We start from the raw sequence: 461,373 nt of genomic DNA, 5'->3' as shown, positions 1-461,373 counted from the left end.
GGCGCGTTCGACGTCGAAGGTCTCGTAGTAAGGAACCACGTGTATCGGCAATTCGTGACGAAACCGCATCAATAATTCGATGTCGCGGTCCGCGCTCATCCGGCTGCCCTCGAAAGCATGAACCGTGGTCACCCCGCGCGTCGCGCCCAGTTGCGTCACGTGCTGAAGCATCTGCCTCGCCTCGTCGTCCGAAATGAAACCGAACACGCGCTGGCGGGCCGGCACATTCGCTGCATCGTTCAGGAACGCCCCGGTCGGACTGCCATCCGCGGCAAGTTCGACCCCAGGCGTACTCAGCGGAATCTCCAGCATCTGGAATGCCTTGCTATTGACCAGGCTGGCGTGGAACGAATCCTCCGCCAGCCATACCGGGCGGCCGCCCGACACCTGGTCGAGCTCTTGCCGGGTCGGATAGCGCTTTTCCTTGAGCCGACCGGCGGCCACACCGTAGCCGCGTATCCACGCGCCCTCGGGCGTAGACTGCGCCCGGCTCCGGACCATGTCGAGCAGATCGCTCAAACAGGCTGCCTCGGTCAGATCAAGCGCCTGGGCCACCACGCCGCCGAACATCAGATGGGAGTGCGAGTCGATGAATCCGGGCAACAGCGTGCTTCCTCGAGCATCGACCACGGTCGCGGCCCGCCCGGCCAGCGGCGACAGCTCCTGCGTGGTTCCCAATGCAAGGATTCGCCCCGCAGCGAAGGCGATTGCCTGGGCGTGCGGGCAGTCACGATCGAGCGTCAGGATATTGGCGTTGATGATGACCGTATCCACGTCGGCCAAGGTAGTTGGGTTCATTCGGGCCCTCTCACGAATTGCGACGGGCAGGCGCCGCCGCCTGCGCCAGGCCCGCCGGCCCGGCAACCTCGACAGCGGACAACCGGCCGACATAGCCGAGTTGCCTGGATATTTGCAGCGCCGCCTCTTGCGCTCTTTGTCCCAGTTCGTGCAACCGCCCATCGGAAAGCCGGCTGCTCGGCGCGGAAATCCCCAGGCTTGCCACGACCCGTCCGGTGGCGTCGAAGATCGGTGCGGCCCCGCCCCCTGTATCCGGCCGCCATGCCCCCAGGAACGCGGCGTAACCTCGTTCGCGTATGGTCCGCAGCTCTTCCATCAATCGCGCGCGATCGACGATGGAGGCCGGCGCGGTGCCCTCGAGTTCGTCCGGCAGCATCGCCAGCAGCTCCTGCTCGTCCATGTTGGCCAGCACCGCCAGGCCGCTGACCGTGCAATTGGCCGGCGTGCGGGCGCCGACCGGAAGATGGACGCGGATGGTCTGGTCCGGCTCGAGCGTGTGCAGGGTGATCATGGAGAATCCGTCGCGCACCGACAGATAAGTGCTTTCCAGCGTCTCCTTGGTCAGCGCCTCCATCAGCGGAGCCGCTGTCGTCAGCAGCGTGCGCTGGGGCACGCCCACCCCGAGTTCGATGATCCTGGGCCCCAGGCGCCATCCCCCGCCCGGCCCCTTCTCAGCGTATCCGCGGCTTTCGAACGTGGACAGGATGCGGAACACCCCTGATTTCGAGACACCCACATTGCGCGCGACAGCCGACAGCGCGATGTCGGATTCGCTCTTGCCGACGGCCTCGAGCACGTCCAGTGCATTCAGCAAATACTCTAAGTGTTTCACTGTGGAGAACGATGTTTTGATGTAGAGAACAAATTCTCCGACTGGAAAAGCCCCAACGTCAAGGCAGGGTTTCTACGCCCCTCCCAAAAGCCGCACGCAAGCCTGGCGATCGCGGCAACGCGCGATCGGCGCCAAGCCGATTCGAAAAACAAAGGGAGAATGGGTGATGCCGCCCGCGGCGGCGGCCATCGAGCGCATCCGCGGTCCACCGCGCAGGCTATCCGCGCAGGATTTGCCCGAAGACATGGCACCGGCGGTGGAAGCCCCCCGGCCAGTGCCTCGAACCGATGATCAGGGCCGGACGTGCCGGCGCAGCCCCTGGCCCAGCGCGCCGACCAGCCCCAGCGCCGCCAGCGTCCAGGCGCCCAGCGCCACCCACATGAAAGCCCGCGCCAGCGGCTCCAGCCAGGCCTGCTCCAGCGCCAACGCCAGATGGTGCGTCGCCATCGCGTACATGCCCAGCGGAAACACCATTGCCCAGTACAGGCCCTCATAGCGCAAGGGATGGCGCTGCAGGCCATGGCGCCACACGCCCAGCACCAGCAGCAGCGGAATCCACCAGCTGCCGCCGGCCCAGAACAGCAGAGTCACACCCTGCACGAACGGCTGCACTGTCTGCAGCAAAGGCCAGGCATGCGACTGCTGCAACAGCAGCGTACCGGCCAGCGTCGAAATCGCCATCGCGCCCATATTGATCCAGTACGGCGGCGACAGATCGGTCGGCGACAGCGGCAGGAACATGATGCGGTAGAAAATCAGCGACATCAGCAAGGCATACAGCACGCCGCCCCACAGCCACAGACCCAGCAGCGCCAGCGCCAAGCGCCCCTGCCACGCCTCGTCCAGGCCCGGCGCGAGCAACGCCCCCAGCCCCACCAGCGCCTGCGTCGCCACCACCGCCAGCAGCCAGCCGCCGCTCATGCCCTGCTCCAGGCGCGGCTTGTCGCGCTTGACCATCACCGCCGCGAAAATGCCGTAGCTCAACACCACCCACAGCACCACCGCCACCGCTTCCAGCCACATCGCCGCCCCTCGCGCATCGGCCAGCAACAGGCACTGCCCGCCCAGCACGCCGCTGGCCGCCACCGCCGTGAAGAAACCCGGCGCGCGCCCGTGATCGCAGGCATCGTTGCGCATGCGCCGCGGATGGCGCAGCAGCCGCGCCAGATTCAGCCCCCACACCACCGCATACAGCAGCACGTTCAGCGCGAACAGCCAGCGCCCCACCGACGCCAAGCCCAGCGAAGCACAGGCCAGCGACACTATGCCGGTAGCCATGACGATGCCGAAACTGGCCGGCGACAGCCCGGCCAGCAGGCCCGGATTTGCAGGGGCCGAGGAAGGAGCGAGCTCAGGACCGCGCGGGGGCATGTTTTGACGGAGGGTGGGGTTCAGGGATCAAGCTATCGGGCAAAATACCATATAACCCCGGCTGGCCAGGCCCGCGCCGCGAGCCTCACTTCACCTTGCGCACCTCGGCCTCGGCCGGCGCCAGCGCCGTGCCGTCCTGCGCGGCCAGCGCCGCCGCGCCCCATGAGCAAGGGCGCGTGGTCGGCGCGGCGCACCGGACAGCGACGCAAGACCGCGCGAGCCGCGCGTAGCCCGGGGCTACCTGCGCGTCGCCAACCTGAACAACACCCAGCTGGCCAAGGCCGCGGCAACGTTATAGACCATCGCGACGGCCAGCGCCCGCCCATAGACCATGGCGCCATCGGCAGCCGGCCAGCGCCCCGCCGCCTCCAGCGCCGCGAACACCACCGCGCCCACCACCGCCACGCCAACCGAAGTACCCACGACCTGCAAGGTGCTCAGCATCCCCGACGCCATGCCGGCCTGCTCCTCTCGCACCGCGCCCAGAATCGCATTGAACGCTAGCGGGATCGCCAGCCCCTGGCCCGCCCCGTTGAGCACCAGCGACGCCACCAGGAGCGGCAGATGGTGCGGCTGCGTCGCGGCGGTGACAGCCGAGAGCGCCACGCCCGCGGCAAACACCAGCACCCCGAACAGCAGCGCGCCACGGCCATAGCGCGCCGCCAGCCGCGGCCCGACCAGCGACGCGCCGAAAAACGCCAACGCCGACGGCGTGAACACCGCGCCCGCCGCCAGCGGCGCCATGCCAAGCCCGAACTGCAGCAACAACGTCAGCGCAAAGAAAAACGAACTGATCGCCGAGAAAAAGAAAAACACGGCGCCGATCCCCGCCACGAACGGCCGGTTGGCAAACAGCCCCATATCCAGCATGGGCACGCCGCCGCGGCGCACCAGCCCTTGCTCATAGTGAACGAAATACCCCAGCACCAACAACGCCAGCACCGGCCCGGCCAGCGACCACCACGGCCAGCCGTGCTCGCGCCCCTCCATCACCGGCACCAGAATCAAGGCCAGCCCGACGGCGCCGAGCAGCGCGCCCCGCATATCCACCTTCGTCGCAATCGGCGCGCGCCACTCGGGCAAGGCTCGCCGCCCCGCCAGCAACGCCGCGATACCCACAGGCACATTGATCAGGAACACCAGCCGCCACCCCAGGCCGAACGCATTCATCGTGATCAGCACGCCGCCCAGCAATTGCGACACCGTCGCCGCCACCCCCTGGACCGCGCCCATCACCCCGAACGCGCGCCTGCGCGCCTCGCCCTCGAACAGCACCCTGATCGACGCCAGCACCTGCGGCATCAACACCCCCGCGCCCACGCCTTGCAACGCGCGCGCGGCTATAAGCTGCCAGGGCGTCACCGCCACCCCGCACAACGCCGACGCCAGCGTGAACAGCCCCATCCCGGCCAGAAACAGCCGCCGCCGGCCGAACAGATCTCCCAGGCGCGCGCCGTTGATCAGGCACAGACCATAAGCCAACGCATAGGCCACCACCACCAGCTGCAAATCCGTATCCGTCGCCGACAGACCCTGCTGGATACTGGGCAACGCCACATTGACGATGAACAGATCGAGAATCGTCACGAAATTGCCCGTCAACAGCACGGCCAGCGCGCGCCAGGGATGGCGCCTTTCAACATTGGGGGGAGGCATCGCGTCCGTCATCCTTATAAATATATATACGATCGTATTTATAGTATGATGAAAACCCCCGTCCGCGCAAATACGCCGAACCCTGCCATGACTCAACCTGCCCCCTCCCCCACCGTCGACGGCCGCCGGCTGCGCGGCGAACGCGCGCGCGCACGCGTCCTGGACGAAGCCGTCAAACTCCTCTCCATCGAGGGACTGGACGGCATCACCTTCGGCCAGGTCGCCGAGCGGGCCGAAGTAGGGAAAAGCAATCTGCAAGTACTGTTCGGCGACAAGGAACGCCTGCAACTGGCGGCGCTCGACCACGCCATCGCCCTGTACCAGGCCCAGGTCATCGAACCGGCCATGCGCAAGCGCACGCCGCTGGCGCGGCTGCGCGCGCTGATGAACGGCTGGTTCGACTTCGTGGAGACCCGTCAGCTGCCGGGCGGCTGCGTCATTACCGCGGCAAGCAGCGAATACCGCGCCCGCCCCGGACCGCTACGGGACGCCATCCGGCAATACCGCGATGGCGCCCGCGCGCGCCTGCGCGAACTGATTCGCCAAGCCAAGGCCCAGGGCCAGCTCGCCGCCGACACCAACGAAGCCAGACTGGCCATGGACCTGCTCGCCTACCAGGCATTCGCCAACGTCGCCGCGTCGATGGACGACGCCGCGGAGTTCAAGCGCGCAAAGGCCGCCGTGGCGCAAATGCTTGCGGGCGGTGCGGGCTGAGGGTCGACCGGCTTGTCGGTGGCAGGCCGTCGCCAGGATTCCGGCTTTGCGACGACTTGGTCCTTCGGTATGACGCGTATCCGCACCGCTCTCGATTACGGCATCATTGCGCCGAGCGACTTTGCGGCCTGTGCAAGCCCACCCAGGACGGAGTCCGCAACACGCGGCGAGAAGTCCTGCGGCAAATCGGCTTGCACGGCGGCAATGATCGCGGGCGTACGGGCCAACAGGTCTTCAATGATCGGCTCCGCCGTCGGGCCATAACCAACTTTTTGTGCGGTGCTGTTGAAGTGCCTACGCTGGATGCCGTGCATCTCGTAATGCCGGTTCTTGCCAATCAATGCCATCGCCAATTTGATTTCGAACGGCGACCACTGATTCGCGCCATCGCCCAGTACCGGATAGGCCGACATCACGTCGTACAGTCTAGTCAACTGGAAACGGCCGCGTGGCAACAACTGGATGCTGAAATTCTTGGCGTGGCCATCGGGTGCCCGCAGCAACCAAAACAGGATCTGCGCCGCCATCAACGTTCTCATATCGACCGCTGCGTTCACTGACTGCCGCAGCGTGGCGAATAAGGCCTTGAGTCCTGGGCCGCCCTCGTTTTCATACTTGCGTAGCGACGAGCACCCCTCGACCTGGCAGAAATCTTCCTGCGGCAGGCGCATCAGCCATTGCCCGTTGGGCGCAACACGCCGATCGAATCGCTCGACCACCAGCACTCGCTGCTGTCCGAAGGTTGCGATGCTGGCCTCAGCCACATCCAACCCATACGCCTTCAGCAGCTTCAGACACAGCCATTCGTTATCAACAGAAGTGCTGAAGTCAGCCCGCCGTCCACCCACCAGGCCCAATGGAAGTTTGAAAATATGGCTCGTCGATGTCGCGCCACGCGGCGCAAGCCACTGTCCGCCCCACCACAGGAAGGCTGTCTTCTCTTGCGCGCCGGCCAGAGAAATTCTGAAATCCGCGTCCGGGTCCCGGCCCGCAGCGAAGGCGCGCGGCGTAACGGTTTCGATCAAATGCCGCTCGATGTCCTCCTCGGACAGAGGCACGCCCTCGATGCGATCAAAGCCCTCAGGTATCTCTTCGTCTTCCAGGATCTGTACGGCGCCAACGCAATCGCGTCCGATGGCTTTCAACAGATCGAAGGGATCGACCGAGCCCGTCCTGAATCGCTCGGCCGCGCGACGACGGATAGCGTCGCTGTCCGGTAGCAGATTGTCGAAGTAGTTGGCGACTCTCTCCCCCTTGAGGGGCAGATTCTGCAAGTTGAATGGCAGCGACAGCGAAAGTGGCCGGCCGACGTCGGCACGGACCCAATCCACGTCGTACTGCAGTTCCATCTCTCCGCGAGCGGGAACCGTCCAACGCCCGACGCGAACGCCGTTGGTCCAGATGGACAGGCTGCGGCTGTGCGATCGGCGCCCCATGTCACCAATCCGCGTCGGAAGACCCTGCGGGACTTCCGCGAGTCGCAATCGTCAACTCCAACCCTAGCGCCGCGCACCAGGCCAGGAGCTGCTCCACGCTCAGTTGATGGGCATTCAACTCCAGGTGCGAGACCCGCGACTGGCTCAGGCCGATACGACTGGCCAGGGCCGATTGAGTCAGTCCCTGTGCTTTGCGTGCAGCCTGCAAGACCGCGCCAAGCTGGCCGGTAGTGAGCAGAGGTTGTGATGGCGGCGGCATTGGAAATACCTGATATTCAGATAAAAGCATAATAGCTGGAAATCAAATATTTGTAAAATATCTGAAATTCAGCTATCAATCCACCGACTTACGCCCGGCACATAAGCTGCAGCCATGAACGTAGCAAGCGAGGAACGCTGCCCTGGCTCCTCAAGCAGGACGCCAACCCGCCCTCCATGAATCCAGCAAGCAGCGCGCCGCGATAGGCCGATACACGTCGACGCGCTGGATCAGCGTTACCGCATCCAGCCTGGGCCTTGGCAATCTGCGACGCCAAGAAAAAATGCCATCGATGACGCGGTCGCAATCATCGATGGCATTAAATGTGGAATCAATGAATCGGATGCCCGACTCACTCCACTCAGTTATCAACGGCGAGAAAAATCTGTTTTAAATCAGAGTATTGAAACAAACAGATCCGCCAATGCCACGCAAAATACCATGGCGGACCAATCAGCCCCACATCAGTGACGCAAACGCGCTGCGGTGTCGATCTGCCTTCTTCAGACGACATTGAGTCAAAAGAACTTGCTCCACGCCGCAGGACAACAGCGATCCGGCTTCATCATCGCCCAGCACTCTTTCGTTTATTGCGTTTTTCGTTTATTTCGAATATGCTAGCTGAGATTGCTTCACAGCCCAGGAACTAGCCATGACCACCACCACCCCAACCAAGATGACGCTGCCCGCCGAACGAGAGGTCCAGGCAGCCGTGCAGGGGCAACGCGCCTTGGCGGCCTACTTGGCAACGCGCTTCGAAACACAACACATCCAGATCTTCGATGACCGGAACCAAGCCCATCAGGTGGAGTTGCCTACCTCCGCGCTGCGTTTGTTGGTCGATATCCTGGCCGAGTTGGCTGGCGGCAATGCCGTAAAAGTCGTACCCGTCCATGCGGAGCTGACGACCCAGGAAGCTGCGGACATGCTCAACGTCTCCCGCCCTCATCTGGTCAAGCTACTGGAGGATGGCGTGCTGCCGTTCCATCGAACGGGGAAGCATCGCCGGGTGAGGTTCGCGGACCTGATGCAGTACAAGGATACACGCGACCGCGCTAGCGAGGAGGCCATGGCCGAACTCGCTCGCCAGGCCCAGGAATCAGGCATGGGGTACGAATGAGGTACTCCCCCTTCACTGTCATCTTCGATGCCTGTGTTCTCTATCCTGCGCCGCTGCGCGACTTTCTGATGTGGCTAGGGTTGTCGGGACGGGTCCGTGCTCGCTGGAGTCGCGACATTCATAAGGAGTGGAAACGCAATTTGCTACTCAACAGGCCTGATCTGACACGTGCACAGGTGGATCGGACTTCAGACCTGATGGATCGCGCAATCCCCGATGGTTTGGTAGATGGGTATGAAGATCTCATTGCAGGGTTGACTCTGCCCGACCCCGACGATCGCCATGTTCTCGCTACGGCCATCCGCTGCGGTGCCAGCGTGATCGTGACCTTCAATCAACGGGATTTCCCAGCAGACGTGCTCGCTTCCTACGGAGTTGAATCTCAACATCCCGACGAGTTTGTGGAGAATCTCTTTGACCTTGATGCAGCAGCGGTGGTAGCCGCCGCGCAGCGACAGCGGGCGCAACTCAAGAATCCGCCTGTTGACGTCGACCATTATCTGGAGATCCTATTCCGGCAAGGACTAGTTCAAACGGTCAAAAACTTAACGACCTATCGCTCCATTCTCTAATCGAGCACCATTCTGAACAGCAGTATCACTGAAGCAACGCGAGGCTTTGATGCTTTCCTGTGAACGCAAAATTTCAACTGGTTTTTACGCCCCAACACTGGTCCGATTCGACTAAATTTTATCCAAACGATGCTGTGCTTAGTAGCCAGCAGAGAAATTGGAGGAACGCCAGACCTTAGTAGTCTAAGATAAACAATGGAGACTAGAATTTGCGATTCTTAGCTGACGGACCATCAATCCCCGATGACCTCCTCCTGGCCAGAGATCAGGGCCGTGTAATTTTCTTCTGTGGTGCGGGAGTATCAAGAGCGCACGCGAAACTCCCTGATTTCTTTGGCTTAGCTCGTAAGGTAGTTTCCAAGCTTGGCGTTGATCAAAACAGTCCAGCCCATAAGCTTATACAAGAGGCTCAGGAAATTGACCGACGCGTTGGCGTTCCCGGTGTTATATCGGCCGACCGTGTCTTCGGACTTCTGGAGAGAGACTTTGCCTCGCGTGACATTGAGGAGGCGGTAGCATCTGCATTGAAGCCGTCAACGGGATGTGATCTCACTGCACATAGGATTTTGCTCGACTTAGCGACCACGCCAGAGGGCTCTGTTCAATTGGTCACGACGAACTTCGACAGATTGTTTGAAGACTGCGGTAGAAAACTTCCAACATGGCAACCGCCGAGGTTACCAGACCCTTTACACCAAAATGAGATCAATGGAGTAGTTTATCTTCATGGTCGATCCACTCCCACTTATACCGGCGCTGAGGGTGACGGATTTGTTCTCTCAAGCTCCGAATTTGGTCGTGCATATCTATCGGACGGATGGGCAACAACATTCATTCGTGAAATACTTAACAAGTATGTCGTTGTATTCGTTGGGTATACGGCTGACGATCCACCCGTTCAATATCTTCTTGAAGCATTGCGGAAAGCTTCAGGAAGGCTTGAGAACGCTTATGCTTTTCAGTCCGGTGACTACGGTGGCGCTGCTGCACGATGGCAGCACAAAGGTGTTGAAGCTATTCCCTATAGCTCTGATAACGAACACGCTGCTTTATGGCAATCCCTTGAAGCTTGGGCAGAGCGTGCGCGTGATCCTGATGCTTGGTATGCAAAGGTTATTGACGCATCCAAGAAAGGGCCAGCAGCAGTTCAGCCGCATGAGCGAGGTCAGGTGGCACATGTCGTTTCCACCTATGAAGGTGTGAAGAAGTTCTGCGTCGGCGAAATTTTTCCACCTGCTGAATGGCTTTGTGTGTTCGACAAGTATCGCCGATTTGCAAAGCCGGGCAGTTCAGGCTCATTGGGCCATAAAGGACCCTATGTTGATCCGTTTGATCTATATGGCCTCGATTCAGACACCACGCCCAGCAAACCTGATCCTGAAGATCATTATGCTAAGCGCGAGGCTCCAACCGATGCGTGGGACGCCTTCGAACTTAATCGCCTTGATCGATCACCGATCCGCGATGAAAATCTTGCCGCGCTTCGCGGACATTGGGCTAACCATTCCCCACGTCTTGTCCCGCGGATAGGTCAGTTGGGAGTATGGCTAGCAAAGGTCTGCGACCAACCTGCCGCTGTGTGGTGGGCAGCTCATCAGCAGTCACTTAATCGGAGCATTCAAGAACTCATTTCATGGGAGCTAGAGCGAAGCAATCGCCCCATCCACAAGGACATTCGCAACGCTTGGCGGTCGCTTTTTGAGGCTTGGAACTACGTCGAAGACTTCCACAGAGATTGGTACGCGTTGCAAACCGTCATTAAGGCCGACGGATGGAGTAGCGCTGTCACTCGGCGGCTTGGGGAGGTGCTTCGACCTCATCTTTCTGCGGAGCCGGATTTCTGGGGTGGCCCAAAACCGCCTGCACTGGTGCCAGATAGAGAGGACGGCGCCCGCTTGTTTCGGATGGACGTCAAATATCCTGAAACGCATGAAGCAATAACGGTAACGGACGAGTGGTGTGCAATTGTCGTTAGAGTCCTGCGACAGAATCTTGAGCTGACCCTTACACTTGAACACGAAATAGGAGGTTACGGCCTTAGCAATATAAGCCCGATAGTTCAGGACAGTATCGAAGGCGCCGACCATCATCGAACTCACGGACTTTCGGCCGCAGTTATCCGATTTGCCGAACTTTTTTCGCAACTGAGCAAAACCAATAGAGCTGCCGCTAAGCGCGAGTTTTTGTCTTGGCCTACGGACGATGACACCATCTTCGCACGATTGCGAATATGGGCATCAGGAAATCGAAGCGTCGTCTCAGATGATGACTTCGGACAATTTATAGCGTCTTTGAGCGATGACGCATTCTGGAATAGCTATCATCAGCGAGATCTTTTGTTAGTCCTCGCGAATCGATGGAAGAAACTCAGCGGTAAGTCTCGCAAACTAATCGAAGAAAAACTGGTGATAGGCCCAAAGCGATGGCAGCGCGAGAAGATTGCAGCCTTCGATAGCAGACGAGCTTGGTCGATTCTAAATCGCATTCAGTGGCTTCAAAACTCCGGATGCAAGCTTTCTGCCAGCACCCGCAGACAAGCGAAGCTGCTCCGTGCTGCTGTGCCCGACTGGAAAGAGGATTATGGCGGGAAGGCTGCTGAATCGTTGGAAGGTCGGACTGGATGGGTCAGGACTAACACCAGTCATGAGGAACTAGCGGAAACGCCCCTTTCACTAGTGCTGCTGCGAGCCAAGGAACGTAGCGGTCGATCAGACGATTTTCTCGTCGAGAACGATCCTTTTTCCGGCCTCGCCGCTCAACGCCCTGCGCGCGCTTTTTCTGCGTTGACCTATGCAGCTAAACGAGGGAATTTCCCAAATTGGGCATGGCAACGGTTCCTTAATTCAGAGGCACGGAAGAATGACAAGGCAAGATTAGCCTGGTTGATTGCCGAACGACTAGCTCGTTATCCAAATGCGCAGCTTGCAACGATCCTCCGCCCTGCGACCGATTGGCTGCAAGATGCCAGTGCGAAACTAAGCAAAGACTGCCTTCCTGTTTTCGACCGCATTTTCAGGAAGCTGGCTGGCGTCCTCCGTGAATCTCCGAACGAAGGACGTTCGGGTATTGTGCGTGGTTCCAAGAAACCAGACTGGACGATGGAAGCGATTAATTCGCCTACGGGTAAGATCACGCAGGCGCTTTTTAATGATCCCCGCAAGGATAATCTCAATCAAAATCAAGGCTTTCCTCCCGAATGGCTCGTTCACGCTGAGGCCCTGTTGACGCTTCCAAACGACTTGCGCAGACATGCGATTGTGATCTTGTTTCACAACCTCAACTGGTTTTTTGCTGTCGATCCGAAATGGACGGAACAATATTTGTTGCCTGCGCTTCAAGGTAACGACACGGACGACCGCGACGCAGCATGGTCGGGCTTCTTATGGGGGGCGAGAACTCCAAATCGAGAGCTCTATATGCGGTTGAAAAACGACATGCTGGAGTTCGCCGCTAATCCACTCCCATCGCGCCGCTCATATGGTGAAATCATCGCAGGTATGATCCTTGCCGGGTGGGGAACTGTCGACAACGTCACCGGCAAGCGCTGTATCTCCAATGATGAGATGCATAGCTTACTTTTGACGGTCGATGACGAGTTTCGATCACGGGTACTATGGCAGGCTCAACGATGGTCTGACGAGAAGAACGAAAACTCACACGAGCGATGGGAAGGACAGCTTTCCGAACTGCTTCAGATTTGGCCGCGCCAACTGTCAGCCAGATCGCCCAACACGTCAGCTCGCCTTTGCGAATTGGCTTTCTCCAGCGGCGATCAATTTCCTACCATAGCGGCACTGGTTTTGCCGCTCCTGAGCAGAATCGAGCATGACCATTTGATGCTGCCAGAGCTTCGTCGATCCGGAGACAACATAGTAGACCGGTACCCAGAACAGGCGCTGGAGCTGCTTCATGCCGTTCTGCCAGACAACGCGTTGGCATGGCCCTATGGGGTGGAAGGGATATTGAAACAAATTGGGGAAGCGAGCGGCGCGCTAAATAGCGACGATAGACTGATTTCTCTGAAGCGACGATGGGATGCAAGGTGATGCACAACATGCCCACATGGTTCACGAACCACACTGCCTTTCTGTTCTTTGCGTCTTTACCGTTATTAAAAGGCATTGTCGTCGGAGGGATGAATGTCGTCACCCGTGCGGCGAGGCGGGCTGCGATCTTGATGTCATGAAAACTCAAGAACACCCCATGCCTCGTCAGAAATGGCTGATACGCTTTCCCGATACCATGCCAGCGTCATTTAGCTAGTCATGATATCGGCGATTTTTTCGTGGCATGCCTTTCGCATGCCATGAAAAATACCATTGATGATGTCGGAGATATCGTTATTGAGATTAAATTTTTATCATTAAATCAATAACTTATAAACAATCCTTACTCCCACTCAATCGTCGCAGGCGGCTTGCTCGATACGTCGTACACCACCCGGTTGATGCCGCGCACTTCGTTGATGATGCGCGAGGAGACGCGCGCCAGCAGCGGGTGCGGCAGGGGCGCCCAGTCGGCGGTCATGAAGTCGAAGGTCTGCACGGCGCGCAGCGCGACGACGTATTCGTAGGTGCGGCCGTCGCCCATGACGCCGACCGATTTGACCGGCAGGAACACGGCGAAGGCTTGCGAGGTGAGTTCGTACCAGGTCAGGCCGCTGGCCGGGTCCTTGGCGTTGCGCAGTTCCTCGATGAAGATGGCGTCGGCGCGGCGCAGCAGTTCGGCGTACTCGTGCTTGACTTCGCCCAGGATGCGCACGCCCAGGCCGGGGCCGGGGAACGGGTGGCGGTAGACCATCTGCGGCGGCAGGCCCAGGGCCACGCCCAGTTCGCGCACTTCGTCCTTGAACAGTTCGCGCAGCGGCTCGAGCAGTTGCAGGTTGAGCGTATCGGGCAGGCCGCCGACGTTGTGGTGCGATTTGATCGAGGTGGCCTTGCCGGTCTTGGCGCCGGCCGATTCGATGACGTCGGGGTAGATGGTGCCTTGCGCCAGCCATTTGGCGCCCTGCAGTTTGCCGGCTTCGTCCTGGAAGACTTCGACGAATTCGCGGCCGATGATCTTGCGCTTGGCTTCGGGGTCGGCGACGCCGGTCAGCTTGCCCATGAACTGGCTGGTGGCGTCGACATGGACGATCTTGACGCCCATGTTCTCGGCGAAGGTCTGCATGACCTGTTTGCCTTCGTCCAGGCGCAGCAGGCCGTGGTCGACGAAGACGCAGGTGAGCTGGTCGCCGATGGCGCGGTGAATGAGCGCGGCGGCCACCGAGGAGTCCACGCCGCCGGACAGGCCGAGGATGACTTCGTCGCTGCCGACCTGTTCGCGGATGCGGGCGACCGCTTCCGAGATGTAGTCGGGCATGTTCCAGTCGCCCTCGCAGCCGCAGATGTCCTTGACGAAGCGCGCCAGCATGGCCTTGCCCTGGACGGTGTGGGTGACTTCGGGGTGGAACTGCACGGCGTAGAAGCCACGGTCCTCGTCGGCCATGCCGGCGATGGGGCAGGAGGCGGTGGAGGCCATCAGCTTGAAGCCGGGCGGCAGTTCGGTGACTTTGTCGCCATGGCTCATCCACACCTTGAGCATGCCGTGGCCTTCGTCGGTGGTGAAGTCGGCCAGGCCGTCGAGCAGTTTGGTGTGGCCATGGGCGCGCACTTCGGCGTAGCCGAATTCGCGGTGGTCGCTGAAGCTGACGGTGCCGCCCAGTTGCTGGGCCATGGATTGCATGCCGTAGCAGATGCCCAGCACGGGCACGCCGACTTCGAACACGGCCGCCGGCACGCGCATCGAGCCCTCTTCGTAGGCCGATGCGTGGCTGCCCGAGAGGATGATGCCTTTGAGGCCCTGCGCGACCTGGTCGCGCACGAAGGCGTCGTCGACGTCGCCGGCGTGGATTTCGGAGTAGACGCCGGCTTCGCGGACGCGGCGGGCGATCAGCTGGGTGACTTGCGAACCGTAGTCAAGAATGAGGATGCGCTGGTGCATGGAGATTCTGCCGGTTGGAAATAAAAGCGCACCGGCCAGAACCTGGCGGGCTCTGCCGGTGCGCGATGCATTGCGTGATGATGACTGGCCCCGGGGTCAGTCGGCGCGGTAGTTCGGCGCCTCCTTGGTGATCTGCACGTCGTGGACATGCGATTCGCGTACGCCTGCGGAGGTGATTTCGACGAACTGCGTCTTGGTGCGCATGTCGTCGATGCTGGCGCAGCCGCAGTAGCCCATCGAGGCGCGGATGCCGCCCACCAGCTGGTAGATGATGGCCAGCACGCTGCCCTTGTAGGGCACGCGGCCTTCGATGCCTTCGGGCACCAGCTTGTCGGCGTTGTTGGCGGGATCCTGGAAGTAGCGGTCGGCCGAGCCGTCGGCCATCGCGCCCAGGCTGCCCATGCCGCGGTACGACTTGTACGAGCGGCCCTGGAACAGCACGACTTCGCCGGGGGCTTCCTCGGTGCCGGCGAACATGCCGCCCATCATGCAGGCGAACGCGCCGGCGGCCAGCGCCTTGGCGACGTCGCCCGAGTAGCGGATGCCGCCGTCGGCGATGAGGGGCACGCCGGTGCCTTCGAGGGCCTTGGCCACGTCGGAGATGGCGCTGATCTGGGGCACGCCCACACCGGCCACGATGCGCGTGGTGCAGATGGAGCCCGGGCCGATGCCGACCTTGACGCCGTCGGCGCCGGCTTCGACCAGCGCGCGCGCGGCGGCGGCGGTGGCGATGTTGCCGCCGATGACTTCGACCTTGGGGTAGTTCTGCTTGACCCAGCGCACGCGCTCGAGCACACCGGCCGAGTGGCCGTGCGCGGTGTCGACGATGATGACGTCGACGCCGGCGGCCACGAGTTTCTCGACCCGTTCCTCGGTGCCGGCGCCCACGCCCACGGCCGCGCCCACGCGCAGCTGGCCCTGGCTATCCTTGCAGGCGTAGGGGTGTTCGGTGTTCTTGACGATGTCCTTGACGGTGGCCAGGCCGCGCAGCTCGAAGGCGTCGTTGACGATGAGCACGCGCTCGAGGCGGTGCTTGTGCATCAGCGCCTGGGCTTCGTCGAGGGTGGCGCCTTCCTTCATGGTGACCAGACGGTCCTGCGGCGTCATGATGTTGCGCAGGGGCTGGTCGAGGCGGTCTTCGAAACGCAGGTCGCGGTTGGTGACGATGCCGACCAGCTTGCGCCCCTCGACCACCGGCAGGCCCGAGATGCCATGCTGGCGCTGCAGCGCGATGGCGTCGCGCACCTTCATGTCGGGGGTGACGGTAACCGGGTCGATGACGATGCCGAATTCGTGGCGCTTGACGCGCGCGACTTCCTTGGCCTGGTCATCGGCCGACAGATTCTTGTGGATGATCCCTATCCCGCCTTCCTGCGCCATGGCGATGGCCAGGCGCGCTTCGGTCACGGTGTCCATGGCGGCGGACACGAGCGGAATGTTCAGGGTGATGTTGCGGGTAAGGCGGGTGGTCAGCGAGGTGTCGCGCGGCAACACTTCGGAGTAAGCAGGCACCAGCAACACGTCGTCGAAGGTGAGTGCTTTTTGAACGAGACGCATGGGAGACTCCGGGCGCAAAGCAAGATTATACGCCGGCTGTAAGAAGTTACTAGTAGGAACCCTAGGTTCCGGGGGGAATTTTGCCGGGTGTACGCCCGCGGCAACAGTGCCCGCCCTCTGCGCTGGTGTCGCGGCCTATTTTTACCCGGATCATATTGACATTCGATATTTACCCGGGCAATATTTGTATCATTACATTTTTACCCGGATCAAATATCCATCATGACGACTCCCATGCCTGTCTATACCGCCTTCGCCGGCCATGCCCTGCTGGCGGCCGGCCCGCTGGCCGAGGTGGCGCTGGCGGCGCGGCGCGCCGCCGATGGCGATGCCGGCGCCGCAGTGTTCATTTACGAGGATGCCACCGGACGCGCCATCGATGTGGACACCCGGGGCACCGACGCGGAAATCGTCGCGCGCCTGCCGCTGCCGCTGCCGACGCCCGTCGAGCCCGAGGCCGAGGCCGAGCCGGAGGGTAGCCCTGCCCGGCCGCGCGGCCGGGGCCGGCCCAGGCTGGGCGTGGTGGCGCGCGAAGTGACGCTGCTGCCGCGTCACTGGGATTGGCTGGCCGGACAGCCCGGCGGCGCCTCGGTGGCGTTGCGCAAGCTGGTCGAGCAGGCGCGCCGCGAGCATGCCGGCGCCGACGCGCTGCGCCGCGGACGCGACGCCGCCTACACCTTCATGAGCGCGGCGGCGGGCAACCTGCCCGGCTTCGAGGAAGCCGTCCGCGCACTGTATGCCGGCGACGCCGAGCGGCTGGCTGCGCACATGGCCGGCTGGCCGGCCGATGTGCGCGCCTACGCCCTGCGCCTGGCCGGCGCGGCGGACCTGCCGGCCTAGAACGCCAGGCGGTAGGTGGCGGCCAGCCAGTACGACGGCATGCTGCTGTGCGTGGTCGTGTTGAGCATCAGCGAGGCCGTGCCCGGGCCCACCGGCGCCTGCACGCCCGCGCCGAAGCGCAGCCAGTTGCGCTGGGTGGAGGCGCCGTCCAGCTCGAACGGCATCAGGCCGATCACCTGGCCGCTGGCGCCGGAGTTATGGCTTTCGAAGCGATGGGAGGCTTCCACCGTGCCCAGCAGCTGCACGTTGCCGCCCACCTGCACGGTCGCGTCCACGCCCAGCCGCGCCACGTTGGCGTGGTCGGTGCGCGCATCCCAGCGCGCCGGGAAGCCGCCGCCATGCTCGGTATAGCTGCCCACGCGGGTACGGATGTAGCTGTAGTCCAGGTACGGGGTCAACGCGGCGCGCTCCCAGGCCAGCGCGTCGCGCCAGTCCAGCCGCAGGCGCGCGGCCGTGGTGCGCAGCGAGGCCTTGCCGCTGCTGCGGTCGTCCACGCCGGCGTTCGGGTAGCCGCGCCGCACGTTGAGGTCGCCATCGGCATACAGCGCGCTGGCGGTCAGCCACAGCGGCGTGCTGGGCAGGTTCCACAGCAGTTCGGGCATGACGTAGGTCTGCCTGGCCGTGCTCTTGCCGTCGTACTCCAGATACTGGCGCATGTTGCCGCCGCCCACGGCCAGGTTCAGCTGCACCTGTTCGTTGAAGCGATACGACAGGCCCGCCTCGCCCACCGCGGCGATGCCGTCCTGGCCGCCGTGCTCGGTACGGCCCCAATCGCCGGTGGTCCACATGCCGACCTTGCCGGCGGGCACCAGGCTGCGCAAGGGCGAGCCGTGCGCGCCGTGCAGCAGCATGTCGGTGGAGCTGGTCAGGCTGGCCGGCAGCGCGGCGGTCCCGCCCAGGCTGGAAGCGAACTCGCGCAGCGTGATCAGGCCGCCTCCGCCGGGCTGGCTGCCCGGTTGGCCGCCAGGCTGGGGAGCGGGCTCGCCGCCGCCGGGCGAAACGGGATCGGGCACCTTGTCGGCGGGTGTGCGTGCCACGAAGGTGTCACCGTTTTGCATCATGCCCATGACGATGGTGCCGTCGGCGTTGACGGCGAGCGCACGCCAGGTCTGGCCATCGGCAATCGCATAGCCGTGGCCGCGCAGCCATTGCTCGACGGTGAGCATGCCGCCTGCCTGGGTCCAGCGGAATGCGCTCTGCTCGGTGAGCAAGCCGATGCCGGTGCGATCGACGTAGCCCACCACGACGCTGCCGTCCGCGTTGACGGCGCTGGCGAACGACTGCCCTGCCTCGCCGCCGGCGATGGTGCCCAGGTTGGCCGAGCCGCCCGCCTGCGTCCAGCGGAAGGCGCGCGCCCCGCCAAAGCTGCTGCCGTACGCGGTTCCCACCACCACCGAGCCATCGCTATTGGTGGCCGCTGCGCGCGACGACGTACCGCCGGCGACATGCGGCAGCAAGTCAATGCCGTCGGTGGCGGTCCAGCGGTAGGCGTTCGGGGTGATCAGCGCGCCATCAGTGTATACATCGCCCACCACGACCTTGCCGTCGGCGCTTATGCCGCTGGCCAGCGCAAACGAATAGGACTCGAATCCGCTCAACGTCTGGACGCCTGTCGCCTGCGTCCAACGGAACGGACGGCGCTCTCCCGCACCATCCCATGTCAGCCACCCGACCACCACGCTGCCGTCGGCGCTCACGCCCGAGGCGTACGATTGCGTGGCGCCGTCCGTGCCTACGCCCAGGGGCTGGAACCAACTGCCATTGTCCCAGCGCACGGCCTGCGACAGCCCCCCGCTGACCACCACCCCCACCCCGACGCTGCCATCCTGGCTGAGCGCGTGAAAGCTGCTCCTGTCGCCCGCGATGACGTAATACGGAAAGGGATTGGACAGCGGCCACATCGCCGCGTGCGGACCGAGTCCGGGCACGGACCCGGTGCCGGCCAGGACTGTCGCGTCGCTGCTCATGGCCATGGGAATGAAAGTCGTGCCCATGGGTACCGCCAGTTGGTGCATCCCCATGCCGACGGTGGCCGGCGGCAAGGCCGGCGCGGCGCTTGCCAGTCCGTGGCATGCGGCCAGCGCCAGGCTGGCCATGACGGGCCGCAGACGCGGCACGCCGCACCGCACGTATTCAACTACCTGCTTCTTCATGAAACCCCTCTGTCCGGCTCCCTGGCCGGAACTGTTGTCTGCCGGCCCTCAGGCCTGGAACGCAGTGTGGAAAAGGCCGCCGACCGGAATGGCCGGCGCACCGCAAGACCCGGCGCGGCCGTGCGCGGATTTCGCATGGCACAGCGCGCCGTACGGTGCCGCGTTGCCGCGGCATCGGAAATGGAAAACAGGATGGATGTCGCCGGCGCGGCGCGCCCCCGGCAATGGGGCGCCTGACGCCGGCATGCGCTACTCCGGTGGGGCCTGCACCGACTGCGCCAGCGTGACCAGCTCTACCTGGCGGTGGCAATCGGTCTTGCGCAGCAGGTTCTTGAGATGGCCGCGCACGGTCTGCTCGCTCAGGTCGGCGCGGAGCGCGTAGCCCTTGACGGTCAGGCCCTGGGCCAGCGCATGCGCCAGGCGCGCCTCGGCAAGCGTGACGCCCAGCGCCTGCCGCAGCAGGTCGGGCGGCGCCACGTCGGTTTGCGCGCCGGCGCCGATCGACAGCATGGCCAGCGGCATGCCGCGCCAGGCCAGCAAGGGATGGCCGGCCTTCAACGGCAGCACCGAAACCGCCACCGGACCTTGAGGGGTGTGCACCATGAAGGCCCCGGCGCACGACGGCTCGCCGCGCGCGCAGGCGCCGGCCAGCGCCTGCTGGAAACGCGCCTGCACCGGCGCGTCGGCAAAGCGCCAGGTATCGTGGCGCACGCGGCACAGCGCGCCGGCCGCGGCCAGCGCGCGCGCAGCCGGATTGGCGTACTGCACGGCTGCCTGCGCATCGAGCACCACGATGCCCTGGCGCAACGCATCCAGCGCGGCCAGTCCGAACCCGGCCCGGTCCTGCAGGCCGGCCACGCGTGCGCGCAGCGCGCTGGCGCGCGCCAGGTGCGGCAGCGCGCGCTGGCACAGGGCGATCTCGGAGGCGCGGAACATGCCGTCTTCGCGGGCGCGCATGATGCCGATCACTTCCTTGCGCGAGCCGTCCTCGCGCAGCGTCAGGCCCACGGTGTGGCGCAGCCCCACCGACGGCAGCCAGTCGCTGTAGATGGCGCTGGAAGACATGGCCGAAGTATCGAAGCGTTCGTGGTCGATCACCATGCTGCCGGCCGGCATGGCCAGCACCGCGTGCATGCGCTCGTCGGTGCGGGCATAGTGCTGCTCGTACTCGCGCGCCTTGTCCTGCGGGGCCTCGAACGTGGCCAATCCGTCGGAGACCGCGCCGTTGGCGCAGTCGACGGTCATCTGGTGGAAAAAGGCCGCGCCCATGCGCGCGCGCAGCAACTCTACGCCCGCGTACCAATCCCCGCTATCGACGATACCGTCGTACAGGAGCTGGGTAATGGCATCCGCGTCGGCATGCAGCGTGGCGTCCATGGGGCGATCCGGGAGGGGCGATAGAAATACGGCGCGATATGCCGTAAAGATACACCATTGTTGCAACGAAAGTAACGCATCGTTGCATTGATGTAACACCAAAAATATCATTCACTATTGCCCGCGCTTGGGACGCACAGCAACACATTACCGCTATATCAGCCGCTTGGAAGGTTAGCTCGGCGATAAAGTAAATATATGTTACTTTGATGATGTTACACCCTCTGGCGGCCTAGGTCGCTGTGTACAGCCGGACCGCGGGCCCTGTCACTTATACCGCCCTCGGCCGGCCAAGCATCCATGGAGGCTGCAATGGGTTGGTTGACCGACAATTTTGGCGCACCCGCAACGGCGACAAGCGAAGTGGAGGCGGCACCCGCCTATCACATCTATCGTGCACATGCAGTTCAGGCCCGTCAGGTAGACGAACTCATCGGCCTGGTAAAAGGCGTGCTGGCCGATGGCGCAATATGCCAGGAAGAAGTTGCCTTTCTGCTGCGATGGATGCAGACCAATCAGGATGCATCGAACAAGTGGCCCGCAAAGGCCCTTTATCCACGCATTGCTGCGGCGCTGGCCGACGGGCATATGGATGCGATGGAAGAAGCCGAGATCATGGCGCTACTGCTGGCAACCGTGGGGAGCGAAGACGCTGCGGGGCAGCCCGCCATCAACAAGAGCACAGCTCTGCCGTTGTGCAGTCCCGTACCGGATATTCATTTCGACGCACATACTTTCTGCTTCACTGGAAAATTTACGAGCGGCACGCGGGACTGGTGCTCGCAACAAGTAGTGGAGCGCGGCGGCTCCAGCTTGAGCAATGTCACCAAGAAGCTGGACTATCTAGTCATTGGCGAACTGGGCAATCCCGACTGGCTCCACTCAACTTTCGGGTTGAAAATCAAGAAGGCAGTGGATTACCGGAGTTCAGGCGTCGCGCTGCGCATCATCAGCGAACAGGCTTGGTACGAGCATCTGCTGTCATGAAGCCCACGGACGCGCTGCACATACCGGCCACAGAGCCACGTCGCGAAGGATTGACAACCGGCCAACGCTGGCACGGGCCCGACTCAGGATTGATCGCCTGTTGGGAGCGCGGACGAGACAAGGCCCTGGAAGATCCCAGTCTGGCACAACGTGCGCGAAGCGGCGAACTACCTGTCCTTCCCTGGCGTGGTGGCGGCGACAAAGCATTGAAAACCGCTGCGCGCTACGGCACCTATCAATACTTGGCAATGTGGCTAGGACTGCGGGGGGAGGATTTACACATCGATCCGACGCACGAGACCACCCGTACGTGCACACGCCACGGCACGACTGTCACGTTCACCTCGGATATCAACAAATTCTGTCCAGTCAGTGCCGACAAGGACGAAATGCCAATATCGGTCGCCGAGACTCGCAGCAGTTGATCATTACAAGTAGCGTCGGAGCGTGGTACGACCTCCTATGCCCGGATATACCTCCAGCCCTCTTCCTGCAGCAGCGCGAGCGCCAGCACCGCCGCCTGGGGCAGCGCGCGCAGGGGCGCGCGCGCCGGCCGCTCCAGGCGGGCCAGCGTATTGGGGCACAGCCAGGTATGCGCATCGGCCGGATGAGGCGGCGCATCCAGCGCGGCCGCGACCGCCGCGGCGTTGGCGACGATGCGCACTTGCGCGCCGGGCGCCTCCTTGAGCAGGTTGGCGGCATTGTTGCGGGCGCGTTCGAGCGCGCCCGCGGTGGGGGCATGCAGCAGCACGCGCACGCACGGGGCGGCCGTCATCACAAGGCCCCGAAAAGCTGCGGCAACAGCGCCGGCGGCGCGCCGGTGCGCTTGCGCACGCGGCCGCCCTGCTCGCGCCAGACGATGGCCGGCGTGGCGCGCAGGCCCCATTGCGCCATCAGCGTTTCGTTGGCGTTGAGCCGTGCCGCAATCTCGGCCGGGATGTCGGCCAGCGGCTGGATGCCGCGTTCGTCCAGGGGTTTGCGTTCGCCCGCGGCCAGGGCGCGCGTGTTGCTGGCGACGTGGCCGGCCTCGTGGTCGTGCAGGGCCTTGGCCGGATCGGGCGCGGCCAGGATGGCGGCCGCCTTGCCTTCGCTGCTGGCGGTCAGGATGCCGACCGGGATATGCCGCAGTTGCACCTTGCCGGCCTCGACCCAGGGCCGCGCATCGGCCCACAGCTTGTTGCAGTACGGGCAGTTGGGGTCGGTGAATACGTACACGATACGCGCCGCGCCGGCCTTGCCATCGGCCACCCAGGCGCTTTGCTCCAGCGCGCTCCACAGCTTGTCCGACAGCGCGGGCTCGATGGCCTGCTCGAGCGCGGCCTGGGTCACGTCGCGACCTTCGGCGTCGAACATGGTGCCGACGATGACATGCTTGCCATCGGGCGTGGCGTACAGCGCGACCGGACGGTCGCCGGCGTGCGCGGCCCAGGCGGTCAGCCCGCCGGGCGCGGGAAAGGTGCCGAGGATTTCAATGCCGTGCTGGGCCAGCGCCGCGACGGGCGCCGGCGGCTGCTGGGCCTGCGCGGCGCCGGCGGCCAGCACGGCGCCGGCGAGCACGGCGCAGGCGCGCCGCAAACCGGCGGCCGCGCGCGGCAGGATGGGATCGGACATGACGGACGGACTCCTTGAAACGGGAAAGATCAGGGTGCGGGGCGCAACGCGCCCAGGCGCTGGACCAGGCTGGCCTGCGACAGTTCGCCCAGCCGCGTGTCGACCAGGCGCCCTTGCGCATCGAAGAACAGGGTGGCGGGCAAGGCGCGGTGGCCGAAATACGCGCCGGCCTGCGCGCCGGGGTCGAGCAGTACGTTGCGCAGCGGCATGCCGAGTTCCCGCAGGTAGGCGTTGACCTGTTGCGCGCTCTCGCCCTGGTTGACGAAAACGAAGTGCACGTCGGGCCGGGCCGCCTGCATGCGTTGCAGCATGGGCATCTCGCGCCGGCACGGCGGGCACCAGCTGGCCCAGAGGTTCAGCACCACGGGCTGGCCGGCGAAGGCGGCCAGGCTGCGCGGCGCGCCGTCGGGCGTCGCCAGCTGCAGCGGCGGCATGGCCTTGGTGGCCGCGGGTGCGCCGATGCCCAGCACGGCCGCCCCGACTGTCCATGCCAAGGTGGCGGCCGCCAGGCCGGCCAGCAGCGGCCGGCGCCGTGGCCCGCGGCGCCGGGCGAACCACAGGCCGCAGGCCCAGGCGCCGGCGAAACCGGCCCAGGCCAGCCAGCCGCCGTCGCGGATGTCCAGCACGTCCCATGGCGATTGCAGATAGGCCTCGCGGTGGCGCCAGACGAACGCCAGCCGCGCCGCCAGCAGCCCGGCCAGCAGCACCCGCATCAGCGGCATCTCGCCCGCGCCGGCACTGCCGGCCTGCCAGCGCGCCGCCAGGCTGCCTGCCGCCACGCAGGCCAGCATCAGCAGCAAGGCGGTCGGCAGCATCAGGGGGCCGAGCTGCACCATCGCGCTCATGCCTGCCACCCCGTGCGCCACAGCAGCACCCCGGCCACGACCACGCACACCAGCGCAAACAGCTGCTGCAGGCGCGCGGTGGGCAGGCGCGGCGCGAGCGCGCGGCCCAGCACCATGCCCAGCACCGCGGCGGCGACGAAGGTCCAGGCGGCCGCGTCCAGCGTCAGGCCGTCGGCCACGGCATGGCCGACGGTGACCGCCGAAATAAGCGCGATGACCATCAGCGAGGTGGAAACGATGGCGTGCATCGGGGCGTCGCTGAACTGGCGCAGCGCCGGCACGATGATGAAGCCCCCGCCCACGCCCAGCAGGCCGGTGAACAGCCCCGAAATCGCCCCGATGCCGCCCAGCGTGGCGGCGGCGCGGGGCGTCCAGACGAATTTGCCGGTTTGCGGCGAGATGTGGCAGGGCCGCTCGGCCTGCGCCTGGGCGCCGGCCGGCGCAGCCAGCGACTGGCGCAGCATGCGGCCGGCAACCAGCAGCATGACCATGGCGAACAGGCCGCTCAGCCAGGGGCCGGGCGCCAGCCGGGCCAACTGGGCGCCCCAGGGCGCCGCCAGGCCGCCGACGACGGACATCAGCGCGGCGGCCTTGTAGCGCACCGTGCCGCGGCGCAGGCCTTCGGCGCTGCCGACCGCGGCGGCCAGCCCGACCGCCATCAGGGCGACCGGCGCGGCCTGGGGCATGTCCATGCCCAGGCCCAGCACCAGCGCCGGCACCGCCAGGATGCCGCCGCCCGCCCCTGTCAGCCCCAGGGTCAGGCCTATCAATATGCCCAGGAATCCGCCTGCCATGCCGCCCACCGCGTATTATTACCAAAAGAAATAAGCAAATTATTATAAATAATTTAGAAAGACGGATCAATGCGCCGGGACGCTATACGGACAGCCGTTTGCCTTGTTGCCCGTCGGGATTGTCGGAGCGCGTGCCGCGTCTCGGTCGTAGGCAGGAGGATGGGCGTGGCGATGCGCCCCCTGTCGACGCCGGATCGGCCGGGCCGGCCGCCCCGCGGACGCGCGGCCCGATTGGTTAAACTGCCGTCTTTGCCCGCGCCGCCAGGCGCGGGCCGGTTTACCGATTACGGCAATGTCCAACACGCACGAAGTCCGCCCCGGCCAGTCGATCGAACTGCTCAAGGCCCTGCACATCCTGACCCGCGACGGCAAGATGAACCAGGACAGCCGGCGCAAGCTCAAGCAGGTCTACCACCTCTACCAGTTCATCGAACCGCTGCTGCAAAACGCCAGGGACGCGCGCGGCGCCGTCACCCTGGTGGACCATGGCGCGGGCAAGTCGTACCTGGGCTTCATCCTGTACGACCTGTTCTTCAAGGACCGGCGCGACGCCTCGCACATCTACGGCATCGAGACCCGCGCCGAACTGGTCCAAAGCGCGACCGAACTGGCCGCGCGCCTGGGCTTTGGCGGCATGTCGTTTCTCAACCTCTCGGTGGCCGATTCCATCGCGTCGGAACAGCTGCCGCCGCGGGTCGACATCGTGACCGCCCTGCACGCCTGCAACACCGCCACCGACGACGCCATCCGCTTCGCCCTGGCCAAGCAGGCGCAAAGCATCGTGCTGGTGCCCTGCTGCCAGGCGGAAGTGGCGGCCGTGCTGCGCAAGAACAAGGCGCGCGCCCTGGCCGACCCCATGGCCGAACTGTGGCGCCATCCGCTGCATACGCGCGAATTCGGCAGCCAGCTCACCAATGTGCTGCGCTGCCTGCAGCTCGAGGCCCATGGCTACCAGCTCAGCGTGACCGAGCTGGTGGGCTGGGAACACTCGATGAAGAACGAACTGATCATCGCCCGCCATCAACCCGGCAGGCCGCGCCGCGAGCCCGCGCGCCGCCTGCGCGAAATGCTGGAACGCATCGGCCTGCAGGAGCTGAGCGAGCGCTTCCAGGTCCCCGCGCAACCCTGATCCGGCGGCCGCGCCGCCGCGCAAGCCCGCGCGCCTGGGAATAACCCTAGCTGGACGCCCCGGCAAACTGCATACAATATTCTGTTTGCCTGGCCAATAGCCGGCCAGCGCACCGCGTATCCCGATCCACCGGGGCGCCGCGCGGCCCGCGCCGGCCGCGCCGCCAACCCGTTTCCTTGTTCCAGGGAGGCCGTTGTATGCGCTTGACCCGACGCCATGTCCTGCAGGCCCTCGCGGCCCTGCCCTTCGCCGTACGCCCGTCCTGGGCCCAGGACGCCTACCCATCCCGCCCGATCCGCCTGCTGGTGGGCTTTGCCCCTGGCGGCCTGACCGACATCGCCGCGCGCGCCCTGGCCGAACGCATGTCCAAGGCCATGAACGCCAGCGTCGTGGTGGAAAACCGCCCCGGCGGCCAGGCCATCATCGCCACCGTGGCGGTGGCCCGCGCCGAGCCCGATGGCTATACGCTGGGCTTTGCCGGCACCAACGGCATGATCCTCAACCCGCTGCTCTACAACAACCTGCCCTACAAGCAGGCCGACTTCAAGCAACTGGGCTCGATGGGCAAGTCGCCCATGCTGCTGATCGTGCACCCGGACCTGGGCGTGCGGAACGTGCAGGAATTCATTGCCCTGGCCAGGCAGAAGCCGGGCGAGATCACCTGCGCCCATGCGGGCCGCGGCATCATCAACCACCTGGCGCTGCTGCACTTCCAGTCCAAGACAGGCACGCAGTTCCAGGACGTGCCATACAAGGGCAGCGGCCCGGCGCTGCTGGACCTGATGGCCGGCACGGTCAAGAGCACGTTCGACTTCCCCACCTCGTCGATCGCCAATCTGCGCGCCGGCAAATACAAGGCGCTGGCCGTCACGGCGGACCAGCGGCTGAGCAGCCTGCCCGATGTCCCCACCATGAAGGAGGCCGGCCTGGACGGCTTCGAGCTCTACACGCGCATGATGATCTCCGGACCGGCGGCCATGCCGGCGCAGGTGGTCGGAAAGCTGGAGGAAGCGGTGCGCGCCGGCACGGCGGATCCCGGCCTGATCCAGCAGTTCGCCGACCAGGGCGTGACCATCGAGTTCACCTCGGCCGCCGACATGGACCGTGTCATCGCCGAAGAGTCGGCCATGTGGGAACAGGTGATCAAGGCCAACAACGTGCCGCGCACCGACCTGAAAAGCTGAGGAGCCCCGAGATGCCGCCACGCATGAGCGTCGCCCCCGAACGCGCCCTGATCGATGTGGATCGCGAGATCCGCATCGACGGCTTCGGCCCTTACGCCTGCATCGACGTCACGGCCGAGATGCGCATGTGCGGGGTGCCGTGGCGCTCTCGCGCCACCTTCCTGGCCGGCGCCGACGGCAGCCTGGACCTGGGCCGCGACAGTCCGGTCAGCGGCGACTATGCCGAGCCCGACGCCATGGGCCTGGTCTGGTCGATGCAGTGCCAGGACCCGCCCCGGGCCGTGTTTCCGCCCGATCGCACCGACGCGCTGACCGTGCACATCACGGCCAGCGACGGCCGGCACGAAGCCCACGCGACGCTGGTGCAGGAGTTCCTCGCCGAAGGCGTACGCCACCAGGCGGTGCGCGCGCGGGCCGGCGGCATGAGCCTGTCGGGCGAGCTGTACACGCCGCCCGGCCCGGGCCCGCATCCGGCGATCATCTACATGAACGGTTCATCGGGCGGCGTCAACGCGCCGCGCGCCGCGCTGTTCGCCGCGCGCGGCTACCAGTGCCTGGCGCTGGGCGTCTTCAACTATGAAGACCGCCCGAAGTACCTCAACGACATGCCGTTGGAGTACCTCGAACAGGCGCTGCGCTGGGTGCGCGACACCCTGAACCCGCGCGACGGCTTCGTGGCCATCTCGGGCATCAGCCGGGGCGGGGAGATGTCGTTGCTGGCGGCCAGCCACTTTCCCGAACTGGTCAGCGCCGTGGTGGCCTACGTGCCGTCGCCGGTCATGCATGGCGTGGTCAGCGCCGGCGCGCCCGGCACGGGCCGCGACGCGCAGGTCTGGACGCTGGGCGGCAAGCCGCTGCCGCATCTGTGGCAGGACAACGCGACGGCCGATTGGGAGGCCGCCTATGCCAGCGACCCGCCCTACCGCCAGACCCACGCCTTCATGAGCGCCTCGCGCGATGCGCGCGCCTTCGAGCGCGCCCGCATTCCCATCGAACGCTACCCGGGGCCGCTCATGCTGATCAGCGCCTCGGACGATGGCTTCTGGCCCAGCACCGCCTATTCGGAAATCGTGGCGCGGCAACGCCAGGCCGCATGGCCCGCGCGGCCCGCCGAGCACTACGTGTGCCGTGGCGCCGGGCATCACGTGCACTACCCCAACCTGCCCGCCACGTTGATCAGCAAGCCACATGCCATGTCGGGCCTGCTGCTCGACGCCGGCGGCACGCCCCCGGCCAACGCCCATGGCAACGCCGGCTCGTACCGGGCCATGCTGGACTTCCTGGAACGCGCGCGGGCGTCTTGACGGCGGCGCGCCCGTCCCCGCATCGGCCAGGGTGCCTGTCCCGGCGGGGACAGGCACCCCGCGAACGCTTGACTGCCAGGACGGCGCCGGTCCCCGCGTGGGGACCGGCACCGCTTACTCCATCAGCTTGCGCCAGCCTTCCTCGCCCAGCTCGCGCATGGTCTCGATGTTCTTCTCGTAGATCTCGGCGGCATCGGGGAAGGCTTCGACCGCCTTGTCGATGCTGGCTTCGCGCAGCAGATGCAGGATGGGATAAGGCGAACGGTTGGTGTAGTTCTCGATATCGTCCGGCCCGGTCTCGGCGAACTGGAAGCGCGGGTGGAAGGTGGCGACCTGCAGCTCGCCCACCAGCCGCATGCGCTTGAGCAGGCGGTCCGAGAGATCCTCGAAATCGTTGAAATCGTAGAAGTCGTCCAGCGCGTCGGGCAGGATCAACAGCGTCGTGTCGATCTCCTGCGGGTCGGCCTGGCTCAGGCGCATCAGCTCGTCTTCCAGGTCGCTCAGCGCCCCTTCGGCATCGGTGGCGTCGCTGACCGCATAGCGCACCTGGCCCTTGGCCTGCACCGCCTTGGCGAAAGGACAGAGGTTCAGGCCGATCACGGCCTTGTCCACCCATAGCCTGACTTCGGCCGCCACGGCCGCGCCGGTCTGTACATCGACAATCACGCGTTCATCCTTGATAACTTGCGGGCACGAGCCCTATTCGGTGGGCAGCGCCGCCATGGTCTGCGCCACGGCCGCGGTGAGTTTCTTGCCGTACGGCACGTGCAGGAATTCGTTGGGACCGTGCGCGTTGGACTTGGGGCCCAGCACGCCGCACACCATGAACTGCGCCTTGGGAAACCCCTTCTGCAGCATGCTCATCAGCGGGATCGTCCCGCCCTGGCCGATATAGCCGCACGGCGCGCCATAGTACTGCTGCGAAGCGGCGTCGAGCGCCTGGCTCAGCCACGACGCCGACGCCGGCGCGTTCCACCCCGTGGCCGCGCCTTCGTTGGCGTGAAAAATGACCTTGGCGTTGTACGGCGCGTCGTTCTCCAGCAAGCCCTTGATCTCCTGCGCCGCGGCCACCGCGTCCACCAGCGGCGGCAGGCGCAGCGACAGCTTGAACGCCGTGCGCGGGCGCAGCACGTTGCCGGCGCTGGTCAGCGGCGGCAGGCCTTCGGCGCCGGTCACCGACAGCGTGGGCCGCCAGGTGCGGTTGAGCAGCGCCTCTTCGGGCTCGGTGGTCATGGGCAGCACGAAGCCGCCCTCGGCGCCGCAGCTCCAGGGGAAGCGGCGCCACACTTCGTCGCCCAGGATGCGCGCGGTGGCATGCACCTGCTCGATGCGCTCGGCGGGAATCTCGCAATGCAGGCTTTGCGGCAGCAGGCGGCCGCTGGCGCTGTCTTCCAGGCGGTCCAGCAGATGGCGCAGGATGCGGAAGCTGGACGGCACCACGCCGCTCGAATCGCCCGAATGCACGCCTTCGTCCAGCACCTGGACCTCCAGCGTGCCGGCCACCATGCCGCGCAGCGACGTGGTCATCCACAATTGGTCGTAGTTGCCCGCGCCCGAGTCCAGACAGACCACCAGGGCCACGTTGCCCAGGCGCTCGCGCAGGACATCGACATAGGGCAGCAGGTCGTAGCTGCCGGACTCCTCGCAGGTCTCGACGATGCCCACGCAGCGCGGCCGGGGAATCCCCTGCTTGTCCAGCGCCATGATGGCGGTCAGCGATGCGTAGATGGCGTAGCCGTCGTCGGCGCCGCCGCGTCCATACAGCTTGCCGTTCTCGTACTTCGGCGTCCACGGGCCCAGGTCGGCGCGCCAGCCCGAGAATTCGGGCTGCTTGTCCAGGTGGCCGTACAGCAGCACGGTATCGCCGTTGTCGGCGCGCGTGGCCGGCGCGTCGAAGAAGATCACCGGCGTGCGGCCAGGCAGGCGCACCACCTCCAGCGTCAGGCCGGACACCCTCTGGCTCTCGACCCATTGCGCCGCATCGCGCACCACCCGCTCGATGAAGGCGTTCTTTTCCCAGTCCGCATCGAACGCCGGGCTCTTGGCCGGTATCGCGATGTAGTCGGTGAGCGCCGGGATGATCTCGTTGTCCCATTTGTCGTCCACGAAGGCTTGCAGCGCATCGGGGTCGAGAGCGGGCGGCACGGCGTCGTCGGGTATGCGGGCGTTCATGGCGGAACCATCCAGTACGGGAACGAAGCCGCCATTTTATGCCTGCCGGCGCCTTGCCGCACGGCCACGCGTCCCCGATTACCGCCCTCGCGCTAGCGATGCAGCGAAAAGGGCGACCCTCCCGGCGCCGAGGTATCGGGCCGCGGCGGCGCGTACCTGCCGCGGTCGAACTTGGGCACCGAGCCCAGCGTGAACGCCATATCGCCGCCGGCCCAATGCTCATCGCGCAAGACCTCCCGCCCCGCCGCCGGATCGCGCTGCAAATGGCCCGACACCCCACCGGCCGCCGTGAATCCGTCCGGCGCCACCGCGATGACGGAGCGCTGCGTCGCAGCATAATGGTCGCGCGCCAGCCGTCCGCCGCTGACCACCAGCGTGGGCCGGGTGCTGGTCGAAAGAATGGCCGGCGCCGACACACCCGCCGAACCGCCGTCGCGGTCGCGCCAGTCGGCCAGCTGGCCGGCGCGCACCCGGCCGCCCACGTGCACACTGCCCTGCTGATCGGCCGACGCCAGGTCGGCGCCGGTCAGGTGCGCATCGCCCGCCACCCGCACCGACAAGGGGCCGCCCGCGGCAATACCCGTACGCTGCGCCACCACGGCGCCACGGTCGTGACCGTGGCTGAATGACGCCGCGACCTGCACGACCGGCTGCGGCTTGAATCCGTTGCCGCTCGACGCATGCGCACCCGCCGCCAGCATCCAGCTTGCCGATGTGCGGCTTTCGTCATGCACGTCCTGCACGCTGGCCATGGACAGCGTGCCGCCGACCTCCACCTGCGCGCTTTGCGCGGCGTCCACGCGCGCGCCCTGCATGACCAGGTCGCGCGCCGCCTGCAGACGCACATTGGCGGCCCGGATGCCCGTCTGGTCATGCGTGCGCCGTTCGGAAGCCTCGTGCTCATGGCGTCCGCTCAGCCCCACCGTCCCGCGGACATAGGCGTCGGCCTTGACGAGATTGGCGCCCATGGTCATGCGAGCGTCGAGCGACAGGCTGTGCGCGTCGCGCGTGCGCTGCTCGCGCGATTCGGCCGACCGCATGCGCAACGCGCCGGCCGACCGCAAGTCGACCTCGCGACCGCCGTCAAAGCGTACGCCGGCCAGGGTCATGTCGCCCGCGCCGCTTTCGATGCGAACGTTGCCGCCCACGTGCGTCACGTTCTCCGAAGTGGCGCTGCGACGCTCGTTCCACCAATCCCCCTGCAGGCTCATGCTCAACGTGCTGTTGGCGGTATCCGCCATGACGCTCTGGAACACCGTGCTCAGCGCCTGGCCGAACATCAAGCCGCCATCGATTCCCCGGCCGTCCCCGGTCTGCGCCAGGCTCTGGCCCAGGCGGCTGGCGGTCACCTGCGGATTGACGCTGGCGTCGACGCCCAGCTCCAGCCCGACGCGCCCGCCGCTGCGCACGGTGCTCTCGGTATCCACGTACTTCGTGGTGCGCACCTCGCCGCCGCGTAGCCGCAAGCCGGACCCGCCTTCGGCGCCGCCGCCGTAGCGGTCGCGATTGACGTCGGCGCCGCCGAAATCCAGCACGCCGCCGGCGACGACCGAGCCATCGCCCAGGCGCAGGTCGGCGTTGCGGTATTTCTTGCGCGACGAGGTGCTCTGCTCCCACGTGCTTTCCCAGCCGATCCGGCCGCTCGCGCTGGCCGCCGCGCCGCGGCCGGCGTAGCTGCTGGCGCCGGTTTCGCTGCCCAGCGTGCCTGTCGCCTGGTAGCCGCCGGCCCCCACCGTGCCGCTGACAAACAGTTGGCGCACGTCCTTCTCGTGCTCGGCGTGTTCGAAATCCGCGGCGGCCTTGAACCTCGCGTCGCGCGCCACGGACAGGTCCGTATGTGCGGCCTCGACCGAACCGCCCTCGATCTCCAGGTTCTGCATCTTTCCTTCCAGCGTGCCGGCTTCGATGCGCGTACCGTAATGGTTCGCGCGCGCCGACTGGTTGGTTTGCGTCGTCGACGACAGGATGGCGAACAGGCTGCCCAGCGGCGTCGAGCTCTTGTTCTCGTAGCTGGACGCCGCCTCGTACACGCCGCCCAGCTTGACGTCATCGACATCCAGCTTCACCTTGCCGCCCTTGAGCGTCGCGCCGGCTGTCTCCAGGCGCTTGGCCTCGATATGCAGCTGGCCGCCTTGGGCATCCAGGGCGCCGTCGCCGCGCGCCGCCAGCCTGCCCTTGCCGTCGTAACGCATCGAGGTCGCGACCTTGACCGTGTCGGCCTTGAGCCTGACATCCTTGCCGCGCAGCTTGCCGCCCTCGATGTCGATATCCCGGCCTGAGACGTCGACCTCCTCATCGGCCTCGATGCCGCTGCCCATCCCCTTGCTGTCGGCCACCAGGACCTTACCCTTGCCGGCATCCACCTTGACGCGCTTGCCCTGGATCAGCCCGTTGACCGAACTGACGTCATGGCCGTTCGTGTCGACGTTCACGTCGCCGCCGGAGGCAATCAGCGCCCCGCCGCCGGCGTACTGATCCGTGATGCCCTGGCGCGTCGCCTCGGTCAGGTACAGCCGGGGAGCGAGGACCTTCTGGCCGTCGATCACGGTATCCACGTACCAGACGAAATCGCGGTCCGCCTGCTTGAGCTGCTGCGCGGTCGGCGCGACACCCACCTTCAGGCCCAGCGCCTTGCCGACCGTCCCGGCCGACGCCATCAGCCTGGCCACCAACGCGTCACCGCGCACGGGCAGGCGGCTTTCGTAGCCGCCCAGGGCGCGCCGCACCTGCTCGCGCACCAGCGTGGTATCGAAATAGTTGTCGCCCGCCACGCGCGTGGCGCGATCGGGCTGGTAGCCGATCTGCTCGAAGAAATAACGCGAGCCGTAGAATTTGCTCTGGTCGATAAACTTGATGCGGGTTTCGAACAGCGGCCGCGGCAACGCGACGGCTGGCGGCGCGACCCGGACCGCCCCGCCAGCCGGCGCCGCCACCGCGTTCGGCGCGGCAAGCCGGGCGTCCGCCACCTGCGCATTGCGCCTGCCGGATACCTCCAGCCCTTGCGCCGCGTCCAGGCTGGCCAGGGAAGCGAGCGCGTCGGCGCTGCCCAGCCCTCGCGCATCCACCATGCCGTCGGTCCCCGGCGCTTGCCTGGCCTGGCGCGCCAGCGCCGGCCCGGCGGCGCCGTCGGCAAGGGACACCTGGGCCGCCCCGATCCGCGTGAAAATATGCGGATTCACGAGCACGGCAGCCAGCGCATCGTCGATATCCAGCCGCTTTTCCAGCCCCACGTCGCGCAAGGCGTCGAACGAGCCGCCCACCGAAGTCGCCGAGTGTGCGCCGATTTTCAGGTTTTCCGGCCGGCCGCGATTCTGCGCGGCGTTCTCGCCGTTGTGGACCGCCCCGTTGGACAGGGTCAACCCGGCGCCGGCGGCCAGCACGGTCTGCTCCTTGGGATAGAACGCGATGTCCGCGCCGCGCTTGCCCGCCTTGAAATCCTTCCAGCGCTGCATCAATTCGGCGTGGCCCAGCGCGCGCCAATCGGCTCCCAGCGCGGCCGACAGCGCCTTGGCCAGCATGACCCGGCCAGGCTGGATCGCCTCCAGCCGCACCGCGTCGATCTGCGACTTGTAGCGCTGGGCGACCTTATCCGCCTCCGCGTCGATGGTCGCCTGCTTGGCCTCCTTTGCATAGACCGTGCGCAGATCCGCGGCAAACGCCTGGATGATGTCATCGACCGCCTGGGTCTCGGTATCCATCCCGCCCAGGGCCGCGCCGTAACGCTGACCCAACTGGTCGTGGACCCGCCGGGTGGCTTCGCCGTAAGCCTCCACCGCCTGGGCGGCCGCCTTGGCCTTCTCGTACTCGCCTTGCAGCTTCTTGTACTCGCCATAGATCTTCAGGCCTTCCGGCGACTCCAGCTTGTGTCCGCGCAGATCGAGCGTGGGCACCTTGGGCACCGGCGGCGCCGTGGGAGCCGGCTTGGCCTGGTAGCCCAGGTCGAGGTTCTTCAGCGTATTGACCGACCATTCGGTGTAGGTCGGATACACCCCCCAAATGTACTCGTAGCGATTCTGGTCCAGCAGATAATCCAGGAGTTCATACGTGGAGTTGAAGTTCCAGCTCGCCGGAGACAGGCCTGCGCGGTTGTCCACGGCAGTCAGGGTCAAGGGCGACGGCGTTAAATTGTGGAAGATATCCGTCATAGACAGCGGCAGGGGCGTCTTGAAATACTCCATGGCGGACACGGTGCGCATGACCGACCGATTGTCCACGTCGCCGCCGATGTGGCCATGGCCGACCGCCTGGATCACGCCTTCATTGAGAAGACGGCGATGCTCGTCCTTGCGCGTATCGGCATTCAGATAGAGATCCTTGCCGACCTCGATGAGCGATTGTTCCGCCGTCAGATCACTGCCGTACCACGGCGCCGCGATAGCGCCGGAGCCGGAACTCAAGTGGTAATTGACATAGCCGATACCGCTCCACCGGCCATACTTGCCGCCCCCGACGTACTGCACGCCTTTGGGTTGTATGCTGCCGCTCAGCTTGGCCGTGTTCTCGATGCGCGGCGCATCCAGATGCATGTCCTCGCCCGCGCGAATTCGGCCCAGCTTGTTGAGCAAGGCAACGGCCGCCGTCAGCCTGGCGTTGCCGCCCGCCTCGATCAGCGCGGCCCGTTCATTGGTGATGTTCTGCGCCTTGACGGTCAGGTCCCCGGCGGCCCACAGCAGCGCGTTCGCTTCGTTGGCCACGTTGCCGTGCGCCGAACTCAGCGTCAGGTCCTTGCCGACGACGATGGCCTGCTTGTTGTCGATATTTTCCTGCACCTCGGCGATCAGGCTGCCGGAATTGCCGGTCTCGATTTCGGTCGTCAGCGACTTGGCCTTGACGCGTAACGTCCCCTCCGCCACCGGCAGGATATGATCCTGGTCCACCACCAGATCGCGCTGCGTGCCTTGCGCAAGCGTCAGCGTCGCGTCATGCTCGGCGTAGAGGGATCCCGTGTTGGTGAAATCCTCCACATCCAGCACGAGATCGTTGCGCGCATCCACGCGCCCGGTGTTCTCCAGCTTGGCGCTGTTGATGATATGGATGTCGTGTCCCGCCACGATCTGCCCCGTATTGCGCAGGTGCGGCGCCTTCAGCGTGGCGTCGTGGCCGGCGGCCATGGTGCCGCTGTTGTCGATACGCTGGGCCTGCACCGTGAAATCGTGGCCGGCCTTCAGGCTGCCCCGGTTGTCCGCCTGCCCGCTCGCCGTGACCGTCAGATCATGCTTGGCATCGAGAATCCCGGCATTGCCGAACTGTTCCGTCTTGATGACGATGTCCTTGTTGGACTCCATCTTGCCGTTGTTGTCGAATCCTCCGCGCGAGGTAACAGTGAGATCCTTGCCGGCCGTGAATGTGCCGGGATTGGAAACACTGGCGGCGACGATCGTGGTGGCCTCCTTGACCTGCATCTTGCCCGCGTTGCGCACGGCCCCGGAAGTCGTTAGCGCGGCGCTCTTGGCCATGACCTCGGCCCCGGCCTCGTTGTCGAACGACGCCGCCGTCACGCGCACGCCCTCGCGCACTATCAGATTGCCGGTATTGGACACCGCGCCGCCAGCGCTGACCTGCAGCCCCATCAGGCGAATGTTGTTGGAGAAACGGGCATCGTGCCGCGAGGTCAGGTTCGCGGCGCCGCCACGCTGGGTGACCTGCGCCGCCAGCGCGATGGCGTCGGCCGAGACGGTGTAATCGCCCTGTATCGAAACCTTGCCGTGCTCGGCATAGCGCCCGGCCACCGTGACCTGCGCGCCGCCCTTCTTGATATCCAGGCTTCCCGCGTTGTCCCAGCTCGCCACGTCGACGCTCAGCTTGTTCGCGCTGGTCGTCGCCTTTGCGCCGGCGGTGACGGCCGGAGACCCGCCGCCCTTGCCGGCGATCTGCATCTCGCCTTCGGTAGCCATGACACCGTCGTGCACGATGGCCTCGGCAGCCTTGACCACCAGGGCGCCGGCCGTGCCGGACGGAGCCTGGCTCTGGAAGGTGCCCCTGTTCTCGATGCGCTGCGCCTCGATGCGCTGGGTGCCGTCCGAGCCGACCAGGAACTCGTTCGTCAAGGCGCCGCCCACCTCGAGCACGCCCTGCTTGCCGGCCGAGATGTAGCCCTTGTTGACCAGGTTGCCAGTCGTGCGCACGGTGACGCTGGCGCCATTCCCCTTGTTGCGGCCGTTGCCGATACCGCCGGCATGGCTGACCAGCTCGCCGGCCTCGACCACGATCGGACCGCCATCGGCCACGAGCGCGGCGTCGGACACAACCGATTCGTCCTTACGCTCTTCGCCCGTGACCGCGTCGGTGATCTGCGGACGTCCGTCCACGACGTCGATCTGGCGCCCGGGCATGGTTTCCTCGTTGTCGTTGACGGCCCGCAACGTACCATTGAGAAACAGCTTCTTCGCGACCTTCACCGACACCGCCGGCTTGCCCTTGTCCCCCTTGGCAGCCAGCGCGCTCTGGCTGATCTTGCTCTCGATGGTGGAATGCTCGAGCACGGCCGAATCGGCCGATATGGTGACCGTCCCGTTCTCGGTCAAGACGTCGTTGCGCAGCAGCAAGGTGCCGCCCTTCGCATCCATGACGATGTCGCCCTGGGCCAGCACGCCCTGATGCGGATCGCCGCGCCCGACCGTGACATTGCCCTGGGCGCGGACCACCACGCTGCCGGGCGTGAAGAAATCCTGCCGCAGCGCGCGGCGCGCCCGCCGTGGCGAAGCGGCCTCGCCAGCGCCCGCCTTCAGCGCGCCGATGCCGACCGAACCGGTGCTGTCGATGCGTGCCCGGCTGGCGCTGGCCCGGTCCACGGTGACGCCCTGGCCCGAGAGCTCCAGCGCCCCTGCGACTTCCGCCGCCGCCAGGCTGAGGGCCCCGCCGGCGGCGGCCTGAAGGCCGCCTTCGGTCTTGACCGACCCGAGCTCCAGCGCCTGCTGCGCGCGCGCCTGCAGATCGCCGGTCGTGTCGACGGTACCCAGCGTCATGGAGCGCCCCGCTTGCAGATCGGCGCCTGCATCGCTCACCAGCTTCGCAACGCGCACGTCTCCCGCGCCATTGACGTCCACGGCCCCTACAGCAGCCAACGTGCCCAGATCCAGGTGCTCGCCACCCTGCACATGCAGCGTGCCGCCAGCCTTGGCCGATTGCAGCGCCACGCCGGCGCCGCCGTCCAGGGCCAGCGCGCCGCGCGCCTGCACGGCGCCCAGATCGAGCTGGCGGCCGCTCGACACATGCAGACCGCCCCCGCTGGTGGCGGCCGTTACGCGCACCGCGTCCTTGCCGCTGACCCGAACGTCGCGATTGGCGCGCAGCGAGTTCGCCGCCACCGTGGATCCGCCGCGCACGTCGATCGAACCGGCGGCCTCCACCGCGCCCAGCGTGGCGCCGCCTTCCGCCCCCAGCGAAATGTCGGCAAGACTGCGGGCATGATCGACCCTGACCGCATCGCGCCCGGACACGCTGATCGCGCCGTCGGAACCGAGGGAGTCCGCTGCGACCGCGCCCCAGCCTTCGATCCCGATACCGCTCTTGGCGGAAACCTTGCCTACCTCCAGCGCGCCGTGCGCCGAAATGGCGACCCTGGACGCGCTGTTGACGCTCTGAACCGATACGCGTTCGCCGCCCGTCACGGAGATGCTATCCAGCGACTTCAACTCGGCCACGGTCGCCGCGCGCGCGGCCGATACCGTCAGCGCGCCCTTGGCCGCGAGACTGCCCAACGCGGCCTGCCCGTCGCTGGAAACCCGCAGTTGCCCGCCCGCCTGCGCGCCATCCAGTCGCACCGCATCGCGGCCGTTCACGGTCATGGCGCCGGCCGATTTCAGGAATCCGGCCTGCAATGCGCCGCCGGCCTGCAGCGCAAGGTCGGCGGCAGCCGCGGCGTCTCGCACCGTCATGGCGCCCGCGCTGGTGGCGCGGACCTGCCCATCCGACTGGACATCGCCCAGGTTGACGGAGCCGCCGCCGCTGACTGTGACGGCGCCACGGCTGCGCATATCCTTGGCCGACACGCTGTCGCCTGCCTGGACGCCGATCGCACCGAGGGCCGTCATGCTATCGATCGACAAGGCGCCGCGCGCGGCGACATTCACATCGCCATCGCTGTGCGCACGGCCGATGCTGACGCGTTGCTCGCCGGTGATATCCGCGCCGCGCGCTGCGCTCAGATCGCCCAGATCCACCTGGCCGCGCCCGGACACGTGCAGTTCCGCGTCGCTGTTCGCGTTGGCCACGCTGACCGCCTGTCCGCCCTGTATGCGGATGGCACCCTGCGACTGCAGATTGCGGGCCGCCAATGTTCCTGCGGCAGCCACCGTCATGCCGCGTACGCTCGAAGCGTCATCCAGCGCGACCTCCCGTTGCCCACGCACCTCAAGCTGGGCACTGGAGACCAATTGCTTCGCCTGCAGGTTCCCGCCAGCGCTTACCGACAGCGCACCGTCGCTGGCAACCGAACCCAGCGTGACGGCCTGCTTGCCGTCCACGCCGAGCCGCCGCGTCGCCGACAGCTGGTCCGCCTGCAGCGCCGCGCCCGCGCGCACCGACAGCGTCTGGCCGCTGCTTGCCGCGCCAAGCCGGACAGCCTGGCGGCCCGACACCTGCAACGTCCCCCCGGCATTCAACAGCGTGGCCTGCACCTTGCCGCCGCCTTGCACCGCGAGGTTTCCAACGCTGCTGGCCGACGCGATCTTCACCGCTCCGCCGCCCGCGACGCGCACCGCGCCACCGGAGGCCAGCTTGCCGGCCGACACGGCTCCCGCGCCCTTGAGGCTGAGCGGGCCGCGCTGGACCGTGGCGTCGCCCAGCGCGATTTCGCCCTGCGACGACACGGTGATGGCCGATGGCGAGGACAGGCTGCCGAGCTGGCGCACGCCCAGGCCTGAATCGCTGGACACCAGCGTGATGTGCTTGCCGTACATGGCGCCCGCCGCCGTGCCGTCGATCGCGTAGGCGCCAGCGGCGGCGCCGCGCGCGCCTGCGGCGATCGGCGTGGCGCGGCGGGTTGCGTGGTCGTACCGGTTGGCGCCGGCGACCACCGCGATATCGGCCAGGGGCTTGCCCTGCTCGCTCGACACGGCGCCCTGCAGCCTGACCAGGCGCGCCACCACGTCGAAATAGCCCAGGCCGGTAGCATTGACGCCGCCTCGTTCGATCGTGACGGTGCCCTGCCGGACATCAAGGCCGATGTGGCCGCCGTTGACGCTGGGACGACCCGTCGTGAGCGTCAGGTTGCTGGCGTTGAGCGTGCTCAGGCCGTCGACGCTGAGGCCGTTCGGATTGGCGACGATCAGGTCCGCGCGCCGGCCGAACACCTCCAGCGCGCCGTGCAGACGGCTGGGACGCGTTCCCGTGATCTCGGTCAGGATGGCCGTCGCTGCCTGGCGCAGGCCAGGGTTGCGATTGAGGTGGCCGGCCAGTTGCGACCGGCCCTCGGTCAGACTGTTGTTGAACACCAGGCCCGGCGGCTCGACATCGAGTTCGCGCAGGCGGTTGTGCGACAGGCCATGGGCGTTCGGGGCGGCGATATCGATGACCGGCACGCCGGATGGCGAGCGTTGCGGCGCCGCCATCGCGCCGCACGCCAGGGCGACTCCCGCCGCGGCCAGCGCGCGCCGCAGTCGCCGGCCCGCCCCGCCACGTCCACGCCGCGCCGCGCGGCGCCGGGGCGCCACCGGCACATACATGGCGCGACATTGGCTATAAACCAATCGAAAGCAAAACGCGTTCATGTTGTCTCCTGATGTCGTTATGTAGGTCTGATCGGCGTCGCTGCTCAATCAGCATAAATACGCCATCCCCTATTCAACCCACCCGAAGAAAACTCACGCACACAAAACAGCAAATACCCACCCACCTACAACCCAATCACCCCAATCAATACTTCCAAAATGCATTCAAACCCGACAGCACCGGACAATAAAAAACGGCCTTTCTCGCGAAAGGCCGTTCGAATGGAGCGAAGCGAAGGGTTTATTTCAGCCAGGCGCGCGCGTTGCGGAAGATACGCATCCAGGGGCTGAACGCGCCGCCGGCATCGCGCTCGCCCCACTGCGCCGGCGCCCACGACATCATGACGTTGCGGGTCACGCGTTCGGGGTGCGGCATCATGACCGTGAAGCGGCCGTCGGCCGTCGTCACCGCGGTCAGGCCGCCGGGGCTGCCATTGGGGTTGAACGGATAGGTTTCGGTGGCCGCGCCGTGGTTGTCGATATAGCGGGCCGCCATCAACGCGCGCCCCGCGTCGCCCTGCTGGGTGAAGTCGGCGTAGCCCTCGCCGTGCGCCACGGCCACCGGGATACGCGCGCCCTCCATGCCTGCGAAGAAGATCGACGGCGAAGCCGTGACTTCCACCAGCGACAGACGCGCCTCGTACTTCTCGGACTGGTTGCGGGTAAAGCGCGGCCAGTGCTCGGCGCCGGGGATCATGGGCGCCAGCGCCGCCATCATCTGGCAGCCGTTGCACACGCCCAGCGCAAAGGTATCGGGGCGGGCGAAGTAGGCCGCGAACTGATCCGACAGCTTGTCGTTGTAGCGGATGGTGCGGGCCCAGCCTTCGCCGGCGCCCAGCACGTCGCCGTAGCTGAAGCCGCCCACGGCCACCAGCCCCTGCATGCCGGCCAGGTCGATGCGGCCCGACAGGAGGTCGGTCATGTGCACGTCGATGGCCTCGAAGCCGGCGGTGTCGAAGGCCCAGCCCATCTCGACCTGGCTGTTGCAACCCTGCTCGCGCAGAATCGCCACGCGCGGCCGCTTGCCGGTGGCGATGAACGGAGCCGCCACGTCTTCCTGCGGATCGAACGCCACGCGCGGCGCCAGGCCCGGGTCCTTGGCGTCGTTCCAGATGTCCAGCTCGGCCTGCGCGCAGGCCGGGTTGTCGCGCCGCGCCATGATGCGGTAGCTGACCTCGCTCCAGGCGCGGCCCAGGTCGGCGCGCGGCTGGCTCCAGACCTTGCGGCCATCGCGGTAGAACTCGACCTCGTCGGCCCCGTTCAGGCCGCCGATGACATGCGAATGCGCGGACAGGCCGGCGCCGCGCAGCACTTGCATCACCGCGTCGCGCTGCGAGGCCGGCACCTGGATGACCGCGCCCGCCTCTTCCGAGAACAACGCCTTGAGGGTGAGCTCTTCGCGCTGCACCGCCACCTGTTCGGGACGGATCTTGTAATCGCCCCAGTCGGCCGACTGCGGATCGAAGGTGAGCATGTCCAGGTTGACCGACACGCCGGTGCGCCCGGCGAACGCCATTTCGGCCAGCGTGGCGAACAGGCCGCCGTCCGAACGGTCGTGGTAGGCCAGGATGGTGCCGGCCTCGGCCAGCGTGCGGATCGTCACGAAGAAGGCGCGCAGGTCCTGCGGCGCGTCGATATCGGGCACCGTCTCGCCGACCTGGTTGTAGGCCTGCGCCAGGATGGAGCCGGCCATGCGGTGCCGGCCGCGACCCAGGTCGATCAGGATCAGCACCGTATCGCCGGCATCGGTGCGCAGCTGCGGGGTCAGGCTGGCGCGCACGTCGCCCACCGGCGCGAACGCCGTCACGATGAGCGAGACCGGCGCCACCACCTGGCGCTGCTCGCCCGCCTCGTCCCAGGACGTCTTCATCGACAGCGAATCCTTGCCCACCGGAATCGACAGTCCCACCGACTGGCACAGTTCGCTGACCGCCGACACGGTGTCGTACAGCGCGGCATCCTGGCCGGGCACGCCGCAGGCGGCCATCCAGTTGGCCGACAGCTTGATGTCTTCGAGGCGCGCCACGTCGGCGGCCGCCAGGTTGGTCAGCGCCTCGGCCACCGCCATGCGGCCGGAAGCGGGCGCGTCCAGCATCGCCAGCGGCGTGCGCTCGCCCATGGACATGGCTTCGCCGCGCGTGCCTTCGAAATCGGCCAGCGTCACGGCGCAATCGGCCACCGGCACCTGCCACGGGCCGACCATCTGGTCGCGGCTGGACAGCCCGCCCACGGTGCGGTCGCCAATGGTGATCAGGAACGACTTGTTCGCCACCGTCGGGTGGCGCAGCACGCGATAGGCCGCCTCGGTGAGATCCAGGCCGGCCAGGTCGAGCGGCTCGCTCACGCCGGGCAGGCGCTGCACGTCGCGCGTCATGCGCGGCGGCTTGCCCAGGATCACGTCGATGGGCACGTCCACCGGACGCACTTCGTTCTCGCCCTGCGCGCGGATCGTGTCCAGCCCGGGCAGGCCCTCGCCGTCGACCACGCGCAGCTGGCGCTCTTCGGTCGCCACGCCGACCACCGCGTACGGGCAGCGCTCGCGCCGCGCGATGGCGTCGAAGCGCTCCAGGTCCTGCGGCAGGATCGACAGCACGTAGCGCTCTTGCGACTCGTTGCTCCAGATCTCGGCCGGCGACATGCCCGACTCTTCCAGCGGCACGCGCCTGAGGTCGAAGATCGCGCCGCGGCCGGCGTCATTGACCAGTTCGGGAAACGCGTTGGACAGGCCGCCCGCGCCCACGTCGTGGATCGCGACGATGGGGTTGTGCTCGCCCTGCTGCCAGCAGCGGTCGATGACCTCCTGCGCGCGGCGCTCCAGCTCGGGGTTGCCGCGCTGCACCGAATCGAAGTCCAGTTCGGCCGAATTGCTGCCCATGCTGATGCTGGAGGCGGCGCCGCCGCCCATGCCGATGCGCAGCCCCGGGCCGCCCAGCTGGATCAGCAGCGCGCCCGGCGGAATCACTTCCTTGTGCGTGAGGCCGGCGTCGATGCTGCCCAGGCCGCCGGCAATCATGATGGGCTTGTGGTAACCCCAGCGCGTGCCGCCCGCGGTCTGTTCGAAGGCGCGGAAATAGCCCAGCAGGTTGGGCCGGCCGAACTCGTTGTTGAAGGCGGCGCCGCCGATCGGGCCATCGATCATGATGGACAGCGGCGAGGCGATGCGCTCGGGCAGGCCGTGGTGGTCGTTCTCCCACGGTTGCAGCGCATCGTCGAAGCGCAGGTGCGAAACGGTGAAGCCGGTCAGGCCGGCCTTGGGCTTGGAGCCGCGGCCCGTGGCGCCCTCGTCGCGGATCTCGCCGCCGGCGCCGGTGGCCGCGCCCGGAAACGGCGCGATCGCGGTCGGGTGGTTGTGCGTCTCGACCTTCATCAGGGTGTGCACGGTGGTGTCGCGGCGCACGTAGCGCGCGGCCTGCGCGCCCTCGCCCGCGACGCCCGGCACGCCGGCCTGGAAACGCTGCGCCGGGCCGCCTTCCATGATGGCGGCGTTGTCCGAGTAGGCCACCACGGTGCCGGCCGGCTGGGCCTTGTGGGTGGCGCGGATCATGCCGAACAGGGTGTTGGACTGCGCCTGCCCGTCGATGACCCACTGCGCGTTGAAGATCTTGTGGCGGCAGTGCTCGCTGTTGGCCTGCGCGAACATCATCAGCTCGACGTCGGTCGGATCGCGCCCCAGGTCGCCGAACGACTGCGCCAGGTAATCGATTTCGTCTTCGGACAGCGCCAGCCCCAGCGCCACGTTGGCCTGCTCCAGCGCGGCGCGGCCCTCGGCCTGCACCGCCACGGTGCGCATCGGCTTGCCGGCCAGCGTCTCGAACAGCGCCTGGCCGTCGAAGGTGCCGTCGACCACGGTCTCGGTCATGCGGTCGTGCAGGCAGGCCGCCGCGCGGGCCAGCATGCCGGCGTCGAACGACTTGGCGCCCAGCAGGCCGCGCTCGGGCGTCAGCGCGTAGCGCACGCCGCGCTCGATGCGGCGCACGGCGTCCAGGCCGCAGTTGTGCGCGATATCGGTCGCCTTGCTGGCCCACGGCGACATCGTCCCCAGGCGCGGAATCACCAGCAGCTCCAGGCTCTTGGCCGGCGCCTCGGCGGCCGGCGTGCCGTAGTCCAGCAGTTGCGCCAGACGCGCCTGCTGCTCGGCCGGCAAGGCGCTGTCGGTATGGATGAAATGCTCGTAGCGCGCGGAGATATCGGCAACCGGCAGGCCGGCCTTCTTCAGTTGCGCCAGCAGGCGCTCGCGACGGAAAGCGGAAAGGACGGAGGAACCGGGCAGATGCTGGACAAGGGACACGATGCGGGCGCCGTTAGGAAAAAGGAGGAATCAAAACATGATTTTACCTTTTTGCCGGGGTTTACCCGTGGTAACCCCATAACCCGCCGCAAAACCGCGCCGTGCCGTCCTGTCGCGCCGGAGTTACAAAATAATTCCATCCACGGCCACCCGATTTTGTGCATTGCAATATAGACGGCTCGCCGAGGTTGAAACCCGGATGAAAGTCTTCGAAAACAGGCTGGCCCGGTTTGCATGCTGCTATGCAGCATGTTGCAAACGCCCCGCACCGCGGGAAAACACGAACTAACGCCATGGCGAGCCGACGGTAGGATGCAGCCTCTCATATTGCCTGCGCTTTGCTCCACGCTGTTGCCAATGCACCGCCCCGACGCATCTGACGAGCCCGTCGAACCCATCATCCCCCCGGAAGCCGATCCCGCCGTCAAGGTCCCGCTGGCGCTGGAAGACTGGCTCGCCGTCATCCTGCTGGCCGCGCTGGCCATCATCACCTTCCTGAACGTGCTGGTGCGCTACCTGACCGACCAGTCCTTCGCCTGGACCGAGGAGATCTCCGTCTTCCTGCTGATCGTGCTGACCATGGTCGGCGCGTCCATGGCGTTCGTGCGCAACCACCATATCCGCATCGAGATCCTGGCCGACAACGGCTCGCCGCGGCGCCAGTACCTGATGGCGCTGACCGCCCACAGCCTGGTCGTGTTCTTCTTCGCGCTGCTCACCGTGCTGTCGGCCCGGCTGGTGTACGACGAGTTCCGCTACGAGGAAACCTCGCCCGCCATCGGCGTGCCGACCTGGTGGTACTCGGTGTGGATGCCGCTGCTGGCGGCGGTCATCACGCTGCGCGTGGCCGGCGCCGCGCGCCGGCTGATCGCCCGGCACAAGGCCGAGACATGATCGCGGCGCTGCTGTTCGCCGTATTCATTACCCTGATGCTGATCGGCGTGCCGGTCGGCGTGGCGCTGGGCCTGGGCGGCACGGTCGCCATCGTGCTGTCCAACCTCGATGTGTCCTGGTTCGGCCTGCTGGCCGTGCCGCAGAATTTCTACGCCGGCCTGGCCAAGTACCCGCTGCTGGCGATTCCCATGTTCGTGCTGGTGGGCTCGATCTTCGACCGCTCGGGCGTGGCCAGGCGGCTGGTCGACTTCGCCGTGGCGCTGGTGGGCCGCGGCCCGGGCATGCTGCCGCTGGTATCGATCGCCGTGGCGATGTTCCTGGGCGGGATTTCCGGCTCGGGTCCGGCATGCGCGGCGGCCGTGGGCGCGGTGATGATCGCCGCCATGTCGCGCGCCGGCTATCCGGCGCCCTACTCGGCCGCCGTGGTCGCCGCCGGCGCCGCCACCGATATCCTGATCCCGCCTTCGGTGGCCTTCATCATCTATTCGGTGCTGGTGCCGGGCGCCTCGGTGCCGGCGCTGTTCGCCGCGGGCATGGTGCCGGGCATCCTGGCCGGCTTCGCGCTCATCATTCCTGCGGTCTGGCTGGCGCGCCGCCATGGCATGGGCGCACGCGAAGCGCACCTGCCGCGTCCGCCGCTGTGGGCCAGCCTGCGCGAGGCGTCCTGGGGCCTGGCCGCGCCGGTGCTGATCCTGGGCGGCATGCGGATGGGCTGGTTCACCCCCACCGAAGCCGCGGTCGTGGCCGTGTTCTACGGGCTGTTCGTGGGCATGTGCATCCATCGCACCATCAAGGTACGCGACCTGTTCGTGATCCTGCGCGAGGCCGCCGAACTGTCGGCCGTCATCATGCTGGTGGTGACGCTGGCCGGCATCTTCGCCTGGGCCCTGTCCACGCTCAGCGTGATCGACCCCATCACGCACGCCATCGTCAATTCCGGGCTGGGCGAATGGGGCGTGCTGGCGCTGCTCATCGTGCTGCTGATGACCGTGGGCATGTTCCTCGACGGCATCTCCATCTTCCTGATTTTCGTCCCGCTGCTCATGCCGATCGCCAATGCCTATGGCTGGGATCCGGTCTGGTTCGGCGTCATCCTGACGCTGAAGGTGGCGCTGGGCCAGTTCACGCCGCCCCTGGCGGTCAACCTGATGGTTTCCTGCCGCATCGCGCGCGTGCCGATGGAGTCCACCGTGGGCTGGGTGGTCTGGCTGCTGGGCGGCATGTTCCTGGTGCTGGTGGCCGTGCTGATTTTTCCGCAACTGGCGCTGTGGCTGCCGCACCGGCTGGGATATTGATGAATACGGGGGAAAGGGCAGAAGCCGAAGGCTCGCCCGCCATTTTCGAGCAACCGAGCACGACACGAGGAGACAACCGATGAAATTCCGCAACATCGTGGGCGCCGCCCTTTGCGCCGCTTTCGCGCTGGGCGTGGCGCCGGCCCAGGCCCAGAACTACAAGTCCGAATACAAGCTGTCCATCGTGGTGGGCACCACCTTCCCGTGGGGCCAGGGCGCCGTGATCTGGTCCGACCTGGTGCGCGAACGCACCGAGGGCCGCATCAACATCAAGGTCTATCCGGGCACCTCGCTGGTGCAGGGCGACCAGACCCGTGAATTCACCGCCATCCGCCAGGGCGTGATCGACATGGCCGTGGGTTCGACCATCAACTGGTCGCCGCAGGTCAAGCAGCTCAACCTGTTCTCGCTGCCCTTCCTGATGCCCGACTATGCCGCCATCGACGCGCTGGTGCAGGGCGAGGTCGGCAAGGAAGTCTTCAAGCTGATCGACAAGGCCGGCGTGGTGCCGCTGGCCTGGGGCGAGAACGGCTATCGCCAGCTCAGCAACTCCAAGCATGAGATCAAGACGCCGGCCGACATGAAGGGCCTGAAGCTGCGCGTCGTGGGCTCGCCGCTGTACATCGACACCTTCACGGCGCTGGGCGCCAACCCCACGCAGATGAGCTGGGCCGACGCCCAGCCGGCGCTGGCCAGCGGCGCGGTGGACGGCCAGGAGAACCCGCTGTCTATCTACACCGGCTCCAAGCTGTACACGGTGGGCCAGAAGTACCTCACCCTGTGGAACTACGTCGCCGACCCGCTGATCTTCGTGGTCAACCGCGAGGTATGGAACTCCTGGTCCGAGAAGGACCGCGACATCGTCCGCCAGGCCGCGCTGGACGCCGGCAAGCAGCAGATCGTCATCGCCCGCAAGGGGGTCACGCCCGAAGACCCGTCGCTGCTGAAGGAAATCGCCGGCCACGGCGTCACCGTCAGCAGCCTGGACGCCGGCCAGCACGCCGAATTCGTGGCGGCCACCAAGCCGGTCTATGAAAAATGGAAGAAGCAGATCGGCGCGGAGCTGGTCGACCTGGCCGAGAAATCGATCGCGGCCCGCAAGAAATAAGCAGCAGCCCAAGGGGAACGGCGGCGCAAGCCGCCACGCAAGGCAGGGGCGCACAACCCTCCAACCCAACGGACGCCGGCCAAAAGCTGGCGTCCGTTTCTTTTCCGCCGGGACAGGCACCCCGCCATACGCCACGAACGCTAGCCTGCCAAGACGGCATCCGTCTCCATGGGAACTCACCCTCCGCCCGCTACGCGTCCGGGTAGCGCACCTCCAGGATCTCCAGTTCTTCGACACCGCCCGGCGTGCGCAGGGTCACGGTATCGCCTTCGTGCGCCTTGGTCAGCGCGCGCGCCACGGGCGAGATCCAGCTGATCTTGCCGGCCAGCGGCTCGGCCTCGTCCACGCCCACGATGGTCACGGTGCGCTCTTCCCCGGCGCGGTCCATGTAGAGCACGGTGGCGCCGAAGAAGACCTGATCGCGGTTGGGCTGCGCGGCAGGATCCACCACTTCGGCGATATCCAGGCGCTTGGTCAGGAAGCGCATGCGCCGGTCGATTTCGCGCAGGCGCTTCTTGCCGTACAGGTAATCGCCATTCTCGGAGCGGTCGCCGTTGGACGCGGCCCACGACACCACCTGCACGACCGAAGGACGCTCGACGTTCATCAGGTGCGACAGCTCATCGCGCAAGCGCGCGTAGCCTTGCGGCGTCATGTAGTTGCGCGTGCCGGCCGGCAGCGCCTGCGCCTCGGGCAGGTCGTCCTCGTCGTCGCGGTCGGATTCTTTGACAAATGCTTTGTTCATGCCTTGCCTGCTGCATAGGGATTCAAGGGCAGCCGGGGCGCCAACGGCCCGGCGCGAAAGGCGCGGTTCAGAACCAGTCGTGCCAGACCGGCTTGAGATCGGGCGGCAGCGGCGGCAAGCGCCCCAGGTCCACCCTGCTTTCGGTGGGACTGTGGAAGTCCGAGCCGCGCGAGGCCAGGAAACCGTGGCGGCGCGCCACCTCGGCATACCGGCGCGCCTCTTCGGAAGTATGGCTGCCGGTCACGACCTCGATACCCGTGCCGCCCAGTTGCAGGAACTCGTCGTACAACGCGTCGAACTGCATGGGGCTGTACTTGTAGCGTCCCGGATGCGCGATGACGGCGCAACCGCCCGCGCCGCGGATCCAGCCCACGGCCTCGGCCAGGCTGGCCCATTGCATCGGCACATGGCCCGGGCAATCGTCGCCCAGGTATTTGTTGAACACCGTCTGCACATCGGGGCAATAGCCGGCCTCGACCAGGAAGCGCGCGAAGTGCGTGCGGCTGATCAGTTCGGGGTTGCCGGCGAACGGCAGCGCGCCCTCGTAGGCGCCCGGCATGCCCAGCCCCGCCAGCCGCTCGCCGATCTGCACCGCGCGCGCGGCGCGACCGGCGCGCGTATCGCGCAAGCCTTGCACCAGCGCCTCGTTGGCCGGATCCACCCGCAAGCCCACGATGTGCACCGTCAGGCCCGCCCAGGTCACCGAAATCTCGACGCCGGCGACGAAACGCATGCCCAATCCGGCGGCGGCCTGCGCGGCCTCGGCCACGCCGCCGATCTCGTCGTGATCGGTCAGCGCCCAGACGTCCACGCCATTGGCGTGCGCGCGCCGCGCCACCGCGGCCGGCGGCATGCTGCCGTCGGACACGGTGGAGTGGCAATGCAGATCGACGTTGGGCGCGGCAATGTTCATACGACCTATTGTAGAGGTCCTGCAAGGCCTCGGGTAGCGCGGCTTCGCCGCGCTCCGTCCCCCGGGCCGCTAGTCCTGCAGGAACCGGGCAATCGGTTCGATCTGCTCGGGCGTCATGAGCGTGGGCGCATGCCCCACGCCGGGCACCTCGTGCAGGCGCGCGCGCGGATTGCGCCCCAGCATTTCGGCCGCCGTCGCCGCCGACAGCAGGTCCGAGTCCTGGCCGCGCACGATCAGCACCGGGCAATCCAGGCTGTCGTACGCTTGCCAGAGAATGCGCTCGCCCGCCTCGAAGGCCTGCGCCACTTGCGCGCCCAGCGGCACGGCCAGCGCGGGGTCGAAGTGCCTGACCCAGCCGCCGCCCTGCCGCACATAGATATGGCGCGCCAGCTCGTCCCATTGCGCATCGGTATGCGGCCCGAACGTGGTGCTGATCTGCCGCATGGCCGCTACGGCCGCTTCGAAGGTCGGATAGCTGTCCTGCGCCGCCACATTGCCGGCAATGCGCTGCAAGGCCTCGACGTTCAGGCGCGGCCCCACGTCGTTGAGCACCAGCCTGTGCGGGCGCAGGTCGTCGGCCTGCGCCGGCAGGCCGTCCGGGCGCGGGCGCATGGCGCGCGCCAGGCGCATCATGGTGGCCGCGCCGGCCAGGCCCAGGCCGATCAGGCCGCCCATCGAGGTGCCCACCCAGGCCAGCGTCGCGGGCCGCACGCGCGCGATCAGCGTCGCCATGTCGGATACATACTGCGGCACCGCGTACAGCGCGGGGTTGGACAACCAGTCGGACTTGCCGCGTCCGGCCACGTCGGGGCACACCACCCGCCACTGGCCGGCCAGCCGCCGCGCCAGATGGTCGAAGTCGCGGCCGGTGCGGGTCAGACCATGCACGCAGACCAGCACGCGATCATTGAGCGGGTCGCCCCATTCCCAATAGGCCATGCGATGAAAGCCAGTGGGGCTGGCGCACGTAACGAAATCCAGACGAGGTTCCTGCATGATGTCTCCGCGCCGCGGCCCGGACGGCCGGCGATGCCCCATTATCGCAGCGGCGCATCGGGACCGGCGCGGCTGTCGCGCCAATAGCGCCGCGCGACCTGGCGCTGCCCGCTGGCGAACAATCCGCGCGGCGTCGAATCGGCCCGCACCGCGCCGTCCAGGTCGGTCCGCCACACGGCGGCGCCGGCCCGCCGCCAGCGATTGATCGCGGACGCGGCCGGATGCCCGAAACGGTTCAGGTAGCCGGCCTGCGCGATGGCGTGCGCGGGCCGCGTGGCGGCGGCCAGCAAGGACCCCGACGACATGGCCGAACCGTGATGCGGCGCCATCACCAGGTCCACCGGCGGCAACGCCGCCGCGAACGCGGCCTCCTGGACCAACCCCACGTCGCCGGTCAACAGGGCGCGGTGGCCGACGCCTTCGACCAGCAGCACGCAACTGCGCGCATTGCTGCTGCGCCAGGGCAAGGACGCGGCAAGCGGCGGCGGATACACGAAGCGCAAGCGGACGCCGTCGACGCGCCATTGCACGCCCGCCTCGCACCCGCGCGTCGCCGGCGGCATGCGCGGTGCGGCGCGCCAGCCGTCCGGCCGCACCCGCGCCTGGCGCGCCAGCCACGCCGCCAGATCGAAGGACGCGTAGGCCTGCCCCACCGGCAAGGCCGCCAGCACGCTGCGCAACCCGCCGGTATGGTCCAGGTCGGCATGCGACACCACCAGGGTATCGATATGGCGGTAGCCGCGCGCCCGCAGGAACGGGGCAATCACGCGCTCGCCGGCGTCCGAGGCGTCGCCGTGCCGCGGCCCGGTATCGAACAGCAGCACATGGCGCGCGGTTTCCAGCACCACGGCGCCGCCCTGGCCCACGTCCAGCGCGGTCAGGGTCCAGTAGCCGGGCGGCGGCCGCTCGGGGCGCCACGCCAGCAGCGGCAGCATGCACAGCCAGCCGCAATGGCGCGCCGGCCAGCCCGGCGCCTGCAGGGCCCATGCCGCCCCGGCCAGCGCCAAGGCCAGCCAGGGCCAGGGCGCCGCCGCCACGTCCAGGCCGGACCACTCGGCACGCCCTATCCAGCCCACCGGCGCCATCAGCAGCGCGAACAACCCGTGGCCCGCGGCGCCGGCCAGCCAGGCCGGCCCCTGCCCGCCCGGCAGCGCCGACAGCGCCCCGCACAGCAAGGCCAGCGGCGTGACCGCCAGGCTCACCACCGGAATCGCCAGAGCATTGGCCAGCGGCGACCCCAGCGACACCTGGCGCACCAGGAAGGCCAGCAAAGGCGTCAAGGCCAGCGTCACCGCCATCTGCGTGCGCCCGAAGCCCAGCAGCGCGGCGCGCAGGCGGGCCCGCATGCCGCGCGGCCGCGCGCCCGCCCCTGTCCCGACCAGCACCGCCACGGCGCCGAACGACAGCCAGAAGCCCGGCGCCAGCGGCGCCCATGGATCGAGCACGGCCACCGCGACGGCAGCCAGCGTCAGCAGGCGCGAGGGCGTTGCCGGCCAGCGCAGCGCGACCGCCGCCGCCACCGCGGCCAGCATGAAAAAAGCGCGCCGCGTCGGCACGCTCCAACCCGCCAGCAGGCAATACGCCAGCGCGGGGCCGAGCGCGGCGAGCACGGCCACCCGCTGCGCCGGCGCGCGCTCGGCCAGCGGGACGCCGCGCCAACGCGCGCGCCGCCACAGCCAGCCCGCCAGCCAGCCTCCCAGCGCCGCGACCGCGGTGACATGCATGCCGCTGATCGATACCAGATGCATGATGCCGCTGCGCTGGAACACCTGCCAGTCCTCCCGCGCCACGCCGGCCTGGTCGCCGATGGCCAGCGCCACCAGCACCGGCGCGTAGCGCAACCCCGCCAGCGCCTGGCGCATGCCGGCGCGCACGCGATGGCGCGCACGCTCGATCGCGATGCCGGCGTCGGCCCAGGGATCATCGTCGAGCAGCAGCGGGCGGCCGCGCACGCTGGCCAGCCCGCGCACACCGCGCGCCAGCAGGCGCGCCTCGCTGTCCGGGGCATGCGGATTCTGGTTGGCGTGCGGGCGGCGCACGCGCAGCGCCATGCGCCAGCGCTGCCCGGGCACGACCTCGGGCAGCGCCTGTCCAGGCAGGGCCCGCCATGTCACCAGCAGGCGCGCGGGCAGGCCTGCCGGCCGATCGTCCGGCAGCCGCGCCACGAAGCGCCGCGACCCGGCGTCGCCCTGCGCCAGCTGCGCCACCCGCGCCTCCACCCGCGCCACACGATTGTGGCGTGCCGGGTCGACGGCATCTGCCAGCCGCCACTGCGCCTGTCCGGCGGCCGACGCCACGCCCAGGCTGGCGGCCAGCGCGGGCAAGGCCAGCTTGCCGCAGACCCGCCATGGCCGGCCGGCCCGCCGCGCGGCCCGCCATGCCGCCAGCGCGCCCAGCGCCGCCAGGCAGGCGAACCCCACGACGCCGTCCAGCGTCGCCAGCCCCTGTACCATGGCCGTGCCGGCCACGAAGGCTACCCCCATCACCCGCCCCATCGCCGCATCCATCGCCGTCAAAGCGACACGATAGGCGCGCGCCGGGCCGCCGCGGATGCGTGGTGAACGCGGCGATCCATCGGTAATCGCCACAGGCCCCTGGACCGGCCAGGCGGATATGACGCCGTCGCGCTACCCGCCTGCTCGCCGGACAGCGGGAGGCGCCCGTCATCGCCCCCCCGTCTCGCGACGCTTACCGACGAAAACGGACTTCCCCCAGAGCCAACATGAATTTGCCAGTACCTACGTCAAAGATCTTCACCACGAGGTCGGCCTGCTGCCCCACATCCGCCGGGGTGAAGGTTCCCGCGGGCCAGCTCACCCTGATGTCGTACTCCGACGAATTACGGCGCGACGTCACCTGGACACGCATGGCCGCGGCCGCCCGCTTGGTAAATTCACTGTCGTGCGCGTCCGGCGGCATGATCTTGGCCACGGGCGCGCCGCCCGAGTAAAAGTACTGAGGCACGGAGAGGAGAACCGCCGAGGTGTCCGAAGTCGAGACGCCGTTGAACCCCGGCGTGTACGGCAGGATCGCGTTGTAATCCTGCCCTCCCTTCGTGAACTTGTCCTCATAGGTGCGCGTCGCGACGACGGTCCGGACACCATCGACTTCCGTGCTCAGCGACACGACACCCCGCGGGACGTCCATGGGCGAGGAGACACTGAAAGTGCCATCCCCCTTCGCCCGCGTCCGCGCCTCGTCGCCGCCCGGGAAACTCACCACAACGGTCGCATCGGGCGAGGTCTTGCCGGAGACGGTAACGATACCGTTCCTCGAATTGGTCTCCATGTTCGTGATCGCGTTGGCCGGCACGAATTCGTCACGATAGTCTTGCCGCACCTCCGGGCTGGCATTTCCGGCGGGGTTCCTGGCGGACACCTGAATGATGCCCGAGAAAATGTCGTTGTCGGACGTCACCGAATAGCTGCCGTCCTTGCCCGCCTTGACGGTCTTGCGTCCACCATCCGGGAACTGGACCGTCACATCGTTGTCCGGATCCGCCGTGCCCGCCACCGTCACCACGCCCGACGAGCGGTCGGTCGTCACGCGTGCGATCGTCGGCGCGGCCGACGGGGTCTTGTCCACGGTGTCCACATAGGCGCGGGTGCCCTCGGGGCTCCGGTTGCCCGCCTTGTCGGTGGCCTGCACATGGATGTCGCCCGCCACCATGTCGCCATCCGAGTCCGCCGCATAGGCGCCGGCGCCGTCGGCGACGACCGTCTTGCGCGTGCCGTCCGGGAAGTTCACCGCCACATTGGCGCCGGGTTCGGCCATGCCCGTCACCGTGATGCGACCGCTGGCGGCATCGGTGGTCACATTGGTGATGGTCGGCACCTCCGGCGCGGTCTTGTCCACGGCATCCGCATAGGCGCGGGTGGCCTCGGGGCTGTGGTTGCCGCCCTTGTCGATGGCCTGCACGCGGACGTCGCCCGACACCATGTCGCGATCCGAAGTCGCCGTATAGGCGCCATCGCCGCCAGCGACGACCGTCTTGCGCGTGCCGTCCGGGAAATCGACCGTCACATTGGCGCCAGACTCGGCCACGCCCGTCACCGTGATGCGACCGTTGCTGGCATCGGTCGTCACATCGGTGATCGTGGGTACGGCCGGCGGAGTGGTGTCCACGGTGTCCGCATAGGCGCGGGTGGCTTCGGGGCTCCGGTTGCCCGCCTTGTCGGTGGCCTGCACACGGATGTCGCCCGACACCATGTCGCGATCCGAAGTCGCGGCATAGGCGCCATCGCCGCCAGCGACGACCGTCTTGCGCGTGCCGTCCGGGAAGTTCACCGTCACATTGGCGCCAGGCTCGGCCATGCCCGTCACCGTGATGCGGCCGCTCTTGGCATCGGTGGCCACATGGGTGACAGTCGGTACCTCCGGCGCGGTCCTGTCCACGGCATCCGCATAGGCGCGGGTGGCCTCGGGGCTCTGGTTGCCCGCCTTGTCGGTCGCCTGCACGCGAATGTCGCCCGACACCATGTCGCGATCCGAAGTCGCCGTATAGGCGCCATCGCCGCCAGCGACGACGGTCTTGCGCGTGCCGTCCGGGAAGTTCACCGTCACATTGGCGCCGGGCTCGGCCACGCCCGCGGCCGTAACGCGACCGCTCGTGGCATCGGTCGCCACATTGTCAATGGTGGGAGCGGCCGGCGGGGTGATGTCCGTGGTGTCACCATAGTGGCGCGTGGCCTCGGGGCTCTGGTTGCCCGCCTTGTCGGTGGCCTGCGCATGGATGTCGCCCGACACCATGTCGCGATCCGAAGTCGCCGTATAGGCGCCGGCGCCATCGGCGACGACGCTCTTGCGCGTGCCGTCCGGGAAGTCCACCGCCACATTGACGCCAGGCTCGGCCATGCCCGTCACCGTGATGCGGCCGCTCTTGGCGTCGGTGGTCACATTGGCGATGGTCGGCACCTCCGGCGCGGTCTTGTCCACGGCATCCGCATAGGCGCGAGTGGTCTCGGGGCTCTGGTTGCCCGCCTTGTCGGCAGCCTGCACGCGGATGTCGCCCGACACCATGTCGCGATCCGAAGTCGCCGTATAGGCGCCATCGCCGCCAGCGACGACGGTCTTGCGCGTGCCGTCCGGGAAATTCACCGCCACATTGGCGCCGGGCTCGGCCACGCCCGCCACCGTGACGCGACCACTGGCCGCATCGGTCGCCACATTGGCAATGGTGGGAGCGGCCGGCGGGGTAATGTCCACGGCGTCGTCATAGTGGCGCGTCGCCTCCGGGCTCTTGCCGCCCGCCTTGTCGATGGCCTGCACGCGGATGTCGCCCGCCACCATGTCGCCATCCGAAGTCGCGGTATAGGCGCCGTCGTCGCCCGCGACGACCGTCTTGCGCGTGCCGTCCGGGAAGCTGACCACGACCTCGGCGCCGGGCTCGGTCATACCCGTCACCGTGATATGGCCGCTCTTGGCATCGGTGGCCACATCAGCAATGGTGGGAACGACCGGCGCAGTCTTGTCCACGGTGTCCACATAGGCGCGGATAGTCTCGGGGCTCTTGCCGCCCGCCTTGTCCACGGCCTGCACGCGGATGTCGCCCGACACCATGTCGCCATCCGAAGTCGCCGCATAGGCGCCGTCGGCACCGGCATCGACGGTCTTGGCGGTGCCGTCCGGAAAGTGGACGTCCACCTGCGCACCCGGCTCCGCCTGGCCCGTCACGGTCACGCGGCCGGTATCGGCTTGCGCCGTCACGGCATCGATCGTCGGCGCGAGCGTCGCGGGCGGCAGATAATCCGCGACGGCACGCGCTTCCTTGCGCGTCTGCGGATGAGTCGCCTGAACCAGCACTTTCCCCTGCGCCACTTTGCGCGTCGAACGCACCGTGAACAGGCCCTTCGCATCCGCCTTGGCGAGCACCGATTCGCCATTGGGAAACGACACCTTGACGTCGACCTTCGGTTCGGTCTTGCCCCGTACCTCCAGCGCGCGATCCGCCGGCAGCGGCACCAGCGCCATCACCGCGACCTGCAGATCGCCCAGCACCACCTCGTCGACGTACCGATAAGTCACTTCGCGGCTGCTGTCGCCCTCGGCGTTACGGGCGCGCAGCGCCAGGACGCCGGACGGTTGATCGCCGGCGGAGGTATAGGCAAAACGACCGCTGGCATCCGCCGTGGCGGTGCCCGTCGTGCCGTCGGGCATGCGCACCGTCACCGTCGCGAACGGCTGGGTCGCGCCGATCACCGTCACCCGGCCATCGGCCTGCAGGGTCGAGACCTCGCTCACGACCAGCGGCAGAATGATCTCCTTGCGCCGCGTGTTCAGGACGATGCGGTTCTCGCGCTCGACCAGGGCGTGCCGCCGGGCGTCGGGCGAGAAGGCCGGCGTGCCCGAAGCGTCGCGCCGCAATTGCTTGGACAGCGGTTCCGAGAGATTGATGTTCAGGCCCAGCTGCATGCGGGTTTCGCGTCCGCCGCCGATCACCTTGGTCTGCTCCAGTCCCACGCTGACCAGCGACACGGGGCGATACTCCACGCCGACCTTGAAGCCCTTGGCGCCGGCCTGGGTGCGGCCGTTGTCGAAGTAGTCCACTTCGGCGCCATTCCAGCGGAAATGCGTCGCGCTCAGACTCAGCCCGGGCGCGAACGCCGGACGGTAGCCGACCCCCACATCCATGCCCGAGGCGGGCTTTTCCTCGCGACGATTATTGCGCTTGGCGCCCTTCCAGTCGGACAGCGGCGCATACACATTGCCGTACAGGCTGAACTCCGGCGCGATCACCTCCAGCCCCACGGAGCCGCGCAGATGCTGCTTGCCAAACTCGTAATCCAGGAAGCCGTTGGCGCCGACCATCAGCGCATCGTTGACCTCGCGCCGATACACCGCGCCCGCATTGGCCGTGGGACGATCGTTCTGGTTGTGCGCCCCCAGCTGCAGCAGGCCCGTGTTGCGTCCGGCGCGGTAGACCTCATCTATCGTGTTCAGTTGCAGCGACGTGCGGCCCGACTCGAAATCGTGGCTCAACCCGCCTTGCAGATTGCGCAGAAAGGGCAGACCCGATTCCCGAGCCAGGTTCACGCCATCGCGCAAGACATCATTGACCTGGGCCTGCGCTTCACGCTTGAGATAGTCGCCGTCGACCCGGGCGCCGGGTTGGCGCTCGGCCTGGCGCCGGGCCAGCGACTCGGCCTGGGCGGCCAGCTTGCGGGTCCATGCCGCATCCTGCCCCGCCTCCTCCTGCGCCACCCGGGCCGGGCGCAGCGTCGGCGCTCCCTGGGCCAGCGCCGACAAGGGCAGCAAGGCCTGGGCCAGGATGCTGCCGCCCACCATCGCGGCCACGCCCCGGCGCGCACGCTGGCGGTTCTGGCGACGCGGGCTGCTCGACTTGCGGCCAGCACGCGCCCATTCGCCGGCGACCACCCAGGCCCCGCGGACCAATGACCAGACAACACGGTAAATGTTCTTGTTCATGGAAGCTCCCTGAATGTTCGGCGCACTGCCCGCTAATCGCAGGCAAAGCGACGCCCTGCCTGCCTGGAAGCGGCTATATATCGATTTGGATAAAGGAGTGGTCGAAAAAGGCGAAGTCGCTGACTTGACGAGGATTTCGCCTACATCTCTCCGAACACAGGAGGGAACTTTATCGATTACCGCGAACTAAATAAGTCGCCAAATACCCATGTATCTGTAGGAAATTTCTCAATCACAACGACCTCACCTACAACCAGGGCAAAGGCAGGCGCGACTGTGGCTGGATCACATCAATCGGGCACGTCGAACAGGCCGGGATAGCGCGCCGCGGGCGCGCCGTGGACCGGCAGCGGCGCCCTGGGCAACACCTCGGCCTGGATGTCGCCGGACAACACGACATCCGCCCATTGCGGGTGCCGGCTCGCAATGCCGGCAACACATTCCTCGAACAAGCAAAAGGCCCCCACGCTGCGCCCGCTGTGCGGGCTTGCTGCCCCCCAAGGGGGCTTTTTTGCCTTGGGGCGGCCCGGCGGCAAAAAAAGGCCCCCACGCTGCGCCCGCTGTGCGGGCTTGCTGCCCCCCAAGGGGGCTTTTTTGCCTTGGGGCGGCCCGGCGGCAAAAAAAGGCCCCCACGCTGCGCCCGCTGTGCGGGCTTGCTGCCCCCCCAAGGGGGCTTTTTTGCCTTGGGGCGGCCCGGCGGCAAAAAAAGGCCCCCACGCTGCGCCCGCTGTGCGGGCTTGCTGCCCCCCAAGGGGGCTTTTTTGCCTTGGGGCGGCCCGGCGGCAAAAAAAGGCCCCCACGCTGCGCCCGCTGTGCGGGCTTGCTGCCCCCCAAGGGGGCTTTTTTGCCTTGGGGCGGCCCGGCGGCAAAAAAAGGCCCCCACGCTGCGCCCGCTGTGCGGGCTTGCTGCCCCCCAAGGGGGCTTTTTTGCCTTGGGGCGGCCCGGCGGCAAAAAAAGGCCCCCACGCTGCGCCCGCTGTGCGGGCTTGCTGCCCCCCAAGGGGGCTTTTTTGCCTTGGGGCGGCCCGGCGGCAAAAAAAAACCGCCAGTCGATGCACGACAGGCGGCCAACAACGGGCGGACGGGCTCGACCGCCCCCCGACGCGGTGCGCGGACGCGGCCCGGCGGCCTCGCGCCCGCGCGCTGCGTTCAGAACCGGACTTTCAGATACAGCGAGCCGGTATTCTCCTTGTTGCCATTGCCGAACTGCCCTCCGTAGGCCAGGCCGAGCGCCGCGTTGCGGCCCACGTCCACTTCGGCCGCGAGATCGAGCACGGCCGCATCCCTGGCCACCGGCGAACCCGCCACGGTGAACGCCGTGCCGCCGCCCTGGATGAACGCCAGCTTGCGGGTCGCGTCCACGTCGCCGTTGGCATGGCGCCAGCCCAGCCCGGCGCTCAGGCGCGCCTCGGTGGCGCCCAGCTGCAGCGCCGTGTTGCCACGCAGCCCCAGCGTGAACGTGGTGATCTGGTCGGTCTGGCCGCTGCCATGCAGCGCGGCCGGCCCGCCATCCTCGTCGAAGCTGTCGCTGTGGTTGTTGAACCAGGCCAGGCCGGCATACGGCTCGACCGAGCTGCTGGCGCCAACGGGCACCTGGTAGCCGAGTTCGGCGAACAGTTGCGTGGTATTGGCCTTGTAGTCGGCCTTCAGGGTCTGCGCGCCGCCCACATCCACGCTGCGTCGGCTGTCGATGTCGTGGTGCGTGTAGCCGACGCCGGCCAGGAAGTTCAGCTTGCCCTTGCCTGCCGCCCAGCTGTTGCCGCCGTAGAGCGCCGCCGTATAGCTGGTCACGTCCGAGCGCGAGTCCACCGCATCGGCCTTGATGCGGCCATCGGTAAAGCCCAGCGCCCCGCCCACGCGCCAGCCCGCGCCCACCGCGGCGTCGCCGCCGATGAACAGGCCGGCGGTATTGCTCTTGGCCTTGGCCGCATTGTCCTTGGCGTCGAAACTGCTCCAGTTGCCCACCACATCGGCCCACAGCGGATACGCGGCCGTGCCCGGCATGGCCGACGCGGCAGCCGGGCCCGCCGCCTGCGCCGTGGGCGCGCCGGCCAGCAGGCCGGCGCCCAGGTTGGCGCTCATGCGCCTGGCCACGGTGCGGTTGAGCAGCTGCGTGTTGCTGTAAAGCGCCGACACCGCGCTGCCGTGCACTTCGCCGGACAACTGGTCCAGCGCGTCGGCCCGCTGGCCCGTGTCGCTCATCAGCATCACGGCGTCGGCCGAGGCGTTGCGCCCGGCCACCGACAGCGCGCCGTCGAGCACCGCGCTCTGGTTGCGGGTCAGGCCGGCGCGCGCCGCCGCCAACTTGTCGGCGTCCGGCGACAGGCTGACCTGCGTGGCCTGGGCGCCATACTTGACCGGGTCCAGCTTGACCAGGGTGCTGGCCAGGCTCTCGTCCAGGCTCGCCGCGGCGAATTCGCCCACGATCTTGCCGGCCTCGGTCTTGATGATGGTGTAGTCGTGATTCAGCACATAGCCGCCGGTGCCGTTCTCCTGGCCCACCACCAGCGACACGCCCGCCAGGTCGACATTCCCGCTGCGCACCACCAGCAGGTCGGACTGGCCCTTGGCGTTGACTTCCGCCAGGTAGGTGGAGCCGCTGAGGGCCCCCACGCTGCCGACCGTCACGGTACCGATGGAGTTGCCAGGCGCCAGGCTGGCGCCGGTCATCCGCAGCGCGCCGCCGATATCGAGGTTGCCGCCCAGGATCGCGCCGGATACGGCATCCGCGCCGCCGGTCACCACGATGGGGGTCGTCGGCGAGCCGCCGCCCAGGCTCGAGCCGCCGGCCAGGCTGAGTCCGCCCGCGATGACGGTCGGCGCGGAAGTGCTGAAGCGAAACGACGCGCCGTCGAGCCCTTGCACGCTGCCGCCGACCTGCGCCGGCCCGCTGAACGTGAACGCCGCGCCGCCCGCGCCCTGCACGTTTGCGCCGATGATGGCGGGTGCGTTGAAGCTGAGCGCGGTGCCCTGCCCCCCCGTCACGCTCTCGCCGATCGTCAACGGCCCATTGAAGGCGACCGAACCGCCCGGCAGCACCGCCAGGCTCTGCCCTATCGTGGTCGCGCCGCCGAAGGTCGTCTGGCTGCCGGCCCCCAGCGAGGAGCTGCCGCCTATGTTCGACACCCCCGTGAAGGTCACCGGCGCGCTGCCGCCTTCCAGCACCATGTCGCCGACGGTGCTGAAGCCGCTGTGCTGGCCCGACTGGCTGCCGTTCACGATGGCAGTCGTGTCATCGATCACCAGGCCGGCCCACTGGGCGCCGCTCTGGACATCGACGATGGTAAGCGCCGAGGATTCCCGCGAGCCGTCGGCCGCGAGGTTCTCGATGTTGCCGGCCGCATACGAGCCGCTTTTCAGCGTCAGCGTCACCTGCCCCAGCTCGCCGCCGGCCAACCGGCGCACCAGCAGCAGCCGGCCGTCGTTGCGCGTCAGGTTGGAACCGGCGCCGACCACGATGGATTGCTGACGCGTGGCGCTGAGCGTGGACAGCAGCGATGGCCCGCTGGCGACGACCTCGACGCCATTGAGCGCCACGCTGCTGCCGTTGCTCACGCGCAGGCCGGCGGCGCCGCTGCCGGTGGTGCGGATGGAGCCGCCCGACATGTTCAACGAACTGCCGCCCTGCAGGTATACGCCGTGCGCGTTCTTGCCGCTGGTCTGGATGGCGGTGTTGCTGACCTGCAGCACGCCGCCGGGGCTCAGCACCTGCGATTCCGTTCCCAGCCCATAGGCGTCGACGCCGCTGGTCGTGATGCGCGAATCGCGCAGCGCGATCGTACCGTCATCCGCGCCCATCGCGCCCACCGCATGCTCGCCGGTGGTATTGATGGTCAGGCCGACGGCGCGGATGCTGCCCCCGAACTCGGCGCGCAGGCCATCGGAATACGCGTCCGTGGTGCGGATGTCCGTCCCGTTGAGTTCGATCATGGTGCCGGAATCCAGGGACTGCACGCCATAGCTGCCGCCGCCCACGGTCGCGATGCTGCCGCCGCGCACATTCACCAGTGCGCCGTATTCCGCGCGCACGCCCGGGGCCTCCCAGCCATTGCCGGCATCGGTGCGCACGCTCACCTGGTTCAGGTCGACGCGGGCGCCATCCGCGGCGTTGACGGCGCCCATCAGGCCGCCGCTGGCCGTCACGCTGCCTCCCTGCAGCGTGAAGACGGCATTGCTGCCCTCGCCGTACACCACCCATTCCCGATTGGCGCTCAGGTTCGTGCCCGAATAATGGGCGCCCGCCACCGGCTGGCCCGGCGGGCAGGCCCCGATACACTCCAGGCGGTTCTCCGCCGCGCCCGCCGCGCCGTACACGCCCAGCAGGGCCGCCGCCAGCGACGTGATGCGCAGGCCCATGCCTCGCGCGCTTGCTTGTGCCATCAGACCTCTCCTCGTTTGCCGGGATTCTTGTGGAATGGAATAGGACCCCGTGCGAATTGATACAAATCAATTCAAATATGCCGAAATTTGTTAATAAATTTCGACTAACAGACAAACTGTAACGGCCGAAGGCGTACCGCGCGCCACCCATTTGGGGGGTGCCGGTTCGGTGAAAATCGGGCAGCACATGGCGCAGGCACGCGCGTGCGTCCGCCCCGCAGCGAACGCCAGGCACAGGGCGGGCAGGAGGAAACAGGGGCCCGGCGCCGGACGGCCGGGCGTCAGGGCGTCGCCGCCCTGTCCTGCAACAAGGCGCCCAGGCGCGGCAACACCCGTAGCGCGGTGGTGGTCGTGGCCGTCGCCACATCGGCGACAGCCTGGCCGCGCAGCGCGGCCAGTTCGGCGGCGATGCGCGGCAACTGGCCCGGCGTGTTGCGCCGCTCGGGTTCGTACAGCCAGGCCGGCGGAATATCCGGGGCATCGGTTTCCAGCACCAGGTGGTCCAGCCCGATATCGGCCGCATGGCGCCGGATCTGCAGCGCGCGGGGATAGGTCATGGCCCCGCCCAGGCCCAGCGCGAAGCCTTGCTCGACGAAGGCGCCGGCCTGTTGCGCGCTGCCGTTGAAAGCGTGCGCGATGCCGCCGGGCACGCCCGGCCTGCGCCGCAGATGCTTGAGCAGGATGTCTTGCGAGCGCCGCACATGCAGCAGCACCGGCAGGCCGTATTCGGCCGCCAGGTCGAGCTGGGCGGCGTAAAAGCGCTCCTGGCGCTCGCGCGGGGCGCCGCTGGCGATTTCCGCCACGAAGAAGTCCAGGCCGATCTCGCCGATGGCCACGAAACGCGGGTCCGGCAAGGCGGATTCGATGGCCCGGCGCAGGCTGTCGAGATCTTCGTCGCGGGCGCGCGCCACGTACAAGGGATGGATACCCAGCGCATAGGCGCCGCTATCCACGGCATGGGCAAGCTGGCGTACGGTTGCGAAGTTGGCGCGCTCGACGGCCGGAATCACGATGGCCTGCACGCCGGCCTCGCGCGCCGCGCGGGCCACCGCCATGCGGTCGGCGTCGAATTCGGCGGCATCGAGATGGCAGTGCGTATCGATCAGCATGGCCGGGCTCCAGGGCCGCGCGACAGGCCGGCGTCAATCCGGCTGCAGGCGCCCGTTTTCCATGTGCAGCTGGCGATCGGCGCGTGCGGCCAGCTCCGGATCGTGGGTGACGATCACGAAAGCCGTGCCGGATTCGCGGTTCACGCGCGTGAGCAGCTCGAACATATTGTGCGCCGTATGGCGATCCAGGTTGCCGGTGGGCTCGTCGGCCAGCACGCAGGCCGGCCGCGTCACCAGGGCGCGCGCCAGCGCCACGCGCTGCCGCTCGCCCCCGGACAGCTGGCCCGGAAAGTGCTCCTCGCGCGCGGCCAGCCCCACCAGTTCCAGCACTTCGCGTGCCTGGGCGCGCGCACGGTCGCGATTCTCGCGCCGCACGATCAGCGGCATGGCCACATTGTCCAGGGCCGAGAATTCCGGCAGCAGGTGGTGGAACTGGTACACGAAGCCGAGGCTGCGGTTGCGCAGCGCGCTCTTGCGCTTCTCGGACAGCCCCGCGGCGGGCACGCCGTCGACGCTGACCGTGCCGCTGGAGGGCACGTCCAACAGGCCCAGGATGTGCAGCAAGGTGCTCTTGCCCGAGCCCGAGGCGCCGACGATGGCGACCATCTCGCCGCGCGCCACGCTCAGCGACACGTCGCTGAGCACTTCGATGCGCGCCGGGCCTTCGTCGTAGACCTTGCCCAGGTGCTCGGCCTGCAGGGCCGGGCCGGTGTCGTTCGGCTCAGTCATGGCGCAGCACCTGTGCGGGTTGCAGGCGCGAGGCGCGCCAGCTCGGATACAGCGTGGCCAGCAGCGACAGCACCAGCGAGGTCAGCCCGATGGTGATGATGTCGTCCGCCTGCGGATCGGAAGGCAGCGCGCTGATGAAGTACACCTCGCGCGGCAGGAACTGCACGCCCAGCAGGCGTTCGATGAACGGCACGATGACGTCGACGTTGTAGGCGATGGCGATACCGCCGGCCACCCCCAGCAAGGTGCCGACCACGCCGATCAGCGCCCCTTGCACCAGGAAGATGCGCGCCACCTCGCCTGGCCCGGCGCCCAGCGTGCGCAGGATGGCGATATCGGACTGCTTGTCCTTGACCGCCATGACCAGCGACGACAGCAGGTTGAACGCCGCCACCGCCACGATCAGCGCCAGGATCAGGAACATCATGCGCTTTTCGGTCTGCACGGCCGCGAACCAGGTGCGGTTGTTGCGCGACCAGTCGGCCGCCATGACGTAGGGCGGCAGCACCTTGGTGAGCTCGGCGGCCACTTCGGGCGCGCGCTGCATGTCGGCCACGCGCAGCCGCACGCCGGCGGTGCCGCTTTCGCGGAACACCTTGGCGGCATCCTCGTCGTCGATGAAGACGAGGGTCGAGTCGTATTCGTAATGGCCGGAGGAAAAGATGCCCACCACCGTGAACTGCCGCATGCGCGGCGCGAAGCCGGCCGGGCTGATCGAGCCCTGCGGCGCCAGCATCAGGACCGTGTCGCCCGTCTTGACGCCCAGCCCGTCGGCCAGGTCGCTGCCCAGCACGGCGCCGAACCCGCCGGCGACCAGGTCGCTCAGCTTGCCGCTGACCATTTGCCGGGGGATATCCGACACATTGCCTTCGGTGGCCGGATCGATGCCGCGCACCTGCACGCCGCGCAGCGCCTGGCCGCGCACCAGCATGCCCTGCGCCGCCACGAAAGGCGCCTCGCCCTTGACCTCGGGGTTGGCGCGCGCGGCCTGCGCGAACTGGCGCCACTGCTGCAGCACCCGTTCGGGCGCCGCGCCCGGTATATAGAGTTCGATATGCGGCAACACCGACAGCATGCGGTCGCGCACTTCCTTCTGGAAACCGTTCATGACCGACAGCACCACGATCAGCGCCGCCACGCCCAGGGCGATGCCGGCCATCGACGTGGCCGCGATGAAGGAGATGAAGCGATCGCGGCGCCCGCGTCGCTGGCGGATCCGGGCCATGCCCGCGTAGCGGGCGCCGATCCAGAGTTCATAGGGTATTTTCAGCACCTGCGCATTATGGCATTAACCGGCACGCGCACTACAATCGCCGCCATGCTCATCGTGATCCCCGGCGCCCTGCCCGCAGCCGCCGTCGCGCCGGAACTGGCGCGCCTGCTGCCGCAGCACGCCCCCACCCTGCACGGCTGGCTGCAGGCCGCATCGGCCCGCGTCCAGGCCTTCGACGCCGCGCGCCAGGGCTGCACCCCCTTCGAGGGCTGGCAGCTCGAACAGGCCGGCTACCAACCCCAGCCCGGCCTGCCGTTGGGCGCCGGCCTCGGCCCGCTGCGCGCCGCCGGCGGCACGCCCGGCCAGCCGGTCTGGCTGGCCGACCTGGCGCACCTGATGCTGGGGGCCGACCAGGCCGCCCTGCTCGACCCCGCCCTGCTCGACCTGCGCGCCGACGAAAGCGCGCAGTTGTTCGAGGCGGCCGCGCCGCTGTTTGCCGACAGCGGCTTCGGCGCCACGCCCATCGATGCGGCGCGCTGGCGCCTGACGCTGCCCGCCGGCATGGCGCCGCAAACGGCCAGTCCCGCGGCGGTGGCCGGCCAGCGGCTGCGCGCCTGGTGGACCCAGGACGTCGCCATGCGCCCGTGGCGCCGCCTGCTCAACGAAATCCAGATGGTCTGGTACGAGCATCCTGTCAATGAAGCGCGCGCCGCGCGCGGCGCCGCGCCGATCAACGCGCTGTGGCTGTATGGCGGCGCCACGCCGTGGCCGGCCGGCGCGCCGGCGCCGGCGCGAGTCTGCGACGAACTGGCCGCCGCCCAGCGCGCCGGCGACTGGGCCGCCTGGCTCGACGCGCTGGCCGTGCTGGACGCGGCGCAATTGGCGCCGCTGGCCGGCCCGCACGGCCGGCCGGTCCAGCCCTTGCAACTGCTGCTGCTGGGCGATGACCGCCGCGCCGCCCTCACCCTCAAACCACGCGCGGGGCTGGCCCGATGGCTGCCCGCGCCCAAGCACAACTGGAACGCCTGGTGGTCTCGCCCCGTCTGATTATCCGTACTGCCGATCTGCAAGCCTGCCAGCACCTCGAAGCGGCCGGCATCCACCCGCTGCTGTCGCGCCTGTGGGCGGCGCGCGGCGTCATCCACCCCGAGCAGACCCGTATGGCGTGGCCCGCGCTGCTGCCGCCCGACCGCCTGACCCACTCGGCCCACGCGGCCGCCGTGCTCGCCGACGCCATCGAGCAGGGCAAGCGCCTGCTCATCGTGGCCGACTACGACTGCGATGGCGCCACGGCCTGCGCGGTCGGCCTGCGCGCCCTGTCGGCCATGGGCGCCGACGTGGATTTCCTGGTTCCCAACCGCTTCGAGACCGGCTATGGCCTCTCGCCGGCGGTCGTCGAGCTGGCCTGCCGCCATCGGCGCGGCAAGCCCGACATCATCATCACGGTCGACAACGGCATCGCCAGCGTCGACGGCGTGGCCGCCGCCAACGCCGCCGGCATCGGCGTGGTCATCACCGACCACCACTTGCCCGGCGACACGCTGCCCGAGGCCCTGGCCATCGTCAATCCCAACCAGCCCGGCTGCGGTTTCGGCTCCAAGCACCTGGCCGGCGTCGGCGTCATCTTCTACATGATGCTGGCGCTGCGCGCCGAGCTGCGCCGCCGCGGCGTCTACGCGCCGGATGGCGGCCCGCGCCTGGATGCGCTGTCCGACCTGGTGGCCCTGGGCACGGTGGCCGACGTGGTCAAGCTGGACGCCAACAACCGGCTGCTGGTCACGCAGGGGCTGCAGCGCATGCGGGCCGGCCGCATGCAGCCCGGCGTGCGCGCCCTGTTCGCCGTGGCCGGGCGCGAGCCGCGCACCGCCAGCGGCTTCGACCTGGGCTTTGCCCTCGGTCCGCGCATCAACGCCGCCGGCCGGCTGGCCGACATGAGCCTGGGCATCGCCTGCCTGACCACCGACGACGAGGCGCAGGCGCTCGAAATGGCGCGCGAGCTCGACAACATCAACCGCGAACGCCGCACCATCGAAGCCGAGATGCGCGACCAGGCGCTGGCCGCCATGGAGGCGCCCGACGCCGCCGCCGGCGCCACGGTATGCGTATTCGACCCCGGCTGGCACCAGGGCGTGGTCGGCCTGGTGGCCTCGCGCCTGAAGGAGAAGTTCTGGCGCCCCACGCTGGCCTTCGCCCCGGCCGGCGAGGACGAGCTGCGCGGCTCGGGCCGCTCGATCCCCGACGTGCATTTGCGCGACGCGCTCGACCTGGTGTCCAAGCGCCACCCGGGCCTGATACGCAAGTTCGGCGGCCACGCCATGGCCGCCGGCCTGACCCTGGGCAGCGGCGATTTCGCCGCCTTCGCCCCGGCCTTCGACGCCGCGGTGCGCGAGCTCACCGGGCGCGACCGCTTCGAGCCGCTGCTCGAAACCGACGGCTCGCTCGAAAGCGGCTACGCCAATGCCGAAGTGGCCGGCCTGCTGCAGCAGCAGGTCTGGGGCGCGGGGTTCGCCGCCCCGCTGTTCCTGGACGAATTCACCGTGCGCAGCCAGCGCCTGGTGGGCGGCAAGCACCTGAAGCTGGCGCTCGAGCGCGGCCACCAGCGCTTCGACGCCATCTGGTTCGGCCACGACCAGTCCCTGCCCGAGCGCATCCAGGCCGCCTACCGGCTGGAGCAGAACATCTGGAATGGCATGGTGTCGGTACAGCTGGTCATCGAGCACGCCGCCTGAGGGCCGCCGCCCTTCTGTTACAAACCGCCCCGGCCGGCCGGGGCGGCGCCCGCCATCCACGCTAAAATAGGCGGTTTCGCCAAATAGCCATCAGGATCAATCATGGAAGCCGAACGTCAGAACCAGCTCGTCGCCCGACTCGAAGACTACGCGGAGCGCGAACAGGCTCTACGGAGGTATCTTTGACTACGATGCCAAATCGGAACGCCTGCAAGTCGTAAACGCCGAGCTCGAAGACCCGGCCATCTGGAACGACCCCAAGCACGCCCAGGACCTGGGCCGTGAAAAGAAATCCCTCGAAGACGTCGTCGAGACCCTGACCGAATTGGGCAGCGGCCTGGCCGACTCGTGCGAGCTCGTCGAACTGGCGCTGGCCGATAGCGACGACGCCACGCTGGAAGCCATCGAGCACGATGCCGACCGCTTCCAGGAAAAGCTGGAAACGCTCGAATTCCGCCGCATGTTCGCCAACCCGGCCGATCCGCTGAACTGCTTCGTCGACATCCAGGCGGGCGCCGGCGGCACCGAAGCGCAGGACTGGGCCTCGATGCTGCTGCGCCAGTACCTCAAGTACGCCGAGCGCAAGGGCTTCAAGGCCGAAATCCTCGAAGAATCCGAGGGCGACGTCGCCGGCCTGAAGTCGGCCACCATCAAGATCGAAGGCGAGTACGCATTCGGCTACCTGCGCACCGAAACCGGCGTGCACCGCCTGGTGCGCAAGAGCCCGTTCGACTCCTCGGGCGGCCGCCACACCTCGTTTGCCAGCGTATTCGTCTACCCCGAGGTCGACGAGTCCTTCGAGGTCGAGGTCAACCCGGCCGACCTGCGCATCGACACCTACCGCGCCAGCGGCGCGGGCGGCCAGCACATCAACAAGACCGACTCCGCCGTGCGCATCACGCACGCGCCATCGGGTATCGTGGTGCAGTGCCAGAACGACCGCTCGCAGCATCGCAACCGGGCCGAGGCGATGCAGATGCTCAAATCCAAGCTGTACGAGCTGGAAATGCGCAACCGCATGACCGAGCAGCAGAAGCTGGAAGATTCCAAGACCGACGTGGGCTGGGGCCACCAGATCCGCTCGTACGTGCTGGACCAGAGCCGCATCAAGGACCTGCGCACCAACGTGGAAATTTCCAATACCCAGAAAGTGCTCGACGGCGACCTGGACCCGTTCATCCAGGCCAGCCTCAAGCAAGGCGTGTAAGCCGCGCCCCTGCCCTGGAGGTTCCCCGCATGACCGATACCGTAGCCATCCTGACCGGCGCATCCCGAGGCCTGGGCGCCGCCCTGGCGCGCGGCCTGCTCGCGCCGGGCACGCGCCTGATCACGCTTGCCCGGCGCGCCGATCCCGACCTGGAGGCCGCCGCCCGGACGCGCGGCGCGAGCCTGGAACAGGTGCAGGTCGACCTGTCCGATCCGGCCGCGGCCGGGGCCGCCGCCAAGCGCCTGTGCGCCGCGCTGCCGCGCGATGCGCGCCGCTACCTGCTCATCAACAATGCGGGCACCGTCAGCCCGGTGGCGCAGGCCGCCGGCCTGACCGACGGCGCGGCCATCGCCGGCGCGCTCAATCTCAACGTCACGGCCGTCGTCCTGCTGACCGCCCGCTTCGTGGCGGCCTTGCAGGGCCTGCCGGCCGACCGCCGGGTGCTCAACATTTCCTCGGGCGCCGGCCGCAACCCGAACGCGGGCTGGGGCGTCTATTGCGCCGCCAAGGCCGCGCTCGACATGTACAGCCGCGTGCTCAAGCAGGAGCAAGGCCAGGACGGCGTGCGCGTGGTCGCGCTGGCGCCCGGCATCGTCGACACCGACATGCAGGGCGCCATCCGCGCCAGCGACCCGGCCGATTTCCCCGCCCTGGAACGCTTCAGGGAATTCCACGCCACCGGCAAGCTGTCCGCGCCCGCCGACGTGGCTGCCCGCATTCTCGCCTACCTGGATCGCGACGATTTCGGAACCACCGAAATCGACGACATCCGCAACTACCAGTAATCCACCATGACCGACCAATCGCCCGCCCCGACCGCCCAGGATGAAAACCGCTTGATCGCCGAACGGCGCGCCAAGCTGGCCAGACTGCGTGAAACCGGCGTTGCGTTTCCCAACGATTTCGTGCCCGATGCGCACGCCGCCGACCTGCACGCCAGGTACGACGGCCTGGACCAGGAGGCGCTGACGGCCGCGGCGGTCACGGTCAAGGTGGCCGGCCGCATGATGCTCAAGCGCGTCATGGGCAAGGCCAGCTTCGCCACGCTGCAGGACGGCAGCGGCCGCATCCAGATCTACCTCGAGCGCGGCACGCTCGGCGAAGAGGCCTACGCCGCTTTCAAGCAATGGGACATCGGCGACATCATCGCCATCGAGGGGCCGGTCTTCAAGACCAACAAGGGCGAGCTGTCGGTGCACGCCAACTCGGCGCGCCTGCTGTCGAAGTCGCTGCGTCCGCTGCCCGACAAGTTCCATGGCGTGGCCGACCAGGAGCTGCGCTACCGCCAGCGCTACGTCGACCTCATCATGACCGACGCCACCCGCCGCACCTTCGAGGCGCGCAGCAAGGCCGTCGGCGGCATCCGCCAGGCCATGCTCAATGCGGGCTTTCTCGAAGTCGAGACGCCGATGCTGCACCCGATTCCCGGTGGCGCGGCGGCCAAGCCCTTCGTGACCCACCACAATGCGCTGGACATGCAGATGTTCCTGCGCATCGCGCCCGAGCTTTACCTCAAGCGCCTGATCGTCGGCGGCTTCGAGCGCGTGTTCGAAATCAACCGCAACTTCCGCAACGAGGGGGTGAGCCCGCGCCACAACCCCGAGTTCACCATGATGGAGTTCTACGCCGCGTACGCCGACTATCGCTGGCTGATGGACTTCACCGAGGACCTGATCCGCCAGGCCGCGATCGCGGCCACCGGCAGCGCCGTGCTCAGCTACCAGGACCGCGAGCTGGACCTGTCCCAGCCGTTCGACCGCCTGACGATCTGCGAAGCCATCCTGAAGTACGCCGAGGGCTATACCCAGGCGCAGCTCGACGACCCCGCGTTCGTGCGCGCCGAGCTCAGGAAACTGGGAGCCAACGTCGAGGGTCCGCCGCTGGCGCGCGCCGGCCTGGGCGCGCTGCAACTGGCGCTGTTCGAGGAAACCGCCGAAGCCAAGCTGTGGCGCCCCACCTACATCATCGACTACCCGGTCGAGGTCTCGCCCCTGGCGCGCGCCTCCGACACCCGCGACGGCATTACCGAGCGCTTCGAACTGTTCATCACCGGACGCGAAATCGCCAACGGCTTCTCCGAGCTCAACGACCCTGAAGACCAGGCCGAGCGTTTCCGCGCCCAGGTCGAGGCCAAGGACGCCGGCGACGAAGAAGCCATGTACTTCGACGCCGACTACATCCGCGCGCTCGAATACGGCATGCCCCCCACCGGCGGCTGCGGCATCGGCATCGACCGCCTGGTCATGCTGCTGACCGACAGCCCCAGCATCCGCGACGTCATCCTCTTCCCGCACCTGCGCCGGGAAGACTGACCCGCGCCGGCCCGCCATGCTTGCCAAGATCATCCTGCTTGCCGCGTGCGTGGCGGCGCTGGCCTACCTCCTGCTGTCCCGGCGCGCGCGTCCCGCCGCCGCGCCGCGGCCGCTGCGCGCGCTGCCGGCCGGCCGCCGGCGCATGCCCCTGTACCTCGGCGTCGCCGCGGTGCTGGCCCTGGCCGGCGCACTGCTCAGCGCTTTCCTGTTGGTGAGCGCCATGGCAGGCGGCAGCGGCGGCGGCTATCGCGGCCAGGCCGATTTCCTGCAACCGGTCGCCATCGTGCTGCTGGCCATCGGCGTGGTCTGCGCCATCGCGGCGCTGGTGTCGTTCTTCCGCCAGCGCGGCTAGTCCCGCAGCGGCCACGCCCCGGTGCCGGGCGGCAAGCCGGGCAGCGCCGCGCGCAGCATGGCCTCGATGAAATCGCCAGGCGCCAGCCGCCCCTGCGGCCTGTACCATTGCACGGTCAGGTTCAACCCGCCCAACAGGTAGCGCTTGATGACGCGCGCATCGCCGTCGACCAGCCCGGCGCGCAACGCATCGTCCACCGCGTCCTGCCACATGTCCTCGTAGCGATCGCTCAACGCCTTGACCCCGCCGCGAGCGGCCGGCGACAGGCTGCGCCACTCGTACACCAGCGCGTTCATGGCGTCGCCCCCGGCCCCCTTGAGCATGCTCCACATGTGCACCCGGAACAGCGCCGCCAGGCGCGCCCCGGGGTCCTGGTAGTGCGCCAGCGCCAGCGCGCCCTGCTCCAGCACTTCCTCGATGCCCTCCGACATCACCGCCACCAGGATCTCCTCCTTGCTGCGGAAATGGTGGAACAGGCTGCCCGATTGCAGGCCAACCGCGCGCGCCAGCTCGCGCACCGTCGTACGCTCATAGCCGTGCAGCCGGAACAGCTCGCCGGCGGTGGCGATCACGTCGGCGCGTCGCGGCGATCCGGCCGCCTCTTCGGTCCCGCGGGAGCTGGCGTGCATGGGCCCCGGTCCTTCAGGCGCTGGATACGCAACGCCGGACCGCGCCGGTACGCACCGCCACCTGCCTGCCTGTCTCGCTCATGCCGCCTCCTCCTGCCGGTACAGCGCCTCGATCTCGCTGCGGTAAGCCTGCGCGATGCTGGCGCGCCGCACTTTCATGGTCGCGGTCACCTCGCCGTCGTCATGGTCCAGCTCTTTCACCAGCAGGTGGAAGCGCTTGACCCGCGCCACCTGGGCCAGTGCGGCGTTGGCGCGCTCGACTTCGCCGTGCACCAGCTGGCGTACGCGCGGATGCTCGGCCAGCGAGCGAAAATGCGTATAGGCAATGCCGTTGAGTTCAGCCCATTTGGCCACGGTGTCGTACTCGATCTGGATCAGCGCGGCGACATAGCGCCGCTGGTCGCCGATGGCGATGCACTCCTTCACGTACGGGCTGCCCTTGACCGCATTCTCGATCTCGGAGGGCGTCAGGTTCTTGCCGCCCGCGGTGATCATGATGTCCTTGAGCCGATCCACGATGCGGTACTGGCCGTCCTCCAGCGCCACCACGTCGCCGGTGTGCAGCCAGCCGTCGCGCACCGTATCCGCGCTGGCCTGCGGGTTCCTGTAGTAGCCGTGGAACACCATCTCGCCGCGCACCAGCAATTCGCCCTGCTCGCCCACCCGCGCCTGCACGCCCAGGGTGGGCTCGCCCACCGTGCCCACGCGCACGCGGTCGGGATGCTGGCCGAAGATCATGCCGGTGGACTCGGTCAACCCGTACACCTCGATCAGGGGGATGCCCAGCGTGCGGAAGTAGCGCAGCACTTCCGGCGGAATCGGCGCCGCGCCGGTCATGGCCACCTTGACCCGCCGCAGCCCCACGAAGTTGTGCAACGCGCGCAGGATCAGCGCGTAATGCCAGCCATACACCAGCCGTTCGCGCCAGCCGTAGCGGGCGCGCGACAGCTCCAGGAACGGCGCGCAGCCGCGCAGCGCGCGCGCATACAGCCAGCGGCGCAAGCGCCCCGACTCCTGCATCTTGATCGAGATGGCCGCATGCAGTTTTTCCCAGATGCGCGGCACGCCCAGGAACACCGTGGGCGCCACTTCGCGCAAATCCTCCTGCACCGTGCGGATGGACTCGCCGAAATTGACCTGCGAGCCCAGGTAGACGGGCACGAAGGTCGACAGCATCTGTTCGGCCACGTGGCACAGCGGCAGGTACGACAGATGCACGCTGCCCGCGTCCATGTCCAGGCGGTCCGCGATGCCCGGCGCCACCCCGCGCATATTGCGATAGCTGATCATGGCGCCCTTGGGCTTGCCGGTCGAGCCCGACGTATAGATCATCAGCCCGACGTCATCGAGCGTCTGCGCATCCAGCGCCTGCTCCAGGCGCGCCTGCTCGGCCGCGCCGCATTGCGCGCCGCGCGCCTCCAGCTCGGCGAAACTGATCATGCGCGCGCGCTCGGCCTCGGCGTGGTTGCGCATGCCCTTGGTTTCCATCACGACGATGCGCCGCAGCCCGGGCAGGCGCGCCGCGACCTCCAGCACCTTGTCGGTCTGCTCCTGGTCCTCGCACACCACCATGTCGACCTCGGCGTGCTCCAGCACGTAGCCCACCTCGGCGGCCGGGCTGGTGCAATACACGCCGACCGGCACCGCGCCCAGCACGCCCGCGCCCATCTGGGCCAGCAGCCACTCGAGCCGGTTCTCGGCAATGATGGCCACCTTGCCGCCCGGCTCCAGGCCGGCCGCGCGCAACCCCAGCGCCACCTGGCAGGCGCGCCGCCAGTACGTGGCCCAGTCGATCGGCTGCCAGATGCCGTAGTCCTTCTGGCGCAGCGCGATGCGCGCCGGCTGGCGCCGCGCCTGCTCGCGCAGCATCTGCGGCAGGGTCAGGGCGGGCCAATCGCCCCGTGGCGGGCCTTCGGCGCGTGGGTGCATGCTCGCGCGCGTCATGACAGCCAGCGCTTGCGGCGCTTGTAGTGCTTGAGCTGGCGAAAGCCGCGCGCCTCGCCGCCGCCGCCCACGCCCAGATAGAACTCCCGCACATCGGGGTCGCCGGCCAGCCGCTCGGCGCTGCCGTCTATCACCACCTTGCCGGTCTCCATGATGTAACCGTAGTGCGCCACCGCCAGCGCGACCGAGGCGTTCTGCTCCACCAGCAGCATCGAGACGCCCTGCTCGGCATTGATGCGCGCGATGATCGAGAAAATGCTCTCGACCAGCATGGGCGACAGGCCCAGCGACGGCTCGTCCAGCAGCATCAGGCTGGGCTGGGCGATCAGCGCCCGGCCTATCGCCAGCATCTGCTGCTCGCCGCCCGACAGATAGCCCGCCAGCCCGCGGCGCCGCTCGTACAGCCGCGGGAAGTAGCCATACACCAGATCGAAATCGGGGCGCGCGCCGGCGCGCCCGCTCAGCGCGTAGGTGGCCGCCACCAGGTTCTCCTCCACGGTCAGGTCCTCGAACACCCGCCGCCCTTCCATCACGTGCGCCAGCCCCGCGCGCACCAGCGCCTGCGGCGCGCGCCCGGCCGTGTCGCTGCCCTGGAAGCGGATGGCGCCGCTGACCAGCGCGCCATCCTCCAGCTCCAGCAGGCGCGACACCGCCTTCAGCGTGGTGGACTTGCCGGCGCCGTTGCTGCCCAGCAAGGCCACGATGCCGCCGCGCGGCACCTCCAGCGACAGGCCCCGCAGCACCTGCACGGCCTTGTTGTAGACCACTTCGATGTTGTTGATGGCCAGCACCGGCGCGGCGGATGTCGTCACGGCCGCCTCAATCCAGCACGATCCAATCCGAGACCGGCAGCATCTTCTTCTGCTTGGCGTCGGCGCGGTAGATGCGGCCCACCGGAATCGAATTGCCCTTGATCGAGATCGGCACCCCGATCAGCCCGCCGGTGTCGAAGTCCTTGATGGCGTCGAGCGTGGCCTTCATGTTTGCCGCCGTCAGCGGCTTGTCGGCCGCCAGCGTGCGCTTGGCCGTCTCGGCGAACAGCATGGCCGCCAGGAAGCCCTGCATGTAGCCGGTGCTCTGGTAATCCGGGCGCATGGCGCGGATCTTCTTGAGCATCGGCGCGTCGGCGGCGTCATCGTAGTAGTAGCGATAGGGCATCACGCCCATGAAGCCGTCCGCGTCCTCGCCCATCTGCATGACCGTGGAGTTGTCCATGGTCCAGAAGGTGCCCATGTAGCGCGTCTTCAGGCCCATGCGCTTGCCCTGGCCGACGAACTCCGGAATCGGCGCCAGGACATAGCCATGGAAAATGGTGTAGTCCGGCGCGGCGCGGCGCAGCTTGATCACCTCGGTCGACACATCAACGCTGCCCGGCGGCGTCATGATCTCGGTGACCACCTTCAGCCCCAGCTTCTCGGCCACCGCGCGCGAACTGGTGATCGGATCGCGCCCGAACTCGGTATCGGAATACACGAACGCCACCTTGGCGCCCGGCTGCTCCTTGGCGATATAGCGCAGCAGGATGCCGAACATCTCGGTGTAGTCCGGGCCCAGCATGAACTGGTTGGGGTATTTCGCGGGGTCGTTTAGCTCCGTGGCGAACGACGCCCCCGTCATGATCATGGTGCCGGCACGGTTCAGCTCGGCGTTGATGGTCTTGGAGAAGCCGGTCGAATCGCCGTAGTAGAAATTGACCTTGTTCTGGCTGGTGATCTTCTTGAACGCCGCCACCGAGGCATCGACCTTGTACGCCGTGTCCTCGGGCACGTACACCAGCTTGCGGCCTGCCACGCCGCCCTCTTCGTTGACCATCTTCACATAATCGCCGATGCCGGCATGGATGCCCTGTCCGGCGAAGGCGAACACGCCGCTCAAGGGGATCGAGCCGCCGATCACCAGATCCTCGGCCGCCTGGGCCACGGGCGCGGCCAGCACTGCCGCCGCCGCCAACGGCGCCAGCCATTTCGCCAGACCGCCGCGTATCGAAGATTGCCTCATGGTTGGTCTCCTGGTGTAGTCACTCGCCGGCCACGTCTCAGGTGCGAAACGGCCATAGGTGGAAAAAACGCCGCACGCGCCGCCATATCTCGGCCAGCCCCAGCGGTTCGAAAATCAGAAAGCCCACGATCAGCGCCCCGAACACGATGGTGCGCACCGGCGAAAGCAGGCCGAGCGCGTCGCCGCCTACCGGCAGCCATCCCACCACCAGCTTGAGGAACTCGGGCACCATGGTCATGAAGACCGCGCCCAGGATGGCGCCCAGGATCGAGCCCATGCCGCCGACGATGATGGCGGCCAGGAAGAAGATCGACATGATCAGCGGGAAGCTCTCGGGCGTGACCACGCGGAAGAAATACGCCCACAGGCCGCCGGCCACGCCGGCATAGAACGACGACAGGCCGAACGACAGCAGCTTGTAGCGCAGCAGGTCGATGCCCAGCACTTCGGCCGAGATATCGCGATCGCGTATCGCGATGAAGGCGCGGCCGATGCGGGTACGGAACAGGTTGGCCGCGCCCAGCACCATCAGCACGGTGATGGGCACGATCAGCCAATAGATCTTGAAGGAGGTGTCCAGGTCCATGCCCAGCAGCCGCGCCGGCGGCACCTGCAGGCCGGCCGTGCCGCCGGTCAGCGGCAGATTGGCGAACAGGAAATGGGCGATGAACGACGCGGCGATGGTGACGATCGCCAGATACAGCCCCTTGACGCGCAGCGAAGGCACGCCCACCACCAGCCCGCCCAGCATGGCCACCGCGCCGGCAGCCAGCAGGTTCAGCAAGGCCGGCGTGCCCACGTGCACCTCGAGCACCGCCACCGTGTAGGCGCCCAGGCCCATGAAAGCCGCCTGCCCCAGGCTGACCAGCCCGGTATAGCCGGTCAGGATGTTCAGCCCGGTGGCGCTGGCCACATGGATCGCCACCAGACAGGCCAGGTACAGCCAATAGGCATTGGCCAGGAAGGGAAACAGCGCCAGGGCGGCCAGCAGCAGCGCCAGCCACACGCGCTGCGTGGCCGTATCGAACAGCGCCTCGTCGGCCTGGTAGGTCTGCTTGGCGGTCGCGATGCGCATGGATCAGAGCCTCTCGATCTCGCGGGTTCCGAACAACCCATAAGGCCGCGCCATCAGCGTCGCCACCAGCACCACGAACGTCACCAGCAGCTTGTACTCGCCGCCCAGGTAGGCGCCGGCCCAGGCCTCCACCAGGCCGATGAAAAGACCGCCCAGCAGCGCGCCCGCGACGCTGTCCAGGCCGCCCACGATCACCACGACCAGCACCGACAGGCCGAACGCGCCCATGGACGAGGAAATGCCGCCGATCGCGCCGACGATCAGGCCGGCTACCGCGGCCATGGCGCCGGCCGCCGCCCAGGCCAGCGAGAACACGCGCGGCACGTTGATGCCCATGGCGTAGGCGGCGCCCTGGTCGGCCGCCGTGGCACGCAGCGCCACGCCGCCGCGCCAGTAGCGAAACACCAGCAGCACCAGCGCCGCCAGCCCCACCGCCACCCAGAACCCGTAGAACACCTTGGGCGCGACGAAGGCCTCGCCGATCATGACCGGGTCGCGCGGCATGAACTCGGGCAGGCGGCGCTGGTCGGCCGTCCATACCAGTTCGACCACCCCCACCAGGATGGACGCCAGCCCCACCGTGATCATGAACACCGAGATCGGCGACTCGCCCAGCATCGGGCGGATCGCCACCCGCTCGACCAGCGCGCCCAGCAGCGCCGAGGCCAGGATGGCGCCGCCGATCGCGGCCCACACCGGCCATTGCATGTCGGCGGCAAACGCGTAGAACGCGTACGCGCCCATCATCAGGAACTCGCCGATGGCGATGTTGACCACCCGCGTGGCCTTGTAGACGATCACGAAAGCCAGCGCCGCCAGCGCATACAGCGCGCCGCCGCCCAGGCCGGCCAGCGTCACCTCCAGGAAGAACAGGGCGTCCATCAGGCCGCCTGCGCCGCCAGCCGGCGCCGCAGCTCCCCCACCTCGCCCGCGCCCAGGTAAGCCTTGATCACTTCGGGATCGGCCTGCACCTGCGCCGGCGTGCCGTCGGCGATCACCTGGCCGAAGTTCAGCACCACGACATGATCGGACAGATCCATCACCATGCCCATGTCGTGCTCCACCATGAGCACGGTCACGCCCCATTCGGCGCGCGCATCCAGGATGAAGCGCGCCATATCCTCGGTCTCCTCGCGGTTCATGCCCGCCACCGGCTCGTCCAGCATCAGGATGCGCGGCTGCATCGCCAGCGCGCGCGCCAGCTCGACGCGCTTTTGCAGGCCATACGACAGCGCCGCCACGGGTGCATGGCGGATATGGTCGATCTCCAGGAAGTCGATGATGCGCGTCTCGATATCGGCGCGCAGCGCCATTTCCTCGCGCCGCGCCCGGCCCAGGTACAGCAGCGCGTCCAGCACGTTGCTGCGCAGGTGCGCGTGCCGGCCCAGCTTGATGTTGTCCAGCACCGTCATGCCGCGAAACAGCGCGATGTTCTGGAAGCTGCGCGCCAGACCCAGGCGGGCGCGCCGCGGCGCCGGCAGGCGCGTGATGTCCTGGCCCAGGAAGTGGATGCTGCCCGCGTCGGGCGTGTAGAAGCCGGAGATCGTGTTGAACAGCGACGTCTTGCCCGCGCCATTGGGGCCGATCACCGTCGTGATGGAGCCGGGGCTCACCGCGAACCCCACGCCGGTCAGCGCCTTGACCCCGCCGAAAGCCAGCGTCACCCCATCGACCCGCAGCAATGGGTCTTGCTCTGACTGCGCCACCTGCCGTCTCCTCGCGTCTATTGCGACGTGTTCTGGGTCTGACAGCGGATTGGCCCGATCCTTGCCTGCTTGCGCGCCAATCCTGCCGGAATGCGTTCGTGCAGCCTGGTCATACGTGCAGCGAGTACTGCGAGCAGCCTGTTCACACCGGCCCGCGGTGCGTTACGCTAGCCGGGTCGATCCCCCAACCGAGCAAGCGCTTGGTTCGCAACATAGCATCGCGGTTTTTGAATCAAGAATTGGTATTTACCCCATACGGAGACCGAACCATGTCCGCCGCCGACCAGCCGCCGCGCTATGGCACCCTGACCTTGCAGACCGATGGCGCGCTCGCCATCCTTACCCTGGACCGCCCCGCCGCGCTCAATGCCATCGACATCGCCATGGCGCGCGACCTGCAGGCCGCGGCCCGCTGGCTGCAAGACCGCGCGGCGCTGCGCGTGGTGCTGCTGCGCGGCGCCGGCAAGGCCTTTTGCGCCGGCGGCGACATCGCCCTGTTCCAGGGCCCGCCCGAGGAGATCCGCGCCAGCCTGCGGGCGCTGTTCACGCCGCTCAACGATTGCGTGGCGCGCATCGCCGCCATGGACCAGCTGTGGCTGGCCGATGTGCACGGCGTGGCCGCCGGCGCGGGCCTGTCCCTGGCGCTGGCCTGCGACCTGGCGATCGCCGCCGACGACGCGCGGCTGGTCACGGCCTACCTGAAACTGGGCGCCACGCCCGATGCCGGCATGACCCATGCGCTGGCCCATCTGCTGGGCCGCCGCCGCGCGCTGGCGCTGCTGCTGCGCGCCGAACCCATCGACGCCGCGCAGGCGCTGCAGTGGGGACTGGTCGATCGCGTGGCGCCGGCAGCCGAGCGGGCCGACCAGGCGCTGGCCTATGCGCGCGAACTGGCCGCCCATGCGCCGCACGGCGTGGCCGCCGCCAAGCGCCTGCTGCGCCAGGCGCCAGCCACATCGCTGGAACAGCAGCTCGAGGATGAAGCCGCCGCCTTCCTGGCGGCGGCCGGACGCGCCGACTTCGCCGAAGGCGTGCAGGCCTTCCTGGCCAAACGCCCGCCCCGCTTCACCGGCGCCTGAGGCCGTCCGGGCCGCGCGCGACCTAGGCGCGGCCGGCCTGCCGGCGCTGTACCGCCTGGGCCCAGCGGCGCGCCACCGACGGCGAGGTAGCGCAGGTGGCCGAGGCGGTCACCACGCGCACGGCCCGCTCCAGCAACTGGATATCGGCCTCGTGCTGGCGCGCCACGTGCGGGTCCTCGAAGAAGATCACGCGCTGGCACTGATGCTCCAGCACCAGTTCGGCGATCTGCGCGTCGCCGCCCAAGGGCCCGCTCAGGTAGCGGTGTACCCACGGGCGATCCTTGGGCCAGCCGCGCGACCAGGCCAGGTCATTGAGCAGACCGCCGGTCGTGCCGGTGGCCACGCGCCGCGCGAACTGCGACAGCAGGTCGAAATGCTCGGCGGCAAACGCCACCATCTCTTCCTTAAGCGCATCGTGGGAAATCAAGGCCAGGGTCTGGCCGGTGAAATCGAACAGCCGCGCCGCGGTGGCGTCCGGCGCCAGGCCGGCCAGCACCCGCTCGACCTCGATCCACTCGATGGCGCCCGCCAGCGTCGAGATGAACGGCCGGCCGTGCGTGATGCACTGGCGCTTGAATGCCAGCGCCTCGGGAAAGATCGACGACGGGTCCACCGGGTCGATCAGGTAGATGGCGCCATCGAACGGGGCGTCGCCATCGCGGCCCTCGGTCACGCGCGCCACCAGCTTCATCAGGCCGCCCTCGCGCCCATACGGATAGCGCACCAGTCCGCTGTAGCCCTGCAGCATGCCCTCGCGCACGATCGCATCGTGGGTGCGGCCCACCGTATGCAACTGGATGCCCATCTCGCGGATCGTGGCCGAGCAGGCGCGCAGCCAGGTAAACAGGGCCGCGTCGGGCGTTTCGTGGTGCAGGCGATTGGCGGCAAGGCCGAAGCGCAGGGAAGCAGTCGTCATGGGGCGATCGGTCCGGTTGAAAGCAAAATGCCAGGACCGATGATACCCCGGCCGCGCGGCCCCGAAACGACAAGGGCCCCGTCCATGACGGGGCCCTTGTCCGGGCGGCGCGCCGGCCGGCGGCTCAGTCCATTTCCTCGATCCAGGCCATCTGGATGGCCTCGAGGATCTTCTCGCCGCAATGCGCGGGATCATCGGCAAAACCCGGCAGGCCCAGCACCCACTCGCGCAACTGCGTGAAGCGCACGGTCTGCGGATCCGCGTCGGGGTGCGTATCGGCCAGGGCGGCGGCAATCTCGTAGATGTCGGTCCACTTCATCAGTGCTGCTCCTTGGCGTGGTTGATCGTGTATTTCGGGATTTCCACGGTCAGGTCTTCCTCGCCGATCAGCGCCTGGCACGACAGGCGCGACGTCGAGGTCAGGCCCCAGGCCTTGTCCAGCAGGTCCTCTTCGTCGTCGGTCGCGTCCTCGAGCGAATTGAAACCCTGGCGCACGACCACGTGGCAGGTGGTGCAGGCACAGGACAGCTCGCAAGCGTGTTCGATTTCGATATGGTTATCCAGCATCACCCGGCAGATCGACACGCCCTTGGGCGCGTCCTCGATGACGGCACCCTCCGGGCAGACGTCGGGGTGAGGCAATACAGTCAGTTTCGGCATGGTGTCCAGTCAGGCGAGTTCATCGAGTTTACGGCCGGCCAGCGCGGCGCGGATGCTGCGGTCCATGCGCCGCGCGGCGAATTCTTCTGTGGCATCCGACAGCGCCTGCACCGCGGCCCGAACGGCTTCGACGTCGTCGAGCGACTGCGCCTGCGCCGCCGCCTGCAGGCGCTGGTCCACGGTGGCGCGCTCGGCCGGATCCAGCAGGTCGCCATCGGCGGCCAGCGCCGCGCCCACCGACTCCACCAGCTGGCGCGCCTCGACCTGCTGCTCGCGCAGCATGCGCGCGCGCGCGTCGCTGTCGGCCTGGGTGACGCTATCGGCCAGCATGCGGGCAATCTCGTCATCGGACAGGCCGTACGAGGGCTTGACCGCTACCGCCGCCTCGACCCCGGTGCTCTGCTCACGCGCCGTCACGCTCAACAGGCCATCGGCATCGACCTGGAACGTGACGCGGATGCGCGCCGCGCCCGCCACCATGGGCGGAATGCCGCGCAGCTCGAAGCGCGCCAGCGAGCGGCAATCGGACACCAGATCGCGCTCGCCCTGCACCACATGCACGCTCATGGCGGTCTGGCCATCCTTGAAGGTGGTGAATTCCTGCGCGCGCGCCACGGGGATGGTGCTGTTGCGCGGAATGATGCGCTCGACCAGCCCGCCCATGGTTTCCAGGCCCAGCGACAGCGGAATGACATCCAGCAGCAGCCAGTCCTCGCCCGGCGCGCGGTTGCCCGCCAGCAGGTTGGCCTGCAGGGCGGCGCCCAGCGCCACCACCTGGTCGGGGTCCAGGTTGGTCAGCGGCTCGGTGCCGAACAGCGCGCCGACCTGCTGGCGCACCACCGGCATGCGGGTCGCCCCGCCCACCATCACCACGCCGCGCACGTCGCCGACCGCCAGTCCGGCATCGCGCAGGGCGCGCCGCGCGCTGTCCAGCGTGCGTCCGACCAGCGGCTCGGCCAGCTGCTCGAACTGCGCGCGGGTCAGCGTCGCCTGGATGGCGCGACCGTCTCGCAACGTCACCTCGAACGGCGCCTGCGCCTGGTCGGTCAGCGCCTCGCGCGCGGCGCGAGCGGCCACCAGCAACGCGCGCCGGTCGGCCACCGGCAATGCCGCCACGTCCTCGCCGGCGCAGGCATGGGCCACGATGGCGCTGTCGAAATCGTCCCCGCCCAGCGCCGTATCGCCACCCGTGGCAATCACTTCGAACACGCCCTGGGTCAGGCGCAGAATGGAAATATCGAACGTGCCGCCGCCCAGGTCATACACCGCGTAAATGCCTTCGGCGGCCTGGTCCAGCCCATAGGCGATGGCCGCCGCGGTCGGCTCGTTGAGCAGGCGCAGCACATTCAGGCCGGCCAGCCGCGCGGCATCGCGCGTGGCCTGGCGCTGCGCGTCGTCGAAATACGCCGGCACGGTGATCACCGCGCCCACCAGGTCGTCGCCCAGCACGTCTTCGGCGCGCTGGCGCAGCACGGCCAGGATCTGCGCCGAGACTTCGACCGGGCTGAGATCGCCCTGGACCGTGCGCAGGCGTACCATGCCGGGCGCGTCGACGAACTCGTACGGCGCGCCGCTGGCCACGGCGTCGGCCGCGCTGCGGCCCATGAAGCGCTTGACCGAGACGATGGTGTTCAGCGGATCGCGCGCCTGCTCCAGCAGGGCCTCGCGGCCGATTCGCACCGCGCCGCCGTCCAGGTAGCGCACGGCCGACGGCAGCAGGACCTGCCCTTGCGCGTCGGCCAGCACTTCGGGCACGCTGCTGCGCACCGCGGCCACCAGCGAATTGGTCGTGCCCAGGTCTATACCCACGGCCAGCTTGCGCTGGTGCGGGGCGGGCGAATCGCCCGGCTCGGAAATCTGCAATAAAGCCATGTTGTGCTTGAGAATCTCTGGTGCCTGGCGATGCCGGACGCGGCACCGCACAAGCGGGTCATCGGTTGCCGCGCATCGGGCCGGCCGCCGCCGCGTGGACGCGCCACGCGCCGCCGCCCCGAGCCAGGGCTATTGCATGGGTTGCGCCGCGCTCAGCTCCTGCGCCAGTTTTTCCACGAACATCCATTCGCGCACCTTGGTGCCGGCCTGCTGGTAGTCGCCGCGCTCGTCGATCAGCTCCGACAGCGTCTGCTGCATCCGCAGCCGCGCCTGTTCCAGCTCGGCGCGCAGGGCCGCGAAAGCGGCCGGATCGCGGCGCGCATCGTCGAGCATTTCGCGCCATTCCATCTGCTGCATCAGGAAAGCCGGATCCATCGCGGTATTGCTTTCGGTCTGCAGGTCCACGCCCGCCTGCTCGCACAGGTAGCGGGCGCGCAGCATGGGGTCGCGCAACTGCCGGTAGGCCTCGTTGGCGCGCGCCGCCCACTGCATGGCGACCCGGCGCTCGGCGGCGCTTGCCGTGGCATAACGATCGGGATGCACGCGCGCCGCCACGGCGCGCCAGGCCTGTTCGAGCTGGACCGGATCCAACGCAAACCGGGTCGGCAAGCCGAACAGGCTGAAATGGTCGTCTGCCGCCAAGACTACACCGTGAACGACTCGCCGCAGCCGCAGGTCGCCTTCTCGTTGGGGTTGCTGAACCTGAACCCTTCGTTCAGGCCCTCGCGCGCGTAATCCAGCTCGGTGCCGTCCAGGTACGCCAGGCTCTTGGGGTCGATGAAAACCTTGACCCCGAAGCTGTCGAACACCACGTCGTCAGCGGCCTGCTCGTCGACGTACTCCAGCTTGTAGGCCATGCCCGAGCAGCCGGTCGTGCGCACGCCCAGGCGCAGGCCGATGCCCTTGCCGCGCTTTTGCAGGTAGCGGCCGACGTGGTTGGCGGCCGATTGAGTCAGCGTAACCGCCATGTCAGTTCGCCGCGACGGCCTCGGGCGTCTCGGCCCCGTGCTTGGTCTTGTAGTCCTGCACGGCAGCCTTGATCGCGTCCTCGGCGAGGATCGAGCAGTGGATCTTCACGGGCGGCAGGGCCAGTTCTTCGGCGATCTGGGTGTTGCGGATGTTCATCGCCTCGTCCAGCGTCTTGCCCTTGACCCACTCCGTCACCAGCGAGCTGGAGGCGATCGCCGAGCCGCAGCCGTAGGTCTTGAAGCGCGCGTCCTCGATGACGCCGGCCTCGTTGACCTTGATCTGCAGCTTCATCACGTCGCCACAGGCGGGCGCGCCGACCATGCCGGTGCCGACCGAGTCGTCACCCTTGTCGAACGAGCCGACGTTGCGGGGGTTTTCGTAGTGATCCAGAACTTTGCTGCTGTAAGCCATGATGTTTCTCCACTATTTGGTCGGCGCGGGCGCTCAGTGCGCGGCCCACTGCACGGAATTCAGATCAATGCCTTCCTGGGCCATTTCCCACAACGGCGACATATCGCGCAGCTTGCCGACACGACTCTTGATCAGTTCGATCGTGAAGTCGATTTCCTGTTCGGTCGTGAAGCGGCCCAGGGTGAAGCGGATGGAGCTGTGCGCCAGCTCGTCGTTGCGGCCCAGCGCGCGCAGCACATAGGACGGCTCCAGGCTGGCCGACGTGCAGGCCGAACCGCTGGAAACGGCCAGCTCCTTGATCGCCATGATCAGAGACTCGCCCTCGACATAGTTGAAGCTGATGTTCAGGTTGTGCGGCACGCGGTGCTCCATGCTGCCGTTCACATACACTTCCTCGATCTGCGTCAGGCCGGCCAGCAGGCGGTCGCGCAGCATGCGCACGCGCTCGTTCTCGGTGCCCATTTCCTCGCGTGCCAGGCGGAACGCCTCGCCCATGCCGACGATCTGGTGCGTGGCCAGCGTGCCCGACCGGAAGCCCCGTTCGTGGCCGCCGCCGTGCATCTGCGCCTCGATGCGCACGCGCGGCTTGCGCCGCACATACAGCGCGCCGATGCCCTTGGGGCCGTACGTCTTGTGCGCCGAGAACGACATCAGGTCCACCTTCAGCTTCTGCAGGTCGATCTCGACCTTGCCGGTGGCCTGGGCCGCGTCCACGTGGAAGATGATGCCCTTCTCGCGGCAGATCTCGCCCAGCGCGGCGATGTCCTGGATGACGCCGATCTCGTTGTTGACCATCATCACCGACACCAGGATGGTATCCGGGCGCAGCGCAGCCTTGAACGCATCGAGGCTGAGCAGACCATCGTCCTGGACATCCAGGTAGGTCACTTCAAAGCCCTGGCGTTCGAGCTCCCGACAGGTATCCAGCACCGCCTTGTGTTCGGTCTTGACGGTAATGATGTGCTTGCCGCGCTCGGCGTAGAAATTCGCCGCGCCCTTGATGGCCAGGTTGTCCGACTCGGTGGCGCCGGAAGTCCAGACGATCTCGCGCGGATCGGCGTTGACCAGCTTGGCGACTTCCTCGCGGGCCTTCTCGACCGCGTCCTCGGCTTCCCAGCCAAAGGCGTGGCTGCGCGAGGCCGGATTGCCGAAACTCTCGTACAACCAGGGAATCATTTTCTCGACCACGCGCGGGTCGACCGGCGTGGTAGCCGAGTAGTCCAGGTAGATGGGGCGATTGCTCATGTTGTACTGCTCCTAACTTATGCGGTGGCGTTGGCGGCGACGGGCGTCGACCGGTTCACGCGCACGGCCGAACAGCCCTGCGCCTGGTTGGCCGCTTCCTGCAACTGGCGCACGCGCTGCTGATCGACGAGATCCTGCAGCGAGACCGAGTCCAGGTAGTCGACCATCTTGCGATTCAGCGTGGTCCACAGTTCGTGGGTCATGCACTTGCCCGGCTTGCCGTCGTTGCCGCTGGTGCAATCGCGCTTGCCGCCACAGCTGGTGGCGTCCAGGGGTTCGTCGACCGCGAAAATGATGTCGGCTACCGTGACATTGCGCGCCAGGCGCGCCAGCGAATAGCCGCCGCCGGGCCCGCGCACGCTGTCGACCAGCTCGTGGCGGCGCAACTTGCCGAACAGCTGTTCGAGGTAGGAGAGCGAGATATTCTGGCGCTGGCTGATCGCCGCGAGAGTGACCGGGCCGCTATGCTGCCGCATCGCCAAATCGATCATGGCCGTCACGGCGAAACGCCCTTTGGTAGTTAACCGCATGGTGTGTTTCCTGTGAATCCGGAAGAAAACCCGACGCATCGGGCGCTGGACCGGGCATCAATACCCGAGTAATTGGGTCAAGTATAGCAAATTCCCGAGTAAAACGCTAAGTATCTCGGTCGGAAAAAACCGCGCAGTCGCGCGGTTTTTTCATTTTGGGGTACGGACCCATTGCGGATCCCCCCACTTGCCCCAGCGCCGCGGACGGCGACGGATCAGGCCGCCTGGTATTGCGTGGCGCGCTTGCGCACCAGTTCCAGCACGCCCTGACAGGCGTCTTCCAGATAGTCGAGCACCTTGCCGAAACCCTCGGGGCCGCCATAATAGGGGTCGGGCACCGTGGCTTCCTCGAACTCGTTGGCAAACCGCATCAGCAGCATCAGCTTGTGCTGATAGGCCTTGGGGCACTGCTGCTGCAGGGCAGCCAGGTTGTCCCAATCCATGGCCAGGATCAGGTCGAATTCGCGGAAATCGTCCGCCGTCACCTGACGCGCTGCGCAGTGCGTGAGATCGTAGCCGCGCTTGCGGGCGGCGGCCTGGGCCCGGGCGTCAGGCGCCTCGCCAATGTGGAAGGCATGCGTGCCCGCGGAATCGACCCGCACGACATCGCCCATCCCGGCGTCATTCACCAGATGGCGGAAGACACCTTCTGCGCTCGGCGAGCGACAGATATTGCCCATGCAAACGAAAAGTACCTTGGTCATCATGGGTGTAAGTGTGCGGGAAAACCCGGAATATAGCAAGTATTTTTTGCAGTTTCACCATTCCGGAGCAGTGCCACGGAAAAATAATTTTTCCCTTTTAAATCATGCAATTAATTTGATTTTCAAGAAAATACATGAGGTTTTAGAGCGCCTTTTCACGACGAGTGTGTAACGCTTTTGCCGCTATGCCGCAAGAACGCGCCAGCCCGTTTGTAACGAGGGAATTTTCTCCACTAATTTCCGTCTTTCGCACGTTTAACCAGACTAACCTACGCCATCAAGCAGCAACCGACTCTTGAGAGCGTTGAGCGCATCGCGTGCCGCGGCGGCCTGCTCGAATTCCAGGTTGCGGGCGTGATCCATCATCAGCTTTTCCAGGCGCCGGATCTCGCGCGCCATGGCTTTCTCGTCGGTCAGCACCTCGGCGGGCACGGCGGATTCCAGCGCGTCATGGCCGGCCGGCGCCACCACCCCATCGATCAGTTCGCGCACGGCCTTGCTGACCCCGCGCGCGGTGATGCCGTGGTCGGTGTTGTGCTGGATCTGCTTGGCCCTGCGCCGCTCGGTCTCGTCGATGGCACGCCGCATCGAGTCGGTTATGCGGTCGGCGTAGAGAATGGCCCGGCCATTCAGGTTGCGGGCGGCCCGGCCTATCGTCTGTATCAGGCTGCGCTCGGATCGCAGGAAGCCTTCCTTGTCGGCATCCAGGATGGCCACCAGCGACACCTCGGGGATATCCAGGCCCTCGCGCAGCAGGTTGATGCCCACCAGCACGTCGAAGACGCCCAGCCGCAGGTCGCGGATGATTTCCACCCGTTCGACGGTATCGATGTCCGAATGCAGGTAGCGCACCCGCACTCCGTGCTCGGACAGGAAGTCGGTCAGGTCCTCGGCCATGCGCTTGGTCAGCGTCGTGACCAGCACGCGCTCCTGCAGCGCCGCCCGTTTGTGGATCTCGCCCAGCAGGTCGTCGACCTGGGTGTGCGCCGGACGCACCTCGACGATCGGATCGACCAGCCCGGTCGGCCGCACCACCTGCTCGACCACGTTATCGGCGTGCTCCTGCTCGTAGGCGGCCGGCGTGGCCGACACGAACACGCACTGGCGCATGCGCGCCTCGAACTCCTCCAGGCGCAGGGGCCGGTTGTCCAGCGCCGACGGCAGCCGGAAGCCGTACTGCACCAGGGTTTCCTTGCGCGAACGGTCGCCACGGTACATGCCGCCGAGCTGCCCGATGGTGACGTGGCTTTCGTCGATGAACATCAGCGCGTCGGCCGGCAGGTAATCGATCAGGGTGGGCGGCGGCTCGCCCGGCGCCGCGCCGGACAAGTGCCGCGAATAGTTCTCGATGCCCTTGCAAAAGCCCAGCTCCTGCAGCATTTCCAGATCGAAGCGGGTGCGCTGTTCGAGCCGCTGCGCCTCCACCAGCTTGCCGTCGGCGATCAGCTGGGCCAGCCGCTCGCGCAGTTCTTCCTTGATGGTCTCGATCGCGCGCAGCACGGTTTCGCGCGGCGTCACGTAGTGCGAGCCCGGGTATACCGTAAAGCGCGGCAGCTTCTGCCTCACGCGCCCGGTCAGGGGATCGAACAGCTCCAGCGACTCGATTTCGTCGTCGAACAGCGTCAGGCGCAGCGCGAGCTCGGGGCTTTCCGCCGGGAAGATGTCGATGGTCTCGCCGCGCACCCGGAAGACGCCGCGCGTGAAGTCCGCGTCGTTGCGGGTGTACTGCATGGCCACCAGCCGCGCCAGCACCTCGCGCCGGGAAATCCGGTCGCCGGTGCGCAGGATCAGGACCATGGCATGGTAGTCGCCCGGATTGCCGATACCGTAGATGCACGAGACGGTGCCCACGATGACCGTATCGCGGCGCTCCAGCAGGCTCTTGGTGGCCGACAGGCGCATCTGCTCGATGTGCTCGTTGATCGACGAATCCTTCTCGATGAAGAGGTCGCGGGTCGGCACGTAGGCTTCGGGCTGGTAATAGTCGTAGTACGACACGAAATACTCCACCGCGTTGCGGGGGAAGAATTCGCGCATTTCGGCGTACAGCTGGGCGGCCAGGGTCTTGTTGGGCGCAAGCACCAGGGCCGGACGGCCCAGGCGGGCGATCATGTTGGCCATGGTGTAGGTCTTGCCCGAGCCCGTCACGCCCAGCAGCGTCTGGAACATCAGGCCGTCCGAGACGCCCTCGGTCAACGCGTCGATCGCTCCCGGCTGGTCGCCCGCGGGAGGGTACGGCTGATAGAGGTGAAACGGGCTATCGGGGAATTCGACGAATCCAGGAGCGGTCATGATAGACTGTCTCTCAGGGTAAACCCCCCATTATCCACAGCCCTTCCTACCGCGTCCACCCACCCTTCCCTACACCCATGAGCACTCTTTTCGCTTCCGTCGAACTCGCGCCGCGCGACCCCATTCTTGGCCTGAACGAACAGTACAACGCCGATACCCGTCCCGGCAAAGTGAACCTGGGCGTGGGCGTGTACTACGACGACGAAGGCCGCATCCCGCTGCTTCAGGCCGTGCGCAAGGCCGAGGTGGCCCGCATCGAAGCCGCCGCCGCCCGCGGCTATCTGCCGATCGAAGGCATCGCGGGGTACAACAAGGGTGCGCAGGCGCTGCTGCTGGGCGCCGACTCGCCGCTGGCCGCCGAAGGCCGCGTGCTGACCGCGCAGGCCCTGGGCGGCACCGGCGCGCTGAAGATCGGCGCCGACTTCCTGCGCCAGCTGCTGCCGCAGTCCAAGGTCCTCATCAGCGACCCCAGCTGGGAAAACCACCGCGCCCTGTTCGAGCGCGCCGGCTTCCCGGTCGAGACCTACGCTTATTACGATGCCGCCACCCATGGCCTGAACTTCGAAGCCATGCTGGCCGCCCTGCAGGCCGCGCCCGAACAGACCATCGTGGTGCTGCACGCCTGCTGCCACAACCCGACCGGCGTCGATCCCACGCCGCAACAGTGGGAACAGATCGCCGCCGTGGTCAAGGCGCGCAACCTGGTGCCGTTCCTCGACATCGCCTACCAGGGCTTCGGCGAAGGCCTGGAGCAGGACGCCGCCGTGGTGCGCATGTTCGCCGCGCTCGACCTGACCATGTTCATCAGCTCGTCGTTCTCCAAGTCCTTCTCGCTGTATGGCGAGCGGGTCGGGGCCCTGACCGTGGTGGCCGGCAGCAAGGACGAGGCCGCCCGCGTGCTCAGCCAGCTCAAGCGCGTGATCCGCACCAACTACTCCAACCCGCCCACCCACGGCGGCACCGTGGTGTCCACGGTCCTGAACACACCCGAGCTGTTCGCGCTCTGGGAAAATGAACTGGCCGGCATGCGCGACCGCATCCGCCTGATGCGCAAGGAGCTGGTCGAGAAGATCAAGGCCCAGGGCGTGGCGCAGGACTTCAGCTTCGTGCTGGCGCAGCGCGGCATGTTCTCGTACTCGGGCCTGACCGCCGCCCAGGTCGATCGCCTGCGCGAAGAGCACGGCATCTACGCGGTCTCCAGCGGCCGCATCTGCGTGGCCGCGCTCAACAGCCGCAACATCGACGCGGTCGCGGCCGGCATCGCCGCGGTGCTGAAGTAGGCACGGCACGGCCGGCATCGAGAAGCGGAGCCCAAGGCTCCGCTTTTCTTTTGCGGCTTGCTTTTTTCCCGTGGGTCCTCCAGAATGGCGCTGTATATCCATACAGTCCGCAAAAGCGGGTCATCGCCATGGCCACCAAACTCACGGAACGCCAGCAGGAAATCCTCGATCTCATCCGCCAGACCGTGGCGCGCACCGGCTTTCCGCCCACCCGGGCCGAAATCGCCCAGGCGCTTGGCTTCCGGTCGCCCAACGCCGCCGAAGACCATCTCAAGGCGCTGGCGCGCAAGGGCGCGATCGAACTGACCGCTGGCGCCTCCCGCGGCATCCGTCTCAAGGTGCCGGACAGCGCAACGCCCTCGGCCCAGCTTACGCATCCGCTGCTGGCGCAGCTCGTGCTGCCGCTGGTGGGCCGCGTGGCGGCAGGCAGCCCCATCCTGGCCAGCGAGCACGTCGAGCGCGAGGTCGGCGTCGATCCCGGGCTGTTTGCCCAGACGCCCGACTACCTGCTGAAGGTGCGCGGCATGAGCATGCGCGACGCCGGCATCCTCGAAGGCGACTTGCTCGCCGTCAAGCGCGCCGCCGAGGCCCGCAACGGCCAGATCGTGGTGGCCCGCCTGGGCGACGAGGTCACGGTCAAGCGCCTGCAGCGCCAGAACGGCCGCATCGAGCTCCTGCCCGAGAACCCCGACTTTGCTCCCATCGTCGTGGCCAACACCGACGAATTCGCGCTCGAAGGCATCGCGGTCGGCCTGATCCGCACCCAGCCCCTGCACTGAGCCAACGGAGAAAGAAGCCCCCACGCTGCGCCCGCTACGCGGGCTTGCTGCCCCCCGAGGGGGCGGCGGCAAAAAAAACCGCGCGCCGGGTGTTCCGGCGCGCGGTGGCACGACGCGTTTGGCTTACCAGGCGTATCGATAGCCGACGTGAAAGCTCCACGGAATGGTCAAGCGGCTGCCCTTGCTGTACTCGTACGAAGCAAACAGGCTGCTGTGCCTGCCAAGCGCCGCGGCCACGCCCAAGTCGAGTTCGGCGCGCCCGCCCCGCAGTTTGACGTCATGGCCGATATCGTTGGTGCGCACCTTGCCCACGCCATCGAACTCCTGCAACCAGCTCAGCTTGGCGTACGGCTGCACCAGTTTGCCGTTGCCCAGATCCAGCTTGCGCCCCACCTGCAGGCCTGCCCGGCCCAGCAACGACTTGGTGCTTGCCACGTCGACGCGCACGCCATTGCTGGCCGTGTAGTCTGCCCCGCCCGAACGGAACAGCGCCACTTCGACCTGCGGTTCCACGAACCAGTCGCCGGCCCATGTGAAACGCCTGCCGGTCTCCAGCGACAGCCCGATGCCATTGGCGCGATACTTGCCCGTCACGCGCGCGCCGCGCTGGCCGTCGGCCTTGAAATCGTGCTCGTAGCGGTTCACCCGCACAATCCCGTCGAGGTAGAAGCCGCCGTCGCCGATATACGTCGCATAGGCGCCCACATGCAGGCTGTCGCTGTTGCCACGGGCGCTGTGCGCCAGCTTGCGGCGCGCACGGCTGTAGCCGGCCACCGCACCCACATGCCAGCGCCCCTCGGCCGCCGGCAAGGCCGTGTCGGCGCCAATCTCGATCCCGCCCACGGTCTGGGTGAACCTGTCCACCACCTGATTGTCCAGGCGTTGGCGTTGCGCGAACGAGCGTGCCCACACGCCGCCGGCTGCCGGCGTAAGCCGCAATTCACCCATGCGCTTGCTCAGGGCGTTCATCTCTGCCTGCCAGATACCTTGCGGCGCACTGGCCGTGCCCAGCACGGCCAGAACCGGTGCGGTCAAGATGCCGCTGCGGGGCATGTAAATCCCAGCGCCGGGGTTGCCGGCGGGCGGCAACGGCTGCGCGTGCGGCTCGTCCTGCGGCCGGGCTCCAGGCTGGGGGCCAGGCTGCCCCTGCGGACCAGGTTCCGCCTCAGATCCGGGTTCCACCCCAGGCCGGGGTTTCATCTCAGCTCCGGGCTTTGCATCGGGTTGGGGATTGGCATCGGGCGCGGGCAGGCCCTCCGGCCGCTGCTTGGACGCGTCGGGCCCCGCCTGAGGCGCCTCTTCGGGCGGCGAAGGCAACCGGCCGTCCTCGCTATCGACGGGAGCGCCGTCCAGCTCGGGACGCGGAATATCGATGTGGGTCCAGCCATCGTCAATCGCCGTGCCATCGAGATCTATCGTTGTCCAGCCGTTTTCATCATCGACGGGCCTGCCATCTTCCCCAATGGGGTGGCCGTCCAGGCCGGGCGGCGGCAGCACGATGTCGTTCAAGCCATCGTCGACGTCCCCACTCAGGTCTATCGTTGTCCAGCCGCTTTCATCGTCGACGGGCCAGCCATCTAACACGGGTATGCTGACGGCGGGCGCGTCCTGCGGCCCGGACGCAGCCATGGCACTCTGGGCCTGCGCCGGCGCCAGCCAGGCCGCCAGCGACAATGCGCCGCATACGCCGGGCCAAGCCAGGCGCCGCCGTGCCAGAGCCATTGATCGGGATCGGGATTTGCATGAGATAGATGAGTCTGAGGGCATGGGTAGAAGGGGGGTGACATCCATGCAGCACCGCCGGCAAGAAGCGCAGCCGCCGCAGGATTGCTATGCGCCGGGTGCATCACGATCTCGCCGCCACCCGGCCGAACAGTGCGGCGTGGGCGTAGTCTCGCCAACGCCACCTCCCCTGAAAGCCAGTGGTCAGATCTCCCTGATGTTGATTTTTCCTACCCCCCCCCCCCCCCCCCAACAACTACATGATGTAGTACCAATCCCGAAGATCGGTGGGGCAATACAACGTGGCCGCCGGCCACGCCGCGCTGAAGGCTCGCGCGCTTACTGTACCGGGGGAATGTGCGCGTCCTGCACCACCTTCTCCCACTTCCTGATTTCACTCTCGACGAAAGCGGAGAACTGCTGCGGCGTGCTGGATACCGATTCGACGCCCAGGGTAGCCAGTTTTTCGCTGACATCCGGCAAGGCAGCCACGCGGGCGATCTCCTTGGCCCAGGCCGCCGTGATATCCGCGGGAATGCCGGCCGGTCCCATGAACCCGACCCACGACGTCACGAAATAACCAGGATACTTTTCACCGATGGCAGGCACCTCGGGTAGCGACTTCAGCCGTTTCTCGCTTGCCACCGCGATGTACTTCAGCTTGCCCGCCTTGACCTGCGGGTCCATCAGGAAGACGGAGTCGAACGTCAGGTCGACCTCGCCCGCCACGCCGGCCATGACCGAGGGGCCGCTGCCCTTGTAGGGCACATGCACCATGTCGACGCCCGCGAGCGATTTGAACAGCTCGCCGCCCAGGTGGATGATCGTTCCGTTGCCCGACGACGAATAGGTCAGCGAGCCCGGCTTCTTCTTGAGCTGGCCGACGAGCTCGTCCATGCTGTTGACGGCCGTGCGAGGGTTGGCCGTGATCGCCAGCGGAATCATTCCCGCCATGCTGAGGTAGGTGAAATCCTTGAGCGTGTCGTAGGGCAGCGAACGGTACAGCGGCGCGTTGCTGGTAATGCTGGCCGTGCCGAGGACGACGGTATAGCCATCCGGCTCGGCCCTGGCGGCCTGGTTCAGGCCGATCGTCGTGCCGGCGCCCGGGCGATTCAGGACGATCACCGGGACGCCCCAGCTCTGGGAAATCTTCTCGGCGTAAAGACGCGCGATGGGATCGACGGCGCCGCCCGGCGGGTAGGGAACGATCAGGTTGATCGGCTTGCTGGGAAACGACGACGCGAACACCGCCGAGGAAAATGCACACAGGGCCAGCGTCACGATTTTGATCTTGGTCTTCACGGCTTATCCTCCTTGTTATCCTGTTTGTCCGCCACTACGGAAACGTCAGCGCGGCTTCCGTTTTCCGCAGCAGTTCGTCCTTGCCGATCCCTGGCGCCGATTCGCGTACGATGAAGGCATCGCCCGCGCATTCGAATATCCCCAGTTCCGTATAGACGCGCGTGACGGCGCTGACGGCCGTCAGCGGAAACGTGCACGACTTGACCAGCTTCGAGGCGCCTGTCTTGTCCTGGTGGCGCATCATGACCAGGACATTCCTGGCCCCCACCGCCAGGTCCATTGCCCCGCCCACGCCACCGCCGCCCTTTTGCCCCGGCACCTTCCAGTTGGCGATGTCCCCGCCCGAGGACACCTGCAGCCCGCCAAGGACGGAGTAGTCCAGCCGCCCGCCGCGGATCAGCGAAAACGAGTCCGCATGGTGCACGATGGAAGCGCCCGCGATGAGCGTGGCGTGCTTCTTGGCGGCATTGACGATGTCCGGGTCTTCCTGCCCGGGCGCGGGCACCGGACCGAGGCCGATGATGCCGTTCTCCGAGTGGAAGAAAATGGTCTTGCCTTCCGGTATATGGTTGGCAACCAGGATGGGCAAGCCGATTCCCAGGTTGACGATGGCATGTTCGGGCAAATCCACCGCTATCCGGGCGGCGATCTCATCATTCGACCAACCCTTACTCATCTCGCACCTCCACTATCCGGTCGACGAATACGCCGGGCGTATGGACGTCGTCGGGATCGATACTGCCGACGGGAACCATCTGCTTGGCCTCGGCGATGGTCGTGCGCGCCGCCATGGCCATGATGGGATTGAAAGTCCGGCTGGCGCGGCGATACCGGAGGTTGCCGTAGGCATCGGCGACGTGCGCCTTGATGAAGGCGAAATCGCCTGGCAGGGCTTCCTCGAAGACATATCCCTTGCCCTTGAACATCCGGCACTCCTTGCCCTGCGCCAGCTCGGTGCCGTAGCCGGTGGGCGTGAAGAACCCGGCCAGGCCGGCGCCCGCCGCGCGGATGCGTTCGGCCAGCGTGCCCTGCGGCACCAGTTCCAGGTCCACCAGTCCTTCCTGGTACGCGGCGAAATAATGGTGCGAATCCGGCTGCGACGGAAAAGAAGCGATCAGGCGCGAAACCTGGCGGTTCCTGAACAGCCGCGACAACCCCAGTTCGCCCGTCCCGGCATTGTTGGAGACGATGGTGAGGTCCTTGACCGAGGTTCGCGCCAGCGCATGCAACAGTTCGAACGGCAAGCCGATGTCCCCGAAGCCGCTGATCAGGATTGTTGCGCCACTTTCCACGACACTGACCGCCTCGTCGGCGGACTCGCAGGTCTTGTTGAGCATGCCTACCCCGTTTACCTGGTTGAAATGCGTTGATGTGCCGGCGGTCATAGCCCGCGCACGAACTGCACCGCCCCGTCCCCGCTACCCATCAATGCCGCGCCGACCACTTGGTGCCAATAGGCTTCCGAGCCGTGCGCCAGCCGCCAGCCATGCAGCCGGCGCGTGTAGAGCTGCAGGTCGTATTCCTCGGTTACGCCGATGGCGCCGTGCACGGCATGCGCGGTGTTCGCCGCCAGGGCCGCGGCTTCGCTGGCGCGCGCCTTGGCGATGGCCGCCGGCAGCAGGGCCGGTTGCGCCAGGCCGGCGCGAAACGCGGCCGCCGTGGCGATACGCGCGGCGGCGACATGCTCGGCCATGACCGCCAACTGATGCTGAACGGCCTGGAACTTGCCGATGGAGCGGCCGAACTGCGTGCGGTCGTTGCCATACTGCAGGCTCATCTCGAAGCAGCGAGTCATCGCGCCCGTCAGCAGCGCGGCATGCAGCGCCGCCCCCCAGGCCGCCAGACGGCCCGGCGCGCCGCCCGCGTCGTCGAGCCGGCGCACGGCATCCTGGCGCACGCCGGCGTCCCAGCTCAGGTCGGCGGTCGGCTCGCCATGCAGGCCGCAGTCGCGCCGCTGCGCCGCCCGCGCATCCAGCAGGCACAGCGCGCCATCCAGCTCGCCCAGCACCGGCCCCGCCAGCATGCCGTAGGGCACGCGCGGCGCGCGCAGCGCTCCGTCCGGCCCGGTACGCAAAACGGGCGCGAAGCTGGGCAGTCCGCCGGGCACCTCCATGCCGGCCGGCAGCAGCGTGCGCAGCGCAATCGCCTGGCCCACCGGAAGCGGCACCGCATAAGCGCCCAGCGCCGTGAACAAGGGCAAGGCGTCGGCCAGATCGGCCGCGGCGCCGCCAGCCTGCTCGGGCGCCATGAGATCCAGGAAACCTGATTGCACGATGGCATTCCACAGGGCCTGGACATCGCCGCCGGCCTCGATGGCGCGCACCACCGCCGGCTCGCACCGGCCCTTCAGCAAATCTTCAAAAGCGTCGCTATACATTGCGGTTCTGCTCCATCGCCTTCAACGCAGGCCCAGGCCGCGCGCGATCATGCCGCGCAGGATCTCGCGCGTGCCGCCCCGCAGCGAGTAAGTGGGACACAGCTGGTTCACATAGGCGCAGGTGCGCAGCAATTCGGCGTCGATATCGGCGCCCGGATCCGAGCCCAGCGCCGCCTCGATGGCAGCCGGTATTTCCTGTTCGAAGGTGGTGCCCAGTTCCTTGACCAGGGCGGCCTCCACGACCGGGCTCTCGCCGGCGGCAAGCCGGGCGGTCACCGACAGCGACAAATTGCGCAACGCCGCCAGGTGGGTGGCGTAACGGCCGACCGCCGCCGTCTGCGAGACGTCGCCACGGCCGCGCAGCCATTGGATCCACCCGTCCAGCAGCACCATGCTGGAATAAATGCGCTCGGGGCCGCTGCGCTCGAATGCCAGCTCGGCGGTGACCTGTTCCCAGCCACTGCCCTCCTGGCCAATGAGCGCCTCGTCGGACAGCTGCACATCGTCGAAAAACACTTCCGAAAAGTGCGCGTCGCCCGCCAGGTCGGAGATCGGCCGTACCGTGACACCGGGCAACGACAGATCGACAATGAATTGCGACAGGCCCTGATTGCGGTCCTGCGGCGTGCCGGAGGTGCGCACCAGCGCGATCATGTAATGGCAATGCTGGGCGTTGGTGGTCCAGATCTTGCGCCCCGAAAGCGTCCAGCCGCCGTCTGCGCGGCGCGTGGCCCGCGTCCCCACGCTGGCCAGGTCCGAGCCGGAATTCGGTTCGCTCATGCCGATGCAGAAGAAGGCTTCGCCGCGGCAAATGCGCGGCAGATAGAAGCTGCGCTGCGCCTCGCTGCCGAACTTGCGGATCTGGGGACCGCTTTGCCGATCGGCGATCCAGTGGGCCGACACCGGCGCCCCGGCGCACAGCAGCTCCTCGATCAGGACGAAGCGCGAGAACGCGTCCATCTCGGCGCCGCCATACGCGCGCGGCAACGTCACGCCGACCCAGCCGCGCGCCGCCAGCTTGCGGCTGAAGCCGGCGTCAAAGCCCATCCACGAACGCGCGCGCCGGTCGGCCGGCAGCGGCGGCAATTCGGCCTTGAGAAAGGCCTGGACGTCCTGGCGAAACGCCTGCGCCCGCGCCGGCAGTTCGGCGAGTTCGAATCGGTCTATCAGTGCGCTCACGATCACAGCCCGATGGTGTAGCCGCCGTTGACCGACAGGTGCTGTCCGGTCACGTAGGAAGCCGCGTCCGAAAGCAGGAAGCACACGGGGCGCACCACCTCATCGGCCTCGCCCCAACGGCCCAACGGAATCTGGCTGAGATACGTGTCGCGAAATTTCTCGCCGCGTATGGTCTCGGTCATGGGCGTCTCGACGACGCCGAAACCGACGGTATTGGTCCGGATGCCGTACCGGGCCCATTCGCGCGCCGCGCACATGGTCAGGCCCAGCACCCCGGCCTTGGCGGCGCCGTAGTTGATCTGTCCGATGGTGCCGCGCCGGCCGGCGTCGGAAGAAATGTTCACGATCGCCCCCGCGCCATCGCCGCCCGCCTTGGCGCGGCCCAGCAAATGCCTGCCCAGCGCCTGCAGGAAATAGAACGACCCGGACAGATGCACGTCGATGACCTGCTGCCAGTCGCTGATCGACATCTTGTCGATCATGGCGGTACGGGTCACGCCGGCGTTGTTGACCAGCCCGTTGACGCCGCCAAAGGCCGTCACGCCCGCATCCACCGCCTGCTGCGCCAGCGATGGATCGGCCACGTTGCCGGCCACCGTGACGCAGCGTTCGTGGCCCAGCGCCTCGCGCAGGGCAGCCAGCGCGTCGGCGTTCAGGTCGACCGCCACGACGCGACCACCCAGTTCCGCGATGGCGCTGGCAAGCGCCCGTCCGATGCCCTGCCCCGCCCCGGTCACGATGACCTGGCGGTTCTCCAGCGTCAAAAGTTTGTCCTGCATGGCTGTCTCCTTCATGAGTGCTCAGATCGTTTCCTCGGTGCCCAGTATCAGCGTGGCCTGGCTGGAGAGCTCGCCGCCGTTGCCGTGCGCCAGCGCCAGCCGGGCCTGCGCAACCTGGCGTTCGCCGGCCGCGCCGGCCAGCTGCTGGGCCGCCTCCACCATCGTGAACAGGCCATACATGCCGGGATGCACGCACGACAGCCCGCCGCCGTTGGTATTGACGGGCAGCGCCCCGCCGGGCGCGATGCGGCCGTCCTCGACGAAGGCGCCGCCCTCGCCCTTGGCGCAGAAGCCCAGGTCTTCGAGAAACAGGATGGTGTTCAGGGTGAAGGCGTCGTAGAGCTCCAGCACGTCGATGTCGGCCGGCGTCACGCCCGCCTGCGCCATGGCGCGCGGGCCGCTGAGCGAGGCGGCGGTCACCGTCAGGTCCGGCATGTTGGTGATGTCCTTGTGCCAGGCCGCGGCGGCCCCGCCCAGCAGATAGGCCGGCCGCGCCGCCAGGTCCCGGGCGCGATCGGCGCGCACCATCACCACGGCGGCGGCGCCATCGGTGACCAGGCAGCAGTCGCGCACCGAGAACGGGTCGCATACCAGGCGCGACGCCAGGTATTCGTCCATGGTCAGCGGGGCGCGCATGTAGGCCTCGGGATTCTTCTGCGCCCACTGCCGCGCCGCCAGCGCCACGGCGCCCAGCTGCTCTTTCTTCAGTCCATACTGGGCCGCGTAGCGCGACGCCGCCAGCGCGTATGCCCCCACCGGGCGCGCCAGCTTGTATGCCCCCTCGTAGGGAGATGGACGCATCGAGCTGACCAGCTTGCCCGCCCCGCTGCGCTGGTTGCTGCCGTACGCGATGAGCGCCACGTCGCACAGGCCCGCCTCCAGCGCCAGGGCGGCGTGAATCGCGTGGGTCAGGAAGGACGAACCGCCGGTGCGGTTGTTGTCGGTCAGGCGCGGCGAGATGCCGAGGTACTCCGTGAAACTCAGGCCCGACACGAAATCGTCGGGCAGGCCGATGAACAGGCCATCGACATCGGCGGGCGTCAAGCCCACGCTGTCGAGCGCCTGCACGCTGGCGCGCACCGCCAGGTCCAGCGACGACAGACCCGGCGACTCGCCGATGCCATAGGTGGCGCAAGCCACGATCGCGGTCTTGCCGCGCGGAAAGCGCTCCTGGATCATTGTGCCGCCCTCCCCTGGCCGATGCCGGCATCGGACGGGCCGGCCGGTTCGAATACCACCAGCGGCTCGCCGGCGTCGTCGCGGATGATGCGCGCGCGCACCGCCATCCCGACCTGCACGTCCTCGGGCCCGATGCCCTCGACGCGGCTCATCATGCGCGGGCCTTCCTCGAGTTCGACCAGGCAGACGTTGTAAGGCGCGGCCGGCGGGCGCACCCGCATGACCGTGGTGGCATAGACCGTGCCCCGGCCCGAGGCCGCCACCCACTCCAGGTCCTGCGCGCCGGTGCGCGGCGCGGCCACGCGCGGGTAGAACACGTATTCGCCGCTGCTGCGCGAACGCTGGATCATGAAGCGGCCGTCGGCCAGATGCGCGAAATACTCCTGCTGCGGCAGCAGCGCGGATGCGGCTTGGGGATGCTCGGTCATTGTTGCTCCTGGGGCCATTGGTACAGCGGCGCCTGCTTGTCGAGGAAACGACGCGCCGCCTCTTGATGAAAAGCGCTTTCGCGGCACAGCGCCTGCGCCAGCGCTTCCTGCATGTAAACGGTACGGCGGTCGGACTCGAACGCGTGGTTCATCACCGACTTGACGATGCCCAGCGCGCCCGCCGGCGCCTGCTCGAAGCGCCCGGCCAGCTCGAGGGCGGCATCGAGCACCGGCCGGTCGTCGACCAACTGGTGCGCGATACCCATCTCCAGCGCCTCGGGCGCGCCCACCACCCGGGCCGAAAATGCCAGCGCCTTGGCGCGCGCCAGGCCCACCGCCCGTGGCAGCAAATACATGCCGCCCAGGTCCGGCACATACCCCAGACGCGCGAACACGGCGCAGAAGGTCGCGCGTGGCGAGGCCAGGACGAAATCGGCGGCCAGCGCCAACGACAGGCCCGCGCCGAAGGCCACGCCGTCGACGGCGGCAATGACCGGTTTCTCCAGGTCCACCAGGTCGTCGAACCAGCGCTGCATGCTCAGGATGCGGTTGCGGCCTTCGAAGACGTCGGCATTGCCCTGCCCGGCCGCAATCGCGCGGATATCGCCGCCGGCGCAAAAATGCCCGCCGGCGCCGGTCAGCACCACCGCGCGCACCGTCGCATCGTCGCGGATCTCGGGCAGCGCCTTGGCCAGGGCGTTGCGCAAATCCATGTCGAGCGCGTTGCGCGCGGCCGGCCGGTTCAAGGTCAGCACGGCGCAGGCGCCGACGCGGGAAATTTCCAGTACAGACATGATCACTCCCGCCGCGCGCTCAATAACGCAGTTGCATCAGCCACTCGGCCACCATCGCCGGCCGCTCGGCGCCCGCCACGCGCACGTCGACCTCCCACAGGCACCGCGCTTCGTCCGGCCCCAGGTCGTCGACCCGCGCCAACCGGAAGCTGCCGACCAGGGCCGAACCGCTGGGCACCGGCGCGGGAAACCGCACCTTGTCGAAGCCGTAGTTCAGCGCCAGCTTGCGGCCGGGAAACTCGAACAGCTGGTGGTACCACCCCGTGATCAACGAAAGCGTGAGCAAGCCGTGGGCAATGGTGGTGCCGAACGGCGACTCGGCGGCGGCCCGGACCGGGTCCACATGGATCCACTGCCTGTCGTGCACGACGTCGCCGAACGTATCGATGGCGGACTGATCGACGACGATGGGCTGGCCCACGGCCGCCGGCTGTCCGGCAAAGGCCTTGAGGGCCGCGATGGAATCGAAGCTGATTTTTTTCATGGCATCAATCCGCCCGTACGCCGAGCGACTTGGCCAACGGCACCCACTGTTTGCGCTCGGCATCGATGAAGCGGGCGAAATCCTGCTGCGAGCCCGGCATGGGCTGCGCACCGATGCGGCGCAGCTTGTCGATCAGTTCCTGCTTTTGCAGTGCCTGGTTGATCGCCTTGTTCATCGCGCCGATGGACGAATCGGGCGTGCCGGCGCGCGCCATCACGCCGAACCACGCCGCGGCCTCCAGGCCGGGATAACCCAGTTCCTTCGCGGTGGGCACGTCGCGCAGCTGCGGAAAGCGCTGATCGTCCAGGATCGCCAGCGGCACGATGCGGCCCGACTCGGCCTGGGCCATGCACGACGGCAAGGCGTCGAACATGATGTCGATGTTCCCGCCCATCAGGCTGGTGATGGCGGGCGCGCTGCCCTTGAACGGCACGTGCGTCACCTTGAAGCCCATCTGGCTGGCGGCGTACTCGCCCGCCAGGTGGGTGATGTTGCCGCTGCTGGCCGAGCCCATGGTCAGCTTGCCGGCCTCGCGCTTGCCCAGCTCGGCCAGGGCCTTCACGTCGGCGGTGCCCAGGTCCTTGCGCGTCACCAGCAGGAGCGGCGCCTTGCCCATGCCGGCGACGGGAACGAAATCCTTGGCGGGGTCATAGGACATCTTTTCATAGATGGCCTGATTGATGACGATGGGTGCGTTGGAGCCCACGAAGAAGGTCGCGCCGTCCGGCGCCGCCTGCAGGACGGATTCGGCGGCGATCATTCCGCCCGCGCCGCCCTTGTTCTCGATGACGATGGGCGTGCCCAGGATGGCGCCGGCATCGTTGGCCACCAGCCGGGCAATCTGATCGGCGGCGCCGCCCGCCGGGTAAGGCACCACCAGCCGGATCGACGAGGGTTTGGCCTGGGCGTGCGCGCCCGCGGCGCAGACCGCCAACGCGGCCGCCAGGGCCGCGCGGATGAAGGTGTGTCGCAGCATACTGTCTCCTTTTTTCTTTGGTGAAACACGGGAAAACCGCCGGATCGCGGCGATGGCGCGCGGGCTCAGATCGCGCCCCGCGCCCGCAATTCGGCAATGCGCGCCGGCGCCAGGCCAAGCCGCTGGGCCAGCACACTGTCGGTGTGCTCGCCCAGCAACGGGGCGGAGCGGCCGTACTGGATCGGGGTGTCGGACAGGCGTATGGGGCTGGCCACCGCAGGCGCCTGCACGCCGGCGCTGTGCGGCAACGACAAACGCATGCCGCGATGCTGCACGTGCGGGTCTTCGAACATCTGCTGCATGTTGTAGATGGGGCCGCAAGGCACATTGGCGGCTTCCATGAGCGCGACCCACTCCTGCATGGTGCGCGCCAGCATGGCCTGGGCAATTTCGGGAATGAGCGTGTCGCGGTTGCGGTTGCGCTGTCCGGGCGTGGCGTAGCGCTCGTCCGTGGCCAGGTCGTCGCGCTCGATCAGCTTGCACAGGGCGCGGTACTGGCCATCGTTGCCCACCGCCACGATGACATCGCCCTCTTTGCAGCGGAATACCTGGTACGGCACCATGTTCGAGTGGGCATTGCCCATGCGCCGCGGAATCTTGCCCGACAGGAAGTGGTTGATGGCCTGATACGAGCTGATGCTGACCACGCAATCGAGCAAGGACATATCGACATGCTGCCCCGTCCCGCTGACGTGCCGGCGCTCCAGCGCGGCCAGGATGGCGGTCGTGGCATACATGCCCGTCAGCAAGTCGCTGATGGCAATGCCGACCTTCATGGGCTCGTCGCCCGGCGTGCCTTCCGGCTGGCCGGTAATGCTCATCAACCCGCCCATGCCCTGGAAGACGAAGTCATAGCCCGGCAGCGAGGCGTAGGGACCGTCCTGGCCGAAGCCCGTGATCGAGCAATACACCAGCCGGGGGTTGATCGCTTTCAGGCTTTCGTAGTCCAGGCCGTAGCGCGCCAGGGTCCCGACCTTGTAGTTTTCCACCACCACGTCGGCCGTGGCGGCCAGGTCGCGGATCAGGGCCTGGCCGTCCGGGTGCGCCAGGTCCACCGTGATGGATTTCTTGCCGCGGTTGGCGGCCAGGAAATACGACGAATCGGCGGTCTCGTTCCCCTCGCTGTCCTTCAGGAACGGCGGCCCCCAGGCGCGGGTGTCATCGCCCACCCGCGGGCGTTCGACCTTGACCACCTCCGCGCCCATGTCCGCCAGCGTCTGGGTCGCCCAGGGGCCGGCCAGGATGCGGGTCAAGTCCAGGACCTTGATGTGTCCGAGCGCCGTGTCCATGTCTGTGTCGCCTCCATGATTCGTTGGCGCTCATCTTAGGAACGGCATCCCATCCAAGTCTAATATTATTTCAATCAAATTTGATATACGTTGCATATCAAATATCTGGCGGTCTACACTGCTATCCGCTGATTTCTGCTGATCACGGGAACTACTCGCATGCCATCTAGGTATCAACTCAGCCAAAGTGATATTGAGTACGCGTCGCCCACCCCGAAGGGGCTCCCATGACCGATCCGACCATACCGGCCGGCGCGGGCGACGCGCCCGCCGACCCCATGCTGGACTTGCGGCGGGTACGCCAATTCGTGACCCTGGGCGAGACGCTGAATTTCCGGCGCGCCGCCGACCGGCTGCACATGACCCAGCCGCCGCTGACCGTGGCCATCCAGAAACTCGAGGCCGAGCTCGGCACCCGCCTGTTCGAGCGCGGGGGCTCGGGCGGCGTCTCGCTCACCCCAGGCGGGCATGCGGCCCTGGCCGAGGCGCGCCGGCTGCTGTTTCATAACGCCCAGTTGCTGGCGGCGGCGCGCGCCGCCTCCTCGGGCACCGGCGGCGCCCTGAAAGTGGGCTTCGTGGGCTCCACGACCAACGGCGTGCTGCAGCGCATCGTGCGACTGTTCCGCGCCGAGTATCCTGGCGTCGAGCTGGTGCTGAAGGAAGGCACCTCGGTGCGCATCGCCGAGCGCGTCGACAGCGGCGATCTCGACGTCGGGCTGGTGCGCACGCCGCTGTTGACGCCGTCGCGCGCGCGCCTGGCGCCGCTGCTGGCCGAAGATTTCGTCGCGGCCCTGCCGCTGGGCAATCCGCTGGCGCAGAAGGCCGACATCAGGATGGAAGAACTGGCGACCGAATCGTTCGTGTTCTATTCCCGCGAAGACGCCGCCGGCCTGCACGCCACGGCCATGCTGGCCTGCCAACGGGCCGGCTTCCTGCCCCGGGTCACGCAAGAGGCCACGCAGGTGCAGACCGTGCTGTCGCTGGTCGAAAGCGGCCTGGGCGTGGCGCTGGTGCCGGCGGTCATGCAATACAACCCCAGCCCGCGCGTGGCCTACCGGGCCATCGCCGACGTCTCGCCGGCGGCCGAAATCGGCCTGGCCCTGCTGCTGCCCGAGCCATCCAGCGCCGCGGCGCAGCGCTTTCGCGAAGTCGCGCTGCATTGCTTCGGCGACGACTGAACCCGCCCCCGCCGGCCACGCATTGCCAGGCTGGAACCGCCGAACCCGCGGATAGCCGAAAAAAAACCGGGCCCGGATGATCCGGGCCCGGTTTTGCGGGTCGCTGGCCGCCGGCCTGAGCCGGCGTCGGCTCAGTGCTTCATGACCGGATCGGCGGCGCCGGCCTCCGCGGGCTTGGCCACGATGGCTTCCTTGACGGCTTCTTCCTCGGACAGCGGCTCGGGCATGCGCTCCAGCGCAAGCTCCAGCACCTTGTCGATCCAGCGCACCGGAACGATCTCCAGGAAGTTCTTCACGTTATCCGGAATCTCGGCCAGATCCTTGACGTTCTCCTCGGGAATCAGCACCGTCTTGATACCGCCACGATGCGCGGCCAACAGCTTTTCCTTCAGGCCGCCGATGGGCAACACCTCGCCGCGCAGCGTGATCTCGCCCGTCATGGCGACGTCGGCGCGCACCGGAATGCGCGACAGCGCCGACACCATGGCGGTGGTGATGGCGATACCCGCCGACGGGCCGTCCTTGGGCGTGGCGCCCTCGGGCACGTGGACGTGCATGTCGTGCTTCTCGAACACGCTGTCGGCGAACCCCAGCCGGCGCGCCCGCGAACGCACCACGGTGCGTGCGGCCTCGACCGACTCCTTCATGACGTCGCCCAGCGAACCGGTGCGCTGGATATTGCCCTTGCCGGGCATGTCCGCGACTTCGATGGTGAGCAGATCGCCGCCCACTTCGGTCCATGCAAGGCCGGTCACCTGGCCGATCTGGTTTTCCTTTTCGGCCATGCCGAAGGTATAGCGACGCACGCCCAGGAAATCGTTGAGGTTGTCGCCGTTGACCAGCACCGTTTGCGCCTCGGCGGTCTTGTTGCCGGCCGCCTTGGCTTCATCGCTCTTGATCAGCAGTTGCTTGACGACCTTGCGACAGATCTTGCCGACCTCGCGCTCCAGCGCCCGCACGCCCGCCTCGCGGGTGTAGTAGCGCACGATATCGCGCAGCGCGGAATCGTCCACCGTCAGCTCGTTGTCCTTGACGCCGTTGTTCTTCATCAGCTTCGGCAGCAAGTGGTCGCGAGCAATGTGGATCTTCTCTTCCTCGGTGTAGCCGGACAGGCGGATCACTTCCATCCGGTCCAGCAGGGCCGGCGGGATGTTCAAGGTATTGCTGGTGGCCACGAACATCACATCGGACAGGTCGAAGTCGACCTCGATGTAGTGGTCCTGGAACGTGTGGTTCTGCTCCGGATCCAGCACCTCGAGCAGCGCCGACGACGGATCGCCACGGAAGTCCATGCCCAGCTTGTCGATCTCGTCCAGCAGGAACAACGGATTGCGCACGCCGACCTTGGACATGTTCTGCAGGATCTTGCCCGGCATCGAACCGATATAGGTACGGCGGTGGCCACGGATCTCGGCCTCGTCGCGCACGCCGCCCAGCGCCATGCGCACGAACTTGCGGTTGGTCGCCTTGGCGATCGACTGGCCGAGCGAGGTCTTGCCCACGCCCGGGGGGCCCACCAGGCACAGGATCGGCGCCTTGACCTTGTCCACGCGCTGTTGCACGGCAAGGTACTCGAGAATGCGTTCCTTGACCTTTTCCAGCCCGTAGTGGTCGTCGTCGAGCACCCGCTCGGCATTGCCGATCGAGTTGTTGATCTTGCTCTTTCTCTTCCAGGGCAGGTTGATCAGCGTATCGATGTAGTTGCGCACCACCGTCGCTTCCGCCGACATGGGCGACATCAGCTTCAGTTTCTTGAGCTCGCCATCGGCCTTCTTGCGCGCCTCCTTGGGCATATGCGCGGCGATGATCTTCTTCTCGAGCTCTTCGATGTCGGCGCCTTCCTCGCCTTCGCCCAACTCCTTCTGAATGGCCTTGACCTGCTCATTCAGGTAGTAGTCGCGCTGGCTTTTCTCCATCTGCTTCTTGACGCGCCCGCGGATCCGCTTCTCGACCTGCAGGATGTCGATCTCGGTTTCCAGCTGGGTCAGCAGCCCTTCCAGGCGCTCGGCGGTCACGACGACCTCGAGCATCTTCTGTTTCTGCTCCAGCTTGAGCGGCAGATGCGCGGCGATGGTGTCGGCCAGGCGGCCGGCGTCGTCGATACCGGCCAGCGAGGTCAGGATCTCGGGCGGAATCTTCTTGTTCAGCTTCACATACTGCTCGAACTGCGCGACGATGGCGCGGCGCAGCGCCTCGGTCTCCGAACCCTGCAGGGTATCGGGCTCGATCGGCGTCACCTGGCAGGTGAAATGCGAATCGACGTCTTCGATGCTGTCGATGCGGGCGCGCTGGGTGCCCTCGACCAGCACCTTGACGGTGCCGTCGGGCAGCTTGAGCATCTGCAGGATGCTCGCCACGCAGCCGATCTCATAGACGTCCTCGGGAGTCGGGTCATCCTTGCCGGCGGACTTCTGCGCCACCAGCATGATGCTCTTGCCCGCTTCCATCGCCACCTCCAGCGCGCGGATCGAGCGCGGGCGGCCGACAAACAGCGGAATAACCATGTGCGGAAACACGACAACATCGCGCAGCGGCAACAACGGCAGGTCAATCGGGTCGGAAGACAGGGTCTGACTGGCAGACATAGGGGGGTTCCTCGGTATGACTCGGCGTAATGGGGGACGGGGCAAGGGCAGACCCAGGTCTCCACGTCGGTTACGTCTGATATGGGAACAATAGCCGAAAATTCAAGCGCTCGGCATCCAGATAGCGGGAAGATGCAAAAAAACCCGTTACAAACGGGTTTTCTTGCAATGGCGGCCGGGATCGAAGATCAAGCCGCCGCGTCACGGACCTCGCCACGCCCGGCCTTCTCGCCAGAGGCGGCTTCGGATTCGTCGGCGTAGATCAACAGGGGCTTGCCGTCGCCCTCGACGGCATTGGCTTCGAGCACCACGCGGCTGACGTTGCCTTGCGACGGCAGGTCATACATGGTGTCCAGCAGCGCGCCCTCCAGGATGGAGCGCAGGCCGCGCGCCCCCGTCTTGCGCTTGAGCGCCTTGCGGGAGATCGCCTTCAGCGCATCCGGGCGCACGTCGAGTTCCGCGCCTTCCATGGCGAACAGCTTCTGGAACTGCTTGACCAGCGCGTTCTTGGGTTCGGTCAGGATCTGCACCAGCGCGGCCTCGTCCAGCTCGTCCAGCGTGGCGACCACGGGCAGGCGGCCGACCAGTTCGGGGATCAGGCCGAACTTGATCAAGTCCTCGGGCTCGGCCTCGCTGAAGAGCTCACCCACGCCGCGCTCGGACTTGGCGCGCACCGCCGCCGAAAACCCGATGCCCGATTTCTCGGTGCGGTCGCGGATGACCTTTTCCAGGCCGTCGAAGGCGCCGCCGACGATGAACAGGATGTTGGTGGTGTCGACCTGGACGAAGTCCTGGTTGGGATGCTTGCGGCCGCCCTGCGGGGGCACCGAAGCGACCGTGCCTTCGATCAGCTTGAGCAGCGCCTGCTGCACGCCCTCGCCCGATACGTCGCGGGTGATCGACGGGTTGTCGGACTTGCGCGAAATCTTGTCGATCTCATCGATGTAGATGATGGCGCGCTGCGCCTTCTCGACATCGTAGTTGCAGTTCTGCAACAGCTTCTGGATGATGTTCTCGACGTCCTCGCCGACGTAGCCGGCCTCGGTCAGGGTCGTGGCATCGGCCATGACGAACGGCACGTTGAGCATGCGCGCCAGCGTCTGCGCCAGCAGCGTCTTGCCCGACCCGGTCGGGCCGATCAGCATGATGTTGCTCTTGGAGAGCTCGACTTCGTCGCCCTTGATCTCGCCGTGGCGGATACGCTTGTAGTGGTTGTAGACCGCCACCGCCAGCATGCGCTTGGGGCTGGTCTGGCCAATCACGTACTGGTCGAGAAAGGTCTTGATTTCGGCCGGGGTGGGCAGCTCGGAGCGAATGGCAGCGCGCGCGGTAGCCTGCGCTTCCTCGCGGATGATGTCGTTGCAAAGGTCTATGCATTCATCACAGATGAATACCGAAGGACCTGCAATCAGCTTGCGGACTTCGTGCTGGCTCTTGTTGCAAAACGAGCAATGCAGCACTTTTGCGTCTGCCGATCCCTTTTTTTCAGGCATAAGTGTTTCGTATCTCTGGTGAAGACGCGCCAGCCGGATGAGGGCCGGCGCGATCAACGCTTATCGAACATGACGGCAGTGCCAGGGTCCTGCAAGCGCGCCGATCAGGTCTGCGCGCGAGAGGTCAGAACCTTGTCCACCAGACCATACGATACCGCATCTTCGGCGGACATGAAGTTGTCACGCTCGGTGTCTACCGCGATGCGCTCGACCGGCTGGCCGGTATTCTCGGCCAGGATGCGGTTCAGGCGCTCGCGCAGATCCAGGATTTCGCGCGCCTGGATCTGGATATCGCTGGCCTGCCCCTGGGCGCCGCCCGAGGGCTGGTGAATCATGATGCGGGAATTGGGCAGCGTGAACCGCTTGCCCTTCTTCCCCGCCGCCAGCAGGAATGCGCCCATGCTGGCGGCCAGCCCGGTGCACAGCGTCGACACATCGGGCTTGATGAACTGCATGGTGTCGTAGATGGCCATGCCCGCGTACACCGACCCGCCGGGCGAGTTGATGTAGAACGAGATGTCCTTGTCGGGGTTCTCCGATTCCAGGAACAGCAACTGGGCCACGACCAGGTTGGCCGTGTTGTCGTTGACCGGCCCGACCAGGAAGATCAGGCGCTCACGCAACAGCCGCGAGTAAATGTCATAGGCACGCTCGCCCCGGCCCGATTGCTCGATGACCATCGGGATGTAGCCCAGGCCGGTGGGCGTCACCGACGACCCGCCGTGCATTGCCGCATAGAAATCGGTGAAACGCTGCATGGTTATGCCATCCCCATCAACTGATCAAAAGGCACCTTCTCGTCGGCGACCTTGGCGTTCTCGAGCACGTGGGCGACCACGTTATCCTCGAGCACGATCGCCTCGATTTCAGCGCGGCGCTGGCGGTCGGCCAGGTAGTAGCTGACGACCTGGGCCGGCTGTTCGTAATTCTGCGCGAACTCCTCGATGCGCGCGCGCACCTGCTCGGGCTTGGCCTGCAGCTGGGCCTGCTTGACCAGTTCGGAGACCAGCAGCCCCAGGCGCACACGGCGCTCGGACTCGGTCGAGAACACCTCGGCCGGCATCGGCACGGAATCGGCATTGGGCACGCCGCGCTGCTTGAGCTCTTCGCGGGCAGCGGCGATACGGCCTTCCACGTCGCTGTCGACCAGCGCCTTGGGCACGTCGAACTTGCCGGCCTCGACCAGCGCATCCATCACGCTGCCCTTGGTGCGGCCTTGCAGGCGCGCCTTGACTTCGCGTTCGATGTTGGTCCGGATGTCGGCCTTCAGCTTTTCGACATCGCCTTCGGCCTGGCCGAGCGACTTGGCGAATTCGGCATCGACCTCGGGCAGCACGCCTTCGGCGACTTCCTTGACGGTGATGGTGAACTCGGCCGTCTTGCCGGCGACTTCCTTGCCCTGGTAGTCGTCAGGGAACTTGAGCGGGAACACCTTGCTCTCGCCGGCCTTCAGGCCGAGCGCGGCTTCCTCGAATTCGGGCAGCATGCGGCCCTGGCCCAGCACGAACGGGAAGTCCTCGGCCTTGCCGCCTTCGAAGGGCACGCCGTCGATCGTGCCGGCAAAGTCCAGCACGACGCGGTCGCCGTCCTGCGAGGCGCGGCCTTCGCGGGTTTCGAACTTGGCGCGTTGCTTGCGCAGCACGTCGAGCGTCTGGTTGACTTCGGCGTCGGTGACCGGGGTGTCGTAGCGGGTGACGGCCAGCGCCGACAGGTCCGGCACGGTGACTTCCGGGTACACCTCGAACGTGGCGGTGAACGCCAGCGTGTCGTCGGCGACGCCTTCGGTCTTGGGAGTGAGGGTGGGCGAACCGGCGACGCGCAGCTTGGCGCCGTCGACGGCTTGTTCGAAAGCGCGGCCGACCAGACTGTTGATCACGTCGTAGCGGATGCCGGGGCCATGGCTGCGCTCGAGCATCGCCAGCGGCGCCTTGCCGGGACGAAAGCCGGCGACCTTGGCCGTGCGGCCCACGCGCTTCAATTGCGCCTGGACTTCCTTTTCGACTTCGGCGACCGAGACGGCCAGATCAACACGGCGCTCCAGGCCGGAGAGGGTTTCAACCACAGGCTGCATTAAGAGACCTATTTTCCGAGAAAGAGGGAGATGATATAGCGGATAAACAGGTCATTTTACCGGAAACTCGCCGGGGACCGGAGCGCCCCGGGAAGCGCCCGGCGAGCAGCCGCGACGGGCCGCGCACGGCGCATCCGGGGACGGTAGAATTTCGCCCGCCCGAATTCTCCACACAACCATGGCTCGCAAACCTCCCATGCATCCCATCCAAGAACCCCGCCTCGGCCCGCTGCCCGCGCTGATCTTCAGTTCGCGCTGGCTGCAACTGCCGCTCTACCTGGGCCTGATCGTCGCCCAGGGCGTATACGTCCTGCTCTTCCTGAAGGAGTTGTGGCACCTGGTCACCCACACCCTGTCCTTCGGCGAGCAGGAAATCATGCTCATCGTGCTGGGCCTGATCGACGTGGTCATGATCTCCAACCTGCTCGTGATGGTCATCGTCGGCGGCTACGAAACCTTCGTCTCGCGCCTGCGCCTGGAAGGCCACCCCGACCAGCCGGAATGGCTCAGCCACGTCAACGCCAGCGTGCTCAAGGTCAAGCTGGCCATGGCCATCATCGGCATCTCGTCGATCCACCTGCTGCGCACCTTCATCGAGGCGAGCAACCTGGGCTCGCCCAATTCCCGCTTCACCGAAACCGGCGTGATGTGGCAGACCATCATCCACGTGGTCTTCATCCTGTCGGCGATCGGCATCGCGTATGTCGACCGCCTGACCAGCCAGTCCGTCGGGCACGGCGCCCATCCGTCGCACTGAATACGGCGCGCAACAAAAAGCCCCACTGCCGCGAGGCAATGGGGCTTTTTTCATGCGGCCCGCCGGAACTGCGCCGGCCGCGGCGACAACGGGGCCGTCAGGCGATGACTTTTATGTTCTTGGCGCTTGGCCCCTTGGGCCCTTGTCCCACCTCGAAGGATACGCGCTGATTCTCCTGCAGCGATTTGTAGCCCTCGCTGCGGATCTCGGAATAATGTGCAAAAAGATCTTTACTGCCGTCATCGGGCATGATGAATCCATAGCCCTTTTCGGCATTGAACCACTTGACGATACCGGTTGCCATGAAATGTCCTTGAACCTGTTTAGAGCGGTTGCTCGGGGCGCCAGATAATCAAGGATGGCATTGACCCCGCTAAACGGAGCTACGGCGACCAGAACACAAGCCACCGCGTCGCTTGAAGATCTCGCCAGTTCAGTGTAGGAGTGATGCCCCGACAGGTCAATCGGCCTTACGCACCGGATCGCGGCCTTCCCCGCGCGCATGAACGTGCGCTTGCGGCCAGCCCGGCAAGCCCGCCGAAAGCGGAAAATTCCACACCAGAAAGCGACGTTACAACAGCATACAAAATTGGGGGAACTCGGCCAGAAAACGCGGTTTTTCAGCATCACGACTGAATATGCGAAGCCCTCAGCCGGAAAATCCGCCCTGGTCCAGAAACTGCTGTTCCTCGGCGGTCGTGGCGCGGCCCAAGACAGTATTTCGATGCGGGAAACGCCCAAAGCGAGCAATAATATCGCGGTGGATTTCCGCCCAACGCAAGGTTTCGGCGTGCAGCGGCGCCATCAGGCTTACACACTGTTCCTGGGCCGCCAAATCTTCGGCATGTTCGAGCGGCATGTAATAGAACTGCCGCAAATCTTCCGGCCCCTGCCGGTCCAGCCCGGCCGCGATCGCCTGCTCGCAGATCTGCCGCGCCAGCCCGTCGGTGGCAAACATATGGCCGGTTCCGCGATAGGCGTTACGCGGGAATTGATCCAGCAGAATCAGCAATGCCAGCACCCCCTCGGCGCTGGCGGACCAGGCCATCAATCCCCCGCGCGCCGCCGCCATGTGCGCGGCTTCGAAACGCATGGTGAACGTACGGTCGAATTGCTCGTCCTTGGCATACCAGCGGGCGGGTCCCGCCTCGCGCCAGAACGCGAGAACGGTCGCCGCATCGGGCAAGGCTGCCGGGCCGGCCATCGAATCGGACATGTCGTGCTCCTGCGGAATTGGCCGCTTGGGCCAAGCAATGAAAAAGCCCCCTGGCGGGGGCTTTTATGGACGCGCTCAGATTCTTACAGAATCTGGATCTTCGTCGCCTGAGGACCCTTCGGGCCCATCGCCGTCACGAAGCTGACGCGCTGATTCTCTTCCAACGACTTGAAGCCATTGGCCTGGATTTCCGAGAAGTGCGCGAACAAATCCTTGCCGCCCGCTTCCGGGGTGATGAAGCCATAACCTTTTTCCGCGTTGAACCACTTAACGACGCCGGTTTCCATACTGTATTTCCTAGAAATTAATGGGCCGAGACCCGGGACCACGAATCAATCAAGGAGGGGCAGTAGAACAATAACGCGGACGCCGGAGAAGGCACGGCACTGAACAAACATTGCAACGCTTGATTTCGTGTGTGCCGACACTATCGTCAGGTTCCCCTCACAAGTCAACATAATCCTAAAAAACGCGTGCCAATATTGCAACAAAGAGCAACTGCCGTGCCACGATGCTTATTTTTTGCGCAAATATTTGCGTCTCGGTAATGTGCTTATAAGGTGTGCGCATGACCCTCGGCCCGCCTGCGGCGGCTACTCGTCGACCGGCAAGCCCAGCAGGTCCAGCGCGGCGCCATAGCAGTCGCCGTCGGCGCAGAAGAACACCGCGACGTCGCCGGGATTCATATTCTCGATGACCTGATCGATCTCCATTTGCGCCCCGTCGACGCTGTCGACCGCCGCCGCGTGAATGTCGGCCCCCTCCTCCACGCGCTGGCGCGGCACGATGTCCGCGATGGCGTCCAGATCGGCAGGCCCCAGCACCACATAGGTGCCGATGGTCTGGCCATCCACGCGGGTTTCCAGGCAAACGCCATTGGCGAGTTCGGCAAGCAGGTGGCTGGAAATATCCATGATGATTGTCCAAGAAAAAGCCGGCGCGCCCGATGGCGCGCTCAGTGCGTCAGATGGCGCCGCCTTACGCGGCGCGTAACCAGTGTTGCCGCGCCGCCGATCATCAGGCAGAACATGAACGCGGCGATCGCCAGCAGGGGCGCGTAGGGGCCCACGTCCTCGCCTCGCGCGCCCAGCAGCACCGCCACGCCGACCGCGATCGCCAGGCCCAGCATCGCGATGACGCTGTGGGCAAGCCGGCCCAGGCGTCCGAACAGCGCGCCACCGACCAGGGCCAACGCCACCAGCGCGGCCATGAACCAGAAAAAATCCTCGTAGACCATGAGATCGAAAGGCGGACGCCTGGGAAGACCAACGGGCCGCCATTATAGGCGGCCCCGCGGCGCGGCCCGGCGCGCTAGAAGCGGTACGCGTAGCCGATGTTCAGCGACAGGTCCTGGCTGATGTTGGCGCCGTGCCCATAGCGCAGATCCGCGTAGGCGCGATGCGCCCCCACGTCCAGCGCCGCGCCGGCACCCAGCTGCCAGCGGCTGCCGGGCAGTTCGGCATCGTACGACTTGCCGCCGAAATCGACCGAGTCGTCGTGCGAGAACTCGTGCAGGTACGAGGCGCTGACATAAGGACGCAAGGTCGCGCCGCCGGCCAGGGTGAAATCCCGGCCGGCGCGCACGCCGGCCCGCCCCTGCACCGACGTCTGACTGCTGCGCGAGTAGATCACCTGCGCCTGCGGCTCGACGAACCAGCGTTGCGGCAACTTGAAGTGATAGCCGGCCTCGACACTGCCCGTATACGTTGTATGCGATATATCGTCGTCGTAGTCGCCCAGCCCCAGCGGCAGGTCGAACGACACGGACTCGTCGATACGCCCCAGCTTGCTGACCGCATCGACGTAGAACCCGCCGTTGTCCACATAAGTCAGGTACGTGCCCAGGAACCGGCTTTCGATCCGGCCGTGCATGATGTCGTTGTCATCCATGCGGGCGCGCGAGACGCCGGCGTAGGCGCCCAGATAGAGCCGCCCCGTGTCCAGGCGCCAGCCATGGTCGGCGCCCAGCGTCAGGTACTCCACGCGCAGGTCGAACGCCGGTGTGTCCGGCGTATCGACCTTGAAGCGGTTCGCGCTGCCGCGCGCCCAGAAGGCGCCCTCGTCGTGGCCGCGGCGCAGATCGCCCTGGCGTTGCGCCAGGGTTCCCATCTCGGCGTCGAGCAGCAGCATCGATGCGCTCTGCCCCATCGCCACCGCCCGCGCGCTGCGCGCGGCGACCTCGGCCCGTACCGCCTGCTGCACCTGCCGGCGCGCCTGCCGTTCGAATTCGCGCTGCAGCCGCGCACGCTGCGCAGGCGTCAACGCCGCCAGCCCCTGCGTGATCTGCCCGGGTGTCAGCGCCTGCACATATTGCCGCAATTGCGCATCCGTCAGGCCTGACAGATAGGGGCGCAACAGCGCCGGCGCCAGCCACGACGCCTGCTGGCGCAGGGCATCGGACGGCAGGCCGGACAAATACTGCCGCACCTCGGCGGCGCCGAGTCCCGCGGGCAGCGGAGTCTGTGCCTGCGCCGGCGCGAGCGGCGCGACAGCCAGCGCGGCCAGCGCGCAGGCGCCGAGATAGCGGGGCAAACGTGCCAGGATGGAAGTCGGTTTCATTGCAGGTGCCGCCTTGTCAAAACTCGAAATATTTTCGATACAAAATACAAAATCGAATTTTAAAAAGTAAGCCAGCCGCCAAAGGGACGGAAACCAGGGCAATTCCGGCCCAGATCGCGAAATCGCCTGCCCGTGGCCGTGGCTCGCCCGCTCCCCGCAAGTCGTCGTCCTGCCCTAGTCGATCATTACATTCATGCAATGATCTGGTTTATTCCAAGAAATTAGGCCTAAAAATGGAATAATCTTTACCAAAAACCAGGGTTTATCCGGATGTCACGAGCGCGCACAATTCGGCCATTGGGAAACGAAACAACGAACTACGACGGAACAGAAAGCCCGCCGTGTCCGGAGTCCCACATCCAAGTGAACCGGAGGAATTGCCATGAAAACCCTTGCTACCGCCCTGATGCTGTCGCTCGGCCTGCTGAGCGCAGGCGCCCAGGCCGCGCCCAACGCCGAACCCAACAACCTGCCCTACCAGGGCGTCTACGGCCAGACCGACGCCAATGCGCCGACCCGCGCCCAGGTGCAGGCCGAACTGGCGCAAGCCAAGGCCAACGGCCAATACACGTTTGGCGAGCTGGAATATCCCGCCGCGCAGACCGGCAGCACCGCCGCCCCGAGCCGCGACCAGGTCAAGGCAGAACTGGCCCAGGCCAAGGCCAGCGGCCAATACACCTTCGGCGAACTCGACTACCCGCCCCGCAACTGAGCATCGGCCGGCCCACCCCCCGGCCGGCGTTCGCGTGCGCAGTCGAACTGCCGCCATCCCCACAAGGGATGGCGGCAGTTCTTTTTACGGACGGGGGAAGCGGCGATGGATGCGACACCGGGCAAGCGCGCCGCGTGGCCAGAAAGGCAGGGGAAGGTGCCGGCCAACCCGTTGATTCAAAAAGAATTGATAATAGCGATCAACGGGTGTCAATGAGTTGGTGCGAAGGGCGGGACTCGAACCCGCACACCTGTTACGGCGTCAGGACCTAAACCTGGTGCGTCTACCAATTTCGCCACCTTCGCAAAGCCAAGCCCGCTATTGTAGCTTGCTTGTTAAAATCATGCCCCATGAATCCGCGCCTCGATGCCTTGCATCCTTATCCTTTTGAAAAATTGCGGGCCTTGCTTGCGGACGCTGGTAAGCCGACGCACGACCTGCCTCCCATCAACCTGTCGATCGGCGAGCCCAAGCACGCGGCTCCGGCCTGTGTAGGCCAGGCCATTGCCGCCAACCTGGCGGGCCTGTCGGTCTATCCGTCGACCAAGGGCGAGCCGGCCCTGCGCCAGGCGATCTCGCAATGGCTGTCGCGCCGCTACAGCATTCCCGCGCCCGATCCCGAGAGCGAAGTGCTGCCGGTGCTGGGCTCGCGCGAGGCGTTGTTCGCCTTCGCCCAGACCGTCATCGATCCCTCGGCCGGCGCGCTGGTGGTGTGTCCCAATCCGTTCTACCAGATCTACGAGGGCGCGGCCCTGCTGGCCGGCGCCACCCCCTATTACGTCAACGCCGACCCGGCACGCGATTTCGGCTGCGACTGGGCGCGCGTGCCCGACGAGGTCTGGCGCAGGACCCAACTGGTGTTCGTGTGTTCGCCGGGCAATCCCGCCGGCAACGTGATGAGCCTGGAAGAATGGCGCACCCTGTTCGAGCTGTCCGATCGCCATGGTTTCGTGATCGCCGCGGACGAGTGCTACTCGGAAATCTATCTGGACGAGGATAACCCCCCGCTGGGCAGCCTGCAGGCGGCGCGCCGCCTGGGGCGCGATCGCTACACGAACCTGGTGGCGTTCTCCAGCCTGTCCAAGCGTTCGAACGTGCCCGGCATGCGTTCGGGGTTCGTGGCCGGCGACGCCGCGCTGCTGGCGCGCTTCCTGCTGTACCGCACCTACCATGGCAGCGCCATGAGCCCGGTTGTTTCGGCCGCCAGCATCGCTGCGTGGTCCGATGAGACGCATGTGCAGGAAAACCGGCGCCAGTATCGCGCCAAGTTCGAAGCCGTGCTGCCCATCCTGCAGAACGTACTGGATGTGCGCGCGCCACAGGCTTCGTTCTACCTGTGGGCGGGCACGCCCGGCTCGGATACGGCGTTTGCGCGCGAGCTCTATGGCCGTACCGGCGTCACGGTGCTGCCGGGCAGCCTGCTGGCGCGCGAAGCGCACAATGCCAACCCCGGCCAAGGCCGCATACGGATCGCGCTGGTGGCGCCACTGGACCAATGCGTACAGGCCGCCGAGCGCATCGCCCATTTTGCAAGAACCTCCATTTGATCAACCCTGGAATAGCTGAGCCGTCATGACTCTCGACCTGCAGACCACCATCGAACAAGCCTGGGAAAACCGGGCCAACCTGTCGCCCGTCGACGCGAGCGCCGAAGTGCGCGATGCCGTCGAACACACGATCGACGGATTGGATCTGGGCCGCCTGCGCGTGGCCGAAAAAATCGACGATCAATGGATCGTGCACCAATGGATCAAGAAGGCCGTGCTGCTGTCGTTCCGGCTGCACGACAATGCCGTCATGGGCCAGGGCCCGCTGCAGTTCTACGACAAGGTGCCGACCAAGTTCGCCGGCTACGGCGAAGCCGCGTTCAAGGCCGGCGGCTACCGCGTGGTGCCGCCGGCCGCGGCGCGCCGCGGCGCTTTCATCGCCCGCAACGTGGTGCTGATGCCCTCCTACGTCAACATCGGCGCCTATGTCGATGAAGGCACCATGGTCGATACCTGGGCCACCGTGGGCTCGTGCGCGCAGATCGGCAAGAACGTGCACCTGTCCGGCGGCGTGGGCATCGGCGGCGTGCTCGAACCGCTGCAGGCCAACCCCACCATCATCGAGGACAACTGCTTCATCGGCGCGCGCTCGGAAGTCGTCGAGGGCGTGGTGGTCGAGGAGAACTCGGTGCTGGCGATGGGCGTGTTCCTGTCGCAAAGCACCAAGATCTACGATCGCGCCACCGGCAAGGTTTCGTACGGCCGCGTGCCGTCGGGCTCGGTCGTGGTTCCCGGCTCGCTACCGTCCGAGGATGGCTCGCACAGCCTGGCCTGCGCGGTGATCGTCAAGCGCGTCGACGCGCAGACCCGCGCCAAGACCAGCATCAATGACCTGCTGAGGGCCTGATGACCGCATCTGCCGTACTGGATCTGGTCAAGGATCTGATCGCCCGTCCCTCGGTCACGCCCGACGATGTGGATTGCCAGATGCTGCTGGCGCAGCGCCTGGAGCGCATCGGTTTCCAATGCGAAACGATTGCGCGCGGCGGCGTGACCAACCTGTGGGCGCGACGCGGCGCCGGCGCGCCCCTGACGGTGTTCGCCGGCCATACCGACGTGGTGCCGCCCGGTCCGCGCGACAAGTGGGACAGCGACCCCTTCGTGCCGACCGAGCGCGACGGGTTCCTGTACGGCAGGGGTGCCGCCGACATGAAAAGCTCGATCGCCGCCTTCGTGGTGGCGGCCGAGGAGTTCGTGGCGGCGCACCCCGAACACCCGGGTTCGATCGCCCTGCTGATCACCTCCGACGAAGAGGGGCCGGCAGTCGACGGAACGGTGATCGTCTGCGACGAGCTGCGCCAGCGCGGCGAACAGCTCGACTACTGCATCGTCGGCGAACCGACCTCCACCGAGGCGTTGGGCGACGTATGCAAGAACGGACGCCGCGGTTCGCTGTCCGGACGCCTGCTGGTCAAGGGCGTGCAAGGCCATGTCGCGTACCCCCACCTGGCGCGCAACCCGGTCCATCAACTGGCGCCGGCGCTGACCGAACTGGTCGCCATCGAATGGGACCAGGGCAACGAGTACTTCCCGCCTACCACGTTCCAGGTCTCCAACCTGCACGCCGGCACGGGCGCGACCAACGTCGTGCCGGGCGAGGCGGTGGCGCTGTTCAATTTCCGCTTTTCCACCGCCAGCACGCCCGGCCAGCTCAAGGCGCGCGTGCATGAGGTGCTGGACCGCCACGGCCTGGAGTACCAGCTCGACTGGGAGCTGGGCGGCGAACCTTTCTTGACGCCGCGCGGCTCGCTGACCGATGCGCTGGTGTCGGCAATCCAGGCCGAAACCGGATTGCAGGCCGAACTCTCGACCACCGGCGGCACATCCGATGGCCGCTTCATCGCCAGGATCTGCCCGCAGGTCATCGAGTTCGGCCCCTGCAACGCCACGATCCACAAGGTCAACGAGCGCATCGAACTGTCCAGCCTCGCGCCCTTGAAGAACATTTACCGCCGCACGCTGGAAAACCTGCTGCTGGCCGACTGATCCTCCATGCAAAACAATAATCGCCAAGAGCTGCAGACCCTGCGCGACCTGATCCGCTACGCGGTGTCGCGCCTGAACGCGGCCCGTGTCGCGCTGGGCCACGGCTCCGACAACGCCTGGGACGAAGCGGTCTACCTGGTGCTGCACGGCCTGCATCTGCCGCCCGATACCCTCGATCCGTTCCTGGATGCGCGCGTCCTGCCGAGCGAACGCGGCCGCGTGCTCGACCTGATAGACCGGCGCGTCACCGAGCGCCTGCCGGCCGCCTACCTGACCGGCGAGGCCTGGCTGCGCGGCCATCGGTTCCATGTCGACCGCCGTGTGATCGTGCCCCGCTCGCCGATCGCCGAACTGCTCGACGAGGGGCTGGCGCCTTGGGTGCGGGATCCCCTGCAGGTCGAGCGCGCCCTGGACATGTGCACCGGGTCGGGCTGCCTGGCCATCCTGGCCGCGCTGGCTTTTCCCGTTGCGCAAGTCGACGCCGTCGACGTTTCGTCCGATGCGCTGGAAGTCGCCGCGCGCAACGTTGCCGAGTACGGTCTGCAGGACCGCCTGACCTTGCGCCAGGGCAATCTGTTCGAGGCCCTGCCGGCGGCCGCCTATGACGTCATCGTCTGCAACCCGCCCTACGTCAACCAGGCCTCGATGGACGCCCTGCCCCAGGAATACCGCCACGAGCCGGCGCTGGCGCTGGCCGGCGGCGCCGATGGCATGGATCTGGTGCGCCGCATCCTGGCCGCGGCCCCCGGCTACCTGTCCGCCGACGGCGTGCTGGTGCTGGAAATCGGCCACGAGCGCGATCATTTCGAGGCGGCCTTCCCTGATCTGCAGCCGGTATGGCTGGACACCGCGGAATCCTCGGACCAGATTCTGCTGCTTACCCGCGAACAATTGAACACGTGATACGCGCTTCTGGCTTGACCCTGCGCCGCGGCACCAAAGTGCTGCTCGACGGTGCCGATTTCGTTGTGCATCCCGGCGAACGCGTCGGCATCGTCGGCAAGAACGGCGCGGGCAAATCGTCGCTGTTCGCGCTGCTGACCGGCGCGCTGGACCCCGACGCCGGCAACCTGGACCTGCCCGCGGGCTGGCGCATCGCCAGCGTGCAGCAGGAGATTGCCGCCGACGCGCAAGCGGCGCGCGAATTCGTCATCGACGGCGACACCCACCTGCGCGCACTGCAGGCCCAGCGCGCCGCGCTGACCGACGACCAGGGCACGCAGATCGCCGAAACCGAAGCGGCGCTGATCGAGGCGGGCGCCTGGAGCGCGGCCTCGCGCGCCGAGCAGTTGCTCGCGGGCCTGGGATTCAAGCCATCCGAATGGATGCAGCCGGTGCGCAGCTTTTCCGGCGGCTGGCGCATGCGGCTGGCGCTGGCGCGCGCGCTGATGGCGCCGTCGGAGCTGTTGCTGCTGGACGAGCCAACCAACCACCTGGACCTTGACGCCATGCTGTGGCTGGAGAAATGGCTGACCGCCTATCCCGGTACGGTTCTGCTGATTTCGCACGACACGGAATTCCTGGACGCGGTGGCGCGCGCCATCCTGCACTTCGACCAGGCCAAGCTGCAGCGCTATCGCGGCGGCTACCAGGACTTCCTGCTGCAGCGCGCCGAACGCCTGCGCCAGGCCAATATCGCCTACGAACGCCAGACGCGCGAAGCCGCGCGCCTGCAAGGCTTCATCGATCGTTTCAAGGCCAAGGCTTCCAAGGCCAAGCAGGCGCAAAGCCGCGTCAAGGCGCTCGCGCGCATGGAAGCGCTGGCGCCTATCCATGCCGAATCGGGCATCGATATCCGCATCCCCTCGCCCGACCACATGCCCGACCCGCTGCTGGCCATGGAACACATGGATGCCGGCTACGGCGGCGCCGAGCCCATTCTGCGCGACGTCACGCTGATGGTGCGAGCCGGCAGCCGTATCGGCGTGCTGGGCGCCAATGGCGCGGGCAAGAGCACCCTGATCAAGACGCTGGCCGACGAGCTGGCCCCGCATGCCGGCACGCGGCGCGCGTCGCGCGGGCTGGCGATCGGCTATTTCCACCAGCACCAGCTCGACATGCTGGACCTCGACAGCACGCCGCTCGCGCACCTCGCGCGGCTGGCTCCGGAAGTGCGCGAGCAGGAGCTGCGCAACTACCTGGGCGGCTTCGGCTTTTCCGGCGACACCGTGCTGAGCAAGGTCGGCCCCATGTCCGGCGGCGAGAAAGCCCGTCTCGCCCTGTCGCTGATCGTCTGGCAAAAACCCAACCTGCTGCTGCTCGACGAACCCAGCAACCACCTGGACGTGGAGACGCGCGAGGCGCTGGCCACGGCGCTCGCGGAATTCTCCGGCAGCATGCTGCTGGTATCGCACGACCGGCACCTGCTGCGCACCACGGTCGACAGCTTCTGGATCGTGGCCGACGGCGGCGTGCGCGAGTTCGACGGCGATCTCGAAGACTATCGGGACTGGCTGGCCGCCCGCAACGCCGGCGAACGCGCCGCCGCGCGCGAGGCCGCCGCCGGCGAGCCGGGCGTGGCCGTCGATCGCAAGGCCCAGCGCCGGCTCGAAGCCGAGCAGCGGCAACGCCTGGCCACGCTGCGCAAGCCGCTGGCCGCCAAACTGGCGAAGGTCGAGGCCGACATGGAGCGCGCCCGCGCCCGCCTGCAGGAACTGGATGCCGTGATCGCCGACGCCGATCTCTATTCCGACGCGCGACGCACCGAACGCCAGCAAGTGATGACCGAACACGGCGAATCCGGCAAGCGCCTCAATGACCTCGAGGAGCAATGGCTGGAGATCCAGCAGGCACTCGAAGAGATCGAGCAGGACAACGCCGCCTGAGCGCGGCGCCCGCGCACCTTGGCGTAGGAATCCGCGCAGAGTAAAACCAGCGAGACGCATTATCTCCTATACTCCGCCGCGAATTCGACTCTGACCGCGCAGTACCGCGCCGGCGCCATGTCTTCGCACACGGACGTATCCCCCCAGCATCACGGCACCGCCGCTACCGCGGCGCGCCGATGGGCGGCTGGCTGCGCCCGCCGGACCCGAGCCCCGGCGAGATCGAAGCACTGCTGGATTTCCTGAACGCCCCATGAGCCCGGATACACGGCCACCTTGCCCCCCGCGCCCGGTATCGTCCTCGCGTCCGATATGCATGCTCTTGCACGACTGTATTTCACTCAGTCCGGAAGGCACGCATGTCGAAACCCATCCTCAAGAAGCGCCAACGCACAACTCTGGCCGCGCTGCTGCTCTGCACCGCCGCGGCGACCCACGCGGCGACGCAATCCCCCGCCCTCGCCTTCGATCTTCCCGCCCAACCCCTGGACGCGGCCCTGCGGGCATACGCCCGGCAAGCCGGCGTGGCGCTCTCGTTCGATGCTCGCGAGGCCGCGCGTAAACAGGCGCCGGCGCTGCGCGCCACGATGACTGCGCAGGCCGCGCTGCAACACCTGCTGCGCGGCTCCGGCCTGACATGGCGCGCCGCGGGCGCGAACCGCTATGCCGTCGTGCGCGCCGCCGACGCGGCCGCGGCGTGGCCGCTCGAACCGGTGCGCGTGTACGGCGACGCAACGCGCGAGCGCGTCTATACCGAGCAGGAGATCGCCGCCACGCCGGCCTCCAACCGAGACCTCAGCGCGCTGATCGCCACGCATCCCGCCATACGCGAAAGCGGCACCGCCGAGGACGGCGCCAACCGGGGAACGCTGAACGTGGAGGACATCTCCATCCACGGCGCCAGCCCCTACCAGAACCTGTTTCTCATCGACGGCGTCGGCGCCACCAGCCGGGTCGACCCGGCCAACAAGAGCCGCAACTTCACCGACGTTCCCAGCAACCCGCAAGCCTATTTTCTGGACACTGCGCTGCTGGGCGAAGTGCGCGTCTTCGACAACAGCATTCCGGTCGAGTATGGCGCATTCAACGGCGGCGTGGTGGATGCGCGCCTGCGCCGGCCGTCGGGCGAAAACCACGTGAAGCTGGACTATCGCTGGAACGGCTCGAACCTGACACGGCAGAAGATCGCGCCCGGCAACGCCGAAGACTGGCTGCAGGGCACCCCGGATTTCACGCCGTCCTGGCGCAAGCGCTTCCATACCGCGTCCGCCGACATCGCGCTCGGCGAACGCGCCGGCCTGGTGCTGGGCCTGTCACGGCGCATTTCCCGGATCGAACGCTGGCGCCTGGGCGCGGTGGGCCACCTGGACCGTCCCGAGCGCGACGACTCCCTGGACCGCGTCGACAACCTGCTGGGCAAGTTCAGCCTGCGCCTGGATGCCGACACGATCACGGACCTGAGCCTGAAGTACGCCGATCGGCGCGAACATCTGGTGAGCAATTTCTTCCGCGATACGGACTGGCGCAATCGGCACGGCGCGCAGGGCGCGGTCTGGAATATCGAACATACCTTGCGCGGCGGCAAGCTGTCGGCGCAATTGGGATGGGACCGGTTCGACAGCCACCGCAACTCTGCCCATACCGAATTCGTGCAGCACGACTTCGTCGACGGTCGGCCCGGATTCGCCAGCGGCGGATATGGCAAGGACGAAAAGGGCCAGCGCAACCTGACGCTGGCCACGCGGCTCGACCTGGCGCCCATCCAGACCGGCCCGGTCAGCCATGCCTCCTATGTGGGCTTGCAGGTCGAGCACACCGGCGCGCGCTTCAAGCGCTACAACCAGTCATACTCGTACCGGGCCGTGCACCGGGAGGACGGCACCGAAAAACACTTCAGCAAGGTCCGCCACCTGCCGGGCTCGGTTACGCTCGACTACACCAGGCTGGGGCTGTATGCGTCGGATGAACTCACGTGGCGGCGCTGGACCTTGAACGCCGGCCTGCGCTATGACAGGGACAACTTCCTGCACCACCGCACGCTCGCGCCCCGGGCGCGCCTGGACTGGGATGTGCTGGGCAGCGACGACACCGTCCTGAGCGCGGGTTGGTCACGCTACTACGGCGGGCATGTCCTCAAGATCGCCATGCAGGAAGAGTTCAGCCGCCTGAGCGAGCAAGTGCTGGACCACCACGGCGATCCCGTGCCCAATGGACGCAAAATCACGCGCGTGAACTACGACGGCCTGCGCAGCCCCTACGACGACGAATGGGCCTTCTCGCTGGCGCAGCGCGCCTACGGCATACGCGGCGTGCTGACGTTCGTGCACCGCAACGGCCGCGACCAGGTCACGCGCCGCGGCGATTCGCGCGTGGGCTATCGCTATACCAACGAAGGCAACTCGCGCACCGACGGCTGGAATCTCACCCTGGCCAACGAAGAGGCGTGGCGGCTGGGCGAAACGCTGTGGCATGCCCAGGCCAGCTGGGGCTACCAGCGCAACAAGCGCAACCTGAACCTGGCCGAGGGCTATGAATCATCGCCTGTGGAACGGGCCGATTATGTGTACTACAACGGCAAGCGGATCCCGGCAGCGAACTTGCCGCCGAGCAACTTCAACCTGCCGCACAAGGTCTCGCTGGATCTCACCGGCCATTGGCCGCGCCACGGACTGACGTGGAGCAACACCGTGAACTGGCACGGGCGGCGCAAGGAAATCGCGTTCGTGGACACAGGGCCCGCCCCCGAGTACCTCGACATGTACGAATCGCTTTCCGCCCCTTCGTACTGGAGCTGGGACACCCGCCTTATCTGGCAACCCCCGTTCGCGCGCCAGGTCACCCTGGCATTGGACGTGCTCAATGTGCTCAACCGCATCGCGGCGCTGACGACCAACCCGCGCGACAGCCTGATCGATGCGCGGCGCTATCGCACCGGACGCGAGATCTGGCTGCAGGTGGGATACCGCTATTGAGAATGGCCCTGCCGCGTCTTGCGCCAGCCGATGCGGGCGCAAGACGCGAAGCTCAGGCCGTGATGATGTCCAGCTTGGCGATGCCCAGCGCCAGCGTCTTGGCGCCCACGTCGCGAAACTGGATCTGGGCCTGGGCGTCCTGCCCCGAACCGCTGAGGCCTATGATGGTGCCGTCGCCAAAGCGCGCGTGGCGCACGCCCTGCCCCACCCGGAACTGCTGCTCGCCCACGGTGACGCCGCTGGCCATGCCACGCGGCTGCCGAGGTGCGGCAGTGCCGGTAGGCTTGCGGCCAAAGGCGTCGCCGCGACTGCTCCAGGCCGGCGCCGCGCCGCCGAAGCCGCCGCCCTGATGCAGGCCGGCGCGCGGGCTCAGCCACTTCAGATGCTGCTCGGGAATTTCTTCGAGAAAACGCGAACGCATGGCGTAACGCGTCTGGCCGTGCAGCATGCGGCTTTGCGCCAGGCTGAGATACAGCCTTTCCCGGGCCCGGGTGATCGCCACGTACATCAGGCGCCGCTCTTCCTCGAGGCCGGCGGGCTCCATGATGCTGTTCTCGTGCGGGAACAGCCCTTCCTCCAGGCCGGTGATGAACACGGCGTCGAACTCAAGGCCCTTGGCGGCGTGCACGGTCATCAGCTGCACCGCGTCCTGGCCCACCTGCGCCTGATTGTCGCCGGCTTCCAGCGCCGCATGCGACAGGAAAGCCGCCAACGGTGTCAGGCCGCCCAGCGTATCGGGTTGCGGGGCATCGACGACGCCCGGCATCAGGGCGCCGCTCACATCGTGATCGGGCACGACGCCGGCCGGCAAGCCTTCGAAGTTTTCCTCGGCCGCGAACACCGTGGCAGCGGTGATCAGTTCGTTGAGGTTCTCCAGGCGCTCGGCGCCTTCGCGTTCGGTCTGGTAGTGGGCCTTCAGGCCGCTGGCCTCGATGACATGGTCCACCAGTTCGGGCAGCGGCAGCTCGCGCGTGTCGTGCGCCATCTGTCCGATCAGCTGCGCGAATTGCGCCAGATTCGAGCCGCCCTTGCCGCCGACGCGGGCCACCGCGCCGAACAGGCTGGTGTCGTGCGCGCGCGCCGCGTCGCTGAGCTGCTCGAGCGTGCGCGCCCCGATGCCGCGGGTCGGAAAGTTGACCACCCGCATCCAGGAGGTGTCGTCGTTCGGATTGGCGATCAGGCGCAGATAGGCCAGCGCGTGCTTGATTTCCTGGCGCTCGAAGAAGCGCAGGCCACCGTACACCTTGTAGGGGATGCCCACCGAGAACAGCGCATGCTCGAGCACGCGCGATTGCGCGTTGCTGCGGTAGAGCACGGCGATTTCGCTGCGCATGCGGCCGTCGTTGATCAACGCGCGGATCTCGTCGACCAGCCATTGCGCCTCCATGCCGTCGGAGGGCTGCTCGATGACGCGCACCGGCTCGCCCTCGCCCTGTTCGGTCCAGAGGTTCTTGCCCAGGCGTCCGGTGTTGTGCCCGATGAGGGCATTGGCCGAATCCAGGATGTGGCCGTACGAGCGGTAGTTCTGTTCCAGGCGGATGACACGGCCATGTGCGTAATCGCGTTCGAAGTCGGCCATGTTGCCGACGTTGGCGCCGCGAAACGCATAGATGGACTGATCGTCGTCGCCGACCGCGAAAATCGCCGCCCCGGTGCCTGCCAGCAGACGCAGCCACTTGTACTGCAGCGTGTTTGTGTCCTGGAACTCATCGACCAGGATATGGCGGAAGCGCCGCTGGTAATGTTCGCGCACCGGCGCGTTGCGCGACAGCAGCTCGTACGCGCGCAGCAGCAGCTCGGCGAAATCGACCACGCCCTCGCGCTGGCACTGCGCCTCGTACAGCTGGTAGATCTCGATCAGCTTGCGCCGGTGCGGATCGTAGGCCTCGACGTCGCCGGGACGCAGCCCCTCTTCCTTGGCGCCGTTGATGAAACGCTGCACATCGCGTGGCGGGTACTTCTCGTCGTCGATATTGCCCGCCTTGAGCAGGCGCTTGATGGCGGCCAGCTGGTCGGTGGTATCGAGAATCTGGAATGCCTGCGGCAAGCCCGCGTCGCGATGATGCGCGCGCAGCATGCGGTTGCACAGGCCGTGGAAGGTACCGATCCACAGGCCACGCGTGTCGATCGGCAACAGGGTCGACATGCGCGTGAGCATTTCACGCGCCGCCTTGTTGGTAAAGGTGACTGCCAACAGCGCAAATGGACTGGCCTGGCCGGTTTGAATCAGCCAGGCCATCCGGGTCGTCAGTACGCGGGTCTTGCCGCTGCCCGCCCCGGCGAGAACCAGGGCGTGTTGCGGTTCGAGCGTTACTGCAGCGCGTTGTTCAGGATTGAGCTTTTCCAGCATCATGCCGCGTAGCGGCGCAGATGCAGAGCAAATTGCTCGAGCCCGGCGATGCCGCTTTGCTGGGCGCGCTGGCACCAGGCCTGCAGGTCATGCAACAGCTGCTCGCTGCTGGCGCTGGAGCTTTCCCAGAGACGGCCGAGTTCGCGGCGCATCTGCACCAGCGTCGACAGCGACTGGTTCTGGGCGATGGCCTGGTCGACTTCGGCGCGCTGCTCGGGCTGCAGGACTTCCTCGTTGCGGTGCAGCCAGCGGCGCACGCGGCGCAGCGTGGTCCAGCGGCAATTGGCGGCGTCCTGCTGGCGCGAGGACTTCAGCTTGCTCAGCTCTTCACGCGCGGCGCGCTTGACCAGGTCGCCGTAGCGGGCCATGACTTCGTAGCGGTGCGTGATCACGCCTTGCAGCGTGCTCAGGTCGATGCCCTTGCTGCCCGATTCCAGCTTCAGCTTGGGCGCAACCTTCTTGACCTTGGCCAGGCCGAAGAACTTCAGGATGCTGATATAGCCCCAGCCGATGTCCAGCTCGTACCACTTGGCCGAGAACTTGGCCGAGGTGCCGTGCGCGTGGTGGTTGTTGTGCAGCTCTTCGCCGCCGATGATGATGCCCCACGGGAACACGTTGGTGCTGGTGTCCGGGCTGTTGTAGTTGCGGTAGCCCCAGTAATGGCCGATGCCATTGACCACGCCGGCCGCCCAGAACGGGATCCAGGCCATCTGCACCGCCCAGACCGTCAGGCCGACCGCCCCGAACAGGGCCAGGTCGATGGCCAGCATGGTGAGCACGCCGGCCAGGCTGTGCTTGGAATAGATGTTGCGTTCGAGCCAGTCATCGGGCGTGCCGTGGCCGAACTTGGCCATGGTTTCCTTGTTGGCGGACTCCTCGCGATACAGCTCGGCGCCGCGGAACAGCACCTTCCAGATGCCGAACAGCATCGGCGAATGGGGATCGCCTTCCTTCTCGCACTTGGCGTGGTGCTTGCGGTGGATGGCGACCCACTCCTTGGTGACCATACCGGTGGTCATCCAGAGCCAGAAGCGGAAGAAATGCATCACTGCCGGATGCAGGTCCAGGCCGCGGTGCGCCTGGCTGCGGTGCAGGAACACCGTGACCGACACAATGGTGATGTGCGTCACGACCAGGGTGAACAGCACGATCTGCCACCAAGTGGCTTGGGTCAGACCGCCGGAAATGAAAGAAAGGATGGAATCCATAAAGCTTTTTGGAGCCTCACTTGTAAAGTGGCTGAAAGTTTAGCCTACCTGATGCCCTTATGACAGCGTGGTTTCAAAATAGTTTTTGAGGGAAATCAAGCACTAAGCTGCATCTGGTCGGGTTGCGCGCAGCCCCTGCCGCCCACTGGCCCACCCTGTAGATGAGGGTGCAGGGCCGCCAGCACCATAGCAATAATACATTTTGCTACAAAGAACCGGCTACCTGTATGCTGACACCCTGATCCGCACCGGCCATTCTCGATGTTACGCCTATTACCCGCCCTTCTCGCCCTCGCCGTGCCCGCCGCCTGGGCCGCCGGCCCTACCGTGCAGGTAGGCGACAACGTGACGCTGGCATCGTATTACCAGATCCGCGGCGCCGATTGCGCGCCGCTGCGCCCGCCGCTGGTGCGCATCGTGCAACCGCCGCGCCTGGGCACTGCCACCGTCGTGCAGTCCCAGGGCAACAGCGGCCCGGGCGGGCGCTGCGCGCACACGGCGGTGCCCGTGACGCAGATCGTGTACCGGGGCACGCAACCGGGCCAGGACACGGTGATCTGGGAGGTCACCCATCAACCCCGCCAGCCCGCGTCCCGGCGCGACAGCGCCGCCATCATGGTGGTGCCGCGCAACTAGCCGGCCGCGTCTTCCGGCTCGCCGGGCCCGGTTTCGGCCGCCACGACCGCAGGCTCCTGCGTGGCCGCCGCGGATGGCTTGCGGCGCTCGAATACCGCGGCGAAAAAGCCGTCGGTGCCATGCACATCCGGCCGCAGCTGCACGTAGGGGCCGCTCAATGTCAGATTGGCGCAACGATTGGCCAATAATTGCGCAGCGTCCAGGCGTTCGAAATCCGGGTGTTCGGCAAGGAAGCGTTCGGCCTGCTCGGCGTTTTCCTCGGCCAGCAGGCTGCAGGTCGCATAGACCAGCCGCCCGCCGGGCGCCACGCAGCGCGCCGCGCTCTTGAGGATACGGTGCTGCAGCTCGCACATTTCGGCGATGGACTGGGGGTGCTGGCGCCACTTCAGGTCGGGATTGCGCCGCAGGGTGCCGATGCCGCTGCACGGCGCGTCCACCAGCACGCGCTGCGCCTTGCCGGCCAGCCGCTTGACCCGCGTGTCGTTCTCGCTGTCGATCGCCACCGGCACCACGTTGGACAGGCCGCTGCGGGCGAAGCGCGGTTTGGCGCGCGCCAGCCGCGCCGCCGAGACGTCGAATGCGTAAAGACGGCCGGTCGAGCGCATCAGGGCGCCCAGCAGCAGGGTCTTGCCGCCCGCCCCGGCGCAGAAATCGATGATCATCTCGCCGCGCCGCGGCCCCATCAGCAGGGCCAGCAACTGGCTGCCCTCGTCCTGCACCTCGATGCTGCCGTCCTCGAACTGGGGCCAGCGATTGACCGATGGGTGCCCCGCCAGGCGAATGCCCCACGGCGAATAAGGCATGGGCTGGGGGTCGAAGCGTCCGGCCGGGCCGGCGCGCAACACGGCCAGCATGGGGTCGCGCTCGGCCTTGAGCGGGTTGACCCGGATATCCAGGTTGGCGGGCCGGTTCAAGGCGTCCAGCAGGGCCTCGGAATCGTCCAGCTGCGCCAGCCGCTCGTCGAGCCAGTCCGGCACGCTGGCGCGCACCGCGCGCGGCAAGGTCGCCACATCGATGTGCCGGATGCGCTGCAGCCACGCCGCCTCGTCGGCGCCCAGCCCCTCGGCCAGGACCTCGGGGTTCATCGTGGCCGCCAGGCCCAGGATGGCCAGCCGGCGCGTCGCGGGCCCGACCCCGCTCTCGGCGAACTGCCGATAGCGACGCAGGTGGCGCAGCACGTCGTAGACCGCCTGGGCCAGTTCGGCGCGGTCGCGCCCGCCCATGCCAGGGTGCGCGCGCAGCCAGTGCGACAGCACGGCGTCGGCGGGATAGGTCCACTGCAGCACCTCGCCAAGCACGCGCTGGACCTGGTCGATACGAATGACCGCAATCGGGGTGCGAGGCCGGTCGGCGCGCGCCGGCGCGCCGCGATCGGCGCGAACTGGCGTGGAGGCCCGGCCCGTGCGCGGCCGGTTGACAGTATTTTTCGTCATGACAATTCCAAGAAGGGCGCAAGACGCCCTGGTATTACAGAAGGCCGCCGGCTTACGCCGCCGGCCAGAAAAAGAGGCGCTGCGGCTCGCCGGCGACTTCGACGCGCTGGTCGGCGGTCAGGCTGACCCTTCCTTCGGCCAGCCAGCGCGCCGCCGCCGGATAGACCTGGTGTTCGACCTCGAGCACGCGCCCGGCCAGCGCCTCGGGCGTATCGCCCGCCAGCACCGGCACGCAGCCCTGCGCGATGATGGGGCCGTGGTCGAGCACGGGCGTCACGAAATGCACCGTGCAACCATGCGCGCGCACGCCGGTGGCCAGGGCCTGCGCATGCGTATGCAGGCCGGGAAACGCCGGCAGCAGCGAAGGATGGATATTGACCAGCCGGCCCGCGTAGTGATTGACGAAGCCCGGCGTGAGCACCCGCATGAATCCGGCCAGCAGCACGTAATCGGGCGCGTGGCGGTCGATCTCCCGGGCCAGCGCGGCGTCGAACGCCTCGCGGCTGGGGTAGTCCTTGTGGTAGAGGGCCGCCGTGGCGATGCCTTGCTGGCGCGCCCAATCCAGGCCGGCGGCGTCCGGGCGGCTGGCGATCACGGCGGCCACTTCGGCCGGCCAGGACTGCCCGCGGCACGCCTGCACCAGGGCCTGCATGTTGCTGCCGCGCCCGGAAATCAGGATGACGAGGCGGCGCTTGGGATTGGACATTTGCGGCAAGATGAAAACTTTCCAAAAGCGGGTCAACCCAAAATTGTAAACTCTCGGTCGTGAAACCATCGCTGCGCATCTACCGCTACCCGCCCCCGCCCTCGCAACGCACGCCGTGCGCCCTGACGATCGGCAATTTCGACGGCGTCCACCTCGGCCATCAGGCCATCCTGGCGCGCGTGCGCCAGGAGGCCCGCGCGCGCGGCCTCGTGCCCGCCGTCATGACCTTCGAGCCGCACCCGCGCGAATACTTCGCCACCCTGAACCGCCGCCCCGAACTGGCGCCCACCCGCATTTCCGGACTGCGCGACAAGCTGCAGGCGCTGGCAGCCGCCGGCATCGAACAGGTCGCGGTCGAGCGCTTCGACGCCCGGCTGGCCGAAATGTCGGCCAACGCCTTCATCGAAGACCTGCTGGTGGCCGGCCTGCAGACCCGCTGGCTGCTGGTCGGCGAGGATTTCCGCTATGGCCACAAGCGCAGCGGCGACATCGACCTGCTGCGCGAGGCAGGCCTGGCGCACGGTTTCGAAGTCTGTACCCTGGCCGACATCACCGACCGCCAGGGCCACCGCATTTCCAGCTCCGAGGTACGCACCGCCCTGGCGGTGGGCGACCTGGACCGCGCCGCGCAGCTGCTGGGCCAGCCGTTCCATATCAGCGGCCATGTGATCCATGGCCGGAAACTGGGCCGCGAACTGGGTTTCCCGACCATGAACCTGCGGGTGGCGCCGCGCTGCGCCACCCGCTCGGGTATTTACGTGGTGCGCGTGCTCGGCCTGCAGGACCGGCCCTTGCCGGCGGTGGCCAGCCTGGGCGTGCGTCCGACGGTCGAAGACCGCGGCCGGGTGCTGCTCGAAGCCCACCTGCTCGACGAGAGCCTCGACGCATACGGTAAACTCGTGCGAGTCGAGTTCCTGCACAAGCTGCGGGACGAAGAAAAATTCGCCGATCTCCCCTCCCTGACTGCCGCCATCGCCCAAGACGCGCAAAACGCGCGCGCCTATTTTGCCGTTCATGGACTATAAAAAATCCCTCAATCTGCCCGACACTCCCTTCCCGATGCGGGGCGACCTGGCCAAGCGCGAGCCTGGCTGGGTTGCCGAATGGGAGGAAACCCAGGTCTACCAGGCCATCCGCGCCGCCAGCCGCGGCCGTCCGCGCTTCGTGCTGCATGACGGCCCGCCCTATGCCAACGGCGACATCCACATCGGCCACGCCGTCAACAAGATCCTCAAGGACATCATCGTCAAGAGCCGCAACATGGCGGGCTATGACGCGCACTACGTGCCGGGCTGGGACTGCCACGGCATGCCGATCGAGATCCAGATCGAAAAGAAATACGGCAAGCACCTGCCGGTCACCGAGGTCCAGTCCAAGGCGCGCGCCTACGCCCTCGAACAGATCGATCGCCAGCGCAAGGACTTCAAGCGCCTGGGCGTGCTGGGCGACTGGCACAACCCTTACCTGACGATGAACTTCAGCAATGAGGCCGACGAGATCCGCGTGCTCGGCCGCATTCTGGAAAAAGGCTATGTGTTCCGCGGCCTGAAACCGGTCAACTGGTGTTTCGACTGTGGCTCGGCGCTGGCCGAGGCCGAGGTCGAGTACGCCGACCGGGTCGATCCGGCCATCGACGTGGCCTTCCCGTTCACCGACCGCGGCGCGCTGGCGCGCGCCTTCGGCCTGGACGAGGTCGACGCCGGCGCCATCGTCATCTGGACCACCACTCCCTGGACCATTCCGTCGAACCAGGCGCTCAACGTGCACCCCGAGATCGACTACGCGTTGGTGCGCGTCACGCCCACGCCGGTGCACGGTCCGCTGCTGCTGCTGGCGCAGGAACGCGTCGAGCCCAGCCTGAAGGCGTGGGGGCTGGAAGGCGAGATCATCGCCACCGCCAAGGGCGAGGCCCTCGAAGGCCTGCGCTTTCGCCATCCGCTGGCCGCCGCCGCCCAAGGGTACGACCGCACCTCGCCCATCTACCTGGGCGACTACGTCACCCTGGACACCGGCACCGGCGTCGTGCACTCGGCGCCCGCCTACGGTATCGAAGACTTCGTCTCGTGCAAGGCCCACGGCCTGGCGGACAGCGACATCCTCGGCCCGGTCATGGGCGACGGCAAGTTCGTCGACAGCCTGCCGCTGTTCGGCGGCCTGTCGATCTGGGACGCCAATCCCAGGATCGTCGAAGCGCTCAAGCTGGCCGGCTCGCTGATGCTGGTCCAGAAACTGTCGCACAGCTACATGCATTGCTGGCGCCACAAGACGCCGGTCATCTACCGCGCCACCAGCCAATGGTTTGCGGGCATGGACGTCAAGCCGCGCGACGGCGGCCCGAGCCTGCGCGAAAGCGCCCTGGCCGGCATCGACGCCACCGCCTTCTACCCCGCCTGGGGCCGCGCGCGCCTGCATGCGATGATCGCCAACCGCCCCGACTGGACGCTGTCGCGGCAGCGCCAATGGGGCGTGCCGATGGCCTTCTTCGTGCACAAGGAAACCGGCGAGCTGCACCCGCGCACCGTCGAGCTGCTGGAGCAGGTCGCGCAGCGCGTCGAGAAAGGCGGCATCGAGGCCTGGCAATCGCTCGATCCGCGCGAACTGCTGGGCGACGAAGCCGAGCTGTACGAAAAGAACCGCGACACGCTGGACGTGTGGTTCGACTCGGGCTCGACCCATGCCACGGTGCTGGGCGGCAAGGACGGCGTGCTGGGCGGCTCGCACGGCGCCGAACTGGCCTGGCCCGCCGACCTCTACCTCGAAGGCTCGGACCAGCACCGCGGCTGGTTCCACTCGTCGCTGCTGACCGGTTGCATGCTGTACGGCCATCCCCCCTACAAGGGCCTGCTCACGCACGGCTTCGTGGTCGACGGCCAGGGCCGCAAGATGAGCAAGTCGGTCGGCAACGTCATCGCGCCGCAAAAAGTGTCCGATTCGCTCGGCGCCGAGATCCTGCGCCTGTGGGTCGCCTCCACCGACTACTCGGGCGAGCTGTCGATCTCCGACGAGATCCTCAAGCGCGTGGTCGAAAGCTATCGCCGCATCCGCAACACGCTGCGCTTCCTGCTGGCCAACGTGGCCGACTTCGACGCGGTCGGCCAGGCCGTGCCGTATGGCGAGCTGTTCGAGATCGACCGCTACGCGCTGGCGATGACCGCGCAGATGCAGGCCGAAGTCCAGGGCCACTACGAACGCTACGACTTCCATCCGGCCGTCTCCCGCCTGCAGACGTTCTGCTCGGAAGACCTCGGCGCGTTCTACCTGGACATCCTGAAGGACCGCCTGTACACGACGGCTGCCGGCAGCGCCGCGCGCCGTTCGGCGCAGACCGCGCTGCTCGACATCACCCAGACGCTGCTCAAGCTGATGGCGCCCATCCTCTCGTTCACCGCCGAGGAAGCCTGGAAGGTCCTGGCCGGCTCGGCGCTGGCCAAGCAGGCCGACGCCCCGCGCGTCACCATCTTCACCGAGGTCTACCACGCGTTGCCGCCGTTTGCCGACGGCGAGGCCCTGACCGCCAAGTGGACGCGCCTGCGCGCCATCCGCGCGGAGGTGCAGCGCAAGCTGGAAGAGGTGCGTTCGGCCGGCGCCATCGGCTCGTCGCTGCAGGCCGAAGTGGACCTGTACGCCAACGCGGCCGACCACGACATCCTGGCCAGCCTGGGCGATGACCTGCGTTTCGTGCTGATCGTCTCGCGCGCCACCGTGCATGCCGACGCCGACGACTTGCGCATCGAGATCGCTGCGTCGGGGCACAAAAAGTGCGAGCGCTGCTGGCACTGGCGCCCGGACGTCGGCCAGGACGCCGACCATCCCGAGATCTGCGGCCGCTGCGTGAGCAACCTGTTCGGCGCCGGCGAGCCGCGCACGCGGGCCTGACCATGACGCAGGCCCGCGCCGCCGCGCCGCGACTGGCCCCCTGGCTGGCCGCGGCCGCTCTCATCATCGTGCTGGACCAGGCGACCAAGCTGTACTTCGACGGCGCCTTCCAGTACGGCGAACGCCTCAACGTACTGCCGTTCTTCGACTTCACCCTGCTGTACAACCGGGGCGCGGCATTCAGCTTTCTCGCTTCCGAGGAAGGCTGGCAACGCTGGTTCTTCACCGCGCTGGGCGTGGGCGCCTCGATCGTCATCGTCTGGCTGCTGCGCCGCACCGCCGGCCAGCCGCGCTTCAGCCTGGCCCTGACGCTGATCATGGGCGGCGCGCTGGGCAATGTGATCGACCGCGTGGCCTACGGCCATGTGGTGGACTTCCTGCTGTTCTACTGGCGCGACTGGCACTATCCCGCATTCAACCTGGCCGACGTGGCCATCACCTGCGGCGCCGTGCTGCTGGTCGTCGACGAGCTGCTGCGGGCGCGCAAGCGGCCGACCGTGCAGGACTGACCGGGGCGTCCGGCCCCGTCGCCGCGGCAAAGCGCATAAAATCGGTCCATCCGCCCTTTCCTCCACCCCTTTGACAGGCGGCGCCGCCGCGCCCTTTTCCCGCCATGCTCGATCTCGCCCGCAAACGCATTGTCCTCGGCCTGACCGGCGGCATCGCCTGCTACAAAATCGCCGAACTGGTGCGCCGCATGACCGAACAGGGTGCGGTCGTCGATGTCGTCATGACCGAGGCCGCCACGCACTTCATTACGCCGGTCACCATGCAGGCGCTGTCGGGCCGGCCGGTTTTCGTCGACGCCTGGGATGCCCGCGTCGACAACAACATGGCGCACATCGACCTGACGCGCGGCGCCGACGCCGTGCTGATCGCCCCCGCCAGCGCCGACTTCATGGCCAAGCTGGCGCACGGCCTGGCCGACGACCTGCTCTCGACGCTGTGCCTGGCGCGCGCCTGCCCCTTGCTGGTGGCGCCCGCCATGAACCGTGAAATGTGGGCCAACCCGGCTACCCAGCGCAATGTGGCGCAGTTGCGCGCCGACGGCATTACCGTGCTGGGCCCGGCCGCCGGCGAACAGGCCTGTGGCGAAACCGGCACCGGCCGCATGCTGGAAGCCCACGAACTGCTCGCCGACCTGATCGCTTCGTTCCAGCCCAAGGTGCTGGCGGGCCGCCACGTGCTGCTGACGGCCGGCCCCACCTCCGAACCCGTCGATCCGGTGCGCGTGCTGAGCAACCGCTCGTCCGGCAAGACCGGCTACGCCCTGGCGCGCGCCGCCCACGAAGCGGGGGCCAGGGTCACCTTGATCACCGGCGCCACCGCGCTGGCCATTCCGCGCGGCGTCACGGCGCTGCACGTGACCACGGCGCGGCAAATGCACGACGCGGTCATGGCCAACGCCAACGACGCCGACATCTTCGTCGCCGTGGCGGCCGTGGCCGACTGGCGCGTCAAGAACGTCAGCGAGCAGAAGCTGAAGAAGACCACCGAAGGCGGCGGCGCGCCGGCGCTGGAATTCGAACCCAACCCGGACATCCTGGCCGAGGTCGCCAAGCTGGCGAGCGGGCCCTGGTGCGTGGGTTTCGCGGCCGAAACCGAAAAGCTGGCCGAGCATGCGGAAGCCAAGCGCCTGCGCAAGGGCATTCCGCTCTTGGTGGGCAACCTGGCGCACAAGGTCATGGATGCCGACACCACCGAGCTGGTGCTGTTCGACGAGCACGGGGTGCACCCCCTGCCCGCCGCGGCCAAGCTGGATGCGGCGCGGCGCCTGATCGCCGAGATCGCTGCGCGCCTGCCCGCCCCGGCCAGGCCCTGAGTCAGCCTGCCGGCGCGCCCAGGGGCCGGCGCGCCGCGCCGCCCCCGCCCAGCATCCGTGCCAGGATGGCCACGACCACCAGCGTCACCAGCAGGCGGCCGACCAGCACGATCCAGCCGTTGGCGCCCAGCGCCATCAAGAGCACCGTATCCTCGATCAGCGAATGCGACAGCGACAGCCAGGCCAGCGCCAGAAAGCGCGGCCGGGCTTCCAGTTGCTGTTTCTCCGCCTCTTCGATGATGAGCGCGCCGCCGTAGGACAGCCCCAGCAGCACGCCCAGTATGGTGACCGGCGTGACGCGCGGGTCCAGGCCCGAAACGCGCAGCACCGGTGTGAGCGCCACCGTGATGGCGCGGGTAATGCCGGTGCGTTCCATGACGTCCAGCGCCACCAGCAGCGCCAGGATGATGAGGTAGGTGAACGACAGCGACATGGCGGTGCCGCGCACCCAGGCCCATATGCCGCCGGCCTGCTCGCCGGCCAGCGCGGATGATTGCAGCCATTGCAGCGACACCGGCTCATCGAGCCATCCAGTGGCGTGGCAGAACCACGAGACCGCCGCGCCGTAGCCCAGCGCCGCCCCCACGCGCAGCGCCGCCGTGGCCCAGAAACTGGCGCCGGCGCGCCGCACGATGGCCTGCTCCACCGGCAGGGCATGGGCGAACAGCAGCATGGAACACAGGGCGCTGAACTGGCCGCCGGTCAGCTCCAGCACCGGCGCCAGGCTGATCAGCGCCGCGATGGCGCCGTAGATCCCCACGAACGCGCCCGTCATCCATACCATGCCGGCCTCGGCGGGCAGATTCAGCAAACCCATGGCCGGAGCGAACGCCTGGCCCAGGATATCGATCCAGCCCCACGCCTGCGCTGCCTGGACGGCGACCATGACAGGCAGCATGACCTTGACCAAAGTTAAGAACAGGCGGCCGCTGCGCCGCATGAGACCCGACAGATATGGCACGATGAATGAACAGGGCTGAATGAACGGAAATGACAGCTGACAGCATAGCCCGGATGCGACACAATGAGGCAGCGATTTATTGCCTGCAGGCAGCCGAATCAACGATCATATGGACAACAGCAAAATAAAATTGCATAACCATGCAACTTGATGCCATAGACCACCGTATTCTTGGGATTTTGCAGCGCGACGCCGATATCTCCAACGCCGTGCTCGCCGAGCGCGTCGGGCTGTCGGCCTCGGCGTGCCTGCGGCGCGTGGCCCGGTTGAAGGAAAGCGGCGTCATCCGCCGTATCGTCGCCGTGCTGGACCCGGCCTGCGTCGAGCGCCCGCTTTCGGCCATCGTCACCGTGGAATTCGCCCGCCATGGCTCGGAATACCGCCGCAGCTTCATGGAACAGGTCGCGCTCGAGCCCGCCGTCACCCAATGCTATATGGTCACCGGCGAGGTCTCGTGCGTACTGATCGTGCACATGCGCGACATGGACGAATACCTGGCGTTCGCCGACCGTCTGTTCGACCAGGACGACAACGTGCAGGCGTTCTACACCCACATCGTGATGCAGACCGTCAAGGACGAGCCCGTCGTCGCCGTGCCCGCGGCGCCGCGCTAGTTCTCCGCCTGGCGCGCCCACCGGGCCAGGGGCAAGGGCTGGCTGCCGACGATGCGCGCCAGGGTCAGCCGCATCTGCTCCCAGTTGCCGCGATCGCTGGGCCAGCGCCGCGGCGTGACCGCGCGCCAGCGGTCGCCGTCGCGCTCGGCCATCACGAAACGGAACGTGTAGTAGCCGGCGATTCCCATGCGCAGGTCGGTAACGACCAGCGCATCGCCCAGGGCGTCGTAGCGCAGCCAATCGTTGGTGAACCAGCGCAGGCGCTCATGCAGCGGGACGCCGGCCAGCGCCTGGCCGACGTCAGTGTGCAGGGGCAGGCGCGCCATTTCCGGCGGTTGGCGATCGAAGCGGCCGCTGACGGCCTCGTAGTAGGCGCCGTCGCCAGTCTTGGCGATGACCCGCCACAACAGGGTATTGAAGGGCATCGGCGTGGCCAGCACCGCCTCGACCTGTTCGCCGCGCTCGCGCAGCGCCGCCGTCACGCTGGTTTCGGCCTGGAACCTTCCGGTCAGCGCCACCAGCAGATAGGCCGCGCCGAACAGCACGGTGGCCGCCAGCCCCCGGCACGTCGCCGGTGTCATGCCGCGCCATGCGGCCACCAGCACGGCAGCCAGCATGGGCACGGTATAGACCGGATCGATGATGAACACCGCCGACCAGCTTTCGGGCACCAAGGGAAAGGGCCAGAACAATTGCGTGCCGTAGACGGTAAAGGCGTCGAGGACCGGATGCGTGACCAGCACCAGCAACAGCGTTGCGAACAGGCGCCGGCCGCTATAGGGCGCATCGGGCCATCGGCGCCGTATCAGCCAGGCCATGACGGCGGCCAGCGCAGTCAGCACCAGGATGGAATGCGAGAATCCGCGATGGTAGGTCATCAGCGACACGGGGTCGGGATAACGCATCAGCACGTCCAGGTCCGGCAGCGTTCCCAGCAGGCCGCCGTACAACAAGGCCTTGCGCCCCTGGCTGCGCCCCAGCATCGACCCCTGGATGGCCGCTCCCAGCACGACCTGCGTCACTGAATCCATATAATTTCTTCTTTGCTCAATTCCTGAAACATCCACGATCGCGCCGTGCGCGCGCCGCGGCCAGGCGTTAAGATACTAGATTGATTTATCGACGGTTTTGTTTTCCGCATGCAAGCATACATAGACCGGATCGGCGACTTCATCCAGGCCAACCAGGATTGGGCCGGTCCGATCACTTTCCTGCTGACCTTCGGCGAGTCCATGGTCCTGGTGGGGCTGCTCATTCCCGCCACGGCGCTGATGCTGCTGACCGGCGGCCTGATCGGCGCCGGCACGCTGTCGCCCTGGGGCGTGCTGGCCTGGGGCATCGCCGGCGCCATCGCGGGCGACGCTGTGTCGTACGCGCTGGGCCGCTGGCTCGGCCCGGGCGTCATGCGCCGCTGGCCGCTCAATACCCAGCGCAGCGCGGTGGCGCGCGCCCGCCTGTTCTTCTACCGCTATGGCTTCGCCTCGGTACTGATCGGCCGCTTCCTGGGGCCGATCCGCTCCACCATTCCCACGGTGGCGGGCATCATGGGCATGCACCACCTGCGCTTCCAGCTGGCCAACGTGCTGTCGGCCGTCGCCTGGCTGCCGCTGATGCTGGCTCCCGGCTACATTACCGCGCGCGGCCTGGGCGCCATGGACAACGCACCGCATATCGGCCTGGCCGCCGGCATGGGCGCCTCGGTGCTGATCGGCTGCTGGCTGCTGGTCGCCGTCATGCGCAAGCGCCGCCAGCCGGCGCGCGCCAACCGCCGCCCATGACGGCCCCGGCCCGACCCTCCTCACCGACCCGGAGATCCCGCAGCATGGCCATAGACGGCGAACCCAAGAACGGCGATTTCGCGCGCTACATCGAAGAGCTCAGCCGCACCGGCGGCGCGCCCGGACAGGTACTGCCGGCGCAACGCGCGCCGGCGGCGGCGGCCCAATCCGGGGTGGCCGGCAAGCTGTCGGAGCTGACCTGGGGCAAGCGTCCCGAGCGCACGGCCCCTGCCCCCCTGCCCGCCAGCGGCGCCGAACAAGCCGCGCCCCCACCCACCCTGGCGGCCAGCGCATCGGCGCGCCGCATGGCGCTGTTTCTCACCATCGGCGCGCTGATCGCCGGCTGGAACGCCCTGTCCTTCTTCGTGGCCGCGCTCACCAGCGGCCGCCTCGATATCGACACGATGATGCCCGCGCTGTTCCTGGCGATCGCCGCCTGGATGCTGTTCAAGGGCGCTCGCAACCTGCGGGCCGGACGCCGCGGCCAACTGCCCAAGCTGCCTCCCCTGAGCACCCTGCCCAAGGGGCCGAACCACCGCGGCTAGCGTGCGCCAGGCCGCATTTGGTACGCTTGGCGCTTTCCCGTCCCATACCGGCGCCCCGCGGGCGCCGGCTTCACTCCTGTTGCCTGGTTCCGAATGAAATCCGTAGACCTGAAGATCCTCGATGCGCGCATGCGCGAATACCTGCCCGCCTATGCCACCCCGGGCTCGGCGGGGCTGGACCTGCGCGCATGCACCGAAGCAAGCCTGGTGATCGAGCCCGGCCAGACGGTGCTGGTGCCTACCGGGCTGGCGATCCACATCGGCGACCCCCGCTATGCCGCCATGATCCTGCCGCGCTCGGGCCTGGGCCACAAGCACGGCATCGTGCTGGGCAACCTGGTCGGCCTCATCGACTCCGACTACCAGGGCCAGTTGATGGTTTCGACGTGGAACCGCGGCACGCAGCCGTTCACCCTCGACCCCATGGAACGCCTGGCGCAACTGGTGATCGTGCCGGTACAGCAAGTGGCCTTCAACGTCGTGGAAGACTTCGACGCATCCGAGCGCGGCGCGGGCGGCTTCGGCAGCACCGGCCGCGCCTAGGCGGCCTCGATCACCGATTGCAGGAACTGCTGCGTGCGCGGCTCGCGCGGCGCGGCGAACAACTGGGCCGACTCGGCGTCCTCGACGATATTGCCTTCGTCGAAGAACAGGGTACGGTCCGAACTGCGCTCGGCGAATTTCATCTGGTGGGTGACGATGATCATCGTCATGGTGCGCCGGGCCGCCAGGTCGCGCAGAATCTGCAGGATACCGCCCACCAGTTCCGGATCGAGCGCCGACGTCACCTCGTCGAACAGCATGACCTCCGGGCACATGGCCAGCGCCCGCGCAATACCGACGCGCTGCTTCTGGCCGCCCGACAGTTGCGCCGGATAGGCGTCCAGCTTGTCGCCCAGGCCCACCATGTCCAGGTACTCGCGGCCGCGCGCCACCGCCTCGTCGCGCGACAGGCCCAGCACGTACAGCGGCGCTTCGATCACATTGCCCAGCGCGGTCTTGTGCGGAAACAGGTTGAAGTGCTGGAACACCATGCCGATCTTGCCGCGCACCCGGCGCACATGGGCCGAGTTGGGCCCCATTTCGCGCCCTTGCGCGTCATGCCACATGGATTCGCCATCGATCTCGATCGCGCCGCTGGTCGGCCGGTCCAGGGTCATCAGCAGGCGCAGCAAGGTCGATTTGCCGGAGCCGGACGGCCCGATCACCGAGACGGTCTGGCCGGCCGGAATTTCCAGGTCTATGCCCCGCAGCACGTCCAGGTCGCCGTACCGCTTGCACAGTTTCGCCAAACGGATGCTTGCGCTCATCTCTTGCCTCCATACAGTTTCAGACGCGCCTCCAGGCGCCGCACCCCCCAGGCCGCGACCAGGCTCAGCAACAGGAACAGCACGCCCACCAGCGTCAACGGTTCGGTATACCGGAACGTGGTCGACCCGATGATCTTGCTCTGCTGCAGCAGTTCGACCACCGTAATGGCCGACAGCAGCGGCGTGTCCTTGAACATGGCCACCAGGTAGTTGCCCAGCGCCGGCACCACGGGCGGAATGGCCTGCGGCAGCACCACGCCCACCGCGGTGCGCCAGCGCGACAGGTTCAATGCGGTGGCGGCCTCGTGCTGGCCGCGCGGCACCGCTTCGATGCCCGCCCGGTAGACTTCGGCGCAATAGGCCGCATAGTGCAGGCCCAGCGCCAGGATGCCGGTGGTCAGCGGCGACATCTGCCAACCGGTGACCGGCAGCACGTAGAACAGGAAATACATCTGCACCAGCAGCGGCGTGCTGCGCACGAACTCGATCACCAGCGCCGTCAGGGCCGACACCGGCCAGAACGGCGAGCGGCGCAGCAGCGCCAGGGCCAGGCCGAGCGTCACGGCCACCAGCATGCCCAGCAGGGTCGCCTGCACGGTGATGACCAGCGCCGAGCCGAGCATCGGCAGGATTTCGAGCGCGAACCCCCAATCGAAAATCGGACTCATCGGACCTTGAACCTCCGCTCAAGCATCCGGATCCCGCCTGTGATCACCAGCGCCACCGCGAAATACAGCAGCAGCACCAGGGTGAAGATTTCGGTGGTGCGCAAGGTCTCGCTGCGCAGCAACTGCCCCCTGAACGTCAGATCGGTAATCGTGATGAGCGACACCAGCGCCGTGTTCTTGAGCAGTTCGATCAGCAGGTTGCCGGTGGGCGGCAGCATGGCCGGCACCGCTTGCGGCAGGATGATGCGCCATATCGTCCGCGCGCGCGTCAGGTTCAGCGCCACCGCCGCCTCGCGCTGCCCGGCCGGCACGGCCAGGATGGCGCCGCGCACCACTTCGGCGCCATAGGCCCCGGCATTGGCGCCCAGCACCACGATTCCCACCAGCAAGGCCGGCAGCTTCATGCCGAACATCGGCAGCACGAAATAGAACCAGAACAGCTGCACCAGCGCCGACGTACCGCGAAACACCTCCACATAGACCGCCGCCGGCGCCCGCAGCCACGGGCTTGCGGACAGCCGCGCCAGCCCGGCGGCCAGCGCCAGCGGAATCGCCAGCGCCGCCGCCCCGGCGGCAATCCGCAAGGTGACCGCCAGACCGTCCAGCAAGGGCGGCAGCAGGGACCAGGTGTTGTCCATCGCCGTCCCCGCTTACTGGGCGGCGCACAACTTGGCTGCGGTCACATCGCCCGGCAACTCGCCGGCGGTAAAGCCGAATGGCTCGACCAGCTTGCGGTGCTCGTCGCTGCCCACGAATTTCTTCAGTTCGGTGTTGAACGCGTCGGCGAACGCCTGGTCATCCTTGCGGAAGGCGAAGGCGCCATAGCCGCGCACGCTCTTGCCATCGACCGTGGGATCGGTGAAAGGGTCGGCCTTTTCCAGCTTGTCGCCGGCGCTGGTCTTGTGCATCAGATCGTTGACGGTCAGCGCGGTCGCCGCATAGGCGTCGGCGCGTCCGGCCTCGATACCCGAGAGCGCGCTGACCGCGTCCGGAAACACCACCACCTGCCCGGCCGGAATCTCCTGCTTGGTCGCGTATTCCGCCTCGATGGCCCCGACGACCACGCCCAGCTTGGCCTCGCCGTTCTTCGCCACGTCGGCGTAGCTATGCAGATTCTTGGGGTTGCCCTTCTGCACCAGGAAAGCCTGCCCCACGCCATAGGTCGGGTCGGAGAACGCAACCTGCTGGCAGCGTTCGGGCGTCACATACATGCCAGCGGCAATGATGTCGAACCGCTTGGCCTGCAGGCCCGGGATCAGCGACCCGAACTCGGTCAGGACGCCCTCGACCTCGTCGATACCCATGCGCTTGAGCACCACCCGGGCGATCTCGACCGACTCGCCGGTAACGCGCGCCTCTTTGCTGTCCATATAGGCATAAGGCGCCTCGTTGGCGTAGCCGATGCGGATCTTGCCCGCCGCCTTGGCGGCGTCCAGCGTGCTGGCGCTTTGCGCGGCCGGCTGCTGCGCGGCGCCGGGATCGCTCGAGTCCGAATCCGAACACGCGGCCAGCAGGCCCGCTCCCACCATCAGAAGTCCCCATTTCACGAAATTGAAACGACGCATGAGCATGGTTTTTCCTCCTGAATAGTTCGGTATTGAAATAGATATGTCCCGAATAGTACGCTATAAAATCATTTGATCACGAATCATTTGACGACAAAAAAGGCAGGCCCTGGGCCTGCCCGCATTGCCGCGCCCAGGGAAACCGGCGCGTCACATCCTGAAACGCCTACGGCTGGCCAGCGTACGAAAAACGCCCGTTGCGCACCACGCCCATGACGCGCGCGCGCTCGTCGAAACCCTGGTGATTCTCGGCGCTGATATTGAGCACGCCATTGGGCACGGTAAGGTCGCGCGTATTCTCCAGCGCATCGCGCAAGGCGGCACGGAACTCGGGCGTGCCGGGCTTGGCGCCGGTCTTGAGCGCGCGCGCCACCGCCGAATCGAGCAGGATCCAGGCGCCATAGGCGTCGCCGGCAAACTGGGTCAAGGTATTGGCGCCGTATTGGGCCTCATACTTGTCGGCGAATTCCACGGCCACTTTCTTGACCGGGTTGCTGTCGGGCAGCTCGCGCGCGACCACGCCCGGGCCGGTGGGAAAGAGGGTTCCTTCCACGTCGCGCCCGCCGACTTGCAGGAACTCCAGCGTGCCGATGCCATGGGTCTGATACACCTTGCCGGCGTAGCCGCGTTCGAGCAGGGTCTTCTGCGGCAACGCCGAAGGCGTTCCGGCCCCGGCGATCAGCACCGCATCCGGCTTGGCCGCGATCACCTTGAGCACCTGGCCCACCACCGAGGCGTCGGTACGCTGGAAGCGCTCTTGCGCCACGATCTTGAGGTCGTCGCCGGCCGCCTGCGAGAACTCCTTCCACCAGCTGTCGCCATACGAATCGGCAAAGCCGATGAAGGCCACGGTCTTCACGCCCTTCTTTTTCATGTCCTGCACCAGCACGGACGCCATCAGGGAGTCGTTCTGCGGCATCTTGAACGCCCAGGCGCGCTTGGGGTCGGACATGGGCTCGACGATCACCGCCGACGCCGCCAGGGCGATCATCGGCGTCCTGGTCTCGGCCAGCACATCCAGGCCCGCCAGCGCGGCCGCGGTCGTGTTCGGACCGACAATGGCGTCGACCTTGTCCTCGGAGGTCAGCTTGCGCATGTTCTTCACCGCGCGGCTGACGTCGGTGCCGTCGTCCAGCACTACGTAGCGGGCCGGCTCGCCGCCCAGCGTAGCCGGCCACAGGCGGATCGCGTTGTTGGTCTGGATGCCTATCGCCGCCGCCGGCCCGGTCGTGGAGACGTCAACGCCGATGACGACTTCGGCTTGCGCGGCAAACGCGGGGACCAGGGCCGTGGCCAGGACGGCCAGGCGAGCGAGCAGAGTGGACATGGTTCGAAAGCCCGTGGAAAGTAGAAAGAGAAAAATCGCCCTTATTGTGCCTGAACATCGCCCTGCCGCGCCTCGTATACCAGGGCGGCCAGCGTCAGGTCTTCCAGCGCGCTGCCCACCGCCTTGAACACGGTGATCTCGGCCGCATCGCGCCTGCCCGCCGCACGGCCCGCCACCAGGTCGGCCAGGGTGCCGCGGATCTGCGTGCGCGCCAGCGTGCCGGCCGCGAAGGCTTCGAGCAGGTCGCCGGCCTTGGTGGGCGCCTCATCGGTATCCACATAGACGGAGGTACCGGCGAAACACTGCGGATCGGTTTCCTTCATCTCGGGCGTGAAGCTGCCGATCAGGTCCAGGTGCATGCCCGGCCGCAGCCACTCGCCCCGCACCAGCGGCTCGGTGGACAAGGTGGCGCAGCTGACGATGTCGGCCTGCCCGACCGCCGCCTGCAGGTCGGTGACCGCCTGCGCGTCGAAACCCTGCTCGCGCAATTCGCCGGCCAGGCGTTGCGCGCCGGCCGGCCGCACGTTCCACACCAATACGCGCTCGATCGGGCGCACGGCGCGCATCGCCGGCGCCACCAGTCCGGCGATCCGGCCGGAGCCCAGGATCAGCAGCACCCTGGCGTCGGCGCGGGCCAGGTACGAAGCGCCCAGCGCGGCCGCCCCGGCGGTCCGATAGGCGGTCACGACGTCGCCGTCGACCTGCGCCAGCGGCACCCCGGTACGGGCGCTGTACAGCGTGTAGGTCGCATGCAGGCCGGGCAGCCCCTGGTGGGTGTTGGCGGGAAAGATATTGATGACCTTGACGCCGAAATAGCCGGCGTCGTTCCAGGCCGGCATGATCAGCGTCGTGCCTTGCGCGCCGCCGGACTCGATGGCATGGACGTGGCGCGGCGGCACATGGACGCCGCCGCGAAAGGCGTCGCGCAGGGCATCGATGACCGCCGTGAAGCGCAGCGCGCGGCGGGTGTGTTCAGCGTCGATTTGCAGCATGTGGCCTCCGGAAGAGCCTGCATTATCGCCCTGCCCGGCGCCACGCGCGTACCCATGGACACAGTTTGGCCATGCCTGGAGGGATATCATGAAGCGAACCCGCCCCCGGGTTCCCGCATCGGCGACGCGCCGCCACCCGGCCGCCGCCGCGCCTATTCACCGCAAGGAGTCCCCATGAAGAAAACCGCATCCGCCGTCTGGAAGGGCGACCTCAAGTCCGGGCAAGGCACGATCTCCAGCCAGAGCGGCGCGCTGAAGAACCAGCCCTATGGCTTCAATACCCGTTTCGCGGACCAGCCGGGCACCAACCCTGAAGAGCTGCTGGGCGCCGCGCACGCGGGCTGCTTTTCGATGGCGTTGTCCAATATCCTGGGCGAGGCAGGCCTGAAGGCCGACAGCATCGAAACCACGGCCGAAGTCACGCTGGACAAGACCGACGACGGCTTCACCATCACCGCCGTGCACCTGACCGTGAACGCGGTCGTGCCCGGCGCCACGAAGGACAGCTTCGCCGACGCGGCCGCCAAGGCCAAGGCCGGTTGCCCCGTGTCGAAAGTGCTCAATGCCAGGATCAGCATGGACGCCACGCTCAAGGGATGACGACATCGTCCCGCGGCGCCCGCAGGCCGGGCGCCAGCGCGCGTGCCTGGCGCAAGCCGGCGCTACTGGCGCCGATGCGCCGAAATCACCGGATGCTGGCGCCGGCCCTCGTCCATGGCATGCAGGACTTCGCCGATTGCGTCGAGAAACCCGGCGGCGCCGGACTTGACTCGCCGCCACCCGCCGCCCCGCATGGGTACCAGGGTGGCGCGCCGGGCTGAAGAGGTGGCCGGCTCACCGTTGCTGCGTGTCGCGTCGCCCATGATTCTCTCCTTGAGAAAAGCGCGCTGAGAAACCGCATGCGATTCATCTTAGTCCTGCCCGTTGTGCAACGCAACGAAAAAAACGGCGCCGCAAGGCGCCGTTTTGCCGTGCCACCGCGCTGTCAGAGCGCGTCGAGCGTATCGGGGTCGATGGGCAGGGCGCGGTTCAGCGCCGCGGCGACCTTGACCCGCAAGGCATTGGAATGGGCGCGCCGGACCTCGCGCTTGACGTCGAGCAGCTGCTGCGGGTGCATGGAGAATTCGGTCAGCCCCAGCCCGAGCAACAGACGCGTCAGCCGCGCATCGCCCGCCATCTCGCCGCATACGGCCACCGGCTTGCCGGCGCGCTCGCCCGCGTTGATGGTGTTGGCCACCAGGCGCAGCACGGCCGGATGCAAGGGATCGTACAGGCCCGCCACATCGTGGTCGCCGCGATCGATCGCCAGCGTGTACTGGATCAGGTCGTTGGTGCCGATGGACAGGAAATCGAGCGCCTGGACGAACGGTTCGATCGCGATCGCGATGGCCGGGATTTCGACCATGGCCCCCACCTCGACGCGCGCCGCATAGGGCTGGCCGCGCGCATCGAGCTCGCGGCGGGCGGACTCCAGCGCGGCGTAGGTGGCGTGTACCTCGTGCATGTGCGCGATCATCGGAATCAATACCCGTACCGGGCCATGGGCCGAAGCCCGCAGGATGGCGCGCAACTGCGTGGCGAACATCTCGGGCCGCGCCAGGCAATAGCGGATGGCCCGCTGCCCCAGCGCCGGATTGGTGGCGACCGTCGCCTCGTCATCGAGCGTCTTGTCGGCGCCGATGTCCAGCGTGCGGATCGTCACCGGCCGGCCCGCCATCACCTTCACCACCGACGCATAGGCCTCGTACTGTTCTTCCTCGCCGGGCAGGTCGGGCCGGCCCATGAACAGGAATTCGCTGCGGAACAGGCCGATGCCATGAGCCCCGCAGGCCAACGACAGGCTGGCCTCCTCGGGCAGCTCGATGTTGGCATGCAGCACGATATCGATACCATCCAGGGTGACAGCCGGCTCGTCGCGCAGCAACGCCAGCTCGGCGCGCTCGTCGGCGTACACCCGCTGGCGCGCCTGGTACTCGGCCAGGATGCGGGCCGAAGGGTTGAGCACCACCACGCCGTCCGCGCCGTCGACGATCAGCATGTCGCCGTCGCGCACCAGTTCGCGCACATTGCCCAGCGCGACCACCGCCGGCACGCCCATGCTGCGCGCCACGATCGCGGTGTGCGAGGTCGGACCGCCCAGGTCGGTCACGAAGGCGGCGAAGCGCCCGCCGCGCAGCCGCAGCATGTCGGCCGGAGAAATATCGTGCGCCACCACCACCAGCGGATCATCGCCATCGAGCTGGGCGCCATCGGGCAGCATGGCCGAGGTGCCGGCCAGCACGTGCAGCGCCCGTTCGATGACCTGGCGCACGTCGCCGCCGCGCTCGCGCAGGTATTCGTCTTCCATGGCTTCGAACTGCTGGCCCAGGATCTGCCCTTGCGCGGTCAGCGCCCACTCGGCGTTGTAGTGCCGCTCGGCGATCAGCGCCAGGGCCTGCTCGGCCAGCAAGGGATCGCCCAGCAGCAGCCGGTGCACATTGAGCATGGCGCCCAGTTCGCGCGGCGCGTCCTCGGGCAGGGTGTCGGCCATCTGCAGCAGATCGGCCTGCGCCTTGGCCAGCGCCTCGGTCAGCCGCTGGCTTTCGGCCGCGACATCCTCGGGCGCGATACGGTAGTGGGCGACTTCGAGCGCCGCCGCACCCATGACCACGGCACGGCCGATCGCGTAGCCGCGCGCCACGCCTTTGCCGTGCAGGCAGACGACCGGACCGGCGGCGATATCAGGAGCAAGGGATGGGATGGAAGAGCGCGTAGACGATGCAGCCCGCGCCGACGGCGGGCTGCCGGAACCTGAGGTTTTGCTATTCCTGCTCACCGAACTTATTGTCGAACAGAGTTTGAATTTCGGACAGCGCCTGGTCGGCATCGCTGCCCGAGGCTTCCAGCTTGACTGTCACCCCCAACCCGGCGGCGAGCATCATCACGCCCATGATGCTCTTGGCGTTGACGCGCTGCGCGCCACGCGAAATGAAGATCTCGCTGCTGAAACGGCTGGCCAGCTGCGTCAGCTTGGCGGCGGCCCGGGCATGCAGTCCGAGTTTGTTGCTAATGACGATGTCTGAGCTAGGCATAAGTTCTGATCTGGCAATGGCGGCGGCCGCAATCCCGTGCCCGCCGGGTCGGACTGCCGGCCCGGCACGGCGGAACTGCTGCGCCATCAATTCATTCTCGGCGTTTTCTCGCCCGTCAGTCTACACGCAAGCAACCCTGGACGCCGCCCGCGAGCGCCTTTTCACGCGTCTCGGCCAGCGAAAGATTGCGATAAGTCAGGGCCCGCAACAGCATGGGCGTATTCAATCCCGCCAGCACACAGCACTGGATGCCCTGCGCCTGCGCATCGGCCACGGCGCGCTTGGCGATATTGGCCGGCGTGGCGCCGATCAGGTCGGTCAGGACCAGCACGCCCTGCCCCTGGTCCACGCGCAGGATATCCGCCAGTACCCGGGGCGCCGCGTCGTCGGGCAAATCCTCGGGATGGATATCGTGCACGGCCAGCGCTTCGGTCGCGTCGCCCAGCACGTGGGCGACGCTCTCGCGCATGGCACTGCCCAGCGGGGCGTGCACGACGATAACGATGCCAGTCATAGCAGCAAGTTCAGCCGGCGGCGCTTTCCAGCGCCACGGCGAACATCTCCGGTACGTTGAAGCCCGTCTGTTCGGTAATCTCGACAAAACAGGTCGGGCTGGTGACATTGACTTCGGTAATGTAGTCGCCGATCACGTCCAGGCCCACCAGCAGCAGCCCGCGGCCGGCCAGCCGGTCAGCCACCGTGCGCGCCAGGTGCAGGTCGCGCTCGGACAGCGGCTGGGCCACGCCCCGCCCGCCGGCGGCCAGGTTGCCGCGCGTCTCGCCGGCCAGCGGTATGCGCGCCAGCGAATACGGCACCGGCTCGCCGCCGATGAGCAGAATGCGCTTGTCGCCCTTGACGATCTCCGGGATATAGCGCTGCGCCATGATCGTGCGCGTACCGTTGTCGGTCAGGGTTTCGAGGATCGCGTTCAGGTTGGGCTCGCTGCGCTGCAGGCGGAAGATCCCGGTGCCGCCCATGCCGTCCAGCGGCTTGACGATGACGTCGCCCTGCGCGGCATGGAATGCCCTGATGCGCCCCATGTCGCGCGTGACCAGCGTAGGCGTGGTCAGATCGGGAAACTCGGTGATCGCCAGCTTCTCGGGATGATTGCGGATCGCCGCCCCGCTGTTGAACACGCGGGCCCCCTGCTGCTGCGCGTACTCGAGCAGATGCGTCGAATACACGTATTCCATGTCGAACGGGGGATCCTTGCGCATCACCACCGCGTCGAAGCGCGCCAGCGGCGCCTCGTCGGCCGCGCCGGTTTCGCGCCACCAGTCATGCCCATGGAGGTCGGCGCCGTCGCGCAGCGCGATGGGCGCAAAGCGCGTCCTGACCTCGCCCGCATCGATATAGAGATCGCCTTGCAGCGCAACGCTCAGGGTGTGCCCCCGGGCCTGCAGCGCCTGCATCATGGCGACGGAACTGTCCTTGTACGCCTTGAGCAGCGGCAAGGGATCGATAATGAACAATACGTGCATCTCGGCACCCGATACGTACGCCGCGCCACGAGCCCGCGCAGGCAGGATTGACTAGGCAGTTTGAAAGATGGGGCCGCACGGGCCGCACGCAAGCCGGCCCGGACGCCCCTCATGGGCAACCGGGCCGGGGATGGGATCAGCCTGCCGCGTCGGGCTTGCCGACGGCCTTCTTGCGCGGCGCAAGCACCATGACCATCTGACGGCCTTCCAGCTTGGGCATCGCCTCGACCTGGGCAAGTTCGATCAGATCGTCGCGCACCCGCTCAAGCACCCGCATGCCCAGTTCCTGGTGGGCCATTTCCCGGCCGCGGAAGCGCAGCGTGACCTTGGCCTTGTCTCCCTCTTCGAGGAAGCGGCGCAGGTTACGCAGCTTGACCTGGTAGTCGCCCTCGTCGGTCGCCGGGCGGAATTTGACTTCCTTGACCTGGATGACCTTCTGCTTCGACCGGGCCTCGGCCTGGCGTTTCTGTTCCTGGTACTTGAACTTACCGTAATCCATCAAGCGGCAAACCGGGGGATCGGCATTGGGCGCGATCTCGACCAGGTCCACGTCGCTTTGCTCGGAAAGACGGAACGCATCGGCAATCTTGACGATGCCCAGCTGTTCTCCGTCCAGACCTATCAGACGCACCTCGGGGACGCGGATTTCACCGTTGATGCGTATGGCTTTTTCAGTGGCGATGTTGACGACTCCTAGAAAGGTTAAGCAGCGCTCGCGAGTTGGGTGACATTGCGGCGGGTGGAGATATCCTCGGCCAGGCGCGCGATGAAATCATCGAGTGCGATGACGCCCAGATCAAGGCCACCCAATCCCCGCACCGCGACGGTGCCGTTTTGCATCTCCTTGTCACCAACGACGAGGAGATACGGGATTTTCTGCAGGCTGTGTTCACGGATTTTACGAGTGATTTTTTCACCACGCAAATCAGCCTGCACTCTAAAGCCTTGTTTTTTCAGGCTTTGTGTTATTTGTGCCGCATATTCGGCGGAATGCTCGGAGATGCAGCATACCACCGCCTGCAACGGGGCCAGCCAGGGCGGCATGGCACCGGCATGGTTTTCGATCAGCATGCCGATAAAACGCTCCAGCGAACCGAGGATGGCACGGTGCAGCATGACCGGCGGACGACGCTGGTCGTTCTGGTCGACGTACTCGGCGCCCAGCCGTACGGGCATGGAAAAATCCACCTGGATCGTGCCGCACTGCCAGTGGCGTCCGATGGCGTCCTTGAGCGTGTATTCGACCTTGGGGCCGTAGAAAGCGCCCTCGCCCGGCGAGATCTCGAATTCGCAGCCGGTACGGCGCAGGCTTTCCATCAGGGCGGTTTCGGCCTTGTCCCAGATTTCGTCGCTGCCGATGCGCTTCTCGGGACGCGTGGCGACCTTGTACAGCACCTCGGTAAAACCGAAGTCCTTGTAGACCTTCTGCAGCAAGGCGGTGAATGCGGCGCACTCGTCCTGCAACTGGTCTTCGGTACAGAAAATGTGGCCGTCGTCCTGGGTGAAACCGCGCACCCGCATCATGCCATGCAGCGAGCCGGACGGTTCGTTGCGGTGGCATTGCCCGAACTCGCCGTAACGCAGCGGCAATTCGCGATAGGAATGCAGGCCGGCATTGAAGATCTGCACGTGCCCGGGGCAGTTCATGGGTTTCAGACCGTAGACCCGGTTTTCGGACTCGGTCGTGAACATGTTTTCGCGGTAGTTGTCCCAGTGGCCCGTCTTCTTCCAGAGCGTCAGGTCGAGGATCTGCGGCGCCTTGACCTCCTGGTAGCCGTTGTCCTGGTACACCTTGCGCATGTACTGCTCGACCTGCTGCCACAGCGCCCAGCCCTTCGGATGCCAGAAGATCAGCCCGGGGGCCTCGTCCTGGAAATGGAACAGGTCGAGTTCGCGGCCGATCTTGCGATGGTCGCGCCGTTCGGCCTCCTCGAGCATGTGCAGATAGGCATCCTGGTCGTCCTTGCTCGCCCACGCCGTGCCGTAGATCCGCTGCAGCATCTCGTTCTTGCTGTCGCCGCGCCAGTAGGCGCCGGCCACCTTCATCAGCTTGAAGACCTTCAGCTTGCCGGTCGAGGGCACGTGGGGGCCGCGGCACAGGTCGATGAAATCGCCTTCCCGGTACAGGCTGAGGGTTTCGTTGGACGGAATCGAGGCAATGATCTCCGCCTTGTAGACCTCGCCGATGCCCTTGAAATAGGCGACCGCCTCGTCGCGCGACCATTCCTCGCGCGTGACGACCTCGTCCTTGCGCGCCAGTTCGGCCATTTTCTTCTCGATGGCCTGCAGGTCTTCCGGCGTAAAGGGGCGCTTATACGAAAAATCGTAGTAGAACCCGTTGTCGATCACCGGGCCGATGGTGACCTGGGCATCCGGGAAGAGCGACTTCACGGCATAGGCCAGCAGGTGCGCCGTGGAGTGCCGGATCAGGTCCAGGCCGTCGGCATCCTTGGCGGTAACGATGGCGAGCTGCGCATCATTGTCGATGCGGAAGCTGGTATCGACCAGCCGGGGCTCGGCGCCATCGAACGCGACGCGCCCGGCCAGCGCCGCCTTGGCCAGCCCGGCGCCTATGGATTGCGCAACCTCGGCCACCGTCACGGGACCGGGATACTGGCGCTGCGAGCCGTCCGGCAAGGTAATTTGTACCATCGAAGGAATTCCTGGATTTGGAAACGAAAAACGCGGCTGCCTGGCCGCGTTTTGTCTGGTGCCTTGTTGAGTATTTACCGCAATGACGCGATACCAACCCGACGCATGAAATCATTAACGCGACTGAGTGCGGAAGATTCCGGTCGTAGTTCGTGTCGGGCGCAGCAGCATCTGGATCGTGCCTCGGATATGCGTCAAGGGTGGCACGCGGGTCGGCATGCCAAACGTCGCCAATTGTAGCACCTTTCGTCCCCGAACCCGCTGCGCCTGCCCCACACTGGATCTGTCTGATTTTCCAACGACTTATCGGACTCCTCTCAAAACCCTCGTAACCTGCCATGACAGCTGAGCTTGTCGCTCGTGACGCCAGGCATAGAAGGAGTCCCCATGCCTCACCGCCTATCCCACGCCGCGCCAGTCCTCGCCGGGCAGGCCTGCGCGGCCCATCCTCCCGCCACCTATCCCTCCAGCGCCCAGCCCGCCGTGGCATCGGCGCGCCGCTACATGCTGCTATCCCGGCCCAGCCGCCGCCTGCGGGTCGCCATCCTGGACGACCACCCCGCCGTCGCGGTAGGCCTGAGCGCATACCTGGGCGAACACGGCGACTTCGAGGTCGCGCTGACCGAGACCAACGCCGTGGCGCTGGCCCACCAGCTCAAGCGCCATCCTTGCGACGCGGCCGTCATCGATTTCTTCATGCCGGCGCAAAGCTGGGACGGCGTGGACTTCATCCGCCGCCTGCGCCGCCTCTGCCCCGACATGGCCGTGATCACGATTTCGGCCGGCAAGGCGCACGAAACCGAGTACGCGGCCTTCCGCGCCGGCGCCAACGGTTTCCTGCCCAAGGGCGCGCCGCTGAGCCTGCTGGCCGAACTGATCCGCACGACCGTCGTGAGCCGACGGGCGTTCTTCAGCGCCCGCACAGGCCAGTTGCGCGCCACCATCCCCGACCCGCCAGACTCCCGGCTCACCAATGCCGAGCGTGAAATCCTGCGCCAAATCGCGCAGGGCTTTTCCGTAACCCAGATATCCGGCCGCCTATTGCGCAGCAAGAAAACGGTCAGCACCCACAAGCGCCGCGCCATGAAGAAACTGGGCCTGGCCGACGACCTCGCGCTGGCCCTGTACCTGAGCGAGAAATTCGAGCAAAACGTCTATGGCTGAATCCCATGGCCAAGCACCATCAAGCCTCCGGGACCCTCTGCGTTCAATGGCTATGCCCTGGCCCGGCGCAGCAACGCGCCCTGCTGGAACTGGCGCTGCGCTGCCTGCGCGACGACCGTCTCGAAATCCGCCGCGCTTTACGCCAGCGCGACAATGCCACGGTACGCGAGCGCCTGCATCGGGCCAAGGGCGCCATCTGCACCCTCTGGCCCGACCCCGAAACGCTGGCGCGCCTGGAGGCCGTGCACCGGCAGCTGCCCAGGCGCGGCAGCCAGCTGTGGAGCCAGGCCGCGGCGCTGGAAAGCCGTCTGCTGCAACTCGAGCAGGCCATGCTGGCCAGCCTGGATGCGCTGGGCGGCGACCCCATGGCGCAGGAGCAGCAGCCCGCGCCGCCCTAGACGATGCGCGAATAGCTTGCGGCCGGCGCGGCCTCGCGCAGGTAGCGATCGAACGTCATGGCGACCGCCCGCACGAAATACCACCCCAGTTCGGTTACCTGTATCACCTCGGCGTCCAGGGTCACCAGCCCCAGTCCGGCCAGCTCCCGCAGGCGGGCCAGTTCAGGCCCGAACGCCGCGCTGGCGGGCGCGCCGGCCGACCCACCCAGCTCGGCCAGCGCCAGCCGGCCCCGGCACATCACCGCCATGATCAGCCGGCGCCGGAGCTCGTCGTCGGCCGACAGGCGCAGGCCCCGCTCGATGGGCAGCCGCGCCTGCGCTAGCGCACCGTAGTAGGCGTCCAGCGTCTTGACGTTCTGGCTGTACACGTTCCCCACCTTGCCGATGGCGGACACGCCCAGGGCAATCAGGTCGCCGTCGGGCTGCGCGGTGTAACCCTGGAAATTGCGATGCAGCCTGCCCTCGCGCCGGGCGACGGCCAGGGCATCGTCCGGCAGGGCGAAATGGTCCATGCCGATGTAGACATACCCAAGCTCGAGAAAGCCCGCGATGGCGTCGCCCAGCAGGCCGACACGGGTGCTCGCGTCGGGCAGGTCCGCGGCCAGGATGCGGCGCTGCGGCGCGAAACGTTGCGGCAGGTGCGCGTAGGCATACAGGGCGATGCGATCCGGCCGCAGCTCGCCCACCTGCTCAACGGTACGAGCGAACGAGGCCAGCGTCTGATGAGGCAGGCCGTAGATCAGGTCCACGTTGATCGATCCGAACCCCAGCTCGCGGGCGGCCAGCATCAGCTGCCGGACGTCCTCGAACGGCTGCACCCGGTGCACCGCCTGCTGCACCCGGGGATCGAAATCCTGCACGCCGAAACTGAGGCGGTTGAAACCCAGCTCGCGCAGGTGCGCCAGCCGGCCGCGGTCGGCCGTGCGCGGGTCCACTTCGATCGACACTTCCGCGTCCGGCGTCAGGGTGAAGGCGCCGCGCAGCATCGCCATCAAGCGCGTCAACTCGGCGTCGGACAGGAACGTCGGCGTTCCGCCGCCCAGATGCAGGTGCGACACCGGCTCGCCGCTGCCCAGCGCCTCCACCTGGAGAGCAAGCTCCTGGCCCAGGGCATCCAGATAGGGCGCGGCGCGCTCATGATGCCGCGTCACGACCTTGTTGCAGGCGCAGTAGTAACAGACCGAATCGCAGAACGGCACGTGCACGTACAGCGACATCGGTTCGCCGCGGCGCGAGGCCGTCCGCTCGGCCAGAGCCTGGTGGTAGTCGCGCGCGCCGAAGCCGTCGTGATAGCGGTCGGCGGTCGGATACGAGGTATAGCGGGGGCCGCTCTTGTCCAGGCGGCTGAGCAGGCTGTCCGGAAAGACGGGACGGGACCTGGGCGCGTCGGCAAAGCGTTCGGGAATCAGCGTGTCGGACATGATGACCACATTGTGCGGCTGTGGCAGCGAGCCGGCCTTGATCTGGCTCAAGACCGCAAAATGTCCCCGAATCTGCCGGCGCGGCAAAACAACGGTGGCCGGCGACATGCGGCTCTGGTAACGTCAACGGTCTTTCTTTCCGATATCAGAGGTTCTCCCATGCAACGCGACTTCGATTTGGTGGTTGCCATCCTGCGCACCATCGCCGACGCCGACCTTCCTGCCCTGGCCATCGACCAGATCGAAACCGCCGTCGTCGACGAGAACGGCAACGGCGTCGCCGTGGAATGGGTGGCGCATCACCTGGACATCATGGCCGATGCCGGCCTGGTCAAGGCGGTCGACGGCGGCGCATGGCGCCTGACCTGGCAAGGTTACGACGCCCTCGAACAGGACGACGAGGACGAGGACGACGACGCCCTGCCCATGTAAGGATCCGGCGGCGCGGCGCGCCGCCGCCTTTGCCGGCCTCAGCGCTGCGCGCTGGGCGTGCCCACCAGCCGGTACGCCAGCGCGCCGACCAGCGCCCCCGCGATGGGGGCCAGCCAGAACAGCCACAATTGCTCCAGGGCCCAGCCGCCCACGAACAGCGCGGGGCCGGTGGAACGCGCCGGGTTGACCGACGTATTGGTGACCGGAATGCTGATCAGGTGGATCAGCGTCAGCGCCAGCCCGATCGGGATCGGCGCAAACCCGGCCGGCGCCCGCTTGTCGGTTGCGCCCAGGATGACGAACACGAATCCGGCGCTCAGCACGATTTCGCAGATCAGCGCGGCCTGCATCGAATACTTGCCGGGCGAGTGGTCACCATAGCCATTGGCGGCGAACTTGCTGGCCACCAGGTCGAAACCCGCCACGCCCTGTGCGATGCTGGCCAGCGTGGCGGCCGCCACGATGGCGCCCACCACCTGCGCCACGATGTACGGCGGCACGTCGCGCCACCCGAAACGTCCCGACGCCGCCAGCCCTACCGTGACGGCCGGGTTGAAATGCCCGCCGGAAATATGGCCCACGGCGTAGGCCATGGTCAGCACGGTCAGGCCGAACGCGAGCGCCACCCCGGCGTAGCCGATGCCGACCTGCGGCACCCCGGCGGCCAGCACCGCGCTGCCGCAACCGCCCAACACCAGCCAGAACGTACCGAAAAACTCCGCGCCGCAGCGCTTGAAAAGTGGTTGCATGGTTTCCTCTCCCGAAAGTGCAGCAAAGATAGCCCGGGATGGAAATCACGACTTTCAAACAATGCAAATTTGGCCGATGAGCACGGGCAGCGCGGCCAGCCGGCGGCCGGCTACTTGATCGCCTTGTACACGGTGGCCCTGGACACGCCCAGGTGTTCGGCCACGGTTTCCTTGGCGCGCCGCAGGTCGAGATATCCCTCGTCCCTGAGCTGTTGCATCAGCGCCCGCCTGTGCTCGGCGCCAAGCGCCTGGGGCGTGGTGGCCAGGTCGAGCGCGAACTGGTCGATCCGCGCGCGGATGGCGTCGGCGCTGGCGGGATCGAGCGACTCCCTCACGGTGTCGCCCTCCACGCTGGAGAACTTCTCCAGGATGCTGGCCAGCCCCTTGAACAGGGTCACGTCCACGTTCAGGCACAGCGCCGCCACGTAGCGCCCCTCGCTGTCCTTGATGCCGATCGAGGTGCTTTTCGAACGGCGCCCGTCGGCGAACTTGTTCGGGTAGTTGGCGATGATCTGCGGATAGTTGTTGTCGGCGATGCGCGCCAGGCCCAGCTCGGTGGCGGGATCGCCGACCGTCCTGCCGGAGAGGTTGTTGTGGATGGCAAGAATGGCGTGCCTGGGCGTGCGCAGATCATGCACCACGACCTCGGTGAATGGCGCCAGGGTCTCGCCCAGCCCCGCCGCAATCTGCATGACTTGCTCGACCAAGGCCTGGTTTTCCTTGCTGCCCTGCCTCTTTGCCATGAGTGGTCCCTCGACGATAGGCCGGTATTGTAGCGATCGACGATGCCGCCGCCGCAGCGCGCGGGCATGCCCGATCGTCCCGGCAAGGAGCGGCCGCCTGCCCGCCGCGCTTAGGGGTTTACGCTGAAACCCCCTGCTCGTTGTTGAAAATAAGTCTATCACGAGACAAAATGTCTAGAACAGCAAGCACGCCCGTCGACGGACGCGCGCCGGACGACAACCGCCTGGCCGCTTGAACGCCGGGCCGCGCCAATACACGCACACCCTCTTCGCCTCATCCATTGGAAATCTGCCATGACACTCACCCGAACCCTTGCGCTGGCGGCGGCGCTGGCGCTGTCCTGCCCGGCGGCGGCGCAACAGGCCTCCGAGACGTGGCCCGACAAGCCCATTACGATGATCATCCCGTCGGCGGCGGGCGGCTCCGCCGACATCTTCACGCGCATCACGATGACGCATCTGGGCAAGGCGCTCAACGCCAATATCGTCATCGAGAACAAGCCGGGCGCGGCCGGCTCGATCGGCATGGCCAGCATCAAGCGCGCGCGCCCGGACGGCTCGACCTTCGGCTACGGCAACATCAACACGCTGACGGTCAATCCGGCGCTGTTCAACAAGCTGCCCTATGACGCCGACGCCGACTTCACGCCCGTAGGCGCCATGTTTTCGGTTGCGAACGTCCTGGTCGTGCCGGGCAACTCGCCCTACCAGAACCTTGGCGAACTGATCGCGGCCGCCAAGAAGGCGCCCGGCAAACTGAGCTACGCGGCCGCCGGCATAGGCAGCAGCGGCCACATGGGCGGCGAACTCCTCAAGAGCATGGCGGGCATCGACGTCCTGTTCGTCCCGTACAACGGCGACCCGGCATCCCTGCAGGATCTCACCGGCGGCCGCATCGACTACACCGTGACGAACATTTCGGTTGCCATGCCGCTGGTCGAAAGCGGCAAGCTCAAGGCGCTGGCCATCACCTCGCGCGAACGCGACAACGCGCATCCCGATATTCCGACCTTCTCCGAGTCGGGCCTGCCGGGCTTCGAGAATATCTCCTGGGGCGGACTGATCCTGCCCAAGGGCGTGCCGGAGCCCATCGTGCAGAAAATCTCGGCCGCGCTGAAAACCGTGATGCAAAGCGACGCCCTGCGCCGCGACCTGGGCGCGGCCGGCGGCAATGCCGGCACCGTCTTCGGCGACGATTTCCGCCGCTTCATCGACACCGAGCAGCAGAAATGGGCCAAGGTGATCGCCGACGCAGGAATAGAAAAACAGAACTGAGCCACGATTGCGGCGCCGCCATCCGCGCCGGCGCCGGCCCAGGCAAAACCACGCGGCGCCCATGGGGCGCCCGCGGCGCATGAACCCTTTCACAATGCCAGCCATGCAGAAAACCCGTATCGCGGTCCTTCATTTTTCCCACGAAACCGTCACCTTTCTCGAACGGGACACCGAACTCGATGACTTCGTATTCGACGGTTCACCGTGCCGCGACGAGGTGCTGCTGGGTTACGACGCCAAAGGCTATCTCGGCGGTTTCGTGCAATGCGCCCGGGAATACACCGAAGTCGAGCTGGTGGGCATCGAGTCGCCGCTCTTTCCCAAGACGGGCATCGGCTCGGGCTGGGTCACGCACGAAGCCTACGAACACTTCCTCGGCATCATGCTCGACGACCTGGCCCAACGCGGCCCGTTCGATGGCGTGTACATGGCATTGCACGGGGCCATGGCGGTGCGCGGCGTCGAGCGGCCGGAGGCCGACATCGCGCGACGGGTGCGCCAGGTCGTGGGCGAGGCCGCCATCCTGGCCGCGACGTTCGATCCGCACGGCAACGAGGACGAACAGTTCCTGCAGGCCGCCGACCTGGCATTCTGCGTGAAGTACTTCCCGCACTACGACATGCACTTGCAGGGCGAGCGCGCCGCGCGCACCATGGTGCGCGCGATCCGCGGCGAGTACCGGCCCGCGACGATGACCGTCAAGGTTCCCATCCTCACGCCCACCGTACTCCAATGGACGGGCGGAACCTCGCCATGGCTGCAACTGGTGCACCGCGCCCTGACCTGGGAAGCCCGCGAGCCCGACGCCTACGTCAATGTCTTCTTCGGTTTTCCCTGGGCGGACGTGCCCGATGTCGGCATGACCATCCAGACGCTGACCAACGGCAAGCCCGAACTGGCGCAGCGGATTGCGCGCGACATGGCCCAGGCCGCGTGGCGCGCGCGCCACGACCTGCTCAATGCCGCCCGCATCGAACCGATCGAACGCGGCGTGGCCAGCGCCCGCCAGGAAACCGCCAACGGCAACGCGCCGGTCGTACTGGCCGACTACAGCGACCGCTCCGGCGCCGCCACCTGGACCTTGCAGGAGCTCGTGCGCACCGGCGCGCGGCGCACCCTGATCGCCACGGTGGCCGACTACGAGCTGGTCAGCCGGCTCAAGCAACGCGGCGCGCGTGCCGGCGATGCCTTCGACGAGCAGGTAGGCGGGCGCGTCGACGACTCGGCCGGAGAGCCCGTCCGGATACAGGGGCGGATACTGGGCCACGGCCAATCGCAGGACGGCACCAACAGCCGCTCGGACTGGTACACGGTTGCGTTCGGGGACGGCAATGTGCTGGTGGTCAGCGCCTACCTCATGCAAATCACCGAACGTGAAATGCTCGAACAAATGGGGATGACGCTGGCGGACTTCGACATATTCGTCATCAAGTCGCGGGCGCACTTCCGGCGCGGCTTCGACGACAGCGGCTTTGCCCGGACCATCATCCTGGTCGAACCGCCCCACCCGTTCCTGGGCACCATCCACCTGGACGCGCTGCCCTACCGTAACGTCAAGGTCGAAAACTACTTTCCGTATGGAGAGCCCGACTTCAATCCCTAGGCTTCCAAGGCAAAACGTTCATGCGCTGCGCGCATAGCGATCGGGGAAAGTCGCATTTCCTTTCCTCGCGCTTATCAACTTGCCGGGTGCTACCTGCTGCACGCCGCCCATCGACGACGCCCCCAACCCCGCACGCCAGGCCCAGCACGCGGCCCCTCGGTAGCGGGCGACGGAATAACGTAAGTACAATATGCTTGATTCAGGATTAAAACGTAAATACAATCTGATTCATGGATATCACCTACGACCCCGCCAAGAACGACAAGAACATTGCCGATCGCGGCCTGTCGTTCGAGTTGGTGCGTGGCTTCGAGTGGGCCAGCGCGCTGGTGGTTGAGGATACCCGCCAGGTCTACGCCGAGACGCGCTATCAGGCGCTGGGCAAAATCGATGGCCGGCTCCATATGGTGGTATTCACGGTGCGCGGCGAGTCGCTACGCATCATCAGCCTGCGTAAGGCAAATGCTCGTGAGGTAGCTCGTTATGAAAAAGCCTGACCCCGAAAAGATTGACCGCGACAACCCCGAATGGACGGACGCGGAATTTCGGCGGGCCAAGCCGGCCGCCGAAGTACTGCCCGAGTCGGTGCACGCGATGCTCGGCATTCGTCGCCGTGGGCCTCAAAAGACACCCACCAAACAGGTCGTCACCATCCGGCTATCGCCTGACGTGGTAGAAGCCTTCAAGGCCTCCGGCACCGGTTGGCAGACTCGCGTGGATGCAGCCCTGCGGGATTGGCTGAAGACGCACCAGCCTGGCTAGCAGGCCAGCTCGCCCGCAAGAAGCGCAACATGGCGCAACGGGCATACAACCATGCCGAGTATCTGGCCCAGCGCCGAAAACGGATCCTGGTGCTATTTGGCTTGGCAACGCCAAAAGCAAAAAGCCGCGAAGTCAAAGACTGACGCGGCTTTTAAGGTGGTGCTTGGCACCACTTTGCAGGAATTTGGTAGGCGGTATTGGGTTCGAACCAACGACCTCTACGATGTCAACGTAGCGCTCTAACCAACTGAGCTAACCGCCTGCAAAGAAGAAGAATTATATATGGATTTTTTTCAGCGTGCAACTTGGTCGACGCTTTTTATCGCCGCCATCAGTTGCCGGATCTTGTCGGCCGACTTGATGCCGGGCGCGTCCTCCACGCCGCTGCTGACATCGACCGCCCACGGCCGCACGGCGCGCACGGCGTCGGCGACATTGCCCGGGTGCAGCCCGCCGGCCAGCACGATGGCGCGCGAGGCCGGATCGGCCTGCACGCCGGCCAGCAGGCCGTGGTCGAAGCCCTGCCCGCTGCCGCCATAGCCTGCGCTGTAGCTGTCGAACAGCCAGCCGGCCGCGTCGGCATATTGGCGACAGGCCGCGGCCAGGCCGGCGGCGCTGTCCAGGCCGGGGGCCCCGGCGCGAAAGGCCCGCAGGTAGCGGCGGCCGTAGCGGCCGCAATCCTGCGGGGTTTCGTCGCCGTGGAACTGCAGCAGGTCGGGCGCCACGTGGTCCAGCACCGCCTGGACCTCGTCGGGCCGCGGGTTGACGAACAGGGCCACCACATCGACGAAGGCTGGCACCTCGCGGCGCAGTTGCGCCGCGCGGACAGGATCGACATGGCGCTTGCTGGCCGGATAGAACACGAAGCCGATGGCATCGGCGCCAGCCTGGACGGCGCTGGCGATGTCCTGTTCGCGGGTCAGCCCGCAGATCTTGACGCGTGTACGCATGACTACCGTGCTACCTATTTGAACGCTGCCCCAGGATCGGAGCTTTCGTCTCCATAGATATTAGTTCCATAATTGCTTTCGATCTCGATCTTCACGCTGGCCGGGTCGACGGTGGACTGTCCGCCCTTGTAGTGCATGACCATGCCGGGAAACAGCATGACGGCGGCCACCATGAACAGCTGGATCACGATGAACGGCACCGAGCCCCAGTAGATCTGGCCGGTGGTCACCGGCTGGATGACCTTGCCGGTGATCTTGTCCTTGTAGGCGTCCTTGGGCGCGACCGAGCGCAGGTAGAACAGCGCGAAGCCGAACGGCGGGTGCATGAACGAGGTCTGCATGTTCACCGCCAGGATGATCCCGAACCAGATCAGGTCGATGCCCATCTTGTCGGCCACCGGGCCGAGCAGCGGCACGATGATGAACGCCAGCTCGAAGAAGTCCAGGAAGAACGCCAGCACGAAGGTCAGCACGCTGACCACGATCAGGAACCCCCACTCCCCGCCCGGCAGCCCGATCAGCAGGTGCTCGACCCACAGATCGCCGTTGACCCCGCGGAAGGTCAGCCCGAACACCGTCGAGCCCACCAGGATGAACACCACGAAGCACGACAGCTTGGTGGTCGTGTCCATCGCCTGCTTGAGCAGCTCCAGCGTCAGGCGCCGGCGGATCAGCGCCATGATGATCGCCCCCACCGCCCCCATCGCCCCGCCCTCGGTGGGCGTGGCCACGCCGATGAAGATCGTGCCCAGCACCAGGAAAATCAGGAACAGCGGCGGGATCATCACGAAGGTCACCCGCTCGGCCAGCGCCGAGAGCATCTTCAGGCGAAACACCTTGTTGGCGATCGCGATCACGAACGCCGTCAGCCCCCACAGCAGCAGGCTCACCACCACCTGCTCGTCGACCGGCGCCGTGTCGTTCTCCAGCCACTGCCCCAGCACATAGGCCGACAGCGAGGAAATCAGCATCAGCACCAGCAGCGAACGCCCCCCGCGCGAGCCGTTGGGCTCGCGAAACCTGCGCGCCTCCTCGGGCAGCGCCGGCGCCGCCGAGGGCTTGACCAGCGAGACGACCACCACATAGGCGATGTACAGCCCCGCCAGCACGAACCCCGGCACCATCGCCGCACGGTACATGTCCCCGATCGAGCGCCCCAGCTGGTCGGCCAGGATGATCAGCACCAGCGAGGGCGGAATGATCTGCGACAGCGTGCCCGAGGCCGCGATCACCCCGCTGGCCAGCCGCCTGTCATACCCGTAGCGCAGCATGATCGGCAGCGAAATCAACCCCATCGAAATCACCGAGGCCGACACCACCCCGGTGGTCGCCGCCAGCATCGCGCCCACGAACACCACCGCGATCGCCAGCCCCCCGCGCAACGGACCGAACACCTGGCCGATCGTCTCGAGCAGGTCCTCGGCCATGCCCGATCGCTCCAGCACCAGCCCCATCAGGGTAAAAAACGGCACCGCCAGCAGCGTGTCGTTGGAAATAATGCCGAACACCCGCTGCGGCAGGGCCTGGAACAGCGCCGGGCTGAGCAGGTCCAGCTCGATGCCCACCAGACCATACAGAATCCCGTTGGCCGCCAGCGCGAACGCCACCGGAAAACCCAGCAGCAAAAACAGCACCAGCGTCGCGAACATGATCGGCGCCAGATTGGCTATCAGAAACTCCATGATCAGCGGCCTTCGTGGTTATTACGTTGTTCTTGCACGCTCGCCTCGCGCTCCAGCGCTTCGCGGGCAATCTCCTCGGCCAACAGCTCCTCGGCGCTCTTGCTGCCCTCGCGCGCGGTCGGGTCCGGACACTGCCCGCGCAAGAACCCGATGCACTTGATCAGGTGCGACAGCCCCGCCAGCACCAGCAGCGCAAACCCCACCGGAATCAACAGCTTGACCGGCCAGCGGATCAGCCCACCAGAGTTCGACGACTGCTCGCCGCTCAGGTACGAATCCATGAACACCGGCCACGACAGAACCATGATCAGGATGCACGCCGGCAGCAGAAAAAACACCACCCCGAAGATCTCGATCCAGATCTGCTTGTGGCGCGGCAGCCGCGAGGACAGAATGTCCACCCGCACGTGCTCGTTCTTCAGCAGCGTGTAGCCCGCGGTCAGCAGGAACATCGCGCCGAACATGTACCACTGCAGTTCCAGCCAGGCGTTCGAACTGCTATGAAACACCTTGCGCACCACGGCGTTGCCGGCGCTGACCAGCACCACCAGCAAGGTGATCCATGTCACGGCCCGGCCGACCCGCAGGTTCAGCGCGTCTATGCCGCGCGATAAGGCGAGTAATGCTTTCATGATGGGAATACTTTGAAAAAAGGCTTCTTGCCCGGCGCCTGGACATCAGGCATCCGGGATAAGCACGCGGCCGCTTTGGGGTTGCCAGGCCGTTGCCGCCGTGCGTGGAACCACGGGCCGCGTCCGCTCTTGACGGGCGCCGCGCCGGGCCAAACCTGGGAATTTTATATCCTGTGGCGGTCCGGCCGGCCCGCGTCGCGTCGAAACGGGGTTATTTGCCCCGCGCCACCGTCGCCATGAACCCGTCGTAGCTGCCTTCGGCCACGCGGAACCAGGGGATCTCGTTGTCGCGGAAAGCCACCATGCTGTCGTAGACGCGCTTGAACATCGGGTCCTTCTCGGAGAACTCCTTGTAGACCGCCTGGGCCTGCGTATAGCAAGCCTCCATGACGGATTTGGGGAAGGCCTTGAGCTGCGCGCCCTCGGCCACCAGGCGGCGCAAGGCCGCCGGGTTCTCGGCGTCGTACTTGGCGATCATGTCGTTGGTGGCGGCCGCCGCGGCCTGGGCCAACGCCGCCTGGTAATGCTTGGGCAGCTGGTTGTAGACGTCCTGGTTGACGTACAGCGACACCTGCAGCGTGCCTTCCCACCAGCCGGGGAAATAGTAGTTCTTGGCCACCTTGTGGAAGCCCAGTTTCTCGTCGTCGTACGGACCGATCCATTCGGCCGCGTCGATGGTGCCTTTTTCCAGGGCGGGATAGATATCGCCGCCGGCAATCTGCTGCGGCACCACCCCGAGGCGCGAGAGCACCGCCCCGGCGAACGCGCTGGCGCGGAACTTCAGCCCTTTCAGGTCGTCGACAGATTTGATCTCGTTGCGGAACCAGCCGCCCATCTGGGTACCGGTGTAGCCGCACGGGAAATTGACCACGTTGTACTTCTGGAACAGCTCACGCGTCAGCTTCAGGCCGTCGCCGTGGCGCATCCACGCGTTCATCTGGCGGGTATTCAGGCCGAACGGCACCGCGCCGTCGAAGCACAGCGCCGGATCCTTGCCGAAGTAGTAGTACGAGGCGGTATGGCCGCACTCGATGGTGCCGTTCTGGACTGCGTCCAGGACTTGCAGCGCGGGCACGATCTCGCCGGCGGGAAACGCGCGGATGCTGAACTTGCCGTCCGTGGCTTCGCTTACGTATTTGGCCAGGTTCTCGCCGCCCGTGAAGATGGCATCGGCGCTGCGGGGAAAGCTGGAGGCCAGGCGCCAGTGGATGGTGGGGGAATCTTGCGCCAGGGCGGGGGCTGCCAGGGCTGCGCCACCGGCGGCGGCGCCCAATGTGGCCTGCTTGAGGAACGAACGGCGTTGCATTACGGGTGTCTCCTGGGTGTGGAAGAATGCGCTGAGCGCGGACCGTTTGCGTAAAACGGCCGCACGCGGTGAACCTGATAGAGGGTTCCGCTTTTTTTTCGTCCGCAATGATATCGGGATCGGGCGGTCTTGCCGCCCTGCTGATTACCCTAAAGCGCCCGTGAACGGCGAGAGCAGCATTGTCCCACCGTCGAGTTCGTCAAAACCGAACTCCGCCGGGTATTCGATCGCTGAAAGATACAAACCGTCGGGCATGAACGTGGGCGCGCCCAGCCGCCTGTCGCGCGCGCGCAGCAACGCGTCCATCCAGGCCACGGATTCGCGTCCCTGCCCCACCTGCAGCAGCGCGCCGATCAGATTGCGCACCATGTGGTGCAGAAAGGCATTGGCGCGCAGCGTGAACACCAGGAATGCGCCGCGCTCGTCGATGTCGAGGCGGTGGAGCGTGCGCACCGGATGGCGCGCCTGGCATTGCGAGGAGCGGAAACTGGAGAAATCGTGCTCGCCCAGCAGCGTGCGGGCCGCCGCGCGCATGGCCGGCACGTCCAGCGGCTGGAACGCCCAGCCGGCTCGGCCGGCCCATAGCGCCGGCCGCACGCGGCCGCGCCACAGCAGATAGACGTAGGTGCGCGAGCGCGCCGAGAACCGCGCATGAAAGGCCTCGCTCACCGGACGCGCCCATTGCACGACGATGCTGGGCGGCAGAAAGGCGTTGACGCCGCGCACCCAGGACTCGTCGCGACGCTGCAGATCGGTGTCGAGATGAATGACCTGCATGGCGGCGTGCACGCCCGTGTCGGTGCGCCCGGCGCAGACCGTCGCCACCGGCCCGCCGCCGCCTGCGAACGAAGCCAGCGCGGCTTCGACCTGGTCCTGCACGGTCACGCCATGCGGCTGCGTCTGCCAACCCTGCCAGGCCGAGCCGTCGTAGGCCAGCCCCAATGCAATGCGGGACATGAATCAGGTTCGCTTGCCGCCCGGACGGGGTTCGTCGGTGGGCGGCTCGTCCAGGTCGAGACTGATCGAGTCCAGTTTGCGCGTGAGCGCAGCCGTGTCCAGCGCGGGCTCGGGATAGGCCGCCGAAGCCTCGTCGTCGTCGTCGCGGCGGGCGCCGGCGCGGCGCAGGGCCCAGGCGACGATGAAGACGATCAGCGCCAGCACGGCGGTGACTATGGCCAGCAGATTGTCAGCCAGCCAGCCGGGCATGCCGCCCTGCGTGGACTCGCCCTTGGCCGCTTCGCCGCCCTGCCCGGCCGCGCCGCCGGGCAGCGACAGCCCGGAAGCGTTCCCCGACGCCGAGCCGGCGGCGCCAGGCGCGGCGGCAGGCCCGCTGCCCGCGGCGCCCGCGCCAGCGCTGCCGGCCGCGGCGCCATTGGCGCCCGTCGAACCCGCCGATGCCGCGCCTGCCTGCGTAGCGGCGCCCGCGCCGGCAGCGGCACCGCCCGGTTTGCCGTCGGCCCCGGGTTTGCCGTCGGCGCCTGGCCTGCCGTCGGCGCCTGGCTTGCCGTCAGCGCCGGCCTTGCCATCGGCGCCGGGTTGGCCGCCGGCGCCCGCCGATGCGTTGGCGGGCGCGCTGCCCTCGCCGCTTGCCGTCTTGCCGGCGCCGGCCGCCTGGCTGAGCGCATCGACGTTGGATTGCAGTTTTTCGACGCGCTGCTGCGCGTCATCGAGCGCGCGCCCGCTGGAGGCACGCGCGTCGCCCGCGGCATCGGCCTGCGCGTTGGCGCCGCCCTGTGCGCTGGACAGGCGCAGGCGGTCCTGCGCCGTGGCGGCGCCGGCCGCCTCGGCCTGCGCCGCGCTGCCCAGCCGGCCCGCGCCGGCCTCGCCCGTACCGCTGACGGCCGCGCCGCCCGCGGCCAGCGCGCCGGCGCGGCCGCGATAACGCGCGAAGGCCTCGGCATGCTGGGCAAAGATGCGCCGCGCTTCGGCCGGATCGATGGCGCGTACCGTGGCCGCGTCGGGGATGTCGAGCGTTTCGCCGGCCCGCACCAGGTTCATGTTGTTCTGGATGAAGGCCTCGGGATTGGCGCGCCACAGCGCCACCAGCATCTGGTAGACGCTGGCGCCGGCCACGGCATTGCGCTGGGCGATGCCGAACAGCGTATCGCCGCGTCGCACGTCGATGGAGCCGGCGCTGGCCTGGCCGGCCGGTGCGGGCGTGCCCACGCTGGCCGGCGCCACGCGCGCAGCGCTGCCGCGCGGCGGCACCAGGATGGTGACCTGGACCTGCCGCTGGCCGGCGCCCGAGCGCAGGTCCAGCAGCACGTCGACCGCGTTGCCGGCAGGCGGCTGGCTGGAAGAAATACGCACGTTGCGGCGCGACGCGTCGGCACCCGGCTCGATACGCACGGTGGCGCTGGACAGCGGCACCGGCGGAGTCAGGCCGGCCTGGCGCCAGGCCGCTTCGTCGGCCAGCGAAACCTGCAGGGTGGCCAGGTCGTCGGCGCTCAGTTCGAGCAAGGGCACCACGACCTGCAAGGCGGCGCCGGGCGGCGAAACCACCCGCGCGTGCCCGAGCCGGGCCGCCTCGGCCCCCGTGGCCCCGGCCCCCAGCGCCAGGACGAGGGCCCACGAAAGGGCCTGTGAACGGCGGGCGGGCTGCAGAGGGCGCAAGGTCGAACGCATATTTATGAGGATTCCGTGGTCAGAGCGAATGGCCGGCAAATGCAGGGGAAAAGTGTAATGGATCGGCCACGATTCACAAACCCGCGGCCCTTGCCGCCGAAAACGGCGCGCCTGCGACAAGGGCGCCCGCGGGCGCCCTTGTATCCTGCCATGCGCGCCGGCGCCGCGCGTCAGGCTTCGGCCAGCGCGATACGCAGCATGCGGCGCAGCGGCTCGGCCGCGCCCCACAGCAGTTGGTCGCCGACCGTAAAGGCGCCCAGGTACTGCGGCCCCATCGACAGCTTGCGCAGGCGGCCCACCGGAATATCCAGCGTGCCCGTCACGGCCACCGGCGTCAGCGCCTTCACCGTGTCTTCCTTGGTGTTGGGAACGACCTTGGCCCATTGCGTGCCGGCCGCGATCAGGTCCTCGATCTCGTCGAGCGGCACATCGCGCTTGAGCTTGATGGTCAGTGCCTGGCTATGGCAGCGCATGGCGCCGATGCGCACGCACAGGCCATCGATGGGCGTGGCCGGCGTGCCGAACGCCGCGCCGCGGCCCAGGATCTTGTTGGTCTCGGCCTCGGCCTTCCACTCTTCGCGCGACATGCCGTCGCCCAGATCCTTGTCGATCCAGGGGATCAGGTTGCCGCCCAGCGGCACGCCGAAATGCTCCTGCGGCAGCGAGGGGTCCTGCTGGCGCGCCAGCACGCCGCGGTCGATATCGAGAATGGCCGCGGCCGGATCGTCGAGCAAGGGCTTGACCGCCTGGTTGAGCAGGCCGAACTGGGTGAGCAGTTCGCGCATGTGCTGCGCGCCGCCGCCCGAGGCGGCCTGGTAGGTCATGGAGGTCATCCACTCGACCAGGTCGTTGTTGAACAGGCCGGCCAGGCCCATCAGCATGCAGCTGACCGTGCAGTTGCCGCCCACGAAGTTGCGCACGCCGCGCTTGAGCGCCGCGTCGATCACCGGCCGGTTGACCGGATCGAGCACGATGATGGCGTCGTCGGCCATGCGCAGGGTGCTGGCGGCGTCGATCCAGATGCCTTGCCAGCCCGCGCCGCGCAGCTTGGGATAGACCTCGCTGGTGTAGTCGCCGCCCTGGGCGGTGACGATAATCGGCAGTTTCTTAAGAGCGTCGATGTCGTAGGCATTCTGCAACGGGCCCGCGCCTTCGGCCCAGGCGGGCGCGGCGCCGCCAGCGTTGCTGGTGGAAAAGAATACGGGTTCGATGAGTGCGAAGTCGTTCTCGTCACGCATGCGCTGCATGAGAACGGAACCGACCATACCGCGCCAACCGACGAGGCCTACTGCTTGCGTCATTTCTAGAGCTCTTAAAAAGGTATCGGTAGAAAGAAAAGAACCTGCAACCTGGACAATTTATCAGAATGTGCGCACCGATGTTGCGCTGCATCCGAGAATATAGGGACAAATTGTGCGGAAAAGCCGCAAAAATCGCGGCCCTTTCGCACAATGGACGCGCCCGGCACCGGCGCCGGGCGCTACGGCTCAGCCCAGGGCCTTGAGCACGGCGTCGCCCATCTGCGAGGTGGACACCTTGGTCGTGCCGGCCTCGTGGATATCGGCGGTGCGCAGGCCGTCGGCCAGCACCTTGCGCACGGCGGCCTCGACGCGGTCGGCCTGCGGGGCCAGATTCAGCGAATAGCGCAGCAGCATGGCGGCCGACAGGATGGTGGCCAGCGGATTGGCGATGCCCTGGCCGGCGATGTCGGGCGCCGATCCGTGGCTGGGCTCGTACAGGCCCTGGCCGGCGGCGTTCAGCGAGGCCGAAGGCAGCATGCCGATCGAGCCCGTCAGCATGGCGGCCTCATCCGAAAGAATGTCGCCGAACAGGTTGCCGGTCACGATCACGTCGAACTGGCGCGGATTGCGCACCAGCTGCATCGCGGCGTTGTCGACATACATATGCGACAGTTCCACGTCGGGATAATCCCGGCTGACCTCGATCACCAGGTCGCGCCAGAACTGCGAGGTTTCCAGCACGTTGGCCTTGTCGACGCTGCACAGCTTCTTGTTGCGCTTGCGGGCCGACTCGAAGCCGATGCGGGCAATGCGCCGCACTTCCGACTCGGCGTAGCGCATGGTGTCGTAGCCTTCGCGCTCGCCGGCGAAGGCGCCATCGGCGGCCGTGCGCACGCCGCGCGGCGTACCGAAATAGATGTCGCCGGTCAGTTCGCGGATGATCAGGATGTCGAGACCGGACACGATCTCGGGCTTGAGCGAGGAGGCGCTGGCCAGCTCGGGATAGAGAATCGCCGGGCGCAGGTTGGCGAACAGCCCGAGCGCCTTGCGCAGGCCCAGGATCGCCTGCTCGGGGCGGAATTCGCGCGGCAGCGTGTCGTACTTCCAGTCGCCCACGGCGCCGAACAGCACCGCGTGCGAGCCTTGCGCCAATTCCAGCGTGGCCGGCGGCAAGGGATGCTCGAATTGGTCGAAGGCCGCGCCGCCCACCGGGGCCTGGCGCAGTTCGAGCGGCAGGTCCAGCGCCTTGAGCACGCGCTCGGCCTGCTCGACGATTTCAGGGCCGATGCCATCGCCGGGAAGGACTGCGATCTGATGAGTCATGAAAAATTCCTGTAAGCGGGAAAACAAGGCAAGGGCCCGCCGCGCGCGATCAACGCGGACGGCGGGCCGGCAGGCAACGCGTCAGGCGACCGGGCGGCTTTCCAGCCACGGGTGGCGCGCCAGGCGCTCGGCCTCGAAGGCGCGGATCTTGTCGGCCTGGCGCAGGGTCAGGCCGATATCGTCCAGGCCGTTGAGCAGGCAGTACTTGCGGAACGGTTCGATATCGAAGCCCAGCTCGCGGCCATCCGGCGCGATGACGACCTGGCGCTCCAGGTCGATGTTCAGCTTGAAGCCGGGGAATGCCTTGACTTCGTCGAACAGGCGCGCGACTTCCAGCTCGCCCAGCACGATGGGCAGCAGGCCGTTCTTGAAGCTGTTGTTGAAGAAGATGTCGGCGTAGGACGGCGCGATGATGGCGCGAAAACCGTACTGCGTCAGCGCCCAGGGCGCGTGCTCGCGGCTGGAACCGCAGCCGAAATTCTTGCGCGCGAGCAGCACCGAGGCCCCCTGGTAGCGCGGCTGGTTCAGCACGAAATCCGGGTTGAGCGGACGCTTGCTGTTGTCCATGCCCGGTTCGCCATGGTCCAGGTAGCGCAGTTCGTCGAACAGGTTGGGGCCGAAGCCGGCGCGCTTGATCGACTTGAGGAATTGCTTCGGAATGATGAGGTCGGTGTCGACGTTCTCGCGATCGAGGGGTGCCACCAGGCCTTCGTGTTGGGTGAATGCTTGCATGTTGGAATCCTGGATCAACGGAACGAGCGGACGTCGACGAAATGGCCGGCCACCGCGGCGGCGGCGGCCATCGCCGGGCTGACCAGGTGCGTGCGCCCGCCCTGCCCCTGGCGGCCTTCGAAGTTGCGGTTGGAGGTCGAGGCGCAGCGCTCGCCCGGTTCGAGGCGGTCGGCATTCATGGCCAGACACATCGAACAGCCCGGCTCGCGCCACTCGAAGCCGGCTTCGATGAAGATCTTGTCCAGCCCCTCGCGCTCGGCCTGTTGCTTGACCAGCCCGGAACCCGGCACCACCATGGCCTGGCGCACGTTGGCGGCCACGCGCTTGCCGCGCGCCACGACCGCGGCCGCGCGCAGGTCTTCGATGCGCGAGTTGGTGCACGAGCCGATGAACACGCGATCGACGCGGATATCGACCAGCGGTGTATTGGGCTTGAGGCCCATGTACTCGAGCGCGCGTTCCATGCCGCTGCGGCGCACGTCGTCCTTCTCGCGATCGGGATCGGGCACGCGGCCATCGACGGGCAGCACCATTTCGGGCGAAGTGCCCCAGGTGACCTGCGGCTTGATGTCGCGCGCATCGACGTTGATGACGCGGTCGAACCTGGCGCCGGCATCCGAGTGCAGCGTGCGCCAATAGCCGACTGCCTGGTCCCACAGCACGCCGACGGGCGCGAACGGGCGGCCGCGGAAGTAATCGATGGTCTTGTCGTCGACGGCCACCATGCCCGAGCGCGCGCCGGCCTCGATGGCCATGTTGCACACCGTCATGCGGCCCTCGACGGACAGGCCGCGGATCGTGCTGCCGGAGAATTCGATGGCGTGGCCGGTGCCGCCAGCCGTGCCGATGATGCCGATGATGTGCAGCACCACGTCCTTGGCGGTACAGCCGAACGGCAACTCGCCCTCGACGTTGATCTGCATGCTCTTGGCTTTCTTCATGAGCAGCGTCTGCGTGGCCAGCACGTGCTCGACCTCGGAAGTGCCGATGCCGAAGGCCAGCGCGCCCAGCGCGCCGTGCGTGCTGGTATGCGAGTCGCCGCAGACGACGGTCATGCCGGGCAGGGTCGCGCCCTGCTCCGGGCCGATGACGTGCACGATGCCCTGGCGCAGGTCATTCATGCGGAATTCGGTGATGCCGTACTTGGCGCAGTTGTCGTCCAGCGTATCGACCTGCAGGCGCGAGATCGGGTCTTCGATGCCCTGGGCGCGGTTGAGCGTGGGAACGTTATGGTCGGCCACGGCCAGGTTGGCCCCGACGCGCCACGGCTGGCGTCCGGCCAGCGCCAGCCCCTCGAACGCCTGCGGGCTGGTCACTTCGTGCAGCAGGTGGCGGTCGATATAGAGCAGACAGGTTCCGTCGGATTCCTGGTGGACGACGTGGGCGTCCCAGAGTTTGTCGTAAAGCGTTTGGGCCATGGAAGCACTCTTGAGAGGAACATCCGGCATGCGCCGGGCATACGTCGAAGCGACGTTCGACTCGATTATGCCGAGCCTCTCAAGCTAGTACAATCACACCTGTTATCCTAGTATTGAAAGCACTACCCTGCGCCGGCAAGCGGCTGGCGACGACGCCCCGTGCAAAAGGCCACGAGATACTCGTGGCCTTTGGATTTCGTGCTGTCCGCGCGGCGCGCACGCGCCCGGCCGCTCAACCGGCCGGGCAAACGCCGCCTCGCGAGGCGGCCATGCGGTCAGGCGCTCATTTGTCGGCGTTGGGAAAGAACAACTGCTGGCCATTGACCTGGTAGCTGGCGATCGCGTCCTGGCCCGCCTTGGATGTGACCCAGTCGACGAACTGCTGCGCGGCCTTGGCCTTGACGTGCGGGAACTTGGCCGGATTGACCACCATCACGCCATACTGGTTGAACAGGCGCTTGTCGCCCTCGACCAGGATCTTCAGCTCGCCCGGATTCTTGAAACTGAGCCAGGTGCCCCGGTCGGAAAGCACATAGGCGTTCATCGACGAGCCCATGTTCAGCGCCGGCCCCATGCCACAGCCGCATTCCTTGTAGCCGCTGCCCTTGCTGTCCGAGCCGGTCTGCTTCCAGAACCGCAGTTCGGCCGCATGCGTGCCGCTCTTGTCGCCGCGCGAGATGAAGTCGGCGTTGTCCTTGGCCAGTTTGCCCAGCGCGGCGACGATGTCGTTGCCCTTGACGCCGGCCGGGTCCTTGGCCGGACCGACCAGGATGAAATCGTTGTACATGACCGGGTAGCGCTTGACCGCGTATCCGTCGGCCACGAATTTCTCCTCGGCCACCTGGTCGTGCACGAACAGCACATCGGCGTCGCCGCGCCGCGCCATGTCCAGCGCCTGGCCGGTGCCCTGGGCCACGACCTTGATGTCGATGCCGCTGGCCTTCTTGAAGGCCGGCAACAGGTGTCCGAACAGGCCTGATTGCTCGGTCGAGGTGGTGGAGGCCATGACGATGGTCTCGGCCCGCGCCGCCAGCGGCGCGGCCAGCACGGTGGCCAGGCCGGCCAGCGCCAGCCCGCGGCGGATTGCGTTGAGGATTTTCATGGTATGCGTTCTCCCTTGACGAACAATGCCGCCGCTTCGGGCAGCGGCCCGTTGAAAAACTGGTCCACCGGCAAGTCGGCCAGGATCCGGCCGCGCTCGAGGTAGATGACGCGCCGGGCCAGGCGCTTGACCTGGCCCAGGTTGTGGCTGCTGAAGATCATGGCCGGCGCAAGCCCGTCGCGCGGCCGCGCGAACTGCTCCATCAGCAATTCGACGTCGCGCTTGGCATGAGGGTCGAGGCTGGCAGTCGGTTCGTCCAGCAGCAGCGCCTCGGGCTCCAGCGCCCAGGCGCGCGCCAGCGCCAGGCGCTGTTGCTGGCCGCCCGACATGGATTTGGCGTTGCGGCCGGCCAGCTCGGTCAGCTCGACGCGCTCCAGGGCATGCAGCGCCCGCGCGCGCGCTTCGCGCCAGCGCATGCCGCGCAGCCACAGCGCCAGGGCCACGTTGTTCTGCGCCGAAGTGCGCAGCATGTAGGGCTGCTGGAACACCATGGCCTGGCGCGCGCGCGCCGCGCATCGCGCCTGGCCCGCGCGCGGCGTCACCAGCCCGTGCAACAGGCGCAGCAAGGTGCTCTTGCCGCTGCCATTGGCGCCGACCAGCGCCACCTGTTCGCCGGCGCAAATGCGCACTTCGGCCTCACGCAGGGCATGCACCGGGCCGTAGTAGACGTCCGCGCCACGCAGATCGAACAGCACCGTCATGCCATGCCCCGCGCGTGCCGGCCATACAGGCCGGCCAGGCCCGTATCGCGGCGCAGGCGCCAGCGCCGCACCAGCGCGGCAAGGATATTGAGCAGCAGCACCACCAGCAGCAGCAGCATGCCCAGGGCCATGGCAAGCGGCAGATCGCCCTTGCTGGTTTCCAGCGCGATGGCGGTGGTCATCACGCGGGTATAGCCGTCGATGTTGCCGCCGACCACCATCACGGCGCCGACCTCCGACACCGCGCGCCCGAACGCCGTGATGACGATGGTCAGCAAGGTGAAGCGCTCGTCCCACAGCAGCAGCAGGCTCAGCATGCCCGGCCGCGCGCCGAGCGAACGCAGTTGTTCGCCATGGTGGCGCTCGGCGTCCTCGATGGTCTGGCGCACCAGCGCCGTGACGATGGGAACGACCAGGATGGTCTGCGCCACCACCATGGCCTTGAACGAGAACAGCCAGCCGAGAAAGCCCAACGGACCGGAATGGGAAAGCAGCAGGTAGATGGCCAGCCCGACCACCACGGAAGGCAGCGCCAGCGAGGTGTTGAGCAGCGTCAGCACGATGCCGCGGCCGCGAAAGCGCGCAACGCCCAGCCACCCGCCTGCCGCCATGCCGATGAGACAGGCCAGGACACAGGCCGTCGCGCTGACCGCCAGCGAGCGTCCCACGATGGCCATCAGGACCGGATCGCCGGACACGATCAGACGCAGCGCAATCGCAAGGCTCTCTGACAATGTATTCGCTTACTTCATTTTGTTAATTGCCGGAGCGTATCGCAGGGGCGCGGACCCGGCCATATGAAACGAATTGCATAGGGTGAAGCAAGCCTGTCGCCGCGGGAACGGCCTGCCGCCGGCGCCCGCAGCAAGTCCCGCATTTCGGGCATACTTGCCGCGTGCGCCACATCGAGATCTCCTACTCCCTGGGTCCGAGCGACCCCCGCCCCGCCTTGCTGCGCAACGCGTTGATGGACTTGCTGTCGGCCGTGCGCGAGCACGGTTCGATTTCCGCCGCCGCCAAGGCGCTGGACCTGTCGTACCGCCATGTGTGGGGCGAACTGAAAAAATGGGAACAGACCCTGGGCCGCACCCTGATCGTCTGGGACAAGGGCCAGCCGGCGCGGCTCAACGAGTTCGGCGAGAAGCTGCTGTGGGCCGAGCGCCAGGCGCAGGCGCGCCTGGCGCCGCAGATCAATGCCTTGCGCGCCGACCTCGAGCGCGCGTTCGCGGTGGCCTTCGACGACGCCGCCCACGTCGTGCCCCTGTACGCCAGCCACGACAACGCGCTGCAGGCGCTGCGCGAGCACGCGGTGGCCAGCGCCAAGCTGCACCTGGACATCCGCTTCACCGGCAGCGTGGACGCCATCAGCGCCCTGAACGAAGGGCGCTGCGTCATGGCAGGCTTTCACACCCGCGAGGCGCCGGAACCGGGCTCGCTGGCCGAGCGCACCTACAAGCCCATGCTGCAGCCCGGCCTGCACAAGATCATCGGCTTCGCGCAGCGCAGCCAGGGGCTGATCGTGGCGCGCGGCAACCCGCACGGCATCACATCCCTGGCCGACCTGGCCGCCTCCGGCGTGCGCTATGTGAACCGCGCGCTGGGCACCGGGACCCGGGTGCTGTTCGACGAGCTGCTGGAACAGGCCGGGCTGAAACCCGCGGCCATCGCCGGCTACGAACGCACCGAGCCTTCGCACGCGGCGGTCGCCCACGCCATTGTCTCGGGCAGCGCCGATGCCGGCCTGGGTATCGAGCCGGCGGCACACCGCGAGCGGCTGGATTTCATTCCGTTGGTGCGCGAGAACTATTTCCTGGTGTGCCTGAAATCGACGCTGGACCAGCCCTCCACGCAGGCGCTGCTGTCCATCCTGCGCAGTCCGGCCTGGCAGGCCACGCTGGCGGCCATTCCCGGCTATGCGCCGGCCCAGACGGGCCAGGTGCTGTCGATGCGGCGCGTGCTGCCCTGGTGGGATTTCGCGCGCAAGAAGGTCCGGCGCGCGCGCCGGACCTGAGACGGCGGGCGCCGCGCGGCTTGCGGCCCGGACTTACTGGCCGGGTTTCTGCTCGGCAGCCGGCGCGGGAGTGCTGGGCGGCTTGGCCGCCGTATCGGCCGGCGAATGCGCCCCCGATGCTTCGCGCGGCTTGTCTTCCGCGTTGTAGACGAACGGCCCCGGATCCTTGCACTCGGGCGTGGCCATGGGCGCGCGGGTCGTCTTGCCGGCCGCCTTGGCCCGCTCGAAGTAGGTAGCCGCCACCTCGTCCTGCACGCGGCACAGCCGGAAGGCATCCATTTTTCCCGACCAGGCCGCCTTGGCCGCGGTCTCCTTGGCCTTGGCCGCGGCCTCGGGCGTAGGCGGCGGCAGCTTGGCCAGGGCCGGCGCGGCGGCCAGGGCGATGATCAACGCGGCAATCTTTTTCATGGTGCCTCCTGGCTCGGGACGGTCAGGCGCCCGCCGGACGGGTTGGCCGCTTGGCCGATTTGTCGGGCGTGCGCTGGGCGGGAATCTTGCCCGCCTTGATATCGTCGTACCACAGCTCGTGGTGCTCGCGCGCCCACGTTTCATCGACATAGCCGGTCTTCATGGCCTTGAAGGCGCCGCGCATGCCGATGGTGCCCAGGTAGATGTGTCCCATGATCATGCACATCATCAGGACGACCGACGCGGCATGCACCATATGGGCGATCTGCATGTTGCCGCGCACGTACGACAGGCCCGGGAACACCTGGTCCAGGAACAGGCCCGAAGCCACCGCCAGCGCGCCCAGGAACAGCATGCCGACCCAGAACATGATCTTCTCGCCGGCATTGAAGCGATGCGAAGGCACGTGCGCGCCGGTGATGAGGCCGCCGCCCTTGCGCAACCAGATCAGGTCATCGCGGCGCGGCAGGTTGTCCTTGATGAAGGTCAGGATGACCACCAGCAGCGACACCGCGAACACGGGGCCCACGAAGTTGTGCACGGTCTTGAGCAGCCACGTCATCCAGCCGAACGCCGCGCTGCCCATGATGGGCAGCAGGAAGAACTTGCCGAACGCGATGACGATGCCCGTCAGCGCCAGGATGACGAAGGCCGTGGCGTTGACCCAGTGCGCGGCGCGCTCGAAGTACGTGAAGCGCTCGATGCGGCGGCCGGTCTCGGCCTCGCGCAGCTTCATCGGCCCCTTGGCCAGGAAGAACAGCGCGATCGCCACCAGCACGATCAGCAGCAGGCCGCCGCCGTACGGGATGAGCCAGTTGTTGCGCACCTGGCGCCAGGCCTCGCCGGCCGTGGTGTACTGCGAGCCGGGATACTGGACGAAACGCTGGATCAGCACGCCGGCTTCGGGAGCCTCGCTGGCCGGCAGGCTGCTGTAGCCGGGCTGGCCCGAGTTGACCTGCCGCCACATTGGCGCATTGTTGCCCGGCTGCACCTTGGCGCGTTCGGCATTGGTCTGCTCGGCATAGCCCGGCTGCTCGCTGGCGTCGGGCTTGACCTCGAAGATGTTGGCGCTCTGGATGCCGCCCATGGCGGGCGCGCCGGCGGACGGCGCGGCAGTCTGCGCCCCTGCCGTCGCCAGCAGGGCGCTTGCCAGCAGCGCCGCGAACAGTGACCGTATCATGGCGACCTCCGCTCAGTTGACCCGGGTGTACTCGTTCTGGCCCCGCTGGGCGCGAACTTTCAACTCTTGCTGCCAACTGTTCTTGTCGCCCTGCTTCCAGCCCGGAGCGACGAAATTGCTGCCCGTGCCGTCATAGGCAGGCTTGCCCACGACGCCGGAATGCAGTTCCTGCGGTTTTTCGGTGCAGGCGGCCAGGCCGAACACGGCGGCCGCTGCGATCAGGAGAAGGCGCGGATTCGTCTTCATGGCTTGGCCTTGGCGTCGGCGGCCGGCGGCTGCCCGGCCTGCTTGGAGCCATAGGCGGTGCCCCAGCCCCAGACCTCCGCGCCCTTGCCGCGATGGATCACGCGGGTGCGGAAGATGTCGGCCACCACGTCGCCGTCGCCGGCCAGCAGCGCCTTGGTCGAACACATTTCGGCGCAGGCCGGCAGCTTGCCCTCGGCCAGCCGGTTGCGGCCGTACTTTTCGAACTCCTCGGCGCTGCCGTGCTCTTCCGGCCCGCCGGCGCAGAACGTGCACTTGTCCATCTTGCCGCGCACGCCGAAGGCCCCTTCGGAGGGGAACTGCGGCGCGCCGAACGGACAGGCGTACGAACAGTAGCCGCAGCCGATACAGGTGTCCTTGTTGTGCAGCACCACACCCTCGTCGGTGCGGTAGAAGCAGTTGACCGGGCACACCGCCATGCAGGGCGCGTCGCTGCAGTGCATGCAGGCCACCGAAATGGACTTCTCGCCGGGCACGCCGTCGTTGAGCGTCACCACGCGGCGGCGGTTCACGCCCCAGGGGACTTCGTGCTCGTTCTTGCATGCCGTCACGCAGGCATTGCACTCGATACAGCGCTCTGCATCACAGACAAATTTCATTCGAGCCATGGCAATCTCCTCAGGCCTTTTCTATGTTGCAGATCGTGGTCTTGGTTTCCTGCATCATCGTCACGGAGTCGTAGCCGTACGTGGTGCCCGTGTTGACCGCTTCGCCGCGCACGATGGGCGCCGCGCCTTCCGGATAGCTGGCCAGCATGTCCACGCCCTGCCAGTGACCCGAGAAGTGGAACGGCATGAAAGCCGTATCGGGGCCGACCCGCTCGGTCACCAGCGCCTGCACGTTCAGGCGCGCGCCGGTCGGCGTCAGGACCCACACCCGGTCGCCGTTGCGGATGCCGCGATCGGCCGCCGCCTTGGGGTTGAGCTCGACGAAGCTCTCCTGCTGCAGTTCGGCCAGCCAGGGGTTGGAGCGGGTTTCCTCGCCCCCGCCCTCGTATTCGACCAGGCGACCCGAGGTCAGGATGATCGGGAACTTCTCGTACAGCTTCTCGGCAACGTTCTTCTGTTGCAAGGAGGTGTACAGCGTGGGCAGGCGCCAGAACGTCTTGAGGTCGTTGTGCGTGGGGTACTTGGCCACCAGGTCCGGCCGGGTGCCGTAGATCGGCTCGCGGTGCTGCGGAATGGCATCGGGGAAGTTCCACACCACGGCGCGCGCCCGCGCGTTGCCGAACGGATGGCAGCCGTGCACCTTCATGGTCACGCGGATGATGCCGCCCGACGGGTCGGTCTTCCAGTTCTTGCCTTCGGCGGCCTTCTGCTCTTCCGGCGTCAGGTCCTCCCACCAGCCCAGTTTCTTGAGCAGCACGTGATCGAACTCGGGATACCCGGTGGTCAGGTCGGCGCCCTTCGAATGCGAGCCGTCGGCCGCCAGCAGATTGACGCCGTTGCGCTCGACGCCGAAGTTGGCGCGGAAGTTGCCGCCGCCGTCCATCACGTGCAGGCTGGTGTCGTACAGGTTGGCGGTGCCGGGATGCTTGAGGCTGGGATTGCCCCAGCATGGCCACGGCAGGCCGAAGTAGTCGCCGGTCAGGTCGTAGCCAGTCTCGGCGTCCTTGCCGCCCTTGGCGCGCAGCGTCTTGACATCGAACACGTGCATGTTGCGCATGTGAGCCTTCAGGCGCTCGGGGCTCTGGCCCGTGTAGCCGATGGTCCAGACCGAGGCATTGATCTCGCGCAGGATGTCCTCGACCACGGGCTCGTCCATGCCCTTGACCTTCTGCATCCTGTAGTTCTTGCTGAGCTCCTTGCCAAAGCCAAGTTTCTCGGCCAGCTGATGCATGATCATGTGGTCGGTGCGGCTCTCCCACAGCGGATCGATGACCTTCTCGCGCCATTGCAGCGAGCGGTTGGAAGCGGTACAGCTGCCGTTGGTCTCGAACTGCGTCGCGGCCGGCAGCAGGTAGACCGCCCGGTTGGGGTTGAGGTCTTCGGCCTTGCCCGGCATGGCGGCCATCGCCGCGGTCGCCGACGGATACGGGTCGACCACCACCAGCAGGTCCAGCTTGTCCATGGCCCGCTTCATTTCCAGCCCGCGCGTCTGCGAGTTGGGCGCGTGTCCCCAATAGAACACGGCGCGCAGGTTGGTGTCCTGGTCGATCAGGTCGGGGTTCTCGAGCACGCCGTCGATCCAGCGCGACACGGTGATGCCCGGCTTGGTCATCATGGCCGGCGATGCGTACCGGCCCTTGATCCACTCGTAGTCCACGCCCCAGGTGTTGGCGAAGTGCTTCCAGGAACCTTCGGCCAGGCCGTAGTAGCCCGGCAGCGAATCGGGGTTGGGGCCCACGTCGGTGGCGCCCTGCACGTTGTCGTGGCCGCGGAAAATGTTGGCGCCGCCGCCGGACTTGCCGACGTTGCCCAGCGCCAGCTGCACGATGCAGGAAGCGCGCACCATGGCGTTGCCGATGGAGTGCTGGGTCTGGCCCATGCACCACACCAGCGTGCCGGGCCGGTTCTCGTGCATGGTCTTGGCCACCGAATACATCGTGGCCTCGTCCACGCCACAGGCTTCCTCGACCTTGTCCGGCGACCACTTGGCCAGGATGTCGGCCTTGACCTCATCCATGCCGTAGACGCGCGCGTCGATGTACGCCTGGTCTTCCCAGCCGTTCTTGAAAATGTGGTACAGCAGGCCGAACAGGAACGGGATATCGGTGCCGGAGCGGATGCGCACGTACTGGTCGGCCTTGGCCGCCGTACGGGTAAAGCGCGGATCCACCACGATCATCTTGCAGCCGGTTTCCTTGGCGTGCAGCATGTGCAGCATCGAGACCGGGTGGGCCTCGGCGGCGTTCGAGCCGATGTACAGCGCCACCTTGGAGTTCTGCATGTCGTTGTACGAATTGGTCATGGCGCCGTAGCCCCATGTATTCGCAACGCCGGCCACCGTGGTCGAGTGGCAGATACGCGCCTGGTGGTCGCAGTTGTTGCTGCCCCAGAAGCTGACGAACTTGCGCAGCAGGTACGACTGCTCGTTGTTGTGCTTGGACGAGCCGATCCAGTAGACCGAGTCGGGCCCGCTTTCCTTGCGCAGCTGCATCAGCTTGGCGGTGATTTCCTCGTACGCGGTATCCCAGCTGATGCGCTGGTACTTGCCGTTGACCAGCTTCATGGGATAGCGCAGGCGGTGCTCGCCGTGCCCGTGCTCGCGCACGGAGGCGCCCTTGGCGCAGTGCGCGCCCAGGTTGATGGGCGAATCGAACACCGGCTCCTGGCGCACCCAGACGCCGTTCTCGACCACGGCGTCGACGGCACAGCCCACCGAACAGTGCGTACAGACCGTGCGGCGGACTTCGATCTTGGTATTGCCGATGGCCACCTTGCCATCGCCTTCGGCGGCTTCGGCGCGCTTGACCAGCGCCAGCTGGGTGGCGGCCAGGCCGGCGCCCACGCCCAGGCCCGAGCGGCGCAGGAAGGTGCGGCGGTCCATGGTGGGCAGCGCTTGCGCCATGCCGCGGCGCAGGCTCTGGATGAAGTGCGACTCGGAGGCGCCCGCAGCGGCTCCGCTGGTTTTCTTGGTCAGCAACATGCCGGGCTCCGGTATCAAACGAGGGTGGTTTTGTAGTAGCGCTTGACGTGTTCGCTCAGGCGGTAGCCGCCCCCGGCCGCGGGCGGCTTGGCGGCGGCAGCCGACTCGCCGGACGCCTCGGGCCGCGCGCCGGGAAGCACGGTCGCACCGACAGCGGCGGCGCCTACCGTCGCTGCGCCGGCGAAGAACGCACGACGCGACAAGTTGGGTTGACGTTGCGACATGGCTGGCTCCTTCCGGACAACTGGATATGAAATTCTTTGCATAATGTACCCCGGCATATAGCTTCCGACAACCGCACCCGATGGTGCGGTGCCCGCATGCAGCGGCTTGAATACGAACCGATTTCATCTGGGGCGCGCGGCCCCTGGAACATCAGGCCATCATGTCGAAGGCCTGGGCCTCCACGCTGAAGAACGCGCGCGTGAATTCGGCCAGCGCGCCGTAGAAGCGCGCCGCGGGATGGGCCGCGATCGCATCGCACAAATCCGCGACCCACGGCCGCAGGTGGCGCGCGTGGAACTGGCGCTGCTGCGTCAGATTGGCCACGGCCACATCATCGCCGGCGATCAGGTAGCGCATCACCTCGCACAGGTAGGCGATGTGGTCCTCGGTCTCGGACATGGCCGCGTCGCGCCGCAGGCCCAGCGCGGCCAGGTCGTCGCGCAGCCCCACCAGCGGCTTTTCGTTCAGGAAGCCCGTCAGGTAGTGCGAGGCGAACAGATAGATATCGGGCTTGCCGACGCCGCCGAACAAGGCGTCGTATTCGGCCCGCACCGCGTCATCGCCCATCTCGGCCGCGCAGGCGACCAGCGCCTGCCACGAGGCCTCGAGGAACCCGCCCTGGTCGGGCGCCTGCCTGGGCGCGGCGCGCAGCTGCGCAAGCAGGTCGGACGGCGGCGGCGCATAGTACAGCTGCGCCAGCAGCCCGTAGATCTCGGCGCGGGCGACCTCTTCGTCGAAGCCCGGGGCGGCGATGGCGGCGGAAGTGACGGATACGTTCATAGGTCGGTGATCCGGGTTTCGTTTTCGGCGGAATACAGATCGATCACGCGGCAATCGCCGCACATTTTCAGCCGTTCCAGCGCCGCGCCCTGGAACATGGCGTGGCTGCCCAGGCGGCCGAGCATGGCTTCGACGCCCTTCTGGGTGCCGAAAGCCTTGTTGCACCGCACACAATGGAACGGCGCGCTTTCGTTCAGGACCACGGCCTCGCGGCGCCGCGGCGCAAGCAGCAGGCGCGGCACCAGCGTGATGGCATTTTCCGGACAGGTGGTGGCGCACAGGCCGCACTGCACGCAGTTCTTCTCGACCATGCGCAATTGCGGCGACTGCGGGTTGTCCAGCAAGGCGTTGGACGGACAGGCGCTGACGCAGCTCATGCACAAGGTACAGGCGTCGCTGTCGACGGCCACGGTGCCGAATGGCGCTCCCGCGCCCGGCTCGCCGGCCGGCAACGCGATGCTCTCGGGCGCGGGCGCCGGGGCATGCGCCACCAGGTGATCCAGCGCCAGGTCCAGCGTGCTGCGCTTTTCCTGCACGACCGCATGGCGCGCCGCCACGGCCGGCCCCTGGGCGGGCGCCAACTGCCGCAGCGCGGCATCGAGCGCCTGCGGCGTATCGGCCGGCACCAGGCTCAGGTGGGTGCCCGCATAGCCCAGCCCGTTCAGGATGGCCTGCGCCTGCGCGAATTGCGCCTGCAGGCCCTCCAGGTATTGCGGCGCCTCTTCGGCGGTGGTCAGCACGGCGATATGGCGCGCGCCGAACGCCACCGCCGACAGCCACAGATCCAGCCCGACGCTGGCCGTGTGCCATAGCGCCATCGGGATGACGTTGGCCGGTACGCCATCGGCCTGCTTGAGCGCCGCCTGGCGGCCGAGTTGCTCGACCAGGCGTGCGCCCTCCTGTTGGCTGTGCAGCAGCAGCATCGCGTCCTGGCCGCCGGCCTTGGCGTAGGTCGCCAGCAGCGTGCGCAGCTTCGAGCCCTGGTCGGTCGCGCGCGGATAGGCGTAGGTCAACGCGCCGCTGGGGCAGACGGTGGTACAGGCCCCGCACCCGACACACAGGTTGGGATTGACGACGATGCGCTGGTGGCGGCTGTCGCTGCTAATGGCGCGCGCAGAGCAGATATCGATACAGGCGCGGCAGCCGACGGTTTCGTTGCGGCTATGCGCGCACAGTTGCTGGCGGTAGTCGAAGAATTTGGGCTTTTCGAATTCGCCGACCAGCTCGCGCAAACGCAGCAAGGTCGCGGGCGCCTGGCCATCCCAGGTGAAATAGCCCTGCGGCGGCGCGTGCTGGGTGAACAGCGGCGTGCCGCCCAGGTCCAGCACCAGGTCGTATTGGTCGGTGAAGTTTTCCGGCGAACGCGAGAAATCGATCGCGCCCGCCACGCTACAGGCCTGCTCGCAGGCCCGGTGCGAGGTACATCGGGCCGTGTCGACCTGGTAGTCCAGGCCGATGGCGCCGTCCGGACAAGCGCTAATACAGGCGTTGCAGCGTGTGCACAGGTCCAGGTCGATCGGGTTGCCGCGGGTCCAGCGCAACTCGAACGCGCCCAGCCAGCCCTGCAGGCTGTCGATGCGTCCGCTCAGCACGGGGTAGCGGCGCTCCTGGGCGCCGCCCGCGCGGCCCGGCCCCTGGCCGAACAACGTGACATCGAGCACGTCGTCCAGCAAGGCCGCGGCCTGCTCGGCCTGGTCCAGCGGGCCGATGATCAGCAGGCGGCCGCCGCTCTTGTACGTCACGGTGGCGACCGGATCGGGTTCGGGCAGGTGCGCGGCCGCCAGCAAGGCGGCCAGCTTGGGCATGGCCTGGGCGGCGTCGCGGCTCCAGCCGCCGGTCTCGCGGATGTTGACGAAGCGTACCGGCGACACCGCGCCTTGCGTGGCGCCGCCCAGCTCGCCGAACAGGCGTTTTTCCTGGGTACAGGCGACGACCACGTCCTGGCCGTCGCGGATGGCCGCCTGGAATGCGCCGGCTTCGCGGCGGCACAAGGTGGAGTGCAGTGTCAGCGTTTCGCCGAGCGCCTGGCCCAATGCCTCGGGCTGCAGCGGCATCGTGCGATTGCAATCGCAGATCAAAGTAGTCATGGCAAACGGACTTCCTGGCTGTATCAATCGCGCCGCGGCTCGGCGTCGGGAAGCGGGCCGCCTGCCGGCCCGGCCACGTCGTCGCGCGGCAAGGCGGACTGTATCGCATCCGGCTCGCTCGCGGGCACGGCCGGCGCGGCGTCGGGCTCGGCCATGGCGCCAGGCGCCTGCTGCCCTGGGCCGCACGCGCCGTCCGCCGGCTCGCCCTGCCCCGGCGCGGGCTCGTCCTCCTCGAACAGCTTGAACACCTTGGCGCTGGCCATCCTGCGCACGGTCTCCTGGGGCAGGCCCTCCAGTTGCGTGTAGTCGTCGATGTAGACGTCCAGGCCGTCCATGACGTTGTAATGCGGATCGGTGAACAGTTTCTTCAAGGCCGCGTTCTTGACGTCGGGCGACACGCCTCCGGCCACGAACCGGGAAAAATCCGAATCCAGCGTCAGCGCCCGCACATCGTCCAAGGTGGGCAGCGGCAGGTCGGTTTCGGCGTCCGTGGCCGGGCCCGGCGCCTGGACGGGCGCCGCATCGGCGCGTTCGGGCGCCTCCTCGGGCCGGGCCGCAACGGCCGGCGCGCCAGCGAGCGGCGTATCGGCCAGCGACGCCTGCGCAACGCCGGCAGCCGGGTCGGCGGCGGCCTCGGCCTGCTGGCGCGCCTCGCTCTTGCGGCGCGACCAGCGGCCTATGAAGCCGGCCGGGTCCTGGCTCATGGTTCGCCTCCGCCGCGCTTCTTGGTGGTGCTGACCGAGGCCGGGTTGCCGAAGCGGTCCTGCAGGGGCTGGAAGCTGACCGGGCGCCGGCGCCGCTTGGGTTCCGGCACGTAATGGGCCTGCACGAACGCTTGCAGCCATTGGACGATGTACGCCGGGGCGGGGATCTGCTCCACCGTTTCCTGCGCATCGAGCCAGCGTCCGGCGTCGTGGTAGCTGAGCGTGACGATCTCGGGCCGCGCCAGCGGCTCGCTGGCCACGCCGGGTTCCTCCTCCATGCGCCACAACACGAACCAGCACGGCGCCGGCGCCGAAACATTGAGCAGATACCCTTCCGCGTCGTCCTTGAACAGGCGCACGGTAAGCCCCGGATGCAGCCAGCGCTGCTGGTTCTCGTCGTGGTAGAGCATGCGCGGCGCGCGGCCGAAGCCAGGCTCGTCGGGCACCACGTCCTCCAGCACCCAGCGGCTGTCCTGCCAACGGCTCATCTCGCCGACGATGCGCTCCTTGCGCATCACCACCGCGACTTCCATGCTCAGGGGAAGGGTATCGCTCATGGTTCGTCACCCGCCCGCGGGCGCGCGGCTGATGGAAATGGAAGAAAACTTGGACGAGTAGTCCTTGCCCATGGCGGCGACCGCCACCGCCACCTGGCGGGCCACGTCCTTGTACAGGCCGGCGACTTCGCCATCCGGGTCGGCCACCACCGAAGGCCGGCCGCCGTCGGCCTGCTGGCGGATGTCGATGTCCAGCGGCAAGGCGCCCAGGTAGGCCAGGCCGTAATCCTGCGCCATCCGCTGGCCGCCGCCCTGGCCGAAGATATGTTCGGCATGGCCGCACTGGCTACAGACGTGCACGGCCATGTTCTCGACCACGCCGACGATGGGAACGCCGACCTTCTCGAACATTTTCACCCCCTTGCGGGCGTCGAGCAAGGCAATGTCCTGCGGCGTGGTCACGATGACCGCGCCGGTCACCGGCACTTTCTGGCTGAGGGTCAGATGGATGTCGCCGGTGCCCGGCGGCATGTCGATGACGAGATAGTCGAGGTTCTTCCAGTTGGTCTGGCGCAGCAGCTGTTCGAGCGCCTGCACCGCCATCGGGCCGCGCCAGATCATGGCCTCGTCGGCGTCGACCAGAAAGCCGATCGACATCACTTGCACGCCGTAGTTTTCCAGCGGCTCCATGGTCTTGCCGTCTTCGCTCTGCGGGCGTCCCTCGATGCCCATCATCTGCGCCTGGCTGGGGCCATAGATGTCGGCGTCGAGCAGGCCGACGCGCGCGCCCTCGGCGGCCAGCGCCAGGGCCAGGTTGACGGCGGTGGTGCTTTTGCCGACGCCGCCCTTGCCCGAGGCAACCGCGATCACGTTCTTCACGTTGGGCAGCAGGGCAATGCCGCGCGGCACGGCGTGCGTCTCGATGACGCTTTGCATGTTGACCGAAACGTTGTCCACGCCGGCCACGCCGCGGGCCGCGGCAATCAGCGCGCGCCGCAGCGCCGGGATCTGGCTCTTGGCGGGATAGCCGAGCTGGGCATCGAACGTCACGTCCGCGCCGTTGACCTCGAGATTGCGGATCGCCCGCGTGGTGACCAGGTCCTTGCCGGTATTGGGGTCAATGACGGTTTGCAACGCTTGCAGTATGGATTCAGAGGCGACCATTTGGGCCTTCGATAGGGGTTCGACAAAGGGGGGCACGCCACGGTGGCGGCCATAAGCCGATCTTAGCAGAGCCCCCCCAGCGCGCACCGCTGCGGCCGACGGGGGGTCGTCTATACTGCCGCCATCGTGCCTGATGGATGCAAGCCACTCTCATGATAGACAAGAACGACATCACCGGCCTGATCCTCGCGGGCGGGCGCGCAAGCCGCATGGGAGGCGTGGACAAGGGCCTGCAGAATTTCCATGGCATGCCGCTGGCCATGCACACGCTGCTGCGCCTGGGACCCCAGGTTGGCGATATCATGATCAACGCCAACCGCAACCTGGCCGCCTACGAGGCCATGGGCGCGCCCGTCTGGCCGGACGCGCTGCCCGATTTTCCCGGCCCGCTGGCGGGCTTTGCCGCCGGCCTGGAACGCTGCGAGACGCCATACATGGTGACCGCGCCCTGCGACACGCCGAACTTCCCGGCCGACATGGTCAGCCGCCTGGCCGACGCGCTGAGCGCCGAGGACGCGCAGATTGCCATGGCGGCCACGTCCGCCGATGGCGCCCTGCGCACCCAGCCGGTGTTCTGCCTGATGCGCATCGACCTGCTCGACAGCCTGCTGGAGTTCCTGCACAGCGGCCAGCGCAAGACCGAGATCTGGGCCAACCAGCACCGCTGCGCCATCGTGCGCTTCGACGACGCCCAAGCCTTTGCCGGCGCCAACACGCTGGCCGAACTACGACAGCTGCAATCATGAACCACGCCCCCACCCCCAGCCTCGAAGAGATCGCTTCCTGTGTCAATGGCTACGACCCTGACGCGCTGCCCATCTCGCAGGCGCGCGAGTTCATCGATCGCCTGGTCCCGCGCCTGAACGCGGTCGAATGGCTGCCCCTGCGCTCGGCGCTGGGCCGCGTGCTGGCGCACGACATCGTCTCGACCCTGAACGTCCCGGCCCACGACAACTCGGCCATGGACGGCTATGCCTTCGCGGGCGCCGAGCTGGCTGGCGGGGCCGACACGCCCCTGCGGGTGGTCGGCAGCGGGCTGGCCGGCGACAACTACCAGGGCACGGTGGGGCCGGGCCAGTGCGTGCGCATCATGACCGGCGCGGTCATGCCCGACGGCCTGGACACCGTGATCCCGCAGGAGTTCGTGCGCCAGGACGGCGACGGCATCGTGGTGCCGGCCGGCGCCGTGCGCCCCGGCGACAACCGTCGCCTGGCCGGCGAAGACCTGGCGCTGGGCGAGAACGCGCTGACGGCCGGCCGCGTGCTGCGCCCGGCCGACATCGGCCTGCTGGCCTCGCTGGCCCAGGCCGAAGTGCCGGTCGTGCGCCGCCTGCGCGTGGCGTTCTTCTCCACCGGCGACGAACTGCGCTCGATCGGCGAGCCGCTGGACCCGGGCTGCGTCTATGACAGCAATCGCTACACCATCTGGAGCATGCTGCAGCGCCTGGGCGTGGAAGTGCTGGACCTGGGCGTGGTGCGCGACGACCCGCACGCGCTGGAAACCGCGTTCAGCGCGGCCGCGGACAATGCCGACGTGGTCATCACCTCGGGCGGGGTCAGCGTCGGCGAGGCCGACTACACCAAGAAAGTGATGGCCAAGCTGGGCGACGTGCTGTTCTGGAAGATCGCGATGCGCCCGGGCCGCCCCTTGGCCATCGGCCGCATCCACAGCAATGGCCGCGACGCCATCCTGTTCGGCCTGCCCGGCAATCCCGTGGCGGTAATGGTGACCTTCTACGCCCTGGTGCGCGACGCCCTGCTGGCCATGAGCGGCGCCACCGCGCAGCCCATGCCCTGGCTGCGCTGCGTGGCCGCCCAGCCCATCCGCAAGAAACCCGGCCGCACCGAGTACCAGCGCGCCATCGTGACGCCGGCGCCAGGCGGCGGCTGGCAGGCGGCGGTCACCGGATCGCAAGGCTCGGGGATCCTGCGCAGCATGAGCCAGGCCAACGGCCTGCTGGTGCTGCACCACGACCAGGGCAACATCGCCGCCGGCGAGCCGGTCGACGTGCTGCCGTTCGACGGCGTAATCTGACGAACCGACCCGCATGACACGAATCATAGGTTTTGCCGGATGGAGCGGCGCGGGCAAGACGCAATTGCTCTCGCGCCTGATCCCGTGCCTGAAGGCACGCGGCCACAGCGTCTCCACGCTCAAGCACGCCCACCATACCTTCGATATCGACACGCCGGGCAAGGACTCGTTCCGCCACCGCGAAGCCGGCGCGACCGAAGTGCTGATCGCCTCGTCGGCGCGCTGGGCGCTGATGCACGAACTGCGCGACGAACCCGAACCCGAGCTGGGCGAGCTGCTGGCGCGCATGTGCCCGGTCGACTTCATCCTGGTCGAAGGCTTCAAGCGCAACGCGCATATCAAGATAGAGGTGCATCGCCACGCCAACGGCAAGCCGTGGCTGTTCCCCGACGACCCGAGCATCGGCGCCATCGCCTGCGATGCCGCGCCGCCGCACGGCACCCTGCCGCGCGTGGCCCTGGACGACTACGACGCGGTCGCCGACCTCGTCGAACGCCTGGCCTGGCCGCTGGACACCACGATCGCGCGCCTGGCCGCGCCCGTCAGCCCGGCCTGAACGCGCGGCCTATTTGGCGGCCTGGCCGCGCGCCTGCTCGTACAGCGGCAATACCTTCTGCGAGGCCTGCTGCAATTCGCCGATGCGGGTACTGGCCGACGGGTGGGTGGACAGGAACTCCGGCGGCGCATTGCCGTCGGCCGCGCCCATTTTCTGCCACAGGGTGACGGCGGCGCGCGGATCGAAGCCGGCGCGCGCGGCCAGTTCGACGCCCATGCGATCGGCCTCGGTCTCGTGCGTGCGGCTGTTGGGCAAGGTGAACATGACTTCGGTCAGCTTGCCGCCCAGGTCGGACGCGCCGGGCGAACCGGTGGCCATGGACAGCACCGACAGGCCGATGCTGGTCGCCATCTGCTGCGAGACGCGCTCGCGCGCGTGCTCGCGCAGCGCATGCGCGATCTCGTGGCCCAGCACCGCCGCCAGTTCGTCGTCGGTCGGCTTGATCTGGGCGAGCAGGCCCGTGTAGACGGCAATCTTGCCGCCGGGCATGCACCAGGCGTTGACCTCGTCGACCGACAGCACATGCACTTCCCATGGCCAGTTGGCCGCGTCGGCGCGAAACACCCCGGTCTGCGCGATCAGACGCTGGGAAATGGCGCGCACGCGCGACAATTGCGCCGGGTCGCGGTCAAGCAGCCCCTTGGCGCGGGCCTCCTGGACGATCTCGGCATACTGCTGCCCGGCCTCCTGCACCAGCGCCTGCTCGGGCACCAGGCTCGACATGTATTGGGTGCGGTCCACGCCGATCGCGCCGGACTGCGTCGTGCTGACGCCGGCGCAGCCGGCCAGCAGCGCCAGGCCGGCCACGGCGGCGGCGCGCAGGAAAGTCTGGATGACGGATTTCATGGTTGCCTCCCTGGGCAAGGCACATGCGCCGCGCTATCCGCCGCACTGGGCGCGCTGGCGCAACGCATGGTCGATGAGCACCAGCGCCAGCAGCGCCTCGGCGATGGGCGTGGCGCGGATGCCCACGCAAGGATCGTGGCGGCCGAGAGTCTGCACCATCACCGGCTCGCCGGCGCGGTTGACCGAGCGCCGTTCGACCCGGATGCTGGAAGTGGGCTTGATCGCCAGCGACACGGTAATCGGCTGGCCGGTCGAAATGCCGCCCAGCACGCCGCCCGCGTGATTGCTGGCGAAGCCTTCCGGGGTGATCTCGTCGCCGTGCTCGGAACCGCGCTGCGCGATGCTCTCGAAGCCAGCGCCCAGCGACACGCCCTTGACCGCGTTCAGGCCCATCATGGCGTGGGCGATGTCCGCATCGAGGCGATCGTAGATGGGCTCGCCCCACCCCGCCGGCAGCCCTTCGGCCACCACCTCGATGCGCGCGCCGACCGAGTCGCCGTCGCGGCGCAGCTGGTCCATGTAGGCTTCCAGTTCGGGCACCACGGCCGCGTTGGGCGCGTAGAAGGCATTGCCCGGCACGTCGTCCCAGCTGGAGAACGGGATGGCGATGGGGCCCAGTTGGCTCATGTACCCGCGCACCCGCACCCCGAACTGGCCGGCCAGCCATTTCTTGGCGATCGCGCCGGCGGCCACCGTGGGCGCGGTCAGGCGCGCCGACGAGCGCCCGCCGCCGCGCGGGTCGCGCACGCCGTACTTGCGCCAATAGGCGAAGTCGGCGTGGCCGGGCCGGAAGGTGTCGGCGATATTGGAGTAATCCTTGCTGCGCGCGTCGGTGTTGCGGATCAGCAGCCCGATGGGCGTGCCCGTGGTGACCCCTTCGTACACGCCCGACAGGATCTCGACCTGGTCGGCTTCCTGGCGCTGCGTGACGTGGCGCGACGTGCCGGGGCGGCGCCGGTCGAGCTCGGCCTGGATGTCGGCGGCCTCCAGCGGCAGCCCGGGCGGGCAGCCGTCCACCACACAGCCGATGGCCGGGCCATGCGACTCGCCAAAATTCGTGACGCAGAAAAGGGTTCCCAGAGTATTGCCGGACATAAGAAGGCTTCGCGCGAAAACGGGGTTACGGTCAACCCCGATTATGACACTGCCGCGCCCAATTCCCGGATCCGCTCGGCCGAAACCGGCCTGCCCAGCAGAAAACCCTGCATTTCCCGGCACCCCAGCGCCTTGAGGATCTCGCGCTGCGCCGGCGTCTCCACCCCTTCGGCCACCACCGCCAGGCCCAGGGCCCGGCACATGCCCATCAGGGCCGACACCACCTCGCGGCTGACGGCGTCGAACTCGATCTCGGCCACGAAGCCGCGATCCAGCTTGACCCAGTCGATCGGCAGCCGGCGCAGGTGCGTCAGGCTGGAATAGCCCGCGCCGAAGTCATCCAGCGCCACCCGCACCCCCTTGGCGCGCATGCCATTGAGCGTGGCCACATGGCGCTCGTACTGCTGGATGAACAGCGACTCGGTGATCTCCAGGACCAGCCGCTGCGCGCTCAGGCGGCTGGCGGCCAGCGCCAGCGCCACCTGCGCGGGCAGCTCGTCGGCGTACATCTGGCGCACCGACACGTTGACGTGCAGGCGCCAGGCCGCCGGCCAGGTGATCGCGCGCGAACACGCCGTCTCCAGCACCCATGCGCCCAGCGGCACGATCAGCCCGGTGCGCTCGGCCAGTTCGATGACCAGCGCCGGAGAAACGTCGCCATGGACCGGGTGATGCCAGCGCAGCAAGGCCTCGCAGCCGTAGATGGTGCCGGTGACGCTGTCGCAGACGGGCTGGTAGCAGACCTCGAACTGATCCATCGAGGAAGAAACCAGGGCCACGCGCAGGTCGTGCTCGAGACCCTGGTAATGACGCTGGTGTTCGAGCATGGACGGCTCGAACATGTTCCAGGCCGCCCCGGCGCTCTCGTCCAGGTGCAGCATTGCGATATGCAGGGAGCGCTCGAGCTCGTCGAAACAGGCGCCGTGCTGGGCATACAGCGCCCCGCTGAGGCGGAACCCCACGATCAGGGGCTGGCCGCGCAACTCGTACGGCTGCGACAGCGCATCGAGAACCTCGGGCGCCACGTCGCGCGCCGAGCGCGGGTCCAGATCGGGCGCCCACACCATGAACGAGTCCGAAGAATGGCGCGCCACCTGGAAATAATCGGATTGCATCTGCAAGCGCTGCGCAATCATGGCCAGCAGCAGCTTGTTGTCTTCGAGGCCGAGCATGGCGCTCAGCTCGGGATGGTGCACCACTTCGACCAGGAACATCGCCCCGCTATATACACGCTGGCGCTTGCCGAGCACCAGCGCATGCACGCGGCGGCGCAATTCGCCCACGGTCAGCGCATCGGTCAGCGCATCGCGTGCCATCTGGCGGCGCAGCAAATATCCTTTGATACAGAAGAAAACTCCAACCGCCGCCAGCGCCATGCCCGGCAACAGCCATTGCCCCACCAGGTCATCCAAGCCCACTGAGCCCCCTATTCGCGAGTACAGCGCCCGGCTTCAGACACCGCTTCTCCTATTTGTACCTATTGCCACGAAATTATGCATGATTCAGTCCCAATCGAATGGGCTATTTGCGGCAGATTTTGCCCTTGACTCCGGCTAGTCAACCGGATTGGCTTGTTGCATGCCTATTTCGTAATGTTTTGAATATTTCAAATAAAACTGACTACACTATACAAAACCGTGTCTTCCGTCCCCCAACCTGCCTTCGTCATGTCCATTTCCCGGCGGCTTTTCCTCAGCGTCGTCCTGCTGGCGGGCCTGCTGGTCATCGGCACCCAGGCTGCCGGGCTGGCGGCGAACTACCGGGCGTCGGTGGAACGCCAGAAGCGCCATGTCGAAACAGCGGCTGCTTCGCTGGCCTGGGTGCTGTCGCAATCGCATACGACGCCCGCGCAATGGCAGACCCTGGCGACCGACCTGCAGCGGCATGGCGGCTATGCACTGGTGCGCATACAGGAGCACTACACCGGGCGGATGATCGAGGCGGGCCAGCTCAGCGAGGCGCCGGCGCGCGCCGACGGCTCGCTGCAGCAGGGCCGCGCCTCGCAGATCGTGGCCACGCGCACCTTCCGCTCGGCCAACGGAACCTATGTCGGCTCGGTCGCCGTCTACAACCCGGTCATCCCCATCCTGGAAGCCCCCTTCCTCACCGAAAGCGTGGCGCAGCTGGTGCTGATCGTCGCCGGCCTGCTGATCTGGTACAGCTATATGTCGCGCCTGCACGACAGGCTGCAACGCGGTCCGCTGAAACGGCTGGCCGACAACCTTGCCCATATCGGACAGGCCGGCGTCGATCCGAAACTGGCCGAAGGCCTGCCGCGCGAACTGCAGCCGCTGGGCACGGCCCTGGTCCAGTCGCACCAGCGCGTCCATGACCAATTGAGGCAGCAGCGCGCCCGCATCGACGCGCTGGAGAACGAGACGTACCACGACCCCGTCACGCGGCTGCCGAACCGCAAGTTCTTCAACGAAAGCCTGCGGCGCGCGGTGCAACGCGACGGCGGCGTCGATGGCCATCTGCTGATTTTCCGGCAGCGCGACATGGCGGAGATCAACCGCCAGATGAAACGCGAGGCGACCGATCAATGGCTGCGCCTGGCCTGCGCGCAATTGAGCAAAACCATCAAGGAGCAGGCCGGCGCCGGCGCGGTGCTCGTACGCATCAACGGTTCGGACTTCGCCGCCCTGCTGCCCGGCCTGCCCTCGCCGCGCGCGGCCGTGCTGGCCGAAAGGCTGCGGCGCGAACTGCGCGTGCTGCGCCTGCCCCTGCGCACGCACGGGTGGTGCCGCTGGGCCATGGCGCTCACGCCCTATACGGTGGGCGAACAAGTCAGCGACATCCTGGCTCGGCTGGACCATGCGCTGATGCGCGCGGAAATCGCCGAGAGCGACGAAGTCGAGCCCGCGTTCAGCCAGACCGGCAATCGTATCGATGGCGAGTACGGCTGGCAGGACATCCTGACGCGCGCGCTCGAACAACACCGCTTCTTCCTGACGCTGTACCCGCGCCAGGACGCCGAAGGCCAGGTGCTGCATACCGAAGCGCAACTGACGCTGCGCGACCAGGATTCGCCCGAACCCCTGCACGCGCAACTGTTCATGCCCCCGGCTGCGCGCCTGGGACTATCGGCCGATTGCGACATCCAGGCGATCCGCATGAGCATGGACCAGCTGGTCGCGCGCGACGGCGACATGGTCGTGCGGGTGTCGCTGCCTTCGCTCGAGCAGGCGCATTTCCTCAAGCGGCTGGAGGACGTGCTGCGCGATCGTCCGGAGCAGGCCGGGCACCTGATCATAGAAATCGACGCACACGGCCTGGTCGACTATTTCCACAACGTACAGGCGCTGTGCGAGATCGCCGCGCGCACCGGCGTGCGGGTCGGCGTACGCCGGCTGTCCGAACAGTTCGCGGCGCTGGAGCGCTTGCACCAGCTGCCGCTGGCGTACCTGAAGATCGGCGGATCGTTCGTCCAGGGCATCACCCGCAGCCCCGGCAACCAACAGCTGGCCGACACCGTCATCCAGGTGGCCCGCACCCTGGACATACCAGCCTATGCCGAAGACGCCGAAGAGCCGGCGGCGCGCGAGCTGCTGCAGGCGATCGGCTTTCGTCTCATGCAGGAGGCCGACAACGCCGACTTCCTGGCGCCTCGCCACAACTGGATCGCCGACCTGCCCGCCGCCGCCCCGGCCGCCGCCGAGGACAACGGCGACACGGCCGCCCACGCGCCCACGCGCACGCGCGCCACCGACGGGCGGCCCTGGCCGCCGCATGAACTGGGCATGCAGCGCAAGCGCCAGGAACAGTCGGACCGGCGCCTGGCCGAAGTGGCGCGCGCGCTGGAGGCGCAGCGCCAGGTCCATGCGCTGCTGTCGCACGAACTGCGTACACCGGCGGCCACCATCAGCGCGGCGGCCCAGTCGCTCGAAATCATCCTGGCCGGCAGCGGACAGGAAGTCGACAGCCGGCTGGCGCGCATCCGCCGGGCGGTGACGCGCATGATCGAACTCATGAACCAGGTGCTCAGTCCCGAGCGCTTGCGCGACCAGGCCCTCACGCCACGGCCCGAACCGATCGAGCTGGGCGAACTCGCGCGCGACACGGTCGAAGGCATGCGGCTGGATACGGCGCATCCGCTGGTCCTCAATGCCGAGGCCGCGGTGCCGGCCTGGTGCGACCCGCTGCTGACGGCGCTGGTGCTGCGCAACCTGATCCACAATGCGGTCAAGTACTCGCCGGCCGACCAACCGGTGCATATCGATGTAGGCCTGTCGTATGGCGCGCACGGCGCCACGGCCTGGGTGGCGGTCACCGACCGTGGCCCGGGCATCAGCGACGACGAATCGCAACGGATCTTCGAAGAGCATTACCGGCGGGCCGCCCACCGCGAAACGCCCGGCAGCGGACTAGGGCTGCACCTGGCGCGCCAGATCTGCCAGAGCCAGGACGGCACCTTGACCGTGCAAACCCAGCTTGGCCAGGGCGCGCGCTTCGTGATGACCTTGCCGACTCCCGGCCAGGCCTACACCGACGGCGGCAACGCTCAGGCGGCGAACACGTAGCCCTGGCCGCGCACCGACAGCACCGGCAACTTGAAACCGGCCGACTGCGCCTTGGCGCGCAGGCGGCTGACCATCACGTCGACACGGCGCGGCTCGAAGTCATCGGGATTGCCAGGCTGGAAAGCCTCGGCCAGCATCTGCCGCGTGACGGCATCGCCGCCGCTTTGCAGCAAGGAGGTCATGAAGATGCGCTCCTGCGCATTGAGATGCAGCGACACGCCATCGGGCCCCACCAGCACCCAGCCGCCCTCCTGCAGCGACCAGCCACCCACGCCGCGCTGCGTGTCGCCGGCGGACGCGGGCGCCTGGCCCTGTGCGCCACGCGCCAGGCGCATGCGGCGCGCCAGGCTGCGGATCACCGAACTGAGCTCGAGCAGGTCGACCGGCTTGGTCAGGTAGACATCGGCACCGCCTTCGAGCCCGCGCACGCGGTCCTCCAGAGCGCCCCGGCCGGTCAGCATGACAATCCCCGTCGTGCTTTGCGCGCGCAGGCGCGTGGCGACGGAAAAGCCATCCTCGCCCGGCACATTGGCGTCAAGAATCACAATATCGCAGGACTGCGATTGCAAGAATCGATACAGGGACGGCGCGTCGCCGCACGCGCACACCACGTTGAACCCGTACCCGCCAAGGCCCAACGCCAACTCGTCGCGAAAGTCCTCATCGTCTTCAAGCAACCCGATACGCAGGAGTCCATCTGCAACCAGCATAGGCACCTCAACTCGGAAACCATCGGATCGGCCGCATTGGAAAACCATTCCGCGCAGCGCGACGCGTTACTCGCAAATTATTACAAATTTTACTTATATTTGGGAGGATTTTCCCGAGTTTATTTCTTGACGTGAATCAATCAGGACGAACAACTGACTTCCAGCCCAGCTGCCCAGTCTGGTGCCAATCCGGCGTATGCGTCGTACCCTGGCTGCTGTTTGTAGGGATTACGCAACAGTTTGAGCAGAATATCGATCTCGCCGGCATCGCCCCTGGCTGCCGCGCGTATCGCCTGCTCGGCCAAATGGTTGCGCAATACATACAGTGGATTGACCTCGTCCATGGCCGCGGCGCGCGCCTGGGCGGCTCGTCCGTCGCTTGCGTGGCGCGCAGCCAGCCGGTCGTACCAGGCGCCGGCGGCCGCCCGATCGATGAACAGGTCCTCGAACGGCTGGCGCTGCCCGCGCACCGCCTCGCCCAGGCGGCGAAACGCAAGCGTGAAATCGGCGCCTTGCTGGTGCATCAGCTGCAGCAGGTCATCGAGCAGGGTTTCATCCTCGGGCAGGAATTGCGGCAAGCCCAGCTTGCCCGCCATGCGGCCGTGAAACGCCTGCGTGAACACGGCCTCGTAGCCATCGAGCACCGCCCGCAGCGCCTCGGGATCGGGCGCCAGCGTATGCAGGCTGCTGGCCAGCCTGTAGAGATTCCACAGGCCCACCGACGGCTGGCGATTCCAGGCGTAGCGCCCCTCGCTGTCGGAGTGGTTGCAGATGTGGCCGAGCTGGAACGTGTCCATGAACCCGTACGGCCCATAGTCCAGCGTGAGGCCGAGAATGGACATGTTGTCGGTATTCATCACGCCGTGGCAGAAACCGACCGCCTGCCAGTCGGCCATCAGGAGCGCGGTGCGCCGGGTGACCGCCGCCAGCAGGCCGAGAATCTCGCCATGCTCGCCGTCCAGCCGGCCCGCGCCCGCCACGCGGCATTCGGGGTAGAACCTGTCGATGACGTAATCGGCCAGCACGCGCAGCTGTTCCGGCTGGCGGCGCGCCGACCAGTGCTCGAACGAGCCGAACCGCACGAAGCTGGGCGCCATGCGCGTCACCACGGCGGCGGTCTCGACGGTCTCGCGCATGACCGGGTCATCGGACACCACCAGGGCCAGGGAGCGCGTGGTGGGAATGCCCAGGCCATGCATGGCCTCGCTGGCCAGATACTCGCGCACCGACGAGCGCAATACCGCGCGCCCATCGCCCATGCGCGAATACGGCGTCATGCCCGCGCCCTTGAGCTGCAGCTCCCAGCCGCCAGCGGGGCCGCGCACCTCGCCCAGCAAGTGGGCGCGCCCATCGCCCAGCTGGCCCGCCCATACGCCGAACTGGTGGCCGCTGTAGACCGCCGCCAGCGTATCGCCGCCCGGCAGCGGGGCATGGCCGGAAAACACATCGAGGAACGCCTGGGTGGAAAACTCCGCCGGATCCAGCCCGATCAGGGCCGCCGCCTCGGCATTGGCGTGCAGCAGCCGCGGCGCGGCCGGCGGGCGCGGCTGCAGGCGCGTATAGAACTCGGCCGGCAACGCGGCGAAACTGTTGTCGGTAGGCAGATCCTGCAGGCGTAGCCATTTCATGCGCGCGACCTCCGGGCGGCCCGCTTGGCCGGCCTGACATACAGGATGGCGCACAGGAAAAAACCGCCGGACAACACGATTTCAACGCCGCCCAGGGCCGCCGACAGCGGCGCGGGATCCGACATGGCGCGCACCACGCCTTCCATCAGGTACAGCAGCACCAGCATCGCCGCCCACTGGAATGTATAGAGATTGCCGCGCAGCACGCCGCGCAGCGGAAACGCCAGCGGCAAGGCCTTCAGGAACAGCCACGACCCGCCCGGGCGGATCGGGGCCAGCACGGTTTCCCAGGCCACGCACAGCACGATCAGGGCCAGCAGACAGGCCGCCGCGCCACGGCGCAGCGTCGGGTTGAGTTCAGCATTCATGCTGCTATTATCGCCTGATGGAGCCTCACGCCGAATCCGCCGCCGCCGGACAGGCGGCCCCGCCCGAAAAACGGCGCGCCTCATGGTTCACGCGCATGGGCCGGGTCGTGCGCTTCGCGGGCCAGCGCGCCGACGAGCAGAAGCTGTTGCAGGTGGCCTCGAGCCTGACGTTCACCACCGTGCTGGCCATCGTGCCGATGCTGGCCGTCGTGCTGTCGCTGTTCACGGCGTTTCCCGTATTCCAGGAATTCCGGGTTGCGCTGGAAGACTTCCTGGCCAACAGCCTGATGCCTCCGTCGGTTTCCGACAACATCATGGACTACCTCAACCAGTTTGCCCGCCAGGCCACGCGCCTGACGGCCATCGGCGGCGCGTTCCTGATCGTCACCTCGCTCTTGTTGATCATGACCATCGACAAGACCTTCAACGACATCTGGCAGGTGACCCGCCAGCGCCCGCTGCCGCAGCGCGCCCTGGTCTACTGGGCCGTGATCACGCTGGGTCCGGTGGTCGCCGGCGCCAGCCTGTGGGCCACCTCGTTCGTGGCGCGCGAATCGCTGGGCCTGGTGCGCGATGTGCCCGAAGCGGTCAGCGTGGCGATCTCGTTCATCCCGCTGGTGCTGACCGGACTGGGCTTTGCCGCCCTGTTCGTGGTGGTCCCGAACCGCCGCGTGTACTGGAAGGACGCGCTGGTGGGCGGCTTCGGCACCGCCATCGTGCTCGAGCTGATGAAGGCCGGCTTCGCCTATTACCTGACGCGCTTTCCGGCCTACACGGTCATCTACGGCGCGTTCGCGACATTGCCCATCTTCCTGCTGTGGATCTACCTGTCATGGCTGGCGGTGCTGTTCGGCGCAACGGTGGCCGCCAGCGCGCCGCTGATCCGGCTGGGCCGCTGGGAGATCAACCGGCACGCGGGCGCCCCCTTCATCGACGCGCTGGGCGTGCTGCGCGTCCTGCATGCGGCGCAGGGCAGCCGGCCGGCCGGACGCAGCGCCAACGCGCTGGCCAAGCGCCTGCGGCTGCACCACGACGAATTGAACGCCGTGCTCGAAGCGCTCGAGGACATGGGGCTGGTGGCGCGCACCGCCGAACAGCGCTGGGTCTTGACATGCGACCCGCGTACGACCACGCTGGAACCTGTATTCGACCGTTTCCTGCTCGATCGCGGCCAACCGCGGCTGCGCGACGAGCCCGAAATCGCGGCGGTTGCCGCCGGCGTATTGGGGCAAGGTCCGGACCCGACACTGGCAGATCTTGCCGGGGTGGCGCAAAATACGGATATCGGCCCCGCCGCGGCGGTTCTGCAGCTGGAGACGGGCAAAAAGTAGCAAAGTGGGCGCGCCCAGCGCCCCGGGAGGAACATCATGTTGAAAGTCAGCGAGATTCTGCGCGTCAAGGGTGACACGCTATACACCGCGTCGCCCGATACTCACGTGTCCGTGGCGGTACAGACCATGAGCGAGCAGGATATCGGCTCGCTGGTCATCATGGAATCGGGAATGCTGGCCGGCATGCTGACCTTCCGCGAAATCATCCGCCATATCGACCAGCATGGCGGCAACGTGGGCGACACCACCATCCGCGCCATCATGGACGACGCGCCGGTCAGCGTGTCGCCCAACACGAGCGCCGACGAAGTCCAGCGTCTGATGCTGGAAAAGCACGCGCGCTATATCCCCGTGATGGACGGCCCCACGCTGTTGGGCGTGATCTCGTTCTACGACATGGCCCAGGCCATCGTGGCCGCCCAGCAATTCGAAAACAACATGCTGAAGGCCTACATCCGCGACTGGCCGATGGAGTCGGCGCCGTCCAAGCCCTGATACGGCAGCGCTAGACCGCCGGCAGCGGATCGGCGCAAGCGTCGCGCTCGCGCGGCGCGCCCTGCAGGCTGCGCCATGCCTCGTACAACAGCGACGGGTCATTGGCCGCCAGCCGCACCGGGTCCGACAACAGGCGGCGCCAGCGCCGCGCCCCCGCCTGCCCGTTCACCAGGCCCAGCAAGGGCCGCGTCATCACGCGCAGCGGCACGCCGCGCGCAATCTGCGTCGCGGCGTATTGCATCATTGCATCGACCACCTGCGCGTCGCTGGGCAGCCGTATGGCCGGCCACCATTGCAAGGACACCTCGGACAGGACCCGCGGCGTATGCCAGGCCGCTCGACCGAGCATCACGCCGTCAAACTCGCCGGCCACCGCCCGCGCGGCCTGCGCATCGGCCAGCCCGCCATTGAGCACGATCACGCAATCGGGAAAATCGCGCTTGAGCTGGCGCGCCACGTCGTAGCGCAGCGGCGGAATCTCGCGGTTGTCCTTGGGGGACAGGCCCTTGAGCACCGCGTTGCGCGCGTGCACCACGAACACCCGGCAGCCGGTATCGTAGATCTGGCCCACGAAATCGCGCACGAAGCCATATGACTCGTCATAGTCCAGGCCCAGCCGGTGCTTGACCGTGACCGGGATATCGACGGCGTCCTGCATGGCTTTCATGCAATCGGCGACCAGCCCCGGCTCGGCCATCAGGCAGGCGCCGAAGGCGCCGCGCTGGACCCGTTCGGACGGACAGCCGCAGTTCAGATTGATTTCGTCGTAGCCCCACTGGCGGCCCAGCCGCGCGGCCTGCGCCAGCGCATCGGGCTCGCTGCCGCCCAGCTGCAGGGCCACCGGATGCTCGGCGGCATCGAAATCCAGGTGCCGCGCCACATCGCCATGCAACAGCGCGCCGGTCGTGATCATCTCGGTGTACAGACGCGCGCGCGGCGCCAGCAGCCGGTGGAAATAGCGGCAATGGCGGTCGGTCACGTCTATCATCGGGGCGACGCACAGTCGCCAGTCGGGAGAGCTCAAGAATCACTCGCAGGGCAAAAACATGCCGTATTTTACGGCCTGCGGGCCGGGCCGCCGGCCGCGGCCACGCGTCCGGTGGTCTACAATCCCCGCGCAGCGCAGCGATAAGCGTCCCTCCAACCCCTCACCCCGCAGATCAATGGCCGTTTTCACTTCCGTTTCCGACCAGGACGCCCGCACCCTGCTGGCCCGCTTCGACCTCGGAGACCTGGTTTCGCTGCGCGGCATCACCGCCGGCATCGAAAACACCAACTTCTTCCTGAATACGACCCGCGGCGAGTACGTACTGACGCTGTTCGAGGTGCTGACGCAGGAACAGCTGCCGTTCTACATCGAACTGATGTACCACCTGGCCGCGCGCGGCATCCCCGTCCCCCAGCCGCAGACGCTGCGCGACGGCACGCGGCTGACCACCCTGCACGGCAAGCCCTGCGCCATCGTCACCCGCCTGCCGGGCGGCTACGAGCCCGCTCCGGGCCCGGACCACTGCCGCCTGGCGGGCGCCACGCTGGCGCGCGCCCACCTGGCCGGCCAGGACTTCCCGCTGCGCCAGCCCAACCTGCGCGGACTGCCCTGGTGGCAGGCCACGGCGCCCAAGGTGCTGCCGTTCCTCGAGCCCGGGCAGGCGCGCCTGCTCGAGGCCGAGCTGGCGGACCAGCAGGCCCATGCCGCCACCGCGCTGTGGCAATCGCTGCCATCCGGCCCGGCCCATTGCGATCTGTTCCGCGACAACGTGCTGTTTGCCGGCACCTTCGACGACCCGCTCATGGGCGGCTTCATCGATTTCTATTTCGCGGGCTGCGATACGTGGCTGTTCGACGTGGCGGTCAGCGTCAACGATTGGTGCATCGTGCGCGACACCGGCGAATTCGTGCCCGAACTGGTACACGGCTGGCTGCAGGCCTACGCCGAGGTCCGCCCGTTTACGGATGCGGAACGCCAGGCCTGGCCAGTCATGCTGCGCGCCGCCGCGCTGCGCTTCTGGCTGTCACGCCTGTACGATTTCTACCTGCCCCGTCCCGCCCAGACCCTCAAGCCGCACGATCCGCGGCACTTCGAAAGAGTGTTGCAAGCGCGCCACCGCCATCCGGCCCCCGACTTGCCCAAATCGGAGGCAGCCGCATAATGTTGGTTGAGTGTTCTGTCCCCGTCCATTCGTAGCGAAACCTATGCAAGCAGTATCTCTACCTGCGATTTCCGGCTGGCAATGGGTGCGTGACGGCCTGCGCCTGTTCATGAAACAACCGCTGGCCATGTTCACCTGGGCGATGGCGATCAGCCTGTTGCTGCTGTTCGCCACCTACACGCCACTGGTGGGCCCCCTGCTGTTCGTGGCGCTGATGCCCAGCATCACGCTGATGACCTTGTCGGCCTGCAAGCACGTCGAAGCCGGCCGCGTCATGCTGCCCTCGATGTGGTTGCAGCCGCTGAAAAAGCCCGGCGTATTCAAGAAACTGTTCCTCATGGGCATGCTGTACGTCGGGCTATGCCTGGCCGCCGGCCTGCTGGCGTTCCTGCCGTTTTCCAGTTCGCTGGCCGAAGGCGTCCGCATGGCCTCGGCCAACAACCTCGCGCCCATCATGACGGCCATGCGCGCGCCGCTGCTGGTGTTCACCGCGCTTTACGTGATCATCGCCGCCGTGTTCTGGCATGCTCCCGTGCTGGTGGGCTGGCACGGCCTGCGGCTGTTGCAGGCGCTGTTCTTCTCGGGTATTGCCTGCTGGCGCAACAAATGGCCGTTCCTGGTGTACGGCGTGGTCTGGATCCTGGTGTTCCTGTTCATCGACCTGTGCATCGGCCTGCTGATCGGCATGGGCGTGCCCGACACGCTGGCCGGCACCTTGCAGGTTCCCGTCACCATCATCGCGGGCGGCGTGCTGTATTGCAGCTTCTACCCTGCCTATACCTCCGTGTTCGGGGTCAATGACGCCCACGCGGGTCTCGACAACAGCGACAGCGCGCACGCATAGCGCGCCGCGCCAGGGCCTCAGCCCGCGCACCAGCCGCAACACGCGGCCGTCGCGGCCGACGAACGCCACGTCGATGGCATAGGCCATGCCCCAGGTATGGACAGCCCGGCATGGCGCCAGCAGCAGGCCGCTGCGCGGCCCCGGAGGACGGCGCCGGCCCAGCAACCCGACCAGCCGTCCACGCCAGCCGCGTGCGCGCGCCAGCCGCAGGCGCAGGCGCATCACAGGCCACCCTGCAACAACGCGTACCCGATCGGGAATGCCAGCACGATGAACGTGCACGGGAAGATGCACGCGATCAACGGCAACAGCATCTTGACCGGCGCCTCCATGGCCAGGCGTTCGGCCCGCTGATGGCGTTCTGCGCGATAGCGCGTGGCCAGGCCGCGCAACATGGGCCCCAGGCTCATGCCCTGCGCGTCGGCATGCGCCAGCGCCCCTACCCAGGCCCGCACGGGCGGACTGTCGGCCCGCGCCGCCAGCGCCTGCATGGCCTGGCGGCGCGGCATGCCGGCACGCATATCGCACAGGGCCTGGACCAGCAGCTCGCGCAGCGGGCCCGGCGGCCCGTGACTGGCGGCCTGCTGCAAGGCGCCGTGCATGCCGAGGCCCGCTTCGGCGCACAAGGTCATGAGGTCGAGGATGAATGGCAGTTCGCGCGCGATACGCTGTCGCCGCCGCGCCGCGCAGCGGCGCAGCCACAGCGCCGGCCAGGCGCCTGCCGCGCAGGCGGCTGGGGCAAGCGGCAGCCATGCCCGCCAGCCATCGGCCAGGCTGGCGGCTGTCATGGCGACGACGCCCCCTAGCCAGGCCATCCACAGGCTCAAGGCCGCCACCTCGCACGGGCGCACCAGGCCATCGCAGCCCGCCCTGACGATGGCCCGCTCGATGACGGCGCGCATGCGCCATGACAGCAGACGGTCGCACCATGGCAGCAACGGCCCCAGCCAGGGCCTGCAGCAGCGCCAGGCGCGCGGCAGGCGCCACGCCGGCGGGCCGGGGGCGGGCTCGGGCCCGCACGCCGCCGCCCAACCCGCGCCGCACCACCCGCGCAACAGGGCGAGGCACGCCCAGCCTGCCGCCACGCCCGCCACGCTCGCCGCCAACCACAGCCACATGCCCGGCTCCTCAAACGTCGATGGCGACGATGCGGCGGATCAGCCAGATGCCGGTCCCTTCCAGCACGACGATCAGGGCCAGCGCCGCCCACCCGTACAACGTATGCCACAGCGCCGCCATCGCCTCGGGCTGCAGGCGTCCGAGCACGCCCATCAGGACGGGCGGCAAGGCGCCGACGATCCAGGCCTGCATGCGTCCCTGGGCGCACAGGGCGCGCACGCGATCCTGCAACTGCAGCCGGGCCGATACCGTCTGGGCAATGCCTTCCAGGGTCTCGGCCAGATTGCCGCCGGTGTGGGCCGCCACGCGCAAGGCCGCCGCAACCAGCGCCATCGACTCGAACGAGGCGCGGCGCGCCAGGCGCGCGAGCGCCGCGTCGAACGACACGCCCATGCGCTGCTCGCGCAACAGCAGCCCGAACTCCTGGGCCAACGGCGCCTCGCCATGCTCCACCAGCTGGCGCAACGCCGCGGCAATGCCGGCGCCGGCGCGCAAGGCGCACGCCATGGCCACCAATGCCCCCGGCAGCTGCCGCTCGAGCTGGCGCAGGCGGCGTCGCCGCGCGGCGCCCAGCAGCAGGTGCGGCAAGCGCAGCAAGGCCACGGCGGCCACCGCCGCCAGCCAGGCGCTACCCGAAAATACCCAGGCCGCCGCCGCGCCCGCGGCCGCCATCGCCAGCGCCGCCGCCCACAACTGCGCCGGGTCGACGAACAGGAATACTTCGCTCAAGTGCGCCCCGGCCTGTTGCGTGTACACGGCGCGATAGCGCCTTGCCGCGGGTCCCGACCAGGCCAGTACCCGCCAGGCCAGCCATGCCGCCGCCGCCATCGCCATGCCCATGGCCAGCCAGATCATGGCGCCGGCTCCGGCTGCCCCGTGAACGGGCCGCGCGCCCATGCGCCATCCGCCAGGACGGGCGCATCGCCCGCGATGAAGCCGTGCCGCGCATCGTAGCGAAACAGCTCCTGGGTCTGGATGCGGCCGCTTTCCATGCCGGCGATCTCGACGATCGCCGTCACGATGCGCCGCCCGTCGGCCATGCGCGCCTGCTGCACGATGATGTCGATGCTGGCTGCAATATGCTCGCGCACCACCGGCAGCGGCAGATCCAGCCCGGCCATCAGCGTCATGGCCTCCAGCCGCGCCAGGGCATCACGCGGCGTATTGGCATGCAGCGTCGTCAACGAGCCCTCGTGGCCGGTGTTCATGGCCGTCAGCATGTCGAAGGCCTCTGCGCCGCGGCACTCGCCCACCACGATGCGATCAGGCCGCATGCGCAAGGCGTTGCGCACCAGGTCGCGGATGTCGACGCGGCCCCGGCCCTCCGCATTGGCGGGACGGGCCTCCAGCGCCACCAGATGCGCATGGTCCAGCCGCAGCTCGGCGGCGTCTTCGATCGTCACGATGCGTTCGCCTTCGGGGATTGCGTTGGACAGGATGTTCAGCAAGGTGGTCTTGCCCGAGCCCGTGCCACCCGAGACGAGCAGGTTCTTGCGTGCGTGCACGCATTGCAGGAGAAACCGCGCCATAGGCTCGCTGAGCGAACCGGCCGCCAGCAAGTCGGCCATGCCGGGGCGCTGCCGTGGAAACTTGCGTATGGTCAGGCTCACGCCGCGGATGGCAATGGGCGCGATCACCGCATTGACGCGCGACCCGTCCGGCAAGCGGGCATCGACCATGGGGCTGCTGTCGTCGATGCGACGTCCCAGCGGCGCCACGATGCGCTCCACCACCCAGCGCACGGCCTGCTCGCTGCTGAATGCGGCCGCGTGCCGCTGCAAGCGCCCGGCGCGCTCGACATAGATCTCGTCGTGGCGGTTGACCATGATCTCACTGATGCCGCCATCGGCCAGCAAGGGCTCCAACGGCCCCAGCCCGACGGCTTCGTCGAGCACCGCGCGGCAAAGCTGCGCGCGATCGATGCCCTCGGGCAGCTCCCCATCCTGGCCCACCAGCTCGACCAGACGCTGCTCGGCCTGTGCACGTAGCATGCGGTCGCTCATGGCCGACACGTCCCGGCGCCGCAGGTCGAGCGCCTCCAGCAGCGCGGCATGCAAGCGGCGCCGGTGCGGCAGCAGGACGAGCGATTGCTGCAGGGCGGCGTCGAGATCCTCGCCACGCGAGGCGCCGCCCGCGGGCAAGGCGGCAGGCGCCGGCGAGGGCGCGCTACCGGCGCAGCATGCGCTGACGCGGATCAGGCACGGGCCGATCACGATCTCGTCGTCGGGCAGCACCGGCGCATGGGTGGCCACGCGCAGGCCATTGACGCTGGTACCGCCAAGCGTGCCCAGATCCTCCAGCACGACGGCGCCGTCCAGGCACGACAGGCGCGCATGCACTCTGCCCACTCGCCAGTTGGCGATGCGTAACGCGCATTGCGCGCCGCGCCCGATGGTCACCGGCGCGGCCAGCCGCATGCGTCGGCGAGCGCCATCCTCGAAATGCAGCGCCAGTTCGAGAACGTTCATGGGGCGCCCTCCTGTGCGTCGGCCGAAGGCGGCTGGCGCCATTGCGAACCCGCCCCCCCCGGACGGCTCCAGTCGGCGGACTGGTCGGCCGCCGCGCCCGTGCCCAGCCGCGGGGCTTCGGGAAATGCCTGATCCAGCTGCATCTGCCCCAGCAGCGCGCGGCGTTGCAAGAATGAATCCGAGGGAGAGACGATGGTGGGCGTCACGAAAATGGCCAGCTCGGTTTCGCGCAGGGCGGCACGGCGCGCGCCGAACAAGGCGCCGATCAAGGGCAGCTCGCTCAGCCACGGCAGGCCTTTTTCCTCGTGCGATCGTTCACGCGACAAGAAACCGCCCAACACCAGCGTCTGGCCGGAATGCACGTTGAACTCGGTTACCGCGCGGCGCTTGCGCAAGGCCGGCCCCGCGACCAGCGCCAGCGTGGGATCGACCGAACTCGCCTCGACTTCGATGCGGGCGTGCACGGCGCCATCGGCATCGATACGCGGCGTTATCTGCAAGGACACGCCATACGGTTTGAACAGGGTCGTGCCGTTGCCTTCCTTGTCGGTCGCCCGGTAGGGCAGCTCTCCGCCCGCCTGGAACGATGCGGTCGCGCCGCTGCGGGCCAGCAGTTGCGGCTGCGCCAGCAGTACGGCTTCGCCGCGCTGGGCCAGCGCCGACAACCGGGCCGACAGCAAGGCATTGACGCCCAGCAGCCCGCCTGCATGCCGCACTGCCGCAGCGCCCGCGAGCGGCCCGGACGGCGGCGCCAGCGCGGCCGAACCGCCATTCCAGACCGCGCCGGCGTGCACGCCGCCGGCGGCCGGCTCGTCCCAGCGCAAACCCAGTTCACGCAGGCTCTGGCGCGGCAGCTCCACCACCTGTACATCCAGCAGCACCATGCGATCCCAGCCGACCCGGCCGGTGAAGTCCAGCACCTCCGGGTAGCGCTGCGCCAGGGCGGCGATACGCGCGTGGTCGTCCTCGGAAAGCTGGCTGCCTTCGATGACGATATGCGCGCCCACCGCGCTGCTGCGCGCACGCGGTATGCGCGCCAGCAAGGCAGCCACTTCCTCGCGCAGGCGGCGCCGGCCCGCCGGCAGCACCTCCACGGCATAGGCCTGGCGTGCGCCCCGCCCTGACCAGATATGCACCGACGAGGTACCGGGCTGGCGCGCGAACAGCGCCACCTCGGCGCCATCGACCACGGTGGCGCTGAGCACCTGGCCGTTGCCGACCGCCACGCGGGTGACGCCAGCCGCCGCAAGTACCTGCGTCTCGCCCACCTCCATGCGCAGCACGGCCGGCTGGGCTGGCGACGCAGCCCGCCCGCCTGGCGTCCAGAGCATGCTTCCCCCGGCCAGCAACACCGCCATCCATGGCAGCCAGCCTCGCGCGTGCAACGGTAGCCGGGACCTCATGCTCATGGCATGACCGCTTCGGTATCGCCGGGCAACGCCCCGGCTGGCGCATCGAGCCGATCGCCGTAGAGCACTGGCACTGCCGCCCGGGGCGCGGCGTCGCGCGGCATGCCCAGCAGGGCCGGCAGATCGCCTGCCTCGCGGGCCGACGGCGCTGCGAAAGCCCGGGCCGGTGCGCCGGCGCGCCGCAGCACCGCGGTAAGCGTGCCCTCTTGCCGCGCGGCGACCAGGCGCGCCACCTCCCGGGCCGACGCCCGCAGGGTGATGGTGGACGCCCCCCCTTGGGCATCGGCGGGATCCAGCGCCAACACTTTGCTGCCCGCAAGCAACGGCATGGTGAGTTGCCGCTGCCGATGCGTGAACGAGACATACAGGTCGACAAGGTCGCCGGGACGCGCCGCCGCCGACAGGCCCGGCAACTCCTGCAGCGGCAAGGTAATGGCCCCCTGCCCGGCCTCGAGCTGTTCGGTAAGGGCGGGCGTCTGTTCCGGGTAGCTCAGCAAGGCTGCCTGCAAGGCCTCGCCCGCCTTCACAGGGGCGCGCAACACCGCGCCATCGAGCCGGGCCGCCTCGTCGGGCGGCAAGGCGCCAGCCGGCAGCCACGCCTGGGGCATGTCGCGGACCGCGACCAGTTCGTCGTGCAAAGGCGTGCCAGCCTCGAGATCGCGCGCAGCCACCAGGCTGGCAACCATGGGAACGCGCGCTTGCTGCTCGATGTCGTGGACACGCCGTTGTATGTGTTCGCGGGCCGCCCATGCCGCCAACGACCCGGCGACCAGCGCGAAGGCGTAACCGCCGAGCGCGCGCAAGCCTTGGCGCCATCGCGCCGCCCTCATGGCGCACCGCCGATATGCAGCAGCCGCATGCCGCATCCGTTGGCGTGCAATGCCGGCTGCAGCGACAGGCGCTCGCGCCCCTGCGGTCCGGCGCGCAGCCAGGTCTGCGGCGCGCCGCAGCGGCATGCCGGGCCAGCCGCGCCCTGCAGGCGCCAACCGGACGCGCGCAAGCGCGCTTCGCGTCGCACGGCCCACCGGGCCATCTCGGTCGGCCCGGCGGCACGCCAATGCCAGACCTGCTGCGCCACCGAGACTGGCCCGTCACGGGTAGCAACATCCAGGCGCAGGCGCGCATGCGGCGGCAGCAGCACGTCGGCCAACGGCTGTCGGCTCGGCAGGCCGCGCGGCCAGCACAGCCGCGCCGCAACGCCCTCGACCCCGCCGGATTGCGGCGCCAGGCTGATCGTATGGGTGCAGTCGCCTGCCCCGCCCGCCAGCACCGCCAGACCCGGCAGCACGGTGAGATCGCGCAGCTCGGCGTGACGCGTCGCGAAATGCGCGAGCAAGGCGTCGATGCCCTGCGGGGCGTGAAATACGCGTACCTCGGCCGGCACGCCGAACACCTGGATCTGCCCCGCCAACGCGGCCGCAACCACGCCGGGCGGCAGGTGCAGCCAGGCCGAGGCCGAGGCCGAGGCCGACGCGGCCAGATGGGCGGGCGTCAAGGTTGCCTCCGCAACACGGCGCCATCGGCCGATGCCATATCGGCCCAGGTCCGCAGCCAGTCCTGCCCGGCGTCGCGCAGGCCCCAGGCAGCCTCGACCGGACGCACGCGCCGCCGCGTGGCGGCGACGGCAGGAGCCGCCGCTCGGTGCGCAAGCTGCCAGCCGGCGACCGACCGCGCCAGCCTGTCGTTGCCCGCCCTGGCGTCCGAGGCGTGCCCGGGGCCGATGGCAAGCACCGTGACGCCCCTCAGGGCGGCGGTAATCGCGCCTTCGCGCAGCAGTCCGCCCGGCATGGCCGCGGGCTCGGCGGCTTGCGCATGCAGCAGGCGCGTATCGACCTGCAGCCAGTCGCGCGCCAGCAAGGCAGGCATGCCATCGGCAGCCGTGCGCCCGGCAAGGCCGGCTTGCCGCGCCAAGGTAGCGGTGCGCGGGGCAGACGGCGCCGCCGCGGCCGCCATGAACGCCGCGACCCGGCTGTGCTGTCCCAAGCGCAGCGCCTGGTGGCGCAACGTACCCAACCATGCCACGGCAGCCCAGGCCAACAGCAACATGGCCAGCAACGGCAAGGCCTCGGCCAGGGCCTGGCCCCGTTGCCTGCGCGAGAAGGCCGCGCCCCTCATGGCCGGCTTTCCGGCCCGCGGACCGTACGCCGCGCCGCCATGGGCAAAGCGGCGTCGGCCGCCGCGCGGCGCGCCTGCCAATAAGGCAGGAACAACACATCGGGGCGGCCACGCGCCACGCTCGTGCCCGGCGGCAACGAGAAATGGCTTTGCCCGGCGGCCCGCGCCGACAGGACGATGCCCTCCTCGCGCCGCTGCGTACGTATTTCGAAGCCCACGGCCGCCTCGGACGAGGACGCCGGCTCATACACGGCGGGCAACCCGCGCCCGCCCGGCGACAGACGGCGGGACGCGGCATACGACAACGCCAATGGATTGTGCCGGCCACCAAGCAGATTCCAGGACGTATGGCGATGTACCCAGCGCCAGAAGTCCTGTTGCGAGAAATCCTCGGGGGCACGCAGCACGTGCGGGCCGGCGCGCGTCGCGCCGGAGTCGGCCGCGAGGCCCCAGCCCATGGCGTACTCGCGAAAGTAGCAGCCTATCCAGCGATTGGAGCGCACGGCATGGAACGACAGCGTATCGCTTGCGCCCCAGCGGCCATCGCGGTCCAGCCAGGTGACGCCGCGCCGGCGCAGTTCATGGCGGCGCGTGGGGCAGCGCGGCGAAACGATCCAGTTTCCCTCGCGGGTGAAGTCGCGCGGCTGCAGAAAATCGAAGTAACCCGCCGCGCGCTGCGCCCACCCTCGCAGCCCGCGTGCGCTCGTGCCTGGGACGCGCCGCAAGTAACCCGGCCAATCATCGCGCAACACTTCGAGGGTGAGGCCGTCATCGCCTTGCGGATAGTGCGCGCGCAGGACTGCACGCATGGTCGCGTCGCGCGTGGCGCGCGCATCGCGCGCGAGCGTATCGGCAGCCTGCTGCAGAACGCGGTGCGCAAGCTCATCGTGCGCGGCATAGGCTTGCATGAGATCGCCGGCAAGCGCATCGTGCGCCGCGCCGTAGCCGCGTGCCGCGCGAGGCCCGAACAACAGCCCGATCAGGGCGACCGGCGGATTCTGTGCAGTGCGCCGCGCGGCCTGGGTCTGCGCGAATCGTGCCCAGGCAGCCAGGGATGCCAGATGCGCCAGCGCGACCTGGTGGCCGACCTGGGCGCGATGTATGTAGGCCAGCAGGTTCAGCGCGCGCGCCTGGACCACGGCCCCGCTGTAGGCGGCGGCATCCGTCGCCCGCAGCAACTGCGCCCGTGCGCCGGCGCGCTGACCCAGCCCGTACAGGGCCAGCCACGCCATGCCGGCCAGCGCCATGAGCGCCAGGCCCAGCGCCAATGCCTGGCCCGCCTGGCGCGTGACGGCCGCACGAGTCGGCCTCATTTGGCGCCCTGGGCATTGCCGGTAAACGACTTGAGCGAACGCGCCCGCGTCTGCGAGGCTGCACGGCCCGCCGCCGACTGCGCGGCGCGCGCCTGCGCGCTGCCATCCTCGCCTGCCAGTTCGCGCGCCATGGCCGCGGTCTGGGACCGCACCACCTGCCCGAACAACTGATACACGGCGATCGCGGCGACCGCCACCAGGGCAACCACGATGATGTATTCGGTCATGCCCTGACCAAGTTGACGCTGCTTGACCGACATAGGCCCTCCTGCTGTTCGACGAGGCCTCAGTGTGGCCGTGGCGGGGCCTGCCTACAATTCGTACATGCCGAGCCGGATCAATGTGTCATCGGGACTTGACTCGACGCGCGCCGGCGCCGGCCGTCCGTGGACGCCGCGGAAAAGAATGCCCCCACGCTGCGCCCGCTGCGCGGGCTTGCTGCCCCCCAAGGGGGCCTTTTTGCCTTGGGACGGCCCGGCGGCAAAAAAACGCCCCCACGCTGCGCCCGCTGCGCGGGCTTGCTGCCCCCCAAGGGGGCCTTTTTGCCTTGGGACGGCCCGGCGGCAAAAAAACGCCCCCACGCTGCGCCCGCTGCGCGGGCTTGCTGCCCCCCAAGGGGGCCTTTTTGCCTTGGGACGGCCCGGCGGCAAAAAAAACCCCCGGAGCAACCGGGGGCTTGCATCATGCCGGCGCGGGCCGGCTACTTCTCGGCAGCGTGGGTAATGGCACTGCCCGCATCGGACATGTCCTTGCCCATTCCTGCAACGGTGTTGCAGCCCTGCAGGACGAATCCAAACACCACGAAAGCCGTCAGCACTATCTTGCTGCGCATATGAGATCTCCGCCGTTACGCTCTGTTCAGGCGATGCGTACGCGCAGCTCGCCCAGGCCCTCGACGCCACCGACGATGACGTCTCCCTTGACCACCGCGCCCACGCCTTCCGGCGTGCCGGTGAAAATGATGTCGCCCGGTTGCAGCTCGAACAGGCCCGACAGATAGGCGATGCTTTCCGGGATGTTCCAGATCATCTGCGAAATGTCGCTGGATTGCTTGCGCTCGCCATTGACGTCCAGCCAGATGGCGCCTTTGTCCAGCGTGCCGACGGCACTGCGCGGATGGATGGGGCCGAGCGGCGCCGAGAGATCGAAAGCCTTGCCCACTTCCCAGGGACGGCCCTGCTTCTTGGCCTCGCCCTGCAGGTCGCGGCGCGTCATGTCCAGGCCCAGGGCGTAGCCCCATACGCATTCGTCGGCCTGCTCGACGGTCAGGTCGCGCCCGCCCTTGCCCAGCACGACGACCAGCTCCATTTCGTAGTGCAGGTTGGCCGTTTTGGGCGGGTACGGCATTTCGCCCGTGGCGCCATCGGCCACCGACAGGATGGCGTCGGCAGGCTTGCAGAAGAAGAACGGATCTTCGCGGCCGGTGAAGCCCATTTCCTTGGCATGCTCGGCGTAGTTGCGGCCCACGCAATAGACGCGGCGCACCGGGAAGCGGGCGTTGCCGCCTGCCACCGGCACGGCCGCCGGCGGCGAAGGGGGAAATACGTAATCCATGTGATTTGACCTCGTAGCACACAAGGCCGGACAACGCCGGCGAGAATATTCAATGCGCGAGTTTATACGCTTCGGGCCAGGCCGCGCGCGGCGCGCCCGGCGCATGACGCAAAACGGCGCGGATGCGAGCGGCTGCCTGCCGTCGCTTCCGCGCCGCCGGCCGCCCCAGGCGGCCAATCTATCTCAGGCCTGGCCCTTGGCGTAGCGCTCGGCGCTGCGCACGATTTCCTCGTGCGCGGCGTCCACGCCCTTCCAACCCTTGACCTTGACCCACTTGCCCTTTTCCAGATCCTTGTAGTGCTCGAAGAAATGCTGGATGCGGCTGACGTCTTCGGCCGGCAGGTCCTCGTACGACTTGATGTTGCGGTACGGGGGGTACAGCTTCTCGATGGGCACTGCCAGCAGCTTGGCATCGCCGCCGGACTCGTCGTCCATCTCCAGCACGCCAATGGCGCGGCAGCGCACCACGGCGCCAATCTGGATCGGGAACGGCGTGAGAACCAGCACGTCGGCGGGATCGCCATCTTCCGACAGCGTCTGCGGGATGTAGCCGTAGTTGCACGGATAGTGCATGGCCGTCAGCATGAAGCGGTCGACGAAAATCGCGCCGGACTCCTTGTCGACCTCGTACTTCACCGGGTCGGCGTTCATGGGGATTTCGATGATGACGTTGAAATCGTCCGGCAGCTTCTTGCCAGGAGCGACACGATCTAGACTCATGATTGACCTTGTCTTGATGAAAATGAAATCAGGCTTTGTCGCCGGACGCCGGGCCGGCGGATGATACGGCGCCGCCGGGCTTGGCCGGTTGCTCGTCGTCCCCGCCGGCGCGATAGCTCGAGACCGGCGCTTCGATGGCGGCCGCCGGAATGGGCGCGCTGTCGAAGTAGTCTTCGATATCGATGGCGGTGCGCGGCGGCACGCTGACGGGTTCGGGCGCGACGGCGGACGCGGGCTCGTGTTCGCCCGCTGCGCGCGCATCCGGATCGAGCACATAGTCGACAGCGCCCGGCTCGACCTCGGGCGGCGCGTCGGCGATGACGGGCGCGGTGTATTCCGACATATTGGGCACGTACTCGCGCTCGGCGTCCAGCCACGCGGGGTCGGCCTTGGTGTCGGCCGCCGGCAACGCGATGTCCGCCGCCAGCACCGGCAGCGCCACGCGCGCCGCGGTGGCCTGGCGCCAGTGGCGCGCCGCGTCGGCGGGCCGGTCCAGCCTGTCGTACAGGCTGCCCAGCAAGGCATGCGCCTGCGGATCGTTGCGCCGGCTGACGCTGCGTTGCAGATAGCGCTCTGCCTGCCCCCACAGCTGTCCGTTCAGGCACAGCAGGCCCAGCGCCGTCAGCAGGTCGGTATCGGCCGGACGCTGCTGCAGCCAGGTCTCGGCCTTGGCAAGGCGGTGCGGCACCTGGGCGGCATCGCAGCGCGCATAGGCGGCCACCAGCGCGGGGTTGAACTTGACCGCTACCGCGGCCTCGAGAATGCGCGCGGCCTCGCTGGCCTCGCCCGCGTCCTCGAAGGCGGCGGCGCCGGCCAGCGCGATGTTCGGCAACAGCCGCTCATCGCTCTTGAGGTCTTTCCAGATGGGGCGCCATTGGTCCACGGCCATGCCTGCGCGCAGGCGCGCGGCGCCCGCGCTGTCGATCAGCTGCTCGGCCTCGGCCTTGCCGATGGCATTGCGGCGCAACAGGCCGCGCGCCAGCATGAAGACGCGCTCGTGATGCTGCAAGGCCGTCTCGGCGCGCAGCAGCAGGCGCATGGTGTGCAGATGGCGCGCGCCGCCGTCCTGCAGCGGCTCCAGCAGGTCCAGCGCCTGCTGGGCGCGCCCCTGGTCCAGCAGCATGTCGGCCGATACCGTGGCGGTGGCTTCCTGCAGCCCGGCATCCTCGCCTGCCTGTTCGCGAGCGGATTCCAGCATGCGGTCCCGGCGCTCGTACTCGCCCAGGTTATGCGCCGCGCGCGCGCCCGACAGCGCCGCCAGGACGCGGCGGCTGCGCACCTTGGTCTGGTCGAACAGCTTCGACAGGTCTTTCTCGGCCTGCGCGAAACGCCCTTCCAGCAGGCCGATCCAGCCGCGTTCGAGCAGCTCGTGGTCGCGTTCCTGGGCACGGCGGCCGCGCCAGGCGCGCAAGCGATCGGGAATGGCCACCAGCCAGGCCAGCAGGCGCAGGCCGATGTACAGCGTGACGAAGGCGGCCACCAACAGCAATACCGTCAGCGTCAGCGACAACTCGATGCGCCACGGCCAGACCAGCAGCAAGACGTTGCCCGCGTGGGCGCGCAGCACGACGGCCAGCGCCACCGCGACAACGGCCAACAATAGAGTCCAGAACCAGGTACGCATGCGTCAGTCCTGTTGCCCGTCGGCGTTGAAGCCGGCCGCGCGCAGGGCCGCAATGCCGTTGAGGCTGTCGGCCACATCGGGGACGCGCACGGCGATCTCGACCTGTCCCAGTTCGCGGGCCAGCGCCAGCGCGGCGACGGTATCAGGCGCCTTGCCGTCGAAATACTGGGCCAGGGTCGCGGCCACCGCATCCAGTTCGCTCTTCCAGACGGCGGGCTGGCGCATCAGCATCGACAACTGCGCCGTGAGCAGGCGCTGGCGCAGCGTGGAACGCAGCTGGCCGGCCTGCTCGGGCGAAAGCAGCAGCGCCGTGGGCTGATCGACACGCTGCACGCGGATCAGGTCGCCCAGCTCATGGGCCAGCGCACTGCCGGCGCGGCCTGGCCAGGAGGCGATCTCGGCCTGCCAGCGGTGCCACCAGGCGGCGTCGGCCGGCAGGTCGGCGCCCGGATCGACGCTGGCCGGCACGGCCTCGTTCGCCTGGGGCACGGCGGTCACGCCAGGCGCGGCCGCGTCGGGCACCAGCAGCGGCGCCCGGCCCACCAGGGCCACCAGGCGATCGATGCGGGCCGATTGAGCCGCGATGTCGACCACGCCGACCGCGCGCAGGCGGTCCAGGTCGCCGTTGATGCTTTGCTGCAGGCTGGCAAAGCGCGGCCGGTCGGCGCGCGCCAGGCGAGCCTGGGCCGTTTCCAGGGCCACGATGGCATTGCTGACATTGCCGGCCAGGCGCAGTTGCTGGCTGGCGATGGTGATCAGGCGCTCGATGTCGTTGGCCAGCATTTCGTCGCTGGCGCCGTCGTTGAGGTTCTGCAGCGCCTGCTGCAGCGCGCTGTACTGGCTTTGCGCTTCGCGCACCTTGCCTTCGAGCTCGGCCACCTTGCCGGACTGCGCCTGCGCCAGCGCCAGCGCCTCGCGCATGTCGTTGCGCGACTGCGTCAGCTCGGCGCCCAGCGTATTGAGACGGGCGGCCACTTCCTGGCCGGCGCTGACGAATTGCTTGCGCTGCAGCCACGCGGCCCACCCCAGGCCGACGGCCAGCAGGATGACGATGATAAGCGCGGTAACGAGCGTACTGTTTACGCCCTTGCCCTTGCGCGACTGGCTCGCGACGGCCTCGTCGGCGGCGGCCGTGCCCGGCGTACCCGGTACGGTGCCGGGCGGAGTAGCGGAGGTGTTGTCTGTCATGACGCGATTGTATTCGGTGATGGCATGTAACGACGATTCAAGCCGCAACAAAAGTCGCGAAGATCGCCTCATCGGCAGGCATGCAGTTTTTTACCATTGGCGCATCGGCCCCGCCACCGGCCAGCGCCCGCAGCCGCTCGGCCAGCACGGGGTGCGTGACGACGAAACGGCCTTGCAGCCACCAGTCCAGCAATTGCTCCTCGCGCAGGCCCTGAACCAGCGCGTCGATGCCCTCGCCGCTGGTGAGCAGCCAGGTCGGGCGCTCGCCCGCCCGGGCCCAGTCGCGCAGGCGCTGGCGCCCCTCCTGCGCCCAGGGCGCGGGCCGCCGGCGGTAGACGGCGTGGCGGCTGACCTCCACGCCAGCCGCGGCCAGGCGATCGGCCAGCCAGTCGCGCCCTTGGGTGCCGCGCACCAGCAGCGCGCGGCGCGGCAATGCCGGGCGCGCCCGCAACAAGGCCCACAAGGCTTCCGAATCGTGGGTGGGCGCGGTTTCCGCAGGGTGCAAAACTGTTGTATCGGCGCCAAACTGGCCCGAATCCAGCAGGGCGCGGGCACTGGCCGGGCCCACGGTGGCGGCGACCGCGCCTGCCGGCCATGGCAATTGCCCCCGCTCCCCCAGCTGCTCCAGGTACAGGCGCGCCGCGTTGCCGCTGACAAACACCACCAGGTCGTAGTCGCGCGGCAGCGGCACCGCGCCGTTTTCGGGCGGCAACGGCTCGATGCGCAAGGCCGGCAGGCAAAGGGTCTGCCAGCCGGCCTCGTGCAGGCGTTGCGCAAGCGCGCCATTGCGGCCTTGCGGCCGTGTCAGGATGGCAATCTGCGACATAGGCAAGCCCCCGCGAGGGCCCGACCGCCCTGTCAAGGCGCGGGCGAGGTTGGCAGCAATTCGGCCAGTATTGCGTCGGCGCCGTCGGCCAGCAAGTCGCGCGCGGCCGACTCGCCGATGGCCTGGGCCTGGTCGCGCGGACCGCGGCGCTCGGCCCGCACGATGCGGCGGCCGTCGGGCGCGGCGACCAGCGCGCGCAAGGCGAGCTCATCGCCATCGATACGGGCATAGGCCGCCAGCGGCACCTGGCACGATCCGCCCAGCATGCGCGAGACCGCGCGCTCGGCGGTCACGCAGGCCAGGGTGGCGGCGTCGCCCAGCGGCGCCAGCATGGCGCGCACATCGGCGCGGCCCTGCAGGATCTCGATGCCCAGCGCGCCCTGCCCGGCCGCGGGCAGGCTGTCGGCCGGTTCCAGCAGCGCACGGATGCGGGCGGCCAGGCCCAGGCGCTCCAGGCCCGCCGCGGCCAGCACGATGGCGGCGTAATCGCCGTTGTCCAGCTTGCCCAGGCGCGTATCGAGATTGCCCCGCAGCGGCTTGACAACCAGGTGCGGATAGCGGGCGCGGATCTGCGACTCGCGCCGCAGGCTGGACGTGCCGACCGCCGCCCCGGGCGGCAGGTCGGCCAGGCTGCCGTAATCGTTGGAGACGAACGCATCGCGCGGATCGGCGCGCTCGAGCACGCAGCTCAGCTCGAACGGCGCGTGCAGGTCCACCGGCACGTCCTTGAGCGAATGCACCGCGAGATCGGCGCGGCCGTCGAGCAAGGCGGTTTCGAGTTCCTTGACGAACAAGCCCTTGCCGCCCACCTTGGACAGGGTGCGGTCCAGGATCTGGTCGCCGCGCGTGGTCAGCGTCAGCAACTCGACGCTGCACGCCGGGTAGCGCGCGCGCAGCAGATCGCGCACATGCTCGGCTTGCCACAAGGCAAGCCGGCTGGCGCGCGTGGCGATGGTCAGGCGTTCTACAGCGGCCACGTCAGGGCGTCAGAGAAAGCTGGAGACGATGACCGAAGCCACCACCCCCAGGATGGCCAGCACGAACAGGCCTTGCAGCAGGCTCAGGCCCGATTCGTTTTGCTGGGGGTTGGAAGTCTTACGCAGACTCATTGACGGATTCCTTGGAAGCGGTTTTACGGCTTGCCAGCCACCGCCCGAGGAGAACGACGAGCAGCGCACCGGCAATTTCAACGCCGATTTTAACCGCGCTGGGCTGTTCGCCGAATTGACGCACGACAAACACGTCGGTAATCAGCATGCCGCCGGCGATCCAGCCCAGCAGCGCCGCGCCGAAGGTGACGACCATCGGGAAGCGGTCGATCAGCTTGAGCACCAGCGTGCTGCCCCAGATGATGATGGGCACGCTGACCACCAGGCCGAAGACCACCAGGCCGATCTGGTGGTCGGCATGGGCGTTCTGCGCCGCGCCGGCAATGGCGATGACGTTGTCCAGGCTCATCACGAAGTCGGCGATGATGATGGTCTTGACCGCGGCGACGATGGACGTGCCGCCCTTGATGCTGTCATGCCCTTCGTCCTCGGGCACCAGCAGCTTGACGCCGATCCAGACCAGCAACAGGCCGCCCACGACCTTCAGGAACGGGATGTTCAGCAGCGTGAGGGCGAAGGCAATCAGCACCACGCGCAGGATGATGGCGCCGGCCGTCCCCCACAGGATGCCTTGCATGCGCTGCTTGGGCGCGAGATTTCGACACGCCAGCGCGATCACGACCGCGTTGTCGCCACCCAGCAGGATGTCGATGAGGATGATCTGGAAGACTGCCGCCCAACTCAGCGTCTGGAAAAACTCAAGCACTTGGAACCCCCAACAGGCGTTATTTGTAAAAACCGGAGAAATACCGGGAAGACCGCCGTCAGCCTCGCCGTGGCAAAACGCGGCCAAAAGAAAACGGGCTGGTCAGCCCCGCCTGAAGGCGGGGCCCGAACAGCCCGCTATTGTAGTTCAGCTTTGCGTCAGGCCCGTTGCCTGGCCTGGAAAATTTTGCCCAGCGCCAGCACCAGGATTGCACCAATTGCGCCTACCATCAGCGCGAAATCGTGTTGCGTGACACCCAGCATGGTGTCGATCCGCGCCACCGATTCTTCCAGTGCAGGATCGCCCACCAGCAGTTCGCCGGCGATGAAACCCAGCAGCGCCGCCCCCACCCAGACGATGATGGGAAAACGCTCGATCACCTTGAGCAACAGTGCGCTACCGAATATGACCAGCGGGATGCTGATGGCCAGGCCCAGCACCAGCAGCGTGGTGTCGCCCATGGCCGCGGCGGCGACAGCCACCACGTTGTCCAGGCTCATGACCAGGTCGGCGATCATGATGGTCCGGATCGCGACAAGCAGCGAGCCATGGCCCTTTTCCGCGCCATCGTCCTCGCCCTCGGGCAGCAGCAGCGACACGCCGATATAGACCAGCAGCGCGGCCCCGATCAGCTTCAGCCAGGGCAGCAGCAGCAACTTGGCGGCCACCAGCGTCAGCACGATACGCATCACGATTGCCGCGGCCGACCCGACCACGATGGCCTTCTTCTGCTGATCCGGGGGTAGCGAGCGCGCGGCCAGCGCGATCACCACGGCGTTGTCTCCCGATAGCAGTATGTTTACCCAAATAATCTGGAGCAAGGCGATCCAGAACGCCGCAGAACTAAGTTCCATTCCTCTCTTTCCTAGTGATGATCCCCTAGGATTGAACAAACACAAGACACGCGTGGCCGCCTTCGACCAGGCGAGCCCTGGCGGCATTCTTGGTGCGTGGGTGGACAGGCAAATCGAAAAGCCCCTCGCTTTTGATTATAGGTTCGCGCGAATTCCTCTCTTTTCAATTCACTTTCAATATTCTTTCAATCCGCTTTCAGCCGGCCGCGGCATGCGAAAAAAAAACGGCCCGCGATCGCGGGCCGTCCTGGGACAGGCGGGCTGTCCGGCGCGTGATTACAGCACGGACTTGAGCAGCTTGCCCATTTCCGACGGGTTGCGCGTGGTACGGATACCGCACGCTTCCATCACTTCCAGCTTGGCATCGGCCGTGTCGGCGCCGCCCGAGATCAGGGCGCCAGCATGGCCCATGCGCTTGCCGGCCGGCGCGGTGACACCGGCGATGAAGCCGACCACGGGCTTCTTCATGTTGTCCTTGGCCCACTGCGCGGCATTGACTTCGTCCGGACCGCCGATCTCGCCGATCATGATGACGGCGTCGGTGTCGGGATCGTCATTGAACAGCTTGAGCACGTCGACGTGCTTCAGGCCGTTGATGGGATCGCCGCCGATGCCCACGGCGCTGGACTGGCCCAGGCCGAGCTCGGTGACTTGCGCCACGGCTTCGTAGGTCAGCGTGCCGGAGCGGCTGACGATGCCGATGCGGCCCTTGCGGTGGATGTGGCCGGGCATGATCCCGATCTTGATTTCGTCGGGCGTGATCAGGCCGGGGCAGTTCGGGCCCAGCAGCAGCGTCTTGCTGTTCATGGCCTGCATGCGGTTCTTCACTTCCAGCATGTCGCGCACGGGAATGCCTTCGGTAATGCAGATCACCAGGTCCAGTTCGGCCTCGACGGCCTCCCAGATCGCGGCCGCGGCGCCCGCCGGCGGCACGTAGATCACCGACACGGTAGCGCCGGTATCCGCCTTGGCGTCCTTGACGTTGGCGTAGATGGGCACGCCTTCGAAATCCTCACCGGCCTTCTTGGGGTTCACGCCGGCCACGAAGGCGGCCTTGCCGTTGGCGTACTCGCGGCACATGCGGGTATGGAACTGACCCGTCTTGCCCGTGATGCCCTGGGTGATGACTTTGGTGTCCTTGTTGATCAGAATCGACATTTGTGAATCCTTGGCAATTTTATTTGACGGCGGCAACGACTTTGGTGGCCGCTTCGGCCATCGTGTCGGCGCTGATGATCGGCAGGCCCGATTCGGCCAGCATTTTCTTGCCGAGCTCTTCGTTGGTGCCCTTCATGCGCACGACCAGCGGCACATTCAGGTTGACCGCCTTGCACGCCGTGATCACGCCTTCGGCGATCACGTCGCAGCGCATGATGCCGCCGAAGATGTTGACCAGAATCGCCTTCACGCTCTTGTTCTTGAGCATGATCTTGAATGCTTCGGTGACCTTCTCGGCCGTGGCGCCACCGCCGACGTCCAGGAAGTTGGCCGGCTCGCCGCCGAACAGCTTGATGGTATCCATGGTGGCCATGGCCAGGCCGGCGCCGTTGACCAGGCAGCCGATGTTGCCGTCGAGCTGGATATAGGCCAGGTCGAACTTGCTGGCTTCGATTTCGGCCGGGTCTTCCTCGTCCAGATCGCGGTAGGCCACGATCTCGGGGTGGCGGAACAGCGCGTTCGAATCGAAGTTGAACTTGGCGTCCAGCGCGATGATGTCGCCGCTGCCGGTCAGGATCAGGGGGTTGATTTCAGCCAGCGAGGCGTCGGTGTCCCAGTACGCCTTGTACAGCTTCTGGAATTCGGCGGCAGCCTTGCCCACGGAGGCTTCGGGCACGCCGATGCCGCGCGCCAGTTCGGCGGCCTCGGCGTCGGTCAGGCCGGCGGCCGGATCAACGAAGACCTTCAGGATCTTCTCCGGGCTGTGCGCGGCCACTTCCTCGATGTCCATGCCGCCTTCGCTGGAAGCCATGACGCACACGCGCTGCGTGCCACGGTCGGTCACGATGCCAACGTAGTATTCCTTCTTGATGTCCGCGCCCTCTTCGATCAGCAGGCGGCGCACTTTCTGGCCTTGCGGGCCGGTCTGGTGCGTGACCAGCTGCATGCCGAGGATCTCCGACGACAGCTGGCGCACTTCGTCGATCGAACGCCCCAGTTTGACGCCACCGCCCTTGCCACGGCCACCCGCGTGGATCTGCGCCTTGACGACCCAGACCGGCCCACCCAGCTTTTCAGCGGCAGCCACGGCCTCGTCTACGGAAAAAACGGGGATCCCGCGCGGCACGGTCACGCCAAACTGCTTCAGCAGTTCCTTGCCTTGATACTCGTGGATTTTCATGTGATACCTGTCAGGACGTATGAGAGAGAGAGGGTGAATCGGAAGACGTATCGGCCGACGACCCGGCGTTGGCGCCCGTATACCATTTGGGGTAGTGCTCCTGCACGACCGGACCGTCGGTGCGCAAGGCATGGCAACCGCCAAGCTGGAACGGGCGCTTGTCTGGGTTGCTGTTCTGACGGCGCCGGCCGGCCATGGACTGGACGGCGGCTGTCGGCAGCACCTGCGAAAGCTCGGTCATGTGCGTACAGCCCGCGACATGACCGAAGCGCTCCTTGACCTGGCGACGAAACCCCTTGAGCAGGTTCATGCCGACCAGGTCGCGATAGGCTTGTTCGATGTTCGTGCACACGCCGTCGTACGGGGCGGCATCATAGACGGCCTGTGCCGCAATGATGGTATACGCCTCGTCGATCGTAATGCGCAAGTGCATGTGATGGATGAATTCGCCGGCCTTGAAAAGCTGGCCGTCGCGCTTGGGAAAATCGTAACCCTTGTAATCGATCAGCTCGGCTTCGAGATCCCACAGGCCATCCTCGCGCCCATAAGACTGCACGCGTATCGAACGCGTGTGCAGGGGCTGGCGAGGGGTATCCGGCGGTGGCAAGGGCATGGTCGAACCTGCTGGGCGCGATTTTGACGCAAGGCAGCAAATCCTGGGGAGTATAACGCAGCCGATTGCCGGCGACGCGGCCCGGGCCGACCCTCCCCCGGAGCACGCGCCGCACAAATTTCAGGCGCGGCGCCGGGGGCCCGCCCCGGCCGGGACAGCCTCCCCCCGCGCCGCCGCAAGGGGACGGATACGGATTACCCGCCGTCAGGCGGCGCGCAGCGTGCGGGCCGCCTGCACCATGCCGATCAGGGCGGCTTCGGTTTCGGGCCAGGCGCGCGTCTTCAGGCCGCAGTCCGGATTGACCCACAGGCGCTCCTTGGGCAGGCGCGCGGCAGCCTTGCGCATCAGTTCCACCATCCAGTCCACCTCCGGCACGTTGGGGGAATGGATGTCATACACGCCAGGCCCGATGTCATTGGGATAGTGGAAATCCTCGAACGCCTTGAGCAGCTCCATGTTGGAACGCGATGTCTCGATAGTGATCACATCGGCGTCCATGGCCGCGATCGACTCGATGATGTCGTTGAACTCGGAGTAGCACATATGGGTATGGATCTGCGTCGCCTCGCCCACGCCGGCGGTCGACAGACGGAAGCAGTCGACCGCCCAGTCCAGATAGGCGCGCCAGTCGGCCCGGCGCAGCGGCAGCCCTTCGCGGATGGCCGGCTCGTCGATCTGGATCACGCGGATTCCGGCAGCCTCCAGGTCCACCACTTCGTCGCGCAGGGCCAGCGCCAATTGGCGGCAAGTGGCTTCGCGCGGCTGGTCGTCGCGCACGAACGACCACTGCAGGATCGTCACCGGCCCGGTCAGCATGCCCTTGACCGGCTTGTCGGTCAGCGATTGGGCGTAGGCGGACCAGCCCACCGTCATGGGCGCGGGCCGGGCGACGTCGCCGAAAATGATGGGCGGCTTGACGCAGCGCGAGCCGTAGCTCTGCACCCAGCCGTTCTTGGTGAAGGCAAATCCGGCCAGCAACTCGCCGAAGTACTCGACCATGTCGTTGCGCTCGGGTTCGCCATGCACCAGCACGTCCAGGCCCACCTTCTCCTGGAAGCGGATGACTTCCTCGATTTCCTTGCGAATGGCGTTCTCGTACGCCGAATCGGTCAGCGTGCCGGACTTCCAGTCGCGCCGCAGGGCACGGATTTCTGCGGTCTGCGGAAAGGAACCGATCGTGGTGGTGGGAAAGGCCGGCAGCCGCAACTCGCTTTGCTGGCGCGCGATCCGCTGGCCGAACGGCGCGCGTTCGCGCGACACCCCGGCCTGCCCGGCCATGCGTTGCGCCACGGCCGGATTGTGGATGCGAGGCGATTGGCGACGCGCCTGCAGGGCGGCACGCTGGGCGGCCAGCCCTTGCTGCACCGCCGGGTCGGCATCGCCGCCCAGCGCCTTGCCCAGCAGGCACAGCTCGTCCAGCTTCTGGACGGCGAACGACAGCCAGCCGAGCAACTCGGCGTCAAGCTCGGTTTCTCCGGCAAGGTCCACCGGTACGTGCAGCAGCGAGCATGACGGCGCCAGCCACAGGCGTTCCTGCAATTGCTCGCGCACCGGCGCCAGCATCGCGAGCGCCGCATCGAGGTCGGTGCGCCAGATGTTGCGGCCGTTGATCACGCCTGCCGACAGCACCTGGCCGGGGCGCAGCCCGCTTGCCACGTCGCTCAGCTGGTCGGGCGCGCGCACCAGGTCCACGTGCAAGCCGGCCACCGGCAGGGCCAGGGCGGTGGCCAGATTGTCCTTCAGGCCATCGAAATAGGTGGCCAGCAACAGCTTGACCGGGCTGGCCGCCAGCTTGGCGTAGACAGCCTGATAGGCATCCCGCCAGGCCTGCGGCAAGTCCAGCACCAGCGCCGGCTCGTCGATCTGCACCCATTCGACGCCCAGCCCCGCCAGGCGCTCGAGCACTTCGCCATAGACCGGCAGCAAGGCGTCGAGCAACTGCAGCTTGCCGATGTCGCCGGCCCCCTGGGCAAAGGCATCGCCCTTGCCCAGCCACAGCCACGTCAGCGGCCCCGGGATGACCGGCTTGACGCGGTGCCCCAGGGCCTGGGCCTCCTTGACCTGCTCGAACAGGTCTTCGCGGGCGACGCGGAAGGTCTGTCCGGGCGTCAGTTCCGGGACGATGTAGTGGTAGTTGGTATCGAACCACTTGGTCATTTCGCAGGCAGCGGCCGGCTTGCCGCTGGGCGCGCGGCCACGGCCCATGCGAAACAGGGTGTCCAGGTCCACCGGCTTGCCTTCGGGATGGCCAAAGCGGGCCGGCACGGCGCCAAGCAGCGTGGTCCACTCCAGGATGTGGTCATACCATGCAAAATCGCCCACCGGCACGAACGCCACGCCGGCGTCGGCCTGGCGCTGCCAATGGGCCGCGCGCAAGGCACGGCCGGTCTCATGCAGCGCCTCGGCGGTCTGGCGGCCCGCCCAATAGGCTTCGACGGCGCGCTTGAGTTCGCGCTGGGCGCCGATGCGCGGAAAACCCAGATTATGAATAATAGTCATGACAATACCGGCCTTTCGCAAAAGTTATTCAAGTCAGGCCGCTATTGTGCGATCATCAACACATGAATCAAAATCAAACTCTACATTCATAAGTTGAGTATTATTCATATAAAACCAAAGGCGACGATTCATGCCCGCTCGCCGCGACCTCTATTGCCGCCATGCTCGAAATCCGCCATCTCGAAACCCTGGCCGCCATCCGCGATGGCGGCAGCCTGCAGGAAGCCGCCGAGCGCCTGCACCTGACCCAGTCCGCGCTCTCGCATCAGCTGCGCGACCTGGAAACCCGCCTGGGCACGCCGCTGCTCAACCGCCGCACGCGGCCGGCCCGCCTGACCACGGCGGGACTGCGCGTGCTCGCGCTGGCCGACGACGTGCTGCCCCGGCTGCGCGCCACCGAACGCGAGCTGCAACGCCTGGCTGCCGGGCGAACCGGACGGCTGCACCTGGCTATCGAATGCCACTCGTGCTTTCAGTGGTTGATGCCCGCACTGGACGCCTTTCGCGGGCAATGGCCGGATGTGGCGCTGGACCTGTCGGCCGCCTTCTCGTTCGCGCCCCTGCCCGCGCTGGTGCGCGGCGACCTGGACCTCGTCATCACGTCCGATCCGCAAGCGCTGGAAGCCGTCACCTATCTGCCGCTGTTCAAGTACGAGCTGGTATTGGCGGTCGCCGAATCCAATCCGCTGGCCGCCAACCGCCACGTGATGCCGGAACAACTGGCCGACCAGACGCTGATCACTTATCCGGTGGACCGCCAGCGCCTGGATATTTTCACGGGCTTTCTCGATCCGGCCGATATCGAACCCGCCGCGATCCGGCGCGCCGAACTCACGCCCATCATTGCGCAACTGGTTGCCAGCAATCGGGGCGTCGCCGCCCTGCCCAACTGGGCGTTGACCGAGTATCTGGGCCAGGGCTGGCTGCGTGTTTGCCACCTCGGGCCGCAAGGCGTCTGGCCCACGCTCTACGCCGCGGTGCGCACGGAAGACAGCGACAGTTCCTATATCGACGAGTTTTTGACGATTGCCCGTGACGTCTGCTTCAAGACGCTTAGCGGCATCAAGGCGGCCAAGGGCCTGCCGGCCTGATCGAACGGGCCGCAAGCAAGCCCCAGGCAGGCGGGCACGCATCGCGCGCCGCCGCCCGCACGAAGCGGCATCGTTCAGTCGAGTTCGTCGTCGCCACCGCCCAGAATGCGGCGGATAACATCATGGGCGAAGCCACGGCCCGCCAGGAAGCGGGCCTGCCGCGCGTACGCGGCGCGGTCGGCGGGCTTTTCGCCAAAGCGCTTCTGCCAGACGGCCAGCGCGCGTGCGTATTCGGTGGCGCGCAGTTGTTCGCGCAACTCGGCCACCTGGTCGTCGGCCACGCCCTGTTGCTTCAACTCCTGGACGATGCGCGAAGCGCCCTGGCGTGGCGCGCGCCGATGCGCCAGGCTTTGGGCAAAACGCGCATTCGACAACCACCCTTCGCGCTGCAGATCATCGAGCACCGCCTCGATGTCATCGCCCTCTTCGGCGTAAGGCTGCAGCTTGCGCGCCAGTTCAAGGCGCGAGTATTCACGCCGCGACAAATAGCCGACCGCGCGCGCCTTCAGAGTCCGGCCCGGGCGCGACGGTGCCGCCGCGTCGTCCCGGGATTGGGCCAGTGTCTCGAACTCATCGTCGGGATTTGCGGTCCGCCGCCCGGCTCGGGCGGCGGATGGCGGACGGCGGTTGAAAGTCGCCATGCCGGAGTGGGTGTGGATGCAGGCCTGACGGCTTATTCGCCGTCTTCGGCTTCGCTGGCCGGAAAGGTGGCGGCGCGGCTGACTATGCCCTGGTTCTCGCGCACCTTGTTTTCGATCTCGATGGCCATTTCCTTGTGCTCTTTCAGGTACTCGCGCACATTGTCCTTGCCCTGGCCGATGCGGTTGCCGCTGTAGCTGTACCAGGCGCCGGACTTGTCGACCACATTGGCTTGCACGCCCAGGTCGATGATTTCGCCTTCGCGCGAGATGCCGCTGCCATACATGATGTCGAACTCGGCCTGCTTGAACGGCGGCGCCACCTTGTTCTTGACCACCTTGACGCGGGTTTCGTTGCCGACCACCTCGTCGCCCTTCTTGATGGCGCCGATGCGGCGGATGTCCAGGCGCACCGAGGAATAGAACTTGAGCGCGTTGCCGCCGGTGGTGGTTTCGGGGTTGCCGAACATCACGCCGATCTTCATGCGGATCTGGTTGATGAAGATGACCATGCAGTTGGTGCGCTTGATGGTGGCCGTCAGCTTGCGCAGCGCCTGGCTCATCAGGCGGGCCTGCAGGCCCGGCAGGGAGTCGCCCATCTCGCCTTCGATTTCGGCCTTGGGCACCAGCGCCGCGACCGAGTCGATGACGATCAGGTCGACCGAGCCCGAGCGCACCAGCGCGTCGGTGATCTCGAGGGCCTGCTCGCCCGTGTCCGGCTGGGAGATCAGCAGGTCGGTCAGGTTGACCCCCAGCTTGGAGGCGTATTGCACGTCCAGCGCGTGTTCGGCGTCGACGAAGGCGCAGGTGCCGCCCAGCTTCTGCATTTCGGCGATGACCTGCAGCGTGAGCGTGGTCTTGCCGGACGACTCGGGGCCGTAGACCTCGATCACGCGGCCGCGCGGCAGGCCGCCGACGCCCAGCGCGATGTCCAGCCCCAGCGAACCGGTGGACACGACCTGGATGTCGTGTTCGACCTCGTTGTCGCCATAGCGCATGATCGAGCCCTTGCCGAACTGCTTTTCGATCTGCGACAGCGCGGCGGCCAGCGCCTTGGCTTTCTCGGCCGCGGCGGCCTTGCTGGTTTTGTCGTCCATGTAAAGTCCTGTATTGAAGCGGCGCCTGCAGGGGTGCGAAGCAGGCAGCCGTTGTCTAGCCGGAGAAAAAGAGCCTGGAGAAAACTCGAACCTTGGCGATTATGGCATTGGATTGTACTGGATAAAAATCCAGTGTGCCATATATTTCCACGTATACCCTGAGTGGGCAAGCTCCATCCCCTGTGCCAGAATGGCCGGCGTAGCCAGCGCCCGCTGGCGGTTCCGCCGATGTTGCACGCATGCGTATCCTGATAGCTGAAGACGACAGCATCCTGGCCGACGGCCTGTCCCGCTCGCTGCGGCACAACGGCTATGCGGTCGACGCCGTGCGCGACGGACTGGCCGCCGATTCGGCGCTGGCCGTCCAGCCCTTCGACCTGCTGATCCTCGATCTCGGCCTGCCCCACCTGCCCGGGCTGGAGGTGCTGCGCAGGCTGCGCGCCCGCAACTCCGTGCTGCCGGTGCTGATCCTCACCGCCGCCGACAGCATCGAACAGCGCGTCAAGGGCCTGGATCTCGGCGCCGACGACTACATGGCCAAGCCTTTCGCGCTGTCCGAGCTCGAGGCCCGCGTGCGCGCCCTGACGCGGCGCGGCGCCGGCGGCGGCGCGACGATCGTGCGGCACGGCCGCCTGGTGTTCGACCAGACGGGCCGCATCGCCACGGTCGACGACCAGACCCTGGACCTGTCCGCGCGCGAGGTCAGCCTGCTGGAGATCCTGCTGGCGCGCAGCGGCCGCATGGTCAGCAAGACGCAACTGGTCGACCACCTTTGCGAATGGGGCGAGGAAGTCAGCACCAACGCCATCGAAGTCTATGTGCACCGCCTGCGCAAGAAACTCGAGCCCAGCGGCGTGAAAATCATCACCGTGCGCGGTCTGGGCTATTGCCTCGAGCGGGACCAGGGTGCCTCGTATCTCGCCAGCTGAAACGGCTTCGCGCGAACCGCTGAACCAAGAAGCCCTGGATGCGCTGCGCGGCGGGCCGCGCGGGCCGAGTTTCGCGCCGCCGCAGCGCTCGCTGCTGGGCGAGATCCTCGACTGGATGCTGGCGCCGCTGTTTCTCCTGTGGCCCATGAGCGTGGCCATCACTTACGTGGTGGCGCAGAACATCGCCAACGTGCCGTACGACCGCGCGCTGGCCAACAACCTGAACGTGCTCAGCCACCAGGTGCACGCCGTGGACGGACGCGCCGCGCTGCGCATGACCGACGCGGCCCGCGACGTGCTGCGCGTGGACGAGACGGAAAGCGTGTTCTGGCTGGCCCTGGGCAGCCGCGGCGAATACCTGGGCGGCGATCGCGCCCTGCCGCTGCCGCCCAACGTCGGCCAGCCCCGGCCGGGCGAGATCCTGTACGCCGACGACACCTTGCGCGGCTTCGGCGTGCGGCTGGCCTACACCTGGATCGACCTCGGCCTGCCGGATACCCAGCCGGCCCTGGTGATGGTGGCCGAAACCGTGGAAAAGCGCGCCCAGCTGGCCAACGACATCATCAAGGGAGTCATCATCCCGCAGTTCGTGGTGCTGCCGATCGCGGTGCTGCTGGTGTGGTTCGGCCTGTCGCGCGGCGTGGCGCCGCTCAACGCGCTGCAGCAGCGCCTGCGCGCGCGCCGCCCCGACGACCTCTCGCCCATCGACGAACAGGCCGCCCCCTCCGAGATCGCGCCGCTGGTCGGCGCCATGAACGACCTGCTCGACCGCCTGTCGGCCAACATCGAAACGCAGCGCCGCTTCGTGGCCGATGCCGCGCACCAGCTCAAGACGCCCCTGGCCGGCCTGCGCACCCAGGCCGAGCTGGCGCTGCGCGACGCCAGCCCCGAGGAAATGCAGTCCAGCCTGCGCCAGCTGGTCACCGGCTCCGAACGGGCCACCCGGCTGGTCAACCAGTTGCTGCTGCTGGCGCGGGCGGAAAACCCGGACTCGCCCGGCCAGGCGCTGACCGACCTCAACGCCATCGCCTACGAACAGACGATGCAATGGGTGCCGCAGGCGCTCGCCCTGTCGACCGACCTCGGCTTCGAGGGCGCCGACCGACCGGTCGGCATCAGCGGCAACGCCATCCTGCTGGCCGAGCTGCTGAACAACCTGATCGACAATGCCCTGCGCTATACCCCGCGCGGCGGCCACATCACGGTACGGGTGAGCGCACAGGGCGATCACGCCGTCCTCGACGTCGAGGACTCCGGGCCGGGTATCGCCCCGGAAGAACGCGAGCGGGTCTTCGACCGCTTCTACCGCGTCCTGGGCACGGCGTCCGACGGCAGCGGCCTGGGGCTGGCCATCGTGCGGGAGATCGCCCAGAAGCACCAGGCGGAAGTCGTGATCGACGAACACCCCACTCCCTACTCGGACCTGCCCGGCACCCGCATCCAGGTGCGCTTCCCCCTGCCCGGCACGCTGTAGCCGCCAGCCGGCGCGTCGATCCGGACTGGTTCGCGCGACGGTTACTCATTGTTTCAAATTTAAGATTCAGGTAAGGGTTACGTCAGAACCTCGTCAGCCTGGAGCCCTACCTTGTTCGGTAGCTCGATGTCGGCGCGGCCGGCGGAGGGTGCAGAGCACGGTGGCACACCACTGGCCTAACACGAGGAGACAACATGAGCACAGCAACCCTATCGGGCCAAAGCCCGTCGGCGCAACGGCGCCCCATGACCCGCGAGGAGCGGCGCGTGATCTTCGCGTCGTCGCTCGGCACGGTTTTCGAGTGGTACGACTTCTACCTCTACGGTTCGCTCGCAGCCATCATCGCGCAGCACTTCTTCTCCGGGGTCAATCCCACCGCGGCCTTCATCTTCGCGCTGCTGGCCTTCGCGGCGGGCTTCGCGGTGCGCCCGTTCGGCGCCCTGGTGTTCGGCCGCCTGGGCGACCTGGTGGGCCGCAAGTACACCTTCCTGATCACCATCGTCATCATGGGCCTGTCGACCTTCCTGGTCGGCGTGCTGCCCAGCTACGCCAGCATCGGCATCGCCGCGCCCGCCATCCTCATCATCCTGCGCCTGCTGCAGGGGCTGGCGCTCGGCGGTGAATACGGCGGCGCCGCCACCTACGTGGCCGAGCACGCCCCGCATGGCCGCCGCGGCTTCTACACCAGCTGGATCCAGACCACCGCGACGCTGGGCCTGTTCCTGTCGCTGCTGGTGATCCTGGGCGTGCGCACCTTCATGGGCGAAGAAGCCTTCAAGGACTGGGGCTGGCGCATTCCGTTCCTGATCTCGGTGGTGCTGCTCGGCATCTCGGTGTGGATCCGTCTGCAGCTCAATGAGTCGCCGACCTTCAAGCGCATGAAGGAAGAAGGCAAGGGCTCGAAGGCCCCCATCGCGGAATCGTTCGGCCAATGGCGCAACCTGAAGGTGGTGATCCTGGCGCTGCTGGGCCTGACCGCCGGCCAGGCCGTGGTGTGGTACACCGGCCAGTTCTACGCGCTCTTCTTCCTGACGCAGTCGCTGAAGATCGATTCCAACACCGCCAACATCATGATCGCGATTGCCTTGCTGGTGGGCACGCCGTTCTTCGTGCTGTTCGGCGCGCTGTCCGACAGGATCGGCCGCAAGCCCATCATCATGGCGGGCTGCCTGATCGCCGCGCTGACCTACTTCCCCATCTTCAAGGGCCTGACGCACTACGCCAACCCGGCGCTGGAAAAGGCCCAGGCCACCGCGCCGGTCACCGTGATCGCCGACCCCGCCACCTGCTCGTTCCAGTTCAACCCGGTGGGCACGGCCTCGTTCACCAGCTCCTGCGACGTGGTCAAGTCGTTCATGGCGCGCAACTCGGTGAACTACGAGAACCAGTCCGCCGCGGCCGGCTCGGTCGCCAAGGTCATGATCGGCAACGACGAGTTCGCATCGTTCGACGGCAAGGGCCTGGCGCCTGCCGAGTTCAAGGCCAAGGCCACCGAGCTGGACAAGGCGCTGACCGCGGCGATCCGCAGCCATGGCTATCCGGCCAAGGCCGATCCGGCCCAAACCAACTACTTCATGGTGGTCGTGCTGCTGACGCTGCTGGTGATCTACGTCACCATGGTGTACGGCCCGATCGCGGCCATGCTGGTGGAGATGTTCCCCACCCGGATCCGCTACACCTCGATGAGCCTGCCCTATCACATCGGCAACGGCTGGTTCGGCGGCTTCCTGCCTCCGGTGGCCTTCGCGGTGGTGGCGGCGACAGGCAACATCTACGACGGCCTGTGGTACCCGATCATCATCGCTGTCATGACCCTGGTCATCGGTACGCTGTTCGTACGCGAAACCAAGGACAACGACATCAACGCCTGACAACCATCCCCCGCCGGGTTGGACCGCTGCGCCAATCCGGCTTTTTCAAGCTCCCACAGGGAGCTTTTTTTTTTGCCGCCGGGCCGCCCCAAGGCAAAAAAGCCCCCTCGGGGGGCAGCAAGCCCGCACAGCGGGCGCAGCGTGGGGGCCTTTTTTTGTGCTCTCCGCATCATCGTCCGCAGGTGCCGTCCCCCACGGGGACAGATACCGTCTTGGCAGTCAACCGTTCATGGCGTACAGCGGTGTGCCTGTCCCGGCGGGGACAGGCACCTGCGGCCGGCGCAGCATGCGGGGTTGCCGCGATGCCTGCGCTTACGCGCCGATCCAGGCCGGCGCGCGCTTTTCCATGAAGGCACGCACGCCCTCCTGGAAATCGGCGGACATATAGCAGGCGGACAGGATGTCGTCGTCCACAATGCCATCCACGGCCTTGTCGCGCAGGCGCAGCAGCGACGTCCTGGTGGCCCAGAGTGTCAGCGGGGCCAGCGCCATGACCTGGGCGGCGATGGCCTGGGCCCGGCCATGCAGCGCGTCCTCCGGAACGATCTCCCTGATGGCGCCCGCGTGCAGCAAGGCATCGGCCGAAAGCAAGGACGCGGAAAACACCATGTCCCGTACTCGTTGCGCCCCCAGATTCTCCGCCAGGCGGGCGTAGTTCTTCACGCTCAGGCAGTTGCCCACCGTGCGGGCAATCGGGAAGCCGAACTTCAGCGACGGCGTGGCGATACGGATATCGCAGCACAGCGCCAGCAAGGCCCCGCCTCCGACGCATGCGCCCGCCATGGCGGCGATGGTCGGCACTCGCATGCCTTCGATGGCCTCGAGCAAGGCCTCGCTGCTGCGCTCCAGCGCAACGAACTCTTCGGCCGTCGTGGCCGTTTCCAGCGCGCCGAAGTCGGCGCCGGCCATGAAGGCAGGCTTGCTGGCAGGCGCGCCGCTGAACACGACCGCCTTGATTTCCGGGCGATGGGCGACCGACTCGCACAGGGCCAGGATGGCGTGTTCCATCTCGGCCGTCATGGCGTTTCGTGCCGCCGGCCTGTCAAACAATATCCACAGCGCGCCCTCCCGGATTTCGCTGTGGACCATGGACGTATGACTGCTCAAGACTGACTCCTAGGAAGTGGTGACGCTCAGGATCTGGCAATGCTCGATGGGCAGATGAACCTCGACACGCTGGCCCGGCTCCAGCGTCGAGGACGGGTCGACGTAGGCGCGCACGAATTGCCCCGCCGCCAGCTCGACCTGGACGTCACGGTACTCGCCCAGGTACGCGACCCGTGTCACGGTGCCGCTCAGCGTATTGGCGCCGGGCGCGGCGCCCAGCTTGACGGCCGAAGGCCGAATGCACAGGCAGGCCGCGCCGCCGGCACCGGCCTGGCTGCGGTCGTCGCCATGCAGAACCCTGTCCCCGACCCGCAAGGCCCCCGATTCGGCAAGCTGGCCATGCAGCTCGTTGTTGGTGCCGATGAACGAGGCGACAAACGCGTTGGCCGGCCGCGAGAACACATTGACGGGGCTGTCGAACTGCTGCACCTGCCCGGACTGCATGACGGCGATCTTGTCGGCGGTGACCAGCGCTTCGCCCTGGTCGTGCGTGACATAGACCGTGGTCAGGCCCAGAAGATCGTGCACCTGGCGGATCTCGTAGCGCATCTCCTCGCGCAGATGCGCATCGAGATTGGACAAGGGTTCGTCCAGCAGGAGGATGTCGGGCTCGACCACCAGCGCCCGCGCCAGCGCAACCCGCTGCTGCTGTCCGCCGGAGAGCTCCGACGGATAGCGTTGCGCGAGCGCCGTGAGGCGGACCGTGTCGAGCGCGCGCTTGACCCGCTGTGCGAGCTCCGTGCGGGCCACCTTGCGTACCTGCAGGCCATAGGCAACGTTCTCGAAGACCGTCATGTGCGGCCATACGGCGTAGTTCTGGAACACCAGCGAGATATTGCGCCGCTCGGGCGGCACCATGACGCCCGCGCCCGAAACCTGGCGATCGCCGATCCATATCTGGCCGTCGGTCGGCTGGTCGAAGCCTGCAAGCATTTGCAGGGTGGTCGACTTGCCGCAGCCCGAGGGGCCGAGCAAGGCCAGCAGCTCGCCTTGGGCCAGCTCCAGATCGATGCCGCGCAGAACCTGGTGTGCGCCATAGTGCTTGGTAAGACCTTGGATGCGAATTGCCTTCACGACGTAACTCCGGCGGTAACGGGCGCCGCGCCGCGGCGACGGGCAAGGCCCGTCAGCAGGCGGCCCAGCATGACAATCAGGATGGTGCCCAGCAACAGCACGTTGCTGGTAGCGCAGACGGCTTCGTAGTTGCCGCCGTCCTTGTAGTTGTAGATAAGCGTCGTCATGACATTGGTCTGCGGGGTGATCAGGAATACCGCCACCGACAGCTCGCGCATCACCGGGATGAACACCAGCATCCACCCCGACACCAGGCCGGGCTTCATGAGCGGCAGCGTGATGCGGCCGAACGTGCCGACCTGCCCCGCGCCCAGGATGCGCGACGCCCGCTCCAGATCGGGGCTGATGGTCTTGATGATGGCGCCGCCGTGCGAATAGGCGATCGGCAGGAACGTCGCCACGAAGGCCAGCACCAGCAACGCGCCCGTTCCATAGAGGCCATAGAACGGCTGGGTGAAGGCCGAGAAGAACCCCACCGACAGCACGATGCCCGGGATGATGATGGGCACGGACGCCGTCGCGCCCAGGGCCCAGGCGCCACGGAACAACTTGCGCTCGACCATATAGGCCACCACCACGCCCAGCAGGAGGCAAACCGTCGCCGCCATCGTGGCATAGAGCAGGGAATTGACGATGGCCGACTGGGTTTGCGGGTTGTCCAGCACGGCCCAGCGATACCAATGCAGCGTCAGGTTGTCCCACGAGGGCCCCTGGCCCCAGGCCTTGCTGAGCGACACCAGCGTCAGCGAGGCATACGGCAGGAACACGGTCACCGCGGGCACCAGCAGCGCGCCCAGCAGGGCCGGCCAGCGCCAGCGGCCCAGCCCGACCAGCCGCGATCCGCGCGCCTTGCCGCCTATCATGACGTACTGCCGGCGGCCGAGAATGCGCCTGCGCAGGAAGAACAGGCCGCCGGTCATCAGCAGCAACGGCATGCAGTAGGCCGCCGCCAGATTGAGCTCCGGCGGGAACATCTGATAGAACTCGGCCAGCTTGGTCGTGACCACCGGGACACGCGCCGGCGTCAGCAGGAACGCGGGAACGCCGAAGAGCGTCATGCCCTGGATGAACGACAGGATGAAACCGGCCACGATGGCAGGCATGACCAACGGCAAGGTGACGCTGCGCATGGTCCGCAGGATGCCTCCTCCCAGCATGGCCGAGGCATCCTCCAGCTCCACGGCCATCTCATCGAGCGCGGTGGCGACAATGGTGAACGTGAACGGCACGGTATAGACGGCGCACACGAAGACCGCCCCCCACATCGAGTAGATATTCAAGGGGGAATCCCCGCCCAGCCATTGCCTGAGCCAGACGTTGAGCCAACCCGAGTTGGGCGCCGCCAACAGTATCCACCCCAGCGCGCCGATGAAAGACGGCGTGATGAACGCCGCCAGCACCAGTACCCGGACCAGGCCGCGCCCGGGCATATCCGTGCGCGACACCAACCACGCCATGGGCACGCCAAGGGCAGTGGCGATCACCGCCGTGCTGCCGGCCAGCACCAGCGAATTGAGCATGGGCTCGATCAGGTTGGGCGTGGTGAATATGCGCAGGTAATTCACCAGCGACCATTGCCCGGTCAGGTCGTCGCGCCAGCTGTTGAGCGCGATGATGCCGACGGGCTGCAGGACCAGCAATGCCAGCGCTGCCGCCACCAGCACGGTGACGGCGATGGCTGGCAGCGCATGACGCCCGGCACGCGGCTCCCGCGCTACGGCGGGTTTTTCAGTCATTGCGACAGACATGGAATCCCCTGTTTCTTCCCCTGCGGACTCAACCGACCGTCGAGCGCCACAGGGCAATCGTGTCATTGATCTGCTTGGTCAGGTCATCGGTCGGATTGCGGAACCACTTCAAGGACTCGAGGCTGCGGCCTTCGGCCCAGGGCACGTCCGTGCGCAGCGTGGGCCAGTAGTTGCGCGCCAGGATCTGCGACACCTCGGTCGAATACAGGAAATCCGTGAACAGCTTGGCCGCGTTGGGGTGCGGGGCCTTGGCGGGAATCGCGGTCAACCCGAGGTTGAGGATGGCATCATCGGTGGGCACCTTGACGTCCACCGGCTGGCCGGCCGCCTTCTGCGTCAGCGAATAGCTGAAAGGCGCGGCGGCACCCACCACGCGCTCGCCTGCCAGGATATCGGTAACGGTATCGACGTTGGACTGGCCGACCTTCGGCTTCTGGGCGGCGAATTTCTTGAAGAAGTCATCGCCGTACTTCAGGCGCATGGCCAGCGCCCAATGCGCGACGTCGCCCGACGACGCCGGGCTCCCGACCGTGATCTTGCCGGCCCAGGCGGGATCCAGCAACGCCTGCCAGCTCTCGGGCGGATTGGGCACCTTCTGCGACTGGAAGTTGATCGACGTAATGCTGATTGCGCCGACATGGAAAGTGTTGTCCGGGTCCAGGCCGCGAAAGGCCTCCGGCAAATGCTCGGCCCCCGTCGGGCGGTACGCCATCAAGGCATTGATCTTCTTCAGTTCGGTGTAGTGCAGCAGATTGGTGGTGCCCAGCGAATCGCAGTTGGCGGCGTTGTTCTGCAGCTCCAGGCGCAGCCGGGTATAGACCGTTTGCGAACCCTGGCGCAGCAGATTGACCTGGATGCCGGGGTATTGCTTGACGAAAGCGTCACGAATGTCCTCGATGGACTTCTGTTCGTAGGACCCCCAATACAGGTTGAGGGCCCCTTCCTTGCGCGCCGCCTCGTAGAGCGGATTGTCCTGCGCGCGCACCGGCAGGAAGACGCTGCCTGCCAACGCTGCCGAGGCGGACACGCCCAGACGCAACATGTCCCGACGAGAATACTGATTCATGATGGTTCCCCTTTTCCTATGCGATGTAATGTGGCGCTCAGTAGTCGCCCGTGGTTGCCCCGCCGTCGACGACGAGGGTCTGCCCGGTCATATAGCTCGCATCGTCAGAGGCGAGAAAGGCAATGACAGCGGCGATTTCTTCAGGCCGCGCCGTACGCTTGAGCGGCATCCGGGCCAGCCAGCCTTCGCGGACCTGGTCGGGGACATCGGCCAGGATCGCGGTTTCGACGATACCTGGCGCCACGGCGTTGACCAGGATGCCGCGCTTGGCCCCTTCCAGCGCCGCGGTTCGCGTCAACCCCACGATGCCGGCCTTGGCGGCGGAATAATTGGCCTGGCCATAGGCGCCGAAAATGGCGGTGGACGCCACATTGATGATGCGCCCCCAGCCGCGTTCGCCGATCCACGCAAAGGCGCTCTGGCAGCCCAGCCAGGTACCGCGCAGATTCACGTCGATGACGGCGCTCCATTCGGCGTCCGACATCTTGGCCAGCGAACGATCGCGCACGATGCCGGCCACATTGACCACAATGTCCACCTGCCAGCCCTGCGCATCCACCGCCCGCTTGGCGGCGGCCCAACTCTGACGGTCCGCCACGTCCAGGAATACGCCAAGCGCCCCCTCGCCCAGCGACGCCGCCGCGGCAAGCACGCGCTCCTCGCCAATGTCGCCCACCACGATGCGCGCGCCTTCGGCCTGCAAGCGTCGACACACCGCCAGGCCTATGCCACCCGCGCCGCCCGTGACCAGCGCCACCCGCCCCTGCAATCGTTCGTTCTTCATTTACGCTACTCCACCGCGCATGGCGACCGCGAACACGTCTTCGCCGTCCTGCACTGTCACGCCATCCTGATTGCGCAGCTGCATGGATACCTTGACCACGCCGAAAGGCTTGGACCGGCTGGGCCGCAGCTCCAGCACCTCGGACTCGTACCGTACCGAATCGCCGGCCAGGATGGGCGCGACAAAACGGCGCCGGGTTTCCAGGAAGGCCACGATGTCCCAATCGTCGATGCCCGAGCGCAGGCCGGTGCTCACGGCATGCCCCAGCATCCCATGCGCGATGCGCTGGCCGTAGCCGTTTTCGCGTGCCGCCACCTCGTCCATGTGCAGCGGGTTGAAATCGCCGGTCAGGCCGGCAAACGTGACGATATGGCTTTCGGTGATCGTGATGCGCGACGAGACATGGCGCTCGCCCAACTGTATCCGCTCGAATTCGACAGGCATTCAGGACTCCATGGGAACAAATACGGGCAAGGTCAGCGTATCGCCGATCTTCTCGAAGGCCACGCGCATCGGCATGTCGACCTGCAGCGGCCGCTCGCTCGGGCAGCGGGTCAGCATCAAGGGCCCTTCCTCCAGCTCGACCAGCACGCAGGTGTAAGGCGCCTTCTGCACACCGCCCTTGTGAATAACGGTGTAGGAAAACAAACGAGCGCGCCCGCTGGCCTGCACCCAGCGCGGCGCCGCGCCGGGGTCGGCCAGCGAATGGGCGCGCGGATACCACTGATGGCGGCCGGTCGTCGGGCATTGCTGGACCAGCAGGCGCTGTTGGCGGGCCGCCTCCCAGAAAGGCTGGCTGCAGACGTCCTGCACAGGGGGCATCGTTACGTCGAACATGGCGTCCTCACACGGTAAGAATGGCAGTGGCCGCGGCGCAAAAAGTGCCGCCCAGGCCGTGGACCAGGGCCCGCCCGGCATCGGGCACCTGCACACCCGGCCCCTGGCCGCGCAATTGCCGCGCGCCCTCGATCAGGGCAAAAATGCCGCGCTTCCCAGGATGGTTGGAGGAAAGGCCGCCACCGTCCGTATTGCAGGGCAGCGCGCCACCCAGCGTCAGTTGGCCGTCGGCGGCGAAAGCGCCGCTTTCGCCGCGCTTGCAGAACCCCAGGTCTTCCAGCGCCAGCAGCGGCGTAATAGTGAAAGCGTCATAGAGCTGCGCGACATCGATGTCGGCCGGCGACAGGTCCGCCATCGCGAAGGCCCGCGGCCCCGACAGCGTCGCCGGTGTCGAGAGGTCCGGCGCGATCTGCGAGAGCTGTGTGCGCGCCGTCGCCGCGCCGAAACCGGACAGCAGCACCGGCTTGTGGCGCAAATCCCGCGCGCGCTCGGCGCTGGTCATCACCACGGCGCCGCCGCCGTCGGTCACGACGCAGCAATCCAGCTTGTGCAGCGGCGAGGCGATCATGGGCGAAGCCAGCACGTCGTCCACCGTGATCGGCGTGCGCAGCCTGGCATGAGGATTGGCGGCCGCATGGGCCCGGAAGGTCACCGCCACGCTGGCCAGTTGCTCGGCCGTCGTGCCGTATCGCGCCATGTGGCGCTGCGCATACAGCCCGTAGGCCGAGATCAGGGTCGGGCCATAGGGAAGCTCGTACTGCCCCGGGCCGGCGGGGAAGACAAAGGGGTCGAAGGACGGCGTGCTCAACGGCCACCAACGCGGCGTGGCCGCATAACTGATCACGACGACCTCGGCCAGGCCCGCCGCGATGGCCGCGGCGGCGTGGCCCGCGTGCACGATGTAGGAGCAGCCCCCCACGTCCGTGCTGTTGAACCAGGTGGGACGCAGGCCGGCGTATTCGGCAAACTCCGTCACGCTGTTGACCCCGCCCCCCTCGGCCCAGTCGCCGGCCGCCACGCACAGCCCATCCACGTCCGCCAGGCTCAGCCCGGCGTCGACCAGGGCGCCCTGCACGCACTCCATCTGGATCTGGTACGGATGCACCTCGGGCGCATGGCGGCGCGGCGATTCGCACAGGCCGACGATGGCCGCGCGATTGGAAATACTCATGACTTCCCCTTGTTCTGACCAGGCGCGGCATGGCCGCGCTGCTGAGGCAGAGAATGTCCGAATCCCCCAGGGCCAACAAGCAGTTTGCGAGACGTCTATCGGCAGCTTTTACGCACCTATTGCGCCGTGCGCACCCAGACTCGGGATTACACCTATTGCGGCAACTCCTCCAAAAATGGCGCTATATCTGGTTTTCGAGGCAACCTTCAATCATCGTGATCTATCGCCGCCTTCCCCCCTTGATTGCCGTCCGTGCATTTGATGCGTTCAGCCGCAGCGGCAGCATCCGCGCCGCGGCCGACCTGCTGGCGATTTCCCATACCGTCGTATCGCGCCATATCCAGAACCTGGAAGATGCCGTCGGCACGCGATTGGTGAAAAAGGACGGCCGAGGCCTGGCCCTTACGCGCGAAGGCCAGCGCTTCGCCGCCAAGACGCGGCGCGCGCTGGACCTCATCGCGGACGCTTGCGGTGAACTCGTCCATGGCCGGGGCGACGCCATCCATGTCTGCTGCATGGCTGGCCTCGCCTCTCGCCGGCTGTTGATGCGCCTGCCCGAGCTGGAGAGCCGGCTCGACGGCAAGGAGCTGATCCTCCAACCCACCACTGCCCGGCCCGACTTCAACAAGGATGAGGCCGACGCCGAAATCATCTACCTGACCCAGCCGTTCATCGGCGACGGCCTGCGCGCGGAGATGTTCTCGCGCCCGCGCATCCTGGCCGTGTGCAGCCCGGCATTCCGGGAGCGCTTTCCCGACATCGGCGAACCCGAACACCTGGTTCACTTGCCGCTATTGCACGAGCAGTCCACGGATCAGTGGGAGCAATGGCTGGGCTCCGTGGGCGTGGCGCAGCTGCCCATCCTGCGCGGCCCGCGCTTGTGGCACGGGCACTTGACGATGGAGGCCGCGCAACTGGGCCAGGGCATCGCGCTGGTCAGCGAGCTCCTGGCCAACGACCGGATCGCGCGTGGCGATCTCGTGGAGGTGCTGCCCAACGTCTCCGTACAGATGGGCGGCTACTACTTCGTCGCCCCCGAGCACAAATGGAACGACCCGGCCATTGCGACCGTCCGCCAATGGCTGACCGAAGCCCTCTCCTAGGCCCGCGCCGGGCCTGATTGCACAAGCAGTGCATCAAATGCACGGATGCGCGACAAACTAAGCGATTGTGCTGGAGCGAAGCAGGCTGCAACATCGTTGCATCTCAGCCCTCATGGCGCCCTGTCGCCCATCTCTCCATGCTTGCACAATCTGCACCGGCCAAGCCTCTGGCTGGCCTCAAAGTCCTCGACATCACCCATATGCTCGCCGGCCCCTACTGCACGTGGCTGCTGGGGCTGCTCGGCGCCGAGGTCATCAAGGTCGAGCGGCCGGGCGAAGGTGACTTCGCCCGCGCCATCGCGCCCTTTCACGGCGGTGAAAGCCTGTATTTCATGAGCGTCAACCGCAACAAGCGCAGCATCGCGGTCAATCTGAAAACCGAGGAAGGCAAGCAGATCCTGCGCGACCTGATCGCTCGCAGCGACATCCTGGTCGAGAACAACCGGGCCGGCGTCATGGACCGGCTGGGCCTGGGGTATGACGATGCCAAGGCACTGAACCCGGGCCTGGTCTACGCCTCGATCTCCGGCTATGGCCAAACCGGCCCTTATCGCCACAAACCCGCCTTCGACGTGATTGCCCAGGCCATATCCGGCATGATGAGCATCACCGGCCAGGAAGGCGGCCCGCCGGCCCGCGTGGGCGTCTCGATCGGCGACATCGCTTCCGGCCTGTTCGCCACGGTGGCGATCCTGGCGGCGATCGAAGGCAGGCACGGCAGCGGCGAAGGCGCCTTCATCGACGTCTCGATGATGGATTGCCAGATGGCGCTGATGGAAAACGCGATTTCGCGCTACCTGAACGCGGGCGACGTTCCCGAGCGCCTGGGCAGCCGGCACCCTCTGATTGCCCCGTTCCAGTCTTTCGAGACCAAGGACTTCCCGATCGCGGTATGCGTCGATACCGAACCGCAATGGCAGCGCTTCTGCGCGGCGCTGGACCTGGAGCCCCTGCTGCACGACCCGCGGTTCCAGGACGGCCCGATGCGCGCGCTCAATCACAGCCAGCTCGAGCCGCTGCTCAATGCCGTGTTCGCCAGCGGCCGCCGCGATGACTTCATCGCGCGCCTGGAGGCGGCCGATGTGCCATGCAGCCCGATCAACAGCATTCCCGAAGTGGCCCGGGACCCGCAGGTGGCGCACCGCCGGATCCTGGTCGATAACGAGGGCGTCAAGTATGTGGGCGCGCCCTTTCACTACAACCGCGCGCCGGTGGGCGGCGAGACCAGCCCGCCCGCCCTGGGCGCCGACAGCGTGTCGATCCTGCGCGAACTGGGCCGCAGCGAAGCGCAGATCGCCGATCTGCAGCGCACCGGCGTACTGTAAGCCGGCCCGCGCTGCAGGCCCGACACCCAAGGCCTGGAGACGCCGTCCGATTCAGGACGCTGTCAGACCTCCAGGATTAGACTGATCGCTCAGATCACGGCCTTGCGCCAATCCATGGACAAACGATCCCCTGTCCGCGGATTGCAGGGCCAGTACTCTGACACCAATGCCGTGTTCCCCGCGAGCCTTATTGACGCGGCATTGCGTGCCCCGTACGGGCCCGGCACGATGTGTCGGGCCTTTTTTTGCCTCGCGGCGCCGCCTCAGCGGCGCATGCCCACCCCGATGATGAGCACGCCGACCACGATCGCGGCGATCCCGGCCCAGCTCGGTATGGCGACGTCTTTCTCCGTCTGCGCGGTGGCCTTGACGGACCCGACTTGCAGCACGGTCTCCTCCGACGTGTACGAGAACCCCTTGTAGACCAGGGCGGCAGCGCCCAACACGATCAGAACGGCGCCTACGATGGTGGCTGGCTTCATCTTCTCTCCCCTTGCGGCAAGTGGTGGATGCGCCGGACGATACCCGAACGCCTGCACACTGTCAGTGACAGAAGGTGTCGTGTCAATGCCTGCAACGGCGCGGGTGCATGAGTGGGCCCCGGTCGTATAGAATCAACCCTTTTGCCCGACGCCATGTGGTTCAAGAATCTCAAGATTTACCGGCTTTCCGCGCCCTGGGCCTTGAATGGCGACCAGCTGGAAGAATGCCTTGCCCGCTTTGCCTACCAGGGCGGCAATAACCTCGAAATGCAGAGCCTGGGGTGGATATCCCCGCGCGAGAACGGCCTGCTTGCGCATACGCTCAACGGCCAGATCCTGCTGACGCTGCGCGCCGAGAAAAAGCTGCTGCCGACCACGGTCGTCAATCAGGTCGCCAAGGCCCGCGCGCAGGAAATCGAAGAGCAGCAAGGCTACAAGCCTGGCCGCAAGCAGATGAAGGAAATCAAGGAGCGCGTCACCGACGAGCTGCTGCCCAAGGCCTTCAGCATCTACCGCGACACGCGCGTCTGGATCGATACCGTCAACCACTGGCTGGTGATCGATGCGGCCGCGTCCGCGAAGGCCGACGAGGTCATCGGCCTGCTGGTCAAGACGATCGACCCGCTGCCGCTGGACAATCTCTATGTCGAGCAATCGCCCGCCGCGGCGATGACGGGGTGGCTGGCGGCCGACGAAGCGCCCGCCAACTTCTCGATCGACCAGGATACGGAGCTGCGCGCCTCCGGCGAAAGCCGCGCCGCGATCCGCTACGTCAAGCACTCGATCGACGTCGACGATGTGCGGCGCCATATCCAGTCCGGCAAGCAATGCACGCGCCTGGCGATGACCTGGGCCGACCGGGTGTCGTTCGTGCTGACCGAGTCGCTGGACGTCAAGCGCGTCGCGCCGCTGGATGTGCTCAAGGAGAACCCCGACGCCGCCACGCAGAACGACGACGAAAAGTTCGATTCGGACATGACGCTCATGACCGGCGAAGTGGCCAAGCTGCTGGCCGAACTGGTCGACTCGCTGGGCGGGGAAAAGCGCGTCTGACGCGGGCTCGCGTGGCGCTGGCGCGCCACGCGATACGGCTCAGTCCAGGCCGTGGAAGACGGAGTCGTCGGGGCCGATGTGCGACGGATGCTGCCACGTCACGTCGCGCATCGAATGCTGCACCAGCCCTTCCACGCCCAGCAGCACCGCGAAGATCGCCATCCGGATCGGAATGCCATTGTCGGTCTGGCGGAAAATCGCCAGGCGCGGGTCGTGGTTCAGATCCGTGCTCAGATCGTTGGACCCCGGCCGGCTGTCGCGCGGCAAGGGGTGCATGACGATGGTATCCGGACCGCAGTAGGCGTCGATGATGGCGCGGCTGACCTGGAAGTCCGCCGTATAGCCTTCGCCCGCCTCTTCGTTGGCGAAGCGCTCTTTCTGCACGCGTGTGGCGTAAATGACGTCCGCGCCCGCCAGGCCCTCGGCCAGCGTGCTTTTCTGTTCGATCACATTGCCGTTGCGGCTGGCCTGCTCGACGATGTAGCCGGGCATCTCCAGGCCCTGCGGCGAAATCAGCGTGAACTTCACGCCCTTGTACAGCGCCAGCAGCTTGATCAGCGAGTGCACCGTGCGGCCGTACTTCAGGTCGCCGACCATGGCGATGTGCGCGCCGTCGAGCAGCTTGCCCAGGCGCGAGAACTCGGTAAGGATGGTGTACAGGTCCAGCAGGGCCTGGCTGGGATGTTCGCCCGGGCCATCGCCGCCATTGACCACCGGAATATTGGTCGCCTCGGCGAACTCCGCCACCGACCCCTGTTCGGGATGGCGGATGACCATGGCGTCGACGTAGCCGCTCATCACGCGGCTGGTATCGTAGATGGATTCGCCCTTGGCCATGGACGAGAACGTGAAGCCCGTGGTGTCGCAGACCGAACCGCCCAGGCGGCAGAACGCCGCGCCGAAGCTGACGCGAGTACGCGTGCTGGCCTCGAAGAACAGGTTGCCCAGCACCGCGCCTTCCAGCACCCGCGATACCTTCTGGCGGCGCGCAATGGGTTGCATCATATCCGCCACGCGGAACAGGTCTTCCACCGATTCGCGGGTGAATTGATCGACCGACAGCAGCTGATGGCGCCCTTCGACGGCGATGCGGTCGCGCAAGGGGCCTACCTGCCCGCTCTGCGTATATTTCTCCAGCAAGTCGCGGTTCTGCACGATTTCACTGACGAAGCGCTCCACCACTTCGGGCATCGCGCGAAACTCCTGCGACCCTTCGGGCAGCAGCCATGTATCCAGCGCGCGGCGCTTCACGCCGATGCGACCGGCGAACACGTCGCGCGTCAGGTTGAGACGACGCATCGCGTCGCGCAGAAAGGCTTGTTGGGAGATGGACATGGGCGGCCCCAGGGAGGAATACGAAATATACGCAATGCGCATATTATTCGACCCAAAAAACGACGTCCATGATTTTTTGCGTATATAACCGGCACTGTGGCGCGGGTCAGACGCGTGCTGCGTATACCGTGGGCAGCTGGTCGTAGTCGGTATCGGCCGGAGCGACCGCCAGCCAGCAGCCCGCGCCAAACGCCGCCACGCTGGCAAGGTACAGGGCAACCGCCAGGACCACGGCGGGAAGGTGGCCACGGCCGCGCACGCCGGCGGCGGCGGCCTGGCGGTGCTGCAGATAGCGGGCGGCGGTGCCGAACAGCATCGCGCCCATCGCAGCGGCCAGCCCGGCCAGGAACAGGGCCAGGGGCGCCTGCAAGGCGGGCGGCGCCACTTCGCCGCCGACGATACCCAGCGAGAACGCGACCAGCATCAGCGCTGCCAGGCCATTGAGGCCAGCCAGCAGGCGCAGCGGGCCGGCCAGCAGGCCTTGCCCGTTGTCGCCCGGCCGGTAGTCCGCGCCCTCACCCATATCAGTCGCCGCCCTGCCTGCACACCGGCGTGGCGGACTGAATCGAGGCCTTGGCCGCGGCGATCTCCGCCGCATCCCACTTGCCGTCGCCCAGCACCCTGACCGTGACCCGGGCCGTCGATGGCGTCTCGGTCTGCGACTGGATGATTTCGAGGATCTTGGTGGGCTCTTCCCGCTTGAACACATGCACCTCGTTGGGCGCGCCCCGGTCGCCCAGGCGCCGCGACGACTGGTACACCACGCCGTACGGATGCGGCCGCTGCTCGTGGCAGACGCGCACGTATTCGCCGGCGCGGCGATATGCCGCCTGGAAATCCGCCGTGACGATGAAACTTTCGGACAGTCCGGGCGTATCGCCCGACAGCAGGCCCTGGCTGGCGCACCCGCTCAATACGCCAGCGGCCAGCAGCGCCCCGGTCAACCCTACCCTGCGCATATCGACTCCTGCTCCAAGTAATGCAACGGACGGATTATGCATCAACACGCCCAATGAAAAAGCCGCCTTGGCGCCCTATCGCGGCAGGCGGCTGCGCACGGTGCGGCTGGCTACGCCGCCTCGCGCTACTTCTGGGCCGCGCCCTGAATTTTTTCGCCACCTCGTTCGATATCCTTGCCCGCGCCGGCAACCGTATTGCAACCTGCGGACAGCGCGGCCATGGCAAGCAGCACAGCAATGAGAGCTTTGTTCTTCATGACATCTCCTGGACTGGGAAGCGTCGAACGAGCGACGGAAAGGCCGGCGGGTCCGCGCCGGACCGGGTCAGGATAACGCAGCGGCGTGCTTTCTGCAGCAAGCACTCGCAATCAGTTGCATGCGCGCGCCATCCTCTGACGCATGGCGCATGCAATCCACCTACAATGCTGCGCCATGAAATATGCTGTTGTATTGGCTGCGCTGCTCAGCCTGCCGCCGGCCGCCCAGGCCGAGCTGGTCACCCGTCCGAACGCCGTCGGACACCGCGATTTCCGACACGCCAAGAAAGTGCTGCCACGCGTCTACCAGAACCTGGAGCGCGACTTCTATTGCGGCTGCCCCTACCAGGACAAGCGCATCGACCTGCAGGCCTGTGGCTACGAGCCGCGCAAACAGCCGCGACGCGCACAGCAACTGGAATGGGAGCATGTGGTGCCGGCCTGGACGCTGGGCCATCAGCGCCAGTGCTGGCAACAGCGCGTCAACGGCAAGCCGGGCGGGCGCAAGCATTGCAGCCGGACCGACCCCTCGTTCGCGCGCGCCGAAGGCGACCTGGTGAACCTGGTGCCGTCGGTCGGCGAGGTCAACGGCGACCGGCAGAACTTCCGCTACGCCGTCTGGGCCGATCGGCCCGCCCCCATGTACGGCCAGTGCGAAACCATCGTGGACTTCAAGACCCGCCGCATACAGCCGCGCAAGTACGTGCGCGGCCGTATCGCGCGCATCCAGTTCTACATGGTCGAGCGCTACAGGCTGAAGCTGTCGCGCGAGGACCGGCGCGTGCTGTGCGTATGGGCGCGCGCCTACCCGGTGGACGACTGGGAACGTGCGCGCGACCAGCGCATCCGGACGCTGCAAGGCAACGGCAATCACTACGTGACCGATCCCGCCGCGATCCAGCGCCAGTGCGGCTGAGCATGCCGGCGGGCGCCTGCCGGCCGCCTTGCTCAGCCCCTTTCTTGAGCACGTTGCGCAAGTCCTTGTTTTGACGCGGGATTAGGCAGATGTGCGCACCCTATCCCAAGGGTTGTCCACATCGCCTGTGGGTAACCGCGCTCAGGCGGGTTGCGCCGCCGCCAACGGGCCGTTCCAGGGCTGGGCGTCCAGGCGCAGCCGGACCTCCTGGAAATCGCCTTCGCTCGCGGCCAGCAGGCCTTCGGCCAGCGCCTGCCCGAAAGCGCGCCGGCACAATGTTTCCATGTCGTCGGGCATGGACTGGAATACGCCGTCGGGAATGCGCAGCCGCAGGCGCGCATCGTCCTGGCTGCCGGCGCGGCCGATATGGACGTGGGCGGGATAACCGTGCGGGCACCAGACACCGACGTGATACGTACCGGCGGCGCCGGCGTCGGCCAGATAACCGGGATGATCGTACTTGGCAGTTCCCATGTCCCCTCCTTGGATGCGACAAGGTCGCTCGGGTGGCCCATGGTAGCGCATGAGCAGGGCTGGCAAGAAGCCCCGCCGCGCCAAGCGCGCAAAGCTGCGACTGCGAAAACAAAAAAGGCCTGGCGATGAATCGCCAAGCCTTTTTGATCTGGTTGCGGGGGCAGGATTTGAACCTACGACCTTCGGGTTATGAGCCCGACGAGCTGCCAGACTGCTCCACCCCGCGTCTGATGAACGTAATCATAACCCATTTTGAAAATCCTTGCAGCGCGACAGCCAGCATCGCGCGCAACCGCGACGCCGGCTCTACCCACACGACCAGCGCCGCCGCCTGTGCGCGCACCGTCACGGCGCCACCGAATTCCACGCGGTGCGCCTGCCCCGCCACCAGCGGAACGTCGACCGGCACGCCCGCGCCGTCCTGGCCCGCGCGATGCTCCACCACCCGCACCCGCCCTTCCAGGCAGATCAATTGAGCGCCGCCTCGCGCATGGCGGCACAGCCCCGCCCCGGCAGCCAGTTGCAGCCGCGTGGCATGCGCAACAGCGCGGTCCGCGGGTTCCGTGGAATACAGCGAGCGATCCATGACAGCCTCGTATGACATCGGTAGACAGGTCTTCAGGCTACCGGTCCGCGCCGCGCCGCAACAGGCACAGCAACAGGCTGTCTGTATCGATACAGATCTGGAAATCGAACTCTGTTATGGTTGTTTTTCACCGCAACTGTGCCTGTTGCGGCCAGCCCTGCCGATGCACCATCGCGCCATGAACACGCAGCCGCTGTATCTGCGCCTAGCAGACCACTATCGCCGCGCCATCCAGACGGGCGTACTGGCCCCGGCGCAACGCATGCCTTCGGTACGCAATCTGGTGCGCGCCCATCACGTCAGCCTGTCCACTGCCCTGCAGGCATGCCGCCAGCTCGAGGACGACGGCCTGATCGAGGCCCGCCCGCGCTCGGGCTATTTTGTCCTGCGCCCGCGGCGTCCGGCTCTTGCGCCGGTGCCCGAGCCCGATATCAAGGGCGCGCTCGATCCCGCGCAATACGTCGGCATCCACGACCGGGTCTCGGATTTCATTGCGTCGTGCCAGCAGCATCCGCTGAGCGCCGACTTCGCGCTGGCCGCCGCCCCGCCGCAGGCCTATCCGATGCGGGCGCTGCAGCTGGCGCTCACGCGCGCGGCGCGGCACACGCCGGAACTGCTGACAGCGCCCGTGCCGCCCTACGGCCATCCGGAGTTCCGCGCCGTGCTGGCGCGCCGTGCGATGGAATGCGGCATCAGTGCGGCCCCGGACGAAGTGCTGGTCACGCACGGCTGCATCGAAGCCCTCAACCTGGCCCTGCGCGCGGTGGCGCGGCCAGGCGATACGATCGCGGTCGAATCGCCGACCTACTTCGGCCTGCTGCAAATCCTCGAAAGCCTGGGCCTGCGCGCGCTGGAAATACCCACCAGCCCGCAGCGCGGCATTTCGATCGAAGCGCTGGAGCTGGCGCTGCAGACGCACGCGAACGTTCGCGCCGTCGTCGTCGTGCCCAACTTCCAGAACCCGCTGAGTTGCGTCATGGACGATAGCGACAAAGCCCGGCTGGTCACGCTGTGCGAACGCACCGGTATCGCCCTCATCGAGGACGACACCTATGGCGCGCTGGGCGACCATGGCACGCCGCTGGCGCTCAAATCATGGGACGACAGCGGCAACGTGATCTATTGCGCATCGCTGCACAAGACGCTGGCTCCCGGCATGCGGCTGGGATGGATGCTGGGCGGACGCTGGAGCCGGCGCATCGGCATGCTGAAATTCGCCCAAAGCCGGCCCAACCCGCCGCTGCCCCAGGCCGCGGCCGCCGACTATATGGGCACCAAGGCCTACGACCGCCACCTGGCGCGCCTGCGCCAGACGCTGCGCGTGCAGCGTGAAGCCATGGCGGCCGCCGTCGCGCGCCACTTTCCGGACGGCACGCGGCTGAGCGTGCCCACGGGCGGGATGCTGCTCTGGGTGGAATTGCCCGCGTGCATGCCCGCCATGCGCGTGTTCGAGCAGGCGCTGCGGGCCGGCATCCGCATCACGCCGGGCCCGATGTTCTCGAACTCGAACCGCTACGATCATTTCCTGCGGATCAGCTGCGGCGTCCCCTATACCGCCGATATTGCCGCGGCCATGAAGCGCCTGGCGGATATCGTCGCCGCCGGCCTGTAGCCCGCCGCCCGCTCCCGGATTGCCCGCCCCGGACAAGTCCTTGTTCCAGCGAGGAATTTTCGATCTACGCGCAGGCTATCCCAAGGCTTGTCCACAGAAGATGTGGGCAACTTGCTACTTGAGCGCGGCCACCACGGTATCGCGCACGCTCTCGAAGCCGGCCACGTACTGCGGGTTCTCCGAGCGTGCCAGCAGGTTGGCGTAGCTTTGCTCCAGGTGCGCCTCGATCGCCTCGCGCAATCCAGGCGACCCCTTGACCAGGTGCAACACCGACGCGAGCGTCGAATGAAGCGCATCGATACGCCCACCTTGATGCGACACCGTATGCACAATCACTGCAATCTGTTCTTGAATATCCATATCACCCTCTATGTCGCAGAATTTTCTGGGCCGCATGCTAGCACGCAGCCCGTTACCGCTATGCAGGCCGCGATGGCGGCGCTAGCATGGATCGACGGCCAGGCAAGCCGGCCAGGCCGGGTGGAAGCGGAGGCCAACCATGAAGACGATACGCAACTATGCGCCGCCCAGTCCGGCCGCGCTGCGTCGACTGCAGGAAACCCTGCACTACAGTACCGCACAGATGAACCAGCTGGCAGGCCTCGACGACCAGACGCCCTGGCCGCGCTATGTCGACGGAGCCGAACCGCATGCGCTGGGCCGCCAGCGCCTGCTTTACATGGCCGCCCGGCTGGCCTTGCCGGAAGCCCAATGGCGGCTGGTCCTGGAACGCATGCGCAATATCGGCGCGCGGTTCGACTACGACGATGGCGAGCCATTGCCCGCACCGGGCGCCGTGGCGCCGGAGCCGGTGACCGAAGTCAAATTCGGCATCACCCTGAGCAGCCTGTCCGGCGCCTTCCACGAGATGGAGCAATTGCGCGAGTTCGCCCACTTCGCGCATGAGGCCGGCGTCGACACCCTGGTGGCCCGCGCCTGGTTCGGGCGCGACGACGATATATGCCGCTTCGAGCCACGGCACGCCACGCCCGCCGTGGACGGCCAGCAAGACCGTCTTTTCGAGGCCGCTGCGCGCGCGATCGGCCACTTCGAGTTCGGCGGCAGGATCTACCAGGGCGGGCTGCCCACCGAACCCGATTGAGGCGGCGCGGTTGACGCCACCGCCGGCCGCCCTGTACCGTGCGCCAGACCGCAACCGCCCTGCGCCCGCCATGGATCCAAGACTCGACGCCATCGACCGGCAATTGCTCAGCCTGCTGCAGGCCAACGCGCGCGAACCCGCCGCCATCCTGGCGCGCAAGCTGCATCTTGCGCGCAGCACTGTCGTCGCACGCATTGCACGTCTGGAGCGCGACGGCGTGATCGCCGGCTACGGGGTGCGGCTCGGACAACGACTGGAGGAAGCCGCGGTGCGCGCCTATTGCTTCCTCAGCGTGCTGCCGAAGACGCCGGCGGCGGTCATGCGCGAACTGGCCAGGATTCCCGAGGTCGAAGAGATTTCCTCGGTCAGCGGCGCATTCGACTACCTGGTTTTCCTGCGCTGCGAAACCCATGAGCAGCTCGACGACCTGCTCGACCACATCGGCCTGATCGACGGCGTGAAACAGACGCAGACATCCATCGTGCTCAGCCGCAGGCTGGACCGCCGCAGCGCCATCGCGCCGGGCTGACGCGACAAGGCTACACTGTGGGAACCGCCACCAACCCCCAGTCCCCGGCCCGTCCGGATGCACCTATGCCGCTACGTCTGCTCGCCCCCATGCTCGTCCTGTTTCTGGCCGCCTGCTCCAGCATGAGCGAGGTCACGCCGGTCGCCAAGAATCAGTACACGGTCAGCTACAACGCGGGCATGAAGGCGGCGACCTGGGTCGAGATCAAGAACCAGGCGCGCGAACGCGCGCGCCAGTACTGCGAAGCCCAGGGGCGCAAGTTCGCGCGTCCGGAAATCACGTCCAACCACGCGACCGGACTGATGCCCAAGAAGGCCGTGGTCACCTTCTATTGCGACGAAAAGCCGCAGCCGCCCGCCGAGAAGAACTGAACGGCGCCCCGAGGCTAGCTGCCAAGCCGCCACGCCGCCACCGCATGGGCGGCGATGCGACCCACTTCTGCCAGCACAGCATTCTGCGCCTCGCGCGAGGCGCTGGACTGGGTGAGATAGGCCGAGATCAGCACCGGCGCGCCATCGCGCGGCCAGATGACGCCGATATCGTTGTTGGTGCCATGGCCGCCCGCGCCCGTCTTGTCGCCGATACGCCAGCCCGCGGGCAGGCCGGCGCGCAGGCGCGTATCGCCGGTCTGGCTGGCCAGCAACCAATCGGCCAGCCGCTGGCGCGAAGCCGGATGCAAGGCATCGCCCAGCAACAGGCGCTGCAGGTTGCCGGCCATGGCGGCCGGCGTGGTGGTATCGCGCGGATCGCCTGGCCTGGCCTCGTTGAGCGCGGTCTCGATGCGGTCGAGCCGCGTCATCCGGTCGCCCAGGCCGCGCGCGTAGGCGGTCAACCCGGGCGGGCCGCCCAGCGTCGACAGCAGCAGGTTGCCCGCGGTGTTGTCGCTGCGCGTGACGGCCGCCTCGCACAATTGCTCCAGCGTCATGCCCTCGGCCTGGCGCGGCCCGGTGACCGGCGAATACGCCACGATGTCCGCCGCGCCGTAGCGGATCAGGCGCCGCAGGCTATCGTCGCCGCGGTCTGCGCGCGCCAATACGGCGCCGGCGGCCAGCAGCTTGAAGGTACTGCACATCGGAAAGCGTTCGTCGGCCCGATGGCTGAACGCGCGATCGCTGTCGCGATCGTGCACCTGGACGCCCAGGCGCACGCCATGCCGCTGCTCCAGCAGCGCAAGCTGGCGCTGCGCTTGCGCCGCCGCATCGGCCGGCCGCGCCGCGCGCCGCATGCCGGCGCGCGCCCATGGCGGCATGCACGCCGCCCCCAGGGCCGCCAGCATGCCGGCCCCGAATCCACGTCGATTCATGATGGTTCACCTCACGCAGGGAAAACGCCGCGATGCCGGATTGCGGGCGCCGCGATCCACCCATGTGCCGGCACTGTCTGCGTCAGCGTATGATCAAGCCTTTGCGACCGCGACGAGGTAGCTTATGTCACGACTAGTCTGGGCAGCAACCATCCTGGCATGCGGCCAGGCCCTGGCGCAGCCCCCCGCGCCCTTGACCGGCTGCGCGGCCAAGCAGGACCGCATCGAGACCGAGCTGGCGCAGGCGCGCGCCCATGGCAACACCGGCCGCATCAAGGGCCTCGAAGAGGCGCTGGCGGGCGCCCGGCATTGCGACGACGCAAGCCTGCGGGCCGACCGCGAGCGCGATGTGCGCGACGCCACCGACAAGGTGGCCGAACGCCAGCGCGAACTGGACGAAGAGCGGCAGGAAGGCGACGCCGACGACATCGCCAAGGCCGAGCGCAAGCTGCGCGAGGCCCAGCAGGACCTGGACAACGCGCGCGCCGAACTGACCCGCTGACCATGGCGCCCCGCGACCTGCTGATCCGCCCCGTACGGCCGGGCGACGAACCGCGCTGGCGCGAACTCTGGGACGGCTATACGCGCTTCTACGAACGCGAACCCGTCGAGGCCGTGACCCGCCATACCTGGCGCCGCATCATGGACCCGGCCCAGGCCGTCTACGCCATCGTGGCCGAAAGCGCCACGCACGGCGTGCTCGGCATCGCCAACTACCTGCTGCACGAGAACACCTCGACCCTGGCGCCGGTGTGCTACCTGCAGGATCTGTATGTCGATCCGCAGGCGCGCGCCCAGGGCGCCGGGCGGCGCATGCTGGACTGGCTGGTGGACGAGGCCCGGACACGCGGCTGGTCGCGCCTGTACTGGAACACCCGGGAAAACAACTATCGCGCCCGGGCGCTGTACGACCAATACACACCGCATAGCGGGTTCGTTCGCTACGTGGTGCACACCAGCCCGCATAAACCCGCCTAGGTTATTGCCCGGATCGGGAAAATTCGGTGCCGCATCGCCGTGCATCGGTTCTTGCATGCCACGCAATCGGCGCGCTATTGTTAAGGCGTTTGTCAGTTGTCCATTCACCTAACGGAGCGCCGATGGCCCCGTCTTCCCATGAGTGGACCGACACGCTGAAAGATGTCTATACAGCGCGCGCGGCCAACGCCGACCTGAATGCGCGCTACATCCCTCTGCTGCCGGTCAATCAACGTATTCAACACGAGCGCGATCGCGCGCTGGCCTACATGCTGCGGCAGCACCTGTCGGTGCCGCCCGCTCAGGCTCGCGTGCTGGAGGTCGGCTGCGGCTCGGGCAGCAATCTGCTCGACCTGATTCGCCTGGGCTTCGATCCCGCCAACCTGATGGGCAATGACCTCATGGACAGCCGCGTCGAACAGGCGCGCCACCGCCTGCCGCAGGCCGTCCCCATCCTGGCGGGCAATGCCCTGGACCTGGACCTGGAGCGCGAAGGCTTCGACGTGCTTTATCAATCGACCGTGTTCACGTCCATACTGGATGCCCAGGCGCGGCGCGATCTGGCGCAACGGATGTGGCACTGGACCAAACCAGGCGGCGGCGTGCTGTGGTACGACTTCGCCTATAACAACCCGCGCAACCCGAATGTGCGCGGCGTACCGCTGCGCGAAGTACGCGCGCTGTTCCCCCACGCCCGCATCCACACCGCCAGGATCACGCTGGCCCCGCCCTTGGCGCGTCGCCTGCCCGCCACACTGTACGCACCTGTCAACAGCCTGTGCCCGTTCCTGCGCACCCATTTGCTGTGCTGGATCGGCAAACCCGCCGCGCCCTGACCACGGCGCGCCGCAAAATCGTCGCCGGGCCTGCCCCGGCAACACTTTTTTCCCTCCTCCCATCATCCGTTGCTGCAGCGCGGCGCAAGAGCGCGCCTGCCATGCCTTGCTGCTGCGCGCCGGCGCCTGCCCATCCGCCCCTGGAAAACCCTCAGACACTTCCTACACATTGAGGCGCACAATGGGGACACAAGAACAGCAAGCCGTAAACAACGGGACGTCCTACGCCAAGCTGGCATGGACGCTAGGAGGCAACATGGAATACGTGGCAGTTTTTTCGTCGTTGGCGATACTGAGTATTCTGGCGCTGCTTGCCAAGACGATTCAGTCCGCCGGTAGTGAAACGCTGGTCAAGATTTCTGCAACGGTCATCAGTTCGACCTTCGCCTTCCTGCTCATCATCCCCATCGCGTTCGCGATGTTCATGTCCCTGGAATGACCGCCCCCCCGGGGCGCAAAACCAGGCGTCCGCGCGCCTGTCCACGCGCGCACGGGCCGAGGAAGCGTGCCGGACTGCCCACGGGCAGCCCGGCGCGGACTACAGCTCCAGTTTGTTGATCTTGGCGCCTTCGATCGACACGCCCGCCATCAGGCCCGCGTTGTTGAGTACGAAGCCCACGATCGGCTGCTTGGCCGTGTTGGTATCGATACGGCCATTGGCCCCTATGGTGGCGACCGCCACCGACGCATCGGCGCCCGCCGTCCAACCGCTGCTCTGGCGGAATTGCGCCAGCGCCTCATCGGTCATGAACAACAGCACGTAGGCGCGCGACTGTGCCCCCGCCTGCAGTCCCACCGAACCGCTGGTGGTGCTGTAGTAGCCCGCATTCTTGCCGCCCGTGCGCAGCACGCCCTTGCCGTGCTCGCCGCCGACGATGAAGCTGGCGCCCATCACCGACGGGAACACCAGCACGCCACGCGCGCGCTGCACCAGATCCTTGGCCTGCGGCGAAGCGGTGTAGAGTTTCGACAGCGTCGCGTCGGCGCCGGCGTTGATCTCGTTGCGCTGGTCGGCCGCCGCCGCCTGGTTGTTGGGCGTGGTCGTCGTGCATCCGGTAAACGCCAGGCCGGCGACGGCAATCGCCGCAGCCGCCCATCCGGCGCGACGCATTCTGGGGAGGTTTTCGATCATCATCAAACTCTCCTTCGGGTTGTGGGGGATTCTCCACTGTAGTCCTGTCCGCGCGGCCGCGCTTGACTAAACGTGTAATGGCTTAACCACAAGCCACCGTGGCCTCGCCCCTTCCCTTTGCCCTGCCGCTGCACGTCAGCGCGAAAAAACTCTCAGGCACACTAGAGTTGAACGGCCGTTCCGCTTATGCTGCGTGGCATGAAAAAAAGCACCTGCTTCGCGGTTTACCTTGTCGCCACCGCGCTTGTTGTCATCATCGCTCTGGCTTGGCCCTCGTTTCCGACACGTCTCATCAGCGTGCATTTCGCCGATGGCCGACTGGAAGTCAACTTGAACAGCGACGCTGAATTCTCATATGCGATTCTTGCTGACGTGCCGTCCTCCATTGACGCCACAGCCCTCGAATCACTGTCGCTAAAGCCGAGCAAGGAGGGATCGATAGTTCTGCCAGCTCCCGAACCTGCCAACCGCGAATACTCGATTATCGTCATCAAAGGGAAAGACTGGTTCGAACTGGTGCGCCAACCAGAAGCCTGGCTGCGGGCAAAGTTCAGATTCGAGCAACGTGGCGGGTACACCGTATTGGGACGTCGAACTATCAATATCGACACCGAGTCCACATACTCGCCGCGCCCCTTGGTGCTAAGTCATACCCCTAGGCTCCAAATCGGACAAGTCGACTCATTTCCATATCCCGCAATTGGAATTGCGGTCGCGTTACTGGAATTCCTGTGGGAAAAACCGGTCATGCAAGGTCCCACGACGCTTTCATATCGGGAATTCGTAAAACAGCCCCTCACCGAAAAGCTACGGGCAGTTCAAGAGGGGCGCTTTTCAGTTCAATGCGCGGGTTTCCGTGAATTGTTCGTGCACGCTTCCACTGGCATTAAGGGCCTGAAAGTCCGCCCCGTGGACGCCTACGGATCAGATCCGCAACTCCCCGGGCTGACTTCGTATAGCCATGCCGCAACGGAAATTTGGGTTGAGCAGCTTAATAAATGGGTACTTTTTGACCCATGGAATGGCATATTCGTAGAACGCGACGGCATCCCTGTCAGCGCCAATGAGATGTCAACGTATGGCGCCGATCAGCTTTCTATCGTCCCAGTCATGGAGTCGATTCCCAGGTTCCACGTCGACGCACACGGACAGACGCAAAAGGTGGATTACGATCCCAAATCTCTCAGTCTGACCTCATTCACCTGCGTCGACGCCGGCTGCCAGCCTGGGTATCAGTTGTACTTCAAGATAATCCGTCTACGCGACGTACATCTATAGTTCCGCGCCGGCGTTGGATTCTGCACTGCCAGTCCGGCGTTGACGATGCGCAAGCGGCGGGTGGCTTGAGTGGGAAAAGCCCCCACGAAAGTCCCCACAAAAGACAAGGCCGTCAGTGATGTGATCACTGACGGCCTTGGAACTACTGGTCGGGACGGCGGGATTCGAACTCGCGACCCCTTGCACCCCATGCAAGTGCGCTACCAGGCTGCGCTACGCCCCGAAAGAACGAAAGTATATCAGAACTGAAAAATGCGTGCACGCACTGCATCGCAAATTTTGCCGGCACGCCGTGCCTGGACGGCCGCGTTTGCGAGCGCCCAAGGAAAACGCCGCCGGTTCGCGAAGAACCAGGCGGCGTCGCGGCCTGCCGTACCTGAGCGGCCGGGCTTTGCTCAGGCGTTGGCCGCGTTCTCGGACTGGCCGCCCAGCGCCTCGCCCAGCATCGAGGAGATGTCGCCGAGCTCGTTGCGCAGGGCCTGCAGCTCGCCCGCGCTCAGCCGCACCGCGGCTTCTGCATCGTGCGCGGCGTCGCGCGCATCGCCCAGGCGGTTGCGCGCGCCACTGATGGTGAAGCCCTGTTCGTACAGCAGCGAACGGATGCGGCGGATCAGCAGCACTTCGTGATGCTGATAGTAGCGGCGATTGCCGCGCCGCTTGACGGGCTTGAGTTGCGTGAATTCCTGCTCCCAGTACCGCAGCACGTGGGGTTTTACGCCGCAGAGATCGCTGACCTCACCGATGGTGAAATAGCGTTTGGCGGGAATGGGCGGTAGCGTGGTTACAGTGGGTTCGGTACGTGTCATAAGGGGATTTTATGCCGCGAGGCCTGAATGAGCCGATGACAATTGCCGACAAAGCGTATCACTCCGCAGAGGCGGGGTCCGGCGGCGAGCTGGGCTGTTCGACCACGCTCTTGAGTTTCTGGCTGGCGTGGAAGGTGACCACGCGCCGCGCCGCGATGGGGATGGTCTCGCCCGTCTTGGGATTGCGGCCGGGCCTGGGCGGCTTGTCCCGCACCTGGAAATTGCCGAACCCCGACAATTTCACCGAGTCACCGCGCGCAAGCGCGTCGCGGATCTCTTCGAAAAAGGTGTCCACGATGTCCTTGGCTTCGCGCTTGTTCAGGCCGACCCGCTCGAAGAGCAGTTCGGCCAGCTCGGCCTTGGTCAACGTACGCGGCTCGGCAAGCATAGTGGTCCCCATGATGATCAGGCCCGTTGGCGCGCGTTGTGCGCGGCAACCAGCGCATCCTTGATGCGGGCAATGCAATCGGCAACGCGGGCTTCGTCCAGCGTGACCTCAGTGTCCTGTAGCCAGAATCGGAAAGCAAGGCTTTTCTCGGTAACAGTTTGCCCGGCCACCGGCTTTTCGCGCCAGACGTCGAACACCTGCGCATCCTGCACCACCGACAGTTGCGGATCGCGCGCGATGGCCGCGGCCACCGTATCGAGCATGGCCTGGGCCGGCAATTTCGCATCGACCCACAAGGCCAGATCGCGCACGACCGCAGGCTGGCGCGACAGCTCGCGCACCGCCGGCAGGCGCCGCTCGGCCAGCGCCTCGAAGTCCAGCTCGAAGACGACCGGTGCATGGTGCAGGTCGGCTTGCTGCGTCCATTGCGGATGCAGTTCGCCCAGCCAGCCGATGGGCTGGCCGTCCAGCTCGATGCGGGCGCTGCGTCCGGGATGCAGGGCGGGATAGCGGTCGGCGACGAAGCGCAACGCGTCGGCGCGCGCGCCGAACAGGGCCTCGACGTCCTGCTTGACGTCGTAGAAGTCGACCTGGCGGTGCGGCACGCCCCACTGCTCTTCGACCGCCCCGCCCCAGGCCACGCCCGCCAGCATGAGCGGCTGGCGCACGCCCGCCACTTCCAGCGGGCCGTCGGCCAGTTGCGGATCGCGATGGAACACGCGGCCCAGTTCGAACAGGCGCACGCGGCTTTGCTTGCGATTGGCGTTGTGGCGCACGATGGCGACCAGCCCCGCGATGAGGCTGGAGCGCATCACCGACAAATGGCTCGCGATGGGGTTGACCAGGCGCACCGGGTTGTCGTTGCCGGCGTAGTCACGTTCCCACGCGGCTTCGACGAAGCTGTAATTGACCACTTCCTGATAGTCGCGCGCGGCCACCAGGCGGCGCACGGCGTGCGCGCCGCGGCGCGCTTCGGGCTGCGCGTGCATCTTGGCGCGCGCCACCGGCGGCACGTCGGGAATCCGCTCGAAGCCGTAGACGCGTGCGACTTCCTCGATCAGGTCTTCCTCGATCTCGATGTCGAAGCGGTACGACGGCGGCGTCACGACAAAGTCGTCGCCCTGCTCCTGGAACGGCAGGCCCAGGCGGGTGAAGATCTGCGCCACTTCGGCACGCTCCACCGCCACGCCCAGCACACGGTGGCAGCGCGCCAGCCGCATGCGCACGGGCTCGCGCACGGGCAGGTTGACGCACTGGTCGTCGACCGGGCCGGCCTGTCCGCCGCAGATGTCGAGAATGAGCCGGGTGATCAGTTCGATGTGCTCGGGGATCGAGGCGTAGTCCACGCCGCGCTCGAAGCGGTGGCTGGCTTCGGAGCTGAACTTGTAGCGGCGCGCGCGGCCGGCGATCGCGCCGGGCCACCAGAATGCCGCCTCGAGATAGATGTTGCGCGTATCCAGCGTCACCGAGGTCGCTTCGCCGCCCATGATGCCGGCCAGGCTCTCTACCTGTTCGCCGGCCACCACCACGCCCACCTTGGGGTCCAGCGCAACGGCCTGGCCGTTGAGCAATTCGAGCGTTTCGCCTTCGCGCGCCCAGCGCACGGAGAGGTCGCCGCCGATCTTGTCGAGATCGAACACATGCGAGGGACGCCCCACCTCGAGCATGACGTAGTTGGAAATATCGACCAGGGCCGACACCGAACGCTGGCCGGCGCGCTCCAGGCGCGTCTTCATCCATTCGGGCGTCGCGGCGCGCGCGTTGACGCCCTGGATCACGCGCCCGGCAAAGCGGCCGCACAGATCCGGGGCCTGGATGGCGACCGGCAGGCGATGGTCGATCGTGACCGGCACGGGCTCGGCCGCCGGCGCCGTAAGCGGCGTGCCGGTCAGCGCGGCGACTTCGCGGGCCACACCGAGGATGGACAGACAGTCGGCGCGATTGGGCGTCAGCTTGAGCGTGAACAAGGTGTCATCCAGGTCCAGCGCGGCGCGGATATCGGTGCCCGGGCGCAACGCGGCCGGCAGTTCGAGCAGGCCTGCGTGATCCTGCGACAGGCCCAGCTCGCGCGCCGAGCACAGCATGCCCGAGGATTGCACGCCGCGCATCTTGGCCACGCCGATCTTCATGCCGCCGGGCAGTTCGGCGCCCACGCGCGCCAGCGGCACGGTCAGGCCCGCGGCCGCATTGGGCGCGCCGCACACGATCTGCAGCAAGGCGCCCGAACCGTCGTCGACCTGGCACACGCGCAGCTTGTCGGCGTCGGGATGGGGCGCGATGTCGACGATGTGCGCCACCACCACGCCGGTAAACGGCGGGGCGGCCGGCTCGGTTTCTTCGACTTCCAGGCCGGCCATGGTCAGCCGGTGCGCGAGCTCATCGGTGCCGATCGAAGGGTTGACCAGCGAACGTAGCCAGGATTCAGGAAATTGCATGATTGCCCGTATTTATTCGTTGAACTGGCGCAGGAAGCGCAAATCGCCTTCGTAGAACTGGCGCAGGTCGTTGACGCCGTAACGCAGCATGGTCAGGCGCTCCAGCCCGGAGCCGAAGGCAAAGCCGATGTAGCGCTCGGGGTCGAGCCCGAAGTTGCGCACGACCTGCGGATGCACCTGGCCCGAACCCGAGATCTCCAGCCAGCGGCCGCGATTGGGTCCGGAGGTGAACATCATGTCGATCTCGGCCGACGGTTCGGTGAACGGGAAGAAGGACGGCCGGAAGCGCACCACCAGATCGTCGCTTTCGAAGAAGCAGCGCAGGAAGTCGGTGTACACGCCCTTGAGGTCGGCAAACGAAATGTCCTCGGCGATCCACAGCCCCTCGACCTGGTGGAACATGGGCGAGTGGGTGGCGTCGCTGTCGACGCGATAGGTACGCCCCGGCGCGATGACCTTGATGGGCGGCTTGTGCATGCGCGCATAGCGCACCTGCATCGGGCTGGTGTGCGTGCGCAGCAGCAGCGGCAGGCCGTCGGCATCGTGCATGTCGACGTAGAAGGTGTCCTGCATCGACCGCGCCGGGTGGTCCAGCGGGTTGTTCAGGGCAGTGAAATTGGTCCAGTCGTTTTCCACCTCGGGACCGTCGGCCACGTCGAAGCCGATGGAGCGGAAGATTTCTTCAACGCGTTCCCAGGTACGGATGACCGGGTGGATCCCGCCGGCGGCCTTGCCGCGGCCAGGCAGGGTGACATCGATGGTTTCGGAGGCCAGGCGGGCATCCAGCTCGGCCTGCGCCAGCGCGGCGCGGCGGGCGTTGAGCAGCGCTTCGATCTGCTGCTTGGCCTGATTGATGCGGGCGCCCATCTCGCGCTTCTGCTCGGGGTCCAGCTTGCCCAGTGCCTTGAGCAGGACCGTCAGCGCGCCTTCCTTGCCCAGAAAGCGCGCCTTGGCGTTTTCGAGCGCGGCGGCGTCGGAGGCGGCGGCGAATCGTTCTTGAGCCTGAGAAACCAGGTCGTCGACCAGTAATGTCATGGAATTTGAGCCTTCAAAACGCAAACGGGGCCATTACAGCCCCGTTTGCAGCGATCCGCGATGTATGTACGCGATCAGGCAGCCAAGGCAGCCTTGGCTTGCTGCACGATGGCCGCGAAACCGGCCTTGTCGCGCACGGCCAGATCGGCCAGCACCTTGCGATCGAGTTCGATCGCAGCCTTCTTCAGGCCGGCGATGAACACGCTGTAGCTCATGCCCTGCTCACGCACGGCGGCGTTGATACGGGTGATCCACAGGGCACGGAACGTGCGCTTCTTGTTGCGGCGGTCGCGGTAGGCGTATTGGCCGGCGCGCATGACCGCTTGCTTGGCGATGCGGAATACGTTGCCACGACGGCCACGGTAACCCTTGGCGGCGGCAATGACTTTCTTGTGACGGGCGCGGGCGGTAACGCCGCGTTTAACGCGAGGCATAGTAGATCTCCCTTATCAAGCGAAAGGCATCATCGCTTTCACGGAAGCGACGTTGGTTTCGTGGACCGCAGCCGAACCGCGCAGCTGGCGCTTGTTCTTGGTGGTCTTCTTGGTCAGGATGTGACGCTTGAACGCCTGACCACGCTTGATGGATCCGCTGCCGCGAACCTTAAAGCGCTTGGCGGCGCTTTTCTTGGTTTTCATCTTGGGCATGATGATTCCTAGAGGATGTTGATGTACATGGCTACAGGTGCTTGGCGCCGGCTACTGCAAGTTGCCAACCGGGCGACAAAACTTGGTCGAACCTGTGTCCACTTATTGGTGCTGCTCATGGGTACTGCTTATTGGTACTGCTTCGGGTGCGATTCCTGAGGTCTTGCCTGGCGGCAATGCCCGCATTAATGCCCCGCTCTCCCGGCCCCTGCGGCAAAAAAGATCGCACAAGCGCCGGAAAGCCTTTGATTATATGGCGATTTCACCCCGTTTGTCGAGCGGCCTGCGCAGCGTCCTTGTCTGCCCCGCGCTGTCCCGTCCCCGATTGCGGCCGGCTACGTGGGACGGCGGTACTGTACCGCTTCGGCGATATGGGCGGCGCCGATCTCCGGCTCGTGCGCGAGGTCGGCCAGGGTGCGCGCCACCCTGAGCGCGCGATGGGCGGCGCGCGCCGAGCCGCCCAGGCGCCGCATGGCCTGCTGCAGCAGCGTGCGGGCCGCGGCGCCCAGGGCGCAATGCGCATCGAGCGCCGGGCCGGACAGCTTGGCGTTCAGGCAGCCCTGGCGGGCCAACTGCCGCTGGCGGCAGCGCGCCACGCGCTCGCGCACCGGAAGGGAGGGCTCGCCCGGCGGTTCGGCCAGCCACTGCGGCTCGGTGGCGGGCAGCTCGATCCACAGGTCTATGCGATCGACCAGCGGCCCGGACACGCGCGCCGCATAGCGGCGCACCTGGTCCGGCGTGCAGCGGCAGGCCTTCGACGCATGCCCGCGCCAGCCGCAGGGGCACGGATTCATGGCCGCAACCAGCTGGAATACGGCGGGATACTCGACGCTGTGCAGCGCCCGGGAGATGACGACCTTGCCGGTCTCCAGCGGCTCGCGCAGGGACTCCAGGGCGCGACGCTCGAACTCGGGCAGTTCGTCCAGGAACAGCACGCCATGGTGCGCCAGGCTGATCTCGCCCGGGCGAGGCCTGGCGCCGCCGCCCACCAGGGCGGCGGCCGAGGCGGAGTGATGCGGGGCCCGGAACGGCGGCTGGCCGCGCAGGACCTCGGGCGCCCCGCCGGCGCCCGCGATGGCCGCCACCTCCAGCGCCTGGCGCTGCTCCAGCGGCGGCAGCAGGCCCGGCAGGCGTTGCGCCAGCATGCTTTTGCCCGCCCCGGGCGGCCCGCACATCAAGAGGCTGTGGCCGCCGGCGGCCGCCACTTCCAAGGCGCGCCGGGCAGCCGGCTGGCCCCGCACGTCGGACAGGCACGGACCGGGTTCGGCCTCGGGCCAGCTGCGGCGCTCGGCCGGCGCCAGCTCGGCGTGCCCGGCCAGGTACGCCGCCGCCTCGCCCAGCGTATGGGCAGCCAGCACCCGGATGCCCGGCACCCATGCGGCCACGGCGGCGCTGCCAGCCGGCAGCACCAGCGTCGCACCCGGCTGCTCGCGTGCCACGGCCAGCGCCAGGGCCAAGGGCGCGGCCAGCGGCACCAGGGCGCCCGACAGCGACAGTTCGGCCGCCCACACGCAATCGGGCAGCGCCGCCGTTTGCGCGGCGCTGGCGGCCACCTGGCCGCTGGCCAGCAGGATACCCAGCGCAATGGGCAAATCGAAGCGCGCCGAGGCCTTGGGCAGGTCGGCGGGCGACAGGTTGACGGTAATGCGGCCGGGCGGGAAATCGAAGCCGCTGTTCTGGATGGCCGCCCTCACCCGTTCGCGGCTTTCGCGGACCTCGACGTCGGGCAGCCCGACGATGGCAAAAGCGGGCAGGCCGCTGCCCAGATGGGTCTCGACGCGCACGGCGGGCGCCTGCCAGCCGGCGATCGCCCGGCTGGCCAATACGGCCAGGGTCATGGCCAACTCCCCTGCGATGACGATGCGCCAGTATGGCCAAGACGGAGCTGGCGTGGGGGCGCGCCGTGCCGGAAACGTCACGCCGCGGGAGCGGCCGGGACGGCCTGTACGTCCGCCGCTTGGCGAAAAGGAAAGGCTAGTTGTGAACTGTCAATAGGTTGTATTCATCCAGGTTGAGTCTGGAGATGGGTACAGCGCGCCCGATACCTTGGTAGGGCCGATGCCAGTTGTAGTGGTGTAGCCAGGATTTCATGGCATCGGCGCGGTGTTGGGAGTTTTGGTAGGTGTGGGCGTAGGCCCACTCACGCAAGGCCGACTGGATGAAGCGTTCGGCCTTGCCATTGGTCTGTGGGCGGTAAGGTCGGGTAAAGCGGTGCTTGATGCCCAGCTCACGGCACAGCGCGGCGAAGGCGCGGCTGCGAAAGGCCGAGCCATTGTCGGTGAGCAAGCGCTGGATGGTCACACCCAGGCGCTGGTAGTAGGCCACTGCGTCCTTGAGGAACTGGACGGCGCTGGGGAAGCGCTCGTCGGGGTGGACGTCGGTGAAGGCCACGCGGGCGTGGTCATCGATGGCCACGAAGACGAAGTCCCAGCCGGCCCCCTCAACGGTATCGCGTCGGTTACCCGTGACCCGGTGGCCAGGGCGCTGGATACGTCCCAGCTTCTTGATGTCGATGTGCAGCAGATCGCCGGGGGCCTGATGTTCGTAGCGCACCACCGGCTCGGCCGGCTCCAGGTCGGCCAGATGCGACAGACCGGCGCGGGCCAGGACGCGGCTGACGGTGCTGGCTGACACGCCCAGGGCCTGGGCGATGCGCGCTTGGGTCAGCCGCTTGCAGCGCAGCTCCACGATGGCCAGCGCCTTGGCCGGCGCAATCGCTCGGGGCGAGACCGTCGGGCGCGAGGACGCGTCGGCCAGGCCCGCCTGGCCTTGAGCCAGGAAGCGGCCCAGCCATTTGCGCACAGTCGGCGCGGTGACCCCATAGGCGCGGGCCGCTTCAGACACGCAAACTTGATGGGTGACCAATTGCTGGACCATTTCGAGTCGACGTAGGAAGGTCAATCGGGCATGCTTATGGGTGTTCATCCGTCCGGGCTCCTTGAGTGAACTGGGGGTTTGGCGATTTCCAGTTTCTCAAATCCGGTTCGGATGAACCATGCATACAACCTATTGAATCTTCACAGCTAGGCGGCCCGCAGAAGCGTACGAAAATCGCGAATCCGGGTATGTTCCAGCGCGTTCAGCATGGCGAGCATTGCCCCTGCCCGGATTCCAGGGCCGACCGCATTGCCCAGGAATTTTTCTTCAAGCTCATGCCGGGGAAGCGGATTCCCTGGCGAGCCCAGGCTCTTCTCCAGACGCTCCTCGAAGCGCCGACCATCGTTCAGATGCACCACGACCCAACCGGGAAAAGAATCCGTACAGCCTATTTCGCCCGGCTCCGCGATGCGATGAGCCACGCGCGCAGCGAGATCGATGATTTTCCCATTGTGCAGACTCTCATTCGAGCCTGTCGCGTGTGCTGCCTTGCCGAACGTCAGCGTGACAGCCACCAGAAAAGGAAGACTGAATTTCGCCGCGTACGCCGACGGCGGGCGCTTCTTCAGCGCTTGCGGCTCGCAGATCATTGCGCTGCCCAACCCATCGATTACGCATTCAATGCGTGAGATATGATCGGGATCGACGCCCTGCCGCCTGATGCGGTCCGCACACTCAATGAACGCATGAGCCAGATGGCAGCAGGGATACGGCTTGATCGATATCCGCGCCGATTCCCACCAGACAGCCAAGCCCTCCGTCAGCTTGCCTATATCAGACCGCCTGATATCACCGTATGCATTGAGAAAACCATATCTTCCTTCGAAAATCGACGCGGGTCCCGTCATTCCGGCCTTTGCCAAATAGGCTGCAACGATACCTGCATGGGCCGCCCACCCGATATGAAAGATCTTGGCTGAGCTGCCATCCGCCTGGTACTCGTTGATTCCCGATGCCTGGCTGCCAGCAAGCGCAATGGCATGCGATATTTTCTCCTCGTTGAGTCCGAGCAATTTGGCCGCCGCTGTCGCCGCGCCGAAAACGCCGGCGGCGGAAGATGTGTGGTAGCCACGGTCATGCAGCGTTCCCCTGGAGGCGAGGCCCACGCGGGCCGCGACCTCCCAACCGGCCACAAACGCGGTGATCAATTCCGCGCCCGAGAGGTCCAGTTCGTCCGCCATTGCAAACACCGTGGCAACGAGTATTGCGCTGCCATGCACAATGGCGGCCGTATGCGTATCATCGAAATCAAGAGCATGGGAGGCCACGCCGTTGGCTAGTGCCGCGTACGGGGCCGCAAGGCCGACGTTCGCCCCCCAGACCGGCACGCTTCCCGGCGCGCCCGGCAAGGCCACGACACCGGCTCTGGCCTTCCGCGCCATCCCCTCCCTGGCCCCTCTGAGGCCGACTCCGATGGTATCCAGGATATGCCTGCGCGCGGTGTCGACGACGGCTGATTCCAAATGGTCAAACTTGAGCCGGGCAGCGAATGCAGCCAGCGATTGTGAAGGAGTCATGGTTTGTTTCCGTGATCACCGGAAAGCATCGATTCCTGCAAGCTCCCGTCCCTGGATCAATGCCAGGATTCCAGGCGTACCGTCCGGGATCGACAACATCCGGACATCACGTGCGAGTCTTTCGAGGCCCAACTCCTGGCTCAAACCCATGGAGCCATGAATCCGCATGGCTAACGCAATTGTCCGGTCGCAAGCATCAACGGCAAACCGCTTCGCCATCGCCGACAATCCATTGGCCCGCTCTCCACGGTCGATCGCCGCCAACGCGTGATAGCAGAGCAGTCGGCTGGCAACGACCGCTGTTTGCATGTCCGCCAGATCCTGTTGAACGAGCTGGTGCCCCCCAATGAGCTTTCCAAATTGGCGCCGGTATCCGACATACTCCTTGGCCGCGTCAAGCGCTCTCTGCGCGAGATGGACGGCCCCCAAGCCAATCAGCGGACGGTTGGCCAACCAGGCCATGGTCAGAACGCGGGCGGTATCGCCTGTTTCATCGCAGAGATTGCGTTCCGGAACCCGGCAATTCTCGAATACGAGTTCGCCCAAATGTGACTGCTGCAGGCCGGCAACAGGAATATCTCTAGCGATGAAATCACTTTCCTTCTTGTCCACGAGCACCCGGACCAATCTATCCTGTCCGCTTGTTTCTCTCAAACGACAAGTCACGTTGACGAGGTCGCAGATAGTTGCGTTGGATATCCACATTTTCCATCCATCGACCACCAGCTCCCTGCCGTCGCGGCGCACCTGCGCCTTGACTTCCCGAGGGTTCGATCCCACTTCCGCCTCTGTGATGGCTGAAGCGCCGATTCGGCGTCCGGCCAGCATATCGGCCAGATAGCGTTCACGTTGCTCGTCCGTACCGCCGTGGTACAGGCGCATGGTGCTCGCCTCGTGGGGCTGTAGGATGAACGCGGCAGCGGGAGGAATTTGCTCGTACACCAACCCATAGTCCAGGACACTCATCTGCGTCCCGCCAGCACTTTCCGGTATACGGGCGCCCACGACTCCCAAGCGCGCGCCCGCTTGAATGATTTCCAGCGCGGCGCTCTGTGGCAACGGCTTGTCGGCCGGATGACGCGCCAATATCGGGGCGATCTCTCCGACCACGACACGCCGGGCTGCATCCACGATCATTTTCTGCTCTGAGCTTAAGGCGAATTCCATTCTGATAGCCTGAAAAAATTCCGAAAGTTGAAAAAGTCGAAATGAGGATCGCCAGACAGCCCTGGCTCCCGGACTCGAATATGTGGCCGGACTTACTTGGCCCTGATCGACAGTTCCTCTGCCAGGGCTCGGTATTTCTCCGCCTCGGCATTAATGAAGCGCTTTAACTCCATCCTGGACATACTGACCACTTCCGCCCCGTTTTCTTCAAGCAAATCCTGCACATCCTTCGATTGCAGTGCCTCGCTGGCCGCCAGATTGATTTTCGCAACGATGGCATCCGGAGTCTTACCGGGAGCAAAAAGCGCAAACCATCCCTCCATCTGGAAATTGGCGATACCAGCCTCGGCCATTGTTTCCACATCGGGTAGCGTCTTTGATCGCTTATTGCTTGTCACGCCGAACGCATGGATATTTCCGGCGCGTATTTGCGCTATGGATGACGGTATGCCACCAAAATACACATCGGCATAACCGCCTATCAGATCCTGCATTACCTGTGGCCCGGATTTATAAGGAACATGCGCAAGGTGAAGGCCCGCCTCCTTGTTCAGCAGCTCGCCTGCAAAATGCTGCGGGCTGCCGAAACCCGCCGAGGCATAGGTATAGGGTCGTTCGGCCTTTTTCAACAATCTGAGCAATTCGCCCAAGCTCTTAGCAGGGAGATTCTTATTTCCTGTTAGGACCAAGGGGCTGGTTCCCGCCAGAACAATTGGCTCGAAATCTGAAATCTTGTAGTTTGTCTCGCTGACGAATGGCACCAGCGCCATCTCCGACATGTAGCCCATCAATAGCGTATAGCCGTCGGGTCTGGCCCGGGCGACCCTGTCAGCGCCAATCGTTCCTGAAGCGCCCGGCCTATATTGGACGATGAATGGCTGGCGAAATTTCTTTTCCAGCTTGGCGGCCAACGCCCTGGCCAGCAAGTCCCCGGTGCCACCCGGGCTGTAAGGAAGCACTATTTCCACCGGTCGGTTTGGCCAAGTATCCGTCGCAGCCTCTTGGGCCGGACTGGCAGCGGCCAGCGTCGCGGTAGAAATGGCAAAGACTATTAACCATGGCTTTTTCATGTCGTCTCCTGTTTTCCTGGATTTGACGCTTCTGAAGGTCGTCGGAAACTGGCCGCGCATCCCGTCGCAAGGTAATTAAGATCCAGCGCCCCTGGTCAGGCACAAATGATGCATCGTCGACGGCGTCATGCGCCGATCACATGGCTCTTGATCAGATTCTCGATCTCCTCGTCCTGCAGGCCAATTATCGATTTCAATATGTCCACCCCATCCTGCCCTACTTTCGCAGGCCCCAACCATTTGACCTTTCCCGGAGTAGCGCTGAGTTTTGGAACCGGGGCGACCACTTTCATCGTCTCGCCCGGGACGCCGACGGCGCTGCCTCTTTCCGCAATGTGAGGATCGGCCAGAATGTCCTTTGCGTCGTAGACCATTGCCGCCACAGCCGCCGCATCGGAGAATTCCTTGATTATTGTTTCGGCCGCATGCCGGCCCATCCATTTTTCCACCTGCACATTTATCTCGGTATCGTGCTCACTAATGCCCGCAATGCTCGAAAAACGCGGATCACCCGCAAGCCTGTCCCCACCGACCAACCTCAATACGCGCCGTGCCGTCGCCAATGTTGCCGCTGAGTAGGAAATCCAACGGTCGTCATTCGATCTGAATATTCCTGAAAGCCCCAACCCCATCGGCTGCTGGTTCCCATTACGTCTGGGAATGTAGGCGCAGCCCGTGCTGACGGGAATGTGATAATCGAGCAATCTCATGGGAGCTTCATAGATCGGGAGGTCTATGATTTGCCCCTTTGCGATGCCTCGTTCTATGGCAAACAAGGCCATGGAGACTCCATAAGCGCCCATCAGCCCAGCCGACATGTCGCCAAGCGCAAAACCGGCATGCATGGGAGGACCATCCCTCATTCCCGTAAGGTGAACCACCCCGCTCAACGCTTCCGCGGGCTTGCCGAATCCAGGGCGGCCGCTGTACGGGCCCGTCTGGCCATACCCAGATATTCGCAAGATCACCAGGTTTTCGTTCCACTCATGCAACACGGCTGGAGAAAGCCCGTTTCTCTCCAATACGCCTGGCCGGAAGTTCTCTATTAACACCTGGGAGCATTCCACCAGCCGCTTCAGGACTACCCTCCCCTCGGCACCAGTCCAGTCCAGAGCGATGGATCGCTTGTTTCGCGCCAGCGATTTCCACCAGACCGGCCCGGACTCCGTCTGCGGCCCAATCATCCGAGCGGCATCCCCTTCCCCGATCCTTTCCACCTTGATGACATCGGCCCCAAAATCCCCCAACAATGTCGCCGCGAAGGGACCGGCCAGGACGTGGCCCAGATCAAGTACCCGCACCCCAGAAAACGGGCCTGCAACTGTCGCGCTCTCCTGCATCTCACTCTCCGATCCGTACGACAATGCGTCCGCGCACGGACGAATCCAAAAACCTGTCAAATGCCTGATTCAGATCGTCGAAGGCAATGACTTCGATCATGTCTTCCAGGTGTTGGGGTTTCAGATCGGATGCAAGCCGGCTCCACAGCCCAATACGATCCGGCATGGAAAGCGTGCCGGATACATTAATGCCAAATAAGCTCAATGCCCGCATAATGAAGGGAAAGACAGTGGTATCGAAGCGCGGCCCGGACGCCATCCCGCAAACGGCGACCATTCCCTGCTCTTTTATGTGCTTCATCAGCGCCTCGAGCAACTCACCTCCAACTCCATCGATGGCCGCAGCCCATCTCCTGTCCGCCAGGGATTTGTCCTTTCCAGCCAATGTCCCGGGGTCGATTACGCAAGACGCTCCGATTCCACGCAGATAGGCGGCTTGTGCGGCCTTTCTCGAAATCGCCACCACCTGATAGCCCCGCCGTGCGAGCATGTCGATTGCCAGACTCCCTACGCCACCGGTCGCTCCGCTCACCGCCACGGTTCCGTCAGCCGGCTTCAAGCCGGCGCGTTCGAATTTATCGATGGCGAGCGCGGCGGTCAGTCCAGCCGTGCCAAGCGCCATTGCCTCAAGCGCGCTCAATCCTTCCGGTAGCTGCACGGCCCATTCCGCGGGGATACAGGCATATTCGGAATAGCCACCATCATGATTAACTCCGAGGTCATAATTGGTGGCCACGATTTGGTCGCCCGCCTTGAACGCCGGATTACGTGAAGCAACGACGACACCGGCCAGATCAATACCGGTCACGCAGGCGCGGTCAGTCCTGACATTCCTGCCCACCCCTCTAGCGGCCATGGCATCTTTATAATTGACACTGGAATACATGACACGAACCGTCAAATCTCCCTCATCCAGGTCCGCCAACGTCAAGTTCTCAAACCCACAACTCAATTGCCCGCCCGACTGGTCAACGCGGAACGCGCGAAACTCAAGTTCGGTTCTTGCCCGTGCCCGCACTGCCATTCCATCTGGTTCCATCAAGCCGCTCCAATGCTGTAGAGGATTTCCGGAGCATAATGTTTCAGGCATGGAGATGTACAATGATAAATCCGCATGATTCATACCAATTTTGGTATGAATCATCGGGGACCAGCTTGGGAGATCAGAAATGCATACGCCGATCAGCCCGCGCAAATTACGCGCCCTGGAATGCGTCTTAAATCATAAAACGATTACTGCCGCCGCCGAGCATTTCAATGTCACGCAGCCGGCCATGAGTCGGTTAATATCCCAGCTGGAAGAGGACGTCGGTTTTCCGTTGCTGACGCGGGAGCGCGGCCGGTTCGAGTTGACCCCCGTAGGAGTCAGATTCTGGGCCGAGGCAAAAGTAGTCCTCGAATCCATGCGCAGGCTCTCATCGTTTGTCGGCCAAATTCAGCAGAATTCCGCCGGAACCATTGAAATCACCGCCTTGCCTGGATTGATCAATGTACTGATTTCTCGCCCGCTCTCCGCCTTTTCGGCCGAACACCCGGAAATAAAAATATCAATCGGAGTGCAGAATCGGGCCTTTATCGAGAACTTCCTGGTCGACAATCATTTTGATATCGCCCTGGTTACTCTTCCTATCAATATTCCGCCGACCATAGAAATTCAGCCGCTGATGATTCTTAGGGCAATATGTATCGTTCCCAAGAATCATCCCCTGAGCAAGAAGGCGGAGATCTTTCCTGAAGATCTCCGAGGCGTCCCTTTTGTCTCATTCCAGAAAAGCTCATTAGTCAGGGAGCGGATCGACACAGTCTTCGAGCAACACGAAATTAAACGCGCCATGCAATATGAAACCCACAGCGTAGATATAGTTTGTGAAATGGTGGGATCCGGAATGGGCGTTTCAATCATTACGCCAATGCATTCTCTTGGAACTTCTTATGATGTGGTCGAAATTCCATTTTCCCCCGAAATTGCCATGACATACGCCATGCTGCGGCCGGCAAACCGCGGTCGTACACCTCACGTAGACAAGCTCGTGGGTATGATCGTGAATGAGTCTTCTAAACTGAGCTCCAGATCCATGGTCGGCGATTAGCCGGCATTGCGGGCGGGAGTTTCTCGCAGCCGCATTCGCAATTGACGTAGATCCGTTAAACGGATTCGATCTGTGGCGTATTGAAGGACTTCGCCATCGGCGAATGGCGCCGACTTTCGGAAACCTGGCCCAGGATCGTCGACCGGGTAAAGCCCGCTACGATAGTCCCTCCTCCCATCCTGCAACCTGGAAGCGGTGGGTTTCCACATGGAACTTGCGCGCACGGCGGGCGCCTGCCAGCCGGCGATCGCCCAGCTGGCCAATACGGCCAGGGTCATGGCCAACTCCCCTGCGATGACGATGCGCCAGTATGGCCAAGACGGAGCTGGCGTGGGGGCGCGCCGTGCCGGAAACGTCACGCCGCGGGAGCGGCCGGAGGGTTGCCTATGCTTGCGGCTTGCCGGCTTCGAGCGCGGCCAGGCGGGCTTCCAGCTGCTGCACCTGCGCCGACAATTGATCGACCCGCGTGCGCGCCCGGGCAAGCAGGTCCACCTGCACCTCGAATTCTTCGCGGGTGATCAGGTCCAGCCGGGCGAACGTCTGCGTCATCATCGCGCGCACATTGCGCTCCACATCCGCCGCCGGGCTGCGGGCGATAAGATCGGAAATGTTCTTCTGCAGGTCTTCCATCCATTGCTGTGTGCGGTTCATGGCTTCCTCGCCTTCGTGTCGGTTGTTGCTTGACCTCACAGTGTAGAGCCTCGCGCAGCGCCGGCGCCAAGCGAAAAAAAAAGCGGCCCGCAAGCGGCGCCGCCTTTCAAAGCACAGGAGAAAAACTGAATCGCCAGCCGGCGATCCCGAGAAGCAGCCGTCAGCTACGCCCCGTGGCCCAACGGAACGGGGTCGATTGCCGCGACACCGTTCCAGGCCTGCATGGATAGCGGCAACGCCGCCACCCATGCAGGCCATTCTTCCCGAGGGGCACGGCAACGCCAAGCGCTTACGTGTAAACCCGCGTATCAAGGCGTGGATACATTTATGACAGGCAAATGCGCGCGGCAGGCGCCCCGGCCGGCTTGCCGGCATGACGGAAAGCCGCATGGGCATTGGGTCCGCGATCGACATCGGCGCGCCATGGACAGCGCGAAACAACCCCTGCCCGCCTTGCAGCAATCTGCAATTTCCACGCAATTGGCTACAAAGCAGCCCGAAAAAACACAATTAGTTTCAACATTAGGCGGCTTTGGGCGCGTCATGCACCAGCGTGGCGCATCCGCCACTCGGCGTGCCCTGTTGTGGCGCATGCGCGCACGTCCAGGATGCCCGCCGCCATGCGGGGCCGGGGCCGCAGGCACGAAAAAACTTGGCATGGAATTTGCATAGGTCTTGATGCCTACGCGTAACCATGAGAGGAACCGCCATGAAACTCGTCATCGCCATCATCAAGCCCTTCAAGCTGGACGAAGTGCGGATGGCCCTGTCCGATATCGGCGTCCAGGGCCTGACCGTCACCGAGGTGAAGGGCTTCGGACGCCAGAAAGGCCATACCGAGCTTTACCGCGGCGCCGAATACGCCGTCGACTTCCTGCCCAAGCTGCGGGTCGAGGCGGCCGTGCCGGATCACCTGGTGGACCAGGTGATCGAGGCGATCGAACAGTCGGCCCGCACCGGCAAGATCGGGGACGGCAAGATATTCACCGCCCCGCTCGAGGAAGTCATCCGCATCCGCACCGGCGAGTCCGGTGAGGCCGCCCTGTAAACACGACTCCCTGGAGCCCACAAAAATGGATAAAGCCGATATCTCCTGGCTGCTGGTTTCGACACTGCTGGTATTGATGATGGCGGTGCCCGGCCTGGCCCTGTTCTACGGCGGCCTGGTGCGCAGCAAAAACGTACTGTCGGTGCTGCTGCAAGTGCTGTGCACCTTCGCTCTCGGGCTGCTGCTGTGGTTCGCCTACGGCTACTCGCTGGCCTTCACCGAAGGCAACGCCTTCTTCGGCGGCCTGTCGCGCACGTTCTTCTCCGGCATGTTCACGCCGGCCGATGGCACGTACACGCTGTCGGGCACGCTCACCGAGCTCTTGTTCGCCTCGTTCCAGGCGACCTTCGCGGGCATCACCTGCGCCCTGATCGTGGGCAGCTTCGCCGAGCGCGCGCGTTTTTCGGCCGTGCTGGTGTTCACGGTGATCTGGTTCACCTTTGCCTATATCCCGATCGCGCACATGGTCTGGTTCGCCTCCGAAACCGCGCCGGGCCTGCTCAATGCCCGCGGCGCGCTGGATTTCGCCGGCGGCACCGTGGTGCACATCAATGCGGGAGTGGCCGGACTGGTCGGCGCGTACGTGGTAGGCCGACGCATCGGCTATGGCCGCGAAGCGATGCAGCCGCACAACCTGCCGATGACCTTCATCGGCGCGGCGCTGCTGTGGGTCGGCTGGTTCGGCTTCAACGCCGGCTCGTCGCTGGCGGCCAGCGACGGCGCCACCCTGGCGTTCTTCAACACCATGATCGCCACCGCGGGCGCAGTGCTGGGCTGGCTGTTCACGGAATGGGCCGTCAAGGGCAAACCCTCGATGCTGGGTGCGGCCTCGGGCGCCGTGGCGGGCCTGGTCGGCATCACGCCCGCCGCCGGCCTGGTCGGCCCGGTCGGCGCCCTGGTCATCGGCGTGACCGCCGGCGTGGTCTGCGTCTGGGGAGTAAACGGCCTGAAGCGTCTGCTGCGCGCCGATGACGCCCTCGATGTGTTCGGCGTCCATGGCGTGGGCGGCATCGTCGGCGCCCTGCTGACCGGGGTGTTCAATGCCAAGGTGCTGGGCGGCCCCGGCCTGGACAGCGCTGGCGCAATCGCCGGCCAAGTGTGGGTGCAGCTCGAAGGCGTGCTGCTGACGATCGTGTGGTCCGCCGTGGTGGCCTGGATCGCCTACAAGATCGCCGACAAACTGTGCGGACTGCGCGTACCGGAAGACCAGGAACGCGAAGGACTGGACGTGACCAGCCACGGCGAATCGGCCTACCACAGCTGACCGCAGCGCGGCCCGGAAATGCAACAACGGGGTCATCACGACCCCGTTGTTGCGATGCGCCGCTACCAGGCGTAGCGATAGCCCAGGTGGAACGTCCAAGGCAAAGTCAGCTTGTTGCCCTTGGCGTACTCGTACGAAGTGTAGAACTTGTGGCCACGCCCCAGCGCGGCGGCCAGGCCCAATGCCAGCTCTGCGCGGCCGCCCCCCAGGTCGGTGCGCAGCCCGTACCCGTTGGTGCGGACGGTCGTGACGCCTTTGAATTCCTGCAGCCAGCTCAGGGTGGCATAGGGCTGGATCACGCGGTCTTTGCCCAGTTCGATGCGCCGCCCGGCCGCCAAGCCCAGGCGCAGCACGGCGGAGGTGCCGCCTTCGTCCTTGACCGACAGATTGTTCGCGGCACGGTAGGTTCCGCCGCTGGCATGGAACAGCGACACCTCGGACTGAGGTTCGACAAACCAGCCGTCGTGCAACGTGAAACGCTTGCCGGCCTCCAACGTGGCGCCTACCCCATTGGCCCGGTACTTGCCCCGTATGGAGACGGCGTCGGTGGCCGTTACCGTGAAGTCGTTCTCGAAGCGGCTGGCGCGCAGGGTCGAATCGAAATAGAAGCCGTTGTCCGCCACGTACGCCGCGTAGGCCCCGATATGCGCGCTGTCGGTATGCCCGGCGCCGTCATCGACGAAGCTGCGCCTTGCGCGGGTATAGCCCAGCAGGCCGCCCACGTGCCACCGCCCTTGCTGTCCCGCGATGGCATGGTCGGCCCCCAGTTCGAAACCATACACCTTCTGGTCGAAGCGTCGGCCAGCCTTGTTGTCGAGCTGCTGCTTCTGGGCGAACGTGCGCCCCCAGAAGCCGCCCGCGCCGGGATCGAGCCGCAACTCGCCCAGGCGCTTGGAGAGCGCATTGCCTTCCGCATACCAGATGCTGCTGGCCGCGCCCACGCCACCGGTATTCAAGGCCGCGTTGGCGACGGCCGAAAGCTGGCTGGTCCGTTCCAGGCCCCAGACACCGTTGTCCGGCGTCAGGCGATAGCGGAACGCGCCGGCGTCGACCACCCCGCCCCGGTTGGCAAGCGTGAACCCCGCCTGGCTGCCCTTGGGCAGCTCGACCAGCGTCAGGCTTTCTACACCGGTGGGTTCCGTGCCGGCTCCTCGCACCAGCACCTTGTGCTGCCCGCTGGCCTCGTCGGACACGACCAGCAAATCGCCATCGCTCAGGTCGGCGCTGGCGTTCATTTCGAACAGGCCGCTTCCCGACAGGGTCTTGACTCGCAGGTGTTTGAATTTTCCGTCGCTTTCGGCAGGCGTTGCGTACGCCACCTTGCCAGCCTGCAGGTGCAGGCTGTTCACCGCGGACGACCCGGTGACGGTCCAGGTGCCGTCCTTGATGCGCAACGCATTGACGGTGTTGGTGATGCCCCGCCATTGGGCGCCACTGTCGATGAACACGTCGATCGGGGCATCGGGATGCGAAGAGGCCGGAATCGGTACGGCAACAGGTTCCCCGCCATCTACCTGCGCCATGACCCGCGCTTTCGCCTTGGCGTCCGACTGCGCCGCGGCGTCCGGTCTCGGCTCGGCATCCGGTTGCTCCGCGGAATCGGGCGGCGCGGAAGGCGGCAGTGTGACGATGTCGCCGCGGGCGTCGGCCCCGCTGCTCAAGCGCAGCGTCATCGGCAACAGCCCGCCATGCGCGATCAACGTTTCTCCGCTGGCGCGCGCGCCGTCGGACAGCGTGACGCGGACCGGCGTCAACGGCGCATCAGCGGCCGGATGCTCCATGGACAAGGCGTAGTCGTAGTAATACTCGACTGCATCGGGCGTCAGAGTGGTGAGCACGGCCCCATCTTCCACGCTCAAGCTGCCGCCCGAGATGTTCGCCTCGCCATTGAACCCCAGCGCAATGGCGGCGACTTCTCCGTGCATGTCGGTATTGCGCAGGTTGGCTCGCGGGCTGGTGTCCTTGTCGCCCAGCAACCACAAGCCGGCGGCCCCCAGGCCAGTTGCACTGACCTTGACGTCCTCCAGGTTGACTTGACCGTCCTCTGTCAGGACCACGCCGCCATAGGGACCATCGGCGTAATCCTGGCTTCCGATGACATTGGTATTGTGCGCCAGAATGCGCCCGCCCTTCATATCGACCTGCGCGCCGAACGTGGCGTACATGCCGCTGGCTCCGAGCAGTTCCGCATTCTCGATCGCGACCTTTCCAGGCCCCGTTGCCACCACAGCGACGTTATTTGCACCCACGCCGCCCTGAACAACCCCGCCTCTAACGCGAATCGAAGGTGACGTGCCATCATCATCTCTGCAGGTGTCGCACATTTCGGCGTACAGCCCGAAGGCCGAACCACGCAGGACCGAATTGGTAAATGTCGCTTCGCCCCCCCAACCGATGACCGCGCCCCTGGTACCCGATACCTCGCTGTCGGTAACGTTGAGTATGGCCTTCTCGCCGAGCGCTGTTACCCCGACGCCCACCGCGTCTTCGAACGGCTGGGCCGCATAGTTATGGCGAACCGTGGAATTCTCGATATTCAGCGTGCCGGCATAGACAGCCGCGGCACCGTAATAATTGGGAGACTCGATGGAAGGCGGCTTGCCGTACGCGTCTATCCTGCTGTCACGCACGGTGAGCGAACGGTGCTCTGAGTCGACATACACGCCGAGGGTTTCGTCGCCGCGCACGTCCACCCGTATCCGTTCGGCTACGACATCATTACCCAATGAAACATAGGGCGCAGGTTTGAAGGGGGGGGGGGGGGGGGGGGGGGGGGGGGGGGGGGGCTTCGGGACCGCCTTCGGCGGGCTTGTAACTGATGTAGTCCTTGTTATCGGGAGCCATCACGATGCCATGCTCGTAGTCGCTGTAGATATCCGTATCCGACAAGGCCTCGATCTTGGCGGCCGCGGCGGCGGCCGGCGCGGCCTGTGCATCGACATCCGGCGAAGGCAACGCGCCCGCCGCCACACCCGCTACCGCGGCAACGCCGAAACGCAAATATCTCGCCACTGGCGACACGCTGTTGGATTTTCTGTCATTCATATCAAATAGGAGGCCAACAAACGACCGTGAAAAAATTGCTGCGAACAGGTGCGTGGCACCCAGCGAAAAAGCCGCTCCAGTTTCAAATAAGCCCATATATCGCGGTACCAGCAATCAGCACCCGAATACGTACGAAAATGGCGGACTTACGCGCAGCACATCGCCCTCCCCTCCCAAAAAAAAACCGCCTCGAGAGGCGGTTTGGAAATCGAACGAATACGAAACGGGGTGACTACAGGCTGGCTTCGATTAATCTGTCGGCCAGCAGGGCGACATGGCGCGCCGGCCCATCGCCGTGGAACAACTGGCCGGAGATGAAAGCGCCCTCGATGAGCAGCATCAGGCCGTCACCGAGGATCTCGGGCTCGCGCGCGCCCATGCGGCGCGCCATCTCGACGAGACGCTTGCGCAGTTCGCGCTTGTGCGCCTCGGCCACCAGGCGCGCGGGATGGTCCGGATCGGGATATTCCACGGCCGCGTTGCTCAGTCCGCAACCGCGGTACGGCCCCGCCGCCACGGCGCGCCTGGCCAGGCTTTCCAGATACAGCCGCAGCTGCGCGCGCGGATCGTCGGGATAGCGTTGCGCGCCGGCATCGAAGCGACTCCAGAACTCCGCCTCGTAGTCGCGCAGGTACGACGCGGCCAGTTCGTCCTTGGACGAGAAGCTGCGGTACAGGCTGGGCTTGGTGACGCCGGCGGCCGAGACGATGGCGTCGACCCCCACCGCGCGGATGCCTTCGCGGTAGAACAGTTCGCGCGCGGTGGCGCGGATACGGTCGGCGGCCAGCTTGGGCGCCGGCGCGGCGGTGGACGACGGAGCGGATTTACGGGACATGCGGGCTCCTGGAAATCGGGGTCGCCAAAAACTGCTTGACGATGTTACTGACCGGTACGTACGATGCGAGCTCCACACTACGTACCGGTCAGTAACATGAGTATAACGCGCCTGCCACCGCCGTTTCGCCACCTGGGACAAAAGTACGCCTTCGTCGTGGTGGCCGTGATTTTCTTCTCGCTGCTGGTGTCGGCCGGCCTGCGCTCCACGCCCAGCGTGCTGATCGTGCCGCTGGAGCAGGCCTTCGGATGGAGCCGCAGCACGATCTCCCTGGCGGCGGCGATCGGTATTTTCCTGTATGGCCTGGCGGGCCCGTTCGCCGCCGCCGCCATGGAACACTTCGGCCTGCGCCGCGTGTTGATCGGCGCCCTGCTGCTGATGGCCGCCTCCAGCGCGGCCAGCGCTTTCATGACCGAGTCGTGGCACCTGCTGCTGACCTGGGGCGTGTTCTCCGGGATAGGCTCGGGGGCGGTCGCGGTGGTCCTGGGCGCGACCATCGTCAATCGCTGGTTCACCACGCGCCGCGGGCTGATGATGGGCTTGCTGACGGCCAGCACGGCCACCGGCAATCTGCTGTTCCTGCCCGTGCTGGCGGCCCTGGCGGCTTCCGGCGACTGGACCCGCGTGGTCTGGGCGGTAGCTGCCGGCGCCGCGCTGATGGCGCCCCTTGCCTGGTGGCTGGTGCCCGACCGGCCCGCCGATGTCGGCCTGCGCTCCTATGGCAGCGCGCCGGACACGCCCGAGCCGTCGGTCGCGCCGCGTACCGGCCTGCTGGCCGCCACCTTCGGCGCTTTGCGGCGCGCAGCGCGCACCCGTACGTTCTGGTATCTGTTCGCGACCTTCTTCGTGTGCGGCTTTACCACCAATGGCCTGGTGGGCACGCACCTGATCGCCCTGTGCGGCGACCACGGCATCGCCGAAGTGCAGGCGGCCGGCCTGCTGGCGCTGATGGGCATCTTCGACCTGGTGGGCACGACGGCCTCGGGCTGGCTGACCGACCGCTACGACCCGCGCAGGCTGCTGTTCGTCTATTACAGCCTGCGCGGCCTGTCGCTGATGTACCTGCCCTACTCGGACTTCTCGTTCTACAGCCTGTCGCTGTTCGCGATTTTCTTCGGGCTGGACTGGATCGCCACCGTGCCGCCGACACTGCGCCTGACCACCGAAGCCTTTGGCGATCGCGACGCCCCCATCGTCTTCGGCTGGATCGTCGCCGGCCACCAGTTGGGCGCGGCCAGCGCCGCCTGGATGGGCGGCGTGGTACGCGAAACCACGGGCAGCTACCTGATGGCTTTCGTACTGGCCGGCAGCACCGGCCTGATCGCCGCGGTCATTGCCCTGATGATCAATCGCAAGCCGCGCCCGACGGCGCTGGCCGAAGCCTGAACGCGGCACGGGCGCCGGTTCCGCAAGAAGAATCGGCGCCCGTGCGTGCGGACAGGCTCAGGCCTCGACTTCGCCCAGATAGGCCGCGCGCACCTTGGGATCGTGCAACATCTCGCGGGCCGGCCCGGACAGCGTGATCTCGCCCGATTCCATCACATAGCCGCGGTCGGCATGTTCGAGCGCCAGGCGGGCATTCTGCTCGATCAGCAATATGGTCACGCCCTCGGCCGCGATGGTGCGCACCACTTCGAACACCTTGTCGACCATCAGCGGCGCCAGGCCCATCGACGGCTCGTCCAGCAGCAGCAGGCGCGGCCGCGCAATCATGGCGCGCCCCATCGCGACCATCTGCTGCTCGCCGCCGGACAGCGTGCCGGCGGCCTGGCGGCGCCGCTCGGCCAAACGCGGAAACAGCGTGAACACCCGCTCGGTGTCCTGGCGCACCTGCGCGGCATCGCGCCGCACGTAGGCCCCCATGGCGAGGTTTTCCTCGATGGTGAGCTGGCCGAAGATGCCGCGGCCTTCCGGCACCATCACCAGGCCCTTGCGCACCAGGGCGAATGACGGCTGGCCGCCGATGGACTGCCCGTCGTACAGCACCTGCCCGCCGGCCAGCGGCACCAGGCCGCAGATGGCGCGCAAGGTCGTGCTCTTGCCCGCGCCATTGGCGCCGATCAGGCAGACCAGTTCGCCGGGATCGACGCGCAGGTCGATGCCGCGCACGGCCCGGATGCCGCCGTAGGCCACTTGCAGGCCGCGCAATTCGAGTAGCGCTTGCGATGCCGTCATGGTGCTTGCTCCGTCGTATGCAGTTCGGGATCGTGCGCCGCGCCGGCCCCCAGGTAGGCTTCGATGACCTTGGGATCGCGCTGCACCTCGGCCGGCCGGCCCATCGACAGTACCTTGCCGTATTCCAGCACCAGCACCCGGTCGCACAGGCCCATGACCAGCTTCATGTCGTGCTCGATCAGCAGCACCGTCACGCCATCGGTGCGGATCTTCTCGATCAGCTGGCGCAACACCACGGTTTCCGAGGCGTTCATGCCGGCGGCGGGCTCGTCCAGCGCCAGCAGCCGAGGATCGGTCGCCAGCGCGCGGGCGATCTCGAGCCGCCGCTGGTCGCCGTAGGGCAGCGAACGCGCCACGTCGTTGGCGCGGTGCCCGATGCCGACATATTCCAGCAGCTCCTGCGCGCGCCGTTCGATGGCGGCCTCCTCGGCCCGCTCGGCGCGAGTGCGCAGCACGGCGCCGAGCACGCCCGCGTGCGTGCGCACATGGCGGCCGATCATGACGTTCTCGATCGCGCTCAGGTTGGCGAACAGGCGGATGTTCTGGAAGGTGCGCGCCAGGCCGGCGGCGGCCACCTCGTGCGGTTTCTTGCCGATCAGCGACATGCCGTTGAACTCGCACTGTCCCTCTTCGGGGACGTACAGCCCGGTCAGCACGTTGAACAGCGTGGTCTTGCCGGCGCCGTTCGGGCCGATCAGCCCGTAGATCTCGCCGGCCTCGATATCGAAGCTGACTTCCGACAGCGCGCGCAGCCCGCCAAAGCGCTTGCCCAGCCCCTGGGCGTGCAGGATGCGGCTCATGCGGCACCTCCCTGGCGCGTGCTGCTCAGTTCGCGCTTGCGCACCGCCGAGGGCCACAGGCCGGCCGGCCGGAACAGCATGACGCACACCATCGCCAGGCCGAACAGCAGCATGCGGATGCCTTCGGGATCGAGCACCACGGCGCCGAACAGCAGGTGCTGCGCGGGCTCGACCACCGCGCGCAGAAACTCGGGCAGGACGGCCAGGATCACCGCGCCGAGGATCACGCCGGGAATATGGCCCATGCCGCCCAGCACCACCATGCACAGCACCGAGATCGACTCCGTCAGGCTGAAGCTCTCGGGGCTGACGAAGCCTTGCATGGCGGCGAACAGCGCGCCGGCCACGCCGCCGAACGAGGCGCCCATGGCGAAGGCCAGCAGCTTGATGTTGCGGCTGTTGATGCCCATGGCCTTGGCCGCGATCTCGTCTTCGCGTATGGCTTCCCAGGCGCGCCCGATGCGCGAATTCTGCAGGCGCACGCACACCACGATGATCAGCAGCGTCAGCAGCACCAGCAGGTAGTAGTACTTCTCGGGCCCCGTGAAGCGGATGCCCAGGATGGTCTCGGTGCGTCCGAAGACGAAGTCTCCGACCTTGAAGGCGTCGATGCGGTTGATGCCCTGCGGCCCGTTGGTGATGTTGACCGGCGCATTCAGGTTGTTGAGGAAAATGCGGATGATCTCGCCGAATCCCAGCGTGACGATGGCCAGGTAGTCGCCGCGCAGCTTCAGGGTGGGTGCGCCCAGCAGCACGCCGAATACGCAGGCCACGCCCAATGCCATCGGCAGGATGGCCCAGAACGGCAGGTGCAGGCCGAAATGCGGCGAGGCCAGCAAGGCCCAGGTGTACGCGCCCACGGCATAGAAGGCGATATAGCCGAGGTCGAGCAGACCGGCAAAGCCCACCACGATGTTCAGGCCCAGCGCCAGCATGACGTACAGGAGCGCGAAGTTGAGGATGCGCACCCAGCTCTGCCCGGCCATGCCGAGCACGAAGGGCAGCACGGCCAGCACGATGCCGATGAGCGCGATGCCGACCAGGTTGCGCGCCGACAGCCCGGACTTGTTCGGTTGTCGTGTCATGCCCGGTCTCCCACGCGCTCGCCCAGCAAGCCCGAAGGCCGGAAGATCAGCACCATCACCAGCACCACGAAGGCGAAGACATCCTGGTAGTGGCTGCCGAGGAAGCCGCCGGTCAGGTCGCCGATATAGCCCGAGCCCAGCGATTCAATGATGCCCAGCAGCAGGCCGCCGGCCATGGCCCCGACCAGGTTGCCGATGCCGCCCAGCACCGCCGCGGTGAACGCCTTCAGGCCCAGCATGAAGCCCATGGTGTACTGCGACACGCCGTAATAGGTGGTGACCATCATGCCGGCGATGGCCGCCAGCGCCGAACCGATCAGGAAGGCCGCCGAGATCACGGTGTTGATGTTCACGCCCATCAGGCCGGCCACTTCGCGGTTCTGCGCGGTGGCCCGCATGGCGGTACCCAGCCGCGTCTTGTGCACGACCAGCAGCAGCGCGCCCATGATCAGCGCGGCGATGACCACGATGGCGATCTGCAGCATGCTCATGCGCGCCCCGCCGATCTCGAACACGGCGGGCGTGAGCACCTGGGGAAAGTTGAGGTAATTGCGGCCCCACACCATCATCGCCACGTTCTGCAGGATGATGGATACGCCGATGGCGGTGATCAGCGCGGCCAGCCGCGGCGCGCGGCGCAAGGGCCGGTACGCCACGCGTTCGGCGGTCCAGCCCACGGCCATGCACAGGGGCACCGAGACCAGCAGGCCGGCGCCGAGGACGGCGAAGGCCGACGTGGACGGATCGCCGCCCACCAGGGCGGCGGCGACCATGGTCGCCGCCATCGCGCCGATCATGACCACGTCGCCATGCGCGAAGTTGATCAGGCCGATGATGCCGTACACCATCGTATAGCCCAGCGCGACCAGCGCATACACGCTGCCCAGCGTCAGGCCATTGATTATCTGTTGAGTGAAAATATCCATACGAGCGTTCGTTCCAGCCGAGGGAGACGAAGCGACGCAGCGATCGGAAACGCGACGCCACTGGCAGCGCGCGGCGCCCGGCGGCGGCGCGGCTGCGGCAAATGGCGGCGCGGCGCCCCCGGGGGGGCCGCGCCGCCGGCACAGGCCGATCAGTTGGCCTGGCTCACCATGGTTTCAACCATTTCCCACTTGCCATTCTTGACTTCGTAGATGGTGACCGCAACTTCCTTGAGGTCGCCCTTGGCGTCGTAGGCAATGTGTTCGCTGGTGGCGCCCTTGCGCGACAGCTTGGCCAGTTCCGGCAGGTACTTGGACGGATCGGCCGAACCCGCCTTCTCGATGGCGGTGATCATGTTCCAGGCGCCGTCATAGGCGTAGGGAGCGTAGACGCCGGGCGCCTTCTTGAAGCGCTCTTCATAGCGCTTGGCGAACTCCTTGCCGGCGGCCATTTTCTCCAGCGGCACGCCGGCCAGCGAGGCGTAGGTGCCGTCGGCCGCATCGCCGGCCAGCTTGATGAAGGTGTCGCTGCGCGTCATCTCGCCGGACACCAGCGGCGCCTTCAGGCCCAGCGTGGCCAGCTGGCGCTTCATGGGGCCGGACTGCGCGTCCAGCCCGCCATAGAAGATGGCATCGGGCGCCACGCCCTTGATGTTGGTCAGGATGGACGTGAAATCGTTGGCCTTGTCGGTGGTGTACTCGCGCCGCACCACCTGCCCGCCGGCCGCCTTGACGGCCTTCTCGACCTCGTCGGCCAGCCCCTGGCCGTAGGCCGTGCGGTCGTCGATGATGGCGACCTTCTTGGCGTTCAGCTTCTCGACCATGAACTTGCCGACCGCGGCGCCCTGCTGGGTGTCGCTGGTCATCATGCGGAAGGTCGTCTCGTACTGCTGGTTGGTATATTCGGGCGAGGTCGCCATGGCGATCTGCGGCAGGCCCGCGTCATGGTAGACGCGCGACGCCGGGATGGTGGTGCCCGAGTTGAAGTGGCCGAGGATGCCGTTGACCTCCTGGTCCACCAGCTGCTGGGCCACCTGCACGGCAACGCGCGGATCGGCCTGGTCGTCGCGCGAGACCAGCACGAACTTGGCGGGCTTGCCGCCCACGGTCACGCCCTTCTGATTTGCTTCTTCCAGCGCCAGCGTCAGACCGTTCTGCATGTCTTCGCCGTAATGGGACTGCGGGCCGGTCAGGGGCGCCGCGAAGCCGAACTTGATATCGGCCGCTTGGGCCACACCAGCCAGGCAGGCGGCGGCAATGCCCGCTGCCAGCATTTTGATGGGGGTGCGCAAGGTCATGGTTTCCTCCGATGTGTCGCACTAGATATCTGTTATGCCAGGCTTGTGGCCCGGTTTGCCGGATACTGGCCGCGCCGTGGGCGTGGCTATAAACACTAGGGCCTGGGCGGGAGTTCGTCCAGTGCTTGCAGGCCCCGTGTCGGATTACAGTGACAGCGCGTCCGCTCCGGGTGGGACCGGATTGTCGAACGAGTACAACCAACTTCGATATTGGAGATAACCCGCAAGCAGGCGCGGGTTACCCCCTGCAACTCAACCTATCGTCATCAGGCTGGCGTTGCCGCCAGCGGCCGCCGTATTGACGCTGATCGAACGCTCGGCCAGCAGGCGGTCGGGCGCGTAGCTGGCCCCGGCGGCCAGGGCATCGGCGCTCAGGCCATGCACGGACACCAGGGGGCCGGGACGTTGGGCGATGCGCATGTTCAGCGCGCGCAAGGCGTCGCCGTCCCCCTCGAACAGCACCGCCTGGAAATCGGCCTCATCAAGTTCGGAATCTTCCAGCAAGGCAGCCTGCTCGCGTAGCCTGGCGTCCAGGCCGGCGATCCAGGCGCGCGCCGCCGGCGTATCGGCGAACCAGGCATGGTTGCCGGTCTGGCTCACGACGGCCCATTGCGCCCGGGCGCCGGCCTCGGTGGCGGCCACGCAATAGACCGCGCCGCGCGGCTCGACCCGGTAGGTATTGGTCTCGCCGGTCGGGCCCGGCAAGGCAAGCGCCTGCGGCATCGGCGCCGCCGGGTCGAGGGCGGGCGGCAGGCCGGCCGGGCGCGTGGCCAGCAGCCGGTACATGTACAGCGGCCCCCCCGCCTTCGGGCCGGTGCCCGAGAGGCCTTCGCCTCCGAAGGGTTGCACCCCGACCACGGCGCCCACGATGTTGCGGTTGACATACAGGTTGCCAGCGTGCACCTGTTCGGTGACGCGGGCGATGGTTTCGTCGATGCGGGTATGCACGCCGAAGGTCAGCCCATAACCGGTGGCGTTGATCTGCTCGATCAGCCCGTCCAGGTCGTCGCGCCGGTAGCGCAATACATGCAGCACCGGGCCGAACACTTCGCGCGTGAGCTCGCCGATATGGTCGATCTCGATCAGCGTCGGCGGCACGAACGTGCCGTAGCGGCATTCGCCCGCCAGCTCGACCTGGTCGACCGGGCGTCCGGACGAGCGCATGGCCTCGATATGGCCCTGGATGCCGTTGCGCGCCTCGGCGTCGATCACGGGTCCCACGTCGACCGACAGGCGGTCGGGATTGCCCACGCGCAGCTCGCGCATCGCGCCGCGCAGCATGGCCAGCACGTGATCCGCACTGTCCTCCTGCAGGCACAGCACGCGCAGCGCGGAGCAGCGCTGGCCGGCGGAGTCGAACGCCGAGGTCAGCACATCGAACACGACCTGCTCGGCCAGCGCCGACGAATCGATCACCATGGCGTTCTGGCCGCCGGTCTCGGCGATCAGCGGAATGGTGTGGCCCTGATCGTCCAGGCGTTCGGCCAGCGCGCCGGCGATGATGCGCGCCACCTCGGTCGAGCCGGTGAACATCACGCCGCGCACCTGCGGACTGGCCACCAGCTGGGCCCCCACGGTTTCGCCACGGCCCGGCAGCAGTTGCACCGCGCCGGCGGGCACGCCCGCGGCGCGCAGGATGGCCACCGCCTGGCCGGCGATCAGCGACGTCTGCTCGGCCGGCTTGGCCAGCACGGTGTTGCCGGCGGCCAGCGCGGCGGCGACCTGGCCGGTGAAAATGGCCAGCGGGAAGTTCCATGGGCTGATGCACAGTACCTGGCCCAGCGGACGATGGGTATCGTTGTCGAACTCGCGCTCGGCCTGGTCGGCGTAATAGCGCAGGAAGTCCACCGCTTCGCGCACCTCGGCGATGGCGTTGGGCAACGACTTGCCGGCCTCGCGCACGATCAGGCCGAGCAGCGTCTGCATCTGCTCTTCCAGCAGCTGGGCCGCCCGCCGCAGGCACTGCGCGCGCTCGGGCACCGGCGTGGACTGCCAGATGGGCGCCGCGTTGGCGGCGTCGCGCAGGGCCTGTTCCACATGTTGCGGCGTGGCCTGCATGACGTGGCCGACGATGTCGCGCAGGTTGGCCGGGTTGGCCACTTCGACCGCGCCGGCCGGATCCCAGCCGGGATCTCCCTCGCCCAGCATGGGCCAGGCGCGCCAGTCGATCGCGGCGCTGGCCAGCAGGGCCGCCGACAGCGAGCCCAGGCGATGCTCGTTGGTCAGGTCCAGGCCGGCCGAGTTGGCCCGCGCGCCCTGCTGCACGCTGCCGTACAGCTCGCGCGGCAGGGGGATTTTCTCGTGCGGCGCGCCCAGCGGCACGATGCGGGACGCCGCCTCGACCGGATCGGCCACCAGTTGCTCGACCGTGATGCTGTCGTCGCCGATCAGGTTGACGAAGGAAGTGTTGGCGCCATTTTCCAGCAGGCGGCGCACCAGGTACGCCAGCAGGGTTTCGTGCGAGCCCACCGGGGCATAGATGCGGCACGGGCGGTTCAGCTTGCCTTGCGCCAGCGGCCCGACCACCTCCTCGTACAGCGGTTCGCCCATGCCGTGCAGGCACTGGAACTCGTACTGCCCCGGGTAGTAGTTCTGTCCCGCCATCTGGTAGATGGCCGACAGGGTATAGGCGTTATGGGTGGCGAACTGCGGGTATGTGGCCTCGGGCGCCGCCAGCAGCCTGCGCGCGCAGGCCAGGTAGGCGACGTCGGTGTACACCTTGCGCGTGTAGACCGGATACCCCTCCAGGCCGTCGACCTGGGCGCGCTTGATCTCCGTGTCCCAATACGCCCCCTTGACCAGGCGCACCATCAGGCGGTGACGGCTGCGCTTGGCCAGGTCGATCACGTAATCGATCACGAACGGCGCGCGCTTCTGATAGGCCTGGATGACGAAGCCGATGCCATTCCAGCCGTCCAGCTCGGGGACGAAACACAAGGCTTCCAGCAGGTCCAGCGAAATCTCGAGCCGGTCGGCTTCCTCGGCGTCTATGTTCAGGCCGATATCGTATTGGCGCGCCAGCAGCGTCAGCGCCTTGACGCGCGGCAGCAGCTCGGCCATGACCCGGTCGCGCTGGGCGCGCGCATAACGCGGATGCAGCGCCGACAGCTTGATCGAGATGCCCGGGCCTTCGTAGATGCCGCGTCCGGCGGCCGCCTTGCCGATGGCATGGATGGCCTGCTCGTACGCCGCGTAATAGCGTTCGGCGTCGGCGGCCGTGGTGGCGGCCTCGCCCAGCATGTCGTACGAGTAGCGAAAGCCCCGCGCCTCCATCTTGCGGTTGTTGGCCAGGGCTTCGGAGATCGTCTGGCCCGAGACAAACTGCTCGCCCATCATGCGCATGGCCATGTTCACGCCCTTGCGCACCAGCGGCTCGCCGCCCTTGCCGATCAGGCGCGTCAGCGCCTTGGACAGCGACTGCTCGCTGCTGACGGCGACCAGCTTGCCGGTGATCATCAGGCCCCAGGTCGCGGCGTTGACAAACAGCGACTGCGATCCGCCCATGTGAGAGCGCCAGTCGCCGTGCGCGATCTTATCGCGGATCAGGGCATCGCGGGTGGCGCGGTCGGGAATGCGCAACAGCGCCTCGGCCAGGCACATCAGCGCCACGCCTTCCTGGCTGGACAGCGAGAACTCCTGGATCAGTCCTTCGACGCCGCCGCCGCTGCGCTTGGCCCGCAGCGCGTGGACCAGCTTGCTGGCCATGGCGTGCACCTTCTCGGGGCCGGCCACGCGGGCCTGCCCCAGCAGCAACGGCACGCATTCCGGCTCGGGCCGGCGATAGGCGGCGGTGATGGCGGCGCGCAGCACGGATTGCGGCTGCACGTCCTGGCCGAACTCGAAGAAAGGCGGCATGGCATCGGCCGACGCGCCTGCGTCCTCGTCCTCGCCGCGCTCGTCGCGCCCCAGATGGGCCATCTCCGCCGGCAGATGGCCGCGTTCGATTCTGTCGAGATAGGAAAGAATGGCCTGCTTGTGCAGCCAGTGCGGGGTGCAGTTCAGTTTCTGCGCGGCGGCTTTGAGGCGATCGCGCAATGCGTCGTCGACCTTGACGCCCAGAGTCGTGCTAGCCATGGGATGCGTGCTTCCAGAGATACGGTGGCCGGCGTGATGCCTGCCATCAGGACTGCGATCCAGTGCCCGCGATCACGGCGGGCACTGGCGGTGGAACCGTATCCTAAAGAGGTTGCAACGCGTACGGTATTAAGGTTAACCCGTATACGAAAAAGGTTAACCCGCTGTTTTCGCCTCGTTGCGGCTGCAACCCAGCACCTGCACTTCGGGCCCGCCGGCCTCGGCCGACTGGCCCTGGCTGCGGATCGCCGAGGCAATGGTGCGCGCCAGCAAGGCCGTACCGCGCTGCTGGGCCTGGACCAGCGCCGCCGTGTCGCGCTCGCCGCCGGCCGGCACATCCACCCGCGTGCGGCACACCAGCGCGGGCGCGGCCAGATTGACCGGCCGCACCCGCCAGGTGGCGTCGAGCAGCGACGGCCCGCCCGCCACCAGATCGAAGCGCTGCACGTCCACCTGGACGCGCCACACCGGCGTACCCGAGGCGGGCTTGATCACCTGCACGTCGGGCGCGCCCAATTCGCGCGTCAAGGTATCGGACAAGGCGGCGCGGAACTCGTCGGGCAGCGGCGCGCTCCAGCGCTCGGAGTACAGCGGCGCCACCGTGCCGTCGCCGGTACGCACCATCAATTGCGGCTGGTCGGCCTGCGCCGGCACGTTGACCGGCAGGATCTCGATCATGAACGGGGCGGGGGCCACGCCTGCCTGAACGGCCTGCGTGGCGCCCGGCGGCTGCAGCGTGTAGTAGCGGGCGGGCGGCGAGGCGCCGCAACCGGCCAGGATCGTGGCGATCAAGAGGGGCGCGCACCGGGCAACAGTGGATTTCATGGGCTCAGTTCCTGACGGGGCCGGCGCCGGGGATCGGGTCGGCGCCCCGCCCTTTCAACAACGCCTCCGGGTTGGTCTGCAGATAATCGGCCAGGTTGCGCAGCGAGCGCGCGGCGCGCGACATTTCCTGCATGGCGCGCTCGGTATTGGCCGGCAGGCCCGAATCGGGGGCCAGCATGTTGTTGATGTCGACCAGCGATTGGCGAGCCTGGCGCAGCACCGCGCGGGCCTCGGGCGCCAGATCCTTGTCGAGCCGGTTCATCAGCTTGGCGGTCGACGCCAGCGTGGCGCGCAGGTCGGTGCCGATCTGATCGAACGGGATCTTCTCGATCTTGGTCACGATGCTGCTGATCTGGGCCTGCAGCTGGTCCAGCTGCCCCGGGATCGTCGGAATGATGACCGGATCGTCGCCGGGCACGAACGCCACCGGCGGCGCCTCCGGGAAGGTGTCGAGCACGATGTAGAGCTGGCCGGTGAGCAGGTTGGCCGTGCGCAATTGCGCCCGCAGGCCATACTTGACCATGATCGACAGCAGCTGGCCGGCGGCGTGCGATCCGCTGCTGGCTTCGGTGCGCGCGCGGATCTCGTCGAACACCCGGCCGATGCGCTCGGGGTACACGGTGGCGTCGACCACCGCGAAGAAGCGCTTCTTGGCGTTGTCGAAATCGATGGCGATGCGCGTGACTTCGCCCAGCGTAATGCCCTGGAAATCGATGGGCGAACCGACCGTCAGGCCGCGGATCGACTGGTCGAAGCGCATGCGGATCGGGAATGGCTGGCCATCGGGGTTGGCCTTGGCCGCCGTCTCGCTCTCATACAGCTCGAAGCGCGTGTCGGCCTTGACCGGTTCGCCCTGGCGCGCCGACACGGATTCGAACGCCACGCCGCCCACCGCCAGCGACACCAGCGATTGGGTGCGCACCTTCAGGCCGCTGGCATTGACGGCCACGTCCACCCCGCTGGCATTCCAGAACCGCGTGGAGTCGGTGACGAAACGATCGTTGGGCGCATCGACGAAGACCTCGACATTGACCACCCGCCCGCTGTCGTCCAGCTTGTAGCCGATGACCCGGCCGACGGGAATGCGGCGGAAATACACGGGTGAACCGATGTCCAGCGAGCCCAGGTCGGTGGCGCTCAGCATGAAGCGCTTGCCGGCCCGGTCGTGCGTGACGGCGGGCGGCACTTCCAGGCCGACGAATTCGAACTTGGACGCGCGGTCGGTGCCGCCCTCCTTGTCCGGCGGCGCATCGACGCCGATATAGGCGCCCGACAACAGCGTGCCCAGGCCGGACACGCCGCTGATGCCCAGGCGCGGGCGCACCACCCAGAACTGGGTGCCGTCGCGCGCCAGGTTGGAGACCTCCTTGGCCAGCTCCGCCTCGACCACGACCTTGCTGCGGTCCTTGTTGAAGTGGATGCCCTGCACCACGCCGATGTTGACATCCTTGTAGCGCACCTGCGTCTTGCCCACTTCCAGGCCCTCGGCGGTGTCGAACAGGATGGTGATCTCGGGCCCGGCCTGCATGATGGTGCGCACCACCAGCGACAGGCCGGCCAATGCCGCCACGATCGGCACCAGCCAGATCCAGGAAATGCGCGATTTCTGCTTGCGGGCGATCTGGGGGGCCGCTATCGGCGTGCCCGGTTCCTGCGGTGGAGGCGTCGACTCGGCCATGTCCGGGTTCCTTTGCTTCTAGGTAGACGGTTGGTCGCTGGCGGCTGCGCCATGCGCGGAAGAATGGGCGTGCAGGGCATCGTGGACGTGCGGCGCGGACGCGGATTCCAGGTCCCAGCTGCGCCGCGGATCGAAACTCATGGCCGCCATCATGGTCAGGATGACCACCATGCCGAACGAGGCCGCGCCGCTGCCCGCGCTGATTTCCATCAGCCCCTGGAAATTGGCCAGCGCCGCCAGCACGATGACCACGAAAACATCAAGCATCGACCATTGTCCGATGAACTCGACCATTTGATAGAGGCGCGTGCGCTGGCGCAGGTTGGCCGTGCTGCCGCGCTGCAGCGTCAGCGCCAGCAGGGACAGCGCCAGCAGCTTGGTCAGCGGCACCATGATACTGGCGACGAACACGATCAGTGCGATATCCCACGACCCCATCTCCCAGAGTTCGACCACCCCGCCCAGGATGGTATGGGCGCTGTCGCCCACGACCGACGACACGCTCATGACGGGCAGGATGTTTGCGGGAATATAGAACACGACGGCGGCCAGCAACAGGGCCCAGGTGCGCGCCAGATGGTCGGGCTTGCGCAGATGCAACTGGGCCGCGCAGCGCCGGCAGTGGTGCAGCGCCTCGTCGTCATGCCCGGCCGGCAGGGCCTGGACCTGGCCGCACACGTGGCAGCCGGTGAGCACCATGCCGGGGCCCGAGCGCGGCACGTGCACGTCGACCAGGCCGGCGCGCTCGGCGTAGCGCCACAGCACATGCGGGGACAGGCGCCCCAGTATGGTGAGCAACACCGTCAGGGCGGCAAACCCCGCCAGGCCGACGGCGGGCTTGACCGCCGCCATGCCCGCCAGCTTGACCACCGAAACCACCACGCCCAACAGGAACACCTGCACCATGCTCCAGGGCCGCAACAGCCCCAGGAAACGCATCGCGCCGCGAAACCCGACCGGCAGGCGCCCGGCCGCCAGGGGCCCCAGCACCCACAACAGCACCATGAGCTGGACCAGCGGCATGCCGAAGCCGGCCAGCCCCGTCATGATGGCCACCACCCAGTGCTGCTGCTGCCAGGTCACGCGGATGGCGTCGAGCAGCGAGGCCCGCTGCACCATGCCCTGCACTTCCAGGCTGGCCACGGGATAGGCGTTGGCCAGCACGAAGACGATCAGCGCCGCCAGGGCCAATGCCAGCCAGTTGGACAGCGTCAACCCGCTGTAGCGCCAGAGCGTGGTGCCACAGCGGGCGCAGGCCGCGGTTTCGCCAGGTTCGAGATCAGGTTGCCGGCAAATACTGGCGCAGTTCTCGCAGGCGATCAGAGAGCGTGGATCCACACGGTCAGTCGATCAGTTCCACTTCCTGTTTGTCGGCGGCGTTGGACGACGGCTTGCCGGGGGCCTCGAAACCGAGAACCACCTTGCCCGCGTCGTCCAGGTCCACCGTGACGTTGCCGCCGTCGACCAGCTTGCCGAACAGCAGCTCGTCGGCCAGCGCGCGGCGTATCGTGTCCTGGATCAGGCGCTGCATGGGACGCGCGCCCATGAGCGGATCGAAGCCTTCCTTGGCCAGGTGGTCGCGCAGCTTCTCGGTGAATACCGCGGCCACGCGACGCTCGTGCAGCTGGTCCTCGAGCTGCATGAGGAACTTGTCGACGACCCGCAGGATGATCTCCCGCGACAGCGCCGAGAACGGAATGATGGCGTCGAGCCGGTTGCGGAACTCGGGCGTGAACATCCGGCGGATCTCCGCCATTTCGTCGCCCGCGACGCGCTCATTGGCAAAACCGATGGCGGGACGGTTCAGGGTTTCGGCCCCCGCGTTGGTCGTCATGATGAGAATGACGTTGCGGAAGTCGGCCTTGCGCCCGTTGTTGTCGGTCAGCGTGCCGTGGTCCATGACCTGCAGCAGGATATTGAAGATATCCGGATGCGCCTTTTCGATCTCGTCGAGCAGCAGCACGCAGTGCGGCTGCTTGGTGATGGCCTCGGTCAGCAGGCCGCCCTGGTCGAACCCCACGTATCCCGGCGGCGCGCCGATCAGGCGCGAGACGGCATGGCGTTCCATGTACTCGGACATATCGAAGCGCAGCAGCTCGATGCCCATGGTGAACGCGAGCTGGCGCGCCACTTCGGTCTTGCCCACCCCGGTGGGACCGGAGAACAGGAAGGCGCCGATGGGCTTGTCGGGCTTGCCCAACCCCGAGCGCGCCATCTTGATGGCGGCGGTCAGCGCGCCGATGGCCTCGTCCTGGCCGAACACCACGGTCTTGAGATCGCGGTCCAGCGTGGCCAGCTTGCTGCGGTCGTCGTTGGACACCGACTGCGGCGGGATGCGCGCGATCTTGGAAACGATGTGCTCGATCTCGCCCTTGCCGATGACCTTCTTCTGCCGCGAGCGCGGCAGCAGGCGCTGCGCCGCGCCGGCCTCGTCGATGACGTCGATGGCCTTGTCGGGCAGGTGGCGGTCGTTGATGTAGCGGGCCGACAGCTCGGCGGCGGCGCTCAGCGCGGCGGCCGAGTAGCGCACGTTGTGGTGCTCTTCGAACCGGCTCTTCAGGCCGCGCAGGATCTGCACGGTCTGCTCGACGCTGGGCTCGGGCACGTCGATTTTCTGGAACCGGCGCGACAGCGCGTGGTCCTTCTCGAACACCCCGCGGAATTCGGTATAGGTGGTGGCGCCGATGCACTTGAGCTGCCCCGACGACAATGCCGGCTTGAGCAGGTTGGATGCATCCAGCGTGCCGCCCGAAGCCGAACCGGCCCCGATCAGGGTGTGGATTTCATCGATGAACAGGATCGCGTCGGGATTGCCGCGGATCTGCTTGAGCACGCCTTTGAGGCGCTGCTCGAAATCGCCCCGGTACTTGGTCCCGGCCAGCAAGGCGCCCATGTCCAGCGCAAAGACCTGCGCGGTCTGCAGCACCTCGGGCACCTCGCCGCGCGTGATGCGCCAGGCCAGGCCCTCGGCGATGGCGGTCTTGCCCACGCCGGCCTCGCCGACCAGCAGCGGATTGTTCTTGCGCCGGCGACACAATACCTGGATGACCCGTTCGACCTCGTGCTCGCGGCCGATCAGGGGATCGATGCGGCCGGCCAGCGCCGCGGCGTTCAGGTCGTTGGCGTACTGGTCCAGCGGCGACTGGCGCGACTCTGCGCCCGGCTCCTCGCCGCTTGCCTGCTGCTCCTTGGGCAGCGCCGAGGATTCCTCCTGCGGCTGCTTGGTGATGCCATGTGACAGGAAATTGACGACATCCAGCCGCGTGACGCCCTGCTGTTGCAGGTAGTACACGGCGTGCGAGTCCTTCTCGCCGAATATGGCGACCAGCACGTTGGCGCCGGTAACCGGCTTCTTGCCGGTGCCGCCGGCCGACACGTGCATGATGGCGCGCTGTATGACACGCTGGAAACCCAGCGTGGGCTGGGTGTCGACTTCGGCCCCGCTGGGAATGACCGGGGTGTTCTCGGTCACGAACTGACGCAGATTACGGCGCAAGTCATCCAGATTGGCGGCGCAGGCACGCAGCACTTCGACTGCCGAAGCGTTGTCCAGCAACGACAGCAACAGGTGCTCTACGGTAATGAATTCATGCCGGGCCGAGCGGGCCTCGACAAAAGCCATATGCAGGCTGACTTCAAGCTCTTGGGAAATCACGCTTCCTCCGTAACGCATCGAAGCGGTCAAATACACGATTCATATTCTATGCCGATCATGGCGTAACGCCAGAGATTTCAAATTCCAGACCAGCATACCTGCCCTGGCCGTCCATCACTGTCAACGCGTACCGCCCATTGCGCGACAACGTCAGTGTCTGCGCCTGTCCAGCCGCGCCACTACGGTACACCTTACCGTCCAGCATCCACCATACCTCACCACTGGCGCCCTGCGCGCCGACTTCCAGCGTGACTGCCCGCCTTCCGGGCACCGGACGCAGAATGGTGCCATCGGCCACGCCCTCGATGCGCAAAGGCCCTGTCGCCGTATCGGCATAGCCGACGAACGACGGCGGCACCGTATCGTCCAGCGCCCAGGCCATGCGGCGCTCCGGACAAATGCCCGCTGGCGCGCTGCCCAGCCGCCAGCCCAGCGGCCAGCACGTCACCACGGCCTGCACCTGCGGCGGACGGATGCGTGGCACGGGCGCGCCCGCCGGCAACGCGGCCACGATGTCCTGCAGCAGCGGCGCCGCCACGTTGGCCCCGAAAAATCCCGGGTTGGGCGTGCCGTCGGGCCGGCCCACCCACGCACCGATGGTATAGCGGTCGGTCACGCCCACCGCCCAGGCATCGCGAAAGCCGAAACTGGTCCCGGTTTTCCAGGCCAGCTGGCGGCCCGCGGCGCCGCCCTGAAACAGGGGACGATCCGGATGGCCGCCCGACTCGAGGATATCGCGCACGATCCAGGCCGCCCCGGGGCTCATCAGGCGAGCCTCGATGCGCGGCTGGCTGGCGCGCAGCCGGGGCCGGCCCGACAGGCCGCCGCGAGCCAGCGCGCGGTAAGCGCCGACCAGTTCTTCCAATGTGGTGCCGCCCCCGCCCAAAATCAAGCTGAGGTTCGGCACCGCGCCGGCCGGCATGCGCAAATGCACGCCCCCCGCCAGCATAACCGATGCGAATCTGGCCGGACCGACCCGGTCCAGCAGGTCCACCGCCGGCACGTTCAGCGACCGCTGCAGCGCCTGGGCCACGCTGACCGGCCCGGCGAACGCCGCCTGGAAATTGCCCGGCGCGTAGCCGCCGAACGACAGCGGCGCGTCCAGCAGCAGGCTTTCCGAATGGATCAGTCCCTCGTCCAGCGCCAGCGCATACAGGAACGGCTTGAGCGTCGAGCCCGGCGAGCGCACGCCGCGCACCATGTCCACGTGCGCGTAGCGGCTGTCGTCGGTGAAATCCGCGGAGCCGGCGTACGCCTTGACCTCCAGGCTGTCGTTGTCCATGACCAGCACGGCCATGGATACTTTGGGCGGCAAGGCGTCGACGCGGTCCAGCAGCATGGCTTCCACCGTGGACTGGATATCGGGATCCAGGGTGGATCGGACCACGCCGGCGGCCGGCCCCGCTTCGCCCAGCAGCCGCTGGGCGGCCAGCGGCGCCAGCCAGCGCGCGCGCAACGGCGGGGCAACCACGTTCTCGATACGCGCGTCGGCCACCAGCGCCGCGTCCCACACGCCGCGCTGCGCCATGCGCTGCAACACCTTGTCCCGGGCCAGCTGCGCGGCCTGCGGATGGCGGTCGGGGCGCAGGCGCGATGGCGCCTGCGGCAAGGCGGTCAGCAGCGCCGCCTCGGCGTGGCTCAGGTCGGCGGCCGATTTGCCCAGCCACATGCGCGCTCCCATTTCCACGCCCTCGACGATGCCGCCCATCGGCGCGTGGCTGAGGTACAGCCCCAGGATCTCGTCCTTGCTGTAGTGCATTTCCAGCTGGATGGCGCGCCAGGCCTGGCGCAACTTGGCCGACAGGGTCTTGGACGGCTGGCCGGCCAGCTCGGGATCGAGCAGGCGCGCCACCTGCATGGTCAGCGTCGAGCCGCCGGAGACGATGCGGCCGTGCGCAGCCCATTGCCAGCCCGCCCGCGCCAGGGCGAAGGGATTGACGCCGGGGTGCCAATAGAACCAGCGGTCCTCGTACGTGAGCAGGGTTTCGAGATAGTGCGGCGATACCTGGCCGGGCCCGACCGGGTAGCGCCAGACCCCATCGCGGCTGGGATAGGTGCGCAGCGGCGTGCCGTCGGCCGCCACGACGACCTGGGCGCCGTCGGAGCCGAAGCGCGGCAGCGGGAACAGGCGGTCCAGCGCCAGCAAGGCCATGACGACGCCGCCGGCCAGCACCGCCGCGGCCAGCGCCGGCCGGCGCCAGCCGGCCAGGCGCCGGAAGGTCATGGACGACGCGGCGCGCGGTCGCGGATCTCTATGCTGCTCCATGAGTCGCCCACTGCGCGCAATTCAGGCCGGTACATGTCCTCGGCCTCGGTCGCGGGCACGCTGTAGCGCCCCGGCGTCACCACGCGCGCCAGGTAGAAGATATCCACCTTGCCCCGGCCCAGCATCGTCGCCGCGACGTAGCGGTCGTCGCGGAATTCGCGGTGCTTGATATTGGGGTCGGCCATGGACTCGGCCACGCGGCGTCCGCCGATCGTCCAGTCCTGCATGTCCGGACTTTGCGACAGGTTCAGGTTCTCGATCTCGAAGCCGGCCGGCACGCGGTCCACCACCAGGGCATCCGGAATCAGCCGGCTGGCTTCTGCCTGCACCCACACCACCAGCATGTCGCCGGTCTGCAAGGTGCCGCCGTTCCAGGCGGTGCCATCCGGACGGTACCAGACGCGCTTGAGGCGGATCACGTCCGAGCGCGGCGCCGGGGCAGCCATGGTGGTGCCCTGGACGTCGAACTCGGCGAACATCGACTGGCTGCCGGTATTGCGCAACTGCAGGCCGGCCAGGTCGCCCGCGCTCAACGCGAGGGTATGGTCGTCGCGCCCCTGCAGCGTCTTGAGCTCGCCCGTGCCGATCTGCAGCGCGGCCTGCCAGGGCGTACGGCTCTCGGCGCCGGTGGCGCCCGCCGCCAGCAGCAAAGCCATCTGCTCCTGGGTGGACAGGTACGAACGCACCCCCAGGTACCCGCCGACCTGGTCGAGCAGCGCCTCGGTACGGTCGTGCTTGAGCCCGTACTGATTGACCAGGGCATACGACAGCGCGTAGTCGCGCACGGCGCTGCCGTAGTCGCCCAGCCATTCGTCCAGGTAGTTTGAGCCGGCGCGGCGATTGATGCCGTACGAGCGCGTCATCGCCTCGTCCAGCGCCGTCTTCATGCGGCCCTCGTCGCCCATCAGCTTGAAGGCGGCCGCCAGCTGCATCAACGGCAGGGGCGAGCGCGCGCGCTCCTGATAGTTGTCGTAGAGCTGGCGCACGGTCGACAACGGCGCCTTGCCGTCACGCGCCAGCACCAGCGCCGCAGCGGCCAGGCCGGCGAAGCGGCGGTGGTCCTCCCTCAGGATGGCGGCGTCGTTCTCGTCGAAGCGCCCGCTCGCCAGGGTGCGGCGCAGGTTCGGCGACCAGGTGCCGAAGCCGCCCGAAGCCTGCTGCAGCTGCTCGAGCAGCCACTGGCGCGGCCGTTCGAGCAGGGCCGGGGCAAGGTTGAATTCATGGTCGCGCACGTCCTGCATGAAGCCCACGGTGTAAGCCGTCAGCCAGACGTCGCGCGAGCTGCTGTCGCCCCACAGCGAATACGAGCCGTTGGCCGCGCGCATGCCGGCCAGCCGTCCCAGGGCCGACGCGACGCGGCTCTCGCGGTCGGCGCGCGAATACACCTTCAGGCCGAACCGCTCGGCCGCCGCCTCGTCGATCAGCACCCATGGGATCGCCGCGCTGATGGTCTGCTCGGTGCAGCCGTAGGGATAGGTCAGCAGGCCATCGACCAAACGGCTTACGTTGATCGGCGGACGGTTGGACAGCGTCATGCTGACCGACACCGAGTCCGGGAAATAGGCCGACGTCCAATCGCCCGGCGCCGGCAGCGCCTCGCCCGGGTTCAGCCGGACGCGGCGCACGCGGCGCTCCGGCGCATGGGCGGGCTGCACCTGCAGCACCGACTCGCGCACGATGCGCACCGGTTCGGCGGCGCCTTCGCCGTCGACCGACAGGCGCATCAGGCCCAGGCCGTACGAGCCGGTCGTGGTGGCCACGAAACGCAGCGTGCTGCGCTGCTTGTCCTTGAGGGTCAGGGTGCGCGTGCCGTCGGCGATGGCCAGCGGGTCCAGCGCCTGCAGGCGCACCGTGATCTTCTGGGTGGCGCCGCTGAGGTTGGTGACGTCCAGCGCAATGGCCGCCTGGTCGCCCGGCGTGATGAAGCGCGGCGTGTTCAATTCGGCCACGATGGGCGCGGCCACCGTCATTTCCTTGTCGGCGCTGCCGAACTGGTCGGCGGTGAACGCGACCGCCATCAGGCGCAGCGTGCCGTTGAAGTCCGGCAGATCGAGCGCGATGTCGGCCTCGCCCTTGTCGTCCAGCTTCACCGGCCCGGAGAACAGGTCGACCAGCTTGACCTTCTTGGGCAGGCTGCGGCTGTCGCCGCGCATGGCCGCGTCGCCGCCCCATTTGAGGCGGCCCTGCGTGCCATCCATCTTCTCGATCAGCTTGCCGTACATATCCAGCAGTTCCGGCGCGTAGCGATGCTTGCCGAAGAAGAAATCGAGCGGATCGGGCGTGGCGTACTGGTTGATGTTGAGTATGCCCACATCGACGGCCGACAAGGTCACCCTCGCCGCCTTGCCCGCCGCGCCCTCGACCTTCACGCGCACGGTGGCGCGCGTCTCGGGACGGGTCTTGGCCGGCGCCGACAACGACACCTGCAAGCGGCGCTCGTCACTGGCGATCGGCAGGAACGCCAGGCCCAGCGCGCGCGCCGGCGTCACCCGGTCGCCCTGGCTGCCGGGGCGAAAGACAGTGGCCGAGACATACAGATCGTGGCGCTTCCACGCCTTGTCGACGGGAATCTCGACCTGGGTGCCCGAGGCCTGGACCGGCACCCACTTGGACCACAGCATGCGGTCGCCCTCGACCGTGACCAGGGCCTGGCCGTCGTGCGGCGGCGTGATCGTCATGGCAACCGTGTCGCCCGGGCGCGCCGGCACGCCTTCCAGCTTGAGCTGCACCCGGTCGGGCCGATTGCCCACGGCATCGGCGTCCTGCGCGTTCCAGCCAGCATAGAAGCGGTACCGCAGGGTTTCGCCGGTCTGCGGATCGGCAATCTCCAGGCGATAGCGCCCCCAGCCCACGTTCAGAGTCAGCGGCGTGCGCTCGCCCACGTCGACGACGCGCGAATCGGTCAGTTCCTCGTTCTCGGTGTAGCCGCTGTGCCAGCCGCGCTGGTCGTCGAAGCGCCAGTAATACTGCCGCTCTTCATGGTACAGGCGAACCTGGGCCTGCTGGACGGGCACCACCTTGCCGCTGGCGTCCACCCGGGTGATTTCGAACGCCGCCGGCGCGCCTTCGCGCGCCACGTCGCGGTCGAACAGCGGCCGCACCGCGATCAACTGCGGCGCGGGCCACACGGTGCGCTCCAGCGAACGCACCACCGGACGCCCGCCCGACTCCAGCAGGCTGGCCGATACGCGCACGCTCATCGGCGAATGCGTGCCGTCGGTGTGCGGGTCGATCTCCAGCTGCCCGGCGCCGGCGTCGTCCAGCTCGCTTTCGGGCAGCTCCTCGTAGTGGCGGCGCGTATCGTCGGCCACGTCGCCGAAGATGAAGCCCGGCCACTGTTGCGGCAGCGCGTAGCGGTTGCGCTTGACCTGGAAGCTGGACAGCAGGCGGTTGCCGGCGGCCGGCGCGCCGTACAGATAATCGCCCTGCACGTCCACGCGCCACGGCTGGCCCGGCTGCAGCACGGTCTGCGCGGAGTCCAGCTGCAACTTCATGCGCTCGGGCAGGAATTCCTCGACCTGGAACTTCCAGGCGGCATCCGGCAGCCGCGCGGCCGGGTCGATGCGCAACTCCAGCATCCATGCGCCGGTCTGGGCATCGACCGGCAACTCGATGGCCTGCTCGATATAGCCGGGCTGGTCCTTGGCCGGATGCCACAGCGCCGTGCGCACCACGCGGCCATCGGGACGCTTGAGGGTGGCCGACACGGGCGCGGCGGTCAGCGGCCGGCCGTCGGGGTCGCGCGGCAGCACCGATACATGGAAGGTTTCGCCCGGCCGGTACAGATTGCGGCCGGCGTAGACAAAGAGATTGTTGCTGCGTCCCGGATGGCCACCTACGTCGAATTCGGACAGGTCCAGCGCAGGCTCGCCCAGCGCCAACACCGTCATTTCCTTGCCGCGCGAAGCGCGCAGCACCTTCGACTTGGCGAAGTCGCCGTCGATGCGCACATGGCCCTGGGCATCCGAGTTGGCCTTGGCCAGCACCTTGCCGGCGCCGTCGAGCACCTCGACCAGCGCGCCCGGAATGGCCACGCCGTCCTTCAGCGATACGGTATAGGCCTCGATGCGCTCGGCGTAGCGGCGCGTGTGCAGGCCGATATCGCTGACATAGAAATAGGTCACCTGGTATTCATAGCGGAACCGGCCCGGCTGGCTCATGACCGCGACATAAATACCCGGCTCCTGCAGCTCCTTGACGCCTTCGATCGGCAGGAAGGTCACATGGCGGCGGTTGGGCTTGTCGTCGGTCAGGAAACGTCCCTGGTAGACGCTGGTGGTCAGGCCGTGCAGGCGGTCCAGATCCCAGTTGCTGACCGATCCCTTCAGGCTGCGGTTATCGGCGTAGCGCCAATCGTCGGCGTCATCGCGGTCGTCCGCGCCGGCGTCGTTGCCGATACCCAGCACCGAACCGAAGAACTCGGGCACGCGGTCGGGCTCGACCCGCAGGAACTGCACATCGACCTCGGCCAGGTTGACCGTGGCCACCGGCAGGCCGCCATTCTGGCCGGCCGGCAGCACGACGCCGCGGCTGGCGAAATAGAACGAGGGCGGCATGGCCTGGGTGTTGACGACGCAGTGGCCAACGGCGCCCAGGGTGCTCTTGCCGTCGCCTGCCGGCACATCGCCCTGCCATTGCACGGCATAGGAGCGCTGCGGCCGCACATACGGGAAATACACGACGCGCGGATTGTCGCCGACCACCCAGGCGCCATCGACCTGCTTGCCCTTGGCGCCCGCCGCGCCGGCCCGGGCCGGCGCCGGCCGTTCAATGGCGGCATTCTCGTCGTCGGATTGCGCCAGCGGACCGGTGTCGACCACCTTGATCAGGCCCGACAGGTCGATCCTGCGGTCGACCGGCTGGGTAAAGGTGAGCGCCAGCGACAGGGTGTCGTTGTACTGGCGCGGCTGGCAGTTCAGCGCGGCAAAGGGGTCGGCGCTGCCGACCACCGCCTGGCCCGTGGCCGGTTGCGCGGCCTGCGGCGCGGGCTGCGCCGCCTGGCCCGCCGCCGGCGCCGTAACGGCGGCAGGCGTGGCGGCCGGTTGCCCGCCGCCCTTGCCCATCCACCAGCCTGTCCCCACGGCCGCCGCCACGACGACCGCCCCGCCCAGGGCCAGCCAGGCCCCTTTCTTCATTCCGCTCACAGACCACCCCTACTTTTTATTGAGGCCGATTTCTTATTGCGCCCGCGCAAGGCTAGGCAAAACGACGCGGCGACCGCGCCCGATGCGGATCAGGCCGGTTCCATAATGCACTGCAGCGGATGCTGGCGCGCCCGCGCATACTGCGAGACCTGCGCGATGCGCGTGGCCGCCAGATCGCGTGGATATACGCCACAGACGGCGCGGCCTTCGTGGTGCACCTGCAGCATGATGCGCGTGGCGTCTTCGCTGTTCTTGCCGAAGAATTTCTGCAGCACCTTGACCACGAACTCCATTGGCGTGTAATCGTCATTAAGCAGCACGACCTGGTACATCGGCGGCGGCGCCGTGCGCGCCGGCTGCTTCTCGACGACCACGTCGTGCTGCGTATCCAAGGTAGAACTCATAGGGCGGCTATTCTATTTAAACGTACTGAAAGCAATGTGTTACTTACGTAGATTTACAACCAGAAATGCGTAGTTTCCATACTTGACGTCAGAAAGAAAACCAGCGCATTATCCACGCATTCGGGGGGCTCTCGGCTGTTACGAGCCTCATCCGGACACCCGGGAGGGGTAAAAAGCAGACGCTGCCGCACCCTTCTGACAACATACGATTCAATGAGGCAGTCCGCATGTCTGATACGACCGCAACCGCTGTCCAAGGGGACAATCCTAAAGCCACGGGTACCGTTAAATGGTTCAACGATGCGAAGGGGTTCGGATTCATCACGCCCGATGACGGCGGTGAAGATCTGTTCGCGCATTTCTCGTCCATCCAGATGAACGGTTTCAAAACCCTAAAAGAAGGCCAGAAGGTCTCGTTCGAGATCATTCAGGGTCCCAAGGGCAAACAGGCACTCAATATTACGTCTGCCTGAGCACCATTGCTTATCGCGTCGCCACTGCGCCGATACCATTTGGCGCCGGGCGTCGTTATTATTTGAGGCGGGGCTGCATGCCCCGCCTTTTATTTTGCATTGTCCGCCAACTCCAGCCCCCATGTCGATTGCCGCCGTCCTGCCTGTCCTGCGCCGCATTGCCCGCAGCCGCTTCTGCGCCGCCGTGCTGGCGCTCTCCGTCCTTTCCTTCGGCGCCGCGGCGCAGCATAACAGCAGCGGCAAGCCGCAGCCCCGCCTGCCCACCACGCCGCTGTCGGCCGGCATCCATATCATCCACGCGGAGGTGGCGGACAACGACGACACCCGCCGCCAGGGCCTGATGTACCGCACCGAACTGCCCGGCAACGACGGCATGCTGTTCGTCTTCGAGGCTCCCGACCAGCAGTGCTTCTGGATGCGCAACACCCCGCTGCCGCTGTCGATCGCCTTCATCGCCGACGACGGCACCATCGTCAACATCGAAGACATGGCGCCGCGCACCGACGATACGCATTGCTCGCGCAAGTCGGTGCGCTATGCGCTGGAAATGGCCCAGGGCTGGTTCGCGCGGCACGGCATCAAGGCCGGCGCCCGGATCAACGGCCTGCCCTGAACCCGGCGCCGTCGGGCCGCGCCCGCCCCCGCGGCAGGCGCCGGAACGCAAAAAAGGAGCCTTACGGCTCCTTTTTGCCATGCCCGGGACTCGCCAGGCTCAGACGCGCTCGATGATCAGCGCGATGCCCTGCCCCACGCCGATGCACATCGTGCACAGCGCGTAGCGGCCGCCGCCGCGCTGCAGCTGGTTGATGGCGGTCGTCACCAGGCGCGCGCCGGAGGCGCCCAGCGGATGGCCCAGCGCGATGGCGCCGCCGTTGATGTTGACCCGGGCGTCGTCATCGGCGATGCCGAGGTCGCGCATCACGGCCAGGCCCTGCGCCGCGAAGGCTTCGTTCAGCTCGATGACGTCCATCTGCGCCAGCGACAGGCCGGTCTGCGCCAGCACCTTGCGCGTGGCGGGCGCCGGGCCCATGCCCATGATGCGCGGCGCCACGCCGGCAGTGGCCATGCCGACCACGCGAGCGCGCGGCGTCAGCCCATGGCTGGCGGCCGCCTTCTCGTCGGCCAGCAACAGCGCGGCCGCGCCATCGTTGACGCCCGAAGCGTTGCCGGCGGTCACCGAACCGCCCTCGCGCACCACGCCCTTGAGCTTGGCCAGCGCTTCCAGGCTGGTATCGCGCGGGTGCTCGTCCTTGGACACCACCACGGGATCGCCCTTCTTCTGAGCGATGGACACCGGCGTGATCTCGGCGTCGAAAAAGCCCGACTGCTGCGCGCGCAGCGCCTTCTGCTGGCTGGCCAGCGCGAATTTGTCCTGGTCGGCGCGGCTGATCTTGAAATCATCGGCCACGTTCTCGGCCGTCTCCGGCATGGAATCCACGCCGTACTGGGCCTTCATCAGTTTGTTGACGAAGCGCCAGCCGATGGTGGTGTCGTAGATGGCGGCGTTGCGCGAAAAGGCGCTGTCGGCCTTGCCCATCACGAACGGGGCGCGGCTCATGCTCTCCACCCCGCCCGCCAGCATCAGGCTGGCCTGGCCGGCGGCGATCGCGCGCGCGGCCGAGCCGACGGCGTCCAGCCCCGAACCGCACAGGCGGTTGATGGTCGCGCCCGGCACCTCGATCGGCAGTCCGGCCAGCAAGGCCGCCATGCGGGCGACGTTGCGGTTGTCCTCGCCCGCCTGGTTGGCGCAGCCGTACAGCACATCGTCCAGTTCTTCCCAACGTACGCCGGGGTTGCGCGCCATCAGGGCCTTGATCGGCACGGCGGCCAGATCGTCGGCCCGCACGGAAGACAGCGCACCGCCGTAGCGGCCGAAAGGGGTGCGAATCGCATCACAGATAAAGGCTTGCACAGTCATGGGAAGCTCGAAAGGGTGAAGGAAACTGCGGATCGGCTGATGTTACCGCAGTGCGTCATAAGCAGGCCGCACCCCGGCGCAGATGTCCAACAGACGGACGCCAAACGTGGTCCGTCTATTCCGTGGACGCCTTGCGCCCTGCTTCCACCACGGCCGTGCGACGAAACCGGCCAGCCGCCAAGTGATAGAACGGCCGCGGGCAGAACTGGCGCGACACGACCGAGGCCCCCAGCGCGCCGACCAGCAGCCAGAACAGCATGGGCTGGCTGCCCGTCATTTCCATGACGACCACGCTGGCGGTCAGCGGCGCCTGGGTCGCGGCGGCCAGGAAGGCCGCCATGGAAACCAGCACCAGCACGCGCGTATCCACGCCCGGGCCGGCCCAATGACTGATCTGCTCGCCGATGCCGGCGCCGGTGGTCAGCGCCGGCGTGAAAATGCCGCCCGGAATGCCGGCCCAGTACGAGGCCACGGTGGCGGCCAGCTTGGCCAGCCCGAAGCCGTCCGGCACGCCGTCGTGGCCGGACAGCAGGGCCGCCGCCTGGCCGTAGCCGGTGCCGTAGACCGCGCCGCCGGTCAACAGGCCCAGGCAGGCCAGCGCCAGCCCCAGCCCGAACGCCGTCGCCACCGGATGGCGGCGCACGCGTTCGCGCCAGCGTTGCGGCGCCGCGCCGGCCGCGCCCTTGCCCAGCAGCCGGGCGAACACGCCGCCCAGGATGCCGTTGACCACGCAGCACACTAGCGTCCACCACAGCATGTTGTGCGCCAGCGCCTGGCCCGCGAAGGTACCGAGGTACGGGTTGTTGCCGGCGATGGCCACCACCAGGAAACCGGCGGCCAGTACGCCGATCAGCACCAGGCGCTGCCAGCGCAGCACCGTGCCGCGGCCCAGCTCCTCGATGGCGAAGATCACGCCGGCCAGCGGCGCATTGAAGGCTGCCGCCAGCCCGCCGGCCGCGCCCGCGGCTATCAGCTCCTGGCTGTGAAAGCCGCGCAGCGGCACGCCGAGGCGGCGCCAGAGCTGGCCCCACGCCAGCATCAGCGCGGCGCCCACCTGCACCGAGGGGCCCTCGCGGCCGACCGATGCGCCAGCCAGCATGGCCAGGAAGGTAAGCGGAATCTTCCACAGGGCCTGGACCAGCGAGACCAGGCGCTGCTGCGCCCCGCCAGGCGGCAAGGACAGGCCGGCGATCACCTGCGGAATGCCGCTGCCCGATGCATAGGGCGCCAGGCGCAGCGTCAGCCAGCACAGGACGGCCAGCGCGCACGGCGTCACGATCAGGGCCAGCCAGCCGTGGGCGGCGGTCCATTGCCGGTTCCAGTGCAGCGCCAGGTCGGCCAATTGCGTAAAGCCCAACGACACCAGCGCAACCAGCGCCGCGCCGCCCAGCAGCAGGGACACGCTCAGCGTCCGATGCGAGACGCGCCGCATCTGGCGCAGCTTGCGGCGCGCCAGCCGGCGCAGATGAACGAGATAGCGGTGCGGACGAACGGCCAGTTCCGGATTCGGCATGGGCGCGCAGGGCAAGGAAGGAGGGTCGCAGGCCGTACCTTACCATCGCGCACGCGGCGTGGCTGCAATGCAAACGGCCCGGCAGGGCCGGGCCGTCTCGATCGCACGTGCGGCGATTAGGCGAAATTCTTCGCGGCGAATTCCCAGTTCACCAGCGCCCAGAAATTTTCCAGGTACTTGGGACGGGCATTGCGGTAATCGATGTAGTACGCGTGCTCCCACACGTCACAGGTCAGCAGCGCCTTGTCGGCGGTCGTCAGCGGCGTGGCGGCGTTGCTGGTGTTGACGATGTCCAGCGTACCGTCGGCCTTCTTGACCAGCCAGGTCCAGCCCGAGCCGAAGTTGCCGGCGGCCGACTTGTTGAAGGCTTCCTTGAAGGCGTCCACGCTGCCCCACTTGGCCTTGATGGCATCGGCCAGCGCGCCGGTGGGCTCGCCGCCGCCGTTGGGCGACAGGCTGTTCCAGTAGAACGTGTGGTTCCAGACTTGGGCGGCATTGTTGAAAACGCCACCCGAGGACTTCTTGACGATCTCTTCCAGCGACAGGTTCTCGAACTCCGTGCCGGGGATCAGGTTGTTCAGGTTGGTGACGTACGTCTGGTGGTGCTTGCCGTAGTGAAACTCGAGCGTTTCCTTGGAAATGCGCGGAGCCAGCGCATCCAGAGCGTAAGGCAGGGGGGGAAGAGTGTGTGCCATGAGTCGATTCCTTCTTTGTTGAATGCACGATCAAGCCTTCTCATTGTATCGGCTCTTGTGCGGGCTATCGCCTTAACCCCGCCGCAACGCAGGGTTACCGTCGGTGCCATCGGGTGTCCCGATGTCCGTGACGTCGGCGCCGATCCGGCCGCGCGCCACGGCGATCTCGATCCGGTCGCGCGCGGCCAGGCGCGTGGCGTCGGTAACGATGGCCCCGGCGGCGTCGCGCACGATGGCATAGCCACGCGCCAGCGTATGCTGCGGATCGAGCGCGCGCAGTTGCGCGGCCAGCGTGTCCAGCCTGGCCTGGCGGGCGGCCGCCAGGCGCGCCTGCGCACGCCCCAGTTGCGCCAGCAGCGCGGCGCTGCGTTCGGCCGCGCGCCCGGTATCGGGCCGCCGATGCGCCAGCCGCTGGGCCAGCATGTCCAGCCGCGCCACCCGGCGCCCCTGCGGCCCGCGCCATGCGGAGGCCAGGCGATGGCGCAGCGTGTTCAGGCGTTCTTGCTGGTGCGCCAGTCGTTGCGCCGGCGAAGTCAGCATGGCGGCGGCCCGGTCCAGGCGCTGGGCGGCCTGGTCGAGCCGGCGCTGCTGGGCCCGCGCCAGCCGCTCGGCGGTGTGGCGCAGCGCGGCCAGCAAATCGCCGCGCGGCACGCAGGCCAGCTCGGCGGCGGCGGTGGGCGTGGGCGCGCGCAGGTCGGCCACGAAGTCGACGATGGTGAAGTCGGTCTCGTGCCCCACCCCGCTGATCACCGGGATGTCGCTGGCGGCCACCTCGCGCGCCAGCGCCTCGTCGTTGAAACTCCACAGGTCCTCGATGCTGCCGCCGCCACGCACCAGCAGCAGCGTATCGACCTCGGCGCGCTGGTTGGCCTGCGCGACGCGCGCCGCCAGCCGGGCGGCCGCGTCGGCGCCCTGCACCGGCGCCGGGTAGATGATCACGGGCACCTGCGGCGCGCGGCGCGCCAGCGCCGACAGCACATCGCGCAAGGCGGCCGCGTGCAGCGAGGTCACCACCCCGATGGCGCGCGGCAGCCGCGCCGGCTGGCGCTTGCGCTGCGGATCGAACAGCCCTTCGTCCTGCAGTTGCGCCTTCAGGCGCAGGAAAGCCTCGTACAGGTTGCCCACGCCGGCGCGGCGCATGCCGTCGGCCTGCAACTGGTAGTCGCCGCGGGGTTCGTACAGGGAGACGCGCGCGCGCACCTCGACCTGGTCGCCCGGGCGCGGCACGAACCCCACCTGGGCGGCGCGGCTGCGGAACATGACGGTGCGCACCGCGGCACGGCTGTCCTTGAGCGTGAAATACCAGTGGCCCGAGGCCGCCTGGGTGAAATTGGAAATCTCGCCGCGCACCCACAGCGACGGGATGCTGCGCTCCAGCAATTGGCCCACAGCCTGGTTCAACTGGGCAACTGTCAGGATATCCCGCGCGAATACGTCGTTTGTGACCGACAATCCAATTGTCATAAGGGTTTCCGAGCCGATATATGTCCACAGGCCTTATGCGGCGGGCCCGCATCATAACCGAACCGCCGCGCCGCCCCCCGGCTGCCCGCAACGCCAGCAAATTCCGTGCAAGTCTTTGTTTTTACACTGAAAATAGTGTCACGCATGCTGCATACATTGCGAGCAGCCTAGCGCAAACGCAATGCGGGACTGCGTTCGAGGCAAGTTTTGCACAGAATTATCCACAATTTCTGTGGATAGTTTTGCCGCCCGGGCGGCCTTGCCACCGCCCCCTTGTGGCCGTTACAGTGCGGCCTTGCACCGTCGCCGCGCTATCGCGGCGGCCGGCCCCCGCCCTGGAGTCTCCGTTTTGCTCAACCTGCTACGCGAAGCCGGCTGGCCGATCTGGCCCCTGCTCGCCACTTCCATTCTTGGCCTGGCGCTGATCGTCGAACGCCTGCTGGCGCTGCGCCGCAACCGGATCCTGCCGCGCGGGCTGAACGAACAGGTCCTGGAGATGCTGCGCAACCAGCAGGACACCCCCGAAGCCCTGGCAAGGCTGGAGCGCAACTCGCCCTTGGGCCGGGTGCTGGCCGAAGTGCTGCGCCAGCGCCACCTGCCGCGCGAGGAACTGCGGACCGCCGTCGAGGACGCCGGCCGTGGCGCGGCCTACGAGCTGGGCCGCTACGTTTCGGCCATCGGCACCATTGCCGTGGTGGCGCCGCTGATGGGCCTGTTCGGCACCGTGGTCGGCATGATCGAGATTTTCGGCTCGTACGCACCGGGTGCCAGCGACCCCGCGCAACTGGCGCGCGGCATCTCGATCGCCCTGTACAACACCGGCTTCGGCATCCTGATCGCCATTCCCGCCATGATCGTGCACCGCTACCTGCGCGCGCGCATCGACGGCTACCTGCATGCCATGGAACAGTCAGCCGGGCGGCTGGCCCGCTACGTGGCGCCGGCCCGCTCGCGCGAGGCGCGGCCATGAACTTCCGCGGCGGCCGCGCCAGCCAGGATGAGCTCGAGATCAACCTGATCCCCCTCATCGATGTCCTGCTGGTGATCCTGATCTTCCTGGCCGCCACCACGTCGTTCGCGCGCTTCACGCAGCTGAAGGTCGTGCTGCCGGAGGCCGCGGCCGAACAGGAAGCCCCGCCGGCGCTGGAAATCGCCATCAGCCAGGACGGCCACTACGCCCTCAACGGCAACCTGCTCGACGCCGCCAACCCCACCGACATCGCCCATGCGCTGAGCCTGGCCACCGCCGGCAAGGCCGACCCCATCGTGGTCATCAACGCCGACGCCCAGGCCACGCACCAGGCGGTGGTCAATGTCATGGAAGCGGCCCGCCTGGCCGGCATCGGCCGGGTCAACTTCGCCGCCCAGACCGCCCGGTGAACGCGCCGCGCTGCCTGCGCCGCCTGCTCGAGCGCCAATGGCGCCAGGGCGGCTGGCTGTCCACCCTGCTGCGGCCGCTGGCCGCGCTGACCGGCCTGGTCGTGGCCCGCAAGCGCAACGCCTATCTGACCGGCGCGCGTGCCGCCTGGCGAGCGCCCGTGCCGGTCGTGGTGGTCGGCAACATCTACGTGGGCGGCACCGGCAAGACCCCGGTCGTGATCGAAGTGGTCCGGCAACTGCAGGCGCGCGGCTGGACGCCGGGCGTGGTCAGCCGCGGCTACGGCGTGGACGTGGGCGCCGCCCCGCGCGTCGGCCAGGGGCAACTCGCTGCCGCCGACTACGGCGACGAGCCCGCCTTGATCGCGCGCGCCACCGGGGCGGCCATCGCCGTGCATCCGCATCGCCCCCGGGCCGTGCAGGCGCTGCTGCGCGCGCACCCCGGCGTCGACGTGGTGGTCAGCGACGACGGCCTGCAGCACCTGGCCCTGGCGCGCGACGTGGAAATCGTGGTGCAGGACGAACGGGGCGTGGGCAACGGGCGCCTGTTGCCGGCCGGCCCGCTGCGCGAGCCGGCGCAGCGGCTGGCCGATGTCGATGCCATCGTCACCAATGCGGGCCGCCCGCGCGCCGCGGCGGCGCCGGCGGCCGGGGCGCCGCGCCAGCTGGCCATGTGGCTGGAGCCCACCCACGCACAGCGCGTGACCGACGGCGCCACGCGGACGCTGGCCGACCTGGCCGCATTGCCGCCGGCGCGCCTGGCCGCCGCGGCCGGCATCGGCAATCCGGCGCGTTTTTTCCAGACGCTCGAGCAAGCCGGCATCCGTCCCGCGCACACGCTGGCGCTGCCCGACCACTACGCCTATGCGCAGTCGCCCTTTACCGCGCTGGATGCCGACCTCATCCTGGTTACCGCCAAGGACGCGATCAAATGCGCCGCGCTGGACGACCCGCGCCTGTGGGCGGTGCAGGTCGGCACGCGCCTGTCCGACCCGGATTTCGGCGACTGGCTGTCGGCCACCCTGCGCGCCCGCCAACCCTGACCCGGCCGCGCCGGCGCCGCCCCGCGCAGCCGGCGTTCTGCTTTAGAATCGCGACATGGAATCCCGTTTGCTCGACATCCTCGTCTGCCCGGTGTGCAAGGGCCGCCTCGAATTTCAGCGCGCGCAGGCCGAACTGGTCTGCAACGCCGACCGCCTCGCCTTTCCGGTGCGCGACGGCGTGCCCATCATGCTGGAGGCCGAGGCGCGCTCGCTCGACGCCGAGGCGCCCGCCCAACCCTCCTGAGTCCGGCCAGTGAGCTTTACCGTCCTGATCCCGGCGCGCCTGGCGTCCACCCGCCTGCCCGACAAGCCGCTGGCCGACATCGCCGGCAAGCCCATGGTGGTGCGCGTGGCCGAACGCGCCGCGCTGTCGGGCGCCGAGCGCGTCATGATCGCCACCGACGATGCGCGCGTCCAGCAAGCGGCCGCCGACCATGGCCATGCCGCCATCCTGACCCGTCCCGACCACCCCACCGGCACCGACCGCCTGTCCGAGGCCGTCGACGCGCTGGGGCTGCCCGATGACGCCATCGTCGTCAACGTACAGGGCGACGAGCCGCTGATCGAACCGGCCCTGATCGACGCGGTCGCCGCCCAGCTGGTGGCCGCCCCGCATGCCGATATCGCCACTTGTGCCTGTCCGCTGGCCGACGCCGAGGCGCTGTTCAACCCCAATGTCGTGAAAGTGGTGTGCGCGGCCGACCGGCGCGCCCTGTACTTCTCGCGCGCCCCCATCCCGTGGGCGCGCGACGCCCTGGCCGGCGGCGCACGGGTTCTTGCCCCCGGCCTGCCCGCCTGGCATCACATCGGCATCTATGCCTATCGCGTGGCCTTCCTGCGCCGTTTCCCGGCCCTGTCGCAGGGACAGCTGGAACGCTACGAATCGCTGGAACAGCTGCGCGCGATGGAGCACGGCCACGTTATCGTGGTGCACCATACCGACAGCGCGCCCGCCGCCGGCGTGGACACGCCAGCCGACCTGGAGCGTGCCCGGGCCGCATACACGAATCGGTTATAAGGGTTATTTCCCATGGCGCGGCCCCACATCCGGTGCTGCATTGCGGCATAATCGCCCCGATCACAAAAAACAAACCCATCAGGAGCCCCCATGCGTCTCATTCTGCTCGGACCGCCCGGAGCCGGCAAAGGCACCCAAGCCGCCTTTCTCACCCAACACTACGGCATCCCGCAGATATCCACCGGTGACATGCTGCGCGCCGCCGTCAAGGCCGGCACGCCGCTGGGCCTGGAAGCCAAGAAGGTCATGGACGCGGGCGGCCTGGTCTCGGACGACCTGATCATCGGCCTGGTGCGCGATCGCCTGACCCAGCCCGATTGCGCCAACGGCTACCTGTTCGACGGTTTCCCGCGCACCATCCCGCAGGCCGACGCGCTCAAGAGCGCCGGCATCGCGCTGGATTACGTGGTCGAGATCGAAGTGCCGGAAAGCGACATCATCGAACGCATGAGCGGACGCCGCGTGCACCCGGCCAGCGGCCGCAGCTACCACGTACGCTTCAATCCGCCCAAGGCCGAAGGCGTGGACGACGTCACGGGCGAACCGCTGGTGCAGCGCGACGACGACCGCGAGGAAACCGTGCGCCATCGTCTCAACGTCTACCAGAACCAGACCCGCCCGCTGGTCGACTACTACTCGTCCTGGGCCCAGTCCGATGCCGCCGCGGCGCCCAAGTACCGCAAGATCTCCGGCGTCGGCTCGGTCGACGAAATCAAGAGCCGCCTGTCCCAGGCTCTGCAGAGCTAAACCGCGCCGCGAGGCCGCCGCGCCGCCCGCGCAGGGGTGCGCGGCCGCGCGCGCCCTGCCCGCCTTCATTGCTAGCCAAGTAGGATCTGACATGGAAATCGCGAACAAGGTATTCATCGTTACCGGCGGCGCATCCGGCCTGGGCGCCGGCACCGTGCGCATGCTGGTGGCCAACGGCGCCAAGGTCGTCATCGCCGACGTGCAGGACGAACCCGGCCAGGCGCTGGCCAAGGAGCTGAACCAGCGCTACGTGCACTGCGACGTGACGCAGGAAGCCGATGGCAAGCAGGCGGTGGCCGCCGCGGTCGAGCTGGGCCCCCTGTTCGGACTGGTCAACTGCGCCGGCGTCGCGCCGGCCGCCAAGATCGTCGGCAAGAACGGCGCCCACCCGCTGGACCTGTTCCAGAAAGTGGTCTCCATCAATCTGATCGGCAGCTTCAACATGATGCGCCTGGCCGCCGAGGCCATGAGCGCCAACACGCCCGAGTCCACCGGCGAGCGCGGCGTGCTGATCAACACCGCCTCGGTCGCGGCCTTCGACGGCCAGATCGGGCAGGCGGCCTACGCGGCCTCCAAGGCCGGCGTGGCCGGCATGACGCTGCCGATCGCGCGCGACCTGTCCAAGACCGGGATCCGCTGCATGACCATCGCCCCGGGCATCTTCGGCACGCCCATGATCTTCGGCATGCCGCAGGAAGTCCAGGACTCGCTGGCCGCCAGCATCCCCTTCCCCGCGCGCCTGGGCCGCCCGGAAGACTACGCCAAGCTGGTGCACAGCATCATCACCAACGATATGCTCAACGGCGAAACGATCCGCCTCGACGGCGCGATCCGGATGCCGCCCAAGTAATCCCTCCCCCCGACGTGCCGGCTCGATGCCGGCACGTTGCTTTGGTACCCTGGCTTTTATGGCATTGCTACGCTCGGCGGCTACCGTCAGCAGTTTCACCCTGCTGTCGCGCATCACCGGCCTGGTGCGCGACATCCTGGTGGCGCGCGCGTTCGGCGCAGGCCCCCTGACCGATGCGTTCTGGGTCGCCTTCCGTATTCCCAACCTGCTGCGCCGCCTGTTTGCCGAAGGCGCGTTCGCGCAGGCCTTCGTGCCCATCCTGGGCGCGGCCCGCACCGAACGCAGCGACGCGGAGGTACGCACGCTGCTCGACCGGGTGGCCGTGCTGCTGACCGCCGCGCTGATGCTGGTCACCCTGGCCGGCGTCGTGGCGGCGCCCTGGGTGGTGACCGCCATGGCCAGCGGTCTGCGCAGCGCCGAACGCGGCGCCGAGTTCGGCGCCGCGGTATGGATGACGCGGGTGATGTTCCCGTACATCCTGTGCATGTCCCTCATTGCCTTCGCATCCGGCGTGCTCAACACGTGGCGCCGCTTTGCCGTGCCGGCGTTCACGCCCGTGCTGCTCAACCTTGCCATGATCGCGGCCTGCCTGTGGCTGGCGCCGCGCATGGACGTGCCGATCTACGCCCTGGCCCTGGGCGTGATGGCCGGCGGCGTCGCGCAACTGGCCGTGCAATGGCTGGCGCTGGCCCGCCTGGGCCTGACGCCGCGCTGGTCGCTCGATTTGCGGCAGGCCTGGCGCGACCCGACGGTGCAGCGGATACTGAAACAGATGGCGCCCGCCACGCTCGGGGTATCGGTGGCGCAGATTTCCCTGCTGATCAACACCAATATCGCCACCTGGCTGCAGCCGGGCAGCGTGACCTGGCTGTCGTTTGCCGACCGGCTGATGGAGTTTCCCACCGCCCTGCTGGGCGTGGCGCTGGGCACGGTGCTGCTGCCCAGCCTGTCGGCGGCGCACGCGCGCGCCGACCAGGACGGCTACAGCGGCCTGCTGGACTGGGGACTGCGCCTGGTACTGATGCTGGGCCTGCCGGCCGCCCTGGGCCTGGCGCTGCTGTCGGACGGGCTGGTGGCGACCCTGTTCCACTACGGCGCGTTCCAGGCGCAGGACGTGCAGCAGACGCGGCTGGCCGTCATCGCCTATTCGGCCGGCCTGATCGGCCTGCTGGCGATCAAGATCCTGGCGCCCGGCTTCTACGCCAAGCAGGACATCCGCACCCCGGTCAAGATCGCCATCATGGTGCTGGTGCTGACCCAGCTGCTCAACGCCATCCTGGTTCCGTGGCTGGCGCATGCCGGACTGGCGCTGGCCATCGGCCTGGGCGCCTGCATCAACGCCCTCGCGCTGCTGACCGGGCTGCGCCGGCGCGGCGTCTACCGGCCCGGCGCCGGCTGGGGGCGTTTCATGCTGCGGCTGGTCCCGGCGCTGGCGGCCCTGGCGGCCGTATTGCTGGCCGCCGACCGCCATATCGACTGGATCGCGCTGCAGCCGTGGCCGGGGCTGCGCGCCCTGTGGCTGGGCGGCGTGCTGCTGGCCTGCATGCTGGCCTACTTCGGGCTGCTGCTGGCCGCCGGCATGCGGCCACGCGATTTCACCCGCCGCGGCGCCCGTTGACGCATGTAACATTTCCATTGATACACACGTTGAAATAGTGAAAATCACAACAAAGACCGGCCCTTACGGCCGGTCTTTGCATTTATTGGATCGACATTTGTAACCATATAAGGTAAATTTTCGTAAAAAAGCATACTGTTTAATCTGGCATTGATACTGTCCAACTTGCCATCGCCGGACGAGCCGTAAGGCTCAATGCGGATCGAACCTTGAACACTGCCGCCAATACGCCGCCGCTTTCCGACCAGGTCGTCGACTGGTTGCTGCTGCTGCGCTCGGGCCAGGCCACGCGTACCGACTACGCCCGGTTCCTGGCGTGGCGCAACGCCAACCCGATGAACGAGAACGCCTGGCAGCAACTCACGGGTACCCTGGCCGGCGCCAATACCGGCCGGCTGGGCGACGCCTATCCGACCGGCTACGACGGCGCCGACCAGGCACCGCCCGCCGAGCTGCCCGCCGAGACGCTGGCCATGCCGGCGCGGCGCCATTTCCTCAGCAGCGTCGGCGCCCTGGCGCTGGGCGGCGCCGGCCTGGCCGCCGCGGCCTACGTCGGCAACAGCTTCTATCCGCTCAACGCGCTGGCCGCCGACGCGGCCACCAACACCGGCGAGCGGCGCCGCTACATGCTGTCGGACGGCAGCGAACTGCTGCTGGACGCCCGCAGCCGGGTCAACCTGGAATTCACGGCCACCTACCGGCGCCTGCATCTGCTCGAAGGCGCCGTCTCGGTCACGGTGCGCGCCGATCCGTACCGCCCGTTCTCGGTCCAGACCGCCGAAGGCGTGGTGCGCTCGCTGGGCACCCGCTACATGGTGCGGCAGCAGGTCCGCCGCACGCTGGTGGTCGTGCACGAGAACGACGTGGAGATCGAAACCGTGGCCAACGCGCGTGGCATCGTGCGCGCCGGCACCGGCGCCCGCTTCGACGCCACGCGCGTGGACACGCCGCGCGCCGGGCTGGCGGCCCACGCGGCCTGGGAAAACGGCTGGATCGAGGCGCATGGCCGCCCCCTGGCCGACGTCGTGGCGGCCATGCGCCCCTACCGGCGCGGCACGCTGCGAGTCAGCATGGCGGCGGGCGGCCTGCCGGTCTCGGGAACCTTCCCTCTGGACGACAGTGATGCTACGCTTGTGGCCTTGCAAGCCAGCGTGCCCATCCGGGTCACCCGCCTGACGCCCTGGTTCGTGTCGATCGGCGTCGCAACCGCCTGACACCCTGCCCCCGCCGCCCTTTTTGTTGGCGCGGGGCTTGCAATCCCCGTCGGACTTGATACAATGTCTGACTTTGCCGAATTCATACTAGCTAAGCAACATGGCCAATACCGCCCAAGCCCGCAAGCGCGCTCGCCAATCGGTCCAGCGCAACAAGCACAACTCCAGCCTGCGCTCGATGCTGCGCACCGCCATCAAGCGCGTTCGCCAATCCATCGCCACTGGCGATAAGGCTGCTGCTGGCGAAACGCTGCGTAAAGCCACGAGCGTGATTGACAGCGTGGCTGACAAGAACATCATCCACAAGAACAAGGCTGCTCGCCACAAGAGCCGCCTGGCTGCCGCCGTCAAGGCGCTGGCCTAAAGCCAGTATTGCCCTTCGGGGCAGCGAATACGGCAAGCAGAAAGGATGCCCGCGGGCATCCTTTTTGTTTTGGCGCACGCCTGTTTTGGCGCACGCCGGGCGCGGCCGCCGCCCGCCTCAGGCCGGAAATGCCGCGCGCAGGGCGAACGTGGCCTGCTTGAAGACGCCCAGGTCCGAACCGACCGCCACGAAGTGCGCCCCCATGTCCAGGTAGCGCCTCGCATCGGCCTGCACCGGCGCGAGTATCCCTACCGCCTTGCCTTGCGCGGCCACCCTGCCGTGCAGATGGCGGATGGCTTCCTGCACCTCAGGATGCCCGGGGTTGCCAAGATGGCCCAGGGCAGCGGCCAGATCGGACGGGCCGATGAAGACGCCGTCGACCCCGTCGACCGCGGCGATCTCGTCGACCGCCTCGACGCCCGGGCGGCTTTCGATTTGCAGCAGCACGCAGATGTTGTCGTTGATGGTCCGCAGGTAGTCGGTCACCGTCCCGTAGCGGTTGCTGCGCTGCGCCACCGACACGCCGCGCATGCCCTGCGGCGGATAGCGCGTGGCCGCCACCGCCCGGCGCGCATCGTCGGCCGACTCGATGAACGGAATCAGCAGGTTGTAGAAGCCGATATCGAGCATGCGCTTGATCTCGACCGGATCGTTCCAGGAAGGCCGCCCCACGGCGGCGCTGGCGCTGCCCTGCAGCGCCTGCAACTGCTGCAGCAACAGCGGCACATCGTTGGGCGAGTGCTCGGCATCGAGCAGCAGCCAGTCGAAATCGGCCATTCCGGCCACTTCGGCGGTAATGTGGCTGGCCAGGCTCAGCCAGTAGCCGATCAGTTGCTCGCGCGCCAGGATGCGCTGGCGAAACCGGTTGGGCAGCGGTGAATTCATCGTCGTCATTCCCCGAGGTGGATGAGGGCCGGCGCCTGGCGCCGGCCGTGGTTGCCGGGTCAATCCATGCGGGCGCCGGAGGCCTGGGCCGCCTTGCCCCATTTGTCGATTTCGGCGGCGACAAAGGCGTCGAACGCCTTGGGGTCATTGCCCACGACCACGAACCCCACCGCCTGCAGCTTGTCGCGCAATTGCGGCGCGGCCAGCGCGCGCACGGTGGCCTGGCTCAGCCGATCGATGACCGGGGCGGGCGTGCCGGCAGGCGCCGACAGGCCGAACCACGATTCGGCGGCGAAACCCGGATAGCCCGACTCGGCAATGGTGGGCGTATCCGGGTAGGCCGGGTTGCGCTTGACGCTGGCCACCGCCAGCGCCCGCACCTTGCCGCCCTGCACCTGCGGCAGCAGGTTGTCCTGGTTCAGGAACAGCACCGACACGCGCCCGCCTATCGTATCGGTAATGGCGGCGGCCCCGCCCTTGTACGGGACGTGCACCAGCTCGATGCCCGCGGCCTGCTTGAGCATCTCCATCGCCAGATGCCCCGACGAACCGTTGCCCGAGCTCGCATGCGTGTACTTGCCCGGATTCTCCTTGGCCAGCTTGATGAAATCGGCGAAGTTGCGCGCCGGGAAATCGGGGTTGGCGACCAGCACGTTGGGACCGGTGGCCAGCAGGGATATATGGGCGAAATCGCTGTTGCGATAAGGCATGCTCTGGTAGAGCGCGTAGTTGATGGCGTTCGAACCCACGCCCGACAACAGCAGCGTATAGCCGTCCGGGGCCGCCTTGGCCACCATGTCCGAGCCGATATTGCCGTTGGCGCCGCCCTTGTTCTCCACGATGACCGACTGGCCCAGGTCCTTGGCCAGCTCGGCCGCCAGCAGGCGCCCCACCGAGTCCGTGCTGCCGCCCGGCGGAAACGGCACGACCAGATGCACCGGCCGCGAGGGCCAATCCGCCTGCGCGTGGGCCGCGCCGGCCAACAACAGTCCCGCCAGGGCCGCGGTCCAGCGCCGCGCTCCCGCCAACCTGAAGCCGATCTTCGTCATGCCTGTCTCCTTTGTCGTCGTGATCGGGCCGCGCCCGCGCGCCCCTCAGTGGATCTCCGGCTCTCCTTCGGCGGCCTGCTGCGGCCGCGTCTGCAGGAAGTCGAAATCGCAGCCGCTGTCGGCCTGTCCGATGTGCTTGAGGTACAGCACGCCGAAGCCCCGCTCGAACTTGGGCGGCGGCGCCTGCCAGGCCGCCTTGCGCGCGGCCAGCTCTTCGTCGGAGATCAGCACGTCGATGCGCCGCCCGGGCACATCCAGCGCGATCCGGTCGCCGCTGCGCACCAGCGCCAGCGGGCCGCCGACGTAGGCCTCCGGCGCCACATGCAGCACACAGGCGCCATAGCTGGTGCCGCTCATGCGGGCGTCCGAGATGCGTACCATGTCGCGCACGCCCTGCTTGAGCAGCTTCTGCGGAATGGGCAGCTGGCCCCACTCCGGCATGCCCGGCGCGCCCTGCGGACCGGCGTTCTGCAGCACGATGACGGAATCGGCGTCGATGTCCAGGTCGGGCGCGTCGATGCGCTCGGCCATGTCGTTGTAATCCTTGAACACCACAGCGCGGCCGGTGTGGCGCTGCAGGCGCGCCTCCATGGCGGCCGGCTTGATGACCGCGCCATCGGGCGCCAGGTTGCCGCGCAGGACGGCCAGGCCGTCGCGTTCGATCAGCGCGCGCTCGCGCGAGCGGATCACCTCGTCGTTGAACACGCGCGCGCCGGCGATGTTCTCGCCCAGCGTGCGCCCGTCCACCGTCATCTGGCGGGTGTCGAGCAGGTCGCCCAGTTGCGCCAGCAGTGCGCGCAGGCCGCCGGCGTAGTAGAAGTCTTCCATCAGGTACTGGCCGGCCGGCCGCAGGTTGGCCAGCACCGGCGTGCTGCGCGCCAGATGATCGAAGCGCTCGAGATCCAGCCCGAAGCCGGCGCGGCGCGCCAGCGCGATCAGGTGCACGACTGCGTTGGTCGAGCCCGACAGGGCCAGCACGGTGCGCACGGCGTTATCGAACGACGCCGCCGTCAGGATGTCGGCAGGCTTCAGGTCTTCCCACACCATCTCGACGATGCGCTTGCCCGTCAGGCTGGCCATCTGCGCATGGCGGGAGTCGGGCGCCGGGATCGACGAATAACCCGACAGGCACAGGCCCAGCGCCTCGACCGCGGCCGTCATGGTGGAGGCCGTGCCCATGGTCATGCAGTGGCCGGGCGAGCGCGCGATACCGTCTTCCACGCCCTGCCAGTCCTCTTCGGTGATGTTGCCGGCGCGCAGCTCGGCCCAGTACTTCCAGGTATCCGAGCCCGAACCCAGCGTATTGCCGTTCCAGTTGCCGCGCAGCATGGGGCCGGCCGGCACGAACACGGTCGGCAGGCCCATCGACACCGCCCCCATCAGCAGCGCTGGCGTCGTCTTGTCGCAACCGCCCATCAGCACGCAGCCATCGGCCGGATACGAGCGCAGCAGCTCCTCGGTCTCCATCGCCAGCAGATTGCGGTACAGCATGGTGGTGGGTTTCTGGAACGGCTCGGACAGGCTCATGGCCGGCATTTCCACCGGGAAGCCGCCCGCCTGCCAGATGCCGCGCTTGACCTCTTCGACACGCTGCTTGAAATGGCTGTGACAGGGATTGATGTCGCTCCAGGTGTTGATGATGGCAATCACCGGCTTGCCCGCGTAATCGGAGCGGTGATAGCCCATCTGCGCCGTGCGCGAGCGGTGCCCGAAGGCACGCAGGTCTTTGACCCCGTACCAGCGGTGGCTGCGCAGATCTTCGGGACGTTTGCGTTTGGGAGCCTGGCTCATGATGTCTCGTCTTCCTCGGGGATATGAATGCTCTTGTGCGCCGCCGGCTCAACCGGCATCCAGCACATACTCGGCGCCGCTGCGTTCGCAGATCCGCCGCAGCCGTTCGCGCAGCGCCGCCGCCAGCGGCACGCCATCGCGCAAGCGCCGCGCGCGCTCGGCCGCCTCCGGATCGCCGGGCACCAGCACCGGCTGGGCCGGGTCGGCCGCGGGCGTATCGTGCAGCGTGTCGATGAGGTCATCCATCTCGGACTCGAACGAGCCGCCGGCGCGAAAAGCGTCCGGATCGAGCGCCAGGAAGAAATGACCGACATCATCGGGATCGTCCGGCCTGCGCCGGGCCGCATGGCGCGCCGCCATCAGGCTGCCGCCCAGCGTGCCGCCCAGCACCTGGGCCATGATGGCCAGGCCGTAGCCCTTGTGGCTGCTCATCTCGGCGGTGCCGCCCAGCGGCGTGAGGCCGCCTTCGGGGCGCTGGAAGATGAATTGCATGGCGGCGGCCGAATCGGTCACGCCGGCGCCCGCCCCGTCCACCGCCCAGCCGGGCGGCAAGGGCTTGCCGTAGTAGTCGTACACCTTGACCTTGTTGGCGGCCACGGTGGTGGTAGCCATGTCGAGCAGCAACGCGTCGTTGTGGGCGGCGGGCGCGCCGAATGCGATCGGGTTGGTGCCCAGCATGGGGCGGGCGCCATGGGTAGGCACCATGATGAGCGTGGTGGCGCTGCTGGTCACCAGCGCCACGGCGCCGCGCTGCACCGCCAGGCGCGCGTAGACGCCGGCCGCGCCGAAATGATGCGAATTGCGCACCGACACCGCGCCCACGCCATGCTCGAACGCCTTGTCGACCGCCATCCGCATGGCCTGCGCCGCCACCGGGTGGCCCAGGCCGCCCATGCCGTCGAGCAAGGCGCTGGCCGTGCCCTCGCGCACCAGCCGCGGCTGCGCATCGATGCGCAGCGTGCCGGCGCGCAGCTTGTCCTCGTAGGAGGGCAGCATGGAAATGCCATGCGAGTCGATGCCCAGCAAATCGGTCTCGGCCATCAGGTCGGCCGTCACGCCGGCCGGCGCTTCGGGCATGCCCCACGCCCGCAGGACGCGATCGATCTGCTCCCGCACCCGGCCTATCGCAACCATGTCCGCTTCCATACCGCTCTCGGGCACCGCACCTCTCCTCGCTGTGATTTCGCAGGCCGGCCGATGCGCCGGGACCTGCCGGCCTAGTCCTTGTCGCGATCCACCAGCCGGTGGCGTGCCTGGCCCAGGTGAAACTGCATGGCAATGCGCGCGCGCTCGGCGTCCTGCTCGCGGATGGCGCCCAGGATGGCCGCGTGCTCGTCGGCCACGCGCTGCGCGCGCTGGCGCGAACCGGTGCGCGTCAGGCTCAGGGTCAGGCGCATGAAGCCGCTGATCGACTCGTGTATGGTTTCCAGCACGCCGAGGTAGAAATCGTTTCCGCTGGCCTCGGCGATGCTGGCGTGGAAAGCCAGGTCGGCCTCTGGCGAGACGCGGCCATGCTCCAGCTCCTCGACGAAGGCGGCATGCGCCTCGCCGATCTTGTGCAATTGCTCGTCGGTGCGCCGCAGGGCCGCCAGGCGGGCCGCATCGCCCTCCAGCGCCACGCGCACTTCCTGGGCGCGCAAGTAGGCCCCGACGTTCTGCACGTCGCTGAACGTCTTCAGGCGCGGCGCGGGCTGGTGGCTGACGAATGTGCCCAGCCCCTGGTGCGCCGTCACCAGTCCGTCGGCGCGCAGGCGCAGCAGGGCTTCGCGTACCACCGGCCGCGACACGCCGAATTTCTCGCAGATTTCGTGCTCGGAAGGCAATTTGTCGCCCACGTTCAGGCGCCCCGAGGCGATCTGGTCGAAGATCTGCCCGTACAGCTGGTCGGCCAACCGCACGCGCTGGCCCCGCTCCAGGTGCAGGGCGACGCCGCCGTCGGCGTCGACGGCGGCGGACTTGGCGGACTCTTGCTTGCGGGCCACGGGCACTCCTGACTGATCACTGCGGTTGCGCCATCGTACGTCATCGCGCGGCGCGCCGCGCGCCAGGATCACTGGCGATCGCCCGCCAGCAACGCGCGCGCCACCGGCGCCACGCGCTCGCGGTCGGCCGGATCCAGCCCGCTCAACAGCGGCAGCATGGGCCCCATGTCGGCCACGCCGGCCAGCGTCACGGCGTCGTGCAGCACGCGGATCGGGCTGATCCCGTCGCGGCAATCCTCCAGCGGGATATAGGCGGCGCGCACCTGTTCGGCCGCCTCGAAATCGCCTTGGTGCAGCAGATGCAGCAGGCGCATCGAGCCGCGCGGCGCCACGCAGACCGACCCGGAGGTGAAGCTGCGCAGCCCGAACTGGCGGAAGTGCACGATGGCCGGCCGCTCGCCGATGCCGCTGACGATCCAGCGCGGGTCGACTTCCTTGAGCAGTGCATCCAGATAAGGATCGCGCGCGGGATCCTCGCGCACCACCGCGTATTTCAGGGTTGCGATGCGGCCTTCGCCGATCAGGCGCGCCACCGTGGCCGGCGCCAGGTAGTCGGACGACTTGATGTAGACGACCGCCGGACGGTCCATCGCGTCGCTGAACCGGCGGATGCCGTCGGCCAGCCCGGCGTCCGTATACGGAAACGACATGGGCAGCAGCATGGCGGTGGGAAAGTCGCGCGTGCGCAGGATGGCAGCCTGGTCCATCAGCTTGCCGTAGTCGGGGCCGGCCGACGGCAGCACCCAGGTATCGGGGCCGGCGGACTCGGCCAGGAAGTCCAGCAACTGCGCGTACTCGCTGACCTGCACGTGGTAGAAGTTGGCATTGCCGCCGTACATCACGCTGCGCACTCCGCCTGCTTCCAGATGACGCAGCACCGCCTGGTTGGCGGCCGGATTGAGCGTCAGATCGGCATGGCGCGCCAGCGGCGGCACGGCAATGACGGAGCGCTGCAGGTCATCAGGGGTAACCGGGGTGGTTTTCATGAGCACGGCTCCTGCAAAATCTACGGTTGTATATGTGTTGGCGTGAAATTTTTTAAAAGTATACTTGGTTGACAAGTTAAATACTAATAAATATATTTGTCTAACAAGTAGCGTAGCATGGCGGCATATCGTCGCGCCCTCCGCGGCGACGTGCTCCGGCCGCCGCACCACACCACGCGCACCCGACGCGCACGAGGAGACACACGACATGTTTGCCATCCCCACCAACAGGGTGCGCGGCGTACTGGCCGCGTTGCGCCAGGGCAGCGTGCGCGCGCGCCTGCAGGAACAGGGCGCGCGGCCGTCGGGCAATACCCTCGAACCGTTCAAGGCTTTCATGGCCGACGAAGCCCGCAAGCGGGCCCAGGTCGTCCGGCAATCTGGCGCCACGGTGGACTGACACCTGCCCAGGCAAACGCGGCGGCCGATAGCGCGTGGCCGGCCGCCGCGCCATAAAACAACACGTGCGCTGGAGACATCGTGAACAAACTGAAATCGCTGCTGGCCGCCGCCGGCATGGCCGCGTGCGCGGTGGGCGCCGCGCACGCGGCCTCATACCCCGACAAGCCGATCACCATGATCGTGCCCTTCGTGCCGGGCGGCTCGTCCGACATCACGGCACGCGCCGTCACGCCCGGCATGACCAAGATCCTGGGCCAGAGCTTCGTGGTCGAGAACAAGCCGGGCGCCAACAGCGCGATCGGCGCGCAGGCGCTGGCCCGCTCCACGCCCGATGGCTACACCATGATGGTGGGCTCGATCGGCACCTTCGCCATCAATGAAGCGCTGTACAAGAAGCTGGCCTACAACCCCAGCAAGGACTTCTCGTACCTGACCCAGGCCGTGCGCAATCCCAACGTGCTGGTGGCCCCGCCCTCGTTCCCGGCCAACACCGTGGCCGAGCTGATCGACTACGCCAGGAAGAATCCGGGCAAGGTCTCCTATGCATCCTCGGGGACCGGGTCGTCCGACCACCTGTCGGCCATCCTGTTTCGCCAGCGCACCGACACCACCGGCGTGGACGTGCCGTACAAGGGCGGCGGCGCGGCCATCGCCGACCTGCTGGGCGCGCAGGTCAACGTGTCGTTCCAGAACCTCGGCGCGGTGCAGACGCACATCAAGGGCGGCAAGCTGAAGGCGCTGGCCATCACCGGCGACAAGCGCGTCGGCGAGCTGCCCGACGTGCCCACGCTGGCCGAAGCCGGCGTCAAGGACATGGTGGTCTATTCCTGGCAGGGCTTCGCCGTGCCCAAGGACACGCCGCCGGCCATCGTCAAGCAGCTGGCCGAGGCCTTGCGCACCACGCTGCGCGATCCGCAGGTCGAAAAAACCCTGCAGGGGCTGGGCTTCGAAGTGGTCGCCAATACGCCGGCCGAATTCAGCCGCTTCCAGCAGGACGAAGTCAAGCGCTGGCGCGAGGTCATCGAAAAGGGCGGCATCCAGCTCGAATAGGCGCGCCCGCCCCGGCCTGCGGCGCGCTTTGGCGCACCGCAGCGCCCAGCCGAGGCAGAATCAAGTAGCATTTTCGCTTTGCCACCCTAAGAATCAGACGACATGACCACCAAGCACCGCATCATCCAGGTAGGCTCCCTGGCCGGATCGCCGACGGCCAATCGGCGACTCGCCGACGAATACGATGTGCTCGAACTGTGGCAGCAGGCCGACCGTGCGGCCGCGCTGGCCCGGCATGGCAAGGGCGTCACCGCGCTGGTCACCTCGGCCAATTTCGGCGCGGATGCCGCGCTGATCGACGCGCTGCCCGATCTCAAGGCGATTTGCAGCTGGGGCGTGGGTTACGAAACCATCGACGTCGATGCCGCCCGCAAGCGTGGCGTGCTGGTCAGCAACACCCCCGATGTGCTCACCGATTGCGTGGCCGACCTGGCCTGGGGCCTGCTGATTTCGGGCGCCCGCCGCATGGCGCAGGGCGACCGCTTCGTGCGCGCCGGCCAATGGGGCCAGGTGCATGGCAGCATTCCGCTGGGCACGCGGGTCAGCGGCAAGAACCTCGGCATCATCGGCCTGGGCCGCATCGGCGAAGCCATCGCCCGGCGCGGCGACGGCTTCGACATGCAGGTGCGCTACCACAACCGCCGCCGGCGCGACGACGTCAGCTACGGCTACGAAAGCTCGCTGGCCGACCTGGCGCGCTGGGCCGATTTCCTGGTGGTCGCCACGGTGGGCGGCCCGAGCACCCGCCACCTGGTCAACCAGGAAGTGCTGGAAGCGCTGGGCCCCAAGGGCCTCATCATCAACATCGCCCGCGGCCCGGTCATCGACGAAGCCGCGCTGGTGGCCGCGCTGCAGGCCGGCAAACTGGGCGGCGCGGCGCTGGACGTGTTCGAACACGAACCCTCGGTGCCCGACGCGCTGAAAGCCAGCGACGAAACCGTGCTGCTGCCGCACATCGGCAGCGCCACCTTCGAGACCCGCATGGCGATGGAAAACCTGATGCTGGACAACCTGGCCTCGTTCTTCAAGACCGGCGGCGTCATCACCCCCGTATAGGGCGCCTGCCCATTGCGCGCCAATCCCGCCCAATCAAGCGGAAATTGGCGCGTTTTCCTGGACAATCCATCCTGGCCCGGCCGGTTTATCGGCCGCGGCGCCGCGCCTAAGCTGGACGTTCCCCCGATTTCACACGGAGACGTCCCATGGCTGACCATTCCATCCAAGGCAAAGTCGCGCTCATCGCCGGCGGCGCCAAGAACCTCGGCGGCTTGATCGCCCGCGACCTGGCCGCGCACGGCGCCCGCGCCATCGCCATCCACTACAACAGTCCGGCGTCCAAGGCCGACGCCGACGCCACGGTCGCGGCGCTGCAGGCCGCCGGCGCCCAGGCGGTGGCGCTGCAGGGCGACCTCACCACCGCGGCCGCGGTGGAAAAACTCTATGCCGACGCGCTGGCCGCTGTCGGCCGGCCCGACATCGCCATCAACACCGTGGGCAAGGTGCTGAAGAAGCCATTCTCCGAGATCAGCGAGGCCGAGTACGACGAGATGGCCGCCGTCAACGCCAAATCCGCGTTCTTCTTCCTCAAGGAAGCCGGCCGCCACGTCAACGACCACGGCAAGATCGTGACGCTGGTCACCTCGCTGCTGGGCGCGTTCACGCCGTTCTATTCGGCCTACGCGGGCACCAAGGCGCCGGTGGAGCATTACACCCGGGCCGCGGCCAAGGAGTTCGGCGCACGCGGCATCTCGGTCACGGCGGTGGGCCCGGGCCCGATGGACACGCCCTTCTTCTACGGCCAGGAAAGCCCCGAAGCGGTGGCCTATCACCAGAGCGCCGCCGCGCTCTCGCCCCACTCGCCCACCGGCCTGACCCACATCGAGGACGTCGTGCCTTTCATCCGCCACCTGGTCAGCGACGGCTGGTGGATCACCGGCCAGACCTTGCTGATCAACGGCGGCTACACCACCAAGTAAGGCGGCCGGGGCGGGAACGGCTATGCTTTCGGCTGCGCCTGGCGCATTCCGAAAGCGAGCCTCATGGACAGATTCGACCAATACCGTGTCTTCGCCCAAGTCGCGGAGATGGGCAGCTTCATCAAGGCGGCCCACGCGCTGGAGCTGCCGCGCGCCTCCGTATCCGCCGCGGTCCAGCAGCTGGAGGGCCAGGTCGGCGCCCGGCTGCTGCATCGGACCACGCGCCAGGTACGCCTGACCGCCGACGGTACGCAACTGCTGGAGCGGATCCGCCCCCTGCTGGCCGAGGTCGAGGACATCGACCAGTTGTTCCAGGCCAGCCAGCGCCAGGCGGCCGGCAGGCTCAACATCGACGTGCCCAGCCGCATCGCGCGGCGCCTGGTCGCGCCCGCCCTGCCCGCCCTGCTGCGCCGCCATCCGCGCCTGCAGCTGGCGCTGGGCTCGGGCGACCGCGCCATCGACCTGGTACGCGAGGGCGTGGACTGCGCGGTGCGCATCGGCGTGCTGCACAGCAGCAGCCTGGTGGTGCGGCCGCTGGGCAGCCTGGCCTTGATCAACTGCGCCAGCCCGGCCTATCTGCGCGAACACGGCGCACCCGGACACCCGGACGAATTGGCGGCGGGCCACTGGACGGTGGGCTACGCCAGCCCGCAGACCGGCCGCGCGCTGCCCTGGGAATACGCCACGCCGCGCGGCGGGACGAGTCTCGTCGAGGCGGCCAGCCGGGTGGTCGTCAACAACGCCGAGAGCTATATCGCCTGTTGCCTGGCCGGGCTGGGACTGATCCAGATTCCCCGCTACGACGTGCAGCACCTGCTCGACGGCGGACAACTGGTGGAGGTCATGCCGGACCAGCGCGCGGCCTCCATGCCGGTGGCGCTGCTCTATCCGCACCGGCGCCAGCGCTCGCGGCGGCTGGCCGTCTTCCTGGAGTGGTTCGAGGCGCTCATACAGCCGCACCTCGAAGCCTGAACCATCAGGCTTCGCGCTCTTCCGTCTTGAGGTGGTTGTCGTGGGCGAAATCGACCACGAACTTGTACGCCAGCGGTTCGAGCTCGCGCAGGCGCTGGTCGACCACGACGCTGCGCACGCCGTCGATGACGACCGGCAGCACGTAGGGCGAGTAGGTAAGGTGGTTGCCGGCGCTGCCGGGCGGGCGGAACTGGGCCATGACGCCGGCCAGGCGCTCCGCCCAGTCGCTCGGGCGAAAACGGACACCGCTTTCGGTGACGCCGTGGATAACGAATTGTTTGACGCGAGTTGCCATGTGACCTTCACTGCGGGCTTCGCGCGCGGACGCCGGGATCGGCCGCGTCTCAAACATGCGACCCGCGCCGCGAATTGTATATGATTGATCTTTTGGCCCGCGCCCGCCCTCGGGCAGGCGTCGGCCCACGACCGGCTTTCCGGCCGGCGCACGCCGCCGGCGCGCGCCGGCCCTCCGGTTCCGCCCCCTTTTTCGTGGAGAACCCCGCGATGTCCTCTGCCCTGGCCAACATCTACGCCCGCCTGCCGGTGTCCTTCACCCACGGCCGCGGGGTCTGGCTCTGGGACACCGGCGAGCGGCGCTATCTCGACGCCCTGGCCGGCATCGGCGTCTCGTGCCTGGGACACGGCCATCCGGGGCTGGTGGCGGCCATCTCCGAACAGGCCGCGCGGCTCATCCACACGTCCAATATCTACGAGGTGCCGCAACAGGCGGCCCTGGCGCGCCGCCTGGCCGAGCTGTCCGGCATGAGCGAGGTGCTCTTCAGCAACAGCGGCTCGGAAGCCAACGAGGCGGCCATCAAGCTGGCGCGCTACTACGGCTACAAGCAAGGCAATACGCACGCCCACATCATCACCATGGATTCGTCCTGGCATGGCCGCACCCTGGCCACGCTGGCCGCCACGGGCAGCGACAAGGCCCGCCAGGGCTTCGGGCCCATGCCGTCGGGGTTCATCCAGGTGCCCTATAACGACCTGCCGGCCATCCGCGCCGCGGGCGAGGCCGAGCCGCGCGTCACCGCCGTGCTGCTGGAAGTCCTGCAGGGCGAAGGCGGCATCCGCCCCTCCGACATGGCGTTCCTGCGGGGAGTGCGGCAGTTGTGCACCGAACGCGGCTGGCTGCTCATGATCGACGAGGTGCAATCCGGGATCGGGCGCACCGGCAAGTGGTTCGCCCACCAATGGGCCGATATCCGCCCCGACGTCATGACCCTGGCCAAGGGTCTGGCCGGCGGCGTGCCCATCGGCGCGATGCTGGCCGCCGGCCCCGCCGCCGGCGTGTTCGCGCCCGGCAGCCACGGCACCACCTTCGGCGGCGGTCCGCTGGCGTGCGCCGCCGGACTGGCGGTCATCGATGCGATCGAGCAGGAAGGCCTGCTCGCCAATGCCCACGAGGTGGGCGCCCACCTGCATGCCGCGCTGGCCAGCGAACTGGCCGGCGTGCCCGGCATCATCGAGGTCCGCGGCCGCGGCCTGATGCTGGGCATCGAGCTGGACCGGCCTTGCGGCATCCTGGCCACCCGCGCCATGGAAGCCGGCCTGCTCATCAACGTGACGCGCGAACGCGTCGTCCGCCTGCTGCCTCCCCTGATACTCTCCGGGGAGGAAGCCGACCAGATCGTCCGGATCCTGGTGCCGCTGATCAAACAGTTCCTCGCTCAACAGCAATAACCAACAGCGCGCCGCGGCCATGAGCCCAGGCGCAAGACCTGCGACATCATCATGACTCCTCCCACGACCCAGAACGGCCCCTTGCGGCACTTCCTGCAATTCAAAGACTTCTCGCCCGCCGAGATCGCCTACGTGCTCGAACGCACCCGCATCATCAAGGACAAGTTCAAGCGCTACGAACCGCACATGCCGCTGCACGACCGCACGCTGGCCATGGTGTTCGAGAAAGCCAGCACGCGCACCCGCGTCTCCTTCGAGGCCGGCATGTACCAGATGGGCGGCTCGGTCATCAACCTGACGTCCAACGACTCGCAGCTGGGCCGCTCCGAGCCCATCGAAGACACCGCGCGCGTGATTTCGCGCATGGTCGACATCGTCATGATCCGCACCTTCGAGCAGACCCGCATCGAGCGGTTCGCCTCGCATTCGCGCGTGCCGGTCATCAATGGCCTGACCAACGAATACCACCCGTGCCAGATCCTGGCCGACATCTTCACCTACATCGAACACCGCGGCCCCATCGCCGGCAAGACCGTGGCCTGGATCGGCGACGCCAACAACATGTCGTATACCTGGCTGCAGGCAGCCGAAATGCTGAGCTTCACGCTGCATGTGTCGACGCCCGCCGGCTACGAACTCGACCCGGCCCGCATCGGCGCGCCGGCCGCCGGCGTGCTCAAGCAGTTCAAGGACCCGATGCAGGCCTGCCAGGGCGCGCACCTGGTGACCACCGACGTCTGGACCAGCATGGGCTACGAAGCCGAGAACGAGGAGCGCCGCGCCGCCTTCGCCGACTGGTGCGTGGACGCCGAGATGATGGCCGCCGCCGACCCGCAGGCCGTGTTCATGCACTGCCTGCCGGCGCACCGCGGCGAGGAAGTCACCGGCGAAGTCATCGACGGCGCCCAAAGCGTGGTCTGGGACGAGGCCGAGAACCGCCTGCACGTGCAGAAGGCGCTGATGGAATTCCTGCTGCTGGGCCAGCTCGCCTGAACCGGCGCGGCCCGCGCGGCCACGGGCGGCCGGGCGCAGCGCCCCGGCGCCGTCCGGCCGCCTGCGCCCAAAAGCGCTAAAATGCCCCGTTAGACTTCTTGTTTGACGGCCCGTTGCTGTCAAAGTCCTGTTGGCGTTTCACCTCAAACAATGACTACTATTCTCCCGAACCTTCCTACCGGCCAGAAGGTCGGCATCGCCTTTTCCGGCGGCCTCGATACCAGCGCCGCGCTGCTGTGGATGCGCCAGAAAGGCGCCGTGCCCTACGCGTACACCGCCAACCTGGGCCAGCCCGACGAGCCGGACTACGATGAAATCCCCCGCCGCGCCATGCAATACGGCGCCGAAGCCGCCCGCCTGGTCGACTGTCGCGCGCAACTGGTCGCCGAAGGGATCGCCGCGCTGCAGGCCGGCGCCTTCCATATCTCGACCGCCGGCCTGACCTACTTCAACACCACGCCTATCGGGCGCGCCGTCACCGGCACCATGCTGGTGGCCGCCATGAAGGAAGACGGCGTCAACATCTGGGGCGACGGCAGCACGTTCAAGGGCAACGACATCGAGCGCTTCTACCGCTACGGCCTGCTGACCAACCCGGACCTGAAGATCTACAAGCCCTGGCTGGACCAGACCTTCATCGACGAGCTGGGCGGCCGCGCGGAAATGTCCGAGTACATGCGCCAGGCCGGTTTCGACTACAAGATGTCGGCCGAGAAAGCCTACTCGACCGACTCCAACATGCTCGGCGCCACCCACGAGGCCAAGGACCTGGAGCTCCTGAACTCCGGCATCCGTATCGTGCAGCCCATCATGGGCGTGGCCTTCTGGCAGGACAGCGTGCAGATCAAGGCCGAGGAAGTGACGGTGCGCTTCGAGGAAGGCCAGCCGGTCGCCCTCAACGGCGTCGAGTACGCCGACCCGGTCGAACTGCTGCTGGAAGCCAACCGCATCGGCGGCCGCCACGGCCTGGGCATGAGCGACCAGATCGAGAACCGCATCATCGAAGCCAAGAGCCGCGGCATCTACGAAGCCCCGGGCCTGGCGCTGCTGTTCATCGCCTACGAGCGCCTGGTCACCGGCATCCATAACGAAGACACCATCGAGCAGTACCGCGAGAACGGCCGCAAGCTGGGCCGCCTGCTGTACCAGGGCCGCTGGTTCGACCCGCAGGCCATCATGCTGCGCGAAACCGCACAGCGCTGGGTCGCGCGCGCCATCACCGGCGAAGTCACGCTCGAACTGCGCCGCGGCAACGACTACTCGCTGCTGAACACCGAATCGGCCAACCTGACGTACGCGCCCGAGCGGCTGTCCATGGAGAAGGTGGAAAACGCCCCCTTCACGCCGGCCGACCGCATCGGCCAGCTCACCATGCGCAACCTCGACATCGTCGATACCCGCGAAAAGCTGTTCACCTACGTCAAGACCGGCTTGCTGGCCCCGTCGGCCGGCTCGGCGCTGCCGCAGATCAAGGACGGCAAGAAATAGGCGGCAACCGCGCGAGGGTGCCTGTCCCTGCCGGGACAGGCACCCTTTTGCCGCAGGTGTCGCCCCCCATGCCGGAACAGGCGCCTACAGTTCCACCTGCATGCCCATTTCCACCACGCGGTTGGGCGGAATCTTGAAAAATCGGGTGCTGCGGGTCGAGTTGCGCGCCATGAAAGCGAACAGGGCGCGACGCCAGCGCGCCATGGCCGGCCGCCGGGCCGCGACCACGGTCTGGCGCGACAGATAGAACGAGGTCCGCATGGGTTCGAGGTCGATCTCGGGATAGGCCTCGGCCACCTGGCGCAAGGCGTCGGGCACGTCCGGATCTTCCTTGAAGCCGTAGTTGATGCTTGCTTGCCAGCTCGACGCGCTGATCTTGTGCATCTCGAAGCGCTCGTCCTCCGAGACGTAGGGCACATCGGCCACCCGGATCGACAGGAACAGCACGTGGTCGTGCAGGACCTTGTTGTGCTTGAGATTGTGCAGCAACGCCGGCGGCACGTTGCCGGCGTTCATGGTCATGAAGATCGCCGTGCCCTGCACCCGCGCCGGCGGGAACGCCTCGAGCTGCGTCATGAACTCCCGCAAAGGCTGCCGGTCGCGCGCCTGCATGTCGGCCAGCAGGCGGCGACCGCGCCGCCACGTCATCATGAGCGTGAACACCACCACCCCGACCAGCAAGGGCAGCCAGCCACCCTCGTGGATCTTGAAGATATTGGCGCCGAACAGCAGGATGTCGATCACGAGCAGCGCGCCCAGCAGCACCATCCACAGCACCCGCTTGCCGCCGGTGGAATCGCGCGGCAACACCGCGAACGCCAGCACCGAGGTCGTCAGCATGGTCCCGGTCACGGCAAAACCGTAGGCGGCGGCCAGGTTCTCGGAATTGCGAAACAGCAGCACCAGCACCAGCACGGCGCACAGCAGCAAGGCATTGACCTGCGGCAGGTAGATCTGCCCCTTCTCGACCGCCGAGGTGTGCAGGATCTGCATGCGCGGCCAGAAACCCAGCTGCACGGCCTGCCGCGTCACCGAAAAGGCGCCGGAGATCACCGCCTGGGACGCCACCACGGTGGCCACCGTGGCCAGCCCGACCAGCGCCGCCAGCCCCCATTCGGGCGCCATCAGGAAAAACGGGTTGCGGATCGCCGCCGGGTCGCGCAGCAGCAACGCGCCCTGGCCGAAATAGCACAGCGTCAGCGCCGGCAACACCATGGCGAACCAGGCGCGCCGGATCGCCGGCCGCCCGAAATGCCCCATGTCCGCATACAGGGCTTCGGCGCCGGTCAGCGCCAGCACCACCGCGCCCAGCAACAGGAAACTCATCACCGGGAACTCGGCGATGAAGCGCAGCGCCCACACTGGATTGAGCGCGGCCAGCACCTCCGGTGTCAGCCAGATTTGATAGCCGCCCAATACCGCCAGCGTCGCGAACCACAGCGCCATGATGGGACCAAACAGCTTGCCCACCGCGCCGGTGCCGTGCGACTGGATGGCGAACAGCGCAACCAGCACCACCAGCGCCACGGGCACCACCCAGGGTTCGAGCGTGTGCGACACGATGCTGATGCCTTCGAGCGCCGACAGGACGGAAATCGCCGGCGTGATCATGCTGTCGCCATAGAACAGCGCCGCGCCGAAGATGCCCAGCACGATCAGCAGCCAGCGCGCCCTGCCCTCGCGGCCGCGCACGGCCAGCTCCAGCAGCGCCAGCGTGCCGCCCTCGCCCCGATTGTCGGCGCGCAGCACCAGCGTCACATACTTGAGCGACACCACGATCATGAGCAGCCAGAACAGGATGGAAAGCACCCCCAGCACGTGGGCAGGCTGCAGGTCGTCGATGGTGTTCAGGCAGGCGCGCAAGGTATACAGCGGGCTGGTGCCGATATCGCCGTACACCACGCCCAACGCCCCCAGCATCAATGCCATGCGCGACGACGGCGCGTGGATGGCGGTCTTGGCGTCGCGGGGCGCGCCGGCGGCGGTGTGGGTCATGATGCTCGTTCTTGTCGGGTGAGTTGCGTACCGATGCGCGGGCCGGGAAACACCACCGACAGCCGCGTGCCCGCATACTCGGGCCGGCTGGACAGCTTCCACCACGCGCCATGGGCGTGCGCGATCTCGCGCACGATCGCCAGCCCCAGGCCCGAGCCGCCAGCCTTGGCATCGGGCGCGCGGTAGAAGGCCTCGAACACGCTGTCGCGCTCCTGGGGGCTGATGCCCGGGCCGTCGTCCTCGATGATCAGCGCCGGCGGATTGACGCCTATGGTCAGGCAAATGCGGCCGCGCGGCTTGCCGTAGCGCAGCGCGTTATCGATCAGGTTGCCCAGCATTTCGTCGAGCAGCAGCGGGTCGCCATCGATCCAGACCGGCTGTTCGGGCGCCACCAGGTCGATCTCGGCCTGCGCGGCGCGCACGCGCGGAATCCACTCGGCGCCGCTGGCGCGGACCCATTCGCACAGGTCCAGCCGAATGAAGCGGTCCTGCGGCCGCGCGTCGGGATCGGCGCGCGCCATCACCAGCAATTGCTGGCCCAGCCGGATCATGCGGTCGCTGACCGCCTTGATGCGCTCGGCGCGCATCCGCACGTCCTCGGGCAGGGGCCGCGCCAGCATCAGCTCGGACTCCAGGCGCAGCCCGCTCAGCGGGGTGCGCAGCTGGTGCGCCGCGTGGCCGATGAAGCGGCGCTGGGCCGCCAGCGACGCGTCCAGGCGGCCCAGCAGGTCATTGATATGCGTGACCAGCGGCGCAATCTCGGCCGGCAGGCCCGCCACTTCCATGGGCTGCATGTCGTCGATCGAGCGCTGGCGGATTTCCTCGGCCAGATGATTGACCGAACGCAGGCCCGAACGCACGCCGCGGATGATGACGCCGGTGAACAGGGCGATCAGGACGATCTGGCCCACCACCATCAGCCAGAAGAAGTCTTCCAGCATCCAGATCGACATGTCGATCTTGTGCGTGATCACCCAGGTCGCGGCCAGATCCAGCAGCACCAGCAGCAACACCGGCGGCATCAGGCGCAGCACGAGGTGGCGCGCCAGCGAGCCGCGCGGCAGCTTCCAGCCTACGGGATCGGGCGGCGGCGGTGTGGGAGGAAGGGAACTCATGGTCGGAAGGCTGGCGGGGCCGGCATGCCCCGGGCCAGGGTCCGCCGGCCCGGGCTCATCACGCCGCTTCCACGTCCAGCATGTAGCCGAAGCCGCGCACCGTCTGGATGCTGGCGCCGGATCCCTCGAGCCGCTTGCGCAGGCGGTAGACATACACCTCGACGGCATTCTCGCTGAAATCGGCATCCCAGGCAGACAGGGAATTGACGATCTGGCGTTTGGTCACGACCCGGCCGGAGCGCGCCATCAGCATTTCCAGCACGGACAGTTCGCGCACCGACAACGCCAGGCGCGTGCCGTTGGCGCGCACCTCGCGCCCGACGGTGTCGAACACCAGCGGGCCGACCTCGATCTGGGGCTGCGCCTGCCCGGACCGGCGGCGTCCCAGGGCGCGCACGCGCGCCGCCAGTTCGGGCAGGTCGAAAGGCTTGGTGACATAGTCGTCGGCGCCGGCATCCAGACCCGCCACACGGTCGTCCAGGCCGTCGCGCGCGGTGAGGATCAGTACCGGCACCTGGTTGCCGTCCTGGCGCAATTGGCGCAGTACGTCGAGGCCGCTCATGCCGGGCAGGTTGAGGTCCAGCAGGAGGAGATCGTAGGGCTGGCCCGCCAGGGCTCCCAGGACCTTGTCGCCCTCGGTCAGCCAATCGACCGCATACCCCTGGTCGGCCAGGAACTCCTGGAGCGCGTGGCCCAGGGTGGTGTCATCTTCGATTACGAGTACTCGCATTCCGCGATTCTAGCGCGATCCGGGCCGACGGCAAGGCCCGCGCCCGCGGCGCGGACACCCCGGGAGCGGGAGCCGTGGCCGGTCAGGGCGCAGCGGGTGCGGCCGATGCGCCGGCCTCGCCGGGCGCGCCCTGGGGCGCGGGGCTGGTGATGAAGCCGATGCGGGTCATGCCCGAACGACGCGCCGACGCCATGACCTGGGCCAGCGTCTCGTAGCGGGTTGCCTGGTCGGCGCGGATGCGGATCTCGGCCTGCGGCTTGTCGCCGGCGATCGCCTTGAAGCGGTTGGGCAGGTCGTCGATGCTGACCGGCTTCTCGTCCCAGAACAACGCGCCGTTGGCGTCGATGGCCAGGTCGATCGTCTTGGGCTCTTCCTCGATCTGCTCGGCGCTGACCTGCGGAATGTTGATGCGGATCGAATGGGCCAGCAGCGGCGCCGTGATGATGAAAATCACCAGCAGCACCAGCATGACGTCGATCAGCGGCACCATGTTGATCTCCGACACGGTGTGGCTGCCCGAGCCCTTGTTGTCGAAGCTGCCGAAAGCCATTATTCGCTCCCCCGGCCATGCTGGCGGCGCAGGGCACGCACCTTGCCGTCGGACACCGCCACCTGCTGGCCGGTGGTCAGGAAGGCGAACAGGTCATGCGCGAACGCATCCAGGCGCGACAGGAACACCCGGTTGTTGCGCACGAAGGCGTTGTACGCCAGCACCGCCGGGATGGCCACCGCCAGGCCCAGGCCGGTCATGATCAGGGCCTCGCCCACCGGGCCGGCGATGCGGTTGATGGTCACGCCATCGGACAGGCCGATGCCGACCAGCGCGTGATACACGCCCCACACCGTGCCGAACAGCCCCACGAACGGCGCGGTCGAACCCACCGAAGCCAGCACCGTCAGGCCGTTCTCCAGCTTGGCGGTTTCCTCGTCGATGACCTTGCGCATGGTGCGCGACACGAACTCGCCATTCGAACCGCTTTCCTCCAGCTTGGTGGCGCCGAACTTGGCATGGTGCTGCTGCGCGTGCATGGCGTGGCTGGCCAGGTGCGAGAACGGGTCGCGCGCACCGTGCGTGACGATTTCGTTCTCGACCTGTTCGAGCGAGCTGGCATTCCAGAACTTGTTGAGGAAGTGCGCGGCGCGCTTGCGCATGCCCATGTTGCCCACCGCCTTGACCACGATCAGGTACCAGGTGACCAGCGACATGACGATCAGGATGATGAACAGCGTCTTGCCCACGAAGTCGCTTTGCGCGACGAAGTGCAGGAATCCCATGTCCGGCGTGGCCAGCGGCGCGGGCGGCACGGCGGGCGCCGCCGCACTCAGGGCCTGGGCGGCCTGGTTGACCGCCTCGGTACCTGCCTGGGCAGCCTGGTTGAGCGCTTCGGCGCCGGTCTGGGCGGCGGCGCCTGCGGCCTCGCCGGCCTGCTGGGCCAGCGGCGCGGCAGCGGGCGCGTCCGGCGTGGCCGCCGCCGAGGGCGTGGCCGCTTGCGCCACCAGCGTGGCGGTGTTGATAGCGTTGGACATCTCAGTTCCTCATCACGAAATCGAACGGTAATTTGGCCTTGGCCGGATACGCCACGCCATTACGGGTAAGGGGTTTGAAGCGGGCCTTGCGCGCGGCGGCCAAGGCCGACTCGTCCAGGCGCGAAAAGCCGGACGAGGTATCGATGCTGGCGCGATCGACCAGGCCCTGGGTGCTGATTTCCACCAGCACCACCACCCGCCCTTCCTCGCGCAGGCGCTTGGACGCCATGGGATAGACGGGCATGGGGCGCGCGCCCTGGTATTCGACGCTGGAGACCATGATGGGCTCGTCCGGCGGCGGCGCCTGGCGCGGCGCCTGCGTCACCTGCTGGGCCCCCTGAGGCGCGCCGGCAGGCGGCGTCTCGATCTTCTTGGGCTCCGGGGGGACCTCGGGTTTGGGTTGCGGCTTGGGCTTGGGTTTCGGTTTGGGTTTCGGCTTGGGCTTGGGCGCCGGTTCGGGCGGCTTCTCGACCACCGGCTCGGGTTCGGGCTCGGGCTCGACCACCGGCTCGGGTTCCGGCTCCGGCTCGGGCTCGATCACCGGCTCGGGCTCGGGCTCGGGCGGCGTCTCCTCGACCGGCGTGGGCGGCTCGGGCGTGGGCTCGGCCTGCGCCAGCTGCGGCAGGGGCGCCTCGATGATGCTGACCATCACCGCCTCGGGCTCCAGCAATTCGGGGCGCTCCGTCTTGGACAGAAACACCGCGCCTATGACTGCGGCATGCAGGGCAAGAACGGTAAATCCGGCGCCCGCGCGCAGGGCAAGCGACGTATGCGATGAAAAAGACCGACCAGATTGGGGGCTAGGCATGAATCAGCCAGGTACATTGACAATTCAGCCGGATGGCATGCACGACGAAGCGGCATTCCTATCCGGCTATTCCGAATTCGCCACGATATATTAAATGCGAATGATTCGCAAGCTCTATTCGGTCGCCAAATACAAGAAATTCAACCCGCCGCGACGATGCCGCAAACAGGCTGCCACGCGCGCTCGGCACGCGCCGAGCGCGCAACAAAAAACCCCGTGCGGTGCGCCGATGCGCCCTCGCCGGGGTTATTGCGCCTGCTTGCGCAGGATTGTTACCTTGATTTTGCTGCCTTGATTTGCTGCCTTGATTCTTGGTGGGTGCTACAGGGGTCGAACCTGTGACCTACGCCTTGTAAGGGCGCCGCTCTACCAGCTGAGCTAAGCACCCCTTGCACCGCATTGCTGCCTCGGGGCCACTCAAGTAAATCGCGGGGCGCAGTATAGCGGACCCGGTTTTGTTAGGCAAATCGGCAGCGCCGATTTGCCTTTGCGTCCATCAGTTGACGGCGTCTTTCAGCGCCTTGCCCGGACGGAACTTCGGCACCTTGGCCTTTTTGATCTTGATCGTTTCGCCGGTGCGCGGATTGCGGCCGGTGCGTGCGGCGCGCGCGGACACGGCGAAAGTGCCGAAGCCCACCAGCGTGACCGTGCCGCCCTTCTTCAGGGTGGTCTTTACGGCACCGATCAGGGCGTCAAGCGAACGGCCGGCGGCGGCTTTCGAGATATCGGCCTTGCTGGCGATGTGATCGATGAGTTCGGTTTTGTTCATTCAGGTTTACCCCTCACAAGGTATTGGGTTTTCCAGACGCGCAGAGCAAGTAGACAAACAGGCGCCGGCAAACAGAGAACGGACGAGTGAAAAAATTTTTCTTGCGCTGCAAAGCACAACTTTTTAAAGGCTGCGTCGCAGGTACTTCCAGGCATATGAAGCCAGGGAAGGAGCTGCGACGCAGAGCAGTATTAGGCCTTGGCCGGGCGCGGCTGTCAAGAGAAAACAGCGCCCTGAGCCGCGCCAATACTAGCTTTTAGCGCTTTTCGCAATAAACAAAAACGCTACGTGCAAACCTTTGCGCGCCCGCCTGCGCCGCGTCAAACGTCGGTCCAGCGGCGCAGCAGGTTGTGATAGACGCCGGTCAGCTGCACGATCGAAGCGTGGCCCGGCGTATCCTGGTTCAGGCGCTGGATCGCCACATCCATCTCCAGCAGCAGGCTGCGCTGGCTGTCTTCGCGTACCAGGCTTTGCAGCCAGAAAAAGGCGCTGATGCGCGCGCCCCGCGTCACCGGCGTGACCTTGTGCAGGCTCGTGCCCGGATACAGCACCATGTGTCCGGCGGGCAGCTTGACCGTGCGCGGCCCGTAGGTGTCGTCGACGACCAGCTCGCCGCCGTCGTAGCTGTCCGGCTCGGAAAAGAACAGGGTCGCCGACAGGTCGGTGCGCACGCGCTCTGCCGTGCCCGGCACGGGGCGCAGCGCATTGTCGACGTGGTAGCCGAAGGCCTCGCCGCCTTCGTAGCGGTTGAACAGCGGCGGAAAGATCTTGCGCGGCAAGGCCGCCGACATGAACAGGTTGTTGGCGGCCAGGCGCTGCAGGATGAGGCCGCCGAGCTCCTGCGCCAGCGGGTGCTGCTCGGACAACTGGCGGTTGTGCTTGACCTGCGCCGACTGGTAGCCGGCCGTGACCTTGCCGTCGACCCAATCGGCCGCCTCCAGGCGCGCGCGGATCTGGGCGGCTTCGGCGGGGGTGAAGAGATCGGCGATCTGAATCAGCATGGTGGGACTCCGTGACGTGGGCGAGCTGCGCGGACAGGCATCAAGATTGCAAACAGCCGCACAATGCCTGGTCAAAGTCGAACAACAGGTCGGCCTCGTCCTCGATGCCTACCGATACACGGATCAGGCTGTCGGCGATGCCCATCTGCGCACGCTTTTCCGCCCCCATCTCGTAATAAATCGTATGCGCCGCCGGCAAGGCCAGGCTGCGCGTATCGCCCAGGTGCGTGGCCATCAGCACGATGCGCAGGCGGTTGAGGAAATCGAAACAATCGATGCCCTCGGCCAGCTCCACGCCCAGCAGGCCGCCATAGCGGCCGTCGAACAGCTCGCTGGCGCGCTGGTGTTGCGCATGGCTGGACAGGCCCGGATAGTGCACCCGCGCCACGCCCGGATGGCCTTGCAGGAAAGTGGCCAGGGCCAGGGCGTTGGAGCAATGCCGCGCCATGCGCAGCGCCAGCGTTTCGGTGCCGATGGCGATACGGTGCGCCGGCTCGGCCGCCAGCGTGCCGCCCATGTCGCGCAGCCCTTTCTTCTTGATCTGGGTCAGCCCCCAACCGGTGGGCGCTCCCTTGCGATACGACTCGTAGATATTGGCATACCCGCTCCAGTCATACAGGCCGGTATCGGTCACCGCGCCACCCAGCGCATGGCCGTGGCCCGCAATGTACTTGGACAGCGAATTCATCACCAGCGAAGCGCCCACCTCGACCGGGCGGAACATCCACGGCGAGGTCAGCGTGTTGTCCACCACATAGACCAGGCCGCGCTCGCGGCACAACGCGCCCATGCCGGCCAGGTCGGCGATCTGGGTGCCGGGGTTGGCGATGGTCTCGGTGAACACCATGCGGGTATTCGGCCGCAGCGCGTCGCGCACCTGCCGGACGTCGGTGGCGTCGACCATGGTGACTTCCACGCCCAGTTCCATCAGCGTATTGAGCAGGCTGTTGGTGTTGCCGAAGACGTACTGGCTGGACACCAGGTGGTCGCCGCGCCGCAGCAGCGTGGTGAAGATGGCCGCCAGCGCCGCCATGCCGGTGGCGAAGCTGACCGTGCTCTTGCCGGCTTCCATGCGCGTGATGCGCGCTTCCAGCGCCGTGGTGGTGGGCGTGCCCTGCCGCGCGTAGGTGAACCCGGCCTTGCCCTGGAACACCGCCGCCAGCTCGCGCGCATCTTCGTAGACATACTCGGACGAAGGATGCATGGGTTTGTGCACGGCGCCGTGCTCGGCGGATTGGTCGCGGTCGGAGTGAACGATGGTGGTGGTAAAGCCGTTCTGGTGCATGATGTCGGACGTTCGAAGAGGCGCGCGGCGCGACGGCGCGCCGCTGCAAGAGTTTACCCCTGGCGCTGGCGCACCGATTCGTAGAGGCAGACGGCGCTGGCCACGCTGACGTTCAGGCTCTCGACCGAACCGAGCATGGGAATGCGCACGAGCTGATCGCAGGTCTCGCGCGTCAGGCGGCGCATGCCCTCGCCCTCGGCGCCCATGACCCACGCCATCGAACGGCGCGCATCCACCTGGTGCATGCTCTCACCGGCCTGGTCGTCGGTGCCGACCAGCCAGACATCGCGTTCTTTCAGCTCGCGCATGGTGCGCGCGAGGTTGGTTACGGTCAGGTAGGGAACGGTGTCGGCGGCGCCGCAAGCCACGCGCTGCACGGTGGCGTTCAGGCCCACGGCGCGATCGCGCGGCGCAATGACCGCATGCACGCCGGCGGCATCCGCCGTGCGCAGGCAGGCGCCCAGATTGTGCGGGTCCGTCACGCCGTCCAGGATCAGCAGCAGCGCCGGCCCCTCGATCACGTCGAGCACCTCGTCGATGCCCACCGCCAGGCTGCGCTCCTCGGCCACCGCCACCACGCCCTGGTGCCGGGTGCCGCGCGCCAGGCCGTCGAGCCGCTCGGCCGCCACCGGATGCACGCGGCGGCCGGCCCGTTCGGCCTGCTCCAGGAACGTCTGCATGCGCTTGTCGCGCCGCGACGCCTCGACATAGATTTCCTTGATCGACTCGGGCGCGTGGCGCAAGCGCGCAACGACCGCGTGAAACCCCGCCAGAACTTGGGTCGACGCCATGAATGAATACCTTCGTGATTGAAACGTGGAACGCCGCCGGAAAACGGCGGCGGGCCGGGCCCTGCGGCCCGGTCTACGGTGCAATGTTACCGCCTGCGGCCCCGGACGGGGCCGCCTGGCCGGTTCAATGGCGTGCGCGCGCCGGCTTTTTCTGCGCTGACGCGCCGGCGCTCTTGGCCGCCTTGGGCGTATTGGCCGGCTTGCTGGCCTGCTTGGCCTCGGCGCGCCGCTGCTTGGCGGTCTGCCCCTTCAGGGCCGCCGGCTTGGGAGCCGCCGCCTTCTTGACCCTGCGCCCCTCGTCGGGACCGCGCGCGGCGGCCTTGCGCAGCGCGTCGAAGCTGGTGCCCTTGACCAGGCGGAACTCGATGCGGCGCGCTTCCAGGTCCACGCGCGACACCTGCACCTGCACCTTGTCCGTCAGGCGGTAACGCATGCCGGTGCGCTCGCCGCGCAGTTCGTGCAAGGCATCGTTGAACTGGAAATACTCCCCGCCCAGTTCCGAGACGTGCACCAGCCCCTCGACGTGCAAGGTATCCAGGGTCACGAAAATGCCGAAGCTGGCCACGCCCGTCACCGTCCCGCTGAAATCCTCGCCGACGCGCTCCTTGACGAACCAGCACTTCAGCCAGGCTTCGACATCGCGCGAAGCCTCGTCGGCGCGCCGTTCGCTGCCCGACAGGATCAGCCCCAGCTTCTCCCATACGGCGTGTTCGTGCTCGCGCTGCGAGCGCCCGATGACGATGGGCTGGTCTTCCAGCTCCGGCATGTAGCGCTGGCCTTCGAGCAGCGCCTTGATCACGCGGTGGGTCAGCAGGTCGGGATAACGGCGGATCGGCGAAGTGAAATGGGTATAGGCGGGATACGCCAGCCCGAAGTGGCCGAGATTGTCCGGGCTGTAGATCGCCTGCTGCATGGAGCGCAGGCACATGGTCTGCAGCAGCGGGTAGTCGGGGCGCCCGCGCACCGAATCGAGGAACTCGCCGTAGTCCTTGGCGGTGGGCTCGTCGCCGCCGCCCAGCGACAGGCCCATGGTGCGCAGGAAATCACGCAGGGACTGCAGGCGCTCGGGCGTGGGGCCTTCATGGATGCGGTACAGGCCGGGGTGCTTGCTGCGCGACATGAAATCGGCAGCGCACGTGTTGGCCGCCAGCATGCATTCTTCGATCAGCTTGTGGGCATCGTTGCGCACCATGGGCACGATCTGTTCGATACGGCCCAGTTCGTTGCAGACGATGCGCGTCTCGACCGTGTCGAAATCGATGGCGCCGCGCTTGCGCCGCTGCTGCGACAGCAGCTGGTACAGCTCGTGCAGGTGGCGCACATGCGGCATGATGGCGCCCAGCGCCGCGGCAGCCGGGCCGCCCGGCTGCTGCAGCGCCTCCCAGATACTGGTGTACGTGGTGCGCGCATGCGAATGCATCACCGCGTTGTAGAACTGGTAGGCCGTCACCGTTCCGGCCTTGGCGCCGGTCGCCGGGATCACCATGTCGCACACCAGCACCAGGCGGTCGACATTGGGGTTGAGCGAGCACAGCCCGTTGGACAGCACCTCGGGCAGCATCGGAATCACGCGGCGCGGAAAATACACGCTGGTGCCGCGCTCGTAGGCATCGTCATCGAGCGCGTCGTTGGGCCGCACATAGTTGCTGACGTCGGCGATGGCCACCAGCAGGCGCCAGGCCGGCCGCTTGCGCTGGCCGGTGCCCAGTTCGACCGGCTCGCAGTACACCGCGTCGTCGAAATCGCGCGCGTCCTCGCCGTCGATGGTGATCAGCGGCACGTCGCGCAGATCGACGCGTTGCTTCAGATCGGTCTTGCGTACCGAGTCCGGCAGCCGCGCGGCCTGCTTGTTCGCGGGCTCCGAAAAATCGACCGGCACGTCGAACTTGCGCACCGCGATCTCGATTTCCATGCCGGGATCGTCGATCTCGCCCAGCACCTCATACACGCGGCCCAGCGGCTGCGTATGGCGGGTGGGCTGCTCCATGATCTGCACCGACACCACTTGCCCGTGCTGGGCGCCGTTGGTGTCGCTGGGCGGAATGAGAATGTCGTGCTTGATGCGCTGGTCCTCGGGCACGACGATGGACAACCCATGTTCGTGCAGGAAACGGCCCACCAGTTTGTTGGTGCGCCGCTCGATGACCTCGACGATGGCGCCTTCCGGCTTGCCGCGGTACTCGCCCGACGGCTTGACCAGGACGCGGTCGCCGTGCAGCACTTTGAGCATCTCGCGCGGCGACAGGAAAATATCGGGCCCGCCGTCATCCCGCACCAGGAAGCCGAAGCCATCGCGGTGGCCCTGTACGCGGCCGGCCACGAAATCCAGCTTGGTGGCCAGCAGCAGCACGCCCTTGCGGTTGGGAAGCAATTGACCGTCGCGCTCCATCGCCCCGAGCCGGCGCTCGAAGCCGACCAGCGTCGCGGGCCGTTCCACGCCCATGCGTTCGGCCAGTTCGGCCGGCGACAACGGCGCCCCGGCCGACCGCAACGCCGTCAGAATGGCTTCGCGTGAAGGGACATCGGGGTCGAAGTCGGCAGGCACATCGGGCAAGACGGGCGTAGATCTGTTGTTATTGGATTCGTTTTTCGATCGTTTTGCCAAAGCTGAAAGTTCCGTATATAATGCGCAGCTTCTGTGGTTAGCCCAGCGGCAACACTGCAGCAGAAAGTGATACTCGATTCAGTATTATCACAGCATTATCGGCCTGTTTGTCAGGCAGGTGATCAGACTGAATCCGGTATTTGGTGATTTTGAAGTAGTTTTGTTTCAACGTCGAATCGACGTCCCGGCGAAACACCTGACAGAAAATCCGGATACGCAAGTCTACGGATTAAACACTGCAAGGTAAACCGCAAGGACGCTGTTTCCGGCAACGTGACAGGCACCTCGAAAGCAGCAAGCCGGCAGGGTATCACAAGCTCTGAGACAGTGCCCAGGTGGCGGAATTGGTAGACGCGCATGGTTCAGGTCCATGTGCCGCAAGGTGTGGAGGTTCGAGTCCTCTCCTGGGCACCACGGAATTCGCAAGGCAGGCATGGCCTGCCTTCATGAAAGCCCCGGTCAATCGCATGATTGCCGGGGCTTTCTCTTTGCCGCGCCGTCTCAGCCGCTTTTGCCGCGACGGCCTGCGCGCCGCACGTGGTGGCGCTGATAGACCTCATCGCCCATCGCCCTCACCTGCCCCTGCACCAGCGCATGAAAGGGCGCCAGCAAGGCATCGAAACGCGCCGGCGCTTCCAGCGCGTTGAGCACCTGCACGACAGCCTCGATGGTCGACAGTGCGCCCGGCAGATCGGCGTGGCGCACCCGATAAGCGGAAACGCCATCGGCCGGCAGCGCCAGGCGCGGCAGGCTGGCCAGATCGGGATTGCCCGCCACCAGTCCGCGCGCCTGCCGCCACGAACCATCGGGAACCACCAGCAGCAGCGGCCCGCCCTCGCCCACCGGCCCCGGCTCGCGCGCCGCCTCGCCCGGAAACAGCAGCCAGCTGCGCATGCCGGGCCGCCGCCACAACGCGGGATCGAAGCGCTCGCCCACGTGCAACTCGGCCTGGCGCAACCCGAGCGCGGCCAGGCGGGCGGTGTTGAGCGCATGGCGCGCTTCCGCCGGATGTTGCAAAAACAACACGCGGGTACGGCACGAGAGCGCGGGTATCAGCGCGCACAGGCAATGGGATCGGGGCCGCGCGCAGCGCGCGCATACGGGACGGGACATGGAAAACGCATCGCGGCGAAGACGAGCCGCCTGGTGGGCGCAGTGTGCCACAGGACCGCAGGCCGCGATTTTTTCAGGCCGACTTGCACCACCGCGAAAAAATGTGCATAATTCGCCTCCTTGCTTGATCTGACGCAGCGACAGCGGCGGCAGGCAGCAAAGCCCAGGTGGCGGAATTGGTAGACGCGCATGGTTCAGGTCCATGTGCCGCAAGGTGTGGAGGTTCGAGTCCTCTCCTGGGCACCAATACATACTTCACGATACCTGTCGTGATGTGCCAAAAAACCCCGGTCGCGCAAGCGCCGGGGTTTTTTCTTTGCGCCTGCTGCGGCAAGCGCTTTAGCGCGCCAGTTCGCGCGTCATCGCGACATGCGCGATGCCCGCCTCGACGAACTCGTCGCCTTCGGCCTGGAAACCGTGCGCTTCGTAAAAGCCGCGCGCGTGCGATTGCGCGTGCAGCACCAGCATGCGATGCCCGTCGCCGTGGCCCTGCTCGATCAGCGCATCCAGTATCCGCCCGCCCACGCCCAGCCCCCGGGCGCGCTTGCGCACCGCCATGCGCCCGATGTGGCCATCGGGCAACAGCCTGCCGGTACCCAGCGGCGCGCCGTCGGCGCCATAGGCGACCGCGTGGACCGACAGCGGGTCGAAATCGTCCAATTCGATATCCTCGGGCACGCGCTGTTCGGCGACGAACACCTCGAAGCGCACGGTGGTGGCGTCTTCGCGCAGACGGTCCCAGGTTCCCAATACGATGCGTAACGGCGCGGCGGTTTGCGGCATGGCGATTCCCCTTCTATGCTTGCGGCGGCGCGCCTGTGCGCCGCCCGCTCTCATTGTCGCAGGGCCGGCGGCGGCCTTGAACCCCGCGGCAGTAGAATGTGGCCTCCTTGTAACAACCTCGCCCATGCAAGCCGTCCTGACCGCCGCGCTACCGGTATTCGCCCTTATCCTGACAGGCTGGCTTGCCGCCCGTTGGCGCGTGCTGGGCCCCAGCGCCACCGACGCGCTCAACCGCTACGTGGTGTACCTGTCGCTGCCGGCGCTCCTGTTTCGCGCCATGGCCCAGGCCGACTTGCGCCAGCTGGCCGACTACTGGGGCTTCACGGCCGCGGTGGCCGGCGGCATCGCCCTGACATTCGGAGCCGCCATCCTGGCCTGCCGCCGCGACGGCGCGCGGCTGACGGACCTGAGCCTGGAAGGCCTGGCCACCTCGTACGGCAACGCCGGCTACATGGGCATCCCGCTGTGCCTGGCGCTGCTGGGCCCGGCCAGCCTGGCGCCCGCCATCATCACCACCTTGCTGACGGCCTGCGTCCTGTTTGGCGTGGCCATCGCGCTGATCGAGTTCGACCAGCACCGCGACCGCCACTGGAGCGCCACCCTGCTCAAAGTGGCGCGGGCGCTGCTGCGCAACCCCTTGCTGGCCGCGCCCCTGCTGGGGCTGGCCTGTGCGGCCGCCGGCATCACGCTGCCAGCCGGGCTGGACAACTATGCGGCGCTGCTGGGCGCCTCGGCCAGCCCTTGCGCGCTGGTGACCATCGGCCTGTTCCTGGCGCAATCGCAGCCCGGCGGCGACCGCGGCACGGTGGGGCTCATGGTGGGCGGCAAGCTGCTGCTGCACCCCGCCGTCACGGCGGTGCTGGCATTCGCGGTGTTCGACATGCCGCCCTTGTGGGCCTGGTGCGCGGTGCTGATGGCCGCCCTGCCCATAGGCACCGGCCCCTTCATGCTGGCCCAGCTCTACGGACGCGACGCGCGCCCGTCGTCGCGCGCCATCCTGCTGTCGACGGTGCTGTCGGTGCCCACCATCACGGCGCTGGTGGCATGGATAGGCCGCCAGCCCCTGGGCTGAGCCCTCTCCGACAAATAACCAAAAGAAATTAAGAAATCAACAATAACTAGTTCGGGAAATTTGCCGCCCGTCCTATATTGCAATGACCCAGGGCGCGCCAGCGCCCTGTCCCTTTTCTTACACCCCCTCCGGGATGTCATCATGAGTATCAATACCTCCACCCTCGACCTGCCGTCGGCGCTGCCGCCGATCCGCATCAACCACAAGCCGCTGTGGGCGGCGCTGTTGCTGGTGCTGGCCGGCGCGGCCTATCTGCTGCAAAGCGTCGGGTGGCGCCAGAGCGCGCTATGGGTGGTGGGCGCCCTGCTGGGCGTAACGCTCTACCATGCGTCGTTCGGCTTCACCCAGGCCTGGCGCGTCTTCGTGTCCGACCGGCGCGGCGCCGGCCTGCGCGCCCAGATGGTCATGCTGGCCGTCGGCGTGCTGCTGTTCTTCCCCTTCCTCGCGCAAGGCACCCTGTGGGGCCAGCCCGTCAGCGGCTTTGTCTCGCCGCCGGGCGTGTCGGTCGTGCTGGGCGCCTTCCTGTTCGGCATCGGCATGCAGCTGGGCGGCGGCTGCGCCTCGGGCACCCTGTTCGCCGTCGGCGGCGGCAATACCCGCATGCTGGTCACCCTGCTGTTCTTCATCGTCGGCTCGGTCATCGCGACGGCCAACTTCGGCTGGTGGTCGGCCCTGCCCGCCCTGCCGCCCACCTCGCTGATCAAGAGCTGGGGGCTGCCGGGCGCGCTGCTGGCCAACCTGGCCGTATTCGCCCTGATCGCCTGGACGACCACCGTGCTGGAAAAGCGCCGCCATGGCCAGCTCATTTCGCACGCCGCGCGTACCAGCCGCACGCCGTCGCTGCTGCAAGGCCCGTGGCCCATGGTCTGGGGCGGCATTGCCCTGGTGGTGCTGAACTTCGCCACGCTGGCCCTGGCCGGCCGGCCCTGGGGCATCACCTCGGCCTTTGCGCTGTGGGGCGCCAAGGCGCTGGACGCGCTGGGCGCAGACGTGGCGAGCTGGGCCTATTGGTCCAGGCAGCAGGCCGCGCTGGCCGCGCCGGTGCGCCAGGACATCACCTCGGTCATGGACATCGGCCTGATGCTGGGCGCGCTGGCAGCCGCCTCGGCCGCCGGCAAGTTCGCCCCGGTGTGGAAAGTGCCGGCCCGCTCGCTGCTGGCCGCCGTGGTGGGCGGCCTGCTGCTGGGCTACGGCGCGCGGCTGGCCTTCGGCTGCAATATCGGCGCCTATTTCAGCGGCATCCTGTCCGGCAGCCTGCACGCCTGGCTGTGGCTGCCGGCGGCCTTCCTGGGCAGCGCGCTGGGCGTGCGGCTGCGCCCCTGGTTCGGGTTGGCGGTGGAAAAGACGCCCGCGGCCTCCAGCTGCTGAGCCCCGGCGCGGCCAGCCAGCCGTAAACCGGCATCTGGTATGGTTGCCTCCATTACGCCCCCCGGAGATGGAGCATGAACTGGATTGCTGGCCGCTATACGACATTCGCGCTGATGCTGATCGGCGCCGCCCTGACCTCGGCGCTGGCGGTCCATTCGTCGCGCGCCTGGCTGTGGGCAGCCGTCCCCTTCGTGCTGCTGTCCCTGCTCGGCGTATACGACCTGCTGCAGACCCGCCACGCCATCCGGCGCAACTACCCGGTCCTGGGCAACCTGCGCTTCCTGTTCGAATTCATCCGGCCCGAGATCCGCCAGTACTTCCTCGAAGACGATACCCACGCCTCGCCGTTCTCGCGCGCGCAGCGCTCCATCGTCTACCAGCGCGCCAAGCAGGACATCGACAAGCGGCCCTTCGGCACGCAGGAAGATGTCTATGGCGACCGCTACGAGTGGATCAATCACTCCATGACGCCGGCGCACGTGGCCGATGCCGACTTCCGCGTCACGGTGGGCGGCCCCGAGTGCCGCCAGCCGTATTCCATGTCGGCCTTCAACATCTCGGCCATGAGCTTCGGCGCGCTCTCGGCCAACGCCGTGCTGGCCCTCAACGAAGGCGCGCGCATCGGCGACTTCGCGCATGACACCGGCGAAGGCGGGATCAGCCGCTACCACCGTGAGCGCGGCGGATCGCTGGTCTGGAATATCGGCTCGGGTTATTTCGGCTGCCGCGACGCCCACGGCGCCTTTTCCGAGGAAGCCTTCGTCAAGAACGCCTGTACGCCGCAGGTGAAGATGATAGAAATCAAGCTGTCGCAAGGCGCCAAGCCGGGCCACGGCGGCATCCTGCCCGCCGGCAAGGTCACCCCGGAAATCGCCGAGGCGCGCGGCGTGCCGGCCTGGCAGGACTGCAACTCGCCCTCCAGCCACAGCGCCTTCGACTCGCCGGTCGGCCTGCTGCATTTCGTGGCGCGGCTGCGCGAGCTGTCCGGCGGCAAGCCGGTCGGCTTCAAGTTCTGCGTCGGCCACCCGTGGGAATGGTTCGCCATCGTCAAGGCCATGCTGCAAACCAATATCACGCCGGACTTCATCGTGGTCGACGGCGCCGAAGGCGGCACCGGCGCCGCCCCGGTGGAATTCGTCGACCACGTCGGCACGCCGCTGCGCGAGGCGCTGCGGCTGGTGCACAACACCCTGATCGGCGTGAACCTGCGCGACCGCATCAAGCTGGGCGCGTCGGGCAAGATCATCACCGCCTTCGACATGGCGCGCGCCATGGCCATGGGAGCGGACTGGTGCAACGCCGCGCGCGGCTTCATGTTCGCCATCGGCTGCATCCAGGCGCAGGCCTGCCATACCGGCAAATGCCCCACCGGCGTCACGACCCAGGACCCGCTGCGCCAACGCGCGCTGGTCGTGCCGGACAAGGCGCAGCGCGTGGCCAACTTCCACGGCAATACGCTGCACGCCCTGGCCGAGCTGCTGGGCGCCGCCGGCCTAACCCACCCGGGGCAGCTGCGTCCGCACCATATCGCGCGGCGCATCTCGTCGAGCGAAGTACGCCTGCTGTCGGCGCTGTTTCCCGAGCTGGCGCCGGGCGAGCTGCTGCGCGGCGAATTCCGCCATCATGTGTTCCAGGTGGGCTGGGGCATGGCGCAGGCCGACTCGTTCCAGCCCGCCATGGACATCAGCGCGGCGCTGGCCGCGCTGCGCCCGGCCGGCGCGCCTGCGCACGCCTAGCAAGGCCGGCTACAGCCAGCGCTCGAACAGGCGCGAAAACGCCTCCATGAAGCGATCGTCGGCGCCGCGATCGGCCCAGTTGCGCGGGTCGATCGGCACGGCGGCGGCGCGGTCGCGTTCGAACAGCGCCTCCATCTCGGCGCCGAAGCGGGCCCCGACGATGACCGCGTTGAGCTCGTAGTTCAATGCAAAACTGCGCCAATCCATGTTGCTCGACCCGACCGTGGACCACACGCCGTCGACCACCGCCGTCTTGGCGTGCAACAGCGCATCGCGCCGCTCGTACAGCTTGACGCCGGCATCGAGCAGGGCCTGGTAATGCGAGCGTCCCGCGTACCAGACCAGCGATGAATCGCTGAATCCCGGCAGGACCAGCGCCACATCGACCCCGCGCCGCGCGGCATCGGCCAGCACGCGCACGAAGGCCGGATCGGGCACGAAATAGGCCATGGTGATGTGAATCGACTGCCGCGCGCTTTCGAACGCCGACATCAGCGTCAGGTAAACGGTATAGCCGTCGCGCTCGTTGGGCTCGTTGGCCAGGATGCGCACATGCAGATCGCCCGGCGCGGGCACGCTCAGCCGCACCGCGCCGCCGCCCAGCGGCGCGCCGGTCTGCCGCAGCCAGCCGTCCTGGATGACGCGCTCGATCTCCGCCACCGCCGGTCCGCGCACCGCGATATGGGTATCGCGCCACGGCGCGGTATCGGCACGGGACGCGGCCGGCCCGGGCGCCTGCGCCGCACGCCCCGAACCCGAGCCAGAGCGCGATCCGGACGAATAGACGCTGCTGATATTCAGCCCGCCCAGGAAGCCCACCTGACCGTCGACCACCAGCAGCTTGCGGTGGTTGCGCTGGTTGGGCGCCCAGCCCAGGCCGGCGCGCGCCGGGTTGACCGGATTGAACACCGCCACCTTGATTCCGCCCTGCTTGAGACGCTCGAACCACTGCCGCGGCGTATTCAGCGTGCCCACCGCATCGACCATCACCGCCACCTCGACGCCGCGCTGGCGCGCCGCCATCAGGGCGTCGGCGAAACGCTGGCCGGCCTCGTCATCTTCGAAGATGTAGGTTTCCATGTGGATATAGCGGCGGGCCTGCGCGATGGCGTCGAGCATGCTGCGGTAGGTCGCCGGCCCGTCGGCCAGCAGGCGGACCTGGTTGCCCGCCACCAAGGGGGCGCCGCTGATGGCCGCCTCGACGGCCAGGTGGCGCGCCATGGCATCGTCCCCGTCCCCGCCGGTCGCGTCCGTCACGATCGTGTGGCTGCGCTGCAGGCTTTGCCAGCCGTAGTCGGTGGACAGCCCGGCCTGGGCGCGCCGCTCGCGCAGCCCCTGCATGCCCGGCACCGTGGCGCATGCGCCCAACGCCGCCAACATGAACATGACGGCCACTTGGCGCGCCAGGCGGCACGCGAAGCCGCGCCTCAGGGTTGCCATTGCGTGCGCTGCGCCGGCGGGCGCGGGGCACGCGTGCGCCAGCCTGTGGGCGTGGACTGGCCACGTGCGCCCGGCCACCAGCGGCTGCGCGCCTTCTCTACCTGCAGGCCGCCGGCGTCGCGCAGCAGCGCGGCCGCGGCCTCTTCGTCGTCGGGATGCACCTGCACGGCAAGCAGCACCACCCGATCGCGCGCCAGCTGGCCGGCGTAGGCCGCCTCGGCGCGCGCGCGGCGCAGGCCGCTGGCCATCCAACAGGCGCCCGCCAGGGCGCCCGCATAGGCGCCCAATGCCGCGCCCACCACCATGCCCACGCGGCCGTAGCCGGTCAGCACGGGTACGATCACGCCGCCCAGGGTACCGATGGCCGCCAGCGCCGCGGCGCTGACAATGGCGCGCCAGCGCGCGGCGCGGGTGCGCAGGTCCGGCCCGAAACGCCAGGCCGGCCGGCCCATCCGCCGGCCCGTACGATCCGGGTCGCCGTACAGGATACTGATTGCCTCTTCGCGAAAGCCGTCGCCGACCAACGCGTGCGCAGCGCTTCTCGCCGAAGGGACGCTATCGAACCGTGCCACCACGATCGACGACATAGCGAATCTCCCACTTGGCCTTATGACACGCCCGTATTCTGACCGGGGCCCGCGCCGCACGCCTCTGGTTTGGCAACCAGCGGTAAAGCAGTATTTCCGCCGCCCGGAGCAGGCCGGCGCACGCCGGCGCGGGCGTGTCAATTGGCAACCGAATGCGAATCCGGCGCCCCCCTCTCGCGGCAGCCCGGGAACGGCGTTTGCGGCGCATCGCCGCCCCGCGCTTTTTTCTTTTCGTAAAAGTCCATTGCAGCCGGGACGTTAGCGCTTGACACCGACACGGCGCCGCCGCTCACAATAGATCCCTTCCATCCCATCTGGAAGGAACCCCGTCATGGCCCACACGCCAACGATGCTTGCCGCCGCCGCGCCTTTCATGCCCGAGGCCACCGGCGTCGACCCGGCCCTGGACGCCCTGCTGGCCGGCCTGCAGGCGCATCCCGCCCGCATCGACCCCAAATACCTGTACGACGCGCTCGGCTCCAGCCTGTTCGCCGCGATCACGCAGTTGCCCGAGTATTACCCCACACGCTGCGAAGCGGAAATCTTCGCCACCCACCTCGAGGCCATCGCCCGCCACACCGGGCCGGTTCGCACCCTGATAGACCTCGGCGCGGGCGACTGCGCCAAGGCCGAGCGCCTGTTGCCCTGTCTGCGGCCGCAGCGCTACGTGCCCATCGACATTTCCACCGATTTCCTCGGACAGGCCGTGGCGCGCATGCGGCGCGCCCACCCATGGCTGGACGTGCTGCCGCTGGGCCGCGACCTCAATGCGGGACTGGATCTGCCCGAGGCCATCGACGCCCAGGGCCGGCTGTTCTTCTATCCAGGCTCCAGCATCGGCAACCTCGACCCCGACGCCGCATTGGCGCTGCTGGCCAGCCTGCGTGCGCAGGCGGGCGTCAGCGGCGGGCTGCTGATCGGCGTCGACCGCGTCAAGGCGCGCGCCATCGTCGAACCCGCCTACGACGATGCCCTGCACCTGACCGGCGCCTTCAACCTGAACCTGTTGCGGCACGTCAACTCCGTACTCGGCAGCGATTTCGACGTACGCGACTGGACCCACGTCGCCCTCTACAACGAGCCGCGCAGCCGCATGGAAATGCACCTGCAGGCACGCAGCGACATACGCGTGCGCTGGCCCGGCGGCCAGCGGCGCTTCCAGGCCGACGAACGCATCCACACGGAAAACTCCTATAAATACACCATCGAACGCTTCGTCGACCTGCTGCGCCGCGCCGGCTACGGCGACATCCGGCACTGGTCGGACGCGCGCGACTGGTTTTCCGTATTCAGCGCCCGGGCCTGAACCCTGGCCCGCCCCACCGCCATGCGCCAAGGAGCTTCCATGGAGTCGTCAGCCTGCCTGCTCACTCGCCCCGGCCCGCCCGAACCGGCGCCGCACCCCACCGGACGCTACGCCCGCATCCGCGCGCAAAGCGCGGCGCTGGCCGAGCCCTTGTCGCCGGAAGACTGCCAGGCGCAATCCATGCCGGACTGCAGCCCCGTCAAATGGCACCTGGCCCACACGACCTGGTTCTTCGAAACCTTCGTGATCGGCCGCTTCGAGCCTGGCCGCCGGCCGTTCGACCCGCAGTACCGCATGCTGTTCAACTCCTACTACAACGCGGTCGGCGCCCGCCACCCGCGTCCGCAGCGCGGCCTGCTTACCCGCCCGTCGCTGCACGAGGTGCTGCGCTACCGCGCGCATGTGGACCAGGCCATGGAAACGCTGTGCGCGCGCCTGGCGGGCGTGGACAGCGACTTCGACGCGCTGGTGGAACTGGGGCTCAACCACGAGCAGCAGCACCAGGAGCTGATCCTCACCGACCTCAAGCACCTGTTCAGCTGCAACCCGCTGCGGCCGGCCTACGCGCCGCCCGGCATACCGGCGCTGCCGGCCGGCACGCCGGCGGGCTGGACCCGCTATGACGGCGGCATCGTGGACATCGGCCACGCCGGTGAAGGCTTTGCCTTCGACAACGAAACCCCGGCGCACGAGGTACTGCTCAGACCGTTTCACCTGGCCGACCGCCCCGTCACCCAGGGGGAATACCTGGCCTTCATCCAGGACGGCGGCTATCGCCGCCCCGAGCTCTGGCTGTCGCTCGGCTGGGACCAGGCCTGCCAGCAGAACTGGCGCGCGCCACTGTACTGGGAAGGCCAGAAAGACGAGTGGCGCGTCTTCACCCTGCACGGCCTGCATGCGCTGGAGCCGCATGCGCCGGTCACCCACGTCAGCTATTACGAGGCCGACGCGTACGCGCGCTGGGCACGCGTGCGCCTGCCGCGCGAAGCAGAATGGGAACTCGCCGCCCGCGCCCCTGGGGCCAGCGCGGACGCGCCGGCCAACCTGCTCGAAAGCGGCCACCTCGATCCGCGGCCCGCGCCGCGCCGCGCGGCCGCCGGCGTGCCGGTGCAGTTGTACGGCGACGTCTGGGAATGGACCTGCAGCGCGTACGATGCCTACCCGGGCTTCACGCCTCCAGCCGGCGCCGTCGGCGAATACAACGGCAAGTTCATGTGCAACCAATACGTGCTGCGCGGCGGCTCGTGCGCGACCCCGCGCGAACACATCCGCGCCACCTACCGCAACTTCTTCCCGCCCGAGGCGCGCTGGCAATTCTCCGGCATCCGCCTTGCCCGCGACGCTTGAAAGGCCGGCATGTTGCACATACAAAATCTTTCATGCTAGAATTTCGTTCTTCGTTTGGCAGCTGACTCTTGTTTGCGCCAGACCAGGGATGGCGCATTAGCTCAGCCGGTTAGAGCGACGGAATCATAATCCGCAGGTCCCCTGTTCGAATCAGGGATGCGCCACCAGAGAATTCAAAACAAAATGCCCGCAATCGCTTGCGGGCATTTTGTTTTGTGCGCGATGAAGGACAAGCGTGCGTGGACGGCCGCTACGTGCCTTGCGCTTGCTCCTACTCATCCCATACCGCGCTGGCTGGCAAAACGCCGAGCGCGGCATGGCAGTCTTCGGACGCGCAGGCAACGATGGCGATCGGCTTATCCGCGTTCACCACCGCGTCGTCATGCAGCACGATAAACCCCTGGTGGCCGCATTTCGGGCATGCGGGCCGAATGCCTGCCGGAAAGAACCTGTCCAGAAAGCCGCGTTTCTGTTCCGTCTTCATCAATCCGCACCTCCTTTCGGCATCGATCTTACCGCGCCCCGGCACGCGCCCGCCATGCGCATTACCCCAGTTTCTGCATGTACAGATGCTGCGCGCCCTCCAGCGAGGCGCGCATGCCGTAGATGGTGCCGGCATCACCGCGGCTGAACCACAGCTCGTACTGGTAGCTTCCGTCCAGCCAGACCCGGCAGATCGTCCAGCCAGGCGGGCCGACCCAGCAATAATCGTCCACACGCCGCCACGCGATCGCCGGCTCGCTCATCGTTTCCGCCTCCCGGCCCCGGGATTCCGAGGCCATATAGCGCGGATTCTAGGCCTATGAATACTGTATGTCCATACAGCAATCCGAATTCATTCCGCCCGGCCGGCGCGGCCTCTTTTGACATCGCTCAAGTCCAACACGCGCACCGGCGCGCGCGGGCGCATGGTCCGCCCGAAAACCGCGATTCGCTACGCTACAATTTGCAAAAAATAGCCAGACCGCTGGGCAGCCGGACAAGCCGCGCTGCTCCCGAGGTCCGTGTGACGCTGCCGATACCGGCAACCCGAGCCGGGTCCAGGCCCTGGTATTTGGCAACAAGTCTTGCGCGGAATACGGCTGGCGCAACCCGATATGGACGTCCTTCGATGGAAAACCAGGAAATCATGGTGGCTTTCGCACAAGCCATCCAGCAGGTCACTGCCAAGGTCAGCGCACTGGAGACTACTGTCCAGTGCCTGATCGCCGCCCAGCCCGCCGAGCAGCGGGAGCAATTCGGCGCAGCCTTGCGCCAGGCTGCCAGCGGCCTGCTGGCCGAATCCGACCAGCGTCCGCTGACGGGCAGCGCCCTGTCCCACCTCAAGCTGGCAATCGACGCCTATCTCGAGGCGGCCGGCCAGCACCCCCTGCAATAGGGCCAAACGCCTCGCCGTTGCTCACTGCGCGCCCGTATCGCGGCACACCGCGGCAATGACACGCCGTTGCTCGGCGGCCAGTGTCTCGATCTTCGCGCGCCTGAGCGCCATCTCGTCCGTATCGCCCGCCTGCTTGGCGACGCGATAGGCGTGGTAGTTGGCGAAGATCTCCTCCATGAGGCCCAGGGCTGCTAGCGAATTGATGTTGACGTCGGTCTGCATGTTCAGAACTGCCCGGCCAGGGCAGCGCCATGAATGGAATTCCAGGAGGCTGCGCCAGTCTACCGCCGCGGCCGGCGCGCCATTCGCGGGGACTGAGGCGGCTTTGGCCGTCAATTTGGCCATTGCGGCAAGCACCACTTCGATCAGAAACACGAGTCATGCAAACTGAATCATTGCCGCGCTCCGAAGCCGATACGCGCGCCTGCCGCGCCCTGGCTGCCGCGCTGCGCGCACGCGACCCCAGCACTGCCATACACAGCGGACGCGTCGCGGCGCTGGCCGGGGAACTGGGCCGGGCATACGGGCTGGATGGCATGGCGATACGCCGCCTGGAACTGGGCGCGAGCCTGCACGACATCGGCAAGCTGGGCGTGGCCGATCGCGTCCTGCATCATCCGGGCCGCCTGCTGGGCGAAGACTGGACCCACATGCAGGAACACAGCGTGCTGGGCGAGCGCATCATCGCGGCAACCGGGCTGGACGACGGCGCGGCGATCGGCCGCATCGTCAGGCACCATCACGAGCACTACGACGGATCGGGCTATCCCGACGGGCTGGCCGGCGAGGCCATACCGCTCGAGGCGCGCCTGATCGCGCTGGTCGACGCCTATGACGCGATTACCGCGCACCGCCCCTACCGCCCCCCGGTTCCGCATGACCGCACCATGGCCATGCTGGAAGCCGAACAAGGCGCGCGCACCGATCCGCAAGCGTTCACCATCTTTGCGCGCATGATCGAGCGCAGCCAGTGGCGCGCGGGCTGAGCGCCCGCCAAGACCCCGAAACCGCCGAAGTATTACCCAGTCTTGCCTATTGATGCCCTGCGCGCCCTATCGTGGACATATTCGGCGCCAGGGCCGCGCAGGGCGACTTTTAACCGTAACGGCGGACTACAATCTACTGTGGACCACCCCCCTGCTGGATACAACTTGAAGCCTTCGCCTGAAATCCTGGCCCTGCGCTGGAAAGACACTTGCGCGCATTATTCGCCCCATGAATGGGTTGCCGCCCGGAACGTCGTCACGGCGAACAAGGCGGCGCTGGCCGATTATTTCTACGAGTGCATGCTGGCCGATCCCAACGCGGCCTTCTTCCTGTCCGACCAGTTGGTCAAGACCAAGCTGCATGCCTCCATGCAGGATTGGCTGGAGTCGGTGTACGCCGCCGCCCCCACCGAGGAATACGAGCGGACCGTGGCTTTCCAGCGCAAGGTCGGCGAAGTGCACGCGCGCATCGACATCCCGGTCCACCTGGTGATGCGCGGCGCGTGCGCGCTGATCCGCAGGATCTGCGAACTGCTGGATCGCGATGCCAGCCTGTCGGCCGCGCAGGCGGCCGCGACATGCCGCTACGTCGCGGATGTCACCATGACCGCGGTCGAGATGATGTGCCATGCCTACTCGGTGTCGCACGACCGCAATGCGCGCGCCGAGGAAGGCTACCGGCTGCTGGCCTTGTCGCAGAACGTCGGGGCCGAGCGGGAGCGCCAGCGCGCCGCCCTGCTCGACTGGGAAAACCAGTTGATGTTCGGCCTGTCGGTCGGCAAGCCATGGGACGAGCTGCCCCCCATACGCAAATCCGAATTCGGCCTGTGGTTCATCCACAAGGCGGCGCACGCCTTCGAAGGCGCGGCCGAAAGCCGCAGCGTGTCGAGCCAGCTCCAGCACATCGACCAGTTGCTGGCCGATGCGCAGCAGACCCAACCGCCGCCCGACCAGCGCCTGGCCATCCTGCACAGCGTGCGCGATGCCACCAAGGCCATCGGCTTTCTGATCGACGGCCTGTTCGAACAGGCGGGCAACCTGGAGTCGGGGCGCGATACGCTGACCCGGCTGCTCAATCGCAAGTACCTGCACGTGGTGCTGAGCAAGGAAGTGGCGTATGCGCGCAAGACCGGCGTACCCCTGTCGGTGCTGGTGGCCGACATCGATTACTTCAAGTCGATCAATGACGCCCACGGACACGACGCGGGCGACTTCGTGCTGCAGCAAGTGGCATCCCTGATTGCCTCGTACAGCCGCGGCGGCGATTACACCTTCCGTCTCGGCGGCGAGGAGTTCCTGGTGGTACTGGTCGATGCGGATGGCACGCAGGCGCTGAACGTGGCCGAGGCCTTGCGCCGCCGCATCCAGGAAAAGGCGACCGTGCTGCCCGATGGCGGCGAAGTGCGGCTGACGCTGAGCATCGGGGTGGCGGCCCACGACAGGCATCCCGACTACCAGCGGCTGCTCAAGCGCGCCGACCAGGCCCTGTACGCGGCCAAGTCCGGCGGCCGCAACCGCTGCGTGCTGGCCAATGCCGGGCCGGCCGAACCGTCGCAACGCCCGGACGCCGTGGCGCAGTCCGGCCAGCACTAGCGCGGCGCGCTTCGTCAGCGGCCGGCGCGCACCAGCACGCCGGCATGCGGCACGGTGCGCACCCCGGCCTGGCTCAGCTCCCGCCTGGCCTGTTCGCACGTCGCGGCGGCAATGCCGCGGCACGCCGCCAGATTGACCACGACCTCCAGCCCGGCGCGACGCAGCTGCAGGGCCGTCACCTTGACGCAGTAATCCAGCGCCAGGCCGCCCACCAGCACGCAGCGCACGTCGCGCGCGCGCAGGAACTCGATGACGCCGGTCGGCTGCCGCTCGGCCAGGTCGTGGTAACAAGACCCGTACGGATGCATGTCGGGCTCCACGCCTTTCCAGACGAAGAAATCGTAGGCGGCCGGCGCCGGCAAGCCGTCGAGCAACTCGAAGCCGCGCGTGCCCGGCACGCAGTGCATGTTCCAGCGCACGTCGACGTTGGCGCCCGCCACCGGGCTGAACATGGGTTGATCGGCCGTCGCCCGCCAGATGGCGTGAGGGCTGTGCGCATCTTTCGATCCCAGTCGCAGATCCGCGTGCGCCGCCTGGGCGTTGAGTTCAGGGACGATCGCGTGCCCGTCGGGCACCGGCAGTTCATCCGGGCAAAGCGGCGTGAAACTCTTTTGTGCATCCACGTCGAACGACGCGATCAGCCCGTCGACAGGCAGCTTCATGGCAAGTGCGGCGCGTGGCGCCGCCCCATTGCTGGACACAGGGCAATTTTCGCACCCGCCCGGCGGCGCGGGCAAGCCCGGCTAGGGCCGCGCGGCGCCATCTCCGGCCGTGTCGTCGGGCGGCGAGAACAGGTCCCAGCAAGCCACGAACAGCGCCGCGATCAGCGGCCCGATCACGAAGCCGTTCAGGCCGAACAGCGCCATGCCGCCCAGCGTCGAGATCAGCACGACGTAATCGGGCAGCTTGGTGTCCTTGCCGACCAGCAAGGGACGCAGGACGTTGTCGACCATGCCGATCACCAGCACGCCGAACAGGATCAACACCACGCCCTGCCAGATCGCGCCCGTCAGCAGGAAATACACCGCCACCGGCGCCCAGATCAGGCCGGCGCCGATAGCCGGCAACAAGGACAGAAAGGCCATGATCACGCCCCACAGCAGCGCGCCCTGTATGCCCAGCACCGAGAACATCACGCCGCCCAGCGCGCCCTGCGCGGCCGCCACGGCGATATTGCCCTTGACCGTGGCGCGGATCACCGTGGTGAACTTGCGAAACAGGTGCTGCTTGTGATGCTCGTCCAGCGGGACCGCGCGGCGCAGCCGGCGCGACAGCTGCGAACCATCGCGCAACAGGAAGAACAGCAGGTACAGCATGACGCCGAAGCCGATCAGGAACTGGAAGGTATCCTGCCCGATGTTGAACGCCTGGGTGGCGATGAACTGGCTGGCCTGCATCATGCCGGCCGTCAGTTTTTCCTGGATGCTGCCCAGGTCGGCGAGGTCGAAGCGCGCCAGCACGTCGTGCACCGTGGGCGGCAGGGCATCGATGGCCTGCTGCAGGTAGGCGCCGAAATTCAGGTTGCCGCTCTTGAGCCGCTGATACAGATTGGCGCCTTCCTGGACCAGCGAACCGGTGATGAAGATCAGCGGGATGATGACCACCAGCAGGACCATCAACAGCGTGAGCAAGGCGGCCAGATTGCGCCGCGGCGCCAGGCGCACGGCGATGCGGCGGTGGACCGGCGCGAAGATGATGGCCAGGATGGCGCCCCAGAACACGGCGCCGTAGAAAGGCCACAGCAACCAGGCAAAGGCGATCGTCACCACGATGAGCAGCCCGACGAACGCCCTGCTGTTGAAAAGACTCGATTGGCTCATGTTCCATCCCGGAAGCGGCCTGGCCGCACGAGGCGCTATTGTACTCAGGGCGCCTGGCGAGCCGGTCCCGCCAGGCCATTGAGCAAGGCCTGCGCCTGCGAAACCTGGTCGGAGCGGCCATTGAGCGCCTGCAGCAGTACATTGAGCTCGCTGCGCACCGAGGGATCGCGCACCTGGGTCAGCGGACCATCGGTATCGACCTGATCGCGATGGCGCGCAACGAACCCGGCCACGCGCCGCGCATCCTCCACGGCGGGTTCGAGCAGGCCGGATATCCGCGCCAAGGCCTGTGCCGGCGCCGTGACGCTGTGTTCATAGGCGCGCGCGTAGGCGTTGCGCAGGTCGGGAGGCTGCTCCATCCCGGCGCGCGCGGCGTCGGCGGCGGCGCGCGCCTGTTCGAGCCCGGTGCGCGCGGCCGCCAGGCGCTCGGCCAGCCTGTCCCAGCCGTCCTGGCGTGCGACGATCTCGTCGACCGAATGCAGCCGCAGCGCCTGCAGCGCCGCCTGCTGCGCCGCCAACGCTTCGCGCACGGCGGCGTGCGCCGCTTCCATCGGCTCGTACTGCGCCTCGTAGTCGCCCAGGGCCTTGCGCGTGGGCGGGTCGGGCGGCGCGGCCACGACGCCCGCCTGCGGCGCGGCCACTTGTTCCAGATACGCGATGAAGGCCGCGCGCTCCTCTGGCTCGCGATTCACGCATCCGGCCAGCGCAAGCACGACGGCCAGCGCCGGCAATTCCCATCCAAACCGCATAAACCTCCCTTCCAGCACCCATGCGGCGCCACTGCGCATTGCCGGCATTATCGGGCTGGCATCCGGAAAACTCCCCTGGAGCAGGCACTTTGTTGCCATCGAAGCGATCTGTGACAGGCGCCTGCGACAGGTTCTTGACAAACAAAATTCCATGCACTAGAATGCTTTGTTATTCATGCTTGCCCATAACGCCGTATATCATCATATGGCAGCAACATGGCCGATCCGGTCATGTGCCCACAGGCAAGCCGTCGGCCCCCTCATATCAGAACACGCCTGGCGTGGCCGACCCGAAACCGCAAGCCCGCGCTTTACGCCTTACGGCTTGCTACAAACCCATCGCTGCCCTGCCCTGAACGCAGGGAACCCTGGCACCACCCTTGGTGTCCAACGCTGTGTGTGTCATCCGGCAACGCCATTGGCCTGCCCACGGCACGCACTTCGAGCATCGGGATACAGCCGGTCCCCGCCGGCCTCTCCGGGTCCTTGCGATCCGCCGCCCCATGCTCCCGGCGCCACGCATGCCGCGCATGCATGTTCGCCGTACCAGGCAAGACCGCTCTTGCGGCCTTGCGCACATTCCATAACTAGAACTCGAAAGAGGAAAAACATGAACCAACTGTTTGACACCAACCACCTGATCCGCCGTCCCACGCAAACCAAGCTGGACGACACTCCCATCCACGTCGGCGACGTCGTGCATCTGCAACTGGCCGACGGCCCGGTCATCCGGGCGCGCGTGATCTACAACGCGCCGATCAACGGCACCACGACGTACACGACCGAACTGATCCGCTGCGCCGGCGACGACAAGGCCAGCCACGGCCAACGCATCCGTTTCCGCCACGAGCACGTGCATCGCATCGAGTCGGTGCGCGGCCTGACCCACTGAAGCGGCGCGGCCGGCGCGCCGTGCTAAAGTTGGCTGCGTCCGTGCCCTACGCCGTCTTGCCATGCAGCCAACCGCAACCTCCGTTCGCATCTGGGACTTGCCCACGCGACTGTTTCATTGGGCCTTTGCGGCCGCCGTCATCGGCGCGCTGGTCACCGTCAAGCTGGGCGGGCTGTACATGGACTGGCACGTCCGGTTCGGCCTGACCGCGCTGGGCCTGGTCCTGTTTCGCCTGATCTGGGGCTTCGTCGGCCCGCGCCACGCGCGCTTTGCCACGTTCGTGCGCGGTCCCGGCGCGATGCTTGCCTACCTGCGCGGCCGCGCCGCCGACCATGCCGGCCACAATCCGCTCGGCGCCCTGTCGGTGCTGGCCATGCTGGCCGTCATCGGAGTCCAGGCCGCGACCGGCCTGTTCGCCAGCGACGACATCATGATCCAGGGCCCGCTGTACGGCCACGTCAGCGAGGCAACCGCCAACACCCTTACCGGCCTGCACCAGGCCAACGAATGGATCATCTTTGGCCTGCTGGGCGCGCATCTGCTGGCCATCGCGTGGTACTCGGCGGTGCGCCGCCGGGCGCTGGTGCGCGCCATGATCACCGGCAACGCGCCGGCTGCCCAGCTGCCGCCCGCCACGCCAGCCTCGCAGGACGGCCCGGCCATCTGGCTGCGCGCCGCCGTGGTGGGCGCCTGTTGCGCGGCGCTCGTGCTGTGGATACAGGCGCAGGCCGTCGCCGTCGACATGTCGTTCTCCTAGCGCGGGCAAGCGCCGGAACGAACGAAAAAAAACCGGTCGCGCGGCCGGTTTTTTTTGCCTTGCGGGCGCGGGGGGCGCGCCGCCTTACTTCTTCTTGCGGAACGAATCGTGGCAAGCCTTGCAGCTGGCGCCCACGTCGCCGAACGCCGCCCGCACCTTGTCGTAATCGCCCGCATCGGCCGCGGCCGACAGCTTGGCCACATTGTCGGCCAGGCGCTGCTGTTTCTGCTTGAAGTCCTCGGCGTCGCTCCAGACCGCCGGCAAGGCATCGCCGCCCTCGGTGCCCGGGCCGAACGCCGCCCACGGCAGCGTCGACAGCGTCTTGAAGATATCCACGTTGGCCTTGATCTGCGCCGCATCGTAGGGCGCCTGGCCGCGCATGACCGGCTGCATGCGGCCAAAGTGCGATGCCATCAGCGTGAGGGCCGATTGGCGGTATTTGATCGCGTCCTGGGGCTTGGCGAACTGGGCCGCGGCCGGCGACGACCAGAGCGGCGCCAGCATCGTACAGACCACCGCGGCAACAATGGACAGTTTCTTCATCGGGCAAACTCCTTGTGGATGGGCAACGGCCGGCCGCCTCGCGCGCCGGCCGGATAGCCGGACTATACCGCCCGCGCCAGTTGCGCGGCCAGGCCGATATACGAGCGCGGCGTCATCGCCAGCAGGCGGGCCTTGGGCTCGTCGGGCAGCGCCAGGCCGCCGATGAACTCGCGCAAGGCCTCTTCGGTAATGCCCTTGCCGCGCGTGAGCGCCTTGAGCTGCTCGTACGGCTGCGGCAGGCCGTAGCGGCGCATGACCGTCTGCACCGGCTCGGCCAGCACTTCCCAGCACGCATCGATGTCGGCGTCGATCGCCGCGGCGTTGACTTCCAGCTTGTTCAGCCCGCGCAGGCAGGCATCCCAGGCGACCAGCGCATAGCCCAGGCCCACGCCCAGGTTGCGCAACACCGTCGAATCGGTCAGGTCGCGCTGCCAGCGCGAAACCGGCAGCTTCTCGGACAGATGGCGCAGCACGGCATTGGCCAGACCCAGGTTGCCCTCGGAGTTCTCGAAATCGATCGGGTTGACCTTGTGCGGCATGGTCGAGGAGCCGACCTCGCCCTCCTTCAGGCGCTGCTTGAAGTAGCCCAGGGCCACGTAGCCCCAGATGTCGCGGTCCAGGTCCAGCACGATGACGTTGGCGCGCGCCACGGCGTCGAACAGCGCCGCCATCCAGTCGTGCGGTTCGATCTGGATGGTATGGCGGTTCTGGGTCAGGCCCAGGCCGGCCAGCACATTGCGGCTGAAGGCGGGCCAGTCGATTTCCGGGTACGCCGACAGATGCGCGTTGTAGTTGCCCGTGGCGCCATTGAGCTTGGCCAGCGGCTCGACCGCCTCGATGGCGGCCACGGCGCGCTGCAGGCGCGCCGCCACGTTGGCGAACTCCTTGCCCAGCGTGGTCGGACTGGCGGGCTGGCCGTGCGTGCGCGACAGCATGGGCTGGTCGGCATGCGTCCGGGCCAGTTCGTTCAGCTTGGCCAGCACCTGGTTGAGCTGCGGCACGACGACTTCGGCGCGCGCACGCGTGAGCATGAGCGCATGCGAAGTATTGTTGATGTCTTCGGAGGTGCACGCGAAATGGATGAACTCGGCGGCACGCGCCAATTCGGCATCGTCGGCCACCTGTTCTTTCAGCCAGTACTCGACCGCCTTGACATCGTGATTGGTCACGCGCTCGATGTCCTTGATGCGGGCGGCGTCGGCCTCGGAAAAATTGCGCACCAGCGCGGCCAGGCGCTCGCGCGCGGCGGCCGGGAACGCCGGCAGCTCGGGCAGGCCCGCATCGGACAGCGCAACGAGCCAGGCCACCTCGACCTCGACGCGATGCGCCATGAACCCGGCCTCGGACAGCAGCCCCCGCAGCGCCCCGGCGCGCGACGCATAGCGTCCATCCAGTGGCGAAAGAGCATTGAGTTGGGTAAGCTGGTCGGCAATCTGCATGTCGGTGTAAGAAGGAAGCGGTTGTAAGCCGGGCGATTTTACCATTCGCCCTCTCTGTAACATATGTGGCAAATGCGCTGCGATCCGGCGCGCGCACGCCGATTCGAGAGCGGGCGCCCTGCTATACTTCGCCCGCTTCGACTACGCCTTTGTGACTCCATGAAACTGATCGGCTCACTTACCAGTCCTTACGTCCGCAAAGTGCGGGTCGTTATGGCAGAAAAGAAGCTGGACTACCAGCTCGAGCTGGAGAACGTCTGGTCGCCTGATTCGCAGGTACAGAAGTACAACCCGCTGGGCAAGGTACCCTGCCTCGTCATGGAAGACGGCGGCGCGCTGTTCGATTCGCGCGTGATCGTCGAATACCTCGATACCCTGTCTCCGGTGGCGCGGCTGATTCCGCAGCCGGGCCGCGAACGCGCGGCCGTCAAGTGCTGGGAAGCCATCGCCGACGGCCTGCTCGACGCCTGCGTCACCGTCGTGCGCGAACGCCTGCGCCCGGCCGCGCAGCAAAGCCCCGAATGGATCGAGCGCCAGTACGGCAAGGTGCGCGCCAGCCTGGACGCCATGGACCACAGCCTGGGCGAAAACGCCCACTGCATGGGCGTGAACTACAGCCTGGCCGACATCGCCGTGGGCTGCGCGCTGGGCTATCTGGACTTGCGCTTTGCGGACCTGGACTGGCGCGCCGATCACGCCAACCTGGCCCGCCTGTATGAAAAGCTGTCGGCACGCCCATCCTTCGTCGACAGCATGCCGCCGACCGCCTGACCGGACCGGCGTGCAATGAAAAAGGCGGCTCGCATGAGCCGCCTTTTTCATTGCCGGCCACCCTGGCCGCCGACCGGCGCCAGGATGCCATGGGCCGTCAAACCATGAACGCCTGCCATGCCTTGGTCAGCATGTAGGCCGCCAGGGCGAACAGCAGCGTGGCGAACACCCGCTTCAGCGTGCCCACCGGCAGGCGATGCGCCATGCGCGCGCCCAGGGGCGCGGTCAGCACGCTGGTGGCCACCAGCGCCAGCAGGGCCGGCCAGTAGATGTATCCCAGCATGCCGGGCCGCGTCACGCTTTCGTTCAGGCCCGAGATGACATAGCCCACGCTGTTGGCCAGCGCGATGGGAAAGCCGAGCGCGGCCGAGGTCGACACCGCCGTGTGCAGCGCCACGTTGCACCAGACCATGAACGGCACCGACAGGAAGCCCCCGCCCGCCCCGACGAGACCCGACAGAAAGCCGATACCGGCGCCGGCGGCGCTGGTGCCGACGATGCCCGGCATCTGGCGGCTTGCCTTGGGTTTCTTGCTGCGCAGCATGTTCCAGCCCGAATAACCCACGAACAGGGCGAAGAACAACGACAGCCAGGCGGTGCTCAGCGCCGCGAACACCGCGCCGCCCGACAGCAGGCCGCCGATGATGATGCCCGGCGCCATGGCCCACACAATGCTCCACTGGATCGTGCCGCGCTTCTGGTGGGCCCGCACGCTGGACACCGAGGTGAACAGGATGGAGGTCATCGACGTGGCGATGGCCGCATGCACCACCAGGTCGCCCGGCATGCCTTGCCAGGCGAACAACATCGTCAGGAACGGCACCAGCAACATGCCCCCGCCTATGCCCAGCAGCCCGGCGGCAAAGCCGACCACGGCGCCGAGCGCCAGCAGGCAAATCAACATCACTACATCCACGACAGACTCCTCTTTCCCAGGTTTATGAAACCGCTGTGGCGGCCGCGGCCGCGGCCACCGCGAGACCGGCGCGCCTCCCCTGGCGCGCCGGCCCGCATGTTCAGATGATGATGCCGCCCCCGAGGCAAACCTCGCCGTCGTACAGCACGGCCGACTGCCCCGGCGTGACCGCCCATTGGGCCTGCTCGAATGCCAGCGCGAAGCGCTCGCCGCCCGCCTGGTCCAGCCGGCATGCCGCATCGGCCTGGCGATAGCGCGTCTTGGCGCCGTAGGCGCCGGCCGCGGGCGGCTCGCCGGCGATCCAGCTCGCGTCCTGCGCCTGCAGCTGCGCCGACAGCAGCCATGGATGGTCGTGCCCCTGCACGACGTACAGCACGTTGCGCGCCAGGTCCTTGCGCGCCGCGTACCAGGCCTCGGCCGTGCCGTCGTCGCGCTGGCGCCCCTTGACCCCGCCCACGCCCAGTCCCTTGCGCTGGCCCAGCGTATAGAACGACAACCCATGGTGGGTGCCGACCCGCTGGCCCTCGGGCGTCAGGATGGGCCCGGGTTCGCTCGGCAGGTAGCGATTGAGGAACTCGCGGAACGGCCGCTCGCCGATGAAGCAGATGCCGGTCGAGTCCTTCTTGGCCGCGTTGTGCAGCCCGATCTCGTGGGCGATGCGCCGCACCTCGGTCTTGCGCAGTTCACCCAGCGGAAACAGGGTGCGCGCCAGCTGCACCTGGTTGAGGCGATGCAGGAAATAGCTCTGGTCCTTGGTGTCGTCCAGGGCCTTGAGCAACTGGTGGCGCGGCCCGGCCGGCGTCTCGACGGTGCGCACCCGGGCATAGTGCCCGGTGGCGATATGCTCGGCGCCCAGCGCCATGGCGTGGTCCAGGAAGGCCTTGAACTTGATCTCGGCGTTGCACAGCACGTCGGGATTGGGCGTGCGGCCGGCCGAGTACTCGCGCAGGAACTCGGCGAACACCCGGTCCTTGTATTCGGCGGCAAAATTGACGTATTCGAACTCGACGCCGACCAGGTCGGCGACGCTGGCCGCGTCCAGCAGGTCCTGGCGCGTCGAGCAGTATTCGGAATCGTCGTCGTCTTCCCAGTTCTTCATGAACAGGCCGACGACCTCATAGCCCTGCTGCTTGAGCAGCCAGGCGGTCACCGATGAGTCGACGCCGCCCGACATGCCGACGACAACGCGGCCTTTGCGGGTAGGATTGGATGGCATGATGCGGCTATTTTAGACGGCCGCGGCCAACTGGTCCGGCCGCGGCTCGGCCTCGCTCGATACCTCCATCAGCCAACCCCGGAACGCCTGCAAGGTCGGCGAGCTGGCCTTCTGCTCCGGATAGCACAGGTAGTACCCCTGGCGGGCGCGGATCGGCAGCTGGATCGGCACGTGCAGCTTGCCGTCGCGCAGCTCGTCCTCGATCAGGCAGCGCGGTATCAGCGCCACGCCGAAACCGGCTGCGGCGGCCTGCGACAGCAGCGAATATTGGTCGAAGCGCGCGCCTTCCAGGCTGCGCCGCGTATCGCAGCCGGCTTGCTCGAACCATTCGCGCCACCCCTCCATCGCCGAGGTGTGGTGCAGCAAGGGATACGCCAGCAGGTCGGCCGCGTCCTGGCAGCCGCCGGGCACCAGGCGCTCGCTGCACACGGGCACGACGTCGCGCCCCACGATGTAGTCGGCGCCGCTGCCGGGCCAGATGCCTTCGCCAAAGCGCACCGCCGCATCCAGTTCCGGCGTGGAAAAATCGTAGCCCTGGCGATGCGGCAGGAATTCGACATGAATGTCCGGCCGCAGGCGGCGAAACGCCGCCAGGCGAGGGATCAGCCAGCGGGCCCCGAAGGTGGGCATCGCGGTCAGGTGCAGCGTGCCGCCGCGCCCCTGGTGGGCAATCAGCTCCAGCGTGGCCGCTTCGATCTGCCCCAGGCCGGCGCGGATCTTCTTCAGATAACTGCGGCCGGCCTCGGTCAGCACCAGGCCTTGCCTGATCCGCAGGAATAGTTCGACGCCGACAAACTCCTCAAGATGTTTCACCTGTTTGCTCACGGCGCCCTGGGTCACGCACAATTCCTGTGCGGCGCGAGTGAAACTGTTGTGCCTTGCGGCGACTTCAAAAGCCTGCAGATCGGTCAGGGACGGGCAAAAACGGCGCATGGAAAAAGGGGCCGATTCAGGTTTTATGACAAACCAGCCATGAGTAAAAGGAATAGCTTACGGAGAATCTTTCGTTTGCGCAAACCAGATACCCCTTACAGAATGACGCAGTCTGCGCCAAGAACCACAAAGTTCGCGCACTGATCTGAACATCTTCCTACAGGGGAAACCATGCAACGTCGTAATGTCATCCTGGGCCTGTCCCTCGCCGCGATCCTGGCCGCCCCGCTGGCCGCCGGCGTCGCGCACGCCCAAGACGCCTATCCCAACAAGCCGATCCGCCTGATCGTTCCCTTCCCGCCCGGCGGCACCACCGACATCGTGGGCCGCCTGTTCGCCGACAAGCTGAGCAAGGAACTGGGCCAGACCGTCGTGGTGGAAAACCGCGGCGGCGCCGGCGGCTCGATCGGCAGCGCCTTCGTGGCCAGCAGCGCCCCCGACGGCTACGTGCTGGGCATCGCGACGGTGAGCACGCACGGCATCAACCCGGCCATCTACACCAACCTGCCGTTCGACGCCGAGAAGGATTTCACGCCGATCTCCAATCTGGCGGCCGTGCCCAACATCATGGTGGTCAACCCCAAGGTGCCGGCCAAGAACATCGAAGACTTCATCAAGCTGGCCAAGAGCCAGCCCGGCAAGCTGACCTATGCGTCGGCCGGCAACGGTTCGGTCTCGCACATGATGGGCGAAATGTTCAAGATGGCCTCGGGCACCGACCTGATGCACGTGCCCTACCGCGGCGTGGGCCCGGCGCTGAACGACACCCTGGCCGGCCAGGTCGACGTGCTGTATGACAACCTGCCGTCGTCGCTGCCGCACGTGCAGTCGGGCGCCCTGGTGCCGCTGGCCGTGGCCGCGCCGCAGCGCGTCGCGGCCCTGCCCAACGTGCCGACCTTCGCCGAGGCCGGCCTGCAACCCGTCAACGACTCGTCGTGGTTCGGCCTGGTCGCGCCGGCCAAGGTGCCGCAGCCTGTCATCGACAAGCTGTACGCCGCTGTCGTGAAGGTCAGCGCAGAGGACGACGTCAAGAAGCGCCTGGAAGGCCTGGGTGCCGCGCCCGTGGCCAACACGCCCGCCGAATACGCCAAGCAGATTTCCGAGGAAATCGCCAAGAACAAGCGTATCGCCAAAGAAGCCAACGTGAAGATCGACTAAGCGCGCTCCCCCCCCCCGCCCGCGCGGCGGGGGGCCGATTCCAGCACCTGCACTCATATATGTTTATTACCCAGCCTCTGTCCTACCGACTCGACCTGCCGACCGAATATCCCCACGCGCAATCGTCCGCTCCCCTGGTGCTGGATTCCCCGCACAGCGGCGCGGCCTACCCGCCGGATTTCGCGCCGTCGGTGTCGGCCGGCGCGCTGCGCACGGCGGAGGACACCTGGGTCGACGATCTGTGGGGCGATGCGGTCGGGCTGGGCGTGCCGCTGATCGCCGCCAGCTTCCCGCGCAGCTACATCGACGCCAACCGCGCCGTCGATGAAATCGATCCGCTGCTGCTTGCGCAGCCGTGGCCCGAGGCCATCAACGAGTCGCCCAAGGTGAAACTGGGCAAGGGCCTGGTGTGGCGCATGCTGGACGACGGCACGCCGCTGTACGACCGCAAGCTGTCGGTCGACGAGGTGCGCCATCGCATCGAGGCCTGCTGGAAGCCGTATCATCGCGCCCTGGGCGCAGTCCTGGACCAGGCACATGCCCGCTTTGGCAAGGTCTGGCACATCAATTGCCATTCGATGCCCAGCGTGGCGGGCGCCTTCGCGACCGACCAGCCGGGTCTGGTGCACCCCGACTTCGTGCTCGGCGACCGCGACGGCTCGACCAGCGACCCCGCCTTCCGCGAGTTCGTCGCCGCGTGGCTGCGCGAGCGCGGCTACGACGTATCGGTCAACGACCCGTACAAGGGCGTGGAACTGGTGCGCGCGTTCGGCCGCCCGGCCGATGGCCGCCACAGCCTGCAGATCGAGATCAACCGCAAGCTGTACATGGACGAAGTCTCGCTGCGGCCCAACGACAACTATCCGCGCCTGAAGGCGCACCTGCGCGAGCTGACCACCGCGCTGGTTGACTGGACGCGCGCGCAGGCGGCCTGACGCCGGACGTCTGCGCACTCGTGCATGGCGGGCTTGCGCCCGCCATGCAGCCGCCCCGTTGGACGACCACGCCAGCGGGGCTTTTTTTCGCCGGCCGCGCGGCTGGACGGCGCGGGAGCGCGCCTCGCGGCGCGTGGCGCTTTTCCTCTTCCCCTGCCATCAACGCGTCGCAAGGACGCCACCGGCTGCCCCGATACCGGCGCCCTGTGAGGATTCGTGTATAACTACGGCGAACCTTCGGAGGAGAAGCGTCAATGCAAATCGGGGTACCTAAAGAAACCCGGGATGGGGAAACCCGCGTCGCGGCAACGCCAGAGACCGTCAAGAAGTACATAGGCGGCAAACACAGCGTGATCGTCGAACGCGGAGCAGGCGTGGCCGCGCATTACCCGGACAGCGCCTATGAGGAGGCCGGCGCCACGCTGGGCACGGCCGAAACCGCACTGGGTTGCGAGCTGGTGCTGAAAGTCCGCGCGCCGGCCGACAACGAACTGCCGCACATGAAACGCGGTGCGGTGCTCGCCGGCATGCTCGATCCGTTCGATGCCGACGGCCTGCAACGCCTGGCCGCCGCGGGGCTGACCGCCTTCGCGCTGGAAGCGGCGCCGCGCATCACCCGCGCGCAAAGCCTGGACGTGCTGTCATCGCAAGCCAACCTGGCCGGCTACAAGGCGGTACTGCTGGCGGCCAACTACTACGGCAGGCTGCTGCCCATGATGATGACCGCCGCCGGCACGCTGAAGGCGGCCCGCGTGGTCGTGCTGGGCGCCGGGGTGGCGGGCCTGCAGGCCATCGCCACCGCGCGCCGCCTGGGCGCCGTGGTCGAGGCCTCGGACGTGCGTCCGGCCGCCAAGGAGCAGATCGAGTCGCTGGGCGCCAAGTTCATCGACGTTCCGTTCGAGACCGATGAAGAGCGCGAAATCGCGCAGGGTGTCGGCGGCTACGCCCGTCCCATGCCCCCGGCATGGATGGCCCGGCAGGCCGAACTGGTCGCCCAGCGCTGCAAGCAGGCCGATATCGTCATCACCACCGCGCTGATCCCCGGCCGCCCGGCGCCCACGCTGCTGACGGCCGAAACCGTGCAGGCCATGAAACCCGGATCGGTCGTGGTCGACCTGGCGGTCGAGCGCGGCGGCAACTGCCCGCTGACGCAAAAAGGCCTGGTGGCCGACCACCACGGCGTTACCCTGGTCGGCCTGACCAATCTGCCCGGAATGTTGCCCACCGACGCATCGGCGCTGTATGCGCGCAACCTGCTGGATTTCCTCAAACTCATCGTCGATGCCGAAGGCGCGCTGGCCATACGGCGCGATGACGAAATCGTCACGGCCTGCCTGATGTGCGAAGGCGGCCAGGTTACCCGGAGGTCATAAGATGGAAAGCATCAGCCCTACCCTGATCAATCTGATCATCTTCGTGCTGGCCATCTATGTCGGCTACCACGTGGTCTGGAATGTCACCCCCGCGCTGCATACGCCGCTGATGGCGGTCACCAACGCGATCTCGGCCATCATCATCGTCGGCGCCATGCTGGCCGCCGCGCTCACCGAGGGCGGACTGGCGCGCACCATGGGCGTCGTCGCCGTCGCCCTGGCGGCGGTCAATGTATTTGGCGGCTTCCTGGTCACCCGGCGCATGCTGGAGATGTTCAAGAAGAAGGAACGCAAGCCCGGCGCGGAGGGTGCGCAATGATTTCGTTGAACCTGGTTACGCTGTTCTACCTGATCGCCTCGGTCTGCTTCATCCAGGCGCTCAAGGGCCTGTCACACCCCACCACGTCGCGGCTGGGCAATACCTTCGGCATGGTCGGCATGGCCATCGCGGTCCTGACCACGGCGGCGCTCATCATCGCGCTGGCGCGCGACGGCGCCGGCCCCGGCCTGGGCTGGGTGCTGCTGGGCCTGCTGATCGGCGGCAGCGCCGGCACCCTGATGGCCAAGCGCGTCGAAATGACCAAGATGCCCGAGCTGGTGGCCTTCATGCACAGCATGATCGGCCTGGCCGCCGTGGCCATCGCGGTCGCGGTGGTGGCCGAGCCGCATGCCTTCGGCATCGCCACGGCCGGCGGGCTGATACCCACCGGCAACCGCCTGGAGCTGTTCATCGGCACCTTCGTGGGCGCCATCACTTTCTCCGGGTCGGTCATTGCGTTCGGCAAGCTGTCGGGCAAGTACAAGTTCCGGTTGTTCCAGGGAGCGCCGGTCGTGTTTCCCGGCCAGCACCTGCTCAACCTGGCGCTGGCCTTGCTGATGCTAGGCTGCGGCCTGTGGTTCATGGCCACGCAGGCCTGGCCGCCTTTCGTCATCATGACGGTACTGGCGTTCGCGCTGGGCGTGTTGATCATCATCCCCATCGGCGGCGCCGACATGCCCGTCGTGGTATCGATGCTCAACAGCTATTCGGGATGGGCGGCCGCCGGCATCGGGTTCTCGCTGAACAACCCCATGCTGATCATCGCCGGCTCGCTGGTGGGCTCTTCGGGCGCGATTCTCTCGTACATCATGTGCAAGGCGATGAACCGCTCGTTCTTCAACGTGCTGCTGGGCGGGTTCGGCGGCCAGGCGGGCACGGCCGCCGCGGCCGGTGACGGCCAGCAGCGCAGCGTGAAGTCGGGCAGCGCCGACGACGCGTCGTTCCTGATGGCCAACGCCGAAAGCGTGGTCATCGTGCCGGGCTACGGCCTGGCCGTGGCGCGCGCCCAGCACGCGCTCAAGGAACTGGCCACCAAGCTGGGCGAAAAAGGCGTGCAGGTGAAATACGCCATCCATCCGGTGGCCGGCCGCATGCCTGGCCACATGAACGTGCTGCTGGCCGAGGCCGAGGTGCCCTACGACCAGGTGTTCGAGATGGACGACATCAACGGCGAATTCGGCCAGACCGACGTCGTGCTGGTGCTCGGCGCCAACGACGTGGTCAACCCGGCGGCCAAGAACGACCCTGCCTCGCCGATTGCCGGCATGCCCATCCTCGAGGCCTACAAGGCCCGCACCGTCATCGTCAACAAGCGTTCGATGGCCGCGGGTTACGCCGGCCTGGACAACGAGCTGTTCTACATGGACCGCACGATGATGGTGTTCGGCGACGCCAAGAAGGTGCTGGAAGACATGGTCAAGGCCGTGGAATAAGGCACGGGCCCCGGTGCGGCGCATGGCGCCGCGCCGGGGCCCGCCTAACGGCGCGCGCGCAATTGCCCTGGCGTCACGCCAAAGGCGCGCCGGAAGGCCGTGGCGAAATTGGCCGCGCTGGTATAGCCGGCCAGGCAGGCGGCCTGGGCCACGCTCAGGCCGTCGCGCTCCAGCCCCAGCCGCGCACGCGTCAGGCGCGCGCCGCGCAGGCACTCGAACACCGTCATGCCCCATGCGGCGCGAAAATGACGCTGCAGCGTATTGACGCTCAGGCAGGCATGGCGGGCGATTTCTTCCAGGCTCCAGGCATCGGCCTCGCCGCTTTCCAGCAGTTCCCGTATCCGCGCCATGCGCAGGAAATCGCGCCGGGCCAGTCCGCCGCGCCCGGCCTGCGGCGCCGCACCGGCCCCGGCCTCCAGGCCGTCGAAGCCCTCGACCAGCAGATCCAGCGCACGCGACTCCAGGTATAGGCGCCACAGCGCCGGCGCCAGCGCCGGCGGGCGCAGCATCTGCTCGGCCAGCGTGATCGCCTGGGCCGATGCCGGCCAGCAATGCATGGCCAGATGGCGCTGGGCAAACGCCGCCAATGCCGCGCCGTCGGCGCCCAGGCGCCGCGCCAGCCAGTCGTGGCTGAATGCAAGGCTGACCGTGCGCTCGATGTCGCCGCGGCGCGACTGGCGCGCGAACGTCGCCGGCGCGGCGACCGCCACCAGGGCGCCCTGCACCCCGTCGCCGCCGTGCGGGCCGCGCGGCAGGCGGCAATGGCCGATGGAGACATCGGCGCGCCCGCCTATGGTCAGCGCCAGGCGCAGGCCGGGCTTGAGTTCGGCGCGCACGGCGGCGCCCTGCAGATCGCGGATATCGACCCGGTGCACCACCACGCCGGGCGCCACCTCGCTGGTATCGAACACGCCCTGGAAAACCGGCCGCTCCTTGCCGGGCACCGACAGGTAGTAGCGCGCGGCGCTGTGGCGCGACAGATCGATCAGCGTCTGGCCCGCCACCAGGGCGGCGCCGGCGCCGGCGCCGCCGCGCGGTGCGCGTGGAGGAGTCTGGGTCATGAATGAATGGCGATAGTGCAAAGGCTTATGGCGCGTGCCGAAACCTTTGCCGGGATCTTCTCTGACAGAATCATGAACGCCAAATCTTATTAGAAATCATTCCCAATCGCAAACAGGCCCGATACATGGCTGGCCGCCATGCGGACGGGCCCGCGCACGCACACGGAGAAGCCGCATGTCCACCCCCCGATTCGCGCTGCATTACGCCAGCGCGTCAGTCCTGCTGGCCGCATCCGGCCTAGCCATGGCGCAGACGGCCACCCAGATCCACGATCCGTCGCAGGTGCAGCAGATGGCGACGGTGCAGGTGCTGGGCACGGCCGAAGAGGAAATCAAGGAGTCGCTGGGCGTCTCGGTCATCACCGCCGAGGAGATCGCCCGCCGCCCGCCCACCAATGACCTGTCCGACCTGATCCGCCGCGAACCCGGCGTCAACCTGACCGGCAACAGCGCCAGCGGCGCGCGGGGCAACAGCCGCCAGGTCGACATCCGCGGCATGGGCCCCGAGAACACCCTCATCCTGATCGACGGCAAGCCCGTCACCTCGCGCAATGCGGTGCGCTATGGCTGGAACGGCGACCGGGACACGCGCGGGGACACCAACTGGGTGCCCGCCGAGGAAGTCGAGCGCATCGAAGTGATCCGCGGCCCGGCCGCCGCCCGCTACGGTTCCGGGGCCATGGGCGGCGTGGTCAACATCATCACCAAGCGCCCCGCCGATCGCGCCACCGGCTCCATCACCTACTACACGAACCAGCCGGAAGACAGCCGCGAGGGCAACACCAACCGCGTCAATGCGCGCATCAGCGCGCCGATCAGCGACACGCTGAGCATGCGGCTGTACGGCAACTACAACAAGACCAATCCGGATGCCCGCGACATCAACGCCGGCCACGCGAACACCAGCGACAACGGCAACCCCTCGACCGCCGGACGCGAGGGCGTCATCAACCAGGACCTGAGCGCACTGTTCTCGTGGAAAGCCGACAGCCGCAACACCGTGGACCTGGACATGGGCTTCAGCCGGCAGGGCAACCTGTTCGCCGGCGACACCATGAACAACGCCAACAGCGACTTCTCGGACAGCCTGTACGGCAAGGAAACCAATGCGATGTACCGCGAGAACTATGCGCTGACGCACCGCGGCGTCTACGACTGGGGCACCTCGCGCGCCAGCGTCGGCTATGACTACACGCGCAACGCGCGTCAGCGCGAAGGCCTGGCCGGCGGCCCCGAGGGCGCGCCTACCGCGGGCGGCTACGACACCGCACGCCTGAAGAACTGGCGCGCCGCGGCCGAGGCCAGCGTGCCGTTCCATCTCGGTTTCGAGCAGGTCGCCACGGTCGGCGTGGAATGGCTGCGCGAATCGCTGGAAGACCCCGCCGGCACGCGCCAGACCTATACCGGCGGCGCCATCGGCGGCACGGCCCCGGCCGACCGCGACCCGAAATCGCGCCAGACCAGCTATGCGCTGTTCGCCGAGGACAACATCGAGATCGACGAGCGCACCATGCTCACGCCCGGCGTGCGCCTGGACCACAACAGCGAATTCGGCAGCAACTGGAGTCCCAGCCTGAACGCCTCGTACGCCGTCACCGACGCGCTCAAGCTCAAGGGTGGCATCGCGCGCGCCTACAAGGCGCCCAACCTCTACCAATCCAACCCCAACTACCTGCTGTACAGCCGCGGCAATGGCTGCCTGGCCTCGCAGACCAACACCAACGGCTGCTATCTGGTCGGCAACGAGGACCTCTCGCCGGAAACCAGCGTCAACAAGGAAATCGGCTTCGAGTACGACCCGGGCACGTGGCGCACCAGCATGGCCTATTTCCGCAACGACTACCGCAACAAGATCGTCGCCGGCACCGACGTCCAGTACCGCCTGGCCAATGGCGCCCGGGTGCTGCAATGGACCAACAGCGGCAAGGCCGTGGTCGAAGGGCTGGAAGGCAACCTGTTCATTCCGCTGGCCAGCAATCTCGACTGGAACACCAACTTCACCTACATGATCCAGTCCAAGGAAAAGGCTACCGGCGAACCCTTGAGCGTGATTCCCGAATACACCATCAACAGCACGCTGGACTGGTTCTACACGCCGCAGCTGTCGTTCCAGGCCAATCTCACCTATTACGGCAAGCAGGAAGGCCCGTCCACCAATGTACGCACCGGCGTCGAACTGAACGGCGACGGCCGCCAGACCATCAGTCCGTATGCCCTGGCGGGCCTGAGCATGGGCTACGAAGTCAACCGGAACCTGAAGTTCCGCGTCGGCGTGAGCAACCTGTTCGACAAGCAGCTGTACCGCGAAGGCAATGCCAGCAGCGCGGGCGCGGCCACCTACAACGAACCGGGGCGCGCCTATTACGCCACGGCGACGGTGTCGTTCTGACCATGGCGACGGCTCTCCTGCCGCGTCGCGCCGCCCCCTGGCTGCTGGCCGCCGCCCTGCTGCCGGCCGCATCGCGGGCCCAGCCGGCGGCCGTGCCGAGCGAACCGCCCGAGCGCGCGCGGGCGCGCCTGGGCGTGCTGGGGCTGGTCCAGCAGACCGTGCTGGCGCGCGGCGGGGGCTTGCGCAACGTGCGCCTCACCGTGGCCGTGCCGGCGGGCCAGCCGCCGGCCGCCGGCTGGCCGGTCATCTATATGCTCGACGGCGGCGCCGCCCTGCAGGCGCTGGCACAGGCCAACCGCGCCGACCTGGCCCGGCAGGCCGTGCTGGTGGGCATAGGCTACGACAGCCCGGGCCGCATCGATGGCCAGGCACGCGCCTGGGACTACACCCCTGCCCTGCCCGGTACCGGCGTCCATGGCACGCCGGACCCGCGCAGCCCGCAACGGCGCAATGGCGGAGCCGAGGCCTGGCTGGAATTCATCGAAACGCGCGTCAAGCCCTGGGTGGCGGGCACGACGCGCGTCGATACCGGCCGCCAGACCCTCTACGGCCACTCGTACGGCGGCCTGTTCGTCCTGCACACGCTACTGGCCCGTCCGCAAACGTTCCAGCGCTATGTCGCGGCCAGTCCATCCTTGTGGTGGCATGCGCCTTACATGATGCGGCGCGCGTCCGACGCGGGGGATTTCAGCCACGGCGCGCCAACCCTGCACCTGATGGCCGGCGGCGCCGAAATGCTGCGCCGCCCCGGCGCGGCGCCCTTGGCCACGGCGGGCGCGACCACCCGGCTGGCCGCGATCCTGGCCGCCAAGCCAGGCCTGTCGGTCACGCTGCGCGAGTTTCCCGGGCTGTCGCATGGCGCCATGCTGCCCGCCTCGGCGCAGGCGGCCGCCGAGCTGGCCGCTCAGCCCTGAGTGGCCAGGCGCTGGTCGACCACTTCGATCCAATGCCTGACGGGCGTATCCGTGCCGCTTTGCAGGTGGCCGATGCAACCGATGTTGGACGACATGATGACGGTCGGCGCCGCGGCGGCGATCTCGCCCAGCTTGCGGTCGCGCAGGGTGAGCGCGATGTCCGGATTCAGGACGGAATAGGCGCCAGCCGAGCCGCAACACAGATGCGACTCGCCGAACGGCGCCAGCTCGAACCCCAGCTCGACCAGCAGACGCTCGGCCAGCGGCCGCAGGCCTTGCCAATGCTGCAGCGTGCAGGGCGGATGGAAGGCCGCGCGCGGACCCGGCGCCAGCCGCTCGCGCAGCGCCGCCGCGTGCGGCGCCACCACTTCGGCGACATCCTTGACCAGCGCCACGATCCTGGCGGCGCGCTCGGCGTAGTCCGGGTCTCGGCGCAAATGGTGCGCATACTCCTTCACCATGGCGCCGCAACCCGAGGCGTTCATGACGATGGCCTCGATCTCGCCGCGCTCGACCCAGGGCCACCAGGCGTCGACGTTGGCACGCATCTGCGCCAAGGCCTCGCCTTGCGCGTCCAGGTGGAAGTTGACGGCGCCGCAACAGCCCGCGCCCGGCGCCAGGCGCGCGCCGATGCCAATGGCGTCGAGCACGCGCAGGGTGGCGGCGTCGATGGTGGGCATCATGGACGGCTGCACGCAGCCGGTCAGCATCAGCACCTGGCGCTCATGGCGCGACGGATCGGGCAACAGGCCGGGCGGCCGCGCCGCCGGCACCTTGCGCCGCAACGCCTGCGGCAGCATGGCGCGCACCATCTGGCCCAGCCGCATGGCCGGGCCGAACCAGGCCGAATTCATGCCTCTGCGCAGCGCTTCGCGGCGCAGCCTGTCGCCCAGCCGGCGCGGTACGCGCTCGTGGACCAGTTGGCGGCCGATATCGACCAGCCGCCCATACTCCACCCCCGATGGACAGGTCGTTTCGCAATTGCGGCAGGTCAGGCAGCGGTCCAGGTGCTGCTGGGTGGCCTGGGTCGGCTCGCTGCCTTCGAGCAGCTGCTTGATCAGGTAGATGCGGCCGCGCGGACTGTCCAGCTCGTCGCCCAGCACCTGGTAGGTCGGACACGTGGCGGTACAGAAACCGCAATGCACGCAACGGCGCAGGATGGCATCGGCCTCCTCGCCGAAATCGGTATCGCGTGCCCAAGAAGCAAGATTTGTTTGCATGGCGCCAGGGTATCTTCCAGTATTTGCAGGCCCTAGAGTTCGGGCACCAGACGCCCGGGGTTGAACAGGCCGGCCGGATCCAGCTCCTGCTTGAGGCGGCGCGTGATGGCCGCCACGCCGTCCGAAAGGGGATGGAACACGCCGTCGGCCGGCGCCGCGCGGCCGGCGGCACGAAACAGCGTGGCATGCCCACCCGCCTGGGCGGCCGCCGCGCGCACCGCCTGCGCATCGTAGTGGCCGCTGAGCCAGCGCTGTCCGCCGCCCCATTCGATCAGGGTGGGGCCCAGCGCCAGCGCGGGCGCGGTGGGCGGCACCGCCAGCCGCCACAGGGGCATGCCGCGATCGAAGAAGGCATGGCTCTGCTCGCGCAAGGACTCCCACCAGTCGTGGGCCTGCGCCGCATCCAGCAGTTCTCCGCCCAGGACTTCGCGGGCCGCCTGCACCGCCGGCGGCGCGCCGGCCAGCCGCAGCACCACCGCGCCGCCGCCGTCGGCCGCGCCATCGGCCGTCCAGCAACTGGCCGAGATCGGCAGCGGCCGCCCGCGCCATTGTCCGAACCAGCGCAGAGCCTCGTCCTGCGTGGCGGGCAGCCGCAACGACTCCACCACGGCCGGCCGGGGCACGACTTTCAGCGAGACTTCCAGCAAGGCGCCGAAAATCCCTTGCGCGCCGGCCTGCAGCCGCGAGACGTCATAGCCGGCCACGTTCTTCATGACTTCCCCGCCAAACGCCAGGATATGGCCCTGCGAATCCAGCAGGCGCGCGCCCAGCACGAAATCGCGCACGGCGCCGGCGGCCATGCGGCGCGGCCCGGACAGGCCGGCGGCCACGCAACCGCCCAGCGTCGCGCCAGGCCCGAAATGCGGCGGCTCGAAAGCCAGCATCTGGCCGTGCTCGGCCAGCGCCGCCTCGAGCTCGGCCAGCGGCGTACCCGCGCGCGCCGTCACCACCAGTTCCGAAGGCTGGTAGCTGACGATGCCGCGATAAGGGGTCATGTCCAGCAGGCAGTGGCCATCTTGCGGCGTCACGGCACGATGATTGCCGTAAAACCCTTTGGTGCCGCCACCGACGATGAACAGAGGCTTGTGACCGGCGCGCGCCGTCATCACCTGATCGCACAACTCCGACAGGACGAAATCCATGGCCGCACGCCCTAGAAGCGCGCCAGATCGGGAAATCTCATTTCGCCGGCATGCACGTGCATCTTGCCGTATTCGGCGCAGCGTGCCAGCGTGGGTATGACCTTTTCAGGGTTGAGCAGGCCGGGCGGGTCGAACGCCCGCTTGACCGCCAGGAAGGCATCGAGTTCGTCACGCGAGAATTGCACGCACATTTGATTTATTTTCTCCATACCCACACCGTGCTCTCCGGTCACGGTGCCTCCAACCTGCACGCACAGCTCGAGAATGGCGGCGCCGAACTTCTCGGCGCGCTCGACCTCATCGGGCTTGTTCGAATCAAACAGTATCAGGGGATGCAGATTGCCATCGCCGGCATGGAACACGTTGGCGCAGCGCAGGCCGAAATCGTCTTCCATCTGCTCGATGGCGCCAAGCACGCGCGCCAGGTGGCGCCGGGGAATCGTGCCGTCCATGCAATAGTAGTCGGGCGACACGCGGCCGGCGGCGGGAAAGGCATTCTTGCGGCCGGCCCAGAAGCGCAGGCGCTCGGCTTCCGAGCCCGATACCTGCAGGCGCGTCGCGCCGGCCCGCTTGAATACCGCCTCCATCATGGCGACCTCGTGGGCCACCTCCTGCGGCGTGCCGTCGGCCTCGCACAGCAGGATGGCCTGCGCCTGGAGGTCGTAGCCCGCCTGCACGAAGGGCTCGACCATGTGGACCGCCTGGCGGTCCATCATCTCCAGCCCGGCCGGGATCAGGCCTGCGGCAATGATCTGCGTGACCGCGTTGCCCGCCGCTTCGACGCTGGCGAAGCTGGCCATGACCACTTGCGCGCAGGCCGGCGAGGGAATCAGCTTGACCGTGATTTCGGTCACCACGCCCAGCATGCCTTCGGAGCCGACGAACACCGACAGCAGGTCCAGGCCGGGCGCATCGGGCGCTTCCGAGCCGAGCTCGACGATCTCCCCGTCGATGGTCACCACACGCACGCGCAGCACGTTGTGTACCGTCAGCCCGTACTTGAGGCAATGTACGCCGCCGGAGTTCTCGGCCACGTTGCCGCCGATCGAACAGGCGATCTGGCTGGATGGGTCCGGGGCGTAGTAAAGCCCGTAAGGCGCGGCGGCTTCGGAAATGGCCAGGTTGCGCACGCCCGGCTCGACCACGGCCGTGCCGCCGGCGGGGTCTATGCGCTTGATACGGTTGAGCTTGGACAGCCCCAGCAGCACGCCCTGCGCGTGCGGCATGGCCCCGCCCGACAGACCGGTCCCCGCGCCGCGCGCCACGATCGGCACGTTCATGCGCTTGCACAGCTGCATGATGGCGCGCACCTGCGCCTCGTCTTCCGGCAGGGCCACCACCGCCGGCAGCGCCCGGTACAGCGACAGGCCGTCGCACTCGTACGGGCGTGTGTCCTCTTCGCGATGCAGCACGCAATGCGCGGGCAGTATCGACAGCAAGGCCTCGATCAGCGGCTGGGGCGCAAAGCCTTCCCGCCTGGGCGAAAAACCGGCATCCACCAAGGTGTTCATGACCGGAACAATAGCGCGAGCCCCCCTCGGTGCACACTACCGGATTTACCCGCACAACCTCGCCAGGCGGGCATGAAAAAGCCCACGCGACGTTCGCGTGGGCTTGCCGGGCACCGCGCGCCGCGGCGCCGGCGCTACCAGGCGATGATCTTGCCCGGGTTGAGGATGTTGTTCGGATCGAAGGCATGCTTGAGGCTGCGCATGAGCGCCAGCGCCTCCTCGCCGTGCTCCTCGGCCATGAACTGCATCTTGTGCAGGCCGACCCCATGCTCGCCGGTGCAGGTGCCGTCGGCGGCAATCGCGCGACGGACCAAATTGTGATTAATGGTTTCAGACTCCTGCCACTCCTGCGGGCTGTCGGCGTCGAGCAGCATCAGGACGTGGAAGTTGCCATCACCCACATGGCCCACGATGGTGTACGGGAAACTGGCGCGCTCGAGTTCGTCGACGGTCTCGCGCACGCAATCGGCCAGGCGCGAAATCGGCACGCACACGTCGGTGGTGCTGGCGCGGCAGCCCGGCCGCAATTGCAGGCCGGCGAAATAGGCATTGTGCCGCGCGGTCCACAGCCGGCTGCGGTCTTCCGGGCGCTCGGCCCACTCGAAGTCCATGCCGCCGTGCTCGGCGGTGATCGCCTGCACGGTCTCGGCCTGCTCCTGGACGCCGGCCGGACTGCCGTGGAATTCGAACAGCAGCAGCGGCGTCTCGCGCAGCGTCAGCTTGCTGTGCATGTTGACGGCGCGCACGGACGCCTCGTCCATGAACTCCACGCGGGCCACCGGCACCCCCATCTGGATGATCTCGATGACGCTTTGCACCGCCGCATCCAGGTTCGGGAAATTGCAGATGGCCGCCGAGACGGCCTCGGGCTGCGGATACAGGCGGACCGTCACCTCGGTAATGATGCCCAGCGTGCCCTCGCTGCCCACGAAAATGCGCGTCAGGTCGTAACCGGCGGACGATTTGCGGGCGCGGCCCGCCGTGCGCAGCACGCGCCCGTCGGCGGTCACCACGGTCAACGCCATGACGTTCTCGCGCATGGTGCCATAGCGCACCGCGTTGGTGCCCGAGGCGCGCGTGGCGGCCATGCCGCCCAGGCTGGCATCGGCGCCGGGATCGATCGGAAAGAACAACCCCGTATCGCGGATCTCCTCGTTGAGCTGCTTGCGCGTGACGCCGGCCTGCACCGTGACCGTCAGGTCTTCCGCGTTGACGGCCAGCACCTGGTTCATCTGCGACAGGTCCAGGCTGATGCCGCCCTGGATGGCCAGCAGGTGCCCTTCCAGCGACGAGCCGGCGCCATAGGGAATCAAGGGGACGCGGTGCTCGTTGCACAAGCGGGCCACCTCGGCCACGTCCTCGGTGGAATGCGCGAACACGACCGCATCCGGCAGCATCGGAGGGTACGGCGATTCGTCGCGGCCGTGGTGCTCGCGCACCGCGTGCGCCGTCGACAGGCGATCGCCGAAGCGCGCCTTCAAGGCGTCGAGACAGGCGGGCGGCACCGGACGGCGCAACGCTTCGGCAGGCTGGGGAGCGTTCATGGCATCTACACAATTGAGGAAGCAAGTGCCGCCATTTTACGCCCACCTTCCTACTGAGCCCACGACACTCGCTGCGGACATGCCCCGGCCGTCAGGGCAGGATCCTATGCACCGCCAGCATGGATTCCTATGTTCGCCAGCCGCCCCGGACCACTATCGTATGCGGAGCTTCTGTATTCGCCTTCCGGCTGTATGAACAAGCATTGCTTCAAATTGGTCCATTCCCCAGCCCTCGGCATGCTGGTCCCCGTCCACGAACACCGTACCGGCCGCCCGCTGCGCGGCGCGCGGCGGGCAATGGCCGTGACGCTGGCCGTGCTCGCGCCGGCCGGCGCGGCGGCGGCGGCGGGCGGCATCGCCCCGCAAGGCGCAACGCAGGTTGCCCCGGCCCGCAATGGCGTACCGGTGATCCAGATCGCCGCTCCGGATGCGACGGGCATTTCGCATAATCGCTACACCGAATTCAACGTACGGCAGCCGGGCGTGGTCTTGAACAACAGCACGGCCGAAGGCGTCTCCGCCCTCGCCGGCCGGATCAGCGGCAATCCCGGCCTGCGCGGGCCCGCGCGCGCCATCCTCAACGAGGTGACCGGCGTCTCGCCCACCACGCTCGAGGGCGCCCTGGAGGTATTCGGCCCGGCCGCCGACGTGCTCGTCGCCAACCCCAATGGCCTGACCGCCAATGGTCTGAGCACCATCAATATCCGGGGCCTGACCCTGTCGACCGGACGCCCGGGCGCCGGCGGCGTGCTGGACGTCGCGCGCGGCAGGCTGGAAATCGGCCCGCACGGCGTCAATACCGCCGGCCTGTCCTATTTCGACCTGGTCGCCCGCACCGTGGCGCTGCACGGGCCGGTCGGCGCCGGCGACGGCCAGCCGACCGCCGACATCAATGTCGTGGCCGGCGCCAACCGCTACGACTACGGACGCCGGACCCGTCTGCAGCCGACCGGGCGGCCCGCCGCGGCGCCGGACGCCAGCGCCGGCCACGCCATCGACGGATCGGCCGCGGGCGCCATGTACGGACGACACATCACGCTGGTTTCCAGCGACGCCGGCCTGGGCGTGCGCCACCGCGGCCTGGTTTCGGCGGCCGGCCATATCGCCATCGACGCGGCGGGCGGCGTTTCGGTGCAGGCGCTGGCGGCGCACGCCGCCTCGGACGGCACGGCCGGTTCCGCCACGATTCGTGCCGGCGGCGACGCGCTGATCGGCAGCGTAATCGCGTTCGGCGGCGATATCGAGGTGCGCGCCGCCGCGGGCCGGATCGCGACGCACGGCGCGCTGAACGCGCCGCGTGGCCGCGTGCGGCTGCAGGCCGGCGACGCGCTGGCCGTGCACGGCCCGGTGCAGGCCGCCCGCGTTGCGCTGGCGACACGGGGCGATGCATCGATCGCCGCCGACCTGCACGCCACGCGCGATGGCGTCAGCCTGGCGGCGCGCAACGCCACGCTGGCGCATGCCCGCGTCATCGCCACGCCGCCCGCGGCGCAGGCGCGACCCTCCACGCCCGCCATCGATATCGCCCTGAGCGGCACCCTGACCCTGCGCGGTACGCTCCACGGCGCCGACGGCGACGGCCGGCGCATCGAGGGCACGAGCGTCGCGCTGGCCGATGGCATGCCCGTCATCGTCGACACGCGGCAGCCGCAGCGCGCCGTCCCGAACGCCTTGCTGGCCTCGGACGCCGGGCTGTACGCGGCCGGCCAACCCATATCGATCCGGGCCGCCGGGCTGCGCAACGAGGGCGGCGCCATAGACAGCACCGGCACGGGGCAAGGCCATATCGGCCTGCGTATCGGTGGCCCAGCGGCCAACCTGGGCTACATCGCCACGCACGGCACGCTGGAGGCGACGGTCGACGGCACGCTGGAAAACCGGATGCTGCTGAGCGCAGCCGCGCTGCGCGTGGCCACGCATGATCTGTCCAACCACGCAGCGATGACGGCCAGCGGTCCGGACGCCGGAACGCCCGCGCTCGACCTCTCGGTCCAACACCGGGTGGACAACGCCGGCTCGCTGCTGGCCGCGCGTGGCGCGCTGCGCCTGCGCGGCGGCGCCGAGCTGTCGATTGTCAACCAGCCGGCCGGCTTCATGCTCGCCCATGGCCAGGACATCGCCGCCGCCCGCCTCGCCAATGCCGGCACGCTGTCGAGCACCGCGGCCGGCACGCTGACGCTGGCGGGCGACCTGGAAAACAGCGGCGTGCTGCAAAGTGCCCATGCCCTGCGCGTGCAGGCGCGGCGCATCGCCTCGCGCGGCCGTCTCGCCACCGCGACCGACGGCGCCGGCCTGACGCTGGCCGCCGACGAAAACCTGACCCTGGCGGGCCGCACCTCCAGCGCCGGCGCGCTGCTGGCCCGGGCCGGCGCCGCGCTTGTCAATGAAGGCATCGTCACCGCCCGGCGGGACTTGAGCTGGCGCGCCCGCGACATCGTCAACGACGCGGCCGGCGACGTCGTGGCGCGATCGGTCGACATGCGCGCCGGCCAAGGATTCGACCACCGCGGCGCGATCGGCAGCGTGACGGACCTGGTTCTGAAGGCGGCGCGCATCGACAGCGCCGGCGTGCTGCGGGCCAATCAGGACATCGACATGCATGCCGACGACGCCATGCGGCTGACGGCCGGCGCCCGCACGCTGGCCGGCCGCGACCTTGCCCTGGCCGCCGACCAGCTGGAGCAATCCGGCATGGCGCAGGCGGGACGCACCCTTACGGCCACCGCCGGCGCGCTCGAGAACGACGGTTTGCTCGACGCGGCCGACGCGAAGCTGCGAACCACGCGCGCCTTCGTCAACCGCGGCCAGATCCAGGCGGATATGCTGCAGGCGCAAGGGCCACAAATCCGCAATGCCGGCGTGTTGCGCGCCGGCGCGCTGCTGGCGCTGCAGGCCGCCGGCCGGCTCGAGAATACCGGCGGCATGGCGGCCAGCGGTTCGCTGTCCATCGCGGCGGCCGGGCCCTTCGCCAATTCCGGAACGATGGGCGCGAACGGCGACGCCTCGTTCGCGCTGAGCAGCTTTGCGAACACCGGCAGCATCAGCGTCGGCGGCGACCTGGCGCTTCGCCTGCCGGACGTCGAGCTGACGCTCGATGCCGATCACCGCCTGCCCGTGTCGCAGGGAACGACGCTGCTGCAGGTCGCCAGCCTGGACAACCGCGCGCGCAGCGAGACACCGGGCCGGCTGTCCGTCCAGGCGCGCGGCGCGATCCGCAACCAGGATACGCTGGCCGCCGGCCAGGGCCTGTGGCTGGAATCCGCCGCGAACGACATCGAGAACGGCGCCGGCGCGCTGCTGTGGTCCGGCGCGGACCTGCGGCTGCGGGGCACCCGGATCATCAACCGCGAGGCGGCCATCATCGAAAGCGCCGCCGGCATGGTGCTTGACGCCCGCGCCGAGATCGACAACGGCCTGGGCATCATCCGCGCCGGCGGCGACCTGTGGGCCGATGCCCCGCTGCTGCGCAACTCGGGACGCCTGAGCGGCCGCATCGTCCCCGTCGGCCATGCGATGATCCGCGGCGGCCACTACGACCACTACCACTCCTGGGCCGTCGCCTGGCACGAACTGTTCTCCAGCGGCGAACAAGGCGTGCGCGTGCCGCGCTACGACAGCAAGGAGGTGCGGCTCGCGCAATCCCTGATCCAGGCCGGCGGCAACCTTCACCTCAACCAGGGCGCGCAGAACGGCAAGCGGGCCCGAGTATCCAACCAGGGCCGCATCGAAGCGGTCGGCCTGGCACTCGTCGACGGCGATGTCGAGAACGCATCGCTGCACCTGAGCCTGTCCGTGGACGAGTACCTGCGCCGGGCGCTGGCCGAGCCCATCTTGCTGCAGGTCTCGGACAGCCGCGCCCAACATGTCGCGCCGACGTCCTGGCGGTTCCCTACGCTTTACCAGCTCCTCGAATTCCTGCTGTCGGACAATGCTCCCAAGTACATCTGGGGCTACTACCGCACTTGGCCCGAGTGGATCTTCCACACCCTGCGCAATCTCGACCTGGGCTATGTCGGCGCGCCCGACCCGACGGCACCGCCGGTGCCCCGCCCGCCCGTACTCGACCCGCAGGCCAAGGCGAGCACCACCCCGGCCGCCCAGGCGCTCGTCGCGCAATACCACAAGGACCTGGCCGAATACGCCACGGCGCTCGAGGCCGCGCAGCGAGCCGAGGCGATACGAACCGCGCGGCAGCGCGTGGACGGGGCGCTGCGAGCCCGCTACGGCGAGAAGCTGGCGCAGCTGGAGACCCGCACCCCCGAGGTGGATGCGGCGGTCGCCGCACTGGCGCAGACGATTTTCGACGCACGCGCCAAGCCCGCCGCCGAGGTCGAGAAACTGATCGCCGCCGCCCTTTGCTCCCCCCGGGCGCAGGCCTGCGCCGCCGGCACCACGCGTATCGCGCAACTGCTCGACCAGGCCTCCCTGCCGCCCAGGCGGCCTGCCGTGGCGCTGTTCGCCCAGGCCATGGCGGCGGTGCTCGGGCCGGACTGGCGCGGCCCGGTCGGGCACGCCACCCTGATGGCGCGCTACGCCGACTTCAAGCGTCGCGTCGCCACCCAGGGACGCGCAGCCGGCGGCGAACTGGCCTTCTATCCGGCGCAACAGACCGTGCTGGCCGGCGGGGCCGGCCTGGTGCTGTCGGGCGGGCGCGTCACCAATGGCGAGAACGTCGCCGGCCTGCTGGCCCGGAACATGACCGTGCACATCGGCGAACAACGGATCGAGACGCCGCGCGGCTCCATCGACGCGATCCGCCATCCCGACGCCGGGCCTGCGGTGACAGTCAAGGACAGCATCCACGCCCTGCTGGAAAACCGGCGCCTGTTCGCGCGCACCGCGCCGGCGCGCGCCGCCGCCGGGCCAGGCGGGCCCGACGTGCCGGCCACGCCGCCCGGCCTGCCCCAACCCCTGTACGAAACGCGCCTGAGCTATCTCGACCAAAGCCACTATTACGGCTCCCAGTATTTCTTCGACCTGATCCGCTACCGGCCGGACCGGCCACTGCGGACCATCGGCGACAATTATTTCGAGACCCAGCTGATCCGCGAACAGATCTCGCGCGCCATGGGCGGCCACGAATACCGCAACGCCGTACGCGGCCTCGCACTGGTGCAGTCGCTGATGGATGCGGCGCCGCTGGCGGCCGCCGAGCTGGGGCTGCGCGTGGGCCAGGCGCCGACCGCCGAACAGTTGGCGCGCGCCACCCGCGACTTCGTGTGGTACGTACGGGAAACGGTCGACGGCCAGGAGGTGCTTGTGCCGCGGGTATACCTGACGCGAGCGACGCGGACGGCCGCCAGCGCCACGCGCGAGGCCGGCGGCGCGCTCATGGCGTCGGCGGGCACGGTGCTCGCCGACACCGGCGGCGCGGCGATCGAATCCGGCAATGCGGCATTCCTCGGCAAGGACGTCATCCTGGATGCTGCGGGCGGCGCTGTCCGCCTGATCAACGACAAAGGTATCGCCGGCGGCGCGCGCGCGCTGGGCACGCTGGCCATACGTGGCGGCGACATCGCGATACAGGGCGGCCTGCTGGACGCCGCGCAGGCCTATCTCACGGGCGAGCGGGTCAGCCTGGCCGCCAGCGCGCGCTACGATGCGCACGGCCGGCTGGTATCGCGCCACGACGCGCGCCTGAACGGCCGCGCCGATGCCGCGGGCCTGTTGTACATTGCCGCCAAACGGCTGGACAGCGCCGGCGCGACGCTCTCGGGCGACCATGTCCGCCTGGAGGCGGACAAGGTCCGGCTGGGCGGCCTGTATGACGTCGACAGCAGCTACTCGCAAACCAGCAGGTACGGCCTGGGCAAGGCTTGGTGGCTTCTGTCCTCGCAAACGGAAACCGCCACGGCCAGCCACGCGCGCTTCCAGGGCACGACGCTGGAGGGCGCGATATTGAGCGGGCGCGCCACGGACATGGATATCGAGGGCGGCAGCGCCCGCTTCCAGCAGACCGACCTGCGGGTCGCGCACGATTTCAAGGCTCGCGCCGCCGCCGATTACGCGTACGCCGAGCGCGCAAAGCGGGTCGATCAACTGTTCCTCAGATTATCCGCCGGCGCCGGCGGCTACGAGGCGGGCATCGACCTGAGCGCGCAAGGCGGCCTGCAAGCGCACGCCGGGCGGGGCCAGACCGCCGGCGCCCATGCCTCGGTCGGGTTCGAATCGACGCGCGAATACGAAAGGTCGCGCACGACCCAGTATCGCAATGCCGATCTCAAATTCGGCGCGGGCTTGCTGGCGGTGGGCAACACGGCCGATCTGGGCGGCGCCGACATCAACCGCGACCGCTACGGTCAGGGCGCGAGCACGGCGTCGGATGCCATCCCCGGCGATTTGCTGCGCATCCGCGCCGCGCGCGTGGCCGCCACCAAGTATCTCGACGTCACCGACAGTCTCACGGCCAGCAGTTACCTGCGCGCCAGCATCGATGGCGCGCTGACCTCGAGCGTGGCGACCGCCGCCACCCGCCTGGGCGATACGCTGGCCGAGGCCCGGCAGGAAAACAGCCAGGTGCACGCCGGCCAGATGGCCCTGCAAATGGCGGGCGAAGCGACACAGCTCGCGACCGCCGACACCGCGGCGCTCAGCATCAGCGCAACCTTGGCGGCGGGTTACGCCGACTCGCACAGGAATACGCAGACCGAGAACACGAACTACTTCGGCGGCAACCTCGACATCCGGGCCACCGAACAGGACATCGACCTGGCCGGAACGAAGTTCAGCGGCGCCGACTGGCTGGCGCTGTCGGCCCGGCGCGACATCAACGCCCGCGCTGCCGTAAGCCGCTACCAGGAGTCGGGCGAACAGCACGACCTCCAGCAGCACCAGACCGTCAACGCCGGCGCGAACGCCATGCAGGCCGCGGCAGGCGTCGGCGTAACCGCGGGCCTGAGCGGCTCGCACATGGTCCGCCACGGCGCCGGACAGACTTACGAAGGCTCGGCGCTGCGCGCCACGCAGCTGCACCTACAGGCGCGCGACCTCAATCTCGACGCATCGATGGCCCAAGCGACCCGCATGGACCTGCATGTGGCGCGCGACCTGAAGGCCATCTCGCGGCAGGACGAGCAGCGATTCGATCAGACCGGCGGCAACTGGGAGGTCTCGCTGGGCGCGGCGATCCAGAACCGGACGCTCGTGGCGCCGGTCGGTACGATCGGGGCGGGCGTGCGGCACGAGCACGACTACCAGGCCTTGACGCGAAACGGCCAGGCGGGCCTGCTGGCCTCCCAGGGCCTGCGCGCGACGGTGGGGCGAGACGCCCGGCTGCGCGGCGCTATCATCGCCGATGCGTCCAACCAGGGCGGCATGGACATCGCCGGCCGGATTCACGCCGAGGCCCTGCATGACTATCGCGACAAGGATGGATTCGAGACCGGCGCGAGCGTCGGCATATCGTCGACCACGCTCAACCCCACCCTCTCATTGACGCTGGGCCGCCCGGCCGTCGAACAATACCGGGCCCTGCGGCAGGCCACCATTGCCATGGGCGCCGCGCCGGGCGCGCCACGCTATACCGCGCGGGGCGGCGTGTCGGGCCGGTTGAATACCGACTCCGGCCAGGCCGTCGTCGTACAGCGCGCCGAGCGCTGGGCATCGGCGCGCACCGAGTTCTCGTTCGACCAGCCATCGCGCCGCGACAAGGCCGACAGCGGCTCCCCTGGCGCGCGACCTGCCCACCCGGGCGCTGCAAAAGCGCCCGCGCCGCCGCTCGCGCGCCCATTGACAAGCGTCCTGGCAGGCCCATCCCCGACAAGCCCGACGGCCAAGCCGGCGGCGGCGCCCGGCATCGTCGCGCAACCGGCCATCGCTTCGCCAGGCCGCGACGCCCCCAAGCCGGCCCCCTACGCCAACCGGGTCATCGTCCAGCTGGCGCAGGACGACGTTGCCACCCAGGCCGCGCAGGCGCTGTTTCACAAGCATGCGCAGCAGTCCGACTGGTACCGGCAGGCGGACGACGGCAGCCTGCACCCCGTGCATCCGTTGCGCGCGGCCGCGGCCGGCCCTACCAAGATCCAGCTCGTCGGCCACGGCTCGGCGGACCGGCAAGCCTTGAGCGGGCACGACGGCCATGCCGTCGCCGGCATCGTCCAGCAACTGCGGGAGCGCCTGCCGCCCGCTGCGGCGCTGGCAAAGGTGGCGCTGGTGGGCTGCGACACGGACTGCGCCAGCGGCGCCAGCCTGCGCGGCGATGTCGCGCAACGCCTGGCGGCCGACGGGGCGCAACCGGCGCCTGCCGTAAGCGGCTACATCGGCCGCCTCGAGGTTGACGCCGCGGGCCGCAAGCACGCCGTGGCGCAGGGCGGCCTGGGCGACGTGGATCCCGAGGCGCGCGCGCAAGGCACGCAGCCCGTGCCACGGGTGTTTTCCCACGGCCCCGTCAACATCGCGCAAAGCGGGCAGGCCCGGCAATTGGTCATCGATGGCCACGGCAGCTGGGTGCGGCCCGACCGCGCCGTCGCGCCCAGCTACAGCGGCACGGTGCGCCTGCCAGCCGGCACACGCATGCATTTCTACTCGGACGACGGACAGATGGTCAGCGCGATTCCATTGCGCAATATCCCCGACAATCCGGAGCGGGCCTGGCACGCGCAGCCGTTCAGCGAGCGGATTTCCGCCGAGCGCATACGGCGCGTGGCCAACGCGGCCAAGGTGCCGTTCGACGTCGCGCGCCAGGGGTTCGAAACCTCGACCCAGGTACGGGAAATCGCCGCGCCGGGCACCGCGGTCAAGAACTACCTGCTCACGCCGATCGATCCGCAGCGCGATGCCGCCCTGGCGTTCCACCAGTCGCGCAGCCAGGCCGACGTGGATCTCGCGTCAGCGGCGCCCGGCAAGGGCGCATTGTTGTCGGACCTGCTGCTTGCCGTCGCGGCCTCCGGACATTCGTACCCCCTGATCCATTACACCTGCTGCCGGGGAGAGTTCCAGCGGCCCGGATCGGATACCCCGAGTCCGCAACTGCCGCCGCACGAATTGCTGATCCGATCCTGGCTGGCCAGCTCGGCGCCCGTGCACGCCCTGCCCCTGCCGCCCTCGTCGCGCGGGACACTGCCCGGCGCCGACCCCTACGCGCTGCGCAGCATCGTGCAGCTCGGCACGGACGCGGCGACGGCACGAGCGGCCGCGGCGCTGCATGGAAAGCACCCCGCCAACAGCAACTGGTATCTCCAGACCAGGGATGGCGGGCTCGAGCCCGTACGCCAGGCTGCCGGCCCGGCCGCCGGCCCGCACAAGGTCCAGTTCGTCGGCCACGGCGACGTCTACCATGGCGTGCCGCTATTGGGCGGCAACGCCGCGGCAACGCTGGCGGACCTGCTGAACCAGGTGGAACAGCACAGCCCGGCCGGCGCCCGGTTGGACAAAATCGCGCTGGTAGGCTGCGACACCGACTGCACAGGCCGCCCCAGCCTGCGCGAACCCTTCCGGCAGTCGCTAGCCACCCGCCCCGACGCGCCCGCCCTGACCGTCACGGGCTACATCGGACGCATCGACGTCGACAGCGCGGGGCGCAAGCGCCGCGTCGCCACGGGCGGCCTTGGCGATCGGCCGCCCGCCGACGAGCCTGCCTCGCCGCGTCCGCCCGCGCAGCCCGCGGCGCCCGGCTCTGGCGCGGCCACGCCCTCCTCCGCCCCGTCCGCGCCCGTGGCGGCGCGGCTGTTCACGCATGGCCCCATCACACTGTCGCAAAGCGAAAACGCCCGCCAACTGCTCATCCAGGGCCACTCCGGCTGGACCCGTCCGCCGGCCGGAACGTCCGGCGCCGGCGAGATCCCGGCGGGCTGGCTGCGGCTGCCGTCCGGCACCCGCATGCACTTCTACAGCGTGGACAACCAGCAGACATCGGGCGTGCCGGTACAGGCGATTCCACGCAATCCCGAACTGGCCTGGCTAGGCCGGCCGTTCGTCAGGGAATTCCCCGCCTCGGTCATCCGCCAATTCGCCCATGCGCGGCAGGCGCCGTTCGACGTGGCCCGCGCGGCGCTGGTCGAAAGCACGCGCGTGCAGGAAGTGGCCGCCGCCGGCGCGCTGGTCAAGAACTACAGGCTCGCCCCCGCGATCGACCCGCTGGTCACCGGCGTCGAGCAATTCCACGCGCAACGGCGCCAGGGCGATGTGGACATGGCCGTCGCGCGCGAGCGCGCCAGTTTGTCCGACGTACTGGCCGCCATCGAGGCGTCCGGCCATCATTATCCGCTGCTGCATTTCACCTGCTGCCGCGGCGAGACCGCCCCGCCCGGCGCGCCGCCCGATGCCGTCGCGCCTCCCTTGGCGCCGGTTTCGGCGCGCTATCTGCAGCAATGGCGCGAGCGCTCCGGCGTGGCGCAGCCGCGTCCGCCCACGCCCCTCGGCGCGGAGCCGCCCGTGCATGGGCCGGACCGCTATGGCCACCGGACCATCGTCCAGCTGGGCAGCGACGCGCTGACCGAAACGGCCGCACGCCGCCTGTTCCGCAAGCATGCCGGCAATGCCAGCTGGTACAGCCAGGACGCGAGCGGCCAGCTGGCACAAGTGCGGGCCCCCGCCGCGCCCGCCACCGGCCCGCAGAAAATCCAGTTCGTCGGCCACGGCAGCATACTGGAAGGCATGCCGCTGCTGGGCGGCAACAATGCCGCGCAACTGGCGCGGATGCTGCCGGCCATCCGGCAGGGGCTGCCCGCCACGGCCCGGGTGGAGAAAATCACCCTGGTCGGCTGCAACACCGGCTGCGCGTCGCGCGCCAGCCTGCGCAACCTGCTGAACCATTACCTGATCACCACGGCCGGGCTGAGCGCGGAGGTCAAGGGCTACGCCGGCCGGGTCGACGTGGACGCTGCCGGCCACAAGCAGATCGTGGAACAGGGCGGCCTGGGCAATACGCCGCCGCCCGAAGCCGCGCCCGCGCCGCGTGTATTCCGGCACGGCAACGTCACCCTGTCGCAAAGCGGCGAAGCGCGGCAATTGACGATCGTCGGACACGGGTTCTGGCCCCGCCCCGGGCCCGCGGATCAGCCTGACGGCGCGTCCCCGCCCGGCTGGGTACGCCTGCCCGCGAACACGTCCATGTATTTCTACTCGAGGGAAAACCAGCTGGTCGGCGGCCTGCCCAGCCAGGCCGCGCTGCGCGCGCCCATGCTGGCCGCACAGGGCCAGGGCGCCGCGGAGCTGTTCTCGCGTGCCGTGATCCGCGGGTTCGCGCACCGGCATCAGCTGCCCTTCGACGTCGCCCGCCACACCCTCGTGGGCGCGACCCGCCCTCAGGATATCGGCGAACCCGGCGCGCTGATCAAGGACTACGTGGTCAGCCCCGCGCCCGAGACCGGACTCGGCGCCATCGAGGATTTCCATGCCGCCCGCCAGCAGCCGGACATGGATCTCGCACAGGCTGCGCCAGGCTCCGAAATCAGGCTGTCTGAAATATTGCAGGCCGTGGCCCAGTCCGGCGTCCGATACGACCTCATCCACTATGCATGCTGCCGCGCGGAAATCCCGGCTACCGATACGCCGACGCAGCAGGTCGCCACGCCGGTGCCGGCGCCGGCGCCGGACAAGCTGGTCATGCAGCAGTGGCATTCCGGCGCTGGCGCGGCACGCCCGCCTTCGCCGCAAGCGCAGGCGCAGGCGCCATACGGGCCCGACCGCTACGCCCATCGCGTCATCGTGCAACTGGGCTCCGACACGGTCACCGAATCCGCCGCGCGCAGGCTGTTTCGCAAACACGCGGCGACCTCGCTCTGGTACGGCCAGACCCTGGAAGGCACCCTGATGTTGAAACAGGGAGACGACACGCCGGCGGCCGGCCCGCTGAAGATCCAGTTCGTGGGCCACGGCGGCCCGCGCTACAGCATGCCGTTACTGGGCGGCAATACGCCCGCCGAACTGGCGCAGATGGCCAGCACGATCCAGCATGCCGGACCGCCCTCGCAGCTGGAAAAAGTGACGCTGGTCGGCTGCCAGACCGATTGCGTCGCGCGTCCCAGCCTGCGCAAGCTGTTCTCCACTGCCCTGGCCACGGAACACGGCCTGACGCCGGCGGTCACGGGCTACACCGGCAGGGTCGACGTGGATGCAGCCGGCCGCAAGCGCATCGTGGAGCAAGGCGGATTGAACGAGCCGCGGGCGCAGGCGGGTGCATCGACGGCGGCGCCGAACCGGATCGTGCAGTCGGTGGCGCACGGCGTCGCGTTGTCGCAAAGCGGCCAGGCGCGCCAATTGGTGGTATTGGCGCATGGCGGCTGGAAGGACAAGACGACGTCGCGGTATCTCAGGCGCGTCCGGGGCGACGGCTATACCGAGCTGCCGGCGAACACGCGCATCGACTACTACACCGAAGACGGCATGCCGACCAAGGGATTCGCGGTATACCAGGAAGTCACCGCGCGCGCGAACGACGCCTACACAGGACTGCAACCGGCCCTGGCCATATCGCCGGCGGATCTCGAAGCACTGGCGCGCATGCGCAATACAAGCCCGCAGGCCTTGACCGATGCCATGCTCGCCAGCGCCGTCGGCAGGCGCGAATCCCTCATCGGGGCGGCCACGATGAAGGATTACGCCTTGTACTACCACGAGCAGTTCGCCCTGGACTTCCTGCGCCGGCACAACGCCGACGGCAGCAGCGCGGATGTGGACCTGGCCATCATCACCGAGCCGACGCACAAGCGCCATCTGTCGGATGTGCTGAAAGCGGCGAAAGAAAGCGGCGCGCACTACGACGTCGTGCATTTCGGCGCGTGCCGGGTGGGCCGCTGCCGCAACGCCGCGGCCGAGATGGGCGCGAGCGCCACCTCGCACCCGTCGCCATGACGAGATCGTGGCGCCGCGGGCCTACTTGCCGGCGCTCAGCGACGCGCGCCGGCGTTCGCGCACCGCATGGGCCAGGCGCTCCAGCACCTGCACCGAAGCATCCCAGTCGATGCAACCGTCGGTGATGCTCTGCCCGTACGTCAAGGCCTGGCCGGGCACCAGGTCCTGGCGGCCGCCCAGCAGATGGCTTTCTATCATCAGGCCCACGATGCGGGCATCGCCCTGCTCGATCTGGTTGGCCACATCATCGACCACCAGCGGCTGATTCTCGGGTTTCTTGCTGCTGTTGGCGTGGCTGGCGTCGATCATGATGCGCTGGGCCAGGCCGGCCTTGGCCATGTCCTGGCAGGCCGCTTCGATGCTGGCGGCATCGTAGTTGGGCGCCTTGCCGCCGCGCAGAATGACGTGGCAGTCCTCGTTGCCCGCGGTCGAGACGATGGCCGAATGCCCGCCCTTGGTCACCGAGAGGAAATGGTGCGGTTGCGAGGCGGCCTTGATGGCGTCGACGGCGATCTTCACATTGCCGTCGGTGCCGTTCTTGAAACCGACAGGACACGACAGGCCGGAAGCCAGCTCGCGGTGAACCTGGCTTTCGGTCGTCCGCGCCCCGATCGCCCCCCACGACACCAGGTCGGCGATGTACTGCGGGGTAATCATGTCGAGGAACTCGCAACCCGCCGGCAGGCCGCGGCTGTTGATGTCCAGCAGCAGTTCGCGCGCCACGCGCACGCCCTTGTTGATATCGAAGCTGCCATCCAGGTCGGGGTCGTTGATCAGGCCCTTCCAGCCCACGGTGGTGCGCGGCTTTTCGAAGTAGACGCGCATCACCACCTCGAGATCGGCGGCCAGGCGGTCGCGCACCGGCTTGAGGCGATCCGCGTATTCGAGCGCCGCCTTGGTATCGTGGATCGAGCAAGGGCCGATCACGACGATCAGGCGGTCATCCATGCCATGCAGGATGCGATGCATGCCCTGGCGGGCGGCGTAGACGATTTCAGAAACATCCTTCGAGCACGGAAACTCGCGCATGACATGCGCGGGAGGATTCAGCTCTTTGATTTCACGGATACGAAGGTCATCGGTATTGTGCGACACGGCACGGCTCCTGGGGTTGCCCGCCAGACTGACGGCAAGAAAAAAGCCGCCAGCTATGCTGGCGGCTTTTTCGGGGATTCTTTACCAAACTTCAGTTAACACGCGTCCCTTCCTCCGCCAGCGGCTTCAGAAACCAAAAATAAAAGTAAAAAGCGGGGGACGCAAATTTCATAGCGGTAGACTCTAGCACAAAAAAAACCGCGCGTCACCACGCGATTTTTCCAGGCCAGGGACGGCGATACGTCCCTGGCATCCTTCAGGCGGTACCGCCCACGGTCAGGCCTTCCATGCGCAGAGTCGGCATGCCGACTCCTACCGGCACGCTCTGGCCGTCCTTGCCACAAGTGCCGACACCCGAATCCAGGCGCATGTCGTTGCCGATCAGGCTGACCCGATTCATGGCGTCCGGCCCATTGCCGATCAGGGTGGCGCCCTTGACCGGGTAGGTGACCTTGCCGTTTTCGATCATGTAGGCCTCGGAAGCCGAGAACACGAACTTGCCGTTGGTGATGTCGACCTGGCCGCCGCCGAAGTTCACGGCATACAGGCCGCGCTTGACCGAAGCGATGATTTCCTCGGGCGGCGTGGCGCCGCCCAGCATGTAGGTATTGGTCATGCGCGGCATCGGCAGGTGCGCGAACGATTCGCGCCGGCCGTTGCCCGTTGCGGCGGTCTTCATCAGCCGGGCATTGAGCGTGTCCTGCATGTACCCGCGCAGGATGCCATCTTCGATCAGTACGTTGCGCTGGGTGGCGTTGCCTTCGTCGTCGATGTTCAGCGACCCGCGCCGGTCGGGCAAGGTGCCGTCGTCGATCACGGTCACGCCGGGCGAGGCCACGCGCTCGCCGATGCGGTCGGAAAACACGCTGGAGCCCTTGCGGTTGAAATCGCCTTCCAGGCCATGGCCGACCGCCTCGTGCAACAGGATGCCGGGCCAGCCCGAGCCGAGCACCACGGTCATCTCCCCGGCCGGCGCCGCACGCGCCTCCAGGTTGACCAAGGCCTCGTGCACCGCGCGCTCGACGTAGTCGCGCAGGATGTCGTCGGTGAAATAGGCCAGCCCCGTGCGGCCGCCGCCGCCCGCATGCCCCATTTCGCGACGGCCGTTGCGCTCGGCGATCACGGTCAGCGACAGGCGCACCAGCGGCCGCACGTCGGCGGCCAGGCGGCCGTCGCTGCCGGCCACCAGCACGACGTCGTATTCGGCGCCCAGCCCCGCCATCACCTGGATGACGTGCGGGTCGCGCGCGCGCGCCATGCGCTCGATGCGTTCGAGCAGGGCGACCTTGTCGGCCGCCGTCAAGGTGACCAGCGGATCGATGTCGGCATAAAGGCTGCGGCCGTCGACCGGCGGCACCTGCGCCGCCACCTTGACCTTGCCCGCACCCTGGCGGGCAATGCCGCGCACCGTGCGCGCCGACGACAGCAGCGCGTCGGCCGACAGGCTATCGGAATAGGCAAACGCGGTTTTCTCGCCGCTGACGGCGCGCACGCCCACGCCCTGGCCGATGGAGAAGCTGCCTGTCTTGACGATGCCCTCTTCCAGACTCCAGCCTTCGCTGCGGGTGTACTGGAAATACAGATCGGCGTAATCGACCTTGTGCGTGAATATCTCGCCCAGGGCGCGCGCCAGATCCGCTTCGGTCAACCCCCAGGGGTCGAGCAGCAGGGTCTTGGCGGTGGCCAGGGCGGAAATGGCGGGATCTATCAATTTCATGGAATTCCGTCTATAGAACGCGATGACGCAGGGCAGGCAGGCTGGCGCGTACCTCAGCCAGGCGCGCAGCCTCTATGGTACCGCCGATGACGCCCGGCCCCTCGGGTAAAACGTCCAGCACCTGCCCCCAGGGGTCGACCAGCATGGAATGGCCCCAGGTGCGCCGTCCGGTCGGATGCCGCCCGCCTTGCGCCGGCGCCAGCACATAACACTGGTTTTCGATGGCGCGGGCACGCAGCAGGAGCTCCCAGTGAGCCTGGCCCGTGGTGTAGGTGAAGGCGGCCGGCACCAGGATCAGGTCGACCGTACCCATGGCACGGTACAGCTCGGGAAAGCGCAGGTCGTAGCACACCGACAATCCGACCCGCCCGCACGGGCCATCGAATACCTGCACCTCTTTGCCGGGCCGGATGGCAATTGCCTCGTCATACGATTCGGCGCCGCGCTGGAAATTGAATAAATGGATTTTGTCGTAGCGCGCCGCCGGCTGGCCGCCGGGTCCGTATACAAAAGTTGTATTGAATACGCGCTGCGGGTCCGGGCTGGTTAATGGCAAGGTACCGCCCGCCACCCATATTCCATATTGGGATGAAATATTTGAAAGAAAGCTCTGAATTTTGCCATAACCACTCTCTTCCTTGATGGCAAGTTTGTCGGTATCGGTATGCCCCATAAAACAGAAATATTCGGGCAACGCAACCAGCCGCGCGCCGTCCTGCGCGGCTTTCCCAATCAATTCAGCAGCTTGCGCCAGGTTTTCATCAACGTCAGGGCCGGAGACCATCTGTATGGCCGCCACGCGGCAGGACGGGGTTGTGTCGGTTCGAGGGTCGCCTGTCATATGAAACAAAAAATTCCTGAGTTGGAAGCACACCGTGCCGGGCAATTTCTGTATTATTGGAAAACAACAATCATATATACCCTTCAGCCGGCGACCGAGTCATTTGAAATAGTTAGGAATAACCATGCCCCGTGAAAACTATGCTGTACTGCAGGCCAAGATAGAGAAAGAAATCACCAAACTCAAGCGCAAGGCGGAAGCCCTGCATACACGGCGCCGCAAGCCCGTGATCGCGTCGATCGTCAAGTCGATGCGTGAATACAATATCACCCCCGAGGAAATCGCCGCCGCCTTCGGTTCGGCCAAATCGGTGCGCGCGCCCAGCGCTCCGGTACGCCGCAAGGCTGGCGCGCCGGTCGCCAAGCGCGCGGTAGCGCCCAAGTACCGCCACCCGCAAACGGGCGAAACCTGGAGCGGCCGCGGCAAGGCGCCGCGCTGGCTGGCTGCCGAAGAAGCCGCCGGCGCCAAGCGTGACAGTTTCCTCATCCGCGACTGAACCGCCCGTTCGTCCCGGAATGCCGGCGCGCCTCAAGGCGCGCCGTTTTTATTGCGCCGCCGCCATCGCCACGGCGGTGCGCCGCGACCGCGCATTCGCTAGCGAGCCAGCGGATACTCGATCTCGCGTTCCGAGCCATTATTGCCCGGGAAATTGTCGAATATTGCCTGCACCAGATACGGCATGGCGCCCAGCAGGTCGTCGCGCCCGCTGGTAATGTACGCGGTCGATCGATAGACTTCGGCGCCGCCGCGCGCGGTATCGCGGATTTCCAGGCTCAGGCTATTGCGATACGCAACGGTGGGCACGTCGACCCATTCCGGCCCCCAATACCCGACGCCACCGCCCCACCAGCGCGGCCCGTAATAACCGCCATAACCGCCGTAGAAATAGGGATCATAGGCGCGCCGCACCATAACCTGGGTCTGCGCGGAGCCATACCGGAAGGACACCGTAAACCGCGCTTTCCGGCCCTCGCGCGCCTCGACCAGGCCGGTGGCGCCGATACCGGCGCGCACCATGTCCTGATAGGACTGATATTCGAGATTGTTGAGTTGCCCGGTTTCAGGCGCGAACTGGTAGGTCTGTCCGGCAACGCCGTCCGGCCATTGCTGGAATGAGGTGACGCGCGCCGACACGCTGGGCGCGGCGCACCCGGCCACCAGCGCCGCGCCCGCCAGCAGGGCCGCCAGCCCGGCCAGCCGCGCCAGGCGCGAATACGCATGAATACTGAACATGACTGCGGCCCTCCAGGCCAGACGCAAACCGGATATTCCTTCGACCGCTGCGCCCGGCGAAGGTTTCATTTGGGTACCTGAGCAATGCGGGGGCATGCGGCGCTGCATCTACAATACCCGCATTGTCCATCATCTGTTTCGTAGGCCATGCGCACAGACACGCCCGTCACCGTATACCGCAAGGATTATCAGCCCTATCCGTATACCATCGCCGACGTGGCGCTGGAATTCGACCTGGATCCCGCCTCGACCACCGTGCGCTGCCTCATGCAGGTGGCGCGCAAGGCCGATGCCCGGGACGATGCGCCGCTGGTGCTGGACGGCGAAGCGCTCGAGCTGGTTTCCATTCGTGTCGACGGCCGCGACTGGGCGCGTGACGGCTATGTCCTGGACGACGCCACCCTGACCTTGCGCGGCCTGCCGCCCAGCGCGGCGGTCGAAATCGTCAGCCGCTGCAGGCCCGCCGCCAATTCCACCCTGATGGGGCTGTATGTCTCCGGCGGCAATTTCTTCACCCAGTGCGAGGCCGAGGGCTTTCGCCGCATTGCCTGGTTCGCCGACCGGCCCGACGTCATGTCGCGTTATCGCGTGACGCTGCGCGCGGCGCCCGATTATCCGGTGCTGTTGTCCAATGGCAATCTGCTGGCCACCGCCACCCTGCCCGATGGCCGCCTGCAGGCGGAATGGGAAGATCCGTTTCCCAAGCCCAGCTATTTGTTCGCGCTGGTGGCCGGCCGCCTGACGCATCGCGAAGAGCGCGTGCGCACCCAATCGGGCCGCGATGTGCTGCTGCAGGTCTACAGCGATCCCGGTTCGGAGAACCGCACCGAATGGGCGCTGGAATCCTTGCGCCACGCGCTGCGCTGGGACGAGTCGCGCTTCGGCCTGGAGCTGGACCTGGACCGCTTCATGGTGGTCGCGGTACGCGACTTCAACATGGGCGCGATGGAAAACAAGGGCTTGAACATCTTCAACGCGGCCTATGTGCTGGCCGACCCGGCCACCGCCACCGACGCCAACTACGAAGGCATCGAATCCGTCATCGGCCACGAATACTTCCACAACTGGACCGGCAACCGCGTCACCTGCCGCGACTGGTTTCAGTTGAGCCTCAAGGAAGGCCTGACGGTATTCCGCGACCAGGAATTCAGCGCCGACATGATGGCGCGCGGCCTGGACGAGCAAGCCGCCGCGAGCGCGCGCGCGGTCAAGCGCATCGACGATGTCGTCACGCTGCGCGCGGCCCAGTTCCCCGAGGATGCCGGCCCGATGGCCCACCCCATCCGGCCCGACAGCTACCAGGAGATCGGCAACTTCTATACCGCCACCGTGTACGAGAAAGGCGCCGAAGTGATCCGCATGCAGCACACCCTGCTGGGCGAGCCGGGATTCCGCGCCGGCATGGACGAGTACTTCCGGCGCCACGACGGACAGGCCGTGACCTGCGACGATTTCGTCGCCGCCATGGAATCGGTCTACGCCGCGCGCAATCCGGGCCGCGACCTGTCGGTGTTTCGCCGCTGGTACAGCCAGGCGGGCACGCCGCGCGTCAGCGTCAAGCTGGATCACGACGCGCAAAGCGGCCGTTGCACCGTCACGCTGACCCAGCGCTGCGCCCCGGTCGGCGTGGAGAAACGCGCCGGAGGCGACTTCGCCAAACAGGCATTCCACATTCCTTTCGCGATCGGCCTGCTCGACGCGCAGGGCCGCGCGCTGCCGCTGCACCTGGACGGCCAGCCGGCGCGCGACACCGTGCTGCTCGAACTGACCGAGGCGCGCGCCAGCTGGACGTTCGAGCAGGTGCCGGACATGCCGGTGCCGTCGCTGCTGCGCGGCTTCTCGGCGCCGGTCATCGTCGAATACGACTGGAGCGACGCCGACCTGGCGCTGCTGTCGGCGCACGACACGGATCCATTCGCCCGCTGGGAAGCAGGCCAGGAACTGGCCACGCGCGAGATCCTCGCGCTGACGGCCAGCCATCAGGCCGGCCAGCCGCTGGCCGTGCGCCCGGCCTTCATCGCGGCCTGGCGCGCCCTGCTGACCGACCCGACGCTGGACGCGGCCTATCGGGCCCGCGCCCTGGCGTTGCCCTCGGAAAAAACCCTGGCCGAGCGCATGGAGCAGATCGACCCGCCCGCCCTGGCCGTGGCGCGCGATTTCCTGCGCGCCGAGGTGGGCCGCCAACTGGCCGCCCCCTGGCGCGCGGCGTTCGACGCCAACCAGACGCCGGGCGCCTACAGCCCGGCGGCCGGCCCGGCCGGCCGGCGCGCGCTGAAGAACCAGGCGCTGAGCCATCTGATGGCCGCCGAAAGCGCGGACGCGCAAGCCCTGGCGCAGGCCCAGTACGACCAGGCCGACAACATGACCGACAGCATGGCGGCTCTGTCGGCGCTGGTGAATTTCGGCGCTCCGGACAGCGCCGCGGCGGCGCTGGCGGCGTTCTACGAACGCTGGCGCGACGACCCGCTGGTCGTCGACAAATGGTTCACGCTGCAGGCCACCGCGCGCTCGACCGACATCGACGCGGTACGCGCCCTCATGGCGCACCCGGCCTTTACGCTGCGCAATCCCAACCGCGCCCGCGCGCTGGTGTTCCAGTTCTGCCTGAACAACGCCCGCGGCATGCATCGCGCAGACGGCCGCGGCTATGACTTCTGGGCCGAGCAGGTGCTCGCCCTGGACGCGCTCAATCCGGAGATCGCCGCCCGCCTGGCGCGCGGCCTGGATAATTGGGCGCGCTTTGCCGAGCCGCTGCGCGGCGCCATGCAGGCCGCGCTGGCGCATGTGCGCGCGCATGCCGGGCTGTCGCGCAACGTACAGGAAATCGTATCGAAAGCCTTGGATCTGGCTGCTTAGGAGCTACTCTTGAAACGTAAAACCCTTACCCAATATCTGGTCGAGCAGCAGCGCTCGGCCCAGGCGCTCGGCCCGGAAGTGCGCCTGCTGATCGAAGTGGTGGCGCGCGCCTGCAAGGCCATCAGCCACGCTGTCAGCAAAGGCGCGCTGGGCGGCGTGCTCGGCAGCTTGGAAAGCGAGAACGTGCAGGGCGAAGTGCAGAAGAAGCTGGACGTGCTGTCCAACGAAATCCTGCTCGAAGCCAACGAGTGGGGCGGCCACCTGGCCGCGATGGCGTCCGAGGAAATGGAAACCATCCATCTGATCCCCAACCGTTATCCCAAGGGCGAGTACCTGCTGCTGTTCGATCCGCTGGACGGCTCGTCCAACATCGACGTCAACGTGTCGATCGGCACCATTTTCTCGGTGCTGCGCGCGCCGCACAGGGTGGCCGGCGCCGACGTCTGCGAGCAGGACTTCCTGCAGCCGGGCAGCCAGCAGGTGGCGGCCGGCTACGCCGTCTACGGTCCGCAGACCATGCTGGTGCTGACCATCGGCAATGGCGTGGTGGGGTTCACGCTGGATCGCGAGATGGGTTCGTGGGTGCTGACGCACGAATCGATGCGCATCCCCGAGGACACCAAGGAATTCGCCATCAACATGTCCAACATGCGCCACTGGGCCCCGCCGGTCAAGCGCTACATCGATGAATGCCTGGCCGGCAAGACGGGCCCGCTGGGCAAGGACTACAACATGCGCTGGATCGCCTCCATGGTGGCCGACGTGCATCGCATCCTGACCCGCGGCGGCATTTTCATGTACCCCTGGGATGCCCGCGAGCCGGGCAAGGCCGGCAAGCTGCGCCTGATGTACGAAGCCAACCCGATGGGCCTGATCGTCGAGCAGGCCGGCGGCGCGGCCATCGACGGCACGGGGCGCATCCTGGATATCCAGCCCGACAAGCTGCACCAGCGCGTGTCCGTGATCCTGGGTTCGAAGAACGAGGTGGAGCGCGTGGGGCGCTACCACGCCGAAGCGCACGCCAGCTAGGGCCGCTTGCGCGAGAAAAGCCCGCCAGCATCGCGCCGGCGGGCTTTTTTTCACGGTTCGGCGGCGGCGGGAAGAGCCTCGCCGAGCCTGGACCGCGAACCCTCGCCTACTTGACCTCCTCGATCGTCTTGACGTCGTCCTTGTTCATCTGGACCTTGTGGCCGTCCTTCTCGTACTCGTAGAAGCCGGTGTCCTCGTTGTACTTCGGCTCGTCGGGCGTCACGACCTGACTGCCATCGCGCTGCTGTACCACCGAGGGCGATGAGCATCCCGCCAACACGCCAAGGCCGGTTACGGCAAAAGCCAGCGTCATGGTTTTCAGGGTCATGGGCAATCTCCAAAGTGACAATGTCGTTTCACTGTAGTGCGCCAGCCCGTCCCGCGCGGTGACCGGATGTGGTCAAAATGCATGGGACTGTAATCGCTGCGTCCCCGTCGCGCATGCCCTGTTTCTCCCCTGTATGGACGGCCATGAAAAGGCAACCCCCGGGCGCCTTGCGGCGGCCGGGGGTTGCCCTTGCAAACAGCCTGCAAGGCGTCTTTACACTTTGGCGTGGGCCTCGATGAAGGCCCGCACCGCCTGCGCGTCGCAGTCCATGAGCGTCACGCGCTGGGGCAGCGATTCGAGGTCGGCCAGGTCAGCCGGCGGCGGCACGGTGCGCCCGAGCGCCGCCTCGATGGTTTCCGCGAACTTGGCCGGCAGGGCCGTCTCGAGCACCAGCATGGGCACGCCCGGCTCGACGAACTGGCGCGCCACCTTGATGCCATCGGCCGTGTGCGGGTCGACCAGCACGCCGGTTTCGTCGAAGGTATTGCGTATGGTCTGCAGGCGGTCGGCGTGCGAGCTGGCGCCGGCCACGAACCCGTAGCGGGTTTCGAACTGCGGCTTGAGCGCCGACAGGTCGAAGCTGCCGTCGCGCGCCAGGTCGGCCCACAGCGACGCCACGCGGCCGGGGTCGCGCCCGACCAGGTCGAACACGAAGCGCTCGAAGTTCGAGGCGCGCGAGATGTCCATCGACGGGCTGGAGGTGGCGTAGGTGTGCTCGGGACCGCGCGGGCGGTAAACGCCGGTGCGGAAGAACTCCTCGAGAACGTTGTTCTCGTTGGTGGCCAGCACCAGGCGGCGGATCGGCACGCCCATGCCGCGCGCGATGTGCCCGGACAGGATGTTGCCGAAATTGCCCGAAGGCACCGCGAACGACACCTCGCCACCCTTGGGCGCGGCACGCAGCCAGCCGTGGAAGTAGTACACCACCTGGGCGGCGATGCGCGCCCAGTTGATCGAGTTGACCGCGCCCAGGCGATAGCGCGTCTTGAACGCCAGGTCGCCGGCCAGCTGCTTGACGATGTCCTGCGCCTGGTCGAACACGCCCCGCACCGCGATATTGTGGATGTTCTCATCCTGCAGCGAGTACATCTGGGCGCGCTGGAATGCGCTCATGCGGCCGTGCGGCGACAGCATGAACACGGCCACGCCCTGCTTGCCGCGCAGCGCGTACTCGGCCGCCGACCCGGTATCGCCGGAGGTGGCGCCGACGATGTTCAGCGTGGTGCCGCGCCGCGTCAGGACGTACTCGAAGACCTGGCCGAGAAACTGCATCGCCATGTCCTTGAAGGCCAGCGTGGGCCCCTCGGACAGGCCCAGCAGCTGCAACCCCTGCCCCAGCTCGCGCACCGGGACGATGTCTTCGCTCTTGAACACGCCCTGCCGGTAGGCTGCGCGCGTCAGCCCGCGCAGGTCCTCGGCCGGGATGTCGGTGGCGAACAGCGACAGCACTTCGAAGGCCAGGTCGGCGTACGAGAGCCCGCGCCAGGACTCCAGCGTGGCCGCGTCGACTTGCGGCAGCTGCTCGGGGATGGCCAGCCCGCCGTCGGGCGCCAGGCCTTCGAGCAGGATGTCGGAGAAACTCTGCGGGGCCATGCCGCCGCGGGTCGAGATGTACTTCATGTGAGGTTTTCCATGCGCAGGCGCGTCACCTTCGAACGCACGAACGGCAGCGCTTCGATGTGCTCGATGGCCTGGTTCACATTGCCTTCGACGGCTTCGTGCGTCAGGAAGATGATGTCGGCGCCGCCGATGCGCGCGGGCTGCTGGATCATCGAACCGATGGAAATCGAGCGGTCGGCCAGGATGCGCGCGATGTCGGCCAGCACGCCGGGCTGGTCGTCGACCCGCATGCGCAGGTAATAGGAGGTGCTGACTTCCTCGATCGACAGGATCTGCAGGTCGGACAGCGCATCGGGCTGGAAGGCCAGGTGCGGCACGCGGTGGCCAGGGTCGGCCGTGTGCAGGCGGGTCACGTCGACCAGGTCGGCCACCACCGCCGACGCGGTGGGCTCTTCGCCGGCGCCCTGGCCATAGTACAGCGTGGGCCCCACGGCATCGCCGCGCACCAGCACGGCGTTCATGGCGCCCTCGACATTGGCCAGCAAGCGCTCGGCCGGCACCAGCGTCGGATGCACGCGCAGCTCGATGCCATCGACGCGCCGCTTGGTGATGCCCAGCAGCTTGATGCGATAGCCCAGGCGCTCGGCGTGGGCGATGTCCTCCTGGGCCAGTTGCGTGATGCCCTCGACATAGGCCTTGTCGAACTGGACCGGCACGCCGAAGGCCAGCGAGGCCAGCAGGGTCAGCTTGTGCGCGGCGTCCACGCCTTCGATGTCGAAGGTGGGGTCGGCCTCGGCGTAGCCCAGGCGCTGCGCCTCGGCCAGCACGTCGGCGAACGGCAGCCCGCGGGCGCGCATTTCGGACAGGATGAAATTGGTGGTGCCGTTGATGATGCCGGCCACCCATTCGATGCGGTTGGCGGTCAGGCCTTCGCGGATCGCCTTGATGATGGGCACCCCGCCGGCCACCGCGGCCTCGAACGCCACCATGACGCCGCGGGCCGAAGCGGCGGCGAAGATCTCGTTGCCGTGCTTGGCCAGCAGCGCCTTGTTGGCGGTGACGACATGCTTGCCCTGGGCAATGGCTTCGAGCACCAGCTCGCGCGCCAGCGTATCGCCGCCGATCAATTCGACCACGATGTCGACCGCCGGATCGCGCACCAGGGCAAAGCCGTCGGTCGAAATCTCGACGCCATCCCCGACGCGGCTGCGCGCCTTGGCCACGTCGCGCACGGCGATGCGGCTGACTTCGATGCGCCGTCCGGCGCGCCGTGCGATTTCTTCGGCATTACGCGCCAGCACCGCCCAGGTGCCGCCGCCCACCACGCCCAGGCCCAACAGGCCCACCTTCATCGGATTCATTTAAGCAAACCGTCCTTGCGGAACATATCCTTGATGCCGCGCACCGCCTGCCGGGTGCGCTGCTCGTTTTCGATAAGAGCGAAGCGTACGTACTCGTCGCCATACTCGCCGAAGCCGATCCCGGGGGACACGGCCACCTTCGCATCCGACAGGACACGCTTGGCGAACTCCAAAGAACCCATCGCCCTGTAGGGCTCGGGGATCTGCGCCCAGATATACATGGACGCCTTCGGGATCTCCACATTCCAACCTGCCTCGTGCAGGCCGCGCGCCAGCACGTCGCGGCGGCGCTGGTATTGCGCCACGATCTCGTTGACGCAATCCTGCGGGCCGTCCAGCGCCGCGATCGAGGCCACCTGGATCGGCGTGAACGTGCCGTAGTCATGGTAGCTCTTGATGCGCGCCAGCGCGCCGACCAGCTCGCGGTTGCCGACCATGTAGCCGATGCGCCAGCCGGCCATGTTGTAGCTCTTGCTCATGGTGAAGAACTCGACCGCCACGTCGCGCGCGCCGGGCACCTGCATGATGGACGGCGCGACATAGCCGTCGAAACAGACGTCGGCGTAGGCCAGGTCGTGCACCACCAGGATGTCGTGCTCCTTGGCCAGCGCGACCACGCGCTCGAAGAACGACAGGTCGACGCACTGCGCGGTCGGGTTGCTGGGAAAGCCCAGGATCATCATCTTGGGCTTGGGAATCGACTCGCGCACGGCGCGTTCGAGTTCCTCGAAGAAGTCGATGCCGGGCGTCATGCGCACCGAACGGATGTTGGCGCCCGCGATCACCGCCCCGTAGATGTGGATCGGGTAGCTCGGGTTGGGCACCAGCACCGTATCGCCGCGATCCAGCGTCGCCAGCATCAGGTGCGCCAGGCCCTCCTTCGAGCCGATGGTGACGATGGCTTCCGAATCCGGGTCGAACTCCACCGCGTAGCGGCGCATGTACCAGTCGCAAATCGCCTTGCGCAGGCGCGGGATGCCCTTGGAGACCGAATAGCCGTGCGTATCGGGCCGGGTCGAGGCCTCGACCAGCTTGTCGACGATGTGCTGCGGCGTCGCGCCATCGGGGTTGCCCATCGACATGTCGATGATGTCCTCGCCGCGCCGTCGCGCCGCCATCTTGAGCTCGCCGGTAATATTGAACACGTACGGCGGCAAACGCTCGATGCGGGAGAACTTCCTCATGATGGGAATCCTAAAGGGCGACAGAAAGAGGGGCGGGAAAAGGCCGCGCGCGGCCGGCGCGCCGCAAGATTGCAGCGCAACAAAACCCTGTAATCTAGCGCAAGCCCGCCCGCCCGGCAAATGGACATTGATCCGTCCCCGCCGGCCCCGTGGATACCCTGCAACATGCTGTCATGCCGATGCGCTATTATCGGAACCACATAGTCGGAGTTTTTATTGAAGCTGCATACCGATCCTGCGACGGCGCTGAATACCGTCACCGCCTATGGTGACGGCTACATCGAAGTCAACCAGGTCCGCTTTTCCCACGCCATCGCCTTCGCGCCCGAAGGCCCGGTCGCAAGCTGGCCGGTCCAGCGTCCGGCCGACATTACCGCCTCCCTCCTGCAACAAGCCGCCGGTCTGGCCGAGGTCGTCCGCGATCCGCTGGCATTCCTGGACGAGCCCGAGGCAGGCGCCGGCGCGCGCCCGGCCAACGCCCCCGAAGTGCTGCTGGTAGGCACCGGCAGGCGCCAGCACCTGCTCGGCCCCGAGCAGGTGCGCCCGCTGCTGGCAATGGGCGTGGGCGTCGAGGCGATGGACACCCAGGCCGCCGCCCGTACCTACAACATTCTGATGGCCGAGGGCCGACGCGTCGTCGTCGCCCTCCTTCCCGACGGAGACTCCTAGCGATGACCCCGCTGATAGGCAAACCCGCCCCGCTGTTCACAGCGGAAAGCACCATCGGCCCCGTGAGCCTGGACCAGTGCCAGGGCCGCGCGGTCGTGCTGTATTTCTATCCCAAGGACAACACGCCCGGCTGCACCACCGAAAGCCAGGACTTTCGCGACCTGTACGAGGACTTCCTGGCCGCCAGCACCATCGTGCTGGGGGTATCGCGCGACTCGCTCAAATCGCACGAGAATTTCAAGACCAAGTACGAGCTGCCCTTCCCGCTGATCTCCGACGCCGACGAAACCGTGTGCAATCTGTACGGCGTCATCAAGCAGAAGAACATGTACGGAAAACAGGTGCGCGGCATCGAACGCAGCACCTTTCTGATCGACGCCTATGGCGTGCTGGTGCAGGAGTGGCGCGGGGTGAAAGTACCCGGCCACGCCAAGGAAGTCCTGCAAGCCGCCAAGAGCATCGGCTAAGCCTATATTGCCCATTGTCAGGCGCCCCAAGCCGGCTCACACAGGAGAGTGACACCTATGCCGCTTCCGAAGTTGCCCAATCGTCCCGCAGCCATCCTGACCTTCCCTTCGGGCGATACCGCCCGCGCCAAGGCAGCACGTACCAACAGCAAACCCGCGGTCGCCGGCAACACTGACGAGCCATTGTTGCAGCCCGAACTCGCCGGCCTGGCGCCGGCGCGCAAGGCGCAGCAGAAGGCGCCGGCGCGCCCGGTGGCAGCGCCGGCGCCCGCGCCCGCCCCGGCCCCCGCGCCGGCGGCCAATCGCCCCGCCGCCAGGCCGGCGCCCGCGCGCAAGCCCCGTGCACGGACCGACAGCGCGGCGCGCAAGCTGTTCGTGCTGGACACCAATGTGTTGCTGCACGACCCCTCGTCGCTGTTCCGCTTCGAGGAACACGACATCTTCCTGCCCATGATGACGCTGGAAGAACTGGACCACCAGAAGAAGGGCATGTCGGAAGTGGCGCGCAACGCGCGCCAGGTCAGCCGCTCGCTCGATTCGCTGGTGCAGGATGCCGACAACCTGGATGACGGCCTGGCGCTCAATGCCCTGGGCAACAAGGACGCCACGGGGCGCCTGATGTTCCAGACCACCGCCATCCACAGCACGCTGCCGTCCGACCTGCCCATGGGCAAGGCCGACAACCAGATCCTGGGCGTGGTGCGCGCGCTGCAGGAACGCCACCCGCAGCGCGAGGTCGTGCTGGTGTCCAAGGACATCAACATGCGCCTGAAGGCCCGCGCGCTGGGCATGGCCGCCGAGGACTACTACAACGACCACGTCCTGGAAGACACCGACCTGATGTATTCCGGCGTGACGCAGCTGCCGGAAGACTTCTGGAACAAGCACGGCAAGGACGTGGAATCCTGGCAACAGGGCGGCACGACCTTCTACCGCATCCGCGGGCCGCTGTGCGCGCAGTTCCTGGTCAACCAGTTCGTGTATTTCGAAGGCCAGATGCCCCTGTACGCACAGGTGCGCGAAGTCAGCGGCAAGACGGCGGTGCTGGCCACGCTGCGCGACTACACCCACGGCAAGAACAACGTCTGGGGCATCACGGCGCGCAACCGCGAGCAGAACTTCGCCCTGAACCTGCTCATGAACCCGGAATGCGATTTCGTGTCGCTGCTGGGCCAGGCAGGCACCGGCAAGACGCTGCTGGCGCTGGCCGCCGGCATCACGCAGGTACTGGAGACCAAGCGCTACACCGAGATCATCATGACGCGCGTCACGGTGCCGGTGGGCGAAGACATCGGCTTCCTGCCGGGCACCGAGGAAGAGAAGATGCTGCCCTGGATGGGCGCGCTGGAAGACAACCTGGACGTGCTGAACATGGGCGAAGGCGAAGGCGGCGATTGGGGCCGCGCGGCCACCATGGACCTGATCCGCTCGCGCATCAAGGTCAAGTCGCTGAACTTCATGCGCGGCCGCACCTTCCTGAATAAGTACCTCATCATCGACGAGGCGCAGAACCTCACGCCCAAGCAGATGAAGACGCTCATCACCCGTGCCGGCCCCGGCACCAAGGTAGTCTGCCTGGGCAACGTGGCGCAGATCGACACGCCCTACCTGACCGAAGGCAGTTCCGGCCTGACCTTCGTGGTGGACCGCTTCAAGGGTTGGCCGCATTCCGGCCACGTCACCTTGCAGCGCGGCGAACGCTCCCGCCTGGCCGACTACGCCGGCGACGTGCTCTAGCATCCACCCATGCCGGAAGAAGGCCCTGCGGGGCCTTCTTTTTTTGCCCGGCGTGCCCGGCGGTGTAGCATGGTCGCATTCCCGACTTCCGCACCACTGCAACCATGACCGCCCCCCTTCCCGTCGGCATCACCATGGGCGACGCCGCCGGCATCGGCCCGGAAATCATCGCCAAGGCCTGCGCCCAGGGCCTGGGCGCGCCCGCCGTCGTCTACGGCGACCCGGCCATCATGCGGCGCGCCACCGAACTGCTGGGCGCACGGCTGCGCGTGCTCGAACTGGCCGCCATCGACCAGGCCAGCGGCCAACCCGGCTGTATCGAAGTCATCGCCCGCGGCACGCCGCTGCCGCCCGACCTGCCCGCCGGACGCGTCAGCGCGGCGGCCGGCCAGGGCGCCTACGACTACCTGTGCGCCGCGATCGACGATGCGCGAGCGGGACGCATACGCGCCATCGTCACCGCGCCGCTGAACAAGAAATCCATGCAACTGGCCGGCATCGACCAGCCGGGCCACACCGAGATCCTGGCCGAACGCACCGGCACCCGCGACTTCGCCATGATGCTGGCCAACGACGAATTGCGCGTGCTGCTGGTCACCATACACATTCCGCTGGCGGCGGTGGTGGCGCAGATCACGCCACAGGCCGAGCTGCGCGCGATCCGGCTGGCCGACCGCGCCTGCCGCCAGATGGGCGTGACGCGGCCACGCGTGGCGGTGGCGGGCCTGAACCCGCACGCCGGCGAAGACGGCAAATTCGGCCGCGAGGACATCGACATCATCGCCCCCGCGGTGGCCCAGGCGCGCGCCGAAGGCATCGATGCCTCGGGCCCGTGGCCGGGCGACACCGTCTTCATGCGAGCCCGCCGCGGCGAGTTCGACATCGTCGTGGCGCAATACCACGACCAGGGCCTGATACCCGTGAAGTACCTGGGGCTGGACCAGGGCGTCAATGTCACCGTCGGCCTGCCGTTCGTGCGCACCAGCGTCGATCATGGCACCGCGTTCGACATCGCCTGGCAGGGCATCGCCGACCACGCGTCGCTGGTCGCGGCCTTCGACCTCGCGCTGGCGATGACCTGACCGCCAGCTGACGATGGCCTGATCCCGCGCACCCTACAATAGCGGCGACCCAAACACTCTCAGCGCCTCCTCCAATCCGATGCAACGCATTGCCCGCTTTCTGCCCGATCGTTTCACGCTCCTGCTCGTCGCCACCGTCATCATCGCCAGCCTGGCGCCCGCCTACGGGCAAGGCATCGTCGCGTTCGGCTGGATCACCAACCTGGCCGTGGCGCTGCTGTTCTTCCTGCACGGCGCGCGCCTGTCGCGCGACGCCATCGTGGCGGGAGTCACGCACTGGCGCCTGCACCTGACGATCTTCTCGGCCACGTTCCTGATGTTTCCGCTGCTGGGGGTCGCCCTCAAGCCGGTGCTCGAGCCGCTGGTCACGCCCGAACTGTACCTGGGCGTGCTGTTCCTGTGCTGCCTGCCGGCCACGGTACAGTCGGCCATCGCCTTCACGTCGATCGCGCGCGGCAACGTGCCGGCCGCCGTCTGCAGCGCATCGGCCTCCAGCCTGCTGGGCATCTTCATCACTCCCCTGCTGGTGGGCACCGTCGTGGCCAGCGCCGCGGCCGCGCCGATTTCGTTCGACGCGGTCGGCAAGATCATGCTGCAACTGCTGCTGCCCTTCGTGCTGGGGCAATTGCTGCGGCCCTGGATCGGCGCCTGGGTGCATCGCCGCAAGGCGCTGCTCAAGTGGGTCGACCAGGGATCCATCCTGCTGGTGGTCTACACCGCCTTCTCGGAAGCGGTCAACGAAGGCCTGTGGAGCAATACGCCGATCCCGGCGCTGCTGGGGTTGCTGGCCGTGTGCTGCATCATCCTGGTCCTGGCGATGGCGGGCTCGCTGCTGCTGGGGCGGCTGTTCAAATTCGATGTGGCCGACCGCATCACGCTGCTGTTCTGCGGCTCGAAAAAGAGCCTGGCCAGCGGTATCCCGATGGCCCAGGTGATCTTTGCCGGACAGGCCGTGGGCGCCATCGTGCTGCCGCTAATGCTGTTTCACCAGATCCAGCTGATGGTGTGCGCCGTGCTGGCCACGCGCTACGGCAAGCGCCCGGACTGATCCGGGCGCGGCGGCCGGGCTCAGTACTGGGTGCCGGGCGCGAAATTGAGAAAGCGCGTGCTCGACCCCTGGAAGGTCAGGCGCACGGTGCCGATCGGACCGTTACGCTGCTTGCCGATGATGATCTCGGCCGAGCCCTTGTCGGGCGAGTCCGGGTTGTAGACCTCGTCGCGATAGATGAACAGGATCACGTCGGCGTCCTGCTCGATGGCGCCGGATTCGCGCAGGTCGCTCATTACCGGCCGCTTGTTGGGGCGCTGCTCCAGGCTGCGGTTGAGCTGCGACAGCGCGATCAGCGGACAGTTGAGCTCCTTGGCCAGGCCCTTGAGCGAGCGGCTGATTTCCGAGATTTCGGTCGCGCGGTTTTCGCCCGCGCTGTTGGCCGACATCAGCTGCAGGTAGTCGATGATGATCAGGCCCAGCTGCCCGCACTGGCGCGCCAGGCGCCGCGCGCGGGCGCGCACTTCCATCGAGCTGAGCGCGGGCGTTTCGTCGATGTAGACCTGCGCGTCCTGCATCAGTTGCACCGCGTGGGTGACGCGCGGCCAATCGTCGGCGACCAGCTTGCCGGTACGCATGCGATGCTGGTCGAGCATGCCCACCGAGCCCAGCATACGCATGGCCAGCTGCACCGCGCCCATTTCCATCGAGAAGACCGCCACCGGCAGCCCCTGCTCGATGGCGACGTGCTCGCCGATGTTCATCGAGAACGAGGTCTTGCCCATGGACGGACGGCCGGCCACGATGACCAGGTCGCCGGCCTGCAGCCCGGAAGTCATCTTGTCCAGATCAGCGAAGCCGGTCGGCACGCCGGTGACATCGGACTCGCTTTCGCGGTGATACAGCTCGTCGATCCGTTCTACCACCTGGGTCAGCAGCGGCTGGATTTCCTGGAAACCCGCCGAGCCGCGTTCGCCTTCCTGGGCGATCTTGAACACCTTGGATTCGGCCTCGTCCAGCAACTGGCGGGCCTCCTTGCCTTGCGGATTGAGCGCGGCCGCCGAGATCTCGTCGGCGATCGACACCAGCTTGCGCAGCATGGCGCGCTCGCGCACGATCTCGGCATAGCGGCGGATGTTGGCCGCCGACGGGGTGTTGTGCGCCAGCGCGTTGAGATAGGCCAGCCCGCCCACCTCCTCGGACTTGCCGGCGCTGGCCAGCGATTCATTGACGGTGATGACGTCGGCCGGGCGGGCCAGGCCGATCAGCCGGGCGATATGGTGCCAGATGAGGCGGTGGTCGTGGCGATAGAAGTCTTCCTCGACCAGGACGTCGGCGATGCGGTCCCAGGCGGCGTTGTCCAGCAACAGGCCGCCCAGCACCGACTGCTCGGCCTCGATCGAGTGCGGCGGCACGCGCAGGTATTCGAGCTGGGGATCGGCAGGGGTATTCATGGATGCAATAGTAACCTCAGGGTTTCGGCCACCCGGAAAAACGCCCGTACGTCGCGCCATGGCAGGCGGCCGCCCAGCGGCCGCAGCAAGCGGGCGGCGCCGCAGATCAGGCGCGCGATGCGCCGCATGCGCGCGCGCACTTCGGAATCGGGATGGGCCGCGAAATAGGTGTCCAGGACGAGTTTACCCAGATGGGACGCCTGCTCGGGCGGCAATTTGCGCAGGCTCACCAGCGACGCCAGCGTCTGGTAGAGATCATAGGCCTGCGCCAGGGGCAGCGACAGCGCGCCGCCGATGTTTTCCTCGAAATCGATGCGCCACAGCCTGCCATCGCGCAGCGTGACGTTGCGCACCTGGGCGCCCCCGTGCCACATGCCGCGGCCGTGGAATTCCGCCAGGTCGCGCGCCAGGGCCTGGGCCAGCGCAATCCGCCCCGCCTCGTCGGCCTGGCGCAGACGAAACGGCAGATCGTCGCCCACGTGCTCGAGCACCAGCAGGCCGGGCTCCTGCCACCAGACCTCGGGCACCCGGCAGCCGGCCTGCAGCAGGCGGCGCAGGCGTTCGGCCTCGTAGTCCAGGCCGTTGCGCAGCAGCACCGAGGGACGCGGGAATTCGCCCAGCAGGATGCGGCACAGCAAGGCCAGGAAAAAGGCGCGCAGGTAGCGCAGCACATAGCTGATGCCGCGGCGCACGCCCGGGCGCCGGCGCTTCACCACGCACGGCACGCCATCGACCGTCACCTCCTTGACCGAACGGATGGCCGCGGCCTGTTTGCCATCGAGCCATGCCCGCAGGTCGGGCGGCGCGTTGTGGTGTAGTGGCGGCTCGTTCAAACCGGCATCCCCTGAGCAGAAACAATGGCGCTGATGGTAGCGCGCCTCCCGCGGCCCGCGCCGCCCTCGAAAAAAAAGCCGGCACCAGGCCGGCTTTTTTCAGGCATGCCGGACAATCAGGCCATTTCGCCTTCGACCAGCACCACCACGTCGGCAACGACGTCGGCGTGCAGCACCGCTTGCACAGGGTACTCGCCCACGGCCTTGATCTGGCCATTGGGCATGCGCACCTGCGACTTCTCGACGGCTTCGAAGCCGGCCTTGCGCAGGCCTTCGGCGACGTCGGCGTTGGTGACCGAGCCGAACAGACGGCCGTCCACGCCAGCCTTCTGCGAGATCTTCAGCTGGAAGCCGTTCAGACGCTCGGCCAGGGCCTGGGCGGCGGCCAGCTTCTCGGCCTGGACCTTTTCGAGCTCGGCGCGGCGGGCTTCGAATTCCTTCAGGGCGGCGTCGGTCGCGCGACGGGCCTTCTTCTGGGGAATCAGGAAGTTGCGGGCATAGCCGTCGCGCACGCGCACGACTTCGCCCAGATTGCCCAGGTTGGCGACTTTTTCGAGCAGGATGATTTGCATGTCAGTGCCCCTGGATTATTTGTGGTTATCGGTGTACGGCAGCAGGGCCAGGAAGCGCGCGCGCTTGATGGCGGTGTCCAGCTGGCGTTGATAGATCGCACGGGTGCCGGTCAGGCGGGCCGGGATGATCTTGCCGTTTTCTTGCACGAAGTCACGCAGCGTGTCGAGATCCTTGTAGTCGATCTCTTCAACGCCGGCAGCGGTGAAGCGGCAGAACTTGCGGCGCTTGAACAGCGGGTTCTGCTGCGTGAATTTGCGTTTTTCCTTGCGTTTTCCGAAGAAAGCCATGATATGTGCCTCTTTGTTTGGTTTGGGCCGGCCCGGCGCCTTGCGCCTGTTGCCGGTTCGCCCGTTATCTGTCCGTCAAAGCCTGACTGGCATCAACCCACCAGCGGATCGCGTCCCATGCTGCCGGCGATTCTGCGTGCCTGCTGCAAATGCAGCTTGACCTTTACCGAGTCCTTGCGGGCAGGTGCCAGAAAACCTTGCACCTGCATCTCGGTCCCCAACGGGGTATCGGCCAACAGCAACGCCAGATCGCCCAGGGCCACGGCGGAGATCGTGAGTTCGACGCGGCGCGGATGCCCCGCTTCGACGACCTCGGACTCGTGGACCAACAGCAATTCCAACGCAGGCAATCCGGCGGGAGTGTGGCGCATGGCACCGCATTCGAGAACGCGGGCGCTGAGCTCCAGAGTGTTCATCCTGCCGTCGCCGCTGGGTCTGCCAACCAGGCTCTGTCTGAGCCCTGTTACTCGGCCGCGGTCGCGGTCGCGGCGGCTTCAGCCGACGCCTTGCGGGCTTCTTCGCGCTCGACCGACTTCATCATGATCGAAGGAGCGGCGGGCGCCTTCTTGGTCTTGATGACGAGGTGGCGCAGCACCGCATCGTTGTAGCGGAACGAATGCTCGAGCTCATCCAGCGTGGCCTGGCCGCACTCGATGTTCATGCAGACATAGTGGGCCTTGACCAGCTTCTGGATGGGATAGGCCAGTTGACGGCGACCCCAGTCTTCCAGGCGATGCACCGTGCCGCTCTGGCCGGTGACAAGCGCTTGATAGCGCTCGACCATGGCGGGCACCTGCTCGCTTTGGTCGGGGTGAACGATGAACACTACTTCGTAGTGACGCATGTATGGACTCCTTGAGGATGTCTCGCCGGCAAGCCATGCAATGCTGGCCCCGGCAAGGGATAGCCCGCCGCCCAAAACCAGGCAGTCGAGCAAGAAAGCTCTCGATTATCGCCGATTGCGCTTCCCGATGCAAGATCGAGCGGAATCGGGCATTTGAGGGACGCATTGCCCCTCCAGGCCCCGGGCCACGGCCGCCGCGGGCGGCCGGACCGGCAGGCGCCACTCAGCCTTCCACGACGGCGTAGGCGGAGTGGTTGTGGATGGATTCGAAGTTCTCGGCCTCGACGCGGAAGCGGCCGATGCCCGGGTGCGCCTTCAGGCGGGCGGCGACGTCGCGCACCAGGTCCTCGACGAACTTGGGGTTGTCATAGGCGCGCTCGGTGACGTACTTCTCGTCAGGCCGCTTGAGCAGGCCCCACAGCTCACACGACGCCTCGTCCTCGACCAGGCGGATCAGCTCGTCCATGCGGAAGTCGCCGTCCACGATCGCCGACACCGTCACGTGCGAACGCTGGTTGTGCGCCCCGTATTCGGAGATGGCCTTCGAACACGGGCACAGGCTGGTGACCGGCACCTGCGCCACCAGCTCGAACTCGACCTGCTCGCCCACCGCGCGCGCGATCCACTGCATTTCGTAGTCGAGCAGGCTCTGCACGCCGGAGACCGGGGCCGACTTGTTGATGAAGTACGGGAACGAGGCCGTGATGTCGCCGCGCTCGGCATGCAGCAGCGGCAGCATCTCGCGCGCCATGGCGGCAAACAGCGCCGGCGTCATGGGGGTGGCGCGGTACTTTTCCAGCAGCGCCACGAAGCGGGACATGTGCGTGCCCTTCTCTTCCGCCGGCAGCGCTACCGTCAGCGTCCAATTGGCCACCGTCGGCTGGGCCGCGCCATCGCCGGCCAGCACCAGCATGGGGTGGCGCACGCCACGGATGCCGACCCGCTGGATCGGGATGTGCCGCGTATCCGTCGAGCTTTGCACATCGGGCATCACGATCGCGGGATCAATAGGAGAATTCATTTCGCCTTACCTGTCACGGGCCCGCCTGTCGCGCGTAACCCAGAAATTTTGAAGCGGAGGGCGCCCATTATCGCGCAAAGTCACCGAGCACGCAGGGAAAACCCTTCCATCTGTAGGATGCCGGGATGGAACAGTCCGTTCCCGCCGCGCCCGCCTCAAGCCAGCAATGCGCCGAAACGCGCCCGGATCGCGCGCTCGATGCCCGCGGCGTCCAGCCCCAGGCCGGCCAGCAACGCGGCCTGGTCGCCATGATCGATGAACGCGTCGGGAAGCCCCAACTGCAGCACCGGCAGGGTCACGCCGGCCTCGGCCAGCGTCTCCAGCACGGCGCTGCCCGCCCCGCCCATGATTGCCGCCTCTTCGACGGTGACCAGCGCGTCGTGGCGCGCGGCCAGCTCCAGCACGAGTTCGCGGTCCAGCGGCTTGACAAAGCGCATGTCGGCCACCGTGGCGTCGATCTGGCCGGCCGCGCCCAGCGCCGCCTGCACCAGGGTACCAAAACCCAGGATGGCGATCCGGCGGCCTTCGCGGCGGACCAGCCCCTTGCCCAGCGGCACCGTGGCGAGGCCTTCGCCGACCGCGGCGCCGCATCCCGCGCCGCGCGGGTAGCGCACCGAAGCGGGCCCCGGATGCTCGTAGCACGTCGACAGCAGCAGGCGCGCCTCGCTCTCGTCCGACGGCGCGGCCACCACCATGTTGGGCACGCAGCGCAGGAAGGCGATGTCGTAGTTGCCGGCATGGGTCGCGCCGTCGGCGCCCACCAGGCCGGCGCGGTCCAGCGCGAAGGTGACATCCAGGTTCTGCAGCGCCACGTCGTGCACCAGCTGATCGTAGCCGCGCTGCAGGAAGGTGGAATAGATGGCCACCACGGGCTTTTGCCCCTCACAGGCCAGCCCGGCGGCGAACGTCACGGCGTGCTGCTCGGCGATGCCCACGTCGAAATAGCGTTGCGGGAAGCGCTGCTCGAACTCGACCAGCCCGCTGCCCTCGCGCATGGCCGGCGTGATGCCCACCAGCCGCTCGTCGCGCTCGGCCATGTCGCACAGCCACTGGCCGAACACTTGCGTGAAGGTCTTGCGGGCAGGCGCCTTGGCCTGCTGGATACCGACGGCGGGGTCGAACTTGCCCGGGCCGTGGTAGAGCACGGGATCGGCCTCGGCCAGCTTGTAGCCCTGGCCTTTGCGGGTGACCACGTGCAGGAATTGCAAGCCCGGCAGCGCCCGCAGGTTCTGCAGGGTGGGCACCAGGGCGTCGAGGTCGTGGCCGTCGATCGGGCCGACGTAGTTGAATCCGAACTCCTCGAACAGCGTCGCCGGCGTCACCATGCCCTTGGCGTGCTCTTCGAGCCGGCGCGCCAGCTCCAGCACCGGCGGCACATGCTGCAGCACCGCCCGCCCGACATTCTTGGCCGCGGCGTAGAACTGCCCGGACATCAACCGCGCCAGATAGCGATTGAGCGCGCCCACCGGCGGCGAAATCGACATGTCGTTGTCGTTCAGCACGACCAGCAGGTTGATGTTGGGCGTGACCCCCGCGTTGTTCATGGCCTCGAAGGCCATGCCCGCGGACATGGCGCCGTCGCCGATGACGGCGATGTGCTGGCGCTGCACGCCGGCGTTGCGCGAGGCCACGGCCATGCCCAGCGCCGCGGAAATCGAGGTGGACGAATGCGCGGTGCCGAAGGCGTCGTACTCGGACTCGCTGCGCTTGGGAAAGCCCGAGATGCCGCCCTGCTGGCGCAGGTGCGCCATGCCTTCGCGGCGGCCGGTCAGGATCTTGTGCGGATACGACTGATGGCCCACGTCCCAGACGATGCGGTCATGCGGCGTGTCGAAGACATAATGCAGCGCCAGCGACAGCTCGACCGTGCCCAGGTTCGACGACAGGTGGCCGCCCGTGCGCGACACCGACTCGAGCACGAAGCCGCGCAACTCGTCGGCCAGCCGCTTGAGTTCGCGGCGGTCCAGTTGCCGGAGGTCGGCCGGGGATAGGATACGGTCCAGTAGTTCTGTCGTCATGCTCGGTAGATGGTCTTGGTGTCCGGCGCGCGGCGCCGGCCGCCCGGGTTCAGCGGTCTCTGAGTACGATGAAATCTGCCAGTTGGCCCAGCCGCGCGCCGGACTCGCCCAGCGGCGCCAGGGCCTGGTGGGCCGCCTGGCGCAACTCCTGCGCCAGCGCGCGGGCCTGGTCCAGGCCCAGCAAGGATACATAGGTCGGCTTGTTGTCGGCCGCATCCTTGCCGGCCGTCTTGCCCAGGCTGGCGGTGTCGGCCGTCACATCGAGGATATCGTCGACGACCTGGAACGCCAGGCCAATCGCCTGCGCGTAGCTGTCGAGCGCCTGGCGCGCGGTCGAGCTGGCGCCGGCCACGATGCCCCCCAGCGTCACGCTGCACGCCAGCATGGCGCCGGTCTTCATGCTGTGCATGGTCTGCAGTTCGTCGCGCGTGAGCATGCGGCCCACGCTGTGCAGGTCGATGGCCTGCCCGCCGGCCATGCCCTGGCTGCCGGCGGCGCGCGCCAGGACCTGGGCGGCCTGCACCACCAGCGCGGGCGCGATCGGCATGCCGGCCAGCAGTTCGAAGGCCAGCGGCTGCAGGGCATCGCCGGCCAGCATGGCCGTGGCCTCGTCGAATTGCACATGCACCGTGGGCCGGCCGCGGCGCAGCGTGTCGTCGTCCATGCACGGCAGGTCGTCGTGCACCAGCGAATAGGCGTGGATCAGTTCGACGGCCGCGGCGGCGCGGTCCATCGACGCCCCGACGGCCAGCGTGCTGCCGTTGACGGGGCAGGCCTGCCCGGCCGCGTAGACCAGGGCCGCGCGCACCCGCTTGCCGCCGCCCAGCACCGCATAGCGCATGGCTTCGTGCAGCCGCGTGGGAGCGATATCGGCGCCAGGCAGCAATTCGTCGAGCACGTGCTCGACATGCTGCGCGCGTTCCCGCAGCCAGTCGGCGCAGGCGAGATGACTTTGCTTCATGCGTTTATTCGTCGTCCAGCGCCGCGGGATCGAGCGGGCGCAGCAAATCGCCCTCCAGGACTTTCACCTGCTGCTCGGCCTGCGCAAGGCGGTCCTGGCAGACGCGCGCGAGCTCGACGCCGCGCCGGTAGGCGGACAGCGACTGCTCCAGCGGCAGCGTCCCGTTCTCCATGGCGGACACCAGCGACTCGAGTTCGGCGAGCGCGGTTTCGAAATCCTGCGGCAGGGGACGGGCGTCGGTCTGTGGATCGGCTTGCTTGGATGAGGCCACGCGGGTCTCCGGTAAGGCGCGAAGTGGGGTTGATCGGAATCAATAACCGAATTGTACGAGATAGCCCCGTTCGCGCGCCGCGCCGCTCAACCGGCCCCGCCCGCAAGGCGCGCCGCCGCCTGGCGCAGCGCCGGCGCCACCTGCTCGCGCAAGGTGCGCTCGGGCAGCAGCCCGAGCGGCCCGCCGCAGCTCATGACGAACACGCCCTCTCCGGTGACCGAGGCGAACGGCACCGCCACGGCGTTGATGCCCGACTGCCACTCGCCCAGGGCATAGCAGCACCCTTCGGCGCTCAGCTCCTCGACCGCCCGCGCCACCATGGCGGGCGGCGGCGCGGCCTGGCCCAGGCGCCCAAGCAGGGCCTGGCGCGCGGCCTCGGGCAACGCGGCCAGGTAGGCCCGGCCCATGGCCGTGTCCAGGCTGGCCCGGTAACCGACCGGCAGGCGCAGGTACAGCGCCGGCGAGCCATGCATGGCCTCGACGTACACCATTGCATCGTTGTCGAAGGCGCCCAGCGCCACCGCGCCGCCCGTCTGCACGGCCAGCTCGGACATGCCGGCCTTGGCCAATTCGCGCACCTCCAGGCTGGCGAGCACGCCGAACCCCAGCGCCAGCACCGCGTAGCCGGGCGAATACTTGCCCGTGTCGGCGTGGTAGCGCAGATAGCCCAGCTCGGTCAGCGTGTAAGTAATGCGGCTGATGGTGGGCTTGGGCAGACCGGTCAGGCGCGCCAGGTCCAGATTGCCCAGGGCGCGCACGCCGGGCCGGAAACAGCGCAACACGTCCAGCCCGCGCGCCAGCGCGGTAATGAAATCGGGCGAGGCCGCGCCGGCGGCGCTGGCGGCGCGCTTGCGCCGCGCCGGCTGGCTGGCCGGCAGGCCGTCCGGATCGGGGGGCCGCGTCGAAAAAGGTTGCATTGGGATGGCGTCGTTTTTATAGTTGATTTCGGATAGCAAAATAAAATTCCGATACACGGAATTTAAGCACGCATCCTGCGGCTTGGAAAGCGAATTTGCGGGCCATCGCGGCCCGCCTGCCTCCCCGCTTCGACTCACACCTGCATCCCAACCCATACGCACAAGGGGAAGTTCATGCTACGCAAAGGTTTGCAACTGCTCGCCGCCCTGAGCCTGTCGCTGGCCGCAGCCAGTGTCTCGGCCCAGTCCTTTCCGGCCCGGCCGATCAAGGTCGTCTCGCCCTTCCCGGCCGGCGGCGCCACCGATGTCCTGACCCGCCTGCTGACCGAACGCATGGCCAAGGACCTGGGCCAACCCATGATCGTCGAGAACAAGGCCGGCGCCGGCACCTCGATCGGCGCGGCGTACGTGGCGCGCGAGAATCCCGACGGCTACACCCTGCTCATGGCGACCAACTCCACGCTGGTGACCAACCGCTACCTCTACAAGGAGCTGCCCTATGACCCGGACAGCTTCGTGCCCATCGGCATGGTCGGCATCGGCCCGCTGGTGCTGCTGGCCAGCCCAAAGCACGGCTTCAAGAGCACCCAGGACATCGTGGCCTACGCCAAGCAGCATCCGGGCAAGCTGACCTTCGCCACCTTCGGCGCCGGCACGTCCTCGCACCTGGCCGCCGAGCTGTTCAAGAAGCAGGCCGGCATCGACATCCTGCACGTGCCGTTCAAGGGCGCCACGCAGGCGCTGCCGGCGCTGATCAGCGGCGACGTGGACCTGTTCTTCGACATGGTCGCCACCGGCATGCCGCAGGCCGAGGCCGGCAAGATCGACGTGTTCGCCATCACCAGCCCCACCCGCCTGGCCACGCTGCCCAAACTGGCTACCCTGACCGAACAGGGCTATCCCAACGAGATGACGGCCTGGTTCACGTTCGTCGCGCCCCACGGCACGCCGGAAGCGGTGCGGGCGCGACTGGAGCAGGCGCTGCAGGCCACGCTGAAGGACGAGACCGTGCGCGCCAAGATGCTGGCCATGGGCATCGACCCGCGCTCCGGCACCGCGCAGGAACTCACCACGCAGATGAAAAACGAGCAGCCCGTGGTGAGCCAGCTCATCAAGCAGGCCAACATCGTTCTGCAATAAGCCGCGCGGCGGCGCCGCCCGGCACGACACTCGCTCGAGATGTTGCCGGGCGGCCGCCCTTGCCCGGGCCCGGCGCTGCCATCGGCCACGCTTGCTAACGCCTCGATACAGCCCTGCCGCCGCCGGCGCTGCTACGGTATAGGCTAGTAATCCGACCGCGCAGGAGCGCCATGCCGACGATCGAAGATCGATACGCCCGGCTGGACGCGGCCCGCTGGCTGGCCGCGCTTGCCGTGGTATTGCTGCACAGCGCCGCCCAGACCGTATCCGACCCCGCCGCCTACGGCAGCCACGCCTGGCTGGCGGCCAACCTCTACGACTCCGCGGCGCGCTGGTGCGTGCCCGTGTTCGTGATGGTCAGCGGCGCGCTGCTGCTGGACCCGGACCAGCCGCACGACGCGCGGCGCTTCTACAGCCGCCGCATGGCCCGCGTGTGCGCGCCGCTGCTGTTCTGGACCCTCTTCTACCTGGCCTGGCGCACCGCGCTGGACTGGTGGGACGACGGCCGCCTGGACTTCTCGTTCTGGCCCCGCAAGGTGGCCGAAGGCGCGCCCTACTACCACCTGTGGTACCTGTACATGATCGTGGGCCTGTACCTGTTCGCGCCGCTGGTGCGGCTGCTGTACGCCCGCAGCCAGCCGCGCGCCCGCGCGCTGTGGGTGGTGGGAATACTGGGCGTGGCGGTGCTCGATGCGCTGTACCGGCGCGCGCTGGGCGGCGGCAATGGGCTGTTCCTGACCTGGTTCCTGCCCTACCTGGGTTATTTCGTGGCCGGCCGGCTGATCTTCGATGGCGAGTTGCGCATGCCACGCCCCGGCCTGGTGCTGGCCGCCAGCGTGGCCGCCACGGCCTGGGGAGTCAGCGCCCTGTCCGATTCGCGCGCGCTGGATCTGTACTTCTATGATTACTTCAGCGTCACCGTGCCCTTGATGTCGCTGGCGGCGTTCCAGCTGATCGTCGGCTCGCCCAGGCTGCCCGCCCTGCCCGCCCTGGCGCCGCTCACGTTCGGCATCTACCTGATCCATCCGCTGTTCCTGGACCTGGCCCACCGCATCGGCGCGGCGCGCGCCTGGCGGCCGGACGCCTGGGGCGTGCCGGCAATCACGGCCGCCGTGTTCGCGCTGTCGGCGCTCGCCAGCTGGATGTTGCGCCGGCATCGGCTGACCCGCCGGCTGGTCTAAAGCGTATTGAGAATTACCACCCCGGTTAACCCGGATGGGGTACAATTCCCGGTTTGGGATCGGCCAGACCGATTTTTCTTCGCGCCAGAACGGCATGAGCGACACGACCTCAGCCGTCCTGGCTTTTTCATCCGTGCGGAGGGAATCATGACCGACATTGGTCGGATGGCACACGTGGTGCCAGCTCGCACCCAGCTTCCCGTCAGCGCCTATTTTGACGAAGCCCGCTTTGCGCGCGAGCAAGAACTCATTTTCAAGCAATCCTCGCTTTACGTCGGCCACCAGAAACTGGTGCCCGAGCTGGGGGATTGGCGTACCCTGGTCCAGGAGGACGGCGGCCGCGCGCTGGTGCGCAACCAGCAGGGCGTGGAGCTGGTCTCCAATGTGTGCCGCCACCGCCAGGCCCTGATGCTGGGAGGCGAGGCCGGCAACGTCAGCGGCAACGCCAATACGCGCGGCAGCCTGAAGGACACCGGCGGCAATATCGTTTGCCCGTTGCATCGCTGGACGTACAACGACCGCGGCGAACTGCTGGGCGCGCCCCAGTTCGACGCCACGCCCTGCATGAACCTGCAGCGCTTCCGGCTGCGCGACTGTCACGGCCTGCTGTTCGAAGGCCCGCGCGACCCGGCCGCCGACATGGCGCCGCTGTTCGCGCGTCCGGAGTTCGATTTCGGCGACTATGTGCTCGACCACGTCGAGGTCCACCAGTGCAACTACAACTGGAAGACCTTCATCGAGGTCTATCTCGAGGACTACCACGTCGGCCCCTTCCACCCGGGGCTGGGGCGCTTCGTCACCTGCGACGACCTGGCCTGGGAATTCAACGACTGGTACAGCCTGCAGCGCGTGGGCGTGCACCAGGCGCTGGCCCAGCCCGGATCGGCCGTGTACAAGCAGTGGCACGACCGCCTGCTGGACTTCCGCGCCGGCCAGGCGCCCGATTTCGGCGCGATGTGGGTGACCTACTTCCCCACCCACATGATCGAGCTCTATCCGCACGTGCTGGTGCTTTCCACGCTCTACCCCAAGAGCCCGCAGGAAACGCTCAACGTGGTGGAGTTCTACTACCCCGAGGAAATCGTCGCCTTCGAGCGCGAGTTCGTCGAGGCGCAGCGGGCCGCCTACATGGAAACGGCCATCGAGGACGACGAGATCGCCGAGCGCATGGATGCCGGCCGCAAGGCCTTGATGCTGCGCGGCGCCAACGAGACCGGTCCGTACCAGTCGCCCATGGAAGACGGCATGCAGCACTTCCACGAGTGGTATCGCCGCGTGATGGGCGAGACCGAGGACTAGCCCTCGCCTCGCCGCGTCCGGCCGGGCTGCCGGGGCCGCTGCCGTGCGGCCCCGCCTGGCCGGATCAGAACCACGCCTGCAGCCCCACGCGCAGCGTACGCCCCGGCGCGGGCATGTAGCTCTGTGCCAGCGGGTCCAGATAATAGCGATCGGTCAGGTTCTGGAGCGAAATGTTCAGCGCCGCGCGCTTGTGCACGCGATACGCGAGGAACAGGTCGTAGACCGTGACCGGATGGTAGAGCAATTGCGCCGTCGTCGCGCCCTGCTGCCACGGACGATCGGCCCTCGCGGTGGGCCCCGAGGTGTGCGTCATGCGCGCGCCCAGCGTCAGGGCCTGGCTGAGCAATCGCAGCCCGGCCGTCACGTTGACGGCCAGCCTGGGGGGGTTCTGCGTATTGGCATATGACCCCATGAAACTGCCTGGCGTGCAGTCCGGCGTGTCCTGCGTGGAACGGCCCCTGCCGGCGCTCGCGCGCAACTGCGCGGCGAAGGCGGGGTCGCAGGTTTCGGTTTTCAGGTAGTACGTCGCGGACAGGTCGGCGAAGTAGCGGCCGACATCGTAGCGGGTCTGCAATTCGAGGCCATGGACGCGATAGCGCTCGGCATTGCTGAACGTCATGAGGCCATTGGCGCCGGGGCGGTAATAGCGGGTGATGTAGTTGCGGATGTCGTTGCGGAAGTACGCCAGCTTGTAGGCGGCCGAATCTCCGGCCTGCAGCAGATCGTCCCGCATCGCTCCGATGCCCGCCTCCCAACTGTGCGCGCGCTCAGGCCTCAGGCCGGCGCCAGGCGTGGTCTGCAATACGCCCAGGCTGGTCTCGAACAGCGACGGCATGCGCAGCCCCTGGGTATACGAAGCATAGACGTGCATGTCAGGCGCGATTTCGTAATCGACGCCAAGCGCGGGCGCCAGGCCCTGGTCGCGGTTGATCCGTGGCGGGGAAAAATCGTAGCCGATCACCGTGTCCCGGACCGAGGCATCGGTCACGCGGACGTTGGTCCGGGCATTGACGAGAAAGTCGTCGAAGGCAATTCCTTCGGACGGCAGCTCCGCGTCCCTGTATACGATGCCGTTGTGCAGGCGGGGATCCGTGGCGTCCGTGAACTGCCCGTTTGCGTCGGGAAACCAGTCCATGTAGCCATAGGACATGATGCCATCGTCATCGGGATTGGTGATGACGATGCGGCGCATCAAGCGTTGCGCCTGGCGCGGCGTGGCATGGGAATTGTGGTCGCGGTGACGCATCCGCGCGTAGCGGACGCCCGCCCATGCAGTGAACCGCTCGGTCGGCTGGTAGGTCAGCTTTGCGTTGAGACCGAGCTCGCGGCGCGCGGCATCGCGCAGGTAGCGATTGCCGTTGCGGTCATGCTGCGTGATCCGCACGCCGCGTTGAGGCCCGATGTCCTCGTACTGGAATGCGCCGCCCAGCTCCAACCGGAATTCGCCATACGCGCTCGACAGGCGAGCCGTATTGCCGAAATCGCCGCCGATGCGCCGGTTGGCGACCCTGACCCAATTCCGGTCATCGCGATAGAACTCCGAGGCCGGCGCGATCACGGTATTGAGCTGGCGGGTCTTCGCATGGGTCGTCCACAGATTCACGGTAGCGTCGACCAGGTCCGTGCCGGACGGGGTATAGCGATAGCGCGCCGTCGTGGTGTCGACCAGGACCGTGCCCAGCGGATATTGCCAGATGCCGGCGGTCCCGTAGCGGAATATGTCGGAGGGCATGATTTCACCGTATCTGCCGTCCAGGCGGCGATAGCCCAACTCGACGGCGTGGCCGTCGGCCGGGCGCAAGGCGCCCTTGAGCAGCACGCTTTCGGTCCGCGCGGAAGCATTCAGCACTTCCTCGCCCGGCCGGTATACGGTGGCGACGCTGGCGCGTTCGGCATTGCCCTCGAAGACACGATAGCGATCATGCCCGTGCCGTCCGGTGAAATAGTTGCCCTGGGAGCGGCGCGCATAGGCGGCGACGACATCGAACGTCGCATCGCTGTAGGCGAACGCGACGCTGCCGGCCTGGGCGTCGGAGCCGAACAGATTGCCGCGCTGGGTGCGCGGCGGCGCCGCGAGCTCGGCGTCCTCGGGCGGGTGGCGCGGGTGAGGATCGCGGCTTGCGGGCGATACGCCGTTGTTCCACAGGCTGCCCGTCACGCGCAGACCCACGCTCTGGCCATCGCGCAGGATGTCCTGCACGCCAATGGTCCGCATCCGTACCGTGCCGCCAATCGCGCCCGCCGCGGCGGGCGCGAGGCTCGGCCCCTTGTCGATCACGATATCGCTGACAAGATCCGGATCGATGTAGCTGCGCTGCTGGGTGCCGGCATAGCCGCGATAGACGTCCAGCGCCTGCTCCGCCCCATCGACCTTGACCGCGACCCGGCTTTGCCCTTGTATGCCGCGGATGTTGACGTCCAGGCCGCCGCCATTGCGGCTATCGCCCGTTTGCACGCCCGGAAGGCCCTTGAGCAGATCGGCCGGCGACACCACGCCGAAGCGAGCGATGTCGACCGCCGACACATAGACGGACGAGCGCGGCGCCAGGTAGACATCTCGGACAGGGTCCGATAGGACACGAACCGGCGATAACTCGAACGTGGGCAATGTCGGATCGCGGCGCAGGACAAGGCTGCCATCATCGTGGACCACTGCCTGAAGGTGACTGCTGGCCAGTAAACGCCGCAAGCCGGTGCGTGCCGTATGGCGGCCGCGCAGCGCGGGCGCGCTCAAGCCGCGGGTGAGCGTGGCGTCGATCGCCAGGCGCAAGCCGGACTGGCTGGCGAAGGCCGCAAGCGCCTGATCCAACGGCCCGGCGGCGATGTCGAAATCGTGCACGCTGTCTGCGCCGGCGGTTCGAGCGCGGCTTGCGGCGAGCGCGACATCCGCGCGGCTCGTGGCGGCTTGCGCGCCGACGGCCACGCCTGCGAGCAGGCACAGCGCGGCGAGCGTCGTCCGGCTGGACGGAACGACAAGGGATGCGAGGCGGAAATGGTTGGGGGCCATGACTGATGCTCCTGATTGCGTTGCGATGAGGCATGGGCCGCTTGCGGACCTGTCTCGGACTTTCTGTCGCACGAGATCGCAAAAGGGATATGGCGCCCTGTGCGCCGCGATTGCGGGCCGGGATGAATTAATAAATAATGCGTCGCATTTTCATTTATATGAGCCGGCAAGGAGCGGTGACGCGCCTGCCGTGCCTGTCCCCTCCCCCATGAAGGCTTGCTCTCCGTCGTCCGGCATGTGCGGGCGCGACAAGGTCGCGGCGCTGTACCAGGAACATCACGCCTGGTTGCGTAGCTGGCTCGGGTATCGCCTGCATTCCTGGGGACGCTGCGTGGCGGAGGATCTGGCGCACGACATATTCGTGCGCATGCTGGCGGCGCACCGCCTGGACCAGATGATCGAGCGGCCGCGCGCCTATCTGGCCGTGGCGGCCAAGGGCGTGCTGGTCAGTTGGCTGCGGCGGCAATCGCTGGAACGCGCCTGGCTGGAAACCTTGCAAGCCTTGCCGCCGGCCATGCATCCCTCGCCCGAGCGCCAGGCGCTCGCGCTCGAAACCCTGCACGGGATCGATGCCGCGCTCGATACGCTGCGGCCGTGCATCAAGCGGGTTTTCCTGATGGCGGTACTGGGCGGGATGAAGCAGCGCGACATCGCCCACGCCATGGACATCGCCATTCCCACGGTCAAGCGTTACATGCGGCAGGCCTATGTGGCGTGCCTGCACCTGATGCCCGATGACTGACGGCGCCATCGATCCATCCATTCTGCGCGAAGCGGCCGCCTGGCTCGCGCGGGCGCAGGACGGCCCGCTCGACAGCAGGCAGCAGGCCGCATTCGAGGCCTGGCGCGCGCGCAGCGCCATGCATCAACGCGCCTGGCGACGCGCCGAACGCCTGGCCGGCCAGTTGGAATCGCTACGCCCCGGCCCTGGAGCGACGGACGCCCGGGGCCGATAGGCGGTTCAGCCCAGGCGGGCCTGCACCGTGTTCTCGCCCACCGCCAGGCCCACGGTCATGCCCACGCCCGAGTGCATCACGGCCACCGTGGTCTGGTCGTCGACCGGCAGCACCGAGAACGGCGCCGGGCCATGGGCCCCGTACACGCCCTGCCAGCGCTCGATCACGCGCAGGCGGCAACCCAGGGCCTGCTGCGCCAGGTCCAGCATGGCGCAGTCGACCTGCTCGTCGTTGAACGGCAGGGCATCGACCCCATAGCGGTGCGAATCGCCGATGATCAGCTCGCCATGGGGGGTGGGGCTGACCAGCAGGTGAATGCCGTTGTCCAGCAGGTCAGGCTCGTGCCGCTGCAGGCTCTCGCACAGCGTCCGGGCCGTCGGCAGGTCGGAGAAGGCGCCGTAGTGCACGCAGGACAGCCCCGTGAGCAACGGCCGGTCCAGCGCGAACGGGCGCGTCTCGAAAGCGACCCGCAGCATCTGCAGGCAGCTGACTTGCAGGCCGAGCGGCGCGAACAGTTCCGGCGCCAGCGTCAGGTAATCGTGCCCCGGACAAACGAATGCGTGGCGGCCGCGCAGCGCGCCGGCCGAGGTCTGGACCACGCCCTCGCGCACCGCGCTTGCCAGGGTCGCGGTCAGGAATTCGACCCCGAACCGGTCCGCCAGGTAGGCCGTGATGGCGGGCAAGGCCTCGCGCGAGTAGATCTGCAGGTCGTCATGGCCGCGCAATGCCGCGCAATGATGGCCCAGGCGGCCATCGAACAGCCGCGCCAGCTCGCGGCCCGACAACAGTTCGGCGCGGTACCCTTCGGCCTGCAGGCGCGCGGCGGCGAACTCCTCCAGCACGTCCTGTTCCAGGGCGCTGCGCGCCAGCACCAGGCTGCCGTTGGCGCGCACATGGAACCCGGCGCCGGCCGCCAGCTCCAGCCACAGCTCGCGGGACTGGCGGGCGTGGCGGGCCATCACGCCCGGGGCCTGGCCGGTGACCAGCACCTGGCCGAAATTGCGGATGGTGGCGCCGTGCGCGCGCTGGCTGCGCTCGACCACCGCCACCGACAGGCCGCGCCGGGCGGCCGCCCAGGCGTGGGCGATGCCCAGCATGCCGGCGCCCACGACGACCACGTCATACGTCTTCATGATTTTGCTGCTTCCGGGAAAATGGACGGGCCGCCGCCGTGCGGAGCCCGCCGCCGATGCGGGATTACTTCTTCTTCGGCTCGGACTTGCCGTCGTAGCGCCTGGACCATTCGGCGATGATGCGATCGCGGTTGGTCGCGGCCCACACGAAGTCGTTCTTGATCATGCGCTCGGACAGATTGGCCGGCAGATGGGGGTTGACCGTGGCCACCGACGGGATCGCCAGCACGGCGAAGTTGCTCTTGTACAGCTCGTTGGCTTGCCGGCTGGCCGAGAAGTCGGCCAGCTTGCGGGCCGCCTCGAGATGCTTGGTGCCCTTGACGATGGCGGTGGCTTCCACTTCCCAGCCCAGTCCTTCGGACGGGAACACGGCTTCGACCGGCGCGCCGTCGGCCTTCAGCTTGGCGGCGCGGTAGTCGAACGAGATGCCGATCGGATATTCGCCGGCGGCGGCCATGTTGCAGGGCTTGGAGCCCGAGTGCGTGTACGACCCCATGTTCTTGTGCAAGGCGTCCATGAACGCCCAGCCCTTTTCCTCGCCGAACATCTGCAGCCAGGCGCTCACGTCCAGGAAGCCCGTGCCCGAGGATGCCGGATTGGGCATCACGATCTTGCCGGCATATTCCGGCTTGGTGAGGTCCTGCCACGAGGTGGGCATGGGCAGGTTCTGCTTGCTGGCCTCGATGGTGTTGACGCACACCGCGGCGGCGTAGGCGTCCATGCCGACCCAGGCCGGCACGTCCTTGCCGTCGCGCATGTTGGCCGCGATCTGGTCCAGGCCCTTGGGCGCGTACGGCAGCAGCATGCCTTCCTTGTCCATCAGGCCCAGCGCCGTGCCGGCCAGGCCCCAGATCACATCGGCCTTGGGGTTGTTCTTCTCGGCCAGCAGCTTGGCGGCCACGATGCCGGTCGAATCGCGAACCCATTGGATCCTGATGTCGGGATGGGCTTTTTCGAAGGCGGCCTGGTAGGCCTTGATCTGGTCGGCCTCCAGGGCGGTGTAGACCGTCAGCGTGGTGTCGGCGGCGGCGACGCCGGCCGCGGCGGCCAGGACGGCGGCCAACAGGATCGAGGGAATGCGCTTCATGCGGAAACTCCGGTTGGGAAAGCTGGGTTCAGGGACGCTGGCCGGCGGCCAGGCGCGTTTCGATATCGGCCAATACCGGCGGCAGGTCCGCCACGGTATCGATGAGGTAATGGGGAGCGCCGGCCTGCAGTTCGGCGCGGGCGCGATCGCGCGCGGCCTCGCGGCCGGCCTCGTCCAGGCTGAGGAACTGTTCCAGGGACAGGCCGGCGGCGTTGCCCGACAGCAGCAGCCCGACCGTCCACATGCCGGCGCGGCGGCCCTCTTCCACGCCGGGCGCGGTGTCGTCGACCTTGACGCAGCCCGCCACGTCGGCGATGCCCAGCTCGACCACGTTGCGCAATGCCATGGCCGGCGCCGGCCGCGAACGCGGCACATCGTCGCTGGCGACCACGTAGTCCAGCGCCAGCCCTTCGCGCTCGGCGCGTTCGAGCACGCGCTGCATGACGGCGGCCGGGTAGCCGGAGCACGAGCCCAGCTTCAGGCCGCGCTGGCGCAGGCCGTGCAGCAGTTCAATGGCGCCGGGTATGGGCTGCGAATATTCGGCCACCTTCTCCAGCTGCATGGGCAGGAAGCGTTCGTAGATGGCGGTGACGTCCTCGTCGGTGGGCAGCCGGCCGAACTGTTCCTGGTACTGCCGCGCGATCGCCGCGTCATTGCACAGCGCACGGATGTGATCCCACTTGCCCATGCCCATGGGGCCGCGCGCCTGTTCCAGCGAGATCTGCACGCCGAAGCGGGCGAAGGCATCGACGAAGACCTTGGTCGGCGCGAAGGAGCCGAAATCGACCAGCGTGCCGGCCCAGTCGAAGACCAGCGCCTCCAGGCGCACGGGGAGTGTTGCAAGCGTCATGGCATTCATTCCTGTGGAGAGTCGGTCAGGCCGCCGGCGCGCGGCGCCACGCCTGGGTGCGCGCCACCAGCGCGCGGCTGGCCAGGTGAAGTAGCAGCGAGGCAAGCGCCGAGGTCGCCATGATCACGGTGCACATGGCGGCCGCCGGGCCGATGAAGCCGGCGTCGTCCATGTTCAGCACCGCCACGGCAGCCAGCACGGTCTGCGGGCTGTAGAGAAACACCACGGCGGAGACGGTCGTCATCGCCGAGACAAACAGGTAGCGCGCGGTATCCAGCACCGCCGGCAGGCACATCGGCAGCGTGACGCGCAGGAAGGTCAGCGCGGCCGGCACCTTGAGCGAGGCCGAGGCCGCCTCGAACTCCGTGTCGAGCGCGCCCAGCGCGGTGACCGCGGTCAGGTGCGCGCTGGTGTAGAAGTGCACCACGGTGCACACCACCAGCAGCGTCATGGTGCCGTACAGGGCGCCCAGCGGGTTGCCGGGGCTGTTGAAGAAGAAGATGTACCCCAGCCCCAGCACCAGCCCGGGCACGGCCATGGGCGTGAGCGCCAGCATCCGCGCGGTGCCGCGCAGCGCCGCCGCCTGCACGCCGCGCGTCGGCAGTTTTTCCATCATCCAGGCGCCGCCGTACACCAGCGCGGTGCCGGCCAGGGCCGTCCACGCGGCCAGCTGGATGCTGTTGCGCCACGCCAGCCAGCCGCCGCCGTCCATGTTGTCGAAGTCGTACGAACGCAGCGACAGCGACAGGTTGTACGGCCACATCTTGACGAACGACGCCCACACCGCCACGCCGACGATTGTCAGCAGCGCCAGGCCGATCAGCGCGGCGATGGCCAGGAAGCAGGCGTCGCGCAACCGGTGCGTGCCCGGCGCGTAGACCTGCGCGCGCCCGCTCAGGCCGGCGCCATGGCGCGCCCGCAGGTGCCGGTCGAGCAGGAAGGTCAGCATGGCCGGCACCAGCAGCAGCAGGCCGATGGCCGCGCCCTTGGAGAAATTCTGCTGCCCCACCACGGCCTTGTACGCCTCCATGGCCAGCACGTTGTAGTCGCCGCCCACGACCTTGGGCACGCCGAAATCGGTGACCGTCAACGTGAACACCAGGCAGCAGGCCGAGAACACGGCATAGCGGGTGCCCGGCAGCGTCACGGTGGCGAAGGTGCGCCAGGGGCCGGCTCCCATGGCGCGCGCCGCGTCGTACAGGCGGCCGTCGGCCAGCGCCAGGCCGGTCAGCAGGATCATCAGCGCGTGCGGGAAGGTGTAGAAGGCTTCGCCGATCACGATGCCCCAGAAGCCATAGATGGTGGCGCCGCCGGCCAGCGCCTTGAGCAGGCCCTGGTTGCCCAGCAGGTAGATCAGCGCGATGCCCGGCAACAGCGAGGGCGCCAGCAGCGGCAGCAAGGCCACCAGCCGCAGCACGCCCTTGCCCGGCGCGCGGGTGCGGGTCAGGCAATATGCGTAGGCATAGGCGCAGGGCACCACCAGCGCCACCGTGGCCGCCCCCACCGCCAGGCTGCGCCATACCAGCCCCAGGAACGCGCTGTCGGCGACGATGCCGGCCAGCACGCCCACGCCGGCGGCGCCATCGGCGCCCGGCGCCACCGCCTTGAGCAGGATGGCCAGCAGCGGCAATGCCAGGAACAGCACCAGCGCGGCGACGAACAGGCCCTGCCCGCCCCAGCGGCCCAGGGTTCCGGTCCAGGCCGGCAGCGCCCGGCGCACGGGCGCGGCAGCGTCGGCCGGCCGCGCGATGGCGGCGCGCCGCGGCGCCTTGGCGACGGCGGATTCAAGCGTAGGCACGTAGCGCATGACGCGGCAGCTCCACCCAGCAACGGCCGGCAGCATGGGCGCCCAGCAGGGCATCACCGGTTTCAGCGGAAACCACGGACTGCACGGTGGCGCCCGGTATTCCTTCCAGCCGCAGCGAGATACGATAGCCGCGCCCCAGGAAAACGCCATCGAGCACATCGGCCAGCACGGTGTTGGCCGAGGCCGGCGTACCCGATGCGCTCAGCCGCACCGCCTCCGGCCGCACGAACAGGCGGCCGCTGTCGGCCTGCAGCGGCTGCTCGACGTCCAGTTCGAGCTGGCCGACGCGCGCGCGGTGGGCGTCGATGCGCTGGTACTGCAGCCAGTTGGCCTCGCCCACGAAGTCGGCGATGAATGCCGAACGGGGATCGCGATAGAGTTCGCGTGGCGTGCCGTACTGCTCGATGACGCCGCCGTTCATCACCGCGATCCGGTCGGCCATGACCATGGCCTCTTCCTGGTCGTGGGTCACCATCAGCGTGGTGATGGAAAGGCGCCGCTGCAAGGCGCGCAGTTCGCCGCGCAGGCGGTCGCGCACGCGCGCATCCAGCGCCGACATGGGCTCGTCGAGCAGCAGCAGCGACGGCGCCGGCGCCAGGGCGCGCGCCAGCGCCACGCGCTGCTGCTGGCCGCCGGAAATCTGCCCCGGATACTTGCGGGCCGCGCCGCTCAGCCCGACCAGGGCCAGCATTTCATCGACGCGGGCGGCCACGCGCTCGCGGTCGCCGCGCCGGCCGCTCAGCCCATAGGCCACGTTCTGCGCCACCGTCAGGTTGGGAAACAGCGCATACGACTGGAACAGGATGCCGTAGTCGCGCGCCTGCGGCGGCTCGTTCGAGATATCGCGGCCGCCCAGCACGATGGCGCCGCCATCCTGGCGCTCCAGGCCGGCGATGGCGCGCAGCAGGGTGGTCTTGCCGCAGCCCGAGGGGCCGAGCAGACACACCAGCTCGCCCGCACCGATGTCCAGCGACACGTCGGCCAGCGTCCGATGGACGCCATAGTGCTTGACCAGATTGCGTATCGACAGGAATGCGTCGCTGCCCCGGGACATATGCCCTCCAGAATGACTCGGTAACCAATGTCCGGGGAGTATGGGCAGGGCTTATTGTGCGTTTATGACAGTTCGCGCAAATGCAGTAATAAAAACATCAAATAATTTTGGTGTACTGGCGATCCTGCTCTATCTGGCACGCCGCGCGCGTGATTTCCTGTGCTGGTCGCCGAACTCAAATCTTTCCACGCCGTGGCGCGCTGCGGCACCGTCACCAAGGCGGCCGCCCAGCTGGGGGTCAGCCAGCCCACGGTAACGGGCCAGCTGCGCCAGCTCGAATCGCGCTACGGCGTGGAACTGTTCCATCGCCAGGGACGCGGCCTGCGGCTATCGGATGCCGGCCACCGCCTGATGCCGCTGGTCGAGAAACTGGTGCAGCAGGAATCCGAGATCGAATTCCGCCTGCGCGACGCCAGCGACCTGCGCGAGGGCTGCCTGCGCGTCGGCGCCACCGGCCCCTTCTACATCATGGACACGGTGCGGCGCTACAACCAGCGCTACCCGGCCATCGAGCTCAGCGTCGCCATCGGCAACTCGCAGAGCATGCTGCAGGCCCTGCACGACTACCGGATCGACGTGGCGACGTCCTCGGTGGCGATGAACAACCCGAACCTGTACCGGCGCGCCATCGCCGCCGACCCGCTGCGCATCGTGGTCCACCGCGGCCACCCGCTGGCCGCGCGCGCCTCGGCCGGCCTGGCCGATCTGGCGCCGTACGCGCTGCTGCTGCGCGAGCCCGGTTCGATGACACGCCAGCTGACCGAAGAGGCGCTGCAGAAGGCCGGCGTGGCGCCGGCCCGGGTGCTGGAGATCGGCAGCCGCGAATCGATCCGCCAGGCGATCCTGTGCAACCTGGGAGTCAGCCTGATCCCGTCGTGCGAAGTGCCCGCCCATGCCGAACTGGCCACGGTGGCGATCGCCGATACCGAGGTCCTGATGCATGAGTACCTGTACTGCCTGCGAGAGCGGCAGCCCGTGCAGCTGATTGCACGATTTCTGGAACTGGCGCCGAGCGCGGCATGAGCGCGCCGCCGGCGATGCCGGGAGACAACCATGGCCCTGACCCTGCAAGACATCGAACAGATATTCCTCGAGCGCGGCCACCGCGCCTATGACGGCGAGCCCGTCAGCCACCTCAAGCACGCCCTGCAGACCGCGACGCTGGCCGAACAGGGCGGCGCCGGCCCGCACCTGATTACCGCCAGCCTGCTGCACGACCTGGGCCACCTGATCGCCGCGCACCCGGGCACCCCCAGCCTGCGCGGCCTGGACGACAAGCACCAGTACTTCGTGCTGCCCTTCCTGCGCGGCTTGTTCGGCAATGCCGTGCTGGACCCGATCCGCCTGCACGTCGAGGCCAAGCGCTACCTGTGCTTCGTCGAACCTGCCTACGCGACGCGCCTGTCGGCCGACTCGCGCCGCAGCCTGACGCTGCAAGGCGGCAGCTTCGATGCCGGCCAGGCGGTGGATTTCGCCAGCATGCCGGGCGCGCCGGACGCGATCCGGCTGCGTCGCTGGGACGACCAGGCCAAGCAGCCCGGCATGCAGACCGGCTCGCTGACGCACTTCCTGGAGATCGCCGAGGGCGTGGCCGGCCGCGCCAAGGTGGCCGCCATCTGGTGACGGCGGCCGGATCGGCTCAGGCGCCCTTGGCGACCGGCCGCGCCGCGTCGCTGCACCATTCGCTCCACGAGCCGGGGTACAGGCGCGAACCGGCCAGGCCGGCGATCTCCATGGCCAGCAGGTTGTGGCAGGCGGTGATGCCCGAGCCGCATTGGTGCACGATGCCGTCGGCCGCGCGCCCGCCCAGCAGGGCCTCGAACTCCTGGCGCAGCTGGGCCGGCGCCTTGAAGCGCCCATCGGCCTGCAGGTTCTCGGTATTGGGCCGGTTCAGCGCGCCCGGGATGTGGCCGGCCACCGGGTCCATGGGCTCGACTTCGCCGCGGTAGCGATTGGCCGCGCGGGCATCGATCACGGTAAAGGCAGGCTGGCCGATGTTGGCCAGCACCGCGGCGGCATCGACGGTGCCGGCCAGGCTCTGGCCGGCCCGCGCCCCGGGCTGCGCCGAGACGGCCGGCGTGGCGCCGGCCTCGGTCGGCAGGCCGGCGGCGGTCCAGGCCTGCCAGCCGCCGTCGAGCACCGCGACCCGCTCGTGCCCCATCCAGCGCAGCATCCACCACAGGTGCGCGGCGAACATGCCGCCGCTGGCGTCATAGGCCACCACCAGCGTCTCGGGCGTCACGCCGTGCGCGGCCATCAGGCCGGCGAAGGCATCGCGCTCGGGCAGGGGGTGGCGGCCGTTGCTGCCGGAACGCGGCGCGGCCAGTTCGGCCTCGTGGTCCAGGTAGCGCGCGCCCGCGATATGGCCCTGCTCGTAGGCGCGGCGGCCGGCCGCATGGTCGGCCAGGTCATGGCGCACGTCGAACACCCGCACGCCGCCGGCATCGAGTCGGGCGGCCAGGTCGGCGGCGGAAATCAGCGTCATGGTCATCGGTTTGCTCCCCTGTAGGCGCCCGCGGCCGCAGCCGGCCGGACGCGGATGATCAGGCGCCGCCAGGCCGGCGCATGGTGCGCCAGACCGACAGCAATCCCGCGAAAATGATCAGGCCCATGCCCATCCAGGCCAGGTTGTCCAGGGCGTCGCCCCAGAGCCCCATGCCTATGAAGGCGGCAAAAATGATGGTCGTGTACTGCAGCGCCGCGGTCAACAGGGCCGAGCCGTGTCCGAAGGCGCGCGTCATGGTCAGCTGCCCCACCAGGCCCGAGGTGCCCACGCCGAACAGCGCCAGATAGCCGTACAGGTCCGCCCGCCCCCACCCTCCCAGCAGCAGGCCGACCCCGCTGCTGGCGCATACCGCCACCGAGAAGAACAGCACCGTGCGCCACTCGGGCTCGCCGACGCGGCCCAGCTGGCGGATCTGCAGCATGGCGATGGCCGACATGGCGCCGGCGGTCAGGCCCAGCAGCGCGGCCAGCCACTGGTCGTCGTTGACGCTGGGGCGCAACACCGCGATCACGCCCAGAAAGCCCAGCGCCACGGCGGCGATGCGCACCGGGTCGCGCTGCGCGCCGCCCCACCCCAGCATCCAGCAGGCGATGAACAGCGGCGCGGTGTAGTTCAGGCTGGTGGCGGTGGCCAGCGGCAGGTGCGCCAGGGCGAAAAAGCCCAGCCACATCGAGGTCACGCCGGACAGGTTGCGCCAGACATGCAGGCGCCAGCTGGTCGGGATGATGGACTGGCGCCCGGCGCGGGCCCAGATCAGCAGCAGCACCACCGAGGGCAGGCCGCGGAAAAGCACCACCTGCGGCAGCGAAGCCCCGTGCTCGCTCGCCAGCTTCACGAACGACCCCATGATGGCGAACATGGCTGACGCCAACAACATCCAAAGAGCCTGCATGGGGCTTACCGCTACGAAAAAAGGGCCGGGGGGAATCAGGGAAAGCGATACTATACTCCCCATCGCTGCCGGCCCCGCCGGCGCCGGGAACCCGCGCCCCGCCCGCCAGTCCAAGCGGGGTACGACTTTCGCTCGCAAAGGACCATAACAAGCATGAAACGCATTTTCCTGTTCCTGATCACCAACCTGGCCGTCATGGTTGTGCTGTCGGCCACGATGCGCATCCTCGGCGTGGACCGCTTCCTGACCGCGCAGGGGCTGAACCTCACCGGCCTGCTGATCTTCTCGGCCGTGATCGGCTTCACCGGCGCGATCATTTCGCTGCTGATGAGCAAGCCCATGGCCAAATGGAGCACCGGCGCGCGCGTCATCGACCCCAACGCGCCGGCCAACCAGCGCGAAGCCTGGCTGCTCGACACCGTGCACCAGCTGGCCGACCGCGCCGGCATCGGCCGGCCCGAGGTGGCCATCTACCAGGGCGAACCCAACGCATTCGCCACCGGCGCGTTCCGCAACGACTCGCTGGTGGCGGTCTCGACCGGCCTGCTCGACAGCATGACCGAAGAAGAAGTGGCCGCCGTGCTGGGCCACGAGGTGGCGCACGTGGCCAACGGCGACATGGTCACCCTCACCCTGATCCAGGGCGTGGTCAACACCTTCGTCGTGTTCCTGGCGCGGGTGGTCGGCTATTTCGTCGACCGCGCCATTCTCAAGAACGAACGCGGCGTGGGCCTGGGCTACTACGCCACCGTGATCGTCTGTGAGATCGTCTTCGGGATCCTGGCCTCCATCATCGTGGCCTGGTTCTCGCGCCAGCGCGAATACCGCGCCGACGCGGGCTCGGCCCACCTGATGGGCTCGCGCGAGCCCATGATCCGCGCCCTGGCGCGGCTGGGCGGCCTGGAGCCGGGCGAACTGCCCAAGTCGTTCGAAGCCTCGGGCATCTCGGGCAAGAACGGCATCTCGGCCATGTTCGCCTCGCACCCCCCGATCCAGGCCCGCATCGCGGCCCTGCAGCACGCCCGCCTGGGCTGACCGGCTGTTCCGGTCCGCCAGCGAAAACGCGCCCCGCAAGGGGCGCGTTTTGCATGGGCCAACCCGCGCGGCGGATCAGTCCAGGGTCAGGACGGTCGCGCCGGTGGTCTTGCGGCCGGCCAGCGCCGTCTGCGCGTCGCCGGCCTGGGCCAGGCTGTAGCGCTGGTCGATGCGTACCTTGATCTTCTTCTTCAGCACCAGGCCGAACAGTTCGTCAGCGGCGGCAGCCAGCTTCTCGTGGGTATTGACGTGCACGCCCAGCGACGGCCGCGTCACGTACAGGCTGCCCTTCTGGTTCAGGATGCCCAGGTTGACGCCGGCCACCGGCCCCGAGGCGTTGCCGAAGCTGACCATCAGGCCGCGCGGCTCGATGCAGTCCAGCGAGGTTTCCCAGGTGTCCTTGCCCACGCCGTCATAGACCACCGGCACCTTCTTGCCGCCGGTCAGCTCCAGCAGGCGCTCGACCACGTTCTCGCGCGAGTAGTCGATGGTGGCCCAGGCGCCATGGGCGCGGGCCAGCTCGGCCTTCTCGGGGCTGGAGACCGTGCCGATCAGCTTGACGCCCAGCGCCTTGGCCCATTGGCAGGCGATCAGCCCCACGCCGCCGGCGGCGGCATGGAACAGGATGGTCTCGTTGCCCTGCAGGCGATAGGTCTGGCGGAACAGGTATTGCACCGTCAGCCCCTTGAGCATCAGCGCGGCGGCCTCGTCGAAGCCGATGCCCTTGGGCAGCTTGACGACCTGCGCGGCCGGCACGTTGCGCGCCTGGGCGTACGCGCCCAGCGGGCTCTGGCCATAGGCGACGCGGTCGCCCTTCTTGAGGTGGCGCACGTCGGCACCCACGGCCTCGACCACCCCGGCGCCTTCGAAACCCAGGCCATGCGGCAGCGGATGCGGATACAGGCCGGTGCGGAAGTAGATGTCGATGAAGTTCAGGCCGGCGGCATGCTGGCGGATGGTGACTTCATTGGCCGCCGGCGGCGGCACCTCGACGTCGACGACTTGCAGGACTTCCGGGCCGCCGTGCTGTTCGATGCGGACTGCCTTGACGATGTTGCTGGCCATGCGGGCCTCCTTGAGAGCGAATCAGGTAATGAGGGATCATGCGAATCGGATCGCGGCCGGCGCTATGGCCTGGCCGGGCGGCGGCGCCCGGCCAGAACGAACACGCCCGCCAGCACCAGCGCGGTACCGGCCAGCTGCCACACCGTAATGGGCTCGTCGAGGAACCACGCCGCCAGGAACAGGACCGACACCGGCCCCACCATGCCCAGCAGCGACGCGGTGGGCGCGCCGACCAGGGCAACCGCCCACATCAGCATGAACACCGGCAGCACCGTGTTGACGGTGGCGTGGATCACCGAATAGCCATAGACGGCGGCGGGCTGGACCAGCACCGATGCCGGGTGGATCAGGAAGAACTGGATCAGGCTGGCCACGCACGAGACCAGCATGGCATAGGCCACCAGCCGGGTTGCCCCGACCCGCTCGACCAGCTCTCCCGAACAGATCAGGTACACAGAATAGCTGAGCGCGGAGCAAAAAACGAAGAAAGACCCTGTCAGCACGTCGGCGCCCGCGCCGCTCTGGCTCAGGTCGTGCGACAGGACCAGCGCCACGCCCACGTAGGACAGCAGCATGGCGCCCCACTGGCGGCGCGTCACCGGCCGCTTCAGCCACCACGCCGACAGCAGCACCACCAGCGACGGCGACAGGAACAGGATCAGGCGCTCCAGCCCGGCCGTGATGTGGCGCAGCCCGAGGAAATCCAGGAAGCTGGACAGGTAATATCCCAGCAGGCCCAGCGCGCACAGCTGGCCGCGCTCGCGCCAGCTCAGCACCGGCAATTCGCCGCGCGCCGCGCGGCGCGCCTGCCACCAGGCCACCGCGGCAAAGAACGGCATGGCGAACAGCATGCGAAACGCGATCAGCGTCACCGCGTCGATGCCGTAGCGGTAGGTGAACTTGACCACGATGGCCTTGCCGGAAAACAACACCGCCCCCAGCGTGGCCATAAAAAAGCCCGCTGCCATGCCGGAAAAGCGGGAGGGGTCGGAAAGCTGCCTGTTGCGATTCATGCGATCATTTTAGTTTCGTCGCGCGGCCACCGCGCACCCGCCCCTTTCCGCAGTCCGCATTCATGACACGCCAACGCGCCCTCGTCTATATCCATATCGCCGCCGTCCTGTTCGGCCTGACCGGGGTCTTCGGCGAACTGATCCAGGCCGGGGCGGCCGTGATCACCCTGGGACGGGCGCTGTTCGCCGTCGGCGCGCTGGCCGTGTTCGCGCGCATGCAGCGCCGCTCGCTGCTGGGGGTGCTGACGCCGGCCCAGCTGTTCGTGCTGGTCATCGCCGGCTGCCTGCTGGCCGCGCACTGGGTGACCTTCTTCATCTCGGTCAAGGTGGGCGGCATCGCCATCGCCACCCTGGGCTTTGCCAGCTTTCCCGCCTTCATCACCTTGTTCGAGGGCCTGGTGTTCCGCGAGCGGGTGCGCCTGGCCGAGTGGCTGCTGCTGGGCCTGGTCACCGCGGGGCTGGTGCTGGTGACGCCGTCGTTCGACCTGGCCGACCAGGGCACCGTGGGGCTGGTCTGGGGGCTGGTATCCGGCTTTTCCTTCGCCATGCTGGCGCTGACCAACCGGCGCGCCGCGGCGGGCATGGACCCCATGCAGGTCGCCTGCTGGCAAAACGCCGTGGTGGCGCTGGTCATGCTGCCCTTCGCGGTGGTCCACCTGCCTGCCCTGCACGCGCTGGACTGGCTCTGGGTGGCGCTGCTGGGCATCTTCTGCACCGGGCTGTCGCACTACCTGTTCGTCTCCAGCCTGACCCGCCTGAACGCGCGCAGCGCCGGCCTGGTCATCGCGCTGGAACCCGTCTACGCCATCGGTTTTGCCTGGATCCTGTTCACCCAGGTGCCGACCCTGCGCATGCTGGCCGGCGCGGCGCTGATCGTCGCCGCCATCGTCTGGTCGGGGCTGCGCAAGAGCACGCACTGACCACCCTGCCCGGCCATGAACTGCCTTGACAATAGTTGCCTAGGCAGTAAAATTCCGGCATGAATCCGCCCCGCTCCGCCTCGTCCGAACCGTTTGCGCACTACCGCGCCGACAGCATCTGTACCCGCGACGACAACGCCGGCTTTCTCATCAAGCTGGTGTCCAATTCGCTCAACCGGATGCTGGACCTGGAAATGGCGCCGCTGGGCTTGACCGCCATGCAATGGCGCCCGCTGGCCATGATCGCCAGCGGACGGGCCGACACCCCGGCCGAGCTGGCCCGCCTGATCAACGTCGACACCGGCGCCATGACGCGCACGCTGGACCGCCTGGAGGCCAAGGACCTGCTGCGCCGCGTGCGCAGCCAGGAAGACCGGCGCGTCATCAAGATCGAACTGACGCCCGAGGGCCAGACCAAGGCGCGCGAAATACCGGCCTATATCGCCAAGGTGCTCAACCACCACCTGCGTGGATTCTCCACCGAGGAAGTGGCGCAGCTGCAGCACATGCTGCGCCGGATGATCGCCAACGGCTCGGTCGGCGGCTAGCCGCCAGGCCCCCGAAAACCCGCTCCCAGTCAGTCATCTTGCCATGGCATATGTACGAAATTGCGTCATAATAGCTGCCTAGTCAGATACAGATTAATCAATGACTTTAAGCGAACAGTCAGGATGAAACGGTTCCGCCTCCTTTCCGCAGCCCTGGCGCTGGCCCTGGGCGGTTGCGCCCTGATGGATCCGGCGCCGCCGCCGGTGGCCGAACTGGACGCCGCCCGCCTGGGCCTGAGCGCCGCGGGCGTGCAATGGCCGGCCCGGCAATGGTGGCAACGCTATGCCGATCCGCAGCTCGACGCCCTGGTGTCCGAGGCGCTGGCCAGCCATCCGTCGCTGGCCGCCGCGCGGGCCCGGCTGGCGCAAGCCAACGCCGCCGTCGCCGGCGCGCGCGCGCCGCTGCTGCCGCGCGTGGACGCCAACTACACGCTCACCCGCGAACACCTGCCGAAGAACTACATCTATCCCCCGCCCACCGGCGGCTCGGTGGTCAGCGACAACCGGCTGGCGCTGGACTTCAGCTACGAGCTGGACTTCTGGGGCAAGAACCGCGCCCGCCTGCAGGCCGCCGTTTCGCAGCGCGACGCGGCCGACGCCGACGCGCAGGCCGCCCGCAACCTGCTGGCGCGCGCCATCGTGCGCAGCTACCTCAACCTGCAGAACGCCTTCGCGCAGCGCGAGGTGCTGCAGCGCGTGCTGAGCCAGCGCGCCGAAGTGGTGGACCTGACGCGCGGCCGCAAGGCCGCCGGGCTGGACACCGAGGTGGAGGTCAAGCAGGCCGAATCGTCGCTGGCGGCCGGCCGGGTCGAGCTGACCCAGAACGAAACCACCATCGCCCAGCTGCGCAACCAAGTGGCGGCCCTGGCCGGCGCCGGCCCCGTGCGCGGCCAGGCGCTGGCCCCGGTCGCGCTGACCGCCCCCGGCGGGGTGATTCCGGCCAACGTACCGCTCGAGTTGCTGGGCCATCGGCCCGACGTCACGGCGGCGCGCTGGCGGGCCATCGCCGCGCGCCACGGCATCGAGGCCGCCAAGGCCGAGTTCTATCCCAACATCAACCTGGTGGCCTTCGCCGGCTTCGAGGCGCTGGGCACCGGCCGGCTGCTCGACGCCGGCAGCCGCGCCGCCGGCATCGGCCCGGCCATCACGCTGCCCATCTTCCATGGCGGCGAACTCAACGCCAACCTGGCGGGCCGCCGCGCCGACGCCGACCTGGCGGTCTCGGACTACAACCAGACGGTGCTCGACGCCGTGCAGCAGACCGCCGACGCCATCGATGCGCTGCGCCTGCTCGGCCGCGAGCAGGCCGAACAGCGCCAGGCCCGCGAAGCCATCGACGCGGCCTATGACCTGGCGGTCAAGCGCTATCGGGCAGGGCTGGGCAACTATCTGTCGGTGCTGATCGCGCAGACGGGCGTGCTGACCCAGGCGCGGCTGGATACCGATCTGCGCATCCGCGCCTACCAGCTCGACGCCGACCTGGCCTACGCCCTGGGCGGCGGCTATGCGCCCCCGGCCACCAAGGCGGCCTCCCCCTCTCATTGAATGAACCGGATTCACACCTCATGAGCCCCTCCCCGACCACCCACCCCGCCCGCAAACGCCTGCTGTGGCTGGCAACCGGTGTGTTCGCCGTGCTGGCCATCGCCTATGCCATCTGGTGGGCGCTGTTCGGCTCGCACTTCGAGAGCACCGACGACGCCTATGTCCACGGCAACCTGGTGCAGATCACGCCGCAGGTGCCCGGCACCGTCGTCGCCATCGAGGCCGACGACACGGAGGCCGTGACGGCGGGCCAGGCGCTGGTGCGGCTGGATCCGGCCGACACCGACGTGGCGCTGCAGCAGGCCGAGGCGCGCCTGGCCCAGACGGTGCGCCAGGTCCGCACGCTCTACGTCCAGAACGACGCCCTGGCCGCCGACATCGACGTGCGGCAGGCAGAGATCGCGCGCGCCCAGGCCGACCTGAAGCGCGCCCAGAGCGACCTGCAGCGGCGCCAGACGCTGGCCAAGTCGGGCGGCGTCAGCGGCGAGGAAATCCTGCACGCCGAGACCGCGCTCAAGTCCGCCCAGTCGGCCCTGGCGCAGGCGCGCGCCAACCTGGCCGCCGCCCAGGCCAAGCTGGCGACCAACCAGGCGCTGACCGAGGGCACGACGGTGGCCGAGCATCCGGACGTGCGCAATGCCGCCGCCCAGGTGCGCAATGCCTGGCTGAACCGTTCGCGCACCGTGCTGCCGGCGCCGGTCGACGGCATCGTGGCGCGCCGCGCCGCGCAGGTCGGCCAGCGCGTCGCCCCCGGCGCCATGCTGATGAACGTCGTGCCGCTGGACCAGATCTGGGTCGAGGCCAATTTCAAGGAAGGGCAGCTGCGCCACATGCGCATCGGCCAGCCCGCCAGGATCACGGCCGACCTGTACGGCGGCTCGGTGGTCTACGACGGCAAGGTCATCGGCCTGGACGCCGGCACCGGCAGCGCCTTCGCGCTGCTGCCGGCGCAGAACGCCTCGGGCAACTGGATCAAGGTGGTGCAGCGGGTGCCGGTGCGCATCGCGCTGGACCCGGAGCAGCTCAAGACCCATCCGCTGCGCGTGGGCCTGTCCATGGACGTCGAGGTCGATGTCGGCGCCGAGCAAGGCCAGCCCGTGACCGCCGCGCCGCGCGCCGAACCGGCCCTCTCGACCCAGGTGTTCGAGCCGGCGCACGATGAGGCCGACGCGCTGATCGCGCGCATCATCCAGGCCAATCTCGCATCATGAGCGACAAGCCCAAGTCGTCCGCCGGCGGCGCGCCCTATCCGCCGCTGGAGGGCGCGACCCGCATCATCGGCTCGATCGCGCTGTCGACCGCGGTGTTCATGAACGTGCTGGACACCTCGATCGCCAACGTGTCGATCCCGACCATCTCGGGCGACCTGGGCGTGAGCACCAGCCAGGGCACCTGGGTCATCACCTCGTTCGCGGTGGCCAATGCCATCACGGTGCCGCTGACCGGCTGGCTGACGCAGCGCTTCGGCCAGGTCCGGCTGTTCCTCACCTCCACCTTGCTGTTCGTGCTGGCCTCGTGGCTATGCGGCTTCTCGCCCACGCTGGAAGCCCTGATCGGCTTTCGCGTGCTGCAGGGCGCCGTGGCGGGCCCGATGATTCCGCTGTCGCAGGCGCTGATGCTGGCCAGCTTTCCCAAGCACAAGGCCGGCATGGCGCTGGCGGTCTGGTCGATGACCACGCTGGTCGCGCCGGTGGCCGGGCCGCTGCTGGGCGGCTGGATCTCGGACAACTACACCTGGCCGTGGATCTTCTACATCAACGTGCCGGTGGGCCTGCTGGCGGCCTGGATCAGCTGGCGCGTCTACCGCGACCGCGAATCGCAGACCCGCAAGCTGCCCATCGACAAGGTAGGCCTGCTGTTGCTGGTGGTGTGGGTGGGCGCGCTGCAGATCATGCTGGACAAGGGCAAGGAGCTGGACTGGTTCGCCAGCCCCGTGATCGTCGCGCTGGCCGCCACCGCCTTCGTGGCCTTCGTGTTCTTCCTGATCTGGGAGCTCACCGACGCCCATCCCGTGGTCGACCTGCGCCTGTTCAAGGAGCGCAATTTCACGGTGGGCGCGCTGACGCTGGCCGTGGCCTACGGCGTCTTCTTCGGCAACGTGGTGCTGCTGCCACTGTGGCTGCAGAGCAATATGGGCTACACCGCGACCTACGCCGGCATGGTGACCGCGCCGGTCGGACTGCTGGCCATCCTGCTCACCCCCATCGTGGGCAAGATGCTCGCCACCCGCGACCCGCGCCAGATCGTCACCGTGGCCTTCATGGTGTTCGCGCTGGTGTGCTTCATGCGCGCGGGCTTCAACACGCAGACCGACGTGCGCACGCTGATGGTCCCGACCATCATCCAGGGCGCCGCCATGGCGATGTTCTTCGTGCCGTTGACGTCGATCACGCTGTCCAGTCTCGACGCCTCGCGCATTCCGGCGGCCTCGGGCCTGTCGAACTTCGCGCGCCTGACCGCGGGCGCGTTCGGCACCTCCATCGCCACCACCATGTGGGACAACCGCGCCAACCTGCACCACGCCCAGCTGACCGAGATCGCCACGCCGGGCCAGCAGGCCTTCGACCACACGCTGGGCACGTTGCAGAACGGCGCCGGCATGTCGCACCAGCAGGCGCTGACCGTGATCAACGGCATGATCGACACGCAGGCCTACACGCTGTCGGCGCTGGACGTCTTTTATGCGTCGGCGGCGATCTTCCTGCTGCTGACCGGCCTGGTATGGCTGGCCCGGCCCAAGTCCGCCAAGAGCGCGGGCGGCGGCGCGGCCGAGGCGGCGGCCGGCGCGCACTGAGCGCCAGGCCGCGCGGCCTCAGCCGGCGGCCACCAGCGCGGCGATGGCCGAACCCACTTCGGCCGTGGTGGCCTTGCCCTGCATGTCCGGCGTGCGCGGCCCGTCGACCAGCACCTGCTCGATGGCCGCGACCACCGCCGCCGCGGCTTGCGGATAGCCGAGGAAATCCAGCATCAGCGCGCCGCTCCAGATCTGCCCGATCGGGTTGGCGATGCCCTTGCCGTAGATGTCGGGCGCCGAGCCGTGCACCGGCTCGAACAGCGAGGGAAACTTGCGTTCCGGGTTGAGGTTGGCCGACGGCGCAATGCCGATGGTGCCGGTGCAGGCCGGCCCCAGGTCGGAAAGAATGTCGCCGAACAGGTTGGACGCCACCACCACATCGAACCAGTCCGGGTGCTGCACGAAGTGCGCGCACAGGATGTCGATGTGGTATTTGTCCCAGCGCACGTCCGGATAGGACGCGGCCATCTCGGCCACCCGTTCGTCCCACCACGGCATGGAGATCGAAATGCCGTTGGACTTGGTGGCGGCGGTCAGGTGCTTGCCGCGCTTGCGCGCCAGTTCGAACGCGAACTTCAGCACGCGGTCGGCGCCCACGCGCGTGAACACGCTTTCCTGGATCACGACTTCGCGCTCGGTGCCGGCGAACAGCCGCCCCCCGCTGTTGGAATACTCGCCCTCGGTATTCTCGCGCACGATGAAGAAATCGATGTCGCCCGGCTTGCGGTTGGCCAGCGGCGTGGGCACGCCCGGCATCAGCCTGACCGGACGCAGGTTGATGTACTGGTCGAAATCGCGGCGAAAGCGAAACAGCGACCCCCACAGCGCCTCGTGGTCGGGCACGGCGTCGGGCCAGCCGATGGCGCCGAAGAAGATCGCCTCGTGGCCGCCGATCTGCGCGGCCCAGTCATCGGGCATCATCTTGCCATGGCGCGCGTAGTAATCGCAGCTCCAGTCGAAATGGTCCCACTGGAAATCGATGCCGAAACGCGTGGCGGCCGCCTCCAGCACGCGCAGCCCCTCGGGCATGACTTCCTTGCCGATGCCGTCGCCGGCGATGACGGCGATCCTGTGTTTTGCTGCCACCTCAGTCTCCTTGTATGCGATCGTGCGCGCGCCGCGCCGGCGCGAAGCCGGCCCGCATTATCGATCCAAACGGCGCGCGCGGCCAAGCGCGGGCCTAGCCGGCGTCAGGCGCCGCTCCAGGCCTCGGCGTTCAGTTTGTCGCTGTAGACCGGCCGGCGCTGCTGGCGCTCGACGTGCTCCAGCGCCGGCGTAATGACCTGCACCAGGCGCTCGAAGGCCGGTTCGATCTCTTCCTCGGGCACGCAGGCATAGCCGAGCAGCAGCCCGGGACGGGCGTCCTGCTCGCTGGCGTAGTAGCGCGACAGCGGCCGCGCGTGCAGCCCCAGCGTGCGCGCGGCGATGGAAATGCCCAGGTCGTCGGTGCCGTCGGGCAGGTGCATCACCAGGTGCAGGCCCGCCTCGTGGGTGGAAATCGGCCAGTCGGCGCCGAAGGCCCGCGTGACCGCCTCGCGCAACAGCGCCTGGCGTGCCGCATAGCGTTGCTTGACGCGGCGGATATGGGTGGCGTAATGGCCGCCTTCGATGAAGTCGGCCAGCACGGCCTGGTCCATCAGGCGCCCTTCGCGATACAGCTCCGACAGCCCGGTCGCGACGTGGCCGGCCAGCGGCTTGGGCAGCACCATGTAGGCCAGGCGGATGCCGGGAAACAGCGTCTTGGAGAAGGTGCCCAGGTACAGCACCCGGTCGTGCTGGTCCAGCCCCTGCAGCGAAGCGATGGGGCGTCCGTCGAAGCGGAACTCGCTGTCGTAGTCGTCCTCGACGATCCAGGCGCCGCGCTTGTGCGCGTAATCCAGCAGCATGCGGCGCCGCGCCAGGCTCATCACCATGCCCAGCGGATACTGGTGCGACGGCGTCACGAAGATGAAGCGCGGCGGATCCTGCAATTGCTGCGCGCTGGGCGCCATGCCCTCGTCGTCCACCGCGACCGCCACCGGCGTGATGCCGCAGGCCATCAGCGTCGAACGCGCGCCCCAATAGCCGGGGTTCTCCATCCAGGCGGTGTTGCCGTTGTCGCCCAGCAGGCGCGCCAGCACGCTGACGGCCTGGTGGATGCCGCTGGTCACGACGATCTGGTCGGCATCGCACTTGACCGAGCGCGACAGGCGCAGATGCTCGGCCAGCGCGCGGCGCAGGGGCATATAGCCGGCCCCGTACGCATAGGTCAGCAGTTCGGGCGGGGCCTGGCGCCAGCGCCGGCTCTGCAGGCGCTGCCACACCGCGCGCGGAAACAGCGAAACGTCGGGCACGCCGGCCACGAAGGCGCCCCATTGCCGATCGGACGCCGAGGCTTCGCGCACCAGCTTGGTGCCGCGGCGCGACAGCGCGAAGTGCTGCGCCGCGGCCTCGACCTCGGGCGGCGCCGGCGGCTCCGGCGTGGCCGGCACGGTATCGGAGACGAAGGTACCACTTCCGAAGGCCGACACGAGGTACCCCTCGGCCAGCAACTGGTCGTAGGCGTGCAGCACGGTATTGCGGGATAACCCTGTGTCGACCGCCAGCGCCCGGGTCGCGGGCAGCTTGGTGCCGGCGGGCAGGTCGCCGGCCAGGATCAGATCGCGCAGCAAATCGTAGATCTGCCTGGACAGCGGCGTGGCGCCGCGGCGTTCCAGCCGCTGCAGCAGGCACTCCGACAGAATGAGCTCTTTCAAAGTGGCACCACAAACAAAAAACGATTTGGACCTATTGAGAGTACCAAATATTCGATACGCTGCCTTTCACGTACTCAAGCTGGTCCAACAGAATGCAAAGGGGAAAATCTTGCAATCGGACACTGACTGCGTTGTTCCCGCCATCACGGCACCCGCCACGGCCCGCGCCGTGACCGGCCGCGCGGCCCCCGGCCGCCGCTTCCCCCCATCCCCCCGATTCGACGCTGTCGTCGTCAAGGCTCCCGGCTGAGGCCGGCGCAGTACGCCGCGCCCCGGCGCGGCAAGCGGTGTTCGCACCGCGCAGCAGCACGTTTGTTTCATCACCTTGCGGTAACCCGAACGTACCAGGCGGCAGGCGATCGACTTTGGCACAGGAGCCGATCCCCGCCGCCGTTCTTGAACTAGCCCGGAGGCCAGCAGTGAAACTCACACAACTCTTCAAACTGTCCGCAGCCGCCTTTACCCTGGCGGCGGCCCTTCCGCTGACGAACGCGCATGCCCAGACCCGGGGCGGCACGCTCAACCTGATCGTGCAGCCCGAGCCGCCGATCCTGATCCCCGCGCTCAACCAGCAAGGGCCGACCCAGTTCATCACCGGCAAGATCTATGAAAGCCTGCTGACCTATTCGTTCGATCTCAAGCCGCAACCCGGCCTGGCCAAGTCCTGGGAAGCCGCGCCCGACGGCCTGAGCTACACCTTCCATCTGCAGGAAGGCGTCAAGTGGCACGATGGCAAGCCGTTCACGGCCGACGACGTCGTCTTCTCGCTGTCCGACCTGCTGCCCAAGACCCACGCCCGGGCGCGCGTGATCCTGGGCAAATTCCTCGACAAGGTCGAAAAGGTCGACGACCACACGGTCGTGGTGCGCCTGAAGTCGGCCTTTCCCGCCTTCATGCTGATGTTCGAACCGGGCTTCGCGCCCATGATGCCCAAGCACATCTACGCGGGCACCGACTACGCCACCAACCCGGCCAACCAGAAGCCCATCGGCACCGGCCCCTTCAAGTTCAAGGAATGGAAGCGCGGCGAATACGTCAAGCTGGAGCGCAATCCCGACTACTGGAAAGAAGGCAAGCCCTACCTGGACGAGCTGGTCTTCAACGTGATCCCGGATTCGGCCTCGCGCGCGGTGGCGTTCGAACGCGGCAGCATCGACGCCCTGCGCGGCGGCGACGTGGACAACGTCGACGTCAAGCGCCTGCGCGGGCTGCCCGACGTGCAATACACCACCCAGGGCTGGGAGATGTTCTCGCCGCAGGCCTACCTCATCTTCAACATGCGCAAGCCGCCCTTCGACAACATCAAGGTGCGGCAGGCGGTGATGCACGCGTTCAACCGCAAGCTGGTGGTCGACAACATCTTCTTCGGCCTGGGCAAGATCTCGACCAGCCCGTTCGTGCCCACCGAGATGTTCTTCGACAAGGACATCCCGGCCATCCCGTTCGACATGAAGAAGGCGCGCGCGCTGATCAAGGAGTCCGGAATCAACCCGGGCGACTACACCATCCGCCAGCTCAGCTTCCCCTACGGCGCGACCTGGGACCGCCTGGGCGAATACACCAAGCAGGCGCTCGAACAGCTGGGCTTCAAGGTCAATGTCGAATCGACCGACGCCGGCGGCTGGGCCAGCCGCACCGGCAACTGGGACTTCGACCTGACCACCACCTACAGCTACCAGTACGGCGATCCGGCGCTGGGCGTGCAGCGTCTGTACGTGACGTCCAACATCGTCAAGGGCTCGCCCTTCGCCAACGTGCAGGGCTACAGCAACCCCGAGTCCGACAAGCTGTGGGAACAGGCCGCGGCCGAGGTCGATCCGGCCAAGCGGCAGGAACTCTACAACAAGATCCAGGCCATCCTGGTCGCCGAGGTGGCCAACGGCTTCCTGGTCGACATGGAGTTCCCGACGCTGTATCGCGGCAAGGTCAAGAATATGGTCAAGACCGCCATCGGCATGAACGAGACCTTCGACGACGTGTACATCGAGAAGTGACGCGGCATGCGGCGGGCCGAGGAACGGCCCGCCGCCCGGCCCGCGCGGCCGCCCGCCGCCGCGGGCGGTGAACTAGCAGGAGCGGCGCGCACCGCGCCCTCCGGGGGATGCATCGCATGAAATTCCTGTCTTTCTTCGCCTCGCGCCTGGGCAAGGCCCTGGTGGTCGTGCTGGGCGTGGTGATCATCAACTTCTTCCTCATCCGCATGGCGCCGGGCGACCCCGCCGCCGTGCTGGCCGGCCAGGCCGGCGCCGGCGACGCGGCCTATGTCGAGCAACTGCGCACCCA

General features: G+C 67.4%; 405 protein-coding genes, 8 tRNA genes and 1 pseudogene (2 of these 414 only partly in view). 144 read left to right on the top strand and 270 right to left on the bottom strand.

All coding sequences use genetic code 11. The features are described from left to right. The 4 genes from EL288_RS09780 to EL288_RS09765 form a co-directional block, all read right to left on the bottom strand. Positions 1–798, bottom strand: partial view of an amidohydrolase gene (locus EL288_RS09780; RefSeq protein ID WP_033459764.1) — the 5' portion only. It extends 777 nt beyond the left edge of the window; the window shows 798 of its 1,575 coding nt (coding positions 1–798); it begins with the start codon at positions 796–798; its stop codon lies beyond the left edge, outside the window. Positions 799–808: 10 nt separating this feature from the next. Continuing rightward, the gene (locus EL288_RS09775) at positions 809–1,612 is read right to left on the bottom strand and encodes an IclR family transcriptional regulator (RefSeq protein WP_033447289.1); all 804 of its coding nucleotides are present in this window, start codon (positions 1,610–1,612) and stop codon (positions 809–811) included. A gap of 309 nt (positions 1,613–1,921) precedes the next feature. Continuing rightward, positions 1,922–3,001 (bottom strand): tellurite resistance/C4-dicarboxylate transporter family protein, encoded by a 1,080-nt coding sequence (locus EL288_RS09770; RefSeq protein ID WP_033459767.1) that lies wholly within the window; start codon positions 2,999–3,001, stop codon positions 1,922–1,924. Positions 3,002–3,238: 237 nt separating this feature from the next. Next, entirely contained in the window at positions 3,239–4,669 is a 1,431-nt protein-coding gene (locus tag EL288_RS09765) for an MFS transporter (RefSeq protein ID WP_080703532.1), read from the bottom strand. A 12-nt stretch (positions 4,670–4,681) separates the two neighbouring features. Between EL288_RS09765 and EL288_RS09760 the strand changes: the two genes are divergently transcribed. Then, on the top strand, positions 4,682–5,371 hold the full coding sequence (locus EL288_RS09760) for a TetR/AcrR family transcriptional regulator (RefSeq protein ID WP_033459800.1): 690 nt from the start codon (positions 4,682–4,684) through the stop codon (positions 5,369–5,371). Positions 5,372–5,466: 95 nt separating this feature from the next. On the opposite strand, the gene EL288_RS09755 is transcribed toward EL288_RS09760, so the two are convergent. Both EL288_RS09755 and EL288_RS09750 read right to left on the bottom strand, forming a co-directional pair. After that, entirely contained in the window at positions 5,467–6,807 is a 1,341-nt protein-coding gene (locus EL288_RS09755) for a type II toxin-antitoxin system HipA family toxin (RefSeq protein ID WP_033459770.1), read from the bottom strand. Position 6,808: 1 nt separating this feature from the next. Then, entirely contained in the window at positions 6,809–7,066 is a 258-nt protein-coding gene (locus EL288_RS09750; RefSeq protein WP_019247974.1) for a helix-turn-helix domain-containing protein, read from the bottom strand. Positions 7,067–7,718: 652 nt separating this feature from the next. Between EL288_RS09750 and EL288_RS09740 the strand changes: the two genes are divergently transcribed. The 3 genes from EL288_RS09740 (at position 7,719) to EL288_RS09730 (ending at position 12,804) form a co-directional block, all read left to right on the top strand. Further along, positions 7,719–8,186 (top strand): helix-turn-helix domain-containing protein, encoded by a 468-nt coding sequence (locus EL288_RS09740; protein WP_033459772.1) that lies wholly within the window; start codon positions 7,719–7,721, stop codon positions 8,184–8,186. Next, a complete protein-coding gene (locus tag EL288_RS09735) occupies positions 8,183–8,758 on the top strand; it encodes a PIN domain-containing protein (protein WP_080704460.1) in 576 nt (191 codons plus the stop codon). The genes EL288_RS09740 and EL288_RS09735 overlap by 4 nt, the downstream gene beginning before the upstream one ends. 209 nt (positions 8,759–8,967) lie before the next feature. Beyond that, the gene (locus tag EL288_RS09730) at positions 8,968–12,804 is read left to right on the top strand and encodes an SIR2 family protein (protein ID WP_080704461.1); all 3,837 of its coding nucleotides are present in this window, start codon (positions 8,968–8,970) and stop codon (positions 12,802–12,804) included. A gap of 343 nt (positions 12,805–13,147) precedes the next feature. Here EL288_RS09730 and guaA read toward each other — a convergent pair whose 3' ends face one another. After that, the gene (gene guaA / locus EL288_RS09725) at positions 13,148–14,740 is read right to left on the bottom strand and encodes a glutamine-hydrolyzing GMP synthase (protein ID WP_003812366.1); all 1,593 of its coding nucleotides are present in this window, start codon (positions 14,738–14,740) and stop codon (positions 13,148–13,150) included. Positions 14,741–14,836: 96 nt separating this feature from the next. Further along, positions 14,837–16,297, bottom strand: a complete 1,461-nt coding sequence (gene guaB, locus EL288_RS09720) for an IMP dehydrogenase (protein ID WP_003812368.1) — start codon at positions 16,295–16,297, stop codon at positions 14,837–14,839. Between the two features lie 222 nt (positions 16,298–16,519). Here guaB and EL288_RS09715 point away from each other — a divergent pair, with 222 nt between their 5' ends. Next, positions 16,520–17,137 carry a DUF2239 family protein gene (locus EL288_RS09715; RefSeq protein ID WP_033459780.1) on the top strand — a complete coding sequence of 206 codons (618 nt, stop codon included), beginning with the start codon at positions 16,520–16,522 and terminating at the stop codon, positions 17,135–17,137. Here EL288_RS09715 and EL288_RS09710 read toward each other — a convergent pair. After that, positions 17,134–19,290, bottom strand: coding sequence for a BB2324 family autotransporter (locus EL288_RS09710; protein ID WP_003812372.1), 2,157 nt, complete (start codon positions 19,288–19,290; stop codon positions 17,134–17,136). The genes EL288_RS09715 and EL288_RS09710 overlap by 4 nt on opposite strands. Positions 19,291–19,539: 249 nt before the next feature. Beyond that, on the bottom strand, positions 19,540–20,667 hold the full coding sequence (locus EL288_RS09705) for a helix-turn-helix transcriptional regulator (protein WP_033459783.1): 1,128 nt from the start codon (positions 20,665–20,667) through the stop codon (positions 19,540–19,542). A 312-nt stretch (positions 20,668–20,979) separates the two neighbouring features. Between EL288_RS09705 and EL288_RS09700 the strand changes: the two genes are divergently transcribed. Together EL288_RS09700 and EL288_RS09695 are read left to right on the top strand one after the other, a co-directional pair. Further along, entirely contained in the window at positions 20,980–21,654 is a 675-nt protein-coding gene (locus EL288_RS09700) for a BRCT domain-containing protein (RefSeq protein WP_003812376.1), read from the top strand. Beyond that, positions 21,651–22,079, top strand: coding sequence for a hypothetical protein (locus EL288_RS09695; protein WP_080603790.1), 429 nt, complete (start codon positions 21,651–21,653; stop codon positions 22,077–22,079). Before EL288_RS09700 ends, EL288_RS09695 begins: the two co-directional genes overlap by 4 nt. 35 nt (positions 22,080–22,114) lie before the next feature. Here EL288_RS09695 and EL288_RS09690 read toward each other — a convergent pair whose 3' ends face one another. Genes EL288_RS09690 through EL288_RS09675 form a run of 4 tightly spaced genes read right to left on the bottom strand, consistent with a single transcriptional unit; the run spans position 22,115 to position 24,904 of the window. Beyond that, positions 22,115–22,432, bottom strand: a complete 318-nt coding sequence (locus EL288_RS09690) for a hypothetical protein (protein ID WP_003812378.1) — start codon at positions 22,430–22,432, stop codon at positions 22,115–22,117. Then, positions 22,429–23,265, bottom strand: coding sequence for a thiol:disulfide interchange protein DsbG (gene dsbG, locus EL288_RS09685; protein WP_003812380.1), 837 nt, complete (start codon positions 23,263–23,265; stop codon positions 22,429–22,431). The genes EL288_RS09690 and dsbG overlap by 4 nt, the downstream gene beginning before the upstream one ends. A 29-nt stretch (positions 23,266–23,294) precedes the next feature. Beyond that, positions 23,295–24,110 carry a TlpA family protein disulfide reductase gene (locus tag EL288_RS09680; RefSeq protein ID WP_003812382.1) on the bottom strand — a complete coding sequence of 272 codons (816 nt, stop codon included), beginning with the start codon at positions 24,108–24,110 and terminating at the stop codon, positions 23,295–23,297. Further along, the gene (locus EL288_RS09675) at positions 24,107–24,904 is read right to left on the bottom strand and encodes a sulfite exporter TauE/SafE family protein (protein WP_003812384.1); all 798 of its coding nucleotides are present in this window, start codon (positions 24,902–24,904) and stop codon (positions 24,107–24,109) included. The genes EL288_RS09680 and EL288_RS09675 overlap by 4 nt, the downstream gene beginning before the upstream one ends. Before the next feature lie 292 nt (positions 24,905–25,196). Here EL288_RS09675 and EL288_RS09670 point away from each other — a divergent pair, with 292 nt between their 5' ends. The 3 genes from EL288_RS09670 (at position 25,197) to EL288_RS09660 (ending at position 28,521) form a co-directional block, all read left to right on the top strand. Continuing rightward, on the top strand, positions 25,197–26,033 hold the full coding sequence (locus tag EL288_RS09670) for a class I SAM-dependent methyltransferase (protein WP_003812386.1): 837 nt from the start codon (positions 25,197–25,199) through the stop codon (positions 26,031–26,033). A 197-nt stretch (positions 26,034–26,230) separates the two neighbouring features. Then, positions 26,231–27,217, top strand: a complete 987-nt coding sequence (locus EL288_RS09665) for a Bug family tripartite tricarboxylate transporter substrate binding protein (protein WP_003812387.1) — start codon at positions 26,231–26,233, stop codon at positions 27,215–27,217. A gap of 11 nt (positions 27,218–27,228) precedes the next feature. Then, positions 27,229–28,521: an alpha/beta fold hydrolase gene (locus EL288_RS09660; RefSeq protein WP_003812390.1), complete on the top strand. Its 1,293-nt coding sequence runs from the start codon at positions 27,229–27,231 to the stop codon at positions 28,519–28,521. 114 nt (positions 28,522–28,635) lie between these two features. Here EL288_RS09660 and EL288_RS09655 read toward each other — a convergent pair whose 3' ends face one another. The 4 genes from EL288_RS09655 to purL form a co-directional block, all read right to left on the bottom strand. Beyond that, positions 28,636–29,187: a DUF1415 domain-containing protein gene (locus EL288_RS09655; RefSeq protein ID WP_003812392.1), complete on the bottom strand. Its 552-nt coding sequence runs from the start codon at positions 29,185–29,187 to the stop codon at positions 28,636–28,638. Between the two features lie 33 nt (positions 29,188–29,220). Then, positions 29,221–30,693 (bottom strand): M20 family metallopeptidase, encoded by a 1,473-nt coding sequence (locus tag EL288_RS09650; RefSeq protein ID WP_033452143.1) that lies wholly within the window; start codon positions 30,691–30,693, stop codon positions 29,221–29,223. 92 nt (positions 30,694–30,785) lie between these two features. Beyond that, positions 30,786–40,403 carry a two-partner secretion domain-containing protein gene (locus tag EL288_RS09645; RefSeq protein ID WP_126621914.1) on the bottom strand — a complete coding sequence of 3,206 codons (9,618 nt, stop codon included), beginning with the start codon at positions 40,401–40,403 and terminating at the stop codon, positions 30,786–30,788. Positions 40,404–40,644: 241 nt separating this feature from the next. Then, positions 40,645–44,691 (bottom strand): phosphoribosylformylglycinamidine synthase, encoded by a 4,047-nt coding sequence (purL, locus tag EL288_RS09640; protein WP_010926457.1) that lies wholly within the window; start codon positions 44,689–44,691, stop codon positions 40,645–40,647. A gap of 312 nt (positions 44,692–45,003) precedes the next feature. Here purL and EL288_RS09635 point away from each other — a divergent pair, with 312 nt between their 5' ends. The 3 genes from EL288_RS09635 (at position 45,004) to EL288_RS09625 (ending at position 47,988) form a co-directional block, all read left to right on the top strand. Further along, positions 45,004–45,585 (top strand): TRAP transporter small permease, encoded by a 582-nt coding sequence (locus tag EL288_RS09635; RefSeq protein ID WP_003812400.1) that lies wholly within the window; start codon positions 45,004–45,006, stop codon positions 45,583–45,585. After that, the gene (locus EL288_RS09630; protein ID WP_003812401.1) at positions 45,582–46,880 is read left to right on the top strand and encodes a TRAP transporter large permease; all 1,299 of its coding nucleotides are present in this window, start codon (positions 45,582–45,584) and stop codon (positions 46,878–46,880) included. The genes EL288_RS09635 and EL288_RS09630 overlap by 4 nt, the downstream gene beginning before the upstream one ends. A gap of 79 nt (positions 46,881–46,959) precedes the next feature. Continuing rightward, on the top strand, positions 46,960–47,988 hold the full coding sequence (locus tag EL288_RS09625) for a DctP family TRAP transporter solute-binding subunit (protein WP_003812403.1): 1,029 nt from the start codon (positions 46,960–46,962) through the stop codon (positions 47,986–47,988). 190 nt (positions 47,989–48,178) lie between these two features. On the opposite strand, the gene greB is transcribed toward EL288_RS09625, so the two are convergent. From greB to EL288_RS09570, 9 genes are all read right to left on the bottom strand, one after another. Next, the gene (greB, locus tag EL288_RS09620) at positions 48,179–48,733 is read right to left on the bottom strand and encodes a transcription elongation factor GreB (RefSeq protein WP_003812405.1); all 555 of its coding nucleotides are present in this window, start codon (positions 48,731–48,733) and stop codon (positions 48,179–48,181) included. A gap of 67 nt (positions 48,734–48,800) precedes the next feature. Further along, a complete protein-coding gene (locus EL288_RS09615; protein WP_003812407.1) occupies positions 48,801–49,646 on the bottom strand; it encodes a 3',5'-nucleoside bisphosphate phosphatase in 846 nt (281 codons plus the stop codon). Between the two features lie 69 nt (positions 49,647–49,715). After that, positions 49,716–50,684, bottom strand: coding sequence for an alpha/beta fold hydrolase (locus EL288_RS09610; protein WP_126621913.1), 969 nt, complete (start codon positions 50,682–50,684; stop codon positions 49,716–49,718). Then, positions 50,684–53,158, bottom strand: a complete 2,475-nt coding sequence (locus tag EL288_RS09605; protein WP_003812412.1) for a DNA internalization-related competence protein ComEC/Rec2 — start codon at positions 53,156–53,158, stop codon at positions 50,684–50,686. Before EL288_RS09605 ends, EL288_RS09610 begins: the two co-directional genes overlap by 1 nt. Positions 53,159–53,330: 172 nt before the next feature. Then, positions 53,331–58,067 carry an Ig-like domain-containing protein gene (locus tag EL288_RS09600; RefSeq protein WP_126621912.1) on the bottom strand — a complete coding sequence of 1,579 codons (4,737 nt, stop codon included), beginning with the start codon at positions 58,065–58,067 and terminating at the stop codon, positions 53,331–53,333. A 1,149-nt stretch (positions 58,068–59,216) separates the two neighbouring features. Further along, positions 59,217–62,447 (bottom strand): autotransporter SphB3, encoded by a 3,231-nt coding sequence (gene sphB3, locus EL288_RS09585; protein ID WP_033459216.1) that lies wholly within the window; start codon positions 62,445–62,447, stop codon positions 59,217–59,219. Positions 62,448–62,728: 281 nt separating this feature from the next. Further along, on the bottom strand, positions 62,729–63,556 hold the full coding sequence (locus tag EL288_RS09580) for a TatD family hydrolase (RefSeq protein WP_015039710.1): 828 nt from the start codon (positions 63,554–63,556) through the stop codon (positions 62,729–62,731). Between the two features lie 33 nt (positions 63,557–63,589). Next, on the bottom strand, positions 63,590–64,285 hold the full coding sequence (lolD, locus tag EL288_RS09575; protein ID WP_003812422.1) for a lipoprotein-releasing ABC transporter ATP-binding protein LolD: 696 nt from the start codon (positions 64,283–64,285) through the stop codon (positions 63,590–63,592). Then, on the bottom strand, positions 64,278–65,510 hold the full coding sequence (locus EL288_RS09570; protein WP_003812424.1) for a lipoprotein-releasing ABC transporter permease subunit: 1,233 nt from the start codon (positions 65,508–65,510) through the stop codon (positions 64,278–64,280). Before EL288_RS09570 ends, lolD begins: the two co-directional genes overlap by 8 nt. A 57-nt stretch (positions 65,511–65,567) precedes the next feature. Between EL288_RS09570 and EL288_RS09565 the strand changes: the two genes are divergently transcribed. From EL288_RS09565 to EL288_RS09540, 6 genes are all read left to right on the top strand, one after another. Continuing rightward, positions 65,568–66,545 (top strand): hypothetical protein, encoded by a 978-nt coding sequence (locus EL288_RS09565; protein ID WP_010928338.1) that lies wholly within the window; start codon positions 65,568–65,570, stop codon positions 66,543–66,545. After that, positions 66,527–68,227, top strand: a complete 1,701-nt coding sequence (recJ, locus tag EL288_RS09560; protein ID WP_033446709.1) for a single-stranded-DNA-specific exonuclease RecJ — start codon at positions 66,527–66,529, stop codon at positions 68,225–68,227. Before EL288_RS09565 ends, recJ begins: the two co-directional genes overlap by 19 nt. 102 nt (positions 68,228–68,329) lie before the next feature. After that, positions 68,330–69,434, top strand: a protein-coding gene (prfB, locus tag EL288_RS09555; protein WP_010926448.1) for a peptide chain release factor 2 whose coding sequence is annotated in 2 segments (ribosomal slippage) — positions 68,330–68,410 and positions 68,412–69,434 — 1,104 coding nt in all. Because the reading frame shifts where the segments join, the coding sequence is not laid out codon by codon here. A 29-nt stretch (positions 69,435–69,463) separates the two neighbouring features. Then, the gene (locus EL288_RS09550) at positions 69,464–70,219 is read left to right on the top strand and encodes an SDR family oxidoreductase (protein WP_010926447.1); all 756 of its coding nucleotides are present in this window, start codon (positions 69,464–69,466) and stop codon (positions 70,217–70,219) included. A 6-nt stretch (positions 70,220–70,225) separates the two neighbouring features. Further along, the gene (lysS, locus tag EL288_RS09545) at positions 70,226–71,746 is read left to right on the top strand and encodes a lysine--tRNA ligase (RefSeq protein ID WP_003812432.1); all 1,521 of its coding nucleotides are present in this window, start codon (positions 70,226–70,228) and stop codon (positions 71,744–71,746) included. A 16-nt stretch (positions 71,747–71,762) separates the two neighbouring features. Further along, a complete protein-coding gene (locus EL288_RS09540; RefSeq protein WP_003812434.1) occupies positions 71,763–72,098 on the top strand; it encodes a hypothetical protein in 336 nt (111 codons plus the stop codon). Here the strand turns inward: EL288_RS09540 and EL288_RS09535 are convergent. From EL288_RS09535 to EL288_RS09505, 7 genes are all read right to left on the bottom strand, one after another. After that, positions 72,095–72,727, bottom strand: a complete 633-nt coding sequence (locus EL288_RS09535; protein WP_003812436.1) for a TetR/AcrR family transcriptional regulator — start codon at positions 72,725–72,727, stop codon at positions 72,095–72,097. The two genes, EL288_RS09540 and EL288_RS09535, sit on opposite strands and share 4 nt — an antisense overlap. 78 nt (positions 72,728–72,805) lie before the next feature. After that, a complete protein-coding gene (locus tag EL288_RS09530; protein ID WP_033459218.1) occupies positions 72,806–74,671 on the bottom strand; it encodes an AMP-dependent synthetase/ligase in 1,866 nt (621 codons plus the stop codon). Next, positions 74,668–75,483 (bottom strand): ABC transporter ATP-binding protein, encoded by an 816-nt coding sequence (locus EL288_RS09525; RefSeq protein WP_010926443.1) that lies wholly within the window; start codon positions 75,481–75,483, stop codon positions 74,668–74,670. Before EL288_RS09525 ends, EL288_RS09530 begins: the two co-directional genes overlap by 4 nt. A 7-nt stretch (positions 75,484–75,490) precedes the next feature. Next, complete coding sequence (locus EL288_RS09520) at positions 75,491–76,669, bottom strand: ABC transporter substrate-binding protein (RefSeq protein ID WP_010926442.1); 1,179 nt, start codon at positions 76,667–76,669, stop codon at positions 75,491–75,493. A gap of 37 nt (positions 76,670–76,706) precedes the next feature. Beyond that, a complete protein-coding gene (locus EL288_RS09515; protein ID WP_003812443.1) occupies positions 76,707–77,744 on the bottom strand; it encodes a branched-chain amino acid ABC transporter permease in 1,038 nt (345 codons plus the stop codon). Between the two features lie 3 nt (positions 77,745–77,747). Continuing rightward, positions 77,748–78,626 carry a branched-chain amino acid ABC transporter permease gene (locus EL288_RS09510; protein WP_003812445.1) on the bottom strand — a complete coding sequence of 293 codons (879 nt, stop codon included), beginning with the start codon at positions 78,624–78,626 and terminating at the stop codon, positions 77,748–77,750. Further along, positions 78,626–79,450 carry an ABC transporter ATP-binding protein gene (locus tag EL288_RS09505; protein ID WP_003812446.1) on the bottom strand — a complete coding sequence of 275 codons (825 nt, stop codon included), beginning with the start codon at positions 79,448–79,450 and terminating at the stop codon, positions 78,626–78,628. Before EL288_RS09505 ends, EL288_RS09510 begins: the two co-directional genes overlap by 1 nt. 269 nt (positions 79,451–79,719) lie before the next feature. Between EL288_RS09505 and EL288_RS09500 the strand changes: the two genes are divergently transcribed. Next, positions 79,720–80,529, top strand: a complete 810-nt coding sequence (locus EL288_RS09500) for an enoyl-CoA hydratase/isomerase family protein (RefSeq protein ID WP_003812449.1) — start codon at positions 79,720–79,722, stop codon at positions 80,527–80,529. Between the two features lie 22 nt (positions 80,530–80,551). Here EL288_RS09500 and EL288_RS09495 read toward each other — a convergent pair whose 3' ends face one another. From EL288_RS09495 to uvrB, 11 genes are all read right to left on the bottom strand, one after another. Continuing rightward, complete coding sequence (locus tag EL288_RS09495) at positions 80,552–81,445, bottom strand: methylglyoxal synthase (protein WP_033459220.1); 894 nt, start codon at positions 81,443–81,445, stop codon at positions 80,552–80,554. 124 nt (positions 81,446–81,569) lie between these two features. Further along, a complete protein-coding gene (gene iscX / locus EL288_RS09490) occupies positions 81,570–81,764 on the bottom strand; it encodes a Fe-S cluster assembly protein IscX (RefSeq protein ID WP_003812452.1) in 195 nt (64 codons plus the stop codon). Further along, positions 81,764–82,105, bottom strand: coding sequence for an ISC system 2Fe-2S type ferredoxin (gene fdx, locus EL288_RS09485; protein WP_003812453.1), 342 nt, complete (start codon positions 82,103–82,105; stop codon positions 81,764–81,766). The genes iscX and fdx overlap by 1 nt, the downstream gene beginning before the upstream one ends. Before the next feature lie 9 nt (positions 82,106–82,114). Further along, positions 82,115–83,977 carry a Fe-S protein assembly chaperone HscA gene (hscA, locus tag EL288_RS09480; protein WP_010926439.1) on the bottom strand — a complete coding sequence of 621 codons (1,863 nt, stop codon included), beginning with the start codon at positions 83,975–83,977 and terminating at the stop codon, positions 82,115–82,117. Positions 83,978–84,106: 129 nt separating this feature from the next. Next, on the bottom strand, positions 84,107–84,619 hold the full coding sequence (hscB, locus tag EL288_RS09475; RefSeq protein ID WP_003812456.1) for a Fe-S protein assembly co-chaperone HscB: 513 nt from the start codon (positions 84,617–84,619) through the stop codon (positions 84,107–84,109). 2 nt (positions 84,620–84,621) lie between these two features. Beyond that, a complete protein-coding gene (gene iscA / locus EL288_RS09470; protein WP_003812458.1) occupies positions 84,622–84,945 on the bottom strand; it encodes an iron-sulfur cluster assembly protein IscA in 324 nt (107 codons plus the stop codon). A gap of 1 nt (position 84,946) precedes the next feature. Continuing rightward, on the bottom strand, positions 84,947–85,357 hold the full coding sequence (gene iscU, locus EL288_RS09465) for a Fe-S cluster assembly scaffold IscU (protein ID WP_003812460.1): 411 nt from the start codon (positions 85,355–85,357) through the stop codon (positions 84,947–84,949). 33 nt (positions 85,358–85,390) lie between these two features. Next, complete coding sequence (locus EL288_RS09460) at positions 85,391–86,602, bottom strand: IscS subfamily cysteine desulfurase (RefSeq protein WP_003812462.1); 1,212 nt, start codon at positions 86,600–86,602, stop codon at positions 85,391–85,393. A 17-nt stretch (positions 86,603–86,619) separates the two neighbouring features. Then, on the bottom strand, positions 86,620–87,132 hold the full coding sequence (gene iscR, locus EL288_RS09455; protein WP_003812463.1) for a Fe-S cluster assembly transcriptional regulator IscR: 513 nt from the start codon (positions 87,130–87,132) through the stop codon (positions 86,620–86,622). A gap of 215 nt (positions 87,133–87,347) precedes the next feature. Further along, positions 87,348–87,839, bottom strand: a complete 492-nt coding sequence (locus tag EL288_RS09450; RefSeq protein WP_003812465.1) for a low molecular weight protein-tyrosine-phosphatase — start codon at positions 87,837–87,839, stop codon at positions 87,348–87,350. Between the two features lie 261 nt (positions 87,840–88,100). After that, a complete protein-coding gene (gene uvrB, locus EL288_RS09445; protein WP_003812466.1) occupies positions 88,101–90,128 on the bottom strand; it encodes an excinuclease ABC subunit UvrB in 2,028 nt (675 codons plus the stop codon). 77 nt (positions 90,129–90,205) lie between these two features. On the opposite strand from uvrB, the gene EL288_RS09440 reads away from it, so the two are divergent. After that, positions 90,206–91,408, top strand: a complete 1,203-nt coding sequence (locus EL288_RS09440) for an amino acid aminotransferase (protein ID WP_003816819.1) — start codon at positions 90,206–90,208, stop codon at positions 91,406–91,408. Between the two features lie 128 nt (positions 91,409–91,536). After that, positions 91,537–92,187, top strand: a complete 651-nt coding sequence (gene lexA / locus EL288_RS09435; RefSeq protein WP_010930566.1) for a transcriptional repressor LexA — start codon at positions 91,537–91,539, stop codon at positions 92,185–92,187. A gap of 123 nt (positions 92,188–92,310) precedes the next feature. Here lexA and EL288_RS09430 read toward each other — a convergent pair whose 3' ends face one another. The 13 genes from EL288_RS09430 to EL288_RS09370 all read right to left on the bottom strand — a co-directional run bounded on the left by EL288_RS09430 (position 92,311) and on the right by EL288_RS09370 (position 104,696). Continuing rightward, positions 92,311–93,978 (bottom strand): BP1793/BB2270 family autotransporter, encoded by a 1,668-nt coding sequence (locus tag EL288_RS09430; RefSeq protein ID WP_080707685.1) that lies wholly within the window; start codon positions 93,976–93,978, stop codon positions 92,311–92,313. A gap of 270 nt (positions 93,979–94,248) precedes the next feature. Further along, positions 94,249–95,211 (bottom strand): tripartite tricarboxylate transporter substrate binding protein, encoded by a 963-nt coding sequence (locus tag EL288_RS09425; protein WP_010926437.1) that lies wholly within the window; start codon positions 95,209–95,211, stop codon positions 94,249–94,251. A 34-nt stretch (positions 95,212–95,245) separates the two neighbouring features. Further along, on the bottom strand, positions 95,246–95,887 hold the full coding sequence (locus EL288_RS09420; RefSeq protein ID WP_003812478.1) for a 3-oxoacid CoA-transferase subunit B: 642 nt from the start codon (positions 95,885–95,887) through the stop codon (positions 95,246–95,248). Beyond that, entirely contained in the window at positions 95,880–96,548 is a 669-nt protein-coding gene (locus EL288_RS09415; protein WP_033448623.1) for a 3-oxoacid CoA-transferase subunit A, read from the bottom strand. Before EL288_RS09415 ends, EL288_RS09420 begins: the two co-directional genes overlap by 8 nt. 44 nt (positions 96,549–96,592) lie before the next feature. Further along, positions 96,593–97,588 carry an acyl-CoA dehydrogenase family protein gene (locus tag EL288_RS09410; RefSeq protein WP_003812482.1) on the bottom strand — a complete coding sequence of 332 codons (996 nt, stop codon included), beginning with the start codon at positions 97,586–97,588 and terminating at the stop codon, positions 96,593–96,595. 21 nt (positions 97,589–97,609) lie between these two features. Continuing rightward, the gene (locus tag EL288_RS09405; RefSeq protein ID WP_033458437.1) at positions 97,610–98,767 is read right to left on the bottom strand and encodes an acyl-CoA dehydrogenase family protein; all 1,158 of its coding nucleotides are present in this window, start codon (positions 98,765–98,767) and stop codon (positions 97,610–97,612) included. A gap of 2 nt (positions 98,768–98,769) precedes the next feature. Beyond that, positions 98,770–99,546: an SDR family NAD(P)-dependent oxidoreductase gene (locus tag EL288_RS09400; RefSeq protein ID WP_033448626.1), complete on the bottom strand. Its 777-nt coding sequence runs from the start codon at positions 99,544–99,546 to the stop codon at positions 98,770–98,772. Between the two features lie 21 nt (positions 99,547–99,567). Continuing rightward, positions 99,568–100,725 carry a thiolase gene (locus EL288_RS09395; protein WP_003812489.1) on the bottom strand — a complete coding sequence of 386 codons (1,158 nt, stop codon included), beginning with the start codon at positions 100,723–100,725 and terminating at the stop codon, positions 99,568–99,570. Then, the gene (locus EL288_RS09390) at positions 100,722–101,153 is read right to left on the bottom strand and encodes a Zn-ribbon domain-containing OB-fold protein (RefSeq protein ID WP_003812491.1); all 432 of its coding nucleotides are present in this window, start codon (positions 101,151–101,153) and stop codon (positions 100,722–100,724) included. The genes EL288_RS09395 and EL288_RS09390 overlap by 4 nt, the downstream gene beginning before the upstream one ends. Beyond that, positions 101,150–101,953, bottom strand: coding sequence for an enoyl-CoA hydratase/isomerase family protein (locus EL288_RS09385; protein ID WP_003812493.1), 804 nt, complete (start codon positions 101,951–101,953; stop codon positions 101,150–101,152). Before EL288_RS09385 ends, EL288_RS09390 begins: the two co-directional genes overlap by 4 nt. A 13-nt stretch (positions 101,954–101,966) precedes the next feature. Then, positions 101,967–102,431, bottom strand: a complete 465-nt coding sequence (locus EL288_RS09380) for a MaoC family dehydratase (RefSeq protein ID WP_003812496.1) — start codon at positions 102,429–102,431, stop codon at positions 101,967–101,969. 4 nt (positions 102,432–102,435) lie between these two features. Next, positions 102,436–103,407, bottom strand: coding sequence for a Bug family tripartite tricarboxylate transporter substrate binding protein (locus EL288_RS09375; protein ID WP_003812498.1), 972 nt, complete (start codon positions 103,405–103,407; stop codon positions 102,436–102,438). Positions 103,408–103,472: 65 nt separating this feature from the next. Next, on the bottom strand, positions 103,473–104,696 hold the full coding sequence (locus tag EL288_RS09370) for a CaiB/BaiF CoA transferase family protein (protein ID WP_003812500.1): 1,224 nt from the start codon (positions 104,694–104,696) through the stop codon (positions 103,473–103,475). 278 nt (positions 104,697–104,974) lie between these two features. On the opposite strand from EL288_RS09370, the gene EL288_RS09365 reads away from it, so the two are divergent. Then, positions 104,975–105,874 (top strand): LysR family transcriptional regulator, encoded by a 900-nt coding sequence (locus EL288_RS09365; protein WP_349303756.1) that lies wholly within the window; start codon positions 104,975–104,977, stop codon positions 105,872–105,874. Between the two features lie 131 nt (positions 105,875–106,005). On the opposite strand, the gene lon is transcribed toward EL288_RS09365, so the two are convergent. From lon to tig, 4 genes are all read right to left on the bottom strand, one after another. Further along, positions 106,006–108,459, bottom strand: coding sequence for an endopeptidase La (lon, locus tag EL288_RS09360; protein ID WP_003812504.1), 2,454 nt, complete (start codon positions 108,457–108,459; stop codon positions 106,006–106,008). Positions 108,460–108,647: 188 nt separating this feature from the next. After that, on the bottom strand, positions 108,648–109,952 hold the full coding sequence (clpX, locus tag EL288_RS09355) for an ATP-dependent Clp protease ATP-binding subunit ClpX (protein WP_010926436.1): 1,305 nt from the start codon (positions 109,950–109,952) through the stop codon (positions 108,648–108,650). A 104-nt stretch (positions 109,953–110,056) separates the two neighbouring features. After that, complete coding sequence (clpP, locus tag EL288_RS09350; protein WP_003812508.1) at positions 110,057–110,710, bottom strand: ATP-dependent Clp endopeptidase proteolytic subunit ClpP; 654 nt, start codon at positions 110,708–110,710, stop codon at positions 110,057–110,059. Between the two features lie 2 nt (positions 110,711–110,712). Then, positions 110,713–112,023: a trigger factor gene (gene tig, locus EL288_RS09345; protein WP_003812510.1), complete on the bottom strand. Its 1,311-nt coding sequence runs from the start codon at positions 112,021–112,023 to the stop codon at positions 110,713–110,715. Positions 112,024–112,219: 196 nt separating this feature from the next. Here tig and EL288_RS09340 point away from each other — a divergent pair, with 196 nt between their 5' ends. Then, complete coding sequence (locus EL288_RS09340) at positions 112,220–112,780, top strand: TIGR00645 family protein (RefSeq protein ID WP_033448628.1); 561 nt, start codon at positions 112,220–112,222, stop codon at positions 112,778–112,780. A 97-nt stretch (positions 112,781–112,877) separates the two neighbouring features. Here EL288_RS09340 and EL288_RS09335 read toward each other — a convergent pair whose 3' ends face one another. The 6 genes from EL288_RS09335 to phg form a co-directional block, all read right to left on the bottom strand. Further along, the gene (locus EL288_RS09335; protein ID WP_003812516.1) at positions 112,878–113,084 is read right to left on the bottom strand and encodes a cold-shock protein; all 207 of its coding nucleotides are present in this window, start codon (positions 113,082–113,084) and stop codon (positions 112,878–112,880) included. Positions 113,085–113,429: 345 nt separating this feature from the next. Further along, on the bottom strand, positions 113,430–113,996 hold the full coding sequence (locus EL288_RS09330) for a DUF924 family protein (RefSeq protein WP_126621911.1): 567 nt from the start codon (positions 113,994–113,996) through the stop codon (positions 113,430–113,432). An 83-nt stretch (positions 113,997–114,079) separates the two neighbouring features. Further along, positions 114,080–114,283, bottom strand: coding sequence for a cold-shock protein (locus EL288_RS09325; RefSeq protein ID WP_010930551.1), 204 nt, complete (start codon positions 114,281–114,283; stop codon positions 114,080–114,082). A 306-nt stretch (positions 114,284–114,589) separates the two neighbouring features. Then, positions 114,590–114,910 (bottom strand): hypothetical protein, encoded by a 321-nt coding sequence (locus EL288_RS09320; RefSeq protein ID WP_003812524.1) that lies wholly within the window; start codon positions 114,908–114,910, stop codon positions 114,590–114,592. A gap of 41 nt (positions 114,911–114,951) precedes the next feature. Further along, complete coding sequence (locus EL288_RS09315; protein ID WP_003812526.1) at positions 114,952–115,233, bottom strand: membrane protein; 282 nt, start codon at positions 115,231–115,233, stop codon at positions 114,952–114,954. Positions 115,234–115,307: 74 nt separating this feature from the next. Further along, entirely contained in the window at positions 115,308–116,555 is a 1,248-nt protein-coding gene (gene phg, locus EL288_RS09310; RefSeq protein WP_003812528.1) for an autotransporter Phg, read from the bottom strand. A 382-nt stretch (positions 116,556–116,937) separates the two neighbouring features. Here phg and EL288_RS09305 point away from each other — a divergent pair, with 382 nt between their 5' ends. Continuing rightward, positions 116,938–117,267 carry a DUF4148 domain-containing protein gene (locus EL288_RS09305; RefSeq protein ID WP_003812529.1) on the top strand — a complete coding sequence of 110 codons (330 nt, stop codon included), beginning with the start codon at positions 116,938–116,940 and terminating at the stop codon, positions 117,265–117,267. Positions 117,268–117,485: 218 nt separating this feature from the next. Here the strand turns inward: EL288_RS09305 and EL288_RS09300 are convergent. Continuing rightward, positions 117,486–117,572: transfer RNA gene (locus tag EL288_RS09300), tRNA-Leu, on the bottom strand. Positions 117,573–117,617: 45 nt separating this feature from the next. On the opposite strand from EL288_RS09300, the gene dapC reads away from it, so the two are divergent. From dapC to EL288_RS09270, 6 genes are all read left to right on the top strand, one after another. After that, positions 117,618–118,814 carry a succinyldiaminopimelate transaminase gene (gene dapC / locus EL288_RS09295; RefSeq protein ID WP_033448163.1) on the top strand — a complete coding sequence of 399 codons (1,197 nt, stop codon included), beginning with the start codon at positions 117,618–117,620 and terminating at the stop codon, positions 118,812–118,814. A 25-nt stretch (positions 118,815–118,839) separates the two neighbouring features. Beyond that, the gene (gene dapD, locus EL288_RS09290; RefSeq protein ID WP_033458429.1) at positions 118,840–119,661 is read left to right on the top strand and encodes a 2,3,4,5-tetrahydropyridine-2,6-dicarboxylate N-succinyltransferase; all 822 of its coding nucleotides are present in this window, start codon (positions 118,840–118,842) and stop codon (positions 119,659–119,661) included. Then, positions 119,661–120,800: a succinyl-diaminopimelate desuccinylase gene (dapE, locus tag EL288_RS09285; protein ID WP_003812538.1), complete on the top strand. Its 1,140-nt coding sequence runs from the start codon at positions 119,661–119,663 to the stop codon at positions 120,798–120,800. Before dapD ends, dapE begins: the two co-directional genes overlap by 1 nt. Before the next feature lie 6 nt (positions 120,801–120,806). Next, on the top strand, positions 120,807–121,703 hold the full coding sequence (prmB, locus tag EL288_RS09280) for a 50S ribosomal protein L3 N(5)-glutamine methyltransferase (RefSeq protein ID WP_033455027.1): 897 nt from the start codon (positions 120,807–120,809) through the stop codon (positions 121,701–121,703). Further along, a complete protein-coding gene (locus EL288_RS09275) occupies positions 121,700–123,625 on the top strand; it encodes an ABC-F family ATP-binding cassette domain-containing protein (RefSeq protein WP_003812542.1) in 1,926 nt (641 codons plus the stop codon). The genes prmB and EL288_RS09275 overlap by 4 nt, the downstream gene beginning before the upstream one ends. Positions 123,626–123,984: 359 nt before the next feature. Further along, positions 123,985–126,597, top strand: coding sequence for a TonB-dependent receptor (locus EL288_RS09270; protein ID WP_010926400.1), 2,613 nt, complete (start codon positions 123,985–123,987; stop codon positions 126,595–126,597). 52 nt (positions 126,598–126,649) lie between these two features. On the opposite strand, the gene EL288_RS09265 is transcribed toward EL288_RS09270, so the two are convergent. Both EL288_RS09265 and EL288_RS09260 read right to left on the bottom strand, forming a co-directional pair. Beyond that, a complete protein-coding gene (locus EL288_RS09265; RefSeq protein ID WP_003812546.1) occupies positions 126,650–128,950 on the bottom strand; it encodes a UvrD-helicase domain-containing protein in 2,301 nt (766 codons plus the stop codon). Continuing rightward, positions 128,947–130,155, bottom strand: a complete 1,209-nt coding sequence (locus EL288_RS09260) for a DesA family fatty acid desaturase (protein WP_003812548.1) — start codon at positions 130,153–130,155, stop codon at positions 128,947–128,949. Before EL288_RS09260 ends, EL288_RS09265 begins: the two co-directional genes overlap by 4 nt. 345 nt (positions 130,156–130,500) lie before the next feature. Between EL288_RS09260 and EL288_RS09255 the strand changes: the two genes are divergently transcribed. Next, complete coding sequence (locus EL288_RS09255) at positions 130,501–130,791, top strand: hypothetical protein (RefSeq protein WP_225665834.1); 291 nt, start codon at positions 130,501–130,503, stop codon at positions 130,789–130,791. Here the strand turns inward: EL288_RS09255 and EL288_RS09250 are convergent. Both EL288_RS09250 and purN read right to left on the bottom strand, forming a co-directional pair. Continuing rightward, positions 130,788–132,089 (bottom strand): RsmB/NOP family class I SAM-dependent RNA methyltransferase, encoded by a 1,302-nt coding sequence (locus EL288_RS09250; RefSeq protein WP_003812553.1) that lies wholly within the window; start codon positions 132,087–132,089, stop codon positions 130,788–130,790. The genes EL288_RS09255 and EL288_RS09250 overlap by 4 nt on opposite strands. Before the next feature lie 187 nt (positions 132,090–132,276). Then, entirely contained in the window at positions 132,277–132,930 is a 654-nt protein-coding gene (gene purN / locus EL288_RS09245) for a phosphoribosylglycinamide formyltransferase (protein WP_003812554.1), read from the bottom strand. Between the two features lie 59 nt (positions 132,931–132,989). Between purN and EL288_RS09240 the strand changes: the two genes are divergently transcribed. The 4 genes from EL288_RS09240 to coaBC all read left to right on the top strand — a co-directional run bounded on the left by EL288_RS09240 (position 132,990) and on the right by coaBC (position 138,628). Then, positions 132,990–133,955 carry a bifunctional riboflavin kinase/FAD synthetase gene (locus EL288_RS09240; RefSeq protein WP_003812556.1) on the top strand — a complete coding sequence of 322 codons (966 nt, stop codon included), beginning with the start codon at positions 132,990–132,992 and terminating at the stop codon, positions 133,953–133,955. Beyond that, a complete protein-coding gene (gene ileS, locus EL288_RS09235) occupies positions 133,945–136,806 on the top strand; it encodes an isoleucine--tRNA ligase (protein WP_003812558.1) in 2,862 nt (953 codons plus the stop codon). The genes EL288_RS09240 and ileS overlap by 11 nt, the downstream gene beginning before the upstream one ends. 2 nt (positions 136,807–136,808) lie before the next feature. After that, positions 136,809–137,315 carry a signal peptidase II gene (gene lspA / locus EL288_RS09230; protein ID WP_003812559.1) on the top strand — a complete coding sequence of 169 codons (507 nt, stop codon included), beginning with the start codon at positions 136,809–136,811 and terminating at the stop codon, positions 137,313–137,315. Positions 137,316–137,419: 104 nt separating this feature from the next. Beyond that, complete coding sequence (gene coaBC, locus EL288_RS09225) at positions 137,420–138,628, top strand: bifunctional phosphopantothenoylcysteine decarboxylase/phosphopantothenate--cysteine ligase CoaBC (protein ID WP_003812561.1); 1,209 nt, start codon at positions 137,420–137,422, stop codon at positions 138,626–138,628. 1 nt (position 138,629) lies between these two features. On the opposite strand, the gene EL288_RS09220 is transcribed toward coaBC, so the two are convergent. Further along, the gene (locus EL288_RS09220) at positions 138,630–139,589 is read right to left on the bottom strand and encodes a hypothetical protein (RefSeq protein WP_374189745.1); all 960 of its coding nucleotides are present in this window, start codon (positions 139,587–139,589) and stop codon (positions 138,630–138,632) included. A gap of 140 nt (positions 139,590–139,729) precedes the next feature. Here EL288_RS09220 and EL288_RS09215 point away from each other — a divergent pair, with 140 nt between their 5' ends. Continuing rightward, on the top strand, positions 139,730–140,203 hold the full coding sequence (locus tag EL288_RS09215) for an Lrp/AsnC family transcriptional regulator (RefSeq protein ID WP_033458434.1): 474 nt from the start codon (positions 139,730–139,732) through the stop codon (positions 140,201–140,203). Here the strand turns inward: EL288_RS09215 and EL288_RS09210 are convergent. Then, positions 140,200–141,234 (bottom strand): metal-dependent hydrolase, encoded by a 1,035-nt coding sequence (locus EL288_RS09210; protein WP_033448174.1) that lies wholly within the window; start codon positions 141,232–141,234, stop codon positions 140,200–140,202. The genes EL288_RS09215 and EL288_RS09210 overlap by 4 nt on opposite strands. Positions 141,235–141,342: 108 nt before the next feature. On the opposite strand from EL288_RS09210, the gene EL288_RS09205 reads away from it, so the two are divergent. The 3 genes from EL288_RS09205 (at position 141,343) to dut (ending at position 143,069) form a co-directional block, all read left to right on the top strand. Continuing rightward, positions 141,343–141,981, top strand: a complete 639-nt coding sequence (locus tag EL288_RS09205) for a DedA family protein (RefSeq protein WP_010926396.1) — start codon at positions 141,343–141,345, stop codon at positions 141,979–141,981. Positions 141,982–142,025: 44 nt separating this feature from the next. Next, entirely contained in the window at positions 142,026–142,526 is a 501-nt protein-coding gene (locus EL288_RS09200) for a hypothetical protein (protein ID WP_225665837.1), read from the top strand. A 93-nt stretch (positions 142,527–142,619) separates the two neighbouring features. Beyond that, a complete protein-coding gene (gene dut, locus EL288_RS09195; RefSeq protein WP_003812576.1) occupies positions 142,620–143,069 on the top strand; it encodes a dUTP diphosphatase in 450 nt (149 codons plus the stop codon). On the opposite strand, the gene EL288_RS09190 is transcribed toward dut, so the two are convergent. The 6 genes from EL288_RS09190 to lhpI all read right to left on the bottom strand — a co-directional run bounded on the left by EL288_RS09190 (position 143,066) and on the right by lhpI (position 148,388). After that, a complete protein-coding gene (locus tag EL288_RS09190) occupies positions 143,066–143,836 on the bottom strand; it encodes an amino acid ABC transporter ATP-binding protein (RefSeq protein ID WP_003812577.1) in 771 nt (256 codons plus the stop codon). The two genes, dut and EL288_RS09190, sit on opposite strands and share 4 nt — an antisense overlap. After that, positions 143,833–144,504 (bottom strand): ectoine/hydroxyectoine ABC transporter permease subunit EhuD, encoded by a 672-nt coding sequence (ehuD, locus tag EL288_RS09185; protein WP_003812579.1) that lies wholly within the window; start codon positions 144,502–144,504, stop codon positions 143,833–143,835. The genes EL288_RS09190 and ehuD overlap by 4 nt, the downstream gene beginning before the upstream one ends. After that, entirely contained in the window at positions 144,501–145,142 is a 642-nt protein-coding gene (gene ehuC / locus EL288_RS09180) for an ectoine/hydroxyectoine ABC transporter permease subunit EhuC (protein ID WP_003812581.1), read from the bottom strand. The genes ehuD and ehuC overlap by 4 nt, the downstream gene beginning before the upstream one ends. Before the next feature lie 12 nt (positions 145,143–145,154). Beyond that, entirely contained in the window at positions 145,155–146,075 is a 921-nt protein-coding gene (ehuB, locus tag EL288_RS09175) for an ectoine/hydroxyectoine ABC transporter substrate-binding protein EhuB (protein WP_015039638.1), read from the bottom strand. 160 nt (positions 146,076–146,235) lie between these two features. Next, the gene (locus tag EL288_RS09170; protein WP_003812588.1) at positions 146,236–147,396 is read right to left on the bottom strand and encodes an ABC transporter substrate-binding protein; all 1,161 of its coding nucleotides are present in this window, start codon (positions 147,394–147,396) and stop codon (positions 146,236–146,238) included. 41 nt (positions 147,397–147,437) lie between these two features. Then, entirely contained in the window at positions 147,438–148,388 is a 951-nt protein-coding gene (gene lhpI / locus EL288_RS09165; RefSeq protein WP_003812590.1) for a bifunctional Delta(1)-pyrroline-2-carboxylate/Delta(1)-piperideine-2-carboxylate reductase, read from the bottom strand. A 174-nt stretch (positions 148,389–148,562) separates the two neighbouring features. Here lhpI and EL288_RS09160 point away from each other — a divergent pair, with 174 nt between their 5' ends. Both EL288_RS09160 and EL288_RS24585 read left to right on the top strand, forming a co-directional pair. Beyond that, positions 148,563–148,988, top strand: a complete 426-nt coding sequence (locus EL288_RS09160) for an OsmC family protein (RefSeq protein WP_003812593.1) — start codon at positions 148,563–148,565, stop codon at positions 148,986–148,988. Beyond that, the gene (locus EL288_RS24585) at positions 148,985–149,209 is read left to right on the top strand and encodes a hypothetical protein (RefSeq protein ID WP_003812594.1); all 225 of its coding nucleotides are present in this window, start codon (positions 148,985–148,987) and stop codon (positions 149,207–149,209) included. The genes EL288_RS09160 and EL288_RS24585 overlap by 4 nt, the downstream gene beginning before the upstream one ends. Before the next feature lie 164 nt (positions 149,210–149,373). Here the strand turns inward: EL288_RS24585 and ptsP are convergent, their stop codons facing one another. The 6 genes from ptsP to thrS form a co-directional block, all read right to left on the bottom strand. Then, on the bottom strand, positions 149,374–151,068 hold the full coding sequence (gene ptsP / locus EL288_RS09150; RefSeq protein ID WP_003816751.1) for a phosphoenolpyruvate--protein phosphotransferase: 1,695 nt from the start codon (positions 151,066–151,068) through the stop codon (positions 149,374–149,376). 121 nt (positions 151,069–151,189) lie between these two features. Further along, entirely contained in the window at positions 151,190–151,459 is a 270-nt protein-coding gene (locus EL288_RS09145; RefSeq protein WP_003812598.1) for an HPr family phosphocarrier protein, read from the bottom strand. 115 nt (positions 151,460–151,574) lie between these two features. After that, the gene (locus EL288_RS09140; RefSeq protein ID WP_003812601.1) at positions 151,575–151,973 is read right to left on the bottom strand and encodes a PTS sugar transporter subunit IIA; all 399 of its coding nucleotides are present in this window, start codon (positions 151,971–151,973) and stop codon (positions 151,575–151,577) included. A gap of 10 nt (positions 151,974–151,983) precedes the next feature. Then, positions 151,984–152,940: a glutathione synthase gene (gene gshB / locus EL288_RS09135; protein ID WP_003812603.1), complete on the bottom strand. Its 957-nt coding sequence runs from the start codon at positions 152,938–152,940 to the stop codon at positions 151,984–151,986. A 136-nt stretch (positions 152,941–153,076) separates the two neighbouring features. After that, the gene (gene infC / locus EL288_RS09130) at positions 153,077–153,622 is read right to left on the bottom strand and encodes a translation initiation factor IF-3 (protein ID WP_033446215.1); all 546 of its coding nucleotides are present in this window, start codon (positions 153,620–153,622) and stop codon (positions 153,077–153,079) included. A gap of 20 nt (positions 153,623–153,642) precedes the next feature. Then, entirely contained in the window at positions 153,643–155,592 is a 1,950-nt protein-coding gene (gene thrS, locus EL288_RS09125) for a threonine--tRNA ligase (RefSeq protein WP_003812608.1), read from the bottom strand. Positions 155,593–155,979: 387 nt separating this feature from the next. Between thrS and EL288_RS09120 the strand changes: the two genes are divergently transcribed. Together EL288_RS09120 and EL288_RS09115 are read left to right on the top strand one after the other, a co-directional pair. After that, positions 155,980–156,756: a response regulator transcription factor gene (locus EL288_RS09120; protein WP_003812610.1), complete on the top strand. Its 777-nt coding sequence runs from the start codon at positions 155,980–155,982 to the stop codon at positions 156,754–156,756. Between the two features lie 5 nt (positions 156,757–156,761). Continuing rightward, positions 156,762–157,154 carry a hypothetical protein gene (locus EL288_RS09115; RefSeq protein WP_003812612.1) on the top strand — a complete coding sequence of 131 codons (393 nt, stop codon included), beginning with the start codon at positions 156,762–156,764 and terminating at the stop codon, positions 157,152–157,154. Here EL288_RS09115 and hemN read toward each other — a convergent pair. After that, complete coding sequence (gene hemN / locus EL288_RS09110; protein WP_003812613.1) at positions 157,151–158,575, bottom strand: oxygen-independent coproporphyrinogen III oxidase; 1,425 nt, start codon at positions 158,573–158,575, stop codon at positions 157,151–157,153. The two genes, EL288_RS09115 and hemN, sit on opposite strands and share 4 nt — an antisense overlap. A gap of 159 nt (positions 158,576–158,734) precedes the next feature. On the opposite strand from hemN, the gene EL288_RS09105 reads away from it, so the two are divergent. Then, the gene (locus EL288_RS09105) at positions 158,735–159,007 is read left to right on the top strand and encodes a hypothetical protein (RefSeq protein WP_003812615.1); all 273 of its coding nucleotides are present in this window, start codon (positions 158,735–158,737) and stop codon (positions 159,005–159,007) included. 38 nt (positions 159,008–159,045) lie between these two features. Here EL288_RS09105 and aqpZ read toward each other — a convergent pair whose 3' ends face one another. Both aqpZ and EL288_RS09095 read right to left on the bottom strand, forming a co-directional pair. Continuing rightward, positions 159,046–159,756, bottom strand: coding sequence for an aquaporin Z (aqpZ, locus tag EL288_RS09100; RefSeq protein WP_003812617.1), 711 nt, complete (start codon positions 159,754–159,756; stop codon positions 159,046–159,048). 110 nt (positions 159,757–159,866) lie between these two features. Beyond that, positions 159,867–160,499, bottom strand: coding sequence for a helix-turn-helix transcriptional regulator (locus EL288_RS09095; RefSeq protein ID WP_003812619.1), 633 nt, complete (start codon positions 160,497–160,499; stop codon positions 159,867–159,869). Positions 160,500–160,793: 294 nt separating this feature from the next. Here EL288_RS09095 and EL288_RS09090 point away from each other — a divergent pair, with 294 nt between their 5' ends. The 4 genes from EL288_RS09090 (at position 160,794) to EL288_RS09075 (ending at position 164,139) form a co-directional block, all read left to right on the top strand. Continuing rightward, on the top strand, positions 160,794–161,774 hold the full coding sequence (locus tag EL288_RS09090; RefSeq protein ID WP_248284845.1) for a Bug family tripartite tricarboxylate transporter substrate binding protein: 981 nt from the start codon (positions 160,794–160,796) through the stop codon (positions 161,772–161,774). Positions 161,775–161,877: 103 nt separating this feature from the next. Next, positions 161,878–163,377 (top strand): M81 family metallopeptidase, encoded by a 1,500-nt coding sequence (locus EL288_RS09085; protein WP_230591571.1) that lies wholly within the window; start codon positions 161,878–161,880, stop codon positions 163,375–163,377. Between the two features lie 230 nt (positions 163,378–163,607). Further along, positions 163,608–163,874 carry a BrnT family toxin gene (locus EL288_RS09080; RefSeq protein WP_015064047.1) on the top strand — a complete coding sequence of 89 codons (267 nt, stop codon included), beginning with the start codon at positions 163,608–163,610 and terminating at the stop codon, positions 163,872–163,874. Beyond that, entirely contained in the window at positions 163,861–164,139 is a 279-nt protein-coding gene (locus tag EL288_RS09075) for a BrnA antitoxin family protein (protein ID WP_003816743.1), read from the top strand. Before EL288_RS09080 ends, EL288_RS09075 begins: the two co-directional genes overlap by 14 nt. A 185-nt stretch (positions 164,140–164,324) precedes the next feature. On the opposite strand, the gene EL288_RS09070 is transcribed toward EL288_RS09075, so the two are convergent. The 14 genes from EL288_RS09070 to EL288_RS09005 all read right to left on the bottom strand — a co-directional run bounded on the left by EL288_RS09070 (position 164,325) and on the right by EL288_RS09005 (position 178,585). Then, positions 164,325–164,401 (bottom strand) — tRNA-Val (locus tag EL288_RS09070). A gap of 31 nt (positions 164,402–164,432) precedes the next feature. Further along, entirely contained in the window at positions 164,433–165,089 is a 657-nt protein-coding gene (locus tag EL288_RS09065; RefSeq protein WP_003812630.1) for a phosphoribosylanthranilate isomerase, read from the bottom strand. Between the two features lie 14 nt (positions 165,090–165,103). After that, a complete protein-coding gene (locus EL288_RS09060; protein WP_003812634.1) occupies positions 165,104–166,771 on the bottom strand; it encodes a TRAP transporter large permease in 1,668 nt (555 codons plus the stop codon). A 2-nt stretch (positions 166,772–166,773) separates the two neighbouring features. After that, positions 166,774–167,403: a TRAP transporter small permease subunit gene (locus EL288_RS09055; RefSeq protein ID WP_033451894.1), complete on the bottom strand. Its 630-nt coding sequence runs from the start codon at positions 167,401–167,403 to the stop codon at positions 166,774–166,776. Between the two features lie 211 nt (positions 167,404–167,614). After that, complete coding sequence (locus EL288_RS09050) at positions 167,615–168,709, bottom strand: TRAP transporter substrate-binding protein (protein WP_003812637.1); 1,095 nt, start codon at positions 168,707–168,709, stop codon at positions 167,615–167,617. 144 nt (positions 168,710–168,853) lie between these two features. After that, positions 168,854–169,666, bottom strand: a complete 813-nt coding sequence (gene truA, locus EL288_RS09045; protein WP_003812640.1) for a tRNA pseudouridine(38-40) synthase TruA — start codon at positions 169,664–169,666, stop codon at positions 168,854–168,856. A 3-nt stretch (positions 169,667–169,669) separates the two neighbouring features. Continuing rightward, entirely contained in the window at positions 169,670–171,334 is a 1,665-nt protein-coding gene (locus tag EL288_RS09040) for a FimV/HubP family polar landmark protein (RefSeq protein WP_033455266.1), read from the bottom strand. A 170-nt stretch (positions 171,335–171,504) separates the two neighbouring features. Further along, positions 171,505–172,635, bottom strand: coding sequence for an aspartate-semialdehyde dehydrogenase (gene asd, locus EL288_RS09035; RefSeq protein WP_003812646.1), 1,131 nt, complete (start codon positions 172,633–172,635; stop codon positions 171,505–171,507). A gap of 186 nt (positions 172,636–172,821) precedes the next feature. After that, a complete protein-coding gene (gene leuB, locus EL288_RS09030) occupies positions 172,822–173,898 on the bottom strand; it encodes a 3-isopropylmalate dehydrogenase (RefSeq protein ID WP_003812648.1) in 1,077 nt (358 codons plus the stop codon). 81 nt (positions 173,899–173,979) lie between these two features. Then, positions 173,980–174,630, bottom strand: coding sequence for a 3-isopropylmalate dehydratase small subunit (gene leuD, locus EL288_RS09025; protein ID WP_010926388.1), 651 nt, complete (start codon positions 174,628–174,630; stop codon positions 173,980–173,982). 14 nt (positions 174,631–174,644) lie between these two features. Beyond that, positions 174,645–176,048 carry a 3-isopropylmalate dehydratase large subunit gene (gene leuC, locus EL288_RS09020; protein ID WP_033446523.1) on the bottom strand — a complete coding sequence of 468 codons (1,404 nt, stop codon included), beginning with the start codon at positions 176,046–176,048 and terminating at the stop codon, positions 174,645–174,647. A gap of 283 nt (positions 176,049–176,331) precedes the next feature. Beyond that, positions 176,332–177,150, bottom strand: a complete 819-nt coding sequence (locus EL288_RS09015; RefSeq protein ID WP_004567445.1) for a substrate-binding domain-containing protein — start codon at positions 177,148–177,150, stop codon at positions 176,332–176,334. Continuing rightward, positions 177,147–177,851 (bottom strand): ABC transporter ATP-binding protein, encoded by a 705-nt coding sequence (locus EL288_RS09010; RefSeq protein ID WP_033458855.1) that lies wholly within the window; start codon positions 177,849–177,851, stop codon positions 177,147–177,149. The genes EL288_RS09015 and EL288_RS09010 overlap by 4 nt, the downstream gene beginning before the upstream one ends. Continuing rightward, complete coding sequence (locus EL288_RS09005; RefSeq protein ID WP_003812658.1) at positions 177,848–178,585, bottom strand: ABC transporter permease; 738 nt, start codon at positions 178,583–178,585, stop codon at positions 177,848–177,850. Before EL288_RS09005 ends, EL288_RS09010 begins: the two co-directional genes overlap by 4 nt. A gap of 161 nt (positions 178,586–178,746) precedes the next feature. Between EL288_RS09005 and EL288_RS09000 the strand changes: the two genes are divergently transcribed. Further along, entirely contained in the window at positions 178,747–179,862 is a 1,116-nt protein-coding gene (locus EL288_RS09000) for a substrate-binding domain-containing protein (RefSeq protein ID WP_033458857.1), read from the top strand. A gap of 33 nt (positions 179,863–179,895) precedes the next feature. Here the strand turns inward: EL288_RS09000 and EL288_RS08995 are convergent, their stop codons facing one another. The 11 genes from EL288_RS08995 to apbC all read right to left on the bottom strand — a co-directional run bounded on the left by EL288_RS08995 (position 179,896) and on the right by apbC (position 190,759). Next, positions 179,896–180,270 (bottom strand): hypothetical protein, encoded by a 375-nt coding sequence (locus EL288_RS08995; RefSeq protein ID WP_003812662.1) that lies wholly within the window; start codon positions 180,268–180,270, stop codon positions 179,896–179,898. 22 nt (positions 180,271–180,292) lie between these two features. Next, positions 180,293–181,450 (bottom strand): formate dehydrogenase subunit gamma, encoded by a 1,158-nt coding sequence (locus EL288_RS08990; RefSeq protein ID WP_003812663.1) that lies wholly within the window; start codon positions 181,448–181,450, stop codon positions 180,293–180,295. Between the two features lie 12 nt (positions 181,451–181,462). Next, on the bottom strand, positions 181,463–181,696 hold the full coding sequence (locus EL288_RS08985) for a lipoprotein (protein ID WP_003812666.1): 234 nt from the start codon (positions 181,694–181,696) through the stop codon (positions 181,463–181,465). Then, positions 181,693–182,322, bottom strand: a complete 630-nt coding sequence (gene fdh3B / locus EL288_RS08980) for a formate dehydrogenase FDH3 subunit beta (RefSeq protein WP_003812668.1) — start codon at positions 182,320–182,322, stop codon at positions 181,693–181,695. Before fdh3B ends, EL288_RS08985 begins: the two co-directional genes overlap by 4 nt. Before the next feature lie 10 nt (positions 182,323–182,332). Beyond that, positions 182,333–185,302, bottom strand: a complete 2,970-nt coding sequence (locus EL288_RS08975; RefSeq protein WP_033458859.1) for a formate dehydrogenase subunit alpha — start codon at positions 185,300–185,302, stop codon at positions 182,333–182,335. Between the two features lie 14 nt (positions 185,303–185,316). Continuing rightward, positions 185,317–185,526, bottom strand: a complete 210-nt coding sequence (locus tag EL288_RS08970) for a hypothetical protein (protein ID WP_023853518.1) — start codon at positions 185,524–185,526, stop codon at positions 185,317–185,319. Between the two features lie 151 nt (positions 185,527–185,677). Further along, the gene (locus EL288_RS08965) at positions 185,678–186,307 is read right to left on the bottom strand and encodes a TorD/DmsD family molecular chaperone (protein ID WP_003812672.1); all 630 of its coding nucleotides are present in this window, start codon (positions 186,305–186,307) and stop codon (positions 185,678–185,680) included. Continuing rightward, positions 186,304–188,394, bottom strand: a complete 2,091-nt coding sequence (locus tag EL288_RS08960; RefSeq protein ID WP_172607923.1) for a 4Fe-4S dicluster domain-containing protein — start codon at positions 188,392–188,394, stop codon at positions 186,304–186,306. The genes EL288_RS08965 and EL288_RS08960 overlap by 4 nt, the downstream gene beginning before the upstream one ends. Before the next feature lie 23 nt (positions 188,395–188,417). Continuing rightward, on the bottom strand, positions 188,418–189,098 hold the full coding sequence (locus tag EL288_RS08955; protein WP_033458860.1) for a DUF3306 domain-containing protein: 681 nt from the start codon (positions 189,096–189,098) through the stop codon (positions 188,418–188,420). Next, complete coding sequence (locus EL288_RS08950) at positions 189,095–189,655, bottom strand: DUF3305 domain-containing protein (protein ID WP_003812677.1); 561 nt, start codon at positions 189,653–189,655, stop codon at positions 189,095–189,097. Before EL288_RS08950 ends, EL288_RS08955 begins: the two co-directional genes overlap by 4 nt. A gap of 6 nt (positions 189,656–189,661) precedes the next feature. Continuing rightward, a complete protein-coding gene (apbC, locus tag EL288_RS08945; protein WP_003812679.1) occupies positions 189,662–190,759 on the bottom strand; it encodes an iron-sulfur cluster carrier protein ApbC in 1,098 nt (365 codons plus the stop codon). A gap of 152 nt (positions 190,760–190,911) precedes the next feature. Here apbC and mobA point away from each other — a divergent pair, with 152 nt between their 5' ends. From mobA to mobB, 3 genes are read left to right on the top strand one after another with little or no spacing between them, the layout of a single operon-like run. Next, positions 190,912–191,505, top strand: coding sequence for a molybdenum cofactor guanylyltransferase MobA (gene mobA / locus EL288_RS08940; RefSeq protein WP_033446521.1), 594 nt, complete (start codon positions 190,912–190,914; stop codon positions 191,503–191,505). Next, on the top strand, positions 191,502–192,794 hold the full coding sequence (gene moeA / locus EL288_RS08935; protein ID WP_003812683.1) for a molybdopterin molybdotransferase MoeA: 1,293 nt from the start codon (positions 191,502–191,504) through the stop codon (positions 192,792–192,794). Before mobA ends, moeA begins: the two co-directional genes overlap by 4 nt. Positions 192,795–192,807: 13 nt before the next feature. Continuing rightward, a complete protein-coding gene (gene mobB, locus EL288_RS08930; RefSeq protein ID WP_003812685.1) occupies positions 192,808–193,350 on the top strand; it encodes a molybdopterin-guanine dinucleotide biosynthesis protein B in 543 nt (180 codons plus the stop codon). 9 nt (positions 193,351–193,359) lie between these two features. On the opposite strand, the gene EL288_RS08925 is transcribed toward mobB, so the two are convergent. The 3 genes from EL288_RS08925 to EL288_RS08915 are packed head-to-tail and all read right to left on the bottom strand — an operon-like array spanning position 193,360 to position 196,709. Further along, complete coding sequence (locus EL288_RS08925; RefSeq protein WP_003812687.1) at positions 193,360–194,196, bottom strand: M48 family metallopeptidase; 837 nt, start codon at positions 194,194–194,196, stop codon at positions 193,360–193,362. Between the two features lie 33 nt (positions 194,197–194,229). Then, positions 194,230–195,291 (bottom strand): chorismate synthase, encoded by a 1,062-nt coding sequence (aroC, locus tag EL288_RS08920; protein WP_003812688.1) that lies wholly within the window; start codon positions 195,289–195,291, stop codon positions 194,230–194,232. 41 nt (positions 195,292–195,332) lie between these two features. Then, complete coding sequence (locus EL288_RS08915; RefSeq protein ID WP_003812691.1) at positions 195,333–196,709, bottom strand: putative bifunctional diguanylate cyclase/phosphodiesterase; 1,377 nt, start codon at positions 196,707–196,709, stop codon at positions 195,333–195,335. 249 nt (positions 196,710–196,958) lie between these two features. On the opposite strand from EL288_RS08915, the gene EL288_RS08910 reads away from it, so the two are divergent. Next, a complete protein-coding gene (locus tag EL288_RS08910) occupies positions 196,959–199,811 on the top strand; it encodes an EAL domain-containing protein (protein WP_033458864.1) in 2,853 nt (950 codons plus the stop codon). On the opposite strand, the gene EL288_RS08905 is transcribed toward EL288_RS08910, so the two are convergent. The 3 genes from EL288_RS08905 to EL288_RS08895 all read right to left on the bottom strand — a co-directional run bounded on the left by EL288_RS08905 (position 199,793) and on the right by EL288_RS08895 (position 202,517). After that, entirely contained in the window at positions 199,793–200,521 is a 729-nt protein-coding gene (locus tag EL288_RS08905) for a response regulator transcription factor (RefSeq protein WP_010930182.1), read from the bottom strand. The two genes, EL288_RS08910 and EL288_RS08905, sit on opposite strands and share 19 nt — an antisense overlap. 140 nt (positions 200,522–200,661) lie before the next feature. Next, positions 200,662–202,149, bottom strand: a complete 1,488-nt coding sequence (locus EL288_RS08900) for a protein adenylyltransferase SelO (protein WP_003812698.1) — start codon at positions 202,147–202,149, stop codon at positions 200,662–200,664. After that, on the bottom strand, positions 202,146–202,517 hold the full coding sequence (locus EL288_RS08895) for a DUF2069 domain-containing protein (protein WP_003812700.1): 372 nt from the start codon (positions 202,515–202,517) through the stop codon (positions 202,146–202,148). The genes EL288_RS08900 and EL288_RS08895 overlap by 4 nt, the downstream gene beginning before the upstream one ends. A 17-nt stretch (positions 202,518–202,534) precedes the next feature. Here EL288_RS08895 and EL288_RS08890 point away from each other — a divergent pair, with 17 nt between their 5' ends. Next, the gene (locus EL288_RS08890; protein ID WP_003812701.1) at positions 202,535–203,848 is read left to right on the top strand and encodes a YihY family inner membrane protein; all 1,314 of its coding nucleotides are present in this window, start codon (positions 202,535–202,537) and stop codon (positions 203,846–203,848) included. A 36-nt stretch (positions 203,849–203,884) separates the two neighbouring features. Beyond that, positions 203,885–204,343 carry a CBS domain-containing protein gene (locus EL288_RS08885; RefSeq protein ID WP_003812703.1) on the top strand — a complete coding sequence of 153 codons (459 nt, stop codon included), beginning with the start codon at positions 203,885–203,887 and terminating at the stop codon, positions 204,341–204,343. A 10-nt stretch (positions 204,344–204,353) separates the two neighbouring features. On the opposite strand, the gene dusA is transcribed toward EL288_RS08885, so the two are convergent. Continuing rightward, the gene (gene dusA / locus EL288_RS08880) at positions 204,354–205,367 is read right to left on the bottom strand and encodes a tRNA dihydrouridine(20/20a) synthase DusA (protein WP_003812705.1); all 1,014 of its coding nucleotides are present in this window, start codon (positions 205,365–205,367) and stop codon (positions 204,354–204,356) included. 139 nt (positions 205,368–205,506) lie between these two features. Between dusA and EL288_RS08875 the strand changes: the two genes are divergently transcribed. Together EL288_RS08875 and EL288_RS24435 are read left to right on the top strand one after the other, a co-directional pair. Further along, entirely contained in the window at positions 205,507–206,493 is a 987-nt protein-coding gene (locus tag EL288_RS08875; RefSeq protein ID WP_003812707.1) for a homoserine kinase, read from the top strand. 43 nt (positions 206,494–206,536) lie between these two features. Further along, the gene (locus tag EL288_RS24435) at positions 206,537–207,337 is read left to right on the top strand and encodes a BPSS1780 family membrane protein (protein WP_003812709.1); all 801 of its coding nucleotides are present in this window, start codon (positions 206,537–206,539) and stop codon (positions 207,335–207,337) included. A gap of 221 nt (positions 207,338–207,558) precedes the next feature. On the opposite strand, the gene EL288_RS08860 is transcribed toward EL288_RS24435, so the two are convergent. From EL288_RS08860 to metE, 23 genes are all read right to left on the bottom strand, one after another. After that, the gene (locus EL288_RS08860) at positions 207,559–208,455 is read right to left on the bottom strand and encodes a type II secretion system F family protein (protein WP_003812711.1); all 897 of its coding nucleotides are present in this window, start codon (positions 208,453–208,455) and stop codon (positions 207,559–207,561) included. Between the two features lie 10 nt (positions 208,456–208,465). Continuing rightward, entirely contained in the window at positions 208,466–209,311 is an 846-nt protein-coding gene (locus tag EL288_RS08855; protein WP_003812713.1) for a type II secretion system F family protein, read from the bottom strand. Continuing rightward, positions 209,308–210,924, bottom strand: a complete 1,617-nt coding sequence (locus EL288_RS08850; protein ID WP_010928271.1) for an ATPase, T2SS/T4P/T4SS family — start codon at positions 210,922–210,924, stop codon at positions 209,308–209,310. The genes EL288_RS08855 and EL288_RS08850 overlap by 4 nt, the downstream gene beginning before the upstream one ends. Beyond that, positions 210,921–212,333 (bottom strand): type II and III secretion system protein family protein, encoded by a 1,413-nt coding sequence (locus tag EL288_RS08845; RefSeq protein WP_033458866.1) that lies wholly within the window; start codon positions 212,331–212,333, stop codon positions 210,921–210,923. The genes EL288_RS08850 and EL288_RS08845 overlap by 4 nt, the downstream gene beginning before the upstream one ends. After that, positions 212,330–213,163 (bottom strand): Flp pilus assembly protein CpaB, encoded by an 834-nt coding sequence (cpaB, locus tag EL288_RS08840; protein WP_003812719.1) that lies wholly within the window; start codon positions 213,161–213,163, stop codon positions 212,330–212,332. Before cpaB ends, EL288_RS08845 begins: the two co-directional genes overlap by 4 nt. After that, complete coding sequence (locus EL288_RS08835; RefSeq protein ID WP_033458868.1) at positions 213,160–213,828, bottom strand: hypothetical protein; 669 nt, start codon at positions 213,826–213,828, stop codon at positions 213,160–213,162. Before EL288_RS08835 ends, cpaB begins: the two co-directional genes overlap by 4 nt. Beyond that, positions 213,825–214,448 carry a hypothetical protein gene (locus EL288_RS08830; protein ID WP_003812722.1) on the bottom strand — a complete coding sequence of 208 codons (624 nt, stop codon included), beginning with the start codon at positions 214,446–214,448 and terminating at the stop codon, positions 213,825–213,827. The genes EL288_RS08835 and EL288_RS08830 overlap by 4 nt, the downstream gene beginning before the upstream one ends. Beyond that, positions 214,445–215,761 (bottom strand): hypothetical protein, encoded by a 1,317-nt coding sequence (locus tag EL288_RS08825; RefSeq protein WP_003812725.1) that lies wholly within the window; start codon positions 215,759–215,761, stop codon positions 214,445–214,447. Before EL288_RS08825 ends, EL288_RS08830 begins: the two co-directional genes overlap by 4 nt. Beyond that, positions 215,758–216,021 (bottom strand): membrane protein, encoded by a 264-nt coding sequence (locus EL288_RS08820; protein ID WP_003812728.1) that lies wholly within the window; start codon positions 216,019–216,021, stop codon positions 215,758–215,760. Before EL288_RS08820 ends, EL288_RS08825 begins: the two co-directional genes overlap by 4 nt. Before the next feature lie 440 nt (positions 216,022–216,461). Beyond that, the gene (locus EL288_RS08815) at positions 216,462–216,593 is read right to left on the bottom strand and encodes an entericidin A/B family lipoprotein (RefSeq protein WP_003812730.1); all 132 of its coding nucleotides are present in this window, start codon (positions 216,591–216,593) and stop codon (positions 216,462–216,464) included. Positions 216,594–216,619: 26 nt separating this feature from the next. Then, positions 216,620–217,315, bottom strand: coding sequence for a fumarylacetoacetate hydrolase family protein (locus tag EL288_RS08810; RefSeq protein ID WP_003812732.1), 696 nt, complete (start codon positions 217,313–217,315; stop codon positions 216,620–216,622). 183 nt (positions 217,316–217,498) lie between these two features. Beyond that, positions 217,499–218,035 carry an inorganic diphosphatase gene (ppa, locus tag EL288_RS08805; protein WP_003812734.1) on the bottom strand — a complete coding sequence of 179 codons (537 nt, stop codon included), beginning with the start codon at positions 218,033–218,035 and terminating at the stop codon, positions 217,499–217,501. A 28-nt stretch (positions 218,036–218,063) separates the two neighbouring features. Continuing rightward, positions 218,064–219,659 carry a heme biosynthesis HemY N-terminal domain-containing protein gene (locus tag EL288_RS08800; protein ID WP_010926375.1) on the bottom strand — a complete coding sequence of 532 codons (1,596 nt, stop codon included), beginning with the start codon at positions 219,657–219,659 and terminating at the stop codon, positions 218,064–218,066. Positions 219,660–219,662: 3 nt separating this feature from the next. Beyond that, positions 219,663–220,847, bottom strand: a complete 1,185-nt coding sequence (locus tag EL288_RS08795; protein ID WP_050486103.1) for a uroporphyrinogen-III C-methyltransferase — start codon at positions 220,845–220,847, stop codon at positions 219,663–219,665. A gap of 37 nt (positions 220,848–220,884) precedes the next feature. After that, entirely contained in the window at positions 220,885–221,673 is a 789-nt protein-coding gene (locus EL288_RS08790; protein ID WP_033446517.1) for a uroporphyrinogen-III synthase, read from the bottom strand. A 32-nt stretch (positions 221,674–221,705) separates the two neighbouring features. Next, entirely contained in the window at positions 221,706–222,650 is a 945-nt protein-coding gene (gene hemC, locus EL288_RS08785) for a hydroxymethylbilane synthase (protein WP_003812742.1), read from the bottom strand. 9 nt (positions 222,651–222,659) lie between these two features. Next, complete coding sequence (locus tag EL288_RS24525) at positions 222,660–222,782, bottom strand: hypothetical protein (protein WP_019247280.1); 123 nt, start codon at positions 222,780–222,782, stop codon at positions 222,660–222,662. Next, positions 222,769–223,488, bottom strand: a complete 720-nt coding sequence (locus EL288_RS08780) for a TerC family protein (RefSeq protein ID WP_010930986.1) — start codon at positions 223,486–223,488, stop codon at positions 222,769–222,771. The genes EL288_RS24525 and EL288_RS08780 overlap by 14 nt, the downstream gene beginning before the upstream one ends. A gap of 158 nt (positions 223,489–223,646) precedes the next feature. Then, positions 223,647–224,342 (bottom strand): TerC family protein, encoded by a 696-nt coding sequence (locus tag EL288_RS08775; RefSeq protein ID WP_003812745.1) that lies wholly within the window; start codon positions 224,340–224,342, stop codon positions 223,647–223,649. 276 nt (positions 224,343–224,618) lie between these two features. Then, entirely contained in the window at positions 224,619–225,500 is an 882-nt protein-coding gene (gene sucD, locus EL288_RS08770; protein WP_003812748.1) for a succinate--CoA ligase subunit alpha, read from the bottom strand. A 19-nt stretch (positions 225,501–225,519) separates the two neighbouring features. Then, complete coding sequence (gene sucC / locus EL288_RS08765) at positions 225,520–226,680, bottom strand: ADP-forming succinate--CoA ligase subunit beta (RefSeq protein ID WP_126621910.1); 1,161 nt, start codon at positions 226,678–226,680, stop codon at positions 225,520–225,522. A gap of 10 nt (positions 226,681–226,690) precedes the next feature. Beyond that, a complete protein-coding gene (locus tag EL288_RS08760; protein WP_003812751.1) occupies positions 226,691–227,293 on the bottom strand; it encodes a DUF2889 domain-containing protein in 603 nt (200 codons plus the stop codon). Between the two features lie 204 nt (positions 227,294–227,497). Further along, positions 227,498–229,792, bottom strand: a complete 2,295-nt coding sequence (metE, locus tag EL288_RS08755; protein WP_033458872.1) for a 5-methyltetrahydropteroyltriglutamate--homocysteine S-methyltransferase — start codon at positions 229,790–229,792, stop codon at positions 227,498–227,500. A gap of 161 nt (positions 229,793–229,953) precedes the next feature. Between metE and EL288_RS08750 the strand changes: the two genes are divergently transcribed. Continuing rightward, positions 229,954–230,883, top strand: a complete 930-nt coding sequence (locus EL288_RS08750; protein WP_003812755.1) for a LysR family transcriptional regulator — start codon at positions 229,954–229,956, stop codon at positions 230,881–230,883. A 74-nt stretch (positions 230,884–230,957) separates the two neighbouring features. Here EL288_RS08750 and recX read toward each other — a convergent pair whose 3' ends face one another. Together recX and recA are read right to left on the bottom strand one after the other, a co-directional pair. Continuing rightward, entirely contained in the window at positions 230,958–231,524 is a 567-nt protein-coding gene (gene recX / locus EL288_RS08745) for a recombination regulator RecX (protein ID WP_010930990.1), read from the bottom strand. Between the two features lie 32 nt (positions 231,525–231,556). Continuing rightward, complete coding sequence (recA, locus tag EL288_RS08740; protein WP_003812760.1) at positions 231,557–232,618, bottom strand: recombinase RecA; 1,062 nt, start codon at positions 232,616–232,618, stop codon at positions 231,557–231,559. A gap of 239 nt (positions 232,619–232,857) precedes the next feature. Here recA and EL288_RS08735 point away from each other — a divergent pair, with 239 nt between their 5' ends. The 3 genes from EL288_RS08735 (at position 232,858) to EL288_RS08725 (ending at position 236,892) form a co-directional block, all read left to right on the top strand. Then, complete coding sequence (locus EL288_RS08735) at positions 232,858–233,547, top strand: response regulator transcription factor (RefSeq protein ID WP_003812762.1); 690 nt, start codon at positions 232,858–232,860, stop codon at positions 233,545–233,547. 115 nt (positions 233,548–233,662) lie between these two features. Continuing rightward, positions 233,663–235,021 (top strand): sensor histidine kinase, encoded by a 1,359-nt coding sequence (locus EL288_RS08730; protein ID WP_003812764.1) that lies wholly within the window; start codon positions 233,663–233,665, stop codon positions 235,019–235,021. Between the two features lie 194 nt (positions 235,022–235,215). Continuing rightward, complete coding sequence (locus tag EL288_RS08725; RefSeq protein ID WP_003812765.1) at positions 235,216–236,892, top strand: MFS transporter; 1,677 nt, start codon at positions 235,216–235,218, stop codon at positions 236,890–236,892. Between the two features lie 312 nt (positions 236,893–237,204). Here the strand turns inward: EL288_RS08725 and EL288_RS08720 are convergent, their stop codons facing one another. Genes EL288_RS08720 through EL288_RS08685 form a run of 8 tightly spaced genes read right to left on the bottom strand, consistent with a single transcriptional unit; the run spans position 237,205 to position 244,679 of the window. Beyond that, positions 237,205–237,981 (bottom strand): enoyl-CoA hydratase/isomerase family protein, encoded by a 777-nt coding sequence (locus tag EL288_RS08720; protein ID WP_033458874.1) that lies wholly within the window; start codon positions 237,979–237,981, stop codon positions 237,205–237,207. Positions 237,982–238,008: 27 nt separating this feature from the next. Further along, on the bottom strand, positions 238,009–239,073 hold the full coding sequence (locus EL288_RS08715) for an ABC transporter ATP-binding protein (RefSeq protein ID WP_033458876.1): 1,065 nt from the start codon (positions 239,071–239,073) through the stop codon (positions 238,009–238,011). Further along, positions 239,070–240,821, bottom strand: a complete 1,752-nt coding sequence (locus EL288_RS08710) for an ABC transporter permease (protein WP_033446514.1) — start codon at positions 240,819–240,821, stop codon at positions 239,070–239,072. The genes EL288_RS08715 and EL288_RS08710 overlap by 4 nt, the downstream gene beginning before the upstream one ends. 28 nt (positions 240,822–240,849) lie before the next feature. After that, positions 240,850–241,887: an ABC transporter substrate-binding protein gene (locus EL288_RS08705; protein WP_033451084.1), complete on the bottom strand. Its 1,038-nt coding sequence runs from the start codon at positions 241,885–241,887 to the stop codon at positions 240,850–240,852. Between the two features lie 37 nt (positions 241,888–241,924). After that, positions 241,925–242,671 (bottom strand): SDR family oxidoreductase, encoded by a 747-nt coding sequence (locus EL288_RS08700; protein ID WP_003812772.1) that lies wholly within the window; start codon positions 242,669–242,671, stop codon positions 241,925–241,927. Next, a complete protein-coding gene (locus EL288_RS08695) occupies positions 242,672–243,115 on the bottom strand; it encodes a MaoC/PaaZ C-terminal domain-containing protein (protein WP_015064065.1) in 444 nt (147 codons plus the stop codon). Then, on the bottom strand, positions 243,116–243,508 hold the full coding sequence (locus EL288_RS08690) for a Zn-ribbon domain-containing OB-fold protein (RefSeq protein ID WP_003812777.1): 393 nt from the start codon (positions 243,506–243,508) through the stop codon (positions 243,116–243,118). It lies immediately after the preceding gene. A 7-nt stretch (positions 243,509–243,515) separates the two neighbouring features. Then, the gene (locus EL288_RS08685; protein ID WP_015064066.1) at positions 243,516–244,679 is read right to left on the bottom strand and encodes a thiolase C-terminal domain-containing protein; all 1,164 of its coding nucleotides are present in this window, start codon (positions 244,677–244,679) and stop codon (positions 243,516–243,518) included. Positions 244,680–244,894: 215 nt separating this feature from the next. Here EL288_RS08685 and EL288_RS08680 point away from each other — a divergent pair, with 215 nt between their 5' ends. Together EL288_RS08680 and EL288_RS08675 are read left to right on the top strand one after the other, a co-directional pair. Further along, positions 244,895–245,782, top strand: coding sequence for a LysR substrate-binding domain-containing protein (locus EL288_RS08680; protein WP_003820443.1), 888 nt, complete (start codon positions 244,895–244,897; stop codon positions 245,780–245,782). A 17-nt stretch (positions 245,783–245,799) separates the two neighbouring features. After that, on the top strand, positions 245,800–247,107 hold the full coding sequence (locus EL288_RS08675; protein WP_003812784.1) for a CaiB/BaiF CoA transferase family protein: 1,308 nt from the start codon (positions 245,800–245,802) through the stop codon (positions 247,105–247,107). A 263-nt stretch (positions 247,108–247,370) separates the two neighbouring features. Here EL288_RS08675 and EL288_RS08670 read toward each other — a convergent pair whose 3' ends face one another. Further along, positions 247,371–247,589 (bottom strand): hypothetical protein, encoded by a 219-nt coding sequence (locus EL288_RS08670; RefSeq protein WP_003812786.1) that lies wholly within the window; start codon positions 247,587–247,589, stop codon positions 247,371–247,373. Positions 247,590–247,742: 153 nt separating this feature from the next. Between EL288_RS08670 and EL288_RS08665 the strand changes: the two genes are divergently transcribed. Then, positions 247,743–248,642 carry a recombination-associated protein RdgC gene (locus EL288_RS08665; RefSeq protein ID WP_003812788.1) on the top strand — a complete coding sequence of 300 codons (900 nt, stop codon included), beginning with the start codon at positions 247,743–247,745 and terminating at the stop codon, positions 248,640–248,642. 39 nt (positions 248,643–248,681) lie between these two features. On the opposite strand, the gene EL288_RS08660 is transcribed toward EL288_RS08665, so the two are convergent. The 4 genes from EL288_RS08660 to EL288_RS08645 all read right to left on the bottom strand — a co-directional run bounded on the left by EL288_RS08660 (position 248,682) and on the right by EL288_RS08645 (position 251,193). Further along, a complete protein-coding gene (locus EL288_RS08660) occupies positions 248,682–249,977 on the bottom strand; it encodes an aspartate carbamoyltransferase (protein ID WP_010926366.1) in 1,296 nt (431 codons plus the stop codon). A 106-nt stretch (positions 249,978–250,083) separates the two neighbouring features. Further along, entirely contained in the window at positions 250,084–250,500 is a 417-nt protein-coding gene (locus tag EL288_RS08655; RefSeq protein ID WP_003812792.1) for a membrane protein, read from the bottom strand. Position 250,501: 1 nt separating this feature from the next. Next, positions 250,502–250,936 (bottom strand): BPTD_2524 family lipoprotein, encoded by a 435-nt coding sequence (locus EL288_RS08650; RefSeq protein ID WP_003812795.1) that lies wholly within the window; start codon positions 250,934–250,936, stop codon positions 250,502–250,504. 125 nt (positions 250,937–251,061) lie between these two features. After that, complete coding sequence (locus tag EL288_RS08645; RefSeq protein WP_003812797.1) at positions 251,062–251,193, bottom strand: entericidin A/B family lipoprotein; 132 nt, start codon at positions 251,191–251,193, stop codon at positions 251,062–251,064. A gap of 175 nt (positions 251,194–251,368) precedes the next feature. Between EL288_RS08645 and EL288_RS08640 the strand changes: the two genes are divergently transcribed. Then, on the top strand, positions 251,369–252,109 hold the full coding sequence (locus tag EL288_RS08640) for an endonuclease (RefSeq protein WP_003812800.1): 741 nt from the start codon (positions 251,369–251,371) through the stop codon (positions 252,107–252,109). Positions 252,110–252,250: 141 nt separating this feature from the next. Here EL288_RS08640 and EL288_RS08635 read toward each other — a convergent pair whose 3' ends face one another. After that, positions 252,251–252,583: a hypothetical protein gene (locus tag EL288_RS08635; protein ID WP_003812801.1), complete on the bottom strand. Its 333-nt coding sequence runs from the start codon at positions 252,581–252,583 to the stop codon at positions 252,251–252,253. A gap of 149 nt (positions 252,584–252,732) precedes the next feature. Then, positions 252,733–252,809: transfer RNA gene (locus EL288_RS08630), tRNA-Met, on the bottom strand. 523 nt (positions 252,810–253,332) lie between these two features. On the opposite strand from EL288_RS08630, the gene EL288_RS08625 reads away from it, so the two are divergent. Further along, positions 253,333–254,781 carry an aminotransferase-like domain-containing protein gene (locus EL288_RS08625; RefSeq protein ID WP_010928628.1) on the top strand — a complete coding sequence of 483 codons (1,449 nt, stop codon included), beginning with the start codon at positions 253,333–253,335 and terminating at the stop codon, positions 254,779–254,781. A gap of 114 nt (positions 254,782–254,895) precedes the next feature. Here the strand turns inward: EL288_RS08625 and EL288_RS08620 are convergent, their stop codons facing one another. After that, entirely contained in the window at positions 254,896–255,177 is a 282-nt protein-coding gene (locus EL288_RS08620; RefSeq protein WP_003812804.1) for a hypothetical protein, read from the bottom strand. A 103-nt stretch (positions 255,178–255,280) separates the two neighbouring features. On the opposite strand from EL288_RS08620, the gene EL288_RS08615 reads away from it, so the two are divergent. The 3 genes from EL288_RS08615 to EL288_RS08605 all read left to right on the top strand — a co-directional run bounded on the left by EL288_RS08615 (position 255,281) and on the right by EL288_RS08605 (position 256,783). After that, positions 255,281–255,883 carry a hypothetical protein gene (locus tag EL288_RS08615; RefSeq protein ID WP_003812806.1) on the top strand — a complete coding sequence of 201 codons (603 nt, stop codon included), beginning with the start codon at positions 255,281–255,283 and terminating at the stop codon, positions 255,881–255,883. A gap of 70 nt (positions 255,884–255,953) precedes the next feature. Beyond that, a complete protein-coding gene (locus tag EL288_RS08610; protein WP_033446510.1) occupies positions 255,954–256,412 on the top strand; it encodes an Lrp/AsnC family transcriptional regulator in 459 nt (152 codons plus the stop codon). Between the two features lie 17 nt (positions 256,413–256,429). Next, positions 256,430–256,783, top strand: a complete 354-nt coding sequence (locus EL288_RS08605) for a hypothetical protein (protein WP_003812810.1) — start codon at positions 256,430–256,432, stop codon at positions 256,781–256,783. Between the two features lie 14 nt (positions 256,784–256,797). On the opposite strand, the gene blaBOR is transcribed toward EL288_RS08605, so the two are convergent. Then, positions 256,798–257,715: a BOR family class A beta-lactamase gene (blaBOR, locus tag EL288_RS08600; RefSeq protein ID WP_033451071.1), complete on the bottom strand. Its 918-nt coding sequence runs from the start codon at positions 257,713–257,715 to the stop codon at positions 256,798–256,800. A gap of 124 nt (positions 257,716–257,839) precedes the next feature. Here blaBOR and EL288_RS08595 point away from each other — a divergent pair, with 124 nt between their 5' ends. The 4 genes from EL288_RS08595 (at position 257,840) to EL288_RS08580 (ending at position 259,968) form a co-directional block, all read left to right on the top strand. Continuing rightward, the gene (locus tag EL288_RS08595; RefSeq protein WP_003812814.1) at positions 257,840–258,217 is read left to right on the top strand and encodes a DUF1090 domain-containing protein; all 378 of its coding nucleotides are present in this window, start codon (positions 257,840–257,842) and stop codon (positions 258,215–258,217) included. Positions 258,218–258,219: 2 nt separating this feature from the next. Next, positions 258,220–258,693 carry a GNAT family N-acetyltransferase gene (locus tag EL288_RS08590; protein WP_010926362.1) on the top strand — a complete coding sequence of 158 codons (474 nt, stop codon included), beginning with the start codon at positions 258,220–258,222 and terminating at the stop codon, positions 258,691–258,693. A 122-nt stretch (positions 258,694–258,815) separates the two neighbouring features. Further along, positions 258,816–259,529, top strand: coding sequence for a class I SAM-dependent methyltransferase (locus EL288_RS08585; RefSeq protein ID WP_003812818.1), 714 nt, complete (start codon positions 258,816–258,818; stop codon positions 259,527–259,529). Positions 259,530–259,785: 256 nt separating this feature from the next. Next, positions 259,786–259,968, top strand: a complete 183-nt coding sequence (locus EL288_RS08580) for a hypothetical protein (RefSeq protein WP_004567479.1) — start codon at positions 259,786–259,788, stop codon at positions 259,966–259,968. A 99-nt stretch (positions 259,969–260,067) separates the two neighbouring features. On the opposite strand, the gene EL288_RS08575 is transcribed toward EL288_RS08580, so the two are convergent. Next, a complete protein-coding gene (locus EL288_RS08575) occupies positions 260,068–260,664 on the bottom strand; it encodes a BPSL1445 family SYLF domain-containing lipoprotein (RefSeq protein ID WP_003812820.1) in 597 nt (198 codons plus the stop codon). 183 nt (positions 260,665–260,847) lie between these two features. Here EL288_RS08575 and EL288_RS08570 point away from each other — a divergent pair, with 183 nt between their 5' ends. Then, positions 260,848–261,939 (top strand): hypothetical protein, encoded by a 1,092-nt coding sequence (locus tag EL288_RS08570; RefSeq protein WP_015064069.1) that lies wholly within the window; start codon positions 260,848–260,850, stop codon positions 261,937–261,939. Positions 261,940–262,085: 146 nt separating this feature from the next. Here the strand turns inward: EL288_RS08570 and EL288_RS08565 are convergent. The 14 genes from EL288_RS08565 to EL288_RS08500 all read right to left on the bottom strand — a co-directional run bounded on the left by EL288_RS08565 (position 262,086) and on the right by EL288_RS08500 (position 276,365). Beyond that, positions 262,086–262,162: transfer RNA gene (locus tag EL288_RS08565), tRNA-Pro, on the bottom strand. 172 nt (positions 262,163–262,334) lie between these two features. Further along, positions 262,335–262,745 carry a MerR family transcriptional regulator gene (locus EL288_RS08560; RefSeq protein WP_003812822.1) on the bottom strand — a complete coding sequence of 137 codons (411 nt, stop codon included), beginning with the start codon at positions 262,743–262,745 and terminating at the stop codon, positions 262,335–262,337. A gap of 58 nt (positions 262,746–262,803) precedes the next feature. Then, on the bottom strand, positions 262,804–263,145 hold the full coding sequence (locus EL288_RS08555; RefSeq protein WP_003812826.1) for an integration host factor subunit alpha: 342 nt from the start codon (positions 263,143–263,145) through the stop codon (positions 262,804–262,806). Positions 263,146–263,150: 5 nt separating this feature from the next. Continuing rightward, entirely contained in the window at positions 263,151–265,568 is a 2,418-nt protein-coding gene (gene pheT, locus EL288_RS08550; protein WP_010926360.1) for a phenylalanine--tRNA ligase subunit beta, read from the bottom strand. 12 nt (positions 265,569–265,580) lie between these two features. Next, positions 265,581–266,603 (bottom strand): phenylalanine--tRNA ligase subunit alpha, encoded by a 1,023-nt coding sequence (gene pheS / locus EL288_RS08545; RefSeq protein ID WP_010926359.1) that lies wholly within the window; start codon positions 266,601–266,603, stop codon positions 265,581–265,583. A 74-nt stretch (positions 266,604–266,677) separates the two neighbouring features. Continuing rightward, a complete protein-coding gene (gene rplT, locus EL288_RS08540) occupies positions 266,678–267,037 on the bottom strand; it encodes a 50S ribosomal protein L20 (RefSeq protein ID WP_003812832.1) in 360 nt (119 codons plus the stop codon). Between the two features lie 15 nt (positions 267,038–267,052). Further along, positions 267,053–267,250, bottom strand: a complete 198-nt coding sequence (gene rpmI / locus EL288_RS08535) for a 50S ribosomal protein L35 (protein WP_003812834.1) — start codon at positions 267,248–267,250, stop codon at positions 267,053–267,055. 335 nt (positions 267,251–267,585) lie between these two features. Then, positions 267,586–269,088 (bottom strand): YifB family Mg chelatase-like AAA ATPase, encoded by a 1,503-nt coding sequence (locus EL288_RS08530; protein ID WP_010926358.1) that lies wholly within the window; start codon positions 269,086–269,088, stop codon positions 267,586–267,588. A gap of 136 nt (positions 269,089–269,224) precedes the next feature. After that, positions 269,225–270,175 carry an IS481 family transposase gene (locus tag EL288_RS08525; protein WP_033458878.1) on the bottom strand — a complete coding sequence of 317 codons (951 nt, stop codon included), beginning with the start codon at positions 270,173–270,175 and terminating at the stop codon, positions 269,225–269,227. A gap of 98 nt (positions 270,176–270,273) precedes the next feature. Continuing rightward, positions 270,274–271,644, bottom strand: a complete 1,371-nt coding sequence (locus EL288_RS08520) for an MmgE/PrpD family protein (protein WP_033458879.1) — start codon at positions 271,642–271,644, stop codon at positions 270,274–270,276. Positions 271,645–271,659: 15 nt separating this feature from the next. Continuing rightward, a complete protein-coding gene (locus EL288_RS08515; RefSeq protein ID WP_033448304.1) occupies positions 271,660–272,811 on the bottom strand; it encodes an acyl-CoA dehydrogenase family protein in 1,152 nt (383 codons plus the stop codon). A gap of 92 nt (positions 272,812–272,903) precedes the next feature. Next, positions 272,904–273,881 carry a Bug family tripartite tricarboxylate transporter substrate binding protein gene (locus EL288_RS08510; protein ID WP_033448305.1) on the bottom strand — a complete coding sequence of 326 codons (978 nt, stop codon included), beginning with the start codon at positions 273,879–273,881 and terminating at the stop codon, positions 272,904–272,906. A 125-nt stretch (positions 273,882–274,006) separates the two neighbouring features. Beyond that, positions 274,007–275,221 carry a CaiB/BaiF CoA transferase family protein gene (locus tag EL288_RS08505; protein ID WP_033448306.1) on the bottom strand — a complete coding sequence of 405 codons (1,215 nt, stop codon included), beginning with the start codon at positions 275,219–275,221 and terminating at the stop codon, positions 274,007–274,009. Position 275,222: 1 nt separating this feature from the next. After that, positions 275,223–276,365 carry an acrylyl-CoA reductase family protein gene (locus tag EL288_RS08500; protein ID WP_197722589.1) on the bottom strand — a complete coding sequence of 381 codons (1,143 nt, stop codon included), beginning with the start codon at positions 276,363–276,365 and terminating at the stop codon, positions 275,223–275,225. A gap of 25 nt (positions 276,366–276,390) precedes the next feature. Between EL288_RS08500 and EL288_RS08495 the strand changes: the two genes are divergently transcribed. Beyond that, positions 276,391–277,311 carry a LysR substrate-binding domain-containing protein gene (locus EL288_RS08495; RefSeq protein ID WP_080703554.1) on the top strand — a complete coding sequence of 307 codons (921 nt, stop codon included), beginning with the start codon at positions 276,391–276,393 and terminating at the stop codon, positions 277,309–277,311. Here EL288_RS08495 and EL288_RS08490 read toward each other — a convergent pair. Then, the gene (locus tag EL288_RS08490; RefSeq protein WP_126438278.1) at positions 277,308–277,589 is read right to left on the bottom strand and encodes a hypothetical protein; all 282 of its coding nucleotides are present in this window, start codon (positions 277,587–277,589) and stop codon (positions 277,308–277,310) included. The two genes, EL288_RS08495 and EL288_RS08490, sit on opposite strands and share 4 nt — an antisense overlap. A 106-nt stretch (positions 277,590–277,695) precedes the next feature. After that, entirely contained in the window at positions 277,696–277,962 is a 267-nt protein-coding gene (locus EL288_RS08485) for an accessory factor UbiK family protein (protein ID WP_010931105.1), read from the bottom strand. Between the two features lie 709 nt (positions 277,963–278,671). Here EL288_RS08485 and EL288_RS08480 point away from each other — a divergent pair. Beyond that, the gene (locus tag EL288_RS08480; protein ID WP_003812839.1) at positions 278,672–279,010 is read left to right on the top strand and encodes a P-II family nitrogen regulator; all 339 of its coding nucleotides are present in this window, start codon (positions 278,672–278,674) and stop codon (positions 279,008–279,010) included. A gap of 25 nt (positions 279,011–279,035) precedes the next feature. Continuing rightward, positions 279,036–280,274, top strand: coding sequence for an ammonium transporter (gene amt, locus EL288_RS08475; RefSeq protein ID WP_003812841.1), 1,239 nt, complete (start codon positions 279,036–279,038; stop codon positions 280,272–280,274). A 62-nt stretch (positions 280,275–280,336) separates the two neighbouring features. On the opposite strand, the pseudogene bapC reads toward amt, so the two are convergent. Then, positions 280,337–283,319 (bottom strand): annotated as a pseudogene (gene bapC / locus EL288_RS08470) (autotransporter BapC). A 232-nt stretch (positions 283,320–283,551) separates the two neighbouring features. Then, positions 283,552–284,154 (bottom strand): TetR/AcrR family transcriptional regulator, encoded by a 603-nt coding sequence (locus EL288_RS08465; protein WP_010926356.1) that lies wholly within the window; start codon positions 284,152–284,154, stop codon positions 283,552–283,554. Between the two features lie 96 nt (positions 284,155–284,250). On the opposite strand from EL288_RS08465, the gene EL288_RS08460 reads away from it, so the two are divergent. Continuing rightward, on the top strand, positions 284,251–285,540 hold the full coding sequence (locus EL288_RS08460; RefSeq protein WP_003812845.1) for an MFS transporter: 1,290 nt from the start codon (positions 284,251–284,253) through the stop codon (positions 285,538–285,540). A gap of 57 nt (positions 285,541–285,597) precedes the next feature. On the opposite strand, the gene EL288_RS08455 is transcribed toward EL288_RS08460, so the two are convergent. From EL288_RS08455 to clpS, 13 genes are all read right to left on the bottom strand, one after another. Further along, positions 285,598–286,329, bottom strand: coding sequence for an ABC transporter ATP-binding protein (locus EL288_RS08455; protein ID WP_003812846.1), 732 nt, complete (start codon positions 286,327–286,329; stop codon positions 285,598–285,600). Beyond that, a complete protein-coding gene (locus tag EL288_RS08450; protein ID WP_003812849.1) occupies positions 286,326–287,129 on the bottom strand; it encodes an ABC transporter ATP-binding protein in 804 nt (267 codons plus the stop codon). The genes EL288_RS08455 and EL288_RS08450 overlap by 4 nt, the downstream gene beginning before the upstream one ends. Further along, positions 287,126–288,214, bottom strand: coding sequence for an ABC transporter permease subunit (locus EL288_RS08445; RefSeq protein ID WP_003812851.1), 1,089 nt, complete (start codon positions 288,212–288,214; stop codon positions 287,126–287,128). Before EL288_RS08445 ends, EL288_RS08450 begins: the two co-directional genes overlap by 4 nt. Then, positions 288,211–289,140: a branched-chain amino acid ABC transporter permease gene (locus tag EL288_RS08440; RefSeq protein WP_003812854.1), complete on the bottom strand. Its 930-nt coding sequence runs from the start codon at positions 289,138–289,140 to the stop codon at positions 288,211–288,213. The genes EL288_RS08445 and EL288_RS08440 overlap by 4 nt, the downstream gene beginning before the upstream one ends. Before the next feature lie 149 nt (positions 289,141–289,289). After that, positions 289,290–290,435: a branched-chain amino acid ABC transporter substrate-binding protein gene (locus EL288_RS08435; RefSeq protein ID WP_003812857.1), complete on the bottom strand. Its 1,146-nt coding sequence runs from the start codon at positions 290,433–290,435 to the stop codon at positions 289,290–289,292. A 252-nt stretch (positions 290,436–290,687) separates the two neighbouring features. Next, positions 290,688–294,509 (bottom strand): trifunctional transcriptional regulator/proline dehydrogenase/L-glutamate gamma-semialdehyde dehydrogenase, encoded by a 3,822-nt coding sequence (putA, locus tag EL288_RS08430; protein ID WP_033458519.1) that lies wholly within the window; start codon positions 294,507–294,509, stop codon positions 290,688–290,690. 156 nt (positions 294,510–294,665) lie between these two features. Beyond that, positions 294,666–295,334, bottom strand: a complete 669-nt coding sequence (locus EL288_RS08425) for a PqiC family protein (RefSeq protein WP_126621909.1) — start codon at positions 295,332–295,334, stop codon at positions 294,666–294,668. A gap of 4 nt (positions 295,335–295,338) precedes the next feature. Then, the gene (locus tag EL288_RS08420) at positions 295,339–297,012 is read right to left on the bottom strand and encodes a PqiB family protein (protein WP_003812862.1); all 1,674 of its coding nucleotides are present in this window, start codon (positions 297,010–297,012) and stop codon (positions 295,339–295,341) included. A gap of 18 nt (positions 297,013–297,030) precedes the next feature. Continuing rightward, complete coding sequence (locus EL288_RS08415; RefSeq protein ID WP_003812864.1) at positions 297,031–298,350, bottom strand: paraquat-inducible protein A; 1,320 nt, start codon at positions 298,348–298,350, stop codon at positions 297,031–297,033. Between the two features lie 4 nt (positions 298,351–298,354). After that, the gene (clpA, locus tag EL288_RS08410; RefSeq protein WP_033447476.1) at positions 298,355–300,667 is read right to left on the bottom strand and encodes an ATP-dependent Clp protease ATP-binding subunit ClpA; all 2,313 of its coding nucleotides are present in this window, start codon (positions 300,665–300,667) and stop codon (positions 298,355–298,357) included. Positions 300,668–300,722: 55 nt separating this feature from the next. Next, on the bottom strand, positions 300,723–302,891 hold the full coding sequence (gene pbpC / locus EL288_RS08405; protein ID WP_033452107.1) for a penicillin-binding protein 1C: 2,169 nt from the start codon (positions 302,889–302,891) through the stop codon (positions 300,723–300,725). Continuing rightward, complete coding sequence (locus EL288_RS08400; RefSeq protein WP_003812871.1) at positions 302,888–308,068, bottom strand: alpha-2-macroglobulin family protein; 5,181 nt, start codon at positions 308,066–308,068, stop codon at positions 302,888–302,890. The genes pbpC and EL288_RS08400 overlap by 4 nt, the downstream gene beginning before the upstream one ends. Before the next feature lie 98 nt (positions 308,069–308,166). Beyond that, positions 308,167–308,481, bottom strand: coding sequence for an ATP-dependent Clp protease adapter ClpS (clpS, locus tag EL288_RS08395; protein WP_003812873.1), 315 nt, complete (start codon positions 308,479–308,481; stop codon positions 308,167–308,169). 227 nt (positions 308,482–308,708) lie between these two features. Here clpS and EL288_RS08390 point away from each other — a divergent pair, with 227 nt between their 5' ends. After that, entirely contained in the window at positions 308,709–308,954 is a 246-nt protein-coding gene (locus EL288_RS08390) for a cold-shock protein (RefSeq protein WP_003812875.1), read from the top strand. Between the two features lie 94 nt (positions 308,955–309,048). Next, complete coding sequence (locus tag EL288_RS08385; RefSeq protein WP_003812878.1) at positions 309,049–309,567, top strand: DUF192 domain-containing protein; 519 nt, start codon at positions 309,049–309,051, stop codon at positions 309,565–309,567. A 99-nt stretch (positions 309,568–309,666) separates the two neighbouring features. On the opposite strand, the gene pcaF is transcribed toward EL288_RS08385, so the two are convergent. The 4 genes from pcaF to xseA form a co-directional block, all read right to left on the bottom strand. Then, the gene (gene pcaF / locus EL288_RS08380; protein ID WP_003820397.1) at positions 309,667–310,872 is read right to left on the bottom strand and encodes a 3-oxoadipyl-CoA thiolase; all 1,206 of its coding nucleotides are present in this window, start codon (positions 310,870–310,872) and stop codon (positions 309,667–309,669) included. Between the two features lie 115 nt (positions 310,873–310,987). Continuing rightward, complete coding sequence (locus EL288_RS08375) at positions 310,988–312,385, bottom strand: chloride channel protein (protein ID WP_003812884.1); 1,398 nt, start codon at positions 312,383–312,385, stop codon at positions 310,988–310,990. 116 nt (positions 312,386–312,501) lie between these two features. After that, positions 312,502–313,080, bottom strand: coding sequence for a superoxide dismutase [Fe] (sodB, locus tag EL288_RS08370; RefSeq protein ID WP_003812886.1), 579 nt, complete (start codon positions 313,078–313,080; stop codon positions 312,502–312,504). Positions 313,081–313,152: 72 nt separating this feature from the next. After that, positions 313,153–314,544, bottom strand: a complete 1,392-nt coding sequence (xseA, locus tag EL288_RS08365) for an exodeoxyribonuclease VII large subunit (protein WP_003812887.1) — start codon at positions 314,542–314,544, stop codon at positions 313,153–313,155. A gap of 349 nt (positions 314,545–314,893) precedes the next feature. Here xseA and EL288_RS08360 point away from each other — a divergent pair, with 349 nt between their 5' ends. The 10 genes from EL288_RS08360 (at position 314,894) to rpsT (ending at position 322,775) form a co-directional block, all read left to right on the top strand. Next, entirely contained in the window at positions 314,894–315,514 is a 621-nt protein-coding gene (locus EL288_RS08360; protein WP_033458520.1) for a MotA/TolQ/ExbB proton channel family protein, read from the top strand. Further along, a complete protein-coding gene (locus EL288_RS08355) occupies positions 315,511–315,924 on the top strand; it encodes an ExbD/TolR family protein (RefSeq protein WP_003812890.1) in 414 nt (137 codons plus the stop codon). The genes EL288_RS08360 and EL288_RS08355 overlap by 4 nt, the downstream gene beginning before the upstream one ends. Next, complete coding sequence (gene lpxK / locus EL288_RS08350; protein ID WP_003812892.1) at positions 315,921–316,964, top strand: tetraacyldisaccharide 4'-kinase; 1,044 nt, start codon at positions 315,921–315,923, stop codon at positions 316,962–316,964. The genes EL288_RS08355 and lpxK overlap by 4 nt, the downstream gene beginning before the upstream one ends. A 55-nt stretch (positions 316,965–317,019) precedes the next feature. Further along, positions 317,020–317,208 (top strand): Trm112 family protein, encoded by a 189-nt coding sequence (locus tag EL288_RS08345; RefSeq protein ID WP_003812895.1) that lies wholly within the window; start codon positions 317,020–317,022, stop codon positions 317,206–317,208. 9 nt (positions 317,209–317,217) lie between these two features. Continuing rightward, on the top strand, positions 317,218–317,982 hold the full coding sequence (gene kdsB / locus EL288_RS08340) for a 3-deoxy-manno-octulosonate cytidylyltransferase (protein ID WP_004567493.1): 765 nt from the start codon (positions 317,218–317,220) through the stop codon (positions 317,980–317,982). A 90-nt stretch (positions 317,983–318,072) separates the two neighbouring features. After that, complete coding sequence (gene adk / locus EL288_RS08335) at positions 318,073–318,729, top strand: adenylate kinase (RefSeq protein ID WP_003812899.1); 657 nt, start codon at positions 318,073–318,075, stop codon at positions 318,727–318,729. 91 nt (positions 318,730–318,820) lie between these two features. Continuing rightward, positions 318,821–319,579, top strand: a complete 759-nt coding sequence (locus EL288_RS08330) for a 3-hydroxyacyl-CoA dehydrogenase (RefSeq protein WP_003812901.1) — start codon at positions 318,821–318,823, stop codon at positions 319,577–319,579. A gap of 25 nt (positions 319,580–319,604) precedes the next feature. Further along, positions 319,605–321,197: a murein biosynthesis integral membrane protein MurJ gene (gene murJ / locus EL288_RS08325; protein ID WP_010926354.1), complete on the top strand. Its 1,593-nt coding sequence runs from the start codon at positions 319,605–319,607 to the stop codon at positions 321,195–321,197. Positions 321,198–321,406: 209 nt separating this feature from the next. After that, a complete protein-coding gene (locus EL288_RS08320) occupies positions 321,407–322,411 on the top strand; it encodes a FecR domain-containing protein (protein ID WP_003812906.1) in 1,005 nt (334 codons plus the stop codon). A 100-nt stretch (positions 322,412–322,511) separates the two neighbouring features. Further along, a complete protein-coding gene (gene rpsT, locus EL288_RS08315; RefSeq protein ID WP_003812908.1) occupies positions 322,512–322,775 on the top strand; it encodes a 30S ribosomal protein S20 in 264 nt (87 codons plus the stop codon). 117 nt (positions 322,776–322,892) lie between these two features. On the opposite strand, the gene garL is transcribed toward rpsT, so the two are convergent. From garL to EL288_RS08285, 6 genes are all read right to left on the bottom strand, one after another. Beyond that, a complete protein-coding gene (garL, locus tag EL288_RS08310) occupies positions 322,893–323,669 on the bottom strand; it encodes a 2-dehydro-3-deoxyglucarate aldolase (RefSeq protein ID WP_003812911.1) in 777 nt (258 codons plus the stop codon). A 50-nt stretch (positions 323,670–323,719) separates the two neighbouring features. Next, positions 323,720–324,709: a tripartite tricarboxylate transporter substrate binding protein gene (locus EL288_RS08305; RefSeq protein WP_010926352.1), complete on the bottom strand. Its 990-nt coding sequence runs from the start codon at positions 324,707–324,709 to the stop codon at positions 323,720–323,722. Positions 324,710–324,754: 45 nt separating this feature from the next. Beyond that, positions 324,755–326,500 carry an L-arabinonate dehydratase gene (araD, locus tag EL288_RS08300; RefSeq protein WP_003812915.1) on the bottom strand — a complete coding sequence of 582 codons (1,746 nt, stop codon included), beginning with the start codon at positions 326,498–326,500 and terminating at the stop codon, positions 324,755–324,757. 48 nt (positions 326,501–326,548) lie between these two features. Further along, positions 326,549–327,661: an Ldh family oxidoreductase gene (locus EL288_RS08295; RefSeq protein WP_003812917.1), complete on the bottom strand. Its 1,113-nt coding sequence runs from the start codon at positions 327,659–327,661 to the stop codon at positions 326,549–326,551. Between the two features lie 56 nt (positions 327,662–327,717). Continuing rightward, a complete protein-coding gene (locus tag EL288_RS08290) occupies positions 327,718–328,488 on the bottom strand; it encodes a FadR/GntR family transcriptional regulator (protein WP_003812919.1) in 771 nt (256 codons plus the stop codon). A gap of 62 nt (positions 328,489–328,550) precedes the next feature. After that, the gene (locus EL288_RS08285) at positions 328,551–329,468 is read right to left on the bottom strand and encodes a dihydrodipicolinate synthase family protein (RefSeq protein WP_033458521.1); all 918 of its coding nucleotides are present in this window, start codon (positions 329,466–329,468) and stop codon (positions 328,551–328,553) included. Positions 329,469–329,676: 208 nt separating this feature from the next. Here EL288_RS08285 and EL288_RS08280 point away from each other — a divergent pair, with 208 nt between their 5' ends. From EL288_RS08280 to EL288_RS08260, 5 genes are all read left to right on the top strand, one after another. Then, complete coding sequence (locus EL288_RS08280) at positions 329,677–329,868, top strand: hypothetical protein (protein WP_003812923.1); 192 nt, start codon at positions 329,677–329,679, stop codon at positions 329,866–329,868. 80 nt (positions 329,869–329,948) lie between these two features. Next, the gene (locus tag EL288_RS08275; protein WP_003812927.1) at positions 329,949–330,920 is read left to right on the top strand and encodes a Bug family tripartite tricarboxylate transporter substrate binding protein; all 972 of its coding nucleotides are present in this window, start codon (positions 329,949–329,951) and stop codon (positions 330,918–330,920) included. 102 nt (positions 330,921–331,022) lie between these two features. Then, positions 331,023–331,976 carry a 2-hydroxyacid dehydrogenase gene (locus EL288_RS08270; protein ID WP_003812928.1) on the top strand — a complete coding sequence of 318 codons (954 nt, stop codon included), beginning with the start codon at positions 331,023–331,025 and terminating at the stop codon, positions 331,974–331,976. A 146-nt stretch (positions 331,977–332,122) separates the two neighbouring features. Beyond that, positions 332,123–332,896, top strand: coding sequence for an SDR family oxidoreductase (locus EL288_RS08265; RefSeq protein ID WP_003812930.1), 774 nt, complete (start codon positions 332,123–332,125; stop codon positions 332,894–332,896). A 63-nt stretch (positions 332,897–332,959) separates the two neighbouring features. Further along, positions 332,960–333,868 carry a LysR family transcriptional regulator gene (locus EL288_RS08260; RefSeq protein WP_033452095.1) on the top strand — a complete coding sequence of 303 codons (909 nt, stop codon included), beginning with the start codon at positions 332,960–332,962 and terminating at the stop codon, positions 333,866–333,868. Positions 333,869–333,872: 4 nt separating this feature from the next. Here the strand turns inward: EL288_RS08260 and EL288_RS08255 are convergent, their stop codons facing one another. Beyond that, positions 333,873–334,163, bottom strand: a complete 291-nt coding sequence (locus tag EL288_RS08255; RefSeq protein ID WP_003812933.1) for a DUF3579 domain-containing protein — start codon at positions 334,161–334,163, stop codon at positions 333,873–333,875. 209 nt (positions 334,164–334,372) lie between these two features. Between EL288_RS08255 and EL288_RS08250 the strand changes: the two genes are divergently transcribed. The 3 genes from EL288_RS08250 (at position 334,373) to argG (ending at position 338,035) form a co-directional block, all read left to right on the top strand. Continuing rightward, a complete protein-coding gene (locus EL288_RS08250; RefSeq protein WP_010926350.1) occupies positions 334,373–335,554 on the top strand; it encodes an aspartate aminotransferase family protein in 1,182 nt (393 codons plus the stop codon). Between the two features lie 51 nt (positions 335,555–335,605). Next, complete coding sequence (gene argF, locus EL288_RS08245) at positions 335,606–336,547, top strand: ornithine carbamoyltransferase (protein ID WP_033458526.1); 942 nt, start codon at positions 335,606–335,608, stop codon at positions 336,545–336,547. A 150-nt stretch (positions 336,548–336,697) separates the two neighbouring features. After that, positions 336,698–338,035, top strand: a complete 1,338-nt coding sequence (argG, locus tag EL288_RS08240) for an argininosuccinate synthase (protein ID WP_003812940.1) — start codon at positions 336,698–336,700, stop codon at positions 338,033–338,035. A gap of 84 nt (positions 338,036–338,119) precedes the next feature. Here the strand turns inward: argG and EL288_RS08235 are convergent, their stop codons facing one another. The 12 genes from EL288_RS08235 to rnr all read right to left on the bottom strand — a co-directional run bounded on the left by EL288_RS08235 (position 338,120) and on the right by rnr (position 350,661). Further along, positions 338,120–340,030: a potassium transporter Kup gene (locus EL288_RS08235; protein WP_003820366.1), complete on the bottom strand. Its 1,911-nt coding sequence runs from the start codon at positions 340,028–340,030 to the stop codon at positions 338,120–338,122. Beyond that, positions 340,027–341,145, bottom strand: coding sequence for a sensor histidine kinase (locus EL288_RS08230; RefSeq protein ID WP_033458528.1), 1,119 nt, complete (start codon positions 341,143–341,145; stop codon positions 340,027–340,029). Before EL288_RS08230 ends, EL288_RS08235 begins: the two co-directional genes overlap by 4 nt. A gap of 58 nt (positions 341,146–341,203) precedes the next feature. Continuing rightward, complete coding sequence (locus tag EL288_RS08225; protein ID WP_003812947.1) at positions 341,204–341,875, bottom strand: response regulator transcription factor; 672 nt, start codon at positions 341,873–341,875, stop codon at positions 341,204–341,206. 82 nt (positions 341,876–341,957) lie between these two features. Next, complete coding sequence (locus EL288_RS08220; protein ID WP_003812950.1) at positions 341,958–342,425, bottom strand: ExbD/TolR family protein; 468 nt, start codon at positions 342,423–342,425, stop codon at positions 341,958–341,960. Next, the gene (locus tag EL288_RS08215; protein ID WP_003820361.1) at positions 342,425–343,402 is read right to left on the bottom strand and encodes a MotA/TolQ/ExbB proton channel family protein; all 978 of its coding nucleotides are present in this window, start codon (positions 343,400–343,402) and stop codon (positions 342,425–342,427) included. Before EL288_RS08215 ends, EL288_RS08220 begins: the two co-directional genes overlap by 1 nt. Position 343,403: 1 nt before the next feature. Beyond that, on the bottom strand, positions 343,404–344,210 hold the full coding sequence (locus EL288_RS08210; protein WP_003812954.1) for an energy transducer TonB: 807 nt from the start codon (positions 344,208–344,210) through the stop codon (positions 343,404–343,406). 312 nt (positions 344,211–344,522) lie between these two features. Continuing rightward, positions 344,523–344,598, bottom strand: a tRNA-Val gene (locus EL288_RS08205). Between the two features lie 108 nt (positions 344,599–344,706). Then, on the bottom strand, positions 344,707–344,979 hold the full coding sequence (locus EL288_RS08200; protein ID WP_003812968.1) for an HU family DNA-binding protein: 273 nt from the start codon (positions 344,977–344,979) through the stop codon (positions 344,707–344,709). A gap of 320 nt (positions 344,980–345,299) precedes the next feature. Then, a complete protein-coding gene (locus EL288_RS08195; RefSeq protein WP_003812970.1) occupies positions 345,300–345,980 on the bottom strand; it encodes a Fe2+-dependent dioxygenase in 681 nt (226 codons plus the stop codon). 40 nt (positions 345,981–346,020) lie between these two features. Continuing rightward, on the bottom strand, positions 346,021–347,265 hold the full coding sequence (locus tag EL288_RS08190) for a cystathionine gamma-synthase family protein (RefSeq protein ID WP_033458531.1): 1,245 nt from the start codon (positions 347,263–347,265) through the stop codon (positions 346,021–346,023). 53 nt (positions 347,266–347,318) lie between these two features. Continuing rightward, positions 347,319–348,056, bottom strand: coding sequence for a 23S rRNA (guanosine(2251)-2'-O)-methyltransferase RlmB (rlmB, locus tag EL288_RS08185; RefSeq protein WP_003812973.1), 738 nt, complete (start codon positions 348,054–348,056; stop codon positions 347,319–347,321). A 124-nt stretch (positions 348,057–348,180) separates the two neighbouring features. Further along, the gene (rnr, locus tag EL288_RS08180; protein ID WP_080561923.1) at positions 348,181–350,661 is read right to left on the bottom strand and encodes a ribonuclease R; all 2,481 of its coding nucleotides are present in this window, start codon (positions 350,659–350,661) and stop codon (positions 348,181–348,183) included. A gap of 329 nt (positions 350,662–350,990) precedes the next feature. Here rnr and EL288_RS08175 point away from each other — a divergent pair. Then, a tRNA-Leu gene (locus tag EL288_RS08175) sits at positions 350,991–351,075 on the top strand. An 87-nt stretch (positions 351,076–351,162) separates the two neighbouring features. On the opposite strand, the gene EL288_RS08170 is transcribed toward EL288_RS08175, so the two are convergent. Then, positions 351,163–351,774 carry a tRNA-uridine aminocarboxypropyltransferase gene (locus EL288_RS08170; protein ID WP_003812976.1) on the bottom strand — a complete coding sequence of 204 codons (612 nt, stop codon included), beginning with the start codon at positions 351,772–351,774 and terminating at the stop codon, positions 351,163–351,165. A 161-nt stretch (positions 351,775–351,935) separates the two neighbouring features. Between EL288_RS08170 and EL288_RS08165 the strand changes: the two genes are divergently transcribed. Then, positions 351,936–352,020 (top strand) — tRNA-Leu (locus tag EL288_RS08165). A 93-nt stretch (positions 352,021–352,113) separates the two neighbouring features. Here EL288_RS08165 and EL288_RS08160 read toward each other — a convergent pair. Beyond that, positions 352,114–352,557 (bottom strand): GNAT family N-acetyltransferase, encoded by a 444-nt coding sequence (locus EL288_RS08160; RefSeq protein WP_003812977.1) that lies wholly within the window; start codon positions 352,555–352,557, stop codon positions 352,114–352,116. A gap of 124 nt (positions 352,558–352,681) precedes the next feature. Between EL288_RS08160 and EL288_RS08155 the strand changes: the two genes are divergently transcribed. The 3 genes from EL288_RS08155 to EL288_RS08145 all read left to right on the top strand — a co-directional run bounded on the left by EL288_RS08155 (position 352,682) and on the right by EL288_RS08145 (position 356,733). Then, positions 352,682–353,629: an AEC family transporter gene (locus EL288_RS08155; protein ID WP_003812979.1), complete on the top strand. Its 948-nt coding sequence runs from the start codon at positions 352,682–352,684 to the stop codon at positions 353,627–353,629. A 60-nt stretch (positions 353,630–353,689) separates the two neighbouring features. Continuing rightward, positions 353,690–354,997, top strand: coding sequence for a YeeE/YedE family protein (locus tag EL288_RS08150; RefSeq protein ID WP_003812980.1), 1,308 nt, complete (start codon positions 353,690–353,692; stop codon positions 354,995–354,997). 74 nt (positions 354,998–355,071) lie between these two features. Then, on the top strand, positions 355,072–356,733 hold the full coding sequence (locus EL288_RS08145; protein ID WP_003812983.1) for an FMN-binding glutamate synthase family protein: 1,662 nt from the start codon (positions 355,072–355,074) through the stop codon (positions 356,731–356,733). 9 nt (positions 356,734–356,742) lie between these two features. On the opposite strand, the gene EL288_RS08140 is transcribed toward EL288_RS08145, so the two are convergent. Both EL288_RS08140 and EL288_RS08135 read right to left on the bottom strand, forming a co-directional pair. Beyond that, positions 356,743–358,173 (bottom strand): phospholipase D-like domain-containing protein, encoded by a 1,431-nt coding sequence (locus tag EL288_RS08140; protein WP_010928587.1) that lies wholly within the window; start codon positions 358,171–358,173, stop codon positions 356,743–356,745. Continuing rightward, positions 358,161–358,760, bottom strand: a complete 600-nt coding sequence (locus EL288_RS08135) for a hypothetical protein (RefSeq protein WP_003812987.1) — start codon at positions 358,758–358,760, stop codon at positions 358,161–358,163. Before EL288_RS08135 ends, EL288_RS08140 begins: the two co-directional genes overlap by 13 nt. A gap of 331 nt (positions 358,761–359,091) precedes the next feature. Between EL288_RS08135 and egtD the strand changes: the two genes are divergently transcribed. From egtD to EL288_RS08120, 3 genes are all read left to right on the top strand, one after another. Next, positions 359,092–360,066: an L-histidine N(alpha)-methyltransferase gene (egtD, locus tag EL288_RS08130; protein ID WP_033458769.1), complete on the top strand. Its 975-nt coding sequence runs from the start codon at positions 359,092–359,094 to the stop codon at positions 360,064–360,066. 21 nt (positions 360,067–360,087) lie between these two features. Next, complete coding sequence (gene egtB / locus EL288_RS08125) at positions 360,088–361,413, top strand: ergothioneine biosynthesis protein EgtB (protein WP_003812990.1); 1,326 nt, start codon at positions 360,088–360,090, stop codon at positions 361,411–361,413. A gap of 90 nt (positions 361,414–361,503) precedes the next feature. Then, a tRNA-Met gene (locus tag EL288_RS08120) sits at positions 361,504–361,580 on the top strand. 104 nt (positions 361,581–361,684) lie between these two features. Here the strand turns inward: EL288_RS08120 and EL288_RS08115 are convergent. Both EL288_RS08115 and EL288_RS08110 read right to left on the bottom strand, forming a co-directional pair. Further along, entirely contained in the window at positions 361,685–361,897 is a 213-nt protein-coding gene (locus EL288_RS08115; RefSeq protein ID WP_023853354.1) for a hypothetical protein, read from the bottom strand. Positions 361,898–361,958: 61 nt separating this feature from the next. Then, complete coding sequence (locus tag EL288_RS08110; protein ID WP_010931514.1) at positions 361,959–362,159, bottom strand: hypothetical protein; 201 nt, start codon at positions 362,157–362,159, stop codon at positions 361,959–361,961. 365 nt (positions 362,160–362,524) lie between these two features. Between EL288_RS08110 and EL288_RS08105 the strand changes: the two genes are divergently transcribed. Continuing rightward, positions 362,525–362,791, top strand: coding sequence for a hypothetical protein (locus EL288_RS08105; RefSeq protein ID WP_003812997.1), 267 nt, complete (start codon positions 362,525–362,527; stop codon positions 362,789–362,791). Positions 362,792–362,812: 21 nt separating this feature from the next. On the opposite strand, the gene EL288_RS08100 is transcribed toward EL288_RS08105, so the two are convergent. Beyond that, entirely contained in the window at positions 362,813–363,136 is a 324-nt protein-coding gene (locus tag EL288_RS08100; protein ID WP_003812998.1) for a hypothetical protein, read from the bottom strand. A 35-nt stretch (positions 363,137–363,171) separates the two neighbouring features. Between EL288_RS08100 and EL288_RS08095 the strand changes: the two genes are divergently transcribed. Both EL288_RS08095 and EL288_RS08090 read left to right on the top strand, forming a co-directional pair. Next, positions 363,172–363,777, top strand: a complete 606-nt coding sequence (locus EL288_RS08095) for an HD-GYP domain-containing protein (RefSeq protein WP_003813001.1) — start codon at positions 363,172–363,174, stop codon at positions 363,775–363,777. 165 nt (positions 363,778–363,942) lie between these two features. Continuing rightward, complete coding sequence (locus tag EL288_RS08090; RefSeq protein ID WP_003813002.1) at positions 363,943–365,370, top strand: diguanylate cyclase; 1,428 nt, start codon at positions 363,943–363,945, stop codon at positions 365,368–365,370. A gap of 14 nt (positions 365,371–365,384) precedes the next feature. On the opposite strand, the gene EL288_RS08085 is transcribed toward EL288_RS08090, so the two are convergent. From EL288_RS08085 to EL288_RS08075, 3 genes are all read right to left on the bottom strand, one after another. Beyond that, positions 365,385–366,032, bottom strand: a complete 648-nt coding sequence (locus EL288_RS08085) for an isochorismatase family protein (RefSeq protein ID WP_003813004.1) — start codon at positions 366,030–366,032, stop codon at positions 365,385–365,387. 81 nt (positions 366,033–366,113) lie between these two features. Continuing rightward, the gene (locus tag EL288_RS08080) at positions 366,114–367,190 is read right to left on the bottom strand and encodes an AI-2E family transporter (protein WP_003813006.1); all 1,077 of its coding nucleotides are present in this window, start codon (positions 367,188–367,190) and stop codon (positions 366,114–366,116) included. A gap of 44 nt (positions 367,191–367,234) precedes the next feature. Continuing rightward, the gene (locus EL288_RS08075; RefSeq protein WP_232018724.1) at positions 367,235–367,939 is read right to left on the bottom strand and encodes a DUF3053 domain-containing protein; all 705 of its coding nucleotides are present in this window, start codon (positions 367,937–367,939) and stop codon (positions 367,235–367,237) included. Between the two features lie 610 nt (positions 367,940–368,549). On the opposite strand from EL288_RS08075, the gene EL288_RS08070 reads away from it, so the two are divergent. After that, entirely contained in the window at positions 368,550–368,831 is a 282-nt protein-coding gene (locus EL288_RS08070) for a hypothetical protein (protein WP_003813010.1), read from the top strand. Between the two features lie 61 nt (positions 368,832–368,892). Next, positions 368,893–369,588, top strand: a complete 696-nt coding sequence (locus EL288_RS08065; protein WP_003813013.1) for a cytochrome b/b6 domain-containing protein — start codon at positions 368,893–368,895, stop codon at positions 369,586–369,588. Positions 369,589–369,672: 84 nt separating this feature from the next. Here the strand turns inward: EL288_RS08065 and EL288_RS08060 are convergent, their stop codons facing one another. Beyond that, positions 369,673–370,131, bottom strand: a complete 459-nt coding sequence (locus tag EL288_RS08060; RefSeq protein WP_003813017.1) for a c-type cytochrome — start codon at positions 370,129–370,131, stop codon at positions 369,673–369,675. Positions 370,132–370,193: 62 nt separating this feature from the next. Continuing rightward, positions 370,194–371,570: an adenylosuccinate lyase gene (gene purB / locus EL288_RS08055; protein WP_033446450.1), complete on the bottom strand. Its 1,377-nt coding sequence runs from the start codon at positions 371,568–371,570 to the stop codon at positions 370,194–370,196. 159 nt (positions 371,571–371,729) lie between these two features. Here purB and EL288_RS08050 point away from each other — a divergent pair, with 159 nt between their 5' ends. Continuing rightward, positions 371,730–372,341 carry a glutathione S-transferase gene (locus EL288_RS08050; RefSeq protein WP_003813020.1) on the top strand — a complete coding sequence of 204 codons (612 nt, stop codon included), beginning with the start codon at positions 371,730–371,732 and terminating at the stop codon, positions 372,339–372,341. 97 nt (positions 372,342–372,438) lie between these two features. On the opposite strand, the gene EL288_RS08045 is transcribed toward EL288_RS08050, so the two are convergent. The 3 genes from EL288_RS08045 to gcvA form a co-directional block, all read right to left on the bottom strand. Then, positions 372,439–373,257, bottom strand: a complete 819-nt coding sequence (locus EL288_RS08045; RefSeq protein ID WP_003813022.1) for a sulfite exporter TauE/SafE family protein — start codon at positions 373,255–373,257, stop codon at positions 372,439–372,441. A 100-nt stretch (positions 373,258–373,357) separates the two neighbouring features. Further along, a complete protein-coding gene (mnmA, locus tag EL288_RS08040) occupies positions 373,358–374,473 on the bottom strand; it encodes a tRNA 2-thiouridine(34) synthase MnmA (RefSeq protein ID WP_003813026.1) in 1,116 nt (371 codons plus the stop codon). A 12-nt stretch (positions 374,474–374,485) separates the two neighbouring features. Further along, positions 374,486–375,406: a transcriptional regulator GcvA gene (gene gcvA, locus EL288_RS08035; RefSeq protein WP_003813028.1), complete on the bottom strand. Its 921-nt coding sequence runs from the start codon at positions 375,404–375,406 to the stop codon at positions 374,486–374,488. A gap of 171 nt (positions 375,407–375,577) precedes the next feature. Between gcvA and EL288_RS08030 the strand changes: the two genes are divergently transcribed. The 5 genes from EL288_RS08030 (at position 375,578) to EL288_RS08010 (ending at position 380,624) form a co-directional block, all read left to right on the top strand. After that, positions 375,578–376,564, top strand: a complete 987-nt coding sequence (locus tag EL288_RS08030; RefSeq protein WP_004567553.1) for a Bug family tripartite tricarboxylate transporter substrate binding protein — start codon at positions 375,578–375,580, stop codon at positions 376,562–376,564. Between the two features lie 59 nt (positions 376,565–376,623). Beyond that, positions 376,624–377,499, top strand: a complete 876-nt coding sequence (locus EL288_RS08025) for an N-formylglutamate amidohydrolase (RefSeq protein WP_033458773.1) — start codon at positions 376,624–376,626, stop codon at positions 377,497–377,499. A gap of 254 nt (positions 377,500–377,753) precedes the next feature. Next, positions 377,754–378,872 (top strand): Re/Si-specific NAD(P)(+) transhydrogenase subunit alpha, encoded by a 1,119-nt coding sequence (locus tag EL288_RS08020; RefSeq protein WP_003813035.1) that lies wholly within the window; start codon positions 377,754–377,756, stop codon positions 378,870–378,872. Between the two features lies 1 nt (position 378,873). Beyond that, positions 378,874–379,191: an NAD(P) transhydrogenase subunit alpha gene (locus EL288_RS08015; protein WP_003813037.1), complete on the top strand. Its 318-nt coding sequence runs from the start codon at positions 378,874–378,876 to the stop codon at positions 379,189–379,191. Continuing rightward, positions 379,188–380,624 carry an NAD(P)(+) transhydrogenase (Re/Si-specific) subunit beta gene (locus EL288_RS08010; RefSeq protein WP_003813039.1) on the top strand — a complete coding sequence of 479 codons (1,437 nt, stop codon included), beginning with the start codon at positions 379,188–379,190 and terminating at the stop codon, positions 380,622–380,624. Before EL288_RS08015 ends, EL288_RS08010 begins: the two co-directional genes overlap by 4 nt. Before the next feature lie 44 nt (positions 380,625–380,668). Here EL288_RS08010 and EL288_RS08005 read toward each other — a convergent pair whose 3' ends face one another. Beyond that, entirely contained in the window at positions 380,669–381,685 is a 1,017-nt protein-coding gene (locus EL288_RS08005) for a helix-turn-helix transcriptional regulator (RefSeq protein ID WP_126621908.1), read from the bottom strand. Positions 381,686–381,860: 175 nt separating this feature from the next. Between EL288_RS08005 and EL288_RS08000 the strand changes: the two genes are divergently transcribed. Continuing rightward, entirely contained in the window at positions 381,861–384,074 is a 2,214-nt protein-coding gene (locus tag EL288_RS08000) for a TonB-dependent siderophore receptor (RefSeq protein ID WP_033446448.1), read from the top strand. Between the two features lie 2 nt (positions 384,075–384,076). Next, entirely contained in the window at positions 384,077–384,988 is a 912-nt protein-coding gene (locus tag EL288_RS07995) for an alpha/beta hydrolase (protein WP_015064124.1), read from the top strand. Here EL288_RS07995 and glcF read toward each other — a convergent pair. The 4 genes from glcF to EL288_RS07975 form a co-directional block, all read right to left on the bottom strand. Beyond that, positions 384,979–386,208: a glycolate oxidase subunit GlcF gene (gene glcF, locus EL288_RS07990; RefSeq protein ID WP_003813047.1), complete on the bottom strand. Its 1,230-nt coding sequence runs from the start codon at positions 386,206–386,208 to the stop codon at positions 384,979–384,981. The two genes, EL288_RS07995 and glcF, sit on opposite strands and share 10 nt — an antisense overlap. A gap of 32 nt (positions 386,209–386,240) precedes the next feature. Further along, positions 386,241–387,350: a glycolate oxidase subunit GlcE gene (glcE, locus tag EL288_RS07985; RefSeq protein ID WP_003813049.1), complete on the bottom strand. Its 1,110-nt coding sequence runs from the start codon at positions 387,348–387,350 to the stop codon at positions 386,241–386,243. 11 nt (positions 387,351–387,361) lie between these two features. Next, entirely contained in the window at positions 387,362–388,861 is a 1,500-nt protein-coding gene (locus EL288_RS07980; RefSeq protein ID WP_003813050.1) for an FAD-linked oxidase C-terminal domain-containing protein, read from the bottom strand. 134 nt (positions 388,862–388,995) lie between these two features. Next, positions 388,996–390,405, bottom strand: a complete 1,410-nt coding sequence (locus EL288_RS07975) for an FAD-binding oxidoreductase (RefSeq protein WP_003813052.1) — start codon at positions 390,403–390,405, stop codon at positions 388,996–388,998. Between the two features lie 129 nt (positions 390,406–390,534). Here EL288_RS07975 and EL288_RS07970 point away from each other — a divergent pair, with 129 nt between their 5' ends. Then, positions 390,535–403,197, top strand: a complete 12,663-nt coding sequence (locus EL288_RS07970) for a C80 family cysteine peptidase (protein ID WP_033458777.1) — start codon at positions 390,535–390,537, stop codon at positions 403,195–403,197. Between the two features lie 21 nt (positions 403,198–403,218). Here EL288_RS07970 and aroG read toward each other — a convergent pair whose 3' ends face one another. The 3 genes from aroG to EL288_RS07955 form a co-directional block, all read right to left on the bottom strand. Next, the gene (gene aroG, locus EL288_RS07965; protein WP_003813056.1) at positions 403,219–404,292 is read right to left on the bottom strand and encodes a 3-deoxy-7-phosphoheptulonate synthase AroG; all 1,074 of its coding nucleotides are present in this window, start codon (positions 404,290–404,292) and stop codon (positions 403,219–403,221) included. A 256-nt stretch (positions 404,293–404,548) separates the two neighbouring features. Then, positions 404,549–406,009 carry a metalloprotease TldD gene (tldD, locus tag EL288_RS07960; protein WP_003813059.1) on the bottom strand — a complete coding sequence of 487 codons (1,461 nt, stop codon included), beginning with the start codon at positions 406,007–406,009 and terminating at the stop codon, positions 404,549–404,551. Positions 406,010–406,019: 10 nt separating this feature from the next. Further along, entirely contained in the window at positions 406,020–406,850 is an 831-nt protein-coding gene (locus EL288_RS07955; protein WP_003813061.1) for a carbon-nitrogen hydrolase family protein, read from the bottom strand. 124 nt (positions 406,851–406,974) lie between these two features. Between EL288_RS07955 and EL288_RS07950 the strand changes: the two genes are divergently transcribed. After that, a complete protein-coding gene (locus tag EL288_RS07950) occupies positions 406,975–407,346 on the top strand; it encodes an H-NS histone family protein (RefSeq protein ID WP_003813062.1) in 372 nt (123 codons plus the stop codon). 98 nt (positions 407,347–407,444) lie between these two features. Here EL288_RS07950 and EL288_RS07945 read toward each other — a convergent pair whose 3' ends face one another. After that, a complete protein-coding gene (locus EL288_RS07945; RefSeq protein WP_003813064.1) occupies positions 407,445–408,083 on the bottom strand; it encodes a DUF4136 domain-containing protein in 639 nt (212 codons plus the stop codon). A 147-nt stretch (positions 408,084–408,230) separates the two neighbouring features. Between EL288_RS07945 and pepN the strand changes: the two genes are divergently transcribed. Next, complete coding sequence (gene pepN, locus EL288_RS07940; protein WP_010928564.1) at positions 408,231–410,939, top strand: aminopeptidase N; 2,709 nt, start codon at positions 408,231–408,233, stop codon at positions 410,937–410,939. Between the two features lie 9 nt (positions 410,940–410,948). Beyond that, entirely contained in the window at positions 410,949–411,968 is a 1,020-nt protein-coding gene (locus tag EL288_RS07935) for a class 1 fructose-bisphosphatase (protein WP_003813068.1), read from the top strand. A 106-nt stretch (positions 411,969–412,074) separates the two neighbouring features. On the opposite strand, the gene EL288_RS07930 is transcribed toward EL288_RS07935, so the two are convergent. The 4 genes from EL288_RS07930 to alaC form a co-directional block, all read right to left on the bottom strand. Further along, the gene (locus EL288_RS07930) at positions 412,075–412,296 is read right to left on the bottom strand and encodes a YgdI/YgdR family lipoprotein (RefSeq protein ID WP_003813070.1); all 222 of its coding nucleotides are present in this window, start codon (positions 412,294–412,296) and stop codon (positions 412,075–412,077) included. A 213-nt stretch (positions 412,297–412,509) separates the two neighbouring features. Next, complete coding sequence (gene thrC / locus EL288_RS07925; RefSeq protein ID WP_003813072.1) at positions 412,510–413,916, bottom strand: threonine synthase; 1,407 nt, start codon at positions 413,914–413,916, stop codon at positions 412,510–412,512. Then, positions 413,913–415,217, bottom strand: coding sequence for a homoserine dehydrogenase (locus EL288_RS07920; protein WP_003813074.1), 1,305 nt, complete (start codon positions 415,215–415,217; stop codon positions 413,913–413,915). Before EL288_RS07920 ends, thrC begins: the two co-directional genes overlap by 4 nt. Next, on the bottom strand, positions 415,214–416,401 hold the full coding sequence (alaC, locus tag EL288_RS07915) for an alanine transaminase (RefSeq protein ID WP_010931132.1): 1,188 nt from the start codon (positions 416,399–416,401) through the stop codon (positions 415,214–415,216). The genes EL288_RS07920 and alaC overlap by 4 nt, the downstream gene beginning before the upstream one ends. Positions 416,402–416,617: 216 nt before the next feature. On the opposite strand from alaC, the gene EL288_RS07910 reads away from it, so the two are divergent. The 5 genes from EL288_RS07910 to EL288_RS07890 all read left to right on the top strand — a co-directional run bounded on the left by EL288_RS07910 (position 416,618) and on the right by EL288_RS07890 (position 421,404). Continuing rightward, the gene (locus tag EL288_RS07910; RefSeq protein ID WP_003813077.1) at positions 416,618–417,070 is read left to right on the top strand and encodes an Mth938-like domain-containing protein; all 453 of its coding nucleotides are present in this window, start codon (positions 416,618–416,620) and stop codon (positions 417,068–417,070) included. A gap of 2 nt (positions 417,071–417,072) precedes the next feature. Beyond that, positions 417,073–417,537: a peroxiredoxin gene (locus EL288_RS07905; protein WP_003813079.1), complete on the top strand. Its 465-nt coding sequence runs from the start codon at positions 417,073–417,075 to the stop codon at positions 417,535–417,537. Between the two features lie 57 nt (positions 417,538–417,594). After that, positions 417,595–419,274: a PhoH family protein gene (locus EL288_RS07900; RefSeq protein ID WP_003813082.1), complete on the top strand. Its 1,680-nt coding sequence runs from the start codon at positions 417,595–417,597 to the stop codon at positions 419,272–419,274. Between the two features lie 104 nt (positions 419,275–419,378). After that, positions 419,379–420,356, top strand: coding sequence for a 4-hydroxythreonine-4-phosphate dehydrogenase PdxA (gene pdxA, locus EL288_RS07895; RefSeq protein WP_003813085.1), 978 nt, complete (start codon positions 419,379–419,381; stop codon positions 420,354–420,356). 79 nt (positions 420,357–420,435) lie between these two features. Further along, positions 420,436–421,404, top strand: a complete 969-nt coding sequence (locus EL288_RS07890) for a bile acid:sodium symporter family protein (protein WP_003813087.1) — start codon at positions 420,436–420,438, stop codon at positions 421,402–421,404. Positions 421,405–421,424: 20 nt separating this feature from the next. Here EL288_RS07890 and EL288_RS07885 read toward each other — a convergent pair whose 3' ends face one another. The 11 genes from EL288_RS07885 to EL288_RS07835 form a co-directional block, all read right to left on the bottom strand. Then, on the bottom strand, positions 421,425–422,798 hold the full coding sequence (locus EL288_RS07885) for a replicative DNA helicase (protein WP_003813089.1): 1,374 nt from the start codon (positions 422,796–422,798) through the stop codon (positions 421,425–421,427). After that, a complete protein-coding gene (locus tag EL288_RS07880; RefSeq protein ID WP_033459569.1) occupies positions 422,795–423,631 on the bottom strand; it encodes a BUD32 family EKC/KEOPS complex subunit in 837 nt (278 codons plus the stop codon). The genes EL288_RS07885 and EL288_RS07880 overlap by 4 nt, the downstream gene beginning before the upstream one ends. A 116-nt stretch (positions 423,632–423,747) precedes the next feature. Next, on the bottom strand, positions 423,748–424,203 hold the full coding sequence (gene rplI / locus EL288_RS07875; RefSeq protein WP_003813092.1) for a 50S ribosomal protein L9: 456 nt from the start codon (positions 424,201–424,203) through the stop codon (positions 423,748–423,750). Positions 424,204–424,218: 15 nt separating this feature from the next. After that, a complete protein-coding gene (rpsR, locus tag EL288_RS07870) occupies positions 424,219–424,491 on the bottom strand; it encodes a 30S ribosomal protein S18 (RefSeq protein WP_003813094.1) in 273 nt (90 codons plus the stop codon). 92 nt (positions 424,492–424,583) lie between these two features. Further along, the gene (priB, locus tag EL288_RS07865) at positions 424,584–424,907 is read right to left on the bottom strand and encodes a primosomal replication protein N (protein WP_003813095.1); all 324 of its coding nucleotides are present in this window, start codon (positions 424,905–424,907) and stop codon (positions 424,584–424,586) included. A 47-nt stretch (positions 424,908–424,954) separates the two neighbouring features. Next, complete coding sequence (rpsF, locus tag EL288_RS07860; RefSeq protein ID WP_010926331.1) at positions 424,955–425,335, bottom strand: 30S ribosomal protein S6; 381 nt, start codon at positions 425,333–425,335, stop codon at positions 424,955–424,957. 223 nt (positions 425,336–425,558) lie between these two features. Continuing rightward, the gene (gene folE2 / locus EL288_RS07855; RefSeq protein ID WP_003813103.1) at positions 425,559–426,356 is read right to left on the bottom strand and encodes a GTP cyclohydrolase FolE2; all 798 of its coding nucleotides are present in this window, start codon (positions 426,354–426,356) and stop codon (positions 425,559–425,561) included. A gap of 155 nt (positions 426,357–426,511) precedes the next feature. Next, positions 426,512–428,374, bottom strand: a complete 1,863-nt coding sequence (dxs, locus tag EL288_RS07850; protein WP_003813105.1) for a 1-deoxy-D-xylulose-5-phosphate synthase — start codon at positions 428,372–428,374, stop codon at positions 426,512–426,514. Between the two features lie 49 nt (positions 428,375–428,423). After that, positions 428,424–429,335: a polyprenyl synthetase family protein gene (locus EL288_RS07845; RefSeq protein ID WP_003813107.1), complete on the bottom strand. Its 912-nt coding sequence runs from the start codon at positions 429,333–429,335 to the stop codon at positions 428,424–428,426. A 4-nt stretch (positions 429,336–429,339) separates the two neighbouring features. Next, positions 429,340–429,606 carry an exodeoxyribonuclease VII small subunit gene (locus EL288_RS07840; protein WP_003813109.1) on the bottom strand — a complete coding sequence of 89 codons (267 nt, stop codon included), beginning with the start codon at positions 429,604–429,606 and terminating at the stop codon, positions 429,340–429,342. Between the two features lie 86 nt (positions 429,607–429,692). Then, on the bottom strand, positions 429,693–430,523 hold the full coding sequence (locus EL288_RS07835) for an IclR family transcriptional regulator (protein WP_033446458.1): 831 nt from the start codon (positions 430,521–430,523) through the stop codon (positions 429,693–429,695). 174 nt (positions 430,524–430,697) lie between these two features. On the opposite strand from EL288_RS07835, the gene EL288_RS07830 reads away from it, so the two are divergent. From EL288_RS07830 to EL288_RS07820, 3 genes are all read left to right on the top strand, one after another. Beyond that, positions 430,698–431,663 (top strand): Bug family tripartite tricarboxylate transporter substrate binding protein, encoded by a 966-nt coding sequence (locus EL288_RS07830; RefSeq protein ID WP_003813113.1) that lies wholly within the window; start codon positions 430,698–430,700, stop codon positions 431,661–431,663. A 170-nt stretch (positions 431,664–431,833) separates the two neighbouring features. Further along, on the top strand, positions 431,834–432,844 hold the full coding sequence (locus tag EL288_RS07825; protein WP_003813114.1) for an acyltransferase: 1,011 nt from the start codon (positions 431,834–431,836) through the stop codon (positions 432,842–432,844). Between the two features lie 147 nt (positions 432,845–432,991). Continuing rightward, on the top strand, positions 432,992–434,143 hold the full coding sequence (locus EL288_RS07820; RefSeq protein ID WP_033449886.1) for an aromatic ring-hydroxylating oxygenase subunit alpha: 1,152 nt from the start codon (positions 432,992–432,994) through the stop codon (positions 434,141–434,143). A 64-nt stretch (positions 434,144–434,207) separates the two neighbouring features. On the opposite strand, the gene EL288_RS07815 is transcribed toward EL288_RS07820, so the two are convergent. Next, entirely contained in the window at positions 434,208–437,150 is a 2,943-nt protein-coding gene (locus EL288_RS07815) for a TonB-dependent receptor (RefSeq protein WP_033459571.1), read from the bottom strand. Positions 437,151–437,340: 190 nt separating this feature from the next. On the opposite strand from EL288_RS07815, the gene EL288_RS07810 reads away from it, so the two are divergent. Next, entirely contained in the window at positions 437,341–437,892 is a 552-nt protein-coding gene (locus EL288_RS07810; RefSeq protein WP_370448372.1) for a sigma-70 family RNA polymerase sigma factor, read from the top strand. Next, positions 437,885–438,106 (top strand): FecR/PupR family sigma factor regulator, encoded by a 222-nt coding sequence (locus tag EL288_RS07805; protein ID WP_033446442.1) that lies wholly within the window; start codon positions 437,885–437,887, stop codon positions 438,104–438,106. Before EL288_RS07810 ends, EL288_RS07805 begins: the two co-directional genes overlap by 8 nt. A gap of 5 nt (positions 438,107–438,111) precedes the next feature. Here EL288_RS07805 and EL288_RS07800 read toward each other — a convergent pair whose 3' ends face one another. The 5 genes from EL288_RS07800 to EL288_RS07780 all read right to left on the bottom strand — a co-directional run bounded on the left by EL288_RS07800 (position 438,112) and on the right by EL288_RS07780 (position 444,037). Beyond that, positions 438,112–439,239, bottom strand: a complete 1,128-nt coding sequence (locus EL288_RS07800; RefSeq protein WP_033459573.1) for a TIGR03364 family FAD-dependent oxidoreductase — start codon at positions 439,237–439,239, stop codon at positions 438,112–438,114. Positions 439,240–439,303: 64 nt separating this feature from the next. Then, positions 439,304–440,326 (bottom strand): putative 2-aminoethylphosphonate ABC transporter substrate-binding protein, encoded by a 1,023-nt coding sequence (locus EL288_RS07795; RefSeq protein ID WP_003813124.1) that lies wholly within the window; start codon positions 440,324–440,326, stop codon positions 439,304–439,306. A gap of 28 nt (positions 440,327–440,354) precedes the next feature. Then, a complete protein-coding gene (gene phnX / locus EL288_RS07790) occupies positions 440,355–441,185 on the bottom strand; it encodes a phosphonoacetaldehyde hydrolase (protein WP_003820286.1) in 831 nt (276 codons plus the stop codon). A gap of 16 nt (positions 441,186–441,201) precedes the next feature. Continuing rightward, positions 441,202–442,896: a putative 2-aminoethylphosphonate ABC transporter permease subunit gene (locus tag EL288_RS07785; RefSeq protein ID WP_033459582.1), complete on the bottom strand. Its 1,695-nt coding sequence runs from the start codon at positions 442,894–442,896 to the stop codon at positions 441,202–441,204. 64 nt (positions 442,897–442,960) lie between these two features. Further along, positions 442,961–444,037, bottom strand: coding sequence for a putative 2-aminoethylphosphonate ABC transporter ATP-binding protein (locus EL288_RS07780; protein WP_033459575.1), 1,077 nt, complete (start codon positions 444,035–444,037; stop codon positions 442,961–442,963). Between the two features lie 159 nt (positions 444,038–444,196). Between EL288_RS07780 and EL288_RS07775 the strand changes: the two genes are divergently transcribed. Both EL288_RS07775 and EL288_RS07770 read left to right on the top strand, forming a co-directional pair. Further along, positions 444,197–445,060: a LysR family transcriptional regulator gene (locus EL288_RS07775; protein WP_033459576.1), complete on the top strand. Its 864-nt coding sequence runs from the start codon at positions 444,197–444,199 to the stop codon at positions 445,058–445,060. A gap of 30 nt (positions 445,061–445,090) precedes the next feature. After that, a complete protein-coding gene (locus tag EL288_RS07770; RefSeq protein WP_003813135.1) occupies positions 445,091–445,660 on the top strand; it encodes a phosphonate degradation HD-domain oxygenase in 570 nt (189 codons plus the stop codon). 16 nt (positions 445,661–445,676) lie between these two features. Here EL288_RS07770 and EL288_RS07765 read toward each other — a convergent pair whose 3' ends face one another. Further along, entirely contained in the window at positions 445,677–446,528 is an 852-nt protein-coding gene (locus EL288_RS07765) for a sulfurtransferase (RefSeq protein ID WP_003820280.1), read from the bottom strand. 52 nt (positions 446,529–446,580) lie between these two features. Continuing rightward, entirely contained in the window at positions 446,581–447,435 is an 855-nt protein-coding gene (locus EL288_RS07760) for a DMT family transporter (protein ID WP_003813139.1), read from the bottom strand. A gap of 153 nt (positions 447,436–447,588) precedes the next feature. Between EL288_RS07760 and htpX the strand changes: the two genes are divergently transcribed. Then, on the top strand, positions 447,589–448,470 hold the full coding sequence (gene htpX, locus EL288_RS07755) for a protease HtpX (protein ID WP_003813142.1): 882 nt from the start codon (positions 447,589–447,591) through the stop codon (positions 448,468–448,470). 75 nt (positions 448,471–448,545) lie between these two features. Here the strand turns inward: htpX and EL288_RS07750 are convergent, their stop codons facing one another. Then, positions 448,546–449,535: a quinone oxidoreductase family protein gene (locus EL288_RS07750; RefSeq protein WP_003813144.1), complete on the bottom strand. Its 990-nt coding sequence runs from the start codon at positions 449,533–449,535 to the stop codon at positions 448,546–448,548. Positions 449,536–449,597: 62 nt separating this feature from the next. Continuing rightward, positions 449,598–450,548 (bottom strand): DMT family transporter, encoded by a 951-nt coding sequence (locus EL288_RS07745; protein ID WP_003813145.1) that lies wholly within the window; start codon positions 450,546–450,548, stop codon positions 449,598–449,600. Positions 450,549–450,610: 62 nt separating this feature from the next. Here EL288_RS07745 and EL288_RS07740 point away from each other — a divergent pair, with 62 nt between their 5' ends. The 5 genes from EL288_RS07740 (at position 450,611) to EL288_RS07720 (ending at position 456,355) form a co-directional block, all read left to right on the top strand. Further along, positions 450,611–451,468 (top strand): DMT family transporter, encoded by an 858-nt coding sequence (locus EL288_RS07740; RefSeq protein WP_003813147.1) that lies wholly within the window; start codon positions 450,611–450,613, stop codon positions 451,466–451,468. A gap of 59 nt (positions 451,469–451,527) precedes the next feature. Further along, positions 451,528–452,016, top strand: coding sequence for a MarR family winged helix-turn-helix transcriptional regulator (locus EL288_RS07735; protein WP_033449880.1), 489 nt, complete (start codon positions 451,528–451,530; stop codon positions 452,014–452,016). Between the two features lie 123 nt (positions 452,017–452,139). Next, on the top strand, positions 452,140–453,561 hold the full coding sequence (locus EL288_RS07730; protein ID WP_033459577.1) for an efflux transporter outer membrane subunit: 1,422 nt from the start codon (positions 452,140–452,142) through the stop codon (positions 453,559–453,561). A 20-nt stretch (positions 453,562–453,581) separates the two neighbouring features. After that, a complete protein-coding gene (locus EL288_RS07725; protein ID WP_033447276.1) occupies positions 453,582–454,772 on the top strand; it encodes an HlyD family secretion protein in 1,191 nt (396 codons plus the stop codon). Then, entirely contained in the window at positions 454,769–456,355 is a 1,587-nt protein-coding gene (locus EL288_RS07720; RefSeq protein WP_033452059.1) for a DHA2 family efflux MFS transporter permease subunit, read from the top strand. The genes EL288_RS07725 and EL288_RS07720 overlap by 4 nt, the downstream gene beginning before the upstream one ends. 18 nt (positions 456,356–456,373) lie before the next feature. On the opposite strand, the gene EL288_RS07715 is transcribed toward EL288_RS07720, so the two are convergent. Then, positions 456,374–457,441: a tartrate dehydrogenase gene (locus EL288_RS07715; RefSeq protein ID WP_003813157.1), complete on the bottom strand. Its 1,068-nt coding sequence runs from the start codon at positions 457,439–457,441 to the stop codon at positions 456,374–456,376. Between the two features lie 104 nt (positions 457,442–457,545). Further along, on the bottom strand, positions 457,546–459,090 hold the full coding sequence (gene pdxR, locus EL288_RS07710; protein WP_003813159.1) for a MocR-like pyridoxine biosynthesis transcription factor PdxR: 1,545 nt from the start codon (positions 459,088–459,090) through the stop codon (positions 457,546–457,548). 419 nt (positions 459,091–459,509) lie between these two features. On the opposite strand from pdxR, the gene EL288_RS07705 reads away from it, so the two are divergent. Beyond that, positions 459,510–461,084, top strand: a complete 1,575-nt coding sequence (locus EL288_RS07705) for an ABC transporter substrate-binding protein (protein ID WP_003813161.1) — start codon at positions 459,510–459,512, stop codon at positions 461,082–461,084. Positions 461,085–461,191: 107 nt separating this feature from the next. Continuing rightward, on the top strand, positions 461,192–461,373 hold the beginning of the coding sequence (locus tag EL288_RS07700; protein WP_003813162.1) for an ABC transporter permease. Its footprint extends 835 nt past the window's final position; only the first 182 of its 1,017 coding nucleotides appear in the window; it begins with the start codon at positions 461,192–461,194; the stop codon falls past the right edge of the window.

This window comes from Bordetella bronchiseptica, from assembly GCF_900636925.1.
Lineage (GTDB): Bacteria > Pseudomonadota > Gammaproteobacteria > Burkholderiales > Burkholderiaceae_B > Bordetella > Bordetella pertussis.
Note: the sequence above shows the minus strand (reverse complement) of the source record. Positions and strands in the feature narration are given on the sequence as shown.

Coding starts and splice junctions, on each gene's coding strand:
- EL288_RS09770 (WP_033459767.1), bottom strand. CDS start 3,001: ATGCCCCCGCGCGGTCCTGAGCTCGCTCCTTCCTCGGCCCCTGCAAAT.
- EL288_RS09765 (WP_080703532.1), bottom strand. CDS start 4,669: ATGACGGACGCGATGCCTCCCCCCAATGTTGAAAGGCGCCATCCCTGG.
- EL288_RS09755 (WP_033459770.1), bottom strand. CDS start 6,807: ATGGGGCGCCGATCGCACAGCCGCAGCCTGTCCATCTGGACCAACGGC.
- EL288_RS09750 (WP_019247974.1), bottom strand. CDS start 7,066: ATGCCGCCGCCATCACAACCTCTGCTCACTACCGGCCAGCTTGGCGCG.
- EL288_RS09740 (WP_033459772.1), top strand. CDS start 7,719: ATGACCACCACCACCCCAACCAAGATGACGCTGCCCGCCGAACGAGAG.
- EL288_RS09735 (WP_080704460.1), top strand. CDS start 8,183: ATGAGGTACTCCCCCTTCACTGTCATCTTCGATGCCTGTGTTCTCTAT.
- guaA (WP_003812366.1), bottom strand. CDS start 14,740: ATGCACCAGCGCATCCTCATTCTTGACTACGGTTCGCAAGTCACCCAG.
- guaB (WP_003812368.1), bottom strand. CDS start 16,297: ATGCGTCTCGTTCAAAAAGCACTCACCTTCGACGACGTGTTGCTGGTG.
- EL288_RS09715 (WP_033459780.1), top strand. CDS start 16,520: ATGACGACTCCCATGCCTGTCTATACCGCCTTCGCCGGCCATGCCCTG.
- EL288_RS09710 (WP_003812372.1), bottom strand. CDS start 19,290: ATGAAGAAGCAGGTAGTTGAATACGTGCGGTGCGGCGTGCCGCGTCTG.
- EL288_RS09705 (WP_033459783.1), bottom strand. CDS start 20,667: ATGGACGCCACGCTGCATGCCGACGCGGATGCCATTACCCAGCTCCTG.
- EL288_RS09700 (WP_003812376.1), top strand. CDS start 20,980: ATGGGTTGGTTGACCGACAATTTTGGCGCACCCGCAACGGCGACAAGC.
- EL288_RS09695 (WP_080603790.1), top strand. CDS start 21,651: ATGAAGCCCACGGACGCGCTGCACATACCGGCCACAGAGCCACGTCGC.
- dsbG (WP_003812380.1), bottom strand. CDS start 23,265: ATGTCCGATCCCATCCTGCCGCGCGCGGCCGCCGGTTTGCGGCGCGCC.
- EL288_RS09680 (WP_003812382.1), bottom strand. CDS start 24,110: ATGAGCGCGATGGTGCAGCTCGGCCCCCTGATGCTGCCGACCGCCTTG.
- EL288_RS09675 (WP_003812384.1), bottom strand. CDS start 24,904: ATGGCAGGCGGATTCCTGGGCATATTGATAGGCCTGACCCTGGGGCTG.
- EL288_RS09670 (WP_003812386.1), top strand. CDS start 25,197: ATGTCCAACACGCACGAAGTCCGCCCCGGCCAGTCGATCGAACTGCTC.
- EL288_RS09665 (WP_003812387.1), top strand. CDS start 26,231: ATGCGCTTGACCCGACGCCATGTCCTGCAGGCCCTCGCGGCCCTGCCC.
- EL288_RS09660 (WP_003812390.1), top strand. CDS start 27,229: ATGCCGCCACGCATGAGCGTCGCCCCCGAACGCGCCCTGATCGATGTG.
- EL288_RS09650 (WP_033452143.1), bottom strand. CDS start 30,693: ATGAACGCCCGCATACCCGACGACGCCGTGCCGCCCGCTCTCGACCCC.
- EL288_RS09645 (WP_126621914.1), bottom strand. CDS start 40,403: ATGAACGCGTTTTGCTTTCGATTGGTTTATAGCCAATGTCGCGCCATG.
- EL288_RS09635 (WP_003812400.1), top strand. CDS start 45,004: ATGCAGCCTCTCATATTGCCTGCGCTTTGCTCCACGCTGTTGCCAATG.
- EL288_RS09630 (WP_003812401.1), top strand. CDS start 45,582: ATGATCGCGGCGCTGCTGTTCGCCGTATTCATTACCCTGATGCTGATC.
- EL288_RS09625 (WP_003812403.1), top strand. CDS start 46,960: ATGAAATTCCGCAACATCGTGGGCGCCGCCCTTTGCGCCGCTTTCGCG.
- greB (WP_003812405.1), bottom strand. CDS start 48,733: ATGAACAAAGCATTTGTCAAAGAATCCGACCGCGACGACGAGGACGAC.
- EL288_RS09615 (WP_003812407.1), bottom strand. CDS start 49,646: ATGAACATTGCCGCGCCCAACGTCGATCTGCATTGCCACTCCACCGTG.
- EL288_RS09610 (WP_126621913.1), bottom strand. CDS start 50,684: ATGGGGCATCGCCGGCCGTCCGGGCCGCGGCGCGGAGACATCATGCAG.
- EL288_RS09600 (WP_126621912.1), bottom strand. CDS start 58,067: ATGAACAAGAACATTTACCGTGTTGTCTGGTCATTGGTCCGCGGGGCC.
- sphB3 (WP_033459216.1), bottom strand. CDS start 62,447: ATGGCACAAGCAAGCGCGCGAGGCATGGGCCTGCGCATCACGTCGCTG.
- EL288_RS09580 (WP_015039710.1), bottom strand. CDS start 63,556: ATGCTGATCGATACGCACTGCCATCTCGATGCCGCCGAATTCGACGCC.
- lolD (WP_003812422.1), bottom strand. CDS start 64,285: ATGACTGAGCCGAACGACACCGGCCCGGCCCTGCAGGCCGAGCACCTG.
- EL288_RS09570 (WP_003812424.1), bottom strand. CDS start 65,510: ATGGCCCGGATCCGCCAGCGACGCGGGCGCCGCGATCGCTTCATCTCC.
- EL288_RS09565 (WP_010928338.1), top strand. CDS start 65,568: ATGGCATTAACCGGCACGCGCACTACAATCGCCGCCATGCTCATCGTG.
- EL288_RS09550 (WP_010926447.1), top strand. CDS start 69,464: ATGACCGATACCGTAGCCATCCTGACCGGCGCATCCCGAGGCCTGGGC.
- lysS (WP_003812432.1), top strand. CDS start 70,226: ATGACCGACCAATCGCCCGCCCCGACCGCCCAGGATGAAAACCGCTTG.
- EL288_RS09540 (WP_003812434.1), top strand. CDS start 71,763: ATGCTTGCCAAGATCATCCTGCTTGCCGCGTGCGTGGCGGCGCTGGCC.
- EL288_RS09535 (WP_003812436.1), bottom strand. CDS start 72,727: ATGCACGCCAGCTCCCGCGGGACCGAAGAGGCGGCCGGATCGCCGCGA.
- EL288_RS09530 (WP_033459218.1), bottom strand. CDS start 74,671: ATGACGCGCGCGAGCATGCACCCACGCGCCGAAGGCCCGCCACGGGGC.
- EL288_RS09520 (WP_010926442.1), bottom strand. CDS start 76,669: ATGAGGCAATCTTCGATACGCGGCGGTCTGGCGAAATGGCTGGCGCCG.
- EL288_RS09515 (WP_003812443.1), bottom strand. CDS start 77,744: ATGCGCATCGCGACCGCCAAGCAGACCTACCAGGCCGACGAGGCGCTG.
- EL288_RS09510 (WP_003812445.1), bottom strand. CDS start 78,626: ATGGACGCCCTGTTCTTCCTGGAGGTGACGCTGGCCGGCCTGGGCGGC.
- EL288_RS09500 (WP_003812449.1), top strand. CDS start 79,720: ATGTCCGCCGCCGACCAGCCGCCGCGCTATGGCACCCTGACCTTGCAG.
- EL288_RS09495 (WP_033459220.1), bottom strand. CDS start 81,445: ATGACGACTGCTTCCCTGCGCTTCGGCCTTGCCGCCAATCGCCTGCAC.
- iscX (WP_003812452.1), bottom strand. CDS start 81,764: ATGAAGTGGACCGACATCTACGAGATTGCCGCCGCCCTGGCCGATACG.
- fdx (WP_003812453.1), bottom strand. CDS start 82,105: ATGCCGAAACTGACTGTATTGCCTCACCCCGACGTCTGCCCGGAGGGT.
- hscA (WP_010926439.1), bottom strand. CDS start 83,977: ATGGCTTTATTGCAGATTTCCGAGCCGGGCGATTCGCCCGCCCCGCAC.
- iscA (WP_003812458.1), bottom strand. CDS start 84,945: ATGGCGGTTACGCTGACTCAATCGGCCGCCAACCACGTCGGCCGCTAC.
- iscU (WP_003812460.1), bottom strand. CDS start 85,357: ATGGCTTACAGCAGCAAAGTTCTGGATCACTACGAAAACCCCCGCAAC.
- EL288_RS09460 (WP_003812462.1), bottom strand. CDS start 86,602: ATGAGCAATCGCCCCATCTACCTGGACTACTCGGCTACCACGCCGGTC.
- iscR (WP_003812463.1), bottom strand. CDS start 87,132: ATGCGGTTAACTACCAAAGGGCGTTTCGCCGTGACGGCCATGATCGAT.
- EL288_RS09450 (WP_003812465.1), bottom strand. CDS start 87,839: ATGATGACCAAGGTACTTTTCGTTTGCATGGGCAATATCTGTCGCTCG.
- uvrB (WP_003812466.1), bottom strand. CDS start 90,128: ATGACCGCTCCTGGATTCGTCGAATTCCCCGATAGCCCGTTTCACCTC.
- EL288_RS09440 (WP_003816819.1), top strand. CDS start 90,206: ATGAGCACTCTTTTCGCTTCCGTCGAACTCGCGCCGCGCGACCCCATT.
- lexA (WP_010930566.1), top strand. CDS start 91,537: ATGGCCACCAAACTCACGGAACGCCAGCAGGAAATCCTCGATCTCATC.
- EL288_RS09430 (WP_080707685.1), bottom strand. CDS start 93,978: ATGGATGTCACCCCCCTTCTACCCATGCCCTCAGACTCATCTATCTCA.
- EL288_RS09420 (WP_003812478.1), bottom strand. CDS start 95,887: ATGAGTAAGGGTTGGTCGAATGATGAGATCGCCGCCCGGATAGCGGTG.
- EL288_RS09415 (WP_033448623.1), bottom strand. CDS start 96,548: ATGCTCAACAAGACCTGCGAGTCCGCCGACGAGGCGGTCAGTGTCGTG.
- EL288_RS09410 (WP_003812482.1), bottom strand. CDS start 97,588: ATGTATAGCGACGCTTTTGAAGATTTGCTGAAGGGCCGGTGCGAGCCG.
- EL288_RS09400 (WP_033448626.1), bottom strand. CDS start 99,546: ATGCAGGACAAACTTTTGACGCTGGAGAACCGCCAGGTCATCGTGACC.
- EL288_RS09395 (WP_003812489.1), bottom strand. CDS start 100,725: ATGATCCAGGAGCGCTTTCCGCGCGGCAAGACCGCGATCGTGGCTTGC.
- EL288_RS09390 (WP_003812491.1), bottom strand. CDS start 101,153: ATGACCGAGCATCCCCAAGCCGCATCCGCGCTGCTGCCGCAGCAGGAG.
- EL288_RS09380 (WP_003812496.1), bottom strand. CDS start 102,431: ATGAAAAAAATCAGCTTCGATTCCATCGCGGCCCTCAAGGCCTTTGCC.
- EL288_RS09375 (WP_003812498.1), bottom strand. CDS start 103,407: ATGCTGCGACACACCTTCATCCGCGCGGCCCTGGCGGCCGCGTTGGCG.
- EL288_RS09370 (WP_003812500.1), bottom strand. CDS start 104,696: ATGGACACGGCGCTCGGACACATCAAGGTCCTGGACTTGACCCGCATC.
- EL288_RS09365 (WP_349303756.1), top strand. CDS start 104,975: ATGCTGGACTTGCGGCGGGTACGCCAATTCGTGACCCTGGGCGAGACG.
- lon (WP_003812504.1), bottom strand. CDS start 108,459: ATGTCTGCCAGTCAGACCCTGTCTTCCGACCCGATTGACCTGCCGTTG.
- clpX (WP_010926436.1), bottom strand. CDS start 109,952: ATGCCTGAAAAAAAGGGATCGGCAGACGCAAAAGTGCTGCATTGCTCG.
- clpP (WP_003812508.1), bottom strand. CDS start 110,710: ATGCAGCGTTTCACCGATTTCTATGCGGCAATGCACGGCGGGTCGTCG.
- tig (WP_003812510.1), bottom strand. CDS start 112,023: ATGCAGCCTGTGGTTGAAACCCTCTCCGGCCTGGAGCGCCGTGTTGAT.
- EL288_RS09340 (WP_033448628.1), top strand. CDS start 112,220: ATGCATCCCATCCAAGAACCCCGCCTCGGCCCGCTGCCCGCGCTGATC.
- EL288_RS09335 (WP_003812516.1), bottom strand. CDS start 113,084: ATGGCAACCGGTATCGTCAAGTGGTTCAATGCCGAAAAGGGCTATGGA.
- EL288_RS09330 (WP_126621911.1), bottom strand. CDS start 113,996: ATGTCCGATTCGATGGCCGGCCCGGCAGCCTTGCCCGATGCGGCGACC.
- EL288_RS09325 (WP_010930551.1), bottom strand. CDS start 114,283: ATGGAAACCGGCGTCGTTAAGTGGTTCAACGCGGAAAAAGGTTATGGC.
- EL288_RS09320 (WP_003812524.1), bottom strand. CDS start 114,910: ATGGATATTTCCAGCCACCTGCTTGCCGAACTCGCCAATGGCGTTTGC.
- EL288_RS09315 (WP_003812526.1), bottom strand. CDS start 115,233: ATGGTCTACGAGGATTTTTTCTGGTTCATGGCCGCGCTGGTGGCGTTG.
- phg (WP_003812528.1), bottom strand. CDS start 116,555: ATGAAACCGACTTCCATCCTGGCACGTTTGCCCCGCTATCTCGGCGCC.
- EL288_RS09305 (WP_003812529.1), top strand. CDS start 116,938: ATGAAAACCCTTGCTACCGCCCTGATGCTGTCGCTCGGCCTGCTGAGC.
- dapC (WP_033448163.1), top strand. CDS start 117,618: ATGAATCCGCGCCTCGATGCCTTGCATCCTTATCCTTTTGAAAAATTG.
- dapD (WP_033458429.1), top strand. CDS start 118,840: ATGACTCTCGACCTGCAGACCACCATCGAACAAGCCTGGGAAAACCGG.
- dapE (WP_003812538.1), top strand. CDS start 119,661: ATGACCGCATCTGCCGTACTGGATCTGGTCAAGGATCTGATCGCCCGT.
- prmB (WP_033455027.1), top strand. CDS start 120,807: ATGCAAAACAATAATCGCCAAGAGCTGCAGACCCTGCGCGACCTGATC.
- EL288_RS09270 (WP_010926400.1), top strand. CDS start 123,985: ATGTCGAAACCCATCCTCAAGAAGCGCCAACGCACAACTCTGGCCGCG.
- EL288_RS09265 (WP_003812546.1), bottom strand. CDS start 128,950: ATGATGCTGGAAAAGCTCAATCCTGAACAACGCGCTGCAGTAACGCTC.
- EL288_RS09260 (WP_003812548.1), bottom strand. CDS start 130,155: ATGGATTCCATCCTTTCTTTCATTTCCGGCGGTCTGACCCAAGCCACT.
- purN (WP_003812554.1), bottom strand. CDS start 132,930: ATGTCCAATCCCAAGCGCCGCCTCGTCATCCTGATTTCCGGGCGCGGC.
- ileS (WP_003812558.1), top strand. CDS start 133,945: ATGGACTATAAAAAATCCCTCAATCTGCCCGACACTCCCTTCCCGATG.
- lspA (WP_003812559.1), top strand. CDS start 136,809: ATGACGCAGGCCCGCGCCGCCGCGCCGCGACTGGCCCCCTGGCTGGCC.
- coaBC (WP_003812561.1), top strand. CDS start 137,420: ATGCTCGATCTCGCCCGCAAACGCATTGTCCTCGGCCTGACCGGCGGC.
- EL288_RS09215 (WP_033458434.1), top strand. CDS start 139,730: ATGCAACTTGATGCCATAGACCACCGTATTCTTGGGATTTTGCAGCGC.
- EL288_RS09210 (WP_033448174.1), bottom strand. CDS start 141,234: ATGGATTCAGTGACGCAGGTCGTGCTGGGAGCGGCCATCCAGGGGTCG.
- EL288_RS09205 (WP_010926396.1), top strand. CDS start 141,343: ATGCAAGCATACATAGACCGGATCGGCGACTTCATCCAGGCCAACCAG.
- EL288_RS09200 (WP_225665837.1), top strand. CDS start 142,026: ATGGCCATAGACGGCGAACCCAAGAACGGCGATTTCGCGCGCTACATC.
- dut (WP_003812576.1), top strand. CDS start 142,620: ATGAAATCCGTAGACCTGAAGATCCTCGATGCGCGCATGCGCGAATAC.
- EL288_RS09190 (WP_003812577.1), bottom strand. CDS start 143,836: ATGAGCGCAAGCATCCGTTTGGCGAAACTGTGCAAGCGGTACGGCGAC.
- ehuD (WP_003812579.1), bottom strand. CDS start 144,504: ATGAGTCCGATTTTCGATTGGGGGTTCGCGCTCGAAATCCTGCCGATG.
- ehuC (WP_003812581.1), bottom strand. CDS start 145,142: ATGGACAACACCTGGTCCCTGCTGCCGCCCTTGCTGGACGGTCTGGCG.
- ehuB (WP_015039638.1), bottom strand. CDS start 146,075: ATGCTCATGCGTCGTTTCAATTTCGTGAAATGGGGACTTCTGATGGTG.
- EL288_RS09170 (WP_003812588.1), bottom strand. CDS start 147,396: ATGTCCACTCTGCTCGCTCGCCTGGCCGTCCTGGCCACGGCCCTGGTC.
- lhpI (WP_003812590.1), bottom strand. CDS start 148,388: ATGCTGCAAATCGACGCTGAACACACCCGCCGCGCGCTGCGCTTCACG.
- EL288_RS09160 (WP_003812593.1), top strand. CDS start 148,563: ATGAAGAAAACCGCATCCGCCGTCTGGAAGGGCGACCTCAAGTCCGGG.
- EL288_RS24585 (WP_003812594.1), top strand. CDS start 148,985: ATGACGACATCGTCCCGCGGCGCCCGCAGGCCGGGCGCCAGCGCGCGT.
- EL288_RS09145 (WP_003812598.1), bottom strand. CDS start 151,459: ATGCCTAGCTCAGACATCGTCATTAGCAACAAACTCGGACTGCATGCC.
- EL288_RS09140 (WP_003812601.1), bottom strand. CDS start 151,973: ATGACTGGCATCGTTATCGTCGTGCACGCCCCGCTGGGCAGTGCCATG.
- gshB (WP_003812603.1), bottom strand. CDS start 152,940: ATGCACGTATTGTTCATTATCGATCCCTTGCCGCTGCTCAAGGCGTAC.
- thrS (WP_003812608.1), bottom strand. CDS start 155,592: ATGGTACAAATTACCTTGCCGGACGGCTCGCAGCGCCAGTATCCCGGT.
- EL288_RS09120 (WP_003812610.1), top strand. CDS start 155,980: ATGCCTCACCGCCTATCCCACGCCGCGCCAGTCCTCGCCGGGCAGGCC.
- EL288_RS09115 (WP_003812612.1), top strand. CDS start 156,762: ATGGCCAAGCACCATCAAGCCTCCGGGACCCTCTGCGTTCAATGGCTA.
- hemN (WP_003812613.1), bottom strand. CDS start 158,575: ATGTCCGACACGCTGATTCCCGAACGCTTTGCCGACGCGCCCAGGTCC.
- EL288_RS09105 (WP_003812615.1), top strand. CDS start 158,735: ATGCAACGCGACTTCGATTTGGTGGTTGCCATCCTGCGCACCATCGCC.
- aqpZ (WP_003812617.1), bottom strand. CDS start 159,756: ATGCAACCACTTTTCAAGCGCTGCGGCGCGGAGTTTTTCGGTACGTTC.
- EL288_RS09095 (WP_003812619.1), bottom strand. CDS start 160,499: ATGGCAAAGAGGCAGGGCAGCAAGGAAAACCAGGCCTTGGTCGAGCAA.
- EL288_RS09090 (WP_248284845.1), top strand. CDS start 160,794: ATGACACTCACCCGAACCCTTGCGCTGGCGGCGGCGCTGGCGCTGTCC.
- EL288_RS09085 (WP_230591571.1), top strand. CDS start 161,878: ATGCAGAAAACCCGTATCGCGGTCCTTCATTTTTCCCACGAAACCGTC.
- EL288_RS09080 (WP_015064047.1), top strand. CDS start 163,608: ATGGATATCACCTACGACCCCGCCAAGAACGACAAGAACATTGCCGAT.
- EL288_RS09075 (WP_003816743.1), top strand. CDS start 163,861: ATGAAAAAGCCTGACCCCGAAAAGATTGACCGCGACAACCCCGAATGG.
- EL288_RS09065 (WP_003812630.1), bottom strand. CDS start 165,089: ATGCGTACACGCGTCAAGATCTGCGGGCTGACCCGCGAACAGGACATC.
- EL288_RS09060 (WP_003812634.1), bottom strand. CDS start 166,771: ATGGAGTTTCTGATAGCCAATCTGGCGCCGATCATGTTCGCGACGCTG.
- EL288_RS09055 (WP_033451894.1), bottom strand. CDS start 167,403: ATGAAAGCATTACTCGCCTTATCGCGCGGCATAGACGCGCTGAACCTG.
- EL288_RS09050 (WP_003812637.1), bottom strand. CDS start 168,709: ATGCAACGCCGTTCGTTCCTCAAGCAGGCCACATTGGGCGCCGCCGCC.
- truA (WP_003812640.1), bottom strand. CDS start 169,666: ATGTCCCGCATTGCATTGGGGCTGGCCTACGACGGCTCGGCCTGGCAG.
- EL288_RS09040 (WP_033455266.1), bottom strand. CDS start 171,334: ATGCGTTCGACCTTGCGCCCTCTGCAGCCCGCCCGCCGTTCACAGGCC.
- asd (WP_003812646.1), bottom strand. CDS start 172,635: ATGACGCAAGCAGTAGGCCTCGTCGGTTGGCGCGGTATGGTCGGTTCC.
- leuB (WP_003812648.1), bottom strand. CDS start 173,898: ATGACTCATCAGATCGCAGTCCTTCCCGGCGATGGCATCGGCCCTGAA.
- leuD (WP_010926388.1), bottom strand. CDS start 174,630: ATGCAAGCATTCACCCAACACGAAGGCCTGGTGGCACCCCTCGATCGC.
- leuC (WP_033446523.1), bottom strand. CDS start 176,048: ATGGCCCAAACGCTTTACGACAAACTCTGGGACGCCCACGTCGTCCAC.
- EL288_RS09015 (WP_004567445.1), bottom strand. CDS start 177,150: ATGAAAATCCTCAACGCAATCCGCCGCGGGCTGGCGCTGGCCGGCCTG.
- EL288_RS09010 (WP_033458855.1), bottom strand. CDS start 177,851: ATGACGGTGCTGTTCGATCTGCGTGGCGCGGACGTCTACTACGGCCCG.
- EL288_RS08995 (WP_003812662.1), bottom strand. CDS start 180,270: ATGAAAAAGATTGCCGCGTTGATCATCGCCCTGGCCGCCGCGCCGGCC.
- EL288_RS08990 (WP_003812663.1), bottom strand. CDS start 181,450: ATGATACGGTCACTGTTCGCGGCGCTGCTGGCAAGCGCCCTGCTGGCG.
- EL288_RS08985 (WP_003812666.1), bottom strand. CDS start 181,696: ATGAAGACGAATCCGCGCCTTCTCCTGATCGCAGCGGCCGCCGTGTTC.
- fdh3B (WP_003812668.1), bottom strand. CDS start 182,322: ATGGCTCGAATGAAATTTGTCTGTGATGCAGAGCGCTGTATCGAGTGC.
- EL288_RS08975 (WP_033458859.1), bottom strand. CDS start 185,302: ATGTTGCTGACCAAGAAAACCAGCGGAGCCGCTGCGGGCGCCTCCGAG.
- EL288_RS08970 (WP_023853518.1), bottom strand. CDS start 185,526: ATGTCGCAACGTCAACCCAACTTGTCGCGTCGTGCGTTCTTCGCCGGC.
- EL288_RS08965 (WP_003812672.1), bottom strand. CDS start 186,307: ATGAACGTATCCGTCACTTCCGCCGCCATCGCCGCCCCGGGCTTCGAC.
- EL288_RS08960 (WP_172607923.1), bottom strand. CDS start 188,394: ATGACTACTTTGATCTGCGATTGCAATCGCACGATGCCGCTGCAGCCC.
- EL288_RS08955 (WP_033458860.1), bottom strand. CDS start 189,098: ATGAGCCAGGACCCGGCCGGCTTCATAGGCCGCTGGTCGCGCCGCAAG.
- EL288_RS08950 (WP_003812677.1), bottom strand. CDS start 189,655: ATGAGCGATACCCTTCCCCTGAGCATGGAAGTCGCGGTGGTGATGCGC.
- apbC (WP_003812679.1), bottom strand. CDS start 190,759: ATGGTCGCCTCTGAATCCATACTGCAAGCGTTGCAAACCGTCATTGAC.
- mobA (WP_033446521.1), top strand. CDS start 190,912: ATGATAGACAAGAACGACATCACCGGCCTGATCCTCGCGGGCGGGCGC.
- moeA (WP_003812683.1), top strand. CDS start 191,502: ATGAACCACGCCCCCACCCCCAGCCTCGAAGAGATCGCTTCCTGTGTC.
- mobB (WP_003812685.1), top strand. CDS start 192,808: ATGACACGAATCATAGGTTTTGCCGGATGGAGCGGCGCGGGCAAGACG.
- EL288_RS08925 (WP_003812687.1), bottom strand. CDS start 194,196: ATGAAATCCGTCATCCAGACTTTCCTGCGCGCCGCCGCCGTGGCCGGC.
- aroC (WP_003812688.1), bottom strand. CDS start 195,291: ATGTCCGGCAATACTCTGGGAACCCTTTTCTGCGTCACGAATTTTGGC.
- EL288_RS08910 (WP_033458864.1), top strand. CDS start 196,959: ATGTCCATTTCCCGGCGGCTTTTCCTCAGCGTCGTCCTGCTGGCGGGC.
- EL288_RS08905 (WP_010930182.1), bottom strand. CDS start 200,521: ATGCTGGTTGCAGATGGACTCCTGCGTATCGGGTTGCTTGAAGACGAT.
- EL288_RS08900 (WP_003812698.1), bottom strand. CDS start 202,149: ATGAAATGGCTACGCCTGCAGGATCTGCCTACCGACAACAGTTTCGCC.
- EL288_RS08895 (WP_003812700.1), bottom strand. CDS start 202,517: ATGAATGCTGAACTCAACCCGACGCTGCGCCGTGGCGCGGCGGCCTGT.
- EL288_RS08890 (WP_003812701.1), top strand. CDS start 202,535: ATGGAGCCTCACGCCGAATCCGCCGCCGCCGGACAGGCGGCCCCGCCC.
- EL288_RS08885 (WP_003812703.1), top strand. CDS start 203,885: ATGTTGAAAGTCAGCGAGATTCTGCGCGTCAAGGGTGACACGCTATAC.
- EL288_RS08875 (WP_003812707.1), top strand. CDS start 205,507: ATGGCCGTTTTCACTTCCGTTTCCGACCAGGACGCCCGCACCCTGCTG.
- EL288_RS24435 (WP_003812709.1), top strand. CDS start 206,537: ATGCAAGCAGTATCTCTACCTGCGATTTCCGGCTGGCAATGGGTGCGT.
- EL288_RS08860 (WP_003812711.1), bottom strand. CDS start 208,455: ATGTGGCTGTGGTTGGCGGCGAGCGTGGCGGGCGTGGCGGCAGGCTGG.
- EL288_RS08855 (WP_003812713.1), bottom strand. CDS start 209,311: ATGATCTGGCTGGCCATGGGCATGGCGATGGCGGCGGCGGCATGGCTG.
- EL288_RS08850 (WP_010928271.1), bottom strand. CDS start 210,924: ATGAACGTTCTCGAACTGGCGCTGCATTTCGAGGATGGCGCTCGCCGA.
- EL288_RS08845 (WP_033458866.1), bottom strand. CDS start 212,333: ATGAGCATGAGGTCCCGGCTACCGTTGCACGCGCGAGGCTGGCTGCCA.
- cpaB (WP_003812719.1), bottom strand. CDS start 213,163: ATGAGGGCGGCGCGATGGCGCCAAGGCTTGCGCGCGCTCGGCGGTTAC.
- EL288_RS08830 (WP_003812722.1), bottom strand. CDS start 214,448: ATGAGGGGCGCGGCCTTCTCGCGCAGGCAACGGGGCCAGGCCCTGGCC.
- EL288_RS08825 (WP_003812725.1), bottom strand. CDS start 215,761: ATGAGGCCGACTCGTGCGGCCGTCACGCGCCAGGCGGGCCAGGCATTG.
- EL288_RS08820 (WP_003812728.1), bottom strand. CDS start 216,021: ATGTCGGTCAAGCAGCGTCAACTTGGTCAGGGCATGACCGAATACATC.
- EL288_RS08815 (WP_003812730.1), bottom strand. CDS start 216,593: ATGCGCAGCAAGATAGTGCTGACGGCTTTCGTGGTGTTTGGATTCGTC.
- EL288_RS08810 (WP_003812732.1), bottom strand. CDS start 217,315: ATGGATTACGTATTTCCCCCTTCGCCGCCGGCGGCCGTGCCGGTGGCA.
- ppa (WP_003812734.1), bottom strand. CDS start 218,035: ATGAGTCTAGATCGTGTCGCTCCTGGCAAGAAGCTGCCGGACGATTTC.
- EL288_RS08800 (WP_010926375.1), bottom strand. CDS start 219,659: ATGCGTACCTGGTTCTGGACTCTATTGTTGGCCGTTGTCGCGGTGGCG.
- EL288_RS08795 (WP_050486103.1), bottom strand. CDS start 220,847: ATGACAGACAACACCTCCGCTACTCCGCCCGGCACCGTACCGGGTACG.
- EL288_RS08790 (WP_033446517.1), bottom strand. CDS start 221,673: ATGTCGCAGATTGCCATCCTGACACGGCCGCAAGGCCGCAATGGCGCG.
- EL288_RS24525 (WP_019247280.1), bottom strand. CDS start 222,782: ATGAGTCTGCGTAAGACTTCCAACCCCCAGCAAAACGAATCGGGCCTG.
- EL288_RS08775 (WP_003812745.1), bottom strand. CDS start 224,342: ATGGAACTTAGTTCTGCGGCGTTCTGGATCGCCTTGCTCCAGATTATT.
- sucD (WP_003812748.1), bottom strand. CDS start 225,500: ATGTCGATTCTGATCAACAAGGACACCAAAGTCATCACCCAGGGCATC.
- sucC (WP_126621910.1), bottom strand. CDS start 226,680: ATGAAAATCCACGAGTATCAAGGCAAGGAACTGCTGAAGCAGTTTGGC.
- EL288_RS08760 (WP_003812751.1), bottom strand. CDS start 227,293: ATGCCCTTGCCACCGCCGGATACCCCTCGCCAGCCCCTGCACACGCGT.
- metE (WP_033458872.1), bottom strand. CDS start 229,792: ATGACTATTATTCATAATCTGGGTTTTCCGCGCATCGGCGCCCAGCGC.
- EL288_RS08750 (WP_003812755.1), top strand. CDS start 229,954: ATGCTCGAAATCCGCCATCTCGAAACCCTGGCCGCCATCCGCGATGGC.
- recX (WP_010930990.1), bottom strand. CDS start 231,524: ATGGCGACTTTCAACCGCCGTCCGCCATCCGCCGCCCGAGCCGGGCGG.
- recA (WP_003812760.1), bottom strand. CDS start 232,618: ATGGACGACAAAACCAGCAAGGCCGCCGCGGCCGAGAAAGCCAAGGCG.
- EL288_RS08735 (WP_003812762.1), top strand. CDS start 232,858: ATGCGTATCCTGATAGCTGAAGACGACAGCATCCTGGCCGACGGCCTG.
- EL288_RS08730 (WP_003812764.1), top strand. CDS start 233,663: ATGCTGGCGCCGCTGTTTCTCCTGTGGCCCATGAGCGTGGCCATCACT.
- EL288_RS08725 (WP_003812765.1), top strand. CDS start 235,216: ATGAGCACAGCAACCCTATCGGGCCAAAGCCCGTCGGCGCAACGGCGC.
- EL288_RS08720 (WP_033458874.1), bottom strand. CDS start 237,981: ATGGTCCACAGCGAAATCCGGGAGGGCGCGCTGTGGATATTGTTTGAC.
- EL288_RS08710 (WP_033446514.1), bottom strand. CDS start 240,821: ATGTCTGTCGCAATGACTGAAAAACCCGCCGTAGCGCGGGAGCCGCGT.
- EL288_RS08705 (WP_033451084.1), bottom strand. CDS start 241,887: ATGAATCAGTATTCTCGTCGGGACATGTTGCGTCTGGGCGTGTCCGCC.
- EL288_RS08700 (WP_003812772.1), bottom strand. CDS start 242,671: ATGAAGAACGAACGATTGCAGGGGCGGGTGGCGCTGGTCACGGGCGGC.
- EL288_RS08695 (WP_015064065.1), bottom strand. CDS start 243,115: ATGCCTGTCGAATTCGAGCGGATACAGTTGGGCGAGCGCCATGTCTCG.
- EL288_RS08690 (WP_003812777.1), bottom strand. CDS start 243,508: ATGTTCGACGTAACGATGCCCCCTGTGCAGGACGTCTGCAGCCAGCCT.
- EL288_RS08685 (WP_015064066.1), bottom strand. CDS start 244,679: ATGAGTATTTCCAATCGCGCGGCCATCGTCGGCCTGTGCGAATCGCCG.
- EL288_RS08670 (WP_003812786.1), bottom strand. CDS start 247,589: ATGAAGCCAGCCACCATCGTAGGCGCCGTTCTGATCGTGTTGGGCGCT.
- EL288_RS08665 (WP_003812788.1), top strand. CDS start 247,743: ATGTGGTTCAAGAATCTCAAGATTTACCGGCTTTCCGCGCCCTGGGCC.
- EL288_RS08660 (WP_010926366.1), bottom strand. CDS start 249,977: ATGTCCATCTCCCAACAAGCCTTTCTGCGCGACGCGATGCGTCGTCTC.
- EL288_RS08655 (WP_003812792.1), bottom strand. CDS start 250,500: ATGGGTGAGGGCGCGGACTACCGGCCGGGCGACAACGGGCAAGGCCTG.
- EL288_RS08650 (WP_003812795.1), bottom strand. CDS start 250,936: ATGCGCAGGGTAGGGTTGACCGGGGCGCTGCTGGCCGCTGGCGTATTG.
- EL288_RS08645 (WP_003812797.1), bottom strand. CDS start 251,193: ATGAAGAACAAAGCTCTCATTGCTGTGCTGCTTGCCATGGCCGCGCTG.
- EL288_RS08640 (WP_003812800.1), top strand. CDS start 251,369: ATGAAATATGCTGTTGTATTGGCTGCGCTGCTCAGCCTGCCGCCGGCC.
- EL288_RS08635 (WP_003812801.1), bottom strand. CDS start 252,583: ATGGGAACTGCCAAGTACGATCATCCCGGTTATCTGGCCGACGCCGGC.
- EL288_RS08625 (WP_010928628.1), top strand. CDS start 253,333: ATGCACCATCGCGCCATGAACACGCAGCCGCTGTATCTGCGCCTAGCA.
- EL288_RS08620 (WP_003812804.1), bottom strand. CDS start 255,177: ATGCGGCCCAGAAAATTCTGCGACATAGAGGGTGATATGGATATTCAA.
- EL288_RS08615 (WP_003812806.1), top strand. CDS start 255,281: ATGAAGACGATACGCAACTATGCGCCGCCCAGTCCGGCCGCGCTGCGT.
- EL288_RS08610 (WP_033446510.1), top strand. CDS start 255,954: ATGGATCCAAGACTCGACGCCATCGACCGGCAATTGCTCAGCCTGCTG.
- blaBOR (WP_033451071.1), bottom strand. CDS start 257,715: ATGAATCGACGTGGATTCGGGGCCGGCATGCTGGCGGCCCTGGGGGCG.
- EL288_RS08595 (WP_003812814.1), top strand. CDS start 257,840: ATGTCACGACTAGTCTGGGCAGCAACCATCCTGGCATGCGGCCAGGCC.
- EL288_RS08590 (WP_010926362.1), top strand. CDS start 258,220: ATGGCGCCCCGCGACCTGCTGATCCGCCCCGTACGGCCGGGCGACGAA.
- EL288_RS08585 (WP_003812818.1), top strand. CDS start 258,816: ATGGCCCCGTCTTCCCATGAGTGGACCGACACGCTGAAAGATGTCTAT.
- EL288_RS08580 (WP_004567479.1), top strand. CDS start 259,786: ATGGAATACGTGGCAGTTTTTTCGTCGTTGGCGATACTGAGTATTCTG.
- EL288_RS08575 (WP_003812820.1), bottom strand. CDS start 260,664: ATGATGATCGAAAACCTCCCCAGAATGCGTCGCGCCGGATGGGCGGCT.
- EL288_RS08570 (WP_015064069.1), top strand. CDS start 260,848: ATGCTGCGTGGCATGAAAAAAAGCACCTGCTTCGCGGTTTACCTTGTC.
- EL288_RS08560 (WP_003812822.1), bottom strand. CDS start 262,745: ATGACACGTACCGAACCCACTGTAACCACGCTACCGCCCATTCCCGCC.
- EL288_RS08555 (WP_003812826.1), bottom strand. CDS start 263,145: ATGGGGACCACTATGCTTGCCGAGCCGCGTACGTTGACCAAGGCCGAG.
- pheT (WP_010926360.1), bottom strand. CDS start 265,568: ATGCAATTTCCTGAATCCTGGCTACGTTCGCTGGTCAACCCTTCGATC.
- pheS (WP_010926359.1), bottom strand. CDS start 266,603: ATGACATTACTGGTCGACGACCTGGTTTCTCAGGCTCAAGAACGATTC.
- rplT (WP_003812832.1), bottom strand. CDS start 267,037: ATGCCTCGCGTTAAACGCGGCGTTACCGCCCGCGCCCGTCACAAGAAA.
- rpmI (WP_003812834.1), bottom strand. CDS start 267,250: ATGCCCAAGATGAAAACCAAGAAAAGCGCCGCCAAGCGCTTTAAGGTT.
- EL288_RS08530 (WP_010926358.1), bottom strand. CDS start 269,088: ATGACCCTGGCCGTATTGGCCAGCCGGGCGATCGCCGGCTGGCAGGCG.
- EL288_RS08525 (WP_033458878.1), bottom strand. CDS start 270,175: ATGAACACCCATAAGCATGCCCGATTGACCTTCCTACGTCGACTCGAA.
- EL288_RS08520 (WP_033458879.1), bottom strand. CDS start 271,644: ATGACTCCTTCACAATCGCTGGCTGCATTCGCTGCCCGGCTCAAGTTT.
- EL288_RS08515 (WP_033448304.1), bottom strand. CDS start 272,811: ATGGAATTCGCCTTAAGCTCAGAGCAGAAAATGATCGTGGATGCAGCC.
- EL288_RS08510 (WP_033448305.1), bottom strand. CDS start 273,881: ATGAAAAAGCCATGGTTAATAGTCTTTGCCATTTCTACCGCGACGCTG.
- EL288_RS08505 (WP_033448306.1), bottom strand. CDS start 275,221: ATGCAGGAGAGCGCGACAGTTGCAGGCCCGTTTTCTGGGGTGCGGGTA.
- EL288_RS08500 (WP_197722589.1), bottom strand. CDS start 276,365: ATGATTCATACCAAAATTGGTATGAATCATGCGGATTTATCATTGTAC.
- EL288_RS08495 (WP_080703554.1), top strand. CDS start 276,391: ATGCATACGCCGATCAGCCCGCGCAAATTACGCGCCCTGGAATGCGTC.
- EL288_RS08490 (WP_126438278.1), bottom strand. CDS start 277,589: ATGACCCTGGCCGTATTGGCCAGCTGGGCGATCGCCGGCTGGCAGGCG.
- EL288_RS08485 (WP_010931105.1), bottom strand. CDS start 277,962: ATGAACCGCACACAGCAATGGATGGAAGACCTGCAGAAGAACATTTCC.
- EL288_RS08480 (WP_003812839.1), top strand. CDS start 278,672: ATGAAACTCGTCATCGCCATCATCAAGCCCTTCAAGCTGGACGAAGTG.
- amt (WP_003812841.1), top strand. CDS start 279,036: ATGGATAAAGCCGATATCTCCTGGCTGCTGGTTTCGACACTGCTGGTA.
- EL288_RS08465 (WP_010926356.1), bottom strand. CDS start 284,154: ATGTCCCGTAAATCCGCTCCGTCGTCCACCGCCGCGCCGGCGCCCAAG.
- EL288_RS08460 (WP_003812845.1), top strand. CDS start 284,251: ATGAGTATAACGCGCCTGCCACCGCCGTTTCGCCACCTGGGACAAAAG.
- EL288_RS08455 (WP_003812846.1), bottom strand. CDS start 286,329: ATGACGGCATCGCAAGCGCTACTCGAATTGCGCGGCCTGCAAGTGGCC.
- EL288_RS08450 (WP_003812849.1), bottom strand. CDS start 287,129: ATGAGCCGCATCCTGCACGCCCAGGGGCTGGGCAAGCGCTTTGGCGGG.
- EL288_RS08445 (WP_003812851.1), bottom strand. CDS start 288,214: ATGACACGACAACCGAACAAGTCCGGGCTGTCGGCGCGCAACCTGGTC.
- EL288_RS08440 (WP_003812854.1), bottom strand. CDS start 289,140: ATGGATATTTTCACTCAACAGATAATCAATGGCCTGACGCTGGGCAGC.
- EL288_RS08435 (WP_003812857.1), bottom strand. CDS start 290,435: ATGACCTTGCGCACCCCCATCAAAATGCTGGCAGCGGGCATTGCCGCC.
- putA (WP_033458519.1), bottom strand. CDS start 294,509: ATGGCTAGCACGACTCTGGGCGTCAAGGTCGACGACGCATTGCGCGAT.
- EL288_RS08425 (WP_126621909.1), bottom strand. CDS start 295,334: ATGAAATCCACTGTTGCCCGGTGCGCGCCCCTCTTGATCGCCACGATC.
- EL288_RS08420 (WP_003812862.1), bottom strand. CDS start 297,012: ATGGCCGAGTCGACGCCTCCACCGCAGGAACCGGGCACGCCGATAGCG.
- pbpC (WP_033452107.1), bottom strand. CDS start 302,891: ATGACCTTCCGGCGCCTGGCCGGCTGGCGCCGGCCGGCGCTGGCCGCG.
- EL288_RS08400 (WP_003812871.1), bottom strand. CDS start 308,068: ATGAAGAAAGGGGCCTGGCTGGCCCTGGGCGGGGCGGTCGTCGTGGCG.
- clpS (WP_003812873.1), bottom strand. CDS start 308,481: ATGAGTTCTACCTTGGATACGCAGCACGACGTGGTCGTCGAGAAGCAG.
- EL288_RS08390 (WP_003812875.1), top strand. CDS start 308,709: ATGTCTGATACGACCGCAACCGCTGTCCAAGGGGACAATCCTAAAGCC.
- pcaF (WP_003820397.1), bottom strand. CDS start 310,872: ATGACTGTGCAAGCCTTTATCTGTGATGCGATTCGCACCCCTTTCGGC.
- EL288_RS08375 (WP_003812884.1), bottom strand. CDS start 312,385: ATGCCGAATCCGGAACTGGCCGTTCGTCCGCACCGCTATCTCGTTCAT.
- sodB (WP_003812886.1), bottom strand. CDS start 313,080: ATGGCACACACTCTTCCCCCCCTGCCTTACGCTCTGGATGCGCTGGCT.
- xseA (WP_003812887.1), bottom strand. CDS start 314,544: ATGACAATTGGATTGTCGGTCACAAACGACGTATTCGCGCGGGATATC.
- EL288_RS08355 (WP_003812890.1), top strand. CDS start 315,511: ATGAACTTCCGCGGCGGCCGCGCCAGCCAGGATGAGCTCGAGATCAAC.
- EL288_RS08345 (WP_003812895.1), top strand. CDS start 317,020: ATGGAATCCCGTTTGCTCGACATCCTCGTCTGCCCGGTGTGCAAGGGC.
- adk (WP_003812899.1), top strand. CDS start 318,073: ATGCGTCTCATTCTGCTCGGACCGCCCGGAGCCGGCAAAGGCACCCAA.
- EL288_RS08330 (WP_003812901.1), top strand. CDS start 318,821: ATGGAAATCGCGAACAAGGTATTCATCGTTACCGGCGGCGCATCCGGC.
- murJ (WP_010926354.1), top strand. CDS start 319,605: ATGCCGGCACGTTGCTTTGGTACCCTGGCTTTTATGGCATTGCTACGC.
- rpsT (WP_003812908.1), top strand. CDS start 322,512: ATGGCCAATACCGCCCAAGCCCGCAAGCGCGCTCGCCAATCGGTCCAG.
- garL (WP_003812911.1), bottom strand. CDS start 323,669: ATGACGACGATGAATTCACCGCTGCCCAACCGGTTTCGCCAGCGCATC.
- EL288_RS08305 (WP_010926352.1), bottom strand. CDS start 324,709: ATGACGAAGATCGGCTTCAGGTTGGCGGGAGCGCGGCGCTGGACCGCG.
- araD (WP_003812915.1), bottom strand. CDS start 326,500: ATGAGCCAGGCTCCCAAACGCAAACGTCCCGAAGATCTGCGCAGCCAC.
- EL288_RS08285 (WP_033458521.1), bottom strand. CDS start 329,468: ATGAAAACCACCCCGGTTACCCCTGATGACCTGCAGCGCTCCGTCATT.
- EL288_RS08280 (WP_003812923.1), top strand. CDS start 329,677: ATGTTTGCCATCCCCACCAACAGGGTGCGCGGCGTACTGGCCGCGTTG.
- EL288_RS08270 (WP_003812928.1), top strand. CDS start 331,023: ATGACCACCAAGCACCGCATCATCCAGGTAGGCTCCCTGGCCGGATCG.
- EL288_RS08265 (WP_003812930.1), top strand. CDS start 332,123: ATGGCTGACCATTCCATCCAAGGCAAAGTCGCGCTCATCGCCGGCGGC.
- EL288_RS08260 (WP_033452095.1), top strand. CDS start 332,960: ATGGACAGATTCGACCAATACCGTGTCTTCGCCCAAGTCGCGGAGATG.
- EL288_RS08255 (WP_003812933.1), bottom strand. CDS start 334,163: ATGGCAACTCGCGTCAAACAATTCGTTATCCACGGCGTCACCGAAAGC.
- EL288_RS08250 (WP_010926350.1), top strand. CDS start 334,373: ATGTCCTCTGCCCTGGCCAACATCTACGCCCGCCTGCCGGTGTCCTTC.
- argF (WP_033458526.1), top strand. CDS start 335,606: ATGACTCCTCCCACGACCCAGAACGGCCCCTTGCGGCACTTCCTGCAA.
- argG (WP_003812940.1), top strand. CDS start 336,698: ATGACTACTATTCTCCCGAACCTTCCTACCGGCCAGAAGGTCGGCATC.
- EL288_RS08235 (WP_003820366.1), bottom strand. CDS start 340,030: ATGACCCACACCGCCGCCGGCGCGCCCCGCGACGCCAAGACCGCCATC.
- EL288_RS08230 (WP_033458528.1), bottom strand. CDS start 341,145: ATGAGTTCCCTTCCTCCCACACCGCCGCCGCCCGATCCCGTAGGCTGG.
- EL288_RS08225 (WP_003812947.1), bottom strand. CDS start 341,875: ATGCGAGTACTCGTAATCGAAGATGACACCACCCTGGGCCACGCGCTC.
- EL288_RS08220 (WP_003812950.1), bottom strand. CDS start 342,425: ATGGCTTTCGGCAGCTTCGACAACAAGGGCTCGGGCAGCCACACCGTG.
- EL288_RS08215 (WP_003820361.1), bottom strand. CDS start 343,402: ATGTCCAACGCTATCAACACCGCCACGCTGGTGGCGCAAGCGGCCACG.
- EL288_RS08210 (WP_003812954.1), bottom strand. CDS start 344,210: ATGCCTAGCCCCCAATCTGGTCGGTCTTTTTCATCGCATACGTCGCTT.
- EL288_RS08200 (WP_003812968.1), bottom strand. CDS start 344,979: ATGAACAAAACCGAACTCATCGATCACATCGCCAGCAAGGCCGATATC.
- EL288_RS08195 (WP_003812970.1), bottom strand. CDS start 345,980: ATGCTGATTCAGATCGCCGATCTCTTCACCCCCGCCGAAGCCGCCCAG.
- EL288_RS08190 (WP_033458531.1), bottom strand. CDS start 347,265: ATGCACCAGAACGGCTTTACCACCACCATCGTTCACTCCGACCGCGAC.
- rlmB (WP_003812973.1), bottom strand. CDS start 348,056: ATGGCGTCGACCCAAGTTCTGGCGGGGTTTCACGCGGTCGTTGCGCGC.
- EL288_RS08170 (WP_003812976.1), bottom strand. CDS start 351,774: ATGTCCCGTCCCGTATGCGCGCGCTGCGCGCGGCCCCGATCCCATTGC.
- EL288_RS08160 (WP_003812977.1), bottom strand. CDS start 352,557: ATGCCGCAAACCGCCGCGCCGTTACGCATCGTATTGGGAACCTGGGAC.
- EL288_RS08155 (WP_003812979.1), top strand. CDS start 352,682: ATGCAAGCCGTCCTGACCGCCGCGCTACCGGTATTCGCCCTTATCCTG.
- EL288_RS08145 (WP_003812983.1), top strand. CDS start 355,072: ATGAACTGGATTGCTGGCCGCTATACGACATTCGCGCTGATGCTGATC.
- EL288_RS08140 (WP_010928587.1), bottom strand. CDS start 358,173: ATGGCAACCCTGAGGCGCGGCTTCGCGTGCCGCCTGGCGCGCCAAGTG.
- EL288_RS08135 (WP_003812987.1), bottom strand. CDS start 358,760: ATGTCGTCGATCGTGGTGGCACGGTTCGATAGCGTCCCTTCGGCGAGA.
- egtD (WP_033458769.1), top strand. CDS start 359,092: ATGGCCCACACGCCAACGATGCTTGCCGCCGCCGCGCCTTTCATGCCC.
- egtB (WP_003812990.1), top strand. CDS start 360,088: ATGCGCCAAGGAGCTTCCATGGAGTCGTCAGCCTGCCTGCTCACTCGC.
- EL288_RS08115 (WP_023853354.1), bottom strand. CDS start 361,897: ATGAAGACGGAACAGAAACGCGGCTTTCTGGACAGGTTCTTTCCGGCA.
- EL288_RS08110 (WP_010931514.1), bottom strand. CDS start 362,159: ATGAGCGAGCCGGCGATCGCGTGGCGGCGTGTGGACGATTATTGCTGG.
- EL288_RS08105 (WP_003812997.1), top strand. CDS start 362,525: ATGGAAAACCAGGAAATCATGGTGGCTTTCGCACAAGCCATCCAGCAG.
- EL288_RS08100 (WP_003812998.1), bottom strand. CDS start 363,136: ATGGCCAAATTGACGGCCAAAGCCGCCTCAGTCCCCGCGAATGGCGCG.
- EL288_RS08095 (WP_003813001.1), top strand. CDS start 363,172: ATGCAAACTGAATCATTGCCGCGCTCCGAAGCCGATACGCGCGCCTGC.
- EL288_RS08085 (WP_003813004.1), bottom strand. CDS start 366,032: ATGAAGCTGCCTGTCGACGGGCTGATCGCGTCGTTCGACGTGGATGCA.
- EL288_RS08080 (WP_003813006.1), bottom strand. CDS start 367,190: ATGAGCCAATCGAGTCTTTTCAACAGCAGGGCGTTCGTCGGGCTGCTC.
- EL288_RS08075 (WP_232018724.1), bottom strand. CDS start 367,939: ATGCGGTTTGGATGGGAATTGCCGGCGCTGGCCGTCGTGCTTGCGCTG.
- EL288_RS08070 (WP_003813010.1), top strand. CDS start 368,550: ATGAACCAACTGTTTGACACCAACCACCTGATCCGCCGTCCCACGCAA.
- EL288_RS08065 (WP_003813013.1), top strand. CDS start 368,893: ATGCAGCCAACCGCAACCTCCGTTCGCATCTGGGACTTGCCCACGCGA.
- EL288_RS08060 (WP_003813017.1), bottom strand. CDS start 370,131: ATGAAGAAACTGTCCATTGTTGCCGCGGTGGTCTGTACGATGCTGGCG.
- purB (WP_033446450.1), bottom strand. CDS start 371,570: ATGCAGATTGCCGACCAGCTTACCCAACTCAATGCTCTTTCGCCACTG.
- EL288_RS08050 (WP_003813020.1), top strand. CDS start 371,730: ATGAAACTGATCGGCTCACTTACCAGTCCTTACGTCCGCAAAGTGCGG.
- mnmA (WP_003813026.1), bottom strand. CDS start 374,473: ATGCCATCCAATCCTACCCGCAAAGGCCGCGTTGTCGTCGGCATGTCG.
- gcvA (WP_003813028.1), bottom strand. CDS start 375,406: ATGCGCCGTTTTTGCCCGTCCCTGACCGATCTGCAGGCTTTTGAAGTC.
- EL288_RS08030 (WP_004567553.1), top strand. CDS start 375,578: ATGCAACGTCGTAATGTCATCCTGGGCCTGTCCCTCGCCGCGATCCTG.
- EL288_RS08025 (WP_033458773.1), top strand. CDS start 376,624: ATGTTTATTACCCAGCCTCTGTCCTACCGACTCGACCTGCCGACCGAA.
- EL288_RS08020 (WP_003813035.1), top strand. CDS start 377,754: ATGCAAATCGGGGTACCTAAAGAAACCCGGGATGGGGAAACCCGCGTC.
- EL288_RS08015 (WP_003813037.1), top strand. CDS start 378,874: ATGGAAAGCATCAGCCCTACCCTGATCAATCTGATCATCTTCGTGCTG.
- EL288_RS08010 (WP_003813039.1), top strand. CDS start 379,188: ATGATTTCGTTGAACCTGGTTACGCTGTTCTACCTGATCGCCTCGGTC.
- EL288_RS08005 (WP_126621908.1), bottom strand. CDS start 381,685: ATGACCCAGACTCCTCCACGCGCACCGCGCGGCGGCGCCGGCGCCGGC.
- EL288_RS08000 (WP_033446448.1), top strand. CDS start 381,861: ATGTCCACCCCCCGATTCGCGCTGCATTACGCCAGCGCGTCAGTCCTG.
- EL288_RS07995 (WP_015064124.1), top strand. CDS start 384,077: ATGGCGACGGCTCTCCTGCCGCGTCGCGCCGCCCCCTGGCTGCTGGCC.
- glcF (WP_003813047.1), bottom strand. CDS start 386,208: ATGCAAACAAATCTTGCTTCTTGGGCACGCGATACCGATTTCGGCGAG.
- glcE (WP_003813049.1), bottom strand. CDS start 387,350: ATGGATTTCGTCCTGTCGGAGTTGTGCGATCAGGTGATGACGGCGCGC.
- EL288_RS07980 (WP_003813050.1), bottom strand. CDS start 388,861: ATGAACACCTTGGTGGATGCCGGTTTTTCGCCCAGGCGGGAAGGCTTT.
- EL288_RS07975 (WP_003813052.1), bottom strand. CDS start 390,405: ATGAACGCTCCCCAGCCTGCCGAAGCGTTGCGCCGTCCGGTGCCGCCC.
- EL288_RS07970 (WP_033458777.1), top strand. CDS start 390,535: ATGTTCGCCAGCCGCCCCGGACCACTATCGTATGCGGAGCTTCTGTAT.
- tldD (WP_003813059.1), bottom strand. CDS start 406,009: ATGAAATTGATAGATCCCGCCATTTCCGCCCTGGCCACCGCCAAGACC.
- EL288_RS07955 (WP_003813061.1), bottom strand. CDS start 406,850: ATGACAGGCGACCCTCGAACCGACACAACCCCGTCCTGCCGCGTGGCG.
- EL288_RS07950 (WP_003813062.1), top strand. CDS start 406,975: ATGCCCCGTGAAAACTATGCTGTACTGCAGGCCAAGATAGAGAAAGAA.
- EL288_RS07945 (WP_003813064.1), bottom strand. CDS start 408,083: ATGTTCAGTATTCATGCGTATTCGCGCCTGGCGCGGCTGGCCGGGCTG.
- pepN (WP_010928564.1), top strand. CDS start 408,231: ATGCGCACAGACACGCCCGTCACCGTATACCGCAAGGATTATCAGCCC.
- EL288_RS07930 (WP_003813070.1), bottom strand. CDS start 412,296: ATGACCCTGAAAACCATGACGCTGGCTTTTGCCGTAACCGGCCTTGGC.
- thrC (WP_003813072.1), bottom strand. CDS start 413,916: ATGAAGTACATCTCGACCCGCGGCGGCATGGCCCCGCAGAGTTTCTCC.
- EL288_RS07920 (WP_003813074.1), bottom strand. CDS start 415,217: ATGAATCCGATGAAGGTGGGCCTGTTGGGCCTGGGCGTGGTGGGCGGC.
- alaC (WP_010931132.1), bottom strand. CDS start 416,401: ATGAGGAAGTTCTCCCGCATCGAGCGTTTGCCGCCGTACGTGTTCAAT.
- EL288_RS07905 (WP_003813079.1), top strand. CDS start 417,073: ATGACCCCGCTGATAGGCAAACCCGCCCCGCTGTTCACAGCGGAAAGC.
- EL288_RS07900 (WP_003813082.1), top strand. CDS start 417,595: ATGCCGCTTCCGAAGTTGCCCAATCGTCCCGCAGCCATCCTGACCTTC.
- pdxA (WP_003813085.1), top strand. CDS start 419,379: ATGACCGCCCCCCTTCCCGTCGGCATCACCATGGGCGACGCCGCCGGC.
- EL288_RS07890 (WP_003813087.1), top strand. CDS start 420,436: ATGCAACGCATTGCCCGCTTTCTGCCCGATCGTTTCACGCTCCTGCTC.
- EL288_RS07885 (WP_003813089.1), bottom strand. CDS start 422,798: ATGAATACCCCTGCCGATCCCCAGCTCGAATACCTGCGCGTGCCGCCG.
- rplI (WP_003813092.1), bottom strand. CDS start 424,203: ATGCAAATCATCCTGCTCGAAAAAGTCGCCAACCTGGGCAATCTGGGC.
- rpsR (WP_003813094.1), bottom strand. CDS start 424,491: ATGGCTTTCTTCGGAAAACGCAAGGAAAAACGCAAATTCACGCAGCAG.
- priB (WP_003813095.1), bottom strand. CDS start 424,907: ATGAACACTCTGGAGCTCAGCGCCCGCGTTCTCGAATGCGGTGCCATG.
- rpsF (WP_010926331.1), bottom strand. CDS start 425,335: ATGCGTCACTACGAAGTAGTGTTCATCGTTCACCCCGACCAAAGCGAG.
- folE2 (WP_003813103.1), bottom strand. CDS start 426,356: ATGAATTCTCCTATTGATCCCGCGATCGTGATGCCCGATGTGCAAAGC.
- dxs (WP_003813105.1), bottom strand. CDS start 428,374: ATGACGACAGAACTACTGGACCGTATCCTATCCCCGGCCGACCTCCGG.
- EL288_RS07845 (WP_003813107.1), bottom strand. CDS start 429,335: ATGAAGCAAAGTCATCTCGCCTGCGCCGACTGGCTGCGGGAACGCGCG.
- EL288_RS07835 (WP_033446458.1), bottom strand. CDS start 430,523: ATGCAACCTTTTTCGACGCGGCCCCCCGATCCGGACGGCCTGCCGGCC.
- EL288_RS07830 (WP_003813113.1), top strand. CDS start 430,698: ATGCTACGCAAAGGTTTGCAACTGCTCGCCGCCCTGAGCCTGTCGCTG.
- EL288_RS07825 (WP_003813114.1), top strand. CDS start 431,834: ATGCCGACGATCGAAGATCGATACGCCCGGCTGGACGCGGCCCGCTGG.
- EL288_RS07820 (WP_033449886.1), top strand. CDS start 432,992: ATGACCGACATTGGTCGGATGGCACACGTGGTGCCAGCTCGCACCCAG.
- EL288_RS07815 (WP_033459571.1), bottom strand. CDS start 437,150: ATGGCCCCCAACCATTTCCGCCTCGCATCCCTTGTCGTTCCGTCCAGC.
- EL288_RS07805 (WP_033446442.1), top strand. CDS start 437,885: ATGACTGACGGCGCCATCGATCCATCCATTCTGCGCGAAGCGGCCGCC.
- EL288_RS07800 (WP_033459573.1), bottom strand. CDS start 439,239: ATGAAGACGTATGACGTGGTCGTCGTGGGCGCCGGCATGCTGGGCATC.
- EL288_RS07795 (WP_003813124.1), bottom strand. CDS start 440,326: ATGAAGCGCATTCCCTCGATCCTGTTGGCCGCCGTCCTGGCCGCCGCG.
- phnX (WP_003820286.1), bottom strand. CDS start 441,185: ATGAATGCCATGACGCTTGCAACACTCCCCGTGCGCCTGGAGGCGCTG.
- EL288_RS07780 (WP_033459575.1), bottom strand. CDS start 444,037: ATGTCCCGGGGCAGCGACGCATTCCTGTCGATACGCAATCTGGTCAAG.
- EL288_RS07770 (WP_003813135.1), top strand. CDS start 445,091: ATGGCCCTGACCCTGCAAGACATCGAACAGATATTCCTCGAGCGCGGC.
- EL288_RS07765 (WP_003820280.1), bottom strand. CDS start 446,528: ATGACCATGACGCTGATTTCCGCCGCCGACCTGGCCGCCCGACTCGAT.
- EL288_RS07760 (WP_003813139.1), bottom strand. CDS start 447,435: ATGCAGGCTCTTTGGATGTTGTTGGCGTCAGCCATGTTCGCCATCATG.
- htpX (WP_003813142.1), top strand. CDS start 447,589: ATGAAACGCATTTTCCTGTTCCTGATCACCAACCTGGCCGTCATGGTT.
- EL288_RS07750 (WP_003813144.1), bottom strand. CDS start 449,535: ATGGCCAGCAACATCGTCAAGGCAGTCCGCATCGAACAGCACGGCGGC.
- EL288_RS07745 (WP_003813145.1), bottom strand. CDS start 450,548: ATGAATCGCAACAGGCAGCTTTCCGACCCCTCCCGCTTTTCCGGCATG.
- EL288_RS07740 (WP_003813147.1), top strand. CDS start 450,611: ATGACACGCCAACGCGCCCTCGTCTATATCCATATCGCCGCCGTCCTG.
- EL288_RS07735 (WP_033449880.1), top strand. CDS start 451,528: ATGAATCCGCCCCGCTCCGCCTCGTCCGAACCGTTTGCGCACTACCGC.
- EL288_RS07730 (WP_033459577.1), top strand. CDS start 452,140: ATGAAACGGTTCCGCCTCCTTTCCGCAGCCCTGGCGCTGGCCCTGGGC.
- EL288_RS07725 (WP_033447276.1), top strand. CDS start 453,582: ATGAGCCCCTCCCCGACCACCCACCCCGCCCGCAAACGCCTGCTGTGG.
- EL288_RS07720 (WP_033452059.1), top strand. CDS start 454,769: ATGAGCGACAAGCCCAAGTCGTCCGCCGGCGGCGCGCCCTATCCGCCG.